Below are 461373 nucleotides of genomic sequence, written 5' to 3'. Positions count from 1 at the left end.
TGTATTGAAAAATAAGGTTACAGCCTGCCTGGCACAAGATGCCTGTGGAATTCCGTCACCATCCGGCTTTATCGAATTAAACAAGGACAAAACAAACTCCTGTTCTCCAAACTTGGGCTGTTGCTAAGCTATGAGTACTTTCTTTCTTAAATATAAAAAACCAATTATAATCACTACAGCTGTTATTGTATTGCAACTGATTTATGGCTTTGAGCCTAAATTTTGTATGATCAATATCATTTGGTTACTCGTTTAAAACTATGACAAAAAATATTCTAGTGCTCTGTACAGGAAATAGCTGCCGAAGCCAGATCGCCGAAGGTTATTTACGCCACTTCCTGGGCAACAAAGCCCACGTTTACAGCGCCGGTATTGAAACTCACGGTGTAAATCCAAGAGCCATTGCGACGATGAAAGAAGATGGAATCGATATTTCAGATCATACTTCAAATCATATTGATGAATACCAAAACATCCATTTTGATCTTATTCTGACGGTTTGTGATCATGCTCATGAAAAATGCCCTTTTCTTCCAAGCCAAGCTCAAAAATTTCATCAAAATTTTCCGGACCCAGCCAAGGCAACAGGAACCGAAGCAGAGATAAAGCAGGAATTCCGTACTGTGAGACAAATGATTAAAGCGTATTGCAACACGTTTGCAAAAACGATCAACACCTAGTTTAGATACAAATCTAAGTTTCAATGTGCTAAATAACCTTATCAACAAGCTGTTTCTTATCATAATTTTTAATACATTCATCGAAGTATAAAATGATGCGATCGACAGAATACCAATGGCCTTTTTTAAATTTGTTGGAAATGAAAAGAAGCTTCTGCCTCTTTGTAAATATACCTCATCATGAAATTACAACACCTTCAGATTCAAACCAACAATATTCAAGAAACAGCGGCATTCTATCAAAACGTACTTAACCTTCCAATTCTTGAAAAAGATTCCAGGTCAGTTACTATTCAGGCTGGTGAATCGGTTTTACAGTTTATCGAAAATCTTCAATTCAACTCTATCTATCATTTTGCTTTTAATATTCCTCAAAACAAGCTGCAAGAAGCCATTCAGTGGGTCACAAACAAAGTGGATTTAATTGTTATTGAAGATGCTACTGTTATCGCCAATTTTGAGAACTGGAATGCCAACGCTGTATACTTTTATGACAACAATGGTAATATACTGGAATTCATCGTTCGATATGACCTCAACAATGCTCAAAAGGAGCCTTTTAGCTCTCACTCTATACTCAACATCAGTGAAATTGGTATTGTCAATGAGAATCCTCTAGTTCTGGCTAACCAACTCATAACGCAACACAACTTAGAATTTTTCAGCAAAAATGACAATAGCGAGCTCTTCGCTGCCCTTGGAGATGATGAAGGTCTGCTCATTATGGTACGTCCGGGTCGAAACTGGTATCCTACTCAAATACCTTCTGAAAGCAATACAACCGAAGTGCGATTGGAGAATAAGGGAATTCAGATTGAATTGAAGTTTTCCTAAAGATTTGTCTGCTCCTCCTCCACTTTTTTTTATTTTTATACAAAACTCAAAATCTAAAAAATGCCATTTGTCCGAATCAGTTTACCTAAGAAGCTTTCCTTAGAAACCAAAAACAATATTTCAGAAGCGACTCATCAATCTTTAATAGCAGAATTTCATATTCCAAGTGCTGATTATTTTCATGTAATTGAAGAATTAGAACCACATCAGATAAAATATCCCGAAAGTTATCTTGGTATTTCACATTCTGAAGAAATTATATATGTTCAGATCACTGCAGGGCAAGGTCGAACAGTAGAACAAAAAAAGAAATTATACCACCAAATTGCAACAAGAATTGCCGCAACAACAGCGATTCTCATTAATAACGTGATTATTGTTTTATTAGAAAATAACGGTTTGGAAAACTGGTCCTTTGGTAATGGAGAAATTCAGGAGCCAACACATTTAAAAAAATAAAATTCTTTAATAGTCTTTATACCGCTCTGGCTATTCCATATGAGAATAAAGCATTAAAAACAAAACCGTTTCAGTTTAAACTCTGAAACGGTTTCTTTATCTTAAAATTTCATTTTCTGAATCCTTACAGCATTCAGTATGGCTAATAAGGCTACTCCGACATCCGCAAAAACAGCCTCCCACATGGTTGCCAGTCCGCCGGCACCCAAGATAAGTACAACAGCTTTTACAACGAAGGCCAGAGTAATATTTTGCCAGACGATTTTTTTGGTTTGTTTCCCAATGTTTATCGCCATCGGAATCTTACTTGGTTTATCGTCCTGAATGACCACATCGGCAGTTTCGATCGTGGCATCACTGCCAAGCCCTCCCATCGCAATTCCAACCGTGCTTAAAGCAATTACCGGAGCATCGTTTACACCATCCCCAACAAAAGCAACTGTTTCGTTTTTATCTTTAATTTCATTCAGTTTATTGACTTTATCTTCTGGTAATAAATCTCCAAAAGCGTTTGTAATGCCTAAAGTTCTGGCAACAAACTCCACCACATTGGTTTTATCACCGCTCAGCATGGTTACTTTAACTCCAAGCGCTTTCAATTTGGTTACTGACTCTTGTGCATCTGCTTTAATTTCATCGGCAATGGTTAAATAACCTGCAAACTTATTGTCGTAAGCGATGGCAATGGTCGTATAAACCACGGCATTGGGATCAACATTGTAAATGATCCCAAATTTATCCATCAGTTTAAAATTCCCTACATGCAGTTCTTTTCCGTTTATTTCCGCTTTTAATCCGTGTCCGGAAATCTCTTCGACGTTTTTCAGTGTTATCGAAGAATCAATTTGTCCTACATAATTGTGAATCGCAGTTGCAACGGGGTGTGTACTCTGACTTTCAAGTACATTGACCAATTTTAAAATTTCGTCTCTGTCAAAACCGTCCTGAATAATCACTTCCTGAACTTTAAAGACACCTTCGGTCATTGTACCTGTTTTGTCCATCACAACATTCTGAATGGTCGAGATACTGTCTAAGAAATTACTTCCTTTAAACAGGATACCGTTCTTGCTCGCTGCTCCGATTCCGCCAAAATAGCCTAGCGGAATACTGATCACCAAAGCACAAGGACACGAAATTACCAGAAAAACCAATGCTCTGTACAACCAGTCACTAAACACATAATCGGATACAAAAAGCATCGGCAACAAGCAAATGGCAATCGCCAGATAGACTACAATAGGCGTATAAATCTTAGCAAATTTTCGAATGAACAATTCTGCAGGAGCTTTTTTAGTAACGGCATTCTGAACCATTTCCAGAATCTTAGACAATTTACTGTCGTTGTAGGCTGCCGTTACTTTTACCAATGCAATGGTACTTCCGTTAATCATTCCGGCCAAAACAGCTTCTCCTTTTACTTTGGTGTCCGGTTTACTTTCTCCTGTAAGTGCTGCGGTATTAAAGGAAGCCGAATCGGAAAGTAATTCTCCGTCCAGTCCTAGTTTTTCCCCTGCTTTTAGCTGCACAATAGCTCCAATGGCAACATCAGCAGCTTTAACTTTAGTCGCAACATTATTTTCCAAAACACTTACCTCATCAGGACGCTGGTCCAACAAGCTTTTTATGTTTGATTTGGCACGACTGACTGCCAATCCCTGAAAGTTCTCTCCAATGGTATAAAACAACATCACAGCAACACCTTCCGGAAATTCTCCAATGGCAAATGCTCCGATGGTGGCGATACTCATCAGGAAAAACTCCGAAAACACATCGCCCTTTCTGATGCTTTCGTAAGCTTCCTTTAAAACAGGGAATCCCACCGGCAGATAAGCGATGACATACCAGGCGATTCTAACAGGCCCCGAAAACCAATTTTGTTCGAAATACTGATCGAATCCAATTCCAATCAGCAATAAAACAAAGGAAATAATGGCCGGTAAAAACATTCTAAACCATCCACTATCCGCACTATGACCGTGATCGTGCCCGTCATCGTCTGAATGTACGGGCTCGTCATGTGAGCAGCAGGAACCGGGTTGATTTATTTTATTCTTTTTAATCTTTTCTTCTTTATGTAGATGTTCCATGAGAAATTTAAAGTTTTAGGTTTCAAAGTTCCAAGTTTAAACTTTGTTTCAATAATGTTCTAAATTTACGGATTTTGTATTAATAGTTTTTAGGCAATAACAATTAATCTGGCAAAGGCAGTGCAAAGCAGGAAGCTATCCAAGAACTTACAGGTTCCCGACGAGATAGACTGCCATGCATTTCTACAAAAAGACCTTTGTCCCTTTGTGCCTCTGAACCTTTGCCCCGATCAAAATTTAATGATCATGTTCTCCCCCGCCTTTCATAGCCGAAAGCAAATAAAAAGCTCCTTTCGTTACGATTTTTGCATTTGGATCAACATTTTCTACAAATTTTATTTCTGTAAAGCCCAAATCTGTAGTGCCCGGAATAACTTCCACTGCTCTAAAATGAACTTCTTTCTCATGATTTCCTTTTTCCGGCGTTTTCTTCTCCTCATGTGCTTCTTCTTCCACATAAACAAAATACTTATCGGCATTTCGGACTACGGCATCTTTTGGTAACGCAGGAACGGTAGCATTTGTAATATTAATGTTAGCCGAAACGTACATCCCCGGAATCAGTCCTTTAGCGTCAGCAGATTCGATTTTAGCATGTACCGCAACGGTTTTACTTTCGTTTGAAAAAGACTTATTAATTCCGAAAATCTTCCCTTTAATGGATTTATTGGACTGATTGGTTAAAACAAAGTCAATAACCTGACCAATTGAAATTGACCCCAGATCTTTTTCATACACGTTCAAATCCAAATGCATCTGACTGTTATCAACCACTTCAAATAAAACAACTCCGGTTTGAGCATAAGCTCCTTTTGCAATACTTATCTTCCCTACATAACCGTTGATTGGCGCTACAACCGGGACTAACGAAGTGCTTCCTTTAGTACTGACATGCAACGCTTCCAATTTGTTCTTCGCAGCCTGTGCACGGGCTCTTTCTGCTGCCAATTTTGATTTTACTTCCTGAAATGTTTTCCTTGGATTTACATTTTCATCGCTCAGCGTTTTCTGACGGTTGTATTCCAATTGCAGGTATTCGATATTGGCTACAGCCGAATGATATTCTTCCTGCATTTCTATTACTTCCAGGTTTTGAATGGTCGCCAGTACTTTTCCTTTGTTAACGTACGTTCCTTCCAAAACAAAAATATCTTTGACTGTTCCTCCTATTAAAGTCGAGACTTCGGCTGAATTTTGTGGCGGAACGGTAGTGTAACCGTTGGCTTTAATAACCTTGTTAAGGTTTCTGTTTTCTACCAAACCAGTTTCAATCCCAACCGTTTTATATTGCGCTTCGTTTAAAGCAACTTCTGTTTGCGATTTTTCTTCCTCCGGAGCTTCTTCTGTTTTCTTTTGACCACAGGACGCTAAAACCATTATCGAAGCGGCCATTAATCCTAAATAAGCGAACTTTCTTTGCGATAAAACCTTTGTCCTTTTTACTGCTGTATTATTATTGATCTGTTTCATTTTAATTGTTTTTGATGGTTGGAAATTGCAATTCGATTGCACTTTGATTAAAGTTGTGCGTGGCCTCTGTATATTGTTTCTTAATATCAATTGCCTGATTTAAGAAACTGATGTACGACCAATAACTCAAATCGCCATTGGCATAACTTTTCTGGGCCGTACTAATAATCTGATCGGCATACTGCAATCCTTCTTTTTGAAAATAGTCCATTGCTTTTTGCTGCTTCTCGAAATTGTTTTGCAATTCCTGTTTTTGCAGATTCAGCGTCAGCTTATTTTTATCCAAAGCCAGTTGCGACTGCGAAATACTGATTGCCGAAGCCTTAGCTTTTGCTGTATTTACCCCTCCAAACAACGGAATCTGCAATCCCGCCGTAAAACCCTGAAACAAGGATTGCGTGTTGATCGTTTGTGCAAAATATCCTAATCCAACTTTTGGTGTTCGCATGGCTTTGTGTGTATTGGCTTCTTTTTGATACACCGAAATTTGCTGCTGATAAAAATCGGTTGTTAAAGTCTCTGCTTTCGAGGTTCCGTCTTCTTTCACAATTGCATATTGCAATGTAGTTTGATCGTCCGGAATGATACTCTCATCCGTTTGTACAAAAAACTGCAGCTGCTTTTGGTAAATCGCTAAATCAAATTCTATCTGTGCTTTTTGAGTTTCAATCTCTTTTACTTTTGCCTTTGCACTTATGACTTCAATATTTCCGCTTTCTCCGGTTTTAAAACGAAGCTCAGCATTCTTCAGGAATTTTGTGTAGATTTCATTCAGTTCCGAGTTTAGCTTTTGAATGGAAACGCCGTACAGGTATTGATAATAGGCAAGAGTAACGGCTTTTTCTACTTCATAAGTCGATAACGCTTTTCGTTTTTCTGCCAGTTTTGCTAATTCTTCCTGCAATTGTCGATTGGCTTTTGTGACATTCCCTAACGGAAAAAACTGTTGTACGGAAACATTATGGTCGTAATCGGCACTATTGAACTGCCCGCCCTGGTATTGCACCTGAAGCGGATCTGCCTGAAATGCCGTCTTTTTCAAAACGTTCTGTTTTTCAATTTCCTTATCGGCAATCTTCAAATCAATGTTGTTTGATTTTGCCAGTTCGATTGCTTTTTCGAGACTGATTTTTTGCTGTGCTGTTGTTAGTGTCGTTACAAACAAGAGTGCTAGTGCCAGCTTGTTTAACCGCAAAGCACGCAATGCATCTTTCGCAAGGTGCGCAAAGGAGCTTGTGTTTATATGCTTTAGTATGTTTTTCATTTTTATATTTTTTGTTTCTCGCAGATTTTGCTGCTTGAGCAGATTTTTACTTTTTATATGTAATCTGTTTAAACCTGCATGAAAAATTATTCTTTCCTCTCGTAAAATCAGCTATTCTTCGATTCTTGTTTTAATAAATTTGCAAAATCAGCTAAATCTGCAAGAGAAATCATTTTACACTAATCAGTAATTATCTAATTATCTTTTTTGTCGTTAAACTTCTTCTCTAACAACAAATACAGAATTGGCAAAACAATTAATGTCAGTAAAGTTGCTGAGACTAATCCCCCAATTACTACGGTTGCCAAAGGTTTTTGTACCTCTGCTCCTCCGCTTGTAGACAATGCCATTGGCAAGAATCCTAACGAAGCTACGGCAGCAGTCATTAAAACCGGACGCAATCTGGTTTTGGTCCCAATTAGAACTCGTTGCAGCGGATCAAAAACTCCCTCTTTTTTGAGCTGATTGAAATATGAAATCAATACAATTCCGTTTAAAACCGCAATTCCAAACAAAGCAATGAAACCAATACCTGCCGAAATACTAAACGGCATTCCGCGCATCCAGAGTGCAAAAACTCCCCCGATTGCTGACAATGGAATGGCTGTAAAAATCAATCCGGCCTGCTTGAAACTTTTAAAAGTAAAATACAGTAACACCAATATCAATCCTAAAGCGATTGGAAGCGCTACCGAAAGTCGTTTAGTAGCTTCTATTAAATTCTCAAACTGACCTCCGTAGGTTACATAATACCCTGCCGGAAGTTTGTAGTCCTTATCCAGTCTTTGCTGAATTTCTTCTACCACACTTTTGATATCACGGCCACGAACGTTTAGTCCAACCGTGATTCTGCGTTTTCCGTTTTCACGGATTACCTGTACCGGCCCTTGTTCGTACTCGACTGTAGCCACTTGCGAAAGCGGTACCTGCTGTCCGTTAGGCAATGGGATAAACAAATTACTCACATCTGTAATATCGGCACGATTGTTTTCATTCATTCGCACTACAACATCAAACCTTTTGCTTTCATCATAGATTTTTCCGGCACTTTCTCCCGCAAAAGACGAACGTATAATTTGATTGATATCTGAAATATTCAATCCGTATAAAGCGATTTTATTGTAGTCGTATTTCACCGTAATTTGCGGTAAACCGGTAACTTTATCGGCTTTTAAATCGCCTATCCCTTCAATACTTTTAATTTTCGAAATTAACTCTGTTGCTTTAGCGTCCAGAATCTCCAGATCGTCTCCAAAAATCTTAATGGCTATATCACTTCGGCTTCCTGTCATTAATTCGTTAAATCGCATCTGAATAGGCTGAGAGATCTCGATATTGGCTCCCGGAATGACTTCCATTTCTTTTTCATGGCATTAGCTAAATCTTCCCAGTTGTCATATTTGCCTTTCCATTCTTTTTTGTCTTTCAAAACAATGATCAAATCACCACTTTCGATAGGCATCGGATCGGTTGGAATTTCCCCGCTTCCAATTTTGGTTACGATGGTTTTAATCTCAGGAAATTTAGCTTTTAAGATCTGTTCGTATTTCGTAGTAGTTTCCACCATCTGGGTTAACGAACTTCCGGTCATGATAGTTGCATTTATAGCCAAATCACCTTCTTCGATGGTTGGTATAAACTCTCCTCCCATTGAATTGAAAACAACTAAACCAAGGGCAAATAAACCCAGCGATACACCTAAAACTACCTTTTTAAACTGTAGTGCTTTTTTCAAAAATGGTGTATAAACAGCTTCTAGCCACGCCATCATTCTGTCGCTGAAATTTTCTTTGTGTTCAGTACTTTTAGATAAGAACATCGCACTCATCATCGGTACGTAAGTCAAAGAAAGAATAAAGGCTCCTGCAACTGCAAAACCTACTGTCATCGCCATCGGCTTAAACATTTTACCTTCAGTTCCAACCAAAGCAAGAATTGGCAGATACACGATCAGGATAATGATTTCCCCAAAAGCAGCACTGTTTCTGATTTTCGAAGCCGAATTGTACACTTCGGCATCCATTTCATTTTGTGTTAACGCTTTCTTGCGTTTGAGCTGCTGCAAGTGGTGCATGGTGGCTTCCACAATAATTACAGCTCCGTCCACGATAATTCCAAAGTCGATTGCCCCAAGACTCATCAGATTTCCGCTTACGCCGAAAGCATTCATTAAAATAACGGCAAAAAGCATGGCCAGTGGAATAACCGAAGCTACAATTAAACCTGCACGAAGATTCCCCAGAAATAAGATTAGTACAAAAATAACGATCAAAGCTCCTTCTAATAAGTTCTTTGAAACGGTTCCAATAGCGCTGTCTACCAACTTTCCTCTGTCGATAAAAGCTTCAGCAACAACTCCTTCGGGCAGACTTTTATTGATCTGAATCATTCTTTCATGAATTCTATTGACTACGGCGCTGGAGTTTTCTCCTTTTAACATCAAAACCATTCCGGAAACAATTTCCCCTTTTCCATCTTTCGTTGAAGCTCCGTAACGCAAGGCAACACCTTCGCGAACTTCGGCTACATCACGAACCAAAACGGGCGAACCATTTCGGTTTTTCACTACTACATTTCCTAAGTCTTTGGTTCCTTTCGCCATACCAACACCACGAATGAAGTACGCAAACTGGTCTTTTTCGATATAGGCACCTCCTGTATTTTGATTGTTTTTTTCGAGTGCATCAAAAATCTCTGTGATGGTAACTCCCAAACTGTTCAGTGTATTTGGATTTACGGCAATTTCGTATTGCTTTAGTTTTCCACCCAGGTACTTACATCGGCTACGCCTTTGATACCCTGTAATTGCGGGATAATGATCCAGTCCTGAATGGTACGTAGTTTTATAGCATCGTATTTGTCTTCATAGCCTTTCTTGGCATAGACATCGTACTGATAGATTTCCCCTAAACCGGTACTGATTGGGGCCAATTCAGGGGAACCGGCATAAGCTGGGATATTCTCTTCTGCCTGTTTAAGACGTTGAAATATCTGTTCCCTGGCCCAATAAATGTTCACATCGTCCTCAAAAACGACCGTAACTACTGATAATCCGAAACGTGAAATACTGCGAAGCTCTATGATATCCGGAACTGTTTTTACGGCCTGCTCTAAAGGATAGGTAATTAATTGTTCGACTTCCTGACTGGCCAAAGTAGGTGCTGTGGTAATAATCTGCACCTGATTGTTGGTTACGTCAGGCAAAGCATCTAAGGGTAATTGTTTGATCGAATAGCTTCCCCAGGCTATTAATACAAGAGTTAATAATAGTATAACGAACTTATTCTTTATACTAAACTGTATGATTTTATCTAACATTTTAATAATATAATGATGTGAGAAATGAGGCAAAGTGTTGCCTATTTAAATACTGCGGAAGATCCGCAACGCTCTAACCCACATTCCGACTTATCGGGTGGGCATCATTATGCTATTTGTGGGGGCTGCCAGACACTTCCGTAGAAACTGGAAGCAAAAACAGAATTGTAGTTGGGTAATGGAATTGAGATGATGGAATGCGCAACAGGGAAATCAAAGCTTAAGAAAGTCTGATAACTTAAAACCTGCGCTCCACAACAATTGCACGCACAGAAAGGCGAGCATAAATCATTGTCTTTATCGTGTGTGTGATTGGCTTCAGAAGAAAACTGAGCTGTTTTGTGAGCAGCACTATTGATTTCCATATCTGCACAAGGCATATTGGAAAGCGCCATTAAATAAATCGATAATATGATTGTTATCCATTTCACGACACAAAAATAGTATTTATTTCAATTGAAAAACTGAATTATTGAATTTGATGTTTCTAAAAAAAGACAGACGAATCAAAAAATTAACAAAATCCCCTGTATATCAAAATTACTTTCTTAAAATAACAATCCCTCTGATTCAAAAATTTGGTCAACTTTAACAACAATTAACATTTCATTCTAAAATTTATTCCTTCGAACCAAAACACACTTTTCTACAATAAAGTAAAAGCCTCCCATTTCCTTACCAATACATCAGCTATGTGAAAGAAATGAATTTCACCTTTAGATTCTTTGCTTATACTAAAAAACGATGTTGTTAGGTGTTGAATATTATTTTTAAAAATCACAGAAATAAAACATAGATTACTATTATTAAATAAGTTATAATCATTAATCAAAACTTATACTTTATATTTAAAAACCACTATTGCAACTATTAAATAAAAAAACAATACTATTAAAGCAATAACCTTTCTCTCAAAGCTTCTACACTTAGCATTACTTAAAAAACTCATCAACAAGCAATTAAAACCACATTCAACGGAATTTATTTTGAAGCCATATTGTTCCCTTTGACAAAATTTAAAATTTAAAACCTCAAGCATTTTTTTTCCTCAAAAGAGTGTTTTTTCTCCGAAGAAATTAGAGTTAAAACTAAAATTCTTCCGGCTTTTTTGTTTCATTTCTAAATCGTTTTGATCAAAAAACAATCATAAAGTTGCAATTTAACAAAACAAACCTAAAACACTGGAAACAAAACAATTCAAAACAAAAACAAAACACAACAAGACAAACTGTCAGTATCAAAAAACAGCCCTTTTTATTCTCAATAACCTCATTTCTTTAACCCTATTTTATATCAAACAAATACCTCTTCTTTGAACATCAATATTCAGGTTAATTTATTCCATTCCACCCTAAAAATTAAAGCATAAATACCCCTTCAACTCATCACCCATTCTCTCCAAAAAACAACAAACCCCTTAAGAAATAAATTCCTTAAGGGGTTTGTTTTTCACATCAGGTTACACCGTTTCAATAAACTTTAGCATCTCAGCAACTTAGTACCTCAGAACCTTAAAAAAAACTATAAAGAAGCCATATCAATTACAAAACGATACTTAATATCTCCTTTTAACAGCCTTTCATAAGCATCATTTACTTCGTTTACGCCAATCAATTCAATATCGGCAGTAATGTTATGTTCAGCACAAAAATCAAGCATTTCCTGAGTTTCCTTGATCCCGCCAATAGCAGAACCCGCAAAACTTCTTCTTCCCAATAAAAGACTGAACGAAGTTACCGGAAGAGGTTCCATCGGAGCACCAACCAAAGTCAGCGTTCCATCCACTTTTAACAGATTTAAATAAGCATCAATATTGTGTTCTGCCGACACGCAGTCCAGAATAAAATTCAGGCTTTTAGTGTATTTCGCCATTTGCTCAGGATCTGTAGACAGTACCACCTCATCTGCCCCTAAACGTTTTGCATCTTCGGTTTTAGACAATGAAGTTGTAAAAACAACCACATGAGCCCCCATTGCTTTCGCTAATTTGATTCCCATATGCCCTAGACCGCCAATACCAACAATCCCCACTTTTTGCCCGGGACCTACATTCCAGTGTCTTAACGGTGAATAGGTTGTGATACCTGCACAAAGCAATGGCGCAACACCTGCAAGATCTAATTTATCAGAAATATGCAGCACATAATTCTCATCGACTACAATACTTTGTGAATATCCTCCAAACGTTTGACCGCCTAAATGCGTGTCCGGAGAATTAAAAGTTAAAGTACTTCCGGCATCACAAAATTGCTCTAAATCGCCTTTACAATGCTCACATTCCCTACAAGAATCAACCATACAGCCTACTCCGGCCAAATCGCCTACTTTGAAATTCTTTACGTGATCTCCCACTTTTGTTACCCTCCCCACAATCTCATGCCCCGGAACTATTGGATAAATCGTCCCGTGCCATTCGTTTCTGGCGGAATGCAAATCGGAATGACAAATTCCACAATATAAAATTTCTATTTCTACATCATGAGCCAATACCGCTCTTCGCTGAATGTCTAATGTCTGCAACGGTGCATCCGCAGCCTCTGTTCCAAAGGCTTTTATGTTTTTTACTTCCATGTTTTTATTGTTTTTTTAGTTTTATTTGTTTCGAGTTTCAAGTTTTATTTGTTTCAGGTTTCAGGTTTCAAGTTTCAGGTTTTACGTCGCACATTTTACGTTTCACATTATCAAAACACAAACCTCTCCACTTAGAATTATCTAATTAAACTTACTTCCCGTAACTGTAATATTCTTCATCGGTTACGCTATCGAACCAAATTCCGGTTCCTTTATCAATTTCTGTAATAATAGCGATGTGCGAAAACGAACTGAACGGGGTGGCTCCGTACCAGTGTTCTATTCCGGGCAGAATCGTAACTACTTCGTCTTTATGAAGCAGTCGGATGGCTTTTCCTTTTTCCTGAAAATAGCCAATCCCGTTCGTAGCAATAAACAATTGCAGTGTTGGATTAACATGCCAATTACATCTTGAACCAGGTTCAAAAGAAACTTCTTTTATAACCGTATTATCAGGATGAATAGCACTGGTTTGCTTTTTATACGAAACATCACCAGTCATATAGGTATTCGGGATTTTTCCCTCTTCAATAACAGAAGTGTAAGGTGTTGACATAAAATTGATTTTTTGAGATTGATTTCTTTTTTAAAATAACCCGACCATAAAAGCTGCTTTCAATTATCAGACAGCACAACACTTAGACTTCAAGTCATTTAAAGCTGTTGTATTGTTCATCGGTAACCGGCTCAAGCCAGTCTACAATGCCTTTTTCGGTACAAGTACTAATTGCAATATGAGTAAATTCACTGTCAGGAGAAGCTCCGTGCCAATGTTTTACTTCCGGCTGAATATTCACAACATCCCCTTCCTGAAGCAATTGAACAGACTTTCCTTCTTCCTGATAAAAGCCTTTTCCCTGAGTGACGATCAAAATTTGTCCACCAGGATGTGTATGCCAATTGTTGCGTGCTCCGGCTTCAAAAACAACATTACCCACTGCAGTATTTAAAACAGGATCATTGGGAACCAGCATTTTTACCCATGCTTTTCCTGTAAAATAATCTGAAGAAGCTAAGTCTCCTTTGGGAAAAATGGTTTTAGCAATTTGATTTTCTGTAGTACTCATAATGATTTGTTTTTACCATCAGTTCAAACTAAATCATAAAAGCGGGAATATGCTTTGTGAAGTCGTATTTAGCTTATCGAAAACTGACTACTGATTAATACTAATTATTTCAATGCAAATTTACACAGGTAAAGATGCAGCGAGATAACAATAATCAAACAAAAAATTAAGAATATGAAACAATTTACACTCTGAGTGATTTTGGAATTGTCCCTGTAATTCTTTTAAAGTAATTATTAAAATAGCTTGGATATTCAAATCCTAAAGAATAACCGATATCCGAAATACTCCAATCCGTATGCTGCAGCAAAGCTTTGGCTTCACCAACAATTCTTTCTGAAATATGCGCCGTTGTTGGTTTTCCGGTGACTTCTTTAACGGAACGATTTAAATGATTCACATGAACAGCAAGACTTTGAGCATAATCCTGCGGCGTTTTTAACGCTAATGGCTCATTTTTGGTTTCTATGGGAAACTGTCTTTCCAACAATTCCAAAAACAAAGAGGTAATTCGGGACGAGGCATTTCTGGGTTTAAAGAAATTCTCTGAAGGCTGCATTTTCATAGATTCGTGCAAAATCAAATTGATATAATTACGAATCAAGTCATCTTTAAAAACATAATCTGTTTCCTGCTCCTGTATCATTTTCTGAAATAAGGAATCGATAAACACCTTTTGATCAGCCGATAAAGAGAATATTGGTGTACCGCCAATTTTAAACAAAGGCGATTCATGAAGGCTTTCGGAACGATCTTTTACTTTTAGAAAGTCCTCCGTAAAAACACAGGCATAGCCTTCATACGAAGGTGAAATAATTTCCCAGGAATACGGAATATGCGGATTTCCGAAAAATAATATTGTTCCGTCCGTTTCGATCCCTCTGTCTGCATAATGAATAAAACTCTTACTGGTATTGATGCAAATTTTGTAAAAATCCCTACGGTTATACGTTGGAATCTTGCTCACATCACCGTTTACTTCATACACTTTAAAACCTTTCAGCTTCAAATCACTAATTCCAAGTTCTGAACCCTGTTCTTCTAATTGCTCTTTCATTTTGCAAAGTTATGAAAATCAAATAAAAGTTGATGGAGTTGTTTTTTTTTAGTTTGTTTCAGGTTTCAGGTTTCAAGTTTCAGGTTTCAGGTTTCAAGTTTCAGGTTTCAGGTTTCAAGTTTCAGGTTTCAAGTTTCAAGTTTCAGGTTTCAGGTTTCAAGTTTCAAGTTTCAAGTTTCAAGTTTTAAGTTTTACATTTCAGAGAGGAACTGTTCTAAGATACATCCCACAGTCTTTGTTTTTTTTTCAAAAAGCTTGTTATTTTATACCAATCGGTATATATTTGTGTTTTAAATTTTCAATTACTATGAGTAAAGCCGAAAAAACCAAGCAATTTATTATAGAGAAAACCGCCCCTATTTTCAATATGAAAGGGTACAGCGGAACTTCTATGAGTGATATCACTGAAGCGACAGGCCTTACAAAAGGAAGTATTTATGGCAACTTTGAAAACAAAGACGAAGTAGCCTTGGCAGCTTTTAAATTCAATGTAAAAAAACTTCAAGACGCTTTTACGCGAGAAATCGACAAACAAACTACGTTTAAAGACAAATTATTGGTTTATCCAAGGCTCTACTCTAATTATTACGAGCTAAGAATCACTCAGGGCGGATGTCCTATTATCAATACTGCCACCGAAGCAGACGATACTCATCCAGTACTCAGAAAAAAGGTCGAAAGCATCATTCTGGCCTGGAAAGAAAAACTGGTTTATTTTATTGAGCAAGGCATCGCTGCGGGAGAATTTAAAGGGGAATCCATAAATCCCGAGAAAACCGCTCTAACCATCATCGCTATTATCGAGGGTGCTGTCATGATTTCTAAAATAACGGGCGACCTGTCTAATTTATCCACTATTATGCTTTCACTGAAAAAGATAATTGATGACTTAGAGTAAAATCAACAAAACAACAGTCCTTTTTTTTAACCAAAAACATACCGATCGGTATAAAATATTTATCTATGACACCGTTAAACCGAAAACTACTTATTCTGACTGTCATATTAGCCGCCATTATGGAACTGATAGACATATCAATTGTAAATGTCGCACTTTCCCACATGAGCGGAAATCTGGGCGCTACGCTTGAAGATACCTCGTGGGTGATTACCGCTTATGCCATTGCCAATGTGATTATAATACCTATTACAAGCTTTCTAAGCGCCAATCTCGGGCGGCGCAATTATTATATTGGTTCTGTTGTTTTGTTTACGTTCTGCTCTTTTATGTGCGGGCATTCGTCTAACATTTGGATGCTCGTTTTTTTCAGGTTCTTTCAGGGAATTGGAGGCGGTGCCTTGTTATCCATCTCACAAGTTGTGGTTTTCGAACTTTTCCCAAAAGACAAACAATCTACAGCCGGAGCTATATTTGGAGCCGGAATCTTCATTGGCCCCACTATTGGCCCTACTCTGGGTGGTTATATTACCGAAAATTACGATTGGCCCTGGATATTCCTCATCAATGTTCCGATTGGAATTCTCGTCATGATTTCCTGTTACTTTCTACTGCAGGAACCTCTTGTAAAACCTGAAATCACTAAGGTCGACTGGACTGGTATAGCTTTGCTGGCCATAGGAGTTGGTACCTTGCAAACGGTTCTCGAAAGAGGCGAAGTCGAAGACTGGTTTGAAACCCGCTATATTATTGTGCTTACCTTTATTGCCGTGACAACTCTGCTCCTGTTTATCTATTGGGAACTTACGATCGAAAAGCCTGTAGTAAATCTTCGGGTACTTAAAAGTAAATCTTTAAGTATTGCTGCAGTCCTAACTTTTGTAACCGGATTTGGTATGTTTATTTCTATCTACATTAGCCCGGTTGTTGCACAGCGTTTATTAAGCTTTTCGCCTTATCAAACCGGATTGCTTTTGTTACCCGGGGCGCTGTTTGCATTACTGGCTTTAAAAATGTGCGGAACCTTACTGCAAAAAGGCGTTTCACCGGTACTTATTATCGCAGCCGGATTTCTTTTGTTTATTTATTTTAATTGGAGAATGTCTGGAATGACTTTAAACACCAGTGCTGCGGAAGTGGCAACTTCTTTGATTTTTCGTGCATTAGGAATGGCTCTGCTTACTGTTCCGCTTACCATGCTGGCCGTCTCCTCTTTAGAAGATAAGGATGTTGGTCAGGGCGCCGCTTTGAATAATATGATGCGGCAATTGGGCGGTTCTTTTGGCGTTTCGATTATCAATACTTATGTAGCTCATCGATTTGCAGCACACCGAAACGAACTAATTTCGACTGTTACCCCAGACAACACTATCGCAATGGACCGGATAAATGCCTACATCAGGTATTTTCAAAGCAAAGGTTTTGCTTATAACGAAGCTAAGTTTAAAGCACTCCGACTTATGGAAAATGTTGTTTTAAGACAATCTTCTTTATTAAGCTATAGAGATGCTTTTTTCCTTGTTGGATTGTTCTTTTTGGTAACCTTACCCTTGCTTTTGTTCGTAATGAATAAATCCAAAAAAAGAAAAACCGATCTTATGCTCTCCGATCACTAAGGAGCGCTTTCTTTCTGATAAACAAGCCTGTAAACTCTTTCTATAAAATTTAGAATCATTCTATTGCCTCTCTTTTAACAATTCACTTTGTTTTGGTGTAATTTTATATTGAAATTAACCTAAAAACAAAAAACAGCTATTAGTTATGAGTGTTATTAAAGATGAAAATAAACTTATTAGCACCATTAAACGAGTTGATCAGAAAATCGACAAGCTTAATGATCAAAAGATCATTGCCTTTTTTGAAGCCCTTGGATTAAATGAAAGAGCAGATGTTCCTAAAAATTATCTGGAATGGGAGACCATTCTTATCGTTGTGCCGGACCGACATATTTCTCATGAACTAAAGTATTACAAATATTCTATTGCAAGACTCGCTTTTGTTACCAATCCGAATGCAACTGAAATTCATGCTTTTGATTTTAATGAATGGAAAAAAGTCACTCAGAATAAAACACAATTTCAAATTAGAGAATTTCTAAAAAACAACTTTGGCGGTGTTCGAAATCATGCGGACAGATTGAATTAAGTTCATTTCAGTTTCAGGCCATCATCTAAATAATAAAACCTTTGTCAATTCTATGTTTTGACAAAGGTTTTGTTTTTTAAGGCTGTATCACCAATCTCTCTTAATTTCAAAAATCCTGAGGAACTTTTTCTCTAATTTCTTACGCCTTCTTTCTTCTTTCCATCTGGAATAGAAAATGGTAATAAGTAAAAACAAATTCACGATAGTAGAAGCTCTCCTGAGTCCTCTCGCAAATAGAACAAAAAACAGGTTGATTGCAATTATAACCACTACAGGTGAATATTTTACCCAGAACAATTGAATTTTACTATTGGGCTCAATCGTATAATTTACCTTAAGTCTGTTATCAACATTTTTGTAGCTTCCTTTTACAATAAAACAGGTGGGAGATGTTGCCGAATTTATGGTCAAACGAAAACTTTTATCATCAAAAAGACCGTAAAAAGGCTTTAATGCACCAAATCTCGGAAATATTCTCAAGTGGCTGAATTTAATTTTCAAAGAACCAATTTCAGTATTGTTTTTTAATCTTGCCCTAAATTCAGCTATACTTAATTTTGATTCCATTCCATCCGTTTTATATTCTTCTTACCTACATTCTTTCTCAAAACAATACTATTCTCAAAGTTTCTATTTTTACTGAGCCGTAAGTAAGCTTTTCAACATTTCATTCAATGCGTTTCCATGAATGTTTTTTGCCAGTATGATTCCATTTTTATCAATCAGAAAATTTAAAGGCACTGATTGAAGCATGTAATCGCCAATAACCGGAGAATTCCAGTATTTTAAATCACTTACCTGAGTCCATGGCAGTTTTTGTTTTGCAATGGCTCCGGTCCAAAGAGCTTTTTTCGTATCCATTGAAACACTGTAAATAGAAAACTTACCGGAATAAGTGTTGTACAGTTTTATCAATTCGGGCTGTTCTTTTATGCAGGGACCGCACCACGATGCCCAAAAGTCAACTAAAACAAGCTCTCCTCTTAAGGAAGAAAGCACAATATTATTCCCTTTGGTATCCGGTAAATCAATTTCGGGAGCAATGTCGCCAATGTCGGTTCCTACCACCTGTGCTTTCGAACTCGTGACGGCACAGCATAGGAAACCTAAAATAAGTAGTGTTTTTTTCATAATCTTCATGAATAAATTTGGGGTTATTTTCTTGACTGCTCTTTCAAAAAACTAGTAATCACAAGGTATTGTCCTTTACAAATTCTGTAATTCTATCGTCAGAAAAGCACTGTTTTCAAGTGGAAACAAATATAAATACTTCTCACGCAAATTGCATCCCTACTCTTAAAATTATACTAAATAACTTTCTTTAAATTGATATATCGGGAAAAGTCGATATATTTGCACTATGGAATCTATAGAAATCTTTAAAGCATTAGCCAACAAATCCAGATTACAAATGCTGGAATGGTTAAAAGAACCCGAAATCAACTTCCCGGATCAGCTCCAGCACTCGGGATTTGAACATGGGGTTTGTGTGGGTCAGATACAAGCCAAAGCGGGTCTTACCCAATCGACAGTCTCAGAATACCTGTCTATTTTACAACGCGCCGGATTTATCGAATCCAAACGTGTTGGACAATGGACTTATTATAAACGTAACGAAGGTGCCTTTGAAGCACTCAGTAAATTAATTCAATCTAATTTGTAAATTACTATGAGTACAAACAACCTGTTTTCGCCATTTAACTTAAAAACATTAAATCTTAAAAACCGAATCGTAATGGCGCCTATGACGCGCTCCTTTTCTCCAAACGGAGTTCCAACTGACGAAGTAGCTTCTTACTATCAAAAAAGAGCTGAAGGTGAAGTTGGTTTAATATTATCAGAAGGAACTGTTATTAACAGACCTTCGTCGTCAAACGATGCTAATGTTCCTCATTTTTATGGCGAAGAAGCCTTAAACGGATGGAAAAAAGTAATTGAAGAGGTTCATACCGCCGGAGGTCAAATGGGCCCACAAATCTGGCATATGGGAATTATGGACAATCATCATTCAGGATGGGTTCCACCTGTGCCTTTTGAAGGACCGTCGGGCTTAAACCGACCTGATTTTAGTAATGGAAACACCATGTCAGAGAAAGACGTTGAAAATACTATTATCGCTTTTGGAAAAGCAGCCGCCGATGCTAAAAGACTGGGATTTGATACGATCGAAATTCACGGTGCGCACGGTTATCTAATTGACCAGTTCTTTAGAGCCGAAACCAATTTGCGTACGGATATTTATGGTGGAAAAACATTACCGGAACGCAGCCGCTTTGCTATTGAAGTCGTAAAAGAAATCAGAAGACAAGTCGGTAACGATTTTGCTGTGATTATGAGATTTTCTCAGTTTAAACCTTCTGATTACAATTATAAACTGGCTAAAAACCCTCAGGAATTAGAAGCTTGGTTAAGTCCTATCGTTGATGCCGGAGTCGATATTTTACACTGTTCTCAGCGTCGTTTCTGGGAGCCTGAATTTGAAGAATCTGACCTGAATTTTGCAGGCTGGGCCAAAAAAGTTACAGGAGCACCAACTATCACGGTAGGTTCTGTTGGGCTTTCAAGCGATTTCTTTGGCGCTTTTGCAGGAGAAAGTTCTGAGCCAACTTCTTTAGAGGAACTAAACAGACGTTTCGACAGAGGCGATTTTGATTTAGTTGCCGTGGGAAGACCTCTTTTATCTGATCCTAACTGGGTGGCTAAAATCAAAGCAGGACATACGGATCAATTAAAAGGCTTTAGCAAAGAAGCATTAGGACAATTGGTTTTAGAGTAAACTTAGGCTCAAAGGCTCAGAGGTTCAAAGGGACAAAGGCAAAACTTTTATCGCTTTAAACCTAAATCAAAAAGGGATGAAAACTGTGCTGTTTTCATCCCTTTTTGATTTATTAGGAGTTTTAGAAAAAGGTTCAAAGAGAGAGAACCTCTGCCTCTTTGAACCTCCTCTTAAGAAACTTTTCTTTTTTGAAATTTATTCTGAAGCCAGTTACGAACAGGCTCATCATAAAACTTCAGGCACAGGTAAGCGATTACAATACTCGAAATTACAATACCGATTCCGATTCCGTAACCATCCTTTAACGGTACTTTGTTTTCGAATACCCACGCCATATAACAATAAATTAGCGGATAATGTATAATATAAATTGGGTATGAAATATCTCCCAAAGCCTTGCATATTTTTAGTGAAAGCGGATTTTTGATCTCTCCTCCCGCTCCAATAGCCACAATTAAAGGAAACAGCAGTATAATGGCGATGGATTCATACAAACCGTTTATCCACAGACTGTTTTCATCACCCAACCTCGGGATGCTGAAAATAACGATTATAAGAATGCTGCAAACCCAAAAAGCGCCTTTGATGTGAATGAGTTTTCCTAAACGGGAAAGTAAAACTCCGGCAAAGAATGGATACAATAAGCGGGTAAACCCAACATACAATTCCTGCATCGTTAGTGACCAACCACCAATAACATCTCCTTTTGGGCCAAAAACGGTATATTGAACAAGCATTCCCGCGAAAATCAATACCAGAAATCCTAAGACTTTATTTGAAAATTTACGAAAGAACAACGCATACAGAATATTGGCAATATACTCAAAGAAAAGCGACCATGCCGGTCCGTTAAGCGGAAACGTTTCGCCCCAGCCTCTAATTTCCATTGATGGCGGAAGCGGTATTAGTACAAAACCGGCCAGCATCACTAAAATTAGTTTCCAGATTGGCATAGTGGCAATTTGCGGAAAAGCAACATTCGAAGCCTGAAGATAATAAAGCGACGCTCCAATGACCATTCCCATAATAACCATGGGCTGTAAACGGATTAAACGTCGTTTGTAAAATTCCCATTGTGACATTTTCTCCCAACGATCGTCGTAGGCATACGCTACCACGAATCCTGATAAAAGAAAAAAGAAATCGACAGCCAGATAACCATGATTCATAAGCTGTTTAAATCGGCTTCCTTCATTAAAGGCTTCCAGAGCATGAAAGATAACGACTAAAATTGCGGCTACCCCACGTAAGCCGTCTAAAATTTCATAATGTTTTTTGGGTTTAATTTCCATTGAACTTGAATTCATAAAATAGTTTTTGGTTGTTAAAAGGTTAGATTAATTTTTTGGTGGAAGCTAAAATAGCGATATTTCCCTAACAGGCTGGCGGATTGAAGCTTGTAATCCTAAAGAAAGAATGGTTATTTGTTACAATAATTACAGTACATCCTAATAGGGTAAGAAAAATCCTTTCTTCATTCATTTCCTGCTGAAATTTGGAATTTGAATTCGCAGAAAATTGGCTTTTAGCGTTACTATTCCTGGTGTTTTTTAAGCCATTCGAGTCTGCGTTGATCCGGTAAATGTGTTACTTTAAAATTTTCGAATTTGGCTTCAAAGCCTTTTCCGTCCGGTGATGCAGCCATCAGGCCTACCATGACCGGTGTATTGTCCTGCAAAGGTGCATTTCGGGTCAAAATATAGTTTTTATCATCATACGAAAAGAAGACTTCAACGGCGTCCAGTCTTCTCACCACTTTTATCCATACAAAGGGTGGTGCTTTCTCTAAAGTAGTTACACTCCAGTCACTTTTATCGTGTGTGACAACGGTGCTTATATTAAATTTTCCATCCACAAATTCAACTCCGGTTTTAATGTAATTTTTCTCATCAATACGAAGCATAAGTCCCATTTGGTCAAAGCGGGCGATATAATTACCAGTTAACTTTACTTTGGCTTCAAACTCTCCGCCGTAAGTAGCATAATAAAACGGTGCGTCGTCTACAGTAAAGCCATAATGCGAAATGCGCCAATAATCACTATTCGCTGTCACATTCATGATCAAAGCATTGTTTTTAATTTCCCATTTTTCAGGTTCGTTAAACCATTGCATTTTGTTCAGACTTTGTGCCGAAAGACTTTGTGTTAAAAATAAGGTGATGACACCTAGTATGGCTTTTTTCATAGTAGTATTTTAAATAATAGACTTTTTATTTAACGTATTGGTATAATTCATTTTTAGCGCATAGTGGCATAGATTCTTTATCAAATATAAAAGCGTTTCACTTCCTTTAAATGCATGTAATTTTTCTATGTGAAAGAAATATATTCCTGTTTTTTTCTCTTCTTACAGTTAAAATCTATGTTTCTATGTGCTATTTTTTTGACAATTCCTCCCAAACAGAGTTCATAAAAGTAAAGCCACAAGTTTTTACACTTGCAGCTTTACAACCAACCAATTTTGGAAACATGAAATTATTGAAGTGAGAAACTCACTTTAGATTTTATAGCCGTAGAAGATGCTCCAATGATGGCTTCAAAAGCTCCCGGTTCAGCAACCCAGTCGTGTTTTTTATCATCAAAAAAGCTAAGTGCTGTTTTATCGATGGTAAAAGTCACTGTTTTTTCTTCTCCCGGCTGAAGCGAAACCTTCTCGAAGCCTTTTAATTCCTTAACCGGACGCGGTAATGAAGATTTCAAGTCACTGATATAAAGCTGAACTACTTCTGAACCTTCTCTTGTTCCGGTATTCTTTACTTTTACCGAAAAAGTGATCTGATCGCCCGCTCCCATTTGTTTTTTGTCGGCTGTTACTTTTCCATATTGAAAAGTCGTATAGCTCAAACCATGACCAAAAGAGAACAATGGCTTTGCTTTTTGCTTGTCGGCCCAACGGTAACCTACGAAAATACTTTCCTTGTATGTAACGTCATCTCCGCCCGGAAATTCACCTAATGCATGAGCTCCGTTATCTGATAATTTCACAGGAAAAGTAAACGACAGTTTCCCCGAAGGGTTCACATCTCCTACTAAAACAGCTGCTAAAGCATTTCCTGCTTCTGTGCCTAAAAACCAGCCTTGTACAATTCCCGGAACGTCTTTAACCCATGGCATTGCCACTGCATTTCCTGAAATATTCACAAAAACGATGTTTTTATTTACTTTCACCAATTCTGCTATCAACTGATCCTGACCATACGAAAGACCTAAATCCAGACGGTCAAAACCTTCAGCGTCTTGTTTATCACTTTTATTTGTACCTCCTATGAACAAAACAACATCTGCGGCTGCAGCTACTTTTACAGCCTCAGCAGTTAATTCGGCAGGAGAACGTTTGTCTTCCAGACTTACTTTGGCTACAACTCCGTTATAGTTACTTGTCGGATCTCCTACGTATCCGCGAGCGTAAGTAATTTCGGCCTGATTTCCGATTCTTTTCTTTAATCCTTCAAGTGGCGTAATTTCGTATCTGGCTTTCAATGAAGAACTTCCTCCTCCAACAGTCATCATTTTAATAGCATTTTCTCCAATCACCGCAATTTTCTTTGTTTTAGAAAGGTTAATTGGCAAAATGTTATTGTTGTTTTGAAGAAGCACAATTCCTTCCTCGGCGATTTTCAAACCTGCTTTGGCGTGTTCTTCTGTTCCAAAAGAACCGAAAGGTCTGTTTTTATTCATTGTCGTTAAGAATGACAGGCGTAAAATACGACGTACTTTCTCGTCCAGTTCTTTTGTTCCAACCTCACCTTTTGCAATCATAATAGAATATGGTTTAGCCAAAAAGTAATTGTCATAAGCATTACTGGTTCCCCATGAAAGTCCGTTTGTCCAGGAACCGAACTCCATATCCAATCCATTGTAAATGGCCTGTTTGGTGTCATGAACGCCTCCCCAGTCTGAAACTACAACTCCTTTAAAGCCCCATTCTCCGCGTAGAATATCATTCAGTAAAAACTCATTATGACAGCAGTGCTGCCCTTTGTATTTATTATATGCTCCCATAATTGCCCAGGCATCTCCTTCCTGAACGGCAGCTTTAAAAGCCGGTAAATAAATTTCATATAAAGCACGGTCATCAACGATTACATTAACTGTATTACGTCCTATTTCCTGATTGTTTAAAGCGAAATGTTTAACGCAGGCAGCTACTCCATTTGCCTGTACCCCTTTGATATAAGGAACCACCATTTTTGAAGTCAGGAAAGGATCTTCTCCCATGTATTCAAAATTACGACCGTTTAAAGGTGATCTGTAAATGTTAACTCCGGGTCCTAATAATACATTTTTATTACGGTAACGTGCTTCTTCGCCTATAGATTTACCATATAGAGAAGATAATTCTTTGTTCCAGGTAGCAGAAAGTGCGGTTAAAGCCGGAAAAGCAATACAGGAATCATTAGTCCATCCTGCCTGATCCCATTCGTCCCATAAAACTTCGGTACGAATTCCGTGTGGTCCGTCGGTCATCCAGTTTTCCGGAATACCCAAACGCGGTACCCCCGGTGAGCTGAATTTTGACTGCGCATGTATCATGGCAATTTTCTCGTCGGTTGTCATTCTTGCAAGGGCATCTTCTACGCGTTCATTAATCGATTTTTTATCGTCTAAATAAACCGGAATTTTATGCTGTGCACTCGCACCGACAGCACTCAACAGTAGTAAAACAACAATTGTTTTAACATTTTTAAACATAACTATTAATTTATTAAAGCATTTAATTTACAATGGGAAGAAAGTATAAGCAGTATCTCTTTTTAAGAATACTGTAAAGCTAAAACGTTATAGTTTGTTCTGGATTTCTAAATGAAAAAAAGTAGTGAATTAAAAATACAACTTAATGAAAAACAATCGTTTACAAAAAACAAAAAGCTGAAAAAAGTAGTGATTTTAGAATGATTTTCTAAAGTTTTACGGATATTAAGCCAATTTTTGTGACCATTTCTTCAAAATCATTTCGGGAAACTGCGGCTTTATTTCGTGCTCTGGTTCGGTAATTGTAAATGGTGCTCAAAGAGTAACGCAAAAACGCTGCTATTTTTACACTGTCTGTAATTCCTAAACGAATTAAAGCAAAGATTCTAAGTTCGGTATTCATCAGTTCTCCTTGTTTTAAAACGATTTGTTCTTCCGGAATTAAAAGCGCGTTGAAATCTTTTACGAAAGTGGGATATAAATTCAAAAAGATGATGTCAAAATTCTTGTACAATTCTTCCAGTTCGTTATCTACGAGAGTGGTTGATTTCAAAACTTTGTAGATTTCATCAAATTGTTTGGCGGTCGCTTTTTTATTTAAAGTGATACGGTAATTTTCTAATTTGTTGATATAGGCTGAACAAAGGCTGAAAAAATGTGCAATGTATTCTTCTTTAACATGGTTGGATTCCGATAATTGTGCATTTCTTTCCTGCAGCTGATTGTTGGTTTCTGTAATGTCTTTATTTAATTCGGCTAATTTTTGACTTGTATTGTACAGTTCTGTCCTGATTCGCGATACTTTTTTCATTTGTTTGTAAACATAAACCACCGCAACAACTAAAAATGCCGATAATAAACTGATACATAAAAGGTACAGTTGAAGTTCCGTTTTTCTCTTAGCTTCTTTCTCTAAATAAACGGTGTTGATGATCGAATATACCTCTGACATTAAAAGGGTACGAAACTGAACATTGCAATACAAGGCATCTTCAATAGCCGATTGGGTAAGTTTATAGGCCATATCAACATCATTGGCTTCATAAAAAAATAAAGCCAGTTCCTGAAGAGAAGCATTGTCCTTGTTTGCGGTTTTTAGATCGGCAGTGGCTGAAAGTGCATAGTACTTTTTTTGAAGTTCCAGCTGCTTTGTTTCTTTATAGATACTTGCCAAAAGATAGGTAATCATGGCATATTGCGGATGGTCGTCTTTCGCTTTTTTCAATAAATCCAACAGCTTTTTTTCAGCCGCAGCAAACTTTTTCTCCGACATCTCCTTCTCAATTCTGGTGATTCGATAGTTTAATGTAGAAGGATCTAAAACGGTGAGCAGCGAATCACGGTATTTGTTAATTTGCTCAATGTACTTTACATCGTCGCTATTGGCAGCATAATGTTCCAAAAACTCGCGATACGCACTATAATAGTTAGGTAGTAGTTTCTTAGGCAATTCCTTTTTAGGAATGCTTTTTAAAATAGCCTCAGATTCGCGATATTTTCCCGATGAAGAGTATAATGTTACCAATTGCAGATTGGCCAGGTTCAGTAAATCGGCATTTTGAAGTTCGCTGGCGATTTTCAGGTTTTTCCTGACATATAAAATAGCCGAATCAGAATTGAATTTCAGATATTGACTGTACAAACTTTGGTTGTAATCGTACTCCTGCTCTTTCGTTAAATCATCGGATTTGATTTTTTTGAAATTTAAAATACGTTCTTCTCTCAAACGAACATAATGCGCTTTGTTTTTTAAAGCTTCATTTAACTTATCGATAATACTATCTGTGCTGTCCGCTGAATAAACAGGACTTCCTAAAATGATGAAGAGAAGAAACAGCAGATAATTTTTCAAACCAATTGGAGCTATAATGAGACTTGCAAATATAAGAAAGTGCTACTAGAAAAAGGAATTATTTAGCAGATTGAAAATTGTGACTTTTGTAATGAATAAAAGCTCCCGAAAAAAAATAACCACACTGATTCTCTCTCGGATTTTTGTAAATTTGTTTATACTTCATTTTTTCTAATTTAAACATTATACCCATGCCACACTTTGTTATTGATTGCTCTGAAAATGTAATCCGTTTAAAATCTGCCGACGATATCATGCAGGAAATTTACCATACCGCTTTAGCCACTAATCTTTTCGTTCCAACTGATATTAAGGTTCGTATCCATCCTTTCAGCTATTATAATAATGGAAATTCTTCCGACGATTTTATTCACGTCTTTGCCTACATTTTAGAAGGCCGAAACACCGATCAAAAAGCAGGATTATCAAAAGCAATTGTCACAAAACTGAACGAGATACTTCCTGAAGTTCCTATTATTTCGATCAATATTATGGATTTTGAAAAAGCCAGTTACGTCAATAAAGCTATGGTTTAAAAATCACTTTTAGCCACATTGTGATATAATAAAAATAATGACAAAAATTCCTTGTTGTTTCAAAACAAAATATCAAACAACTAAAAACCAAATACTTAATACTAAAAAAAAGCTACAACTTTAAAAAAGTTAGCCACAAATTCACGAATTTCTTTAAACAATGTAGATTAGAAAAAATTCGTGAATTCGTGGCTATTTATTACATACTCTTTACTCTTTACTCTTTACTCTTTACTCTTTACTCTTTACTCTTTACTCTTTACTCTTTACTCTTTACTCTTTACTCTTTACTCTTTACTCTTTACTCTTTACTCTACTAAAACGCAATTGGTGCAGACAGACAGCTCTCCGGAATATCAAAAGCATTCACCAGGGCCACCGCATCCGGTCGGATATCCCAGCAAAGCTGATTGACTATTTTACGAATTGCCTTAGTTTTGACGGCTTCCATATAACCGTCTTCGAGATACCAGGCTTTATTTTTTTCTAATTGTGAAAGCGCATACAACTGATTGAGTTTCGTCAGAATTTCTTTTGTCTTACTATCTTCTACTGATTTTATCGCCAGTTGAAATTGCTCCAGCACCACTCTGTCCAGATAAGCCTGAGCCACGTCGATCATTTGGTGCTGCACAACATTAAAAGCGTCGTAAGGTTCTAAACCTCCATCAACCAATTTTTTGATGCGTCGTGCTGCCGAAGCTAAAATTGTTTTCTCTCTGTGAACAAATGCCTGTAAATGAAAATCCCCATCCAGCAAATGTTCGTCATCCGTTTTTCTAGTTGCGATTGGGTTTTTCTCGGTAAGTGCCGTTTTTGCATTTTCATACACATAATTGATAATCCCTAACGAGCCCATTTCTCCGAAAGATTTTCTGAATTCTGAGAGTCTGTTTTTAGCAACTAATTGCATCAAAACAGTATTGTCACCTTCAAAAGTGGTATAAATTTCGGTGTCATTTTTCAAAGCATCGATTCGGTTCTCTGATAAATATCCCTTTCCGCCACAGGCTTCACGGCATTCCTGCAGTATGTCTCTTGTACTCCAGGTCGAATAGGATTTCATTCCTGCAGCCAATGCTTCAATTTCCTGCATTTCATCTTCAGTTCTGTTTAAAAACCGATTAGTAAGGTACTGCAGCGCAAAATGCACAGCATATGTTTTTGCTAATGGCGGAATCAATCGACGCTGGTGCATTCTGTAGTTCAGAATCGGAACTTCTGATCCGCCTTCAGGTCCAAACTGTCGACGCTGATCGCTGTATCGAATAGCAATTGTCAGTCCGGATTTGGCTGCCGCCAACGCTGAACGGGGAATCCCAATGCGACCGCCTACCAAAGTCCCTAACATCGTAAAAAAACGTCTGTTGTCACTCGGAATCGGGCTTTCAAATTCCCCTTTGTCATTTACAGAAGCGAAACGATCCAGCATATTTTCTTTCGGAATCACTACCTGATCGAAACTAATGGTTCCGTTATCTACTCCATTCAAACCCATCTTATGTCCGCAATCTCCAATCGCAATTCCTTTTAGTACAGTTCCGTTAGCATCTCTTAATGGAACAACAAATGCATTTACGCCATAATCATGATCGTCAATGATTAATTTTGCAAAAACAGTCGCCATCTGACCGTGAACGGCCGCATTTCCAATATATTCTTTTTGAGCATTTTTATTTGGCGTATGAATGATAAAAGTCTGATCTGCATGATTATAAGTTGCTGTCGTTTCCAACCCTTTTACATTAGAACCATGATGTGTTTCGGTCATCGCAAAACACCCAGGGATTTTTAATGTTCCAATGTCTCTTAAATATTTGGCATAATGTTTTTCTGTTCCTAACGATTGAACACTCATGCCCCAAAGTCCGAACTGAACGCCAAATTTGATTACCAAACTCAGGTCATGATAACTCAAGGTTTCCATAATCGCAAAATAATCGGCTATGTTTTCTCCTCCTCCATATTGTTTTGGGTAGGCCATATTGCCTAGATTTTCTTCAGCGAGCAGCTTACACCAATTGTAAACCGTCTGACGATACACCTTAATATCTGTCGAAGTTTCGTACGCAAATTCAGGTTTTGAAATAATTGCTTTTACTCTATTGATTATCCCGGCTTCTTTACCATTTAAAAGAGCTGTAATTTTTTGAACATCAAACTCACTGTTCGTCTGAGAGTTTGCAGTAAAGGAACTCGCTTTTGTTTTAAAATTCTGAAGCGCTTCTTCCCCTAAGATTCCAAGATCATTTTCCAGTTGGATAAAATTTGATTTTAAGGTCGAAATGTCCAGATCCTTTTCTGAAAGTGCCACGGCAATATCAAAAATCGATCTGATATCTTCTTTATTTTCAATGCTTTTCTCTATATCCAATTTCCATTGTGCCAGTTCATTTCGTCCCGGCGGATTTGAAATATCAACTCTGGAAAGCAATTGTTGTTTTTCTTCAGACGAAAGCCAGCTAAGGTCATTGATAAATTTTTGAATGGTAACAAACTCTTTCTGAGTCAGTAAATCATCGGACCACACTAAATAAAACAACGGAATAAAGGCCTGGAGCTTGGTATTTTTCATAGGAATATTGGTTTTTAGGTGTCGAAACATCGATTTTTAGCGAATTATGCCGCTTAGATCTCTTTTATGTGTTTACACTTTATGTGATATAAAAAAGTAAAAATGAAAATACTCATTCCTGTTTACATACCTTGTTAAGATTGTGGTAATTTTAGCTTCGTTCCGAAAAATAACAATACAAAATACGAGAATTGTTTTCTTTGGAATTAGGCTTTTGCCCTTTCAGGGCGCAAACGATCATTCCTAATTATTTATAGTGCTTCACACTATGCTTCAGCTGAAGCTCTTTCAGAGCAACAGTTTCCTACTACTTTCTCCCTAAAGATTATTAAACTTTGAGTATAAGTGCCCTAAATGAATAAAAGAACTGAAGTTTTAATAACACAGGCATATTCCAACGCACTACAAACTGAATTAAGAAAAAATATAAGCGTCTAAAATAAACAGGTAAAAGGGCTGAAGGCCCAATAACAAAAGCATAGTACAACGCACTATGAGCTAAATCAAAGGAAAGCATTGCCCTGAAAGAGAAAAAGCAGACAAAGAAGCGTACACATTCTAAAAAAAAACAGGAATGAAAAATAGTCATTCCTGTTTACACATCCGATAAGATTCTGATACTTTAGATTTTAAACCAATAAAAAACATAAAGTATTTCAAATTACTTGAGAACCTTTGGATATTGCGTTATTTTTTGCCTAATGGCGAAAATATGATGTGAATTAAAAACCAATACGGCCAGAAAAACAATGCTATAAGCGACAATTTGTATGGATCCTATTGGCTCATGATACCAAAAGAGAGCCAATAGAAATGCAATCATTGGGTTGATATTTAAAAGCATACCGACTGTTGATGAGTTGATTCCGGAAAGTGCATATAAATTGAGAAACAAAGGGAATATCGTAAACAAAATCGCGATAGTTTCTATACAGAAATAAAATTTAAATTCTGTTGGAACGGGCCCGCTGTAAGCCGGGTAAAAGGGTAATAAAAATAAGGCTGCCAATGTAATATGAAAGGTGAGCACAATAAATTTATCGAATCCTTTGTTGATCCTTTGACTAACTAAATACGAAGCATAAGTAGAACCAATAACAATACTAAAAACCATATCCATAATATTGGCATAGGATAAAAGCAAACAACCGGAAACACTTAGCCCTACAGCCATCCATTGTGTTTTGCTTAATTTTTCGTTCAAAATAAAGTACGCCAGTAAGGTGGTCAAAATTGGACACACTAAATAGGCCAAAGAAGTTGCTTTTACACTAACATGATTCATTACATAAATAAAAGTAAACCAGTTGGCCATTAAAAAAACACTTCCTCCAATATTCAACAAAAGTGATCTGCGTCTTTCCAAAGCTGGTAATGCTTTAAAGGTAGCGATGGTTTCTTTGATTCTTTTTCTTTTAAAAGTAAAGGCAATCAATAACATGAGAATACTGCAGCTGAAAACACGATAGAATAAAATATCTAAAGAAGGATATTCGTGAATGGGCTTTAATGCCAGGCTAAAAAATCCCCAGATGACGAAACAGGTAATGGCCGCTATGTAATATTTTGTTGTTTTCACAAGTTATTCTTTTTAGGTTCGTTATTGAATAAAGCAAATTTCTAAAAAATAAAACAGCAATACAGATACAGTTTTTGTAAATTGCACCATAACAGTTTCTTTTTTATGAAAAATTCCAACTACTTGTATCTGCAATTTGCAGACCGAATTGAAAAGCAAATAAAATCGGGTGTTTTAAATGTGGGCGATAAGCTGCCCTCGATACGTGAAGTCTGTGCCGAAACGGGTTACAGCATGAGCACTGTAAGCAAAGCCTATTATGAAATTGAAAGCAGGTCGCTTATAGAATCCAGGCCTCAATCCGGTTATTATGTAACTAACATTTCGGCCAGAACCATTCCTGAGCCTTCGCCCAGCAGTCCTGTTTTAAAATGTGTGAACATTGACCGGGAAGATTTAATTGATCAGGTTTACAAAAACATGACTGATCCGAGTATTACGATGCTTTCTTTGGGCTTTCCCTCGAACGAATTGCTTCCTATTGCCAAATTAAATAAGGGAATGATTCAGGCCATGCGGCAGCTTCCTAATAGCGGTACAAGTTACGAACAGGTACAGGGTAATCTTAATCTAAGAAAAGAAATTGCAAGATGGTCCTTTACCTGGGGAGGTTCTTTAACAGAAAGAGACATTATCACCATGCCGGGCTGTACGAGTGCCATATCACATTGTTTGATGACACTAACCAAACCGGGAGATACTATTATTACCGAAAGTCCTGCTTATTTTGGCATCCTGCAGTTGGCCAAATCTCTGGGTTTGTATATCATGGAACTGCCTACCAATATGACTTCGGGAATAGAACTGGATGCCCTGAAAAAAGCACTTTCTACTAAAAAAGTAAAACTCTGTTTGCTGATGAGTAACTTCAGTAATCCTTCGGGAAGTATGATGCCAGTTGAACATAAAAAGGAAGTGGTGCGATTAATGGAATTTTACAACGTTCCATTAATTGAAGACGATATTCACGGTGATTTGTACTTTGGCTCGAGTCGTCCAACCAATTGTAAAACCTATGACGAAAGTGGCATTGTACTTTGCTGCAGTTCGGTTTCAAAAACTTTGGCACCGGGATATCGTGTGGGCTGGGTTTCTCCGGGGAAATTCAAAAAAGAGATTTTACGTAACAAAATCTATCATACTCTCTCCACTCCTACCATCACGCATCAGGTGGTTGGCGACTTTCTGAAAAATGGCCGCTATGAAAATCATCTTCGAAAAATACGACAGATATTGAATCACAACTGCACGAACTATATCAATACGGTCTTAGAGTCATTTCCGAAAGGAACCAAGGTAAGTCAGCCACAGGGAGGTTTTTTTCTTTGGATTGAACTTGATAAGAATATAGACACGGCTGCTTTTTATCAATTAGCAATGCAGCATAAAATTAGTTTTGCTCCAGGAAGAATTTTTACTTTTCAAAATCAGTTTTCAAATTGCATGCGATTGAGTTTTGGACTTCCGTGGACCAATGAATTAAGATCCTCTATTCAAACTCTGGGAAAATTGATTGATCAATAAAACCAAGTCGCAGTTTGCAGTCACATTTCACATCTCATATTTTACACCCATTTTTTTTCTCGCAGATCCCGCAGATTATGCAATTTTTTTTTCTTAAAAATACATAAAAAAAACTGGACAGCCGCATTAACAAAGCGCTGTCCAGTTAACAAATTGAGAAACCAAAATCAATTCACATAATTATAAAACAAAATAAGCGTTGTTTTCCGCTTTCTTTAAATCGGGTTGAAGATCGAATTCCTTGATGATGTCAAACTCGCTTTGATACTCGTTTAACATTTGCATTAAATTCTTTTCGATAGTATTCGAAATTGCGGTTACAGGTGTATCTGTAGGTCTGTTTTCGAATGGATCTTGTAAATGAATTGCCATTTTTTCAATTAAGAAGAACGTTCCACCGATAATTGTAATTAACGGAACAGCAAACCAGCTCAATAAACTGATAAGTCCAAAAGGCAATAACAAAATAAACAAACACAGCGTCATTCTGATGTACATGCTGTAAGTGGTTGGGAAAATGGTATTTTTAATACGCTCACATTTTCCCATTGCATCACATAATCTTGACAAAGTATTGTCTATTTCAACCTGCTGATAAGCATTTAATCGTTTGTCCTTTTTGGCAATCCTAAGATCTCTACCATGAAGCAATAATATCGCATTTGGAATATTCTGATGGTTTTTGACAAAATTCAGTTCCTCTTCACTGATCAAATCTTTGATTGGCTTTATCGCATCTTTATTACGCAACGCCTGTCCTAGGCTGTAACACCATGCTATTTGTCTTTTGGTGAAGTTCTCCTTGAATTCATTCGCTTCTACAGAAAACCCCGGATCTTTATAAAAAGTAAGCATTTGTCGTACCAAAGTTCTGGACTCATTTACAATTGATCCCCAAATAATGCGTGCTTCCCACCATCTGTCATAAGCCTGATTGGATTTAAAAGCCAGTAACAAGGATATAATTGTACCTACCATGGTAGGAATTGCGATTGGTATTTCGATCGCTACATTGATAAAATAATGATGAAAAATTTCAAATAAAATGGTGTAAGTCATTACAAGCGCCAATTCCACCTTAATTTTCCCGAGAACGTACCTCATTGGAATTCTTTTCTTTAATAACATATCTTTCCGTTTAAATTAAACTTCTATTTTTTTTTGAAGAAATTGGCTTTACACCAATTCTTCGTAGAGCGAAAGAACCGGAAGACCAGTTTTATCGTTTATACTCTCTTTTTTATTTTTCTTGAATTGTATTTTCTCTCCTTTGCGGGTTTCTACTAACAAATCGATATCGTATTTTGAAATCGCTTCTGATAAATAAGGAGCAAAATTTTCGTAGTTGTCTTCAAAACTGGAAGTCTGACTTACAATTTCAAATGAAAAATTGTTGTTCAAAAATTGCTGAACGTCTTTTACATGCATGTTGGCACGACCGTTTTCGATATAAAGTGCTTTATTGAAGTCTTCTTTATATTGCTCTGAACCTAAATGCAGAATTGGACACTTTTGGTTTCCGGCTAATTGCACCAGGTATTGGTGAATTCGTTTTGTTTCCTGCTTATACGAATTGGTAAGAACTACCAGTTTTATAGCAAAAACATCAATAATACGTTTAAAAATCGGAGAAGAAAGTCCGTATTGATTGTGTACTTTTATTTTACAATTGGGTGTGTGTTCAATAATGTATCGGCAGGTGTCCAGCACTTCTTCCTGACTTGCAGTAAGTCCGGTGCGCATTTCACGTAAAAAATTAGAGGATGAAAAAGCATCAGGAGTTTCTGATACCATCATAAGAATAATTTCGCAATCTGAATCTTTTGCCTGACCAACAGCTGATTTTACAGCACAAATTGTATCGTCTTTTAAAGTAGTAGGTATAAGGAAATTTTTCATAAGTATACTCTTTTAGTTTATACTTACAAAGTAACTCCCGCCAAATTAGAAGGGTCTTAATATGAAATTAGAATTTTCTAAGATTCAACATTAGAAGTCTTAATGTTGCTTTTCTTCGAACTTGTTTTATTGAAAACAATGGTTACAATGGTGCCTTTGTTTTGCTCTGACTGCACCTGAATCTCTCCGTCGTGCATGCGAATGATTTTGGAAGCCAATGGAAGTCCCAAACCGTATCCTATATATTTAGTTGCAATTTTACCTCTAAAGAAAGGTTCATACAAATGCGGAATATCTTCCGGTGGAATCCCGATCCCGATATCGTTGATCGCCACCTTTATCCAGTCCTGATTGGCAGAAAGGGTTACAAAAACCTCATTGTTGTCGGAATATTTTACGCCATTGGTAATAATATTATTGATAGCAAGCTCTAAAAGCGGTTTATTACACGGAATTAAAAGCAAATTGGAGTCTTTAGGTGCAAAGTTAAGCTTGATACTTACACGATTGTCCGGATAAATTTTATCTAAATCCGACTTTACATCCATTAATACTTCGTCGATTCTGGCAATATCCAACACCTGTTTTTTACCATCGTAACCTGTTTGTGTAAGCTTCAGCAAGCTCTCTGTCAAGTTTCCTAATCGGGAAGCCTGACTGTAAATATTTTCAAGGGACTGAATGTATTCCGGAACTTCTCTTTCTTTCAAAAGCATGATTTCAGACTCCGCTATAATTGTTGTGATTGGCGTTTTTAACTCGTGTGAAGCATTATTGATAAAATTGGCTTGTATTTCGAATGAGGTTTCCAAACGATCCAGCATATCGTTGAAGGTCTCCGTAAGATCTGAGATTTCATCTGAGTTTTTAACTTCCGGCAAGCGATTGTGAAGGTTGGAAGCACTAATTCTGTTTACTTCTTTGGTAATTCTTGCCACAGGATTAATGACTCTTTTGGCCAGGAAACGTCCTAAAAAGAAGGCCAGAAATATAAAACCTATACCTCCGAACAACATGATTTTTAAAATATAGATTGTGGTGGTCGGTCCTTTTCGGTCACGAGCTCCTACAATTACGATGTATTTTTGATTATTTTCTGTAAAAACCTGTCCTAAATAATATTTGTTTTCTACCTCAAAATAGTCTTTTCCTGTTTTTAAAATATTGGTATAAAACTCATTCGGTAAATTCAGTTTTGTATTGTAATCAAAACTATTGGCACTGTTTATCTTGAGAACAAACTCTTCTTCTTCGATAAGTTCTTCCAGTCCGTTTTTTTTAAGATTACTGTAGTATTTTATTTTTTCAGGATCGTTCTGAAAATGAATAGACGCGACAATTTTGGCTCTGTCTTCAAGCCTTTTTAAGAAATGGTAACGATTATTTTCTCTGAATAGAACAAAAACAACAATACATAGAAGTAATGTACTAAAAGATGACAAGGCTACATAAGTGTATGTTATTTTTTTTCTTATATCCATTTTATGGCTGTATCACATAACCCAGACCTTTCATGGTATGGATGAGTTTGGTTTCAAAAGGTTTATCGATTTTTTTTCTTAGATAAGTAATGTACACATCGACAACATTGGTATTCATATCAAAATTAATATCCCAGACGTTATCTAAAATCTGATCGCGGGAAACGATGCGACCGCTATTTTTAGCCAGATAGTACAACAGTTTAAACTCTTTTGCGGTCAGGATAATCGATTCGCCTTCTCTCTTTACTGTCTTAGCCCGACCGTTTATTTCTAAGTCGCCAATGGTTATGGTATCTACTTTTTCGGTATCCTGATGAGCTCTGCGATGCAGTGCATTGACTCTGGCGTCAAGTTCTCCAAACTTAAAAGGTTTTACCAGATAATCATCGGCTCCTGCATTAAGTCCGGTCACTATATTTTCTGACGTTCCAAGAGCGGTTAACAGTAACACCGGAACAAAATTCTTACTGGCGCGAAGTCTTCTGCAAATCTCAATTCCGTTAATATCAGGAAGCATTACATCTAAAACGACAACATCAAAATTATAATTGTGAATCATCTCCAGAGCAGTTCTGCCATCCAGAGCCACACTAACTTCATTATTGTTTTCGGCAAATCCTTTCCGCAAAATGGACAATAGATTTGGTTCGTCTTCGACTATAAGTAATTTCATCTTAGTTCAGGTATGAATAGCAAAAATAGGGATTGGCATTAAAAATATAAATCACACTCGTTATAAATTATGATTTAATTATGAACAATAGACCCGTTTTCATAAAAAAAGCCGACACTAAAAATAATGTCGGCTTTCTGTAAATAGAGAGAGTCTCTCCTATTTTGTAATGAATTTTGGGTTGATCAAATTATCCAATGAATAAATTTCGTCCCATTTTTCCTGAGTGATTAATTTTCTTTCGATCACGGCAATCTGATGTACACTTTTGTTTAATTTCAAAGCTTCACCTGCAATACTCGCACTTTCTTCATATCCTAAAATTGGATTTAGCTGAGTCACGATTCCAATACTATTCATGACCATATTGTAACAGTGATCTTCATTTGCAGTGATTCCAATGATACATTTATCAATTAAAGTCTGAATTGCATTTGAAAGATAATCCAATGAAGTAAACATAGCGAAAGCAATTACCGGCTCCATCACGTTCAATTGCAATTGTCCCGCTTCGGCTGCCATAGTTACAGTCAAATCCTGTCCGATTACATAGAAACAAGTCTGATTTACCACTTCCGGAATTACCGGGTTTACTTTCCCTGGCATGATAGAAGATCCCGGCTGACGTGCAGGCAGATTGATTTCGTTGAATCCTGTTCTTGGTCCTGAACTCAACAATCTTAAATCGTTACAGATTTTAGAAATTTTAACGGCAGTTCTTTTCAATGTTCCCATGATTTGAACATAAGCACCGGTATCTACCGTAGCTTCAATTAAATCAGGAGAAAGGGTTAACGGAATTCCAACTTCTTTTGCTAAGTAGTTTACACAAATTTCAGGGTATCCTTCTGGTGCGTTTACTCTTGTTCCGATAGCTGTTGCTCCCATATTGATCTCCAACACCAAACTCTGAGCGTCTCTTAATCTTCTAACATCTTCTCCAATAGTGGTAGCGTAAGAGTTAAACTCCTGTCCTAAAGTCATAGGAACAGCATCCTGCAATTGTGTTCTTCCCATTTTCAGAACACTTTTGAACTCTTCTCCTTTTGCAGCAAATGCTATTTCAAGGCCTTCTAAAGTTTTAATAAAACTTTCTATTTTCAGATAAAGTGCAATTCTAAAAGCTGACGGATAGGCGTCATTAGTAGACTGAGAACAGTTTACGTGGTTGTTTGGGTGTAAGAAGTTATAATCTCCTTTTTTATGTCCTAAATATTCTAAACCAATATTAGCGATTACTTCGTTAGCGTTCATGTTTACCGAAGTTCCGGCTCCACCCTGAATTAAATCGCTTACAAATTCCTGATCAAATTTACCGGCAATTACCTGATCACTTCCATAACAAATTGCTTCGGCTATTTTAGCGTCTAATGCGCCACAATCTTTGTTGGCCAAAGCTGCCGCTTTTTTTACATAACCTAATGCTTTGATGAATAAAGGTTCTTTTGAAATAGGAATTCCTGTGATATTAAAATTCTCTACTGCTCTGAAGGTTTGGATACCATAATATAGATGATTTGGAATGTCTAATTCCCCTAAAAAATCATGCTCTTTTCTTGTTGATCCCATATAATTTGAATTATTACGTTTTAACTTTAAAAAACAGTGTAAATCTACATCAAATTACCCTCATAGGAAAATATTTCAAATCAAATACTGCTAAGATTTTCTTAAATTTTACCTCTAAAATTAAGTACTTAACATTTTAAGGGTCAAAAAATATCAAATTCACAAAAAACACCTCCGAACAGAGCTCCTTAACTGCATCAGGCAAAAGGTCTTAACCTTCTTTTCTATTCCATCCGAAAGTCACCGCAGGAATCGAAAATTATCTTTATTTATCGTCTGCTAGTACTCGTATAATTAGTATCTTTTCGGTCTGAAAATTATCTTTAAAAATCACCTTGAAAAAAGAATCTCAATATTTCCTTGATAAAGAATACGATACCATTATTTATGGTAAAGAGGATGTCAATTTTAAAGATTTTGAGTGTTGTGTTTTTAACAATTGTAATTTTTCTGCCTGCACCTTTTTAGCCGTTACTTTTATCGATTGTGTTTTTAATGACTGTATTTTTAGTGAAGCAAAGATTAATTATGTTGCCTTTCGAACCGCCACTTTTAATCGCTGCGAAATTAAAGACGTTAATTTTGCCATGTGCGACAAGCTGATCTTTGAAATTCATTTTTACGATTGTATTTTAGATTTTTCGAAATTTTACACTTTGAAGATTAAGGGAACTACTTTTACGAATTGCAGTTTAATTGCTGTAGATTTTATGGCTACCGACCTCACCAGCGTCCTGTTTGAGAATTGCGATTTGTACCGCTCTGAATTTGACAAAGCCATCGCCAATAAAGCCGATTTTAAAACGAGTTACAATTACACCATTGATCCCTCAAAAACTAAACTCAAAAAAGCAGTTTTTGCTTTGAATGAAGTAAAAGGATTGTTATTCAAGCATGATGTGATTGTGGGTTAAAGTCATAAAAAAGCCAGTATAAAAACTGGCTCGTTATTTACTGTATTTCAACACATAGATCCATAGCTTTTTTAGCTGAAAATAGACGTTTCACTTTTAATAAAACACAGAACGCTATGAAAAAAGAATATCTTTCTCTAATACCCACTTTTCACAGTTTACATTTCACATAAAACATCTCACTTCCGAAAAGACATCTATAGTTTTATTCTAGAACTTCTTCTCCATTACATAATCTTCCATCAAGTAACCGTTTCCAATATCAAGATCGGATTCTCCAACAATTTCAAAACCTATCTTTTTATAAAAACCCAGAGCGGTATTAAATCGGTTCACATTTAGAGATAATGCCTGAGAATTGTGTACTGTCCCAAGCTTTTCAATTTCTTCAATCACTTTTTTACCAATTCCTTTGCCCTGAGTTTCCGGCAAAAGGTAAATTTTATGAATTTTGGTTACTGCTTTTTCTTTATAATTGTGTTCAATTCCGATAAACCCTATATTGGTCATATCATCCTCAATCATATAAAACAACTGCTCTTTTTTATCTAACTGATCGGCCAAAGCTTCTTCAGAGTAAAAAAGATCCAACATATAATCTAATTGTTCTTTGGTTAAGATTTCACCGTATGTAATCGGCCATGTTATATGTACTATTTTTTGAATTTGTTTAATATCGCTAACTGTAGCTTCTGAAATTGCAATCATATTCTATTTTAAAATGCTTTTATTACTTTGTAAAAACTTGATTTTCCTGTTCACTTACCCTAATAAAGGTAGTTCTTTTGGTAAGTTCCTTTAGACGTGAAGCCCCTACATAGGTACAAGTACTTCGCAAACCTCCCAATATATCTAATATTGTATTTATGACCTCACCTTTAAAAGGCACCTGCACTGTTTTACCTTCACTTGCCCGGTACTCAGCCACTCCTCCAACATGTTTCTCCATAGCTGTTTTAGAACTCATTCCGTAAAACTGCTTGAATTTCTGTCCTTTTTTTTCAATCACTTCGCCGCCACTTTCCGTATGTCCTGCCAACATTCCGCCTAACATTACAAAATCTGATCCTGCACCAAATGCTTTTGCCACATCTCCCGGTGTCTTACAGCCGCCATCACTAATAATATGTCCGCCCAAACCGTGAGCAGCGTCGGCACATTCAATAATAGCCGAAAGCTGCGGATATCCTACACCTGTTTTTACACGGGTAGTACAAACAGAACCGCCGCCAATTCCTACTTTTACTATATCAGCACCGGCTAACAGCAGTTCTTCGACCATTTCTCCCGTAACTACATTTCCGGCAATTATAACTTTGTCTGGATATTGTTTGCGGGTTTGTTTCAAAAACTGCACAAAATGTTCTGAGTAACCATTTGCAACATCGATACAAATAAATTTAAGTAATGGATTCTCTGTAATAATCCGGCTTATTTTTTCAAAATCATCTGTTCCTGTTCCCGTACTGATCGCAATATGATCATAAAAATCAGTTGTCTTATCTTTTAAAAATACCTTCCATTCTTGTGGAGAATAGTGTTTATGAATGGCTGTAAAGAGTTTTTCTTTCGCTAGAACTCTGGCCATTTCAAAAGTTCCTACCGTATCCATATTCGCCGCCATAATCGGAACTCCGGACCAGCAAGAAGTACTGTGCAAAAACTTAAAATCTTGTTTTAAAGAAACTTCAGATCTGCTTTTTAGCGTTGATCTCTTTGGACGAATCATTACATCTTTAAATCCCAGTTTCAAATCAGTTTCTATTCTCATAGGTTTCCGTTTTTGTGGCACTCAAATATAGTAAATTACAGATTGTGAATTATGAAATTTTAGATGTAAAATGTTAGATGTGAACTGTTAAATGTGAAATATTGGACGTGAACTGAATCCTAAATACTGTCCAACGAAAACTGTAAACTGTAAACTAAAATCGTTACCCGTGAATAGTTTCTCCTTTTCCGTAATTGGTAATAATTGATTCTTCGAAAGCCAGCCACTCTCTCCAACGTTTTTCTACGTCAATTCCAACGCCGTACTTTCGGGCATAGGTAATAAAAGTAGTATAATGTCCTGCTTCACTTTCCATTAACTCTCTGTAAAAAACAGCCAGTTCTTCGTCCTGAATATTTTCAGAAAGCACCTTGAAACGCTCACAGCTTCTGGCCTCGATCATCGCAGAAAAAAGCAATCTTTCTACCAGTCCGGAAACACGGCTTCCGTCTCCACTTTTCTTCATGTACTGATACAGTTCGTTTACGTAATCGTCTTTACGCTCACGTCCAAGCTTCAATCCTCTTTTAATGATAATATTATGAACCTGCTCAAAATGGTCGATTTCTTCTTTGGCTAAAGCCAATAAATCCTGCACTAAATCCTGATGCTCAGAATTGTTAGTGATAATTGTAATCGCATTTGTTGCTGCTTTCTGCTCGCACCACGCATGATCCGTCAGGATTTCTTCAATATTTTTCTCTACGATATTCACCCATCTTGGGTCTGTTGGCAGTTGTAATCTTAGTACGCCCATTTTTTTGTTTTATTTGTTTCAGGTTTCTTTTGTTTCAAGTTTCAAGTTCCTTTTGTTTCAAGTTTGAGGTTGCTTCCACAACTTACAAGGTTTAACGTTCTATATTTTCCGTGGTAAAAAACATGAAACATGAAACTTAATTACTCCCAGAACTAAAAAAAGTTTAAAGTTCTATACTTTCTACAGTACAAAACTTTAAACTTGAAACTTTTAAGCTTGAAACTTTATTAGTATACGAAAATTGGTCTTTCGCTCATCATTTCATTTACTTCATCTGCTACTTCTTCGATAACTGCTTCGTTTGTATGATCTGTAAGTACTTTGTCGATTAAAGTAACAATCTTTTCCATATCTTCTTCTACTAAACCACGAGTAGTGATTGCAGCTGTTCCAATACGGATTCCTGAAGTTACAAATGGTGATTTATCATCAAATGGAACCATATTTTTATTTACTGTAATTTCTGCTTTTACTAATGCATTTTCAGCTTCTTTTCCAGAAATACCTTTATTTCTTAAGTCGATCAGCATCATATGATTATCTGTTCCGCCAGAAATAATGTTGTATCCTCTTTTTACGAAAGCATCAGCCATAGCGTTTGCATTTTTCTGCAATTGCATAGCATAAGTAAAGAAATCATCTTTAAGTGCTTCACCAAAAGCTACTGCTTTAGCTGCGATAATATGCATTAAAGGTCCGCCTTGATTTCCAGGGAAAACAGCAAGATCTAATAAAGAAGACATCATTCTGATTTCTCCTTTTGGAGTTTTTAAACCTTGTGGGTTTTCGAAATCTTTCCCCATCAAAATCAAACCTCCACGTGGTCCGCGTAATGTTTTATGAGTAGTTGTAGAAACAATATGACAATGTGGAATCGGGTCATTCATCAATCCTTTAGCAATAAGACCTGCAGGATGAGAAATATCAGCAAACAAGATAGCTCCTACGCTGTCTGCAATTTGTCTGAAACGTGCAAAATCCATATCACGTGAATAAGCCGAAGCTCCTGCAATGATTAATTTTGGCTGTTCTTTAGTGGCAATTTCCTGAATTTTATCATAGTCTAAACGACCCGTTTCAGCATCTACACCATAAAAAACAGGACGATACAAACGACCTGAGAAGTTTACAGGAGAACCGTGTGTTAAGTGACCTCCGTGAGATAAGTCGAAACCTAAAATAGTATCTCCAGGATTTAAACATGCATGGTAAACTGATGTATTAGCCTGAGATCCAGAGTGTGGCTGAACGTTTGCATATTCAGCTCCAAATAATTCTTTGGCTCTGTCAATGGCAATTTGCTCAATTACGTCTACTACTTCGCATCCTCCGTAGTATCTTTTGCCAGGGTAACCCTCGGCATATTTGTTAGTTAAAACAGAACCAGCTGCTTTCATTACCTCATCACTTACAAAATTTTCTGAAGCGATAAGTTCTAATCCGTGAATTTGTCTGTCCTTTTCTTCTAGTATAAGGTCAAAAATTTGTTCGTCGCGTTGCATTTTTTCGTTTTTCGTTAATTTCCTGCAAAAATACAAAAAAACGTTTGTCAAACTGTTAGATTATGATATATTTGACATAGAATTTTTCAACAAATAATTAACATTCACATGCCAATAACCGCTAACGATACTAAGAGAAAATCATGGTTAGAAGTACCAGAAAATAGTGATTTCCCTATTCAAAATATTCCATTCGGTATCTTTCTTACCAAAGAAAATGTTGTTACTGTAGGAACAAGAATTGGCGATTACGCTATAGACTTAGGGGCTCTACAACAATTAAACTACTTTGCAGGAATAGATCTGACTGATGATATGTTCATGCAGGACACTCTTAATGATTTCATATCTTATGGAAAAATAACCTGGAGACTAGTCCGTAACCGAATCGCTGATATTTTCGACGAGACCAATCCACAATTAAGAGATTCAAAAAAAGACCGCGATATTGTTATTTTCAATATTGATGATGTCGAAATGCAATTACCGGTTTTAATTGGTGATTATACGGATTTCTATTCCAGTAAAGAACACGCAACGAACGTTGGAAAAATGTTCCGTGATCCTGAAAACGCTTTATTTCCTAACTGGTTGCACATACCAATAGGTTACCACGGAAGAAGTTCTACCATTGTTCCGTCAGGAATTCCGGTACACCGTCCAATGGGACAGACTTTACCTGCCGGTCATGATACTCCGGTATTTGGTGCTTCTCGTTTAGTAGACTTTGAATTAGAAACTGCTTTCATCACTACAGATGTAAATGTAATGGGTGAAAACATTTCAACTTATGAAGCAGAGGACTATATCTTCGGAATGGTTTTATTAAACGACTGGAGTGCCCGTGATATCCAAAGATGGGAATATGTACCACTTGGGCCATTTTTAGCTAAAAACTTTGCTTCTTCAATTTCTCCGTGGATTATTACAATGGATGCCTTGGAACCTTTTAGAACTAAAGGTCCTAAACAAGATCCTACCCCACTTCCGTATTTACAGACAAAAGGAAAGAAAGCGTATGATATTCATTTAGAAGTTTCCTTAAAGCCTGAAGATCAAGAAGAAACTCTACTTTCAAGATCTAACTTTAAATACATGTACTGGTCTATGGCACAGCAGTTAACACATCATACCTCTAACGGATGTCGTGTAAACTCCGGTGACATGATGGGTTCAGGAACTATTTCAGGACCAACTCCTGACAGCTTGGGTTCTATGCTGGAATTAACATGGGGAGGAAAAAACCCTATAACCTTAAACGGTGGTGGCGAGCGTAAGTTTATCGAAGATGGCGATACCGTAATCATCAGAGGTTACTGCGAAAGTAATGAAGTACGTATTGGTTTTGGAGAAGTTTCAAGCCAATTGTTACCTCCTTTTGTGAGACAATGAAGAGATCCTGCCATATCGGAAGATATATAAGCAAAAAACCTTGTTAGTCAGCTAACAAGGTTTTTTTTATTCTTTTTGCCACAGATTAAAGGATTAAAAACTGATTTTTATAATCTGCAAGAATCCTCTAATATGTGGCAAAAAAATTCGATACCCTTCGAAATCTAAAAATTAAGCCGGAATCTGTTGACTCAAACAGTGTAATGTTCCAAAGCCCCAGATAAAATCAATACAGCTGATACCGATTACTTCTCTGTCAGGAAAACATTCAGCAAGTATATTCAAAGCTACACGATCATTGCTGTCGTTAAAAGTAGGAACCAGAACACAATTATTTAAAATTAGGAAATTCGCATAGCTGGCCGGTAATCTTAACGTATCAAAATCAACACGTTTTGGCATTGGCAATGCTACGATAGTCGGTGATTTTCCGTCTTCCAATTTTGCATTTTGCAAACGTTTCAAATTGTCCTGCAATGGTTTATAATTAGAATCGTTTTTATCCGTTTCTACAATCGTTACAATGGTATCTTCGTTTACAAATCGGCATAAATCGTCGATATGTCCGTGTGTATCATCTCCTTCTATTCCGTCACCCAGCCATATTACATTGGTAACTCCTAAGTATTCCTTAAAAACAGCCTCATAATCTTCTTTGGTAAAACCTGCATTTCTAACCTGAATGGTCGGATGCATCAAACATTCTTCAGAAGTCAATAAGGTTCCTTTTCCGTTTACATCAATTGCACCGCCTTCTACAATTACAGGCTTCCCCTTATACATTACCTGTATAAGCGGAACATCAATAAAATCGGCTATTTTAGCAGGAACAAATTTATCCAGCTGGTAGTTTTTGTACTTCGCCCAACCGTTGAAATTAAAATTCAAAGCTTCTCTTTTTGAACCATTTTGTACAATAATTGGTCCCGAATCACGCATCCAGCTTCTATTGGTTTTGTGAACAATAAAGGAAACATTCGCCAGATTCACACGTCCCATTTCCAGCATTCCACTTACTTTTTCTTTTAGTTTTTCATCGGCTACAACCAAAAAAACAGTTTCAAAAGTGGCTACTTTTTTAATAAATTCTACAAAAGCCCATTGAACAGCTTCGTATTTTCCCGGCCAGTCGTTTCCATTATGCGGAAAGCACAATACAATTCCTTGTTGTTTCTCCCATTCCGCCGGAAATCTTCTATTATTTGTTGACATAAAATGATTCTAAATTTGAAAGTGCACAAAGATAATGAGATAATGTGATAATTAGATAATGTGATAATTAGATAATTGGACAATCAGATAATTGAACAATCTAACAATTTAATAATTAACAAATTAACCAATTATCTAATTGACAGATTAAATTAAAGATTAAATAATAAAGCCTTAATATAAGACCATAATCTGCTAATTACATTTGGCAAAACTAAAAAACACAAAAATGAAAAATGTAAGCCTTTCATTATTAGCTGCTTTATTTGTTATGGCAAGCTGTAATAATGATGAAACCTCAAAAAATCAGGAATCTGAAGTTGTGATTAACGAAAATCCGGGATCTTTCAAAGAAATCGGTTCTATTACCATTGGCGGAGAAGGAGCCGCTGAAATTTCAGCCTATGATGAAAAAACAAAAAGACTTTTTACAGTAAATAATAGTGGAACGAATCAAATTGATGTCATTGATATTTCCGATCCTACAAAACCCATTAAAATTGGTAAAATCGATCTAACTCCCTACGAAGGTGCTTCCAATAGTGTTGCGGTTTACGATGGAAAACTGGCTGTTGCTTTAGAATCAACCCTTAACAAACAAGGAAATGGAAAAGTGGTTATTTTTAATACCAGCGATTACAGCTTAATCAAACAAGTTACTGTTGGCGCATTACCGGATATGATTACGTTTTCACCGGATGGAAAATTCATCATGACAGCTAACGAAGGAGAACCTAACACCGATTATACGCAGGATCCAAACGGAAGCATTTCTATTATTGAAACAGCTACCTATGCTGTTACAACTTTAGATTTCAGTTCTTTTAGTGGTCAGGCCGAAGCTTTGAAAAAAGAAGGATTTAGAATTTCAAAATTTGCCAAGAGTTTTGCTCAGGACATAGAACCTGAATACATCACCATATCTGATGATTCTAAAACGGCCTGGGTTACTTTACAGGAAAACAATGGTGTTGCCAAAGTAGATTTAACGTCTAAAACCATCACAGCTCTTTATCCTCTGGGCTTTAAAAATTTCAATACCGCCGAAAATGCCATTGATGTAAGTGATAAAGACGATAAAATTGCTTTTAATCCCTGGAAAGTAAAAGGAATGTACATGCCGGATGCCATTAGTCATTTTTCAGCTAACAATACTCCTTATTTTGTTACAGCCAACGAAGGTGATGCCAGAGAATATGCTGCCTACGCAGATATTAAAAGAATGAAAGACATGAAGCTGGATGCCACTGCTTTTCCTGATGCTGCTGCCTTAAAACTGGAAACTAATTTAGGAAGACTAAACCTTATTGCCGATATGGGAGATGCTGACGGCGACGGTGATTTGGATGAGTTGGTCGCTTTTGGAGCCCGCTCCTTCTCTATCTGGAATGGGAATACCGGAAAAATCGTTTATGACAGTAAAAATGATGTTGACAAAAAAACGAATGAGCTCGGAACTTACGATGACAAACGCAGTGATGACAAAGGTTCTGAGCCGGAAGCAGTCGTTGCCGTTAAAATGGGAGCTCAGAATATTTTATTTGTAGGTTTAGAAAGATCTGATGCTTTTATGACTTATGATGTAACAAATCCTGCTTCACCACAATATTTACAAACCGTAAAAACCGGTGATGCTCCGGAAGGAATACTCTTCATTCCGGCTTCTAAAAGTCCAACCAAAAGAAGTTTGTTAGTCGTTAGCAGTGAAGGAGATGGAACTGTAAAAATATACCAGCCAGATTTAAAATAACCTTCACATTTACAATTTCAAAAAGGGGCTAAAAATTAAATTTAGCCCCTTTTTTTGACCAAATATTTTGATTTCATTAACATATTTGCATAATTAAAACCCAAAAGATGGGAATTATGTAAGACCAAATAGAACACTATCTAAATTTCGTACTCTAAATTTGTCCTGAGTTTAAAAGTTAAGGCTCAAAAATAATATTAAATAAAAATTTGGATATCATGAAAAAGAAATTAGCTTCAGTATCACTTTTACTACTATCAATCGCTGCCAGTGCACAAAACACGACAACGACATCGGCCCAGTCTTCAATTGACAAACCTGCTTACAATAAATGGTCTATAGAATTAAACGGAGGTTTAAACAAACCTATGAGAGCAATGACACCTGGCTATTCAACGGAATCACTTAGTGCATTTCATGCCGATTTAGGTGCAAGATATATGTTTAATCCTAAATTTGGTTTGAAACTGGATGTTGGATATGATCAATTTCAGGAACGTAAAGACACTCCGGAATTTGACAGCAAGTATTACAGAGCAAGTTTACAAGGAGTTGTTAACCTTGGAAGAGCTTTAAACTTTGAAACCTGGACAAATACTTTTGGTTTATTGGCACATGGAGGTTTTGGTGTTTCTCAATTAAGCAGCGATAAAGGTTTTGACGGTAAAGATTATATGGCTCACGGAATTATGGGATTAACCGGACAAGTGAGATTAAGCAACAGAGTTGCTTTAACCGGAGATCTTACCGGAATTGTTAACGGAAGACAAAACCACAACTTCGACGGAAAAGGAGTTCCTGCTACCGGTTCATTAGATGGTGTACTGTTAAATGCATCTGTTGGTTTGACGTTTTACTTAGGTAAAAACACAAAACATGCTGACTGGTATTCTGAAGACAATGAAAGACTGAATAAATTAGAAGACCGAGTGAATACAATTGAAACTAATCTTATTGATACCGATAAAGATGGTGTAGCTGATTTGTATGATTTAGAGCCAAATACAATTTCAGGAGTGGCTGTTAATACTAAAGGACAATCTATTGACACCAATCAAAATGGAGTTCCGGACGAATTAGAAAGCTATTTAGATAAAACTTATGCTAAAAAAGGAAGCGAAGCAGCTCCAACAAACAAAACGGTTGAAGAATTAATTAACGGAGGGTATGTAAATGTATACTTTGATTTCAATTCTTCTAAACCAACCAATACTTCTCTATCTGGTGTTGATTTCTTAGTGAAATATCTGAAAAACAATCCTGGTAAATCTGCTGATATCATTGGTTATGCTGACGAAATTGGAAACTCAAGCTACAATACTGAATTATCAAGAAAAAGAGCTGAAGCAGTTAAAAAGATTGCAACAAATGCAGGAATCGATGCTTCAAGGCTGAATGTAATTGCTAATGGTGAAGATACTTCTGTGAACAAAAATTCAAAAGAAGCGCGTCAAATCGTAAGAAGAGTTACTTTCCAGGTGAAGTAAACAATTCTAAGCTAGTATAAAAAGAGGCTGTTTAATTTTAAACAGCCTCTTTTGCATATAAATACTTAAGATTGGAATTAAAGTCCAAAAAGCGGTTTTAACATCTTACTTCAACGCGGATAAAACGGATTCGCTATCACGAAAACGCGGATAAAAACAGGTCTTAAAAATGGCAAACTCATTTTAAAGAGAAAAAAATCTGTGTCTATCCGTGTTTTTACGAAGTAAATCCGTTTTATCCGCGTCGAATTAAAGCTAAAATTTAAAACAATATTGTCTCTGCTAAAAAAAGAGGCTGTTTAAAATTAAACAGCCTCTACTTCTTTGCCTTTATATAAAGGTATTTTCACTTATTGATCAATTGCTCTTTTTGTAATATCGCCAAAAGCATCAATTCTTCTGTCTCTGAAAAATGGCCAGTTCTGACGTACATTTTCCTGTAGATCCAAATCAACTTCAGCAATTAGAATTTCTTCCTGATCATGAGAAGCCTGAGCTAAAATCTCCCCCTGAGGTCCCGCGATAAACGAAGCTCCCCAAAACTGAATTCCTTCTGTTCCTTCAATATATTTTTCTAATCCGATACGGTTTGCAGCGGCAACAAAAACACCATTCGCAACAGCATGACCTTTCATTACGTTCATCCATGCACCATATTGATTTACTCCATACTCTTCTTTTTCTTTTGGATGCCATCCAATTGCTGTTGGGTAAAATAAAACCTCAGCTCCTTTTAAAGCAGTAATACGTGCTGCTTCCGGATACCATTGATCCCAGCAAATAAGTGTTCCGATTTTTCCTTTTTTAGTCTCAATAGCCTGAAAACCTAAATCACCCGGTGTGAAATAGAATTTTTCATAGAAATGCGGATCGTCCGGAATATGCATTTTACGGTATAACCCTGCTTCTGTTCCATCTGTATCAATAATGTAGGCACTATTATGATAAATTCCTGCCATTCTTTTCTCAAAGAAAGGAACAATAATTACCACTCCTAATTCCTTTGCCAAGGCACTAAAAGCAATAAATGAAGTGCTGTAAAGCGGTTCGGCCAATGCAAAATTATCTACATCTTCGCTTTGGCAAAAATAATGACTGCTGTACAATTCTGGAAGCAAGATTACTTCAGCTCCCTTAGTAGCTGCGTCTCTTACCCAGCTGATACATTTTTTAAGATTATTCTCGGCAACATCATTCAGATTTAACTGAATAACGGCTATTTTATACTTTCTTTTCGGCATGACATAAAATTTAGAGTGCAAAAATAGTATTTTTTGAAAGAATGACAAAGAACACCTATCTTCCAGTTCTTATAAAAAAGAAAACCATCTTACAAATACCTCCTTCTATTAAAGAATCAAATATTTGCAAAATGGTTTCGTTACCTAAGATTTATCCGGTAAGAACTTAATTATTCAATAACCACTTTTGTCGTGATAAACTCGGTTTCTGATTTTTTGAATTTGATTTCAAATGTTCCTTTTGTTGCAGACTTAAATTTATAAACTGTCTTTTTAGGATCCGGTACCTGCATCGTACAAGGTCCGGTTGGATATTTAGCTTCCACTTGCAACCCTTTTACTCCTCCAATGGTCACTTCGCTAATTTTACTGAATTCTCCACAAGCGTTATCGACAATAAAAGTAACATCATAGCTTAGTTCTTCATTAACCTTCCCGGTTGCAGGACCTTTGACTTCGGTCACTAAAGCAGCTTTAGTAATTGATTCAGGAATGCTTGGTGCGTCATTATCGTTACTGCATGAAACTAATCCAATAGCTAAAAATAATACTACAAAAACTGATTTTAATTTAAACCTTTTCATATAAAATAATAATTAATTGTTAATTACTATGAAGATGCCGTTGGATGGCAATGGTTGCTTTTCAAATTTGTTAATTCTTTCTACAAAACCAATAAACCACTAAAAATCAAATCTTTATTTTACCAAAATACTTTAAAAAAAATCCCCGTTTCTTATGAAAAACCAAAATTTATCACCTAGCCCCGATAGAAACGGCATCCTTTTTCCTGCTTCTTTAGCAGGGAAAAGATAGAGTGAATAGCGGGACAACGGTTCTTTTAAAAATGAGTTACAGTGCTTCAAAAAAAAACACCAGCCTTTCGACTGGTGTTTGTTGTATTTATGTGTTTCTTTTAAGCAGCTTCTTTTTTACCGAATATCTTTTTAAACAGATTTATTACAGCCAATACTACAAAACCTAACACTAAACCTGTGACAAATTCTTTTATGATAGAAGGGACATTAATTTCTTCCATTAGATGATGTAAAAACGGAATATAGTGTACAAAGATTCCTCCTGCTACTAAAATCAAAGCTATTGTACCAATCACGGTTAAACTTTTAATGACCAAAGGCAATGCTTTTACTAGTATATTTCCGATAAATTTCGATATGCTTTTCTCTTTTTTACTGAATTTAATAAGCTTATACCCTGCTTCATCCATTCTGACAATAAGTGCCACGATACCATAAACACCAACAGTTGCAACTAAGGCAATTATTGACGTTACTATGATTTGCTGACTAAGGGGCTGACCCATTACGGTCCCTAAAGCAATAATTACGATTTCGACAGATAAGATAAAATCGGTTACGATCGCCGATTTTATTTTTCCTTTTTCAGCTTCTAAAATTTCTTCTTCTGTAAACGTTTCATCTGTGATTCCCTCAGATTCTTCATGTTTATGTGGAAATATAAATTCGTAGATTTTCTCTGCTCCTTCGTATGCCAAAAATAAACCTCCAAGTACCAGAATTATAATGATCGCTACCGGCAAAAAAGCACTTAACACAAAAGCAATCGGTAAAATAATCACTTTATTCAATAAGGAACCTTTAGTGATTGCCCATAATACCGGAAGCTCTCTCGAGGATGCAAACCCTGAAGCTTTCTCAGCATTTACGGCCAAATCATCACCCAAAATACCTGCTGTTTTTTTTGCTGCAACTTTACTCATTACTGCAACATCATCCATGATTGCTGCGATATCGTCTAATAGTACGAAAAAACCTGATGCCATTATACTTCTTTTGTTTTAGAAAAATCACTTAATTAACTGGTTTTAAATACACCAAATTAATACGTGATCCTGGTTGTTTATTGCTGCGAATCTAAGACTTTTTTGTTGATTTTTCTAGCCAAAAATTAACTACATTGTCCTAAAAGCACCCAAATAATAATAAACACGAAAATAGTTCCAAAACAGCCTCCACCTAATTTTTTCGCACCGTAACCCGCTATTAATCCTCTAAAAATATTGTTCATTGTATTTCGATTAAGATTATTCCTCTTTTGATTTGATTTTCAAACCACTACCGTAAAGTTCTATACTTTATTCGTAATTATTTTATACTACTTTAAGAAAAGATTACATTATTTATGAATCGGAATTCTTAAATAAAACAAAATGCCAGCCTTTCGGCTGGCATTTTTATAAATACTATGATTAAATAGTAAACTTAATCTGTTGTAACACTTGAACCTCTGCCAATTAAAGTAGCTTTATCTACAACACCTTGTCCCGTAGGAGGAGCCGATGGTTTTTGATTTTCTAATCTAACTCCCTTAAAAGAAGAGAGATTTAAAAACCTGCTTAAGATCAGATTAATCTGAGAACTTGGAAGTGCATTACTTGTAAAATCAAGAGTTGTATCCTTATCTGCGATTGTAGACAAAGAAGGCAATTCAATAGAAGTAAGAAGTATGTTATTGTGAAAATATAAGCCTTTACTTGTCGTTAATACAGGAAACGCAATAAACGTTAAAGATGGATTATTCAGAATACCAGTATCGTATCCCTGTATTATTTTCAATGCAGGAAATATAATCGATCCTAATTTATTGTTATTATCTACATCTAAATCATTGTAAACCTCCAGAAGATTGCTCAAATTTACATTAGTCAACTTTGAATTATTCTGAATCTTTAAGGTTACCAGTTTTTTCACGGCACTCAAATCTATACTTGTCAAATTTGTTGTGCTTGTAACATAAATATTCTCGGTATAAGGCCCGAACTCAGCATCTATTTGCGCCACAGCCTGCGCATCTGTAATATCGCCAGTAATTATTATACTTGGTTTTCCTTTGTTCTGACTGCTTCCTGCATATAAAGCATAAGGCACACTTAACAACTGGCTTGTGCCACTGATAGTATAGTTTGTTCCTCCTGTCGGATCGATTTCGGTCTTGATAAAGTGTGATCCGGAGCCCCAATTTATTCCTGAAAAAGTTCCTGTAGTTGGTGTTCCGCCTCCTATTTCTATAGTGGCTAATCCATTACTGTTTGTCGTTGTCGTTTGTGTTTCTACATAAGAAGCCGTACCGCTTGCTGAACCTGCCAGTATACTCGTTTTGATGCTCACTAATGTACCTGCAACCAATGTACCGTCAGTTTTACGAATGACTGATTGGTAGCTCATTTTTTGCGGAGCCTGCGCAAATAAAAAAGTAAAAGAGCTCAATAATAGTAATACAAGAGTAATTTTTTTCATATATTTTTTCTGTTGTTAGAGGATTTTCCTTATTATTTTTTTATCTTTTTACTGTCTTGCCATGCCATGCTATATGCTGACAAAAAAGGATTAATCCTAAATTTAATCGGTTGAAATACTATTATTTGTTTTTATAGTTGCTTTATCGATAATCCCTTGTCCGGTAGGTGGAGCTGGCGGGGTCTGACCTGACAAATCAATAAACTTTCCACTTGCAGGGGAAACATTTAGCAGTTTACTTAAAAGTGAATTGATGTGATAACTTGGAAGTGCATTTCTACTCACTTGAAAACTGTACTGAGTACTATAAAATGCAGAAAAAACCGGTAAATCAATATAAGAAAGAAACGGATTAGCACTGATGTAAATCGTTTTAGTTTTAGCCAATAAAGGAAAAGAAACAGATTGTAATGCCGAATTACCTGAAAAATAAATTTCAGAAGCGAGTACTGTTTTTAAAACAGGAAATGAAATGGAGGCCAATTTTGCATTGCCTTCTACATATAATACATTATAAACTTCCGCAAGGTTGCCCAAAGTTACATTAACTAAACTTGAGTTACTTTTTATACTTAACTCCACCAGCCTTTTTGCAGCACTTAAGTCTAAAGTTGTCAAATTTGTGGTATTCATAATATAAATATTTTCTGTCTCAGGTCCGAACTCAGCAGCCATTTGCGCTGCCGCTTGTGCATCTGTAATGTCACCAGCTATTATTACACTTGTCTTACCTTTGCTTTGACTGTTTCCAGCGTACAAGGCATATGGCACACTTAACAACTGACTTGTACCGCTAATGGTGTAATTACTACCTCCTGTTGGATCAATCTCGGTTTTGATAAAGTGTGATCCGGAGCCCCAGTTTATTCCTGAAAAAGTTCCTGTAGTTGGTGTTCCGCCTCCTATTTCTATAGTGGCTAATCCATTACTGTTTGTTGTGGTGGTTTGGGTTTCTACATAAGAAGCTGTACCAGTTGTTGAGCCAGCCAGAATACTTGTTTTAATACTCACTAAAGTACCGGCAACCAAAGTACCGTCGGTTTTACGAATAACCGATTGATAGCTCATTTTTTGCGGAGCCTGCGCAAATAAAAAGGTAAAAGAACTTAATAATAGTAATGCAAGAGTAATTTTTTTCATATCTTTTTCTGCTGTTAGAAAGTTATTTTTTTATGATTTTAAACGTTTTTATGGCTTTACCACTGTTACTTACTGTCAGAAAATAAATACCGCTATTTAGCCCTTGCATAGGTACACTGGTATCAGGGCTTGTTACTTCTACTTTTTTGGATACGATTTTTCCGTTAGTGTCAAATAATTGGCATGATAAATTATTCCATTCGTTTGTAGAAACAGTCAAACTAAGTACATCAACAGCAGGGTTAGGATAAGCAGTCATTGCAAGAGTAATACCTTTAAATTCATCATTTCCAAGGCTGATTATTTCATAAGCCTGTTGAACACCTTGCAAAACAAAGCCATTAGCTCCTCCAGGTAAACTTGTGTAGGCAATCTGTCCTACTGAGTAACTCGAGCTACCCCCATTCCCGGTAGCATTCCCACCTGAAACTACTACACTCTCTTGTGAATAGCCATTGGTAATAAATGAAAAAACCGTAATAAATAAAATTAAAAAAGTGCGTAGATTTTTTTCATATAATTGATTTACTGATTAGTTATTCAAATATAGAATAATTATTATACAGAATATTATTACCAAGAAAAGATTGTGTAAAAAAAACACCAGCATTTCTGCCGGTGTCTTTTTGAATATATTAAAGATGTACTACACCTCCTTTTTTCAATTATTCTTCCTTATGTGTTTGATTTCTGAAAACCAATTGCCCGTCAAAAGCGTCTAATAGGATGATGCTGTCTGTCGTAATCTTTCCTGCCAGAATTTCTTTTGACAGCTGGTTCAATACTTCTCTCTGAACTACTCGTTTTACAGGTCTCGCACCAAACTGAGGATCATAGCCTTTATCTGACAAATAAGCGATTGCCTCTGGTGTTGCGTCCATTGTAATACCTTGCAGAGCCAGCATTTTTGTAACACTCTTAAGCTGTAAACCTACAATTTTAGAAATATTATCTACAGTTAAAGGTGTAAACATCACAATCTCGTCGATACGGTTGATAAATTCAGGACGGACGGTTTGTTTCAGTAATCCTAAAACTTCAACCTTTGCAGATTCAGTAGCCGATTCAACACTTCCTTTTAAATTTTCAAACTTATCCTGTATGATCTGACTTCCCATGTTAGAAGTCATAATGATAATCGTGTTTTTAAAATCAGCCAGACGTCCTTTATTATCCGTCAAACGACCTTCGTCTAAAACCTGAAGCAGGATGTTAAACGTGTCCGGATGCGCTTTTTCAATCTCATCTAACAGAATAACAGAATATGGTTTTCTACGAACCGCTTCAGTCAGCTGGCCACCTTCATCATAACCCACATACCCTGGAGGCGCACCAACTAATCGGCTCACGCTATGACGTTCCTGATACTCACTCATATCGATACGGGTCATGGCATTTTCGTCATCAAAAAGATATTCTGCCAAAGCTTTAGCCAGCTCCGTTTTACCCACTCCCGTAGTTCCTAAAAACAAGAACGTTCCAACGGGTTTTTTCATATCCTGCAAACCGGCACGGCTTCTGCGTACAGCATCACTCACCGCTTCAATTGCCTCTTCCTGACCTACCACACGTTTGTGCAATTCGTCTTCCAAATGCAATAGTTTTTCTCTTTCGGTCTGAAGCATTTTCATCACCGGAATTCCGGTCCATTTTGCAACCACTTCAGCAATATCTTCACGGGTTACTTCTTCTTTAATCAAAGAGTTACCGGATTGAAACTCCAGCAATTGTTTTTGCAACACCTCCTGACGTTCCTGCGCTTCTTTTATCTTACCATAACGAATTTCGGCTACTTTTCCATAATCTCCATCACGTTCCGCACGTTCCGCTTCGTATTTAAACCCCTCTATTTCGAGTTTTACCGCCTGAATTCCGTCTACAATATCTTTTTCTGATTTCCATCTTGCATAGATCTCATTGCGTTCTTCTTTTAAGTTCGCAAGATCCATACCCAGGATTTTCAGTTTGCTTTCTTCTTTTTCGCGCTTAATGGCTTCAATTTCAATCTCCAGCTGCATGATTTTACGATCCAATACATCCAGCTCTTCCGGTTTTGAATTGATTTCCATGCGCAGTTTCGAAGCGGCTTCATCCATCAAATCGATAGCTTTGTCCGGTAAAAAACGATTAGTAATGTAGCGTTGTGACAATTCTACCGCAGCAATAATGGCCTCATCTTTAATCTGAACTTTATGGTGCGTTTCATACTTCTCTTTGATTCCACGTAAGATCGAAATCGCACTTTCTGTGTCCGGTTCATCGATTAAGATTTTTTGGAAACGACGTTCCAGGGCTTTATCTTTTTCAAAATACTTTTGATACTCATCCAAAGTTGTTGCTCCGATTGCTCTTAACTCACCACGAGCCAAAGCCGGTTTCAAAATATTAGCCGCATCCATCGCGCCTTCTCCTCCACCTGCCCCTACAAGCGTGTGAATTTCATCAATGAATAAAACAATATCTCCTTCAGCAGAAGTAACTTCTTTTACTACTGCTTTTAAACGTTCTTCAAATTCACCTTTGAACTTTGCACCGGCAATCAATGCTCCCATATCCAAGGAGAAAACGATTTTATCTTTTAAGTTTTCCGGCACGTCACCATCTACAATTCGGTGTGCCAGTCCCTCAGCGATAGCTGTTTTACCGACTCCCGGTTCTCCGATTAACATTGGGTTGTTTTTGGTTCTTCGTGTTAAAATCTGTAGTACGCGACGGATCTCTTCATCACGTCCGATTACAGGATCAAGTTTTCCGGTACGAGCCAGTTCGTTTAAATTTTTAGCGTATTTATTTAATGAATTATACGTTTCTTCAGCTGAAGCCGATGTTACTCGTTCTCCTTTTCGAAGTTCTTCAATGGCAGCTTTAAGTCCTTTACCAGTAACGCCCTGATCTTTTAAAATCTGTGAAACTTTGCTTTTAGAATCAAAAATAGCCAAAATTAAATGTTCGATAGAAACGTATTCATCGTTCATTTTTTGGGCAATAATTTCTGCTTCATTCAGTGCTTTGTTTGCGTCTCTGGAAAGTAATATATCTCCTCCCGAAACTTTTGGAAAGCTTGCAATAGTGCTGTCTAATATTTGTAAAAACAACGGTACGTTTACGTTTAGTTTTTTCAAAATAAACGGAGCAACATTTTCATCTACTTCAAAAATAGCTTTAAAAATGTGTTCATTTTCAATCTGTTGTTGTCCGTTGCGTTGCGCCAGTTGCTGTGACAGCTGTATGGCTTCCTGCGACTTTATTGTAAATTTATTTATATTCATATGTATACGATTTAGGATTGATTATTAGTGTATAGTTCGAGATCTTTAAAATTACAATTTATTGGATTAAATTTTTAACTTTAAATATTCTAACTTTGCTATCAGAACGTTCAAATTATATTCCATACTAAAAATACAGACAAAATGGCGTTTTTAATTGATTTTCAATCTATTTAAAATGTCAAAAAGTCACAAAACAAGTCAAATATGAGTTTTTTAAATTCAATCTTCGGGAATTCGGAGTCAGCAGATACCCCAAAAAGTAATGTAAATTGGACCCCATTAACCGATGTTGCCCAATTAATGGAAATCGAAGCGATATCTAACGAAAAACCGGTAGTCATTTTTAAACACAGTACAAGATGCAGTATTAGCCGTATGGCTTTGAAGCAATTCGAACGTGAATATGCTTTAGAAGATACTGTAGGCGCTTATTTTTTGGATTTAATAGCGTATCGTGATGTATCGAACGAAATTGCATCACGATTCAATGTTTACCATGAATCTCCACAATTAATCCTGATCAGAAACGGAAAGGCAGTTTATGATGTTTCTCACAGCGATATTGATGCAGAAGCATTGAAAAGTAAAATATAGAATTTTTCTTGTGAGATGTGAAATGTGAGATGTGAAACTATCCTAGTCACTTTTCACATCTCACATTTAACTTAAAAAGTTCCTTCTGAGCCTCCTCCGCTGAAACCGCCACCTCCAAAATCCATTGGAGAGTCTTCTGGCTTTGCTTCGGGTTTTACTCCAAATGCTGAAGCGACAATTAAGGTTTCCATATTTAAAAATGGATTTGACGAATTCAATCGATCCGGTTTAAATGTCAAGCCGCTTTCTTTGTCCTTTATCTTCTTTATTGAAAAATAAGCTATTGCAAACAAAACTATCCCGCCAAGTGTCAGCGCAATTTCTATTGGTAAAACCGAATGATAAAACCGAATCGTATAAATTGAAAAGCCTATCGCTAAAAAACTAATCCATAGCAAGATTCTATCCTTAGTTTTCAAAGCCTGGGCCAAATACACAAGAGGCACGATCAGGGTAAAAGCATGAAAGAAAAAAGCAAATGGTATGTCCTTCCCTTCAGCTATTGGATTATCCATAAGCGTCACCGAAAGTTCCCTAACCACTAAATAATTACAAGAAAGATAAAACAATATCAAACAAAAACTATTGGCAAACAGAAGCCCATTATAGTGATAGGTTTCGGTTAGTTTTTGAATATTTTTTTTAGTGAAAAAGTAAAATCCTGCCGAAAATAGTAGCGTCACAAAGGGTAAAATCATTTTTCCAATTTCTCCCAATTCTAATAGTCCAAAGAATAAAGTAGCAGCCGAAGCCATACAAAATACCAATAATGCCGGTAAATTCAAATACCTTCTATAGAGCAGAAACGATTTAAATGCCACAAAAACGGCAATTATTAGTTCGTATCCTTCGGTGGTGATTGCAATAGCAATTCCTAAGTTCAAAATTGATCCTAAAACAAAAGCATCGTCCAGACCATGTCGGTAATATTTCATATTAGCCAGAAGTTCTGCTCCTACAAAACCAACCAAAGCAAAAATATAACAGCAGATACTGAAAAAGAATTGCTCTCCGCTAAGTCCTAATAATGAAATGGCTCCGCAAATGGACAGATAAAAAAATGATCCCAGCAGAAAAAATCCCAGTCGAACCAGAATATTGTTTTGCATTCTAAAAGCAGTCAACTCACTTTTAATTCTATCTTTCTGATTTTTGTCTATAAAACCAGCTGAATACAAAGAAGCAGCTTCTTCTATTAAAATCAAATCATCTAATTCCTCTTTATCGTATGCTGTCATGCTGCCGTTTCTTTATTGAATTTCTTAATTAATTTAATGAATAGTATGATTGAGCCTATAAAATATAAAGGAAGGATTAAAATGAATAACTCCCAGATATCCGAAAAATTAATGCTCTCAAAAACTCTAAACACGAATATATTGAGACCTATATAAGCATAGATAATCATAAAGACATACAATGAAATAGCTTTAAGCCTGTAACTTACTTTATAAAAATAATAGGTTGACGCTGCCAAAACAATTGCAAAAAGCAGCCAAATACCATCCGTATAAGAATCAGTCAGGTTATGAATTAATGCAATACTGGCAATGTGCAAGGCAAAAGTGTGATAAATGATAGTAAAATGCGTTTTTAACTGAATTCTGGAGCTGTAAACCGTCCATAAAATAAGTAAAACAGCCAATAAAATTGCCGAATAACTTAAACTTGGATCCTGGTAGAAATTACTGTTATTCACCAAATCCTGTGGTGTAACAGAAAGTCCTACATAAGCTGCCAAACCGGTAATTGCGATTGTCAAAACACTTTTATTATCGAAATAATACGCACAAAAGAAACTTACCAGGGTTGGGATTAAAGTCGCCAGTCCGTAATGCGTTCCGAAGGTTTGGTACTGGAACTGTAAATACCCAATAAAAATACAAGTAAGTATAGTAGCCGCCAGGACCAAGTATTCTAAAACCGGGTGCTCAAAGGTGGTTTCTGTTTTTTGAAATCCTTTGGCATTTTTAAAACAGAAGTAAAAACAAACTCCAATAACAATCAACAACAGCGAAAGAATTGCAATGTGACCTATTGAATCAATATTTTTGTAAATCAAAATTCCGATTCCTGAAGTAAACAACAATACGGACAAATACAGGGCTAATTTAAGTTCTGCATTTAGTGAAAAAATATTCAATCCACGATAGGACGTAATTTCCTCATACTTATTTTCACTCAGTAATCCCCTTTCCCAAAGGCCTTTAGTGGCCTGATCATCAAACTTATTCATACTTTAATTTTCAAACTAAAAATCAAAAATAAACTTTTTTTACCAAGAACAATTATCTTAAGTAAAAAAAAACCTACTAAACTCAATCATTCAAACGCAAAACCCAAATACTTTTGAACGGCAATAAACAAAAAAACCGATTTGTATCTGATACGAATCGGTTTTTTTGATGGGTTTTGCTTTCTTTACAAAGCTGCTTTCATTTTATCTTTAATAGCATTCAGGCATAAATTATTGATACTGCCTTCATGGGTGTGTTTTGTTTCTTTAGGCGATTGGTACGTTCCGGCTTCCAATTGTTCCGCAACTTCTTTGTATGCATCTCTGAAAGGTATACCAGCCACTACCATTTCGTTTAAAGTATCTACTGTAAACAAATAATCGTATTTTTTATCTTTCAGTATGTTGTCTTTTACGGTAATATCTTTTACAGAAAAAATAGCAATATCCAGACAGGCTTTTAAGTTTTGAATCGCAGGAAACAAACCTTCTTTTAAAAGCTGAAAGTCTCTGTGATAACCACTCGGCAAATTATTGGTGATTAAAGTTATTTCGTAAGGAAGTGACTGAATCTTATTGCATTTTCCTCTGATCAATTCGAAAACATCCGGATTTTTCTTGTGAGGCATAATACTGGAACCTGTTGTAAGATGTGATGGCAAACTTATAAAATCAAAGTTCTGGCTCATATACAAACACACGTCCATGGCAAATTTTGACAAGGTTGCGGCGACACTGCTCATGGCAAAAGCTACCGTTTTCTCGGCTTTTCCGCGGCTCATTTGAGCTGCAACTGCATTAAACTTTAAGGTTTCAAATCCTAATTCCTGAGTGGTGAAGGTTCTGTTGATTGGGAACGAGCTTCCATACCCTGCGGCAGATCCCAGCGGATTCTGGTCGACTACTTTCGAGGCTGCATTTAACATGGTGATGTCATCAATTAAGCTTTCGGCATAGGCTGAAAACCACATTCCGAAAGACGATGGCATCGCGATCTGCAAATGTGTATATCCGGGTAACAAGACATTCTGATGTTTCTCTGCAGATTCCATCAACAAATCAAAAAGTGTTTTTACCTGCTCTTTTATTGCTTTTAACTCGTCTTTTAAATACAAATGAACGTCTACCAAAACCTGATCGTTACGGGAACGCGCTGTGTGGATTTTTTTTCCGGCGTCTCCCAGTTTTACGGTGAGTAAATACTCTATTTTGGAGTGTACGTCTTCAAAACTGTTTTCTATTTCGAAATTTCCAACGGCTACATCAGCAATAATCTCATTTAACGCGTCCACTAAAGAAGTGGTTTCTTCCTGGGTTAATAAACCAATTTGCCCGAGCATTTTGGCATGTGCAATGGACCCCAGTGCATCGTATTTTGCTAAAACTAAATCCAATTCACGATCGTTTCCTACGGTGAATTGTTCAATTTGCTTATCTGTTGGTATTCCTTTTTCCCAAAGTTTCATAACTTAGATTTTTAGACTTCTTAGATCGTTAGATTGTTAGACTTCTTTCTTTGTCTTTATTTTCTAATCACACCAATATGCCTGTTTATATTACAAACCCGACAGGTTTTTGAAACCTGTCGGGTTTAATTTCGTTTCAATTATAATTTAAAGAACCCGTTTAATATTTTGATATACAAATCGACTCCTTCTTCAATTTCATTTACAAAAATAAATTCATCTGCTGAATGTGAACGCAGGGTTTCACCAGGTCCTAATTTTAAAGACTGACAGCTTAAAACGGACTGATCTGAAAGTGTAGGCGAGCCATAAGTAGTTCTTCCCAGAGCGATTCCGGCTTGTACCAAACCATGTGCAATCGGAATTGATGAAGCATTCAGGTGCATTGATCTTGGCGTTACTTCGGCGTTTACATTGGCTTTTACTACTTCCAAAATTTCGGTATTCGAATAACAATCGGTCACACGAATATCCACCACTAAATCACATTCTGAAGGCACTACATTGTGCTGTTTTCCTGCACTGATTTGTGTTACGGTCATTTTTACAGGACCTAGAACCTCTGAAATTTTATCGAATTTATAATTTTTAAACCATTCCATTACAGGAATTGATTTATAAATAGCATTGTCGTCGTTTTGATGTGCGGCATGACTTGCGGTTCCTTTGACTTTTACGTCTAAAACTAACAATCCTTTTTCGGCAACCGCCAACTGCATTAAAGTAGGTTCGCCAACAATAGCACAATCTAATTCTGGCAAGTGCTTTAAAACGCTGTTTAAACCATTCTTTCCGCTGCTTTCTTCTTCGGCAGAAGCTACTATAACTATATTATGTGATAAGTTTTGGTTTTCGTAGAAGTGTACAAATGTTGCCAGCAACGAAACCAGACAACCTCCGGCATCATTACTTCCTAATCCAAATAGTTTCCCATCCTTTTCGATGGCTTTAAACGGATCGTTAGTATAAGCCTGATTAGGCTTTACGGTGTCGTGATGTGAGTTTAATAAAAGTGTCGGTTTATTTTCATCGAAATATTTGTTGAAAGCCCACACATTATTGTTTTCTCTTTGGAAAGGAATTTCGTTTTGATTGAACCAATTTTCGATTAAAAGGGTTGTTTGGTCTTCTTCACTTGAAAAGGAAGGGGTCTCGATAAGACTTTTTAATAAACTAATTGCTTCCTGGGTAAGCGTTTCTATGTTTTTCATTTTTATTAGGTACTGAGGCACTAAGATTCTAAGGTTCTAAGACTGCAAAAGTCTTAGTTTCTTGGGAACTTAGCAACTTTTTCTTTTATAACGTAATCGTTGTATGCGGAATCTCTGAATTTTGAAGCATTTTGTGGTGTCCAATTTTAATTTGCTGTACTCCTCTTGACAAACTATTGAAGCAATTATCTAATTTTGGAATCATTCCGGAATGGATTACTTTTTCTTCTTTAAGTTTGTTGTATAAGGCTTCGTTGATTTCGGTTATTACTGATGTATCGTCTTCTGAATCCTGCAAAACTCCCTGCTTTTCAAAACAATAAGTCAATGTAACCTCAAAAACTTCAGATAAAGCAATGGATAACTCACTTGCAATGGTATCGGCATTGGTGTTTAACAATTGTCCGTTTTTGTCGTGTGTGATGGCACAGAAAACAGGAATAATTCCGTTTTCTAATAACGTAGCCAATAACTTGGTGTTAACTTGTTTTACATCTCCCACGAAGCCATAATTGATTGTAGGGTGGTTTCGTTTTACTGACTGGATTAAATTTCCATCAGCTCCAGAGAATCCTATCGCATTGTTGTCTTTTGACTGTAATTGCGCTACAATATGTTTGTTGATTTGGCCTGCGTAAATCATGACCACAACCTCAAGCATTGCGGCATCTGTAATTCGACGTCCCTCAATCATTTGTGGTACCAATCCAATACTCTGAGCCATTTTTGTAGCCGATTTTCCTCCACCGTGAACTAAAACTTTATGTCCTTCAATCTTAGAAAAATCAGTTAAGAATTGCTCTAATTCTGTTGGATTATCGATGATGTTTCCACCTATTTTTATTATTGTAACTTTCATTTTTTTTAGGTTCAGAGGTTCATAGTCACAAAGGTTCAAAGGTTTCTTTTAAGGTTTTTTTTGACCTTTGTACCTCTGCAACTTTGTGCCTTTGTACCTCAAATTAAAGCTTCTTCAAAATCTTCTGTAAAACTAACTGTGCCGAATACGTTCTGTTATTCGCCTGTTGAATTACAATTGAATTCTTACCGTCGAGCACTTCATCGCTTACAATAACGTTACGACGAACCGGAAGACAATGCATGAATTTCCCATTGTTGGTTAAAGCCATTTTCTTGGCTGTAATGGTCCAGTTTGGGTCTGTATTGGTTACTTTTCCGTAATCGTTAAAATTGCTCCAGTTTTTTACGTACACAAAATCGGCATTTTCAAACGCTTTGTCCTGATCGTATTCTATTTTACAGTCTTTCGTGATTTCGGGACTAAGTTCGTAACCTTCGGGGTGTGTGATTACAAAATCCATATCTTTTTGCATTTGCATCATTTCTACGAATGAATTGGCAACGGCCTGTGGCAAAGCTTTCGGGTGAGGCGCCCAAGAAAGTACTACTTTTGGTTTATGCTTGGTTTTGTATTCTTCCATGGTAATAGCATCCGCTAAAGATTGCATCGGATGACGAACGGCACTTTCCATATTTACAATAGGTACGGTTGCGTGTTTCAAGAATCCTGAAATCACCGTTTCAGCATAATCTTTTTCTTTGTCTGCCAAACCTGCGAAAGCACGAATGGCAATAATATCGCAATATTGTGACACTACTTCTGCAGCTTCTTTAATGTGCTCTGACGCACCGGAATCCATAATAGCACCATCTTCGAATTCTAACGTCCAGCCTTCGTTGGTAAAATTCATTACCATAACATTCATTCCTAGGTTCATAGCCGCTTTCTGAGTACTCAGACGCGTTCTTAAACTTGGGTTAAAAAATAACATCCCTAAGGTTTTATTTTTTCCTAAACTTTGATTTTTAAGCGGGTTCTTTTTAATTTTTAACGCCCCTTTTACCCATTTTGATAATGAGTCGATATCTTGAATTGAAATGTAATTCATAATTTCTTGTTTAATCGGTTAATCGTTAATTTGTTTAATCGGTTCTCCAACTAAACAAGTTTAACTTATATGCTTTTTTTAAATCGCTTTATATTGTTCCTAACTTTAATCGATTAAACGATTAAACAAACAATTAAACTATTCTAAATGATTTTTGTAAATGGTATTTCTTCTTTTAGTAATCTAAAATTAAACGCGGATTCTACTGATTCGCTATCGCGAAGACGCGGATCTACGCAGATTTTTTTATATTCTTACTTTTCTTTCGTTCTCAAAGATTTTCCGTTTAAATTCTGGTTTTTTTCCAAAGTTTAAAAGTAAACCTACTTCACAATCTGTTCCTTTTAAATAGTTTAAAATCTGATTTTCAAATGCTTCCACAATACAATCTACTGCTTTTAATTCTAATATTATTAAATCTTCTACAATTAAGTCGGCATAATATTCGCCTACTTTAATTCCTTTATAATACACAATGATTTTCTTCTGCGCTTCAACTTTAAGCCCTTTATTCTTTAATTCCAAATACAGGGAATTTTGATAAACTCTTTCTAAAAACCCATATCCTAGCTCATTATACACTTCATAAAAGGTTTTAATAATGACATCAGTTAACTCTTGATGTAATAATTTCATTTTTTTTGAACGAAATATACTACATAATATTTAAATATTAAAAAATAATCCTTCTAAATCAGCGTTTTCGCGATAGCGAATCCGTGTCATCTGCGTTTTACTTACACAATCTTGGTAAAGGGAATCTCATCCTTTAAAGCCTTCAAAATAAAATTATCATCTAGTCCATTTACGATCCAGGTTTCAATATTGGCTGCTTTTGCAATTGCGGCTGCTTCTATCTTCGACTGCATCCCTCCTGTTCCATGTGATGATTTTGATTCTCCAATTTCTTTTTCTAATACTTTTAAATCCTTTACCAATTTGATCGTTTCTGGAATTTCATCGTGAATAGAATCTTTGGTATAAATTCCGTTTGTATTGGTGGCAATGATCAGAATATCAACATTTAAAAGAACGGCTGTCAGTGCTGCCAATTTATCGTTGTCTCCAAACCGAATCTCATCTGTGGCAACCGTATCATTTTCATTAATAATCGGAATGTAATTGTTCTCTACCAAAACGTTTATGGTATTGACAATATTGACTTTAGACTGCTCTTTCTCGAAATCAGAATAAGACAATAAACATTGTGATGTCAATAATCCCAAATCGCTGAAATTTTCATGGAAAATCCGCATCAAATGTGGCTGACCAATTGAAGCTAACGCTTGCTTCACAACAATTTCTTTTCCTTTACTTTCGAGCTTTACAAATTGCTTTGCAGCTGCGATTGCTCCGGAACTCACAATTACAAACTCGTACTCTTTGTTTAAAGCTGCAATCTGCATTCCGAGGTCTTCAATCTTTCCCCGTGAAATATGATTGGTTTCTTTGGTTAAAGTATTACTTCCAATTTTTAATAAAATCCGCTTTTTTGACATGCTGTATTTTTTTTACCGCAAAGGGCGCAAGGTTTTTTTATTCTGTTTGTGTTTACAAACGCTAAGTTCGCAAAGCTTTATCTTTAATAAAATCCAAATTCTAAAAATCAATAATTCATAGTTTAAAATCTAAGAGAGTCTAATTATCTAATTTGCCCTTCTCCGTACACATACCATTTATTGGTTACGAGATGCTGAAGTCCGATAGGGCCTCGCTGATGCAATTTATCGGTACTTATCGCTAATTCTCCTCCCAGACCAAACTGACCTCCATCTGTAAAACGTGTTGAAGCATTTTGATAAACGGCTGCAGTATCCACGGCATCCATAAATTCCTGTGCTGCCTTATTATCTCTTGTAATAATTACTGCCGAGTGTCCTCCACAATATTTATTTATTTTTTCTATTGCATTTTCTTCAGAATCGATGCTTCCGATTACTATTTTATAATCCAGGAATTCTTCGTACCAAATGTCTTCGTTTTGAAGTGTTGTTGTATCCTCAAAGCTTTTTAGAGATTCATCTACAATTACTTCTACTTTATACTGTTTTAATTCTTCAATTAAAATAGCTGTAAATCCTTCAAAATTGGGTAGCTTCGAATCTATTAAAACCTTATCAACTGCATTACACGCTGAGATTTTAGAAGTTTTGGCATTTATAATGATTTTTAAAGCCAAATCCGTATCTGCCTTTTCATGAACGTAAACAAAATTATTTCCTCGTCCGCTTACAATAACCGGGCAGCTGGCGTGTGCTTTTACAAACTCAATTAACTTTTCTCCTCCTCTGGGAACAATTAAATCTACTTTTTGAGTTGGTTTTTCTAAAAAAGCCTGAGTTTCTGTACGATTATAATTCAAATATTCTACCCAGTCCTTTGATACTCCGTTTTTTTCTAAAGCCTGATGCCATAGACTCACAATTTTCAAATTCGATTTTAAGGCTTCTTTTCCACCTTTCAATAAAATCTTATTTCCGGATTTAAAAGCTATTCCCCCAGCTTCAATTGTAACATCGGGGCGGGATTCGTAAATGATTAAGATCGTCCCGAAAGCGGCCGTTTTGTTAATCACTTTTATGCCATTATCATGAACAAAATGAAAACGCTCTACTCCAACCGGATCTTCTTGCGAAGCCAGTTGATTGAGTGATACAATCATTTCATCCACTTTTTTATCATCTACCTTTAAACGCTCTTCCATTGCTAAGTCTGAGCCGTCGTAATCAGCAAGATCTTCCTGATTGGTTAAGATAATCTGGTTCCGCTCCTGCTCGACCAGCTGCGCCATAGCATGCAAAACCAGATTACGTTTTTCAATTGATAATGGGGTCATTTTTTTGGTTTAATTGGTTAGCCGTTAATTCGTTTAATCGTTTAACCAATTAAACGAATCAACAGTATTATGTATATGGGTAACCTTTAATTTTTAAGTTCTTCCAGACTTTCTTTTAAAGCTGCAATGAAAGTATCAATATCTGATTTCTTTACTGTTAATGGAGGAAGAATTCTCAACAGATTTTTATTGTTGGCACTTCCGGTGAAAATATGTTTTTCGATGATTAGTTTTTTCCTTAAAGCTGCTACATCAAAATCAAACTCTACTCCAAGCATCAAACCTTTCCCTTTTACTTTTTTAATTCCTTCAATTTCTTTAATTTTTTCTAAAAAATAAGCCGAAACTTCGTTTACATTCTTCTGTAAATCCAATTTTTCAATTACATCCAGCACTGCAATTCCGGCAGCACATGATAAATGACTACCTCCAAAAGTAGTTCCCAACAATCCGAAACTTGCTTCAAATTTTGGAGAGATTAAAATAGCTCCAACCGGAAAACCATTCCCCATTCCTTTTGCAACCGAAATAATATCAGCGTTAATTCCGTGATGTTGGAAGGCAAAAAATTTCCCGCTTCTTCCATATCCTGACTGTACTTCGTCTAAAATCAAGACCACATCGTGCTTTTTACAGGCTTTTTCCAGAGCTTGAAAAAATTCAGTTGTTCCCTCGTCTAAACCTCCTACTCCTTGAATTCCTTCAATAATTACTGCTGTAACATCACCTTTTGCAAGTTCTGCTTCAACTAATTCGATTTGATTTAAGGGTAAAAAAGTAACTTCCTGCTGCGCATTTATTGGTGCTACAATTTTTTTATTATCGGTAACTGCAACTGCCGCAGAGGTTCTTCCGTGAAAAGAATTATCAAAAGCTATAACTCTTGATTTTCCGTTATGAAAAGAAGCTAATTTTAATGCATTTTCGTTGGCTTCAGCACCTGAACTGCATAAAAACAATTCATAATCTTCTAATCCTGATAACTTTCCTAATTTTTGAGCCAGTTCTAACTGTAATGGATTCTGAATTGCGTTAGAATAAAATCCTAAGTGATCTAATTGATCTTTTAATTTAGCTACATAATCCGGTTGTGTATGGCCAATCGAAATTACACCGTGTCCGCTGTATAAATCTAAGTATTCTACTCCTTTGTCATCTACAATTGTACAATCTATAGCTTTAACCGGAGTGATGTCGTATAATGGGTAAACGTTGAATAAGTTCATGTTTTTTTGTTTATTTTGTTTCAGGTTTCAGGTTTCAGGTTGCTCGCTAAACGTTAAACCTGGAACTTAAACCTGAACTTGATTTAAGTTTCAAATCTCAAGTTACGTATGGAACGTGAAACCTGAAACTTGAAATAAATTTTTACTAAAATCCGCTTGGTTTCAATTTTAAACCGGTGGTTTCTTCTAATCCGAACATTAAATTCATGTTTTGAATGGCTTGTCCCGAAGCACCTTTGGTTAAATTATCAATAATTGAGGTGATCAGAATCCGGTTTCCTTTTTTCATTAAACTAATGATACATTTGTTGGTTTGAACAACTTGTTTCATATTGATGTTTGTCGTTGTTATGGTAACAAAAGGCTCATTTTTATAGAATTCTTCGTATCTGGATACCGTCTGCTCCAGACTTTCATCGGAAATAGTATAAAGTGTGGCAAAAATTCCTCTTGGAAAATCTCCTCTATTTGGAATAAAAAGTAATTCACTTTCAAAATCATCTTGTAACTGAACCAAACTTTCTCCAATTTCTCCCAAATGCTGGTGTTCAAAAGCTTTGTAATGTGACATATTGTTGTTTCTCCAGCTAAAATGAGACGTTTCTGAAAGTCCCACTCCAGCTCCGGTACTTCCGGTTGTTGCATTAATATGTACATCATTAAGCAACAGGTCACTATTTGCCAAAGGCAGTAAAGCCAATTGGATCGCTGTAGCAAAACAACCAGGATTTGCAATATAATTTGCCTTTTTGATCGCTGATTTATTCAATTCCGGAAGACCATAAACAAAATCCTTTCCTTCAAAATGGGCATCTTTGTTCAATCTGAAATCATTTCCCAGATCGATGATTTTCGTGTGACTTGCAAACTGATTCTCTTTCAAAAACGAAATAGATTTCCCGTGACCAAGACATAGAAACACTACATTTACATTCGGATTAACCACATCTGTAAAGTTCATTTCGATATCTCCCATCAAATCCTGATGTGCCACAGAAAGCGGTTTTCCCGAATTGGTTGTACTGTAAACAAAATCGATGTTTACTTTGGGATGATTCATTAAGATTCTGATGAGCTCTCCGGCTGTATAGCCTGAGCCACCAATTATTCCGATATTAATCATGATCTAAATGGTTTACAGATGAAAATATGTTTTGAGCATTACCTAAAATCTTAATAAATCCTTTTGCATCGTCAGATGTCCACGCATTATTCATTTCTCCATACTGACCAAAACCTGTATTCATTAAATCATTTTTAGATTCAATTCCGTCAAGTGAAAAATGATAGGGTTTTAATGAAACTGTTACGGTTCCGTTCACTGTTTTTTGAGTATCCTGCAAGAAGGTTTCGATATTGCGCATTACCGGATCTAAAAACTGCCCTTCGTGAAATAACATTCCGTACCAGTTTCCTAATTGTTCTTTCCAGTATTGCTGCCATTTACCAAGTGTATGTTTCTCCAGTAAATGGTGAGCTTTGATGATAATTAACGGCGCGGCAGCTTCAAAACCAACTCTTCCTTTAATCCCGATAATGGTATCACCTACGTGAATATCTCTCCCGATAGCATAAGCATTTGCCAGCTTTTCAAGTTTGACAATATTTTTTTCAGGAACATCTTTTTTACCGTTTAAGGCTACTAATTCTCCCTGCTCAAAATGCAAAGTCACTTTTTCTTCTCCTTCTTTTTGCAATTGCGAAGGATAAGCTTCACTTGGCAGAGGCTCACTTGATGTTAAGGTTTCTTTACCTCCCACACTAGTTCCCCAAAGTCCTTTATTGATTGAATATTGTGCTTTCTCCCAAGAATAATGCACTCCATTTTTAGATAAATAATCTACTTCTTCTTGTCTTGAAAGTTTTAAATCTCTAATTGGAGTAATGATTTCAATTTCAGGAGCAATAGTCTGGAAAATCAAATCGAAACGGATTTGATCATTTCCTGCACCTGTACTTCCGTGTGCAATCGCACTTGCTCCAACTTTTTTAGCATATTTGATCGCTTCAATTGCCTGAAAAACACGTTCAGCGCTCACTGATAACGGATAGGTATTGTTTTTTAACACATTTCCGAAAATCAAATATTTTATAGCTTTGTCATAATATTTGTCTACAATTGTTAGGTTTGCGTGTTGTGCACTTCCTAACTCATACGCTCTCTTTTCGATAGCTGACAATTCTTCTTCATCAAATCCTCCTGTATCTACCAGAACCGTATGAACTTCGTATCCTTTTTCATTTTTTAAATATTTCAAACAATACGAGGTATCTAATCCTCCACTATAAGCTAATACAACTTTTTTCATTTTTTATAATTTAGGCCAATACTTTCGTATTTAGCAAGTTTGAGATTCTAATTTTTAGTTTAATTTTTAAGATAAGAACCCGAAAAACAATGTTTTATTCAGGAACAAAGCTTGTTTGATTTTTTTCAATCTGCTTAAAACGGCTACGTTAAATGGGTGTTTTGGCGGATCTTTTTGTTTGTCTTTCGGGTCATGCAACATCCCTGTACAAAGACACATTTTGTTTTCTTTGCTTTTTAAAATTTCGTAATTCGTGCAGGTTTTACAGCCAGCCCAAAAACTTGGATCGGTAGTCAGTTCAGAAAAAGGTACAGGTTTATATCCTAAGTCAGAATTTATTTTCATAACAGCCAAACCTGTTGTAATACCAAATATCTTGGCATCAGGATATCTTTCCAGAGAGTAATCGAAAACTTTTGACTTGATTTTTTTGGCTAAGCCTAAACTTCTGTAATCCGGATGCACAATTAGGCCGGAATGAGCAACAAACTTTCCGTGCTCCCAACTTTCGATGTAACAAAAACCTGCAAATTTTCCGTCTGCCAAAGCAATCATCGCATCACCATTTGACATTTTTTTCTGAATGTATTCAGGAGTTCTTTTAGCAATCCCGGTGCCTCTTAATAAGGCTGATGATTCTATTGTATCGCAAATTTCCTGTGCGAATTTGAAGTGTTCTTCCTGAGTAACAACAATAGAGATTTTCATTTCAATAGTTGAAGTTAGAGTTAAAAATTAAAACGTATTGTTTAGTTTGAAATCCTGAATTCAATCCAATAAAAATAAGCAAAATAGAAGTAACATTCTCAAAATCAAAAACTTGATTAAGAAAATTTAAAAAATAATATATACTTTTAGGATATGTTTGTCCAATGGACAAATGATGTGATTTCAAAATGAAAAATGAATATAAATAAATACGCGGCGAAAAACTCTGTGGATACTATAGAGATAGTGTCCGTACTTCGGGAGAAGTTACAGCTGAGTTTGTCCGTGACAAAGAAGTTATATGTAAACTTATTTTATTCATCGACTGCAAAAGTACACTATTTTTTTATTTACAAAACAAAAAAATAAAATTCTAACATTTTTTTTACAGAATGTTAATATTGGCCCATAAAAAACCCGATAGTTCAAAATAACTATCGGGTTCTTAAGTATTTACTTTTTTATCTTTTAATTTTTAGTAAACGGTATTGCATTACCATTGCTCAAAATAATCATATCAAAACCTGTTTTAGCCTCATTAAATTTGAACTTTAGTCCAGCTTCAGCTGATTGAAAGACATCTTTTTCATTTTCTACCGCCTTAACCGTAAACTTCGGATAATTTGTTATTAGAACATTCAATACATTATTCTTTTCTGTAAAATCAATTTTCAAAGGAGCTTTTGAAGTCGAATAGGTTCCTAAATAACCATCTAAAACTACATCTTTTTCTATTTTACCGTTACCGGCTGTCCAAACATTATTAGCTTGATTATTGTCTGGAAAAACATTATCCGGATCAAGCGTGATACTTTCTATTTCTTCAGTAGAATTGTGTTTAAACGTCCAAACATTGTTACGTTGCCATACTTCAACAGGCAATTTAACTCTTGTCACTTTCCCACTTTTTGTTTTCACATCTAAAATAACCGGCATAGGCATTTTATCGAAATTTTCAACTGTGATTGCAACTCCTTTTGCCGGATCATTTTTTATGTACTTAATTGAATTGATCCCCTGATTAAAGCGCCAATTGTTTACAAACCAGCTTCTCCAGAACCAGCTTAAATCTTCACCTGCAACATTTTCCATTGATCGGAAGAAATCATCCGGCTGAGGATGTTTATAAGCCCAACGCTCTATGTAAGTACGGAAAGCAAGATCAAAACGCTCTTTTCCTAAAATCTGCTCTCTTAAAATTACCAAACCAGAACTTGGCTTAAAATAACACAGCATCCCAATATTAGCCTCTTTCATATTATCAGGAGAACTCATTATCGTTTCCAGATCCGGTCTTGTGAATGGCTCTGCTAATTTGTGCAAATTCGATGGCGCTTCCTTATATTCACCTTTATTAAATTCCTCAGTGCTTAATGAATTAATAAAAGTATTAAATCCTTCATCCATCCAGGCGAATAATCTTTCGTTTGAACCTACAATCATAGGAAACCAAATATGCCCAAATTCATGATCGGTTACCCCCCATAAATCTTGTCCTTTTGACTCCCAGCTGCAAAAAACAATTCCCGGATATTCCATTCCACCTTCGTTTCCTGCAACGTTTGTGGCTACCGGATAAGGATATTCAAACCATTTTTTAGAATAGTGCTCAATCGATGCTTTTACATATTCAGTGGAACGTCCGTAAGCTTCATTTCCGCCACTTTCTACCGGATAAGCTGATAAAGCCAGTGCTTTTTTACCACTAGGCAGATTAATTTTGGCACCGTCTAAAACAAAAGCTGCCGAAGAAGCCCATGAAAAGTCACGAGCATTTTTTATTTGATAATGCCATGTTTTCTCTCCTGTTGTTTTTGAATTTGCCGTAGCAGCAACTTCTTCTGCAGAACGAATTGTTACGGTTTTATCGCTTTGACCTGCTTCTTTATAGCGTTTAAGCTGTTCTGCCGGTAATACTTCTGCGCCGTTTATCAATTCTCCTGATCCTACAACATAATGATTTGCAGGCACCGTTAACTTTACATCAAAATTTCCATATTCTAAATAAAACTCTGATGCACCCAAATAAGGCGCAGTATTCCATCCTTTTACGTCATCGTACACACACATACGGGGATACCATTGCGCAATCGTAAAAATTTTACCGTTTTTAGTTTCCAAAACTCCCGTTCTGTCTGATCCTTCAAAAGGTGCAACGAACGAAAACTCAATTTTAATTTTTACAGCTCCCCCTTTTGATGCTAATGTTTCCGGAAGAAATATCTGCATTCTGGTATCTGTAACTATATATTTTGCTTCAATTTCAGTCTTTTTCTTTCCACCTGAAATTACTTTAACCGATTTAATTTTGTTTCCTCCATCAAAAACCTGTCCCTGAGCACCATTACGGCTTCCTGAAAGTGGCACCACCGCGTTCCCTCTTGAATCATTTTTGAATAAATTCTGATCTAAATTCAACCATACAAATGACATTTTTTCCGGACTATTATTGGTATAGGTAATTTCATCTGTACCAGTAATTTCATTCGTAGTTCCGTTTAATTTTGCAGTAATCTGATAATCGGCTCTGTTTTGCCAATATTCAACTCCCGGCTGACCGTTTGCAGAGCGCGTTGGTGTTCCATTTTTGGTATAGAAATTTGGTCCAAACGCATCGTGGTAATCGTAATTGTTAACAGGATTTACTACTGTTGCAGGAGGTGTTTGCTGTGCCCAGACAGAAGAAACTCCAACAAACAAAGCCATGGTTAATAAGGCTTTTGAGGATTGTTTTTTCATAATTTTTAGCTGTTTATGTAGCAAATTAATGAAAAAAAAAGCTATTTACAGAGAAATTATAAAACGTAAATTCAATTTTAGCAAAATTTTATGCAAAAAATATTTTAAGCCATTTTCCTAAAAAAATAAAATTTATAAAATATATTTACATCAGTATATCAGTAATCTTTTTCAATTTCAAACACTTTGAACACAACTATCAACAATTCAGCGATAAGCGTCTCAATAAAACATTCCGGAGCAGAATTATTTTCATTAAAAGACAATCAAAATAAAGAATACATCTGGGAAGGCAATCCTGACTTTTGGGGCAAACATTCTCCGGTACTTTTTCCTATTGTAGGAACCCTTAAAAACAATACTTATACAATCGACGAAAAAGCATACCAGCTACCAAGACACGGTTTTGCACGTGATATGAACTTTGAATTGATCGAAAAGACTGAAAATACAGCAATCTTCTCTTTAAAATCAAATGCCGAAACATTAGAAAAATATCCTTTTGAATTTGAACTACAGCTTATTTACAGCGTTGAAAACACAACTTTGAATATTGAATATAAAGTAATCAACACAGGAAAAAGCAAAATGCCATTTTCGATCGGAGCTCACCCTGCGATAGCATTACCGGGAGATTTTAAAAATTATGCTTTCCAATTCGAAAAGCAAGAAGTTTTAAAATATTATCTCTTAGAGAATGATTTAATTTCTAATCAAACAGAAACCTTGAAAAATGAAAATGGATTAATTCCGTTTGACTATCAATTATTCGAAAACGATGCATTAATTTTTAAAACCCTGGAATCAAAATCGCTAACGCTTCTTCAAAACTCCAAGCCCTATGTCAAAGTTGATTTTGAAGATTTTCCAAGTTTAGGAATCTGGACAAAACCACAAGCTCCTTTTATTTGTATTGAACCCTGGCTTGGATACTCTGACACTGCTGAAAATTCGGGAAATTTATTCGAAAAAGAAGGAGTTTTAGTTCTCGAATCTAATCAAAACTTTAATTCAAAATTTAGTATCTCAATATTATAATCTACAAAAAAATGCTGGAATTTAATTTTACTCCCTTCCCTGTAATCGAAACAGAACGTTTGCTTTTACGAAGAATCACAAATGACGACGTTAATGAAGTTTTCGAATTGCGTTCAAATCCCGAAACGATGAAATTCATCCCTCGTCCCTTAGTTAAAGATTCTGAAGATGCCCTAGCACATATTAAGATGATTGAAGACAAAATTGTCGCAAATGAAGGAATCAATTGGGGAATTACGCTAAAAGACAACCCTAAATTATTAGGAATCATTGGCTATTACAGAATGCAGCCAGAGCATCATCGTGCTGAAATTGGATATATTTTACTACCGGAATTTCACGGAAAAGGAATCATCCCGGAATCAGTAAACGGATTGATCACTTATGGTTTTGAAGAATTAAAATTACATTCGATTGAAGCAGTAATTGACCCTGAAAATTATGCCTCTGAGAAAGTATTACAAAAGTGTGGCTTTATAAAAGAAGGACATTTTAAAGAATGTGAATTTTATGACGGCAAATTCATCGATAGCGTAATCTACTCATTATTAAGCAATAAAAAACAATAGCTTTTTTTGAAAAAAAATATTCCTGTTAAATTAATGGTTCTGGATAATAGTAACTATTGGTTTGCGTTATATTTGCAATCGAAATAAGAAAAAAGAACTTATTTCAACATCTCGAAAACCTATTTTATGAAAAAAATTTTTATTGCCCTTATTCTTTTCTTTTCGATTCAATCTCAAAGTCAAACTTTTATTAAGTTTAATGCTGCATCCGCTTTATTAGCAGTGCCAAATGTTGGAGTTGAAACCAGTATTGGAAAAAATTTAACTTTTAGTGTTGACGTAATGGCGTCATTTTGGGAATCTTTTGATGGAAAAAATCCAATGCAATTCTACACACTAACACCTGAACTCCGTTATCATTTTAAAGAAAACTATAATGGTTTCTATGTAGGGGGGCACGCTGGACCAGACGTCTACAAAATTCAAAAATGGAATTACTGGGACACTAATAAATATGAACATGGTTTTGGTTACCGCTTAGGAGTTACTGTTGGGTATAACATTAAACTAAGTGATAAATTTTTACTGGATATTTTTGCAGGAGGTGGCTGGCACCAAGGTTTTTACCACGGTTATTACAACGATGGAACTCCAGGAAGATATGAAAAAGCACCAAACTGGAATAAGAGCGGAGAATGGCTTCCATACCGTGGAGGTGTTATGATTTCTTATAAATTATAAACTACTTCGCCAATTTAGGCAGTGATTTTACATACAAATCTTCCACTTTTTTACGTGCCCAGTCGGTTTTTCTTAAAAAAGTCAAGCTTGATTTTACACTTGGATTTGAGATAAAGCACTTTATCGGAATTAATTCCGCCAGAGTATCAAAACCATAGTATTCTACTAATGCTTCTACAATTTTTTGAAGCGTTATACCGTGTAAAGGATCTTTCGATTGATTTTGCATTTTATACTTTTAAATAATCTTATTAAAAAGACCGTACTTTCAAAAAGCACGGTCTTTCTTTTTTTTTACAAAACTAGTAAATTAATTTACATCAATTTCCGTCGTTTGTTTAAAAAAGAAATTTAAACCCAAAAGAAAGCGGAGAAGTCAAATTTGGTCTGCTTCCTGCTAAAGCTGTATTGTAAAAAGGATCAACATTTGCCACATGTGCAAGTCCAAAATTGGTTACTGTAGTTTTCTCACCATTTTTCGGATCTAATGTCGTAGACGTAAAGTTTGCCAAATCGTATGAAAACTCAACTGAGAAATTTTTACTAATAAAATAATCAAACCCTCCCGAAACCGATAAGCCATATTGGCTAATCTTCAAATCACTTTCTTTCTCTTTTCCTGTGATAATAGGAGCTGCTACCTGTCCGAAGAAATATAACGAACCCGCTACATTCCAGTATTTTCTAGCCAACGGCTGAATAACAAGTAAATCTGTTTTTGCTACGGTTCCTGCTTTTGCATCAGCTTTTATGTTAATAATACCAAACCCTGCTCCTACTGCAACAGAAGGCGTTACAAATGTCCCCACAATTGGCAATACAGAAAGATTTGTATTTTTAACGTCGCCCGTTTTAGTTTGCTGATAACCAAATTGTGATGTTGCAAACCAGGTTCCTTTTAAACCCTGATTTGTTTCCTGAGCTTTTGCGGTCAAGCCAATAAATGCAATACTTACTAATGTTAAAATTTTTTTCATGTTTTAGTATGTTTAAAATTATTCAACAAACTTATACGTAAGCATTTTCTTTGGGTATGATCAAAATCATAGATTAAAAAAAAACTTTAATTCTTTCAGATTTTATTAAAGTTTTTCATTTTTGTTTTACATTTGTACACTATGTTAAAAACAGTCAATATACTTAATAAAAGAGCCCGTTTTGATTATGAAATAATCGACACTTACACAGCGGGAATTGTTTTGTCGGGAACCGAAATTAAATCCATACGTCTAGGTAAAGCTAATATTACTGAAAGCTTTTGTGAATTTAACAACATGGAACTCTTTGCCATTAATACCTATATCGAAGAGTATTCTTTTGGGAATCAATTCAATCATAAATCCAGAAGTGAAAGAAAATTACTTTTGAACAAAAAGGAGCTTAAAACGTTGCATAAAAATGTTCAGGCCAAAGGACTTACTATTGTCCCATTGAAATTATTTACCAACGAAAAAGGACTTGCCAAACTGCAAATAGGTCTCTGTAAAGGAAAGAAAAACTACGACAAACGCGAATCTCTGAAAGAACAGGATACCAAACGCGATTTAGACCGAATCAAAAAAGCATACAACTAAATAGAATATCTTTCCAAATCACTACTAAACAAGTGTTTATTACTATTTTATTGTTATTTTTACTATAAACAATTTAACCTTAAGAAAAGTAGTAAACTAATCTGGACAGGTACTACCAAATCAGAATATGTTACCGACCTTGGTCAAACCGTTGATGCAATTATGCAAGCATTGGTAAAAGAAATGAAAAAAAGACGGTTCAATTCCTTTTAAATAGTATTTTAAAAAGCAATATTTTGATATTGCTTTTTTTTTACTAAATTTATGACTAAATTTGTCAAGACAATTTAAATGAAGTAAAAATGAAATCGCTCCTTAAAAATGCAAGAGAACAAAAAGGTCTAAAAACCCGTGAAGTAGCACAACTGCTTGGCATCGATCAGGCTCTAATAAGCAAATTTGAAAGTGGTGCAAGGAAACCAACCAAAGATCAAATTGTTAAGCTATCTCAACTTCTAGAAATAGACTATGAGACTTTAATGATCGCATGGCTGAAAGAAAAAATTCTCTATGAAATTGGTGATGATGAATTTGCTTTAAAAGCGCTTGAAGTTGCAGAGAAAGAAATCAAATACAATAAAACAGTCTCTAAATTAAAATTATCAACCACTTTAGAAAAAATCCTTAGTGAAATAGATGTTTTAAAAGAAAAACTAGATACTTACAGACAGTTTGATAGTTATAAAATTAGTCAGGCACTTGAGCTCGAATATACTTTTGAAAGCAATCGAATTGAAGGAAATACCATGACGCTTCGTGAGACCGATATGGTCATCAACGAAGGCTTGACCATTTCAGGAAAAAGTATGAGAGAACATCTTGAAACCATTAATCATCAGGAAGCGATAGGTTTTATCAAAGATTTAATGCAAAAGAACAACAGCTTAAATGAACGCGATCTTTTATCTATCCACAATTTAATTTTAAGAGGTATAATTCCCGAAGATGCAGGCCGTTATCGAAAAGTACAGGTCATGATTCAGGGAAGCAGTCACATGCCTCCACAGCCTTTTTTAGTTGCAAAGGAAATGGAAGAATACTTTATTTGGTATGAAATCAACAAAAATAAACTACATCCAGTTATTCTTGCAGCTGAAATGCACGAAAGACTAGTTACAATTCACCCTTTTATTGATGGAAATGGCAGAACCTCCAGATTAGTCATGAATTTAATTTTAATGCAAAAAGGCTATCTGATCGCCAATATAAAAGGAGATTATGAAAACAGAATGCAATACTACCAATCTCTGGAAACCGCTCAAATAAAAAAAGACAAAGAAGATTTTTTATTCTTCATCGCCAAAATCGAAAAAGAAAGTCTGGAGCGTTATATTAGTATTATTGGCCAATAAAACAAAACCCACTATTGCTAGTGGGTTTTATTTTAATTTTTATCTTCTAATAAAGGAACGAATCTAAATTCTCCAAACTCATGTTTTTCAAATTGTGTTTCATTCTTTCGAATCAATAGGGTCATAATCTGAACATCTTCTCCTAACGGAATAACAAGTCTTCCTCCTATTTTAAGCTGCGCCATTAAAGGTTGCGGAATAAACGGAGCTCCGGCAGTAACAATAATACTATCAAAAGGCGCGTAACTTGGCAACCCTTTATAACCGTCTCCAAAAGACAAGTGTTTTGGACGAATGTTTAATTTTGGAAACAAATTAGAAGTTGTTCTAAACAACTCACTCTGTCTTTCCACACTGTACACTTTTGCTCCCAACATAAACAAAACCGCTGTTTGATACCCCGATCCTGTGCCAATTTCTAAAATCTTATGGTCTTTTTTAACCTCCAATAATTGCGATTGAAAAGCAACTGTATAAGGTTGCGAAATAGTTTGCCCTGCTCCTATAGGAAATGCCTTATCCTGATATGCATAATCTTCAAAACTTGAATTTAAAAAAAGGTGTCTCGGGATTTTTTTTATCGCATCTAAAACTGCTTTATCAGTAATTCCTTTTTGTTCTAAAGTGCTTACTAATTGATTGCGAAGTCCTTGATGTTTGGCAGTATCTTTCAAAATGGATTGGTTTTATTTTTGCAAAAATAGGAAAGTAAATCAATTTTAAATGCTTTCACGCAGAATGTTTTCAACTCAGAAACTTCTTTCAATTTAATGTAATCAGAACCATTTACCACTCAAATGCTTGTATTAACCGTTCGTCATTTTTTTAAAAATTTTCAGATGATGTGTTGCTACTTTTGAAACATCAATCAGGAAATAATAATTTAAAAACCAAAATTATGAACACATTAAATTTTAAAACTCCTACCGAAGCTCTAAAACCATTAGCTATTGGTTTTGCAATCGGACTTATTACCAATTTCATTAGTTTTTTAATTCACTTGTAAAAAATCAATCAATCAATCAATCAATCAATCAATCAATCAATCAATCAATCAATCAATCAATCAATCAATCAATCAATCAATCAATCAATCAATCAATCAATCAGTAAAATTAACCAATAAGTAAAACCAAAAATTATGGAAACCCAAAAAGAAGTAAACATTTACAAAATTATTAAATCATTTATCGTAGGATTTATAATCGGATTTGCGCTTTATAAATTTATCACTATAGTCGTACTGAATTAATCTAATCTTCAATCAAAAAATATCAATCATGAAAACCAATACACTTAAAAAGATCGCTTTTCTATCTCTAGGAGTTATTTCGACAGGAAATTTATTTGCACAAAACAAACCCGAAAAAGCACCCTCTGTCCCTGCTAAAGACACTTATTTTGGAATTACAGTGGAAGACAAATACAGAAACCTTGAGGATTTAAAAAATGAACAAACCTTAAGCTGGTTAAAGGCTCAGGCAGATTATACGAACAATATTTTAAACTCAATTCCGGGAAAACAAACTCTTATAGATGAGTTGACTTCTATAAATGACAGAGTTACCGAGGCGATCAGCGGAACGCAGATTATGGAAGATGGTACTTATTTTTATCAAAAAACAACTCCAAAAGATCAGGTTGCAAAACTGTATAAAAGAGCTGGTTTAAAGGGAAAAGAGACGTTAATCTTTGACCCACAAACGTTAAAAGGTGAAGCAAAAGACATCTTTACTATTAGTTCTTTCTCTCCCAATAAGAGCGGAAAACTAATTGCTGTAAATATTTCCAAAAATGGTGGTGAAATGAGCGAAATGTTTTTAATAAATACAGCCGACAATAAAATTTTGGCGGATAAAATCGACAAGTTAAGATTTGGAAATGCCAATTGGTTAGACGATGACAAATCATTTTTGTACTCACAATCACCAACCGCCGATATTCATGATGCAAAAGCACAATTGAATATCGTTACAAAACTGCACGTTATAGGAAATGACATTACAAAGGATAAAGTGATTTTTTCGAAGGCCATGTATCCTGAATTAAAAATTGCAGAGGAAGAAATCCCTATTATGGGTTATGACGTAGACAGTAAGATGATTTTTCTGATGCCTTATTCTGTAAATCCAAACATGAAAGTGTTTATTGCCAAAGGTTCAGAGTTGAAAAGTGCTAAAATTAGCTGGAAATTATTAACGGACAGAAAAGATGAAATTAAAAATTTTGCTTTCAGCGATAAAGACATTTATTTTTTCACAAGTTTAAATGCTCCAAAATTTAAAGTAACAAAAACCAGTATGGCTAATCCAAATTTAGCAACTGCAACACTGGTGATCCCTGAAGACAAAGAAGCCAATTTGAACCCTATTACGATTACCAAAGACGGGATTTTTTATACCAAAACAAAAAACGGAATCGAAAGTAAACTATTCTTCACTGATTTTGAAGGAAAAAAACACAGTGAAATCAAAACACCAAAAAAATCTGCTACTATTGTTTTAACTTCAAGAGGAAGTAAATTTTCAGACTTATGGGTTCGAACAACAGGCTGGACCACCAAAGGAGAGCGTTATAAATACGATGTAAAGAAAAATAATTTTATCAGAGAAGAACTCTCTACTATTACTGAATACCCGGAATTTGAAAATTTTGAAATTGAAGAATTAATGGTAAAATCGTATGATGGTGTCGAAGTTCCACTATCCCTTATTTATAAAAAAGGAATCAAAAAAGATGCAAACAATCCTGTTTTATTCTATGGTTATGGTGCCTACGGAATGTCTATGTCTCCTACTTTTAATCCTAGTCTGCTTTTATGGGTAGAAAGAGGCGGAATACTTGCTGTTGCTCACGTAAGAGGCGGTGGAGAATTAGGTGAAAAATGGCATTTAGAAGGTCAAAAAAGCACAAAACCAAATACATGGAAAGACGTAATTGCCTGTACCGAATACATGATTAAAGAAGGGTATACAAATCCGACAAAAACGGCAATCTACAGCAGAAGCGCCGGCGGAATTCTGGTAGGAAGAGCCATTACTGAAAGACCCGATTTATATGCTGTAGCCATTCCGGGAGTAGGAAGTATGAATACCGTTAGAGGCGAAAATGCACCAAACGGACCTGCAAATACACCTGAATTTGGAACTATGAAAATCGAAGATGAAGCCAAAGCTCTTATAGAAATGGACTCCTATTTACAACTAAAAGACGGTGTTAAATATCCTGCAACCCTAACAACAGCAGGATTCAATGACCCTAGAATAATTGTTTGGTCACCTGCTAAATTTGCTGCTCGATTGCTTGAGGTAAATGCGTCTAAAAAACCAACTTTATTAAAAGTCGATTATGAAGCAGGTCATTTTGGCGGAGCTTCAAAAGCAAAATCGTATGAAGAAGTTGCAGATGTTTTAAGCTTTGCGCTATGGCAAGTAGGACATCCTGATTTTCAACCAAAAAATTAATCATTTAAAATGTAACTTTGGCAATGTCAACATTGCCAAAGTTTTTAAAACTTAAAATTATGATCAAAATAATTATAGCTTTGACTATTGAAATAAGCCATTTGTTATTTAAAATTTTATCTTAATGAAATTAACCGCAAAAATTCTAATGACTATAGTTGTTGTAATCTGCCTGCTCCTTGTAGTCTCTTTTATCGCAGGAATGATTTATGGATACCATACACCGATGAAAGTAAAATAACTTATAAAAATGTTTCAAAAAAAGGATCACGTTTTCATTTTAGTTCAGATCATTATATGGACTATCTACTCAGGAATAATTTTTATTCCTCAAATTATCATTCCGGAATTAAACATATTGAAATACAAAAACTGGCAACTCCTTTTGGACTACTTTTTTAGTGTTTGCGTGCTTACTTTCCTTTCGATAGCTTTAAAATATTTTTATAACCGGTACATAAAACTGGACGATTTTAAACTTTGGGAAATTATTAAAATGCTTTTTTTAATTTTCTCAGCTGCTCTCTTTTTCTTTGGGATACTAACGGCATATAATTATCTAATGATCAATTATGTTTATGAAAACCCTGAAGTTTTTGATCATCCGTCTCAATCTGCCAAAAGACAGATTTTCTTTATTTTTGTGATGGGATTTCTTTTCTTTCTTTGGATAATTGTGTACACCATTTACAAAACAACCTCGCAAATCAAGAATAATAAAATGGATCGAATGGAAATTGAAAACACTTTAAAAGATTCTCAACTGAATGCTTTAAAAGGGCAAATCAATCCGCATTTTATGTTTAACAGCTTAAATAATATTCGCGGATTAATTCTGGAAAATCCTGAAAAATCGAGAGAAATGATCACTCGATTGTCCGAAATGCTTCGATATTCCCTCACCAAAAACGAGATTACAACAATTGCGCTGGAAGAAGAAATTGAAATGGTAGAAAACTTCATTGAAATTTCAAAAATTCAAATGGAAGATCGTTTGAACTTTACTTCTCAAATAGATCAGAATACTTTAAAACTACAAATCCCCCCAATGATCATTCAAATGCTGATCGAAAATGCGGTTAAACATGGAATTTCAAAATTAAAAGAAGGAGGCCAAATTTCATTAGAAACCAATATGGAAAACAACAATTTGACCATTGTAGTTTCGAATACAGGAGTACTTACCATTGAAAAAGATTCTACACAATTAGGAATCAAAAATATCGAGAAAAGATTGCATTTAATTTATGGCGAGAAAGCTCGTTTTAAATTGCAGGAAATAGAAAATAAAGTAATTGCAAAAATAACAATTCCAATACTTTAAGTATGAAAAAAATAAAAGCTGTTATTGTTGAAGATTCCCGTCTGGCCAGAAATGAGCTTAAAGAATTAATTAAAAATCATCCGGAAATTGAAATTATTGGAGAAGCAGAAAATGTAGATTCAGGCTTTAAATTAATACAGGAAACGCAGCCGGATTTACTTTTTTTAGACATCAATATGCCAGAAAAAGATGGTTTTGAACTGTTAGAAATGCTCGACAAAGTTCCCATTACTATTTTCACAACGGCTTTTGACGAGTACGCTATTAAATCTTTCGAATACAATGCTTTAGATTATTTACTAAAACCTATAAATCCGAAAAGATTTGCACATTCAATCGAAAAAGTAAGTCAAAACCTAGTTGAAAAAGAAGAAAAAAATAATAAGAAACTGACGCTAAACAATCAGATTTTTATTCGCGATGGCGAGAAATGCTGGCTTGTAAAAATTGCCGATATCTTTCTGTTTGAAGTGGATGGCAACTACACCCGAATCTTTTTTCAGGATGAGAAAGCGGTACTTAATAAATCATTAAACCATATTGAAGAGAAACTTCCTGATGATTATTTCTTCCGGGCCAATCGAAACCAAATTATCAATATAGAATATATACTCAAAATAGACCCTTGGTTTAGTGGTAATCTGCTCGTACAGCTTCCGAAAGAAGTAAAAGTAGAAATATCACGAAGACAAACCAATAACTTTAAAGAGAAGTTAAGTCTGTAAATACATTTAAAATTGTTCAAATAATTTCGACTTTGTCCTAACTAAACTTTTACTTTCAACAAATAAATTATATTTTTGTTTAAAATACATTCTCATGTTAAAAGTAGGAGTTTTAGGTGCAGGTCATCTTGGTAAAATACATTTACGCTTATTACAACAATCTGACCAATACGAATTAGTTGGATTTTACGACGAAAATCAGGAAAATGCCGAAAGAATCTCAAAAGAGTTTGGCTATAAAAACTTCAACACAATTGCAAAATTAATTCACGCTGTGGATGTTATCGACATTGTGACCCCAACTCTTTCACACTACAAATGTGCTAAGGTAGCCATCAAATCAGGAAAACATATCTTTATAGAAAAACCAATTGCCAATACTGTTGAAGAAGCCGAAGAAATCATTGCTTTGGCGGCAGAACACCATGTAAAAGGTCAGGTAGGTCACGTTGAACGTTTTAACCCTGCGTTCATTGCTACAAAAAACATGATCGAAAATCCAATGTTTATAGAAACGCACCGTCTCGCCGAGTTCAATCCTCGTGGTACAGACGTTCCTGTTGTTTTGGATTTAATGATTCATGATATTGATGCCATTTTGAGCGTTGTAAACTCAAAAGTAAAAAACATCAATGCAAGTGGTGTTTCTGTAATTAGCGAAACACCGGATATTGCCAATGCCAGAATCGAATTTGAGAATGGATGTGTGGCTAATCTAACCGCAAGCAGAATTTCGATGAAAAACATGCGTAAAACACGATTTTTTCAAAAGGATGCCTACATTTCTGTAGATTTTCTGGAGAAAAAATGTGAAGTGGTTCGAATGAAAGACGCTCCGGAAATTCCTGGTGATTTTGATATGATTTTACAAAATGCAGAAGGTGTAAAAAAGCAAATCTATTTTACAAATCCTGATGTAGAACAAAATAACGCAATTTTAGATGAGCTGGAATCATTTGCTAATGCTATAAAAACTGACACAACTCCGGTTGTGACTCTGGAACAGGCAACAGATGCATTACGAGTGGCTTATCAGATAATTGATTGTTTCGATAAATAATTTGGAAGTTTTAAAAAATAAATTAGCCACGAGTTCATAAATTAATTTGTGAACTCGTGGCTAAAATCATAAATATAATATCAAATTTAAATGAAAACTATAGCTGTAATTGGTGCAGGAACAATGGGTAACGGAATTGCTCATACATTTGCACAAAGTGGTTTTGTCGTAAAACTAATTGACGTTTCTGAAAAATCATTAGACAAAGGAATGGCAACTATTGCTGCCAATTTAGACCGAATGCTTTCTAAAGGAACCATCACTCAAGAAGAAGTTACCAAAACGATCACTAATATTATTACGTATACTGATATTAAAGACGGCGTTGTTGGTGTGGATTTAGTAGTTGAAGCTGCTACTGAAAATGTAGAGTTAAAACTTAATATTTTCAAACAATTAAACGAAGCTTGTTCTCATAACACCATTCTGGCAACGAATACTTCTTCGATATCTATTACTCAAATCGGAGCAGTTGTAGCACATCCTGAAAGAGTTATCGGAATGCACTTTATGAATCCGGTGCCGATTATGAAATTGGTCGAAATTATCCGCGGATACAACACCAGCGATGAAGTTACCAAAACCATCATGGACTTATCTGTAAAATTAGGTAAAGTTCCTGTTGAAGTAAACGATTACCCTGGTTTTGTGGCCAATCGAATTTTAATGCCAATGTTAAACGAAGCTATCGAAACCTTATACAACAAAGTTGCCGGAGTTTACGAAATTGACACGGTAATGAAATTAGGAATGGGACACCCAATGGGACCTCTTCAATTAGCTGATTTTATTGGCCTTGATGTTTGTCTTGCTATTTTAAATGTAATGTACGACGGTTTCAAAAATCCAAAATACGCCCCTTGCCCACTATTAGTGAATATGGTTAGAGCCGGAAAGTTAGGAGTAAAATCAGGTGAAGGTTTTTATGATTATAGCGAAAGTAAAAAAGCAGAGAAAATCTCCAAGCAATTTATCCTTTCCTAAAAAAGAAATACCATGTCGATAGCATCGAATTTAAATACAATCAAGGCAGGTTTACCTGAAAATGTAACTTTAGTTGCCGTTTCTAAAACAAAACCGGTTCCCGATTTAATGCAGGCATATGATGCCGGTCAGCGCATTTTTGGAGAAAATAAAATCCAGGAAATGACTGAAAAATGGGAACAAATGCCAAAAGACATTCAATGGCACATGATTGGTCATGTACAGTCGAATAAAGTCAAATTTATGGCTCCTTTTGTAAGTTTGATTCATGGTGTTGACAGCTTAAAACTGTTGCAGGAAATCAATAAACAAGCATTGAAAAACGATCGAATTATTGATTGCCTGCTTCAAATATATATTGCCGAAGAAGAATCTAAATTTGGGTTAGACGAAAACGAATTAAATGAATTACTATCTTCACCAGAATTCAAAGAACTGAAAAACATTCGTATCTTGGGATTAATGGGAATGGCAACTTTTACAGAAGATCAAAGCCAAATTAAAAAGGAATTTACACATTTAAAATCTATTTTTGATTCCATAAAAGAACTGAAAACTGAAAACTGCAACCTGACTACTGTCTCTATGGGAATGTCCGGAGATTATCAACTCGCAATTGAATGCGGCAGTACAATGGTCCGCATTGGAAGTAGTATTTTTGGAGGAAGATAAGTTCTCAATATCAATGACAGTTTCAAAAATCAATTCATATAAATGGAAAAAATATTCAATTTTGAGGATCGATTAGTTCGTTTTGCCGGAGAATGTATTTTCTTTACAAGACAATTAGAGAAGTTATTCGAAAATGAATATTACAAAAATCAATTGATTAGATCATCCGGAAGTGCTTCACTGAATTTTGGAGAAGCACAAGGTTCAATTACAGATAAAGATTTTATTTTTAAACTTTCTTTAGTTGTAAAAGAACTGAAGGAATCCAGAAATTCGCTAAAAATTTTAGATTATATAAAAGAAGGTGATAATAACAAAAGGGACAAACTTCTAATTGAAGTTGAACAACTTATCGCAATTTCATCAAAAATGATAATAAATAAAAGATAATTTTTCAATGACAATTACAATAGCAATTGCAAATTTCAATTTTTAATATTGATTTTTAGCATTGACATTGATTTTTGAAATTGATATTGACATTGAAAATGTACGCAATACTAGACATAGAAACCACTGGAGGCCAGTTTAATGAAGAAGGAATTACCGAAATAGCCATTTACAAATTTGATGGCCACGAGGTAATTGACCAGTTCATTAGCCTTGTCAATCCTGAAATTCCGATTCAGCCCTTCGTGGTGAAATTAACCGGAATCAATAATGCTATGTTGCGGTCTGCTCCTAAGTTTTTTGAAGTTGCTAAACGAATTATAGAAATCACTACAGATTGTATAATTGTAGCACACAACGCTTCTTTTGATTACCGAATTTTACGCACAGAATTCAGACGTTTGGGTTACAATTTTGAAGCCAGAACCCTTTGTACAGTCGAACTTGCCAAAAAATTAATTCCGGATCAGCCTTCCTATAGTTTAGGAAAACTGGTGCGAGCACTTGGAATTCCAATGGCAGACAGACATCGTGCCAGCGGAGATGCAATGGCAACAACCAAGCTGTTTAAAATGCTTCTGGAAAAAGACCTGGAAAAAACCATTGTAAAAGATTTCATCAAACTGGAAGTAGAAAAAGGAATTGCTCCAAAATTTCTGGATATTCTGGCACAAATGCCCGCAAAAACTGGTGTTTATTACATATATAATGAAGGTGGAACCCTAATCTACATTGGAAAAAGCCAAAACATCAAAAAAAGAGTCAATCAACATTTTACAGGAATTACCACCAAAAGCAAAAAAATTCAGGCAGAAGTTTTTACCATCACGTATGATGAAACGGGAAGCGAGTTAATTGCACTCCTAAAAGAAAGTGAAGAAATAAAAATAAATCGTCCAAAATATAATCGTTCACAACGAAAAACGATCTTTCAGTATGCTTTATATGCAGAAAAAGACACTAATGGTTATATCAATTTAAAGCTTGAAAAAGCAGACGGTCGTAAAAAAGAAATCACCTCATTTGGTACTTTGCAGGAAGGTAAAAATGCTCTGTTCAGATTTACGTCAAAATATCATTTATGCCAAAAGCTAACGGGACTTTATCAAACCAAAAAAGAGTGTTTTCAATATAAAATCAAAGAATGTGACGGTGCCTGTATTGAAGAAGTAACACCTGAAGTTTACAATGCTCGTGTACAACAATTTATCGCAGAAAACAGTTTCGAAAATAAAAGCATGATTTTGCTGGACAGAGGCCGAAATGTCAACGAAAGAAGCGCCATTTTAATTGAAAATGGCCTTTATAAAGGATATGCCTTTTACGATCTAAATTATCAAATTACAAACATCGAGATTCTAAAAAATATTTTAATTCCGATGCAGCATAATCGCGATGTGAAAAACATTATTCAGAGTTACCTCCGAAAGAGTAAATCAATAAAGGTTCTTCATTTTTAACACTGCAAAACTTTCCTTATCTTCGTGAGGATGAAAAAAATAAAATCAAAATACGAAATCTTCCGGGAAAAAGTCAAAATCATCCTCTACGGGACAGATACGTTTTTTGGAAAAATGTTTGATTTGGTTCTGCTTGGATTGATCTTACTAAGCGTTATTTTGATTATGATGGAAACCGTTCAGGGAATCAATCAAAAATACCATACTCAGCTTATTATCTGCGAATGGATTATCACCGTATTTTTCACCATTGAATATGTACTTCGAATAATTTCGATTCAAAAACCAATCCGATATGTTTTTAGTTTTTACGGAATTATTGATTTAATGGCAGTTCTGCCAATGTATTTATCAATATTTTTCCCCGGAGCAAGTGTCCTTTCCATAATAAGAGCCTTACGTTTCTTTAGATTGTTTAAAATCCTGCATATTCCGCAAATTTCACATCAGTCTATTCAACTTCGGGAAGCCATCGAAGCCAGTAAAGAGAAAATTCTTGTTTTTATTTACTTCGTATTGATCAGCACCATCATAATCGGTTCGATTATGTATCTGGTAGAAGGTAAAGAATCCGGCTTTACAAGTATTCCCATGAGTATTTATTGGACGATTGTTACTTTAACCACAGTAGGTTACGGCGATATTTCTCCACAGACTCCTCTCGGTCAGTTTATTGCTGCCTTTGTTATGATTTTAGGTTACGGAATTATAGCTGTTCCAACTGGAATTGTAACTGCTGAATTTGCAAAAAGCAGTCTAAAAAACAGTGTCGTAAGCAGCAAAAAAACATGCAAAAATTGCAATGCACAGGTACATTTTGATCATGCACAATATTGCTTTGAATGTGGAACGAAATTGCCGAACAATTAATTCAACGAAAATTCCTCCACCTCATTTTTATTAAAAGTTTAACCCTGCAAGTCTAAGGTTTTACCACCATTAAGACTAAAAAAATATGAAATATCTAATTACCATCGTCGGACCAACAGCAATAGGCAAAACAGCTTTAAGCATTGCTCTGGCACAACATTTTAATTGTGAGATAATCTCCTGCGACAGTCGCCAGTTTTTTAAAGAAATGACAATTGGTACCGCAGTTCCTACTCCCGAAGAATTACAATCAGCGACACATCATTTTATACAGAATAAATCTATTTTCGAAAATTATACTGTTGGTGACTACGAAAAAGAAGCGCTTTTAAAACTAGAGGAGTTATTCTCAATAAATGATTTCGCTATATTGATTGGCGGTTCAGGATTGTACGTTGATGCCATTTTAAAAGGATTCGATGAATTTCCGGAAATTGATCCTGAGATCCGTTCTGACATAAACGCAAACTACGAAAAACTAGGAATCAATTATCTGCAGGAGCAATTACAAAAACTGGATCCTGATTATTATCAAAAACTCACCGTAGAAAACCCGCAAACACTCCAGAATCCACAAAGAATGATGCGTTTTACAGAGGTCTGTATTGGAACACAAAAGCCTTACTCTTCTTTCTTAAATCAGAAGAAAAACAATCGAAACTTTATTCCGATTTTAATAGGTTTAGAAGCCGACAGAGCTGTAATTTACAACCGCATCAATCAGCGTGTAGATCTGATGATGAATGAAGGATTATTGGAAGAAGCCAAAGCTTTGCATCCCAACAAAACGTTAAATGCGCTTCAAACAGTCGGGTATCGCGAATTATTTAGTTATTTTGACGGAGAATTCCCGTTGCCATTTGCCATCGAAGAAATCAAGAAAAATACCAGACGTTTCTCAAAAAGACAACTTACCTGGTTCAAACGAAATGAAGCTACCAAATGGTTTGATTACGCGACAGACAGAAAAGAAATTATAGATTATATAGAGAATTCTTTCAAGTAAAAATCATTCTCTGTATTCTTTACTCTATTTTCTAAATCAATCTAAAATCAACAATCTAAAATCTAAAATTCAGCAATGCCAATATCTCCTAATTTTACTTCCATTCTAAGCAAAGACTGGGAAATCAATTTTACACAATGTACACCAAATGGTTTTCTAAAGTACACTGATTTATGCAACATTCTGCAATTGACAGCTGCTGCACATTCTGAAATTGGAGGCATCAGCTTTACGGATATGCAGGAATTTGATCAGGCCTGGGTCTTAAGCCGTATGCGTGTAGAAATTACTGCTTTACCAAAATGGCGAGATATTGTTACGGTAACCACATGGATCAACAGTTTAGAAAATTCTCGTTCCGTTCGTGCTTTAGAGATACACGCAAACGGAAAAAAAATAGTAGGATGTGAAACGTACTGGGCTGTTTTTAATACACAATTACGACGTCCGGAAGCTTTAGCTCTGCCTTACGAACATTTTGAATTGTATCCGGAGAAACGCGCTACTACAGAAGGTTTTTCAAAAATAAATATCACTCACGAAAAAGAAGCTATTTTTGAAAAAACAGTTTACCTCTCTGATCTGGATATTGTAAATCACGTCAATAATGTCAAGTATCTGGAATGGTGTCTCGATCACGTTGACCCGAAAAGAATCCTTAAACAGGAAGTAAAAAGTTTTGAAATGAACTTCATGAAAGAACTTTCCCTTCAGGATAATGTAATCATTCACGAGGGCGAAAACGACAATCAAACTATATCAACATTCAGCATTACCAAAGGGGAGAAAACATCTTTTGCTTTAAAATTACACTGGAAATAAAAGAAGATTAAAAAAGCGATTTTTTATTACTCAACCATTATCAGGTGTATTTAAAATTTGATTCCGTATCATGAAAATAAAAAACGATGCAGGGTTGCATCGTTTTTTATTCAATCAAGTTACTTTGATTTTTTCTTCTTCTTTAACAAATCCATCTTACCTTCAATTCTTTTCTCTACTTCCCTAATGTTGCATTCAAAAGCAAATTGCAACGTACATAGTTTGGCTTTTTTAATTTCTTTTAATGCTAATCCAAACTGTTGCTGCGCTTCATAAAGAATTGCTTTTTTGACAAAAATTTCAGATTTGTTTATTCCTTTTACTGTTAAAGCAAAATCAATTAATTTTTCTGCCTCTTCAAAATCTTCATTCAAAATTAAAGTTTGTACATAATGCGGATATATTTCAAGTGCATGAATATTTATTGCTAAAGCTTCCTGAAAATACCATTTGGCTTCTTCATAATTCCATAATTGTTCCGCCTGAATCCGTCCATACAAACAGAAAACCATCGTATTCTTAGCATCATATGAAAATGCATAATCTAAAGATTCAATCGTCTCTTCTAATGAATAAGGATAACTGTCCAGCGCCTGAAAGAGATATTTATCTATTGTTTTCATTTTACGTATCGATATTTATTGTTTTTTTGGTCACATATAATTCGCATATCATCGTTGTTTTTTGTGACCAACTTTTTAATTATGCTCATTTCGCAAATCTGTTTTTAACTTCTGACGCGTTCCTTTATAACTCTTCTCTGTTTTACTCTTTTTAAAATCAGTTCCGGTAAAAACTCTGATCGGATTCCCCCGCTGAATGTTCAGCTGATTTTCCCATTGTTTTCCAACATGGTTTTAAAGTTGCTGTAAAGTTTCGTCTTCCAGTTTTTTTAATAATCGTTCTGTTGCCAGTTTTTTATTCTGATGCTGTGAACGGCTGTCCATTGCAACAACAGCAATTCCGGTTGGAACGTGAGTTGCTCTGATTGCCGAACTCACCTTGTTTACATGCTGTCCGCCAGCCCCCGAACTTCGCATGGCCTGATACTGAATGTCACTTTCTAAAAATGATGCATTCTGTTGTGGTTCAATCTCAAAAATGCCAATAAACCAATTTTTACGTTTGTGCATTTTCCTAAACTGACTTTGTCCAATCCATTGAATAGTTCCAGTCCAGGAAGCTGCAAATTGAGTGGCTTTTTTACCTTTTACTGCAATTGTTGCCGTTTCAATTGTTCCATTCTCCTGGCCCACTTCTCGCTGAAGCAAAGTCGTTTCTAATTGCTCTTCCTGTGCTTCTTCCAAAACTTTTTTAAGTACCTGAGCCACTACCCAGGTACATTCTGCTGGTCCCCGACCCGCTGTTATCTGAATTATTTTTTCCATTTTTCTATTATCTTAAGAAGCTTTTCTCTGTTTTTAGCTTCCTTTATAAATTTTGGAAGTCTTGAAACCATTGTACTGTTACCGCTTCCATTATTATTTCTTTCTCTTAATTCCGCTTCAATGTATCTTCCTAAATAATCAATGTGCTGCTGGTTATAAGCCCAAAAAACAGCTGTTCCCACTTCTTTTTGAAACCAAAGCGGCAAATTGTAATAATGCTCTTTAACTAAGCCGTCATCCCTTTTTGAATTCTTCAAAACCTTTTCCACTTTTGGTTTCCATTCTTCCTGAAAATTACAATGCGGACATCTTGTTTTATATACTTTCGGTTTGTCTTTTAAGGGCTGTGATTTAAATTCATATCTCTCATAGCATTGATTACAATGTGCTTTGCCATAAGCAATGTATTGATAAACGGGGCTGTCAAGTTTCAGAAAGCAATCTTTACATTCAAAAACTTTAGTGCAACAATGCCCACACTCACATCCTTCTGAAAGTTTACTTTTTACCTTAGCTTTAGAATCACATTTCGGACACCTTACTAAAATCTCGTTTATAAAACTTTCTAAAAACTTATTCTCATCCTGAAATCTTTTCATAATCTTTGTTTTTTTATCGGTCCATTCTAACAATCTTTGGTGTGAAAGTTCCCAGAACTTCAACCAAATCACTTTGATTTGACATCACTTTAGTAATGTCCTTGTACGCCATAGGTGCTTCATCAATATTTCCTCCAATCAAGGTAACCTCATTCGCTTTTAATACCTTTTTAATTTCACTTTGCGTAAAAGTGCTTTTACACTTCGCTCTCGAAAATAAACGTCCGGCACCGTGAGACGCAGAGTTTAAACTCTCAGCATTACCTTTACCCTTCACAATGTAACCAGGGGCGGTCATCGATCCGGGAATAATTCCTAATTGCCCTTCTCCCGCGGGCGTTGCACCTTTTCTATGTACAATACACTCCTGACCGTTTACCATTTCTTTCCAGGCAAAATTGTGATGGTTTTCAATCGTGACCACTACCCTTTTTCCAATAGCTTTAGCAATTCGTCTGTGAATATCATCGTGACAAGCTTTTGCATATTCACCGGCTAAATTCATAGCAAGCCAATATTCCTGCCCGTCATGCGTATTCAAATCCAACCAGGCCAAATGCTGCACATTTTTTGGTAACGGACATTGTTTTGTCGCCAAATAGGTATAATGTTTAGCGATATTTGCTCCTAATCCTCGAGATCCACTATGCGATAAAACTGCGAAATACTCCCCTTTTTCAAGCTTCCACTCGTTTTCAGGATTTTCAATTTTAGCAATTCCGAATTCAACAAAATGATTTCCTCCACCTGAACTTCCCAACTGCTTATACGCCTTAGGTAAAAGATTTTTCAATAATGGAATATCCTGAAATTCACTTTTGTAAAAAACATCATGATCTACTCTTGAAGCATGAGTTTCATACATTCCAAATTTGGTATTGTCCTTCAAAATAGTTTCTAATTGATGTTCTTTACCTTTAAAATGAGAAGCTGGCAAGTCAAAAATCGAAAGACTCATTCGACATCCAATATCCACTCCAACTCCATAAGGAATTACCGCATTATCTGTTGCCAAAACTCCTCCAATGGGCAATCCATAGCCCGAATGCGCGTCCGGCATTAAAGCACCTGCAACCGAAATTGGCAATTTTAATGAATCATACAATTGATATTTCGCCTGTTCATCAATCTCATTTTCGCCAAAAATTTTGAAGGGAGCTCTTGTTGTTTTCAACTGATGCATTCTTACCTGCACCGGCTTTATTAAACCTTCAGCCACCTTGCCCCAAGTACCATTTCCTTCGTACTTTTCGGGATTCAGCAGAACATCTTTTGCTTCGGTTAGAATAGATTCTTTTTTCTCTCTTTTTCTATATCTGTTTATTTGCCCTAAGGCAATATTTATTGAATTGTTTTTTGGAAACCCCAATTTAATCAGGTCTTTTCCGGATAATTTATTTCCCATGATTTAGATCATTTCGTCTACATATTGCTGATACAATGCCTGTAGACTTTTATTTTTAATTGGACTTATCTCTTTTGGATTCTCTTTTTCGTAGTAACTCCATTTATGAGAAGTGCCATTTATTAATCTGTTTATTTTATATCTCAGATGATTGTTTACAATATAATTGTCTATAAACTGAATTTGACTTTCCAAATCAGAATCAACCATTTTGGCATGTGTTATCGTATAAGGACTAACACGCAGTACATATCGCCAGGGCTCATTGAATACATAGTGAATTTTGTATCGTTTACAATTGCTGCACCAGCGTTCTCTTTTATAAAAATGTACTTTTTCTTTTTCGGTTAATTCGAGTTTTGAACTTTTCCATTCCCATTCTGAAAATTCTTTTACAGTTTGGATATTTTCTACATACACATGCTTTCTTTTTCTCTTTTTCTTTCTTTTAAAAGATTTTTCAGGAGAAAACTGCCATGTATTTATTTTTTCCAATAATTCTGTGTAAAATGAAGCTTCACTTGATCTGGCGACATCATCTCTTAATTTAAAATTACGCTGCCATCCTTTCTGATAAGGAACTTCTAAAGCTACCAATGGTAAATTTCTACGCTTTTTCCAAAGGTCAACTTCAAGTTTTCTTAACTCAATTAATTGTTTTTCAAAATCTTCTTTAATTAATCGTCTTTTCTTTCTTTTACTTTTAAAACGAGCACATAAAGCATACTCGTCTACCGTATAATTTTCCATAAAAAAATTATAGTGCATTAAATTAACAGCCCAGTAGGCTTAGCATTTTATCCTTGAAGGATAAATAAAATCGATTTTTCGGGAAAATTTGAAGTGTCTAGAATAAAAAAAAGCCCGAAACTAAATGTCTTCGGGCTTTTATATATCTAAAAATATATTTCTAAGATTGAAATAAGCCACGAAGAAGCACTGCACCAAAATTGTTTGATGTGAAGCTCTGAGATGTAGATGTAAATACAAACATTTTTTCTTCGTTTTTAAAGGGTTATTAATTTTTTCGTCTGCAAATATTCAGAATACTTTTTCGATTTTCCAAATTTATTTTAAGAAAAATCAGTACAAAAAATTTATTCATATTATTCTTAAAGCCAAAAAAAAGACTACAGAACTCAAAATCAAAAAGATAGAAATCGTATTTTAAGAATATTTTTCTTGATATTTTTTTACTTAACCGCAAAGAATGCAAAGGAAAAAACGCGAAGTTCGCGAAGCTACAAAACTAAATCGTTGCGAACTTTGCGAAAATCGTTGCGTGCCTCGCGGTTAAAATTCTGCATAAAAAAAGTCCTGATTTCTCAGGACTCTAATATTTTTTTGTTTGGTTATGTTTTTTGTTATTCTGTAACTTTGCTTTTAACAACAAGTCTGAAACCTTCACCGTGAATGTTTAGAATTTCAACATCTTCGTCAGCTTTTAAGTATTTTCTAAGTTTAGCAATGTAAACGTCCATACTTCTGGATGTAAAATAGTTATCGTCTCTCCAGATTTTAGTTAAAGCTAATTCCCTTGGCATTAAATCATTTTCATGAAGAATCAACATTTTAAGCAATTCGTTCTCTTTTGGAGACAATTTAATTGGCTCTTCGTCCTGGAAAGTCAGGAATCTTAGTTTTGAATTTAAATGGAATTTACCAATATTGAATTCGAACTGTACATGCTCTGCTTTTGTATCAGCAGATTTTCTTTGAATAATTGCTTTTATTTTCATCAATAAAACCTCAGAATCAAAAGGCTTATTCAAATAATCATCAGCACCAGCTTTGTATCCTTTTAATACATCTTCTTTCATAGACTTAGCTGTTAAGAAGATAATTGGCACTTCGCTGTTCTTTTCTCTAATCTCCTTGGCTAAAGTATAACCATCTTTATAAGGCATCATCACATCAAGAATACATAAATCATATACATCTTTCTTGAATTTTTCGAAACCTTCCATACCGTTTTTAGCTAAAGTAACTTCAAAGTCATTTAACATTAGATAATCTTTAAGAACTGCCCCAAAATTAAGGTCATCTTCTACTAAAAGTATTCTTTTGTTATTATTTTCCATATTTTAATTTATTAATGGTATTTTTATTATAAAGGTGCTACCTTTTCCTTTCTCGCTTTCAACATATACTTGACCATTATGGTCCTCTACTATTCTTTTCACATAAGCCAGACCTAGCCCGTGTCCTTTTACATTATGTAAATCTCCTGTATGTTCTCTGTAAAATTTCTCAAAAACTCGTTTTTGAGCTACCTTACTCATACCAAGACCATTATCTTTTACTTTTATCAGAATCATGTCTTTGACATTTTCTGTAAAAATTTCTATTTCAGGCGTACCCGGAGAATATTTTATGGCATTCTCCAAAATATTAACCAACACATTTGTAAAATGCACTTCGTTGATCAGACAGGTTGTTCTCGCTGCATTAAAATGTTTGGCTACACTTCCTCCTCTGTCTTCTAAAATTAAATTTACATGTTCAATTGCATCATCAATGATATCATGAATAGCAGTTGGTTCTTTTGTAATATCCAGTTCTCTCTTTTCCAGTTTAGAAATACGAAGCACGTTTTCTACCTGAGCATGCATTCTTTTATTTTCATCCCGGATCATTTGAAGATAGCGATACACTTTTTCTTTATCTTCAATTATCTTAGGATTTTTAATAGCATCTAATGCCAGATTAATTGTCGCTATCGGCGTTTTAAACTCATGCGTCATGTTATTTATAAAATCGGTCTTGATTTCAGAAATATGTTTTTGACGTAACAATTGATTTAGTGCACTGGTATAAGCAACTATAATAATTAATGTAAAAATTATTGACAGTATGGTAATACTTAATAATTCTGACAATAAGAATTTCTTTTTATGCGGAAATGTAATAAACAATTCATATTTACTATTTCCTTCATTATCTGTATAAATTGGCACGTGGTAACTTGCGTCTTTATCGTAATGAAATCCATCCGATCTTACTTTCGTCGCAAGACCATTGTTGAGAACTCCGTATTCAAATTTGGTTTTTACACCATATTCTTCCAGTTCTTTCTTTAAGAGTTTTTGAAGTTTATCCTTTGTAATTCTACCTTCTATAGGCGTCAAAGAAGCAACGTCTTTGTACTGAATTTGCTGTTGAACTTTATTTAAAATATCAAGACTTCCAGATTTTTCGATTTTTAAATCAGGTATAATACTTTGTCCTAAAGCATTATTGTCAATATTATTGTTATTGTTGTATACTTCTGTAACTCTTTTTGAACTAAAGTTTTTAAATCTTTCGCTGCTAAATTTTTTATTAAAAATCGAGCCGCTAATATCATAATCTTCAGATGTAAGCGTATTAGAATAAACTATTGTTTTGTTTGTTTTTGCGTTTCTTTGAATGTAAAAAACCTGAAGTAAGTCTTCTTTTTTAGGTGTTTTACCGGTACTGTCTTTAATGCGGTTGTATTTATCGTAAAAACTGTATTCTTCCTGCTGCTCCAATTTATCAGCAACATTCCCAATTACCTGAGTAACATGATATTTAAACTGCTCATCGTTGTTTTTGAACGAAGAATTAAACCAGTATACCTGCACCAAAATTATCCCTATTAAGGACAAGCTCATCAATAAAACAAGTAATCTAAAAAATAATTTATTCATCGAAACAAAATTAATATTTTAACAATATACTAAATAATACATTAACCAAATATTAACATTTAAGACTGATTTTGTTTTATATTTAAAATTTTAAGAATTTTAACAACTTCTTCTCTAGCAATTTTAAGATTACTGTTATTAATAACAAAATTGCTTAAAGAAATTCGTTTTTCATCATCCCACTGCATTTTCATTCGACTTAAAACTTGCTCTCGTGTGGTTTTATCACGCTTAATAACTCTTTCAATTCTCATCTCTTCGGGAGCTGTAACGGTTACTATAACATCACAATCTTTATAACGGCCGCTTTCAAACAAAATTGCAGCTTCGTAAATTACATAGTGGTATTTTTTGTTTTTCAACAACCAAAGCTCGAAGTCTTCTTTAACAGCCGGATGTACGATAGCATTTAATGTTGCCAGTTTATCAGCGTCATTAAAAACAATCTCGGCTAATTTAGCTCTGTTTAAAACATCATTTTCAAAGAGCGAGTCTCCAAAAGCAAGTTTAATTTGTTTCACAATCTTTTCAGACTGCATTACTTTTTTGGCTTCATCATCGGCGATATATAAGGGTACTCCCATTTCTGCAAAGTAGTTTGCAATAGTGGTTTTTCCACTTCCTATTCCGCCTGTCAGGCCAATAATTTTAGCCATACCTATATTTTAAAAAACATATTTGGAAAAGCCTCCTGGGGTTTTTTCTTTAAAATAATAACTTTCAGGAACGATTTTAGAAATCCTGTCCCGTAACCATAAAATTGCTTCCATACTGCAATTACAGATAAATATCCAATTTTAATGCTTTTATTCTGAATAGTGGCTGTCAGAAAAATTACCACGAAATATACAAAATATAATTGTAATAGGATATCAATATTGAAAATTAATAGTAAAAAAGCTAATAATAATCCTACGATAAAAACGGTAGGAAAAAAGAATGTTAGTTTATTATGTTCCGGATACCAGCTGTTTAATATTGGTCTGGCGATTCCAAATTTATTCACCTGAATTGAAAACTTTTCCCAGTCAATTCTTCGCTTATGATATACATACGCTTCCGGGAACAATCTGGTTTCAAATCCCAGGTTCCATAAACGAATAGAAAGATCAGGATCTTCTCCCGGGTGAATGTTTCCAAACCCTTTTGAAGCAATAAAAGCTTTCTTTGAAATTCCCATGTTAAAACTTCTCGGCTGAAATTTATTGATTTTTTCAGAGCCTCCGCGAATTCCTCCTGTAGTCAAAAATGAAGTCATCGCAAAGTTAATGGCTTTCTGAATATCCGAAAAACTATCTAATGCCTTATCCGGCCCTCCAAAACAATCCACATAACCCTCATTAAGCGCTTTTCGAACCTCGGTCAGGTAGTTAGAAGGAATGATACAATCAGAATCAAAAATGATAAAATAATCCCCTCTGGCCTTCTGCATTCCAAAGTTTCTGGAATCTCCCGGCCCTGAATTTTCTTTAAAATAGTACGATATATTCAATTTCCCCTGATAGTTCATCACGACATCTTTACAAGGTATTGATGATCCGTCTTCGACAAGAACAATTTCAAAGGCTTCATTATAATCGGATTTAGACAAACTTTCTAAAAGTTCATCTACTTCATCCGGACGATTATACACGGGTATAATTAAAGAAAAAATCATAGCGATCACGCGGTATTAAAGTGGCAATATTTTAAATTTCAAAATTTTAACAAAGATATGTTATATTCATAAAAAAACCATTCGTCGCAACGAATGGTTTTCATATCTAGTAGTATTTTTTTCTTTTTTATTTGATACTTTCAATTTCTACAACTTCATTCGCTTCGGCAGCATAATCTACACCTGCAAATTCAAATCCAAACAGATTCAAGAAGTCATTTCTATATCCGGCTAAATCTCCAATTTCAGGTAATGTTTCGGTTGTAGCCTCTAACCAAAGTTTTGCCACTTTAGCCTGCACATCCTCACGCATTTCCCAATCGTCAATTCTGATTCTTCCTTTTTCATCTACAGGAACTTCTCCTCCATTGTACAATCTGTCCTGAAACAAACGTTGGATTTGCTCGATACAACCTTCGTGAATTCCCTCCTCTTTCATTGTTTTGTACAAAAGAGAAATATACAATGGAATAACCGGTATTGCAGAACTTGCCTGAGTTACCAAAGCTTTGTTTACAGAAACGTAAGCTTTTCCACCAAGAGATTTAAGATTATCTGTAATAGAGAATGCTGTAGCTTCTAAATCATCTTTTGCACGACCAATTGTACCTTTACGGTAAACTGCTTCTGTTAATGATGGTCCAATATAAGAATAAGCCACTGTTGTAGCGCCTTCAGCTAATAAATTCTCTGCTTTTAGGGCATCCATCCACATTGTCCAGTCCTCACCTCCCATTACAGCAACTGTATTGGCAATATCTTCTTCATTTGCCGGAGCAATAGAAACTTCTGAAACGTTTCCAGTATGAAAATCAACTGTTTTATTGGTAAAAGTTTGTCCGATTGGTTTTAAAACCGAACGGTGTAAAACTCCTGTAACCGGGTGCTGACGCACCGGAGAAGCTAAACTGTAGATTACCAAATCAACCTGACCTAAGTCAGCTTTGATTAAATCTAAAGTTTGTCTTTTTATTTCGTTTGAAAAAGCATCTCCGTTGATACTTTTTGCATATAAACCTGCTTTGTGAGCTTCTGTTTCAAATGCTGCAGAATTATACCATCCTGGTGAAGCTGTTTTTCCTTCAACCGGTGGTTTTTCAAAAAATACTCCAATTGTTGCAGCATCAGATCCAAAAGCACTTGTAATTCTTGAAGCCAATCCGAAACCTGTTGAAGCACCAATAACTAAGACTTTTTTTGCACCAGCAATTGGTCCTTTTGATTTGATATATTCTATTTGATTTTTAACATTTTGCTCGCTGCCTTTTGGGTGGGCTGTCAAGCAAATAAATCCTCTCATTCTAGGTTCTATAATCATATTTTTGTTTTTTTCGTATTTTAAACAATCTTTAAAAATATAAAAATTGTATTTTATTTACGTTTGTTTAATTCGCTTTTAAGATGACAAATATAAATTATTTCTTTAGTTCAACAAGGCCTTAGCATGATTTAAAGCCGAATCAGAGACAACTGCTCCGGATAACATTTGAGCAATTTCTATAACTCTTTCTTCCTGAGACAATAGCTTAAGTTCTGATTGTGTATCCTCATCAACCGTTGATTTAGAGACTTTAAAGTGCGAATCTCCTTTGGCTGCAATTTGAGGCAAATGGGTGATGGCAAAAATTTGCATTGTACCACTCATTTCTTTCATAATTTCTCCCATTCTAATGGCAATTTCTCCTGAAACCCCGGTATCAATCTCATCAAAGATTAAGGTTGGAAGTTTTGAATATTGCGCTAAAATCGCTTTGACTGCCAGCATAATACGTGACATTTCCCCTCCTGAAGCTACTTTTTTCAGCAAGCCGAAATCAGTTCCTTTATTTGCTGAGAATAAAAACTGCAACTCATCTTTTCCGTTTTGGAAATAGGTCTCAGAGGACAAAAGCTCCATATTGAAACGCACATTTGGCATTCCCAATGTCTCTAATATTGACACTAACTTTTGTGACAAAACCGGAATTGCATTGATTCTATTCTGATGAATAGCTTCCGCAAAAGCGTCTAATTCTGTAACTTTTTGCGCTATTGATTCTGACAAAGCAGTAATTTCTTCTCCAATATTATCCAATTCCACCAGGGAATTTTCTAATGTCGTTTGTATTCCGAGCAATTCATCAACAGACGTTACTTGATGCTTTTTTTGCAAATTATAAATTAGCTGTAATTTTTGACTCACCAATTCTAATTGTGCGGGATCATTTAAAAGTTTTTCAGAGGCGTTTTGCAATTCTTTTGAAACATCATCAAATTCAATGGCTAAACTGGTAATCCTTTCAAAAACATTTTGGTATTCCGGTGAAAAAAGCGCAATTTTCTGTAGTGCCGTTTTTATTTCATTCAGACTGTGGAAAACACCAAATTGCTCTTCATTGGCAATTGCTAATGATTTATCCATAGCTTCTTTAATAATTTCAACATTGTTCAGTTTTTCAAAATCAGCCTCCAATTCTTCCTGCTCTCCTGATTTTAATTTTGCAGTAACCAATTCATTTAACAAATAGGTATTGTATTCCTGCTCTTTTCCTGAATCACTTTGTTTTTTCAGCAAAGCATTTAGTTTGGACTTATCTGATTTATATCCTTTCAAAACATCCTGATACGATTGAATCACTTCTCCATTATTAGCAATAGCGTCAATAATTTTAAACTGAACTCCCTCGTCTGATAATTCCTGAGTCTGCTGTTGTGAATGAATATCAATCAAAAACAAGCTCAGATCCTGCAATTCCTGCAGATTTACCGGACTATCATTAATAAAAGCTCGCGATTTTCCTGAAGGCAAAATTTCTCTTCTAATAATAGTCTCGTCTTCATAATCGAGATCATTTGCTGTAAAAAACTCTTTCAGGTTGTATTTAGAAATTTCAAACTGTGCTTCGATAACACATTTTTCTTCTTTATTTTTTAGTGAAGTTAAATCGGCTCTTTTTCCTAAAACCAATCCTATCGCTCCTAATATAATAGATTTACCCGCACCTGTTTCACCAGTAATAATAGAAAAACCTTTTGAAAAATCTATAGTTAATTTTTCAATCAGTGCATAGTTTTTAATCGACAAGGACGTTATCATAGAAAATTTGGGAAATATAAAAATTAATAAAGAGAGTAATTAAAATGGCCTAAAATTTAATCTGCGACCATTTGGCGGTATTCAACGGAGATACTTTATTTAAGACATCGGTCAGATCTGTAATCGGAATACTTGGTCCTCCAGAAAATATGGAGACAATTTCGTCTGATTTAGCATCAAAAAACACTCTCGTTAAAAAGGCGTTGGGTTTTACCGAATTCAATTTTCCGATAAGTATCAAGGCTGATTTGATTTTTTCTTTTGAGGCTTTCAAATCCTGACTCATACCATCTAAGCCGTTATGGTACATGAACATGGTTTGACGTAAATCGCTGTACATTGGTGAAATCATATCGGTAATCAAATAATAACGGTTTTGAACTCCGTCTGACTGGCTCCAGCCTTTTGACCCTCCTTGTTGTGCTACACTTGCAATATTCTGAGCGGTTTCAAGATATTGACTTCCTGCTCCCATTTGAAAGCTATCTGCGTCCATCGCTAAAATTAAATAACTGTAAAAAGAAACCACAGATACTAGATTAGACTCAAACGTGGTCGGATTAAACAACAAAGGCTCGTATTCAATATATCTGAAGTTGAAATCTTTATCGTTGTAATTTAATATTGGTGAAGAATACGTAGAATTATAAATCAATCGTGAGGATTGCACCTGAATGGTACCCGAAAACTGATCAGAACTGTTTGACGACAGTGTAATATACATCGAGCAATTGATTCGCTCATTTTGTTTTAAGACTGTTCCCGTCCAATCTGTTTTATTTACAAACTCCGACAACGAAGTCTGAAGTGTTTTAAACACCTGCTGATTGGGATTGGGTAATCTTTCTGTATTAATAGTTACAGTGCAATTTAGCTGCTGTGCTTGTGTAAAGCCAAAGATTAAAAATGCTAAAAAAGTAACTAGTTTATTCATACGAAAGATATTATTTTGATTACAGCATATAACAGACTTACTATCCTTGTTATTGCTTTGTTTACTCTAAATCTTTATGATTTCTCAAAATGCAAAACCACTTTATTTAAAATATCAACAGCAACAGATTCTTTTGATTTTAATTCCATCGGTTCGATTTTAAAATCCTGATCAATAAAGGTTACTTTATTGGTTTCTTTTTTAAAACCGGCTCCTTCATCCTGTAAGGAATTTAGAACAATCAAATCTAAGTTTTTTTTCTGAATTTTCAGCTTCGCATTTTCAATTTCATTCTCGGTTTCCAATGCAAATCCAATTAAAAACTGATTTTTCTTTATCGCTCCTAATGAAGCCAGAATATCTTTTGTTTTTTCAAGTTCAATCGAAAATTCATCTGCCGCTTTCTTAATCTTTTGTAAAGCGACTACTTTTGGCCTGTAATCGGCTACTGCGGCTGCAGCGATTGCCACATCAACATCATTAAAATACTCATGACAGGCATCATACATGTCTTGCGCCGAAACTACATTGATCACTTCCACTAAACCATTTTTAGCTTTATAATGTGTTGGTCCTGCAACCAGAATCACCTGAGCACCTAAGTTTGCTGCTTCATTTGCCAGATCAAAACCCATTTTTCCCGAAGAATGATTTCCTATAAAACGCACAGGATCGATTGCTTCGTATGTTGGACCGGCAGTAATTAGTATTTTTTTTCCTTTTAAAGGCAGTTTACTTTCTAAATCGGCTTCCAGAAAGGTTATAATATTTTCGGGTTCAGCCATTCGTCCTTCTCCGGACAGACCACTGGCTAACTCACCGCTTTCAGCCGGAATCATAATGTTTCCAAAACTTTTTAAGGCCGTAAAACTAGATAAAACTGAAGGATGCTTGTACATATCCAAATCCATTGCCGGTGCAAAATAAACCGGGCATTTGGCTGATAAATAAGTAGCTACTAAAAGATTATCACTGTTCCCTGTTGTCATTTTAGACAAGGTATTGGATGTTGCAGGTGCAATCAGCATCAAATCGGCCCAAAGAGCCAAATCAACGTGATTGTTCCAGACAGCATCTTCATCATCCTGATTAAAGAAACTGGAATGTACCGGATTTTTTGATAGTGTAGATAAGGTAAGTGGAGTTACAAAATCCTTAGAAGCAGGTGTCATTATCACTTGGACATGTGCACCTGCTTTTATAAAGAGTCGTACTAATGAGGCTGTTTTATAGGCTGCAATTCCACCAGAAACCCCTAGTAAAATTTTCTTCCCGTTTAAAACTGACATTATACTATATTATTTATTTGAACCTCTGTGGTATGTTTTACCGTCTAACCACTCCTGAACTGCTAAAGCGTGAGGTTTTGGTAATTTTTCGTAAAATTTAGAAACTTCGATTTGTTCTTTATTTTCAAAAACTTCTTCAAGACTGTCATTATAAGTAGCAAACTCTTCCAATTTCTCTGTCAATTCTTTTTTAATTTCAGAGTTAATTTGATTTGCTCTTTTAGCCATAATGGTAATTGCTTCATACACATTTCCTGTTGGCTCTTCAATAACTGTTTTATTGTAAGTTATTGTATTTACAGGAGCATTCGTCTTTTTTAAATCCATGACTTTATTTTATTTAGTAAATTTTTGTAAATCTGTTTCCACTCTGGCATTCATTTCATCTGCCTCTTTTTTATACTTCGTAGCACCATTAAACTTAATCAAGTTTCCATAAGCCACTTTAGCCACATTTAAACGCTCTTCCATTTTTGAAGGAATACTGTTTATTGCTAATTTATATGCTGAATCGTATTTATAAAACAATGCATCTTCTTTTAACGGTGTTCCCGGAAAATCAGCAATAAAATTATCAAAAGCGATTAATGCTGATTTGTAATCAGAAATTGTATTGTATCCTTTCGCGTTTTCGTATGCTTTTTTCTCCAGTTTACCATTTAAAACTTTTACAGCTTCGTTTGCCTGAGCGATATACTCAGAATTTGGGTAACTTTCGATAAAAGTTTGTAATTTTTCTAAGGCTTTTACAGTGTCTGTCTGATCCAGACTATAAACAGGCGCTAATTTAGAATAGCTATACGCTCCCAAAAAAGCAGCTTCCTGAACTTTTTCACTTCTAGGGTAACCTGAAACGAAACTCTCAAACTGGTAACCCGCTAAGTAATATTGCTTTGTTTTGTAATACGATTGTGAGAACATGTAAAATAATTTCTCTGCCTGAGGTTTCCCTCTGTAAGAAGATGCCAATTGTTCAAAAAGACGTATGGCTTTTGAATATTTACCTGCATCATACATTTTCGTTGCAACTTCGAATTTTGCAGCAACATCATCGTTCTTTAATGCCTTTTGGTATTCGCTACAAGAACAAAAAAGGACAACAATAATTAACAGAGATACTATTTTTTTCATTTTCTTACTTTTATTATGATTTCTTAGACAATTGTGCCAAAGCAAAATCACACCGAAGTTTCGGTGGCAAATTTAGTTATTAATTTAGCTACTACAAAATATTTTTTGGTATATGATAGAATACCGACAATCTCATGCTTATTTTATGCTGTTTTTCACAAATTCATTCAATCTGCCTGCTAATGAATCATCAACAGCTACTAATGGCAAACGTACTGTATTCTCAGCAATACCAAGGGCTTGAAAAACTTGTTTGATTCCGGCAGGATTTCCCTGCTCAAAAATCATATCAATACAATCAGATAAAAGATACTGTGTTTTAAACGCTTCAGTTACCTTTTTATTGAGTCCTAAACGAATCATTTCTGTAAATTCTTTTGGAAAACCTTGTCCGATAACCGAAATTACCCCTGCTCCACCTGCCAAAACAATTGGTAAAGCAATCATATCATCTCCTGAAATAATCAAAAAACCTTCTGGTGCATTTTTAATCAACTGTAAAGCCTGAACCATATCTCCGGCAGCTTCTTTAATCGCTACCACATTACTAAAGTCATTCGCCAAACGAATTACTGTTGACGGCAACATGTTACTGGATGTTCTTCCCGGAACGTTATATAAAATCACAGGAATTGGAGAAGCTTCTGCAATAGCTTTAAAATGCTGATAGATCCCTTCCTGTGTTGGCTTGTTATAATAAGGAGAAACAGAGAGTATGGCTTCAAAAGCAGAAAAATCTCCTGTTTTTAATTCCTCTACAATTTGCATGGTATTATTTCCACCAACTCCAAGTACCAATGGCAGTCTTCCTTTATTAGTATCGATAACCGTTTTAATCACCAGTTCTTTTTCGGCTTGTGTCAGAGTAGCATTTTCTGCCGTTGTTCCCATAACTACAAGATACTCAACACCACCGTCTATCGAAAAATTAACGATGCGCTGTAAAGCTTCGATATCTACTGAAAAGTCTTTTTTAAATGGGGTTACAAGCGCAACACCAGTTCCTATTAATGATTGCATATTCTACTTTATAATTTTATTTTATACTCTTTAAATATCTAAACAATTCGTGCACGAAAAGTTTGTAATTCTTTATAGCAGTATCAATCATCCATCGATTTAATTTTTCATCTACTGATGCGAATCCTACTTTAAACTTCGCTTTTGACTTGGCAGTTATCAGCATCAAAATGGCCGTTTCAATATCATAATAACTAATCAAAAGATCAAATTCTGTTTTTATAAATTCATTTAAGAAACCTTCTGTAATTTCCCCCTTCCAATTGACGCTTTTTCGTCCAAAAGTTGGTCTTGAATACGTTTGTTTCTCGCTAAATTTACTTCTGTACACTGCAATTTTGATATTCTCAGGAGTAATTCCTTTCGAGATCAATTCCTTTATCAGGTCTTCTGAATGATCAAATCTACTTTCATCAATCAGTAAACCAATTGTTTGCACATTACTTGTAAATACTTCGTTTTTGACATTATTCAAGTTATTTTTTAATGATTTTTTTACAAAAAATTCCTTTATATAATTTAAAAACATAGTACTTTTACCAGATTACAAAATTAATTATTTAAGTCGCATTTAAGATGGTAAAACTAAAAAAGTATAACGGAGTTTTGAAACTTTTTGTTATATTCTTAACACTTTTTTTTATATTTTCCTGTAGCCAGAAAAATTATAATCTAACAAAAATTGAAGGAAAGCAACTTCCGATAACTGAAAAAGGAACTGAAACTCCTGCAATTGAGAACTTTATTAAACCTTATCGTGATCATATTAATAAGGATTTAGATAATATTCTAGCTTATTGCCCTGAAACTCTTGATAAAAGTACAGGGAAATGGCAAACCAGTATTGGTAACCTTATGGCTGACGTTTGTGTTAAAAGAGGAAACCTGGTTTTTGAGGCACGCGAAAAGAAAAGTATTGACTTGTGCTTACTAAATCATGGTGGTATCCGAGCTATATTGCCTAAAGGAAATGTAACTAACAGAACAGCATTTGAAATCATGCCTTTTGAAAACAGTATGGTGGTTATGGCTTTAAAAGGAGATCAGATTTTAGAAATGACTTCCTATATTATTAAGGCGCAAAAAGCACAGCCTTTATCGGGTATGACTTTTACTATTGCAAAAGACAAGACTGCAAAGAATATTATGATTCAGGGAAAGCCACTTGATCTTAATAAAATTTACTATGTAGCAACAAATGATTATTTGGCAAATGGCGGAGACAGTATGTCTTTTTTCGCAAAAAGTGTTCAAAAATATGATCTGAACTACAAACTGAGAGATGTATTAATTGACTACTTTAAAGAAGTTGATACGATTCCGGTAGCAAAAGACATTCGAATTACAGAAGAATAAAAATCCCATTTCGCAAAAACATACAAAATGAAAAGAAGAGAATTTATCGAAAAAACAGCTGCAAGTACTGCCTTATTAAGTTTAGGTTTGTCGTTGAGCAGTTTTGAAAATAACGATATCAAACACTTAACCATTCTACATACTAACGATGTTCACAGTCATATTGATCCATTTCCGGCTGATGATCCTCGTAATCCAAACAAAGGCGGTGTCTCACGCAGAGCTGCACTTATAGAAACGATTCGTAAAGAAAATCCAAATGTACTTTTATTGGATGCCGGCGATATTTTTCAGGGAACTCCTTATTTTAATTATTATGGAGGGGAATTGGAATTTAAACTGATGAGTATGATGAAGTACGACGCATCGACTATTGGAAACCACGATTTCGACAATGGTCTTGACGGATTACACGCACAAATGCCTCACGCTAGTTTTGATTTTATCTGCTCGAACTACGATTTTAAAAATACGGTGATGAACGGTCTTGTAAAACCGTATAAAATTTTCAATAAAAACGGAATTAAAGTAGGTGTCTTTGGTTTAGGAATCGAGCTTGCCGGCCTAGTTGACAAACAAATGTACAAAGAAACAGTCTACAACAATCCTGTAGAAATTGCGCAGGACATGACGCAATTGCTAAAGAAAGAAGAAAAATGCGATTTGGTTGTTTGTCTGTCACATCTTGGATACAAATACAAAGACGATGAATCTAAAATTTGTGATTTAAAACTGGCTGCACAAACTCAGGATATCGATTTGATTATTGGAGGCCACACACATACTTTCTTAGACAAACCAACTGTTGTAAAAAACAAAGCCAATCAGGATGTTTTGGTGAATCAGGTAGGCTGCTACGGAATCAATTTAGGAAGAATAGACTTTTACTTCGATAAGAACAAAGCTCACACTAACGAAGGGAAATCAATTATTGTTTAGCGTTTTTCTTTTTTTTGGTTTTCGTTTTTTCCAGGAAATACTCGACCATAAAAAAGTATGCTAAAATTTGAGTGACATCCCGGATCAATACCAGGACTACGGAATAGGAAAAGTATTCATTGAAAATATAGAATATATCTGAAAAGATATAGGAAATTGCCATTAATGACATGAGTAACGCTAAGTAGGTTCCTTTTGTAATATAACTAATGAAGGACAAACAACTTAACACACTTAAGACAATTCCGTAGATCATATAGATCAAACTAAATCGTTTCATATTATCAAATTGCATTCCTAGTGCTGATACTAAGAGATATACAATAAAAATAACTACTATAGAAACTGGAAGAAAATCTTTTTTTTCCAGTTTTATTTTTTCATGCCCTCCCAGATAAAGTCGGATAATTAAAAGGTAAACGACTAAAAAACACAAGACTCCCCCTAGTTCAGAACTTTCAATATCCATTAGATTAAACACCTGGCCAATAAAGCTGAATAAAAAGATAACCCCTTCGATTTTCCCAATATTGAATTCGGTGCTAATCAAAAAATAAATAAAAATCGAAGGAATTACAATGGCTTTGGCATAAGTCGCAAATAAAAACAGCTCGGTCCAATCAAAAATGGCCGTGCACAATAATGCTAAAAAAAATAAAATCAACGACGGTTTATTCGCTTTCATTTAGTTTGTTTATAAAATCTTCTTCAGACAGAATAGGGATATTTAATTTACTGGCTTTTTCTAATTTTGCCGGTCCCATATTATCTCCTGCGACAACAAAATCCGTTTTTGCCGAAATAGAGCTTCCTACCTTACCACCATTGTCTTCAATAGTTTTCTTCAATTCATCTCTGGAGAATTGAGTAAAAACTCCCGAAACCACAAATGTTTTTCCGATAAATTTTTCGGTAGCATTCGGGTTTATCTTCTCTACAATTTCAAACTGAATGCCGTAACTTTTGAGACGGTCTATAATTTCCTGATTCTCTTTATTCTCAAAAAACTCAATTACACTTTTGGCAATTCTTTCTCCAATTTCATCTACCAAAATCAAATCCATCAAGGTGGCCTGACGTAATGCATCAATATTTTTATAATGTTTCGCCAGTTTTTTGGCTACCGTTTCCCCTACAAAACGAATTCCTAAGGCAAAAAGAACGCTCTCAAATGGGATTTCTTTTGATTTCTCTACTCCTTTTACCAGATTCTCGGCAGATTTTTGTGCCATTCTCTCTAAAGGTAAAATATCTTCTACTTTTAATTCATACAAATCGGCATAATTGTGCACCAATCCATTGTTGAAAAGCAAAGCAACTGTTTCGCCACCAAGCCCTTCAATATCCATTGCTTTTCTTGAAATATAATGTTGAACCCTTCCAATAATCTGCGGTGGGCACCCATAAAAGTTAGGGCAATAATGATTGGCTTCTCCTTCATTTCGAATCAATTCGGTTTGACATTCCGGACAATGCGTGATGTATGCAGTAACTTCTGAATCTTCGGGGCGTTTGGACAGGTCGACGGCAATTATTTTTGGAATGATTTCTCCTCCTTTTTCTACAAAAACGGTGTCATTGATTCTGATATCCAATTTTTCAATCTGATCTGCATTGTGCAAAGAGGCTCTTTTTACAATGGTTCCGGCCAGTTGTACCGGTTCTAAATTGGCTACAGGAGTTATTGCTCCCGTACGGCCTACCTGATATGAAATAGACTGAAGTGTGGTCGAAACCTGTTCTGATTTGAATTTATAAGCTATGGCCCAACGTGGAGATTTTGCAGTGTATCCTAATTCTTCCTGATGCTGAATACTGTTTACTTTTACGACTACACCATCGGTTTCGTAAGGTAAATTATGACGGTGTACGTCCCAATAATCAATGAAGTCGAAAACTTCCTGCATATTTTGCACCAGTTTTGCTTCGTTAGGCACTTTGAATCCCCAATTTCTGGCTGATTCCAATCCTTCAAACTGGGAAGTAAACGGGAGATTGTTTCCTGTAACAAAATACAATAAACATTCTAACGGACGTTTGGCAACCTCAGCACTATCTTGTAATTTCAAACTTCCTGAAGCTGTATTTCTGGGATTTGAATACGGTGTTTCACCAATTTCAATTAGATCCTGATTCATTTTTTCGAAACCGGCAAAAGGCAGAATTATTTCTCCTCTAATATCAAATTTATCCGGATAGTTCCCTTTTAATTGTAAAGGAATCGATTTTATGGTTTTGATGTTGTTGGTTACCTCATCTCCCTGAAAACCGTCTCCTCGTGTTAAAGCCTGAACCAGTTTTCCGTTTTCATAAGTAATACTGATCGAAGCTCCGTCGTATTTTAATTCGCAGGTATATTGCAGATCAACATTTCCTAAAACTTTCTGAATTCTGGCTTCCCAATCCAGTAAATCTTCTTTAGAATAGGAATTATCCAAAGAGTACATTCTGTATTGGTGTGCAATTGTTTTAAAATTCTTGGTCACGGCACCTCCTACTCTTTGAGTTGGGGAATTTTCATCAAAAAACTCAGGATGTTTATTTTCTAAATCCTGAAGTTCCTTTAACTTAATATCAAAATCATAATCAGAAATTGTAGCGTTGTCTAACACGTAATAATTGTAATTGTGCTGATTAAGTTCGTTTCGTAAAGTCTGAATTGTTTCTTGAATACTCATAAGATTTTAAAATACCGGAGGTTTTGATTTTGAATAATTGAATACCAAAATTAGGATTATTTTTGTTCAAAAACAGTAAAATCCAAAAGTTTTATAAACTCAAAAATCAAGTTGCAAAAAGATGCAACTTGATTTTCTTCCTGCCCATTCTTCTTAAAAAAGAATTAATAAAAACCAACTTCCAAATGGTTTCTTCATTTTAAAATTCAAACTAACAATTCAATCATTAGTGTGAAAATGTAACTCTATTTTTGAATTATAATAAAGTCTGAGCGTCTGTTTAACAAATGTTCCGCCTCGGTACATTTTACACCATTTTTGCATTTATTGATCGGACGGCTTTCACCGTAACCAATAGCACTTTCGATTCTTGCAGTGTCAATACCTTGTGAAAGGATATAATCACGTGTTGATTTAGCTCTATTATCTGAAAGTTTCAGGTTATAAGCATCTTTACCTCTAGAATCGGTATGGGACTCAATTTTGATACGGATTTTAGGAAATTTTCGCATCACAAATACTACTTTATCCAGCTCAGTGGCTGCCAAAGGTGTAATATTGAATTTGTCGTAATCAAAATAGATCGGATTAACGTCAACTTTTTCGACTCCTTGTTTTTTCACTACCAGGTCATCATAATTACTAAGCTCAAAATCGACATCGGTAATTTCGGCTTCATTGATTTTGGTTGTGGCAACAGTTTTTTCATCGTCACTATAATTAAATTTTGACGCTACCAAACGAACTGCTTTGTTGCAAGGAACTGTTACCGCATATTTGCCGTCAAAATTGGTTTTAGTTTCTGCCAAAACTTCATTATACGGATCATAAGCTATTATAGTAACATCGGCTAAAAGTGCTTTTGATTTATGATCGATTGCTTTTCCTGAAATATTCTGATTGCAAACGGGTTGTCCTTTAGTAAAGGAATAAATATCATCATCGCCTTTTCCTCCTGCTCTGTTGGAAGATACATAGCCATAACTTCCGGTTTTATCAATCACAAAAGTAAAATCGTCTTTATTACTGTTTATTGGAGCTCCCAAATTTTTCGGTGCCGAAAAGCTTCCATCGGATAACATTTTACTTTCGTACACATCTAAATCTCCTAAGCCATAATGTCCGTCTGAAGAAAAATAAAGTATTCCGTTACGAAAGAATGGAAAAAGATCATTTCCTAATGTGTTAATTTTTGGCCCCAGATTTTGAGGCGAACTCATGGTTCCGTCGTTTGCGATTTTCACAACATACAAATCGGTTTCTCCATAGCCGCCAGGCATATCGGAAGCGAAGAAGAGCAATTTACCGTCGTCGCTTAAACTAGGATGCCCAACAGAATAATCATCACTATCAAAGAAAATCTTTTGCGGGTTTTCTACCTTTCCGTCTACCAAAGATCCTTTTAGAATTTGAAAGTTGTTAATTCTGTCCTGGTCGACTACTAATTTGTTTTTCTTGACAATATTAGACGTATAGTAAATTGTTTTTCCGCTGGCATCAAAAGAGGCGGTTGCTTCGTGATATTTAGTCATCACGTTAGGGATAAACAGTTTTTCATTAAATAAACCTCCATCAGCAGGATTTCGTTCGGCTACATACAAATTAAGAAAAGGCTGATTGTTCCAATTGTAAAGTTTATCGGCAAACTTCGTAGTATCTCTGGCCGATGAAAATACGATTCGGTCCTGAAAAAATGTAGCTCCAAAATCAGATTTACCGGTATTAATGTCTAAGTTTCTAATGTCGTACAAAGACTTTGTTTTGGCCAGACTGTCTAATTGTTTTTTCTGAGCAACATACCGATTGATCTCTTTCTGATCTCCTTTTTTATTGAGATACTCTTTGGTAATTTTATCGGCTTCATCATAATCCATAACAGATTTCAAACACTGAATATAGCGCAGGTAATAAATGTCGGTCAGATTATTCCCTTGTATCTGATAGAGTCTTTTATACCATCGAAGCGCATTTCTTCCGTCGGAAATAAAATAATAAGAATCTGCCGCATTCTTTATGGTTTGTGCTGTTGGATTCTCTATATTCTGCAAACACTCTTCATAAGCTTTAGAGGCATCGAGATAAGAGAAATTTCGAAACAATGCATCGGCTTTTTTTAAATTAGTCTTTTGAGCAAAACCAAAGGTAATGCTCAAGACTAAACTGAGGATATATAGTTTTTTCATAGGATTTATGTTTTAGAAGAATCGAGGTGATTTGATTTTACTTTGTTTTCTAGTAAACTGATAACGCAAGATGATCTCATGTGATCCATCATTGTATTTATTCAAATCACTAACGGTATAATCAAAAGCATACCCTGCATAAAAACTTCTGGATATCTGAAAACCTGCCAGAATACTTATCGAGTCGTCTGTTCGGTAAGATCCACCTATTACAAACTTTTCTGCTATCATAAAATTTGCCGAGATATCAGCAGTAAGTGGTGCTCCACTCACTGCTTTTACCAAAAATGCCGGCTTAAATTTTAAGTTTGGATTCAAATCAAAAACATAACCTCCCATCAGATAGTAATGCAATCGATCGTACGATATAGATTCCTGAATATCATCATAATAATCACTTTTAATAAAACTTGGAACTGAAAGACCAACGTACCATTTGTTAGTGTAATAGTACACCCCTGCTCCTACAGCCAGTTTCAATTGATTATTAATATTCTGATTCAGTAGTACATCATTATTGTTATAGAATCGTCCTTTTGACCAATCTACGTTTAACATTCGCATACCTGCTTTTAATCCAAACGCAAGTCTTTTTTCATATCCTAAAGGAATTGAATAAGCGAAGTTCCCGTCGATATACAACTCGTTTGACGGACCAATTTTGTCGTTAACAACACTTAATCCTAAACCAATCATCTCGTTTCGAAGAGGCGAATGAACAGAGAATGATTGTGTTTCGGGTGCTCCATCGATTCCAACCCATTGCGAACGATGTAAAAGTGTCGCCTCGATGGTTCCGGTAGATCCAGCATAAGCTGGATTCACCGACATCGTATTGTACATGTATTGCGTGTACTCCGGATCCTGTTGTGCACTGGCACAAAATGTGATAAAAGAACATATTAAAATAAAATACGTTTCTATTGATTTTATATATAGTTTCATAACGATACTTATTAAGTTTAATTAATTAGATGATTAATACGGCTGCTTATCTCATTATAGACAACCATCCTTTTTTAACCGTTCCGTCTCCTATTGCTATCACATAGAAATAAGTACCTGTTGGCAGCATATCTCCTCTGTTGATAACTCCGGATACATTAGCGGTTCCGTCCCAATCATTTTCATAATGTTGTTTACTATATACTAATGAACCGTATCTGTTATACACTTTCAACTCATTATTTGGATAAGTTTCGATACAATCAATTCTGAACAAATCATTTGCCCCGTCATTGTTTGGAGTAAATTCATTGTAAACGGTCAAACAAATTGGTTCAACAGAAACTGAAGCCGAGTTATTTGATGAATCCACATCTAACGGAGTGGAAGTCTCGACAGTTGCAACGCTTAAGTATTTACCACCCGGCAATACTTCTGCCACAATTGTAAGGACCACACTTTGTCCTGCATTCAACGTTGGAATCGTCCAAATTTGGGATAACAAACTGTATGTTCCTGCTGTTGCAGATGCGCTTATCAAATTATATCCGCTAGGTAATAAATCGCTTACTATTGTATTGATAAAATTACCCTGACCAATATTATTTACTGTTATGGTAAATGTTATCTGATCACCAAAATTAGGCTTAGGATTGCTAACTGTATTGGTTATTGTTAGATCAGAACAAGTTGCTACAATTACATTTAATGATTTTGTAGTTCTCTCGTTACAAGTATTAATATACTCAACCTCAACTTTACCCGGTCCGATATCTGACCAGGAAATGGTTACAGAACCATCGTTAAGTCCTCCGCCTGAAGTAATTGTTCCGTTAGAAACTGACCATACATAATTTGATTTTCCATTGGCAATCGAATAAGTAACTCCCTGGAATACACATGGCGTATCATCTGTTGTTGTAATAGGAACCAATGCATCATTGTTAAAGGTAACAATCACTGCTAATCTCGGAACTGCTCCACAGCCATTAGTAATGTTCCCTTGTGCCGCAGCATAATAAGTTGCCGCAACAAGAGGTGTATTCGCTGCCAAAGGAGTTCCTCCAGATGCAGTGGTATACCAAACAATGTTAGCCTCATTTACTACAATATCCTGAACTGTTGGCGCTGCTGATAAACAAAATACCTGTGTCGTTCTTGGAGTAGTAACACTAAGCGGTACGTTTACCGTTACTGCAACGGCCAATCTAATTGGATTTTCACAACCAGAACTGCTTGCGATTACTCCATAATAAGTACCAGTAGCTAAAGCTGTAGTTGCCGGAATAGCAGTTCCGCCTGTTGGAGTACTGTACCAGATTACACCGGATTCATTCACTTGAATGTTAGACACTTTTGGTGCATCTACCGAACAGAAGTTTTGAGTTGCTGCATTAGTTGTAGGCGTCGCCATTGGGGTTACAATGGTAATGACAACCTGCAAACGATTAGCACTTTTACATCCTGTTACCGGATCTGTAAGCTCTCCGTAATAGGTGCCGGAAGTTAAAGCGGTTGTCAATGGAATTGCTGTTCCGCCTGTTGCGCTACTAAACCATGCTACATTACTCTCGTTAACTTGAATATTTGCAAAAGTTGGAGCACTTGTAGAACAGAAATTCTGAGTCGCCGCAGTTGTAGTTGGATCTTTAGAAATTCCAACAGTTACAGTAACTTTCAGTCTCACGCTGCTTTCACAACCGGATACCGGATCTTTTATCGCTGCATAATAATCACCATTTACTAGTGGTGTAGTTCCCGCAATGACAGTTCCGCCAGTTGCAGTTGTATACCACACGATGTTGCTTCCGTTTACTTGAATGTTAGCAACTGTTGGATTATTTCCTGAGCAGAATACCTGAGTGGCAGCTGTTGTTGTCGGCGTACCCGGATCGATTACATTAACATTTACTGTTAATCTCACAGCACTTTCACATCCTGATACAGGATCTTTTATCACTGCATAATAAGTACCACTGGTTAAAGCTGTAGTGGAAGGAATCACTGTTCCTCCAGTTAGCGCAGTATACCAAACTATGTTTGCCTGATTGAATTGAACACTCGCAAACGTTGGTGCATTTACCGTACAGAAGGTTTGTGTTCCTGCTGTTACTAAAGTTGGTGTTCCCGGATTGGCAACATTGATCGTTACCGCTAATCTTACGGCACTTTCACAGTTTGTAACCGGGTCTTTAATTACGGCATAATAAGTACCGCTGGTTAAAGCTGTGGTCGCTGCAATCACCGTTCCTCCTGTTAGCGCAGTATACCAAACAATATTGGCTTGATTAAACTGAACACTTGCAAACGTTGGTGCATTTACCAAACAGAAATTTTGCGTTCCCGCTGTTACCAGAGTTGGTGTACCAGGATCAGTAACACTAATCGTTACGGCTAATCTTTCAGCACTTTCACATCCTGATACAGGATCTTTTATTACTGCATAATAAGTACCGCTAATTAAAGCTGTTGTAGAAGGAATCACTGCTCCTCCTGTTAGCGCAGTATACCAAACTATGTTTGCCTGATTAAATTGAACACTGGCAAACGTTGGAGCATTTACCAAACAGAAGTTTTGTACTCCCGCTGTAACCAATGTTGGTGTTCCAGGATCAGAAACATTAATGGTTACCGCTAATCTTACGGCGCTTTCACATCCTGATACAGGATCTTTTATCACTGCATAATAAGTACCACTGGTTAAAGCTGTAGTAGAAGGAATCACTGTTCCTCCTGTTAGCGCAGTATACCAAACTATGTTTACCTGATTAAACTGAACACTGGCAAAGGTTGGCGTATTTGCCAAACAGAAGTTTTGTGTTCCCGCTGTTACTAAAGTTGGTGTTCCCGGATTAGCAACATTGATCGTTACCGCTAATCTTATGGCACTTTCACAGTTTGTAACCGGGTCTTTAATTACTGCATAATAAGTACCGCTGGTTAAAGCTGTGGTCGGTGCAATCACCGTTCCTCCTGTTATTGCAGTATACCAAACAATATTGGCCTGATTAAACTGAACACTTGCAAACGTTGGTGCATTTGCCAAACAGAAGTTTTGCGTTCCCGCTGTTACCAGAGTTGGTGTACCAGGATCAGTAACATTGATTGTAATTGGTAATCTTTCGGTACTTTCACATCCTGATACCGGATCTATAACCGCAGCATAATAAATTCCCGTAGTTAAAGCTGTTGTAGAAGGAATCACTGTTCCTCCAGTCAACGCTGTGTACCAAACAATATTTGCTGCAACGGCAGGACTTACGTCGATTGTTGCAAAAGTTGGCGCATTTACCAAACAGAAATCCTGAGTAGTTTTGGTAATAATTGGTGCTTCAGGATCGGTTACAATAATGACAATCGCCAATCTCACATTACTCTCACAAAGAGTTACCGGATCTTTGATTGCAGCATAATATGTACCACTTGTCAATGCTGTAGTCGATGGAATTAAAATTCCTCCGGTTAAGGCAGTGTACCAAACTATATTGGCCGCAACAGCTGGACTTACATCAATCGATGCAAAAGTTGGTGCATTGAACAAACAGAAATTCTGAGTAGTTTTTGTAATCACAGGAGTTCCCGGATCGGTTACATTGATCGTAATCGCTAATCTGACAGCACTTTCACAAAGAGTTGTCGGATCTTTGATTGCAGCGTAATAAACTCCAGTGGTCAAAGCTGTTGTGGATGGAATTAAGACCCCTCCGGTCAATGTTGTGTACCAAACAATATTGGCGGCAACAGCAGGACTTACATCAATCGATGCAAAAGTTGGTGCATTCACCAAACAGAAATTCTGAGTAGTGTTAGTGATAACCGGTGTTCCAGGATCAGTAACACTAATCGTTACCGCTAATCTCACGGCACTTTCGCAATTTGTGATTGGATCTTTGATTACCGCATAATAAGTACCGCTGGTTAAGGCTGTAGTCGAAGGAATAACTGTTCCTCCGGTCAATGCTGTGTACCAAACGATATTGGCTTCATTAAATTGAACGCTTGCAAAAGTTGGAGCATTTACCAAACAGAAGTTTTGTGTTCCTGCTGTAACTAAAGTTGGTGTTCCGGGATCGGTAACACTGATCACTACAGCTAATCTAACTGCACTTTCACAATTTGTGATTGGATCTTTGATAACAGCATAATAGGTACCGCTAGTTAAAGCTGTAGTGGAAGGAATCACTGTTCCTCCAGTCAACGCTGTGTACCAAACGATATTGGCTTCATTAAACTGAACACTGGCAAAAGTCGGTGCATTGACCAAACAGAAGTTTTGTGTTCCCGCTGTAACTAAAGTTGGTGTTCCCGGATCAGTAACGCTGATTACTACAGCCAATCTTACTGCACTTTCACAGTTCGTGATTGGATCTTTGATTACAGCATAATAAGTACCACTGGTTAAAGCTGTAGTAGAAGGAATAACGGTTCCTCCAGTCAACGCCGTATACCAAACAATATTGGCCTGATTAAATTGAACGCTTGCAAAAGTTGGAGCATTTACCAAACAGAAGTTTTGTGTTCCTGCCGTAACTAAAGTCGGGGTACCCGGATCAGTTACGCTTATTGTAATTGCCAATCTCACATTACTCTCACAGTTCGTGATTGGATCTTTGATGGCAGCATAATAAACTCCGGTAGTTAAAGCTGTCGTGGATGGAATTAAAGTTCCTCCTGTCAAAGCCGTGTACCAAACAATATTGGCGGCAACAGCAGGACTTACATCAATCGATGCAAAAGTTGGCGCATTCACCAAACAGAAATTCTGTGTAGTTTCCGTAATAACAGGAGTACCAGGATCGGTTACGCTAATCGTTATCGCTAATCGAACAGCACTTTCACAAAGAGTTACAGGATCTTTAATTGCTGCATAATAAACTCCGGTAGTCAAAGCTGTAGTCGATGGAATTAAAGTTCCTCCGGTAAGCGCTGTGTACCAAACAATATTAGCAGCAACTGCCGGACTTACATTGATTGATGCAAAAGTTGGCGCATTGACCAAACAGAAATTCTGTGTAGTTTCTGTAATCACAGGAGTTCCCGGATCAGTCACACTAATCGTTACCGCTAATCTAACAGCACTCTCACAATTGGTTACCGGATCTTTGATTACCGCATAATAAGTACCGCTGGTTAAAGCTGTAGTCGAAGGAATCACTGTTCCTCCAGTCAACGCCGTATACCAAACAATATTGGCTTCATTAAACTGAACACTCGCAAAAGTTGGTGCATTTACCAAACAGAAGTTTTGTGTTCCTGCTGTAACTAAAGTTGGTGTTCCCGGATCGGTAACACTGATCACTACCGCTAATCTTACGGCACTCTCACAATTGGTTACAGGATCTTTGATTACGGCATAGTACGTACCACTGGTTAAAGCTGTTGTAGAAGGAATAACTGTTCCTCCAGTCAACGCTGTGTACCAAACGATATTGGCTTCATTAAACTGAACACTCGCAAAAGTCGGCGCATTTACCAAACAGAAGTTTTGTGTTCCTGCTGTAACTAAAGTTGGTGTTCCCGGATCGGTAACACTGATCACTACAGCTAATCTAACTGCACTTTCACAATTGGTTACAGGATCTTTGATTACGGCATAATAAGTACCACTAGTTAAAGCTGTAGTAGAAGGAATAACGGTTCCTCCGGTAAGCGCTGTGTACCAAACAATATTCGCTTCATTAAATTGAACGCTGGCAAAAGTTGGAGCATTTACCAAACAGAAGTTTTGCGTTCCGGCAGTAACTAAAGTTGGAGTACCAGGATCGGTTACACTGATCACTACAGCTAATCTAACTGCACTTTCACAATTGGTTACAGGATCTTTGATTACGGCATAATAGGTACCGCTGGTTAAAGCTGTAGTAGAAGGAATAACGGTTCCTCCAGTCAGCGCCGTATACCATACAATATTGGCTTCATTAAACTGAACACTTGCAAAAGTTGGTGCATTGACCAAACAGAAGTTTTGTGTTCCTGCTGTAACTAAAGTTGGCGTACCTGGATCGGTAACACTGATCACTACAGCTAATCTAACTGCACTTTCACAATTGGTTACCGGATCTTTGATTACGGCATAATAGGTACCGCTGGTTAAAGCTGTTGTAGAAGGAATCACTGTTCCTCCAGTCAACGCTGTGTACCAAACGATATTGGCTTCATTAAACTGAACACTCGCAAAAGTCGGTGCATTGACCAAACAGAAGTTTTGTGTTCCTGCTGTAACTAAAGTTGGCGTACCTGGATCGGTAACACTGATCACTACAGCTAATCTAACTGCACTTTCACAAAGAGTTGTTGGATCTTTAATTACTGCAAAATAAGTACCACTAGTTAAAGCTGTAGTAGAAGGAATAACGGTTCCTCCGGTAAGCGCTGTGTACCAAACAATATTCGCTTCATTAAATTGAACGCTGGCAAAAGTTGGAGCATTTACCAAACAGAAGTTTTGCGTTCCAGCAGTAACTAAAGTTGGAGTACCAGGATCGGTTACATTTATTGTAATTGCCAATCTCACATTACTTTCACAAAGAGTTGTTGGATCTTTGATGGCAGCATAATAAACCCCGGTAGTCAAAGCTGTAGTCGATGGAATTAAAGTTCCTCCTGTCAAAGCCGTGTACCAAACAATATTGGCGGCAACAGCAGGACTTACATCAATAGAAGCAAAAGTTGGAGCATTTACCAAACAGAAATCCTGTGTAGTTTTAGTGATTACTGGTGTTCCAGGATCGGTTACGTTGATGGTAATTGCTAATCTAACATTGCTTTCGCAAAGAGTTGTAGGATCTTTAATAGCAGCGTAATAAACTCCGGTAGTCAGAGCCGTTGTGGATGGAATTAAAACTCCTCCGGTAAGTGCTGTGTACCAAACAATATTGGCAGCAACAGCCGGACTTACATTGATTGATGCAAAAGTTGGTGCATTGACCAAACAGAAGTTCTGAGTAGTTTCTGTAATCACAGGTGTTCCCGGATCAGTTACGTTTATCGTAATTGCTAATCTTACATTACTTTCACAAAGAGTCGTAGGATCTTTGATCGCAGCATAATAAACTCCGGTAGTTAAAGCTGTAGTAGATGGAATTAAGGTTCCTCCAGTCAGCGCTGTATACCAAACAATATTGGCAGCAACAGCAGGACTTACATCGATCGATGCAAAAGTTGGCGCATTCACCAAACAGAAGTCCTGAGTAGTTTTAGTAATCACAGGTGTTCCCGGATCGTTTACGATTACGGTTACAACTGATCGAACTGAGCTTTCACAACCATTCACATCTCTAATCGCACCGTAATAGGTTCCGTTTGCCAAAGCAGTTGTCGGATTTAATGCGACTCCTCCTGTGGCTGCACTGTACCAAACCACATTAGTCTGATCGGCCTGAAGATTAGCAACTGTAGGATTGCTTATCAAACAGAAATTCTGATTATAAGTGGTAGATGTTGGTGTACCCGGATCATTAATAAGTACGGTCACCAATCTTAATTCTCCATTTTTATTCTGACAAGTAAAATCACTTGAAACTGCAACATAATAAATCATCGGGCTCATTGCCGGTGTTAAACCTGTAGCGGTTAAAACTCCGCTTCCACTAATTGCATAGGTTACTCCGCCAATTGTTCCGCTAAAAATAGGTTGCGTTTTGTTCGCATCTAAATACCAGGAGAAAACAGGATTTGTCAGAGTGCTTGACGGTGTTAGTACCGCAGGTGTATCATGACAAATAGAAGCATTGTTTATTGAAATATCGGATACCAGTGAGCTTGGCAAAATAGTAAAAGTCACTTGTTTTCTGTCTGCCGGAGCAGTTTCACAATACTCGTCAGAACTTACTCCAACATAATAGGTATAAGTCCCCGGAAGTAAACCGGTAACTATTAATTTAGAGGTTACCTGACCAGGAATTGGCTGACTTGTTGTACCATCAAAACTGTACCAGTGGTATACCGGATTGGTAAGTACTGGTGTAGCACTCAGAACAGCATCTAGTGTTACTGTACCGCTTTCCGAACAAATAATAGTTGCACTACCTCCATTTATAGTTACGTTGGTAATAGTTGCTGCAGGAACAGTTGCTCTTACAGTTACTGTAACTTCACCTCTTTCCAGAGCCGGACATCCGTAACGAATTGGCTGAATATAATATTTATACGTTCCGGCAGCTAATGTAGCAGGAAGTGTATAAGTCTGACCGCTGGCCAGCAGATTTCCTCCCGTAGGCGAATCGTACCAGGCATAATCAGCACAAGGCTTCGGAGGTACGACGAGCGTGAGGTTGGCTCCAGGACAGACCGTTATTTTATTATCAGGATCGGCCCCTATCACTTCTGTATTGGTTGTACGATCTACTGAATGAACTCTAAGCTGATCTAAAACAGTAGCAACACCTCCATAAGTTATCACTACTTTATCATAAGGCTGCGTTTGAGGTGCAACAATAGTCATAGCCATTGTATCTCCTGAAAGCAGTTTTAAAGTCAAAAGACTGCTTGTATTGGCAATTGGTCCGCCAACCGGAATGTTTCCGGAGTAAAGCTGGATGGTAAATCCGGTAAGTAAATTAAGATTTAAAACTGTTCCCGGTTTAGAAATTACAATTCTTAAACTGTCACCCACCATCGATGGCGTTCTAAAAGTTGCAGTCAACTCTGAAGCTGCCAATACTCCTACAGCGTTAAACATTGTTGCATAAGTTGCAATATCTTTATCGGCTATATTCCATGGATTTGAAACTCCAACCGTAGCGGTTAAAGCTCCTATTCCTAAATCTTTTACACCAGAGAAAACATCTTCGATATCGCCCTGACCACAAGTGATCTGAGCTACTTCTCTTTTGTAATAAGTATCATAAACATTGATATTTTGTGCTACACTTAAAACAGATCCCAGCTGCACACGGATACCGTCGTAATCCTGAAGTCCGGAAGCATTAGAAGGAACAAAAGTATATTCGAATGAATTTTGTCCCGGTAACAGGTTCAATAAAGATCCTGTAACTGATTGTAATGTTCCAATATCGATAGGGTTATTAGATCCGTCACGTTTAGTACCTACAACCGAGATACTTTGTGCTACAGCAAGCAAGCTGTTTTCTAAACCTAATTTTACCGTTACCGGTGTTCCTTTGGCAATTGTAGTTGGCCATTGCAAATTTTGCCAGGTCGTTCCAATACCCAAAAGCCCTAAACCGGTTGTAATAGTTGAATACGTACTTGGATCATTATCGGCAGCAAGAGGCCCGTTAGTTACCCCTCCGGTAATAATTGTTCCTGAAGACTGAGTATTGGCGTACACTCTTTCCTGTAAGGTATCACAAGCAGCAGGATCAATCACACTAATCGTGATAGTCTGGCTAACTGTACAGGTACCATTACTGGCTACTACGGTATAAGCAAAAACACCAACCGTATTAAGAACACCTGTATTATTTGAAGGCAACACATTACCTTGCTGATCGTACCAGGTTATAGTTCCGTTTGAAGTGGCTGTTAAAGCAACAGAAGAACCTTTAGTAACCGCTACTGAATTTGTTAGTACTGTTAAAGTTGGCAATGGATTAACCGTTACTGCTACAGGTAGCTTAACTGATGGGCAATTGCCCCCATTAAGCTGAGCCTGAATAAAGTAATTACCATTTGCAGTAATATTTGACGCGGCCTGATCTGTAATAGGATTATTTCCCGCATCAAAGAACGTATAAGTAGTATTTCCCGATGTATCAAAATTTGTAATCGCATCTTTCAGACTTACTTTAGCACAACCAGACAAAGTTGGTGTTACGGTTAAAGCAGTACCTGTTGGGAAGTTAACAACGACTTCCTTAAGAAATCCTGATGCATTCTCACAAATACCTCCATTTAGTACAGACACATAATAGGTATAAGGAGCATTTAACGCTGTAAGTCCGCTGATGGTAAGGGCGCCTGTTCCTAAATCTTTAGAATAAGTAACCCCGGCTATCGTTCCGGTTGCTTCCTGTGTTTTACTTGCATCTAAATAATACTTGAATGTTGCTCCTGCTAAAGGAGAAGAAGGAGTCAAAACAATCCCTCCTGCACAAGAAGCTGTTACGGGGCTTGTTATATTGATATCACTGGCTGTCGGCAGAGGTAAAACTGTTACAGTAACAGCCTGACGAACTGTATTAATACAAGTTCCGCCACGTGTAGCTTCTAAATAAAATGTAGTAGTAGCACTTAATGCAGCCGTTGGATTCACAGCTACAATGTTTCCTCCGGTTGGAGCATCGTACCACACAAATGTATCTCCACCTGCAGCACTTGCTGTAAGTGAAGCTGTTTGCCCGGCACAAATTGGTGTTGCGTTCCCTGTTATGACTGCATTGGCAAATCTATAAGAAGCTTCGTAAATCTCCAGACTTGATAAAACAGTAGCTAATCCATTTAATCGAACACGCACACTGGTAAAAGTACCCGCTGCAGCAAAACTTGCTTTGAAACGATTTCCGGATAAGATCTGAACATTCAGAAGATTATTGATGGTGCTAAAATCTCCGTTAGGTACCCCCGAGTTAAAACTTTGCAGGCTAACATTAGAAAGTGCGCTAATATCAAGAAGTCCAACAGGAATTCCTAATTCCACATCTATAATATCGCCTGTCTGCCCCGTTGTTGGAAAAGTTAAATCTTGCTGAATATGATCTGTTACTAAACCAATAGGTATTGAAAGAGTAGCTGCTGTAGCATTATTACCGTCTACAGAGTTTCCATCTGCACTGGAACTACAGGTTAAACAGTTTGTGGTTCCTCCTTTAGTGGTTATTTGTGAATTGGCTAATAAGCAATTATTCACTCCGCTAATTACAGTAACAACAATTGCGGTTCTTGTACTACTGGTACAATCTGACGTTAAATCTACTGCCTCAACGTAAAATGTTTTACTGGCTGTTAGTGCCGGGCTAGGTGTAAAACTGTCGACATTAGTAGCCAAAAAGGTCCCTCCCGTAGGTACATCATACCACGTATGTTTAATCCCCGGATTAGTTACAACCGCCAGTGTTACATCCTGACCGGACTGAATAATCACAGGTGAAGATACCGCAACCGGTGCTGAAGGTCGTGGATTAACATTGACTGTAACCGGTGTACGGGTTGCACTTATACAACTTGCGATTGAAGCTTCGACATAATAAGTAGTCGTAGCCGTCAGATTTGGGGTATTGTAAACAGTACCTGTAAATACTAAATTCCCACCGGAACTTGCATCATACCATTTGTAAACAGTCCCCGCAACCGGTGACTGAATGGTAATTGTTGTTGAAGTTCCGCTACATAAATTCAAAGGACTAGCTACAACCGTTCCCGGAGCTATCGGATTATTTACCGTAACAGTAACAGGATTTCTTTCACTATTCACACAGCCATCGCGAGTAACTTCTACATAATAAGTAGTATTTGCCGTTAAAGCCGGAGTAGTATAAGCCGCTGTACTGGCTAACAAAGTTCCTCCTGTTAGCGCGTCGTACCATTTAATAGTTTCGCCAGCAACAATATTTGCCGTTAAAGTAGTCGTTTGTCCTCCACAAATTGTGGTATTTCCTGTAAATGATGGCAGCTTATAGCGATGAGTAGCCTGATAAATTTTTAAAGTCGTTAAGGCAGATACCAGTCCGCCCAATCTAACTTCTACACGATCAAAATTAGCTCCCGCAGTAATAGTCGCTCTAAACTTATCCCCCGACAACAATTGCAAGGTAACCAGGGCGTTATTGATAAAAGTACGATCATTATTATAAGTAGCACCATTATAAGTAGCCAGACTCACAGCTCCTAACAAGCTCAGATCAGCAATTCCTCCCGGTAACTCCAAATCAACATCTATAAAATCACCTGTTTTTCCAGGATTATTAAATTGTAAGGTTTGCTGAATCCACCCATTGACTAAACCTACCGGCAGCGTTATAGAAGATGCAGTAGTGCTATTCCCGTCAACAGAATTGTTCTGGGCACTTGAAGAGCAAAGTAAGCAAAGACCGTTTTGAGTAGTTTGCTGACTGTTGGCTTCCAGGCATCCTCCCAAAGGATTCGCTAAAACCGTTACTGTAACAGGAGCTCTCGTAGCACTAACGCAGCCTCCTGCAATAGTACGGGACTCCACATAATATGTTTTGGTTGCCACTAATATTGGAGTGGTAAATGTATTTGAATCTCCTAATAATTTTGTTCCGCCAGTAGGCACATCATACCAATCCAGAGTCACCCCCGCTTCAGCTGTTGAAGCACTTAAAGTAGCATTCTGACCGGATAATATAGATACGCTTTGGGTTAAAATAGTAGCGACCCCGGGAACCGGAGTTGAAGTAACCGTAACCAGAGTTCGTGTTGGTGTCACACAGGAACCAATCGAAGCTTCCACATAAAAATTGGTGACACCCGTCGGAACGGTTGGTGTATAAGTACTGCCTGTACTCAATGCCACACCGCCTGTTGGTGCACTGTACCAGGAGTAAGTCGTTCCCAGTACCGGATTAATAACCGACAAGGTAGTTGCCTGTGTTGCTCCCGAAGAACAAATTGAAGTTCCAACCGTACTTATCGTTGGCAATACCGGGTCCAGAACATTAATAGTTACCGGAAATCTTTCGTCACTTTCGCAACCTGCACTTCTGGTTATACCTATATAATAAGTAGTACTTGTGGTTAGTGCCGGTGTTGTAAAAGTATTCACGCTTGAAAGAGCTGTGGTAGATGTTGGCGAACTGTACCAGGCCAATGTAGTACCAGCTGCAGGAGTTGCAGTAAGTGCAATAGACTGTCCTACACAGACAGATTGAGTTGCTCCTCCGGTAATGGTTGGTTTTGCAAACTCCAATCGCACATCGTATATACGTATATTAGTCAAGACACTAAGTAACCCGCCAATTTCTACCTTTACCTGATCGGAATCGGCCGTTAGGGTATACTTTATTGTACCTGTAGTTGCTCCGCTAATCGCGTTCACATTCAGCAACGGACTGTTTAAAGCCAATGCCGTACTGCTTGTACTATTGACTGAATTGCTTGGCTGAATTGTCGCATTAGACAATAATCCAACATCCAGCAAATCGGCATTTGATCCGTAAACAATTACAATCTGGTCACCGGCTTTCGCCATCTGACTAAATTTAACTGTTTCCTGCACGGAACAAAGTACACCCAGCGCATTGGTTAATGATGCATACGTACTTGTATTTGCATCATAAGCAAAGGTTGGGTTTAGTACTTCTGTAGTTCCCAAACATACTCCCGCTCTACTGTTCGTTTGAGAGATGGGTCTACAAAAAGTCTGGGCAAAATTTTCATTGCAAAAGAGCAGTAAAAAAATTAATCCCAATAATCTCCTCTTCATAAGAAGATCATAAAAAGTAAAATTTTTTTTCATAATTTGGAAGATTAGAAAATGGACAATAAAATACCTCTTGCGATAAGCACTTATGCTTAGGCAATTTCAAAAAACTCTAATAATCAACTTGTTGAAATAAAATTTAGATTCCCAGAATACTAAGAATGTAAACAACATTTCAGTAAAAAAAATCATGCTGTACACTCTAAACAGAAGTACATTAAAGAACCGCTCCTATTCTTTCGAATAAAAGACATACCAAAAAAAAGTGCGGAAATACCGACCGAAATCAGACTTCCAAAAAGGGTGATTTGTTATTAACCAATTTTCATGAAAGAAAATATACGTTTTGGAGAATTGGGAAATTCTACCTCCTATATAGTCTGATTCAATATTCATAAAAAGTTGATTACTCTTTTTATAAACTTTGTTTCTTTTAGAACAGAACTCTAAAAATTGAATCAATTCATTTTAAAAAACGCAGTGCGGATTTAAAAAATTTTTAAACACAACAATACGTTTCATCAACAAACCCCTTATTGGGATTTGAAAATAAAAAAATATTAAAACTGGAAAATTTATGAAACAAGTCTGAAGTGGAACAAAAATTAAATTTGATGATAAATTCATTTTTTTTCAAACTCTTACAAGATAAAGCTAAAATAATACGAAAACCTAATGCAAACTTGATAAAGAAAGTAGTGATCAATTCCATACGCAAACTAATTAAGTTATTATAAAAAACCTCAACTCTAGATAATCATACAAAAAACACTATTTGATGTATTACATAATAACTTAAATAGTTGTTTTTGGAAAAAGAACAAAAAAGTTTTGTTTAACTTTTTCTTATACTAAAATTAGAAAAAAGGAAAACACTAAACAAGTATAATTTTCCTGTTTTTTCAATTTACAGAAAAAACGAAAATAGAAAAAACAGGTAAATCATCGGAAAAACCTGCCCTAATAACGTCAAAATGAGATGAATTAAAAGAATGAAAATATTTTATCTTTTTTCAAAATCATCAAAAAAGAAAGTAAAAGACTACATTTTAAAAAGGTAATCGATTGAAATTGAACAAAAAAGACATAAAAACAGCAAGAATTTGATATTTACCACAATAAAACTCCATTCTTTAAATTATTCAGAAAAAATGCGTAGAAATACGGGTAAAAAAAACATTAAAACTTCAACAAAAGTTAAAAAATTAAAAATTAGCAAACATCTAAACGTTAAACACTTACTAATTTTTAATTTTAAAAAAAGCTATGATTCAATAATTGTGTTAATCTGTGTAAACAATTGACCGTCACTTAAAAATGCTCCTTGCTGAATTAATTCAAAAATAGAAGCGTTTCTTTCTTCCGTGAATACTTTTTTTCCAACCTTCATTTCTATGTTTTCGGTAAACATATTATCAGAAAGCCATTGCAATCCTTCTTTACTCAAAAAATCAGTTTCAGCAACCAATGATTTCAATACGATCGACTGAACATGAGTTTCAAAACACTGGAATAAGAAGATATGATTTTTAGAAAAGTGCTCCAAAAATTCTGCTCTCGACAAAACACCTTCCCAGATTAAATCTGAAAAAATATCCAGTTCCTGCTCCGCAACTTCCGGTTTATTTATTTTAAGAGCGTCCCACTCTGCTTTATCAATAGCCTGCGTTGCCAAAAAGCTTGCAAATTCTGCATGCAACTCATCAAATTGCTCTTTTGTTAATCTTGCGTATTTCATTTTTTTTCTTGTGTTAAACACTCTAAAAAGAGCTTGTGTAAAATTTCGGAACTTCTCTATTACTTATAAAAAAAGCCCCCGCAAATGCGAGGGCAAATTTATAACTTTTTTTGCTTTACTAAAAGATGTATCGTATACCAAATTGCGCCTGCCATCTGGACAATAAACTAGCGTCGTAATTAAACGTTTTGGTCTGCGTACCATTAAAAGTATACGTTGGTGTATTTCCGGCAACTGTAACCCCGATAGGCTGAACACTTGTAGGCACCTGAACAACTCCCCAATTTGAATTCAGTAAATTCCCGAAATTCAAAACATCGATGCTAAACTGAATGGTATTCTTTTTATCTGAAGTGGAAGAAATCTTAAAATTATAATCCTGCAGAATTTTCAAATCACATCTGCCTCTCCACGGAGATATTGCTCCATAACGCTCGGCATATTGTCCTCTCCTGTCCTTCATGTATTTATCCTGAGAAATAAACTGATCAAAAGCAGCACCTTCTCCTGGTGCGCTAAAATTCATCAAAGCTATTTCAGCCGTTGTAGGGATATAAATCAAGTCGTTAACACTAGAGCCGTCTCCGTTAATATCTCCGCCATAAGTGTAATTAAAACGCCCTCCTTGTGCATATTCGAGAACAGTCGACACTGTTGTCGCCCATTTATCTTTTCCATATTTCCATTTCTTGGAAGCTACTGCTATAAAACGATGATTGTCTCCATATTTAGAATTCGAAAGCACATCGTTATTTACATTTCCTAAAGCAGGATTAAAAGCAAAAGCATCTCCTGTAATTTCAGCCTCAATAGAGTTAACATCTTTAGATTTTAAATAATTATAAGCCACACTCGCATACAATCCGTTTTCAAAGTTTTTCTGCACTTTTAAAGTGGCATTAAACGCACTTCCCTTATTCGAGTTCGTCATTACATAAGCATTGTTTGCACCTTTATCCGCTGCAACATAAATAGGTCGGTTATCCACACCTGCTAATGTTCCGGTTGGAGATTTCAATCCCCAATTCTGAACATGTACTGCATTAATATCCTTATTATAAGACAAATCCGCTGTTACGATATAATTATTTTCAAATCGATGATCAAACCCTAAACTGGTTCTCCAGACTTGTGGCCATTTATAATCCGGATCCATAATCTGCAAAAAGCCATCATCAGCACCACTTACCTGATTTCCCAACCACACAAAAGGAATTCTTCCGGTAAAAATTCCGGATCCCCCGCGAAGCTGTGAAGTAGCGTTACCTTTAACATCCCAATTAAAACCTATTCTAGGCGACCATAAAATTCGGTCACTTGGCAAATTGGTCGAAATCAATTTAACCGCCTGTCCTGTCTGAGGGTCAAAATAATCGGTATCGTTATTTCTTTTGGCTCCGCCATTATTAGTATCTATGTATTTTTGAATCAGATCAGCAGTATTAAAATACAAAGGCTTATCAATTCTTAATCCCAAAGACAGTTTGAAATTATCATCGATACTGATATCATCCTGTGCATAAAATGCGAGCTGCCCCACATTCAATTCCGCGAGTTTCCATCCCCCATCAGTTCCTACTTTAAAATTATTTTTGGCAGCGAAAACATCCTGAGCGTATTTCAAATTCTGCGCAATAATACTTGTAGCAAAAGGCTTAGCCGCATCATTTAAAAAATCCTGTGTTGTGAAATACGGCGTAAAGAAGGTTCCGGCATATCCGTTTGGATTTCCAAAATTATCATATCCCGCCAGATTAAAAGAGTTTTCAAACTTAAACTTCTCAAAAGAAGCACCAAAAGTAAACGCATGTTTACCCACATTATAATTCAGATTATTAGTGATCTGAATGACTTTCTGATCTAAAGTATTATTGATAGAAAAAGGCTCATGCCCTGCAATAATATAATTAGAACCTGCTCCATCCTGAATATTAATCACAGGAGCCGGAACTGAAAATGGCACCCTGTAATCATTAAAATGCGAATAACCCGCCTGTAACTTATTAGAAACCGATTCACTAAATTTTGAATTTAACTCTACCAGAAAAGAACTCAGGTTATTATTAATCTGATATCCGGCATTTCTGAACTGCAAAATAGAAGCATTCGGCCCTCTAAAACCCAGTGCAGTAGGATGCGCCGGTTTGTCTTTTGAAGCGTCCAGAAAATTATAAATAACCGCCAGTTTATGATTGTCATTGATATTCCAGTCTATCTTAATAATTCCTTTATTCGAATTCGATTCATGCTTAAATCCCTGATAAGGTCCCGTCTCATAACCTAAATTAGCCAAGGCTTTTGAAACTGCAATTAAATCCGATTCTAAAACTCTCGATTCATTAATTCCGGTTACACCATCATTATTATTGGCTACAAAATTAGATCCTAAATCACTTCGTTTGTCAATTTCAAAATTTCCGAAGATGAACAATTTATCCTTTATAATAGGAGCCCCCAAACTAAAACCAGCCTGAGTTTGTTCTAAAGTAGGTACAAATATTTTTTCTCCTTTGATCTTATTTCCCGTCAAATCCTGATTTCTGTAAAAACCATAAGCCGTACCATGAAACTCATTGGTCCCCGATTTAGTTACCGCATTAACAGAAGCTCCTGTAAAACCCGACAAAGTAACATCATAAGGAGCCGTCGCTACCTGAATCTGCTCAATTGCATCAAGCGAAATAGGCTGTGATCCTGTCTGACCTCCAGGTGTTGCAGCATCTAGTCCAAACGGATTATTAAATACCGCACCATTTAAGGAGTAATTATTGTATTGATCGTTTCTTCCGCCAAAAGAACCTCCGCTAGCAGTGGGTTCCAAACGGGTAAAATCTTCCGCCGATCTTGAAATTGTAGGTAAAGCCGTTAACTCCCGTTTTCCAATCGTAGTTTCGGCACCCGTTTTGCCACTTTTAAAAACTTTATCCTTTGATACGATTTTCACTTCTTCGAGCGTCTGACTTTCATCTTCCAGAACCACATCAAGATTAAAAGGTTTTCCCAAATCGAGATTCACATCGGCATATTCATGATTTCGAAAACCTACAAAAGTCACCACAATTTTGTACGGGCCTCCAATTCTCATGTTCAAAATATTAAACCTACCGTCTTCATTAGACACAGCTGAATATTTACTTCCTGTGGGAGTATGGATTGCTAAGATAGTAGCGCCGGGCAAGAGTTCGTTGGCAGAGCTCTTGATAATCCCCTTAATACTCGACGTCGTGGTTTGCCCGATAGCAGTGGTTATGGCAAACACACCTAGTAATAATGCAAAGATTTTTTTCATTTTCCTGATTTTGAGTGAGTTGTTATTCTCAAAATTAGGTAAAAAAAAACCACTCAAAAGAGTGGTTTTTATATTTTATTAACAAGAAGTTAACAAAATGTTATTTTTCAGCGATAATCTCGTATGCTAATTCTACAATAACATCTCTGTGTAAACGGATGCTAGCTGTATATTTTCCAGTACGTTTTACGATACCACTAGTGATGAATTTTCTATCAATAGCGTTACCTGATTTCTCTAAAGCTTCAGCAATGTCGATGTTTGTGATAGAACCAAAAAGTTTCTCTCCACCAGCTTTTGCAGTAAGTTTAATTTCAAGAGCTTTTAAAGTTTCAGCTAATGCTTTAGCATCAGCAACCACTTTAGCTTCTTTATGTGCTCTTTGTTTTAGGTTTTCAGCTAAAACTTTTTTAGCAGAAGGAGTTGCTAAAGTAGCAAAACCTTGAGGAATTAAAAAGTTACGACCATAACCAGGTTTTACAGATACTACATCATCTTTAAATCCTAAGTTTTGTACGTCTTGTTTTAAAATAATTTCCATGTTGTTGTCCTTATTTTTAGAAGTTAGGTTCTGATTAAACAGAAACCAGCGACTAGATTTTTTTTATACTATTTTAATAAATCGGCCACGTATGGCATTAAAGCTAAGTGACGAGCTCTTTTTACAGCTACAGACACTTTTCTTTGGTATTTTAATGAAGTTCCTGTTAAACGACGAGGAAGAATTTTTCCTTGCTCATTAACGAATTTCAATAAGAAATCAGCATCTTTATAATCGATGTATTTGATTCCTGATTTTTTGAAACGACAGTACTTTTTAGTTTTGTTAGTTTCAATGTTTAAAGGCGTTAAATATCTGATATCTCCGTCTTTTTTTCCTTTTGCAGATTGCTCGATTGTAGACATAATAATTACGCTTTAGTAGATTTTAATTTAGCTCTTCTTCTTTCCGCCCATGAAATAGCATGTTTGTCTAAACTTACAGTTAAGAAACGCATAACTCTTTCGTCACGTCTGAATTCAGTTTCAAAAGCAATTAGAACTTCTCCAGCTACTTTGAATTCGAATAAGTGATAAAAACCACTTTTTTTGTTTTGGATTTCGTAAGCCATTTTTTTAAGACCCCAATCCTCTTTCGATACCATTTCAGCTCCTCTACTAGTAAGAAATTCTTCAAATTTCGTTACTGTTTCCTTCACCTGAACTTCAGATAAAACGGGATTTAAAATGAAAACAGTTTCATAATGATTCATAAACAATATATTTATTTGTTAAAATTGGGTGCAAAAGTAACCATAAAATTTAAATATACAACACTTTTTTACTTTTATTCGTTGTACAGCAAAAAATACATGCCAATTTTAGTTTTTTTCTTAAAAAAAGAATACATTTACTATTGCTATCCTGAATTTATTCTAAATTTTTATGTTATGAAGCTAAACTGTGTTGTTGTAGATGATAGTTCTATACAAAGAACTATTATTGCAAAATTAGTTAATAATCACCCAGGTTTGCATTTAATCGGGGATTTTTCAAATGCAATAGAGGCAAAAAGCTGTATCTCTCTAAATAATATTGACTTAATTTTTCTTGATATAGAAATGCCCGTTATTAATGGGTTTGATTTTCTTGACGGACTAAAATCTAAGCCACAAATTATATTTATCACTTCTAAAGCAGAATATGCTTTAAAAGCTTTCGATTATGACGCTACGGATTACCTTCAGAAACCTATTGCGGTAGATCGTTTTAATGCCTCTGTAAAAAGAGCCATTGATATGCATTTACTAAAAAAGGACATCAAAGAAGAAGAAGGCGAACATATATTTATCAAAAGTAATCTGAAAAAACTCAAAATATTCACTGCAAAAATCAAATGGATTGAAGCTTTTGGTGATTATGTAAGAGTGGTTACCGAAGACGACAGTAATCTGGTGCTTTCGACCATGAAATCTTTTGAAAATGATCTGTCAAAAGACAAATTCATTCGTGTGCACAAGTCCTATATCATTAACATTGATAAAGTAGAACGCTTTAACAGTAAATTTGCTGAGATTGGCATTACCAAAATTCCTCTTAGTCGAAACAAAAAAGAAGATCTGGTAAAAGCACTCTCCACTTCTTCTTAATTTAATAGAAGTCAACATTGGCAATAACTTTTATAGCTCTGTACTGAGCAACAGCCTCAAAACTATTCAGCATCTTCTGAATAGTTTTTTTCGTATTAACCAAATGCTGGTTCTGCGGAATCTTAATCAAAATCGTTCGGATATACTCATTTCTGATCCTACTGATCGCTGGTTCTTCCGGCCCCAGTACAGGCATATTCAAATTTTGACTCAAAACCTGATACAGCCACATCGAACCTTCCTTCAATTTATCGAAATCACGATGCTTTAAAGTCAGTTTTATAATTCTGAAATAAGGTGGGTATCTGTAAATCTGGCGATCATACAATTGCTCCTTATACATACCTATATAATTATGATTGGTTACCTGCTGAATTGTATTGTGATTCGGATTATAGGTTTGAATCACCACTTTCCCTTGTTTTTCAGATCTACCGGCTCTCCCCGCAACTTGTGTCATCATTTGATAACTGCGTTCAAAGGCCCTAAAATCGGGATGATGCAACATATTATCCGCATTCATAATTCCAACCAAACTTACGTTATCAAAATCCAATCCTTTCGCCAGCATTTGCGTACCGACCAAAATATCAATTTCACGATTTTTAAAAGAATCTATTATTTTTTCGAAACCAAATTTACCACGAGTCGTATCCTGATCCATTCGACCGGTTTTGGCTTTGGGAAAAAGTGTAATCAGCTCCTGTTCGATTTGTTCTGTACCGAATCCTTTAGTCGTCAAATCGATACTCGAACAGCTATGACAATGTGTTGGTTTTGCAATCGAATAACCACAATAGTGACAACGCAACTGATTTTTATGCTTATGAAAAGTCAGACTCACATCACACTGCTGGCAATGCGGCACATGACCACAGGTCATACATTCAATTATAGGTGAATACCCTCGTCGGTTCTGGAACAAAATAATTTGCTCTCCCAAAGACAAAGCCTCTCCTATTTCTTCTATTAAAAGATCACTAAAATGACCCGTCATTCTTTTCCTGAAATGCTTGTCTTTCAAATCCACTAAAAGAATTTCAGGCATTCGAACATTATTATAACGTTCCGTAAGCGATACCAAACCATACTTATCGGCCTGTGCATTAAAATAGGTTTCAATACTTGGTGTCGCCGACCCCAACAGTACTTTTGCTTTATGAAAATTAGCCAAAACAATTGCCGCATCTCTGGCATGATAACGTGGCGCAGGATCTGTTTGCTTAAAAGTCTGTTCGTGCTCTTCGTCTACAATCAATAAACCTAAATTGTCAAAAGGCAAAAACAAAGCCGACCTTGCTCCTATTACAATTTGCGCTTTCTCTGAATTTTCAAGAGTCTGCTTCCAAACCTCAACTCTTTCATTATTACTGTATTTCGAATGAAAAACAGCTACTTTACCCCCAAAATAAAGCCTTAATCTTGAAACTAATTGTGTCGTTAAAGCGATTTCGGGAAGCAAATAAAGAACCTGTCTTCCCGTTTCCAGATATTCTTCAATCAGTTTGATATAAATCTCTGTTTTACCACTTGAGGTAACTCCATGCAACAAACATACTTCTTTCTCTGAGAGACTCTCTTTAATAGCTGTAAAAGCCCTTGTCTGCGCTTCACTTAACAACAATTGATCGTCTGTTGTTCGCCCTGTAAACAAAACTCTGTCCTGCTGTAAAAGGTACTCTTCAAAAATCTCTTTATCAATCAAAGCTTTTACGGCAGCCGAAGTAGAATTTGAAACCTCAACCAACTTTTTTACAGTGATTGGTTTCTTTTCAGAGGCCATAATTTGAAAATACGCCAACACCAATTCCTTTTGCTTGTTGGCGTTTTTTAGAACTTCCAACAATTCTCCCAAACCATTATCGGATTCATATTTAGCATGCAGCTTCACATATCGAACCAATTTTGGTTTATATCCTTCTTTAATTTCTTCTTCCAAAACAATAATATTTCGGGCAATCATTTTTTGAAGAACAGGAAGAATATTTTTCTTATTCAGCATCGAAATAATTTCCTGAATTCTTAAAGAACTTTGCTGTTGTAGAGCTTCATAGACTAAATATTCATCATCAGAAAGTTCGTCCTGATTTACCTCCGCATCAGTTTTATACGAAACAACCGTTTCACTCTCTAACAACAGACCACTCGGAAAAGCACCTCGATAAACATCACCGATCGCACACATATAATAATTCGCCACCCAAAGCCAGTGCTTGATCTGAACTTCGGTTGCGATTGGTTTTTCATCTAATATCTGATGAATTTCTTTGGCTTCATACAAACCCGGTTCGTTTTGATGCAGCTCAATAACCAATGCCGTATAAATTTTATTTTTACCAAATGGCACCGCAACCCGCATTCCTTTTTTAATAAAATGGAATTCAGCCTCAGAAACACGATAGGTAAAAGTTTTAGCTAATGAAAGCGGTAAAACGACTTCAATAAAAAACATGTGGATATTTTATAGAAACTTTAAAACAAAACTAAACAGTGACAAAAAGAAAAATATTTAACTTCTTTCAAACCAATTTTCAATTTGAATTCCATCCAACATCTTAAAATCCTTAATATTATCAGTTACAAGTGTTAATTGATTTTCAATTGCTGTCACCCCAATTAAAAGATCAAATTCATCATTAATTGGTTTCCCAATTTTTCGGAGTCTGACTTTCTCCATAGCATATCTTTTAATAGAACCAAAAATTGGAATTATTGTTAATCCATTTAAAAAATTATCGACGGCTTTATTAGATTTCACTGGATCATCACTATTTTCTGCGCCAAAACGAAGTTCAGCAACTGTTATTTCAGAAATGTAACAATTTTCCAAACCTACTTTTTTTACCATTACATCAAGATTAAGCTTTCCTCTAAGAAAGAAAACACATGTACTTGTATCAAGTAAATATCTCATTAAAACTTAATTTCTTTATTTGTAAAGCTTCTATTAGATTTAATATCAGAAACAATTTCCTCAGCAGATTTTTCAGATTTAAATGCTCCAAAAGATTTATAAAAATTACTTTCTTTAGATTTAGCTCCTTTTATAGACTTCGTCAATCTCTCTATTAACTCTATTTTATTAGAAAAGCTCAATCCTTCAAATAAATTTGAGTAGGTCTCAAGTAAATTTTTATCCGTAACAGTCATCTTATTTCAAGTTTAATTATTTCATATAATAGACAAAGTTAAGCTTTTTACAACTACAACAATTTGCAATCTATTCTAAAAAAGTATTACTTACCAGAAGGCTTTGCCGCATTGTATTCCTTAACCAGTTTTAATGTATGCTTCAAAGAGGTCAAATCTTTCAAATCATCATGACCTGTAACAATGTATTTTGGGTTTTTAAACTTCGACTGTACTTTCAGAATAGATTTCTGCCATTCTTTAACATCTGCATCTCCAAGATAGCCCAAATCTTTTGCTTCGACACTTTTAACAAAACAACCTCCGTAAAGTACTTTTTGCTTATTGAACCAAACCACAATATTATCTGAAGCGTGTCCTTTTCCTGGGTAATACACTTCAAAAGTATATTTACCCACTGTAAACAAGGTGTCATCTGGAATAACAAACTCAGCTCTTGCTTCCTTATTTTTCTCCAGAATCTGATCTGTTGCTTTTATTGTATAAGTTTTAATTCCTTTTTTACGGTAGAAATCCAGACCACCTGCCCTGTCTTCGTGTGAGTGCGTGGCAAAGTGCATCACAACTTCTTTATGATGTCTTGCTTTAATACTGTCCAGCAAAGGCTGAAATTGTGTTTTATCCCAAGGAGCGTCAAACAGCACAACTCCTTTATCTGTAACCAAATACATGGCATTGGCTGAAATCAGCGTACCATTATAATCGTGAAACGTCTTATAAACATAAAAGTCACCCGTAAGATGACTTATTTGTAATGGCGAATTCTTAGATTGTGCAAAACTATGGGATAGCTGTATCAGAAATAAAGCTATCAATGCTAATTTTCGCATTTTATTATTTTTTATAAAATTAATTCTTCACTCTGCTCCAGTATTGTGTTCTTCCCATGATAGAAATACCAACATAACCACGAAGTTTTAGTTTATCTGCTGATTCTAATGCAATATAACATTTGTATTTTTTTCCGTTTGTTGGATCTAAAATGGTTCCTCCACTGTATTCAGAACCGTCTTTTTTAAGTCCATTGATGATAACCATACCCAAAATTGGTTTGTTTTTATCCGCTCCGTCACATTTAGTACATAAGTCTTTTTTGTGGTTTTCGCGAAGTATTTCTACAATTTTGCCATACACTTTACCGGATTTTTCATAAATCTCTACAATCGATTTAGCTTCACCGGTTTCATCATCAACTGTTTTCCATTTTCCAATTACACCCTGGCCCTGAATCGTGCCTAATGTTAGAAAAAAAACACCAATCGTTAACATCCAATTTTTCATCTTATTTATTTTTTTTTTGTTTTAATTTTCTGATAGTGGCATTCAGTTCAAATCCCAAAAGCAGAATCATACAGTTTATCCAAATATAAAACATTAGAATTAATAATGTACCTATCGAACCATAAAGTTCGTTATATTTTGAGAATTTTATAACCCAAATCCCAAAAAAGAATGAAGATATCACAATTAAAATAGTTGTAAAAACAGACCCAATACTTATAAAAGGCACTTTATTATATTGCCTCGTACCATAACGCAATAATAGTGAAGAGGTTATCAGAATCATTAAAACAACGAACAAATATCGCCCCAAAATAATCAACGGAATGCGATCGCTTAACACATCCTGAATAATTGTTTTTTGAATAAATACCTCAAAAACAACAATTGTCGCTACTGTTACAAACAATATAATAGTCATGATGAGTGAAATTGCCAGCGCCACCAAATACTGATTCAGAAAACCGCGCTTATCAAAGACATGTTTCGAGGATTCGAAACCGCTCAGAATACCGTTAATACCATTTGCCATTAAAAATATCGAAAGCAAAAATCCCGACGACAATAAACCGGAGTGACTGTTGTTTAAAATATCTCTTATAATCTTACTGATCGCCTCGTAAGTATTCGGAGGAACTCCCTGTTGTACAAACTGCAAAAAATCCTGCTGAAATCCTTCAATAGGAATAAAGGGAATTAAGTTTAAAATAAATAATGCAAAAGGAAATAAGGCCATAAAGAAGCTGAACGAAACAGCACTCGCATGATACGAAAATGCTCCTTCAATAATACCGATGGTATACATTTCAAGCAAATCGTATAACGAAAAACCTTCAAGCCAGGGCAATTTTATTCTCTTGAAAAAACGAACTACAGATCGTACCACGGGAACTTTCTCAATCCGTTCTTCTATCTCTTTTGACATCTTTAATTTTTAGATTGTTAGATATTTAGATTATTCGAATATAACATGTAAATTTTAGATCTTTACTAACTATGTTTTTCTTTAGTCTTTATTCATAGCTAATTCCCACATCTTACAACTCACATTTCATTTAAAAAGCCTTCAAACTTAAATCCATGTTATAAACAGAGTGCGTTAGTGCTCCTGATGAAATGTAATTGACACCACAGAGTCCGTATTCACGAATTGTTTTTTCATTAATATTACCCGAAGATTCCGTCTGGCATTTATTACCTATTAATTGCACTGCTGTTCTAGTATCTTCATAATTAAAATTATCGATTAGAATTCTGTGAACGCCTTCACTTAATAAAATTTCGCGAATCTCATCTAAATTTCTGGCCTCGACAATAATTTTCAAATCTAAATTATTCTCTTTTAAATACTCTTTGGTTTTCTTGATTGCAAGTGTAATTCCTCCTGCAAAATCAATATGATTGTCTTTCAGCATGACCATATCGTACAATGCAAAACGATGGTTTTCTCCTCCTCCAATTTTGACAGCCCATTTTTCGGCAACTCTGAAATTTGGAGTCGTTTTACGGGTATCTAAGATTTTAGCTCCGGTTCCGTCCAATAGCTGCACATAGTAATCTGTTTTGGTCGCAATGGCCGACATACGCTGCATACTGTTCAAAACCACTCTCTCTGCTTTTAAAATGGACTGAGAACTTCCTGAAACTTCAAAAACTACATCACCATATTCTACATGAGTTCCGTCTTCTATAAAAACTTTCATTTTTAATTTCGGATCTACGTATTCAAAAATCATTTTCGCCAATGCAACACCGGCAATAATTCCCTGATCTTTCACCAGTAATTTAGCCTGCCCGTGCGCCGTGTCCGGAATACAAGCCAGCGAGCTGTAATCTCCCGTGCCTACATCTTCCCGAATGGCATTGCTGATTAATAATTGTAATTCGCTTTGAAACTGTTCTTCGCTAATCATTTTCCTAAAATTTTTATATGATGCTAAAGTAGGACATATTTTGTGGATTTAAAAGCTTCGCTTTGATTTTAAAATTGAGAAATTAGCCGAAGATAGAGAAAAATAAAGATTAAACTCTTAACTAAACTTAATCTTTTACCAGCTTAAATAATTAACAAACATTAAATATCTTTGAGGTTCATTCAAACAAAATCATGGGATTAATTAAAGACATTTACTCCGTTTCTTTCTACGAACAATTTGGTCAGACTGTCGCGGAAGTACATCCGACATTTGACAAACAAAAATTTATTGCAGCCATTTATGAAGGCGATTTTAGCCAAAAAGAATGGAAAGACCGCATGAAACACACCACCGTTGTTTTACATCAGTTTATGCCTAAAAATTTCCCGGAAGCTACTTCTTTACTGGACAAAATAATTGAAAACTTAAAGAAAAACAGTTTTACCGATAGTAATCTGGCATTTATATTTTTTGCTGATTATATCGAAATGTACGGCCTGGATGATTTTAAAACTTCTGCGAAAGCCTTTGTTTCTATCACTCAATTTATAAGCTGCGAATTTGCTGTTCGTCCTTTCATTTTAAAATACAAAGAACAGATGATTGATGAAATGACCAAATGGTCTCTGCATGAAAATCATCATGTTCGCAGATTGGCCAGTGAAGGTAGCCGACCAAGATTACCCTGGGCAATGGCGATTCCGTACTTAAAAAAAGACCCTGACTCTATTCTGCCAATTTTAGAGAATTTAAAAAACGATCCTTCAGAATATGTGCGTCGAAGTGTCGCCAATAATCTAAACGATATTGTAAAAGACAATCCGCAAATCGTCTTGGAAATTGCCCGTAAATGGAAAGGCCACAGCAAAGAAACGGATGGAATCATCAAACATGGCTGTCGTACTTTATTAAAACAGGGACATCCAGAAATTCTGCATCATTATGGTCTGAACAATGCTAATATTGAACTTTCTTTTTTTGAAATCAAGACACCAATTGTAAAAATTGGAGATTATCTGCAGTTTCACTTTTATCTGAACAATAAAAATAATGAACCGAAAACGATTCGTTTAGAATATGCCGTTCATTATAAAAAAGCGAAAGGACATCTGGCAAAAAAAGTCTTTAAAATTAGTGAGAAGGTTTATCAGCCCAATGAAACCATTAAAGTAGAGCGAAATCAGTCATTTAAAATCATTACAACACGTGTTTTTCATACCGGAAAACATCAGTTGTCTATTATTATCAATGGAACAGAAAGCGAAACCCTCGATTTTGAATTGATTGAATAGTTAAAACACGAATTACACAAATTAACACAAATTGATTGAGTAATTTTTTAACACATAGAAACATAGTTTTTGATTGTACATATAAAGTCATTTCATTTTAAATAAGACTCATCGTTTTGTGAAAAAAAACTTGATTTTCTTGAACCTTCCTCCGCATTCAATTTAGGGTTCTATGTTTCTATGTGTTCAATCATTATACAAAATTAGTTCGTGAAAATTGGTGTAATTGGTGTTCTTTTTCAATTCAAATCAAATCTTTTTAATTCTATTCCTTACTTTTATAAAGAATACCAAAAACAAACTTTCTTAATCTAAATTAAGTTACAGATTGTGACTACAGCTGTAATTTTGCTTTCAACTAAAACAAAGAACATGTCAAATATCAGTTTAATCATCGAAGAACGCGCTGCCAATATTGGCAACTTTATGGTAGGTCGTCTATTGCCTTTCCGTGAAAAAAGAGCCGTTGGTCCGTTTGTATTTATCGACCATATGGGTCCGGCACATTTAAATCAGTATCAAAATATGGATGTTCCTCCGCATCCGCACATCGGACTTTCTACTTTGACTTTTTTATTTGAAGGCAGCATTATGCACCGCGACAGTCTGGGTACCGAACTGGAAATAAAACCAGGTGCCGTAAACTGGATGACAGCCGGAAAAGGGATCGTACATTCAGAGCGAACGCCTGAATATTTAAGACATTCTGACAAGATGCTTCACGGTCTTCAAATTTGGGTGGCATTACCTAAAGAACTGGAAGAAATGGATCCGAACTTTACACATGTGGAAGCCAGTGACATTCCGAGCTGGGAAGAAAATGGTGTTTCGTATAAATTAATCGCGGGAGAAGCATTTGGCAAAAAATCACCTGTTCCTGTATATAGTCCGCTTTATTTTATCGAAATCAAAAGCACCGAAGCCAGAAAAATCAACATTGGAAAAGATCTTTTTGGCGAAAGCGGTTTGTACATTCTCGAAGGAAGTATTAAAAGTGGAGAACATGTTTACGATCCGAAACAAATTCTGATTACCAACGACAGTACTTTATGCGAGTTCGAAATAGCCGAAAACACAACAGTTTATATTTTTGGAGGACAGCCCTTCCCGGAAGAACATTTTATCTTTTGGAATTTTGTTTCCTCTGATAAAAACCGAATAGAAAAAGCTAAAAAAGACTGGACAGAACAGACTTTTCCTAAGGTTCCGGGCGAAACTGAATTTGTTCCTTTACCTGATCCTAAAATGAGATAACTATGGATACACTATCAGCACAAATCGACACCCGTTTGTATCGCACGGAGATCACATCTGCCAGCGGAAATATTGTAATTGCCGACGAACCTCAAGAAATGGGAGGCAAAAACTTAGGATTTAGTCCGTCAGAATTGCTAGCCTCTTCTCTAGCCTCCTGTACTTTGATCACACTTCGCATGTATATCAATCGCAAACAATGGGAGGTTACCGAAATCAATATCAAAGTTGACTTTGAAAGAGATCTCGACCAAAAAATCTCCTTGTTTACAAGAAAAATAGAAATTATCGGCGAGGTCGACGACAAGCAAAGACAACGTCTTGAAACCATTGCCAACAGCTGTCCGATACATAAAACATTAACAAATTCAATCGAAATAAAAACCACACTAATATAACACATCATGGAAATTCAACAAATAAACGATACAAGAAGAGGCTATTTTGAAGCTGTAGAAGATGGAAAACAAGCCGGAAAAATGACTTATACCTGGGCTGGTGATTCAAAATTCATCATCGACCACACCGAAGTAAATGAGGAATTTAACGGAAGAGGTGTCGGTAAAAAACTGGTCATGGCCGCCGTAGAATACGCCCGAAAAAACGATTTAAAAATTATCCCGCTTTGTCCTTTTGCAAAAAGCGTTTTTGATAAGGTCGAGGAAATTCACGACGTACTTTTTTCTTAAAGGGGCTGAGAGGCTGAGGGACTGAGGTTCTAAGTTTTTTTTAACCGCAAGGCTCGCAAAGAATTACGCAAAGTTCGCAAAGTTTTTTTAGGTAAAACGTTGCGAACTTTGCGTTTATAGTAAGTTTAGCATATCACAAAACCTTATGCTTTTTGCGGTAAAAAAGACTACACAACGAAATCAATTTTTAAATCTCGGCAGAAACTCGTATATTTGCATGTAATTTAAACTTAGAGTATGACAAGGATAATTACACTTTTCTGTATTTTTATAGCACAGATCGGCTTTTCTCAAACGGCTGACAGTTATTTAGAAAAAATAAGAAACAACGAAGCGCTTTCCACAGCTTTCTTCCAACAAATGCCAAAAGGCGGCGATTTACATCATCATTTTTCCGGATCGATTTATGCAGAACCTCTTTTAGAAAGAGCTATTGCAGAAGATTTTTATTTGAATTTAGAAACGATGGAAGTTTCTAAAACAAAACCAGAAAAAGGAAACTGGCAAACCTTCTCTTCTCTAAAAAAGGATGGCAAACTAGATCATTACCAACAACAGGTTATGCAAACTTGGTCTGCAAAAGATTATAATGGTTCTGTACCTTCTGATGATTTGTTTTTTGATTCTTTTCAAAAATTCGAACCTACTATTAAAGGCCATTTTGCCGAAGGAATGCTGGAATTAAAAAAACGTGCTCTGGCTGAAAATGTAAGTTATATTGAAACTCAATTATCAACGATTCCGTGTGATATGAATGTTTCTGACCTTGCTGATTTCAATGCAAAACTTCGCCAGACCGCGACTCAAAAAGATGAAAAAGCAGCTCTAAAGCTTTTAGACGAATTGTACCAATCACTTCAAAAGAAAGAAGCCAAAAAATATGCTGCAGACTTCAATACAAATTTTATTGCCAAACTGCACAAGGATCTGAAAATTGACGACGAGCGTTTTACCATGCGTTATCAAAATTTTGTGCTTCGTTTTATGGATCCTGTAGATTTATTTAAAAACCTGACGATTGCCTTTATTTCTGCCAACGACAGTAAACTGGTTGCAGGTGTAAACATTGTTTCGCCAGAACATGGCGAAAACTCCATGAAAGATTATTGGTTGCACATGGTCATGTTTAAATACTGTAATTCTAAGTTTCCTGCTGTAAAATATACGCTTCATGCTGGCGAACTGACTTTAGGACTGGTTCAGCCGGAAGAATTAACCTGGCACATTAACGACGCTATTCACATCGCCGGAGCCAACAGAATTGGACATGGTGTTGATATTGCGTACGAAGCAAATTCATATGATTTATTGCGTCACATGGCTCAAAAAAATATTCCAATCGAGATTAACTTAACGAGCAACGAGTTCATTTTGAAAGTAAAGGAAAACAGACATCCGTTTACACTTTACAAAGAATTTAATGTGCCAATTGTAATTAGTACAGACGATGCCGGAATTTTGAGAACTAATATGACAGAGCAATATGTTTTACTAGCCAAAAGATACCCTGATGTTTCCTATGCAACGATAAAAAAATACGTATACAACAGTATTAACTACAGTTTTATTCAGGATGAAGCGGTTAAAAAACAATTGATTAAGGATCTGGACAACCGTTTTAAAACTTTCGAAGCGAAGTTCTCTAAAAACTAGTACAAAAAAATCTGCCGAATCAGCTTAATCTGCATGAGAAAATTTTACTCTTGCAGATTTAGCGGATCAAGCGGATAAAATCATAATAATGAATAGGATTCTGGAAGCTGCATATCTTTTTGTTAAACCGGAATTAGCCTCACAATTTGAAGCTGATTTTACGAAAGCAAGTCAATATATTTCCTCTATAAACGGATACTTAGGACATCGTTTAGAGAAATGCCTTGAAGTCGAAAACAAATATCTTTTATTGGTAGATTGGAATACTCTTGAAGATCATACAGTGGGTTTTAGAACCTCTGAGGCTTATCTGCAATGGAAAAAGATCTTACACCACTACTACGAACCTTTTCCGATTGTAGAACATTTTGAAACGGTTTTTGAAAACAAAAAATAAGCAATGAATATCAAACTTATCGCCATTGGCAAAACAGACAACAAATCGCTTCAAACTTTGATTGACGATTACATCAAACGTTTGTCGTTTTATATCAAATTTGATCTGGAAATTATTCCCGACATCAAAAATGTTAAGAATTTATCCGAAAGTCAGCAAAAAGAAAAGGAAGGTGAATTGATACTGTCGAAACTCTCATCAACGGATCAGCTGATTCTATTGGACGAAAACGGCAAAAACTTCTCCAGTGTTGGTTTTTCTGAAGAGTTACAAAAGAAAATGAATTCGGGAATCAAAACTCTGGTCTTCGTAATTGGTGGACCTTATGGATTTTCAGATATGGTATACAGTAAGGCACAAGGCAAAATCTCGCTTTCGCTAATGACGTTTTCCCACCAGATGGTACGTTTGTTTTTTATTGAACAATTGTATAGAGGATTTACTATTTTAAGGAACGAACCTTATCACCATCAATAATTATCAATTGTTAATTATCAATTGTTAATTGTTAATTGCTCTTCTTAGCTAATACAACTTATTGCTTATTGCTTACAGCCTAAAGCTAAAACACAAACTCTTCTTCCTGGTTTATAAAAACAAAAGGGATCTTTTTATCAGCTATGGTTTTTACCAATATTTTACACTGAATATACGTTCCAAAAGTCATGTTTTTATCGTACGAAAACTTAATCTCAGCCTTTGGATTTATGATTAAACTGTCTAAAAACTTTGGCAAATCATTTTTAGGGAAATCATATGTTTTTCTTCCGCTGTATTGTATCATTCCATTCTTTTTAAAATACAACTGGCTTCTGTTATTGGCGATCTCCATTTTATAATACACTTTCGTGAAAGGTATAAAAGCAAGATTCTTTCCGATCGAATCAGCGTAGGAATAATAATTTTCAGCATTTTCGTTTTTATGGGCACTGTCAGCTCGCTTTTTCTCTTGTAATTTCATTACTTCCGGAATGACCAATTTTAAAGGCAGACGCTTGTCAATATTAAAAATCCAATTGGTTGAAATAATGCTGCTTTTTCGGTTCACATCGGCTATGGTATCTTTTCCTTCGGTTTTAAAGAAGATATAAATCGGTGAAAGATCTTCCACATCTTTTACGATTGTAACGTTCGATTTTGGAAGTAAAACGTCCTCTTTTTTTCCACAAGAGAATAAAAGACAGATTATAAATAAAGAGAAGTATTTCATAATTTATTTTTTTAATATATAAAATTCACACAAAGTTGTCATTCCGAGGAATGACAAATCTTGTCGCTTAAATATTCAATTTGTTATACAAACTAACACATTCCACCGCTTCCTTCACATCGTGAACGCGTAGTATTTTAGCACCTTTTGTTAATGCAATAGTATTTAAAAACGTTGTTCCGTTTAAAGCTTCCTGTGGCGTTATATCAAGCGTTTTATAAATCATTGATTTTCTCGAAACACCAGCTAAAACAGGCAAGTCCAATAGATTAAAAAGCTCCATTTTTTGCATTACTTCATAATTCTGATCGGTCGTTTTAGCAAAACCGAAACCCGGATCTAAAATCAAATCATTGATTCCTAAAGCTCTTGCACGTTTCACTTTCTCAGAAAAATAAAACAACATCTCTTTTACAATATCATCGTATTGTGTGAGGCTCTGCATCGTTTGCGGATTGCCTCGCATGTGCATCATGATGTATGGCACATTGTATTTAGCAACCACCTCGAACATTTTATCGTCAAGTTCACCTGCCGCAATGTCGTTTATAATGGCTGCACCGCTTTCGATACTTGCTTTGGCAACTTCGGCTCTAAAAGTATCAATTGACAATAAAGCTTTTGGAAAATGTTTTAAAATCAACTCTATTACAGGAACAATTCGTTCAATTTCCTCTTGTTCTGATACAAATTCTGCACTCGGCTTACTGGAATAAGCGCCAATATCAATAAATGCAGCGCCTTCAGAAAGCATTTTGCCAACCTGATCAATTATTTCATCCTCATTTTTATATTTTCCGCCGTCAAAAAAAGAATTGGGTGTCACATTTAAAATCCCCATTACTTTAGGAATCGATAAATCTATAAGCTGGCCTTTGCAATTAATTGTCATGGTTTGTTTTGTTATTTTTGTTTCAGGTTTCACGTTTTCTTTGTTTCAAGTTTCAGGTTCCAAGTTCCGGAACTTACACAATCTGTATCAACTTGAAACCTGAAACTTTTTTAAACTCTTCCCAGATTTCAAGTTAAGAAACCTATACGATCTGCGTCAACCTGAAACTTGAAACCTGAAACTTTATATTTTATAGTTTCAAAATCGGGCATTAACACTTTGTTTAGAAAAAACTTGAAACAAAGAAAACCTGAAACTTGAAACTCTTTAATATTATCCCTATTTTTGAAGAAATTTTTAGCAAATATACAGCAATAAATGAAGAATACTTCCCTTGAATTTGATAATGTAATTACGGTTTGCCGTACTTTGTTTATTAATAAAATGAAAGATTACGGCAGTGCATGGCGTATATTAAGATTGCCATCCTTAACCGATCAGATTTTTATAAAAGCACAAAGAATCAGAAGTCTGCAGGAAAATGAAGTCCGTAAAATAGACGAAGATGAAAAAGGCGAATTCATTGGAATCATCAATTATTCGATCATGGCACTGATTCAGTTAGAACTTGGAGTTGTCGATCAGCCTGATTTAGATGTTGAAAAAGCAACTGAATTGTACGATGCTCAGGTAAAACGAACCAAAGACTTAATGGAAGCCAAAAATCATGATTATGGCGAAGCCTGGCGTGACATGCGTGTAAGTTCTCTGACGGATCTGATTCTGCAAAAAATACTTCGCGTAAAACAAATTGAAGACAATAAAGGAAAAACTATAGTATCTGAAGGCATCGATGCCAATTATCAGGATATGATTAATTATTCTGTTTTTGCTTTAATCCTAAACCCTATCACTAAATAAAATTTAATTTTAAAAATACCAAATCCCAAAATTTTATTGAAAAGTTGGAATTTGGAATTTTAGTTTTGGAATTTTAAAATCATTATTTTTATGAAAAACATCATTACCCAATTTTCCAGATTATTTGTCGGAGTACTTTTTATTATTTCCGGACTGATTAAACTAAACGATCCGGTTGGTTTCTCCTATAAATTAGCTGAGTATTTCAGTGAGCCGGTTTTTAACATGCCGTTTCTGGAGCCATTGGCTTTAGGATTAGCCATCTTTTTAGTAATTCTGGAAGTAGTTCTGGGTGTGATGTTATTGGTAGGATATAAATCAAAACTTACGATTTGGGCTTTGCTGCTGCTAATCGTTTTCTTCACTTTCCTTACCTTCTACTCTGCTTATTTTGATGTAGTTAAAGACTGTGGATGTTTCGGAGACGCACTTCACTTAACCCCTTGGCAATCTTTTACAAAAGATATTGTTCTACTTTTCTTTATTCTGATACTGTTCATCAATAAAAAACTGGTAAAACCTTTATTTTCAAAAGCAGTCACGAATATTGTTACTTTGATAAGTATCGTTTTATGTGTTATTATGGCTGTTTGGGTACTCAACCATAATCCGATCAAAGATTTCCGTCCGTATAAAGTAGGAAGTAATATCGAGAAGGGAATGGAAATTCCGGAAGGTGCACCAAAATCTGTGGTTGAAATGATTTTCATCTACAAAGTAAATGGTGTTGATAAAGAGTTTACAGAAAAAGACCTGATGAACATTCCGGAAGGTGCTACGTTTGTAGACCGTAAAGACAAAGTAATTACAGAAGGTTATGTACCGCCAATTCACGATTTTACGATGACTAAAGATGATTCTGATTACAAAGACGAATTATTGAAAGAGCCTAAATTATTGGTGTTTGTAACGTATGATTTAACATTGTCTAATCCTGAGGGAATGAAAAAATTAGAAATACTGAACAAAGAGGCGAAAACCAAAGGTTATAAAGTAATTGCAATGACCGCTTCAGGTCCTGATGAAATTACAAAAGCTAAAAAACAATACGGCTTAGATGTTGACTTCTATTTCTGTGATGCCACTACTCTAAAAACAATCGAAAGAGCTAATCCAAGTATTGTAGTACTGCAAAATGGAACTGTGGTTCAAAAAGTACATTACAACGACATCAGCGATTTAAAATTATAAAATAGCATTCAACCTGAAAGGTTACAAGATTTTAACAAAGTCCACAACGTTATAAAAACGTTGCGGACTTTATTTTTTTACTCCTCTTAGATATCTTCATTAAAACGATATCAGATTCCATTTTAATACGTTTTAAATACGTATTTCAAGAAACTCTTTTTTAAGTCAATCTGACGTTTTTTTCCCGCCAAAAACTTATCGTTCCCAAAAAAATATTTCTCTTTTTTGCTTTTTCGCAGATTTACTTTTAAAAATTCATTCCAATTTGAAGTTTATTCTCTCAACTATTACGATTTCACTCCTCTTTTTTTAACCGAAATTGGCTGATTTGTGATAAAATAAACGAGTCTTCAATTTTTGTTAATGTCCGATTGGCTTTCCATTTGTTTGTTTAACTTTGTTCAAAATCATTTACCACTATGAAACAAATAACGCTAATCTTTATTGCATTTATCACTTTTTCATGCTCACAAGCTCAGAAAACCAGTTTTTCGAAAGAAGCTTTGTCTGAAAAATTATTAGCAGCTGATGATAGTCAGGTTGCTTTCAAAAACATTTTAAAAAAATACAAAGGCAAAACTTTGTTAATCGAAGTTTGGGCTTCCTGGTGTGGCGACTGTGTAAAAGCAATGCCTCAGCTTAAAGAATTACAAGCAAATAACCCTACTGTTTCGTACTTATTCCTTTCTGCGGACAAAACTGCGGACAAATGGAAAGCCGGAATTGAAAAACACGAATTAAAAGGCGATCATTTCATGATGAACGACGGTATGAAAGGTGTTTTTGGAAAAGCAATTGACTTAGACTGGATTCCGAGATACATCATTATAGACAAAACCGGGAAAATTGTACTCTATCGTGCCATTGAAAAAGATTTTGACAAAATCAATGAAACCTTAAAAGGTTTAAAATAAAACCGCAATATGCATTGCAATTGCAATGATAAACGTGAATAAAATAAAAGCAAAAAATAAAAAACTACCACAATGAGAAAAAAGATTGTTGCAGGAAACTGGAAAATGCATAAAAACGCAGCACAAACTGAAGAATTATTAAACGAATTAATCGCTAAAATACCTGCACAAACTACTGCACAAGTAATTGTAGCACCAACTTTTATAAACTTGCAGGCAGCAGCTGCTAAATTAAAAAACACCACTATCGGTGTTGCAGCGCAAAACGTTCATCAGGCTGAAGGCGGTGCTTTTACAGGAGAAATTTCTGCTGACATGTTAACCAGTGTGGGTGTAAATACCGTAATTCTGGGTCACTCTGAGCGTAGAGCTATTTTTCACGAAACAGATGCCTTAATTGCAAATAAAGTAGACACCGCTCTAAAACATGACATGACTGTAATTTTCTGTTTTGGAGAGGAATTAAAAGACCGTCAGTCTGACAATCACTTTAATATTGTTGAAAACCAATTGCGTGACGGATTATTCCACATTGCAAAAGAATCATGGTCTAAGATTGTTTTGGCTTACGAGCCGGTTTGGGCAATCGGAACAGGAGAAACGGCTTCACCGGAACAAGCACAGGAAATGCACGAATTTATCAGAGAGGTTGTTCGTAAAGCATTTGGAGCTGCTATCGCTGATGAAGTTTCTATTCTTTACGGTGGTTCTGTTAAACCTGAAAATGCTAAAGAAATCTTCTCTAAACCAGACGTAGATGGTGGCTTAATTGGTGGTGCAGCTTTAAAAGCGGATGACTTTTTAGCAATTGTTACCGCTATCTAGATCTTTAGATTATTAGATCTTTAGATTATTAGATCTTTAGATTATTAGACATTTCAAATAATTAAATCATTGAGAATAATAGATTATTAGAGTCTTAGAAACTCAGTACCTCATAAAAAAAAGCGTTCGGTTTTACGAACGCTTTTTTTATGACCTGTCTGCTCCCTATTACTTAAGATACGATTCTAACAAAGGACAATTGTATTTTTGAAAAGCAGTCGTTTTTCTATAAACCGAATAGAAATTAATCAGCTCCTGCCCTGCTTTAAACGGGTTCTTTTCTTCTTCCTCCGCAGAAACAATATTGGCGTAGTGGTTGTAATAATTGCATTCAAAAATCATTAAACTTGCCAGAGCTTTTTCATTTGTATTTTTAGACATTTTCAAGGCTTTCTCATAGTACATTTTGGCCATGCTTAAATTATAGTAATTACCATTTTGGTATTTCTTTTCATTTTCTGAATTATCCCCATACACATAATCCACATACGATTCACCCGATGTCCAATCGTACGCAGTCATCATCCAGGAATTACCCAAATACGACACATTAAAATAAGCATGTGCCAGTTTCAGATTGCTTGTAGCTGTGTTTTGTTTTTTCAGCTGAATCAACTGCGCTATAAAATCGGCTTTATTGAAACGATAGTCGAACTTTCGCTCTGTATCTCTTTGCAGAATTTTGGGCGTAAACGGATTCTCGTTTAAAAAATCTTTATACGCATAATTTTTCTCCCAAAAATCCTTCGGCATACTGGCAAAAGTTTGGTAAGCCAGCTCCAAATTATTATTTCGGAATGCAATCGTTCCTTTCAGATCTTTATAATAATTGACATTTGGCGCTATTGTTCCTGAACAGATATACCTTTCAAAAGGCGTTTTGTCTTTTTTCTCCTGAAGTGCTATCAAACGATCTATATCTGCCTCGGTTGCATTATTTCGATCAAAATAACCGATATAACTGTAAAAATAAGTCGTATTGTAAGCGGAGTATTCTCCTTCATTTTTAATATCTGATTTCATCGCCAGTAAACCTGCTGTTACGCGATCGCCTTTTGCTGCAAAATCTTTGCCGGCGATGCGATACAAACTGTATAAATTCTTAAACAAACCTAAATCGGTCTCTACCAGATTTTCAACCGAATCAAAATATTTAAAAAGCTGATTTTGAACTTCGTTGTTTTTCAAATCATCCTGCTTTAAAGAAACCAATGCTAACTGAATATTCTTTTGCATTTGTATGGAAGAATTTGCTTTTTCTGAAATCATATCCGTATATTTCTTTCCCAGATCAATTTCGTCTCCTATAAAACAAAGCTGTGCAATCGCTGCTGTGATATAGTCCTTTTGCTCGCCCGAAGTCTGCTCTCTGATGGAAATCAAATAATATTCCAACTCCCTTAAATACAAAATATCTTTCCTGAAATTCTCCTCCTTTGCTTTCGCATAGTTTTCATACCAGACTGTACTGTCAAAAACAACCGAAGGCGTTCCGTCATTGGTGTATTGGGGTGTAAAAATCCAATCTTCAAGTTTGTTCACTTCCCTCCCGATCAAAAAACTCAAATACAAGCTATTCGGACTCCACTCATAAATTTCCTGAATGGTTTTCAGACCTGGTGCCGGATTGCGTAAGCCTTCAATGGCCAGAATCACACTGCGCTCTTCATCGTTTTGAGCCAATGCCAAAGTCTCTGCTGTTAATTTCCAGTTGTAATGCTGCAAAACTGCAAATGATTTCTCTTCACAGGAAACAAATACTTTACTCAGCAAATAATTCTGTAAAGCTAAATCCTCAACACATAAAGCTTTATAATACAAAGCCCAGGGGCCTAAGATCGTGTTTTTGTTTTCTGCAAAATAAGTATCGTACAAACGAATCACTTCATTCTTATCAGAGGCATAAAAACTGTACCTCAACAGTAAAAAAGCATAACGCTGTTTTAAAAAAGAATCTTTTGCCGTTCTGATTTTCTTTTCAAAATCGCTAACATCCGCTATTTTATGATCTTTACTGTCATAACCAATATTACCCCACGACTCCCATTTTATATCAGGATTACTGTTGTATTCTAGTTTTTTCGCAAACAAAATGTAATTGAGAAGCGCTTTGTTTTTTGAAAGTAATAAGGCTTCAATGAAAGTATTCTTATCAAAAACTTTTTTCAGCGATTTCGTTTCATAAGCGGTTTCGAATTTCTCAGCATCCGTTTCGTACAAAATAACGTGCACGTCTTTTGGATCGACCTGACTGCCCAGTTTTTTCTTCCACTCTGCACAATTCAATTCCTGATCTGCTCCCGAAACAGTATTGGTATAGTAGTAATTATCGGCGGAATAATAAAAAGGTGTCAGCTTAAAAAATCCTTCTCTTTGCGCTTTAAACAAAGCCAGTCTGCTGGTCTCAGGCGAAACACTCCATCCACAAGCCAAAGAGATTTGAACACTAAAAATAAAAAGTAAAGGGCTAAAAACGCGCATAATAACCGGATATATTTTGGGTTCCATAATCGTTGATGTATTTTTTATCGAAAGAGAAAAACGTCACTTTGGTCTGATTGTCAATTGGAATTTTACTTTTTACGATCGAAATCATTTTGTCAAGTTCGTCTTCAGAAATTTTCTCAATCCTGATTTCGTCCCCGTTTCTCAAATAAGTCTGTCCCACTAAAATATCGTCTTGTAATATATATTTAGCGTCTGATACTTTTTTTAATTTAACAGTGTCATTTTGAACCCTGTCATAATCGGATAAAATCCCCTTAAACTGATTGCCTCTGAAAACAACTGCCCAGCTGTACAATGGCAGAGCAATATCAAGCTTTAAGCCGTATTGGTTGTGTGTAATATATTGTGCCAATTCTTCGCTGGTTCCTATGGAATTTTTGGTAGTAAAATCTTCCGGTTTTCTCAAATTGTAACACATCAGCAAGCCTTTATCTACAGGTGGAATTCCTGCTTTTGAAGCATATTTGTACTGCCAGAGTCTTATGGTAGCCGAAACCGCAGTCGCAGGATAGCTCTTTTTGATTTGCTTTAACAAGTAAAAATAATTGTCTTTTGATTTTTCCGACCAGTCACAATCGATCAGGATTTCTTTAAAATCAACTTTCAATTTTGCCATTTCACTCGATTTTACCGAATCATAATTCAACTGTTTACGATTCTCCTGCTTGTAATAATCTTTTGGATACACAATCGAACTGGCTATTTTCTCGGCTTTTGAGTCATTCATTTTCAATCCTATCTGTTCAATACGTTTGGCAATTCTCACAGCCAAACTGTCCAGTTGCTTTTTTCCGGATTTCAAAACTACTTCATTGGTAATGAAAATACTGGGGGTAATTTCAGGATTGCTTTCATTTAATCTGATATCGTGAAGGGTTGCAACCGGCAAAGGTTCTTTAGCATACGGGTTCCAGTCTACATCAAAAAAACGAATGTACAAATGTTTTACCTTCAAGTCTTTTATCAACGAATCCTCTGTCTTTTCGAAATTCAAATCGGTTTTCCAATAACAAAACGATCGAACCACTTCATGTTCTTTCTCACAAGTTGCTCCGTTAAGTACCACAAAGAGCAAAATAAAAATGATATTCTTCATACTTTTAAAAATCCTTACAAATTCCAATCAAAATTAACATTAATTAAGGTAAGGATATTGATTATTTATGAACAACTTTTGCTTTGGATTCTTACCTTTGCAAAAATTTTTTTTATGTCGAATATATATTTAGGGTACCATTTTACAATTGAACCAAAAGAACCGGGTTCTGAAATTTTAATTGCTGAACTAGGCGAAAAAGCGTTTGAGACTTTTACAGAAACAGAGAACGGAATTTCGGCTTTTGTGAAAAAAGATTTATGGGACGAGAATATTCTGGACGACATTTATATTTTACAATCCGAAGAATTCAAAATCGAATATACCATTGAGGAAATCGATCAGGTCAACTGGAATGAGGAATGGGAAAAGAATTTTGAGGCTATTGATGTAGACGGAAAATGCCATGTTCGCGCTCCTTTTCATGAGAAAACAAACGCTGAATTTGATATTGTAATCGAACCAAAAATGAGTTTCGGAACAGGTCATCATGAAACTACACACATGATGATTCAGCATTTACTGGAAATCGATGTTCAAGGTTTAAAAACACTGGACATGGGTTGCGGAACAGCCATTTTAGCCATTTTAGCCGAAATGAAAGGTGCTCAGCCAATTGACGCTATTGACATTGACAACTGGTGCTACCTGAACTCAATTGAAAATGCCGAACGCAATAATTGTCAGCACATCTCCGTTTATGAAGGCGACGCAGCTTTACTAGCCGGAAAAAAATACGATTTAATCATTGCTAACATCAACCGAAATATCTTATTAAACGATATGCAAAGTTATGTTGATTGTTTAAATCCGAAAGGAATATTGCTTTTGAGCGGTTTTTATGAAGAAGACATTCCTTTTATCGATGCTTCCTGCACCGAAAAAGGTTTAACATATGTTAAAAAGTTTCAAAGAAATAACTGGGTTTCATTAAAATACGTAAATTAGATAGTTAATTATCTGTTTATTAAATAGTTCACAGATATCGATCTTTTAAATTCCGATACAATCTGTGCACGCTGTGACCAAAAAATTAGTAATTACAACAGTACAAAAACCTAAAAAAATGAGTACTAAAGAAAAAGTAAGAGAAAGAGTTCGCGAAAAGGAAGCCACAGGTTTCAATAACGAAATCATTGTTTACAACGACGATGTAAACACTTTTGACCACGTAATTGACACTTTGATGCGTGTTTGCAGTCATACGCCAGAGCAAGCAGAACAATGTTCCCTAATTGTACATTACAACGGAAAATGCACTGTAAAAACAGGGCCTATTGAAAAATTAAAACCGCAATGTACCCAACTTTTGGAAGCCGGATTAAGCGCTGAAATTGTTTAATTGCAAATAATTTAAAAACGATTCTATTTTATTCTATATTTGAATAAAATAGAATCGTTTTTTTATGGAAGAATACGGAAAGATATTGATTATTGCAACGCCGATTTTTTTAGTATTAATTATAATCGAAAAATTATACGGCATTTATAAAAAGAACGATACCGCTCCTTTAATAGACAGCGTATCGAGTATCAGCTCCGGAATTACCAATTCGGTCAAAGACGTTCTGGGATTGAGTCTGACCTTCATTTCATATGAATGGCTGGTTTCTAAAATTGCGCTTTATCATCTGGAAGCCAACGTACTTTCTTATTGTATTGCTTTTTTTGTCATTGATTTTTATGGTTATTGGAGCCATCGATGGGCGCATCAGATTAATCTTTTCTGGAACAAACATGCCATTCACCACAGCAGCGAAGAATTTAACCTTGCCTGCGCATTACGCCAGCCTATCGCAAGTCTGGTTAATTTGTTTACATTTTTATTAATTCCGGCCGCATTGTTAGGAGTTCCGGCTTCTGTAATAGCCATTACCCTGCCCCTCCATTTGTTTCTGCAGTTTTGGTACCATACGAAACACATCAAAAAAATGGGGTTTCTGGAATACATCCTGGTTACACCCTCGCATCATCGCGTACATCATGCTATAAACCCTGAATATTTAGATAAAAACCATTCTCAGATTTTTATTTTCTGGGACAAACTTTTTGGTACTTTTCAGGCCGAATTAGACGATGTTCCTCCTGTTTTTGGTATTACGAGACCGGCACAAACCTGGAATCCTATCCGAATTAATTTTCAGCATTTAACTTTACTGCTTAAAGACGCTTGGCGTGCCGAAAACTGGAAAGACAAACTCACAATCTGGTTTAAACCCACCGGCTGGAGACCTGAAAATTTTGAAGAAAAATATCCCGTAACCAAAATCGAAAATGTTTTTGCCTTCAATAAATATGGTACTCAAAATTCACAAAAGCTAATTTACTGGTCCGTAATTCAAATGTTAATCACGCTATTATTTGTGACGTATTTATTTGATAATGTTGCCAAAATCGGATTGCCCAATATCTTCCTCTACGGATTTTTTATTCTGATTACAATTTACAGTTACAGCGAATTGATGGACAAAAGTAAATATGCCATTTTTTGGGAAGGTTTACGCTTTAGTATTGCCATTGGCATCATCATGTACTATGGAGACTGGTTTGGCTTAAATCAAGTTATCCCCTTTAGTAATCCTGTTATTTTAACCTATTTGACCTTATCCTTTTTAATTACAATTTACTTTGTAAATATTGATTTTAAAAACTACCGAAACCAACCTGTTAATTCATAAACCGATTATGAGAAATCACTATTTTTTTAAATCCTTTATCGTTGTCAGTATTCTATATCTAATTATTTTGTTTTTAGAATACCAAAATCTGGACTTGTTTCTAAAACCTGTTTTGGTACCGTTATTAGGATTCGGAGTTTATTTTCACGGAAAGTTCCCTTCAAAAAACATCCTTTTGGGAGCATTATTGTTTTCCTGGCTGGGTGATGTAATTCTGCTTTTTGCTGATATTGGTGAGATCTATTTTATTTTAGGGCTTCTTTTTTTCCTAATTGCTCACCTCATGTATTGCGTCCTCTTCAACAAACAAACAAAAAGAAATACTACTATCAATAAAGTCCTTTTCGCAATTGGCAGCCTGCTTATCGCTTTTTATTTAGTTGGAATGGTTTTATTTTTGATGCCAAATCTGGGTGAATTAAAAATCCCTGTAATCATTTATGCAGCCGTAATTTCGACAATGTTGCTGTTTGCTTTTAATGGCAGTCTGACTTGGAAAAAAACAGGCAGTCTTTACGTTTTAGCAGGTGCAGTTTCATTTGTTACTTCTGATAGTATTTTGGCTTTCAATAAATTTCATGCTCCCATCGAAAAAAGTTCCTTTTTTATAATGCTTACCTACCTTGTGGCACAATATCTGATTGTAATTGGTATTTTAAAACTAAATACTAAAAAAGCAGATTAACCGCAGAATATAGTGATGCAGCAGATTTACAACCATTTTTCCCGTAAATCTTTAAATCCTTATCATCTGTAGTAAAAACACTTTACATTTGTAGGACCAACATTAATAAACCATGAAAAAAATAGCCCTTTTTATTGTTCTCATTATCAGCGTAACATCTTGTATAAGCACAAAATCGACTTTAAAAAATGTCGATGACAACGCTCCTGATCTTGTTTTAAAGAAAGACAATACATTTTCGATTACGCTTTTCAGCAACGATAAAAAATACGGTTACGACCCTGATTATCCTGTAAACCTGTTTTTTCAGAATACCCGAAATGAAGCTCTAAACGAAACTCGTTTTTTAAATGCTTTAGCAGGTCCAAATGGTGAAAAAATAACCTATACCCGCTTAGAAACCTGTTGTCCTTTCCCAACCAAAAGAAGCGACATGGGGGCAGGATTCCTAAATGTATATGAGCTTAAATGGGACGGGCAAAAGAAGCCGGTAAAACTCTATCTGAACGTTTATGAAAAAGGTATTTTAATGGTTCCAATGGGATTGCGTTTAAAGAGCAATTAAGGAATAAAATTACACTCAGAATTATAATATGTTAGAAAGCATACCTCTAATTTTACTTATTCTTCCATTACTATTTCAGATTATAGCCGGAAGAAAAGCGATTGGTGAAACTATATCTTTAAAATTCGGAACGGTTTGTATAATTAGTCTCATCGCGCAAATAATAGTACCTGTTATTTCCTTTTACATTGCCACGTATAATGCTAATAAATATATCGAGCAAAATCCAAATTCCCTTAGATGCGGAATGGAGTTTGTCGGGCTTTTTATGTTCACGCTTATTTTTACGTTTGTCCTGATAGTGGTTATAATCATTCAGTACTTCATGAAACGATCTTACGAAAAGTAATTTTTTCATGATACTACTAATTTTCAAGCAACATGATAAATGTCATTTATTATCTTTTTGTAACGCATTAATATTGCCCTTCATCTTAAACATTTAAAATTTTGAATGAAGTCTTGCAATAGTCTCGAGGGAATAATCCTGATTTCAACATAAATTACACAGCAGATAACCAGATTAGCTTCTTAAAAAAAACATAAATCTTCATCTGCTATTCATAAATCATAACTACCTTTGCACTGTCAAAAAAACATACTATGAACATACAACATATTCCACAAATTAAGCATACTGAAAGCGGCAACTTCTTTTTATTAGCAGGACCTTGCGCCATAGAAGGAGAAGAAATGGCTCTTAGAATTGCAGAAAAATTAGTTGGTATTACCGACAATCTTCAGATTCCTTTTGTATTTAAAGGATCTTTTAAAAAAGCCAACCGTTCAAGAATCGATAGTTTCTCAGGAATTGGTGACGAAAAAGCATTAAAAATATTACGAAAAGTTTCAGAGACTTTTAACGTTCCAACCGTAACCGATATTCATACCAATGAAGATGCTGCTATGGCCGCACAATACGTTGACGTTTTACAAATTCCAGCCTTCCTGGTTCGTCAAACTGACCTTGTTGTTGCTGCAGCAAACACAGGAAAGACGGTTAACTTGAAAAAAGGACAATTCATGAGTCCGGAAAGTATGAAACATGCTGTACAAAAAGTACTGGATTGTAACAACGAAAATGTTATGGTTACAGATCGCGGTACTATGTTTGGTTACCAGGATATGATTGTTGATTACAGAGGAATCCCTACTATGCAGCAATATGCTACTACAGTTCTGGATGTAACACACTCGTTACAACAGCCTAACCAGACTGCCGGTGTTACGGGAGGAAGACCGGACATGATCGAAACTGTTGCCAAAGCAGGTATTGCTGTTGGTGTTGACGGTATCTTTATCGAAACTCATTTCGATCCTGCTAATGCCAAAAGTGATGGTGCTAATATGCTTCATTTAGACTATTTCGAAGGTTTAATGACCAAATTAGTAGCGATCAGAAAAACGGTTAACTCATTTTAATTTCTTAATACCATTTCATTGAAAACAAATATTTTAGTTTTCTTTTTGTTGTGTTTTTCAGTAAGCACTTTTGCGCAGGAAGAAATCACAGTACAAAGATACACCGCCCACAACAAAGGAAAATTTTTCGTTTCCTGGGGAGGAAACAGAGAAAGTTACACTAAATCTGATGTGAATTTCAGAGGGAAAGACTACAACTTTACAGTTGATAATATGAAAGCGCATGATAAACCAAAAGGATGGCATATTGATTATGTAAATCCGGTTAACATGACGATTCCGCAAACCAACTTCAGAATGGGGTACTTCTTTAGCGATCATTACAGCGTTTCGGTTGGTTGGGATCATATGAAATATGTGATGACTCAGAATCAAACAGCTAATGTAAATGGTTACATCAATTTACCTGCTGATCAGGCCGGATCTATTTACAATGGCGTTTACAACAATAGACCTGTAGACATGTCTCAGGGCGGTGCTCAGGAAGGTGGTTTCGGAAAAGGTGAGATCCAGCAAAATGGTCCCGCTTTTTTAATGTACGAACATACAGATGGTTTGAACTATATTAATACTGAGGTTTCCAGACATGATGATATTTCTAAATTGTTTGGTATCACAAATACGGATAAGATTCAGATTAACCTAACTGAGGGTTTAGGTGCAGGACTTTTATATCCTAAAACCAATACAACTCTTTTAGGAAAAGAACGTCATGATGATTTTCATATTTCAGGTTATGGCCTTTCTGCAAAAGCGGGAATCAACCTTACTTTTTTCAAGTATTTTTACATACAGGGTGAGTTAAAAGGTGGTTACATCAACATGCAGGATATTAGAACTAGTCAAAGTAATGAAGATAGGGCTTCTCAAGACTTTTTCTTTTTTCAAAGAATTATTGCTGTAGGTGGAATCTTCAGAATCTAATATTTCTTAAAATTATACTTAAAAATAGTTATCATTTTGGTAACTATTTTTTTTTGACCTTTATTTGTCTCGCTAAATTGGTAGATGAGGGTTTAAGGTATTGGTTTCAGGTTTCAGGTTTCAGGTTTCAGGTTTCAGGTTTCAAGTTTTACAGATCTCATTTTACATTTTACATATCACATTTCACCTTTACAAAATGAAAAAATCAAAATATCTCTTTCCGGTTATTACCTTTTTACTCAGTTTTGGCTGTGCTTTGTTTGTTGCGCTGAAAGTTTTTCCTAACAATCCGTTTTCCCCTACCAAAACCAAAGAGGAAAACACTTTACAAACTAAAATTCAGGATGGGGATATTATTTTTCAAACCTCTCAATCTCCGCAATGTGAAGCCGTACGAATTGCCACAAACTCTAAATTTTCTCATTGTGGCATCATTTACGATATCAACGGAAAATGGTTTGTTTTTGAAGCAGTTCAGCCTGTAAAACTTACTCCTTTTAACGAATGGATTCAGCACGGAAAAGAGTCCAAATATCTTGTAAAACGATTAAAAAACTCGGATAAAGTTTTAACTCCTGTAGTACTGCAAAAAATGAAAGCGTACAGTCAGCAATTTGACGGAAAAGAATATGACGCGTATTTTGAATGGAGCGATACCAGAATTTATTGCTCTGAACTGATCTGGAAAATTTACAAAAATGCCGCAAACATCGAATTGTCCAAACTAAAACAGTTAAAGGATTTTAATTTAACCGATCAAAGGGTACAAAAAATAATCAAGGAAAGATACGGAAATAACATTCCGCTCGACGAAAAAGTGGTCGCTCCTGTTGATTTGGCTGATTCTGACCTCCTAAAAACGGTTATTGACACCTACTAAAAGCCCTTTTTTGTCAGTATCGACGAATAAAACAAAAAAACTTCGTTTCTAAAAACTTACATTTTTACCCCCATGACAACTCTTTAACGTATTAAAATGTTTTTAAACGAATATTCAACAAAATAGTTAAAATCAAAACATAAATCTAACATTTTAATACTATTTTAGCAGAGTAAATTTTAAGTTAGGTTTAAACTATGATCGATAGAGCACCTAAATATTCCCAAAATAATCTGCATTTTTTCCCGCAGTTTGAAGATTTTTTTGACTCTTCACCCGATTTATTGTGTATTGCCGGTTTTGACGGCTATTTTAAAAGAATAAACCCGGCTATGACTAAATTACTGGGCTATACTGAAGAAGAAATACTCTCAAGACCCATAAACGATTTTATTCTTGAAGCCGATAAACTGACGACTACAAATGCCCGCAAAGAACTTACTCAGGATATTGGTTTGTATAATTTTGAAAATCGATATGTGACTAAAAGCGGTACTATCGTTTGGCTTTTATGGAGTTCTTTTCCGGTTGCCAAAGACAGACTCGTTTATGCTGTTGCTAAAAACATCACTTTCAGAAAAGAGATGGAACAGGAAAGAAATCTTCATCTGGCAGAACTTACCAAACTCAATAAGGAACTCAGACAGCTTACTTATACTACGGCACACGATTTAAGATCTCCTGTAAACAACATACTGGCCGTTTTTGATCTCTTGGACAAATCTACTATTACAGATCCCGAAACGCTCGAATTAATCTCTATTATTGAAATTTCTACACAAAGTTTAAAGAAAACATTAATTGATCATGTGGCACTTCTGGATAAAAAAAATGAAGAAGACGATCAGTTGGAAGTCCTGCATTTTGAAGTTGTATTGAAAGAAGTTTTAGACTCTATTAATTCCTTAATCCACAATTCGAAAGCCAAAATTTCAATTGATTTTTCGGAGGCAGAAACAATTCTTTTCAACAAAACTTCTTTAAAGAGTATATTCCTGAATCTGATTACCAATTCGATTAAGTACTCAAAACCTGGTTTTTTACCATTTATCAGTTTTAATTCCTTTAATATTAACGGAACCACACAGTTGATTATTTCGGATAACGGAATTGGTTTTGATATGGAAAAAGTAAAAGACAAAATTTTTGGATTACATCAAACATTTAACTCAAACAAAGACAGTAACGGAATCGGACTCTATCTGGTTTATAATCATGTAACGAATCTTGGCGGTCATATTGACGTGGAAAGTACCCCCAACAAAGGGGCAAAATTTACGATCACGTTTAAAAGTTAATCACATAAACTTCTAAATAAAAAAATTCCAAATTCCAATAAGGTCAGCCTTATTGGAATTTGGAATTTGAATTTGATTTTTGCAATTTAGTTTGCAGCCGGAAGAACAATTCCACCCTGATCCATTAAATACATCAAAGTTGTCATGGTTGCAGCTCCAAGCTCTAATTCTCTTTTATTAATAGCATCAAACTTATCGTTTGCCGCGTGGTGGTAATCAAAATAACGTTGTGAATCCGGTTTTAAACCTGCTTTTACAATCGATTTAGAGGTTAAATGATTGATATCTGATCCTGCATGTCCAATAGTGAAACTATGCACCAAATAAGGCTCAAAAAGGTCTTTAAATCCAGCTATTTTCTTAAAATTAGCGTCATCTGCTTCAATTGAAAATCCTCTTGGAGAAAATCCTCCAGAATCGCTCTCTAACGCAAAAATATGATTCTCGTTCTTTTGTTTCGAAACTTCTTCATACTTAGCACCACCTTTTCCTCCATTCTCTTCATTCATAAACAGAACGACACGAATCGTATTTTTAGGCTTATAGTTTAAGTTTTTCAAAATTCGAACTACTTCCATACTTTGAACCACTCCTGCTCCATCGTCGTGTGAACCATCTGCTAAATCCCAGGAATCTAAATGTCCTCCGACAACCATAATGTTGCCAGGGTTTTCTGTTCCGGTCATTTCTCCAATCACATTATACGATAAAACATCCGGCAAGGTCTCACATGATTGTTTGAAATAAAATTTCAAAGACGGATTTACTTTCAAAGATTTACTTAACAATTCTGCTCCATTTGTACTGATTGCGGCAGTTGGAATGTATTGATCTTTTGGTAAGTCGCCATAACTTTGAGCTCCTGTATGCGGAAAATCGTCTAAACGCAAGTTCATCGAACGTACGATTGTTCCAACTGCACCTAATTTTGCCGCTTCTTTTGCACCGGCATACCTTTGATCTACACAGGCTCCGTAAGATTTAAAGGTTTCGATATTTTCCGGATCCATTGGTCTGTTATAGAACACAATTTTACCTTTTACTTTATCGCCTAATTCTGCCAGTTCTTTAATTCCCTTTACTTCGATTACTTCGGCTGTAAGTCCCGTTTTAGGAGTAGCAACTGATCCTCCCAAAGCACAAATTGGCACTACAGTTTTCGTTTTATTATCTAAAATATAAGCGGTTTCTTTTTCGCCGCGTACCCAATGCGGAACCATTACTTCCTGTAGATAAACTTTGTCTAGACCAAGGGTTTCCAATTGTCTTTTCGTGTATTGCACTGCTTTTTCGGCACTTGCAGAACCTGATAAACGGCTTCCGATGTCGTTAGACAAATATTCTAACCAGGTATAACATTTAGACTCGGTCAGGGCCTTTTTATAAAATAATTTAATGTTTTTCTCATCATTTGACTGCGCAAAAGATGTCAATCCGTTTAAAACTAATGCAGTTAACAGAATCGTTTTTTTCATAGGTTGTATAGCATTTTTTGGTTGTTAAACAAAGGAACAAAATTCTTTAGAACTGCCAGTATTTTTATGTAACGATTTCGAAAAAAAATAACACACAGAAACATAGACTTCCGATATAAAAAAAACTACAAAAGAAATAGGTGTATTTCAGTGAAGTGGAACGTCTTTTTTACAGATACGGAACCTATGTTACTCTATGTGTTAAGATAAATTACACTCAAGAGGTCAAAATGAGAATTATTTTACTTCTACTACTTCATTTTTTACACCAATTCCGTTTTCATTAAACGCTTCAATAGTAAAATAATAAGTGGTTCCTTTATCCAGGCCTCTAAAATCATACGAACTTTCGTCGTAAACCATAATGCTGTTATACAATTTGTCCGGTGCAATTCCGTAATAAATATTGTAACCGGTTGCCTTCTCTTGTTTTTTCCAGGAAATCATAGCGTTTCTTGCATCAACTGCATTTCTGTCTACTTTAAAATCAGGAACCGACTGTGGTTTTTCTGCCAATCCGTTTCCAAACACTCTGAAATCTGAAATTGCAAACAATCCGGAGGCATTATGAACGTTGACCATTTTAATGTAACGTGCTTTTATTGCTTTCGTCAGCTCGACATAATCATGCGGAACGTCTTTTGCATTTTTAGATTTATCGACTACCAATTTCCAGTTTACGGCGTCATCCGACATGAATATTTTGTACTGATAATAAATATCCATTGCCTTATTGAACTGTGTTGCTTTATGATCGGCATAGTTGATCTGCAAGGCATTGATCTGCATTTGTCTGCCTAAATCAAGCTGTAACCATTCACCCGGATCAGCTGTTTTTGCAGACCAATACGTTTGAATATTTTCGTCGGTTAAATTAACCGCCCCGTAACAAAACTTCTCGTATACTTTTTTACCTCCATTGTCCATTCTGTGGGTTTCCACTTCCATGCATTCTTCTGAAGAGGAAACAGAGACAGGCTTTTTATACGAAAGCAGCATCCAGCCGGAAGAAGCTCCTTTCTCCTGGTTGCGTTTTTTTGTGGGAAGAACAATTGGAAAATCCCCATAAGAAGTAATCGAATACATCACATCGTCTTTATCAAATCCGGCAGGAAACATATCAATACGACGTTCGAAACGGTCTTTGATGGAGATCTTACAGGTTCCGGTATTCCAGTAATTGCCATAATTGTCTGCAAAAGTGTTTCCATGTCCCGCTCCGATTACAAATCCTCCCGGTTTGTATGACATAGGATTGTGTTTTTGATAGGTGAAAGGTCCCAACGGACTGTTTCCAACATGGACACCATTGGCATACCCCTTAAATTCCGTAGCAGGAGCTCCATATTGCATGTAATATTTGCCATTGTGTTTGGTCATCCAGGCTCCTTCTATAAAATTCCCCCAGGGTGCGGGTTCCATATCATTATTGGGACCAAAACGTTCCCAGCCGTGATTAGCAGGATCTAAACCTACTACTTCTTTTATCTCCCCATAAGCACGCTGAATATCTTCTACTTCGGTGGCTTTGTATAATTTTTCATAAGCTGCCTGATTGCCTTTCGGAAGCCAGGTATTATAATCTACTTCTACGCCTACAAGAGGTAATTTACCGCTTGAACCATAGTACATGTATACCTTTTTATCATCGTCCTGAAAAATAGCAGGATCCCAGGTTGGCAGCATCGCTTTATCAACATGTCGCAGCCATTGTCCTGATTTTGGGTCGGCAGTTTTCCAGATTGGATGATCTCTTTTCCAGGTCGAACCCACATAAAATAAGGTATCATTGACTACCCAGGCTGCAGGTGCACATTGATCGTCGTCGGCTGGCTTGCGTTGAAAACTTCCGTATACAAATTTCCAGTCCGACATGTCTTTACTCCAGAAATATCCTGCCTGATTGGTCGCGAACAAATAGTATTCGCCTTTGAATGTAATAATTACCGGATCGGCACTGGAACGTCTGGATTCCGGAATACCATTGTGATTCTCAGTAGTATAATTGTACCCAATATTGATTGGATTACAGTAGGTCGTTGCTTTTTTATTGGGGTCAAACCATTCTGTTTTACCGGGAATTTTAGTGTTTTGTGCGAGTATTGTATTGCTTAAACTAACTAGTATCAGCATAACAACTACTACATATATTTTTTTCATAGGATGATTTTTATATAAAAGATTTTCTCCAAAAGAGAAAACACAGTTTCAATAGCTCTATTTTTTCTGTTTTATCCTTTGTTCTAACAACTCAGGTTCATTGGTAGTGATATAATTGAATTTATGATCAATTATCCAGTCCATATCGGCCGTTTCGTTTACTGTCCAGGCATTTAAAATAACTTTATATTCTTTGGCTTCTTTGATCCATTCCGGATGCTTCTTAAATACGGAATAATGATAATCAACGCCGTTGATATGATCTGCTTTAACTTCTTTCGGAGATTTGTTTCCTTCGAGGTACTGTAAACTTGCCCGGGAATCGACTTCTCTGATTTGTTTCAGCATTTCGTAATCAAAACTAATGTAGCAGGTATTTCTTTCTGCTTTAAGTTTATGGATGGTTTCAACAGCCATCAACGCCGTTTTTTTCCCTCTTTCTTTACTTATTTCCGAAGGTTTTATTTCGCAAACCAAAAGTGTGCGTTTATTATTTCGCTTACCTTCAGCAATATACTCGTACAAGGTTGGGAGCTTCTCTCCCTTTGAAAGTTTAAACTTTATAAGATCGGCATAATTGGTTTCCTCAATAAGCAATTTGTTGTAATGTGCATCATGATTGATGACAAGTGAATCGTCGGCTGTTCTCCATACGTCAAATTCTGAACCGGGAAGTTTTAAGTCGATGGCATGTCTTAGAGCGGCTATAGAATTTTCAGGAAGATTGTTTTTTTTCCATGCCCCGCGATGTGCCACAATTGCATTTTCTTTCACACAGCAGGACTGAAAAGCCATTGTTATTGTTAAAAGTAATGCTATCCGAAGTGCTTTAGTAGTATTCATTATTTTAAATTTATAAAGGTTTAAAAAAATGTCTTTTAAAAAAAAGCCCTTCGCTAACCAATTACGAAGGGCTAATTACTAATCAATAAACCAACTTAATTAGTTAATACAAAACTAACTTTCTTCTCGGCATTTGAATTTCCACCAACGAAAACATCAAACTGTCCAGGTTCTGCCACAAATTGTAAAGCAGAGTTATAAAATTTTAAATCTTCAACTGTGATCTCGAATGTCACGGTTTGTTTTTCTCCTTTTTTAAGAGTTATTTTTTGGAAATTTTTAAGTTCTCTTACAGGTCTTGTTACCGATCCTACTACATCTCTGATGTACAATTGAACCGTTTCTTTTCCATCATAATTTCCTGTATTAGCCACATCTACCGTTACTTTTAGCTTTTCGCCTGAGTTCATTTTATCAGATGAAATTTTCAGATTTGAATACTCAAAAGTGGTATAACTTAACCCGAAACCAAATGGAAACAATGGCTCGTTTCTTTCGTCAATATAGTTGGATCTGAACTTTTCGAACTTACCTTCTGTGTTAACCAAAGGTCTTCCTGTATTTTTGTGTGCATAGTAAATTGGCAACTGACCAACACTTCTTGGGAAGGTTGATGTTAGTTTTCCGGAAGGGTTTACATCTCCAAACAAAACGTCAGCAATAGCATAACCCGCTTCTGTACCTGCGAACCAAACATTTAAAATAGCCGGAACGGTTTCATTCTCTTCTTTAATTACTAACGGACGACCGTCAAACAATACTAAAACAACCGGTTTTCCTGTTTTTAGCAAGGCGTTTAATAAATCTTTTTGGGCTTGTGGAATTTCCAGATTGGTACGGCTGCTTGATTCACCGCTCATCTCTGCAGATTCTCCAAGTGCCGCAACAATTACGTCTGACTGATTGGCTACTTTTAATGCTTCTGCCAGTAATTCTTCTTTCGAACGTCCGTCACGGTGTAACGTTTTACCAAACATGGTTGCTTTCGTTTCAAACTCTTCATCGTAATCTAAGTTGCTTCCTTTTGCATATAAAACTTTTGTCGATGCTCCTGCTACTTCTTTGATTCCTGCTAAAAGTGAGATTGCATTTTCCATTCTTGTTGCTACACTCCAGGTTCCCGGCATGTTTTCTTTGGCATCTGCCAAGGGTCCGATTAAAGCAATTGTTCCTGATTTTTTAAGTGGCAACAATTGATTTTGGTTTTTTAACAACACCAATGATTGTGCAGCTGTCGAACGAGCTTCTTTTCTGCTGTTTGCAGTAAAAATTTCTGTTTTTGCTCTATTAGCATCACAATACTTATAAGGATCACTAAATAGACCTAAATCGTATTTTGCTTCCAGAATAAGTTTGACAGCATTGTCGATGGTCTCTATCGTTACTTTTTTCTCGTCTAACGATTTTTTCAAAGTTCCTAAGAAACCTTCACCCACCATGTCCATTTCAACACCTGCATTTAACGAAAGTGCCGAAACAGCTTGTAAATCTCCCATTCCGTGCTCGATCATTTCAGGAATCCCTGTAAAATCGGTAACCACAAAACCTTTAAAGCCCCATTGTTTTCTTAAAACATCTGTCATCAGCCATTTGTTTCCTGTTGCAGGAATTCCGTCAATCTCGTTGAAAGAAGCCATTACAGAACCTACACCTGCATCAACAGCAGCTTTGTATGGAGGAAAGTAATCGTTGAACATTCGAATATGACTCATATCAACCGTGTTGTAATCACGACCTGCCTCTGGTGCTCCGTATAAAGCAAAGTGTTTTACACAGGCCATAATTGAATTGTTTTTAGAAAGATCGTTTTGCTGGTAACCGTTTACCATTGCTTTTGCAATCTGACTTCCTAAATACGGATCTTCTCCTGAACCTTCAGAAACTCTTCCCCAACGCGGATCACGAGAAACATCAACCATTGGAGAGAATGTCCAGTTAATACCATCGGCACTTGCTTCCTGAGCTGCAATTCTAGCACTTCTTTCGATCAGATCCATGTCCCAGGTACAAGATAATCCTAACGGAATCGGGAAAGTAGTTTCGTAACCATGAATCACGTCCATTCCGAAAATCAATGGAATTTTCAGACGGCTTTTTTCCACCGCAATTCTTTGTACTTCTCTAATTTTTTGAACAGATTTAATATTGAACAAACCTCCAACTTTACCTTCAGCAATTTTTTTCGCCACATCAGAACTGTTTGCCTGTCCTGTAGTAATATCTCCGGAGGTTGGTAAATTAAGCTGCCCTAATTTTTCATCCAGTGTCATCTTTGACAATAACTCTGCTACAAACTCCGATTTTGGTTTTATTTTTACTGTATTCTTAGTGTTCTTTTTCTGAGCATATCCCAGAACAGCACATCCTAAAAACAGTAAGACTAATTTGTTCTTCATTCTACTATATTTATTTGTTTGTGTTCGTTTTTTATTGGTTTAAATGTCCAGCCATAAAATGCTGAACTGTCATAAGCTCCTGTTACTAGAATCCGTACTTTCCGGATTTAAAACCAAGCTTAACCAAACCTTGTTTTACTTCGGGAGCATTCATGAATAGTTTCCAAAGCAAACCGGTACGATAATTTTCAATCATTACTACTTCAGGTCCCTGGTCAATAGCCAGGTACCGTTTTGCAACCCAATTATTCTGTAGGCTAACCGCATCATAAAACCCTGCCTCTCCAAAAGTTTCCTTTTTATGATTTTCGTATAAATTTCTAATTACAGCGATTGATTCTTTTGGTGTATACACAATTGAACTAATGGCTGCTGTTGGAGAGATAACTCCTTTATCGTTGCTTGGCATGTGAGCATCGTACCCAATAGATCCGTCAGGATTTCTGGAATAAGACGCGGTTAAGCCCCAATAATCGGCTCCGTATCCTTTAAATTTCCCTGGATTTTCGATACAATACTGGTAATCAATTTTTACCTGATTGACATTCAGATCCCAATAGTTGGCATACTTATCTGTTAGCTGGTTCGGATCAAGTCCTACATACGAATAATGTGCCCAGAACAATGGTCCGCCAAATTCCTCGGCTCCATTGTGTTTTAAAATTAGAGGAATATTGTATTTTGTTTTAGAAGAAACTATTCCGCCGCTTCTCGCCCAGCCTTCATGATATGCTTTTGCATCGATCGCGTGTGTTGGTGAAGATGCTGCCATGACATAGGTAATCAAACATTCGTTGTAGCCTTCAAGAGCAAAATTCATTTGCCAGTTGTAAGTTGGTGACCAGTGCCAGTACAAAACATTTTTATTATTCGTGTACCATTGCCAGTCTACTCCTTTCCAAAGTGCATCGTATTTTTGAGCTACCGCTTTTTCTTTCTCTGAACCGTCTTTTAGATATTCGCGAACGGTAATCATTCCTGCAACCAAAAATGATGTTTCGACTAAATCTCCACCATTATCCTTGGTTCCAAAAGGTTTTACTTTTCCTGTATTTCCATCTATCCAGTGCGACCATGCTCCATGAAAACGATCCGCTTTGCCTAAAAAATCAGCAATTTTGTTCAGTCTCTCAACTCCTTTTTCTTTCGTTACATATCCTTGTGACATTCCGGAAACAATAGCCATCAATCCAAAACCTGAACCTCCTGTGGTTACAATATGCGCATCGTTTTCAGGATAAATTCTATCTGGATGGTAACGTTCTCTTGCTAATCCTGAATTTGGCTCAGCATAATCCCAAAAATATTTAAACGTCTCTTTTTGAACTACAGCTAAAAGTTCATCATCTGTTAATTTTACAGCAGACGATTCTTCTTTTTCTGTTTGTTTGCTTTCTTGTCCGTTACAGCTCAAAAAAGTAAAAGCTAATAGTAAAACTGAAATTTTAACCATTATATTTTTTTAATATCAGTGAATAAAAACCACTTCCTTCAAAAAGGAGAAGGAAGTGATTTTAAAAGTTTATTTAGTAACCTCCCGGATTTTGTTGCGAAAGTCCACCCGCTTCTCTTAAGAATGTAGTAGGAATTGGAAATAATTCATGTTTACCAACAACGAATGTTTTTCCGTCGGCAGCCATAGCAGCCTGTGCTTGTCCTGTTCTTACAAGATCAAACCATCTGTCATGTTCGAAAGCCATTTCTAATCTTCTTTCTTTCCAGATTGCTTTTCTAACATCTGTTTGAGAAGTAAAAGGAGTATCTCCTAAACCTGCTCTTTTACGAATCATATTCACTAAAGGAATTGCTGCTGATGTTTGTCCCAATTCATTCAAAGCTTCCGCTTTCATTAACAATACCTCAGCATATCTTAAATATCTAAGATTAGTATCTGTAAACTCCTGATTGTAGAAATCTGAAGAATACGCTTTGTAATTGTACATTGGATTTGCAACAGTAGCCGGTACCGGTCTTCCATCGTATAAAACGGAACCTCTGAAAATAATCGTTGCAGCTCTTCTTACGTCGCCTGCTTCATAAGCATTTGCTAACCCCTGAGTAGGTGTATTGAAGCCCCAACCCCATCCTCCTGCACCACGTGGTGCCTGAGAAACAGAGTAGTTTCCAATTCCAAAACCAGGGCTTGAAGTTGAACCAATTCCATTAATTTCAAAAATGGACTCAGGACCAAATTCTCCTGCTTTTTTATATTGAAGCGCATAATCAGCTACTAAAGAATATCCTGTTACTTTATCACAATTGTCGATTACTTTTTGCCAATTTTTTTGATATAAATTTACTTTTGCTAACAGAGCATAAGCAGAACCTTTAGAAACACGACTTTTGTCTTCTGCTGCATAAGCTGATTTCTCTGGTAAATTTGTAATGGCATCATTCAAATCTTTTTCGATAAATGCGTAAACTTCAGCAGGCGTTTTACGGGTTAATTGCATGATTCTATCCCCTTCTGAACCTGGAATTGGCAAATGATCAATAATTGGAACCCCACCGTAACCTTTTACTAAAGTGAAATACATAAAAGCTCTGAAAAATTTAGCTTCTCCCTCTAATCTTACTTTCAAAGCCGGTGTCACCTTATCCAATTTTGGAAAAATAGCCAAAGCCTGATTACATCTGTTAATTCCCGCATAATGAGCATCCCAGGTAGATTGAAATGAAGGAGTCGAAGCATTATAGGTTAAGGCATCAATAATGTCCTTATCTGCTCCGGTGTCTCCAGGATCAGAACCTTTATCAGCATCATCAGAAATGATACTCGTAACAGCATTCCATCCAAAAGAAGACATATCCCAGCCTAAAAACTGATTGTAAATTGCGGTTACAAAACCTGAAGCTCCTGCGTCGTTATTGACCAACTCTACATCTGCTGACGGAATTGATTCTGTAGGGCTTACATCTAAAAAATCATCTGCGCATCCTGTAAAAAGTAACCCGGACAACACAAACATTGATATATATATTCTTTTCATGATATTAAAATTTTAAATTAGCACCGATAACAAATGATCTCAATGACGGGTAAGCATCTAACTCAACACCCTGAGTACCTTCAACCAATTTACCATCACTAACGACGTCAGGAGAGAAACCTGAATACTTTTGAGTAATAAACGGATTAATTGCGTTTACATAAATTCTGCAATAGTTAAAGAACAGATCTTCTTTTAATGGCAATTTGTATCCTAAACTAATGTTGTTGATTCTGAAATAATCTGCTGATTCCAAAAAGAAAGTAGATGCATAAGGAATCTCATTAGAAGGCGCCGGATTTGAAGCAGTTGTGTTAGTTGGTGTCCAGAAATTGCGAGCCATAGAAGCTTCTATATTTTCACCACCAAAACGCTGTGCTTTTTTTCCATTGTATACTTTTGCTCCTCCTGTTCCGTAACCATCAACAGAAAAATCAAAGTTTTTATAATTTACTCCCAGAGTAATTCCATACGTTGAAGTTGGTAAAACTGTTCCAACATACTTTTTATCGGTTCTTTCGTTTAATGCTGACTGAACTACTTTATCACCCGCTGCTGTGTAGTATAACATTTTACCATTTGACGCATCAATACCAGCAAACTCATACATATAGAAACTTCCTAAAGGCTGTCCAACTGAAGTGTTATCCAATATTTTAGTATTTTGACCATTTCCTAAACCTCCACCAATAGTCGGAGCAATTTGAACGTTTTTCAGACTTGTAAGTTCATTTTTATTGTGAGAGTAATTACCCCCTACCCAATAACTTAAATTATCGCTTATTTTATCATCCCAACGCAAAGCAATTTCATACCCTTTGTTTGATACTTCTCCGATATGTGAATAGGTTGAAATATTGTATCCTGAAGTTGCATAAGGTTTAACATTTAAAATGGTATTGGTTGTTTTTTTGTCATACAAATCAAAAGATCCTTTTAATCTGTTAGCAAACAATTCAAAATCAAATCCTCCTGAAAGTTCTTCTACAATTTCCCATGATAAATTAGGATCGATCTGTGAATTGATCGTTATTCCTGAGCCGAGACCCGGCACATCAACTCCTGAAGTAAAAACCTGAGTATTTAACGGTATGTTCTGATTTCCTAATCTACCCCATGATCCTCTTAATTTTAATAAATTAAGTGTTTCAATATTGCTTAAAAAACTTTCTTTTGATACAATCCAACCTAAACCAACTGATGGAAATGTTCCCCAACGTTTGTCTTCAGCAAATTGAGAAGATCCGTCACGTCTTACAGTACCTGTCAGTAAATATCTGTCCATTAATTTGTACTGAAAACGAGCAAAATAAGAAGCTAATCTTCTCTGATTCAAAGCTTCATCTTTATAACCTGTTACTGAACTTGCAACATTAATATCTTTTAAAGACCAGTAGTTTGAATTTGGATTTACATTTTTTCTGTCAATCGTTAATTTTTCTCTGGTTCCTTGTACGTTGGCCTCTATACCGGCAGTAACTTCAACATCATGAATTTCTGCAAAAACTTTATTATAAGTCAGGTAATTAGATAAATTCCAGTTAAAATACTGATCTCTGCCTCTTGTCAAAGTATTTGTATTTAAACTTTTAGTATCGTAAGCAGATACTACACGAGTAGGATCTCCTGATAACCAAAGTCCTAAATTATCTACATAATTATATTGTTTGTAAGTAAAGAACTCCCCATTAAACTGAGAGGTAAATTTTAACGATTTGAAGATATCATAATCCAATTTCAAACCTCCTTGTAAAATAACAGTCTCTTGTCTCTCATTTGTAAAATCCAACTGAGCCACCGGATTCGCAACATTATTGAAAGAGGCTCCTGTTTCGGCAACTACTCCATTTGAAACAAATGGCACTCCATATTTTCCATTAGGATAACGTACAGGAACAAGAGGAGATTGTCTGTAAGCATTTGTAAAAGCGCTTAAAGGCATTGGAGTATTTTTTATCGTACTCACACTCATATTCTGAGTTACTCTAACTTTATCCGAAATTTTAAACTCATTATTATTTCGAATCGTAGTTCTACCATAATCAGATCGGTTCAGAATTCCTTTTTCTTCGTAATTTCCAACACTAAAAAAGTACTTTACATTATCTGAAGACCCTGAAATGGCAATATTGTTTTGCGTATAAGATCCTGTTCTTGTAATTTCGTCAAACCAATTGGTATTGTAAGGCTGATTGGCAGAAAATCTTCCTTGTGGAAAATCACCACTGTAAGCAATATTACTATAACGAACATATTCGTCGCTATTTGCCATTCTGACCTTTTTCAAAGGAGTTCTGATTCCGGCGAAGCTTTCTACATCTACCGTAAGTTTTCCTTTTCCGGATTTCGTGGTGATCATAATTACACCATTTGCACCCCTTGTACCATAAATAGCTAAGGAAGAAGCATCTTTTAAAATCTCATACGATGTAATATCATTTGCATTAATGTTATTGATATTCTCCGTTGGCATACCATCTACTACATACAAAGGATTTTTTCCTCCCAAAGCACTACCGGCCCCTCTAATAATTACAGAAGGTGTACTCCCCGGTGCATCTGAAGCAGATACCTGAACCCCTGCCGCCTTACCTTGTATGGCCTGAGAAGCATTTAGTACCTTCATTTTTGTAATCTCTTCAGATTTAATAGAGCTTATCGCTGAAGTATTATCAATTTTCTTTCTTGTTCCGTATCCAATTACAACCACATCTTTTAATACAGTATCACCTGATTCTTTTAAAGTAATAGTCATTGGTGCGGAAGTTGCTGCCACAGAAACAGGTTCAAAGCCCAACATCGAGATCTTTAGTATCTCCCCCACTTTGGCATTTATGGCAAAATTTCCGTCGAAATCAGCATCAGCAGAAACTCTTGAGTTTGAAGCAGCAATAATTGCTCCGGGAACTCCCATTCCATTACTGTCTACTACTTTTCCTTTAATTGCTTGTCCAGACATATAAGCCGGCAATAGCAAAAGCGCTAAAAAGCTAAAAATAAAATTTTTCATACAGTTCGTAATCGTTTAAGTTAGTAGAGCCAAATTAAACAATTACAACGTTGTAGTACATCAAATACCACTACTACACAGCTACATCATTATGTTAAAATAAGAATGTAAAAGTTTAAATTTCAGCATTTTAAATGTTAATTTTATTTTATTAACATAACGTTATGATGTAGTAATGATGTATTAGAATTATACAATAAAAGAAGTAGAAAAATATAAGATATTTAAAAAAATAATCTCAATCTTACAGACTTAATAAAAACTTTGAGAGGTTTTCATCCTGAGTAAGGCCTAATTTCTTTCTTAAACGATATCTGTGCAATTCTACGCCCCTAAAAGAGATGTTCATCATAGGTGCAATTTCCTTGGAAGAAAGATTCATTTTAAGGTAAACACACAGTTTTATATCCTTAGGAGTTAAGTTTGGAAACTTTTTAGAAAGGTTAATGATAAATTCATTGTGAATCTGATTCAGATTGGTTTCAAAAATCTCCCATTCGTGTTTGTTCACCTCATTGATTTTAATTGCTTTTTTGATTTCACTCTTCAGTTTATTGAAGTCTTTTTCAGAATTCAAAATGTTCTGAATGTTATCAATCATTTCACTTTGCTTGGCAATAGACAATGATTTTCCGGCAACTTCTGAGGATTTTGTTTGCAGTTCCAGTTCCAAAATGTGTTTTTCATACTCCTGAACATTCAATTCATTCTCTGCTTTTAATTCCATTTCCAGAATTTCACGCTGATGCTTTAACTCTTCGGCCTGCAATTTCAGTTTTTGCATATAACGTAACTTGTTCCATTTGTAATAGAAAAATAAAACTGCTGCCACTACAAGCAGATACAGTAAAATCATCCAGAATGAAAAATACCAAGGTTCTGCCACTTTAAAATCAAAATCTGCTACCTCCTCGTAACTCGCACCATCATGTTTGTAAACCACTATAGCATGTGAACCACTACTTAAATTATTCAATACAATAAGTCCATCTGAAATTGGCAGGAAATCGCCGTTTTTATTGATTTTATAAAACAAATTAGGCTTACTTGCCCCGTAAATTCCGGAAATTACATTTATTCTTATCTCAGTGTTGTATTTGATCTTATCCTCATTTGATATAAGATTTCCATCATTAAAAGCTTCTATCTTTACATGAGCATTTTGCTTGTTTTCATAAGTGAGCTGAAGTGATATAAAACCATCATCAAGATTGAGTAAATAGTGGTTCTGAGTTTTAAAAATCCTCAAATTATCATTGATCAGGGTACCTTTGTAATATTTCTCCTGAATGATATTCCAAATGAATTTATTGCCCTTTGCATATATATGGTACAATATTCCATTCTGAAGCACTACAAAATGATCTTCATCAATTGAAACGACATCACTTATATTCTTAAAATTAGAATTAAACAGCTCATTTTCTTCAAGACTGCCGCTAATCGAATTATAGGTATACCAAACATTATTGATTAGGAAAAGAATTTCATTTCTAAATTCAAAAATCTTTACACCAAAATCATTCTTAATTTTACTCTGCTGTGTTATATTTTCAACTTTTTTAGTCTTATAGTTATCATCGTACAATACACGATACAATCCGCGGTAATTATCTGCAGCCCAGATTTCATTTTTCTGATTCTGAGCAACATACTTGATAGGTTTTGAAAGATCATTAATAACTTTGTTCTCAGTAGGTACTGCAATATCATTATAAGCCACAACACCGCTGTAAGTCGATTGAAAATAAGTATTATTGATACTGCTTTTTGTCAAGTTCCATCCTCCGCTTCTGTTATTGATTTTAACCAATGAACCATTTTCGTAACAAAAAGTTCCATCATTATGACCTATAATATACTTGGTACCAATTTTACTAATATTCCAGGCCTGCCCCTGTGTATTGGGCAACATATTAAACTTACCGGAAACAAATTCGAAAACTCCGTGATTGGAAGCAATCAGATATCCCTTATCGATAGCTGCAACAGAATAAACAGAACCCAGAAGTCCTGAATTATCATAAAAGAAAGAAATCGGAGAGTTGATTTCGACATGCGTAATACCATTATCCAGACCAAGCCATAAATCGTTCTCTTTATCGAAACCGATGCTTAATACCGAATTATTCATCAAGACATTATTCCGGTTGATATTTTTATAGGTATCCGTTTGAAAGTCGTAGATAAAAACACCTCTGTTCCCGGTTCCTACTACCAGTTTATTTCCTTTAATAAATTTAGCAACATTAATCGTTGCCGATTTTAAAACTTCATTCAACGGATTATTCCAGGGTCTTAAACCTCCTTTTTCTACAATAAAAATTCCTTTCTTCTGTGTAAAAATAAACGTCTCGTTCTTGTACTTTTCAATAGCGTGAACTACGGTCTTTTTTAAAATATTCCAACCTTTCGGATTGGCTATTTTTGAACCGTCCATTCGGAAAAGGCCTTTTGCAACTGAAGCAACATAGACATCATTATCCACTACAAAGCAATAGGATATTAGAAAAGGGAATTTGATTTTCTTAATGTGTTTTCCATCATAAATAAAAACATCATTAAAAGACTGGAAATAAACAGAACCTTTAAACTTGAAAATTTTCCAAATCTCTTCATTGTCCTTTTCGTCAAACAAACGCAGTTTTTTAGTGATGGAAACGTAATGCATCTTTCCCTCTTTTCGGTACCAGTAACCAAACTCTTTATACGAGCCTGAATAGATCTTATCGCCTTCGATCATGATCGAACGGATGATCGTTTTATTAGGTAATGTATACTTTTCCCATATGACACCGTCATAACGCAATAAATAGTGATTATTGGCAAAATACATGGCATCGTCATTACCCTGAACCACATTCCAAATTTGATTGTCACCTTGGTAATCAGATTTATTATAATTTTCTACGAATGGAAGTAATTCTTGTGCCTGGATTTGAAAAGCAATGAAAAAGAAGAATATAAATTTAGGAAGTATCGATTTCAAAATATTCGGTTTTATCTTCAAAGATACTGACAAATATTGAATCTGATGGCATAAAAAAAGCTCCTCAACAGAGAAGCTTTCCTTATAATATAAAGTCTATCCTAGCTTTGAAGCAGCTGATAAACCTGATGAGCAATTTCGTATTCTTCATCTGTAGGGATCACCAAAATTTTTGCTTTTGAATTTGGTACATTAATCTCTCTGATTTCTTTAGAACGAATCTGATTCTTTTCATCGTCCAGTTCAATTCCAAAATAATCCATATCAGTACAAACCAGCTTGCGCATATAAGAAGAGTTCTCTCCAATTCCCGCAGTGAAAATAATTGCATCCAAACCGTTTAGAGCTGCCGCGTACGAACCAATCGTTTTTTGAATCCTGTAGGCATTCATTTGCAGCGCCAATATACAATCTTTATTTCCTTTTTCCGCTTCTGCTTCAATGTCGCGCAAATCGCTGTAGCCTGTAAGTCCAAGCATACCACTTTGTTTCAATAAAATTGAATTTACTTCATCAGCTGAATATCCAAGATTCTTAACCATATAAAAAATAACCGACTGATCAATATCTCCCGAACGAGTTCCCATGATAAGACCATTTGAAGGAGAAAATCCCATGGTATGATCGATACTTTTCCCGTCTTTAACAGCGGTCATACTACAACCATTTCCCAAATGAATGGTGATTATTTTAGAGTTCTTTTCTAAATAATCAATTGCTTTTGCAGAAACATATTTATGACTGGTTCCGTGAAAACCATAAACACGCACTTTATGCTCTGTTAAAAGATAATTTGGAATAGCAAACTTATAAGCTACTTCTGGCATCGTTTGATGGAATGCAGTATCAAAAACTGCAATTTGCTCTGCATCACTAAAGATTTCTTCTGCGACATTAATACCCTCCAAATTAGCAGGATTATGCAGTGGCGCCAGTTCAAAAAGTTCTTTGATTTTTAATTTTACCACTTCATCAATTTTCACTGTATCGCTAAAGGCACTTCCTCCGTGAACCACGCGATGACCCACCGCCGCAATCTCCGAGGTCGATTTAATCACTCCCTTTTCGGCATCTAAAAGCATATTGGCCACTTTTTGTAAACCAACTTTATGATTTGCAATCGGCAATGTTTCTTCGATGGTATTTGACGGGGTTTTGAAAATTACATTTGAAGTTTCCAATCCAATTCTGTCAATCATACCGGTACAAATTACCTCATTTGTAGGCATAACCATTAATTGATATTTGATTGAAGAACTTCCTGAGTTTATGATAAGTATTTTCATTTTTTTTTTAAGATTCTAAGAGACTGAGTCTCTAAGTTTTTTACTGTTTTTAGCTTTAATGTCACCCTGAGCGAAGTCCAAGGCCGGGCAAACAAAGAAGGCTTCGACTCCGCTCAGCCTGACTTACGTTTTTTAATTGATTAAAGTCCTTGCGCCTGAATAGCAGTGATTACTACGGTGTTAATGATATCATCTACGGTACAGCCACGGCTTAAATCGTTTACCGGTTTGTTTAACCCTTGTAACATTGGGCCGATAGCCAAAGCACCGGTTTCACGCTGAACTGCTTTATAGGTATTGTTTCCTGTATTTAAATCCGGAAAAATAAGCACACTCGCCTGCCCTGCTACTTCGGAGTCCGGCATTTTACTTTTTCCGACAGCACGATCTACGGCGGCATCGTATTGAATTGGTCCTTCAATTTTTAGATCAGGACGTTTTTGTTTTACGATTTCGGTTGCGGTTCTTACTTTATCTACTTCATCCCCTTTTCCGGAAGAACCGGAAGAATAAGAAAGCATCGCTATTTTAGGCTCAATTCCAAAAGCTGAGCTTGATTCTGCCGATGAAATGGCAATTTCTGCCAATTGTTCTGCTGTTGGGTTTGGATTAATGGCACAGTCTCCAAAAACAGAAACTCTGTCTTCTAAACACATAAAAAACACAGACGAAACTACTGATGAATTGGGCTTGGTTTTAATGAATTGTAAAGCGGGTAAAATAGTATGCTGCGTGGTATGAGCAGCACCTGAAACCATTCCGTCAGCATGTCCTTTATACACCATCATCGTTCCAAAATAAGAAACATCTTCCATTAAATCCCTTGCGGTAGTAATGCTGATATTCTTGGCTTTACGAAGTTCATAATAGGTGTTGGCATAATCTTCATAAAGCTCCGATTCAATAGGATTAATGATATTGATTTTAGAAAAATCCAATGTAATTCCAAGCTCATTGACCTTACCTTCAATTTGTTTTTTATCGCCAATGATCGTAATATCGACAACATCCATCGCTAACAATCTCGAAGCGGCGATGATAATTCTCTCGTCGTTTCCTTCCGGTAAAACAATATGTTTTCGGTGCTGTCTGGCTCTCTTCACCATGTTGTACTGAAACATTTTTGGTGTCATTCCTTCTGCTTCAAAAGTGATTAGCCTTTCAGACAAATCATCCATGGCAACATACTTTTCGAAAGTACTAATCGAGGTTTCTATTTTATGAGTATTATTGGCGTAGATTTCTGATCTGATAGATCCAATTTTGTTTGTAATACCATAAGTTCCGCCGTCAACTGCGATAATAGGTACGATGGATGAAAGACCTTCGATAAGTTTTAAAATACTTTCTTCAGGAACTATATTTCCGGTTAGAATAATTCCGGATATTGTTGGATAATTTGCCGATTCGTTGGCTTGTAAGGCTCCCAGGATAATATCCGAACGATCTCCGGGAGTAATCACTAGCGCATTATCATGCAAATGGACCAGATAATTGTGCAATTGCATTGCTCCAACACTAAAATGCCCGATTTCATTATTCAGATAAGCACCTCCAAACAGTACTTTGGCATCAAGCTGATTGACTATTTCCTGCATCGTTGGATTGTTCAAACTTGAAATCAGCGGAATGGTATTAATAAGCACATTCGCCGGCAAACTTTTCTGTAATCCTTGTGTCACCAATTCGATGTTTTCAGGCTGTACTTTATTGGCTATGACCGATAAAACCTCAACTTCTTTCACTTTAAAGGAATCATAAACCAAATACAGGCTGTCTACTAATTCTTCTAAAGTTTTGCCAACTCCTGATCCGATAATAATAGTAGGAATGCCAAGATTTTTAGCGATCAAAACATTCAAATCGAGTTCGATCGAGGTTCCTTCTCCGGTAAAGCTTGTTCCTTCTACCAGAACAAAGTCAAAACGTTCTTCAAGTTTCTTATATTTCTCGATAATCAAATCGAGAACCTCTCCTATTTTCCCTTTATTCTTTTTCTTGATTAGTTTGCTTTTGGTGATCGCAAAGGCATCTTCAAATTTAATATCCAAATTAAAATGTGACAGTACTGTTTCGATATGATTGTCTAACTCGCCATCTACAAAATCTTCCACGATAGGCCTGAAATAACCCACTTTAGCCGTTTTACCAATCAAAATACTCATCAAACCAAGTGTCACAATTGATTTTCCGCTGTTTTGATCACTCGTAGCTATATATATTGCTTTACTCATAATTTATGTATTAACTCAACAAATGTCGTATATAATCTATTTTTTAACGATAAATAAACGTTAAAACCAACGTCTTTTTTTGAAATAAATAATTAAGGCTATGACCAATAAAAACATGCTGGTCATCACAATGAAATAGCCGTTTCTCTCCTTTAATTCCGGCATATATTCAAAATTCATCCCGTATACCCCAACAATAAAGGTAAGCGGAATAAATATGGCTGAAATGATGGTCAGGGTTTTCATAATCTCATTCATTTTTCGGCTTTGTTCCGAAAAATAGAAATTGGAAGCACTTTCCAAAGAACTCATATCAGACTCAATCTGCTCCAGAAGTTCTAAACTTTTCTGATGCAGTCTAATGAAAAAATTAAATGTTTCTTTCTGAATAAGACCATTGTTTTCATCATCATCTTTAATGGTTTTCAGATAATAAAGTGAATCACGAAGCGGAGTGATAGAACGTTTTAAAAAATTAAAATTGTCGCGATGATTTTCAATTTTTTCCAGAATAACCGGATCTGCTCCTTTTTTGGTTAAATCTATAAGTTCTTCGATATTATCTTCTTCATCTTCAATCGTAATATAAAAGTTTTCCATTACGGCATCCAGCAACAAATAAAGCAGATAATCGACCTTTTTTGTTCTTACGATTCCGGCATGGGTTCGCAGGCGTTCACGTATGTGTGTAAAGAAATCACTTCTTTTTTCCTGAAAAGAAATCAGTATTCCGTCTTTTAAAATAAAACTGAGCTGCTCGACCTTAAGACCGTCTGAATACTCTGAAGGCAACAACGATTTTATATTGAAAAATAAAATATCCTTTTGTTCTTCCAACTTGGTTCTTTTGGTTGTATTTAAAATATCAGCCAGTAAGAAATCATCTACTTTAAAATGATCTCCGATTGTTTTAATAAGATCAATATCATTTAATCCGTGAATATTCAGCCAATTATTTTTAGTATAATCAAAACATGAATTTATGGCCAAAACCGTAAATTTCTCATATTCAACAATATCAGTATCATTATAAACAAAAAGCTGCATTTCTGTTTCATGACTTTTATGTGTGCCCGTGTACTCCAGACTTGTATGCTGCAACTTTCTGCCTTTCTTGTATTTTATCTTTCTCATTCAAAAATGATTTACAAAGTAATATTACAAAAAAGTTTCCGAATGGAAAATGACAATTGTCATTTTGCTAAGCTTACATCATTATAAATTGTACTATTTTTACTACTTTAAATAATTTAACCGGACAGGTTTCAAAAACCTGTCCGGCTTAGATAACGTAAACAATTGGCAAATAACACATAAACATGCAAATTACAGAACCTTTAGAATTTGGAAAATACTATCATATTTACAATAGAGGAATAAACAGCGAAAATATTTTTAAAGAAAGTAGAAATCATGTGCATTTTCTCAATTTGTACAATAAACATATTGAACCAATCGCAGAAACTTTTGCATGGTGCCTGCTTAAAAATCATTTTCATTTATTGGTTAGAATTAAAACATTTGAAGAAATCCTTCATACTCACGAAGATTACGAAATTAAAAGAATTATAGCCCCTCATCAATCCTTTGGAAACTTGTTTAATGCCTATACAAAAGCAATCAATAAAGGATATAATAGACATGGTGCGTTATTTGAACGAGCTTTTAAGCGAAAACTAATTGATAACGAAACTTACTTACAAACTGTTATAAAATACATCCATTACAACCCTGTAAATCATGGCTTCTGCCAACACCCGATTGAATACCCCTGGAGTTCCTATCAAACCTGTATCTCTGAAAAACCTACAAAACTAAAACGTGAAAAAGTAATTTCATTGTTTCAGGATATTGAAGGCTTAAAAAGTTCACATCAACAAAAAGAAAATTTTACTTCATTGGAAGATTTCCTTAATTCATAATGTAATACTATAAACAAACCGGACAGGTTTTAAAAACCTGTCCGGTTTAAATTAAAAATACAACACAATTAAACACTAACCATAAAAAAACCGAGTCATTTCTGGCTCGGTTTTTTTCAAAACAAAGTATTCTAATTATGGTTGTGTTATGACAGTATAAGACAAGTTTGTAAAAGTTCCGTTTTTTACTTCAAAAATTTCAGGAGTATTAACTTTAGTCTGCAGCGAACCTACTTTTTTAGACGTAAAGCTAAAAGTTCCGGATACCGTTTTATTAGCAGGATCCATCGAAGTTATGGTTAACTTTCCAGTCTGAACAAAATGTTCTGTAAAAGTACTTCCATCAATTAAATAAGTATTTATGAATAAAGCATTCATATTATCCTCATCTTCTGCATTTTCATCAAAGTTATAAGCTTTTATTGGCATAGCATCAGCAGTTGTCAGTTCGCTTACACAGGCTAGCGATAACATTTGGGCATTGTCCTGAATATTAATATCAAAACGTTGCTGTTTTTCGCTTTTTACTTTGATTAATGTTACACTGTTAATTTTGGTTGCATTCCATGCTGTACCATTTATGGTAGCTGAAGCAGAGTTACCATTATCCTTCTTATCATTTTCATCACTACTGCAAGCTGTTAACAAGACTGATAACGTCAATAATCCAATGCTTAAAATTTTCTTCATGTTGAGAGTTCGTTTAAATTATTTTTTTTTCAAAATAAAGGCTAAAAACCCTAATAAACTTACGTAAAACCACATTCGCAACAAATAATTCCGGCAAACTGGGCAGGTTTTAAAAACTTGTCCGGTTTAAATATTCAATACAAGAAATTCGAAACTTTATTTTCCTAATATAATCCACAAAACAAACCCGACAGGTTTTTGAAACCTGTCGGGTTTAAATAAAAAAACCGGATCATTTCTGACCCGGTTTTCATTATTGTTTAAAGAAGAATTATTTTACTTCTTCGAATTCAACGTCTTCAACGTTATCTCCTTGAGACTGCTCTTGTTGTGGAGCTGCTTGTTGTCCTTCACCACCTTGAGCGTACATTGCTTCTGTAGCTGTTTTCCAAGCTGCATTAACATTGTCTAATCCTTTTTGGATTGCATCAAGATCTTGAGATTGGTGCGCCATTCTCAATTCAGTTAAAGCATATTCGATAGCTGTTTTTTGATCGTCTGTCAATTTATCTCCTAACTCTTTCAATTGAGATTCAGTTTGGAAGATAGTACTGTCAGCTTCGTTCAATTTCTCAGCTCTTTCTTTTGCAATTTTGTCAGCATCAGCGTTAGCTTCAGCATCTTTTTTCATTTTTTCAATTTCTTCAGCTGTTAAACCAGAAGAAGCTTCGATACGGATATCGTGAGATTTTCCAGTTCCTTTATCAGTTGCAGAAACTTTGATGATACCATTAGCATCGATATCGAAAGTTACTTCGATTTGAGGAACTCCTCTTGGTGCTGGTGGAATACCATCTAAGTGGAAACGACCGATAGTTTTGTTATCAGCTGCCATAGCTCTTTCTCCTTGTAATACATGGATTTCAACAGATGGTTGAGAATCAGCAGCAGTAGAGAATACTTGAGATTTTTTAGTTGGAATAGTTGTGTTAGACTCGATTAATTTAGTCAATACACCACCCATAGTTTCGATACCTAAAGAAAGAGGAGTTACGTCAAGTAACAATACATCTTTTACATCTCCAGATAAAACTCCACCTTGAATAGCTGCTCCAATAGCAACAACCTCATCAGGGTTAACACCTTTAGAAGCTTTTTTACCGAAGAATTTCTCTACTTCGTCAGCAATTCTTGGCATACGAGTAGAACCTCCAACAAGGATTACTTCGTCGATATCAGATGTAGATAAACCTGCATCTTTTAATGCTTTAGCAACTGGCTCCATAGAACGTTTTACTAAAGTATCAGATAATTGCTCAAATTTAGCTCTTGATAATTTTTTCACTAAGTGTTTTGGTCCTGAAGCAGTAGCCGTTACGTATGGCAAGTTGATTTCAGTTTCAGCAGAAGATGATAATTCAATCTTAGCTTTCTCAGCAGCTTCTTTCAAACGTTGTAATGACATTGGGTCTAAACGTAAATCAATTCCTTCTTCAGATTTGAATTCGTCAGCTAACCAGTCAATAATAACCTGGTCAAAATCATCACCACCTAAGTGAGTATCACCATTTGTAGATAATACTTCAAATACACCGTCTCCTAATTCAAGAACAGAGATATCAAAAGTACCTCCACCTAAATCGTAAACAGCAATTTTTTGATCAGTTCCTTTTTTATCTAATCCGTAAGCAAGTGCAGCAGCAGTTGGCTCATTGATGATACGCATAACTTTAAGACCAGCGATTTCACCAGCTTCTTTAGTAGCTTGACGTTGTGCATCGTTAAAGTAAGCAGGAACAGTAATAACCGCTTCAGTTACAGTTTGACCTAAATAGTCTTCAGCAGTTTTTTTCATTTTTTGAAGTGTCATTGCAGACAACTCCTGAGCAGTGTATAAACGACCGTCAATATCCACACGTGGAGTATTGTTGTCACCTTTTACAACACTGTAAGGAACTCTTTTTGCCTCTTCTTGAGTTTCAGCAAAAGTGTGTCCCATAAAACGTTTAATAGAAGCAATCGTTTTTGTAGGATTCGTTACTGCTTGTCTTTTTGCAGGATCACCTACTTTAATTTCTCCACCTTCAACAAAAGCGATGATAGATGGTGTAGTTCTTTTTCCTTCTGCGTTAGGGATAACAACTGCTTCGTTACCTTCCATTACAGAAACACAAGAGTTCGTCGTACCTAAGTCAATTCCGATTATTTTACCCATTTTTTATATATTTAATTTTTGATATACATTTTATAACTCAGGTGGCATAAGTCAATCTTTGTGCCAATATAAAAAACCAAAGTAAATTGTCAGTTTTACTATTGGCACGACAATAATCATCTGACAACATGACATTTTTAACACCTGACATACGTGGCACAATAGTTTTTTGCATGTCATTATTAACGGAATTGATCATTCATTAAGTCATAAAACAACAGTATAAAAAGCCCCGTCAAGTCTATTATTTACTGCAAAACATGCTACATTTGAAAAATAATAGAGTCCCGTTTTAACCAAACAAAATTCAACTTTCTTTTTTTTATTGATTTTTAAGCTTTAAAGATAGCATCTTAAAAGAAGAAATTAATAATAAGCAACATTAACAAATTATAAAAAAACAAACTGATGATCGAAATTGATAAAATCGCATTAATAAAAGTCGAAAATGGTCAAATTCTAAGCACTAAATCAAGAGGAAAAAACAAATATTATATTCCGGGCGGAAAAAGAGAAGCTAACGAAACTGATGAACAAACTTTAATCAGGGAAATCCGGGAAGAACTAAGCGTTGAAATCCTACCGGAATCTATCGAATATGTTGGAACTTTCAAAGCGCAATCTGACGGACATGCAGATGGAATTACCGTAAAAATGACCTGCTACAAGGCAGATTACACCGGAACACCCAAGGAAAGCAATGAAATAGCCGAAATTAAATGGTTAAATTATAAAGATCTGGACATCATTTCAGAAGTTGATAAAATTATCTTCACACATCTGAAAGAAAACGGATGGATCAATTAAACAAAAATTAAAGATAGGCGAATAGAATTTTTTGTTTTGCAGTTTCAGAAAACCAAAACAGAACCGACAAAGCATCAAAAAAAGCACAAACAATTGACAAACTGAAACATAAATAATTAGCATTAATACTATTTCCATATTTAGTAAATTGCAGTACTAAAATTTCAGCACATCAATAACAATTGTAAAATATGGAAACTAAAAAAGCATATATCGCAGGAGGCTGCTTCTGGGGAATGGAAGAACTGTTCAGAACCCGTCCGGGAATTTTAAATACAGAAGTAGGTTATATTGGCGGACAAAACGAAAACCCAACTTACAGGAATCATCCCGGCCATGCTGAGGGAATAGAACTGACCTATAATCCTGAAGTTACAAACTTTAGAGAGATTCTGGACTATTTTTACCGCATTCACAATCCTACTACGATAGATCGTCAGGGCAATGATATGGGGTCCAGTTATCGTTCTGCCATTTTTTATCAAAACGAAGAGGAAAAGGCCATTGCCAAAGAGGTCATTAATCTTGTAGATACTTCAAAAAAATGGGGAGAAACCGTAGTCACTACTTTAGAGCCTTATAGTACTTTTTGGGCTGCCGAACCGGAGCATCAGGACTATCTGCAAAAACACCCAAATGGCTACACCTGTCACTTTGAAAGATTTGAAGAGAGTTTCTTACTCTAAGTACAAACCATCTTTTATCTCCAATAAAGAAGATCATAAAAATTTCAAAACTTTATTGGAGATAGTATTAGATCTAATAGACAGGAATTAATATGACAGTAATCAAATGAATACGATAGGTTTTGGAGGAGGCTGTCATTGGTGTACCGAAGCAGTTTTTGATTTTTTTGAAGGAGTAACCAATGTACGGCAGGGCTGGATAAAATCTGAAGCACCTGACGATACTTTTTCGGAAGCTGTTCTTGTTGATTTTGATTCCCGTATTATCCCGTTAGAAATTCTCATTGAGGCACATTTGATTACACATTCCAGCACTTCAAATCACAGTATGAGAGAAAAATACCGATCTGCTATTTACTTTTTCGACAGCAATGAAGCTATCCAAATTTCAGAAATACTCCAAAAACTAGATCATAAATTAGACCGAAAACACATTACCAGAATCTTACCTTTTACTGCCTTTAAAAGCAGCGAAGAACAATTTCTACACTATTACGAAACCCGAAAAGAAGCTCCGTTCTGCCAGACTACTATTATTCCAAAACTGAAAAAATTACAAGAGGAGTTTGAAAAACATAAAAAAAGCAGTTAAAAATAAAGTAAAATATTCTTCAGTTTTCCAAAAGAGATATAAATATTCGTAATTTCGGTTTTTCATTAAAATTACAATTACAAAATGGCTTCATTTATTAAAGAAATCTCTTTTCGCTGGTCAGATCTTGACCCAAACTTTCACGTTCGTCACAGTGCTTATTACGATTTTGGCGCACAGCATCGTATTGAAATCCTTGAAGAACTGGGTTTAACTTTAAGAGTAATGCAAACGCAGGGTTTTGGACCTGTTTTGTTTAGAGAAGAATGTATTTTCAGAAAAGAACTAAAACTTTCCGACAAAATATTTATTCATACCAAAACCTCAAAAATGAAAGCGGATGCTTCACGCTGGTCGATCATTCATGAATTTAGAAGAGAAGACGACACACTTTGTGCTGTTATTACAGTTGACGGGGCCTGGATGGATACTAAACTTCGTAAATTAGCTTCTCCAACACCGGAAATCGCTATCGAAGCATTAAGCATCTTCCCAAAAAGTGATGATTTTGTTGGACTTTAAAGTAAAATTCAATCTGATATAAATTACAAAAATCCAAAAAGCACATTCTAACAAAAGTCGTTTTTTGGATTTTTTTTTCAAACTTAAAACCTATGATCGATTACTTAAAAGACTTTAGAATAGGGATTTTCATTGCCATTATTGCCATTGTCACAATAATTCTTGGTGCGGTTACGGATAAGGTACTTCGTTATTTTTTGTATCGCAAACAGGCCAATAAAGAATATGATGCTACCGGCTTTAAGTTCCTGAAGCACCTGATCATTACTGTAATTTATATTTTAGGGTTTGCCTTTGCGTTAATTCAGATTCCCGAATTTAAAATAATAGGTCACTCCGTTCTGGCAGGAGCCGGAGTAATCTCAATTGTTGCCGGTCTGGCTTCGCAACAAGCCTTAAGCAATATTGTAAGCGGAATATTCCTTGTTGTTTTTAAACCTTTTCGCATCAACGATAAAATTACCATCAACAATTTTGTGGGTACTGTAGAAGATATCAATCTAAGACAAGTGGTTCTGAAAGATGCCGAAAACAACCGGATTATCATTCCAAATTCAGTAATCAGCGCCCAGATTATTGTCAACACCAACATGCATGATAGCAAATGTTGTAAAATCATCGAAATCGGCATTGGTTACCAGTCCGATATTGAAAAGGCCTTAGAAATCATGCAGGACGAAATTGCCAAACATCCGTTTTTTATCGATACCCGAACTGCCGAAAGCAAAAAACAAAACACACCTCTGGTTGTAGCCCGTGTAGTAGCACTGGCAGACTCAAGCGTAACCTTAAAAGCATGGGCATGGGCAAAAAACTCTACAGATGGTTTTATCCTCTATTGTGATTTGCTCCAAAGCATTAAAAAACGTTTTGATGAAAATAATATTGATATTCCTTATCCACAGCAAGTAATAACACTCAAAAAGTAGTTTCACTTTCCAGATTATTTCATGCTGCAATTCAGAACTTTTTTATTGAAACTTCAGCCCAAAATTAACTTTATCAAAAGTAGTACTACAGGAAACCGCAAAGCGTCCCACGTTAACCGTTCCGAAAATTCCCTCTTCTCCATGGCCGGAATAAAATCCTCCTGCCGAAAAACGAGTATTCTGATACTTCAGTGCAATGTCATTGACCCTGCTGTTTAATTGCCCGAAAACAATGAGATTGGGAATAATTTCATAACTCGCAAAGACTTTTGGAGCCAGTTTTTTATAATAGTCAAACCCTTCATCACTACCATTATGAATGCTGGAGGAATGCAGATTTGCCAGACTTCCTCCAATGAAAGTATTCTCAGCAAAATGCCAGGATACACTAAAACCTGTAAAGGTTCCGTCATATCCGCTTCGGGATTCTACATAACCGACAGAGATTGTTGCACGAAACTTATCACACATCTTACCAATATAACCAACGTAGGTTCGATCTAATTCAGATTTATTAATACCCGCCCCAAAAATAATATCATCCTCACACATGGTAAGCGCATACTGAAAATAAGCAGAATACTGATTTTTATTTCCCGCAACGACACTTCTCCCCTTGTCCAGATCAATATTTGGCGAAATCACAGTCGAATTTATCACAGCAAAATCAAATGTATTCATCTCCTGCGCAAATACGGGGCAAGAAATTAAAAACAAAAATAATATTCTTTTCATGATGTTTAATTTTGATACAAATAATTTTGAGCTAAATTACTTACAAAAAACAACACATTGAAAAAAAATCTTTAAAACGACAAAAATACTCGTTAAAATACCATATTCGGAAAATACACAAGAACTCTCCCTCTTGTTAATTTTATTATTTATTGCATTTTCAATTCCATTTTAAAATCATAAATTGTATTTTTGAATTAATAACCAAGCCCTTTTTAACTACATTTTTTATATGTTTCTGAAAAAGAAAACAGAGATTGCTTAATACACGTCTCAAGGAAACACCTAAAAAATTAATATAATTATTCTTTCTAATTCACATCATTTAAAATTAAGATATATGTTTACAATAGAGCAAATCAAAGAAGCACATGCCAAAGTACAAACCGGTGCTGACTTCCCTAATTATATTCAGGACTTAATCATTTTAGGCGTAAAAGGCTATGATACTTTCGTGCATGACGGACATGTGGAATACTACGGAGTAAACAATTATCATGTAACGGCTGACGAAAAATACGACGAAATAAAAGTAGAATCGGTTCCGAACAAAGAACGTTTTATCGAATTTTTAGTGATGCATCAGGATGGTCAGACCGATTACCTTACTTTTTGTCGTCACGCTGCGCAATGTGGAATAGCCAAATGGAGAGTCGATATTATAGAAATGACTTGTACTTATTTTGACACAGACGAAAATGAAATCCTAATCGAGAAAATTCCAGGTTAACCTTTTAACTCTAAAAATAAAACGATCCAAAGAATCCTATTTAATGAAAAATACAATCGCCGTAGTGGGTCTCACACTATTACTATTTGCCTGCAATTCAAAACAATCAGAAGATAAAATAAACACGTCCGGCATTACTAAAAAAGAAAGTACACATACAAAAACTTCAGAAAATAAGTCTGTTGGTTCTCCAAACTATGAGATCTCAACATACGACAATCCTGAATTTGCCTCAAATATCAAACTACATAAAGAGCAGTTAAAGCAGTTTTCAGAAAGAAAACTTTTTTCAGTTATTCATGATAAATGGATTCAAAAACTAAGCAAAGAGCAACAGTCCTTTTTTAGCGAAAATTTAAATTACGAATTACTTTCTATGGCCAAAGGAAATCTATTTCAGGATGACAGCAATGATTTTGTTTTTATAGTTTACGACAAAAAGAAGGTGAAAATTTCGATTTTACTCTACAATGGACAAACTTCTGAATATGCTGAATTATACAAAGACATAAAGGTTGAAAATGGCTTCGCTAACACCAATCCTGATGCTGGTTTTTTCAGAACACTTGACTATCAATTTGCAGATGAATTTTTATTTTACAATGAAGACGCTCTTAAAGAACATCCCGATAATTATTTAGAAACCTATGTTGCGGCTAAAATTACCGACCTGTCAAAAGACGAGGATTTCGCATTAGACCATGGATCCTTTGCAAAAAACGTTTCGAAAACCAATCTGTCAAATACCCTTTGTCTTGCTACAAGTTCTGTTTATAGTAATTGGGATTGCTTGCGATATGATAAAACAAACCATACTTTTTTAATTTTTTATACACAGGCCTTCGCAGACTAAATACCCCGATTTTGTATAAGAAATCAAAAAAATAAACTTTTTTAAGATGGCAACTAAACTTTCACCGATCCTAAGCCCTAAAGAATTAGTACAACGCTCTAATTCACCTGAAATTATTCTCATTGACGCCAGAGCCGGAGTAAACGCAGAAGAAAATTATCGCAGTGAACATCTTAAAGGAGCACGTTATATCGATTTGAACAAGGACCTGGCAACCGTAGCGACCGATCCTTCAAACGGCGGAAGACATCCCTTACCTTCCATAAAGAAATTTTCTGAGGTACTTTCTAAAGCAGGAATTTCACCTGAAAGTCATGTCGTAATTTATGATGATAAAAACGGATCAAACGCAGCAGCTCGCTTTTGGTGGATGCTTCGGGCGATAGGACATGAAAAAGTTCAGGTTTTAAATGGCGGTTTACAGGAAGCGGCAAAAGCAGGTTTTCCAGTAAATGCTGAAATCGAAACTTTTAAAACGACTGAAAGATATCCTATTTCAAAATGGACTTTAAAAACTGCTGACATTGAAGAAGTCGAAAAAGCCCGAAATAACAACGAAAACATTGTAATTGATGTAAGAGACAAAAATCGATTTGACGGTCTGACAGAGCCTCTGGATTTGATTGCAGGACATATTCCGGGTGCGATTAATGTTCCGTTTAGTGAAAATTTAGACGCAAACGGTTCTTTTCAATCTCCTCCATTTTTACAAGAGAAATATTCCCGAATTATTGGCGATAAAAAGCCGGAAAATATAATTGTACATTGTGGCTCAGGAGTTACTGCCTGTCATACTTTACTGGCTATGGATTATGCCGGAATACCCATCCCTAAACTATATGTAGGTTCCTGGAGCGAATGGTCGCGTAACAATCGTGAAATGGCTACTAAACCAATTGAATAATTACTTTAAGATACAGAAATGCAGCATTGGGACATACTTTTATCAAATCAGGTCAATAAAAAAGCTTTTATAGACACTTTACTTTTAGGGGAAGCCAAAGGAGAATTAGCCCTTTTTAACACTCAAAAAGGTATTTTGTTCTCAGACATCGCTATCGAGAAATTCATCGAAAAAGAATACCAATACGATACTGTTGAAGCAGCTCCTGAATCACACAGACAGCTAAGAACTTTTTCTTCGGGCGAACGTAAGAAAGAGTTTCTCAAATATTGCATCAATCAAAATCCTGATTTTATCATTTTTGATAATCCCTTTGATCATTTAGATCTGGCCTCACGTGCTGCTTTAGCAAAATCTCTGGAAAGATTAACCGATGACATTGCAATCATTCAATTGGTCAATCGCGTAGTAGATGTACTTGATTTCGTTCCGAATAAAGCATCGATTAAAGACAATTCCTTTGAACTGCATCCTATTTCAAAAAACGAAAAACATTTTAAAACTTTAAACACAGCAGCAATTCCCAAAGCGATTGAACCGCACTCTTTTCACGAAAGTGTTTTAATCAAAATGGATAAAGTCTCCGTAAGTTACGAGGAAAGAAAAATTGTCGATAACATCTCATGGACGATTAAACAAGGTGAATTCTGGCAACTGGTTGGTCCCAATGGTTCCGGAAAAAGCACCCTCTTGTCTCTAATCACGGGCGATAATCCAAAGGGATTCGGTCAGGATTTGTATTTATTTGGAAGAAAAAAAGGAAGCGGCGAAAGTGTTTGGGACATTAAAAAGCAAATTGGAATTTTCGCAACTTCTATGACTGACCTGTTTCAAAAGGGACACACTCTGGAAGAAATGATTCTTTCCGGTTTTTTCGATTCCATCGGATTGTATATTGAACCCACTACTTTACAAAAACAAACAGTAGCACAATGGCTCGAAGTAATTGAAATGAGCCACTTACGAAAAAAACGCTTCATTGACCTTTCTATAGGACAGCAAAGAGTAGCTTTAATTGTCAGAGCCGTTCTAAAACATCCTCCATTATTGATTCTCGATGAACCTGTCGAAGGTCTTGACGACGAAAATGTTGACTTGGTCATTCAATTGATCAACACCATCAAACAAGAAACAAATGTTAGCATACTGTACGTTTCACATCGTATAGAAAATGGCCTCGCTCCTACCTCAGTATTTGAACTTTTGCCAACTCCAACCGGATCTATCGGTAAAATCAAATACCATTCAGAGCTAAATTAAAAACAAAAATGAAAATTAAATATCTTTCTTTTCTAGCATCTACAATGCTACTGATTTCCTGTTCAGGTACTATTTCGACTGCGAAAAAAGAATATCAAATCACAAAAACTGCTGCGTTAAAATCCGATTGGAATTTTAATCCCAATGAGTGGAGACTCCAAAACGATACTTTAACCGGAAACGGAGGACCAATGCATTGGGGCGTGATCGAATCCAAAAAGAAACTTCCAAAAAACTACGAAATCGACTTTAAAGTAAACATCGTCAAAGAATCTTTGTTTGAAGTCATGCTTCATCTTGATCAGGAAAATTACATTCGGGCTTATCTGTACACAATTGATAAAAATATCATTATCGGAAGAGGTGTTTATCATAAAAACAATGATGAATATGGCAAACGTGGCGGTCCATCCCTATTTAAGAAACCAATACAATTGGAAAACAACAAATGGTATACGGTGAAAATCAGAGTTTCAAACAATCAGTTGTACTTTGCTGTCAACAATCAAACGTTCTTAGAGTGTTCCGTCGAAAAAAGCAATCTAAATCAGCAAGGCCAACTAGGTTTCATAACCAACGGACAAGCCCAAATAACCGATTTAACAATTAAAACAATTCCATAAAAAAAGCTCCATCAGGAGCTTTCTTTTTATAATAAATTATCTAATTTTCTAATTGACAAATTATCCAATTAATTTTCTTCATCATCTACATTGTGCGATTTCACATAATTACGCCATTTCTCGATACAATCCTGAAAATCCTGAGGCAGTTCCGTATCAAAACGCATCATCTCACCTGTATTTGGATGTACAAAACCAAGTGTTTTAGCATGCAGCGCCTGACGTGGTAATGCTTTAAAACAGTTTTCGATAAACTGTTTGTATTTGGTAAATGTAGTTCCCTTTAAAATCAAATGACCTCCGTAACGTTCATCATTAAACAACGGATGCCCGATATGCTTCATGTGAGCACGAATCTGGTGTGTTCTTCCGGTTTCCAGTTTACAGGAAATCAAAGTCACATAACCAAAACGTTCCAGTACTTTATAATGCGTAATGGCAGGCTTTCCTATTTCAGGATCTGCAAAAACAGCCATTTGCATGCGGTCTTTTAAATGTCTGGCAAGGTTTCCTTCTATCGTTCCGAATTCTTCCGCTACATTCCCCCAAACAAGAGCAATATACTCGCGTTCTGAGGTTTTGGCTTCAAATTGTTTGGCCAAATGTGTCATTGCTGCTTCGGTTTTTGCCACTACCAAAAGTCCGGACGTATCCTTATCAATTCGGTGTACCAAGCCCGGGCGTTCACTACTGTTCATTGGCAAATTATCAAAATGATGTGCCAGCGCATTCACTAGTGTTCCGGTATAATTCCCGTGCCCCGGATGCACCACCATTCCCGGCTCTTTGTTGATTAACAGCAAAGCATCGTCTTCATATACAATGTTCAATGGAATATCTTCCGGCAAAACATGGTTTTCAAAAGGAGGATGCGACAACATCACCTTCACCACATCAAACGGTTTTACTTTATAATTTGATTTAACCGGAATATCATTCACAAAAATGTTTCCTTCAGTAGCGGCGTTCTGAATTTTATTTCGTGTCGCATTCTGAATCAAATTCATTAAATATTTGTCAATACGCAAAAGCGCCTGACCTTTAGGGACTTCAAATCTGAAGTGTTCGAACAATTCGTCTTCCAGATCTAAATTTTCAGTATTATTGCTCATCATTAGTTTTTTCAGTAGTTGGTGCAGCTACACTGTCTACAGCCTGCCCTTCATCTTCATAAGTTGCTTTTCCGTCTCCTAAAACCAAGTCAATTTTAGAAGCTTTCAACACGCGATCTCCTACTTTTAAGTTTCTTCCTTTATAACGCATCTCCAAAACCATATCTTTTCCTAAGTTTGGAATATAAGTAATAGTTCCAGCTTCAAGCCCTAAAGCTTTTAGCGTTGGAACCGCCTCACGATAAGTTTTCTCAATTAAATCAGGTATTTTAACCGATGAGAATCCTGATGCATTAATTTTAATATATATTTTTCTTCCCACTTTTACTTTTGTTCCTGGCAGAGGATCCTGCTCAACAACACTGTATTTTGGGAATTCACTTCGATAATCAACGCTGTCCAAAAGTACATAATCCAAGTCCAGTTCATCCAGTTTTGACTCTACTTGCTCCTCAGTCAGTTTAGCTAAATTCGGAACAGTAACCTCATTACCATGATCAGTTGTAAAAGTCAACCAATGCATAAACAAATAGCCTAAAACGGCAATTATAGCAGCCGCACTTAATACTTGCACAAAAAATACCCGGCTCGTTAAATACTTACGTAAACTCATAAATTTATTTTTATTAGTCGCAAAGATAAAGCTATTTCGTTTCAAAAAAAATGATAATTTTGTTTTAGACAAGAAAGTCGTTTGATTGCTATCCTTATGGAAAATAAAGCGCTTTGCAATTTTAATTTTTAGAAGCTCTTTCCTGCTGTCCGCTGTATCTTTTGCGTCCGCTATCGCGTACACAAAAGGATGCCGCTCCCATCAGGGCTAGGGATTTAGGTTCTGCCACTGGTGTCAAACTAAGTAGAGTCGAAGTTCAACAAACGGGGCTTCGACTCCGCTCAGCCCGACAAACAAACGAACAAACAAACGAACAAACAAACAAACAAATAAAACAAACTGTCAGACTGAGCGAAGTCGAAGTTCAGCCCGACAAAAACAACGATTAAACAAATACACAAATAAACGGTTAAACACATAAACATCACAAAATGAAAAACATAGCCATTATCATGGGCGGGTATTCAAGCGAATATAAAATTTCGTTAATCAGCGGAAACGTGGTACATCAATATCTTGACAAAACAAAATACAACGGATTCCGCATCCATATTTTCAAAGAAAAATGGGTTTATGTAGACGAAAACAACGCCGAATTTACCATTGATAAAAACGATTTTTCAGTAACTGTAAACGATCAAAAAATTACTTTCGACTGTGTTTTCAATGCCATTCACGGAACTCCGGGCGAAGACGGTTTAATGCAGGCTTATTTTGAGCTATTAGGGATTCCACAATCTTCCTGCGACTACTATCAGGCAGCATTAACCTTCAATAAACGTGATTTATTATCGGTTTTAAAACCATACGGAATCAAAACGGCGATTTCGTATTACCTAAATAAAGGCGATGTAATCCATACTGCCGAAATCGTTAAAAAAGTAGGTTTACCATGTTTTGTTAAACCAAACAAAGCAGGTTCTAGCTTCGGAATCTCAAAAGTAAAAACAGAAGCCGAACTTCCAATTGCAATCGAAGTAGCATACAAAGAAGACAACGAAATCATTATCGAAAGTTTCCTTGACGGAACCGAAGTTTCAGTAGGAGTAATCAATTATCAGGGAGAAATTAAAGTTTTACCTATTACCGAAATTGTATCTGATAATGACTTCTTCGATTACGAAGCCAAATACGAAGGAAAATCACAGGAGATTACTCCTGCCCGAATTTCTGACGAATTAACTCAAAAAGTAAGCGAAACAGCAAAACGTGCTTACGAAGTCTTAAAAATGAAAGGTTTCTCCAGAAGCGAATTCATTATTGTTGACAACGAACCTTATATGCTCGAAATGAATACCATTCCGGGTTTAACCACCGAAAGTTTGATTCCACAGCAAGCCCACGCAGCAGGAATTTCACTGGAAGATTTATTTACCAATGCGATTGAGTTAGCTTTAAAATAGTCACAAAGAGGCAAAGTTCCAAAGGTACAAAGGTTTACTTGCTACTTCAATTAATGAAGTTTCTTTAATCAAAAGACAAAACCTCTGATCCTTTGAACCTTTGCACCTATGCCCCTCAAAAACAAAAAAAATGCGAAAAGCCCTATTCCCCGGATCATTTGACCCCATTACACTGGGACACGAAGACATCATCAAAAGAGGAATTCCTTTATTTGATGAAATCGTTATTGCCATTGGTGTCAACGCCGAAAAAAAATACATGTTTTCACTCGAAGAGAGAAAACGTTTTATAGAAGAAACTTTTAAAGATGAACCAAAAGTTTCAGTGATCACTTATGAAGGATTAACCATTGATCTGGCCAAAAAACTTAAAGCTAATTTCATCCTGAGAGGCTTACGCAATCCTGCCGATTTTGAATTCGAAAAAGCGATTGCACACACCAACAGGAAATTGTCTAAAATAGAAACCGTATTTCTACTAACAGCTGCAAGTACATCATTTATTAGTTCAAGCATTGTTCGTGATGTATTGCGTCATGGCGGAGAATATGAAATGCTGGTTCCGGATGCGGTTAGGGTGAAGAAATAAAACAACAATGTATTCAGTCTAAAACATTTCAAATGATCGGTGAAAATATTCGTGGAAACTCAAAAATATATGCGGTAACAAAAAGGTTATTAGAAAACCAGGGGGACAGACCAAATGCCAATATTTATATTTGTGAAGATGAAAAAAATGTCAAATACATTTTAAAACACTTTTACAGCAAAACACCCGTATCATTTATAGGATATAGCAAACACAACCATTATGGACGCAGAAGAGATGGAAGTCACAGAGTTTTTAATGAAATTCAGAAAAAAAACAGCCAATATCCATTTTTACTAAAACATATTGAGCGAATAAAACATAAAAATAAATGGCTAATAATTTTAGAATACATTGAAGGAAGTACTTTATCTGAATTTGTTAAAATAAATCATTCCAAAGATTTTAATAAAGTAAACAATGCCATTGAACAATTCGGTCTGGAACTAAAAAATTGGCATTCATCAGAATTTGCGCATGGTGATCCACACTTAGATAATGTAATGATATCTAATAAAAATGACGACAATTATATCATTAAATTAATCGATTATGGGCAGTTACATCATCCAGATTTTCACTACTGCAAAAAAGTAAACTGCTACAAAGACAAGAATAAAAGAATAAATGAAGATCTCAAAAACACAAACAATAAGTTAGGAAATGGTTTTTTAAAAGGATTGATAGATTTGGAAAACGCCCTTAATATTCCAAATCAATTATCATCGATTTTTAAAAAAGCATATTACTGACCTTTTCATTTGAATCAACTTTTATCGTACAAAACACAAACTTGTTACTTATCTTAATTATAAGTAATTTCGCCTTTTTAAAACAAACAATAAATAATGAGCATCGAAAGAGAATTAAACAAACGCAGCGGATCTAAATGCGAGCTTTGCGGAGCGGAGGAAAACCTAAAAGTATACCACGTACTGCCAACTCAAAAAGGCGGAATTGATGAAGCTATATTTGCCTGCAATACCTGTATAGACCAAATTGAAAATCCGGATAATGTTGATTTAAACCACTGGAGATGTCTTAATGACAGTATGTGGAATGAAAACGTTGCCGTACAGGTTGTAGCCTGGAGAATGTTAAGCCGTATGCGTGCTGCAGGTTGGCCACAGGAATTACTGGATATGATGTATTTAGACGAAGATACGCTGGCATGGGCCAGCGCCACTGGCGAAGGTGAAGACGACGAAAATAAAATCGTTCATCGTGACAGTAACGGTGTAATTTTAGAACACGGAGATTCGGTAGTTTTAATTAAAGATCTTAAGGTAAAGGGATCGAGCATGGTGGCCAAACAAGGAACTGCTGTACGTAACATCCGTTTAGACCATGAAAACGCCGAATACATAGAAGGAAAAGTTGACGGTCAGCAAATCGTGATTATTACCCAATACGTGAAGAAAATATAGTTTTTTTGAGGTTCTAAGCTGCTGAGTCGCTAAGGTACTAAGTTTTTTACTTTTACTCTCAAAGCCACAACTGAAACTTGAAACCTTAAACAAATATAATTTTAGGAACAGAGGTTCAGAGTTACAAAGGGACAAAGCTCTTTTGAGGTACTAAGGTTCTAAGATGCTGAGTTGCTAAGTTTTTTTAGCTTTTACTCTCAAAGCCATAACCTGAAACTTGAAACTTGAAACAAAAATAACCTGAAACCTGAAACAACAAAAAAGGCTATTCAAAATCTGAATAGCCTTTTTTTTAGTGATTTACAATTAAACCTATTTTTGGAATAATTTATTGATCTGATCCTTTACAAATGGCTCAGAAACACTGCTTGTTGCAGAAGCAGCCTCTTTTGAAGAAACCATGAACTGAACCGTAGCTTTTTCCGGAACAACACTTCCTGTGTAGTGCAACCAGATATAGTTATTCGGTAATTCTAATTTAATATCATACAAAGGGCTTGCCGTGAAACCATTCATGATAATGTTGTAAAGACTCGCGTAATCATTGTTAACATTCTTAAATGTAAATTTTCTTAGACTTGATGATTCATCATCGTTTTGTATACTGGTATAATACACCGTATACTCATCTCCAATTTTCTGAATGTAATTGTTATTTACTTTTCCTAATTTTTCAACCGGTACAGTTTCAATAACTTTAATTTGTGCAAAAGACACAACACTAAACAACAAAATAGCAATCGTAATAATTCTTTTCATAATTAATTTGGGGTTTATTATTTACGGGCACAAGAAACGCAGAAAATATGATAAATTAAAGCCTTCCTCCTTATTTTTTATTCCCCTGTAATCTCCCTTAACAAGACATCTTTAAAGAATAATAAAACCACAAATCAAACCACTGAAAAACAACTAATTAAAAACAAAAACACCTCAAAAAACAGGATTAAAAACATGTAAAACCCCTATTGATTTACGGTAATTTCAGACTCAAAACTTCATTTAAATTCTGAACTCTTACAAAGATTGCCATAAAAAACATCTGCCAAAAAAGATAGAGCCGGAAAGATTACCTCTCCTCCTCTTTCTTGACCACTTTGCGGGCAACTTCAATTTTGAATTTCTTGCCCTTCATTTTTTCGTCTTTAATATTTTTAAGCAGATCTTTTACCTTATTGTATTTAACAGCAGCAAACGATACAAAATCCTTTACTTCAATAAGACCTAAATCTCCTTTTTCAAGTTTCCCTTTTTGAGAGAAGAAACCAACAATATCTATTTTATTCAATTTGGTTTTCTTTCCGCCACTAATATAAATGGTTTGAAATTGAGGTGGTTTTGGCAAAACTGTAGTGCTGGCAACCTCTAAAACCTCCATTCCGTAATCAATATAATCCAGTTGTTTTTCACTTTCGTGAACAATAATATAGGCTGTTCCTGAAGCCTGCATACGTGCCGTACGACCATTTCGGTGCGTGAATTCATCTTCTTTTAAAGGTAAATGATAATGAATAACGTGTTTCATTTCCGGAATATCCAATCCACGTGCGGCCAAATCGGTAGTAATCAGATAACTCATACTTCCGTTTCTAAACTGAATCAGTGCACGCTCACGCTCCTCCTGATCCATTCCACCATGATAATACGTCGCATAAATCCCTTTTTCGTTTAAAGTATCACTAATGCGTTCTGCTGCATCACGATGATTACAGAAAATAATAGCGGACTGTGATTTCAATGAACAGATCAAATTGAACAAACTGTCCAGTTTATCCTTAGCAGGTGAAACCACCATTTTCATCGAAAGATTTGTCTTTTCTTCTTCTTCCGGAATAAAATCCAAAACAGTTGGATTGACTACTCTGGTATATCTTGGAATCTCAATATCTGAAGTCGCTGAAACCAAAACACGTTTGTTCAATTTCGTTAACTTTCCAATAATATATGACATTTGCTCATGAAAACCAAGCTGCAAAGACTTATCAAACTCGTCCAGAACCAAAGTTTGAATTTTATCGGTGCGGAAAGTATCCCGATCAATATGATCAGCAATTCTACCCGGAGTTCCAATCAAAACCGCCGGAGGATTGCTTAAATTTTTAATCTCAGTATCAATAGAGTGACCTCCGTAGCAAATATTTACTTTATAAGGAGTTCCCATTTTCTTCCAAACCTGCTCAATCTGCAAACCTAATTCACGGGAAGGCACTAAAATTAAACATTGAACCGAAAGAATTTCAGGCTGTAACAACTCTAAAATAGGCAGTAAAAAAGCTAGTGTTTTTCCTGATCCTGTTGGAGAAAGCAGTAAAACATTATTATCGTTCAAAATAGCATCCTGCGCTACCTCTTGCATTTCATTTAGACTCTCAATTCCTAAATTCGAAAGTATATTGTTGGAATGGTGTTTTTTATTCATTTTGCAAAAGTAGTCAAAATACTTTTTTGTTTCAGGTTTTGTTTGTTTCGGGTTTCAGATCTCAACTATTTGACAATTTAACCGCAAAGTACGCTAAGATTTTTTTAATTTAGAAAGCGTTGACAAGGGCAATGAACGCAAAGCTTTGCGTTCATTGCCCTTGTATAAAACCATGCTTTACAAAACTTAGCGTACTTTGCGGTTAAAAAAATCAATACATTACTGTTCTATTTCCTTTAAGATCAACTTAAAATCTTCAATTTCAGTTGCGGTTAATGGTTTTAGCGGGCTTCTTAAAAAACCGCCCTCTATTCCCTGAATTTCCAAACCTGCCTTGATTGCTCGTGGCAAACCTTTGTTAACGATAAACTTCAAAAGATTCAATTGTTTGTAAAATACTTTTTGCGCGGCCTCTAAATCATTGTTCTCAATCGCATGATACAAATCCAGATTCAATTTCGGAATTAAATTGGGCGCAGCCGTACACCAGCCAGTAGCTCCTGCAGAAAATGCAGCCAGTGCCAACGGATTTGAACCATTAAAAAAAGCAACATCATCGCCCAATTCTCGCTTTAAATAATGCATTCTCTGAACATCTCCGGTACTTTCTTTTATCATCGTGACATTAGCAATCTCAAGAAGTCTTTTTAATAAAGCCGGCGACATATCTACTCCCCCCGTTGCAGGATTATTGTAAGCCATTATCGGAATCGAAATTTGCTTCGCTACTGCATCAAAATGCTGAACAATTTCATCATCTGTAAGCTTCCAGTAACTCATCGGGATAATCATTACGGCAGCGGCACCTGCTTTTTCGGCAAATTTAGCATGATAAATGGTTTTCTCTGTCGTCAGGTTTGATACGCCAACCAAAACCGGAACTCTGCCACTAACCTGTTCGATTGTTGCCACAGTAATAGCTTCTTTTTCCTCATCTGACAAATAAGGCATAACTCCGGTACTTCCAAGCGGGGCGACAGCGTGACAACCGGAAACAATTAAACGTTCCAGTAATTTTTTATATAAAGCGATATCTACTTTTTCATTCTGATCAAATGGAGTAATCGGATAAGCAATAATGCCCTTGAATAGATTGTTTTTCATGTTTTTCAACTGTTTTAAATTAAAGATCCCTGCCTTCTTCTTCTCTTAATGCCACACCTAAATTCTGAAGCTGCGGTGCATTCTCGCAAGCAATATATTTCGCCGATGCTTCACTGCTTAAATTTTGATGCCTGTGCCAAGCCCAACTCGGAATGTAAACAGCATCGCCTGCTTTCCACTCTACTTTTATATCCTCAATCTCGGTATACCCATGCCCTTCAATTACATAAATAACGGTTTCATACGTATGACGATGTCTGTTTGTCAATTGATCCGGTAATAAACCGCCAATGGTCATACTCACGTTTTTACTTGGAAGATCTACAAAGAAAACCGGATGTTTTCGCTCGGTAGAAAATTGATTGTGAACTCCGGCTTGCTCTACATTTTTGTGAATTAATTTTTCAGGCATCACAAAAGTGGGTCTGGCAAAAGTTTCGTGAAAATCTTTTGAAGAAAATTGTTTTTTAGTTTCCATAACTTTAATAATTATTGTGTTTTGCATTATTGCTCCACAAAATTATCTTAACTTTGGACTACTCAACTGATACAGTTTTAACATAAACAAATAGTCCAGATGTTACGACCTTGGCAATTAGAAATTCAACTCAACGCAAATGATGCAAAAGCCATTTATCTGCAAATCGCTGATGCAATCATCGAAGCCATTCAAACCGGAATGCTCAACAGCGGTAATGCACTGCCCGGCAGCCGGCAGCTAGCAGGCTTGCTAAAAGTGAACCGAAATACTGTTATTGAAGCTTTAGACGTCTTAATTGCCGAAGGCTGGCTCATTACATTGGAAAGGAAAGGAACTTTCGTAGCCGATATTCTGCCATTGGCTTCCAAAAACATCGATCAAAAGCAAAAACCAAACTATACCGAGGAAGAAAAACAGCCTCTTATCGTTTTTGATGATGGAATCCCCGATAGTCGGATTGCACCAATGAACGAACTCGCCAGAGCTTACCGACAGATTTTTAACCGAAAATCGCGTTGGCAGATCATGGGATACAGTACCGAGTACGGAAATCTGGAATTTCGAAAAGCCATTGTGCAGATGCTTAATTTTAAAAGAGGAATGAATGTCACTCCGGATCAAATTTGCATCACACGTGGAAGTCAGATGGCAATGTACCTAACCTCCAACTGTTTATTATCAAAAGACGATTACGTAATGGTTGAAAACCCAGGGTATCAGGCCGCTTGGGAAACATTTCAAAGCAGTGGAGCTAAATTACTGCCAATAAATGTCGACAAAGACGGCTTGCTGATTGATGAGGTCGAAGCTTATCTGACAAAATTCAGCACCATAAAAGCCATATACGTAACACCGCATCATCAATTTCCAACTACGGTTACCCTGAGTCTCAAACGAAGATTAAAACTCATCGAATTGTCCAATCAATACGGCTTTACTATTATCGAAGACGATTACGATCATGAATTTCATTTCGGACAAAGACCTATTCTTCCTATTTCAAGTTACAGCAATGCCAAAAACACGGTTTACATTGGAACACTGAGCAAAATTGTTGCACCAGCCTTACGAATCGGATATCTGGTAAGTGATCATGAAACCATTTTAAAAGTAGGCAAACACCGAAAAATAATTGATGTACAAGGTGATAACATTATGGAAGAAGCCGTTTTACAGCTCATAAACGAAGGCGAGATTAAAAGGCACCTTAAACGAACAACCCTTATTTACAAAGCAAAACGCGACTATTTTGAAACGATTTGCAACAAATACCTCAAAGACAAAACCACTTTTACCAAACCCGAAGGAGGCCTGGCATTTTGGATAATTCCCAACTCGCCAGTTAATATTTCTGAAATTGCGGACAAACTGCTGTTAAAAGGCATCAAAATAATAACTCCTGAGAAATTCAGTTTTAACCAACCTGTGCAAGGATTTAGACTTGGTTATGCTTCCTTAACCGAAAAACAAATTGAAGACGGAATCGTTGAGCTTTCTAAGCTGTTGTGAGTTTTGTTTGTTTCAAGTTTCAAGTTTCAGGTAGAAATGCGATTAAACTTTGCGCAGACTTTACCGCAAAGATGCAAAGGTTTACGCAAAGTTCGCTAAGTCTGTTACAAAGCTTTGCGAACTTAGCGTTTTCATAAAACCCAGGATAGTAAAAAACTTAGCGTGCCTTGCGGTTAATCTTTTTACCCTCATTCAAAACCTGAAACCTGAAACAAAAAACCTATATTTGATTCTTGCTAACAAAACCAAAACCATGAAACTTTTTACATTTCTCTTTTCACTTTTCACCCTAACTCTTTTCGCTCAAAACAATAAAAAATACGAAACTTTCTTTGAAAAAGGAAATGGAAATCAGTCCGCTTCGTATGAAGAAACGATTCAGTATTATAAACTTTTAGCACGTGATTTTGCGACGATTCAAATTAAAGAAATGGGGCTAACCGATTCCGGTGAGCCATTACACATGATCACTTACAATCCTGAAAAAGAATTTGACTTCGATAAAATTCAAAAGAACAAAGCAGTGCTTTTCATCAATAATGGCATTCATGCCGGAGAACCTGACGGAATCGATGCCACCATGCAATTCTACAGAGATCTGGCAACAGGAAAGATAAAAGCCCCAAAAAATACCGTTTTGGTTACGATTCCGGTTTACAATATTGGCGGCGCTTTGAACCGAAATTCGACCACAAGAGCCAATCAGGATGGCCCTGAAATTTATGGTTTCAGAGGAAATGCCCGCAACTACGACCTCAATCGTGATTTAATGAAATCAGATACGCGAAACACCAAAAGCTTTGTAGAAATTTTTCAAAAAATAAATCCCGACGTTTTTATTGACAATCACGTGAGTAACGGTTCTGATTATCAATACAAATTAACCTATATCATGACACAGCACAACAAACTGGGAACCGTGTTGGGTGATTTTATGAATAGCGAAATGATGCCGGCTCTGGCCAAAGATCTACAACAAAAGAAAATTGAAACAACACCTTACGTAGATTCATTTAAAGATACTCCCGACAAAGGTTTTGGTCAGTTTGTAGATAGTCCACGATATACAACGGGCTATACTTCACTATTCAACACCATTGGTTTTGTGGTTGAAACGCACATGCTGAAAAAATATGCCGAACGCGTAAAAATGACTTACGAATACACCAAATCTACTTTAGACTACACCGACGCCAATTACCAAAAAATCAAGGAACTCCGAGTAAAAAACCTGCAACAATATCAAGCTAAGAAAAACTATACTCTAAAATGGGAGCTGGACAGTACAAAAGCCACCACCTTTTCGTTCTTGGGTTATGAAGCAGCTTACAAAAAAAGCGAGGCTACAACCGGAGATCGCTTGTACTACGATCGAAGCAAACCATATAAAAAAGAGGTTCCTTATATCAAAGAATTCAAATCAGTAAAAGAGGTTGTTATACCTTCTGCTTATATCATTCCGCGTGGTTACTGGAACATTATTGACCTTTTAAAGAACAATAATATTTCGTTTACCCAACTCAAAAACGACACCATCATTAATGTGGAAAGCTACAAAATTGCCGATTTTAAAACCGTTCCGTCTGCATACGAAGGGCACTATTTACACCGAAATACAACGGTAACTTCTAAAATTGTTAAAATGGCTTTCGCCAAAGGAGACTACATCATTCCAACCAATCAAAAAGGTGTAAAATATATCCTGGAAGCCTTTGAACCCGAAGGAGTTGATTCGTTTTTTAATTGGAATTTCTTTGATACTATTTTACAACAAAAAGAACACTATTCCAGTTATATTTTTGAAGATACCGCTGCTAAACTCCTAAAAGAAAACACAACTTTAAAAGCCGAACTGGAAAATAAAAAACAAACTGATCCGGAATTTGCTAAAAATCCGGAGGCACAGTTAGACTGGATTTATAAACATTCTGCCTATTATGAAAAGGCGCATTTGCAGTATCCTGTTTATCGAATACTGTGATATTTAACCGCAAAGAACCCTAAGTTTTTTCTATAAGTTGAGAAAACGTTAAGATCGCAAAGCTTTGAGTTCACGCTAACAAAAACATAAAATCAAAAGCACTAAAAAAGCCTAATAAACATACATTTATTAGGCTTTTTAAAATTATGGAAGGGTAAAACTTATTTATCCTTCAATATCTTTTCTAAAAACTCAACTTTGTCTTTTTCAGCCTGAAGCAAACGTTCGTAAAGTTTTTTTATATTCTTCATAAGCCTAAATCAACTTGTCTAATGGATTAAATCCAAAATCTAAATACCAGCGGCAAAAAAAGGAGATGCTCAAAATATTTATATTTCGCTCCGCTAGAGCTTTTGATACCTGGAAACTACATTAGCTAAAAACATTTTTCTCCTCTGGTGCAATTCCTCAAAAAAATGGGCTGAAAGCCCATAAAACAACAGCGCAGTGCAATGCACTGCAAATTAAATAAAAAGTAAATCCCGCCCTGAAAGGGCAAAAGCAAACAAACACAAAGTATATCCTTAGAGAGAATAACTCGCCTTATACGAAAACACTACACAAAACTTCGGAAATATTTTCTCGTTGAGACGAGACTTTCGCTACTGTAGAACTTAATACTGTTTACACTTCATTTATCCCCTTTTACACCACATTATTGCTAAGATTCTCCTAAAAAAAGAGGTTTTAAACATCGATGATTGGTCCTGATTAATCAAAAAACATTCAGATTATCAAACTGTTCATTTATATTTGTTAAAACTATAACCATACCATTAAACCAATTTAAACCAAAAACCATAATGAATACCTCTTTTTATCTCGAGGGCTTTCAAAAAGCCGCCGACCGTCTCGATCAAAAAACATTAGACGAAAAATCAATCGAAGTTGCAGTTGGTCTATACTTAGACTCCGTATTCCTAAAACTGTACAAAAGATCGTGGTCAACCAATCCGCAGGAAGCACTGACAGCCGAATCACGAATTTTCTTTTCAATTTGGGTCAATGACTCTGGTATCGAAAAACAAAAAATGATGTATAACATCCACGCTTTAAAGCTTAGAAAATTTAAAGTTTATACTATCGAGAGTCGAAAATTTGCCGAAGTCTTCAGAAAATCGTTTAAAAAGTACGAAGAAATCTGGCCAAATGTAACTACAAATCATGGCCCATTAACCCTAATGGAAGGCTGGGTAACATTAAATTCCGAGAACTTTCAGGAAGAGATTACAGAACTCACTCACAAATTCTTAAAAATTGAGTACCTAATCGACGACGCTTTCTATCAGTTTGAATAATCGATAATTATCAAAATTCTGCTCGTGAACGCATTTATTTCAAAGTTTAAAACCCTAAAAAAACGCTTCACGAGCAAAAATTCAAATTTCAACTTTTACTTTTGTAACAGCTAAACCTCTTACTGACTATTTTCGTCTTTAATACCTTTTAGTAAAGCATAAATTGCCATTGCATGTCCCTGCCCTAATTCAAAATCTGCTTTAAGCCAGTTTACAATATCTCCGGCTTTCACTTCAGGTTTGAGTTTTCCTTCGTGAGTAAATGCTTTTTGTTCTGCCAAAGCTCTAAATTCGGCCGGACCATTGCCCGTTTTTTCTTTGATTGTTTTTAAATACGCTTGAAATGACATAAAAGTTCGTTTAATTGATTCATCGACAAACGAAAATACAATTAAAATCAAAACATTACCAAGATTATTCTTAGCTTTTACTGTAAAAACAACTATAAGTAGCGAATAGAACTCTACTAGTGAAGTGGCTCGCATAATCCTACAGCATCTCAATAAGAGAACGTATAGGCGTGTAGTACCACCCTCCCCTCTTATCAGAAAGGTGGCACGCCTAATTAAAAGAGCTAAAAAATTATCAGGAAATGATGAGGTAGTATTTTTTTCCCTTACTCTACTTTAATTTCGCTTTCCTCTTCAAATAACAGCTTAATGTTTTCGTAAGAGTTTTTCAAAGCTTCTTTTATTTGTTCCGGATTTAACCAGGCCACTTTTTCGATACCTTCTTCAGCCTGACCATGAGGAATCCCTTCAAAGTCGGTATGCATTTCAAACCAATGCGTGATTTTGAGTTTGTATTTTCCGTTACGCTTAAAAACATGATACGTTTTTTGAAGTTTATTGGTAATACGAAGCTGGCTCACGCCTGTTTCTTCTTCCACCTCACGAATAGCCGTAGCCTCGATTTCTTCCCCCTTCTCGATTCCGCCCTTAGGCAAATCCCACTTTCCATTTCTGAAGATAAATAAAACCTCGCCTCTTTTATTGTACACAAAACCTCCCCCAGCTTTACTTACAGGAATTTTTGCCTTTAAGGTCTTCATAATCTCCTTTTCGTCAGGATGATACAAATAAGCTTTTTGAATTTTATTTTGAAAGATTTTCACTATAAGCTGCTCGATATCAATACTCTCTAACAAGAATAATTGAAAATTAGTCTCTCTCGAGATTTCATTTGTCAAAAAAAGTGGTTTGTCGTTCACAAAAACTTTATACATTTGTACTATGATTTTTAATAAAGATACTGCCGAAAAAACAGCCGAATTGCTTTTGCAAATAAATGCAATTAAATTGAATCCCGAAAATCCTTTTACATGGGCTTCAGGTTGGAAATCTCCTATTTATTGTGATAATAGGTTAATTCTTTCATTTCCAAGCATCCGAAACTACGTTCGTGATGAATTTGCGAAAAATATAGAAAAACAATTTGGAAAACCGGATGTCATTGCCGGAGTTGCTACCGGAGCAATTGGAGTTGGAATTCTTGTGGCCGAAAGCCTTGGATTACCTTTTGTATATGTGCGTCCTGAAGCTAAAAAACACGGAAGACAAAATCAGGTAGAAGGTTTTTTACAAAAAGGTCAAAATGTTGTTGTAGTAGAAGATTTAATCAGTACCGGTAACAGTAGTTTGATGGCTGTGGAAGCTTTACGCAACGAAGGAGCTAATATTAAAGGAATGGCCGCCATTTTTACCTATGGTTTTAATGTAGCTGAAGAAAACTTTAAAAATGCCAACATCGATTTGTATACTTTAAGCAATTACGAAAACTTACTGGATTTGGCGGTTCAAAAACAATACATCAGCGAAGAACAACAGTCTACCCTGCAAGAATGGAACGTGAGTCCATCGACTTGGGGACAGGAGGCGGAGTAACTGTAGATTGCAGATTTTAGATTGCAGATTTTTTAAAAAATTGCTTCGCTCTTTTTTGAAATTTGGAATTAAAAAATTGGAACTTATTAAAAAATCCAGCTTTGCGAACCTTGCGCGTGTAAACACAAAGAAAATCAAAATCCATAGCGCCCTTTGCGGTTAAATAAAAATAAAAACAAATTAATATATGAACTTAGAAAGTCCAAAAGTTACCGTTCAGAAATCAGCTCAGGATTTATTTGACTTATTGACTGACGTAAAGAATTTCGAAAAATTAATGCCGGATAATATTGCTAAATTTGAAGTAATTGGCGAAGACGCTTTTATTTTTGGATTGAAAGGCATGCCGGAAATAAAACTTAAAATGAAAGACAAAATCGCGCCAAGCAAAATTGTTCTAGGAGCTGCGAGCGATAAACTTCCATTTACCTTAACTTCAAATATTGACAGTGTTTCTGGTTCAGAAAGTGCCGTTCAATTGTTTTTTGAAGGCGAATTCAATGCTATGATGGCTATGATGATCAAAGGACCAATCAGCAAATTCATCGAAACTTTAGCAAACAATATGACTAAACTTTAATAATGATTAATTATTAATTGTGAATTATAAATGAAAGCCTGATTTAACGATCAGGCTTTTTTATTTTTTCTTTCCTAAAAAACCTCCAAACCTTTGCACCTTTGAACCTCTAAAAAAAAACTTAGAACCTTAGCAACTCAGAACCTCAGAACCTTCTAATAAAGCATCTGAATCTCCTTAATATCAAACTCTGAAACGGAATCGTCTTCCAACAGAATTTGAATCTTACCTACAGGTGATACTCCCTGAATGATTCCCATAAAGTTTTGATTCTCGAGGTTTTTAAATGGCATTGGAACACCTTTTCGGAACAATGAATTAAAATAAACAGACCATAAATGTTTAGAATTAACTTCCCATGCTCCTATCATCTCTTTCATTTTCCCGACAATCAAATAAGGTAAAAGTTCTTTCTCAAAACTACTGCCCGAAATCACTGCCAATGAAGAGGCATTTGGAAGTTCATCAAAATTAGTCTGATTGACATTTAACCCCAACCCAACAACTGACACAATCCTGCCATCACTTTTGAGGGTATTTTCAATAAGTATGCCACCAATTTTCTTATTGTATGACATAATGTCGTTTGGCCATTTTATACTTAAATCAGGAATATTTAGAGATTTTAGTACCTCAATTACACTTAAAGACACTATAACGCTAAGGTTAAAAACATGTTCATTATTAAAGACAAAATCTCTCACCAAAACACTCATAATTAAGTTTTTACCCACCTCAGATTGCCACTTAGCCCCCATCTGCCCCTTGCCTTTTGTCTGATTTTCAGCCGTTACTACAGTAAAATTTTCCAGTTCATCCTGACTTGACAATGATTTAAGGAAATCATTTGTAGAATCTATGGCATCGAGTTTGATTAGTTTCATTTAAGTAATTTAAATAACTTAATTTAATATTTTGTTAAGGTTCAAAAATAATCACAAAATTTGGTAACTTTACAAATTCATATAAAATAATTCATGGCGAAAAAGACTGTTAATAATGATGTTCTATTGGCGAACATAATCAAAGGGATTGAAGAAGTAAAAGGAAATGATATCGATATTCTTGACTTAAGAGAAATAGACACTGCAGTTTGTGACTATTTTGTCATTTGCAACGGAAGTTCAAATACCCAAGTTAATGCCATTGTAAATTCAATTCAAAAAACTGTATCAAAAGATTTAAAGGATAAACCCTGGCATGTAGAAGGAACCGATAATGCGGAATGGGTTCTTATGGACTATGTACACATTGTAGTGCATGTTTTCCAAAAACACATTCGAGAATATTACAACATCGAAAGCCTTTGGGGTGATGCCAAAATAACTACAATCGAAAACAAATACTAAAGAAAATTTCTTCTAATGGCTAAAGATAATAATCCAAATCCGAGTAAATTTAAAATAAGTCCCTGGTTAATATATACTGCAATACTTCTGGTTTTTTTATTTATAAGTTTTGCAACCGGTGGATCAAACTTAAGCGAACCTGCTCAATTAACTTCTTCTAAATTCAACACTTTATTAGAAAAAGGGCAAATTGAAAAAGTAATCGTTTATAACAAAGCTGAAGCTGAAGTATATTTAAACGCTGCGGCTCTTAAAGACGCGGCTAATAAAAAAGTAGCTAAAGATATTTTTGACAGACCTAATAAAGGCCCTCATTATACTTTAGAAATTGGTAACGATCAAATCTTCCAGACAAAGCTTGAAAAAGCAGTTGGCGAAGGTAAACTGAAAGATTTTAATTTCTTACAGAAAAACAACTGGAGCGACATTTTAATCAGTCTGCTACCAATCATTATTATTATTGGTGTGTGGATTTTCATTATGCGTAAAATGTCAGGCGGTGCCGGTGGCGGTGGCGGACAAATTTTCAACATTGGAAAATCGAAAGCTAAGTTGTTTGATGAGAAAACCGATATTAAAACTACATTCAAAGATGTAGCTGGTTTAGAAGGTGCAAAAGAAGAAATACAAGAAATTGTAGAATTCTTAAAAAACCCTGAAAAATACACTAATCTTGGAGGTAAAATTCCAAAAGGAGCCTTATTAGTAGGCCCTCCGGGAACAGGTAAAACATTATTGGCAAAAGCAGTTGCAGGTGAAGCTCAGGTTCCGTTCTTCTCTTTATCAGGATCTGATTTCGTTGAAATGTTCGTAGGTGTTGGTGCTTCACGTGTACGTGATTTATTCAAACAAGCCAAAGAAAAATCTCCTGCTATTATCTTTATCGACGAAATTGATGCTGTTGGTAGAGCAAGAGGAAAAAGCAATATTTCAGGCGGAAATGACGAAAGAGAAAACACATTGAACCAATTACTAACAGAAATGGACGGTTTTGGTACCAACTCTAACGTAATTGTTCTGGCTGCAACCAACAGAGCCGATGTACTTGACAAAGCTTTAATGCGTGCAGGACGTTTCGACAGACAAATCTTTGTTGACTTACCGGACATTCGTGAAAGAGCTGAAATTTTTGCAGTTCACTTAGCACCTATCAAAAAAGTAGAAGGTCTTGATCTTGATTTCCTAGCCAAACAAACTCCTGGTTTCTCTGGTGCCGATATTGCTAATGTTTGTAACGAAGCTGCCCTGATTGCTGCCCGTAACAACAAAACCGCTGTAGACAAACAAGATTTCCTTGATGCTGTAGACAGAATCATTGGCGGACTTGAAAAGAAAAACAAAATCATTACACCGGAAGAAAAAAGAGCTATTGCTATTCACGAAGCTGGTCACGCTACCGTAAGCTGGATGTTAGAGCATGCTGCACCACTAATCAAAGTAACGATTGTTCCTCGCGGACAAAGTTTAGGAGCAGCCTGGTACTTACCGGAAGAAAGACAAATCGTCAGAACCGATCAAATGTTAGACGAAATGTGTGCTACTATGGGTGGAAGAGCTGCTGAAAAAGTAACTTTTGACAGAATTTCGACCGGAGCATTAAGCGATTTAGAAAAAGTTACACGTCAGGCTCGTGCTATGGTAACGATCTATGGTTTGAATGATAAAATTGGAAATGTTACGTATTACGATTCAAGCGGTCAAAGCGAATACAATTTTTCAAAACCGTATTCTGACGAAACGGCAAAAATCATTGACAAAGAAATCTCAGAATTAATTGAAGGTCAGTACCAACGAGCCATTGAAATTCTTGAAGAAAATAAAGACAAGCTAAATCAACTAGCTGACATATTAATTGAAAAAGAAGTTATTTTTAAAGATGACTTAGAAGCTATCTTCGGAAAACGCACTTTTGATAAAAATTTAGAAGAAGTGGTTTCATAGATAATTCAGTAAATATGTAATATTTTTTAAAATCTTAATTCAAAACACCCTTTTGAATTAAGATTTTTTTATCTTTGAACGTTTTCAATTAACATGTAAAGTATTTCATATAAAATGAATTTTTTCAAAAAAATATTTGGTTCCAGCGAGCCAGCTTCTGATGAAGAACATGAAAGTGAATACGGGGCAAACCAAGCTCCTGACAGTCATTTATCTATCGATGAAAGATTCATTTTTAATTTCAAAAAAAATGGAGGCAAGTTCTTGTATTGCGAAAACAAACAGGAGGTTGCTGAACAATTTGAAAACATTTTAGAAGAAAACGACTGGTTCGAAAACGAAGTTTTGTGTTATGAACCTGCTCTTTTTAGTTTGCTTGAAGAAAATAAACTGCTTTATCTTTCGCCAAGGAATCCAAAATTTTTACTTGCCACTTGTGAGAATCTGATTGCTGACGAAGGTTCTATTTTATTCTCATCTAAACAAATCAGACAGGACAAACCAAACGAATTGCCTGCAAACATTGTTATTATTGCTACAACAAGTCAGATACTTTCCATCAAAAGCGATGGTCTAAGCGCGATCAAACGCAAGTACGAAAGAGACTACCCTACTAATATTACCACAATAAAATATTTCGAAAAAGCAAAAGAAGAAGATTTTACGCAATACGGAAGTGTTGCCAAAAACTTGTATTTATTGCTCTTAGAAGATCTTTAAGATGAACGAAACACTCAAGAGAACCATTTCTGGTGCTGTTTATATCGCTTTATTACTAACTTCTATTCTGTTTTCTACCGAAAGCTTTATTATTCTTTTTGGCATCTTTCTGATTATAGCCACTTATGAATTCTGTAATTTAGTTGGGATCAATAAAGTCTTTTCAATTTTATTTGTTTCCCTGTTTTATAGCGCAGTCGCTTTAATCAGTTTTTACAAAACTGAAACTGAAAACTATATTAGCAAAACATTTAAAGAGAATATTATAATTACTGTGGATACCGAAAAGCTTTTTTCGGCACTGCTTATCATTACCTTAATTGTATCCGTAAAATGTATTGTATTTTTATTTGATGACACACAAATCATCAGTAAAACATCCAAATACGTTTATTTACTTGGATATGTAACACTCCCTTTTCTTTTTATCACTAAAATTTCATTTGGTATCAAAGATTACAATCCAAAAATCATCATAGGATTATTCGTTTTAATCTGGACCAATGACACCTTTGCCTATTTAGTTGGAAAATCAATGGGAAAACATAAATTGTTTGAACGTATTTCACCTAAAAAAACAATTGAAGGTTTCCTTGGCGGAGTAGTTTTTGCTGCCTTTGCCGGATTTTTAATCTCAAAACTATACATACAGCCAAAAGCAGATTTCAGCACTAAATCCATTCTTATCTGGATGATTATTGCTTTAATCGTTAGTATCTTCGGAACTATTGGGGATTTAATTGAATCCAAATTCAAAAGAGTTGCCGGAGTAAAAGACAGCGGTTCCATTATGCCGGGTCACGGAGGCGTATTAGATCGACTAGATAGTGTTATATTTGTAGCACCAATTATATTTTTATTTTATCAAATTTTATATTATGTTTCATAAAGAAGGAGGCCCATCCATTTTGTTAGGTACTGTTTTCGCAGTAGCTGTACTTTTAATTGCTGAAAAATTCATTGATATCAATTGGCTAAGAATACTAGTTCAGCTAGCTGGTTTATTAGTATTAATTATCATTCTGCAATTTTTTAGAAATCCAAAAAGAATCGCAATCAGAAACAGCGATCACATTCTTGCTCCTGTAGACGGGAAAGTCGTGGTTATTGAAGAAGTTTATGAAGGAGAGTTTTTTAAAGACAAACGTCTTCAGGTATCTATTTTCATGTCACCAATTAATGTACACGTTACGCGTTACGCAATGGACGGTATTATCAAATTTAGCAAATACCACCCTGGAAAGTTTTTAGTTGCCTGGCATCCAAAAGCAAGCGAAGAAAACGAAAGAACAACGGTTGTAATCGAAAATGAAACTTTCGGACAGGTATTGTACAGACAAATTGCAGGAGCTTTGGCGCGTAGAATCGTAAATTACGCTAAAGAAGGAATGCAGGTTGTTCAGGGGACAGATGCCGGATTTATAAAATTTGGTTCAAGAGTAGATTTATTTTTACCTTTAGGTACTCCAATCAATGTAGTATTAAACCAAAAAGCAATTGGTGGAAAAACCATCATCGCTACAAAAGCTTAATGACTGAAAAAGATTTAGATACTCGTTTTTCAGAGGCCGTTGAGACCGCTTTAAAAATGACTCAGGCTACACTGCCGCAAGATGTGCAGTTAAGACTTTATGCCTATTACAAACAAGCAACTTTTGGAACAGCTGTGTACAATCAATCGGATAATTTTGATTTACGAAATGCTTTCAAAACAAATGCCTGGATGCAAATAAGTCATCTTACAGCTGAGGAGGCCAAAGAAAACTATATCGCAATCATTAATTCACTAACATCAAAATAACTAACATTATGAAGAAAAACATTACTCGTTTTAGCATTTTGACTTCATTCTTTCTATTATTTTCATGTAATGACAATAAGTTAACCGAAGTGGTAGAGGTTCCTTTGCCTACAAAAGAAGAAAAAATCACCATTGGATCTCCAAATGATGTAAAAGCAGATCCAGGTTCTTTCGAATTGACAAAACTGCCATTTTCTTATGATGCTTTGGCTCCTGCAATAAGAACTCTTACTCTGGAAACACATTATTCAAAACATTATTTAACTTATACCAACAATTTCAACAAAGAAATTGTAAATACGGAGTTTGAAAATCTGCCTATTGAAGATATTCTTAAAAAAATGGACCTTAGCAATGCCAAGCTTCGTCAAAATGCAGGTGGATACTACAATCATACACTTTATTTTAATATTCTAACGCCAAAAGAACAAACTCCAAAAGATACTTTAGCAGGTTCGATCAATAAAGAGTTTGGCTCTCTAAGCAATCTAACCAGCCAGTTCAAAGGTCAGGCAACCAAACAATTCGGATCCGGATGGGTTTGGCTGATTGTCGACAGAGCCGGAAAACTTCAAATAACAACTACTGACAATCAGGACAATCCTTTAATGAAAAACGCCCTGATTCCCGGAACTCCTATTTTAGGAATCGATCTTTGGGAACATGCTTATTATCTGGATTACCAAAACAGAAAAGGAAGTTATATTGATGCTTTTTATCAGCACATTAACTGGGAAAAAGTAAACGAAAATTACATCGAAGCTTTGAAAAAAGTCAAAAAAGTATAAATCATAAAAAAGCTGATACTACATTTTAAGTATCAGCTTTTTTTTATCTATTTGCTTTTACCCTTTCAGGGGAATAATCACTTTTAATTTTTCTCATAGTGCGTTGCACCATGCTGATGTTTTCAGGCTTTCAGCCTTTTTTAGAAGTTTCCGCACTACTTCAATTCATAAATAAATGACTCCGAAGGCATTATTCTCACCCTCACCAGTCCTTCACCATTATTTACTTTTAATTGCACTGTACTCTTCTCATACAATTCATCTTTAAGATGGTAAACTCCATCTCTTAAGTTCCATTTTGAAATAATATCCGAAGGAATCTTCAAATCAAACTCACTTGTTTTTTCGGAAGAAAAATTAGACACGATGATCAGTTTTTGATGCTCTGACCAACGTACATACGAATAAATTAAATCGTCGTAACCTCTATTATTTTGACGATTTACACTTTGAATTTCCTGGAAACTTCCCATTAAAGCAGGGCTTTTAAGGGAGAAATTTAGCAATTTCTTATAAAAATCACGCAGCTTCTTTTCTGAATCTGAAAGCTGCCCGCCATCAAACTTCCCTTCATTCATCCAACGTTGATGATTTGGCACTCCAATATAATCAAATATCGATGTTCTGGAACGCGTTCCAAAACCGGCATTCTCATTTGCTGCCTCACCTACTTCCTGTCCAAAGTAAACCATAGTTGGAGCCGTACTAATTGTCGCAGAAACCACCATTAACGGTTTTCCACGTTCGGGAGTTCCTGCAAATTCCGGGCTAGCTAATCGCTGCTCGTCATGATTGTCTAAAAAATGCAACATATTATGCTCAATATCTTCCATTCCTTTCTGAATATCCGACAATCCATCTGGCAGTGATTTTCCGCGAATAATATCTTTCAGCTTATCGTAAGTTTCTACTTTATCATAGAGATAGTCCATTTTTCCCAAACGAATATAATTACGATATTCCTTTGGATTGTAAACTTCTGCCAATAAAAAGGCATTTGGATTTTTCATCTTAATTACCGAATTCATATAACTCCAAAATTCGTAGGGTACCATCTCCGCCATATCATAACGAAAACCATCTACCCCTTTATCAATCCAATACAAAGCAATAGACCTGAACTTTTTCCAGGAATCCGGAACATCTTTGTCCTGCCAAAAAGCAAAATGTTCCTGATACGATTTTTGATCAAAACCCGCAGGAAGTTCCATAAAATCCTTTGAACCGTCAGGACGAATTCCATAATTTACTTTCACCGTTTCATACCAGTCGTTTTGGTCAGGCTTCGCTTTTCTGGAACCATTTCCGGTCCATTTTGCAGGACTTTCATTAAATACCCCGTCTACAAGTACATTTTTCTCTCCATTTAACGGAATATCTCCACTCGGTATTTCAAAATGATTGTTTGGGATATAGTAAAAATTATTATCTCGTTTATATTCCATATTCACATCATCATCGGCTCCAAAATCTCTTACTCCCGCCGGATTACTTTTACCTTCATATTTTCTTGCAATATGATTGGGTACAATATCAATAATCAGCTTTAGTCCGGCTTTGTGCGTACGTCCGATTAACGCTTCAAACTCCTCCAATCTGTTTGCCGGATTCACCGCTAAATCAGGATTTACATTGTAATAATCTTTTACAGCATACGGAGATCCTGCACGGCCTTTTACCACTTCCGGATCATCATCTGAAATTCCATACGCCTTATAATCCCCCACCAATGCATGATGCGGAACACCTGTATACCAAATATGGGTAACGCCTAAATCCTTAATTTCATGCAGCGCTTTATCTGTAAAATCATTAAATTTTCCAACACCATTTTCCCCGATCGTCCCCCACGGCTTATTAGTGGTGTTTTTATTTCCAAATAAACGCGTAAAAACCTGATAGACTACAATTTTAGTATCTTTAGAAGTTTCTTCTTTACTTGTATTCATTTTTAGATCTTTGGTTTTACATGCCGAAAACAGCAGAACCATAGCAAGTCCCGCAACAAAAAAATTCTTATTTATCATATTTACGTTATAATCAGATTGATCTCCAAATCGGAAATAATATTCCCGATTCTGAAAACCATTTCCTAAATTTAGACTAATTTTTAAATTCACGGAAACCTAAAAATCTTTTTTGTTTGGATAGAAGTACAAAATCATCAACTACAACGTAAGAGTACTCCGTTTTGTTGATAAATTAAACTCAAAACCAAATGAACATTTTTTTATCAAATTGATTTAGAATTTTTCATTAAAACCTATCCATCCATTAAAAAAATCCGTATTAATAAATTAATCTTAATATCCATAAAGGTTATAACCTTTTTCATAAATTTGACAAAAATTTAATCCATTGAAGAAATTACTATTTTTCATATCCTTTTGTTTGCTTTTTTTAAATGCACAAGATCTTTTTGCTCAAAAACCTAAAACAATAATTGTTGAAAATGCTGATTTTCAAGAAATCAACGAAAACGAAATCCCGGGTGCTTTACTGCTTACCGGAAATGTAAAAGTGAATCATGACGGGGTTGTACTGACCTGTAATAAAGCTTATTTCTTTCAAAAAGAAAATTACCTTAAAGCTTTTGGAAATGTGCAATTGGTACAAGGTGACACCTTATTTCTAAACAGCAAATATGCCGAATACAGTGGTAATGTAAAAAAAGCTTTTGCGACCGGTGACGCTGTCATGAGTTCGCCCGATGCCACTTTAAGTACGGATACGATAAACTTTGACCGAAATATTCAGCAGGTATTTTACAACACCAAAGGAACTATCATCAACAAAGACAATACATTGGTTAGTAAATCAGGAAGGTATTTTGTGACCGAGAAAAAGTTTCAGTTCCTGACTGCGGTTACGATTACCAATCCAAAATATGTGATCAAATCAAATCATTTAGATTACTACAGCAACTCAGGACACTCTTATTTACTTGGTCCTTCAACCATTACGAGTAAATCCAATTATATTTACACGGAAAGAGGTTTTTATGACACCAAAAAAAATCTTGCACATTTTTTACGGAAATCTTACATCAAATACGATGATCGTCTCATAGAAGGAGACAGTTTATACTACAATCGAAATATCGAATTTGCCTCTGCCACCCGAAATGTAAAAATCACGGACTCTATCAATCGCGGTATTGTAAAAGGCCATTATGCCGAGATTTACAAACTCAAAGATTCAATGTTTGTAACCAAAAGAGCCGTAGCCATTAATCTGGTTGAAAAAGATTCGGTTTATATTCACGGAAAAAAACTGATGGTTACCGGAAAAGAAGGTGAACGTATTTTAAGAGCTTACAACAATGTCCGTTTTTACAAAATAGACATGAGCGGGAAATGTGATTCTATTCATTCCAATTCCAAGACTGCTTTGACAAAACTAATTGGCAACCCGATTCTTTGGAACGGAGAAAGCCAAATCACAGGAGATGTCATGCATCTTATTGGTGATAAAAACACTAAAAAACTAGATTCCTTAAAAGTTCTCAACAACACCTTTATTGTCTCGCGGGATACCCTCGGAACCGGTTACAATCAGGTCAAGGGACTCAATTTGTTTGGAAAATTCAGGGAAGGAAAATTGCATGATGTCGACGTTATCAAAAACACCGAGGTAATCTATTACATGCGAAATGATGACAATGAGCTAATTGGAATCAATAAAAATGTAAGCAGTAAAATCAATCTGATTATTGAAAATAACGATATTGAAACCATCACCTTTTTTAACAAAGTCGACGGTGACGTATATCCCGAAGCCGATTTACCTGAAAATGCCCGTAAATTAAAAGGCTTGCGCTGGCGTGGCGACGAACGAATAAAGTCGAAAGACGATATTTTTACGGCTGAAGACAATGAAATGAACGATAAATTAATCCAGGAAGGAAAAGACGAGGAGGCTAAAGATAAAAACGTACCTCTAAAAGTAAGAAAAGAAACCCTGGATTACGGCAAAAAGAAACCCGCAGTAAAGACCACTACAAACGCTAAGAGTAAGACTAAAAAATAGTTTTCAGTCGCAGTTTTTTACCCAACTGTAAACTGCGACTAAACTCAGAACCTTAGAACCTTAGAACCTTAGCAACTTAGAACCTTAAAAAAAATGAATCCAGACTTTATAAAATACCAGGCACAAACTTCACCATACCCTTTAGGAATGGAAGTTTCTCATGCTATTGGCTCCTATATCTATGACACTAACGATAAAAAATATTTAGATTTTGTGGCGGGCGTTTCTGCTTGTACACTTGGGCATCAACATCCAAGAGTCAATCAGGCGATTAAAGATCAATTGGACAAGTATTCGCATGTAATGGTTTATGGCGAATACTCTCAAAGTCCGGCTGTGGAGTATTGTAAGCTCATGGCCTCACTCCTGCCTGAGTCACTAAGCAAAACTTACCTGGTAAACTCAGGAACAGAAGCGATTGAAGGAGCTCTGAAGTTAGCTAAACGAGCAACAGGACGTAGTCAGCTTATTTCGTGTCATAATGCCTATCACGGCAATACTATGGGATCTATGAGTGTTATGGGTTTTGAAGAGCGTAAACAAGCCTTCAGACCTCTTCTTCCCGATGTTGACTTCATTACCTTTAATAACGAGGAAGATTTAGAAAAAATAACCACCAGAACTGCGGCTATACTTTTAGAAACCATTCAGGGAGGTGCCGGATTTATTGAACCGCATGACAATTTTCTGCAAAAAGTCAGAAAACGCTGTGACGAAGTTGGCGCTATGATGATCGTTGACGAAATTCAACCTGGTTTTGGGAGAACGGGAAAACTATTTGGTTTTCAAACCTATGACGTTATTCCCGACATTGTAGTTATGGGAAAAGGTATGGGTGGCGGAATGCCGGTAGGTGCTTTTACAGCATCGGCAGAAAAAATGGATCTGTTGACCGAAAATCCTAAATTGGGGCATATCACTACTTTCGGAGGTCATCCTGTCATTGCGTCAGCATGTCTGGCTACTTTGCAGGAATTAACTGAAACAAATCTAATGGAAGAGACCTTAGAGAAAGAAAAACTCTTCCGATCGCTTTTGGTACATCCTTTGATAAAGGAAGTTAGAGGAAAAGGATTAATGCTTGCCGCCATGACCGAAACTGCCGAAATTACCAATCAGGTTATTTTGAACTGTCAGGACAAAGGGCTCATTTTATTCTGGTTGCTGTTTGAAGGATGCGCGATACGAATAACACCTCCTTTAACAATTTCTGAAGAGGAAATCAAAGAAGGCTGTGCCATAATCTTAAACGTTATGGATGAAATCCTGAAAAAGGAGCAAGAAGTTTAATTAAAACAAATCGGGATAGGAAATCCCTATCATCAGATAAAATAACAACTCCCTAATCTTCTCATAAATCAGAAGATTAGGACTAAAAACAGAATTGGGATTCTGTCCATATTGTTAATTAAATTGTTCAAAACAATTAATTTCCTTTCCGCACAGCAATAATATGGTTGCCTAAATTTATAACAGGCTAATTTCAAATAAAGACAGTATGCAATTAAGCAACGAAGAAGAAGATTATAACCTATCCCTATCCAAATTTGAGTCAATGTTGAAAACAAACAAAGTACTCTTTTTTGATTCTGAAGAATTCGAAGAAATTATTCTTCATTATTTAGACATAGGTAAGGCTAATTTAGCAAAGAAGGCCCTGAAACTTGCATTAGACCAACACCCAAAATCTACAGGCTTAAAATTAGTACAAGTAGAAATGTTGGTTTACGACGATAAACTGGAAATCGCCGAGAAACTCTTAAATGAGTTGTATGCAATCGAACCTAACAACGAGGAAATTTACATTCAGAAAGCGAATATCTGTTCTAAAAGAGATCAACACGAAAAAGCGGTAGAATTACTTAAAATTGCCCTGCAATTTACAGATGACTACGCAGACGTTTACAACTTGATTGGAATGGAATATCTTTTTATGGATAACCTCGAAATGGCAAAAGACAGTTTCATCAAATGTCTTGAAGAAGATTTAGAAGATCAGTCTGCTCTTTATAACGTAGTGTATTGTTTTGAATTTTTAGATCAAAATCAGGAAGCCATTGTTTATCTAAACGATTATATCAACAAAAATCCATACAGCGAAATTGCCTGGCATCAGCTTGGGCGTTTGCATTATGGGGTAAAAGAATACGAAAACGCGATTCGCGCTTTTGATTATGCCACACTTATCGACGATGAGTTCCTTGGTGCCTTTATGGAAAAAGCAAAAGCCTACGAGCGTTTAAAAAAATACCATGAAGCAATCGAAAGCTACAACCGCACGATTGAGTTAGACGATGCAACTTCCTATGCTTTACTGCGCATTGGAAAATGCTATGAAAAACTAGGGAATTTGGTAAAAGCCTTGCAATATTACAATCAGACCGTACATGAAGATCCGCTTTTAGACAAAGGATGGATTGCCATTACTGACTTTCATATGCGCCAGAAAAATTTTCAAAAAGCCCTGTTCTTTGTCAATAAAGCATTAGCAATCGACAATCAGAATCGTTTGTACTGGAAGCGTTACGCCACCATCAATAAACAAATGAACTTTTTTGAAGAGGCTGAATTTGGATACAGAAAAGCCGTAGAATTTGGAGATTATGCGCTGGATACCTGGTTATTCTGGGTTGACATTCTTCAGTTCTTAGGAGAATTTGACAGTGCGATTCAAACTTTATTACAGGCGACGGAATATTTTCCGGAAGAAAATGAAATCGAATACCGATTGGCCGGCTTGTATTTTATGACTCAGGACACCACTAAAGCTAAATTTCACTTAAGCAATGGTTTACGTTTAAACTTTGACAATTACATTCTAATCGAAGATTTATTCCCGGTAGTCTGGTCAAAGAAAACGGTTAAAAACTACATTGAAAAACACAGAAAACAATAATGATTGATACTTTAAGAAGACGTTTTGGCTTGTTGGGCCGTAATATTAGTTACTCTTTTTCAAAAGGATATTTTACAGAAAAATTCAGTGATGAAGTTTTCGCCGGCAACAGCTACGAAAATTTTGACATCTCTGAAATTAACTATTTCACTGAATTGGTGAAAAACAATCCCGATTTGAAAGGTTTAAATGTTACAATCCCGTACAAAGAACAAGTCATTCCATTCTTAGATAAACTTTCAAAAAAAGCAGCCTTAATAGGTGCCGTAAACACTATTAAATTTACCAAAAGCGGAAAATTAAAAGGATACAACACGGATTACTACGGCTTTAAAAAATCGTTAGAACCGCTGCTCGAACTTCATCATAAAAAAGCACTGATTCTGGGAACAGGAGGCGCTTCTAAGGGAGTTGCATTTGCTCTTGATGAATTAGGTATACTCTATACTTTTGTTTCAAGAGAAGCCAAAGATAACATCATCGATTACAACTTAATTAACGCTACTACTTTTGATAATTTTCAGATTATCATTAACTGTACACCTGTCGGAACAATACCTGACACTGACGCTTGTCCTGATATTCCATATGAGTTCTTTACAGACAAACATATTGCCTACGACCTAATTTACAATCCGGCAGAAACGGAATTTTTAAAGAGAGCGAAAGAAAAAGGTGCTGTAATAAAAAATGGTTACGACATGCTTATTTTTCAGGCTGAAAAGGCTTGGAAAATCTGGAATAAGTAAAAAAGACCACAACAGAACATTACTTTAAATATTTAACCCGACAAGTGTCAAAACCTGTCGGGTTAACTTTTTTTATACAATACCCACCCTATTTCTCCATTTCAAATCAAAATAAAACGAAGAAAGGTGCCTTCCGGTATCATTTTACTTTTAAATTTCTAAAAATTTCAGCAATTCATAATTTAAATAAACTTCAAGAAATCTCCAAAAAAGCCCTTATCATATCTTTAAATTAAAGCAATAATTAAGAATTTCACTGTAAAATAACGTATAAACAAACGATTTATTTTGTAGTTAGAAACACCTTTACTATCTTTCGCTCTCTTTAAAATAAAAACCTTATACATTAAAAATGTTAGAAGAAAAGAATGATAACCTGCAAGAAGCAGACGGAAAATTAGAAATCGACATTAACGATTCTACTGAGAATAATGCAATCGAAACAGCTGATACCGATGCAGTACCCGAAAATACAATTTCGAATGATGAGATTGAATCAGAAAGTACTGTTGAAGCTACCGAAGCCAATCATCAGACTGCATTAGATGCCATAACCAATTCGAATGCCGAAGAAAGTGAAGATGAGACGCTTAAAGAGCGTCATGAAATTCCTATGCAGGATTATGATACTTTTTCTTTGGATGCACTTGTTGACGAACTGAAAAAACTGATTAATACGGACAAAGTTATGTCTGTAAAAGATCATATCGAAGAAATCAAGAAGTCGTTTTTATTACAATACAATCACTTTATAGAAGAGAAAAAAGAAGAATTCAATGCTTCAAAACAAGATCCGAATGAAGAATTCGAATACCACTCTCCTTTAAAATCTAAATTCGACGAGTATTATAATGTTTTTAGAGAAAAAAGAAATGCTCATTTTAAACATTTACAAACTAATCTAAAATCAAATTTAGACAACAGACTTGCCATCGTTGAAGAGCTTAAAGAGCTTATCAATCCGCAGGAGAACATCAAGGATACACTTAAACATTTTAATGATTTAAGAGAAAGATGGAAAAATGCAGGTGCAATTCCGAAAGACAAATACAATCACGTTTGGAACAATTACCATTTTCATGTAGAGAATTTTTATGATTACCTCCATTTGGATCGCGAGGCGAGAGATTTGGATTTCAAACACAATCTGGAACAAAAACAAAAAATAGTTGCCCGTGTTGAAGAATTGGTTGACGAAACCGACATCAGCAAGGCATTCCGCGAATTACAAGATCTACACAGAATCTGGAAAGAAGATATCGGGCCGGTTTCTAAAGAACACCGTGATACGATCTGGAACAGATTTAGCGAACTGACTAAGAAAATTCACGACAAAAGAGAAGTTTTGTTTGAAAACCAAAGAGCAAACGAACAAAATAATCTTGAAATCAAAAAAGAAATCATTGCCAAAATTGAGATTTTAGGAACCGAGAAAGTAAACTCTCACTCACAATGGCTGGTACAGATTCAGAAAGTAGAAGCGCTAAGAAATGAGTTTTTTGCTGCCGGTAAAGTGCCTTCAGAAGTGAATGAAGAAACCTGGGCTGCGTTTAAAACTGCCGTTAGAAACTTTAATGCTTTTAAAAATTCATTTTACAAAGACATTAAAAAGGATCAAAACGACAATTTAAACAAAAAAATGGCTCTTGTAGCAAAAGCCAAAGAACTACAGGAAAGCACTGATTTTACCGCCACTACTCCAATCATGAAGCAAATTCAGGAAGAGTGGAAACAAATTGGTCACGTTCCTAAAAAATATTCTGATAAAATCTGGAAAGAATTTAAAGATGCCTGCAATCACTATTTTGATAAATTAAAAGAGCACAAATCAGAGGAAAACGTTGATGAAGTAGCTGCTTTCGATAATAAAAAAGCATATTTAGACATCTTGAGAGCTTACCAGCTAACCGGTGATCACAAAACCGATCTGGATGCCATTAAAGCACATATCGAAATCTGGAAAGGCTACGGAAAAGTACCTTTCGCAAGACGTCATATCGAAGGGAAATTCAATAAAATCTTAGATGCACTTTTCGAAAAACTAAGTCTGAGCAAAAAAGAAACCGAAATGATGCGTTTCTCGAACCGAATCGATTCTCTGTCTGACAGTAATGACACTCGTAAATTAGACAACGAAAAGATTTTCTTAATGCGTAAAATTGAAGAAGTTCAGAACGAAATTTTCCAATTGGAGAATAACATTCAGTTCTTTGCCAATACAAAAAATGCTAAAAAAGAGAACTCAATTGTTCTTGAGGTTCGCAAAAACATTGCAATCCACAAGGAAAGCTTAGAAGTTTGGAAAGAAAAACTAAAGCAATTACGTAACTTAAATCAAGAGTAGATTAATCACTCTAATAATAAGTTGAGAGAAATCAAAACCACTTTAACACAAAACTGTAGTGATTCATTTCATTGCAGTTTTTTTTTAACCGCAAAGGGCGCAAGGTTTTTTTATAAGCTGCGTCATATATCGCGCAAAGTTCGCAAAGCTTTGTGTAGATAAAGCTTTGCGAACTTTGCGTTTGTCAACACAATTTAAATTAAAAAACCTTGCGCCCTTTGCGGTTAAATTCATTCGGCTATAAAGCCTTAAACTTAACACTACAATTAAACTTCATAAAACAATTCTGTAAAATATTGATTATATTTGATAAACACATTATTTACTGACAATCAACAAAATACCAAATAAATTATTAATTCAAATCACAACACGATGAAATTTACAAGAAAAGCGCATGCCAACTGGAAAGGAACAGGCATGGAAGGAACAGGAACCATCAGCACTCAAAGTACCACATTAGACAATGCACAATTATCGTTTAAAACGAGATTTGCAGATGGCGTTGGAACAAATCCCGAAGAACTTATTGCTGCAGCTCATTCCGGCTGTTTTACGATGCAATTAAGCTTTTTACTAAACGAAGGTGGCTACACAGCCGATGATCTAACCACAGAAGCCACAGTAACCTTTGAAGACGGCTCTATCACCTTGATACATTTGGATCTAAAAGGAAAAGTACCATCCATTTCATCAGAGGAATTTGAAAAAACAGCAGCAAAAGCAAAAGAAATCTGCCCGATTTCTAAACTTTTAAATACTACTATAACATTGTCCGTTACACTAATCGCTTAAAAAAATCCCAAATTTCAAATTCCAATAATTCTAGATATCATTGGAATTTGGAATTTGTTTGTTTTTTTAGGTATTGAGCTTTTATATATCCCAATAAAAAAATTCCAAACTCCAATAAAAAATATTACTGGAATTTGGAATTTTAAATTATTGAGTATTAACTCTCGTTAATTACATTGTAGCTTTCAATGCTTTTGCTTCAGCAGTCATTTCTAAAGCTTTGTAAACCCCTAATAAAGTTTTAGAAACGTCTTCATTTTTAGGATCTAACTCATTTGCTTTTTTAAGGTAAGGAATAACTCCTCTGAAAACATTCTCTCTTTGTGCTTTCAATACATCGTAACGCTTCATATCTTTAGCAGTAGTTCCCAATTTATTCATTTCATCAATGATTGGTTTTTCAGCTTCTAATTTTAATGCTGCAAGGTTAAGATAAGCATTTGCATATTTTGGATTGATTTCGATTGCTTTTAAGTAATATTTCTCTGCATCAACAGTGTTTTTTGCATTAGCACTAATTACTCCTAAGTTGAAAACTAAATCAGCATTGTTTGGGTCTTTCTGCAAAGCCTCACCTACTAATTTTTTGTATGTTTCATAGTCTTTAGACTCAAGGTAAAGGTTCGCTTCTGTTAATATCAAAGAAGAATCTTCCGGATTTGCTTTTCTTGCATCTGCAATCGCTTTTTTAGCATCTTCACTACGTCCTTTTTGAACTAGAATTAAAGCTAAATTTTTGTAAACTTCACCTCTTTTAGAAGGGATAGCTTCTGTTTTAGGCTTTTCGTGAGTTCCTAATTTTACAGCTAAATCTCTATCTTTAGCATTGTTAAAACCATCTTCATTACCAGAAATTTTATTTACAGCTGTAAAACTTGTTCCTTTTCCTGAATAATTTAATTTTTTCAACTCTTCGTACATTGGTAAAGCAAGATCAAAATCCTGAGCATTTACTGCTGTAGAAGCTGCATAGTACAAATTAATTGTATCTTTTTTGTCTAACAAGTAAGCATCATACAATTTTTTTGCTCCATCAGCATGTTTGCTTGCCTGAGAATCAGCAATAGCTGCATTGATCAGCTTTCCTTTAATTTCAGTAATAGAAGCTGCCGCCTGAGTAGAGAATTTAACCTTTCCTGAAGTTTTTTCAGTATCAATTAATTTTTGATAAGTCTCAGCAGCCAAAGAAAGATTTTTTCCTTCTTCTACTTTTTTATTTGCTAAATCTAAATAAGCGTTACCTTTTACAAAATAGTATTGCGCTTGTTCAACATCTTTAGCATTTACAATCAAGTTTTCAGCATCTTTTAATATCGCAAGTGCTCCATGAGCATCTCCGCCTTTTAATGCTTTCTCAGCACTCTTTATCTGATCCTTTTGAGCAAAAGTAGCTACTGAAATCAATAATGCTGACGCAAGTATTACATATTTACTTTTCATAATATTCAATTTGTGTATTTAATTTTAAGTGGTTTATTTTCTATTATTCTTCAGATTCTTCGTCATCAGAATCGCCTTCGTCTTCAGATTCATCGTCTGCAACTTCATCCTCATCATCCTCATCTTCAACTACACCTTCGTCTTCAAGAACTTCTAAATCCGGTTTTACTCTTTCAATAGCCGATTCAATAACATTACCGTCTTCGTCTACAACAACTTCAGCAACATCATCTTTCATAACTTTTGTTACAGCAGCAATAGAATCTTTACCTTTTAAGTTAATCAATCGAACCCCTTGCGTTGCACGACCCATTACACGTAAATCTTCAATAGCCATTCTAATTGTTAATCCGGACTTATTGATAATCATTAAATCATCCGCATCCGTTACAGCATTAATAGAGATCAACTTACCAGTTTTATCGGTGATGTTAAGAGTTTTAACTCCTTTACCTCCACGATTTGTAATTCTGTACACATCTTCACCATCATCGTCTACTAATTTGGTACGTTTTCCGTATCCATTCTCCGTTACAACCAAGATTTGTGAATCGTTAACATTTTCTCTATCGATGGTTACCATACCAATTACTTCATCGGTATCGTCTTTTAAAGTAATTCCGCGAACTCCTGAAGCCGTTCTTCCCATCGGACGTGTTTTGGTTTCCTCAAAACGAACCAGTTTACCGGATTTAACTGCCAGGATAATTTGGCTGTCTCCGTTGGTTAATTTTGCTTCAAGTAACTCATCACCTTCTTTAATCGTAATGGCAGCAACACCATTTACCCTTGGTTTAGAGTATTTTTCTAAAGAAGTTTTCTTCACCTGACCTTGTTTAGTTACCATCACAAGATTATGGCTGTTAATATAATCTTTATCTTTTAGGTCTTGCGTACAAATGAAAGCTTTTACTTTATCATCGCTTTCAATGTTTACCAGGTTCTGAATTGCTCTACCTTTTGCCGTTTTACTTCCTTCCGGAATTTCGTAAACACGCATCCAGAAACATTTTCCTTTTTGCGTAAAGAACATCATATACTGGTGGTTAGTTGCCACGAACATGTGCTCAAGGAAATCCTGATCTCTTGTTCCAGCACTTTTTTGCCCAACTCCTCCTCTGTTCTGAGTTTTATATTCGGTAAGATTAGTACGTTTGATGTAACCGGCATGTGAAATTGTAATGACTACATTTTCATCGGCAATCAAATCTTCGATACTTACATCTCCTCCTGCATATTCTATTGTAGAACGACGATCGTCTCCGTATTTTTCACGGATTTCTTCAAGCTCTTCTTTGATTAAATTCGTTCTTAAATTTACATCGGCCAATAAGGCTTTCAAATGTTCGATTAACTTCATCAATTCCTCAAACTCAGCTCTTAACTTATCTTGTTCCAGACCTGTTAACTGACGCAAACGCATTTCTACAATGGCACGTGCCTGAATATCTGATAAATTGAATCTTTCGATTAATTTTTCACGGGCCTCTTCAGTATTTTTAGAACCTCTAATGATTGCAATTACTTCGTCAATATTATCTGAAGCAATAATTAATCCTTCTAAGATATGAGCTCTTTCTTCTGCTTTACGCAATTCAAACTGCGTTCTGCGAACTACTACATCATGACGGTGCTCAATAAAATAATGAATCATATCTTTTAGATTCAGCATCTGTGGGCGCCCTTTTACCAATGCAATATTATTTACACTGAAAGAAGATTGTAGTGATGTATACTTATATAAGGTATTTAATACTACGTTTGGTGTAGCATCACGTTTTAAGATATAAACGATACGCATACCATTTCTATCCGACTCGTCACGAATATTAGCAATACCTTCGATTTTTTTATCGTTAACCAAATCAGCTGTACGTTTGATCATTTCAGCTTTGTTTACCTGATATGGAATCTCGGTCACGATAATACATTCTCTTCCGTCTACTTCTTCAAAACCAACTTTAGCACGCATTACAATACGTCCTCTACCGGTTTTAAAAGCCTCACGAACTCCTTCATAACCATATATTACACCTCCGGTTGGAAAATCCGGAGCTTTAATATGCGTCATTAATTCGTCAACTTCAATATCATTATTATCAAGATACGCTAATGTACCATTGATTACTTCGGTTAAATTGTGCGGTGGCATATTGGTTGCCATACCTACTGCAATACCTGTAGCTCCGTTTACTAATAAAGTAGGAACTCTTGTTGGCATTACTTTAGGCTCATATAAAGTATCGTCAAAGTTCAATTGAAAGTCAACTGTTTCTTTTTCGATATCTGCCATAATATCTTCAGAGATTTTGCGCATTCTGGCCTCGGTATAACGCATTGCTGCCGGACTGTCACCATCAACAGAACCAAAGTTACCCTGACCATCCACTAATAAATATCGCATACTCCATTCCTGAGCCATACGTACCATCGCATCATATACAGAGGTATCTCCGTGCGGGTGATACTTACCCAGAACCTCTCCTACGATTCTTGCAGATTTTTTGTGGGCAGATCTTGATGTTACTCCTAAGTCATACATTCCGTAAAGAACTCTTCGATGCACTGGTTTCAAGCCATCTCTAACATCTGGAAGCGCTCTCGATACAATTACTGACATCGAATAATCGATGTAAGCTGATTTCATTTCATCTTCTATGTTAATAGGAATTAACTTTTCTCCTTCAGACATAAGTTGTTATATTAAATAATTATATTAGTTTCAAAGCGTGCCAAGATACGTTTTTTTGAAATTTTTTCAGCTATTTACCTACACTTATTTCAATGATTTATTAACAACTTTATTTTACGTTTTAGTTAATAAATTAAGCGTATTTTAACGCTTTTATTGTTATTTTTTTTGTCACTTAGCTGTCAGGAGATCCTGAAGGGTACGGTTTTTGTTTTTCAAACAGTAATTCACTAAATTTACAATACCAATTATATATTATGGATGATAATTTTTCACCAAGAGTAAAAGATGTTATTACCTACAGTAAAGAGGAAGCCTTACGTTTGGGCCACGACTTTATTGGTACTGAGCATCTAATGCTGGGCATTTTAAGAGATGGAAACGGAAAAGCTATTCATATACTTAATAACCTTGCAGTCGATTTAGATCATTTACGCAGGAAAGTAGAAATACTGAGTCCGGCCAATCAAAGCGTTGAAGTAAATGCCGAAAAGAAAAACCTTCATCTTACGCGTCAGGCGGAAAGAGCCCTGAAGACCACTTTTCTGGAAGCTAAAGTATTTCAAAGCTCATCAATTAGCACAGCGCACCTGCTTCTATGCATCTTACGAAACGAAAACGATCCAACAACCAAGCTATTGAATAAACTAAAAATAGATTATGACATAGCTAAAGAACAATATTTAAATATGACTCCAAACGAAGAAGAATTCTTAGAAAACTTGCCAAGAAACGAATCGTATAATGACGATTCAGGACAAGATGACAGTCTTAAAGAAAGTAGTTTTAACAATCCCGCCAATAAGTCAAACAAAAAATCCAAAACTCCGGTACTGGACAATTTTGGGAGAGATTTAACAGAAATGGCAGAGGAAGGAAAACTAGATCCGGTTGTAGGACGCGAGAAAGAAATTGAACGTGTTTCTCAAATTCTAAGCCGTAGAAAAAAGAACAACCCTCTTCTTATCGGAGAGCCTGGAGTTGGTAAATCTGCTATTGCAGAAGGTCTGGCGTTGCGTATTATCCAGAAAAAAGTTTCCCGTATTCTTTTTCACAAACGTGTCGTTACACTTGACCTTGCCAGCTTAGTGGCCGGAACAAAATACCGTGGTCAGTTTGAAGAAAGAATGAAAGCCGTTATGAACGAATTGGAGAAAAACGACGATATCATTCTTTTCATTGACGAAATTCACACTATCGTTGGTGCTGGTGGAGCAACAGGTTCACTTGATGCTTCGAACATGTTCAAACCTGCTTTAGCAAGAGGCGAAATCCAATGTATTGGAGCTACAACTCTTGACGAATACAGACAATACATTGAAAAAGATGGCGCCCTTGAAAGACGTTTTCAAAAAGTAATTGTAGAACCAACTTCTGTTGAGGAAACAATTGCAATCTTAAACAATGTAAAAGACAAATACGAAGATCACCACAATGTAACTTACACCCAAGAAGCTATTGAAGCCTGTGTTAAATTAACAAACAGATATATGTCTGAGCGTTTCTTACCAGACAAAGCTATTGATGCTCTTGACGAAGCAGGATCTCGCGTACATATTACCAACATTGATGTTCCGAAGCAAATCTTAGACTTGGAGCGTCAGCTGGAAGAAGTTCGCGAAATGAAAAACATGGTGGTTAAAAAACAGAAATACGAAGAAGCAGCCAAACTTCGCGACGATGAAAAACGCATCGAGAAAGACCTGGCTGTTGCTCAGGAACAATGGGAAGAAGACTCTAAAAACAACCGAATTGAAGTTACAGAAGATAACGTAGCCGATGTTGTTTCAATGATGACCGGAATTCCTGTTAACCGTATTGCACAGACAGAAAGCAATAAATTAGCCCAATTACCTGAATTGATTCAGAATAAAGTAATCGGACAAAACGAAGCCGTTTTAAAAATTGCTCGTTCTATTCAACGTAACAGAGCCGGACTTAAAGATCCGAACAAACCAATTGGTTCGTTTATCTTCTTAGGTCAGACTGGAGTTGGTAAAACACAATTGGCAAAAGTATTAGCAAAAGAATTATTTGATTCAGAAGATGCGTTAATCCGTATCGATATGAGTGAATACATGGAAAAATTTGCGATCTCCCGTTTAGTTGGAGCGCCTCCGGGATATGTAGGATACGAAGAAGGTGGTCAATTGACTGAAAAAGTTCGCAGAAAACCATACTGTGTAGTTCTTTTAGACGAAATCGAAAAAGCGCATCCGGATGTATTCAATATGATGCTTCAGGTTTTGGATGATGGATATTTGACGGATAGTTTAGGTCGTAAAATCGACTTTAAAAACACCATCATCATCATGACTTCTAACGTTGGAGCGCGTCAATTGAAAGATTTCGGTCAAGGTGTAGGATTCGGAACTGCCGCTAAAGTGGCTCAGGCCGATGAAAACTCAAAAAGCATTATCGAAAATGCATTGAAGAAAACTTTTGCACCTGAATTCTTAAACAGAATTGACGATGTAATTGTATTCAACGCTTTAGAAAAAGCCGACATTGATTTGATTATCGAAATTGAACTTAAAAAACTATACACTCGTATTGCAGAATTAGGATACACCTTAAGTCTTACAGATAAAGCAAAAGCCTTTATTGCAGAAAAAGGTTTCGACAGACAATTTGGCGCAAGACCTCTAAAAAGAGCGATTCAAAAATATGTTGAAGATGTATTAGCCGAGGAGATCATCACTTCAAAAATACATTCAGGTGATGAAATCTTAATGGACCTTAAAGATGATTCTCAGGAACTTTCTGTAGAAATCCATAAAGCCGAAGAGCCAACGAATCAATAGATTACTTTAAATTTATAACAAGAATAACATACCCGTTACGTTTTCATAACATAACGGGTATTTTTTTTAAATAATTTGCTACCTTTAATAAAAGCAAATAGCTATTTTTGGCCATTAAATTCTATAATAAAAAACAACGTATGCTTCAAAACAAAGTCATTTTAGGTAGCGAAGAATGGTGCTCATTTCCAGAACTAGGAATTCCGACAATCAAGGCTCGTGTGGATTCCGGTGCCAAAACTTCGGCAATGCACGCTATAAACATAGCTCCTTTTATAAAAAATGATGCCAATTGGGTAAAATTCGACATTAACCCAATTCAGAATAATATTAAAACCATCATTCACTGTGAAGCTCCGTTGGTTGACAAAAGAATTGTAAAAAGTTCAAGCGGATTTAGAGAACATCGTTATGTCATTCAGACGCATTTAAAAATTGGCGATATCAAATGGCCAATTGAAATGACACTGACTAACAGAGATTCTATGGGTTTCCGAATGCTTTTAGGCCGTGAAGCCATGAGCGGACGTGTACTGGTTGATCCCGAAGAAAAATATCTTTTAGGACAACCAAGCCCCGAAGCCTTAAAAGAACTTTATCAAAACTCTGAAAAAGCAAGCTCAGGGCTAAGAATCGGAGTTTTAGCCAGTAATCCTGAATTGTACAGCAATAAAAGAATCATGGAAGCCGGTGAAATGCGCGGACATGAAATGCATTTTTTGAACATCAAAGAATGTTATATGAAACTGGATGCCAAAACTCCGGAAATTCATTATCGCGGCGGAAAAATATTAAATCAGTTTGATGCCATTATTCCAAGAATCCGACCAAGCATTACTTTTTATGGCTGTGCCTTAACCCGTCAGTTTGAAGCATTGAAGGTTTTTGTTCTAAACTCGGCTACAGCTATTACCCAATCACGTGATAAGCTTTACTCTTTGCAGCTTCTTTTAAATAGTGGAATCGATATTCCAACGACTGGATTTGCTAATTCTCCGCTCGATACCGACAATTTAATCAAGATGGTTGGAGGTTCTCCTTTAATCGTAAAATTGCTGGAAGGAACTCAGGGAAAAGGTGTTGTTTTAGCCGAAACCAAAAAAGCTGCAGAAAGTGTTATCAATGCCTTTAAGAGCTTAAATGCCAATATACTTGTTCAAGAATTCATTAAAGAAGCAAACGGAAAAGACATTCGTTGTTTTGTTATCGACGGTAAGGTGGTAGCTGCCATTCAGCGTGAAGCAATGCCGGGTGAATTCAGAGCCAATATCCATTTAGGAGGAACCGCATCTGTCATAAAAGTAACTGCCGAAGAGAAAAAAATAGCCATAAAAGCCGCAAAAGCTATGGATTTAAAAGTAGCTGGTGTTGATATAATTCGTTCTTCTAAAGGACCATTATTACTTGAAGTAAACTCTTCTCCGGGACTTGAAGGAATTGAAGGCGCTACCAACAAAGATGTTGCAGGCGAAATGATTAAAGCCATCGAAAAGAACTTTAAATTATAATCGCTTCTTTTTCAATAAAAATATTCATTTAGACCTAATGTCTAAACATTAATTTAGCAACTTTGTTGAGGTTTTACTTTGACAAAGTTTTTTTTTAATCCAAAAATCCTAAAGAAAATGATACTATCCTCTTATTTAGATATTATTTTAAGAAGTCTATCCGTCTATTTTTTCATGACTATTGCTTTGAGAATTTTCGGCAAAAAAGAACTTTCTCAGTTAAACACTGCCGATATTATTCTGATTTTATTAATTAGTAACTCCGTTCAAAATGCAATGGTTGGTCCGGATACCAGTCTTTGGGGAGGTTTGGTTGCTGCATTGGCTTTGTTTATCATTAACTACATTATCAAAAAACTAACGCACAAATACAAGGGGCTAAGCAATTTACTACTGGACAAACCTGAAATCCTAATTCATAACGGTGAACTCGATTTTAAAACCTTAAGCAAACTAGACATTTCACACGAAGAATTAAAAGAAGCAGCACGTGAACATGGTCTCGAGCATTTAACAGATGTGAAACTTGCCATGCTGGAAATTGACGGCACGATAAGCATTATTTCAAAAGACAAACAGAATCTTAAACAAACACATTACAAGCGAAAACACAATAGAAAGAATTTGCAAAAATAACCCCAGCAATACCAACAACTGTCGCTGCTACGCTTTAGCTATGCGAAGGAAATCTGCTTTCTTTACACATTCATCTCTATTCGTAAAAAATTACACTTTTATACATTAAACTTTAGCACGCAGATTTGGCAGATTTTGCAGATTTCATTTAGTTATTGAGTCTATTCCTGAGCTATGCTAAGGAAATCTGTTTCCTATATAAATTCTTTTCCAAGCGCAAAACTATGTATCTATGTGCTAAACATTGACTCTGAGATTTTATAGATTTCTTTTATCACCGTCCTCACACTTCGCAATGTAACAATTCAGCATCAAAACAAACACAATCGCAAGTATTTAAAAACCAGAAGGTTATGTATTTGTGTCAAAAAACTTAACTACATACTTTGTTATACTATGTATTTTGTTATACATTAGCCACATGAACGAAACATTTGTAACAAACTGGAAGTCTCAGGTAAAGAAAGGTACTTTAACCTTTATAATCCTTAATGTGCTTAAAAATCACGAGTATTATGGTTATGAACTTATCGAACAAATAAGAAAACATACCGAAATAGAAATTGCAGAGGGAACGCTATACCCATTGATGAACCGATTAAAAACAGAAGAACTCGTAGATTCAAAATGGGTCGAACAGGAAACCGGAATTCCAAGGAAATACTATTCTTTAACCGAAGCCGGCATCGCCACTTTGAGCCAAATGAATATTTACTGGGAAAATCTCGAAAAATCAATTAAAAAAATCATTCAATGAGAATAGAAGATATCAAATTCGAACAAAAAGCTTCGCAACGCATTTACAACAATTACATGAAGCGCATCAAAAAAACAACCGCTTCATTACCCAAAATAGATCAGGACGACATTTATATGGAATTTAACAGCCATATTTTTGAAACCATTCAACACCGAAACGGTACAAACGAGCTGGATGCTCTTTTAGACAGCATCGAAAAATTAGGTTCACCTGAAGAGGTTTTAAAGCCTCTTATTGCCGATAAAAAACTGGAACAGGCTACTAAAACCTTCAACCCTGTTCATGTTTTCAAGGCTTTGGCGTTAAACATTACCAATGGTATTTCATACATCTTTTTCTCGATTTTATACCTCTTCTTGTTTGGTTTTGTATTCCTGATTTTTGCAAAAATCCTAAATCCTACTCAGGTAGGTCTTTATATGCAAAAAGAGTCCTTATCGGTTTTTGTACTTGGCATAATGAGTCCCGAAGACCAAATTAAAAACCAGGCTTATGAAGCTCTTGGTCACTGGTTTATTCCTTTTCTGTTATTATTAACTCTATTGTCTTATTTTATTATAACCCTATTATTAAAACTCAAAAATTCAATCAATCAAAAAACAACTTTATGAAAAAAATCATCAGCATCTGTTTCATCGCTCTTATCACAACGAGCGGTTTTTCCCAAACTTTCAATTCCAAAAGACTCGACAGTCTGTTTACTCTTTTAGAAAAGAACAACAAATACATGGGAAGCATTGCCATATCTGAGAACGGAAAAACAATCTACACTAAATCTATTGGTTTTGATGACATTGCCAGCGCAAAAAAATCAGGCATCCAGACCAAATACCGAATTGGCTCGATCTCTAAAACATTCACAGCATCCTTAATTCTTAAAGCGGTAGAAGAAAATAAAATCAATTTAAACCAAACAATTGACAAGTATTTCCCAACGGTAAAAAATGCAAAAACCATTACCATTAGCCATTTATTAAACCACAGGAGCGGTATACATGATTTCACTAACGATGACGATTACTTAAAATGGAACACTCAGTTTCAGTCCAGAGCCAAAATGATTGAACGCATTTCTGCCGGGACCATCGTTTTTGAACCTGATACAAAAGGCCAATACAGCAATTCCAACTACATACTATTGTCATACATATTGGAAGACATTTACAAGAAGTCTTATGGCGAAATTTTAAGTTTAAAGATCACAAAGCCCTTGCATCTAAAAAACACGTATTTGGGCGGTAAAATCAATCTGAACAACAACGAATGTAATTCTTATACCCTTGAAGGAAAATGGAACAAAGAAAATGAAACCGATGCCTCGATTCCGCTTGGAGCCGGAGCTGTGGTTTCTAATCCGACAGATTTGAACCTTTTCTTTGAAAGTCTTTTTGCCGGAAAAGTAGTTTCTATAGCGCATTTAAATCAAATGAAAACTATTAAAGACAAATTCGGAATGGGGCTTTTTGAGTTTCCGTATTACGACAGAAAAAGTTACGGACATACGGGAGGAATTGACGGTTTCAGATCTGTTGCAGGCTATTTCCCAAATGAAAAATTAGCTTTAGCTCTAACTTCCAATGGAATGAGCTACGACAACAACAATATCATGTTATGCGCACTAAATTCGTATTTCAACAGACCCTTTAAGATGCCTGTCTTTAGCAACATTGCTATCACTACCGCAACATTGGATTCTTACTCCGGAACCTATGGTAGTTTGCAGATTCCGTTAAAAATAAGCATTTCTAACAAAGACAATGCTTTAATCGCTCAGGCCACAGGCCAGCCTTCTTTTCCTTTAGAGGCTACAGCTGTAAATATCTTTAAATTTGATACTGCAGGAATCGTTCTTGAGTTTAATGCTGAGAAAAAAGAAATGACTCTAAAACAAGGCGGGAAAGATTATTTGTTTACAAAAGAATAACTCGTACTGAAATAAAAAGCTATTTTCTTTATTGAAACTAGCTTTTTTTATTTCCAAAATTGATACCATTCCTTGCCCTCGTTATCGGTTTCAAAATCTATAGTAACCGTTTTAATAGTTTTATTAGTCAAACCATAAGCTTTTAATCTATGATTGAGATTTGCCAAAATATAATCTTTTTCTTTTGGGAATTTTTCAGCAATCATTTTATAGTGTTTCAAAAGCCTTCTATCCTCTACTCCATCCAATGCCTGCAAAGTTGCATGAATAACCCGGTTTGAATTATCATGAAGCCCCTCTATAAAAACACTGATATATTTCTTTTTATCACTCATTTGCCCAAGTCCGTAATAAGCACTAACTCTTATTTCTTCACTCTTATTGGACGTAAACGGAATGATAATACCACCATAATCCAACTTAGTTTCTTTTAACAAATAAATACAAAATCTAAAGGTTTCATCATCTTCAATCGCATCAGCATTCGCTTTTATAACCTCTAACCAGTCTCTACTTTTGCCTTTCGCATACCAAAATACAAACTGAAACACAGTCAGCAAACTCTGTTTAGAAAAATCGACTAAATAAGGCTTTGACCTTTCATAATCAAACTTAGTAAGAATTTGAAGTATTGTTTTTTGAATTTCTCCTGAACTTATTTTATACTGTTCTTCTAAAACACTAAGAGTCTCAGCATCTAATGCCTCTTTTTTTAAGATTCCGTTGAGACATTCTTCCTTAGTTTCATCATCCTCTGCCGAAAAATACACTTCTAAAATGTAAGCTGACAATCCGCCTAATGTATATCGGAACAAATCTGGTTCCTTTGCCATTGTACTTTCGGGTATAATTCCATCAAGCCAACGTTCGTACCAATTTAAAAAATTAGATTCAAAAGTAAAAAAGGGTTTCTGCCTGTCGATATCAATATTAACCACCCGTCCTTTAAATTCCCCATTTAAAACAAGTCCGTAATAATAAGAACAACCCTGACTCGCAATTGGCAATATTCCGGCAAACATTTTACCGAGTTCCGCATCGAAATCTTCATGAGAAATATCGTCATTCTCGTCAATATTTTGCGTCAGTTCTGCCCAGAATTCATCACTCATTTTTGGATAAATTCTACAATTCTGCTTAAAACAATTTTCAGCGTTACTATAAATAAATTCCTCCAGATTTTTCCCAAAAGGAAATATTCCATAGGACGGTCCTGCAGCAGCATCCTGATCAGATTTTCCACCATTACCAATGTGAAGCAAAAAGGCTTTATAATCCTCCGGAAGCTCCAAATTATACTCGGTTTCAAAATGGATAATCTGATCGGCACTAACCGTTTTTCCAATCGCATATTTATGACTGTCTGCGCCAAAAACTTTTAAACTTTTGTCTGTATTTTTCGCCAGCAGCAACTTTCTTTTTATTCTTTCTATCTGATTCAATAGGTCTGTTTCCAATCTGTATTACTTTCTTTATTTTTCAAGTAAATATAAATACAATATAATTTCAAAACAACCCGTCATACCAAACAAAAAAGCCGATTTCAAATTGAAATCGGCTTTAAAATATTTTAAAAAAATGCGGTTTACACCTCACATTTTACAATAATCATTTTACTTAATAAACACGCTTAATACAAAGTAAACCAAACCAGCTAATATTGCTGAAATTGGAATGGTTAATATCCACGCCCAGATTAAACTAACGGTAACTCCCCAACGAACAGCAGAAACACGTTTTGTTAATCCAACTCCAATAATAGAACCCGTAATCGTGTGTGTTGTACTTACCGGAATTTTTAAGTGCTCTGTAAAATAAAGCGTTAAAGCTCCTGCAGTTTCAGCTGCAACTCCTTCAAATGAACTTACTTTTGTGATTTTGGAACCCATTGTTTTTACAATTTTCCATCCACCACTTAAAGTTCCCGCTGCAATTGCAGAATAACAAGCCAAAGGAATCCATCCCGGCATTACTCCTTTTACACCTAAATCATCGTTTGGTAAAACAACATCCAACCAGGAATCCATATGCACACCAGGATTAGTGTTGATATAAACCGCTACTGCAGCTGCAATAATACCCATTACTTTTTGAGAATCATTCCCTCCGTGACCTAAACTAAAAGCCGCAGAAGACAATAATTGCATTTTTTTCAAAGCAGCATCTGCCTGATGAAGATTCAAACTACTGAATATCAAACAAAACAAACTTACGGTTAAGATGATAAAAGCAACTAAAAACCATTTAATATTGTGCGGATCAAAAGCTACACTCCAAAAATGAGATTCAAAACGTGGTTTTCCATGCTCAACAATCTCTGAATAAGGAATCATTAAACTGCTCACCATCCAGATTGTCGCAATCATCAGTGCTACAGTAAATATTTTTGGTCCAATACTTTTACGCGAAGCATTCAACAACCAGATCGAAATCAAATAAGAAGCCAATGCTCCCAATAATGGCGCCAACACAATAAAAGCAATAATAATAAGTACTCCTGAAGGCATTGCTCCTTCTTTACCAGCCTTGTACCAGCTTACGATTTCGTACCAGTAATGCGTTGTTCCGTCTTCGCCCACATATCCTGAAAATCCATGTACAGCGATCGCATGAGCAATTGCTGCTCCGGCAAAACCACCAATCAGCGTATGAGAAGAACTTGAAGGAATTCCTAACCACCAAGTCAATAAATTCCAACAAATAGCTGCAATAACTCCTGCGAGGATTACAACAAGGTTAATTTCCATGGTGTGCGCTGTTTTAGCAACGGTATCAGCAACACCAAATCCAAAAACCCAATAGGCCAGAAAGTTAAAAAATGCTGCCCAAAGAACGGCCTGAAAAGGCGTCAGAACCTTGGTCGCAACAACAGTCGCTATAGCATTTGCCGCATCATGAAAACCGTTGATGTAATCAAAAATTAAAGCTAATACTATAATAATTATAAGTAGCGTCATAAATTATAACTTCAGAATGAAATAAATTGAATTAAGAATGTTTTACAGAAATAGATTCCAGTATGTTCGCAACACTCTTACATTTGTCTGTTGCTGATTCTAAAACAGATAACACTTCTTTATACTTTATAATGTTTTTTGCGTCTGTTTCGTTTTCAAAAATTTCAAAAACTGCTTTGTTATAAACGTTATCCGACTTGTTCTCCAGTTTATTAATTCTGGCACAAGCTTCTTTGATAATGTTCATGTTTTTTAAGTTACTTAACTCTTTTACAGCACTATCGATATTCTGACAAGCTTCAAGGTTAATTTCAGTCATTTTTCTGATTGACTTTGTAATCTTATCTACCTGATATAATTTCATTCTGCTTGCCGCACCATGAAGGTAATCGGCAACGTTATCAATTGAAGTAATCAATGTATGAATATCCTCTCTGTCAAATGGAGTAATAAAATTTCTACTCAATTCAAGATTGGTTTGACGTGTAATGTCTTCTCCTTTTTGCTCTAATTCATCTATTTTTTGAAAAAGAACTTCTCTTTCTTTCAACGGAAGGTTTACAGCTTCGTGTAAATTAGAAGCTAACTCAATTAAATTGCTTGAAGCCTCTTCAAAAAGTGGAAAGAATTTCTTGTCTTTCGGCACTAAAAATTGGAAAATACTGTTTATTGACATTTTTATATTTTTGATAGTGCAAAATTACTTCAATATTATTTTGCCATGTTAAGCCATTGTTAACAAATCGTTTTCAATTTGAAAACTGTCAAGGAATTCAACTGTTTTTTTAATATCATAATGCAGGATTCTGTCTTCTTTAACCAAAGGCACCACTTCTCTGTAACTGCTTAAGAATGTTTCAATAAAATCACTTGATTTTAAAGGTTCTCTGTAAGCAATCGCCTGTGAAGCGTTCATTAATTCGATGGCCAAAATACGCTCCAGGTTGTCCATAACACGCAATGCTTTTGTAGCTCCGTTTGCTCCCATACTCACGTGATCTTCCTGTCCGTTACTTGAAACAATACTATCTATACTCGAAGGTGTAGCCAATTGTTTGTTCTGACTTGCGATACTTGCCGCTGTATATTGCGGAATCATAAATCCTGAATTCAATCCCGGATTATCCACCAAGAATGCCGGAAGATTACGCAATCCTGAGATCAACTGATAGGTTCTTCTTTCAGAAATACTGCCCAATTCTGCCAAAGCAATTGCCATGAAATCCAAAGCCAAAGCTAAAGGCTGTCCATGGAAATTCCCTCCTGAGATAATCTGATCTGCTTCTATGAAGATATTAGGATTGTCGGTAACAGAGTTAATTTCGGTTTTGAATACTTTTCTAACGTAATCAATGGCATCTTTTGAAGCACCGTGAACCTGAGGCATGCAACGGAAAGAATACGGATCCTGTACGTGTTTTTTCTCCTGAGCAATAATCTCACTCCCGTCTAAAAATTCAGTAAGGCGCTGTGCCGTTACAATTTGTCCTTTGTGAGGACGTATAAAATGGATTAATTCGTTAAAAGGCTCAATTCTTCCATCAAAACCTTCTAATGAAATAGCTCCGATCAAATCTGCCAAATACGAATATTTATAAGCTTTTAATAAAATATGTGCTCCGTACGCACTCATGAACTGAGTTCCATTTAATAAAGCCAGACCTTCTTTAGACTGTAAAACAATTGGCTCCCACTTAAAGTGTTTTAAAACTTCGGCTGCAGCTGTTTTTTTACCTTCAAAAAGCACTTCTCCTTCTCCCAATAGAGGCAAAGATAAATGTGCCAAAGGTGCCAAATCTCCCGAAGCCCCTAAGGATCCCTGAGTATAGATTACCGGAAGAATATCATTATTGTAAAAATCTACTAAACGCTCTAAAGTTTGCAATTGAACTCCTGAATGTCCATAACTCAAAGATTGGATTTTAAGCAACAGCATCAATTTTACAATTTCAGCCGGAACCTCTTCTCCTGTTCCGCAAGCATGCGATTTTACAAGATTCTCCTGAAGCTGAGATAAATTTTCATTTGAAATTTTCACATTACAAAGCGAGCCAAAACCTGTGTTGATTCCGTAAATAGGTTCAGAATGTGAAGCCATTTTTTTATCGAGATAATCACGGCATTTCTGAACGTTTACTTTTGCTTCTTCTGATAATTCAAGCGTTTTCTGATTGACAATAATTTCCTGTAAAGCTTCTAAACTTAGGGTTTCTGTGCTGATATAATGGATTTCTTTCATGCTGTTTAAAATTTAAGACTTCAAAATTCAGCAAATCAATATTAAAAAGCAACATTTATTCCTAATAATTAAAAAATGATTCTCACGAATTCCCCGATTTTGCTCTTTTCACAATAGTAATCCGGCAAAACCAAGGGCCTCTTTTTATCATAAAAGAACTCTTCTATTTTTTAACAAGAAAACGACAAAAGCAATTAATTCCTACCGATTTTATAGACTAATGACGTTTTTAGATGTTTTTCAAGATTAAAAATCAGACTATTAAGCACATCTCTTTTAAAGATAAGTTCCAATAATTATATGAATCCATCAATTTAACACACACAATTCTGACAAAAAGCTCAATATTGATTTGCTGAATTTTGAATTTTTAAAATATTCATAAAAAGACCGGAAAGGTTTTTAACTTTTATAAAAAACTGTACTTTTGAAAAACCAAAATGAAAAGTAACAGCGTAAAATATCATTCTACACTAACAACTCAAACCAGAGTTGCAATCGCTGCTATTACAATTTCAACTACAACAATTACTACCCCTTAGGGGTATACATTTTACATATCACTCAGGTTACCTAGTACTTTTTTCTAAGAAGAAGAGAGTTATTGGATACATAAAAAACATTTACAAAGAAAAAAAATAGTCGCAGTTTTCAGTTTCAGTTCACAGTTGATAACCTTTGAACCTTTGTTACTAAAAATCTTTGCGCCTTATTAAAAAACATCAAAAATGAAAGTATTAAAATTTGGCGGAACTTCGGTTGCCAATGCACAAAATATAAAACTAGTTCTCGAAATAATCAATCAAAAATCAAAGCAGGACCAATTGGTTGTTGTAGTATCAGCTTTAAGCAAAGTTACTGATTTACTGCAATTGGCAGCAGCAAAAGCCGCCGCTAATGACGAAAGCTTCAGAGAAATTGTTGCTGAAATCGAGAAAAAACACCTTGACACTTTAAAAGAATTGATTCCGGTTAGCGAACAAAGCAGTTTGTTGAGCCATGTAAAAAGAATCATCAATCATTTAGAAACTTTGTTAGACGGCTGTTTCTTACTGGGCGAATTATCTCCCAGAACTGCCGATACTATTTTAAGTTTTGGAGAGCTGCTTTCGTCTTACATCATTGCTCAGGCGTATCAACAAATTGATAAAAATGCGGTTTACAAAGACAGTCGCGAACTGATTAAAACCAACAATAACTTTGGAAAAGCCGTTGTAAATTTCGAAGTTTCCAACCAATTGATAAGAACGTATTTTGCCGAAAATCAATCTAAAATTAATATTCTTCCGGGGTTTATTTCTCAGACTCTTGACGGAATTGCTACTACTTTAGGCCGTGGAGGTTCTGATTATACCGCTGCCATAGTTGCCGGAGCACTTGAAGCAGAACAACTAGAAATCTGGACTGACGTGAATGGAATGTTTACGGCCAATCCAAAAATTGTTAAACAGGCCCACCCTATTGCAACGATCTCTTATCAGGAAGCGATGGAGTTATCGCATTTTGGCGCCAAAGTGCTGTATCCACCAACAATTCAGCCCGTTTTAAGAAAAAACATTCCAATTTTAATCAAAAATACATTTGAGCCGGAAGCTGAAGGAACCTTAATTTCAGATCAGGTTTTGTCAAAAGATACGGTTGTAAAAGGAATCAGTCATATCGATAATATTTCACTGGTAACACTTGAAGGTCCCGGAATGATTGGAGTTTCAGGTTCGTCAAAACGTTTGTTTGAAGTACTGTCTCAGGAAAAAATCAACGTAATCTTTATTACTCAGGCTTCTTCTGAGCATTCAATCTGTATTGGAATTCTAAATTCGGATGCCGAAAATGCCGAGGCTGCCATCAACAGAGCTTTTGAAGTAGAGATTTCACAAAACAAAATCGATCCTTGTATCGTCGAAAAAGACCTGTGCATTATCGCTTTGGTGGGCGAAAACATGAAGAACCATCAGGGTTTAAGTGGTAGAATGTTTAGTACTTTAGGAAAAAACAATGTCAACATACGCGCCATTGCGCAAGGAGCTTCTGAACGTAATATTTCGACTGTAATCAACGAAAGAGACGTTAAGAAAGCATTGAATACTTTACACGAAAACTTCTTTGAGGAAAACACCAAACAGCTCAATTTGTTTGTGATGGGTGTTGGAAACGTGGGTGAAAAATTCATCGAGCAAATTCACAATCAAAGGAAGTTTCTAAAAGACAACCTGAAAATCAATGTTCGTGTGATCGCTTTATCCAATTCCCGAAAAATGCTTTTTGACGAGGACGGAATTTCGTTAAAAGACTGGCAATCGGCTTTAGATCAAGGTGAAAACGCCAATAAAGAAGCTTTCATCGCCCGTGCGAAGGAATTAAACTTGCGTAACAGCATCTTTGTTGATATCACTGCAAATGCAAGCGTGTCTGAAACCTACGAAAATTTCTTAAAACAAAGTATCGCGGTGGTGACCTGCAACAAAATTGCCTGTTCATCTGCCTATGACAATTATAAAAAATTAAAGAATTTATCCCGTCAGTACAACGCTCCGTTTTTATTTGAAACCAATGTTGGAGCGGGATTGCCAATTATTGATACCGTGAAAAACTTAATCGCTTCAGGTGATAAAGTACATAAAATTCAGGCGGTTTTATCCGGAAGTCTGAACTTCATTTTCAATAATTTCGATAAAGACAATTCTTTTCACGATGTGGTAAAAGAAGCCGGAGTACAAGGTTTTACAGAACCGGATCCGAAAATTGACTTAAGCGGAATCGACGTAGCCCGTAAAATACTGATCCTGATCCGCGAAAGCGGTTACGAAATGGATATTGACGCGATCGCCAACGAATCGTTCCTGCCAGCCGAATGTCTTGCCACAACCAACAACGAAGATTTCTTTGCTTCTTTAACGCAACATGCTCCTCATTTTTCAAAAATCTATGACGAAGCAGTAAACAAAGATTCCAGATTGAAATATGTAGCACAATTCGAAAACGGAAAAGCAAGCGTTGGTCTGCAATTCATCCCGAAAGAGCATCCTTTTTACAATCTGGAAGGAAAAGACAATATCGTATTGTTCTACACAGATCGTTACGTAGATCAACCTCTGTTGATCAAAGGCGCCGGAGCTGGAGCTGCTGTGACAGCATCAGGGATTTTTGCGGATGTAATTAGAATTGGAAACATTTAATGAGGTACAAAGGCTCAAAGGTGCAAAGGGACAAAGTTAAAAACCTTTGAGCCTATGAACCTTTGCCTCTCTGAACCTATAAAAAAGGCAAAACCTTTGTTCCTTTGAACCTTTGCCACTTTGAACCTATAACAAATGACACAAATTAAACTATTTTGCCCGGCCACAATCGCGAATCTTTCGTGTGGATTTGATGTACTAGGGCTTTGCTTAGACAATGCGGGCGACGAAATGATCGTTCGAAAAGTAGCTCAAAAAGGAGTCCGAATTACCAAAATTGAGGGGGCCGATTTGCCTTTAGAAACGGAGAAAAACGTTTCAGGTGTTGCGGCTTTGGCCATGTTAGAGACACTTGATGTAGATTGCGGCTTCGAAATCGAAATTTATAAACACATTAAAGCCGGAAGCGGAATTGGAAGCAGTGCTGCCAGTTCTGCCGGAGCGGTTTTTGGAATCAACGAATTGCTTGGGAGACCTTATTCCCGCAAGGATTTGGTGCAATTTGCCATGCAGGGTGAAAAACTGGCCAGCGGAAATGCGCATGCCGACAATGTCGCTCCTGCCCTTTTAGGCGGTTTTACGCTCGTAAGAAGTTATGCTCCCTTAGACATTATCCGAATTGACAGCCCCGAAGAACTGTTCGCTACGGTGGTACATCCGCAAATCGAATTGAAAACTTCGGATGCGCGCTCGGTACTAAAACAAAACGTTTCTCTTAAAAGTGCCATCATGCAATGGGGAAATGTGGGCGGATTAGTCGCCGGATTATACACCAAAGATTACGACTTAATCGGACGTTCACTTCACGACGAAATTGTGGAGCCTTTGCGAAGTGTTTTAATCCCGGGATTCGACCAAATCAAACAAACCGCTTACGAAAATGGCGCCTTAGGCTCTGGAATTTCAGGTTCCGGCCCTTCTATCTTCGCTCTAAGCCGTGGAGAAGAAACCGCAAACCAAATCGCCAAAGCCATGAGCGATGTTTACGAAAAAATGAATTTACCGTATGAAATTCACGTTTCAAAGATTAATCCCGATGGTGTCCGCGTCCTTTAGAACGGGACGCTTTAAGCAACAGGCTTTAGGCAATAAGCTTAAAACCATTGCGAAATTCTTTGCCCAGGCTTCGACTTCGCTCAGTCTGACAAAAAATGCGATTAAAAATATTTGAATAATTTAAAGGCTTTCAATTGCAAACAAGACAAAAAGCTTAAAGCTTATTGCCTAAAGCTTAAAGCAAAAAAGCCTAAAGCAATAAAAAAAAATGAAATACTACAGTTTAAACCATAACGCCCCAAAAGTTTCGTTTCAGGAAGCCGTAATACAAGGACTCGCGAGTGATAAAGGATTATATTTCCCTGAAAACATCACTCCTTTAGCCCCTTCTTTTTTTGATGAAATCGAAAATTTAAGCCACGAGCATATTGCTTTTGAAGCGATCAAACAATTCGTTGGCGATGAAATACCGACAGACAAATTAAAAGAAATCATTGCGGATACTTTGGTTTTTGATTTTCCGGTAGTGAAAGTCGAAGACGGAATCTACTCCTTAGAATTATTCCACGGCCCAACCATGGCGTTTAAAGACGTTGGAGCACGTTTTATGTCGCGTTGTCTAGGGTATTTTAACAGAGACAATAAAGACGCTAAAAACACTGTTCTTGTGGCTACTTCAGGTGATACCGGAGGTGCTGTTGCCAGTGGATTTCTTGGCGTTGACGGTGTCGATGTGGTGATTTTATATCCGTCAGGAAAGGTGAGCGACATACAGGAAAAACAATTAACGACTTTAGGACAAAATATTAAAGCACTAGAAGTTGATGGTGTTTTTGACGATTGTCAGGATATGGTCAAAAAAGCGTTTTTAGACGAAACTTTAACACACAAAAACCTGACATCAGCCAATTCGATTAATATTGCGCGCTGGCTGCCACAGATGTTTTATTTCTTCTTTGCTTATAAAGCGTTGAAAAGCCGAAACAAACCATTGGTTTTCTCTTGTCCAAGCGGAAACTTCGGGAATATCTGTGCCGGAATTATGGCAAAAAGATTAGGATTGCCTATTGAACATTTTGTAGCGTCTACAAACGTAAACGACACTGTACCAAGATTCTTAGAAAACGGTAAATACGACCCAAAACCTTCTAAAGCGACAATCTCCAACGCTATGGACGTTGGTAACCCAAGCAACTTTATTAGAATTCAGGAATTGTACAACAACGACTTAAAAGCATTCGAAAAAGACTTCTCTTCTTATAGTTATACCGATGAAGAAACGCTTGTTGCTCTAAAAAATATTTATAACACAAACAGTTACATCGCAGAACCGCATGGTGCTGTTGGTTATCTAGGTTTGAAGAAAGAATTGGAGAAACACCCTAACACCATTGGTATTTTCTTAGAAACGGCACATCCTATTAAATTCTTAGATGTAGTTGAACCTGCTTTAGGAATTACGCTTCCTATTCCGGCTCAAATTGAGAGTGTTATTAATGAGGAGAAAGTTAGTGTGAAAATTGGGAGTTATGAGGAGTTGAAGGTGTTCTTGGGGTAATCTATCTAAATTTTGATATACTAAACGGCTGAGATTTATTTCGGTCGTTTTTTTATTCAATTATCTTTTCTTAAATATTTTTTAGATTTCTTTTCTTCCAAAAACAATTTTCCTCAATCAAATCTAAAAATATAGTAAGAAAAAACTATATATTTGAAAAGCACGAAAACGAAACAAAACTTCGCTTATTTATCAGATTTTAGGTGTACGTGCGAAGATTTATTTAGCCTATAAATGAGTTGTGCGTAATTAATAACCAAAATAAGAGAACACAATAATTTAAAACAACAAATGATAAAAGGAAACTCAGAAGAAGAAGTTCGTATAGCTCTTCAAAAAAAAGCCTATGATATCTTGGAAAATTATGTCAATAATATGGGATATTCTAATGAAGAATTAGACATTTTATCTATAGAAGAACTTCAGACTAAATTGAAGGCTATCAATTCCATACTTAAAGACAAAAAAAAACTTGAAAATATTGGTAACGCTAGTTTTGAAAAAGGTAGAGACTTTGATTTCAACAATAAAAGCACTTCAGGAATAGTTGGATATACTTTTTATTCACATCGCAACCTTTTAGACAAAAAGAAATACATATTAGAACTTATAAAAATCAAATCCAGAAAAGAAAAAATTAATTCTCTAGAAGATTTGATTAATAATGTTTCTGACAAAGATTTGCGTAAAAAAATAGAAAATGAATTAAATGATTTTAGCAAGCAAACTTCTAAAATTGAAGAGCAAGAAAAGCTAGCTAATACTGAAGAAAGAGAATATGAAACTTCCAAAAAACAATTAGAAATATCCAAAACAAAACTAGACTTATTAGAAAAAAAATCTCAAATATGGCTAGCAATTTTGGCAAAAGAATCTATCGCATCAATAATTGGAGCTTTGCTATTAGTCATAATTTCTATATGTTTATTAGTCTCTATGTTTATTGGAATTGAACCTAGTAAAATTATTGAAAGTACATTTTTACTGATCTTAGGCTACTTTTTTGGGCACGCAGTCACAAAAAAATAACTATGCACAATAACCGTTTGGTGCGATTGGGGTTTAGGCTTAATTTAAAAATGACTTTGTACTTGGAAAATTGTGCATAATGGAAAAATCTCGCATCTTCAATCCCAAATCTCGTGTAGCGTCAGAACTTTAGTGGCAAGTTTTTCGCAAATAAAAACATAATCACTTGTAATCAAGACACTTATGAATAATACTTGGCATTTTTTAAGAGAATTTGAAAGTAAGGAGTTAGTAAAACAATACATTAAGAAAAAATACCAATATACTATTACTACTGAAAAAGCATTAGAAATTTCATCTGCATTTAAACAAGGACGAAGCTATTTTGAATCTTCATTAAATTCCGATATTTCTGTAAAACCCCTATTACAATACTATGGAGTTGTCGCTTTAAGCAGAGGATTAATACTAATTCTGAATAAAACTGCTCGTGAAAGCACTATCAAACCATCACACGGTTTAAAAATATGTAACTGGAGTACAATTGTAAAAACTAAAAAACTTGAAAATATAAAAGTAAAAACTTCTTCGGGGACTTTTCGAGAATTAATTGAAGCAACTAAAAACATATCATATTTTAGAGGAAAAAGTAATTATATTAATTGGCAATCAGAATTTGATATTGAAGAAAAAGATTTCGAACTTAGCCTTAAAGAATTATCATATTCTTTTCCAGATTTGAAAAAATCTATAGAATCTTGGCTTGGATTATCAATTCCATCAACAATGATAGAATCGTTATCCTGCGAAAATAATAAAGTTAAAATAGGCATTCGAGATATAACTTTTATTACAGAGATATTTCCTGATGACTTATACCCTAATTTGCGTGTAAAAGATGATGACTATCAAAAAATCGTTTCTTATGAAAGTAACAATTGGCCAAATATTTCTCAAAAATGGGAAAGTTCATTTAAAATTAATGGAGATCCATACCTTCAACCACCTTTTACAGGTAACATTTTTCTAAATGATATTGGAAAAATGTTTGCAACAACATTTATTTTTGGAACAATCTCAAGATATTATCCAACAACTTGGATGAATGTCACAAATGGTATTGAAAATGATAAAATTTTACCTTTTGCCATAAATTATATGGATTTTATACAAGAGAAATATCCGAATATTATCTTAGACTTTATTGATGCACCATATGACACCTAAAAATAAACCTGCTACTAACAGCCGTTACCAGTATTTGGGCATTTGACTGATTTTTAAAGATGGTTTTGTACTTGAAAAATTTATGCATAATGAAAAAAACTCTTCCCGCTAGCGCTAGTAATTCGACATAAAGAAAAAGAAATCTAAATAAGATCTCTTTAAAAAAATATTATTAAAAAAAATTATTTCTTATCAAGTAATTTCTCTAAATACTCAACCTTTTCTTTTTCAGCTTGCACCAAACGTTCGTAAAGTTCAACTACTTTATCTAGAGGATTAAAAGTACAATTGTAATTACCTGTAGTAGTCGAAAGCGTTCCATTATCTTGAATGGTATTCCCAATAATATTAAAAACCGCTTCTTCCGAAAAGTTTTTAATTGCTTCAACAGAAACTCCAAGAGCGTTTGCTATCTCAATTAATTTTTGTTCGTCTACAGTTTCGCTGTTTTCAATAGTAGAGATAGTCTGCTGGCTTGTACCTAAAGCCTGTGCCAGTGCTTCCTGTTTCATATCTTTAAGCTCTCTGATACGGCTTATATTTCTGCCGATATGTTTTGGTTTTATTGCTGTACTCATAATTCAAAGATATTTAAAATTCTTAAACGAAACTCAATTTCGGTAAAAAACAAAGCTATTTTTGTAAGATACTATTTTCATAATTTCTATATTAGCGAACTCTAGAGTAATTACCTATTATTAATCTTATCATAAAATGGCTATTTGGCAATACCTTCTGATCGTTGTACCTGAAAAATCTATTCGAAACGATTACCAATGCATTTTTAAAAATAATACGACACAATTTTTACCTGAAACAAAATCATTATGGAAAGATTTTAATTGTGATATCGTTTCTATTATCTCCGAAATGGATACTATCATAAAAAGAGCTGATTGGGGAGATGAAAATTATTTTTGCTGGAAAGGAGATACAAAAAATGAAGAAGACAATGACTGTAGTATTTTTTTAAGCAAAAATAAAACCCAAATTAAGGAATTTCGATTTCGCATTGATTTAAGAAAAGCTTCAAATATTACTAATACTCTTCAGCCAATTTTAAAACTTTGCGAAAACAACCAACTCGTTTTAATTGATTTAAAAGGAGAAATATTGAATCCCAAATTAGAAGAAATTTTCAAAAGTATGAAATCCTCCAATGCAACAAAATTTCTAAACGATCCAGAGAAGTTTTTAGAAGATTTAAGTCAAAACATTTAAGATGAAGAAAGAACATAAACTCATACTGAATTTAATAGAATCTTATTTAGAAAAAAATCCAAGTCAAAGATTTGGACAAGCACTTTTTAATCTTGGTATAAATGAATTTAAGGAAACTACTGATCCGAGAAATCCAAATTACAACATCAGAGATATTCATGGCGACGATGACTTAAAAATCATTGAAAGAGTTGAAAACCGCTTGGCTTATTTTGAATCACGAAAAAATAAAATATAGAAATCTGTTTCTTCGTCAGGCTAACGATCGCAACAATTTCGGCTAAAGCTATTTCTTGTTTTACTTTTATTCACTCCAGCTGAAGCTGGAGGCTATTCAAAAAAAAATCTAAAAAACAAACCTTAAAATAGGCCTATTCAATTGCCCTCAGCTTCAGCTGGGGGTTTTGTATTCAAATAGAAATTAGGCTTTAGCCAAATGACATTGAGCGGGAGGCCATTCCAAAAAATCACGGGCATCCCTACCCTATGTAGACCTCCCTAAAATTACTTCTCTTCTCTTAGAGATTAAAAATCCTCACTTATGATTATTTTTATATCTTTAAAAATTCTAAATACAGCCACCTGTTTAGAGCATTAATTTCTATTAACACCCTATTTTTATGAAAAAAACATTATTTGTATTCCTTTTAGCCGGATCCTTAATTTCATCTGCTCAGGAATCAAAACCTAAAGCAACTCCAGAAGCTCCAGCAAAAAAAGAAGAAAATTCTCCTTCTAATCTTACTTTTAATCCGGATGCTAGTGTTATCACCAATCACTCCGTTACCATAAAAGGACAAAAAGTTCCCTATAAAGCCACAACGGGTACGATGCCGGTTTGGGACGAAGACGGAAAAGCCATTGCGGGATTGTTCTACACCTATTATGAGCGTTCTGATGTAAAAGATCAGGCTTCACGTCCGTTAGTTATTTCTTTTAACGGTGGTCCGGGCTCTGCTTCGGTTTGGATGCAGATTGCTTACACAGGACCGAGTCTCTTAAACATTGATGATGAAGGATATCCTGTACAGCCTTACGGAATAAAAGAAAATCCGTATTCTATTCTGGATGTTGCCGATATCGTTTTTGTAAACCCTGTCAATACCGCTTATTCCAGACCTACAAGCAAAGACATTCCTACTACAAAATTCTTTGGCGTAAATGCCGATATTAAATACCTGGCCGATTGGATCAATGGTTTTGTAACCCGCACCAATCGTTGGGCTTCTCCTAAATACCTAATTGGTGAAAGTTATGGTACTACCCGTGTCTCGGGATTGGCACTTCAACTGCAAAACAGCCAATGGATGTATCTTAACGGAGTCATTTTGGTTTCTCCAACTGAATTAGGAATAACACGTGGTGTAGTTTCTGATGCTGCTCTTAAATTGCCTTATTTCGCAGCTACTGCCTGGTACCACAAAATGCTTCCGCCTGATCTGCAAAACAAAGATTTGACAGATATGTTGCCCGAAGTGGAAGATTTTACCGTAAACGAACTTCTTCCTGCCTTGACCAAAGGAGGCTCTTTGGATGAACAAAAAAGAAAAGAAATTGGTGCTAAAATAGCGCGCTATTCCGGTATTCCGGAGAAAGTGATCCAGCAAAACAATTTAGACCTTCCTTATGATTATTTTTGGAAAGAACTGTTAAGAGATAAGGGTTATACGGTAGGAAGACTTGATTCCAGATACAAAGGGATTGATCGCAAAGACTCAGGAGAAAGCCCAGATTTTAATGCCGAACTTACTTCCTGGCTGCATTCGTTTACGCCAGCCATCAATATGTATGTGCGCAACAATTTAAATTACAAAACAGACTTTAAATACAATATGTTTGGTTCTGTACATCCTTGGGACAGATCTAACGATAAAACAGGCGAAAACCTGAGACAAGCTATGGCTCAAAACCCCTATTTGCATGTCATGGTACAATCCGGATATTATGATGGTGCCTGTGATTACTTCAATTCCAAATACGATTTATGGCAAATGGATCCGAGTGGAAAACTAACGGATCGAATGTCATGGAAAGGTTACAGAAGCGGTCACATGATGTACCTGAGAAAAGCCGATCTGGAAGCTGCCAACGAAGACATCAGAACCTTCATAAAGCAATCCTTACCTAAAGCAGGACAACCTGCAAAATACTAAATTGAACCTCTTGGGTTTGATGAACAAAAATTGATTTAACACATAGAAATAAAAATTTCTCTCGCAGATTTAGCAGACTACTTAGATTATTTTATAATGGTCTTAGAAAACAGTTAAATCTGCGTGAAAAAATTACAACTACAATAATTCATGATTACAAAAGCTTCCTTACAGGACATTCCAGCGTTAACTGCTTTAATCAATTCGGCCTACAGAGGTGAAACCTCCAAAAAAGGCTGGACAACCGAAGCCAATTTATTGGAAGGAAAAAGAACTGACGAACAGGAAATGACCGAAATTTTTCTGGATCCTAAAAACACTATGCTAAAATACACCGAAAATGACCAAATTATTGGTTCAGTTTTATTGGTCGAAAAAGGACACCAATTGTATCTCGGAATGTTAACGGTTTCACCGGAATTACAAAACAGCGGTATCGGAAAAAAGATGTTGGCAGAAGCTGAAAATCATGCAAAAGCTTTGGGATTATCCAGTATTATTATGACGGTGATCTCCGTTCGGGAAGAACTTATTGCGTGGTACAAACGTCACGGCTACGTTGATACTGGCGAGAGAGAAGCTTTTCCGGTAAGTGAGATTCACGTTACTATTTCTGAAGAACCTCTGGAGTTTATTTACTTAGAGAAGGTTATTTAGTTTTAGTTCTTTGATGTTTCATGTTTCATGTTTCATGTTTTACCGCAAAGTTCGCTAAGAATTACGCAAAGGCTCGCAAAGGTTTCTTTTTAATCTCGCAAAGTCGCTAAGATGCAAAGTTTTAGTTTTTACTTTCTTTGATTTTGCGAAATTATTTTTTAAGATGATAAAAAACTTAGCAACTCAGCACCTTAGAGCCTTAGTACCTCAGAAAAAACCTTTGAACCTTTGTTACTTTGCCTCTCTGAACCTCCAATAATAAAAAAATGATCCTACACCTTTTACCCAAAGAAAATTGTAAACCCGCAGTTTGGAGCGGTGGATTGACGTATGAATATATGATCTATCCAAAAACAGCAAACTACGCCGATAGAGATTTCGCATTCAGAATAAGCAGTGCTACCATAGAGCAGGAACCATCGGTATTTACTCAATTTAAAGGTTATCACCGATATCTGGTTATGCTTGATAACGGCCTGAATATCGAGATAAACCAAGAGAAAAAGGTATATGGTCAATATGAAATCATGGAATTTAACTCCAATGATGCTGTAACTTCTTATACAAAAGGTATGGATTTTAACTGGATGGTTTCTGAAAAAATATCTCACCATCAACTGAAAATAACAGCTGCTAATCAAAATTGTAATGCTCAAATCGTACTTTTATTTTCTTTAGATACAACCGTTATTCAGATTAATGACAAGCCATACGATCTAAAACCTTATGATTTACTGGTCATTGAAAATCCGGAAAAGACAGATATAGCATTTCGATTTTCTAATAAATGCCTCTTTGGAGTATTGGATTTTTAATTCCGAAATGAATTTAACCGCAACGTTCGCAAAGTTTTACGCAAAGATTCGCAAAGCTTTCTTAACTGGTACAGTATATGCTCGCAAAGGCACAAAGACACAAAGTTTATACTTCTTTCTTCTTGCCTCTTTCTTCTATTTATCAAAGCATACTCCTAAAAAAACTCAGCCCCTTAGCCTCTTAGAACCTTAGCAGCTCCTCTTAATCTTTGACAAAAACTCGTGAGAAACTCCCAGATAAGAGGATAAATTCCGGTTATTGATTTTATTTGCTTTATGCGAATAGCGCTTTATAAACTCCAGATACCTTTGCTTAGAAGTTTTATTCAGAAGATCTATAAGTCTTTGCTGAATGGCAATATTAGCCCTTTCAACCATTAAAATATGAAATTGAATCAACTTGGGTACCTGCTCAAACAAAAGTGCTTTGTTTTTCTTACTGATCACCAGGATTTCACTTTCTTCTATTGCTTTGATATTATAAGTCGTAGGCTTTTGATGATAGAAGCTTTCAAGGTCACAAATCCATTCATTTTCGAAAGAAAAAAAAATGACACTTTCGGTTCCGTTATCATTTAAAATATAGGTTTTAAAAGTACCTTTCAAAATAAAGCCTTCATAAGAATTCTTTGAATCCTGAATCTGCAGAAATTCGTTTTTCTTAAGTTTAATAAACTTTACTTTTTCAACTACAAAATTCCATTCCTCATCTGTTAACGGAATCTTGCGCTCGATACTTAATCGTAGGTCTTTATACATATGGTATTTACTTTTTATTCTTACTCAGGGGCGTAAGCAGGTGAATGAATGAAAAATAATGCAATCGATTACACAAAAATATACTTTTTTGTAATGTAACAGCTACCGAAAACACATTTAACAGTAAATTATTTTCAAAACATTGAACTTGTTCAACTTTTTTCATCCTAATTATAAGCAGATTTGCACTATTAACTATTTAACCAAACTTAATTATTATGAAATTTAAATCAACAATCTCAGTGTTTCTATTGACATTGATTTTCGGTTTTGCAGCCTGTAATACCGAAGAAATTGCTGCACCGCAAAGTAGTGAAAATGCTACTATCGAGACCTCTACAACAACTTCCGGCAATTTGACGGCAAAAATTGGAAACTGTGCCCAGGTTCCGGGATGGGCTTCTCAAAATGGAGGGACAACTGGTGGAGGTTCCTCTCCGGAAGAAGTAGTTTCGAATTATACACAACTGAAATCGGCTATCGAAAACAGTGCTGTAAAAGTGATTAAAGTTACCGGTACCATTACGGTTACTACAAGATTATCACTTCAGGATCAAAGTGGCAAAACCATTTACGGTGCAAGCGGTGCCAAACTGGTTTCGACCAATCAAACGAAAGACGGTTCGGGTATCATCAACATTAAAAGATGCACGAATCTGATTATCAGAAATCTTATTTTTGAAGGCCCGGGTGCTTATGACACAGATGGCTGGGACAATGCAATTTTAGATGATTGTCAAAATGTATGGGTAGACCATTGTGAATTCAGAGATGGGGTTGACGGGAACTTCGACATCAAAAATAAATCAGATTTTGTTACGGTTTCGTATACAAAATTCGGTTATTTAAAAGCTCCTAAAGCCGGAGGCCCCGGAGGTTCTGACGATCACAGGTATTCTAATTTAATTGGTTCCAGTGATGGTGCAACTGCCGATCGTGGAAAATTACGAATCACTTTCGCTCGCTGCTGGTGGGCTCCGGGCTGCAAAGAAAGAATGCCTAGAGTGCGTTTTGGAAAAGTACATCTGGTAAACAACTTCTTTAACAGTACGGTAAGTAATAAATGTATTGCCGCAGGTTTTGAAGCAAGTCTAAATGTAGAAAGCAACGTTTTTGAAGGTGTAAAAACTCCTATCGATCTAATGAGCGGTTTTACTGCTGTTACAGCAACAGACAATGTTTTCACCAATACAACCGGAAATCAAGCCGGAAGTGGTACTGCTTTTACTCCACCCTATTCGATCGTAAAACTGAACAAAACTGCTGTTAAAGCTGATATCTCTGCCAATGCAGGAGCAACTTTAGGCGGCAATATCTGCGGATCGTTTTAATCAGTTACAAATAATAAATACAAGTTAGTTTTATTTTGGAACCATGGATTACAGTTTTGTAGTTCGTGGTTTTTTTGTTTCAAGTTTCTTTTGTTTCAGGTTATTTTGTTTCAGGTTATTTTGTTTCAGGTTATTTTGTTTCAGGTTATTTTGTTTCAGGTTTCAAGTTTCAAGTTTCAAGTTTCAGGTTTCAGGTTTCAAGTTTCAGGTTTGATGCAAAAACTGCAATGATTTTAATCTGTTTTAAATTTTATGAAATATAAAAGTTCGCAAAGCTTTACCTAAAAACTTTGCGAACATTGCGTAATTCTTTGTGTCCTTTGCGGTTAAAAAAAACTTTGCTACTTTGAACCTCCTCTAAAGCACCAATTCTTCAAATAATCTCTGAATCGTCTTTTCTAAGTCCTGACATAAGCCCGGATGAGGTCTTGACGTTTGTATTGCAGAACTTCTAATGGCTGTGAGCCATCTAAAACGTTCCGGAATCTCAAATTCAGCGATTGGTCCGCCGTCTTTGGCTCCATTAACAATTTTTTCTAATGACGTTAAATTACATTCTAACTGTTCGATGTCAAAATCGGCAGAAAGGGCTTGTATTCTATCTTTATTCAGATGAAAAAGAACTTTTATGAATTTCTTTTTTTTGCAAAACAAAATGATTCCGATATTCAGAAACTCTTCACGCTCTACTCTAGGCACCACGCGGATTACGGCATACTCATATAAGTGATTATCTTGCATTTTGCGCCTGGTTTACAAAGATTTCTGAATGATTTAATCGGGTCTGCAAAAACTGCAAATACACATTTCGCAAGGTTTCCGGTTCTTCGTCGGCATCTTCCCATTGCAGCCATTCCAGTGGAATTGTATTTACAATCTCTTCTAATATTTCGTGCGATAAAAGTGCTTTAAATTCAGCATCTACCTCCTTTAAAAGCGAAGCTTGCGGCAGTAAAACATGGTCTTTAATTAATGCAAACGGACTTTTAGCATGCTGTTCCCAATTGTTCCAGGAATGATGAAAATACAAGCATGCACCATGATCAATCAGCCATAGTTCTTTATGCCAAATTAACATATTTGTATTTTTGAAAGTACGGTCGACATTGGTAATATAAGCATCCAGCCAAACAATTTGCGAAGCCAGCTTAGCATCAACGGTGGTCACAACAGGATCGAATGTAATGGCTCCCGATAAAAAATGGAGTGCTAGATTTAATCCCTGACTTCCCTGCAGTAAATCCTGAATTTCTTCATCAGCTTCGGTTCTTCCAAACGCTTCGTCAAGATTGGCGAAAACTAATTCCGGAAGCTGCAATTTTAAGGCTTTTGCGATTTGTCCACCCACCAATTCGGCAATCAAAGCTTTTACACCGTGACCGGCTCCTCTAAATTTTAAGACGTATTTAAAATCGTCATCGGCTTCTGCCAAAGCAGGTAAAGAACCTCCCTCGCGCAATGGCGTTATATAACGCATGACGTTTACTGTTCTGAGATCGAAGTTGTTTTTCATGAATACAAACTTAGTAATTTAGATTTTTAGATTGTTGGATTTTTAGAATATTAGATTTGCTTGGACTGCTTAGACTTTTTTTACCGCAAAGTTCGCGAGGGTTTTGTCTTTAAGATTTTTATAAAGCGTAAAGGTTCGCAAGGCTTTGTGTAAAACTTTGCGAACTCTGCGGTTAAATTAAACCAAACTCAAAAAAGCTTTTCCCAAATACTTAATAATAGTAGAAGCTGTAAAAGATTCATAACCTGTTTTTGGCAACGCAATATCGGCTGTAAGTCCGTGGAGGAAAACGCCTAGTTTTGCTGCGTATTTAGGTTCGTAGCCCTGAGCCAGTAAGCCTATAATGATTCCTGTAAGGGTATCTCCGCTTCCGGCAGTGGCTAAAGCTGCATTACCGGTGGTGTTTTCGTAAATCTCAGTCTTAATGATGATGTAGGTTGGTGCGCCTTTCATGACAATGATTACTTTGTACTTTTCTGAAAAAGCAATCGTTTTTTGAAATTTTTCCGATTCTGAATTCCACTTACCTATTAAACGCTCAAGTTCTTTCGGATGTGGGGTCAGAATAGTATTTTCAGGAACTAATTCGAGCCAGGTTAAATTTTCTGCCAAAATATTCAGAGCATCAGCATCCAATACTAAAACAGATTTGTTCACTCTTAAAAACTCAAAAAGCGCTTTTTGAGTACCCAGCTCCACTCCTATTCCGGGTCCAATTCCGATGGCCTGTGGTACTAACGGAAGATGAATGCTGGTAAGGAAATTAGTGTTTTCATCAGTTATTACCATCACCTCGGGAATCGAGATTTGCAGAATTTGATAACCACATTTGGGCACAAAAACAGTTACTAGTCCGCAACCTGATTTTAAACAGGATTTTGAAGCTAAAACAGCCGCTCCTACTTTTCCGTAACTTCCGGCAATGATAACCGCATGCCCCTGAAGTCCCTTATGAGTTATCGGATTTACCGGTTTGAGAAATTTTAAAACCTCTTCTCTTGTAATTAGAAATGGATCTTTCATCAGACAGATTTAATTACTTAAAGTTACATAAAAAATAAAGATGTAGGCACTCCGTAAGATCCTAAAGTCAAATTCTGTTGTCGCTAGTATGTTTCTTTCATTCCTTAGAAAACCAAAACGCAAAAAACTATTGAAACTGCGGGATATTGCTTCGTATGCATAAATCGGGCAAGAATATTGCGAATTTTAATAATTTAGTATATAAATCTTCGATATTTTTTAAATAAATTTGCGACACAATTTTATAAAACAACACAATGAAAAATACTGCGCTTACGCACATACATGAGAGTTTGGGAGCGAAAATGCTACCTTTTGCCGGATACAATATGCCTATTACCTATGAGGGCGTAAATGCTGAACACGAAACAGTTCGTAACAGTGTGGGCGTTTTTGACGTTTCGCATATGGGAGAATTTTTGTTGACAGGTCCAAATGCTTTGGCTTTGATTCAAAAAGTAACTTCAAATGATGCTTCGACTTTAACGATCGGAAGAGCACAATATTCTTGTCTGCCAAACAACGAAGGTGGAATTGTAGATGATTTGATTGTATATAAAATGAAAGAAGAAGAATATTTACTGGTTGTAAATGCTTCAAATATCGAAAAAGACTGGAACTGGATTTCTTCACACAATGATTTGGGTGTTGAGATGAAAAACATTTCTGATGATTATTCTTTATTGGCCATTCAGGGACCAAAAGCGGTTGAAGCTATGCAGTCTTTATCTTCTATCGACTTAGGAGCTATTACCTATTATCATTTTGAAGTAGCTGATTTTGCAGGATTCAACGATGTAATTATTTCTGCGACTGGTTATACCGGTTCTGGCGGATTTGAAATTTACTGTAAAAATGCCGATGCTGAAGCTATCTGGAATAAAGTTTTCGAAGCGGGTGCTGCTTTCGGAATTAAACCTATCGGATTAGCCGCTCGTGATACTTTACGTCTTGAAATGGGATTCTGTTTGTACGGAAATGATATTAACGATACGACTTCACCTTTAGAGGCCGGATTAGGCTGGATTACTAAGTTTACTAAAGATTTTACCAATTCTGAAAATCTGAAAAAACAAAAAGAAGAAGGTGTTACCCGAAAACTAATTGCTTTCGAAATGCAGGAGCGTGCGGTACCAAGACATGACTACGAGATTGTAGATGCTTCAGGTGCTGTGATTGGTGTAGTTACGTCAGGAACTATGTCTCCTTCTATGAACAAAGGTATTGGATTAGGATATGTTACGGTAAATAATAGTGCCGTTGACAGCGATATATTTATCAGAATCAGAAAAAATGATGTAGCTGCTAAAGTGGTTAAATTACCTTTTTATAAAAAATAATATTTTATCCTAAATATTCTAAAAATGCATTGCTTAACAAGTGATGCATTTTTTTTATAGTTTTTTTTCTGCCACAAATTCACAAATGATTGTAAATAAAAAAGGCTGCCAAATTCGTGAATTCGTGGCGGAAACTTCGCAGAATAAAATTTATCTGAATGTAAGAATTTTTAGAAAAGTATATCCTTTTATGAAAAAATAAACGTAATTTTAGTCTGAACGAAGATTCCGATTTATGAAAAAAATAGCACTGGCGTTGATTCTAACCACAAATATTCTATTTAGTCAAAGTGGCGATTCCACTTGCGAAATAGTCAACAAAATAAATGCCGTTATTCAGGAAGATCACATCCGACCAAAACCCGTTGATGATAGCTTGTCGATTTTTGTTTTTGATAATCTGATCAACGAATTAGATCCTTCCCGAAATATTTTTTTTAAAACGGAGTATGATGAAATGGCAGAGAAATACCGCAAAAACCTGGACGATTTTATTCTTAGTAATGATTGCAGTTTTTTAGCTGATATTACTTCCAAATACAAAGAAAGTCTTTTGAGAACAAAAAAGGTTCTTGAAAAAATTCAAACCGCACCTATCGATTACAGCAAAACAGATACTATCCGGTTTTATAAAAAATCATTTCCTTTTTACCTTAAAAAAGAAAACCTTGAAAAAGTATGGCTAAAAAAAATTCGCTACCAGATCTTGGATGAGATAGCCGAACTAAGTGACAATTTAGATTCAATTAAAGTCAATTTTCAATCGATAGAGTCCAAATCAAAAAAACTAATTTTATCCAATGAAATATGCCGAATCAATACGCTTTTAGAGACAAATGTCAGACAGGAAGAAAAGTTCTACAACTTCTTTTGTACCTACTTTGATCCGCATTCTGCCTATTTTAGTGACGATTCTAAAACGAGCTTTGTGGCGTCACTCTCTAAAGAACATTTATCTTTAGGGATGACTGTCAATTTAAATGAAAAGAATGAAATCATTGTAGCCGAAGTTGATCCTAATGGTCCTGCTTATCAAACAGGTCAGATCAAAAAAGGCGATCAGATCATTTCAATATCCAACCAAAAAGAAACTTTGCAGGTTTCCTGTGCTTCGCTGGAATCCATCTCAACTTTGATTTTATCGGAATCTAACAAAAGCATCACCCTAACTTTAAAACGAAACTCGGGTAAAAGCTTTGACGTTTATATCGAAAAAAAGGTGATGAAAGACGAAGAGAATTCTGTTTTTAGCTTTATTGTAGGAAAGGAAAGTAAAATTGGGTACATCAAAATTCCAAGTTTCTACGCTGACTTAGAAGGCAATAGCCGAAAAGGCTGTGCTGATGATGTGGCTCGCGAAGTTATAAAACTGGAAAGAGACAATATAAAAGGACTCGTAATTGATTTGATTGACAATGGTGGCGGATCGATGGAAGAAGCAATAAAACTAGCCGGAATGTTTATTGACTATGGACCACTTTCTATAGTTGTAGATCGTAATCAGGGAAAATCGATTATCAATGATCCTTATAAAGGTTTGATTTATAAAGGTCCGATAGTTATTTTGGTCAATAGCAATACTGCCTCGGCAAGTGAATTCTTTTCCTCTATATTACAGGATTATAACCGTGCTTTATTATTAGGAAGTACTACGCTTGGGAAAGCGACCATGCAAACCATTCTTTCGCTTGACGAAACTAAAAACACTGATTTTTTAAAAATTACAATTAACAAATTTTACAGAGTTACAGGTAAAAGTCATCAATATATCGGAGTAAAACCGGATGTAATTCTTCCTGAATTCTATGAAAATGTTTATCAACGAGAAAGCAATTTTCCTACCGCCATTAAAAATGATAGTATCACACCGTCTTTAAAATTTAAGCCTTATGTAAAAAGAGCCCTAATCGACAAATTAGCTCAAAATAGTACAACAAGATTGGCAGACAATTACTTTTTCAATAACATAAAAGAGATCAATCAAAAAATTGATAAACTTATCAATACTCCAAAAGCCGAAATACCGATGACTATAGATGCTGTCTTCAAACAGAAAAAAGTAGTGAACTCACTTTGGACCGAAATCAATACTTTTAACGATGAAAACAACCCTCTGGATGTGTATAATTCGACAGTAAATCAGTTTCTGCTGGGTGTATACCCTAATGACAAAACGATCAACCAATACCAGATTGACAATCTAAAAACGAATCCCTATCTAAATGAAGCCGTAAATGTTATTAATGAGTTTAATGCATGGAAATAGTTCTAGGCTATAAACTGTAGGCATTGGACGTTAGACTTTCTACTTTACAAAAGGGAGTTCGGATAACCTTAAACCGTAAACTTTAAACTTTTTAACCTCTAAGTCCTAACTATCACTAAAAAAGAATTCAATTGATTTTGGAAAAATAAGGAATAACCGTATTTTTGCCACACAAAACTAAAAATTAGAAATGGGAAGAGCGTTCGAATTTAGAAAAGGAAGAAAAATGAAACGTTGGTCAGCAATGGCTAAAACATTTACCCGAATTGGTAAAGATATCGTTATGGCCGTTAAAGAAGGTGGTCCCAACCCGGAGGCCAATTCTAGATTAAGAGCTGTAATACAAAATGCAAAAGCCGCTAACATGCCTAAGGACAATGTCGAGCGTGCGATAAAAAATGCAAGTAATAAAGATACTGCCAACTATAAAGAAATTCTGTTTGAAGGATATGCTCCACACGGAATTGCTATTTTAATTGAAACAGCATCTGACAATAATAACAGAACGGTAGCGAACATCAGAAGCTATTTTAACAAATGTAACGGAACAATGGGAACACAGGGTTCTGTTGAGTTTATGTTTGATCATACTTGTAATTTCAGAATTACAAAAGGTGAAATTGATGCTGAAGAATTAGAGTTAGAACTAATTGATTTTGGTGCCGAGGAAGTTTTTGAAGACGAAGACGGAATTTTAATCTACGCCCCTTTTGGAAGCTTCGGAGCTTTACAAAAAGAACTGGAAAACAGAGGCTTGGAGATCTTATCTTCAGGATTTGAACGTATCCCTCAAATTACAAAAGAACTTACGGAAGCTCAAATCGCAGACGTTGAAAAACTAATCGAAAAAATCGAAGAAGATGACGACGTAATGAATGTTTATCACACAATGAAAGAAGAGTAAATACCTACATTTCAACACCATACATCAAACTCCGGATTTCTCCGGAGTTTTTTTTTGCCCTAATGTGGAAAGCCGTAAAGAATATTCTTAAAGATTGCTTATGTTTGGCAAAATTTTAACAAAACCAAACTTAACAAAATGACTATAAAGAAAATAAGCCTCTGTATTTTATGGCTTTCAACCTAAAACCTAATACTCCGAAAAGAAAGTATAGCACCAATAAACTTCTCCTTTCCTGTTAAAAACGATATCTGATTAAGGAATTAGAACTACTTCGGTTTGAATCCCTCATGAAATATATATTGCCTAATACCAACCAAACCTACTAAGACTTGAAAAAAACTACTCTTAAGTTATTTCCTTTTATTGCAAGTATTATTTTATTTTTAGTTAGCATAAACTGCTTTTCTAATACTTCTGATACCATTACCAATTCAAAGAAGGTTTTTATTTCTAAAAATCTTCCAAAAGACGAAATTGGGCTGTTAAACAATTCTCTTAGCTATTATCAGACTCCAAAAAGCGAATTCACAAATGACTTCTTAAAAAAGAACTTTCCGGTTTCACAAGAGACCAATAAAGATCGTGATTTGGCCATGTCTGTTTTTAAGGAAATTGCCAAAAACGATAACCTTACTGATTTATTAGAGCCGAAAAAATTATCTATGCTTCCTCTTGGTATAAAAAAGACCATTGGAGGTATACAATACATGCTTGGTATTAGTAGCGCCAAATTCACTCCTGAATATACGGAACTGACGGCTTTTGTAAAAATCGTGATCCCACAAAATGATTCACTTGGAAAACCAAAAGAATTGTTTTTTGGTGCTAACGGTATTAAGCTTTCTCATAAAGGCGGATTGGTTGGGGCAACGAATTTAGTTTTACTCGGAGATGTTCCCATTAATATAAATGGTCAAAATGCCTTACTTATTTTAAAAGGAGGTATGGAGATGTCTACAGGAGTTGTACAAAAAAAGACTTATGTAACAATTGACTGTAATGGTTTTAAGGAACTCGGAATTGCAGCGGATGTTGAATTTTCAAGAAACTTTCTCGAACCTGTCGACGATGATTACAAGCTTATCCCTGCTCCGAATCGTGTGCGAGGTTCATTTCAGACCATAGTATCCAATTGGAATGATATTCTGATTGAGATATCGCTACCCAAATTTCAGTTGACTTCTTATCAGGGCAAAGGCCCTGCTTTTGAGTTAAACAATGCTGTAATTGATTTAAGTGATATTAGAAACTCTGATAAAATCGAATGGCCGGATGCAGATTATGTAAAAGATTATCTGGTGCCTGGTAACGAAAATTTATGGAGAGGTTTTTATGTCAAATCCCTAAAAGTTGTATTACCGGAACAGTTCAATAAGAGAGACGAAAACAAGAGGGTTAAATTTGAAGCGGCCAATCTCTTAATCGACAGAATGGGGGTTTCCGGAAAATTTATAGGTGATAATGTTTTTAGCCTTAAAGAAGGAAGTGCTTCAGGATGGCAGTTTTCATTAGACCATATTGAGATGGAATTCAGGGCCAACTCATTAACAGCGGCCGCCTTCAATGGTGAAATTGTTTTACCGGTTTCTTCAGAAGAAAATACCCAATGTGATCCTAAATCGAGAGGAAGATTAGCTTACAATGCCATCATCAACCCTGTAGACAACGAATATATCCTTAAAGCTGATGTAACCAACAATATTTGCTTTCAGGCTTTTAAAGCGACGGCTTCTTTAGAAAAAAACTCTTATCTGGAACTAAAGGTAAAAGACGGGAAGTTTTTACCAAAAGCGGTTCTTTACGGAAGTTTAGCATTAAAAGGCAGCAATAAAAATACTACTGCGGCTGAACTTGCTAACTCACCCATTAAATCTTCTGAAACCACTAATGCTGATGGGGAGAAAAAGGAAGCTATTAATTTTAAAGGAATCATTTTCCAGAATTTAACCTTGCAGACTGTTGTGCCTTATCTAACGGCAGACTATTTTGGTTACAAACACATTCAGGAAAAAGATGCCGCAGTAAGTAATTTTCCTGTTACCATTAACGAAATTTCTCTCGTCGCTACAGATGTATCGGCAAGTCTGAAAGTTGATGTTGCCATTAACATCATGAAAAATCAGTTTAACGGCCAGACTAAATTTTATGTGATTGGGTCGTTCGACAGAGAAAAGGGAATTCAAAAATGGAAATACGAACGCATTAAGTTTGAGGAAATAAAAGTTGCCGCAGACTTAGGTGGTGTAAAATTTAAAGGAAGCATTGCCATAATGGATAATGATCCTGTTTATGGAAATGGTTTCAAAGGAAGTGTATCGGCCGATTTTACAGGAGGTATCAAAGTAGAAGCCAATGCTATTTTTGGATCTACTACTTTTAGATATTGGTACGTAGATGCCATGGTAGACAACTTAAATATTCCTGCCGGAGCCATTACTTTTAAAGGTTTTGGTGGTGGTGCTTATTATCAAATGAAAAAAGACGGCTTTAGTTCTTCTTTTGTAGCATCGAAATCAAATTATGTACCTGACGCAGATTCAGGATTAGGAGTTAAGGCAATGATTAAGTTTGCGGGTACTGCAACAGCAAATGCTTTTTGGGGAGGTGCTGGTTTCGAAATTGCTTTTAATAAACATGGCGGTCTTAATAGAATCAGTATTTATGGAGAAGGGCACATCATGCAGCCATTTGAAATTCCGGGGGCTGATGAACTAACAAAAGCCTTACAGACGGTTACCGAAAATGAATCGTTAATGGGTCAGATCGCAACTGAAGCACTAAAAACAAGCAATTTATCGGCCGCAGCAGAACAGCTTTATCCAAATGATGTAAAAAACAGTATGGGTATCAATGCCTATGCAGCGATCGAATACGATTTTAGAGCAAAAACATTACACGGTACCTTCGATTTATATATTGATACCCCGGGTGGTTTCATACAAGGCCGTGCTTCCGGTAACAGAGCGGGTTGGGCCGTTTTACACTTTGGACCGGACAAATGGTACATCCGTGCGGGTACTCCTACGGATCGCTTGGGTATAAAACTGGCTATTGGGTCTGTCGAAGTTGAAGCCGGTGGTTATTTTATGCTTGGGGATGATATTCCGGGCAGTCCTCCTCCACCCGATATTGTTGCAAAACTTTTAAGAGTTGATGTTGCTAAACTGAATTATATGCGTGACGAAAACAGCATTGCTTCAGGAAAAGGATTTGCCTTTGGTTCTGATTTTAGCATTAAAACCGGAAACTTGAGTTTCTTAATGTTCTACGCCAATTTCCAAGCTGGATTTGGATTTGATATTATGGTTAAAGATTATGGAGAAGCACAATGTAAGGGCTCAGGACAAATTGGTATAAACGGTTGGTACGCTAATGGTCAGTCGTATGCCTATATGCAAGGGGAACTTGGAATTAATATTAAACTGTTTTTTATACGAAAGAAAATATCCATTATAAAAGGTGGAGGTGCTGTTTTATTACAGGCCAAACTGCCAAATCCGGTATGGATTCGAGGCTATATGGCTGGTGAATTCAGCCTTCTTGGTGGCGCCGTAAGAGGTAGTTTCCGTTTCAAACTTGAATTTGGAGAACAGTGCGAATTCATATCCGCAAATCCGTTAGAAGGTTTAAAATCTATTGCCGATATCACTCCAGCTCAGGGAGCTAAAGATGTAGATGTCTTTACCGTACCTCAGGTTGGATTTAATATGCCTGTCGATAAAAACTTTAATATTGAAGGAGATGACGGGGTTAAAACCTATCGCCTCAAACTCGAAGAATATACCGTCAAGAAAGGCGGAGTCCCTGTGATTGGTAACTTAAGCTGGAACAAAACAAATGATTTAGTAAGTTTTAATTCATTTGAAATATTACCTGAAAAATCAGAATTAACCTTAACGGTAAAAGTAAGTTTTCAGGAATATGCAAATGGTGCATGGAAAACTATTATGGACCAGGGTCAGGTGGCAATGGAAACAGAAACCAGAACTTTCACGACTGGTGTGGCACCAAATAACATTCCGGTAAGCAATATTGCTTATAGCTACCCTGTTTTTGATCAAAAATATGTGTATCAAAACGAGAGTAAAGAAGCGTATGTTGTGCTAAAAATTGGACAGGCATATTTATTTGATCTGAAACCGGGACAATCACAAAAAGCAACCTATAAAACCGGAAGTAAAACGACAAATGGTACTATAGGTTACAAAGCTGATTCAAAAAAGGTAATCGTTAGTTTACCCGCTTTAGAAAACCTAAAACCATACAGTTTATCCTTAATGACACTGGAAACTACAAAAGACGCTAATGCCAACCTGAATGAAAGTTTTGACAAGCAGGATCTTGGTACCAATGCCAATGTAGAAGTTAAAAGTAATAAACTGGCAGAAACGCTAACGGGTGGTCAGGGTGTCGAATTGCTACAATACAATTTCAATACTAGTCAATACAATACTTTTCAGGAAAAAATGACTGCTAAGAAAGCACGTAAAACACACATTGAAATTATTGAAGCCGATATTCATGCATTGCATGCCGAAAACACCGCAACTGAAGCTTTTGATGAAATCGAAATCGCCGGAACACCTCAATCAATGAACGTTCCATTGGTAAGTGTTGAGGCCGTATTAGACGACAGCTATTTTAAGAATGATATATATCCATTGATTTATCAGGGATATCCTTTAGAAGCCGATTTAACTTTAAACAGAAATACGAGCCTTTTAGGAAATCCTCCGGTTAGAGGAGTGGAAATAATCACCTCTTACCTGTCAGATTTAATAAATAATCCAAAAAGTTCTTATTTAAGAGACAGGCTGCCATATCGCTACAACCAACCTTTCTACTATAAAGACGATTTTATCAAAATTCAGTATAAAGTAGTTAATAAGTATTTGAACAGTCAGAATAGGGCTATGATAGATAAATACAATTACATCATAACAGGAAGATTTCCAATGATAAAAGATGGCACTTACAATGTCAGATTAAATTATATCCTTCCTGGTGGACAAGCTGGTACCAGTTCAATTTTTACATTCAATAAAACAAATTAGCATGAAGCTTAAATTTTTAATTCTCCTTACTTTTATAATAACCGGTACTAACTATGCGCAAGAGAAAAATGGTACGGGAGAAGCGAATCCAAACGAAATAAAATCAGAAATACAAGTTATAGCCAGAGTGCAAAAAGACAGAATTTTGTTAAGATGGGCCGTCAGCAATGCGATGGCCTGGAAAAAACTAAATACTTATGGATATACTGTAGAACGTTATACCGTTACCCGTAACAATAAAACTTTGCCAACCCCTGAAAAAGTAGTTCTAATTAATGCTTTGAAACCGGAACCGCTGGAAACATGGGAAAAACTAATCGAAAAGAACGACAATGCTGCCATTGTAGCACAAGCCATTTATGGAGAAAATTTCTCGGTTACCGGTACAGATAAATTAGAAAATATCGTAAACCTGTCAGAAGAGAATGAGCAAAGATTTACGTTTGCTCTGCTAACCGCCGACAGGGATTACGAAATTGCGAAAAAAGCAGGTCTGGGAATTGAAGATAAAACGGTTAAACCTAACGAAAAATATGCCTACAGGATAATCTCAAACGTACCTGAAAAAGAGGCTACAATTTCTTATGGTGGAATTTTCGTTGGATTAGATGATTATCAACCTCTTCCAAAACCAATGGATTTTACGGCTCATTTTACAGACAGCAGCACCATGTTAAGCTGGAATTTTAAAATACTTTCGCATACCTATGCCAATTATTTTGTAGAACGTTCAACCGATAAAAAAACATTCGAAAGAATCACAGATAAACCTTATACTAGTTTAAATCAGGAAAACACCAGTAACAGTCAGATTTTCTATGTCGATTCTATTGCGAACAATAAACCGTACAGCTACAGAATTCAGGGAATTTCACCTTTTGGTGAATTAGGCCCCTATTCACAAGTTATAACAGGAAAAGGTACTGCAATCCTGAAATATGTTCCTCATCTTACTGTTAAAGAATTTAAAGATGAAAACACCGTTACGTTGACTTGGGAATTTCCAACAGAAGGTGATACTGAAATCACAGGATTTGAATTAAACCGATCTGATAAGGATGATGATGGCTATAAAACGGTAATAAAAAACATTCCTGCCAAGAGTCGTACGGTGACGTACAACAAACTCTTATCGACGAATTATTTTACGATTACGGCCCTTGGAAAACAAGGCAGCAACAGAACTTCATTTCCTATGCTTGTACAGCCGGTAGACTCAATACCCCCTTCTAAACCAATCGGTTTAAAAGGAGTTATAGACAGTTTAGGTGTGGTGAAATTAACATGGGATCCTAACAAAGAGAAAGATCTTCTTGGTTATCGTATTTACAGAGGAAATACCGCTGAAGAAGAACTTACACAGCTGACAGTAAGCCCTAGCGAACCCAACTCTTATCAGGACAAAGTGCTTGTTAAAAGTTTGAACAGTAAGGTTTATTACAAAGTTATTGCTGTAGATTATCATTACAATATGTCTGATTTCTCAGATGTTTTAATTATTAAAAAACCAGATGTAATCCCTCCCACCTCACCTGTTTTTACCAGCTTCAAAATCAAAGAAGGAGCTGTTTTTCTAGAATGGGTAAACAGCCAGAGTGAGGATGTGGCCGTACACCAGTTGTACCGAAAAGAAAATGATCAAAAAGACTGGACGCTGATTTTGGAGACCAAGAATAAGGAAGAAAAATTTCAGGACAAAACAGCTGTTGAAGGTAACACTTACCGTTATGCCATTTTTGCAAAAGACGAGAGTAATTTAGTTTCTAATCCTTCACCGGGATTAACTTTATTTGTTCCAAAGTATTCTGTAATGCCTGCTGTGAAAGGTTTTTTCGCTCAGCCTAATAAAACTTCCAATACTATTGATTTGTCCTGGGATTACGCGAACAATGAAGTTGATGGCTTCGAAATCTACAAAGCTTCAGATAAAGATCCGTTGCAACTGATTCAGATTGTTCCTGGAAAAACACGCTTTTTACCAGATCCTACTATTACCATTAATACGACATACCAATACGGTATCAGAGCAACATTTAAAGATGGAAGAACCTCTAAAATGGATTTTTTCACTGTAAAGTTCTAAGGAAATGAAACCATTTATGACATACAAAAGCATATCTCTAACCTTAAAAATAGCCTCTCTGTTTTTGACTGTTTTTGGTATGCAGTTACTCAACGGCCAGACAACATACAAATATAAAGTGAAGTGGGATTTAAGAAAATCACCAAGCACCAGCCGAAACGTTTACTTTTACTTAAACACTGGTGATACATATCCCTTCAACGGAACTTATGCCAATGCAAGTTCGACGGGCTCAAGCAGTTCATTTTCGTATGTTTTAAAAAATTCAGGTGCTAGTCCGATGGATGGTGTCGTAGTTTCCAATACCCCATTGCGTCTTAGTGGAGCAGTTGATAACGTATCTTCGGGATTCTTTCAGAAACATGCACCATTTATGACAGGTCCGTATTCCGGTTACTGGCAATCTAACTTTGCTTATAATTTTGATAACGTTACGGTTACACACAATACCCAGTTTGAATTCTTCTATCTGCAAACCCTTGTGGAAGCAAACAATTACAATGTTTCAAATTCAGAGCTGAAACAATGTGAAACTTTCAATTTTACGGTAGCTGTAGTTGGTGAAAGTGGCTTTATGACTTTTGCTGTTGAATATTATGATCCAAACACGGCAGGCTGGAAAGAGCTTCTTCCTTATGCCTCAAGATCGGCACAAAACATACCAATAACGTTTACATCCATCCCTAATCTGCAATTGAACCAAAATTTTCAATTGAGGGCACGATACACCAGAACCGGAAGTGGCGGAGCAAATGATTATTCTGATATTCTAACGTACAAATTTATTCCCTGCTCTCCTAAACTCAATGGTGCACCGGTAACCGCTCAGGTTAAATGTTTTGATGAACCCACCGGCAGTGTCACTTTAAATTTTTTGTCGGACATTCCAACGGGACAAAAATTACTTCTTACTTTATATCAAAACGGTGCCTATAGAAGTCACAAGTTTGCAAAAGATACAGATGTTAGGAACAGAGCTTATACTTGGGAAGGAATTGCTCCGGGTTCTTATACGATAAAGTACCAAACACAAAATGCTTCAGATCCTAATGCCACAATTGGATCAAGTCCGGTAGAGACTCCGGTTTTCAAAATAGAAAATGCAGTGGCCTTAACTTTTAAAGCAACCGCCATACAGCCTCAATGCAGTACGGATAAAGGTGGCATTGAAATTTCAGTAAGTGGCGGAACACCTCCGTACTATTATATTCTCGATAATGAGACCAAAAAAGAGCTGGTCAAAAATCCGGACATCATAGATATTACAACCGATGGTGATCATAAAGTGATTGTCCTGGACCGTTTTGACTGCATGGAAAAATAACTTTGATAAATACTATTCTATTCTAAACATTCAATAATGAATATTTTACACAAAACCACTTGCCTTCTGATTTTAGTCGCTTTTTTTGCGACTCAGCTCATTTATGGTCAAACGGGTAAAATATTAATTGAAACTCAGTTAACAAGATATGGTCCTGACCTGAAATCCAACACGTATAGTGTAAACATCACCACTAACGGATCTTCGGCTTTTGGTAAAGCCTATAACCTGAATAATAACGACGATGATGTTAAGGTTTACTATGATTTAGTACAGTATGATGAAACGAAATACCCTCTTAAAATTGTAATCAACGGTTCTTATGTTGTTAAACCAACCCAACTGGGAGGACCAGAATGCAATCAAAAAGATGAGGTGACTTTAGCTGCTCCAAAAAGTGTATCTATGGGAGCTTGTCACGGCCGAACCAACTTCCTGCTTTTAGATCTGCCGAAACCAAGTGGCTCAATTGGCAACTGTGGCAATTTTACTGTACAAAAACAGATTCAATTGTCAGGTGCCGGTTATTCATGGCAGTACAAGAAAAATACCGACACCCAATGGAAGTATTTTACCTATGGTACACAATATAACGAAAATGGGATAAACTTTAATTTCAATGATGTTCCTGATTTGAAAGATTATACAGGGAACCTGTTTGTTAAATTTGTTGTTGAATACGAAAATCTAAATACTTCTAAAATTGAAACCTATGAGTCGGATATTGCGATCTATCCGATCATACCCTGCTCTCCAAAATTAGACACTACGTCAGATCCTAATTTTACCACTTGCAGTTACAGCAATGGCGGCGTAACCTTTACTTTTAGCAGACCTCTGGAACCGGGTGAAAAATACCTTTTCAATCGCAATCCTGTAGGCAGTACATTTATTACTGATGCAACTTCAAATGATCCTGATGTTGAAAAAGTATCAGCACTTAGTTACAAGTGGAAAAATATACCCGCTGGTGTATATGAATTTAAGTATCAGACACAGTTTGGGAACAATACCCCGTCTACTTTGTCACCTGTATCGAAGTTCGAAATCAAACAAAGTACCCCCTTAACTTTTACAGCAACAGCAGTACAGCCAGTCTGTAGTGGTGGTACTAGTAGTAGTGATAAAGGTGGTATTAGCTTTTCAGTAAGTGGAGGAATGCCCCCTTACTTCTACATTCTCGATAATGAGCCCAAAAAAGAGCTTACTAAAAACCCTGACATCATCGATATTACAACGGATGGAGAACATAAAGTAATAGTGGTAGACAGCTTTAATTGTATTGAAAAATAACACTATGACGAAAAAACTACTTTTATTTACTTTTTTTCTAGGAAACCTGTTTGTTCATGGACAAACGGACTATGGAATTCTTGTAATTTCTACTTTATCACCTTCTCGTGGATGGGACGGCAGTCATGCCGGTAGCTTAAGCCTCACGTTGGGGAACAAATCGATATTTAAAAGTAGCAGTACCAGCGATGAAGTTGAAATTGAATATGATTTTTTCTATGTTACAGACAACCCTTCCAAAATAGATTACAGGAGTGCAACAGCAGGAAACAAAAATGATACCGATTGTCAGATTAAAGACTCTACTCCTTTTAATATTGCGACTTTTAGCAGAGATGCTTTTGGAGGTTGTATTGGCGATTTTGAAGTATTAAGTATGAACATACCAATTCCTGTTTATCCTGAAACCAATCAAAAATGTGTAGAAGATATTATTACCCTTAAAAATGGCTGGAATTGGCAGTATCAATTTGATGGTGCTGGTTGGGCACCATTTCCATCACAGTTTCAGGAAAAAGCGTCCATTTCATTCCAATTAAAAGATTTACCAAATTATAAAAGTACAGGCGATGTACGATTTAGAGCCGGATATCAACAACAATTTGCTAAAATCGTAACCTATAATATCATACCGTGTTCTCCAAGATTAGGCAATACGTCAGATCCGAACTATACCACTTGCAGTTACAGCAATGGCGGTGTAACCTTTACTTTTAGCAGACCTCTGGAACCGGGTGAAAAATACCTTTTCAATCGCAATCCTGTAGGTAGTACTTTTATTACTGATGCAACTTCAAATGATCCTGACGTAGAAAAAATTTCTGCACTTAGTTACAAGTGGAAAAATATACCCGTTGGTGTGTATGAATTTAAGTATCAGACACAGTTTGGAAGCAATACCCCGTCTACTTTGTCGCCAGTAACGAAGTTCGAAATCAAACAAAGTACCCCCTTAACTTTTACAGCAACAGCAGTACAGCCAGTCTGTAGTACCGACGAAAAAGGGATTCGTATAACAGCTTCCGGAGGATCAAACTCTTACTATTACCTTTTAGACGGTGAGCCATTATCGCAAAAACATGCTTTTACAAGTCCTCATACTATAAAAATAACAACAGACGGTGCTCATAAAGTGATCGTTGTAGACAGCTCTGATTGCATAGAACAATAACATTATGAAAAAAATAATATATCTTTTTTTATTAACTGTAATACTCTTATCTGGCAGTAAGACTTATTCGCAAAAACTGTACATCGTCCGTCATAGTATGGGAAGCTGTGTCAACGAATGCGCTGCATTACAGTCTTATTTCTTTATGTCCGGCAACACCTACATTGCACCAGTTGCAGAATTTGGAGATTATCATGTATTTAATGTCCCTCCAACCTATGTTGAACTAATTTCGATAGCCGATACCAGTTTTGGCTGTGCCTGGCGTGATCCTATGGCCTGTTATGAACAGAGTACAATTAACATGAATGATTGTTTTTGGGGAATAACCAATGCCGTTTTACCCGAACCAGACGTATATACCAACTTGTTTTGTGATAAAAAAACACTTACCGCGGTAAGCTGCCCGGGACCCTATCGTTTTTCATGGGAATACAGCACTAATGGTATAAATTTCACTCCTATGAACATTACTACCACACCCAATCAAAGCTTTGAATTTGTCAAAGCCAATTATCCCGCTTTAAACAATTATACGGGAACTATCATTTTCAGGGTTTTAATTGATTCTGACCCAAATGCTCCTGATGAAAATGTATATTCTAATGTGGCTACTTACAATATTATACCTTGTTCTCCTAAACTTTCTGCTACCTCCGACCCAAACTATACCACTTGCAGTTACAGCAATGGCAGCGTAACCTTTACTTTTAGCAGACCTCTGGAACCAGGCGAAAAATACCTTTTCAATCGCAATGCTGTAGGTAGTACTTTTATTACTGATGCAACTTCAAATGATCCTGATGTAGAAAAAGTGTCTGCACTTAGTTACAAATGGAAAAATATCCCTCCGGGACAGTACCAATTTAAATTTCAAACACAGTTTGGTAACGGTACGCCTTCTACTTTGTCAGCGGTAACAAATTTCGAAATCAGACAAAATACAGCCTTAACTTTTTGGGCAACGGCAATACAACCTGAATGCAGTAACAGCCTAGGCTTCATAGAAATACATGCGGCCGGTGGAACAAGTCCGTACTTCTACATTTTAGACGATCAGACCGAAGTTGTAAACGGCCAGACAGTACCTAAAAAAGTTGGATTTTCCGGTTATCACCAAATCCCGATTACAGCAGACGGCGGGCACAAAGTAGTCGTTGTTGATGCTTCTAATTGTATTGAAAACTAACTATAAAATACTATCTAAAATGAATAGAACATTACTCTATCTGATATTATTTATGGCATCAATGACCCTGCAAGCTCAAACCGAGTACGGACTACTTATCAATACCGATTTGGAGCCTAGAACTGAACGCGAGCAAACTCAGGGATCATATGATATCTTTTTTTTGGGCAATAGTTTAAATTTATTCCCTAATGGTACGTATCAACCAATATCGCAAACTGATTTTTTCTATGCAACACCTGATCCGGTAACGAAAAGAATAGATTTTAGTTGTTTTAGTATGCATCAGGACTGCTACATTGAAAAGAATACTTTCATTGAAACAAATGGACCTCAATATGTCACTTTTTTTTCTGGATGCTTTGCTTCCTCATCAATACTTTTATTACATCTGACAAATACAAGCTCTAAAACTAGCTATTGTGTTAACGAAACAATCAATTTTGAAAATGGTTTCAATTGGCAATATAGTTATGACGGTCAAAATTGGGCTAATTTCCCAGGTGACTTTCAATCCTATCCGTCTATTTCATTCAAAATATCAGAGCTTGAGAATTATAATGGAAAAACTACAATTCATTTTAGAACTGGTTATCAGACGCATTTTACCAATATAGTTACCTACGGTATTATCGGCTGTTCGCCTGAGTTGGCAGAAAAAAAACCAACTACAACTGCTGTCGAATGTGCTAATACAGCTACCGGAAGTGCTACTCTAAAGTTTGAATCACTGCTAAAAAAAGACGATCAGTTTCTATTTAATCTGTTCCGCGTCAATCCGGTGGCACCGGATACTGGTTTTATCAAAAGTATTAAAGCATCAGAAGAAGAAACTAAAAATAAAACCTATACCTGGAATGGAATAGCGGCGGGGACATACACCATAAAATACCAGGCACAAAGTACTGCCGATAATGGTCAACAAGTAGGATTAAGTGCTATCGTTACAGATCCTTTTACGATTGATGAAAAAGTTCCATTAACTTTTACGACTACGGCCGTACAGCCGGCTTGCAGCACAGATCTAAAAGGAATATTAATCACTGCCTCAGGGGGAACCCCTCCCTACTATTATCTTTTAGACGGAGAACCCTTGGCACAAAAACATCTTTTTACAAATCCACATACCATACCCATAACGGAAGATGGACCACATACCATTAAAATCGTTGACAAATTCGATTGCACAGAACAATAAATTCCCGAACAACCATATTATTATGAAAAAAATCTACTTATTACTACTGCTTCTTATGAGTTTCTTGGGGTATTCTCAAGCTCCGGACCCTCAACCGGCAGTTAACGGAGCCAGAACGATTACAATCACAACACCAAAAGCAATTACAGTTTCTGCTGGTACTTTGAGTTATACCAATACAACAGAAAATGGCAGAGCCAATGGTACGTTTTCTGTTATTTTTGAAGGAGGTACAGGCGACTACGTTTATTTCTTTTTCAAAGACGGGCAGCCTTATACTCCCGTTTCATGGACTTCACTGCCAGCCGGAAGCTACGTCATGTATGCAAAAGACAAAGACAGGGTTTGTAGAAGTGCTGATGTTTCTTTCGTAATTTACGAACCTGGAAAATTAGTCGTTAGTACGCCAAAACCAACTAATATATTGTGTCCGGGAGGAACAGGTAGCCTAACCGCATCAGCTGTTGGAGGTTATCCGTATAGTGCAACACCAATAGACAGAACATATAATTATACCTGGTACAGCTGTGATGCAGCCGGAAATAACTCCAGTAAAATTTCGGGACCAAGCATAACCCCTGGTATCACGGGACAAAATGCCGGTTATTATAAAGTTATTGTTACCGATAGTAAGAATAATCCAGCTTCGGGACCTGTAGTATTATTAGAGCCTAATCCTCAAATCGGATCCGCTGTGCTTTCTAAAAAAGACGTTAGCTGTTTTGATGGTAATGATGGGGAAATTAGGGTAAGTCTGAGCGGAGGAAGCGGTACACTTACCGTACTTTGGAATGACGGTGGTACAGGTGCAACCAGAACGGGCTTAAAAAAAGGAGATTACTCGTATACCGTAACAGATGTTAATAATTGTACTTTTTCCAACGGTGTAATAACCAAAATTACGCAGCCGCCAGCGGCATTAGCCATCACAAACATAACACAAACACAACCTACATCGACTGTTGCAACCGACGGTACCATTACCGTAACAGCAACGGGAGGAACTGCTCCCTATACTTACATATGGACTAAAAACGGTCAGCCTTTTAGTGCCAATACTAATGGCGCAGGGCTTACTACTGGCTTAGGAAACGGTATGTACAAGGTAACAGTAATAGATGCAAAAGGATGTAGCATCTCAAGCGAAATAATCGAATTAAAAGCACTGGCCGTAGTCTTGCAAGATCAGACCAATATTAAATGTAAAGGCCAGCCTACTGGTAGTATAACCGTAGTAGCAAGTGGCGGAACACTAAACACTAGTACCCCTAACTATAAATTTCAATGGTTGTTAAACGGAACTGAAATGCCCGGTAAAGAATCGGCAACTCTAAGCGGAATTCTTAAAGGAAATTATACCGTAAAAGTAACCGATGCTAATAATAGTATCTTCTCTATAGTTTATACCATCTCAGAACCTGCAGACGTCCTTAGTATAACAAACTCAATTGCGCAACGCCGCAATGTTTCCTGTAATGGTGGGAATGACGGAGCCATAGACATTACTGTTTCGGGGGGAACCGGAGCTTATAGTTATTTATGGAGTAACGGCAGTACAGCCTCAAGACTGAGCAATGTTCCTGTTGGTACCTACTGGGTGGCCGTTACCGATGAAAATGGCTGTCCTGCACGATTAGACAATATCCAAATTACCCAGCCTAATCCAATTGTTGTTCCAACACCAGCTATTAAAAATGTGGCCATTTTTAATCAAAATACTGGTTCAATACTATTCCCTGCTGATCCAGCAGGAGGTACTCTGGCTTTCCAATACAAATGGACCCGTGCCGGTGATCCGACTTTTCCGAGAACAACAAGAGATATAACAGCTCTGAAAGCGGGAACTTATCGTTTAGAAATTAGAGATGCTAATGCAAATGCTGCAGACAATGCGGGATGTATCGTTACAAAGGACTATACGGTAACCGAATCGGACTTATTGGAAGTTCAGATTAAAGAAACCCAATTTATTAAATGTAACGGAGATTCTAATGGAAAATTGGTCGCTCTTGCTAAAGGTGGAATTGCACCTTACAAATACGTATGGAAGAAAAATGGAATTGTACTTCCGTCTGAAACTACATCGGAAATCACAAATTGTGGTGTTGGTCAATACAGCGTTACCGTAACCGATTCGGCAAATCCTGAACCAGCGGGTCCTTTTGCAAAAGCAGAACAACTCAACTATAAACTCAACGAGCCAGATGAATTAATAGTAAAATTAACAAAGCAAACTGATGTTTTATGTTTTGGTGCCGCAACTGGTGCTATTGATATTACTATCACAGGAGGAACCGGTCCTTATACACAACAATGGACTAAAAACGGTGTGAATTACTCCACCGCAGATGATCTGTCAAATCTTACAATAGGAAGTTATACCGTTACCGTAAAAGATCAGGCCGATCATGGTTGTACTGCAACACTTAATGTGCCTGTAGTGATCACGCAGCCTGCTGCACCTTTAAAAATTGAAAGTGCAACCCTAGTTGACCTAACCGGTTTTGAAACCAAAAACGGTAGCATAGCGGTAACCGTGTCAGGTGGAAAACCTAACTATAGTTATGAGTGGACAAAAGATGCATCGCCAACCATAATTGGTTCAGCTTCTTCCATCGGAAATTTAGCTATTGGTACTTATCATTTGATCGTTAGAGATGCAAATGGCTGTAGTCTTCCACAGGTAGATTACAAAATTACACAGCCCGACAAATTTGAGATCATCAGTATCATACAGACTCCAAATACAAATGTTGCCTGTTATGGCGATGAGCCAGGTATATTTACGGCTGTCGTACGAGGCGGTGTGAAAGCCTATACTTTTGAATGGTTAAATACAACAACCGGAGTAAAACATAAACATACCGAAAGTACCAAAGACGATTTAACCAGTTCGGAAGCTATAGAATTAGGAGCCGGAGATTATGTTATTACCGTAAAAGATCAGCAAAACAACATTCTTTTTGGAACAAACACTTTCACCATTACACAACCGGATAAACTGGCCTTTACCTACACCAAAACGGAGGTATCCTGTCATAATGGAAATAATGGTACCGTGCAGTTAAACATCGTTGGAGGAACTAAGTTCGCCGACATTGCAAAACCGTACACTATCGTAGCAAGTGGTGGAACAGTTGATACTAAAACCGGACTTATTACGGGATTGTCTAACGGAAGCTACACCATATTTATAAGTGATGCTAACGGATGTCAGACACAAGTACAAACTGTTGGTATTACTGAACCAGCAAAATCTCTTTTCATCAGCAGCGAGACGGTTATACCAACAACAGGTTTTGGTTTGTCGACCGGTAAAATTGCAATTACCGTAGAGGGTGGAACTCCGGGATATACCTACCAATGGAAAAATAATTCGAACACGGTAGTAGGGACTAATAGTCCTGCCTTAAACAATGTTCCTGCAGGAGTTTATACCGTTTTGATAACCGACTCAAAACTATGTACGATCACCAACAGTTATACAATAGAACAACCAACAAAACCTGTATTGACCGAAACTCATTTACAGGCAAAATGTAACGGTTTAGTAGGCTCTTTAGAAGCTATTGCAACCGGAGGAGCAACTTTTACACAAAACCAAATTGATAGAATTTACACTTACAAACTAAGAAATAAAACAACCGGAACTGTTGTAACTATTGTTCAAAACACAGCCAGTTTTAAAAACATAGCAGACGGAGACTACGCACTTACCGCTACCGATGTGGGTAATGTAGACTCAAATACTATTGACGTAACGTTTAAACAGCCTACTGCCGTTACGGTAAACTTAACCTCAAAAACTCCCGTGAGTTGTTTTGCGGGACAAGACGGAGCAATTCAAATAGCTGTTACTGGAGGAACACCTTTCATTGTAAATGGTGCTCCAGTTTATAACTATCAATGGAAAAAGAGAAATACCGCCACCAATACTTACGAAAACTTTACACCAGTAGCCTTAAACGCCCTAACTGAAGGCGATTATGCAGTAGAAGTTCGTGACGCCAATTACAATTCAGCTGATGCAACCCATTGTATCGGAATTCTGGAGAACATCGTCATCACACAACCGGCAGATTTTGGATTTGACGTTGATAAAATTACCTATATCAACCCTACAGCCCAAAACGGAAATGACGGTGCACTGCATTTTGAAATTATAGGAGGAAAACCAAATTTTGAGTATAAACTCTACACTAAAGATGCGCAGGCTAACATAACAGTTCTAAAAACAATTTCAAATACAGCAGCCAAAATGGTCGACTTTACAGGTTTAGTTAAAGATCACTATTATGTATCCGTTCAGGATGCAACTGGCTGTACAAAATACGCTGATTTTGACTTTACCGATAATCCGTTAACCATAACAATCAGACAAACTCAGGACATGACCTGCTTTGAATCCAACAATGCGATTCTCGAAGCAACCGTAGCCGGAGGTTTTGGAACCAAAAAAATTAGTTGGTACAGAAACAATACCTTATTGCCAAATGAAAACAGCATCAAACTCATCAATGCCAAAATAGGTACTTACTACGCTGTTGTAAAAGATTCAAAAGCAATTGAAGTAACCACTACTCCAATAATCATAACTCAGCCGGATTATATAACCTTTACATCCGTTCCCGAACCTGTAAAATGTTTAGGAGATACAAACGGAAGTATTGCTATCACAGCAGCAGGAGGAAATGGAATATTCAGATCCCGTTATTTCCAAAATGGAATACTGGTTAAAGACTGGACCAATTTCGCGAACGGAGCAAAAACCACTATTACTGATTTAGCTGATGGGGAATACACCATTCAGGTACAAGACACACAGCAATGTACAAGCACAGAGGCGACTGTAAAAATTACGTCTCCAACTGCTTTAATAATTAGCAAAATTGTATCAACTCCTGCTACAGGAAAAGGACTAAGCAACGGATCTCTGAACATAACCGCACAGGGAGCCAATGGTGCCTACACCTATAACTGGTTCAAAAGCGATGGTACAGCATTGAATCAGACCACAGCCACAGCAATAAATCTGGCTGCCGGAAACTACTATGTTATCATTAAAGATGCTAAAAACTGTAGTTTAACTTCACAGCTATTACAAGTTACCGAACCGCCTCTACTAGAAACTAACGTAGAAGTACAAAATGTTGTTTTATGTAATGGAGATAAAAACGGAAGTTTGAAACCTATTACAATTGGTGGATTCCTAAAACCAGGTGAAAGCTATACTTATCAGTGGTTTGCAGAAAACAATGCCACCGTATTGGCCACAACGACTACTCTAACAGGTATCGGAAAAGGTTCGTACTATACAATCGCAACAGATTCAAATGGAAACAAAGCTACAAGTCCAATTTTCATCGTTACTGAACCTCAGGTTCTCAACAATACCCTCACCGCTGACTATACTCTTTGTGGAGACTTCAACGACTGGACTATTGATGCTAACCCATCAGGAGGAACACTACCGTATACCTACAGCTGGAATACGGGTGCTCAAACTGCTACCATAAAAAATGTACCACCAGGTTATTATTTTGTCAAAATCACAGACAAACACGGTTGTACCGTTACAAAAAATATTACCATTGTAGCGCCTGTTCATTTGGCAGCGGCCGAAACCATTAAAATACCAACCTGTTATGCCGGTTCTGATGCGACTATTACCTTGACCGCTTCAGGAGGAAAAGCGCCTTATACTTATTTATGGAATACCGGTGAAACCTCAAATGTGTTAAAGAATGCTTCGGCTGGAGAATATAAAGTTGCCGTTACAGACAGCAAAGGTTGTATTATCAATCATACCTACACCATTGTCAATCCACCGAAAGATGTTATTAATATCGGAGAAGATGTGACTTTATGTTTTGATCAGACCTTAACCATTAATGCCACAATTAATGACGATAAAGCCACCTATTCATGGACCTCTGATAAAGGTTTCAAGAGCAATAAAGCTATAGTTACCGTTTCTGAACCTGCAAATTATACCGTTGTTGTTACCAACAAATTGGGTTGTGAGGCTACAGATACCATCAAAATTTCAAGTCAGAATACCCCAATTAGTGCTGAATTTGCCATCTCGAGTCAGGTATTCAAAAACGAAAAATTCATAATCGTTGACATCAGTAATCCTGACGCCGATGAAATCGAATGGGTAATTCCTGCCAATGCAACCGTAATCTCGAAAAACAAAGATTTTGCCGAAATCAGTTTCAGTCAGGCCGGTGAATACGACATTACACTGAACACTAAAAAAGGAAACTGTACTGCTTTTCAAACCAAGTCAATCTTAGTAACTGAAGGAGAATATGAAGAAAACAACCCGGACGATCAGACTTTCAAGAAATTCGATCTGAAAATCTATCCAAATCCGTCAAAAGGAGCTTTTACTGTAGATGTACTGCTGGATAAAGTAATGCCGGCACATGTTAAGGTTTATAATTTGAACAACAACTTACTGATAGATTCAAAAACACAGGAAGGCAAAGACAATTACCTGTTCAACTTTAGTTTAACCGGGCTTCCGTCAGGAATATATTTCGTGTTATTCGAGTCACAGCAAGGAAGTAAATTGAGAAAAATCATTATTCAGTAAACTCTAATTTATCCAGCAAGCAAAAATTATAAATTTCAAATACTAATGGAAATCAAGAAAACAATCTTGATTTCCATGGCCCATAAAGAATGATTTTAAAAAGAATAATTTTAATTACACTACTGCTTTTCACCGGTACCTTTGCTTTTTCGCAAAACTTTAATGTACAGGAGTTAGGCAAAGCGAAACTTATAAATGTCAGTGGTGGTGCATCAGCCAATACCGTATTCTATTCCGGTAATGCCACACGAGAGCCCTTCAGTTATTTTTTGAACGGAAACATCAATTTCAATATTGCCAATCTGTACAACATTCCGCTTTCGTTTTCCTATACCAATCAAAAATTCGGGTACAACAAACCTGTTTTAATGAATCGTCTGAGCATACATCCTTCCTATAAATGGATTACTGCCCATATTGGAGATGTCAGCATGACCTTCTCCCCTTACACGCTGAGCGGTCATCAGTTTACCGGTTTTGGAGTGGATTTAACCCCACAGGGAAAATTTAAAATCAGTGCGATGTACGGACGATTATTAAAAAGTAACGAATTTGATTCAGCCTATCCGGATATTCTGTCTGCTTACAAAAGATTTGGATACGGATTTAAAACCGCTTATTCCCTAGAGAAAATAAACCTGGGACTTACCTTATTTAAGGCAAAAGATCAGATCAATTCTTTAAACAACCCCGTACCTTTTGAACTGGATGTCGCTCCAAAGGAAAATGCTGCCATCAGTTTTGAAACTAATTTTAAACTTTTTCAAAAACTACAAGTCTCTACCGAATATGCCAGCAGTAGTATTACTGAAGATTTAAGAGTTGTGGCAAGTGGAAAAGCAAAAGGAGTTTCCTCGTTTCTATTGGGTAGAAATAGCACTACCACAAGTTATAATGCCTTTAAAGGACAATTGGCTTACCCGGCCGGAAAAGGAACTTTAGGATTAGGTTACGAACGAATTGACCCTAACTACAGAACCTTTGGAGGATACTATTTTAATAACGATTTAGAAAACGTAACCGTTAATGCAACCCAAAGTTTGTATAAAGATAAAGTGTCGCTTGCTTTAAACTTAGGACTTCAGAAAGACAATTTAGAAAAGCAGAAAGAAAGCCAGATGAAACGTTTGGTAACCTCAGCTAATGTCGATTTGAGACCCAATCAAAAATTAAACCTGAACCTGAACTACTCTAACTTTCAATCGTTCACCAACAGCCGTAATCAATTTGACTACATCAATCAGGTTTCAAATTACGAGTATTTAGACACGTTGAACTTCAGACAAGTGAACCAAAATTTAGGTCTGACTGTAAATTATCTGTTAAGAAATGACAAACAACTAAAAAAGCAATTAGTGCCAATTTCTCTATGCAGGATGCCGTAAACCAACAACAAGGAAAGACAGTTGCAGGCGGAGCTTCTACCTATTACAACTCAGCCCTAACCTATTCTCTTGGTTATCCTCAAAAAGAGCTAAGTTTCAACGGTTCCATAAACAATACCTACGGACAAACGGATGGAGGAAAGAGTTTTATTATTGGACCAACAGTTGGCGCTTCCAAATTATTTTTTGATAAAAAACTGAATGCCAATGCCTCGACCAGTTACAACACCAGCTATAACAATGGTCGCAAGCAAAACGATATCTTCAATTTCAGATTGAACGGGTCTTACATTTATCTTGAAAAACACAATTTCAACATGAGTGTCATCACACTATTCAATAAAACAGCCACTGGTAAAAACAATGATATGACTGCTACACTGTCTTATTCGTATTCTTTTGACAAAATCAAAATGCGTCCCAAGAGAGAACCAAGAACAGAGGGAGACATGAACCTTACTTCTATTCTGAAAATAAATCTTAACGGAAAAGCTTTAGAAGGAACACGCGATCAGATTACCGCTCAGTTAAAAGAAATGCAATTGGCACTAAACCCATTACCGGAAAAAGAAAGTACAAATTTAGAGCATTTACTCACACTGGCTTCCCTTACACCGGATGACAAACAGTTCAAAGAAAAAGTACTAGATTACCTGGAAGCTTACAACATTGAAGCTGAAAACGTAAAAAAATACAAAGATTATGTGCTCGAAGCTGCCAAAAAATTAGAAACAGAGATGAAAGACAAAGATGCAAGTCTGGAAAATGCCTATGTTTCGGCTTTAGGAAGAGTAAACAGCCACAAATTACATGGTGTGAATGAAGAAAACATTACCGATAAAACAGCTTACAAGTCCTATCAGAAATTGGTGGAACGAAGTAACAAAAATCGCGATCAGCTTACACGCCACCGATGGATGCTCAAAGAAATTTCGGCATTAACCAAACTTCCCGCTGCCGAAATACAGCAAAATCCCGCTGCAGTAGTTTTTAGTGCAGAAGAAATGGAAGAAGCTTTTAAATCGATAAAAGAAAAAAAATCCGGTTCTGAAATAATAGCCGCTATCGAAGTCAAAATGATACCGTTTTATCATGATCTCGCTCTCAAAAATGCAAACATTGATGAAATCGATCTTAACCATATTCAAAAATAAAAGGAGTGAATACCTACCTGCTAACCTCACAAAAAATGGATAAAATTCAATTACCCAAAATGCTGAAAAACTTACACCTGTACCTGCTGCTGCTCTGCTCCCTAATAGGATTTGAAGGATTTGCTCAAACCTTCCCGATTTCGGTTACCACCCAAATTACGCAGCCATCACCTATTTACCTGAGCAAGTATGCCGATGCGACTACCATAAACAGTCCCATTAAAATTCAATTGCTACTCAACGATTTGAACATCTCCAATCGTCAGGTTCGATTAAAAATATACTTTCAGGGCAATGGAGTTTCGTTCAGCAACAACGATTTTGTTGTAGGAGCAAAACCACTGTATCTCGAAGGAGGATTTCCATTGCAATTAACCAATGTTGATCTGGCTCCCTATTTTCAGTTCCAAAACCTACTGGGATTAAATCCAAATCAATATGCTCAGCCTTTACCCGAAGGAATCAGTAACTTTTATGTAGAAGTATATGATTTTGCCACAGGAAAAAAACTGTCTCGAAAAACGGGTACAACTACCGTTATTTTTCAAAACGAACCTCCCTTCCTGAACCTGCCTTTAAACAATGCTTCGATCATGCAGCAGAACCTGCAGAACATTGTTTTTAACTGGACACCGCGAAGCATCAACGTTAGTAATGTAGAATATGAATTTTCATTAGTCGAGATTTGGGACAATTACACCCCGGTGCAAAATGCATTTGCTTACTCACCACCCCTGTACACCACCACAACCAAAATGACTACCCTGCAATATGGCATGAGTGAACCTCAACTGATTCCCGGCAAAAAATACGCCTGGCGCATCAAAGCAAAAGCCATTTTAGGAGCCGAAGAAATTGGGGTTTTTAAAAACAACGGTTATACCGAAATCTTTGCTTTTACTTACGAAGTATTCTGTACCTCTCCCCTTGCCATTAAAACCGAAAGCATCGGTCAGGATCAGGCCAAGATAAACTGGAGTGGTAACATCGATAACTTTGACTATCAGGTAAACTATCGCGAGAAAAATTCCGGTTCGGAATGGTACAAAGCCGTAACTCCAAGAGAAAATATTACGCTTAGCAACTTAAAGCCTAACACCACCTACGAATATACCGTAGGATCATCTTGTGATGTGGGCAAATATATTCACAGTTCAATATATGAATTCACCACCATTGCCAGAGACGAGATTGTATTTCAGGGCTGTGGAATCAAACCGGATCCAAAAGATCTGACCAACCAAACACCACTTCCGGAACTTTTCCCAAATGATGTAATTTCAGCGGGAGATTTCCCTATTGTAGTCTTGCACGCCACAGGAAGTAACGGTAACTTCTCAGGAGACGGCTATGTAACGCTGCCTTTCTTAGAAAAATTCAGAAAACTCATTGATGCCGCTGAAGCCCTAAGCCCAAAAGATGGTGAAGGCAACTCAAAATGGAACCTGAGCGAAAATACCAGAATCAAAATTACCTTTGATAATATTGGTCTTAATACTGATTTCAAATTAATTTCAGGTGAAATTGTGGCTGGTTATGATGCTAGTAACTGGGATAAATTCCTGGATGTTGATGATATTGCTGATAATTTTCCTGAATTAAACATTTTTGGCCCAAATGATAGTATTCCTGAAGATAATTCTCCTAAGGATAATACAACAATACCTCCAGTTACAGTGCCGCCTGTGAATAATCCAATTACAACTAATCCAGTTACAACTAATCCAGTTGCAACTAATCCGGTCACAACTAATCCAACAACAAATACACCAAGTCCTGGTCAAACGAATCCTGTCGCAACTAACCCAACAAATACAACTACACCAAGTCCTAGTCAAACCAATCCAACCACTGAACCACCGGCACCAGTTAAATCTAATTTTAAATCTATAGCGTTAACAGCTAGAGAAAATAAAACCAATAGAATTGCAAAAGAAGATGAAATATTGTATTATGTTAAAGAGCAATTTAACACTCCAAAAACAAGTTTAGCCCTTACTATTGATCCTGCTTTACCCAAAAGTAAAATAAAAGATAACGTTCATTGGTTTAGAGATGAAACCAAAATAGCTGATACTGAGGGTCTCCTTAAATTCACTGCAAAAGATCTTGACAAAAGCGCAACAATTATTTCGTTAGCAGGTTTTCCAAACGAAAAATCTAGAAAGGTTAATATTAAATTTGTTGATAAAAATGCTGTAGCATGGTCTTTTGTCCCTCCTGCGGTAAGTCAGGTTCTTACTAAGTCTTTTAATGAAATAGACGATAGACTTCAACTTTTAGATCGATATGTAAAAATTGGAAGATACATTAAAATGAAAGTTGATCCAATTAAAATAACGGGATCCAAGTATAATGAAAATGATAAAGAATCTCGACTTTATAAGAAAATGGAAGTTGGTTCAATTTCGGGTGGAATATCTGCGGAAACAAAAGAAGTACTCATTACTCACCCAGTTCTGGATAGACTTTCACGAGCTGGAATTGTTGATATAGGATTATTTTTTAAAGCCGCTTTCGCCGTTGAAGTAGAAGGAGGTGTGGAAAGATATATCCTTGTTGAACAAAAAAAATATCAAAAAAATAATCCATTTCTAAAAGTTGGTCCAAAAGGAAGTCTTACTTTTGGTGTTAAAGCTGAACTAAAAGTAGCAAGAGACCAAGTAAAATTTGAAGCTAAAGGAGCTGTTGAAGTTGCTATAAAAGGTGATGGAACTTATAATTTTTCTACTAATACATTAGTTGTTGAAGGTTATATACCTCCCGCAATTCTTTTTGCTAACGTTCAGATTGGAACTAAAGGTTTTATTGAATTTGAATTAGTAGATTTCCAAAAAAGCGTTGAATTAACAGATAAAATTCCTTTATATGAAATCTCCCACAAATTCTAATCCTACAATAATTGCTATAGTATTAATTTCAACATTATCAATTTCAACATTGATGATGTTCATGTTTGCATTTGAATTTTATAGTAATTATAACATTATAAAAAATCAAAATGAATTTACAAAAATTAAAGTAAAAATAGACTCTTCAGAAGTATCGTACAGTAGAAGCGGAAAAAGCTCATCGTCTTCATCTACGATCTATTACTACTTCAACAAAGGATGCTATATAAGTACCCAAGACACAAAAGGGATACTTTTTAAATACAAAGACTTAAGTTCAGACATCGAAGAATATATGGCTAATCATAGGGATACCATTAATATCTGGTATTTAAATAAAAAAACAGCAAAATATGCTTATGAAAATCAAAAAAAAGTTGACATATCCGAAGAAACGGAGAATAACAAAAGAGTCATTATATTTTCTTTAATTTACATAACCTATCTACTATTACTAATCAAATACAAATCTAAAATATCATGGTCAAACTAAAATTTTATCTATTAATTTTATTATCAAATATCATATATGGACAAAACAATAGTTCAAACATAATTGTTGGAAACGAAGAAGAAACTGAATTATCATTTCAAAAATATGACTCTTTAATTATTAAGAAAGATTTTAAAAAATTGGAAGATGTTAAAAATGATACTCCAGAAAATCTTATAAAATCAATACTTTCTGCGACAACTCAAGAATGGGTTGATTATAATACATTAGGAGGAAGTTTAAAATCAACCAAAAGAAATGCTGATTATTTTACAAAAATAGAACAAATGGATAGAGATAAAAATTATATCCAATTAGTTCATAAAGTCATTTTTCAAATCGGAGGAGTACCTACCGAAATTGTCAAATTTTATTTTAAACAAGAAAATTCAAAAATTACCTCAGGATGTTATGTTTTACAGAAAATTGATAATCGTTGGTACAAAGTTTCTAATTCTACCACAGCAAATCTTTCCATTTTGATTATGAGACTAAAAACAGATGTATTACTAGAATTGTTCTCAGGAAAAATCACCAATCCCAAGTTAAAAGAAGTGTACAACAAAATATATTCGGGTAAAGTATTAGATTTAAGAAAATTTGAAAATACATTTTTATCGTGGTACAGCCCAATTAAAAACAATGAAATCCTAAACTTAACTATAGATTCTAAAACTTGGTAAAATGAAAAATATACTCCTGTTAATTATACTATTATCTTCCATTAAAAGCAATAGTCAAAGTATAGTAACCACAAAAGCAAAGTTTACAAACATCTTTGAATTTTCAAATGTACACGATTATACACAACGAGAAAGAGATACCTTACTTTCAAGTAAAAATCTAGACAAATTACCTGAAAAAATAATTTTTAATTCATTAGGAAATGACACGTTAAGCTCTATAAAATTATTAACAAAATTTGCAATAATCAGCAACAACAAAACCCATAACTACATAAAATACAACATTATAAAACAAAATGAATCTCCAAAATTAGAAATAATGGATGTAACCTTTAATCAAAACAAATGGGAAAAAAACATACCGGAAGATCAAATTTATACATCAGTAAAAAAAATACTTCAGTTCACCAATGCAAATATTATATTTGAATTTTATAGCAAAGAAAATAATGATTCATACCCCGAAATTAATAAATTAAAGCAATCCATTAAAGATGAAAATAATGTTCTTGATTTATATAAACTAGCTGTTGTAACGGAGCAAAACAAAGCTTCGCTTTCCAAATACCTCGATCAATAACGGCTCAAAACACAAGCTAAACATTCAAAAACTAATTCATCTATAAACACCAAAAGCTCTGGAAATCCAGAGCTTTTTCTATTCAAAAAAACAACAAATCAATCAATTCTCTTTAATCACTTTTTTTTCTGAATAATTAATGCCTAATCCTCCAGCAATATAAACCTTAATCAACTCCTCTGTGTTGATCTTTATGTTTTGATGAAGAACATTACCTTTCACTTTTTTAAGGTCAAAAGGGATCGTTTTGGATAAATAATAATCCCCGCTCGAGATTGTAATCATAAGTGCTTCACCATTTTTAGAAACTAGGGACGTAATCGAAAAATCACCTGTTTTCGAATCTATTTTCATAGGAGGTTGTGAGTCATTAATACTAAGGGTTAGATTCGGATAGATCTTGCCGTTTAATGGCCTGTTTGTTTTTGCATCTAACAACTTCCCTTTTATTGTTATCGAAATTTCTTCCTGAACGGTTTGACTAATGGCTATTTTGCCCAGAATATTACTTTTAGGTACCGATTCATTTATTTCCGTTTTAACCGGAGTTTTTTCCTGTCCTGTAACATTTGAAGCCAGCAAAATAGAAGCTGCTACTGCCGCATACTTCAGATTATTCATTTTGGAAGTCTCCTGGTGTACAAACTCCTCCTCTAACTGTGTTGTTTTTAATCGCGCACAAATGTTCTGATCTTTATTCTCGGCGATGAACCTGGCAACTTCAGAGTTCGTTTTTCGGCTTAAATCAATTACATTCTTGGCACAGGAACTACAAAACGAGCCCTGTGAATTGGGAATCATATTATCAAAATTTTCAGAACAAGGGTTGGCTATTTCTAAAGTGAATTTCTTTTTCATACGATACTATTTTTAGTTTAAACCGTTCAAAGACGATTATACTTCTATAGAGTGCCTTTTAAATGAAAAGGTTGGGAAGAACTAAAAATATTCTTCTTTTTATCATAACTTACCCAAATTGCAAGTACACACATTAATTTTCATAGTTCTGTTTATTTCGCACAAATGATCAAAATTCTTTCAAAGAAGAAATAACAAAACTCATACAGTTTAATATATTTGCAGCTAAAAAAACAAATAATGAAAACATCAAAATATACCAAATTTGCAGTAATTCTTTTGGTTATTGTCTTTTTACTCCTTAGCATAATAAGCTGTAGTGTACATACACAAAGTACTCCTTCCGGTAAAATTCCACCAGGGCAGGCTAAAAAAATCTCCGGAAGTAAAAGTGCTAAAGCTTATGCACCGGGACAACAAAAAAAACAACACTAAAAAACAAAAAGCCTTCTTAAATATTTAAGAAGGCTTTTTATTACTCCAAACATGTTGTTTAAATACACAGATATCGTTATTTATTCCCTGTAGTTTAGAACATTTCACAAATAAAAAGCCTCACTCGCAAAACGAATGAGGCAATATATTAGAAAAGCAGTTTACCGTACTACTTTACAAATTCAATTTTTTGAACTTCTTCTTCATTGACACTGTCAAAGAAGCCTTGTTCGTTCATCCAGTCATCGCTGAATACTTTACTCATATAACGAGAACCGTGATCCGGAAAAATAGCGATAATATTACTGTCTTTAGTAAACTCTCCTTCTTCTGCGTATTGCTTAATAGCTTGCATTACAGCTCCTGAAGTATATCCTACAAATAACCCTTCTTTTCTGGTAATCTCCCTGGCAGAGTGAGCACTTTCTTCATCCGTCACTTTCATGAACTTATCGATGATATCAAAATCTGTAGCCGAAGGAATTAAATTTTTACCTAAACCTTCTATACGGTACGGATAAATCTCTTTGTTGTCGAACTCTTTTGTTTCGTGGTATTTTTTTAATACTGATCCAAAAGCATCAACACCTAAAATTCTAATATTTGGATTTTTCTCTTTTAAGAATTTTGCAGTTCCTGAGATCGTTCCTCCTGTTCCGCTGCAGGCAATAAGATGCGTAATTTTTCCTTTTGTCTGTTCCCAGATTTCTGGTCCGGTAGAGTTATAATGTGCATCAATATTCAACTGATTAAAATATTGATTAATGTACACAGAACCTTTTGTTTCTTCGTGTAAACGTTTCGCTACATTATAGTATGATCTTTCATCATCTGCTGAAACGTGAGCCGGGCATACATAAACTTTTGCACCTAAACTCCTCAACATGTCAATTTTATCTTTCGATGACTTTGAACTTACTGCCAAAATACAATTATAACCTTTTATAATGCTTACCATAGCCAAACTAAAACCTGTATTACCGGATGTCGTTTCGATTATGGTATCACCTGGCGACAGAATACCTTTTTTTTCGGCCTCTTCAAGAATGTATAACGCTATTCTATCTTTTGAGGAATGTCCTGGATTAAAAGCTTCTACCTTTGCGTAGAAATTGCCTTCTAACTCTTCGGTGATTTTATTTAGTTTAATAAGGGGGGTATTGCCTATTAATTCTAAAACATTATTATAAGCGTTTATTTCTTCTTTCATAAAAAAATAGTTAATCAAAGGCATTTTAAAATAACCTTGATAGGTTGCAAATTTAACAAAAAAAATCTAATTAGCTTTTAATTTTTTCTAAATCTAATAAAAAACTAAATTCCTTTGCTAAGTCTTTTAAAGCCTCAAAACGTCCTGAAGCCCCGCCATGTCCGGCATCCATATTGGTGTCTAAAAACAATAAATTGCTATTTGTTTTTAAGTTTCTCAATTTGGCTACCCATTTGGCAGGCTCCCAATATTGCACCTGCGAATCATGCAATCCGGTAGAAACATACATATTAGGATAATTTTGAGCTTTTACATTATCATACGGCGAGTACGACAACATATAATCGTAATATTTTTTATTGTTGGGATTTCCCCATTCATCATATTCTCCTGTGGTCAACGGAATACTGTCGTCCAGCATTGTGGTAATAACATCTACAAAAGGCACCTGAGCAATCACTCCATTGTACAGTTCCGGTGCTTCGTTTGAGATAACTCCCATTAAAAGTCCTCCGGCTGATCCTCCTTCTGCATACAAATGTTTAGAAGAAGTGAATTTTTCGTTAATTACAAATTTAGAGCAATCGATGAAATCTGTAAAGGTATTTTTCTTTTTTAACAGTTTTCCATCTTCATACCATTGTCTACCTAAATCTTCTCCCCCTCTGATATGGGCAATTGCGTAAACAAAACCACGATCCAGTAATGAAAGTCTTGTCGAAGAAAAATAAGTATCCATTGTGATTCCGTAAGAACCATAAGCATAAAGAAGTAACGGATTTTTACCGTTTCTTTCCAACCCTTTTCTGTAAATCATTGAAATAGGCACTTTAACACCATCTCTGGCTGTCGCCCAAACACGCTCTTCAATATAATTTTCTTTATCAAATTTCCCTCCTAAAACCTCTTGCTCTTTTAAAACTTCTTTGGTTTTAGTCTTCATATTGAAATCGATCACAGAAGATGGTGTTGCCAGCGATTGATAACTGTAACGCAAAATATCCGTATCAAAATCAACATTTGTTGTGGTATATGCGTTATACGTTTCGCTGCCAAAAGGCAAATAATAATCGGGCTCACCATTCCACGGCATAATGCGAATGTGATTCAAACCATTTGAGCGTTCTTCCACCACTAAATAGTTCTTAAAAATTTCAATATCTTCCAATAAAACATCTTCACGATGCGGAATAAGATCTACCCAATGCCTTTTTCCTGTTTTGTTTTCAGGAGTTTTCATCAGCTTGAAGTTAGTTGCCTTGTCTTTATTCGTTAAAATATAAAACGAATCTTCATAATGCGAAATACTGTACTCCAGCCCACGCACACGGGTCTGAAATACTTCAAACTCCCCGTCCGGGTTATCAGAATTCAAAATTCTGTATTCTGTAGTTAAGGTACTTCCGGAACCAATTACGATATATTTTCTTGATTTCTCTTTACTCACAGAAACATTAAAAGTGTCATCAGTTTCATTAAAAACCAAAACATCCTTTGCAGCATCTGTATGCAATTTGTGTCTGAAAATTTTATCCGCTCTTAAAGTTACCTGGTCTTGTTTGGTATAAAAAACAGTTTTATTATCATTGGCCCAAACCGATCCTCCAGTTGCATTTTCGATTTTATCTTGTAAAATTTCTCCCGTTTCTAAGTTTTTAAACTGAATTGTGTAAATTCTTCTTCCTACAAGATCAACTCCAAAACTTGCAAATTTATTATCAGGGCTTATACTTAAACCTCCTAATTTAAAATAAGCATGTCCTTTTGCCATTTCATTGCAATTGAATAAAATTTCTTCGGTTGCTGAAAGACTTCCTTTTTTTCTGGCAAAAATTGGATAATCCTGACCTGTCTCAAAACGAGTAATGTAAAAATATCCGTTGTAAAAATAAGGAACAGAGGAATCATCTTCTTTAATTCTTCCTTTCATTTCTTCATACAAATCTCTCTGAAGCCCTTTTATATGTGAAGTCATACTCTCGTAATAGGCATTTTCCTGATTCAGATAATCAATTACCTCAGGGTTTTCGCGATCATTTAACCAGAAATAATTATCGACTCTGGTTTCTTTATGTTTTTTTAGTGATTTTGGAACTTCTTTGGCTATTGGGGCCACTATATCGTTTTGCATTGATTGAGCATTAGTTTTTAAATACGAAGCAGCAAAAATACTATAAACGCAACAGAACCAAATTAATTTTTTCATAAAATATATGTTGCTTTCATACAGCAATATACTAATTTTGTACGGAATAATTTAAAAATCAACTAAAATGGATTTAATGGGAATGATGGGTAAACTTAAAGAAACCCAGCAAAAAATTGAAGATACAAAAAAACGTTTAGACACCGTTTTGATTGATGAACAAAGCGCTGACGGATTATTAAAAATAACATTAACAGCAAATAGAAAAGTAAAATCAATCAGTATTGATGATTCTTTATTAGAAGATAAAGAACAACTTGAAGACTACCTTATTGTAACTCTGAATAAAGCAATAGAAAAAGCAACAAGCGTAAACGAAAGAGAATTGGATGCCGTTGCCAAAATGGATATGCCAATGATTCCGGGAATGGATAATCTTTTTAAATAAGACTAAGCAACAAGTGGCAAAGGCTCAGAGTAGCAAAGGAACAAAGGTTTTGACTTTTTCAAACTTGAGTGCTATAAACAAAAAAAGATACTCAGATCTGTGTATCTTTTTTTTGTTTAAATCTTTGTCCCTTTGAGCCTTTGCAGCTCTGAACCTTTAACTAAAACTTCTGCAACGTTTCAATTACATAAGTATGCATTACTTCTTTGTAATCTAAATGTGTGACAATTCTGAGCTTATTATGTCCCATCGAGCTTATTAAGATATTTTTTTGTTTTAACTTTTCAATCAAAAGCTGATCACTATATCCTTCTGCCAAAGAAAAAATCAAAATATTCGTTTCTACAGGCTCTATTGCTGAAACCCAAGATTTTGTACTTAATACAGCCGCAATTTCTTTAGCTCTTCTGTGATCTTCTGCCAGTCTTTCAATATTATGTGCCAAAGCGAACAATCCCGCTGCGGCCAAATATCCTACCTGACGCATTCCTCCACCAAGTATTTTCCTGATTCTCAACGCTCTACGAATATCTTCTTTCGTTCCAAGCAGTACAGAACCTATTGGAGCGCCTAATCCTTTAGACAGACAAACCGATATTGTATCGAAAATTGCTCCAAATTCTTTTGGGTTTTGTCTTTTTGCCACCAATGCATTCCAAATTCTGGCTCCATCTAAATGGAATTTCAAATTATTAGCATCGCAAACTTTTTTTATCTCTCTTAAATCTTCTAATTCATAACAAGCCCCACCTCCTTTATTGGTGGTATTCTCTACACAAACCAAACTGGTTAACGGACTGTGATAAAACTCAGGATCATTAATTGCTGCCGCAACCTGACTGGCATTTATCATCCCTCTATGTCCGTCTAACAAACAACAGGATACACCGCTGTTGAACGAAACCCCTCCTCCTTCATAATGATAAACATGAGCATATTTATCTGCAATCAATTGTTCTCCGGGCTGTGTATGTAATTTAATTGCGGTTTGATTTGCCATAGTTCCAGACGGAAAAAAAAGCCCGGCTTCCATACCAAAAAACTCAGCAACTCTAGTCTCTAATTCGATAACTGTAGGATCTTGCCTGTATACGTCATCCCCAACATGAGCATTAAACATATACTGCAACATTTCATATGTTGGTTTAGTAATGGTATCGCTAATTAAATTTATTTCCATATTCTAAAAACTATATCTTATTTTTGTACAGCAAAATTACGTATTACTGTTAGTTAATTTTGGTAAGTTTCAGTAAATTTTAACTTCCCGATAACGATAGAACCAAATTAACGTAATATTTGTAAAAAACATATAAAACTACTATTAATTTATGACAACGACCGAACAAATAAAAGGTATTGTGGAGCGCCTTGGTGCGTTGAGGAGGTATCTTTGACGTTGATGCCAAACTAATCGAAATTGCGAACGAGGAAGAAAAAACTTTTGCACCTGATTTTTGGAACAATGCAAAAGAAGCTGAAGTTATTGTTAAAAACCTTCGAAACAAGAAAAAATGGATCGAAGATTACAACAAAGCAATCGAACTTACTGATGAATTGCAACTTGCGTATGATTTTTATAAAGAAGGCGAACTTTCTGCAGCAGAGTTAGACGAACATTACAACACTACTCAGGCTCATATTGAAAACATCGAATTTAAAAACATGCTTTCGGATGAAGGAGACAGTTTAAGTGCCGTAGTACAAATTACAGCCGGAGCCGGAGGAACAGAAAGCTGTGACTGGGCCGGAATGCTGATGCGTATGTACATGATGTGGGGAGAAAGTTACGGTTACAAAATCAAAGAACTCAACTTTCAGGAAGGTGATGTAGCCGGAATTAAAACCGTAACTTTAGAATTCGAAGGGGATTATTCTTTCGGTTATCTAAAAGGCGAAAACGGAGTGCATCGTTTAGTGCGAATCTCTCCTTTTGACAGTAATGCCAAGCGTCATACTTCGTTTGTATCTGTTTATGTCTATCCGCTTGTTGATGATAGTATCGAAATTGACATTAATCCTGCCGATATCGAAATTACAACTTCCCGTTCCAGTGGTGCCGGAGGGCAAAACGTAAATAAGGTCGAAACCAAAGTGCAATTAGTACACAAGCCAACCGGAATTCAGATTCAATGTTCTGAAACAAGATCTCAACAGGACAACAGACAACGTGCTATGCAAATGTTACGTTCTCAATTGTATGAAATTGAGTTAAAGAAACAACAAGCACAACGTGCCGATATCGAAGCCGGAAAAATGAAAATCGAATGGGGCTCACAAATACGTAACTACGTAATGCAGCCTTATAAACTAGTAAAAGATGTTCGTACAGGCTACGAAACCAGCGATGTTGATGGGGTTATGAATGGAAATATAGATCCGTTCCTAAAAGCCTACTTAATGATGATGGGACAGAAAGAGGAAGAATAAATTAGTAATCAGTTTTCAGTCGTAGTTTTCAGCTCACTGAGACTGACAACTGAGATCTAATACTGAAACTGAATACTGAAACTGAAAACTTAAAAGAAAAAGTTATGATAAAATGGGCAGATGTAATTCATTTTACAAATAAAGGAAATCCGATACCGGAAAAAAGAGTAGAAAAAACGGAGGAAGAATGGAAACAGCTTTTAACTCCTGAAGAATTTCAGGTAACCCGATTAAAAGGTACCGAAAGATCCTTCAGTTCTGAACTTTGCAGTTTGTTTGATCCCGGAATTTATGAATGTAAATGCTGCGGAACTTTATTATTTGATGCTTCTGAGAAGTTTGAGTCAGGAACGGGATGGCCCTCATTTACTCAGCCTTTAAAAGAAAATGCAATTGCATACCATGCCGACAAATCATACGGAATGATTAGAGTTGAAGTCGTTTGCAATACCTGTGATGCCCATTTAGGACATGTTTTTCCTGACGGTCCTGAACCTAGTGGTCTGCGATATTGTATTAATGCAGTTTCTCTTTCTAAAATTAAATAAATTAAAAATCGATTCCTTCTAACAAAGTGAATCGATTTTTTTTATTCCATGCTTTTTTTCAAATGATTTGTATTATATTTGTAAGCCACTACTTATCAATAAATTAATTATTGATTTTCCATTTCAATTCAAATCGAATCCCCTTCATTCGTATCAAGAAACCAGCGGTACTAACTTAAATACAAACTAAAAAACTATTAACAAATAAACCTTTAAAATGTTAATATTGTAATATTTAAGCTATTATTCTAAACATATTTCAACAAACCCATAAATAATATTAGGTAATTAAAATCTAATTGATTTTATTTGGGAAAAATTAACCCTATAATCTATTACATTCATTAAATGAAATCCTATTCAATTCAAGAAATTAACGAAGTAATCAATGGCGTAATTTACGGCACTACTTCACAAAGCATTACAGCCACAGAGCAACTAGAAAAAGCGACAACTTCAGAAATTTCATTTATAGGAAACAAAAAATATGAAAAATACTGGTCAACTTCAAATGCATCCATTGCAGTAGTTAACGAAGATATTTCAATAGAGCCAGGGGAAAATCGTGCCTTTATCAAAGTAAAAAATGCCGATCTGGCCATGTCTCAAATTCTGGCCCTTTTTGCCCCACCTGCCCCAATATTCCATACTAATATTCACAAAACTGCTACTGTAGACGAAACAGCTATTATTGGTGAGGGTGCCAAAATTGGTGCCGGCTGCTACATTGGACCAAAAGTAGAGATTGGCTCCAATACTACTATCTATCCAAACGTAACTATTCTTGACGAATCAACCGTTGGTAATAATACGGTTATCTGGTCCGGAACGGTTGTAAGGGAACGTTGTCATATTGGCAACGATTGTATCATTCATCCTAATGCAACAATTGGCGCTGATGGTTTTGGATTTCGTCCATGCAGCGAAAAAGGATTGGTGAAAATTCCACAAATTGGAAACGTAATTATAGGAAACGGAGTTGAGATTGGCGCGAATACTTGTGTAGACCGCGGAAAATTCAGCTCTACTATTCTTGGTGATGGCTGCAAAATTGACAATCTGGTACAAATAGGACACAACAGTAAACTAGGTAAGTTTTGCATCATGGCAGGAAACAGCGGTTTAGCCGGTTCTGTAACTTTAGGAAATGGTGTTATCATTGGTGGAAGCGCTTCCATTAAAGACCATACCACAATTGGTGATGGTGCTGTAGTTGGAGCAGGCTCAGGAGTTATTTGTGATGTTGCTGCCGGAAAAACCATGTTAGGTTATCCCGCCGTAGAAGCCCGAGATGCTTTAAAACAATGGGCCCTTCTAAAACGAATGGTTTGTGATATTAAAAAATAAAAAAATGATGATATAAAAAACCGGAAGTTCGCTTCCGGTTTTTTTTTTATCCTAAACAGGCGCTTTACTTCTTCCAAAAGATACTGAAAATTTAACTATCAGAACCTTAATTTAATTTCATAACAGCACAACATTTATTATGTGGGTTTCAATTGATTTTGTAAATTAGCCAACACTATTTTGTTAAAACATTAAAATATTATGGATTTAAACTTCAATAAAAACGAAGATCACAATAAATTACTACTTTCTGAACTAAAACAAAAATTTGCTAAAGTAAAATTAGGAGGAGGCGAAAAACGTATTGAAAAACTACATGCTGAAGGTAAAATGACCGCACGCGAACGTATTGATTACTTGTTAGACGAAAATTCTAAAAGTATTGAAATCGGAGCTTTTGTTGGCGAAGGAATGTATGCCGAACACGGCGGCTGTCCGTCTGGAGGCGTTGTCATTAAAATAGGATACATTAGAGGAAAACAATGCATAGTGGTAGCCAATGATGCTACCGTAAAAGCCGGTGCCTGGTTTCCAATTACCGGAAAGAAAAACCTGCGTGCACAGGAAATTGCCATGGAAAACCGATTGCCAATCATTTATCTGGTAGACAGTGCCGGTGTTTATCTGCCCTTACAAGATGAAATTTTCCCTGACAAAGAACACTTCGGAAGAATCTTTAGAAACAATGCACAAATGAGCAGTATGGGAATCACCCAAATTGCTGCTGTAATGGGCAGCTGTGTTGCTGGAGGTGCTTACTTGCCTATTATGAGCGACGAGGCCTTAATTGTAGACAAAACGGGAAGTATTTTCCTTGCTGGAAGCTATTTGGTTAAAGCAGCCATTGGAGAAACTATCGACAATGAAACTTTAGGTGGTGCCACAACGCACTGCGAAATCTCAGGTGTTACCGATTACAAAGCCAAAGATGATAAAGATGCCCTCGAAAAGATAAAAAACATCGTAGACAAAATCGGTGATTTTGATAAGGCTGGCTATAGCCGTATCAAAGCTGAAAAACCAGCTCTGGAGCCAAAAGATATTTACGGAATCCTGCCAAAAGCACGAAACGAACAATATGATATGATGGAAATCATCAATCGTCTGGTTGATAATTCCGAATTTGAAGCTTACAAAGAAGGCTACGGTCAATCCCTAATTACCGGATATGCCAGAATTGACGGCTGGGCTGTTGGAATTATAGCCAACCAGAGAAAAGTAGTGAAAACTAAAAAAGGAGAAATGCAATTTGGAGGCGTAATTTATTCCGATAGTGCTGATAAAGCCACTCGTTTTATTGCCAACTGCAATCAGAAGAAAATACCTTTAGTTTTTTTACAGGACGTTACCGGTTTTATGGTCGGATCAAAGTCAGAACATGGCGGAATTATAAAAGACGGTGCAAAAATGGTAAATGCGGTAAGCAATTCGGTTGTGCCAAAATTTACCGTTATCGTTGGAAACTCTTACGGTGCCGGAAACTACGCAATGTGCGGAAAAGCATATGATCCAAGATTAATTTTTGCCTGGCCAAGTGCCGAACTTGCGGTTATGGGTGGAACTCAGGCTGCGAAAGTACTAGCTCAAATCGAAGCTTCTTCACTAAAAGCAAAAGGAGAAATCGTAGACGAAGAAAAAGAAACAGAACTGTTCAACAAAATAAAAGCGCGTTATGATGCGCAAACTTCACCTTACTATGCCGCTTCAAGATTGTGGACAGATGCAATTATTGATCCGCTTGACACCCGTACCTGGATTTCTATGGGAATTGAAGCCGCCAACCACGCTCCTATTCAAAAACCCTTTAATTTGGGAGTGATTCAGGTTTAAGTTTTAAGACATTCCCATAAATGCGTTAAATAAAAAGTAAAAAACTTATTTTCAGTTACTTAAAAATAAATATATCATTAAAAATCAGTAACTTTAGTGAGTAATTTTTAATCACGTAATATCATGGAAAATGTAAAAAGCTTAAATAAATGGGCCAATTCGCACACTTATTTACCTGTAGATTTAGTACGTATTGTATTGGGTGTTTTTTTATTTATGAAAGGAGTTTCATTTGTAACGAATGTTCAGTATCTGCATGATTTAATTTCTCCTATTGATAAATTTGGCGGCGGAATGTTTCTGTTACATTACATCGCACCAGCCCACATGATTGGAGGTATCATGATCGTTTTCGGGCTGCTTACCCGTTGGGCAATAGCTGCTCAATTACCCATCCTTTTTGGGGCCGTTCTGATTAATTTTATGGGACACATGCATTCTGAAAGCTTGATTCTTGCAATTGTAGTTTTATTAGTTTGTGTGTTCTTTTTATTCTATGGAAGCGGAAAACACTCAGCTGACTATTATTTCAAAATGCAACAATAACTTTGTTTTATCCTCAACTGTACCAATTAAAAGTTGAGGATAAAATAATTAGCCCCTTTCCAAACGTTAATTAATCCTTTAAAATTTCTTTAATTGTCTTTTAAGAGTTAAATTCGCGACCATGAATTGGATTCGTAAGGCTGTTGCTTTTATATCACTTTTGATCATCACTTTTTTTGCCATTCAGGCAAACGAGTCTGTTGTTGACAAAAGTGAAAGTAAAAAAACAGACACTACTTTTTCTATCGACTATACCGACTCTTTGGCTTTTATTCAGCCACAAACAGGTTATCATCTGGTAGGGAATATCAAAACCAATCCTTCCGGTTTAATCAAATGGTTTGACTCTTTATTGGTTGCTGTTCCTCAGCATCAGGCCTTAAATACTGCCTCAAACTTTGCCAATCAATTTAGCACTCAGAGCAAAAAGGTTCTTTTAATGCTCTACCCCTTCCATTTTTTCTGGTAGATTACTTTATGAATTTTTAATCGAAAAGATCTTTCTTTTCCCCAATTATTAAGCCGTTTTCAATCTGAAAACTGTTTACTATTTCATATCAATTTATCAAATTTTAAAACAAATGGAAACAAGTGTAACCATAATTGGTATTGTGATCGCCATCATAGTAGCCATTCCTATTTATTTTTCAGCACGTTCAAACGCTGCCAACAAATCTAAAATCCTAAACATAAAAAAGAGATTCAATCCGACACATCCGGAAAACTTTGATCTGACTGAATCTCAAAGCAATAAAACACTAACAATTGATCAGAAGGATAAAAAATTCGTTCTGATGAATTTCAATCCCAATCAGGAAGAATCTACTTATGTTGATTTAAAAAATGTCTCTTCCTGCAAATTAGCACTAACGACCGACGGAAACTCGGATACTATACTAAAAATCGATTTTGAATTTCTGGACAAAGAAACTTCTAAAAAAAATACAATTGCTTTCTATGATTTCGACGATGACCGTATTAAACAAATAAGCGCTTATCAGGATCATATGTTTGCGAAAAAATGGCTTAAAATCATTCAGGATTCTATTTAAATGTTAGTTATTTAATTCACTAAAAGAGGCTCGTTTTGAGCCTCTTTTTTTTTACATGATATTTGTCATTTTATTTTCGGCAGCAGTGCTCTAATTTTGAGTATCCAAAATCCTCTTTTATGAAAATTTCATTAACGCAAAAATACAACGTTCCCGGTCCAAGATATACCAGTTATCCTACGGTTCCTTATTGGAATGAAACTAATTTTAATGAGCAAAAATGGATTACATCATTCCGGAGGGCTTTTGCAGAGAGCAATTCTCAAAACGGAATCAGTTTGTATATTCACCTGCCATTCTGTGAAAGTTTATGTACCTTTTGCGGTTGTAACAAACGAATTACTAAAAATCACAATGTTGAAGAAACTTATATAAAAGCTCTTTTAAAAGAATGGAGTTTATATTGTAATTTACTTCCGGAAAAGCCAATTATAAAAGAGATTCATTTAGGTGGCGGAACTCCAACTTTCTTCTCTGTAAACAATCTGGAACAGCTTATCAATGGTATTTTTAAAAATGCCCGAAAAGCCGAAAACCACGAATTTAGTTTTGAAGGCCATCCGAACAATACCACCTACGAACAGCTTAAAAAATTGTATGATTTAGGTTTTCGAAGGGTAAGTTTTGGTGTTCAGGATTATGCAGAAAAAGTTCAAAAAGCGATTCATAGAATTCAGCCTTTTCACAATGTGGCAAAAGTGACCTTTTGGGCCAAAGAAATAGGATATACTTCAATTGGTCATGATATTATATTTGGTCTGCCTTTTCAAACAGTAGAAAATGTTATTGATACCGTTGAAAAAACGAACTCCTTAAAACCGGATCGTCTGGCATTTTACAGTTATGCTCATGTGCCCTGGATCAAAGGCAATGGCCAACGTGGATTTAATGACGAAAACATTCCGAAAGATGCCGAGAAAAGAAAACTATATGAAGTCGGTAAACAATTGCTGGGACAAAATGGCTATCATGAAATTGGAATGGATCATTTTGCCTTCGCTTCTGACAGTTTATACAAGGCAACTCAAAATAAAGAACTACACCGAAACTTTATGGGCTATAGCGCCTCAAAAACACAGCTTATGATAGGCTTAGGGGTTTCCTCTATTAGCGACAGTTGGTATAGTTTTGCTCAAAATACCAAAACTCTCGAAGAATATTACCAGTTGTTGGAATCAGACAAACTACCAATCGTGAAAGGCCATATTCTCGATGATGAAGATCTGATCATCCGAAAACATATTTTAAACTTAACCTGTGAATTTGAAACTTCCTGGGGTAATGAATCTTTATATTTCAAAGAAATTCCAGCGGTTATATCCGATTTAAAAGAAATGGAAAACGATCATTTAATTGTAATTGAAGAAAATAAAATTAAGATTACCGAAGCAGGAAGACCTTTTGTACGTAACATTTGTATGGCCTTCGATCTACATTTAAAAAGAAAATCTCCGGAAACAAACCTGTTTTCTATGACGGTTTAAATTCCTCTGAAAGAGCGTTAACAATAGAAACATGCGGAGTACTGCGAAAGATCGGGATAATTGTTTGCGCCCTTAAAAAGGATAAAAGATAGATCTTAACAAAAAACATTTATCCCCCTTTTCTATGAAGCCCTCTAAGAAATTGTATGATTTTTATTCGAATCACCATGATCTCAGGAGGCTTTTGTCCTTTCAGGTGTAACCAATAATTGCCATCCTCATTCAAACGCTGCACACCATGCTATTACCAGAACTCTTTAAAAGCAAATCCAACTAGATTTCTTCTATTCAGATTATGCAATCTTTTTGCTTAATTCTTAACTTTTGCAACTGATCCCTGATTTCCTTCAATGCTACACAATTTTTCGCATGATCTCAATCTCCTTTTAATGACAATTAGGAGTCGACTGAACAAACAAACTCATATTGGATGGAGAAATGTAAGGAATTCCGAGACCTAGTCCTCTCAGGATAAATAATACTCCGATAATAACAGCAACATAGGGAATTGCTTTTTGAATTTTATTTCGAAATGGAAGTTTAATTAATGAATTTACATACACTACAACCGTCATTAGCGGTACCGTTCCTAAACCGAACAATAGCATATACAGCACTCCTAAACTAGCGCTTTGCATGGCTATAGCTCCAAATAAGGCTACATAAACCATTCCGCAAGGCAAAAAGCCATTCAACAGTCCGATGGTAAAGAGAGATTTGTAGCTCCTGTCTTTAAATTGATTCCCTAAGCTTGACTTTACCCGGGAGATAATTTTATAGACTGGTTTGGAAAAGTTGTATTTAGAAAAGGCCTTTTCTGGAATTAGAACAACGACTATCATCGCCAAACCAATAAAAATGGACATTTTTTGTTGAAGTCCGGCCAAAAAGAATCCTCTTCCTAATAAACCAAAAATAAGTCCAATAGTTGCGTACGCAGTCAATCGGCCTAAATGATAGGTAATAATCTGAGTTACCTTTTTAGCCTCATTTTGTCGGTCCACAGGCAACATCATAGCAATTGGACCGCACATTCCGATACAATGTAAACTGCTGATTAATCCAAATATAAAAGCGGAATACAACATCTTTTTAGTTTTTTTGATACAGCTTGCTTTACTATTGCTAAGTAAAAATGCTGTGCGAATAAAGACAAAATCAACTGAAAAGGAATCTTTTCAATTGATCGGTCTTAAAATATTAATTTACATAGATTACCTCTTTAGACAGGTATTTTTTTCCTCCATACTGCCATTCCATATTGACATCCCAACGTCCTTTCACGAGTTTGTTTTTCGGAATTAACAACGCTGAGTTTGTTAAAGCAATTTGGGTATTAAAATCAAATTTCTTATTTGACGGACGATACAACAGTATGTTACCTTTGACTTTATCGTTTTCAAAAACGGCAGGAAAAACAATTTCAACTCCATCTTTATGATAGGCAATTGAAGGTTTTTGCTGTAAATCCTGAGCGTTTTGAATACGTGCCATTTCTTCCTGAAAATGTGAATCATGCTTATAGTATTCTTCGACAACCAAATCATTGTCGTATTTACTATTCGATTGTACTTCAAAAACAAAATATAAAATAAAACTCATAAACAATGCAAATGCAATGACAATTCCGGTACCCCAATTTATTTTCATAATTGTATTTTTTAATTAAAACTTCGCGGACCTAAAAAGTTAGTCGTAGTGGTTTCCAGCAGCTCTTTGCCGTTATAAACCCCTATTTTAACTTTCGTTTTATCGCTCTCCAGAAGTACTTCATCAATTTCTATGAACAGTGTTCCTTGCGAAATACCTTCTTTAACTATTTTAAAATGCGTTTTTCCCACATTTTTAATTTCACCTTTTTGATCGATTAGCTCAAAATGAATATCATTATAATCTTTCATTGTCTTATTGACAATTTTGTAGGTATACACATTACTTATTTTATCTCCTTTGTGCTGAAAAAGCTGTCCTGGTAAACGCAGAACAATAGCCTGAACATCGGTTCTTAAAAACAACATTCCCACAAATACACTCAACAGAATAAACAAAACGGCTGTATATCCTTTCATTCTTGTGGTGAACTTAAAAGGAGCTTTTTTCTCGATCTCGTCTTCAGACGCGTAACGAATAAGTCCTTTAGGTAAACCAACATTTTCCATGATGGAGTCACATTCATCAATACAGGCTGTACAGTTTGTACATTCCAGCTGTGTTCCGTTTCTAATGTCGATACCCATCGGACAAACGTGTACGCATTGATGACAATCGATACAATCTCCTTTTCCGGTTAAGGCTCTGTCTTCTTTTTTACTGAATTTGGCTCGGCCTTCTTCCTTTTCTCCACGTACAAAATCATACGCCACATTGATTGACTTATTGTCCAGCAGTACTCCCTGCAAACGCCCGTAAGGACAAGCAATGATACATACCTGCTCACGGAACCAGACAAACACAAAATAGAAGACTCCCGTAAAAATAAGCAACGCGATAAAATTACTGGCTTGCTGAATTGGTCCTTGCTCTACCATCAGAAAAAGCTCGTCACTTCCTACCAAATAGGCTAAAAACACATTGGCAATTCCGAAAGAAATTAAGAAAAAGAGAGTCCATTTAATACCTCTTTTTCGGATTTTCTCCGCGTTCCATTCCTGTTTTGCGAGACGCATTTGTGCACCGCGGTCTCCATCGATCCAATATTCAATTCGCCTGAAGACCATCTCAAGAAAAATAGTCTGCGGACAAATCCATCCGCAAAAAATCCTTCCAAAAACGACTGTAAATAAGATGATAAATACAACACCAACCAACATTGAGATCACGAAGAGATAAAAATCCTGTGGCCAGAATGGAAACCCGAATATATTGAAACGTCGTTCCATAATGTTGAACATCATAAATTGGTTTCCATTTATTTTTATAAACGGATTCGCAATTAAAATCGCCAACAAAACATAGCTGACTATTTTCCGATATTCATAAAACTTACCAGACGGTTTTTTAGGAAAAATAAACTTTCTCTTACCGCCTTCATCAATGGTTCCAATGGTATCTCTAAAAGCTTCGTCTGGTAAATTTGACATGGTATTATTTTTTAACTTCTGTACTATCTTTTGTTTTATCTACTGTGTCGCCTTTTTTAGGAGCGCTCTTATCTACCCAAACTTCTCCTTCCGGTTCTTTTGGATCTTTTGGGTTACTGCCTTGTAAAGACAAAATGTAACTCGCTACTTTTTGAATTTCCTTTGGCTTCATCCCATTGGTTTTCCAGGAAACCATTCCTTTTCCGTCACGTCCTCCATTGGTAATCGTATGGAAAATTTCTTTAATCCCGCCTCCTAAAATCCAGTGATCATCCGTCAGGTTTGGTCCAATTTGACCACCACCGTCTGCTCTGTGACAGGCTGCACAATTGGTCATGAAGATCTCCTTACCGGCTGCTAAACTTGCGTCATCGGTTAATAAGACAACTGTTTTTTCATCCATCAAATCAGGAGCTGTTTTAAGATATTCCTCAACATCTATTTTGGCCTGAGCCATTTCTTTTCTCAACTCAGTTTCCTGATCGTCTCCTCCAAAAATATCGTAACGAGCTACATAGATCACACCAAATATGATACAGATGTAGAATAGATATACCCACCAAGGCGGTAAATTGTTATCTAACTCTTTGATACCATCATAATCATGATCCATCAACAAATCGCCTTCTCTTTCAATGGGTTCTGTTTGTGTTAGTTTATGCATCAACTCTTTGTACCAGGTACTTTCGGTCAGACTTAAACTCTTTTCATGATCAGCTTTTGCTTTTTCTTCCGGTGACATTAATTGGTACATTACCCTATTAACTGCACTCAACGTTATTTCGATTGCAATCAGAATAAACAGAAAAACAAAGAGAAAAATGGAAACCATTGGATACTTGATAAAAGCCGGCCTGTCACCGGAATCTATAAAATATTCCATGAGAGCAAAGACAATGAAAAAAATCAATGGCACTCTTACATATACTGGGAAAAATCTTTTCATTTTTATTTATCTTTTGAAATTATAATAAGCCCTTCATCCAAAGGTATCGCACTCATCTCCTCTATTTTTTCTTTCTTATAGGAGAACACCCAAAAACCCAGGCCTACAAAGAAGAAAAAGAATATCAGTAGGGAAAGTATCGGGTAAATCTCTATACCCGAAATGTTCTCCATATTGTGTTTTATTTGCTCAAACATAATGCTGTTATTTAGATGGTTGCTTTACTTTGATATCGGTTCCAAGTCTTTGTATGTAAGCAATTAAAGCTACAATTTCTCTCTCATTCATCGGAATGAATTTTTCACCTTTAGCAATTGCTTTTTTCTTACTGTCCTCATAACTTTTTACGTAGTCAGGATCGTTCTCCAGACTTTTTTCAATTGTCATTGCCTGCGCTCTTAATGTTTTAGTAGCATTTGCGATTTCTTCTTCGGTATAAGGGACACCCAGTGAAACCATTGCCTTCATTTTCTTCTGAGTCAGGGAAACATCCATCGCTTCGTTATCAAAAAGCCATTTGTAACCCGGCATAATTGAACCTGCTGAAGTACTTTGCGGATTCCACATATGGTTGAAATGCCAGTTGTCATTATATTTTCCACCTACTCTCAACAAATCGGGACCCGTACGTTTTGATCCCCATAAAAATGGATGATCGTATACAAACTCTCCTGCTTTTGATTGTGGTCCGTAACGCTCTACTTCACTTCTGAAAGGACGAACAGATTGAGAGTGACATCCCACACAACCTTCTCTGATATACAAATCACGTCCTTCAAGTTCTAAAGGTGTATATGGTTTCACACTTGAGATGGTCGGGATATTAGATTTGACCATAATAGTGGGTACAATCTGAATAACACCTCCGATTAAAATAGCGATTGTAGCCAAAATGGTTAACTGAATTGGTTTTCTCTCCAACCAGGTATGGAATTTCTCTCCATTAAGTCTTCCACTACTAATTCTTTGTAAAGCCGGAGCTTGTGCCAATTCGTCTTCGATAGTCTGACCCGCTTTTACGGTCATGATAATATTGTACACCAATGTCAGCATTCCAATTAAATACAAACTACCTCCAATGGCTCTCATCCAATACATTGGCATAATAGCAGTAACCGTTTCAAGGAAATTACCATAAACTAAAGTTCCATCCGGATTAAATTGTTTCCACATTGACGCTTGTTGAAAACCTGCTACATACAATGGAATTGTGTAAATAATGATACCTAAAGTTCCTATCCAAAAGTGAAAGTTGGCCAATTTTTTAGAAAACAAATCCGATTTGGTCATTCTCGGAATCAACCAATAAATAATACCAAATGACATGAAACCATTCCAGGCTAAAGCCCCTACGTGTACGTGTGCAACGATCCAGTCTGTATAGTGCGCGATAGCATTTACATTTTTTAAAGAAAGCATTGGTCCTTCAAATGTTGCCATTCCGTAACCGGTAATTGCTACTACAAAGAATTTTAAAACCGGTTCTTCACGAACTTTATCCCACGCTCCTCTTAATGTTAGAAGTCCGTTGATCATACCACCCCAAGACGGTGCAATAAGCATTACTGAAAATGCAACTCCTAAATTTTGTGCCCAGTTTGGCAAAGCCGAATACAATAAGTGGTGTGGACCTGCCCAGATATAAATAAAAATCAGCGACCAGAAATGGATAATTGATAATCTATAAGAATATACCGGACGATTCGCTACTTTTGGAACAAAGTAATACATCAGTCCTAAAAACGGCGTTGTAAGGAAAAATGCAACCGCATTGTGACCATACCACCACTGAACTAAAGCATCCTGAACCCCTGCGTAAACGGAGTAACTTTTGAAAGCCGAAACCGGAATCTCAATATTATTGAAAATGTGCAACACTGCTACTGTAACAAATGTGGCCAGATAAAACCAAATGGCTACATATAAATGGCGTTCTCTACGACGCAGCATGGTACCAATCATATTAATTCCCATTACTACCCAAATAAGTGCAATCGCAATATCTATTGGCCATTCTAATTCAGCATATTCTTTTGAAGAAGTATACCCTAAAGGCAAGGTGATTGCTGCGGCGACAATGATAAGCTGCCAGCCCCAAAAATGCAGATTACTTAAAAAGTCGCTGAACATTCTGGCTTTTAGCAAACGCTGTAGCGAATAATACATCCCTGCAAAAAAAGCATTTCCAACGAAGGCAAAAATCACCGCATTGGTGTGCAAAGGCCGTAGTCGACCATAACTAAGCCAGGAGATCCCATCGGTTATGTTGGGAAAAAGGTACATCACCGCAAGGGTAAGCCCGACTAACATCCCCACTACTCCAAATAAGATAGTAGCGTAAATGAACTTTTTAACAATTTTGTTGTCGTAATAAAACTGTTCCATTTCCATAATTATACTTGTTTTTCTTTTATTGATGAATTGTTCTTTTGGCTGGTAATTTTGGTCTCATCATCAAAAAGCATTCTGACTGAGGGTGTATAATCGTCATCGTATTGTCCTGATTTGACAGCTACGATAAAAGCAACAAAGAATCCAATTGCCACGAAAATACTTACTGAAATTAATAGATAAATAACACTCATACCTTACGTTTTATACTAACAAAATTACTTGGTTATTGACTGGTAAAATATGATAATTATCATAGGCGAAGTCCTATGTTAAAAATATAAAAAATAACTTCAGAATTATTTATAACGATTTTAAATTACTGTTACTGAAATAGTTAGACATAATCGTAACAAAACTCACAATCGTAATTGTGCTTAAAGGCATGATAATAGCCGCAACCAATGGCAACAGATTTCCTGTAATTGCGAAGGAAAGTCCGACAACATTATACAGCAGTGACAAGACAAAACTCATTTTAATAATTGCAATCGACTTGTGTGATAATTTTAAAAAATAATTTAGTCTCGAAAACTCACTTGCATCCAATATAGCATCGCAGGCAGGAGAGAAAACATTGACATTTTCAGAGATCGAAATTCCAACATTACTTTGCGCCAAAGCACCTGCATCGTTTAAACCGTCTCCAACCATCATCACATTACAACCTTCGTCTTGCAATTTTTTGATAAATTCTAACTTTTGCTCCGGCTTCTGATTAAAAATCAGTTCTGTGTTTTTAGGCAAAATGGCTTGCAAAGTAGCGCGTTCTCCATCATTATCTCCCGAAAGCACCTTTATTTGATACTCACGACTCAATGTTGAAAAAAGTGTTTCTAATCCATCCCTATATTTATTCTGGAATGTAAATTTTCCATAATAAGTACCATCGATTCTAATATGAAGACCCGTTTTTTCAATTTCAGACAGTTCCGTTACAGGACTATCAACAAAGGCTGCAGATCCAATTTTGATTGTAACATTCTCTGTAGAAGCCTGAATTCCTTTTCCGGTAATTTCCTGAAAATCATTAATTTTTATTCTATCTGAATCCGGCAGGAAATCATACAACATTCGGCTCAAAGGGTGATTAGAAGCACGAAGCACATTTTTAATAAGTATATAATTTTCTTCAGAGAGAGAATTTCCCTCATACACAATATTCGATTTCTTATTCGTGGTGATCGTTCCGGTTTTGTCAAAAACAATCGTATCCACTTTTGCCAGCTGCTCAATTACTAACGCATTTTTGAGATACATTTTTTGCTTGCCCATGATGCGCAGTATATTACCAAACGTAAAAGGTGCAGTAAGTGCCAATGCACATGGACAGGCGACAATCAAGACCGCAGTAAAGACATTAAAAGCGGTATTGGCATCAATAAAAATCCAATAACCAAAGCCTGCAAAAGCAATTAATAATAACAATGGTGTAAAATATCTACTAATTGCATCCGTTATTGTCTTATGCTTTTGAAACACTTTTTTCTGGAAAATTTCATTGCTCCATAATTGTGTCAGATAACTTTGTGACACCGAATGCAACACTTCCATTTCGATCACTTTACCAATATGTTTCCCTCCCGCAAAAACTTTATCTCCTGATTTCTTAGTGATCGGAACCGCTTCTCCCGTTACAAAACTATAATCGATCTCTGCCTTTTCACTAATCAGAATTCCATCAACAGGAATAAGCTCCTGATTTCGAATGAGCAATCTGTTTCCTTTTAAAACATCATAAACAGGAATACTTTCTTCTGAAGTATCTGAATTAATTCTGGTCACAGCAATTGGAAAATAGGATTTGAAGTCTCTTTCGAAACTTAAAAAGCTATAGGTTTTAATCTGAAACATCTTTCCTAACAACATGAAAAAAACCAGCCCTGTCAAGCTATCAAAGAAACCTGATCCGTAATTCATGACGATATCAAAAGTACTTCGAACAAACATTACAATAATTCCCAACGCAATTGGAATATCGATATTCAGCATTCCCGATTTGATACTTTTGTAAGCAGAAACATAATAACCACTTGCCGAATACAAAAAGCTGGGCAAAGCCAAAATAAAAATCAGGATTCTGAAAAAGGGTTTGTAATTGTCCAGCCAGAATTCTTTTATTTCAAAATATTCCGGAAACGACAATAACATAATGTTTCCGAAGCAAAAAAAGGCAACACCTAATTTATACGTTAAGCTTCTATCGACATTATTTTTACCCGTTTCATAATTTTCCAGACTGATATAAGGTTCATAGCCTATAGAACTAAGCATATAAACGATAGTTTTCAAAGAAACGGTATCTGAATTAAAAGTAATCCGAACCCTTTTCTCCGGAAAGTTCACCTGAGAGAGGCTTATCCCGGGCTGCATTTTGTTTAAATTCTCCAAAATCCAAATACAAGAACTGCAATGAATATAGGGAATATTTAAAGAAACAATAGCCGTATTTCCTTCCTGAAATTCTAATACTTTCGAAAGAATAGCCTCATTGTCTAAAAAGTCATATTTACCTGTGATATCCTGTGGAGTAGCGCCGGGTGCATTTTCAAAATCATAATAACCGGTTAAATCATGAAGACTAAAAATTTCGTAAACCGTTTTACATCCGGCACAGCAAAATTTCTTTTCATCAAAATTGATTACTTCATTTTTAGGAATCGTAAGTCCGCAATGAAAACAACTTTGTTCACTCATAATTTGTTTTTTTTTGATACCACAAATATTCAAAATAAGAGGCGACTTTAAATATGACATTTATCATACTACAACGAAATCCGTTTCTAATTTAATGAAATAAATCCTTCAAACAGTGATGTCAGATTTTTTTGTTTTTTTTCAGCCCAAACACTAGCTGCGAAAGCGAATATTGGTTAATTTTGTAATAAATATTTTTGCTATGAATAAATGTGACCAATGTATCGTAAGACAGCTTTCTTCTCTAAAAGCACTCAATAAAGACGAGGTTGTGAAACTGGCGAATAGCAAAACAACTTACACGATTAAAAAAGGGGATGCGCTTTTTGAAGAAGGTGAAGTTACGAATGGAGTTTATTGTGTAAAAGACGGTGTTGGAAAACTTTCTAAATTAAGTGCCAACGGAAAAGATCAAATTGTAAAACTGGTAAAATCAGGAGAACTTTTAGGTCAGCGTTCTATGATTAGCAATGAACCTGCTAACTTAACTGCCAAAGCCGTTGCTGATATGGAAGTATGTTTTATTCCGAAAGCCGAAATTCTTCACTTTTTCAATAACAACAATCAGTTCTCTATGAATTTGATGCAATCAGTTTGTGAGGATTTAAAAGAATCTGAAAACGATAAAATTGCATTGGTACAAAAAACGGTGAAACAGCGTTTAGCTGAAACTTTACTGCAGTTGCATGACGATTTTGGTGAGAATGCGGATAATACTCTGAAAGTTCAGCTTACAAGAGAAGAGCTGGCGGGTATCATAGGTACGGCCACAGAAAGCTGTATTCGATTGTTATCGGATTTTAACAAACTGAATTTAATTGAATTAGTCGGCAAAAAAATCAAACTTCAGGACATCAAAGCCTTAAAAAAGCTGGCAGAATAATTACTGCTTTTTAGCTTCGTTCCAAAAAACATCCATTTCGGCCAACGTCATATCCATCAAAGGTTTTCCCATCTCTGCTGCTTTGCTTTCCAGATACTGAAAACGCTTGATGAATTTTTTATTAGTACGTTCCAAAGCATCTTCGGGATTTACATTTAAAAAACGGGCGTAATTGATCATTGAGAATAAAACATCTCCAAATTCGGCCTCTATTTTGTCCTGATCCCCTGCTTTTACTTCCACTTGCAATTCTTCCAGTTCTTCCTGAACTTTGTCCCAAACCTGATGCGATTCTTCCCAATCAAAACCAACTCCTTTTACTTTGTCCTGAATTCGACTGGCTTTTACTAATGCCGGTAAACTTCTCGGAACTCCTTCTAAAACTGATTTTTTACCTTCTTTCAGCTTTAACTTTTCCCAGTTTTGTTTTACTTCTTCTTCGTCTTTGACTTTGGTATCACTGTAGATATGAGGATGACGGTGAATGAGTTTATCACAGATTTCGTTACACACATCTGCCATGTCAAAATCGTTGGTTTCAGAGCCTATTTTCGCATAAAAAACAATATGCAACAGCAAATCACCCAGTTCTTTTTTTACTTCGTTTAGATCATTGTCTAAAATAGCATCACCCAACTCATATGTTTCTTCGATGGTAAGATGCCTAAGTGTTTGCAAAGTTTGTTTTTTATCCCACGGGCATTGCTCACGAAGTTCATCCATAATAATTAATAATCTTTCGAAGGCCTTAAGTTGAAGTTCTTTGCTCATTTTTGAAGTTTTATCCGGATTGTAACGATTGGTGTAAAAGTAAAAAATCCTGTCAAGAAAACATCTCAACAGGATTAATATATTTTGAAGTATTTACGTTCTGAGGTTCTAAAATGCTGAGCCTAATCTATTTTTAACAATCTAAAAAAACTTAGTCACTTAGAAACTTAGTACCTTAAAAGAATGCTATGAACTACTATTCTTCTTTTTTCGCTTTTGCCTTTTTAGCAGCAGGAGCTTTTTTTGGTTTTTCTTCAGCAACCGGAGCTTCTTCAACAGCTTCAACAGCAGCAGGAGCTAAATCTGTTACCAAACCTTTCGCCTGAAGGGTATTGTACCAGTTTAATACTTTTTTAATATCTGAAGGATAAACTCTCTCTTCGTCGTATTCAGGTAAAATTTCTTTAAAATAAGCTGATAATGTAGCATTATCTTCTTTATGAGAAATGGCTTGACCTTTATTTTCTTTAGTAGCAATACGTTGCATTACTTCTGTTAATGGTTTTTCGCCTTCGTAAGTATAAATTGAAATCTCTGATAATAAACTTACATTACTTTTTAAGTTTACTGTGATTTTTTTTCCATCTGCTAATGATTCTGCCACAAAACCTGTACGAGTTTGCACTTTCAATACATATAAACCTGGTTTCCCAGAAATGGCTAAAATTTTCTCTAAATTCATGTTTATTAAAATTAGTATTAAGAATTTGATTTATTATATTTCTTTGATTCTAAATTCATACTTTAGAATACTATCTTCCTTTTTTTGCAGCAAAAAATTTCATTCTGTACTCTTGAAATGTCTTGCCTTCGGTAATGTTTTTTAGTTTTTTCTGGATCAGACGTTTCTTTAGAGAAGAGATTTTATCTGTAAACAAAACCCCTTCAATATGATCGTATTCGTGCTGAATTACTCTGGCTACCAACCCGTCAAAAACTTCGGTTTTCATTACGAAATCTTCTTCACAATATTCAATTGTAACGGTAGGTTTTCTGTAAACATCTTCGCGAACATCCGGAATACTCAAACAACCTTCATTAAAACTCCACTCCTCTCCTTCTTCTTTCAAAATCTTAGCATTGATAAAAGTTTTTTTGAAACCTTTTAAATCTTCCTGCTCACTTGAAGAAAGATCCTCATCATCACTAAAAGGAGTTGTATCAATAACAAACAAACGAATAGGAACACCTACCTGAGGTGCAGCAAGTCCAACCCCTAAAGCGTTGTACATGGTTTCATACATGTTTGCTATTGTTTCTTTTAGGTTTGGATAATCTGGCGTAATTGCCTCACCCACTTTTCTTAAAACAGGATCACCATATCCTACAATTGGTAAAATCATTTGTAATATTTTAATGCATTATCTACTGAAAAACACTGAATTTAATTCTCTTAATTCAGCTGGCAAAAATAGTAAAAAATAGTCAATGAATAATTCGAAAGGGCTATTATATGTCATTTTTTGCAATCTCGCCAAAAACTCATCCATAATTATGCCAAATTAATTCGTACAATTCTTACCTTTGTTTGTAAACCTCCATATATGTTTGATCGTATCTCGAAATTTACCAACAGTACTTCTTTTTTAAATGCCTCAAAAGTAACTATTGCTTCGGTTGTTCCTGTCTTAATTCTGAACTTTCTCGGACACTTCGAAATCGGTTTTACTATCGCTTTGGGGGCTTTTTATACGTATCCCAGTGATATTGCGAGTTCTTTAAGCCATAAAATAAAAGGACTTATAGTGGCTTCCTTTATCGTTTCGGGAGTAAACTTACTGGTAAATCTTGCTTATCCGTATCCCTTTTTGTTTTATCCTTTTTTAGGCTTTTTACTGTTTTTATGTTCAATGATTTCTGTATATGGTCAGCGTGCTACTCTGGTTTCGTTCTCTGCTTTGTTGTCAATTTCCTTATCGTTTGGTCATTTGCATGAAGGCTGGGAAGCTTTTGAATATTCGGGTTTTATTTTTATAGGCGGAATTCTATATCTGATTGTATCATTGGTCTTTCACTTTGTACAGCCGTACAAATATGTTGAACTTCAAATTGCCGAAGGCATAAAACTAACGGCCAAATATTTAAAACTCAGAGGGGATTTATGGAATCCCGAAGCCAACAGAAAAGCCATTATTGAGAAACAATTAAGCGTTCAGGTAGAACTCAACCTGATTCATGAGGATTTAAGAAAGATGCTTATTGGCAATCAAAATACCTCGGGAGCTACCAGTCAGAATCGAAAGATGCTACTTGTTTTTATCACTCTGGTTGAGATTCAGGAACTGGCCTTATACACTTCTTTTGACCATGATAAACTGCATGAAAAATTTGCCGCACATCCCGAAGTGCTTCGAACCTATCAGAATGTAGCTTATAAATTAGCCTCTACCTTAAAAAAACTGTCTAAAAATGTACACAACATCAGTGTATATGTTGACAAGAATGATTTAAAGAATGAGCTTGATGCATTGGAGTTTGCCATTTTTGACTATGAAAAAACTTTAGGGAAAGAAGAAGCTGCCGAAGGTGTACTCATGTTGACCAACATGCTGAAGTACGCTAAAAATCAGGTGGGAAAAATCAAAACCATCCAACGTGCTTTTTCACTTGCGATGCAGTCTTATAAATTAAAAGACAAGGATAAGGAACTGGAGAAATTCCTAACACCTCAATATTACCCATTGCGTACTTTGATTGAGAATTTATCTTACTCTTCTTCTATTTTCAGACATTCCATACGACTGACTACGACTATTTTAATTGGTTTTGTGATTGGAAAATTTCTTCCGTTTCAAAACGTGTATTGGATTTTACTTACTATTGTAGTAATCATGCGTCCGGGTTACGGCCTAACGAAAGAGCGCTCCTATAACCGAATTTTCGGTACTATTTTAGGAGGATTATTAGCATTCGGAATTGTTTCTTTGGTACAAAATCACGTTGTATTGAGTATCTTCTCTATTGTTTGTATGCTTCTTGGTATCTCGTTTACACAAATTAACTACAAAATAAGCGCAACATTTGTTACGATGTACGTGGTTTTTATTTATGGAATTTTAGCTCCAAATGTGGTTGAAGTGATTCAGTTTAGAATTCTCGATTCACTCGCGGGAGCCATTTTAGCTTTTTTAGCCAATCAGTTTCTATGGCCGGCCTGGGAATTTATCAATACTCCTATACATATTGAAAATTCGATTCGCGCTAATCGAAATTACCTAAAAGAGATTGCCGATTTCTACAATAAAAAAGGAGAAGTTCCTACTTCATACCGATTATCCAGAAAAAATGCTTTTGTTGAGGTTGGGAATCTAATGACTTCCTTTCAGCGCATGATGCAGGAGCCTAAATCGAAACAAAAAACACTTCCATTGGTTAATAAACTGGTGGTGCTTAACCATTCTATATTATCAGCGTTGGCTTCGCTATCAACTTATATCCAGTCACACCAGACTACTTCTGCTTCAGAATCTTTTAACTACATCATTAAAACGATTCTTTCCAATCTGGATCACGCAATTGCTCTTCTAAGAAATGAAAAGATCATAAATGACACTTATTTTGATAAGGAAGATGTGACTTTACAGTTTGAAGAACTCAAACGTGTTAACTTCAAACGTCTGGCCGCAGATGATGACTTAGACAAGGAAACACGACAAGCCAAGATGCAGGAAGCCCAAATGGTAATCGAGCAATTGATCTGGATGAGCAATCTGGCTGAGAAGATTTTAAAAATCACAAAGGAATTTAAAGCAACAAATCCAGATTAATTCATCTGGATTTGTTATTTATTCTAGGATCTGAGTTTAACTATTTTTTAGTTTTAAAACTTCAGAAGTATGTTTTCTAAGCTCGGCTAAAAGTTCCGGTTTATCATTTAAAGTCTGACCATAGGACGGAATCATCGTTTTCATTTTTGACTGCCATTCTGGTGTTTTCACCTGATTGGTAAAACATCTGCTGATCAAATCAACCATAATACCTACTGCAGTTGACGCTCCCGGAGAAGCTCCTAATAATACCGCCAGGCTTCCGTCATGTGTACTAATGACTTCGGTACCAAACTCTAAAACTCCGCCACCGTTTTCATCTTTTTTAATTACCTGAACACGTTGTCCGGCTCTTTCCAGTTTCCAGTCTTTAGAACGTGCTGTTGGCAAATACTCACGTAATGCTTTCATTCTGTCTTTAGGAGACTGACGTACCTGCTCAATCAAATATTTAGTCAAAGGAATATTATGATATCCTGCTGACAACATTGGAATTAAGTTGTTCGGTTTTATAGATAATGGTAAATCTAAGTAAGAACCATTTTTCAAAAAGCGTGTTGAAAACCCTGCAAACGGACCAAAAAGCAATGCTTTTTCGCCATCAATTACACGGGTATCAATATGTGGTACAGACATTGGAGGCGCTCCAACGCTTGCTTTTCCGTAAACTTTCGCCTGATGTTTTGCAATTACCTCCGGATTGGTACATTTTAACCATTGTCCGCTTACCGGAAAACCTCCGTAGCCATCTCCTTCCGGTACATTTGCTTTTTCTAATAAAGGCAATGAGCCTCCACCCGCTCCGATAAATACAAACTTAGTATAAGCTTTTCTTACATCGCCAGTAGCAAGATCGGTGATTTTGATACGCCATGATTTATCTTCACGTTGTTTTAGTTTTTTAACTTCATGATTAAAGTGCAAAGAAACACCATCAAGTGTCGCTAAATAATTGAACATGCTTCTGGTTAAAGCCCCAAAATTCACATCGGTACCTATTTCCATATGTGTAGCTGCCAGTTTCTCGTTAGCATCTCTGCCTTCCATAACAAGCGGCATCCATTTATTTAACTGCTCAAAATCGGAACTAAATTCCATTTGAGAAAAAATAGGATTGTTTTGTAATGCTTCAAATCTCTTTTTAAGATACGCTACATTTTTTTCTCCCCAAACAAAACTCATGTGAGGAACACTTTTAATAAAATTATCAGGAGATGGTACCTTTTTCTGTTCTACTAAATAGGACCAGAACTGGCGTGAAATCTCAAAAGATTCTGCAATACTTATCGCTTTTTTCGGATCAATACTTCCGTCAGCCTTTTCAGGAGTGTAATTTAATTCACAAAAGGCAGAGTGCCCTGTTCCTGCATTATTCCATGCATCTGAACTTTCTGCGGCAGCAACATCTAATCTTTCGTAAATTTCAATTTTTATATCAGGTTGTAATTCTTTCAAAATTACTCCAAGAGTGGCACTCATAATTCCCGCTCCAATAAGCACTACTTCACTATTAGAACGTATTGTTTTGTCAGACATAACAGTATTATTTTTAAAGTGCAAAGGTACTTTTTATAATTGCAAAAAAAAACTAAAATTGCATGATAAAAGTTATGTTTTTCTAAAAAATAAAAAGCTAAAAGATTGGGTGTTAAAAACGTTTTGACGAAAGATAGTCCTGAAGCATAATTGTAGCCGAAATTTCATCGATCAAACCTTTGTTCTGACGCTGTTTTTTACTGAGTCCGCTATCGATCATCGTTTGAAAAGCCATTTTAGACGTAAAACGTTCGTCGACACGAACTACTTTCATATCAGGAAAAATATTGGTAAAATGAGTTACAAATCCTTTAATAACTGAAGCACTCTCTGATGGCTGACCATTCATTTGTTTGGGCTCGCCGATTAAAACGGCTTCAACCTTTTCTTTTGTAAAATAATCTTTCAGAAAATCAATAAGGGTATTGGTTGGTATTGTTGTTAAACCTGAAGCAATAATCTGCATTTCATCCGTAACAGCAATTCCGGTACGTTTTTGTCCGTAGTCTATAGAAAGAATTCTTGGCATTTTATTTTATTTTTTTGCAAACTTAATTTAAAATAGTGCTCGATGCTTTAAAATACCAATAACATGAACAATTTCATTCTTAGAGTCAATTTTTACGATTGTAGTGTATCCTTTAAAAACATAATCTCTAAAATTTTCATCATCAAAATATATAGATTTTTTAAAATGAAAAGGATCCACCAAATCCTTCTTCAGCTTTTTTACTAATTCATTTTTAAAATTTCTTGCTGCAATTGGTTTATCTTTTGAAATAAAATGCACGATATCATTCAAATCATAATTAAACTCAATCGTTAAATTAATTTTCATATTTTTTAATAGTCTCTTCAAGTAAAACATCTAATTCTTCAAACGTGCTGTATTGTGCTGTTCCGTTTGCAATTTTTTCAGCTCTCTCTCTCAATTTCCTCTTATCCTCTTCAAATCCTGAATCTTCCGGAATTATTTTAAGTTCCTCTGAAGAAAACGAACTTAACAATTTTAATATTTTTTCTTTTATTTCCGGTTGAAACTCTAATCTAATTGCTTCCATAATACTTTCATTTACAATACAAAGATAAACTTTTTTTATTCTGATCATTTCCTATTTAACTTTCTGTAAAACCTAACAAACAAAACAACTAGTTTAAGATTCTTAAAACAATCAAGATACATTTTACCTCATAAAAAATCCGTTCTGAGCTTTTGTTCAAAACGGATTTTTTCCAAATATTCAAAATCTAAAAAAATAACTTCTATCTGTTAAACAGTCTTCTAAAAAAACCTCTTTCCTCCTCTTCATCATTTTCCTGCACTTCATACTGAGCAAACTTTGCCTGCGATTTCTCATGTTCATAAATTAACTCCTTAATATATTCAACATAAGTCCTCTTCTTTTCCTCCAGAAATCCAATAAGATATTTCTCGCTAAACTCCATGCCGCTCGCCGCCTCGATTTGCAACAGTTTTTTGTATAGCGGCTCAATATGCAAGGCAATTACCTCTTGTGGGACTGCTTGTCGTCTTCCAAAATAATTCACAATAACTCCATTCTCGTCTTTTGCAATCTCAAAATCGGTAATAACCCAATAGTAACGTCCTGACTTTGCTAAATTCTTAACAATAGCATGAAAGTTCTTTCCGTTTTTAAGATTTTCCCAAAGCACCTTAAAAATAACCTTTGGCATATCCGGATGACGTATAATATTGTGTGGCTGCCCCATTAACTCATAATCTTCATAACCGCATACATCCACAAATACTTCGTTGGCATACTCAATAATACCAAAAGCATTTGTTTTACTCATAATCACTTGCGTTTTATCCCACGTGACTTCTTTATCGATTACTGTAACAGGCGTTCGGAGTTGATTTTCTTGATTCATTTCTTACTGATTAAATATTTTTGTTTTGGAATGGTATTTTGCAATTCCTCTCTATATCTTTTGGGAATTATACCGCGAAATTAATGAGAAGTAAAAACGCAAAATCTGATTTTTATCATGTTTTACCATCAAAAAAAAACGTTTATAGATTAATCCCATTTTTGCATTTTCTACAAGCCTTGTTTTATTTATCAAAATACAAACAAAAAGTTACACTTGTAACATTTTACAATAGCTTTACTTTTCTGCTTTTCCGCAAATACCTTATCTTTGCCAAAAATTAAAACTTATGAATTCTTTACAGACTATAATAGAACAAGCTTGGGAAAACAGAGCTTTATTACAAGAAACCGCTACTACTGATGCTATCAGAGAGGTTATTGAATTGATTGATGCAGGAAAATTACGTTGCGCTGAACCTGTTGGTGACAAGTGGCAAGTAAACGAATGGGTTAAGAAAGCTGTTGTAATGTATTTCCCGATTCAAAAAATGGAAACATGGGAATCTGGTATTTTCGAATACCACGACAAAATGTTGCTGAAAAAAGGTTATGCTGAAAAAGGAATTCGTGTAGTACCTAATGCAGTAGCCCGTTACGGAGCTTATATTTCAAGCGGTGTAATTTTGATGCCAAGTTATGTAAACATTGGCGCTTATGTTGACGAAGGTACTATGGTTGATACCTGGGCAACTGTTGGAAGCTGTGCTCAAATTGGTAAAAATGTTCACTTAAGCGGTGGTGTTGGTATTGGTGGTGTTTTAGAGCCATTACAAGCTGCTCCGGTTATTATTGAAGATGGTGCTTTTATTGGTTCTCGTTGTATTGTAGTAGAAGGAGTTCACGTAGGAAAAGAAGCTGTTCTTGGTGCTAATGTTTGTTTGACTGCTTCCACAAAAATTATCGATGTAACTGGTGATGAACCTGTTGAAATGAAAGGTTTCGTTCCTGCTCGTTCTGTCGTGATTCCTGGAAGTTACACTAAAAAATTCGCTGCAGGTGAATTTCAAGTACCATGTGCATTAATCATTGGTACTCGTAAACCATCAACAGATTTAAAAACTTCATTAAACAATGCGCTTCGTGAGTACGATGTTGCTGTTTAACATATAATCTCTATAAATAATAAAGCGGAATGATTACTCATTCCGCTTTATTATTTAATATACTTTTTTTTACTTATTCTGTTTTTGAAGTTTCAAAAGCTTAGCATATTTCATATAAGAGAAGAAAGCCTGAGTCATTGAAAAGGTGAAACCGTCTAATCCATGTAAAAAGCCTTTTTTAAAAAAATAACATCTAACAAAAGAAACTGTCCCATTTAATATAGGTTTAAAACTGTTTACCCTTTTATTCTGATTGTAAAGCTGCTGGGCATGCCAGGTTGAATACAAATTTTTCTTACTGATAAATTGTCCAAAACAGTCCCAGGCATAATGGTGTATATGAACTTTTAAGTGGGTCTTATTAGTACCACAAACTTTTTGATGTACGCTATCTTTTGAAGGAGAAGCCGTTTGTTTGTTAAAAAATCGTGAAGTTTTATCAGGGTACCAACCTGCAAAATTAATGAGCTTACAGCCCATATAATTATACAGAGAAAAGGCATACACATCAAAATTCTGTTTTTCATATTGGCCTGATAATATAAATTTTTCGGCATCGTCGGCCAAGATCTCATCAGCATCTAAATTTAAAATCCAGTCATTTTTACAATAAGGAAGACCGTGAATTCTCTGAGGTCCGTCTCCTAAAAAGCTCTGCGAAACAACCTTAGCCCCTTTTTCTTCGGCAATTTTTACTGTATTATCTGTACTTAACGAATCAACAACAATTACTTCGTTACAAACTCTGAACAGCGCATCAATACATTTGCCAATGTTTTTTTCTTCATTATACGTTATTACTAATCCACTAATTTCCATAGCATTTTTTAAAATAATTTAAGCTTACCTATTTTCAATTTTAATTTAAATCTAAACAAACTATCTTCGCCTTTTATGTCTATTCTCTTTACCAAATAGTTATTTTTAAAGGGAAAATTATTTACTCTGTTGCCTATTCTCAAACCGTATTTTATACCGTTATCCCGCATCATATTTTCAAAAACAGCAAACTCAGAATGTTTCTTGGCATAATTCCCAAAAGGATATGCCAGAACAGGTTTTATATCTAATTGATTGTCCAAAATAAACGCATTAGATTTCGCAAAATCAGCTTCTAACTCTTCTTTAGACAACGAACTGTATCTTTTATGTTCAAAAGAGTGATACCCCAGCTCAATACAATCAGGATTCAACCCTTTTAGCTGTTCGACACTCATAATTTTTTCTTTTCCTTCGATCCAATAATCAAAATTACCAACGTAAGAAAATGGTATAAAAAAAGAAGCTTTTAAGTGGTATTTTTCAAGCAAAGGCACCGCATACAACAACTGGCACTCGGTAACATCATCAAAAGTGATTATAATGCTTTTTGAAGGAAGTTCTTTTAAATTTTCTAAATCTTTAAAATGAAATGTCGTGTAATTGTTATCGTGTAAAAATTTAAATTGTGATTCTAATTTTGCTACAGAAACACTTAAATCCACAGACTTTGCTTCGTCTTCTACAACATTATGATACATTAAAATTGGTAGCTTTGACATTCTCTATTTTTTTAGCAAATCTATCATTAATAGTATTATTTTTCACAAAAAAAAACACTTTTAAGCAAAAAAAAAGAAATGAAACAAAAAACCTTATTATTGTTAAATAAAACCTGATCTTACCTGCTTGTAAATATAAGAAAAAAACTACTTGTTGCAATTTTTAAAGCAAATTTACTCCTAGATATATTGCAAAAAATATATCTGACACATGCAACAATCGAAAAACCAAGCAACAACACAGCGTGAAGGACTGTGCTAGTATCTTAAAAAACGGTACTGTAATTGAAATTGTACCTCCGTTTTTATCAAATTTTATTTTAGCCTCTTTTGAAGTTTTAAAAGCTTAGCATATTTCATATAAGAAAAGAAACTCTGAATCATAGCTATCGACAAGCCGTCTATACCATTAAAAATACCCTTCTTAAAAAAGTAGCATCTGATAAACGCAACAGCCCCATTAATAACTGGCTTAATTGCGGTTATTCTTTTCCCTTGATCGAACAATTGTTGTGCATGCCAACCGGAATATTGATTTTTCTTTGCAATAATCTGATCTAAAGAGTCCCAGCCGTAGTGCAATATGTGTACAGCGACCTTTTTTTCCTTTTGGGTTATTATCTTCTGATGCACCTTAGAATCAGAAGGATGTGCTGTCTGTTTATTAAAAAAGCGAACTTTTTGATCCGGATACCAGCCTGAAAAATCGATAAGTTTATCGCCAAGAAAGTTTTTTACTCTAAAACTAAAAGCATCATAGTTTCCTTCAAGATATTTTTTATCTAATATAAATTTTTCAGCATCTTTATCCAGAAACTCATCGGCATCAAGATTTAAGATCCAGTCGTTTTTACAATAAGGCAATCCATGTGTACGTTGCGGGCCGTCGCCCAAAAAGGCCTGTTCAATAACTATCGCGCCTTTTTCTTTGGCAATTTCAACGGTACGATCTTTACTAAACGAATCTACTACAATTACTTCATCACACACTTTTAGTAAAGCATCTATACATTTACCAATATTTTTCTCTTCATTGAAAGTAATAACTAGACCACTAATCTGCATTTTCTTGGGGGGAATTTGTTTTTTGCAAAAATACGGCTTTTTATTCTAGTTACCTTATCTTAATCGTACGTTTGCACATTTTACAAAATTATTACTAATTTAGCCCACAAATTGAATTTTATATAAATGAGAATATTAGTCATTCAGCAAAAAAGAATTGGAGATGTATTAACGAGCACCATAATCTGTAATAATCTAAAAACCAAATACCCGGATTCGATTATCGATTATATGTGTTACCCAAATTCTGTCGATGTACTAAAAGAGAACAAGAATATTGATAACATTATTCCTTTATCCAACAAGGTTAGAAAATCAACCCCTTCTCTGTTTAAATTTATTTTTCAAATCCGACGCAATAAATACGATGCTGTTATTGACGTTTATTCTAAGTTGGAAACTAATTTAATTACGTTGTTTTCAGGTGCAAAATATAAGGTTTCATATCGTAAATGGTACACCAAAATATGCTATAATTACACTTATGAACGCTTAGATGCTGTAGAATCAGAACACGGATTGGCCATTGAAAATCGTTTGATGCTTCTAAAGCCGTTCATTTCTGAAAAGATTACAGATGTAAAACCAAAAATCTTTTTGAAAGAATCTGAAATTGATGATGCCAAAAGACTTCTGAAAAGCTACCAGGTCGATATGGAAAAGCCATTAATCATGTTTGGAATTTTGGGAAGCGAAGTTTACAAGACATATCCATTAGAAGGAATGGCTAAAATTATCGATTTTACAGTTGCCAAAACCAATGCGACTATCATTTTTAATTATATCCCGGACCAAAAAGAACAGGCTCTCGAAGTATACAACCATTGTAGTGCCGAAACTAAAAAACACATCGTTTTTGATTTGTACTGCACTGAACTAAGGCCTTTTCTGGCTTTACTTTCACAATGCGAAATGTTAATCGGAAATGAAGGAGGAGCCGTGAATATGGCCAAAGCACTTGAAATTCCAACCTTCTCCATATTTACACCATCTGTTAGAAAAGAGACCTGGCAAATATTTGAAAATGAAGCCAAAAACTTCTCTATTCACCTAAAAGATTTAAAACCGGAAATATACAAGCAACACACCGAACAATACATAAAAGATCATACTTTTGAGTACTACGATGAGTACCCTTTAACTTTAATGCTTGAAAAACTGGATACTTATTTTCAGGAGTATAAAAATTGAAAATGAGTGAAGAACTTATGAATACTGCTGACAGGGAAAAATTGTCTGTTTTGATTATTACGCTTAATGAAGAACAGCATATAAAATCATTACTGGGAGATATCGATTTTGCCGATGAAATAATCGTAGTAGATTCATACAGTACCGATCGGACGCTGAGCATAATTGAATCTTTTAAAAACGTAAAAGTAATCCAGAATCCGTTCGTTAATTACACTTCACAACGTAATTTTGCGATTGATCAGGCAAAAAACTCCTGGATCTTATTCATCGATGCCGATGAAAGATTAACTCCGGAACTAAAACTGGAAATCGCAGCCACCATCAATCAAAAAGATGCGGCAAGTGCCTATTTCATTTATCGAACTTTTATGTTCAAAAGCCGCAAGCTTCATTTTAGCGGCTGGCAAACGGATAAAATTTTCAGACTTTTTAATAAAACAAACTGTCGATACAATCAGGACAGAATGGTACATGAAAAACTGATCGTGAACGGACCGATTTCAACATTAAAAAACAAAATCATTCATTTCTCTTATACTTCTTATACTGACTACAAAGCAAAAATGTACAGTTACGGAGTTTTAAAGGCCAATGAAAAACAAAAAAAAGGACAGAATTCATCTCGTTTACTGATGATTTTCCATCCTGTTTATACTTTTCTGTATCAGTTTTTAATTCGTTTGGGCTTTTTAGACGGAGCCAAAGGAATCACGATATGTTATCTAAATGCTTACAGCGTTTTTATCCGTTATAAAGAACTAGCCCGAATTACTTCTTCCAGAATTTAAGTTTCTTTTTCAGGCGCTTTTTTCTGTAAAACTTCTCCTGAAAATCAGCAGTATATTTCCATAAAGTTTCAAATATTCTTTGTTCCGATTCTACTTTATAAAACTTTGCATACTCGTTACTCATAACCGCTACCATCTCTTTTAAAGGGGTTAGGCGACACAGATTCTTCATACGCATTTCAAAACTCATTGATTCATGAAATTCCATTCGGTTTAAATCGACCAAAAAGAATTCATAATTTCCGTCCTGTTTCTTCTTAATAAGCGTATTTCCCGGGGAGTGATCTAAAAATTCAATTCCTTTCTCATGAAGACCAAAACTAAACCTTGTAAATTGTCTTAAGATATTGTCATGATCCGGGTAATCCGGAATTTCTACAAGCTCTCTATAGGTTAAATCAGTTGTCAGATGCTCACTCGCATAATAACTGTCTCTCAGACCTAAAAAATTAAAGTTCTCTAAAAATGCTATGGGTTGTGGAGTTCCAATACCTCTTTCTAACAAAATTGTAGCATATTCGTAAGAACGTCTTGCCTTTGATTTTCTAAAATAGCGGTAAGCAACTTTGTTGATTAAATTCGGAATTTTAAAGGATTTAATGTTGATTTTTTTCTCCTCAAGATCAAACAACTTAATAACATTACGGTCTCCATTCCCAAACAACTCACCTGAAGTATTAAAATTTTTAATACAAGTCAGAATATCTCTGGAACTTTTTACTGCTGTTGAAAATCTAAATTTTGAGATCATTAACTATAACTTTGATATTAATTTATTACCCATTTCCAATGCTCAATCGTTTATTTTATTCAAACCAAAACATCAAAAAGCAGTTCAATAGTCTGCAATTCTAAGAGGTAAATGGAAGGAAGCAAAAATAACCTTAATAATTAAGAAAAATGGATTATGAGAGCAAAAACGAAATAAAAATTACCTTATGCCTTTTTTTTCTTCAGTGAATATTTCAGCCACTGTCCGAAATTTTTAAAATAGAGATTGAACTTAGGTACATTCAGTCTTTTTTCTTTCTCAATAATCTCTTTTATCTGAGGGATGCTTTTAGTCGAGAAGAATCCCAATTTCTTCCATCTTTTAGGCTGTAAATAATAAAAATCTTTGTACTCTTTATAATTGTTTTCATTTACAACAAGCCATTTATCCAAAAATCCCTTATCTACATCAACATTATGCCCCCAATTGTCCAGCTTAAAACGTAAATCGGCTTCAGTTCTTGACAAGGATTCATGCAAGACAATATTATTGGTATAAATTTGACGTTCTTTGATTCTGCGTCCGCTTTTATAATTAGGATAGTTTGTCGCAAAAATTGCTTTCAGCGGTTTATCTACATATAAAATACCCTGATCTGTATATTTATAAAGCATAACCCAGAAAGCACATATTTGAATAGGATGTTTTTCGGGATTGATAAGATAGGAATCGTATCGTCTTAAATCTGAAACGAACTTTTTAAAATCAACAAAATACTCGTCGCAATCTACCTGAACAATCCAGTTCCCAATTCCCATTTTTTCAGCGAGCATTTTTCGCTCTCTGATTTCACATTCCATTGTAGTTAAGGTTGGAACATAAAAATCATCTTCATAAATCACCACCTTCTTATCAACGTCAAAATTCTTAATCCACTCAAAAAAAGAATCATCGATCGTAAAGCTTCCGCCATTCCAGGTATTTCTATTTTTATCAATGGCGACAAAAACCGCATCTGCATCATTATACACTGTTGGAAGTGATGTTTTTAACAACTCATAATCATACGAAACCAGATACCCTACTTGTATTTTTCCTGCCATTTTTACTTTTGTAATTTGTTGCAATTTACTAATTAATCTCTACTTTTGCATCATGAAAAAGCAATATGACTATTTAATAATTGGATCAGGTCTCTATGGCAGCGTGTTCGCTCACGAAGCAAAAAAAGCAGGTAAAAAATGCCTGGTAATTGACAAAAGAGACCATATAGGAGGAAATGTATATTGCGAAAATATCGAAGGAATTAATGTTCATAAATATGGTGCACATATATTTCACACCAACGATAAAGCAATATGGGATTATGTGAATCAATTTGTTGAATTCAACAACTTTACCAATTCTCCAATGTCACTTTCTAAAGGTAAGATGTACAATTTACCTTTTAACATGAATACTTTCTACCAGCTTTGGGGAACTAAAACACCTCAGGAAGCCAAAGCAAAAATAGAGGAGCAAGTAGCCGCTTATGGAGTAAAAGACCCTAAAAATCTGGAAGAACAAGCCCTAAGCCTTGTTGGTAAAGACATCTACGATTATTTTATAAAAGAATATACTGAAAAACAGTGGGGAAGAAAAGCCACTGAATTACCCGCTTTTATCATAAAAAGACTTCCGGTTAGATTCACTTTTGACAATAACTATTTTAACGACACTTATCAGGGAATCCCTATTGGCGGTTACAATAAATTAATTGACAAATTATTAGACGGAATTGAAGTGGTAACCAATACCAATTACTTTTCAGACCGAACAAAATTTGACGAACTTGCTGATAAAATTGTGTATTCCGGAAAGATTGACGAGTATTTCGATTACAAATTAGGAGTTCTGGAATACAGATCTCTACAATTTGACAACGAAGTTCTTGATACTGATAATTTTCAAGGAAATGCTGTTGTTAATTACAACGACGCCAGCTATCCTTTTACCCGAATAATTGAGCACAAACATTTTGAATTTGGCAAACAAAGCAAAACGGTTATTACAAAAGAATATCCATGCGAATGGAACCCGTCTAACGAAGCGTTTTATCCTATAAACGATGCCAAAAATCAAGCCTTGTTTGAAGAGTACAAAAAACTGTCTTTAGAAGAAAAGAATGTAATATTTGGAGGAAGATTATCCGAATACAGATATTATGACATGCATCAGATAATTGCCATAGCTTTAAAAAGATCTAAAACAGAACTGAATAATGATTAAGATTTTTATCGTAACTCATAAAGAAAACCCTGTATTATCCAATGATATTCTGGTTCCGATTCAGGTGGGAACAAATCCATCAATCACTGACACTATCTTAAGAGACAATACTCAGGACAATATCGGAAACAAAAACAGCAACTATTGTGAATTGACAGCTGCTTACTGGATTTGGAAAAACGAAAAAAAGGCTGATTACGTGGGTATTTGCCATTACAGAAGATACCTTAACTTTTACAACGACTGGTACAACTTAAAACCTTCTGCACAGAAAAAAATCACAACTGAAAATTTCAAAAATACTAAGCTATTCAATACCTCTTCTAAAAAACTAGAGAAAAAAATAGCTTCAATTCTTTCGGAATATGATGTAATTCTATGCCGACCTTATAAGTTCAAAAAAGGATCTTTGACCGATAACTACTGTGAGGAACACCGAAAAGAGGATTGGGATTTAACCAAACAGATCATTTTGGAAAAATATCCGGAATATAAAGACAGTATTACCTCATTTCTGGACGAAGGAACCCTTTTTCACATGGGAAATATGATGGTTAGTTCAAAAGAGAAATTCGACAACTATTACGCCTGGCTTTTCTCGATTTTATTTGAACTTGAATCCAGAGTTACAATCCCGGAAGATGCTTATCAGGCCCGAATTTTTGGTTTTATTTCAGAAAGACTAATCAATCTTTATATGTATCACCATAAGTTTAAAATTAAAGGAATTCCATCATACAAAATAATTGACTTGTAATATGAACGAAGAAATAATCAAAGCGTACGAAGTCATAAAAGAAGGAGGAATCATTCTCTACCCTACTGATACCGTATGGGGAATTGGCTGTGACGCAACAAATCCTGAGGCTGTTGCCAAAATATACAAACTCAAACAACGCGCTGAAACACAAAGCATGATTGTATTGATGAATGGCGAAAAAATGATGTACAATGTGTTTAAAAACATCCCTGAAGTAGCCTGGCAAATTTTAGATTTATCTGAAAAACCAACCACTTTAATTCTGGATGAGCCCCGTAATGTTGCTCCAAATATCATAGCTGCCGACAATTCGCTTGCTGTTCGTCTGGTAAAGGAACCGTTCTGTTTTAAATTATTGGAACGAATGAAAAAACCACTGGTTTCAACTTCAGCTAATATTTCGGGACAACCTACTCCTATTGGTTTCAAAGACATCAATCCGGAAATTGTAAAAGGCGTTGATTATGTAGTAAATCTGTATCACGACAGAATTGCCGGAAAACCATCAACCATTATAAAACTCACCAATGATTCACAGGTAAAAGTGATTCGTAAATAATCTTTTTGTTTCAGGTTTCAGGTTTCAAGTTCTACACGAAACCTGAAACTTGAAACTTTAAACTTGAAACTTTAAACTTGAAACCTGAAACTTTAAACACCTTTTAAACTCTCAATCAACCAGTCAATATCTTCTTTGGTATTAAAATGACTAAATGAAATTCGGAGATTTGGTAATTTTAAATCAGTTTCTAAGAGCATTTCTTTCAAAACATGCGACGGTTTCACACTCCCCGACTGACAGGCACTGCCTCTGGAAACGGCAATTCCTTTCATATCTAAACTAAACAAAAGCATTGAAGTCTTATCTGCTGAGAAAGGCAGAATAACATTGATGATGTTGTAAAAATCATCCTTCTTTCCATTGATTCTGAAACCCGGAAAATGAGCTTCAAATTGCTCAATGAGATAGGTTTTCAAGCCTAAAATATAATTTCTTTCAACACCTAAATTCTCATAGGAAAGAGACAATGCTTTCGCCATTCCGGCAATCTGATGCACGGCTTCTGTACCGGCACGCAAGCCTTTTTCCTGCTCTCCTCCAAAAATCAAAGGCTGTAATCCTGAGTTTTTTCGAACAAATGCAAACCCAACTCCTTTTGGACCGTGAAATTTATGCGCACTTGCTACGATAAAATCAACAGGGATTTTTTGCAGATCGATCTCCGTTTTTCCAACAGACTGAACAGTATCCGAATGAAACAAAGCATGATACTGCTTACAAATTACACCAACTCTTTCCAGATCCAAAATAGCTCCGGTTTCGTTGTTTACATGCATCAAACTGACAATTGTCTTTTTGTCTTCTGCTAATAAATTGGACAAATGGGTTAAATCAATACTTCCATCGGGATTTACATTTACGTAATCCACCTGAACATTATATTCAGATTCTAAAACCAATGCCGTATGCAATACAGCATGATGCTCGATTCTGGTTGTAATAATGCGTTCTGCTTTAAGATCTTCTACCGCCGAACGAAGAATCCAATTATCAGCCTCAGTTCCTCCTGAGGTGAAAATAATCTCCTGTGCCGCACAATTTAAATATTTCGCAATACTTTTTCTGGAAAGCTCTAAAATGGTCTTTCCGTTCCTTCCGAAACTGTGTGTAGAAGAGGGATTTCCAAAATCTTCAGTCATTACTTTCAACATTTCCTGAATCACTTCAGGACGCATAGCGGTTGTAGAGGCGTTATCGAGGTATACTTTTTTCATCCCTGCAAAGTTAAGAAATATCAATTGTCAAATCTTGAATATCATTTGCCAAATTTTTCACTATTTTTGACCTCAAATAAAATTACGATGAAAAAATATGCAAGCCTTCTCTTCTTTGCGCTTTTATTAAACGGATGCGATGATGGAGATTTAGTGGTTGATACAATTGACTTTAGTGATCCTAGTATTACAGCAGCAACCTGCAATACTACAACCAACAGTCTTATATACAAACTTAAAAAACAGGAATCGCTGTTAATTCAATTACCGCCTAATACCCTTACGAACGACGCGACGGTACCTGGTAAACCATTGACTTACGACATTAACAACACTACAACACGTGTAGTATACAGAGCTTATAATGGCCAGGTAGCTATTGATAATATTTGTGGTGCAATACCGCCAACGACGCCTGCTGTAACAGAAGAATGGCAGGCTACTGCCGGAAAAATTGTCGATATCAGTACAGCAGCTATCACAGATAATCCTGATGGAAGTTCTACAATTACGGGGTATAATCACAATCTCGTTTTTCAGAACATTACTTTTTTAAAACCCGCAGGACCACAAGTAGAAGCAGAATACCCTTTTGGTACTTTCAAAACTACTTACAACTCTCCTAATGCTACTTTTCTGGGAGTTGTCAGACAATGTTCAACCTCAAAACAACTGTACAATTTTAGCGCCTCAACTGCCATCACAATTGACAGTATCGATCCTAAACTACTCGAAAACGTAGTTACCCCCTCCAACCAGCCTAAAACAGGTTTAATTGGCACTACATTAAACAAAGTTTTACTGCGTACTTATAACGACGGTTCCCTAACTCAAGACTATTTTTGTGCTTCTCCCTTACCTACTAAACCTACTGTAAACGAAATATGGATTGCAGACAATGGCGCACAAAATGTAAGTGGAATTATCGAAGTTACTACTTCACTTGTCGGAAGTACTTATTTCCATAAGATTGTTCTTAAAGGCGTAAGATTTACAAGAGCCAACAGTAGTTTTAAATTACCAACTATTTACAATTACGGAATTCTTGAGGTATCGACTACACCATAAAAGGTAATTTCAAAACAAGTTTACAGCTGTTTTATTTCCTACAAAAAACGTCCGTTTTTCTAAACCGGTTTCACTAGAAATCCAGAAAGAAAAACGGACGTTTTTTTATGCCCTAAATCCAATATTTTACGATCGAAATAAACTCTTATTTCTGATTTTGTCTAAAATAAACTTCAGTTGCTCCTAAGCCGTATTTTTGATAATTAGCATCCTGAAAATCTATTCCGTCGTAACGACCCAATAAAAAATCAAGTTCCGCTTTTAGAATTCCTTCACCAACACCATGAATAAAAACAATTTTAGGAATACGATTTCTGATCGCAAATTCAATATGTCTTTTTGCTGTTTCAGTCTGTAAAGTCAAAATATCGTAGTTAGACATTCCGCGTTTATTAGGAACCAGTTTTTCGATATGCAAATCAAATTCAGGAGCCGAAATTTCACGTTTATCTTTCTTTTCTTTCACAAAACTTCGCGGTTTTGGCTCTGTTTTTTCTTTTGAAATCTCATCTAAATCAATTCTTTTAATAGAATTCATTAAATTACTGGAATCCTGAATTTTAAGCAATTCGTTGACAAAAAATGTCATCATAAATCCATCCTCAGTTTCGATCAAAACCTCCTTGTTTTTCACTGAAACTACCGTTCCGTTTATGGCTTCATCTAAGACGGAAACCTTATCTCCTTTAGTCAACATCCTGCTCTTCTTTATCTTGGTTTTTACTCGGTGTTTTTGCACTCAACTGCATCATCCCATACATGAAAACCGCAATAGCAATTACCATAATATAGATGTTTTTTTCTGCTGAAACCTGCTCGTATAACGCAACCGAAATAGCAAGAATCATTATTAAAATTTTAAACGCTTTCATTTTTTATAAGTATTGAAAGTTCAAAAATAGGAAACTTTAAAATAGCAACACTACCCCTCACCAACTGTCCGTATTAATTCTTGTATGATTTTAGAAAAAAGAAATCTCCCAATTTAAAAAAACAGTATTCTTGTCGTGTATTAAATCTTGCTTCTTTTGTAATGAGATTCAAAAGATTTTCGCTCTATCCCATTCTTACTTTTTCAGCATTATATTTTCAGTAAATTCAAAATAGAATTGAATTCACAAGTCGCCCCTTTTTTCTAAAACTTTTTTCCTCTTTGCATCAAAAAATCAAAATTCAACTACTCTGAAAACCCTAAATTCTTTCCACCAGAAAACGCTCTTTTTAACCTTTCCGAATCTCTTCAATACATTGTTTTTGTAAGAATCATTTCTTAATCTTATCCAAAATATCGTTCATCATTTCGATTTGAACTTTTTGAATTTCGATCAACTCCTGTTGCTGATGCATGATCAAATGATCGATTTTATCATGAATCATTCTGATCTCTAATTCCGATTTAAGATTGATCATATAATCTTTCTTAGCACGATTTCGATCTTTTTCCTCCTGACGATTCTGACTCATCATGATTACCGGTGCCTGCAGTGCAGCTATACAGGACAGAATCAAATTGAGTAAAATAAACGGATAGGGATCAAAACCTTTGTTGACCAAAATAAAAACATTCGCTCCAATCCAAACTACAATAAAGATCAGGAAAGAAATGATAAATGTCCAGCTTCCGCCAAAATCTGCCACCTGATCTGCGACTTTCTGACCTAAATTTCTGGTTTCCGGCTCATCTTCAGCAATACTAACAATCGACTTATCTTCTTTTAACGAAGAAAGAACACTTTGTTCAAGATCCGAAAGCACTCCAATTTCAGTTGACAAATAGTTCGAAATATACCTCTGACGGTATTCATTTAATTCTTTCACGGCAATACAATCCTCATCGCTAAAAGAAGGATGATCTTTAATAATCAATCCTAAAATAGGGTCGTGTATCGATTTTCCATAAATTTTATCGCTTTCAGGAAAGGAAGTATCAGAAATAGCGCTTTTAAAAGTGGAGTTGTTTTTCATTTTTACAATTTTTAACTGCTAATTTACACATTTAACTGCTTAAGAATTACATAAAAAAACAGCGGTTTACATTTCTTTTATTTATCACAAATACCACTTTCAAAAGAAAATTTCTTTGTAGAATTCATGCCTTTATTTACAAAAAACGCCTTACTTTTAGCGTTTCTTAGTATTCATTCAATTTTACCATTTTGACAAAAGATTCTATCATACAAAACATAAAAGCTTTAAAAAGTCATTCAAGCATAAATTACGGCATCAAAACCAAAACAGAAGATTTTACCGAGAAGCTTTTTTACACTCTTTTTGATTCCAATGCAGCTTTAGACAAAAGCATCCAAGAACTGGAAATTCGTTTTAAAGAAATTGCTGTTCTGGCCTGTAAAAAATCTGAAAATTCGTGTGATGCAATGTGGGATCGTTTTTTGGAAAAATTACCCGGAGTTCTGGAAAAACTAAATCAGGATGCCGAATACATCCTTGAAAATGATCCGGCATCGAACAGTATTGATGAAGTTTATTTGGGATATCCCGGATTTTACGCGATCGCCATTTACCGACTAAGTCACGAATTGTATCGCCTGGATCTATTACTTTTCTCGAGATTGATGAGTGAGTATGCCCATCGAATTACAGGAACCGACATTCATGCTGGAGCTGAGATTGCTTCTCCCTTTTTTATCGATCATGCTACGGGAATTGTAATTGGAGAAACTACTGTAATTAAAAAACATGTAAAAATTTATCAGGGTGTTACTTTAGGAGCTCTGAGCGTTAGTAAAGAAATGAAAAACGCCAAAAGACACCCAACTGTAGAAGCAAACGTTTGCATTTATGCCAATGCTACTATTTTGGGAGGCGAAACCATTATTGGAAAAAACAGTATTGTAGGCGGAAATGCATGGATCACCAAATCTATCCCTGAAGATTCAATCGTTTTAAACACCACTACAACCGAAGTTAAAATAAAAGAAAAAAAATAAAATGGGTCCACAGAAATTGCTTAACCTAATTGGAAACACTCCGTTAATGGAAACCGTCAATTTGGTTAAAAATAAAAACGTAAAACTTTTACTGAAACTTGAAGGTAATAATCCCGGAGGAAGTGTAAAAGACAGAGCGGCATACAACATGATTGCTTCGGCTATTGAAAGAGGTGATATTAAAAAAGGCGACAAACTAATTGAAGCTACCAGCGGAAATACAGGAATTGCTTTGGCGATGATTGCACAATTGTTTCAAATTGAAATCGAATTGGTTTTACCTGAAGATTCTACAAAAGAACGAACTCAAACCATGCGTGCTTATGGCGCCACAGTTATTTTAACGCCCGCTAGTGAAGGAATTATTGGTTCGAGGGACTATGCCGACAAAAAGGTCGCTCAGGGCGGTTATTTGATGCTAAATCAGTTTGCAAATGATGACAACTGGAAAGCACATTACAAAACCACAGGTCCGGAAATCTGGAACGATACAGAAGGAACGGTAACCCATTTTGTTTCAGCAATGGGAACTACGGGAACTATTATTGGGACTTCGACCTATTTAAAAGAGAAAAACACCAACATTCAAATCATCGGGGCCCAACCTAGTGACGGATCTCAAATTCCGGGAATTAGAAAATGGCCGCAGGAATATTTACCGAAAATTTTTGATGCCTCGAAAGTAGATACTGTTATCGATGTAAGCGAAGAAGAAGCCAGAAAGATGACTAAAAGACTTGCTCTTGAAGAAGGTGTCTTTGCCGGAATGAGTAGCGGAGGATCTGTAGCTGTTGCTTTAAAAATTGCCGAGCAACTGGAATCGGGAGTTATTGTTGCCGTGATTTGTGATCGTGGTGATCGTTATTTGTCTTCTGATTTATTTGACTAAAAACAACTTTATGGTTCTGAATTGAAATACTTTTATTCGAAAATAGAATTCATTCAGAACCATAAATTATAAATTAGATATAAGAACGTCTCAAATTTTCACGCGGATAAAACGAATTCGCTAAAGTGAAAACGCAAATTGACACGGATTTATTTTTTATGAATTTTGTAAAGAAGTTTTTAAAATTGAGCTCAGAAGAAACGAAATAACTATAGACAACTTTCCCCTGTGACAAAACAGCTCCGGAGTAGCGTTACATTTGAGATAATATCAATCCGTATCATAGAATCTTAACAATAAACAACAAACCAAAAACTACAATTCAAACTCAATTCTAAATTCAGCACCTTTATTTCTGCCCTCACTGGTTGCGGTTAATTTGCCTTTATTCTTCTCAATTATTTTTTTACAGAGATACAGACCAATTCCGGTCGAAGATTCATTAGCGGTACCCAATCGGCTCATTTTTGTGAATTTTTTAAAGAGCTCATCAATCTGATTTTTATCAAAACCAATTCCATTATCCGTAACGGTTACAATGAATTTTGAATCTTCGGTGTAAATTCTCACTTTAACCTCACTGTCAAAATAAGAGAATTTAACCGCATTACTAATCAAATTCACTAAAACCTGAACCAATAAACCTTCGTCAATTCTCAGTTTTGCCTCCACAAGTTCTAAATTCAGACTTAATTTAATATTCTTATCAATCAGGCGTTGTTCAACCTGTTCATTGATAAAAGGCAAAATATTAGGAAAAGTTATCATTCTGATCTCTAAATTTCCTTTCACTACCCGATCTTGTTCTTGCAATAATTTAATGAAGTTTTCAATATATCGAAACTGTAGATTGGTAGATTCACAAATCAATTCTGCCAATTGTCGAACTGATTCTGATGGATTTTCACTTATAATCAATCGCGCCAGTCCCTGAGGATTTCCTGCAAAGTTTTTCAAATCATGTGAAAGCATATAAATCAAATCCTGTTTTTCATTGATAAAACTTTCTGATTCATAGATTGATTCCTGAATGTTGCACAAAAGCAAACCTGCTTCATCACTATATTCTGTAGGCAAAATAGACAATCTTCTATTGTGTCTGTAATCGTCTAAGGCTTTTGAGGCTATTGAAATGGGTTTTATTAAATGATTTAAAACCAAAAGCGTCACTAATGTCGCCAATAATGTCATAACCAAAGAAAAAATCAAAATTGAGGTAGCCGAAACACTGTGATTATTATAATACAGCACAAAAAATAAAATTCCTATCAGAGGGATATGTATACCTATAAAAGCAACAAACAAAAATTTGAAAGCATAGCTTTTCTTTAAAAAGCCAATTTGAGACAGATTATGATACAACTTCATAAAGGACAACAATACTAATAGGTTATAAAAAATGCAGTATTCGGGGCGATTGTTATAAACAAAGTTAACTTTTAAACTTGATTAAACCACTAAATTAGGCAATTTGATAAAATATTTTAAAAATTAAATTTATAAAAGTTTACAAACTCTTATTTTTGCGCTATGGGAAGAAAAAATACAGACAAAATTGTCTTTCATCAAATTCAGGTTCTTGATGCAGGAGCAAAAGGAGTATCAGTAGCAAAGGCTCCTGACGGAAAAGTAATCTTTATTCCGAATGTCGTTCCTGGCGATGTAGTAGACGTACAAACCTTTAAGAAAAGAAAAGCCTATTATGAAGGCAAAGCCGTAAAATTTCACGAATTATCAGAGCATCGTATTGAACCAATCTGCGATCATTTTGGTGTTTGTGGAGGATGCAAATGGCAAAATATGAAATACAGCCAACAGCTGTATTACAAACAAAATGAAGTAAAAAATCACTTACAACGTATCGGAAAAGTAGAACTTCCCGAATTTGAAACCATTTTGGGCTCTGAAAAACAATTTTTCTACAGAAACAAAATGGAATTTTCATTTTCTAACAGCCGTTGGTTAACCGAGAAAGAAATTGGGAGTACAGAGGATTTAGGAAACCGAAATGCTTTAGGATTTCATATCCCGAAAATGTGGGACAAAATTCTGGACATTCAAAAATGTCATTTACAGGAAGATCCTTCAAATGCTATCAGAAATGAGATCAGAGCTTTTGCCAACGAACACAACATGGCTTTCTTCAATCCAAGAGAGCATTCCGGTTTGTTGCGAACGGTAATGATTCGTACGGTATCTACTGGTGAAATTATGGTTTTGATCCAGTTTTTTGAAGATGATCAAAAAAACCGCGAACTGATTTTAGATCACCTTTACGAGAAGTTTCCGCAGATTACCTCGTTACAATACGTGGTAAATGCTAAGCAAAACGATACTATTTACGATCAGGATATCAAACTGTACAAAGGAAGAGACTATATACTGGAAGAAATGGAAGGTTTGAAATTTAGCATCAACGCTAAATCTTTCTACCAGACTAATTCAGATCAGGCCTACGAGTTGTATAAAATAACACGTGATTTCGCAGGGCTTACAGGAAACGAAACGGTTTATGACTTGTATACCGGAACGGGAACTATTGCACAGTTTGTCTCAAAAAAGGCGAAAAAAGTAATTGGTGTTGAAAGTGTTCCTGAAGCTATTTTAGACGCTAAAGCAAATGCCGAACGCAATAATATTACCAATTGTGAGTTTTTTGTTGGTGACATGAAAGTTGTTTTCAACGAAGCCTTTATCGCTCAGCACGGAAAACCGGACGTAATCATTACAGATCCGCCAAGAGACGGTATGCATGCTGCGGTTGTTGACCAAATTTTGAAGATCGCTCCTAAAAAAGTCGTTTATGTGAGCTGTAATTCAGCAACTCAGGCACGTGATTTGGCTTTAATGGACGAAAAATACAAAGTAACCCGTGTGAGACCGGTCGATATGTTTCCGCAAACGCACCATGTCGAAAATGTTGTACTTTTAGAACTTCGATAACAAAATATTTAAATGAAAAAAATAATCTCTCTTTTACTAATTTTCACCTTTGGCTTGTCCAGTTGTGAAAAAGATGACATTTGTGATGCCAGTACACCAACAACTCCGAGGCTGGTAATTACATTTTATAAAGATGCCGAACCTACCGTAAAAGAAAATGTAATAAATCTGAGAGTAATTGGAGAGAAGGAAGCTAAAGGAATTGTTTTCAACAAAACTATAACAGACGTGGATAATCCTTTACGATATGTAACCAATTCCAATACGATCTCGATACCCTTGAAAACAGACCAGAATACCACCACATATGATTTTATTTATAACTCTTTGAGTACCAATCCTGCTGCAATAAACACAGACAGAATAACTTTTAATTATACGCATCAGGATGTTTATGTATCAAGAGCTTGTGGTTTCAAAACCATTTTTACCCTTCCTGAAATAGGTCCTTTTGTACGCACTGATTCCGGAGGTGATGGATTATGGATAAAACAAATTTTTGTAAAAAAGTTTAATATCGAACTTGAAAATGAAACACACATTGAAATATATCTATAGTTTTTGTCTGCTGTTTTCAATATTTCTGGGTCAGGCTCAGGAAACATCGGATACAGCTGCACCCAAGGAGATCGTTAAAACAAAACCGAAAACCCAGACGACTAAACCTGCTGTTAAGGAAACTAAGCAGGATAGCATTAAAACGGATCGTTACGGGCTTCGTGTGGGGGTCGATTTGTACAAATTAACCCGTGGATTTTACGACAAGAATTATAAAGGTATTGAAGTTACAGGTGATTTTCGTCTGACCAAAAAATACTATCTGGCTGCCGAACTTGGTTTTGAAGACAAAACTACTGACGATGACCGATTAAACACTACCACTACCGGAACTTACATCAAAGGAGGTTTTGATTACAATTTGTATCAAAACTGGCTGGATATGGAAAATTTAATCACCATTGGACTTCGAGGCGGTTTCAGTACTTTTAGCCAGCAATTGAATACCTATAAAATTTACAACCCAAATCCGTACTGGGGCGAGCAGCCTGCAATTGTTTCGGGTCAGAAGTACAATGGTCTTACAGCCGGCTGGGTTGAAGTTGCACTGGGAATAAAAGCAAAAGTTTTCAATAATGTATTTGTTGGTTTTGGCGTTCAGCTGAAACTTTTAGCGGCCAACCAAAAACCTTCGGGATTTGATAATCTTTATATTCCGGGTTTCAACAGAACGTATGATGGCAGCTTTGGGATTGGTTTTAACTATACCGTTTCTTATTTCATTCCGCTTTACAAGAAAAAGACAATCATTCCTGAAACCATAAAAAAGGAAACTATTAGAAAATAATAAATTCCAAATTTTAAAAATTCCAAATTCCAAACCGTGCAATTATGTACTGTTTGGAATTTGTTTTTTATACCTAAAACCTGTCTTCGACTTCGCTCAGACAGACAGCTTCGACTCTGTTAAAACTGGTACCTTCAACTCTGCTCGGACCGACAACCTCGACTCTGCCAAGACTGGCGCCTTCAACTCTACTCAGGCAAACACCTTCGACTTCGGCCAAACTGGCACTACAGGATTAAAAGACAAAAAGTACTAAAAAAGAAAAACTCCAAATACTAATACTATTTGGAGTTTTTCTTTTTTAATAATTGGGATTTTTTCTAACTTTTTATGACAATTGAAACTGAACAGCTGCCATAGAATGAATTAAAGTGGTATCAAAAACCGGAACAGCAACATCTTCTGGTTTTATCACTAAAGGAATTTCGGTACAGCCTAGAATAATCCCCTCAGCGCCTTCTTGTATCAATTGATTGGCAATTTCTAAATATCGTTTTTTAGTTGCCTCCGTTACCAAACCTCTTCCTAATTCTTCAAAGATTGTGGTGTGCATAAAATCGCGGTCGACATCATTTTTAGGAATGATAGTCTCAATTCCTTTTTCGGCTAATTTATCTTTAAAAAAATCAAGTTCCATGGTAAATTTCGTTCCCATCAAACCTACTTTTTTTACTTCTTTCTTCTGAATCGCCAATGCAGTTTCAGTCGCAATGTGAATAATGGGCAAATCAATTGCCTTCTCAAGTCGGTCAGCAATCAAATGCATGGTATTCGCACACAAAACAATGGCTTCTGCCCCGCCCTGCTTAAGAAACTGACATCCTTTTAAAAGCAAATTAAAAGTCGCATCCCAATCATTGGCATCGTTATTCTTTTTAATGTCGGCATAATTGAAAGAATAAATCAGACACTCTGAGAAATTAAGCCCTCCCAGCTCCTTATTAATTCCCTCATTTATAAGTTTGTAATAATCTGCTGTAGAAACCCAGCTAATTCCGCCTATAAGTCCAATTATCCTCATATACTACCTATTAATTATCCAATTTCTCTAATTCCTTTTATAAAAATCCATTTCATAAAAAGCTTTTCTCCATCTTTAGTCTTTACGGACTGAAATTTAGGCGAAATCAATGTAGCAACAATAAAAGCGGTCATTGGAATCCAAAATCCCGTTAATCCGGTATAAGAAGCTACTAAAAATCTCCCTAAAATAAATAGAATCGCGAAACATCCTAATTGGTATAAAAAAGCTCTTACTTGTAGTTTTGTCATTTTTCTTTAAGTTGCTAAGGTTCTGAGGAACTAAGATTCTAAGCTTTTTATCTTATACACACCTTCGTTTAAAACCTTAAAATTATTGTTATTTTCTTTTTTGAGTTACTAAGATTCTTAGCATCTTAGGAACTTAGCCTCTAAGAACCTTAGACCTGAAATTTCGTTCTCTTACTTCCCTCGTACATCTCGTATTTTACCAGACGTGCTTCAAGACTTCCGTTGAAAAGTTTAATTTTTCGGGATGGTTTTAAACCTACAAATTTAAGAGCTTCAAGATTGGCCGTAATAAACCAGGCGTTTGTACCCGGGTAGCTTTTCTTTAGAGTATCTCCGATATTTTTGTAGAATTGTTCCATATGAATATCCAGACGCTCATCGTAAGGCGGATTGAAAACCATGTGTAACTTTCCTTCTACCGCTTTTTCGGTATCAAAAAAGTTATCCTCACTTACCGTAACATAATCTTCCAAATTGGCGTTTCGGATATTATCTTTGGCTTTATTTACAGCACTTGGCGCTTTATCAAACCCTTTTATCGTGTAATGAAATTCTTTTGTTTTTTTCATCAGGCTGTTTACAATCTGATCAAAAAGATCGTTATCCCAATCTTTCCATTTTTCGAATGCAAACTCTTTACGATTAATATTCGCCGGAATATTGCAGGCAATCATAGCAGCCTCCGCCAGAAAAGTTCCCGAACCACACATTGGATCTACAAAATGACTCTGTCCTTCCCATCCTGATAACAATAGCACTCCAGCAGCCAAAACTTCGTTGATTGGCGCAATATTAGTTGCGGTTCTGTAACCACGCTGATGCAGTGAATTCCCTGAAGTATCCAACGCAACTGAAACCTGATCTTTATCGATATGTACATTAATTCTTAAATCCGGAAAAGCTTTATCGATACTCGGACGCTGTCCTGTTCTTTCTCTAAACTGATCTACGATAGCATCTTTACATTTTTGAGAAACAAATTCAGAGTGGTTGAAATAAGTGGAGTGTACGGTGGCGTCAATCACAAAAGTCTGATTGGCATTTAATAACTTAGACCAGTTTACACCCGAAATTCCTTTGTACAGTGCCTGTTCATTATTTGCTCTGAACGAATAAATAGGTTTTAGAACTTTAAGTGCAGTACGAAGCGATAAATTAGCTTTGTACATAAAACCTTTATCTCCTTTAAAGCTTACCATTCGCACTCCTTTTTCGACATCCTGAGCACCAAGAGTACGCAATTCATTCTCTAATATTTCTTCAAAACCAAAAAAACATTTGGCTATCATTCTAAAATTTTCTTCCATCTTTATTTTTGAATTATTTCAAATGTACTGCTGTTGATCTCTGCATCTGCATATCCGTACACCTGCTGCATTTCCGCAAGGATTCATAGAGGTATCGTTGCGAAATAGTTATTTTTCGGCAAAAATACACTAAATTTGCCGGACTTTGAATTAATTGAAATAGAATAAATGTCTGAAGCAGCAAACTCATCCTCACCAAATCAGGAACGTAATACCGAAAATTGGTTTACTTCATGGTTTGACACTCCATATTATCATATTCTTTATAAAGACCGAAATTATCGCGAAGCTCAGATTTTCATGGACAATTTAACCCATTATCTGAATTTGCCTGAAAAAGCAAAAGTACTTGACCTGGCTTGCGGAAAAGGGCGCCACTCTATCTATTTAAACCAACTGGGATTTAATGTTTTAGGCGCCGATTTGTCTGAAAACAGTATTGCAGAAGCTACAAAAAACAGTAACGAAACGCTGCATTTTAAAGTGCACGATATGCGCGAACCTTTTGAAGAAAAGTTTGATGCGATCTTTAATCTGTTTACCAGTTTTGGGTATTTTGAAAGTGACGACGATAATTTAACTACTCTTAAAGCCATTAAAGAAAGTTTATCTGAATATGGTTTTGCGGTAATCGACTTTATGAACGTTACTCAGGTTATCGAAACTTTGGTACCTGAAGAAGTAAAAAGTGTGGACGGAATTGATTTCAAAATCAAAAGATATGTCGAGGACGGGCATATTTTTAAAGAAATAGATTTTGAGGATCAGGGACAAAATTACCATTTCACAGAAAAAGTAAAAGCCTTAACTTTAAAAGATTTTGAGGAACTAATGGCAGAAGCCGGAATTTTCCTTTTGGATATTTTTGGAGATTATAAACTCAAAAAATTCCACAAAACTGAAAGCGAACGATTAATCATGATTTTTAAATAAAGCTGGGCAATCGTTTAATTGTTTAACTGTTTAATCGCTAAACAAAAACAATTAAACAGTTAAACAAATCAACGGTTAAACCATAAAAAATGAATTATCTACTCCCCTTATTCTCTGTACTTTTAGGTTATATGGTGGCTTTGTTTTTAAAACCAAAGAGCAAAACCAATCTAAAGCTGCTGCTTGCGTTTAGCGGTTCATTTTTATTGTCTTTAACCGTAATGCACCTGTTACCGGAAGTTTATGAAACACATAAGCACAATATTGGTATCTTCATCATGCTTGGAATTTTATTCCAGATTATACTGGAGTTTTTCTCTAAGGGAGCCGAGCACGGGCACGTTCACGGACACGCTAAGATGTCACAGATTCCGTGGCTGCTCTTTACCAGCTTGTGTATTCATGCTTTTCTGGAAGGTTTTCCGGTAAGCCATCATCATGGTTTGGCTCTTGGAATTGCAATTCATCATTTGCCAATTGCCGTAATTCTGACCACCTTTTTTATCAATGCAGAGCTGAATAAAAAAGCCATTTTTGCTTTTATGCTTACATTCGCAGTTATGACCCCATTGGGTACCGTTGCCTCTGAATATTTACCGATTCTAAGCAAATATTACACTGAAATTACAGCCATCGTTATCGGAATTCTGTTTCACATTTCCTCAACCATTATTTTCGAAAGCAGCGAAGGACATAAATTCAATGTTGCCAAAGTCTCTATGATTGTTTTGGGGATTCTTTTAGCTTTTATATTGTAGTTTGGAAACCCGGGAAGCAGAAAACTTTCTTCTCTGCTTCTCACATCTCACTTTTTTACATTTCACATCTCACCTTATAAACCTAATTCCCCGTTCTGTTTTTCTCCTCCTGATTTCCAAAATCACGCTGTTTCACGTTTATTTTTTTGTTCCCAAAATTATAAATAACAGATAAACGTAAAAATCGGTTTGAAAAATTCTGGCTGTATACCTGCTTTACACCATTTACAACCGAAACTAAATCCTTTAAATAAGAGGTATTAAAAATATCATTGGCCAGAAAAGCAATCTGCAGGGATTTATTCAGCATATCCTGTTTAAAACCAATATCAAAACTCGACATATACCCCGTTTTGTACAAACCGCTTCGGGAAGGTGTATTGTAATTAAAATCAATTTGAAGTTTACTCGTTTTGCCCAATGAGAATGTATTATTGGTTGAAAAATTAACTTCTAAGCTATTGGATGGCGTGGCATTGATAGCTGTAATAAACTTCGTTTTTGATCCTAAGAAATATAACGTGTTTTCACTTTGCCACCACGAAGCTAAACTAGCCGAATAGCTTTCTCCAACCCCATACTTTAGATCTCTGAAATAATTCTCTCTGGTTACAATTTGCGTATTGGTTTCGGGAATTGAGGTAAAAATCACACCATAACCGTCATTGATCACATTAAAGAAAACGCTGGTTCGCAAAACTCCTTTATACGAATGACTAAACTCAAAATTATCACTAAACGAAGGTCTTAAAAACGGATTTCCTTCAGAATAACTGTTGCTGTTAATATAATTACGAAATGGATTCAGCAAATCAAACTGAGGTCGGCTGATTCTTTTTCCATAATTAAAACTGAAATTATTACTATCATTTTCTTTGTATGAAACATAAACCGTAGGAAATAATCTCAAATAATTATTTTTTGTTTCCTCGTTTAAGGTTTCTGAAAAACCACTCGTTTGCGTATTTTCAAGACGTAATCCCAATTGAAGATTCCATTTCTCACTGATTTTTTTATCTCCATTAACGTACACTGCCTGATTGTTCTCTGTATATCTGAATCGGTTGGACTGATTCGGATCCAATTCCGGTGTTCCTGTAATCGTATTATAGTAGAGTACATAACTCTTACTATTTGTAAAACTCATTTTTGTACCATATGACAGATTGAATGCCGTAAGCGGATGTTCCATATCTGCCTTAAAGCTCCAATTATCAATATCCTGATCGGAAATATTTCTTGCCGACTGATTGATCCCTGCAAATGAATTATCCGGTCTGTAATTGTAGGCGATTGCATTTCGGTCGAATTTTGAATTGTAATTAAAATAATCCACATCAAAAGACAATTTTCTGCCTAAGGAATCCAACTTTGCAATCAAATGCCCGTGATAAGTCTGGTTTCCGGACTGTTTATCCACAAAACTATTGTTCAGGATATAATTGTCCAGTTCATTTTTACTATTGTAATTATTAATTCTGATATCCGATTTAAAATCCGGATTACTTCTGTCTTTTAAAACCTGAAAACCTATGGTTATACGATCTGAAAAATCATAATCCAAAGCTAATTTCCCGGACAAACTCTCATCGGTAAATTTTGTATTGATAATCATCTCAGAAAGTCCGTCAGGAAAGTACATATCGAGAAACTCATCTGCATATTTATGTCCTTTCTTTCCATTAATACTGGCAGAAAACCTAAACTTATTTTTGTTGTAAAAGAAATTATCTCTTAAAGTCAAAGCCCCGTATTTATTCTGATCATAAGTTACTGTGGAAGTGTTCTTCCAGGAATTTCGGGTACCTTTTTTCAATACAATATTAATAAGCCCTCCCGTTCCTTCGGCTTCGTATTTTGCTGGAGGTGTACTGATAATCTCAATGTTTTTAATATCTGCCGCCGATATCGATTTTAAATAGTTGTTTAGTTCTTCTCCGGTTAACTCAACGATACGTCCGTCAATCATCACACGGGAAGTCCCTTTTCCTAATATACTGATCGTCTCTTTTTGAACCACAACGCCTGGTGCAGTATTGATGGCGCTTAAAGCATCACCACCAACATTTGTGACATTATTTTCGAGATTGTACACCAAACGATCTGTTTTTTGCTCGATGGTATTCTTTCTAGTTTTAATTACTACTTCTCCCAGTTGAGTAGTATTCTCTTTCAAAACAATGGTTTCTAAATCGGTATCTTTTTTAATGGTAATCTGCTTTTCATAGTCTACAAATCCCAGCAGACTTATTCCGATTTTATAAAAGCCCTCTTTTAAATTAAGTTCAAAAGAACCGTCCGGCTTACTGGTTGTTCCTTCAATAATTTTTCCTTCTGAATTGAATACGGAAACATCTGCCCATTCTAATACAGTTGTTTCACTGGCTATTTTCCCTTTTAATTTTGCAGTTGTTTGTGCTAAACCTAACACCGGTAATACTAAAATAATAAGGAGACAAACTTTTTTCATGATTTCTGGTTTTAACTTGTTCGATTAATTATGAAGCAAAGTTGTTGCAGAAATTTTCGGAATTCGACCGACAAAAAAAGTCGAACTCATTTTCTCAACAAAAATGAGTTCGACTTTTTTCGTCACGGAGTAGTACTTTATGCAAAGCCTTTATTATGAGGCGTTCCGAAAAGCTGTAGGCGTTAAATTTGTATATTTTTTAAAAGAGGTATTAAAAGAAGATTTTGAATTAAAACCTACTTCATACAAAATTTCCAAAACTGTGAGCTGACTTTTGGACTGATCTTTCAGTATATTCATTGCTTTTTGAATGCGATATTCATTCACAAAATCAAAGAAATGCTGATCGATATGATGATTGATTAAAACCGATAAATCCCGAACAGGAATATTAATCTGATTCGAAAGTTCCTGAATGGTTAATGACGGATCCAGAAAAGGTTCTTTTTCGGTCATATAAAGCTTCAATGTCGCAATTTGATCCGAAATCACTTCATTTTGATGCTCCTTTTCTCCGTCATTATTATTCTGTTTAGGAAGAATATCTTTGGCCAATTGCAGTTTAGAATCGATACCACGAAAAAGATCCGGATGATTCAGGGCTTTTAATACAAACCAGCAGGTTATTACCAAAACCATAAACTGTAATATTACATTAGACCAAATCCATAACGAATCGTAATTCACATATCTTAAAGCATTCTTAATGATACATAAATAATACAAAACAAAGAATATAGCCGCTATCTGAAGCAGCCATTTAAAAACAGAACTTCTGGGATTGGTATAATTTTCCTCATATATTGCTTTGTATTTTTTTAAGACCAAAGCTACTCCAATGCTGTAAAATACAATTTGCAAGGCCAAAGCGAGAAACAAAAAAAACATCTCCGGCGACTGATCACGCTGGTTGTAAAACACCATTTTTTCAGCGTTCGTTAAAAAATAAAGCCTGAACATATAAAACACATTCAGGAGTACAAATGGAATTGCGTGTAGTAAATGTTTCGATCTCAATCTAAAATCTGTGAAACAAACGGACAAAACGTACAGATAGAAAAAAGGCAAAACTAGAGAACAAGCCGTCCATCTGAAAAATTCTAAATTAAAATGGGCTTTTATAAACTCATCATCAATAAAAATACCGCTGTTATCAAGGGCAAAAAATATTAGATAGAAAGCAAACAGTCGGTTTGTCAATTTATTCTTTGTTTGCACTGTGAGTAAAAAGAAGGCCAGTAAAAAAGAAACAAAGACTGATATTTTTGCGATACTCGTTAAAAAGCTAATTATATCCATTCCAAATTTTTAATTATTTAACAAATATAATGTTTTAGTTGCTTTAATAAAGGTTCAACAGAGCAATCATTTCATCAGAAATTACAACAAAAAAATATTCTAAATCTTCACGACTTTACGTTCCAAATTTCGGGATTGCAAGAAAAAAGATTAATTTTGACCCAGTTCAATTAACACGAAAAAATGACCTTTACAAAAACTACAGAACAGTCCTCAAAATACGAACATTTAGAAAAAATGTCGGTTCATGAACTTCTGGTTAACATCAATCAGGAAGACAAAACTGTTCCTGATGCAGTCGAAAAAGCGATTCCCCAAATTGAAACTTTAGTAGCACAGGTAGTTTCTAAACTAAAATTAGGCGGTCGATTATTTTATATCGGTGCGGGAACATCCGGACGCTTAGGTGTTGTTGATGCTTCAGAATGTCCTCCTACTTTTGGTGTTCCTTTTGATTTAGTAAACGGAATTATTGCCGGTGGTGATACTGCCATTCGTCGTGCCGTAGAAAATGCCGAAGACAATGCAGCTCAAGCCTGGATTGATTTACAGGCGAATCATATTGATCAAAACGATGTAGTGATTGGTATCGCGGCCTCCGGAACTACGCCTTATGTGATTGGCGGTTTAGAAAGCTGTAATCAAAACAATATTCTTACGGGCTGTATCACTAACAATGCAGGAAGTCCTTTGGCGCTTACTGCTCAATTTCCGATTGAAGTGGTTGTAGGCCCGGAATTTATCACCGGAAGCTCCCGAATGAAAGCCGGAACAGCTCAAAAATTAGTGCTCAATATGATTTCGACTGCTGCAATGATTCAGCTTGGAAAAGTAAAAGGCAACAAAATGGTCGATATGCAATTGAGTAACATCAAATTGGTAGATCGAGGTGTAAAAATGATTATGGGAGAAATTCCTGTTTCCTACGAACAAGCCAGTGAATTATTAAAAAAATATGGCAGCGTACGAAATGCTGTGGACAATTATACTCTTTAAGGTGAAATGTTTTTGGTAAGATGTGAGATGTAAAATGTCAGATGTAAATGAGATTATACCAATCTAACCGTAAAGTTCTAAAACTTGAAACCTGAAACTTGAAACATTAAAACCTGAAACTCTCAAAACCTAAAACAAAAAAATGGCAACAAATAAAGAATTATTAGGAAAAGGAATTAAATATTTATCGGGTTCATTGCCTTTATTGTTTATTGGGCCGTCGCTAATTTATAACGCTTTTATGAATCAGCATACCAACTGGCATTATCTGGTTTTGGGAATTGGAATTGTGGCTTGTTTAAGCGCTATGTTTTTGATCTTTTACGGATTGAAAATCATTATGAAAGGTTTATTTAACGACTAATTTGTATCTTTACTCAAATTCTTTATTATGGATATTCAAGCAGAACTAAAGTGGATTCATCAGGAAATTGATAAAGTAAAAGACCCTTCGTTTGTTGAGAAGCTAAAACATCTTTTACAGTCTGTAAACAACAGTACAGTTGATTCAGACAAAGCCTATAATTTAGACATTGAAGACGCTCTGGAAAACATCAAAAAAGGCAACTTTTATACGGAAGACCAGGCTAAAGAGATTGCAAAAAAATGGGGAAGAAAATAATTTGGTCCAGCAGTGCTTTGAATCAATTAGAGGACATTCATTTTTACATTTTCTTTGAAAGCAAATCAATTACAATTGCTGATAAAGTTGTTAATACTATTTTTGACAGTACCGAAATTCTTAAAACTCAACCCGAAATTTATAAACACGACACTCAAAAAACCAATAATGATGGTAGTTTCAGAGTTTATTCGGTTTACAATTATTCGGTTTCCTATCAAATAACAGAGGAAATCATTTATATCCTTAGGGTGCGTCACAATGCACGAAAATCCAAAAAACACTCATGGAAAGTCTAATTCACATTCAAAAAACCTTCGAAAAAGTTACTTATATTGACAAAAAAATAAACAATCGGGAGTTTGAAGATTGTGTTTTTAAGAATTGTGATTTCTCGAATAGCAATTTTGCTTACAATAGCTTTTTAGACTGCGAGTTTATCGATTGCAATTTATCGATGACAAGTTTGTCCGGCACCAGTCTGAAAAATGCTACATTCAAAAATTGCAAACTTCTTGGAATTGCTTTTAACGAATGTGATGATTTTCTCTTCCAGGTTTATTTTGAAGAAAGCACGTTAGATTACGCTGTGTTTTCGAACAAAAAAATGCCTAAAACTAAATTTATCAACTGCTCTTTGCGCGAGGTTTCTTTTATAGGATGCAACCTAACCAGTTCTTTATTTGACAATTGCAATCTCGACGGAGCTATTTTTAACGATACACAACTGGCAGGCGTCGACTTTAGAACTGCCTACAATTATAAAATTGATCCTGAATTTAACCCTATGCGAAAAGCACAATTTTCAACTCAGGGTATTGTAGGACTATTAGACAAATACGATATTAAAATTGTATAGTTTTTTGCCACGAATCCGTGACAAAAAATAAAAACTTATTTCCGCTAAACCAAATGTATCACTATGAAAGCAACTGATTCCTATTTAGAAAGCGTTAAAAAACAGTTTTTGTACTATAAAATGCTGGGGGAAAAAGCCATTGCGCAATTAGAACCCGACCAGCTTTTTGTTACCCTTAATGAAGATACCAACAGCATTGCTACGATTGTAAAACACGTTTCAGGTAATATGCTCTCACGTTGGACCGATTTTTTAACGTCTGATGGCGAAAAAGAGTGGCGCAATCGCGATTCGGAATTTGAAAATGATCTGAAATCTAAAGAAGAAGTCCTGCTGATCTGGAACGAAGGCTGGGATTGTTTGCTGAATGCCTTAAACAGCTTAAACCCGGAACAACTTTCAGACATCATTTACATCCGAAACGAAGGTCATACCGTTATTGAGGCAATCAACAGACAGTTGGCGCATTATCCTTATCATATCGGACAGATCGTTTTTTATGCCAAACAATTAAAGAAGGGCGACTGGGACAGCTTATCGATTCCAAAAAACAAATCCGGAAATTACAACGCCGAAAAGTTTGCCAAAGAAAAAGAAATCAAGAACTTTACAGATGATGAATTGAAGCGATCTTAGAATTTTGATTTTTGATTAACGATCTCAGATTTACATTCCGAAATCTAAAATCCAAAACCCTAATATCAGACTCAGCGAAGTTATCAGAATTAGCAAAATCGTCAGGCTGAGCGAAGTCGACAGACTAAGCGAGGTTGTCAGGATGAGCGAAGTCGACAGAATGAGCAAAGTCGACAGGCATAGCAAGGTCGTCAGGCTGAGCGAAGTCGAAGCCCACCCCTCAATTATTACCCATAAAATAATTAAAACTTAAAATGAAAAAAAGTTTATTCCTTTTACCGTTACTCACATTATTCTCCTGTTACAACGCAGAACACAACTGCAAAGATTTTAAAAATGGAAAATTCAAATTTGAATTTGAAGTAAATGGTGTCAAAAAAACCACTGTTTTTGAACGTAAAGACAATATCGAAATCGAAACTTTTGAAGGTAAAACAGACACTTCAACCATCAGATGGGTAAGTGATTGTGAATACATTTTACAAAAAAAACATCCTAAAAATATGGCTGAAGAAAAAGCCATCAGCATGAAAATTCTAACCACTTCTAAAGATTCTTATACTTTTGAATTTGGAATGGTCGGTTCTGACCAAAAACAACGTGGCACAGTGGTAAGAGTTGAGTAAATAATCTATTTAAATGTTTTAAAAACACCTTTAGCATGGAAATTTTTCTAAACCCCGATGCTTGGATTGCCTTACTGACATTGACTTTTCTGGAAATTGTCCTGGGGATCGACAACATTATTTTTATATCTATCGTCACGGGGAAATTACCTGAAGAAGATCGAAAGAAAGCCACCCGAATTGGTCTGTTTTTAGCCATGTTTATGCGTATCGCCCTGTTGATGGGAATTTCGTATCTGATTGCCATGAAAGCAACTCTTTTCAGCATTCATTGGGGCTGGTTCGAAGGAGATTTTACCGGTCAGGCAGTCATCTTGTTTCTGGGCGGTTTGTTCCTGATCTATAAGAGTACTAAAGAAATCAGCGAAAAAGTGGACCATCATACTGAGGAGGAAAAAACACTTAAAACTGTTGCCAAAAAATCATTCTCGAATGTTATTATGCAAATCCTGCTGATCGATTTGATTTTTTCTGTAGACTCGATTTTAACGGCTGTCGGTATGACAAATGGTGTTCATGGTGCTTTAACAATCATGATTACGGCGGTAGTCATTTCGGTATTGGTTATGATGTTGTTTGCGGTACCTGTTGGAAATTTTGTCAACAAGAATCCGTCTATTCAAATATTGGGACTTTCATTTTTGATTCTGATCGGTTTTATGCTGATTACGGAAAGTATGCACTTATCGAATGCGGCACTTGCGGGTGAGCATATTGGAGCGGTACCGAAAGGTTATTTGTACTTCGCCATTTCGTTTTCGCTTGCTGTGGAATTTATCAATATGCGAATCCGAAAAAAACATTCGTCAAATTAAGTTATTTTGAAGCTCCCGTTTGGGAATCAGAAAAGAAAGAGGAAGTTCCAAAATTTTGAAACTTCCTCTTTTTTACTTTGTATTATTCGAGAACCAGACCTATCTGACCATCATCATCTAATTCTGTTTCAACGGCGTCATCATCGTCTGCGATTACCCTCTCCGGAACTTCTTCAACCGGTTCTTCATAAGGCAGCGGTTCTAAGAGGTTTACTTGTTTCAGCTTATCACTCGTCAGTTGATTTCCGAGTGCTTTAAAGCCTTTTACAGCAATAAAATCTTCAACATCAATATGTAAATCTTCTTTCTGAACTCCTTTTACTTTTGCAAAAACCAATTGGGCTAGCGGACGGTAATCTGTTGATACAATTTCTAATTGCGAGTTCGGGTGATCTGTAATAAAACTTTCTTCTTTACCCTCATTTTCCACAAGGAAACGTTTTAAGAAATAACGTTCTTTTTCTCCATCGTAATAGATTGCCGAAATTGGTTTTTTAGGTTTCCATTTTTCCAAAACAATCATATCTTCCTCAAAATGAGTCGACAATTCCGGAATAATCACTTTCAACTTACCGGCCTGACTTATGATCAGAATTTTATCGCTTGGTTTAAACTCTCCCAGCAATTCTCCTCTGGCATCAACATTTAAACGTTTAACGGTATCATCAAACCACACTTTTCTTGGCAGCAAAGTCGAAATTCCTTTTTCTTTTAATTCTATTTTCTTGATTGGATATTTGGTAACCAAATTTCCTTTTGATCCACGTCCTTTGATGGCCAGTTTAGCAAAATCAATATCAAATTTCAGTTTTTTAATGGTTCCTATTTGACGCAGTAAAATAGTAACAACCTCTGCCTCTCCATTCGGATTATGCGAAAAATAAACCACCTGTGAACCATTTGTTCCGTTAGTCAGATCATACGCTTTATCACGTGTAACTCCGGTAACATTAAAACGTTTAATATAGGAAGGTCCGGATTTACCATCACGATACATCATGTTGTAAATCGTGCGCTTATCGCTCTTATCAAAAACAGCGACGTGTATAATATCTTTTCCTATAAATGTTTTGGCATCTACTTTTGAAATCATCATTGTACCATCACGCAGGAACACAATTACATCATCGATATCCGAACAATCGGCTACATATTCGTCTTTCTTTAAACTGGTTCCTACGAAACCTTCTTCTCTGTTTACAAAAAGTTTTGTGTTACGCAAGACCACTTTTGTAGCTTCGACATTATCAAAAACACGAAGTTCAGTCTGACGCTCACGGCCTTTTCCGTATTTCTCTTTTAATTTAGTGAAGTAGGCAATAGCAAAATCCGTTAAATTCTCCAGATTATACTCTACCTCCTTCATTTCATCTTCTAACTTCGCGATAAAATCATCGGCTTTGTCAGAGTCAAAACGGGTAATACGAATCATCGGTATTTGAGTCAATCGCTGTAAATCTTCATCGTTGATTTCTCTGACGAATGATTTTTTGAACGGCTCAAAACGGTCGTATAAATATTTGTAAAGTGACTCTTTATCTGAATACAATTTGAAGTCAATGTACATTTCTTCTCGAATGAAGATTTTTTCTAAAGTCGAGAAGTGCCATTTATTTTTTAATTCCTCTAACTGAATTTCCAGCTCCTGACGAAGTAAATCAACGGTTCTGTGAGTCGATATTTTCAACATCTCAGAAACTCCGATAAACAACGGCTTATTGTCTTCAATCACACAGCCTAAAGGTGCCACAGAAGTTTCACAAGCTGTAAAAGCAAACAGCGCATCTATGGTTTTATCCGGAGAAACACCCGGGAAAAGATGAATTAAAATCTCAACATCAGCCGCGGTATTGTCTTCAATTTTCTTGATTTTGATTTTACCTTTTTCATTGGCTTTCAAAATACTGTCAATTAAACTCGAGGTATTGGTCGAAAACGGAATTTGTGTGATTACCAGTGTATTTTTATCCAACTGAGCAATTTTTGCACGTACACGCACACGTCCGCCACGAAGTCCGTCGTTATAATTAGACACGTCGGCAATACCCTGCGTCATAAAATCAGGATACAGCGTAAAAGCTCTTCCTTTTAAGATTTTAATCGAAGCATCAATTAATTCGTTGAAGTTGTGAGGTAAAACTTTTGTCGAAAGTCCTACTGCAATCCCTTCTGCTCCCTGTGCCAAAAGCAACGGGAATTTTACCGGAAGATTGTTCGGTTCTGCACGACGACCATCGTAGGAAACACCCCAATCGGTAATTTTTGGAGAATACAAAACCTCTAAAGCAAATTTAGACAAACGTGCCTCAATGTAACGCGAAGCTGCTGCCCCGTCACCTGTTAAAATATTACCCCAGTTACCCTGACAGTCTATCAATAAGTCTTTCTGTCCTATTTGTACCATAGCATCACCAATACTCGCATCTCCGTGTGGGTGATACTGCATGGTGTGACCAACAACATTGGCAACTTTGTTATAACGACCATCATCCAGCTCTTTCAAAGAGTGCATAATACGACGCTGAACGGGTTTAAATCCGTCCTCGATAGCAGGAACTGCACGTTCCAGAATTACGTACGAAGCATAGTCCAAAAACCAGTCTTTGTACATTCCGGTAACTTTCGTAATTACGTCTTCACCTTCCTGTTCCTGATTTTCGTAAAAATGCGCTCCTTCAAAATGTTTGGCATCTACATCGATAATTTCATCGTCATCTCCCTCCTGAATGTTATCCAGGTTTTCTTCTGAATTATTCTCGTCGTCGCCCGGAATGATGTTATCGTCTTCTTCGTCTTTCATTTTTATGCTGAATTTATTTCAGTATTTTTATATATAACTTTACTAGTTAACTATCTTTTTGGCTGTTTTTAAACTATCTAAAAACAATCTCTCTTTGTTTTCCATTTCTTCGGTATCAACAAAATATTTGATTCCTGCCTTTTTAAAAAAAACTTTTACATCATCTTTGCAATAATCCCAATTTTCTTGCAAATTAGCAGAACTATTTGAAGTTCCGCAAGTAAAACAAAGTTCTATATGAGCAATGATTTTATTTTTATCATTATAAAAAAGAATTAGATTTCTAGGCATGTAACATGCCGAAAAAGGAGCTACATCACCTTCATTCTTACAATGAATCTTTATTAAATAAAATAACTCTTTTATTTGCTGTTGCTTTAATAAAGTTACTTTTTCATTAATCATTGAAGTATCAAAATCAATTTTATTATTTCTAATAATTTCTTCTCTATGCCTAATGGTGTCCCATGATAATCGATCAGGATAGGAAAACACCTCAACTCTCTTGATTTTTTCTAACTTAAAATCAATACTATCAGAGTAATCAATCTCTTTTTCCTCTTCTATATTTTCACCTGACCCTTTGTTCGTATTACAGGAAATAAAAGCTAAAATAGTGATCAAAAATATAATTTTTCTCATTTATTAAAATCTATTTATTCTCCAAAAGCTCTTTTAAAACCTCTACACTTGGCAATACTGTTTTATACTTACTGGCAAAAATTTGTTCGTTATTTTCCGGTAAAGTATATTTTACTACAGCTTCGCTTTTATTCTGGCAAAGTACAATTCCAATAGTTTTGTTCTCGTCTTCCAAACGCATTTCTCTGTCATAGTAATTAACATACATTTGCATTTGCCCTAAATCCTGATGTTTAAGCTCTCCTATTTTTAAATCAATAAGGACAAAACATCTTAATATTCGATTATAAAAAACTAAATCAATTCTGAAATGTTTATCATCAAAAGTGATTCTGTTTTGTCTAGCAACAAAAGTAAAACCATGTCCCAATTCCAATAAAAAATGCTCTAATTTATTGATAATCTCTTCTTCCAGTTGCGATTCTGAATATTGATTAAGTTCAGGCAATCCCAAAAACTCCAATATATAAGGATCTTTAATAATATCTTTGGGCTTTTCAATAATCTGACCTTGTTCTGAAAGTTTTAAAATTCCTTCTTTATCACGGCTTAAAGCTAATCTCGTATAAAGTGCTGTATCATATTGCCGTTTTAATTCACGAACACTCCAATTGTATTTTTCAGATTCAATTTCATAAAAACGTCGTTCTTGTTCATCATCAATTCGCATTAAGAAAATATAATGAGTAAAAGTCAATTTAAAGAAGGAAGACAATGTTTGATAATTCACGTTATTGAATTCCGCAGTCAGTGACTGCGTTTTCTTAATTTCTAAAATCCTAATCAATGACTCAGACTTTGAGAACGTTATATAGAATTGTCTTATTTGTTCTAAATTCCGAATCGAGAATCCCTTACCAAATTCCTCTGTCAATTGCTGAGAAAGGCCTTTTAAAAGCTGTTTTCCGTACTCGGCTCTGTCTTTTCCATTCTGCTCTTCTTCAACAATGATTCTTCCTATTTCAAAATAGGTAATGGTCATGGTAGAATTTACGGTACGTAAAACCTGTTGTCGCGCATTTTGCAATAACTCGGCAACTTGCTGAAAAATGACTTTATTTTGAAGACCGTCTGACAATAGTATCTTTTATTTTAAATCTTAAACTTCTTCTTCAACTGCATCTAATTCCACTTTCAAATTCTTGATAATAAACTCTTGCCTGTCCGGGGTATTTTTACCCATGTAAAAAGATAATAATTGCTCGATTGAGGTATTTTTATCCATCATAATTGGGTCAAGGCGAATGGTGTCTCCGATGAAATTTTTAAACTCATCCGGAGAAATCTCTCCTAAACCTTTAAATCGGGTGATTTCCGGTTTTGGTTTTAGTTTTTCGATGGCGTCTTTTCGTTCTTCTTCAGAATAACAATAGATCGTTTCTTTTTTATTACGAACCCTGAAAAGCGGTGTCTGCAAAATATACAAGTGTCCTTCTTTGATTAACTCAGGGAAAAACTGAAGAAAAAATGTAATCAACAGCAAACGAATGTGCATACCGTCGACATCGGCATCGGTTGCGATTACGATATTGTTGTAACGCAATTTCTCCAGTCCGTCTTCAATATCAAGCGCTGCCTGCAATAAGTTAAATTCTTCATTTTCATAAACAATTTTCTTACTCATTCCATAGGAATTCAAAGGCTTACCACGTAAACTGAAAACCGCCTGTGTATTCACATCACGCGATTTGGTGATCGATCCGGAAGCCGAATCTCCCTCGGTAATAAAAAGGGTACTCTCCAGGTTTCTTGGATTCTTTGTATCCGGAAGATGCGCACGGCAATCTCTTAATTTCTTATTGTGAAGATTGGCCTTTTTAGCACGATCTGTAGCCAGCTTTCTAATTCCGGACAATTCTTTACGCTCGCGTTCGGCCTGCAAAATTTTTCGCAATAAGGCTTCTGCGGTCGTTGGATTTTTATGCAGGTAATTATCTAACTTGGTTTTGATAAAATCGTTCACAAAGGTACGAACCGAAACCGGAGGTGTCCCGTCATCAGAACCCATATCAGTAGAACCTAATTTGGTTTTAGTCTGAGACTCAAAAACCGGCTCCATAACCTTAATACTAATCGCACTCACAATCGATTTACGAACGTCAGATGCTTCAAAGTTTTTATTGTAAAACTCTCGAATGGTTTTTACAATTGCTTCTCTGTAAGCTGCTAAGTGCGTTCCTCCCTGTGTAGTATTTTGTCCGTTGACAAAAGAGTGATATTCTTCACTGTATTGCGTTTTACTGTGCGTTAACGCTACTTCAATATCATGCTCTTTTAAATGGATAATAGGGTATTCTAAATCTTCTTCGCTGATGGTTTCTTCTAATAAATCACGAAGTCCATTCTCTGAATAATATTTTTCTCCGTTGAAAATAATTGTCAAACCATTGTTCAGATAACAATAGTTCTTGACCATTTTGATTACATATTCTAAACGGAATTTATAATTTTTAAAAATCGATTCATCCGGCGTAAAAGTTACTTTTGTTCCTTTTCGCTTGGTAGTATCAATCACATCTTCTTCAAGAACCAGATTTCCTGCGGAAAACTCTGCTGCTTTTTGTTTATCATCACGAACTGATTCTACTCGAAAATAGTTCGACAATGCATTCACCGCTTTTGTTCCGACACCATTCAAACCAACCGATTTCTGGAAAGCTTTTGAATCGTACTTTCCTCCCGTATTCATTTTTGAAACGACATCTACTACTTTCCCTAACGGAATTCCACGTCCGTAATCACGAACTGAAACCGTTTTATCTTTGATAGCCACTTCAATAGTTTTTCCTGAGCCCATTACAAACTCATCAATACAGTTGTCCAGTACCTCTTTTAGAAGAATATAAATACCATCATCAGGCGAAGATCCGTCTCCCAATTTCCCGATATACATTCCGGGACGCATACGGATATGTTCTTTCCAATCGAGTGATCGAATGTTATCTTCGGTATATTGATTTTGCTCTAGCATAAAGTGAATTGGATTTTTGGCTAATGTACCATTTATAGTCAAAAAATGAAAGCGTATTTTTTTTTGTTACGAATAATAACAGCTTTAAACCCTATTTACATTGATTTTAAAATAATCCGCAAACCAAAAATATAAAAAATCCGCTTTTTGGTAAAAAATACTATTTGATTCCCAGCACTTCTTTTGCTAAAGCAATCATTTCAGGCGTTCCGGTATTTTTATTTTTTTCGTCAGAAAGTTTTACAACACCTTGCCACTGGTCATTATTCAATTTTACTTCTGTCAGTTTTATCACCATATTCATCGAAGGCAAACCGGCATCATTGGTAAAATTGGTTCCGACACCAAATGACATTTTGATTTTATCTTTACAAAAATCTGCTATTCTTTTCACCTTCTCGTAATTCAACGAGTCCGAAAAAACGATCACTTTCGATTTTGGATCAATTCCCATTTGGGTATAATGTGAAATTACTTTTTCTGCAAATTCAATAGGATCTCCACTATCGTGACGTACTCCGTCAAAAAGTTTCGAGTACTTTTTATCAAATTGTTCAAAAAACACCGCTGTAGTATAGGTATCTGTCAGTGCAATTCCGAGGTCGCCATCGTACACCTGCGTCCAATGTCCCAAGCCCATCATATTAGCCATTTTAAAACCGTATTGGGCAGCATGAAACATAAACCATTCGTGGGCATGAGTACCCAATGGCCGCATATTGTTAGTCATAGCAAAATGAACATTACTGGTTCCTATAAAACTATTCGAACCAAATTTTCGAAGTGTCTCATTCACCAGCGCATGTACATCGTACGAATGACGTCGTCGGGTTCCAAACTCTAAAATCGAAACTCCTATTTTATTATAATTGTCAATCTTGTCTTTGGTTACTCTTTTTAAAGCTTCATCGTCCAGTCGAATGGATTGACCAGTCTTATAAAACAGCTCAGAAATCAAGCCCATCAGGGGCACTTCCCATAAAATGGTACGATACCAATACCCCTCAACAGTTACTTTTAACTCTGAACCTGTCTGCGTAATCTGAACCTCGGACGGGTCAAAGTTGTAGCCTTGCAAAAAATCAAAATAAGTGGGATCCAGATAAGAACAATGCTGCCACAAATATTGTTTTTCTTCTTTTGTCAACCGCAGATCTGCCATTGCATCAACCGATTTTCGAAGTAACTCTCCAAATCCAGGTGGGAAAAAATGATTTCCTCTGTTGATAAAGCCGTAACGAACCTGAGCCTTTGGAAAAAGTTTGATCACAGCATGCTGCATAGTAAATTTATAGAAATCATTGTCTAAAATTGATTTCAAATAAGTTGTCTCCATAATCCGGCAGTTAAATTAATTTTATAACTGTAATGGCTAAGATACGCCAATTTAACCAAAGAAGGAAGCTCTTTAGGCAAAGATCCTGCTACGTTTTACTTGGAAAGTATCTTAAATGACATTATACCGTCACGATCAAGAAAAAAAGTAATATACGTGCCTATTTTTTTATCATAAATTATCTCAAATTCTAAAGCTCCATTTACTGCATTAGAGTCTTCAATTCTGACAGGTTTTCCATTTTTCAAATAATAAAACAGATCTGTCTTTGCAATATTCTTTATTTTAAAACGGATTTTGTCTCCTTCATTAGCCTTAATAATTCCCGAAGCCGGCGCCAAAATCTCATGATTGCCTTCAATTGCAGCATCAAAAAGCAAGGGTCCGTTCAGAAAATCCTCCTTGTTTAATTTTTTTCCAAGATAAGTTCCGGAATCCGGAAAATGCTTGGCAAAAAAGTACTTGGGATCAGTGTCAAAATAAACGGGTGAAAAATGATTCACAGCCACTTTTTTGCCACTGTCATAATATCCCTGTCCCCAGGTTACATCAATCAAAATCCATTTTCCATCTACCTGGACCATATTCCAGGAATGATTGGAAAACGAATTTTCACGTCCGATATCACTCAACGATCGTTTAGAATCTCCTCGGATCACCTCACATTTCAACCCCGTTAAAGAGGCCAATTCCTGATACAAAAGTGTAAAACCTTCACAAACCGCTTTTCGGGATTCGAAAGTGTTCTGCCATGTTTTTTCCTTTAAAACTGCAATTTTTGCTTGTTTGTCCGCTTCATTAATATAGGTAAATCTGAGCGGTTTTGGCGGATTCAGATAGGCTTTGTAATCGTATTTTATGTTTAAAGCAATCCAACTGTAAATAGCCCTCGCTTTATCATAATCTGAAGTAAAATCTTTTTGTATTCTTTCTGCCAGACTTTCTACTGAATTAAAATTAACGGGATACTTTAATACCGTATTATCAATCGTATTGTACTTTTGCGCGTTTACACGAAACAGAAAGATAAAACTCAGTAAGAAAACAGTAAGGACGATCTTTTTTGGAATCATAAATTAGAAACTAGACTTAATAATGTCTTTTAATTCTTTATTTAACTCTTCATTTGAAATTTTATTTTCCTCCAAATCAAAATTCGCGTTAAATGCAGGCAATGAAAAAGTAGCCTTAATCTGTGCTCCATATCTTGGCAAAGCGTTATTGGCGATTTCTAAAACCGAAGCTCCTCCTCTTGCTCCCGGCGAAGTAGCCATTAAAAGCATTGGTTTTTGCTGAAAAATTTCTTTCATGATCCTCGAACTCCAATCAAACAAATTCTTGAAAGCCGCAGAGTAATTTCCGTTGTTTTCTGCCAAAGAAATTACCAACAGATCTGCATTTTCAATCTTTTGCAAAAATGTTTTTGCCAGCTCATGCTGACCAATTTCTTTTTCTAAATCGACACTAAACAAAGGCATGGCAAAATCATTAAGATCTAAAACCTCAACCGTTCCATTGTCGAATAAACTTGCCGCATAAGTCGCCAGCTGTTTGTTTATCGAATGCTGACTGTTACTTCCTCCAAAGGCTACAATTTTCATATACTTTATTTTAAAATTTACTGTTTTTTGTTACTCGTTTCACCTGTTTTAAGTATTTCCATAAAACCATAAACTACATTTCTGAATCATCAAAACTTATGAAATTTCTATTTATTCTTTAACTTCAAATATCTCTTTTTTAATTTCGACCGAATAGCCATTCGGAGCAATCTTCCCTCCGTAGGTTTTAGCATATACTTTAGTAAACTCAGCTCCAAAATATAAAATAATTGCGGAATAATACACCCAAACCAAAATGATTATTACAGATCCTGCTGCACCATAAACACTTGCAATTGTTGAATTTCCTAAATAAAATCCAATCGCAAATTTACCAATCATAAAAAGGACTGCGGTACATCCGGCACCAATGAAAGCGTCTTTCCACTTTATAAGGCCATCTGGTAAAGTTCGGAATATAATTGCAAAAAGCAAGGTGATACTACCTAAAACAATGATCAAATTTATGACGTAAAATAAATACACTGTACTGTCGGCTAAATATAGTTTTAATCTCGCATTTAAGACATCTAAAACCGCATTTAACATTAAACTTACGAGCATTAGAAATCCGACAGAAACAATCATAGAGAAAGACATAATCCGATTCTGAATGAATTTTTTAAGTCCTTTGTTCGGTTTCGCGCGCAGCCCCCAGATAAAATTAATTGAACTTTGTATTTCGGCAAAAACTCCCGAAGCTCCTATTAAAAGCATCACAACTCCAAAAATTGTAACAAAAACATTACTATCAGACAATTGCACATTTTTGATTGCGTCCTGAATTTGAATTGCAGCATCGTTACCTACTAAGCGGTTGATTTGTCCGTACAACTCCCCGGTTACCGCCTCTTCCCCAAAAAAGAAACCACAGATGGTTATAATAATGATCAATAAAGGCGGTAACGCAAATATGGTATAATACGACAAAGCTGCACTTAGCTTAATGGCATTATCGTCGTTGAACTCTAAAAAAGTGGTTCGTAACAAATACCAAGTTTTCGACAGAATATTTTGATTTTCCACAGGGCTCGTTTTTTATCATTCTTTCAAATTTAAAGAATAATTAAAAGATTAAATTCCTGTATTACAGACAATTTTTACATTTTTACCATGCCTTATTTTTTTCCTATAAAATCTCATATGAAAACACCTATAATCTCTACGGGACATTTTTTCAATGGGGGCCTTATTCTTTCTACTACCGATATTTTACTCCTAGCGGAGTTTATTTTATTGCGCCTAAATGGTATTGCCACTTGTAATCAACCATAGTCATTGTCTCCTTAAACTACATAGCACTATCGTCTAACCTCAAAAATTATCTCGTAGAGGTAACATTCATAATCGCCCAAAGCTTTTGTCCTGTAGGGACTAAAAATCTTAAGTCCCCTTTTTTCTTTTTACTGGTAATGGTAAAAAATCCCTTTGTCATAAATCGTCCATAAACTCGCTTTTTGATTCGCTGCTTTTAACGCGCAGTTTGCCCAGGTGTTACACGTATAAAAAAGACTATAACTTCCTTTAGCCTCATAAAAAGCATCCTTTTTCCCGTAACTATGACCTTCAATCCATTCAGGATTCTCCGGATTATTAAAACTCTCTGAAATATAGTTTACTAATTTTTGATAGTTTTCTTTAGAAACCAGAATGCGTTTGCAATCTTCGCCTTCGCGTAATTGCTTAAAAAATGTGGTGTGCATGGCTGACGAACTCACTCCAAAAATCGCTTTTAAAGCCGTACTCGCTTTTAAATCTGACCATTCGGGCGTATCGAGATAAAAACCTTTATCACCCCAGCCAAAAGCTACAAATTTTGCCAGTGTATCATTGGATTCTGTCTGATCAAACTGAATTTCCTTTCTCCAATCTTTGACTTCACTAACGATCGGAACCACTATATCTGTGTGCACTCCGTTGGAAAGAATATAAATCGGAATCGCGTTTTGTTCGTCAATTTTGTCAATAGTGGAGTTAACTGTAATTCTGGAAATCAATAAGACAGCTGTCACATATAAAGCAAGGAAAGTAAAGATTCCGAAAAGTGTCCAGCCCAGAAATTTGAAAGATTTTTTTAGCATTTTGATTGGTTGTTTTTAGATTGATAATTGGTTGATTTTTTTGTAACCAATTTTTGAGCCATTTTTTTTGCTTCTTACAAATTACACACTGATTATACAGATTCGCGTATGCTAAAGCGCGGATTTAAACGGATTTTTAAGTTCATTGTTTTTATTTCGAGGAACGAGAAATTACACTAGAAACTCCATTCCAAATGGTATCAATCTTTGTCGATATACGGGTGTGATTTGCTTCGCCTGTTCGCTATCTCTCGAGTCTCGTTCCTCGAAATGACAAACTATGCGAAGCTTCGACTTCGCTCAGCCTGACAATGATAACTTTTGTGCATAAAAAAACTGCTGAATTGCTCCAGCAGTTTTTAGTCTATCTTCTTTGTTCTCTATTCTATTTTCTCTAAAAAAAGATTAAACGTTGAAACGGAAATGCATTACATCACCATCTTTTACAACATATTCTTTTCCTTCAACTTTGAACTTACCTGCTTCTTTTGCTTTTGCTTCAGAACCATACTGAACGTAATCTTCGTATGAAATTACCTCGGCACGAATGAACCCTTTTTCAAAATCAGTATGAATAACTCCTGCAGCTTGCGGTGCTGTAGCTCCAATATTAATAGTCCAGGCACGAACTTCTTTTACACCTGCCGTAAAATAAGTTTGTTGTTTTAATAATTTGTATGCTGCACGAATTAGTACGGAAGCTCCCGGCTCAGTCAATCCCATATCTTCAAGGAAAACCTGACGCTCTTCGTAGCTTTCTAATTCTGTAATATCCGCTTCTGCTCCTACTGAAAGAATGATAACTTCAGCCTCTTCGTCTTTTACCAATTCACGAACCTGATCTACATATTTATTTCCGTTTACAGCTGAACCTTCGTCAACATTACAAACGTACAATACCGGTTTAGCGGTAATCAATTGAAAACCTTCCATCAAAACTTCTTCGTCGTTGCTTTGAGGAATAATGGTTCTTGCTGATTTTGCCTGCAATAACGCTTCTCTGATACGGTTCAACAAAGCTTCTTCAGTCTGAGCTTCTTTGTTTCCGGTTTTAGCGGCACGTTTTACTTTCTCCAAACGTTTCTCGATTGTTTCCAAATCTTTCAACTGAAGTTCGATATCAATCGTTTCTTTATCACGAATTGGATTTACATTACCGTCAACGTGAACGATGTTATCGTTATCAAAACAACGTAAAACGTGAATAATAGCATTACACTCTCTAATGTTTCCTAAAAACTGGTTTCCAAGACCTTCTCCTTTACTAGCACCTTTTACCAAACCTGCGATATCAACGATATCCACAGTTGCCATTTGTACACGCTCTGGTTTAACTAGTTCTTCCAGTTTGTTAATTCTTGGATCCGGAACGTTTACAACTCCAATATTTGGTTCGATTGTACAAAACGGAAAGTTGGCACTCTGCGCTTTTGCATTAGACAAACAATTAAATAATGTTGATTTTCCAACATTTGGTAATCCTACAATTCCTGCTTTCATCTGTTGATTCTATTTGTTTTTTATGTAAACCTTTTTCTTTCGAGTCTTCTTTATACCGGTTTTTCAGTATATCAAAGTCGTTTTTAACAGGTTATAATTTTCGTATTCCTTTTGTATTATGTGCCAAAATATTATTTTTTGGCTTTAAAATTTTGCAAATATAAGATTTAATAGCTCGCAATTGAAGTAAAAATGACGATTAATGTTTTTTATGGATTGGACAATAAAAAAATTACACTTCTTATTAATTTTTTGTTAAAAATAATTACTTTTATAGAATACCAACTAAGAACAACCAAACCAAATTTAATCAACTATGAAAAAGATTGCATTATTACTAATACTGCTTAACACAGCATTTCTATTCGCCCAAAAAGAAATATCAGGAGTTGTAAGAGATAAATCAGGTAATCCGCTGCCTGGAGTTAATATCCTCGAAAAAGGAACTACAAACGGTGTATCTACCAATTTTGAAGGAGGTTACCTTATAAAAGTAAAAGAAGGTGCCATTTTAATTTTTAGCTATGTTGGCTATACAAATGTAGAGAAATCCTCTTCAAATAGTAAAACCGACGTTACTTTAGACGAAAACGGAGGTCAGGTCCTGAATGATGTGGTAATCGTAGGATCAAGAAACACCAAAAGAACCGTAGTCAATTCGGCCGTTCCGATTGATGTTATTAGTGTAAAAGATGTCACGACACAAAGCGGTAAAATAGAAATCAATCAATTGTTACAATATGTTGCTCCTTCATTTAATGCCAACAAACAATCCGGATCTGATGGTGCCGATCACGTTGACCCTGCTTCGCTGAGAGGTCTGGGACCGGATCAGACTTTGGTTTTGATTAACGGAAAAAGAAGACATCAGTCATCCTTAATCAATTTATTTGGTACCCGCGGACGTGGAAATACAGGAACAGATTTAAATGCCATACCTGCTACTGCTATCAAAAGAATTGAGATTCTGAGAGATGGCGCTGCTGCCCAATACGGTTCGGACGCTATTGCCGGCGTTATTAATATTGTACTAAATGACAATGTCGACGAATTAACAGGATCTGTAACCTACGGAGCGTTTAATACCAATGCAAAAGGTGATTTCCTGGATGGAACTCCAAATACCAAAAACTTCAGACTGGACCAAAACGGAAATGGAAATTCGTATGGCAAAAACCAATCTTTTGACGGTGGATCTGTAAAAGTAGCCGCTAACTATGGAGTTGCGATTGGTGACAAAGGAGGTTCAGCCAATTTTACAACAGAATACATCAACAAAAACAAAACCCTTAGACCTGCTTATGATTTTAGAAAAGGTTTTGGAGATGCTTCTATTCAGGGTTTTAACTTATTTGGAAACTTATCACTTCCGGTATCTGAGAAAACGCAGTTTTATGCTTTTGGAGGCCGAAATTACAGAGATACAGATGCCTATGCATTTACCCGAAATGGAGGAGAAAGAGTTGTGGAATCTGTTTATCCCGGTGGCTACACTCCCAGAATTACTTCTAATATAATAGACAATTCTCTTGCCGCAGGATTTAGAACTAAAACAGCCAGCGGATGGAACATCGATTTAAGCAATACTTATGGTAAAAACCTTTTTCATTACTACATCAAAGGAACTATAAATGCTTCTTTAGAAGGAAAATCCCCAACAGAATTTGATGCAGGAGGACACAGTCTGACTCAAAATACAACCAATTTTGATTTTTCTAAAAACTACGATTCGGTCTTAAGCGGTTTAAACCTTGCTTTTGGAGCGGAATACAGAACAGAAAAATTCACTATTTTCTCAGGAGAAGAAGGTTCTTATGCGACTTACGACACTAACGGAAGACCAATAACCGATCCTACAACCCAAAGTGCACCAACTATTCCAAATCCCGATTACGATCCTACAGATCCAACTTCGTCTCCAACAATTTCAAGACCTGGAGGTTCGCAAGGTTTTCCAGGATACAGCCCTTCAAATACGGTAGACAAAAGCCGTACGAATTTATCTTTATACACCGATGCTGAACTTGACATCACAGAGTCTTTTTTACTGAGCGGTGCGGTTCGTTTTGAAAATTATAGTGATTTTGGAAGTACTTTAAACGGAAAATTAGCTGCAAGAGTAAAAGCCGGACAACATATTAACTTCAGGGGATCTGTAAGTACAGGCTTCCGTGCTCCTTCACTGGCACAAATTTATTACAACCTGCGTTTTACAAATTTTAATGCAGGAGGAGCTACCGAAGTTCTACTTGCTCCAAACAACAGCCCGGTTACCAAGGCTTTTGGAATTCAGAAACTAAACGAAGAAAAAGCGGTAAATGCCTCTCTGGGATTCACGGCTACATTTGGAGATTTCACCGCAACAGTTGACGGTTACTACATCAAAGTAAAAGACCGTATCGTTCTTACCGGATATTTTGATGCTAAACCTTTAAACCTTGGTGTTGATAAAGCACAGTTTTTTGTGAATGGTGTAGACACCAGTACTCACGGTTTGGATATCGTTTTGGCCTGGAAGAAAAAATTCGGAGAATCATTGTTTAGTGCAACTTTGGTTGGAAACATCAACGACATGAAAATTGACAATGTAAAAAACGGAACTTTAGACGAGGGTACTTTCTTTGGGAAACGTGAAAAAGCATTCCTATTATCATCAGCTCCGGACAACAAATTTGGTTTAAACCTTAACTATGCTAAAAATAAATTTGATGTCGGTATCGCATTCACCAGATTCAGTAAAGTAGTTTTAGTAGATTACACTGATGAAAATGATGTATACAATCCAAGACTGATCACTGACTTAACTGTTGGATATCAATTGACTAAAAAACTGAAATTAAGCATTGGAAGCAACAACTTATTCAATGTTTACCCAACCAAACAAGACGAAACAGGAAATACTGAAGCAGGAGGTTACTGGGATGCTGTTCAAATGGGATTCAGCGGAGCATACTACTATGCAAGACTTGGATTTAATTTTTAAGCAATTAGAAACTTTATACAATTAAACAGGTCAAAAGAAGCTGTTATCTGACTGAACAAAAACAAAAAATCCTGAGCGTTAACTCAGGATTTTTGTTTATATCTAATACATCATTATTTCATTATTCACCATGTAAAAACGCTTGTCTGTTCAACAAGGTTTCTTCGTCTTCAACGTGGTTATCATCCGGCACACAACAATCAACCGGACATACAGCAGCACATTGAGGTTCATCATGAAAGCCTTTACACTCGGTACATTTTCCGGGAACGATATAATACACCTCATCAGAAATTGGTGTTTGTGCATCTTCTGCATCAACCTCAGTTCCATCAGGTAAAATTATCTTTCCGGAAAGACTGGTTCCGTCTTTGTATCTCCAATCATCAGCTCCTTCATAAATTGCTGTATTTGGGCATTCCGGTTCGCAAGCCCCACAGTTTATGCATTCGTCAGTAATAATTATTGCCATTGTTTTCTTAGTCTTAAAGTTAAAAGTCTCAAAGTTGCAAAGCCAAAAAAAAGACATCCTTCTCTTTTGACTTGATGACTTTTGACTTTCGACTTATTTATCCTTATTTTTGTGCAAAATTACAATCAAAACCTTTCATAAACAAATTACTTATGTTACAAAACGAAAAAAAACAGTCTTTTATAGCACTAGGTCGATTTTTAAGTCAGTTCTCTGAAGCAGAAAACACACGAAATGAATCGGTTTTAGGTAACGACCTGTTTTTTGATGATTTCATAAAACTGATTGCTCTTTCTCAATCACACAATGGATGGTACACTCCTGAACAGGTGCATTTTGCAATACATTCATGGGCAGAAGCATTGACGGAAGAAAACATTGAAAAATGGCTTTCGGCTTACCGCTCAGAATTCGAGAAAGCAGATAAGACTGAAAAAACAGTTGCCTTAATCCTTGCCGGAAATATTCCGTTAGTTGGATTTCATGACTTTTTATCGGTTTTAATCACTGGAAATAAGGCCTTAATAAAAACATCTTCAAATGATCAGCATTTATTGCCGTTTTTAGCCAAATACCTCATTTTTGTAGATGAAAATCTAAAAGATAAGATCACTTTCGTGGAAGGTAAACTCGAAAATTTTGATATCGTTATAGCGACCGGAAGCAATAATACGGCACGTTATTTTGAATATTACTTTAAAGATAAGCCGTCTATCATTCGTAAAAACAGAAATTCGGTTGCGATTTTAAACGGAAAAGAAACTCACGAAGAATTAGAAGCTTTGGGCGAGGATATCTTCAGATATTTTGGACTGGGATGCCGCAATGTGTCTAAACTTTTTGTTCCGAAAGGATATTCTTTTGATGCTTTTTTCCAGGCTATTTTCAAATATCAGGACGTTATTCATTACGAAAAATACGCTAACAATTACGACTACAACAAAGCGGTGTTTTTGATGAGTAATTTTAAACTGCTTGACAATGGCTTTTTAACTCTAAAAGAAGATCCAAGTTACGCCTCTCCTATTTCGAGTGTCTTTTACGAATCTTATGAAAATATCGAAGACTTACAGGCTCGTTTAGAAGCTGATGCTGAACAAATTCAGTGCATCGTTAGCAATGATTTAGCTCAAAACAGTATTTCTTTTGGGCAAACCCAAAAACCACGTTTGTGGGATTATGCAGATAATGTAGATACTATAACGTTTTTGTTAACAACAAAATAAAAATATGTTCAATTATTTCGAATTATTTATCGCTTTTTCAGCTCCTATTGCCGAAATTTGCGTTTTTAAATTTTTCGACTATTAACAAAAACCATGAAAAACACAACTACAGCGCAGGACCTAGTATTTTACCTCAGGAAGTTTTTGAGAAAGCATCAAAAGCCATTTTAGATTTTAATGATTCAGGACTATCTATTCTTGAAATTTCGCACCGAAGTAAAGATTTCGTTGCCGTTATGGAGGAAGCTCGATCCCTTGCTTTAGAATTATTGGGACTTCAGGGAAAAGGGTATCAGGCTCTATTTTTGCAAGGTGGTGCAAGCACAGCGTTCTTGATGGCCCCTTATAATTTAATGAAAGAAAACGGAAAAGCTGCTTATCTGGATTCCGGAACGTGGGCAACTGCCGCTATAAAAGAAGCAAAGTATTTTGGAGAAACTGTTATCGTAGGTTCCTCAAAAGAAGCTAATTACAATCATATTCCGAAAGGATACGAAATACCAACTGATGCTGATTACTTTCATTGTACCAGCAACAACACTATTTTTGGAACTCAAATGAAAGAATTCCCGGCAACTAATGTTCCTGTGGTTTGCGACATGAGTTCTGATATTTTTTCACGTGAATTGGATTTCTCTAAATTTGACATCATCTACGCCGGTGCTCAAAAAAATATGGGACCTGCCGGAACTACTTTAGTTGTGATTAAAGAAGAGATACTCGGGAAAAACGGAAGAACAATTCCAAGTATGTTAGATTACGCTAAACATATTAAAGCAGAAAGCATGTACAACACTCCTCCTGTTTTTGCTGTATATGTTTCGTTACTAACTTTACAATGGATTAAAGAAAAAGGAGGAATTGCTGCAGTTGAAAAACTAAACAATGCAAAAGCTGACTTACTTTATGCTGAAATTGACAGAAACCCATTGTTTAAAGGTACAGCAGCAGTTGAAGACCGTTCTAAAATGAACGTTACTTTCTTATTAAACAATGCTGATCATACAGCTACTTTTGACGCTTTATGGAAAGAAGCCGGAATTTCGGGATTACCGGGTCACCGCTCTGTTGGTGGTTACAGAGCTTCAATCTACAATGCAATGTCTATCGAAAGTGTTCAGGTTTTAGTAGATGTAATGAAAGCTTTGGAAACTAAAATTTAGTTTACAGTCGCAGTTTTTAGTTTGCAGTTTGCCAAAACAGGAATTGAACACAGAATTCCTAGCCCCGATAGAAGTGGAGATCCTTTTTTGTTTTTTCTTTAAAAACAAAAAAGATCACAACGGATAGCGGGATTAGCTCCTAAACAAAAAAGAAAAAAATTATAATATTATGTTTATCTTCTAATCTGTACGATTAAACAAATAAACAAATAAACACATAAACTAAGATGAAAGTATTAGCAAACGACGGAATTTCAAAAAGTGGAATTCTTGCTTTAGAAAAAGGTGGTTTTGAAGTTATTACAACAAAAGTAGCTCAGGAACAAGTAGCTAATTTTGTAAACGAAAACAATGTAGATGTCGTTTTAGTACGAAGCGCTACCAAAGTTCGTAAAGACATTATTGATGCCTGCCCGGGATTGAAAATTATTGGCCGTGGTGGCGTTGGTATGGACAACATCGATGTTGATTACGCAAAAAGCAAAGGAATTCATGTCATTAATACTCCGGCTTCTTCATCAGAATCTGTTGCCGAATTGGTATTTGGACACTTGTTTTCAGGTGTTCGTTTCTTACATGATTCAAACAGAAATATGCCTCTTGAAGGGGATTCAAACTTTGACGGTTTGAAAAAAGCATACGCTAATGGTACTGAACTACGAGGTAAAACTCTGGGTATTGTTGGTATTGGACGTATTGGTCAGGCTACTGCAAAAATGGCTCTAGGTTTAGGAATGAGAGTAATCGCTGCTGATAGCTTTATTCCTTCTGTTGACGTTAAAGTGGAGTTTTTTGACGGCCAGTCGATCACTACAACTATCGTTTCTCAATCTTTAGAATCATTGTTCAAAGAAGCTGATTTCATTACCTTACACGTTCCAGCTCAGGACGGTTACATCATTGGCGAAAAAGAACTGGCTATTATGAAAGATGGTGTTGGAATAGTAAACTGTGCTCGCGGTGGTGTTATCGACGAAGTAGCCTTATTAAAAGCTTTAGATTCAGGAAAAGTTGCATTTGCAGGATTGGACGTTTTTGAAAGTGAGCCAAAACCGGAAATGGCTATTTTAATGCATACTAAAATCTCATTGACTCCTCACATTGGGGCTGCCACAGGAGAAGCGCAAGACAGAATTGGTACAGAATTAGCTTCACAAATTATTTCTTTACTGAGCTAATAAACTAAAAATAAATTAATTAGAAGGGATTTATTAACATCGTTTAATAAATCCCTTTCTTTTTTTGATTAAATTTGAGTTTAAATTCTAACCTAAATTCTTTAAATCATGTTCGAACAATTAACACAATTAGTACAACAATACGGAGGCGATGCGGTTGTAAACAACACTGCTGTCCCAAATGAACACAATGAAGCGGTTATACAGGAAACTAGTTCTTCGATATTTTCAGGATTGCAAAAAATTGCTTCAGAAGGAGGAACAGAACAATTGGCCGGCTTATTTAACGGAACTTCTAAACTGGACAGTTCTAATCCCGTTGTACAGCAAATAACACAACAATTGAGCGGAAGTCTTGGTGAAAAATTCGGATTAAGCAGCACTGATTCTGCCGGTGTCGCTTCAAGTATGATTCCACAGGTTTTGAATTCTTTAGTCAACAAAGCTAAAGATCCCAACGACAGTAGTTTCAATATTTCAGATATTATAAGCTCCATTTCAGGAAATAGCGGACAAGCTTCCGGTATTATGGAAACTATTAATAAATACGGAATGCAATTCGGTCTGGACCAAAACAATGATGGAAAAGTAGATGTAGCCGATGCCGTGAGTCTTACTAAAAGTGGAGGATTAGGAGGGTTATTAGGAAAATTGTTCGGAAAATAGTTTCTTTTTGAGAGACAAAGACTCAAAGGTCCAAAGGTCTCAACTAAAACAATAAAAAAGTCTGTTTACAGTCATGCAAACAGACTTTTCTCTTTTATAGAACTAAGTTACAATAAAACTTTTAAACCTATGCACCTTTGTAACTTTGAACCTTTTAACCTTAGCATCTCAGAACCTTAGCACCTCAGAACCTTTCTATACAAACTGTTAAATACCTCAAACCTCTCCTCATTTATTCGTAAATTTAAGTCTGAAACAAAATTTATGAAAAAATCCCTCTTTATATTAGGTCTGCTGTTTACCATAATAGCCTGTTCAACAGCTTCAAAAAATACGGTTGCTGCCAATAACAGCAGTAAGTCTACTGCTGCAGTAAACGATACGGTACGAATTGCCAACGATTCTTTAGAGTACGAAGTGATCATTATCGATAACGGCTTTAGTACCTGGCTGGCTTCAAGAGCACTTCCTCGGAATTATTACTCTTTAAGTTATCTCGAAAATAAAAACAATTTGTATGTAACCGAATGGAACAATCGTGTTTTACAGCCACAGCGCTACAGTCCGAATTTATATGAAATGAGAATTGATTATCAACCAACGATTCATTACGGTTACGAAGTAAATTACCTTATTTATAACTATATGATTTATTTTCAAAATACTTACAAACAAAAGCTCGCAGGCTATGTTCCTATAAGATAATGTTCTTATATTTGTAATCGTTATAAATAAAGAATGAACAGACTAAAAAAACGTTGGGGCATCACCTCAAATGTACAAGCCATAATCATACTAATTGTTTTTGCCATCACAGGATCGGCATCTGCATGGCTGTCTAAACCTTTTTGTGTCTTGCTGGGCATTACCAAAGAGGATTTCGGAGGCTGGTTTACTCTAATACGACTGCTAATTATTTTCCCGATCTATCAGGTTTTACTGGTTGGTATTGGTACCATATTCGGACAATTCCGTTTCTTTTGGAATTTTGAAAAGAAAATGCTTAAAAATATGGGACTGGGATTTTTATTTAAAGATTCAAAACCTCAACCTTAACAAATCAATAAAAAACAACCGCAAAGTTCGCAAAGTCTTAATTATTAAACTTTGCGAACTTTGCGGTTAATCATTTATCAGAACTGCTCCTTACTCCCTTTTTGAAAAAAAGTAAGTATAAATCCAGGTTATGGTAAAAGATGGGATAATATCGGTTCCCGGAAGTATTTCTTCTATAAAAGTTAAAACACTCGCTACTTTCCCTACTCTTCCCTGATACATTTTGGTCATTATAAAAGCTGCTATTGGTGCCCAAATCAAATCGGCAGGCTCAGCAAAGCCCGGTATACTGTAAGTCAGCATTCCAATTGCATCCAATGCCAAACCCAAAAGGAGTTTCTTTGTTCTATCGTCGTTCATTACTTTGGCTTCCTGCATTTTCATTGTATTTAGATATTCGAATTTAAAAAGAATTCTTTAAAAAAAACTTATTTTCTAATGGCAATTTATTTCTTAATTCCCACCTGATCAACACTTTTCTTCACCCAAAAAAGTATCTGTGCTCTATCTCCTGTCAAAAACCAGACCGATTTATTCAACAGTCCGTTTTTTCACCCTCTCCCCTTTTCACCCTTCTAAAATCAAGACCTACATTTAAACTGCTATTGACATTGATATTGACATTGATATTGACACTGTCATTTCAAACTTGTTCTTAAAATTCTGTTAGATGGCATTTTGATATCGGAAGAATCTTTGTTTCTTTGTAGAAACAGTTTCAAAATGATCCACGCAAAAAATATACATAAGTTCTACGACAAATTAGAAGTTTTAAAAGGAGTCGATCTACACATTAAAAAAGGTGAAATTGTTTCGATTGTTGGTGCATCCGGTGCTGGAAAAACAACTCTATTGCAAATTCTGGGAACACTTGACAAGCCTTCAGGATTAGAAACCGAAACTTCCTTAACCATAAACGGTCAGAATATTTTAGAGTTGAGTGATAAAGCATTATCAAAATTCAGAAATCTGAATTTAGGTTTTATTTTTCAATTTCATCAGCTTTTACCGGAATTTACAGCATTAGAAAATGTATGTATTCCTGCTTTCATTGCCGGAAAAAAAAATACTGAAGTAGAAAGCGAGGCCAAAAAACTTTTAGATTACTTAGGGCTTTCCCATAGAATTCATCATAAACCCAATGAACTTTCAGGAGGAGAACAGCAAAGAGTTGCTGTAGCAAGGGCACTAATCAACAAACCCGACGTTATTTTTGCAGATGAACCTTCCGGAAATCTGGACACCCATTCTGCCGAAAATTTACATCAGTTGTTCTTTCAGCTTCGTGATGAATTTGGACAGACTTTTGTAATTGTAACCCACAACGAAGAATTAGCCAATATGGCGGATAGAAAGTTAGTAATGGTTGACGGATTAATCAGTAATTAAAAACGTTCAACAATTCGGTTACCTCTTTCCTTTACATTATGACACAAAAAGAACTCAAAGAATTTCTTGACGAAAAAGTCACCCAATACAACAATCTCGATTTTATCGAAAGTGATCCTGTGCAAATTCCACATTTGTTTTCTCAGAAAGAAGACATTGAGATTGCCGGTTTTTTGAGCGCTACAATTGCGTGGGGAAATCGCAAGATGATTATCAAAAATTCGCATCAAATGATGGAATTAATGGGCAATACTCCTTACGATTTTGTGATGTCACATACTGATGAAGATCTGGAGCGCCTTGAAAGCTTTGTACACCGTACTTTTAACGGAAAAGACTTTAGCGGTTTTATAAAAGGATTACAGCACATTTATAAAAATCACAAGGGTCTTGAAGCTGTTTTTGCCAAAAATCAAGAAGCTGACGGCTTACAGAAAAGTATTAGTGAGTTCAAAAAAATATTCTTTGAAATTGATCACTTGCCCCGAACCCAAAAGCACATTTCGGATCCGTTAAACAATTCGGCAGCAAAAAGAATCAACATGTACCTTCGCTGGATGGTACGCCAGGATACCAAAGGTGTCGATTTAGGTATTTGGAAATCCATTTCGCCTTCATTATTGTCCTGTCCGCTCGATGTACATTCCGGTAATGTAGCCCGAAAATTAGGGATACTAACCCGAAAACAAAATGATGGAAAGGCCTTAACAGAACTCGATCTTAAACTCAGAAAAATGGATCCTCACGATCCGGTAAAATATGACTTTGCCCTTTTCGGATTGGGCGTTTTTGAAGGATTTTAGCCTCCAAGAAGTAGCTTTTCGTTAGTTTTATTGCGTTTTTTTTCGTAATTTCACTCTATAAAGCAATATTTATGGAGCATTTTATAGGTTATATAAAACACTACGCCATCCCATTATTTGTATTTACAAGTTTAGCTTTAGCACTTGCATTAATACTCAAAAGAATTCATTATCAATACACTCTTCCTTACCGCCATCATATTGTTAGAAAATCTGAAATTTTCCTTACAGAGATTACACTCTCAAAACCGGAGGAAAGCATTCTGAAATACAAAATTGCCAAATTCAGATCTGAAATTCCCATCCATAAAACCTGGTGTAAAGAAATGCTTATCGACGATATGATTCGGATGAAAAGCAATTTAAAAGGTAAAACCGCCAAAAACATTCTTATCATCTACAAACAACTGGGTTTAAACCATTATTCAGCAAGTTTACTTCGGGATTTTAGAAAATATAAAAAATGTGATGGCATTTATCATTTTCAAGCCTTGGGATACAAACCGGGAATTGCTCTAATCAAAAAATATTTGTTCCATCCCAATAAAATTATCCGGTCAAACGCCAATATTGCTTACCTGATTTTAACCAAAGGAGACTGGCAGGCCGTTAATAAGATTCCGGTAAAAGTATCCATCAGTACTACTATAAAAATAATGGATGTGTTGCATTCGCAAAACATACCAATTCCACCCGATATCGACCTCTGGATAGAATCTGATAATCCTACTATTCTGAAATTAGCCGTAATGACTATGGTATTTTATAATTACAGGAACAGATCGCAGGACATTATCAAATTGCTCAAACACGAAAATAAAAATCTAAGAACCGATGTAATTATTGCCATTCGCGACTTGTACCTGTATGAAGCCGAAGAGGATTTATTACTGCAATTTAAGCAGGAGAGTATCGAACTTCAATTGGAAATTCTGGATGCCCTCGCCATTATAGGCTCAGAAAAAACGATTTCATTTTTAAACCATCAAATTCCGAACGAAGAAATCAAAGATCTTAAATTAAAAATGGTAGCCACTTTAAACGATCTCGATTCTGTACGTATAGATGTATTGGGAAGACAGGATTCCGATACCCAAAAAATGATTAATCACATTAGAGAATTACAACTATGACGACTGATTTTCTACATTATATTATTCACTGTTACAATGTCTTTGTGATCCATTTTTCAATCGGATATATTCTGTTCTACATCTTTCTGTCTGTCCTTTCGTATTGGGCGATCGTAAAACATTTAAAATATCAAAAATACCTGGAAGAAGAGGTTTTAATTCGTTCGAACCATATACTGGGCGTTTCCATTGTGGCTCCTGCTTTTAACGAGGGAGTAAATATCGTCTACAATGTTAAATCCCTGCTCTCTCTGACCTATCCGAAATACGAAATCATTATTGTCAATGACGGAAGTTCTGACGATACGCTGGAAAAACTAATTGCCGAATTTGATCTGGTTAAAATTGACTTTTATTATCAGGAGAAAATAGTCACACAGCCCGTTCGCGGACATTATAAATCAAAGAATCCCGTTTATTCTAAATTACTGATTGTCGACAAAATAAACGGAAAAAGTAAAGCTGATGCTGCAAATGCCGGGATAAACTCTTCGCAATACCCCTGTTTTTATGCACTGATGTAGATTGTATTTTAAAAAGAGATACTATTTTGAAACTGGCCAAACCGTTTATGGAAAATGAAACTCGTGTCATTGCCTGCGGAGCCGGAATCAGGATTTCAAACTCCTGCGATATCAAGGAAGGCTTTTTGTTTAAAGTTCATTATCCTAAAGAATGGTATCCGCGTTTTCAGGAATTAGAATACGTGCGCTCTTTTTTATTTGGAAGAATGGCGTGGAGTCAGCTAAACGGTCTGCTTTTGGTTTCCGGAGGTCTCGGTATGTTTGATAAAGACATTGTGATTAAAGCGGGTGGGTACTGGCATCAGTCCTTAGGCGAAGATATGGAACTGGTGACGCGCATGCGAAAATACATGCACGATACCAAAGAAAAATACTTAATCAAATACATTCCGGAATCACTCTGCTGGACAGAAGTTCCAAGTACGCGAAAAATATTCTTAAGACAGCGCATTCGCTGGGCAAGAGGATTAGTGCAAACTTTACAGCTGCATCGGAAAATGTTTTTAAATCCAAAATACGGACGAACAGCATTTCTGGTATTACCTTTCTTTTTCAGTTTTGAGTTTTTAGTTCCTATTATTGAATTTATTGGTATTCTGACTCTCATTTTCAGTTTTATATTTGGAATGATTGACTATCAATATTTACTGATTATAAGCTTATTAGTCTATCTATTCTATCTCTCCATAACCATAATATCCATATTGATAGATGAAATACTTTATAAAAGTTATGCCAATTATAAAGAATTAATGGTTCTCATCGGGATGGCCGCACTTGAGCCTTTTGTGTACCATCCGATAACGATTTATGCCTCACTGAAAGGCTACTGGCTCTTCTTTCGAAGAAAAGAACAAAACTGGGGCGTAATGGTCCGTAAAGGATACGAAAGCCCAACTAAAAAATAAGCTGATTATGAAACATAACAGAACTATAGCTCTAATAAGACTGCTTTTTTGTTTATTTCTATTGACCTGTCAAACCACAAAAGGTCAAAAAAAATAGACACTGACAGCCTTTTGACTGTTGTGCTCCACGACATGAAAAATGCCCGTCCGAACTACAAAGCAAATATCCAGAGAGCTCAGTTAGGAAAAAAACTGGCTCCGGATTACCTGGATTTCTATCTGGTATTGGGGCGAAATTATGACCTGATAAAAGTAAAAGACAGTGCCCGATTTTACTACAACTATGTAATTGATAAAAATCCAGCTTATGAGGATGCTTATCTCTATTTAATCAACATGGATTTAGAGGCAAAAAATTACGACGAAGCTCTGGTCTTAACCAATAAAGCAATTGAACAGTTTCCTGACAACAAAACTTTCAGACTGAAAACAATTGCGATTTATTCTCTGCAGAATGACACTAAAAATGAAGAAAAATACCTCCAATCGATAAGAGCAAAATATCCTAATGATGCCGACATCGAACAGCGTCTCTTTGCCTTGTACTCCAGAACTAATATGGATCGGGCGGGTGTTTATTACAACTTTACCACAATTGATCGCGACGGTGTTGGTCCGTGGCATCTGGCAAGTGCCGATTATACACATCAACGTACCTGGGGAAGTTTAATTGGAAGAGTCAGTTATGCCGAAAGAAGATCTTCCAGTCAGGTCATGGCCAGCGGACTTCAATTTGAAGTCGAATCTTATCTGTCGGGAAGGAAAAACAACTATTCCTACATTGATGCTGCCTACAGCAATGATATCGCTTTTCCTGAATGGAGATTAGGGTATTCCTATTTCTACAATTTCGCCAAAGGCTGGGAGGCAGATTTAGGCTTCCGCTACATCGAAATGCAGGACAACAGCAATTTAAAAACTTTAAATGTAGGATTAGGAAAATACTTCGGGGCATACTGGGTCAATTTAAGATCTTACATTCAAAAAGACGGACCGTCCTTTACCCTTACCTCCCGCTACTATTACGGCACTAAGTTTGATTATCTTACCCTAATTGCAGGTTATGGGACTTCGCCGGACGATCAGACGAGAGCAGCGGAATATGAAAACAGAGCTTCTTTAAGTTCGTACAGACTGAGTGCCGGCTTTTACAAGTTAATCAAAACCCATTATATTTTTGGAATATTAATCACCAACAACCAACAGGAATATACCCCTAAAAAGTTTCAAAACGAACTTGATTTCGCCTTTTTACTGCAATATAAATTTTAAATCGTATGAAAAAAAAGCGTCTTCATTATTTGCAAATACTTATTCTCACCCTGTTTAGTTTTAAGATGATGGCACAATCTGAAATTACAATAACCGATAAAACCAAAATTATTGCTACAGCCGAAAGTACTCAGGGTGCAGCAAGAATACTAAAATTATATCTGGAGAAATCCGTGTCGAAACCATTTGAAATTACTACAAAAAGTCAAAAAGAGGGTGATGCTTCCGAAATCCTACTGGAAATTTCCAATGATAAAAAACTCAAAGCAAATGAATTCAGTATCAAAAGCGATTCAAAATCAATTTATATTACGGCTCCAAATCAGAAATACCTGCGTTATGCCGTCTATACTTTACTCGAAATCTGGGAATTTAGAAAATTTACCGCAACAGAAACTTACATTCCAAAAGTAACTCAGTTTACTTTTGCCAAAAACACAAGTAAAATCTATCAGCCCTCTTTTGATTACAGAGCTTTGTTTTACCCTGATTGTTATGACGAAAATTTCAGAGACTGGCACAAACTCGATTGGCATATTGACGATTTTGGCCTTTGGGGACATTCTTTTAGCATGCTTGTTCCGCCAAAAGAATATTTTAAAAATAATCCCAAACTTTTTGCTTTGTACGAAGGGGAACGAAATACAGAATCTTTGTGTATGACCAATGACACCGTTGTGAGTCTGGTACAGGAAAAAATGACTGAAATTATCGCAAAAACACCCCATGCGCAATTCTATTCGGTAAGCCAGAATGATGACGTCGTGTATTGCGAATGTACACAATGCAAAGCCATGAACACTAAATATGGCGGTCCGCAAGGTTCGTTTTATTATTTTTTAAATAAAATTGCGGCTCGTTTTCCTGAAACAAAAATTACTACCCTTGCCTATCTTCACACCTTCAAACCGCCTGTAAATCTGAAAATAGCTCCAAACATTTGTACGATCTTATGCCCGATTGAACTGGATCGTGGTAAACCCCTTACCAATCAGAATAATCCGTCCTTTGTCAAAAACCTTGAAAACTGGAGCACGACTTCACCACAGCTCTTTTTATGGGATTACACCGTTCAATTTTCTAATTTCATGTCCCCTTTTCCTAATTTTGAATCTTTTCATAGCAACTATAAACTCTTTCAAAAAAACAAAGTAAAAGGACTATTTGTACAGGGATATGCTGATGTTCCGGGCGATCTTTCGGAATTACGACAATATCTGCTGGCAAAATTAATGTGGAATACTGATATTGACATTAAAGCTGTTACCGCTGATTTCCTCAGAGGTTTTTATGGAAAAGCAGCACCCTTTGTCGCAAAATATCTTGACCTTATAGAAGCCAATCAACACAAAAGTAAAACTTATTTAGATATTTATTCCGGTCCTGTTCAGGCACGAAATACGTTCCTGACCCCTGAAGCCATGGATCAGTACGATCATTTTCTGGAACAGGCCAATAATGCCGTCGAAAATGATTCCATTTTAAGCTCACGTGTTCATAAATTACGACTGGCTTTAGAATTTGTTTATTTTGAACAGGCCAAATTTTATGGAAAAAACCAACACGGTATGTTTGTCGTAAATAACAAAGGTGAAAAGGAAGTAAAAGCGGGTTTAACTGAAAGGGTTTTAAAATTCTCGCAATCCTGCAATCAATTTGGAATTTATGAATTGAGCGAAGACGGAATCTCTCCTGATAATTATTACAAAGAATGGTTTGAAATTTGCAAAAACACTACAACTCATTTAGGAGAGGATTTGAAAGTTACCTTCATAACACCTCCATCTGATGAATTTAAAGGCAAAGGAAGTTATGGTTTAGTGGACGGAAACAGGGGGTACAAAAACTTCAATATCAACTGGATCGGATGGTATGCAACGAATCCTGAAATTGAAATTGAAACTAAAAATCTTGATTTCAACATCTTAAAATTAAATTTCCTAAGCGATCAGAGACATTGGATTTTTACACCAAAAAGTATCAAAATCTACGGTTTTAAGAATCAGAAGTGGAAACTTATTAAGGAGCAAATTTGCAACATTTTAACAGAAGACTACGAAATTACAACACAATCATGGGAAATCGAAAATCAAATATTCAGTAGTTTTACCAAGATTAAAATCGTAATAGAAAACCAGAAGGAATTGCCCGTCTGGAGAAAGCGAAAAAACAAAAAAGCAATGATAATGCTGGACGAAATAGAATTGTTTAAAAAATAATAGTCAAAATGGATAGCAATGATAAAAAATCATGATCATCGACAATGATGATATGACTGTTGAAATTCTAAAATTCATTCTAAAAAAAGAAGGCTTCAAAGTTAGTATTGCCAAAGATGGTATCAATGCCATGGAGCGGCTTCCTATTATTATGCCTGATTTAGTAATTACCACGATTACCGTACCGCTTAAATCCGGTCTGGAAATTATCAATGAAATCAAGCAAAATTACAGCAACATCTTCGTCGTGGCACTTTCTTCGCTTGGAGAAGAAGAAAACACTGTGGAAGAAGCTTTTGAATTGGGTGTAGACGATTTTATTGCAAAACCATTTAACCCAAATGAACTTTTATTGCGAATAAAACGATTTTTATAGCATTTTAAACTTCATTTTTAAGAAATTCGAAGACTACAAACTGTCGTAATTTCTAAGAAATATCGATTTTCAGCTATTTATAGCTATATTTGCACAAAATTTAATGCAAATGAGCACTTTCGAAAAATTCAATCTCCCAAAATCAGTACAAAAAGCCATCGACGAACTAGGTTTTGTTACTCCTACTCCAATTCAGGAAAAATCTTTTTCAGTGATTATGTCTGGCCGTGACATGATGGGAATTGCACAAACCGGTACCGGTAAAACATTTGCTTACTTATTACCCCTTCTAAAATTATACAAATTCACCAATACCAATACGCCTAAAATTGTAATTCTGGTTCCAACCCGTGAATTAGTCGTTCAGGTAGTAGAAGAAGTAGAGAAATTAACCAAATACATGTCGGTTAAAACACTGGGGATTTTTGGTGGAGTAAACATCAATACACAGAAAAAAGCGGTGTATGAAGGTGTAGACATTTTAGTTGGAACACCAGGTAGAACAATGGATTTAGCGTTGGATGCTGTAGTACGTTTTGATGAAACTCAGAAATTAGTTATTGATGAGTTTGATGAAATGCTGAATTTAGGTTTCCGTACGCAATTGACTGCTCTTTTGGCGATGATGAAAACCAAACGTCAAAACATTCTGTTCTCAGCAACCATGACCGATGAAGTTGATGCTGTACTGAATGACTTTTTTGACTTTCCGGAAGAGGTAACACTTGCCGCTTCGGGAACACCTTTGGAAAAAATTACACAGATTACTTATAATGTTCCGAATTTCAATACCAAAGTAAATTTGCTGAAACATTTACTAGAAACCAATGAAAGCATGGAACGTGTTTTGGTTTTCGTGAACAATAAAAAGATTTCGGATATGCTTCATACCCGAATCGAAGAGGATTTTGAAGGTCAGTTTGGAGTAATTCACTCTAACAAATCTCAAAATTACCGTTTGAGTACTATGGCAGAATTTCAGGAAGGTAATCTTCGCGGATTAATCACCACCGATATCATGGCCAGAGGTTTAGACATTTCGAACATCTCCCACGTTATTAACTTTGAACTCCCTGAATTCCCTGAACTGTACATGCACAGAATTGGTCGTACAGGTCGTGCAGATGCTACCGGAACAGCTATTAGTTTTATCACACCACGTGAAGAAGAATTCAAAATTGAAGTTGAGGTATTAATGAATCAGGAACTGGAAATTGCCGATTTCCCTGAAGAAGTTGAAATTTCAACCAAACTAATCGAACCTGAAAAAGACAAGCAGCCTATTAAGTTCTTAATGAAAAAACCAAAACTTGAGGGTGACGGTGCGTTTCACGAAAAATCGAAAAAGAACAAAAAAGTCAATCTTGGTGGTCCGTCTAAAACCAAAAAGAAAACCCACGGATCTGTCAATCGAAACATGTTAAAAACGAGAGATAAGAAAAGGAAGGATAAGGATAAATAGATTTTTTAAAGATACAAAGGCTCAAAGTGGCAAAGGTTCAAAGTTTATTAACTTACCCTCTCTCACTTTGAGCCTTTTTCATATCTTTGATTCTATAAACCTTTGTACCTCTGCCACTTTGAACCTAAATCCTCGTAAAAACCAACCCAACCAGAGAGCACAACCCGATTCTCTTGCCTGTATCGGTTAATTTTCCGGTCGTTTTATCTCTTTTAATAATAATATCATTCGTATATATAAATAGTTTTTTTAAAGATACAAAGGCTCAAAGTGGTAAAGGTTCAAAGTTTATTAACTTACCTTCTCTCACTTTGAGCCTTTTTCATGTCTTTGATTCTATAAACCTTTGTACCTCTGTACCTTTGAACCTAAATCCTCGTAAAAACCAACCCAACCGGAGTGCACAACCCGATTCTCTTACCTGTATCGGTTAATTTTCCGGTCGTTTTATCTCTTTTAAAAATAATAATATCATTCGTATATATAAATAGATTTTTTAAAGATACAAAGGCTCAAAGTGGTAAAGGTTCAAAGTTTATTAACTTACCCTCTCTCACTTTGAGTCTTTTTCATGTCTTTGATTCTATAAACCTTTGTGCCTCTGTACCTTTGAACCTTTGAACCTAAATCCTCGTAAAAACCAACCCCACCGGAGAGCACAGTCCGATTCTCTTGCCTGTATCGGTTAATTTTCCGGTCGTTTTATCTCTTTTAAAAGTAATAATGTCATTCGTATATTGATGTCCTACTAAGAGAAAATTACCCGTAGGATCAATCGCAAAATCTCTTGGGCCTTTTCCCAGCGTACTCACCTGCTCCACCAATTCAATCCCACCATTTTTCTGAATCTTATAAACGGAAACAGAATTTGCGTCAACACGATCTGAAACATATAAAAATGCTCCGTCAGGTGAAATTTTGATGGCTGCTGCTCCGGTTCCTCCTTTAAATCCTTTTGGAAGGATACTGGTCTCTGCAATTACTTTCAGATTTCCGTTTGGGTCAAAACTAAAAGTCGTCAGAGTACCGTCTAATTCCTGAACCAAATACACAAATTTACCGTCTTTACTAAACGTCAAATGCCTTGGTCCGCTTCCCGGTTTTACATCTACAGACCCTTTCAGTGTTAAAACTTCATTTTTAGAATTCGGATTGTATTTATACACAAAAACTTTATCCAGACCTAAGTCATTAGACAAAACAAACTTTTTATCAGGGGAATAGGCTACCATATGTACGTGTGCTTTTTCCTGACGCGCCGCATTAATTCCTTTTCCTTCGTGTTGAACTAACTGCTGTGCTTCAGAAATACTTCCATCCGCATTCTTCTTAAAAACAGCAATATTTCCACCTGAATAATTCGCGACAAGCACATTTTTATCATCATTAATCAAATGACAAGGATCGGCGCCCATTGCATCATTTTTATTAAGAAAAGTTAATTTTCCAGATCCTGCGTCATAACCAAAAGCACTAACAGCACTGTGAGTCCCGTTTTCATTTACCGCATATACAAACTTATTGTCTGCTGAAACCGACAAATAACTCGGGCTTACTACATTTTCTGAGGAACTTTTCAATTTAAAATCACCGGAATCGGCATTAAAATCATAAACGTAAATTCCGTTACTCTGACAAGTATTCGTGTAAGTTCCTACCAGTAAATTAAATTTGTTCTGAGCCTGTAAACCTGCACAGGACAAAGCAGAAAAAAGCAGTATATATAATCTTTTCATAATTCTTATATTGTTTTAGATACGCTAAAATAGCGAATAATATCTTTTCCGAACCCATTTTTTTGTTACAAATGGGATTACAAAAGTTAGATTTTTCAGACGATACAAACCGCTTCTTCAACAAAAAGGGATCTAAATTCATTAAAAAGAATAGCCAACGGCGTTTGCTCATAATCTGCTCTATAACTAATAGGGTTTGAGTAAAAATTTGTATTTTTGACCAGTGTCTTCGCGAAAAATAAAACGTAGTGAAGTAAATCGAAGCCCGAATGCATTTTAAACATCCCGAAATTCTATACTTTCTGTTCTTGTTAATTGTTCCAATTTTGGTTCACTTATTTCAATTACGACGTTTTAAAACCTCTTTTTTTACTAATGTCCGCTTCCTGAAAGAGATCTCTGTTCAGACCCGAAAGAGCTCAAAAATCAAAAAGCGATTGTTATTAGCCACCCGCTTGCTACTATTAACTTGTATTATTCTGGCTTTTGCCCAGCCCTTTTTTGAGGCCAAAGACAGTAAAAATGCTGCCAATGAAATGTACATTGTTCTCGATAATTCGTTTAGCATGCAGGCGAAAGGAAAAAAAGGAGAACTGCTAAAACGTGCCGTGCAGGAACTTCTTGAAAACACGCCCGAAAACGCCTCTTTTTCACTGTTGACTAACACTGAAAACTATTGGAATACCGATATCAAATCATCAAAAAGTGCACTCCAAAACCTAAAATATAGCGCTACACCTTTTGAACTTCCGTCAATAATAGCAAAGATCAAAGCACACAAATCAGCTCATAAAAAAGATATTGTAATTATTACCGATGCGGTAGGTCTTACCGGAAAGGATATAAAAAACCTTGACACCGAAGAGAAACCTTATTTTATTATTCCGGAAGCGGAACAGAAAAACAATATTGCCATTGACAGTGTTTTTATCAATCAGACTCTGGAGAATTTTTATGAGATAAGCGTTAATCTCTCTGCTTACGGAGAAGATTTCAAACCCGTTTCGATGGCCTTGTACAATCAAAATAAACTGATTGCCAAAACCATTATCCATTTTGATGCAAAGAAAAAGAAAATAGACTTTACCATTCCGAAAGAAGCTTTTCATGGTTACGTTGTTATTGAAGACAATGGATTAGCGTACGACAACAAGCTTTATTTCAGCATCCTGAAAACAAAGAAAACAAACATCATCAGTATTGGTGAACCCGAAAAAAGTAATTTCTTATCCCGAATTTATACATCGGCAGAATTCAGCTACAACAACTATTCGATCAGCAATCTGGATTACAACAGTTTAGACAAACAAAATACCATTATTCTAAACGAACTGACAGAAGTTCCCCAGGCCTTACAAACTACCTTAAAAGCATTTGTCGCTAAAGGTGGTAATTTAGTAGTGATTCCATCCGAAAAAACAGCTATTTCTAATTTGAATTCTTTCTTGGGTAATTTTGGAAAAATTCAGTTTACCACTCTTGAAAACAAGGCGAAATTAATCACCAAAATCAATTTTGATCATCCATTATTCTCTGGTGTGTTTGAGAACAAAATCACAAACTTCCAATATCCAAAAACAAACAGTGCCTTTGGTATTTCAAGTCCGTACCCAGCCGTTTTATCCTACGAAGACCAAAGCGTATTTGTAACAGCCATTCAAAATCCGGTTTCGGGAATTACGGTCTTTACGGCACCAATTAATGCAACAAATTCAAACTTTCAGCAGTCTCCTTTGATTGTTCCATTATTTTATAAAATGGGGCAGAACAATCAAAAAACCGGGGTTAACGCTTTGATTATAGGCAATAATCAGCCTTATTTTGTCGATGTATTATTAACGAAAGACGCCATTTTGGAAGTAAAAGGAAATGATGATTCTTTTATTCCCATTCAGCAAATACTGAACAACAAAGTTAAACTCACCTTTAATGATTTCCCGGAAACAGCCGGAAACTATAGTGTTTTTGACCGAAAAGAATGGGTTGAAAATCTAAGTTTTAATTACAAAAGAAGCGAAAGTGACCTGAGTCAGGTAAATACCAATGTGGTTTCCGATTTTAAAACAGCGGATACGATTTCAACCATTTTTAACACCTTACAAACGGAGCGAACAGACAGCCAAATTTGGAAATGGTTTGTTATCTTTGCACTGTTATTTTTAGCATTAGAAATGGCAATAATAAAATTTGTAAAGTAGTTCTTTTAGCTTGTATGTCATTTCGACGTAAGGAGAAATCACACTTGCTGAGAACGCACTGCACAGAATATTGAAATGCGATTTCTCCTTACGTCGAAATGACAAACGAGAATCTGTAAAATAATAAATAAATTTCTCTACATATGAAAATAATCATCAGAAGCGCCAAAATAATCGATTCAGAGAGTCCGTTTCACAATCAGACCGTTGATCTTTTAATTGCAGATGGTTTAATTGAAAAAATAGGAACTTCACTTCCTGAAATTGATAATGCAAAAGAGGTAAAATTTGATCACTTACATCTTTCTCAAGGTTGGTTTGACAGCAGCGTTTCTTTTGGAGAGCCGGGTTACGAAGACAGAGAAACGATCACCAACGGCTTGAATGTTGCTGCAAAAAGCGGTTTTACAGCCGTTGCTCTTCAACCCAACTCCTTCCCTATTATTGACAATCAATCACAGGTAAATTTTGTTAAAAATAAGGCAAACGGTTTTGCTACTGAACTTTTGCCCATTGGAGCTTTAACTAAAGCCAGCGAAGGAAAAGATATGGCTGAGCTTTACGATATGAAAAATGCCGGAGCTGTTGCTTTTGGAGACTACAACAAAAGTATCGACAATGCCAATCTTCTAAAAATTGCTTTACAATATGTACAGGATTTTGATGGTTTAGTGATTACTTATGCACAAGACCCTAATTTAAAAGGAAATGGTGTTGCTAATGAAGGAATCGTTTCAACAAGATTAGGACTTAAAGGAATTCCTGCTCTGGCCGAAGAGCTTCAAGTTGCAAGAAACTTATTTCTACTAGAATATACCGGTGGAAAATTACACATCCCGACCGTCTCTACTGCAAAAACTGTCGCATTAATTCAAGAAGCAAAAGCAAAAGGCTTGCAAGTTACTTGCAGTGTTGCTGTACATCATTTGGTACTAACCGATGAAAAACTGGAAGAATTTGACACCCGTTTTAAAGTAACGCCACCACTACGAAGCGAAGCAGACAGAAAAGCTCTTTTAAACGCAGTTTTAGACGGGACTATTGATATGATTACTTCCGATCATAATCCAATTGATATTGAATTCAAAAAAATGGAATTCGACACCGCTAAAAATGGAACAATTGGTCTGGAAAGTGCTTTTGGTGCTTTATTAACGGTGCTGCCTTTAGAGACTGTAATTGAAAAATTAACGTTGGGTAAAACGGTTTTCGGAATTGAAAACAGTGTCATAGCAGAAGGTTCAAAAGCCAATTTCACTTTCTTTACTCCGGAAGGAAAATCAACTTTTACCAAAGAAAACATTCTATCCAAATCTAAAAACTCTGCTTTTTTAGGAGCAGAAATCAAAGGAGCTGTGTACGGAATATTCAATCAAAATCAACTTGTTACCTCTAAATAATTACAATGAACAATTCAATTGAAAAGGGAAAACCAATCGCTATCACCAGTTATATTTTGATTATTGGGGTACTAATCGCAATGTCGATGAACTCTGAAGACAAAAACAGCTTTGCTTCTTTTCACATTCGTCAGGCATTAGGATTGTCTTTAACCTTTATTTCGTTCGGAGCCATCATCAGCAATTTTGACAGCTTCTTTATTACTTTCCCCATGTGGATCTGTATTTCAATTTTATGGACTTATGGCATTTTTACCGCCATTCAGGGACAAACAAAACCAATTCCATTAGTGGGAGAGCTTTTCCAAAAATGGTTCCAAAAAATAGGGTAAATTTTAAATTACAATTAGAAAAAATCCAAATTTTAAATTCCAAATTCCAACAACAATGGTTTTAAGATTTTAATCGCTTCTTTTATCAAACTGTACAAGGATAAAGCTTGTCAGGCTGAGCGAAGTCGAAGCCCGACAAGTTTTATCTTAATACAACTTACATTTCACAACTCACATCTTACATCTAAAAATGAATCTATCTCTAGAATATAAAATACAAGAACCAAAAGTTATCTTAGATAAAAATCCTGTTTTAATTTTATTACACGGATACGGCAGCAACGAAGCCGATTTATTCTCGTTTGCAACCGAACTTCCTGATCACTATTACATTATTTCAGCCAGAGCCCCTTATGATTTACAATATGGCGCTTACGCTTGGTACGCCATTAACTTTGATGCCGATCAGAATAAATTTTCAGACAATGAACAGGCAAAAATTTCCCGTGATGTAATTGCCCGCTTTATTGATGAATTAACGACTAACTACCCTATTGATCCTAATAATGTAACTTTGGTTGGTTTCAGCCAGGGATCCATTTTGAGCTATTCCGTTGCACTTTCGTATCCTGAAAAAGTACAGCGTGTAGTAGCAATGAGTGGTTATTTTAATGAAGATATTATCAAAGACGGTTATGATAAAAATGACTTTAAAAACCTAAAATTCTTTGCCTCACACGGAACTGTCGATCAGGTAATCCCAATCGAATGGGCCAGAAAAACGCCTGCAATTTTAGAACATTTGAATATTCCAATCACCTACAAAGAATATCCGGTTGGACATGGTGTTGCTCCGCAAAATTTCTTTGATTTTAAGAACTGGCTGACGGAATAGTTTTCAGTAAAAAGTAAAATGTGTGATGTAAAAATGATTGTTTTATCATTTTTACATCACACATTTTACATCTAACATCAAAAGCTATAAAAGTCGAAACGTTATAATCTATTCGCCTGTATAGATAATTTTACCATTCTTTTTCAGCACATAACCTTTCCAGGCAATTAATTGATAATCATCCTTTACCCAAGGCTCTCCTTCTGATTTTCTTTCTAAAAGGATTACTTCATCTTGAGTGTCCAGAAAAAGTTCTGCTTTATTTCCATCAAAAATAACATAAGCTACAGTGGAATATGTTTTTCCATCTTCGGCATGAGCTAATTTTGTACCGACTTCAAAAAGACGAACACATTCTTTCTTAAGAGCCGACCAAGTGTAACCCGCAGAAGGTTTACATCCATGAGCATCCGAATCTCCTCCAACAACAGCTGGTTTAACTTCTTCTTTCTTTTCAGAATTTTTATTCTCTTCAGCGACTTTCTTTCCGCAAGAAAATGAAAGTCCCGCAATAATAGCAAGCAAAAACACCTTTTTCATAAGTCGAATATTTAGTTAAACTGGTCTGGAAGTAAGAAAAGAGCTTCTTACTTTTGATACAGCCAGGTTTGGTTTACCTCAAAAGTAATACTTTCGTCATCATTAACAAAGTACTTCAACAATACTTCTCCCCACATTTCACCATTGCTGTAATCAGCAATAATCCATCTGTGATTTAAAATTTTCACCTTATTGATGATAAATTTGTTCGGACCAATTTTGTCTTGTCCGGTATAAGGATTCCCGTTTGGATTTGCATTTAAATCCAATAGTTTCTCTGTTACCAGCGGAATTAGTTTTTCATATAAAATAACTTTTCCTCCGGTTGCACTATTGTCAAAATAATTCTGTGCATTTTCATTGTGCTCCAAAGAAAAATAATCTGCTTCCGCCAATTTTGTTGACACCAAATTAATACTGTCTCTCAGCTTTTTGGTCGTTTTTACATATCTGTCCTGCTCAAATTTTACTTCGCTGCTGTAAAACATATAGGTAAAAACATTCATTAATATCGCAAGGATAAAAAGGTAAAGCATTAAGGATTTTTTCATTTTTGTAATATAATTAAATTGTAATTTCTAAATTATCATAAGCCAGAAAAACATTTTCGGGCAATTGTTTTTGCACTTCTTCATGAAAGCCTAAAACGTGACTAATATGCGTTAAATAAGCAACTTCAGGTTTCACCAAGTCGATAAAATCCAATGCTTCCTGCAAGTTAAAGTGAGTTTCGTGCGGTTCTAAACGCAAAGCATTTACGACCAACACCTTTAAATTTTTAAGTTTTTCAACCTCTGCTGCATCGATCGTTTTTACATCCGTCAAGTAAGCGAAGTCATCGATGCGGTATCCAAAAACCTGCAAGTCACCGTGCATGACATTAATTGGAATTGCTGTTTTATCGCCAGCGGCAAAAGGCACGTCATTCACTACCTCAATCGTTTTAACGCTGGGTGCACCCGGGTACTTGTTTACAGTTTCAAAAACATAATCAAAACGACGTTTTAAATTGTCGATTACACGTTGATGCGCGTACACAGGAATCTCGCCCTGTCTGAAATTATAAGGGCGAATGTCATCTAAACCGGCCGTATGATCAGCATGTTCGTGTGTAAATAAAATAGCATCGAGCTTTCGGCAGCCACAGGAAAGCATCTGTTGTCTGAAATCAGGACCACAATCGATCACATACGAATGATCGTCCCATGTAATCCAAATAGAAACACGAAGTCTTTTATCCTTAGCATCAGTGCTTTTACAAACAGGATGATCCACTCCGATTATCGGAATGCCTTGAGAAGTACCAGTACCTAAAAAATATACCTTCAATTGAACTTAATTTTTTTACAAAAATAGGATTATTTCTCTTTCATTAGAAGGCTAATTTACTAACTTTGTAACAAATCTATTTAAAATAAAATGGGTACAGAAATAAAACTCAAAGGTGACAGGGTCATCGAACAGATTCCTTCTATAAAAGACAAAGCATTACGCATTAATTTAAACGAGAATATTTACGGAACATTTGCTGAAATAGGCGCCGGACAAGAAACAGTAAGGCATTTTTTCAGATCCGGAGGTTCATCGGGAACAATTGCAAAAGCAATGTCTGCCTATGACAAAGATTTTAGTGATGCCGTTTATGGAGCTGAAAACGATGGACGTTATGTAACTGAGGAACGGTTAAAAAAAATGCTTACCCATGAAGGGCAAATCATCGAAGAACGATTAAGCAGAGAAAAACATCCAACAAAGCTTTTCTTTAGTTATGCCAACACTGTTGCTACCATAGATTTCGCTAAACAATTTAAAGGTCATGGCTGGGTAGGAATCCGCTATCAAATTGAACCGGATGAAGCATACAACGAAATTATTCTACACATTCGTTTTAAAGAAACTGATGCCAGACTACAACAGGAAACACTTGGAATCTTAGGAGTTAACCTAATTTATGGTGCTTTTTACAAATACAACGATCCAAAACGATTACTTCGTTATTTATACGATCACTTAGACAAAGACCAACTCGAAATCGACACCATTAACTTCTCAGGGCCTCGTTTTGCTCATGTTGATAATCGTTTGATGAGTTTACAGTTGGTTAAAAACGGAATGACTGATGCCGTAATGTTCAATCCGGAAGGAAAAAACATATTACCAGCAGCTATTTTATACAAAAAAAATCTTCTTGCCTTAAGAGGAAGTTTCCGTCCGGTTACAAAAGTAAACATGGACATGTATGAGAAGTCACTTAAAATGTTTTTGGAAGAAAACAAAGTAGAAAAAGACAATACACTGGTTATTTTCGAAATTACTCTTTCTAACTTACGTTCTGATGGTGAAATTGACGAACGTGACTTTATGGACAGAGCCGAATTACTTTGCTCTCTGGGGCAGACTGTAATGATTTCAAATTTCCAGGAATATTATAAGGTAGTAGAATATTTTGCTAATTACACCAAAGCCCGTATGGGATTGGCAATGGGTGTAAACAATTTAGTCGATATTTTTGACGAGAAATACTACCGTCATTTAAGTGGTGGAATATTAGAAGCCTTTGGAAAACTATTCTACAGAGACATGAAAGTTTTCTTATATCCAATGTTGGATGAAAATGGAGTTTTAATGAATTCAAACAACTTAAAAGTACATCCAAGAATGAAAGAATTGTACAAATTCTTTAAATTCAATGGAAAAGTAATTGATATCGCAGATTATGATCCGCATAACTTAGAAGTTTTCTCTCGTGAGGTACTAAAAATGATCAATCAGGGAAAAACAGGATGGGAACACATGCTTCCAACCGGTATTGCCGAAATCATAAAAGAACATCATCTTTTCGGATACCATCCGCAGAAAGAACTGGAGCAAAATACATAATAAAAAAAGTCCCTTTATTGGGACTTTTTTTTGTTTCAAATTTTCTTTGTTTCAGGTTTTCTTTGTTTCAGGTTTTGGTCCGAACAAAATTTGACCGCAAAGCACGCTAAAAATAACATAAGTGTTGCGTATAAAAATAAAAAAAAGTTCGCAAAGTTTATTCAATATGAAGCTTTGCGAACTTTGCGTATAAAGACTTAGCGTGCTTTGCGGTAAACAATTCTAAACTAAGATTTCAAACTCAAACTTAAAACCTGAAACTTGAAACCTGAAACAAAAAAAACTTACTTCAAAATCTGTGCAGCGTGTTCTTTCGTTTTTACTTTTTCGATTACCTCGTCAATAATTCCGTTTTCATCTATAACAAAAGTCGTTCTGTGGATTCCGTCATACTCTTTTCCCATAAACTTCTTAGGTCCCCAAACCCCAAACGCATTAATTACAGATTTATCTTCGTCTGCCAATAATGGAAAAGGAAACTCGTACTTATCTTTAAATTTTAATTGTGCTTTCTGACTGTCAGCACTAACACCCAGAAGTTCGTAATTATTCGCTTTAAAACGCTCAAAATTGTCTCTTAAATCACAAGCCTCAGCTGTACATCCGGGAGTACTTGCCTTCGGATAAAAGAAAACAACCAACTTCTTTCCGGCATAATCTGCCAGTTTATGCGCCTTCCCATCCTGATCTACTCCTGAGAAATTTGGTACTTTATCGCCTTTTTGTAATGTTACCATTTATTTAGATTATTAGATTGTTAGACTTCTTAGATTATTCGATTGTTAGATTGCAATTTAAAAATAATTCATTCCCCATAATCAACCATTCACCTATCACATTTTACAATGTACATTTTACAATTCACAATTAAAATAATACTATTTTTACGGGATTAAATTTACGGAAATGAATAAAGAAGCTCGAGTAACATTTGTTATAAATACGTTAAAAGAACTCTACCCCACTATACCTGTACCATTAGACCATAAAGACCCCTACACGTTATTAATTGCCGTTTTGCTTTCGGCACAATGCACTGACGTTCGTGTAAACCAAATTACTCCTATACTTTTCGCAAAAGCAGATAATCCATATGACATGATTAAAATGTCGGTTGAGGAAATTAAAGAAATTATTCGTCCTTGCGGTTTATCCCCAATGAAATCTAAAGGAATTCATGGATTATCACATATTCTGATCGACAAACACAATGGTGAAGTCCCACAAGATTTTGAAGCTTTGGAAGCTTTGCCAGCAGTTGGACATAAAACAGCAAGTGTAGTAATGTCACAGGCTTTTGGTGTTCCTGCCTTTCCGGTTGACACTCACATTCACCGATTAATGTACCGATGGAATCTTTCGAACGGAAAAAATGTAGTACAAACGGAAAAAGATGCTAAAAGATTATTTCCTAAAGAATTATGGAATGACCTGCACCTACAGATTATCTGGTACGGACGTGAATATTCCCCGGCAAGAGGATGGGATTTAGAAAAAGATATTATTACCAGAACTGTTGGTAAAAAATCGATATTAGAAGAAGCTGCTAAAAAGAAAGTTTAGCAGCTTCTTTTATTTTTACATGCTTCCTTTAAGAGCATTGTATTCTTTTGTCATATTCAACGATCTGTAAATACCTAAGAGCGATTTTACAGCATTTTCATTTTTAGGCTCAATCACAAGTGCTTTTTTAAGATATGGAATGGCACTTTTTACCACCTCGTCCTTCTGAGCATCCAATTTATCAAATTGTTTCATTTCATTGGCACTGGTACCCAATGATGACATCTGATCCTGAATTTCTTTTCTAAACTGCACTTTAACATAAGCCAGATTTAAGCAACAGGTAAGGCAATCCTGATTCACTTTTAATCCATCTTCATAGTATTTCTCCGCATTGCGAAAATCATTTCTCTCCAGATAAGAAAAGCCTAAAGAAACCAGAATCTCTTCTTTCTTAGAAGGCGGATTAAAATTTCTTGGTTTTTCATATAAACCTTCATTAATACTAGATTCTCTTGCACTCATCGAAATAAATACTTCTTCTTGCTTTGTTTTTTTATTTGTAGCATAAAAAACCATCCCTTTTCCGGAATAGTTTATTTTTTTTAGCTCCTCAAAATACTTTATGGCAGCATTGTAATCCTTACCTGCTAAAGAAGAAGAGGCCGCATTGAACAAGTTTAGGGTGTCTTTTTTATCAAACAAATACACTTCGTAACTCTTATCGGCACTTTCTTTAAATTTTCCAATTTTATAATCATTGTACGCACCATCGACCAATTTTGACTTCATTTCTTTCAATGCCGAACTCGCTTTAAAAGCATACTTATAATTTCGGGATTCATTTTCATACAATAACACATCCTGATAAGCTGCTGATGCCAATGCAAAATTACTTGCAGCATCGACATTTTTAGTTGCAAGATCCTTATAAACATTACCTTTTGTAAAAAAATAATCCGTCTTTACCTCGTCCGGTGCATTTAATATCTGATATTCAATTTTTTTTAAAACGGCTAATGCTTCCTGGTTTTTCCCTTTAGCATAATAAGATTGTGCCACTTTTAATTCTTCTTTTTGAGCAAACGCTCCAATACTTATCATCAGGAATAATGATACTATTTTTAGGTTCTTTTTCATTTTCGGTTTGGTTTAGTTGTTTAAAAGATTTTAGGGTAATCCAAAATGAGGCACTATCAAGAACATCCAAACGAAAGCAGTAAAGATTATTACAACATCCGTTTAAATACCTGACAAGAACTCATCATTCTTGCTATTCTTTACAAAATACCAGGAGAAACAACAAACGAAACAAAGTGTGGGTAGTTTTTCTTCATCAATTTTTTGGTTTTTGGTTAGACTTATAAAAGAATCCTCTTAAATGAACTTTTCTATATATTGAAAGGTTTTTAATACACAAATCATCTATATAGAGCAAATTCATTGAATAAAAATCCGCTTTTTAACTATAATAAAGCTAAATATAAAATAAATAAATGAAAATCAAACAAAACATAGAAATTTAACAAATTACCCATCCAAAATCTGAAGACTTCTTTTTACATCAATCAGAAGACACTAGCCAAAATACAAAGCTTTCCAACCTGAATATCTGACTCTTAGCATAAGTTACGTTTTGTAAAAAATTACTGATTTTAAACGCAAAAGAATTCTTCCAATTCTTTGCCGCGGACCAACTGAAGCAAAAAAAACTCACTACCTGCCTTTACATGCAAATAGTGAGCTTTCAACCAGAACGACCATCTGGTTTTTCTTTCGAAACAAACATCCGACAAATGTAGTGGGCTGTTTAATTAGCTATAATTTCAAAACTCTTATCTTCAATTTTCACAACTTTCAAGGCTTGTGAATAACTAAGTAAAAAAGAAATAACTTCTTTTTTAGGTTTTAAATCTTTAGAAGCTAATGCTTTTTTAGAGTAAATTTTCGCCATACCATCAAAACGTTTTATACTAGTATAACGAAGCAATACCTGAATTAGTATTAGTTGGTTAAAATAATTTGATGTTTATCAATTATTTTTCTCAAATTCATCAAAGCATATCGCATTCTTCCCAATGCTGTATTGATACTCACATCTGTAAGCTCTGAAATTTCCTTAAAACTCATGTCCTGATACATACGCATCACCAATACCTCTTTCTGATCTTCAGGCAACTCTTCGATGATTCTTTTTAAATCAACCTCGACCTGATCAAAAATCATTTTATTCTCAATAGTCAAAGAATCATCAGACATGACAGAGAATATCGAAAACTCTTCTGTTTCTCTGTACATTGGCATCTTTTTGGTTTTACGAAAGTGATCCACAATCAGATTATGGGAAATACGCATCACCCAAGGCAAAAATTTACCTTCTTCATTATAGGAATTACTTTTTAAGGTTTTGATTACCTTAATGAAAGTGTCTTGAAAAATATCATTTGAAATATCTCTATCCGCAATCTTTGAATATATAAATCCATATATCTTAGACTCGTGCCTTTTAATTAATGTTGCAAGAGCATTTTCGTTGCCTTCAACATAATTTTTTACCAATAGAGCGTCAGGAATATGCACATCAGCCATAATACTACTTTTTTAGTTTCTATTTAAAATTTGGAGTAATTTTATAAAAAGTAGTTTTATTTTATAGGCGTGGCTTTTGAGTTATGGACTAGTGTTAATATTTTGATCAAATTTAACAAATTAATATTTTAAAAAGCAAACAAAAAGACGAATAATTAACAATAAATTGTTAATTATTGCAGGACACATTTCATTTTTGTCTCCTTTTAGATCAAGTCAAACCCAATTCGACACTATTTTAACATGAAAAAACACAATTAAAAAACAGAAAAGCGAGCATTTGTGCAACCTTAAAACGATTTGTCTATTTTTAATTTAGAATAAGAATTTGATCCGCTATTTTTCTCCAATTATATTCATTCTTTTTCTCACACTGATCTGATCGCATTTAACTCTTAATCTATCCAATCTCTTAATCACAATTCTGTTAGAATTTGGAACAATCTGATTAACAAAATTGAAATCAAAATTGATTACTTTTGTAGAAATTGACTTTTTTTATGCAAATTGATCTTTCGACACTCGACCCAAAACATAATATTATCATTAAAGGCGCACAGGTACATAATTTAAAAAATGTAGATGTGGCGATACCCCGAAATAAATTAGTTGTTATTACAGGCCTTTCAGGATCAGGTAAGTCGAGTCTTGCATTCGATACCTTATATGCCGAAGGACAGCGTCGTTATGTCGAAAGCTTATCTTCGTATGCGCGTCAGTTTTTGGGACGTCTGGACAAGCCAAAAGTAGAATACATTAAAGGTATTGCGCCTGCCATTGCTATTGAGCAAAAGGTAAACACTACCAATGCGCGTTCTACTGTGGGGACTTCAACGGAGATTTACGATTATATGAAATTGCTTTATGCCCGAATTGGTCGTACCTATTCTCCGATTTCAGGCCAGGAAGTCAAAAAAAATTCCGTTACCGATGTAATTACCGATGTAAAAACGTTAGAATTAGAAAGTAAATGGCTCCTCCTTGCCCCTATTCATCTTGAAGAAGGCAGACAGCTGGAAGACAAACTGAAAGTGTTGCTTCAACAAGGTTTTGCACGTATTTTGGTTCATAACGAAATGGTTCGTCTGGATGATTTTTCACCAACAGATCTTCATCAATTAGACAATAAAGACATTCTATTGATTATCGACCGAATTGTGGTTAAAGAAGAAGAAGAATTCTACAATCGTCTGGCCGATGCAGTACAGACCGCTTTTTTTGAAGGAAAAGGCATTTGTTATTTACAAGAACTGAACTCCGATAAAAAATTCTCTTACTCGAATAATTTTGAGCTTGACGGAATTACTTTTTTAGAGCCTAACGTACATTTGTTCAGTTTCAATAACCCCTACGGAGCCTGCCCGGTTTGTGAAGGCTACGGAAATATTATTGGTATCGATGCTGATTTAGTGATTCCAAATACTTCTCTGTCCGTTTTCGAAAGCGCCATTTACCCCTGGAGAGGCGAAAGCATGAGCTGGTACAAAGACGAACTGGTAAAACACGCTTATAAATTTGATTTTCCTATTCACAAACCTTTCTTCGAACTTTCAGAAGAACAGAAAGATTTAATCTGGAAAGGAAACCAGTATTTTCAAGGTCTAAATGATTTTTTTAAAGAACTTGAAGAGAAAAACTATAAAATCCAGAACCGTGTAATGTTATCCCGTTACCGTGGAAAAACAAAATGTCATGCCTGCCGTGGCAAACGCTTGCGCGAAGAAGCATCTTATGTAAAAATAAACGGCAAAACGGTCTCAGATTTAGTCGATTTGCCCATCAAACATTTAGTTACTTTTTTCAAAAACATCGATCTTAATGTTTACGAACAGCAAATTGCAAAACGATTAATGGTCGAAATCAACAATCGTTTGTCTTTTTTAACTGAAGTTGGTTTAGATTACCTGACTTTAAATCGAAATTCGGCAACACTTTCGGGTGGTGAATCACAACGTATCAATCTTGCTACTTCTTTGGGAAGCAGCTTAGTTGGATCTATGTACATTCTGGATGAACCCAGTATTGGTCTGCACCCAAAAGATTCTGAAAGATTAATTAAAGTTCTATTGTCACTTCGTGATCTGGGCAATACCGTAATTGTAGTTGAGCACGACGAAGATATTATGAAAGCCGCCGATATGATTATTGATATTGGTCCCGAAGCGGGTACATTTGGTGGAAAACTGGTCGCTCAGGGTACGTATAAAGAAATCCTGAAATCAGATTCACTAACCGCCCAATACCTGAACGGTGATTTAGAAATTTCTGTTCCGAAAAGAAGACGTAAATTCAAAAACCATATTGATATTGTAGGAGCAAGAGAGAACAATTTAAAAAATATCAATGTTACTTTTCCTTTAGACGTTTTAACCGTCATTACCGGAGTTTCCGGAAGTGGAAAAAGTACATTGATTAAAAAGATATTGTTCCCTGCCATGCAGAAAAAACTGGACAGTGCTGCTGAAAAAGCAGGTCAGTTTAGTGAACTAAAAGGTTCGTTTTCACAAATCAAACATATCGAATATGTCGATCAGAACCCAATTGGAAGAAGTTCAAGATCCAATCCAGTCACTTATATCAAAGCCTACGATGATATTCGGGACTTGTATGCTAAAGAAAAACTCTCTAAAGTAAGAGGATATCAGGCCAAACACTTCTCTTTTAACGTCGATGGCGGCCGTTGTGAAACGTGCAAAGGAGAAGGGGCTATAAACGTCGAGATGGTCTTTATGGCCGATGTTTCGCTACCGTGTGAAACCTGTGGAGGAAAACGTTTCAAAAAAGAGATTTTAGAAATTAATTTCGATGAAAAAAACATCAACGATATTCTGACCATGACTATCGATGATGCGATTGCCTTTTTCGACAAGAATAAACAATCCAAAATTACTCAAAAGCTACAGCCCTTGCAGGATGTAGGCTTAGGATATGTACAGTTAGGACAATCCTCTTCTACTCTTTCCGGTGGAGAAGCACAGCGTATTAAGCTTGCTTCCTTTTTAGTCAAAGGAGCTACGAAAGATAAAGCCTTATTTGTTTTTGATGAGCCAACAACCGGCTTGCATTTCCATGACATTAAAAAATTAATGACTTCCTTTGATGCCTTAATTGAAAAAGGTCATTCTATAATTGTCATCGAACATAATCTTGATCTTATAAAATGTGCTGACTGGATTATTGATCTGGGACCGGAAGGTGGTGAAAATGGCGGTCATCTACTAGCTGCAGGCACTCCAGAAGACATTGTAAAAGTAAAAGAGTCTGTTACTGGAGTCTACCTGAAAGACAAACTTTAACCTTAGCAAAAATTTCAATAAAAAATCCAAATCTCAATACTATAATTGAAATTTGGATTTTTTTTTCATTTTTAAGCTGCTATGCCACTAAACATTTTTCTTCAAAAGGAAAACCATCTTCATCAATGGCAACTAATATTTTCTTTTGCTTTGTGGCTTCTATTGTCAGATAAAGCCATGCAAACGACCACAATCCCAGGGTAAGGCAAAAAATCATGAAATTTAAACTGTGGTTTACTACTTTTCCTCCTTTACTCAAAACCGCGAAAAGCAATTCATCGTTCCTTTCCTCCAGTGTAAATCCATTTTGCACTTTATTTGATATCATATTACAAAATACTTGCAAGCTTTGTTCCTGACTGAGTTGGCCGTTCTTCATAATAATTCCTTAAAAATTAATCCAAATACTACTACAATTACTTCACAATTTTAAATTCTAAAAACATTCTAATTTAAATAAACACTATAACATGTACTTTTATTGTCTGCTTTTCATAAGATATTTTTACCCTAAAACAAAAAGTATTGCCATATTCTTAGCTAAAGTTAATTTTTATAAAATAAACCACAAAACAAAAGACTGTTAAAATTTTAAGATTACATACAGAACTTCAACACTTTACCCTTTATTCTTAACATTAAAAGGAGGTGCCTGATAGTCATTATTCAGATAATTCGCAGGAATTGTAGTGGCGTTACCATCACGAAGTGCTCCGTAATGTGGAGACATGATTTCTATTCCGGCAGCATTAAACGAATCCTGAATGTTTTGATGCAAAGACGAATAAATTCTGGGTTGTTTGGTTGGCTCTTTGGTGTAAACGTTGATCTGATAGGAAACATAAAAGTCATCCAAGCTCGTTTGCAGAACGAAAGGAGATGGTGTCTGCTCGACCATTTCCGTTTTTAGAGCAGCTTCAATCAATGCTTTATAAATATCTTTATAAGGAACATCATAGCCAATCGTAACGGTAGTATGAATCAATAAACCATTATTAGCATGTTTTGTATTCGCTGAATAATTGGTTGAAGTACTTGATAAAACAGTTGCATTAGGAATCGTGATATCCTCAAATTTAGGTGTTCTGACACGAGTAACTAAAGCCGTTTTTTCAATCACCTCTCCACTAACATCGCCAATTTTTATAAAATCACCAATCTTAAACGGACGCATATAGGTAATCACCAAACCCGCCACCATATTAGCAATCGCATTAGAAGAACCCAAAGAAAATAAAACCCCCACAAATACCGAAACACCTTTAAATATTGGGGAATCCGATCCTGGCAAATACGGAAATATAACCACCAGCATGAAAGCAAGCATCAGAAAACGAATGATATTGAAAGTGGGCATTGCCCAATCGCTATAAAAACCATCAATTTTAATATTCTCTTTTTTTATCTCATCAAAAAAGAATTTGATCACTCTTATGGAATATTTAAAAATAACAATGATAACCACTATAGTGACTAAACTTGGCAGAAACCCCACAAATCCCATTACCGCAAGTTTTGCAGGCGAAAGAATCCAACGCAGCAAAGTAGTCGTATACGCTTCGGTAGCAGGAAAAATACTGAATAATAGTGGTAATGAAAGATATACTATTAAAATAAGCGTAATTACTTTAATAGCACTATACAATCGCATGAGCAAAAATTGCTGCTTTTGAGGTGAGAGGATATTGATATTATTATACTTGAATCCTTTAAAGTGTCGGTCGCTATTTTTTAGAATGTACAACTTTACCCTGTTGAATAATTTACCAACAAAATACAAAACAAATCCAATAATTAAAACCAGTAATGCTGTATATCCTAATCTTTTTGGAAGCATGGAGTAATTGTCATTCTGATACACAATCGCTCTTTTAATCAGGTTTAAATTTCGCTTTGCGATGAAATCTGCGGTTTGATTCTCTGCTTTTGCATCTACATCTAAAACAGACATGATGACAAAATCATTCTTATAAACAATGTCCTGAGAAATATCTGAAGGTACAACCGAAACCGAATCAGCTATAAAGAATGAATCCTCGTATAATTTTCTAATCTTTTCTGTAATTGCATTTGCTCTGTTTTCGGGCGAAAAAGAACCTACTTTATTGTAGACATAAAAAAGTGTGTCTTTAAATGGTTTTACGGGATATCCTTTTAATTTTATTTCTTTAACAGTCGTTTTCGATGTTTGAGAACTGTCTTTCTGAGCAAAAGTCACAGAAGAAAACAAAGTAATAAAAAGCGCTAAAAAACAAACTATTTTATTTTTCATATACTGTCAGCAATAAGTTAGTTAACCTTTCTAACAAATATAAAGACAAAACAGCTTCAATTGTAAATTACTTTTGCTTCTCTACCGAAATTACATTAAATTTTAATTCCTATCCTTTTCAAAACAGTATCGATTACTTTATTGATATCAGGAGAAATCGCAAATTTATAATTTAAATAAACATATAAAATGGTTACTAAAATTGACTTTAAAGCAATACTAACCAATTGATAAAAAGGGAATTCCCAAAAGTAAAACAATAAAAATAATGCCAATGTAATTAACATCGAGTATATTGTCTGAATAGTAAAAGGATATAAATGAAGCCTTTTAACCACAAAAAGTAATTTTGCTAAACTATATAGGGTAATCGATAGTAAAGTAGCAAAAGCAGATCCGAAGATTCCAAAAATTGGAATAAAGATCATATTTAAAATTACGGTCAACGCAACCAGCATTAATCCCAAATACAACACCATGCGGTAATATTTAGTATTAAAAATGATCGCATTATTGTTTCCTAAAATTAAATCAAAATATTTAGACAAGCCAATCATAAATACGACTGCAATTCCACCACTGTATTCTTTTGGAACCAACTCGTACAACTGACCGATATTTACAAATATGCAAAGCATTACAAAACCACCCACAATCTGTAGGTTTATTGACGTTTTTTTGTAAAGCTGATTCAACTCATCATGTTTGTTATCGTGCATTAATTTTGCCGTAATTGGATATACGATCTGATGCATAGCGCGACTTGGAACCGAAATAACCAAGGCAATATAGGTAGCAACAGAATAAAAAGCAATATTTTCAATCTGCATATATTGATTTAATATCATTTTATCTCCATCCAAAAGCAAATTGGCAACACTTCCGGATAAAATAATATAAAAAGTATATACCAGTATATCTTTTGTATTTGTTGGTATTGTAAACTGAAAAGTTGGCTTCTGAATACTAAATGCATATAACATGGTTATCAGGAATGCTAAAAAATATAAAATTGCTGTTGCATATACAAAACCTTCAACGCTAAGCCAATTATAATAAACACCTATTAATAGAAATAATGAAAATAATCGTAAGCCCACTTCCTTTACAAAATTTCCAAAAACGGAATGCATATTTACCCTCAACCAGGCATAAAAAATCTCAAAATATGCCATACACAATCCAATAAAAGGTATTAACCATATATAGCTTCTAACAATCGCATTCTTTTTTGACAAAAAGAACAGAATCTCATCATAAAAAACAAGACCAATCAGTAAAAGCGGGATTATTAATAGCAAAGGAAACAAAACCGTAAAAGATAGAAAACGGGATTTCTCTTCTTCAGTTTGATATTGCGAATAAAATTTAACCAAGGTATTTTGCATACCAATCGCAAACAAAGGCATAATCACATTGGCGCAAGAAGTCACATAATTAGTTAAGCCATAAAAAGTTGCACCCAAAAAAACGGGATACAAATAAAGTGTATTAATGGCTCCAATACCGAAACCTATATAAGTGATAATTGTATTTTTGAAAGACTGATTTAAAACAATACCCATTTTTGGATTTCTGAATTTAGATTTTAGATTGCAGATTAGCTTAGTTAATCAACTGTGCTAATTGCTTGGTTAGATTCTTTCTGGAATATTGTTGTAAACCAACGCCATTGGCCTGTAGTTTCCCTTCTAAAAACTGATTATAAAAGTCCAAAATTACGCTTTTTAACTTCGCTTTTTCAGAATAATCAAAAAATACTCCTGTATTGGTTTCTTTTATAATATCGGCAAAATCAGAACCCTGAGGTCCTATGGCTATTATTGGGCGATTGGACACCATATATTCGAATAATTTACCCGGAATTATACTTTTGGTATCTTCAGAATTAATTTCGATTAAAAGCAAAACCTGTGATTTCTTTTGGTGCGCTATCGCTTCATGATGCGAAACGTATCCTAAAAGATTCAAATAATTTTTCAAATCAAATTCAGTGATAGCATCCAATACCTCCTGACTTACTGCTCCAATTAATTTGATTTCTAAATGTGACTTGAACTCAGGAACTTCCTGAAGCAGTTCTACCAGACATTCCCATAAAAATCGCGGATTTCGATCGGATAAAAAAGATCCGATATGTGCCAAAGTAAATTTTGCATCTAAGGTTTGTTTCTCTACATTTTCGATGTCATAACCATTGGTAATCACCGAAATTGGTTTGTTGGTAATGGCCTCAAACTCCACTTTCGTAGTTTTACTTGTGACAATAATGGTATCCGCACTATTGAGTACTTTATGTTCGAGGTTTTTATGCTTTTTGGCAGCATAACTCGACAAACGCAAAGCTTTGTGATATCCAATTGTAGTCCATGGATCACGGAAGTCGGCAAACCATTTTACATTTAGTTTTTCTTTTAATTCTAAACCAATCAAATGCAAACTGTGCGGTGGCCCCGAAGTGACAATGGTGTCAATATTATTTTCTTTGATATACTTTTCTAAATAAGCCACTGAAGGTTTTACCCAAAAAACACGGGCATCTGGAATAAATAAATTACCACGAACCCAAAGAAAAGTTTTATCTAAAAAGGTTTGTTTCTTCTTGTGCGGAAAAATTCCCGAACTAATTTTCTTTGTTTTATTCTTCGAAAAAACAGAAGCCAGCTGATACGGCTCCCAGATTTTATTTTTAAGCACAACTACTTTATCGGAAATCTCACTAACCAGACCTTCATCAACGATTGGATAGGTTGGGTTTTCAGGAACATAAACTATTGGCTGTATGCCAAATTCGGGTAAATATTTTACAAATTTTAACCAACGCTGCACACCTGGTCCTCCAGCCGGTGGAAAATAATAGGTAATGATTAAGAGTTTTTTTTGTTCCATCAGATTTCATTCATTTCACAGAGATTCACCAAGTTTTCACCAAGCCTCACAAAGATCTTTAAATTATTTTAGCTTAACTCCGTGATTTCTTTGTGAATCTTTGCGGAAGAACTTTTCGAAATAAACCCCTCCAATCAAAAGCAGTAACATTCCGATACAGCTTACCAATGTAATTACACTTCCCGTTTTAACGACCTCCGGTTCAAATTTAAATTCGATAGTATGTTCGCCACCCGGAATTTCCATAGCTCTTAAAACATAATCTACAGGGAAATGATCCGTAAGTTTACCATCAATATAGGCATTCCATCCATTCTTATAATAGATCTCAGAAAAAACAGCCAAAGCATCTTTTTCGTTGTTTGATTTGTATTTAATGTAGTTAGGCTTGTACTGTACTACCTGAATAGTTCCTGTAGTATCCCACTGTTTTTTCATACGGGCATTTCTAAATTTACCCTCATGCTCACGAACGTTGAACACCGCTACCGTTTTAGTATCAATATGATCTAATGCTTTCATTACATCATCTGGTTTATTTACCAATTTTACAGTACTTACAAACCATGCATTTCCATTAGCATTTGGATTTACTGTTGGAAATTCTTTTCCTTCTTTATCCGTTTGGATGATGTATTTTACATTCAACATGTCTAAGACTTCGACATTGTTTTTTGCAATCTGATAGTCAAAAAGCTGCTGTATTCTTCTTGGTTTTGCGGCATGGTATCCGCCTAAAGAATGGTGAAAATAAGAAGCACGTGCACTTGACATGTTTCCGCTTACTTCAAAAACTCTGTAATGTGTAGTATCTTTTAAAATCTGAGCATCAGAAGGTGTTTCCTGAAATGGCGCGGCAATTTGTACCGGGCTCACAAAATCTTTGGCTGATACATATTTTTTATCAACAAAAAATAAATCAAAAATCATTAAAAGACCAACGATAATCAAAGTAGTATTCTGAGCCAGTTTATTTTTGATGAACAACCAAAGGATTCCAAAAGTAATCACGATAAAAAAGCCTGATCGCAATAAATCAGCGGAATACAAACTCTTTCTGTCTTCTTTCAAGGCATCTACAAAAGCAGGTCCGTAACTTTCTAAGAAATAATTATCACTACTGCCTGTAAAATGAAACATGCTTTTAGCGAATACAAAAATCAAAATTACACCTAATCCAAAAACTCCTGTCTGTACCAGTGCTTTCTGCTGTAATTTAGGTTCTTCTTTAGCTCTAAAAAACGACTGTAATCCCATAACAGCCAGAACAGGAAAACACAATTCAAGAATAACCTGAATCGATGACACCGCTCTAAACTTGTCGTACATTGGAACGTAATCGATAAAGAAGTCTGTCAGTAACGCAAAGTTTTTCCCCCAGGAAAGTATTAGCGATACTAATGCTCCTGTAAAAAACACATATTTTATTTTTCGATCGTCAATAAATAAAGCTAAAACTGCTAAAAAGAAAACCACAACTCCAATATAAGCCGGAGCTGCTACTATAGGCTGATCTCCCCAATACGTTGGCATTCCCGACACAAAATCCTGTGCCTGCTCTGAGGGTACTCCCTGTTCAATCATGAAAGAATACATACGGCTGTCGGTCCCTACATTTTCATGATTTGAACCTCCAAAAAGTCTTGGAGCAATTAAGTTAAAACTTTCAGCAATTCCGTAACTGTATTCCGTAATATATTCACGGCTTAGTGCATTTTCATTGGTCTTTTTAGAACCATCAGGATTAAAAGTTAATTCACTGTTGCTACGGGTACTAAATTTAGCATATTCACTAGTTGCCAGCAGATTAGTGGCATTGGCTCCAATAGCAAAAATTCCGGCTACGGCCAAAACACCAATAGCCGTTAAAAGCGATTTATATTCTTTTTCTTTGATAAAATTAAAAGCAAAATAAGCTGAAAGTATCAATAAGAAAATCAATAAATAATACGTCATTTGAAAGTGGTTGGCATTAACTTCTAATGCAACCGCAAACATGGTGAGCAGACCCCCCCAAATATACTTTTTCTGAAAAACGAGTATGAATCCGGCGATAACAAGCGGCATATAGGCAATAGCATGCGCTTTTGCATTATGTCCAACACCTAGAATGATAATCAGGTAAGTAGAAAAACCAAAGCCAATTGCCCCTATAAATGCTTTTAAAGGATCAGTTTTTAAAACCAACAACAGTCCGTAAAAGCCTAAGAAATATAAAAATAAATAATCGGCAGGACGAGGAAGAAAACGCAAAGCATCGTCTAATTTACCCACAAAATCATTTGGATAATTAGCTCCCAGCTGATAAGTTGGCATCCCCCCAAACGCAGAATTTGTCCAATAAGGTTCAGAATGTTCTGTAGCTCTAAAATCGTTTTGCTCTTTAGCCATTCCGGTATATTGAGCAATATCCGACTGGAAAATTTGTTTTCCTTGTAAAACCGGGTAAAAATAAATTAAAGAAACGAGGATAAAGCCCAGGATAACAAGGGCATGCGGATAGAACTTATTTACTATTTTCAATTTAGGCTGGTTTGGGTTAAATGATGAATCCTATAAATTAGGTCACAAATTTAATCTATTTCTTCGTAATCAACATAATCGCCAACCTTTTTGGTTTCACGAGTTTTTTTTGCATTGGATGTATCGATAATAATTTCATCATTATTCGTACGTGTTTTTTGCCATGTATTACCCTGACTATATTGTTGTTGTCTTTGAAAATTCTCTCCAGCTTTTTCTACTGCTTTTTTTACCAATACCGGCAAAAAGATTCGTGCTAAAAATTTAAAAATATAATAAAACGCAACGATCCACATTATCGTTTTAATCAGATTTACAAAAGATGCTTCTTGCATGATCATATAATTTTTTTTCAAAATTAATAAATCCATCGTTTAAAATTAAAATATCAATCTTAAATAAATAATAAAATATAGTACATTTGAAATGCGTTATTACTTTTTAATCCAAAAACACGTTTATGTTAAAAAATAAAAACTTTTTTACTGCAGCTCTTTGTTTATTACCTCAATTATTTTTTGCACAGTACACCGATGTCATCAATTCAAACCGTCCCGGCGAAACGATGTCAGCCTATGCTGTTGGAAAATCAGTTATACAGGCAGAACTTGGTGTATATGGCATCAAAGAAAAACACAATCTGCTGGATTATGACGCCAATGGTTTTGGTACAGATCTAACTATTCGTTATGGTGCTTTTTTAGAAAAACTGGAACTTATTGCGGACATACAGTACCAAATGGAAAATTTTGACACGCCATACACGAGTTATAAAAAAAATAATTTCAGACAAACGGTTTTAGGAGCCAAATATCTGATTTATGACCCCTATAAAAACTATAAAAAAGAAGCCAATATTTACAGCTACAAAGCCAATCGCAGCTTTAACTGGCACGAGTTAATCCCTGCTGTTTCGTTATTTGCCGGTGCTAATTTTGTGGGTAAAGACAATCCTTATTCTTTCTCTCCACAATCGAGCATTTCTCCAAAAGTCATGTTAATCACTCAAAATCTATTTGGTGGCGGAAAATGGGTTTTCGTAACCAATATTATTGCCGATTACATTTCAACAGACTACCCGAGCTACGGCTATGTGCTTACTCTTACACGCGGATTTAACGATAAATGGTCCGGTTTTGTTGAAAATCAGGGCTATAAAAGTGACTTTTACAGCGATGCCATTGTTCGTGGTGGAGCAGCTTACCTTATTAATCCGAACCTTCAGGTTGATGCATCTATAAGTACAAACTTCAAAAACACGCCTTCTATATTGTACGGAGGAGTTGGGGTTTCCTGGCGCTATGACGGACGTTACAAAGAAAATCAACTGCAAACTAAACGTGAAGACAGAGCCAAAAAGAATAAAGATAACGAGCTGGAACAAAAAGAAATCGATTATCAGGCAAAAGAACGAAAACGTAAATCGAAATACGAATAATTTAAATAGTAAGAAAAAAATTACCTAAATATATTTAATAATGTAGGAAAATAATTATATTTGAAAAATTATACGCCAATTTTTCAAATATGAGACATTATCTGCCAATCAACCCAGATAGATCAAAGTTATTATCTATCGTGTTTTTATTACAAAACATTATTTTTTCCTTTTCATGTGAAAATGAAAAACATGACTCATTACACAAAACTCAACTAACAGAAAATGAAATCGAAATAAAAGATGGAAGGCTTTATTTTCAGTCTAAAGAATCTTTTAGTCAATACTATCATAAGTATGTTAGTTTACCTGAAGAGGAACTAAGTGACTTATTAACCCCTTTCTACAAAAAGGGGTTTCTCTCACTAAAACCAATCGTTACAGAAAAAAACGAGGAAATGCTATTTAACCTTTACAAGGAAAAATTAAATTTGCAAGTCCCCCGAGGTACAACATCAAAAAATACATTAGTTAATTCCTCTGTTGAATCCTCCGTAAATGCCGATCCTTTTGAATCAGTTGACGAATTGATTGGTGACGAAACTTTTGCTGCCTATTTAAATATTGATGGAGAAATACAAATAGGCGAATCAATATATAAATATACTGATGTAGGCTTATTTATTGCCGATAAAACAGTGTACACAACTCTCAAAAATTTTCTGATATCAAAAAATATTTCAGAAAATCCATTTAGTAAAACTGAACTTACAGTTAAAGAAAATTTGATTCCGTCACTACCAGAAGACTTTCCGACACCAATTGGAAATAATATTATCTATTACAGACCTTCTGATAGCCCACCGACAAATTCAAAATCAACATCTATCTCTTCCAAATCAGGAAAATTAACCTCAAGTGATCCTAATTACAACTCCTTCTTTAACTCCTTAAATAACTGCAATCCTAATAGCGGTCTATTTGGAAACTTATTTGGAGATAACGATGTATGTATTGATCAGTATGAAAGAAAACGACGTGTAAAAACTAAAGCTTTTAATTACGATTATTTACTTGTGTATCATCTAGGCGTTAAATGCGTTCATCAATTTAGAGGATGGACCGGTTTTTGGCGTGTGGAAGCAACTGACGAAATAAAACTTGTAGTCGAAGCCGTCCAATTTGAATACAATCGAAATAAGCTTTTGGGCAACAATGCCATAAACAACCAAACTAAGGAACGAGCTTATTTCATGAATGGCAAAAGAGCTTTTTTCACGGGGCCAAATAATATAAATATATATAATGAATGGGGACAACCTGTGATATCATACGTCAATCTAAATAGTCTTCCTCAAGTTTTTCAAGACGATCTAACTTTTGAATTCTTTGGAACGGGATCAAGTAGTATAGACAACCTCATTCAAAATGGAATTGATAGTAATTTAAAAGCAAGTAAACTTAATGAATGGTTTTACGACGGACTTTATTCTACGGCCAAATCACAGCTGCAAACAGCATTTGGCAGCTCAACTCTCCCACCAGAAAACAGAACATTTGCCGCAAAATTTCCGCAAAACGGAAACATCATTGTTCAAAAATCTATTTCATCACAAGGGTACGATATTGGAGTAAGAGAAAAAACATTTGACTATGGAGTCAAGCTCTGTGTTAGTAGTGGAGATAATTCCGGTTGGTCTGTACAAGCGAATTTAGGATGTGATATTCTGGTAAAACCATCTAATTTTAGAGTAAAAATAATAGGTGCCGCACGTAAAGGAAATGAATGGCATGGTAGCAAATTTGGAGTTGGAATCGACTAAATATGAAAAAAGAAATAATAATCATTGTAATCATTTTACTGAGCAATTTCATTTTCGGGCAAGAACAAAAGAAAAAATTGCAATACATCAACATGACGTCAGTCTCGCTGGCAAAAAACACCGAAAGCTATTTTAACAAATACAGTAAAAATGACTCTAGAGAAAGTAATGGTGGAAGTTTAGAGATAAATACAATCCAGGGTATAAAATTCTTCGAAATCATTTCTATTTCGGGTGGCATTAGCGTAGATTGGAACATTGATAAAACTTTCTTATCCACCCCGTTTATAGTAGATTTAAGAATTTTCTCCAGTAGAAATAACAAGCCCGGTTTTTTTGCTTATCTCCAAACGGGACAAAATATAAAATGGTCGGATTCCTTTGCAGGACATGGTGTAACCGCAAAATTAGGAGCTGGCTACATTTTCACCGAAAATAGTAAAACATCATTTTATATCGATCTCTTTAAAAAAACAAAACAAATTGAAACTTCTGAATTTCAAAACAATGGCTACTATAATCTCACTAGTTTTGGTATCTCGCTGGGAATAATATTTAAATAATCATGACGAAAATAAATTACACTTTACTCTTACTGTTTATTAGCTGTTTGTTTGTGGAGTCGCAAAATACCGGAGTAGAAAGAAACATTTACAACCTACAAACCGGCTTTTTGGGAATATGGATAAATAACGAGCATCGACTACTCAATCAAATAAGTTTACGAACTGAAATTGGTTTTGATGGTAGTTTTCGTGGATGTTCTGGCTGTACTGCTACATATGCAATAGTCCCCGTAATTAACCTGAAACCAAGGTGGTATTACAATATCAATAAACGGAATGCTAAAAATCAAAAAACAAACAATAGCGCCAATTTTATAACTTTACATATCAACTATTATCCTGACTGGTTTGTAATTTCAAATTCTGACAATGCCTACATCACTAATCAAATTGCGCTAATTCCTAAATGGGGAATAAGACGAAATATTGGAAATACCAATTTCAATTACGAAGCCGGTATTGGAATTGGACGCAGATTTTATCTGGATGAAAAATTTTCAGATACTACTGCAGACCTCCATCTTCGAATCGGCTACACTTTCAAATGACTCAGTAACCTTATTAATCAGGGCTTTTTTTACACAATTCTTTTTTGTTACTTCAAAGATAGCTATATTCGTTTCTTAAATCGTAGCACCTAATTTAAAGCAACATTCTTAACAAAGAAAATCTTAATGATTACAATTAAAGAAGCCATAACCAAAAAGGAATTAACTGACTATATCAAATTTCCGTTTTCAATCTACAAAGACAATGCCTACTGGGTTCCCCCTATTGTGGCAGATGAATTAGAGTCATTTGACAAAACTAAAAATCCTGCTTTTGACAATGCCGAAGCCTATTTTTATCTGGCTTACAGAAATAATGAAATAGTAGGACGAATTACGGCTATCATCAACTGGTCTGAGGTAAATGACCAACATAAAAGAAAAGTTCGATTTGGATGGTTTGATGCAATAGACGACATCGAAGTCACAAAGGCCTTGCTGGATAAAGTTTACGAATTGGGAAAAAAACACAATCTGGAGCACGTTGAAGGTCCGATGGGATTCTCGAATCTGGACAAAGTTGGCGTTCTTACAGATGGTTACGATCAATTGGGAACTATGATTACATGGTACAACCACCCCTATTATGTCACACATTTTGAGCAATTGGGTTTTCAGGTTGAAAAAGAGTACCTCGAAAGCATCTTCCCTTTTTCAAACGTCAAACCTGAATTTTTCCTTAAAGCACAAGAACTCATCAAAAAAAGGTATGGCTTACGCTCCTTGACTTTTACCAAAACAAAAGACATCATGCCTCACGTAGACAAAATGTTTGATTTGTTTAATGATTCATACGCTAAATTAGCTTCGTTTGTTGCCATTTCGGATGTTCAGAAAGAATACTTCAAAAAGAAATACATCAGCTTTATCAATCCGGAATACATCAAGTTTGTGGTGGACAAAGACGATAATCTGGTTGCCTTTAGCATTGTAATGCCAAGCTTTTCTGAAGCTTTACAGAAAGCAAAAGGAAAATTATTCCCGTTTGGATTTATTCATTTACTAAGAGCTCGTAAAAAGAGTAAAGATGTTGTTTTTTATCTGATTGGAGTGCACCCCGAGTATCAAAACAAAGGAGTTACCGCTATTATTTTTGATGAATATTATAAGACTTTTTCAGAAAAAGGAATTCAAAATTGTATCAGAACACCTGAATTAGCTGACAATACAGCCATTCATTTACTTTGGAAAAACTTTAACCCAAAAGTGCATTGCCAGAGAAAAACGTATTTAAAATACTTGTAAATAGTTTTCAGTATTAGTCGCAGTAAACAATTTTACCCTTAAAAAAAAAATCCATTCGTTACACGAATGGATTTTTTTACTTTTTAATACAATTAGAGCTTACTCTACTTTGCAATCTACTTTTGTCAGAACATTTTTCTGATCAAATTTCAACTGTTTTTTATCTTTAAAAGAGAACTTCCCGTTTGCTTCTATCACATCGCCATAGCCTTCAATAAAAGCTCCGTCCTTTTTCAAAAATGCAACTTCCCTCACAGATGTAACTCCTTCAGATATGAAAGTATAATCTGCAATTAATGTATCACCTTTCATATTTCCAATCAAAGCTCCCTCGTTTTTATCCTTCCCTGATATGTTATAACTTAGTTTCCCGTTTACTTCTTGATGAGAATTGACATTAAGACTCATCTCAGTCACGCTATTACGAGTTCTTGATGCATAACATTGATCTCCTGCCGGTTCAACGATCTCAGCTTCTTTTGGCGGACTTGGTACTATCTGCACCGGATCGGTATCAGTCGTTTTTTTACAGGAAATAAAAACAGTGAGCATTATCATGGATATTACTATTACTTTTTTCATAATTGATATTTTACTGATTTTGAATGATAAAAGTACCCCAAATAAAAAAAATCCACTCGTATAACGAATGGATTCTTTTATATAATTCCCATATCAGGAATATATTTCTTTAAAGTTTTACGAAACGTCAACAGTGGTACGTTCAGCGATTTCTTTATAAGTTCCGTTTACTAATTTTTCACGAATCGCTTCAAAAGCAGTTAACGTTTCATCAATATCAGCCAATGTATGAGAAGCTGTTGGAATCATTCTTAACAAAATAATCCCTTTTGGAATTACCGGATAAACAACAATAGAAAGGAAAATACCATAATTTTCTCTTAAATCGTTTACCATTACCATCGCTTCAGGAATACTTCCTTCCAAATAAACCGGAGTAATACAAGTATTCGTATCTCCAATGTTAAATCCTTTTTCTCTTAAACCGTTTTGTAATGCGTTTACATTCTCCCAAAGTTTATCTTTAATTTCAGACGAATTACGCAACAATTCCAAACGTTTCAACGAACCAATTGTTTGGATCATTGGCAATGCTTTAGCAAACATTTGCGAACGTAAGTTGTATTTTAAGTAATCAATTACAGTTTTATCAGCCGCTACGAAAGCTCCGATATTAGCCATAGATTTTGCAAAAGTCGAGAAGTAAACATCGATATCATCCTGAACCCCCTGCTCCTCACCTGCTCCGGCTCCTGTTTTACCAAGTGTACCAAAACCATGTGCATCATCCACTAACAAACGGAAATTGTATTTTTGTTTCATTGCAACAATTTCCTTCAATTTTCCTTGTTGCCCACGCATTCCAAAAACACCTTCGGTAATAAATAAAATACCTCCACCCGTTTCCTGAGCCATTTTTGTAGCACGTTGAAGATTTTTCTCCATACTTTCAAGATCATTGTGCTTGTAAGTAAAACGTTTCCCCATATGCAAACGTACACCATCGATAATACAAGCATGAGAGTCAACATCATAAACAATGATATCATTTTTAGTAACCAAAGCATCAATAATAGATACCATTCCCTGGTAACCAAAATTCAATAAATAAGCTGATTCTTTCATTACAAAAGCAGCCAATTCTTCTTCTAATTGTTCGTGGTATTTTGTATGTCCAGACATCATACGAGCTCCCATTGGGTAAGCAGCACCAAACTGAATCGCAGCATCTGTATCTGCTTGGCGAACTTCTGGATGATTAGCTAAACCTAAATAATCATTCAAGCTCCAGTTTAAAATATTTTTTCCGTGAAATGTCATTCTAGGACCCAACTCTCCTTCTAACTTTGGGAAAACATAGTAGCCTTCTGCCTGAGAAGCCCATTTTCCTAATGGTCCTTTATTGTCCTGAATTCTTTCGAATAAATCTTTTACCATAATATATTTGTGTAGTACTATTTTTATTTTATACAGGGTGCAAAATTAATGATTATTATTCTAAAATCAGGTTTGCCATTTATTTTTCTTAAAAAATAATCGGAATTCAATCTTTAGGAAAATTTCTCTTAAAAGCAATTGTAGCTTTAATAAAATTAAACTTATAAAAATCTAAAAATTCATTCAATTAATTCAAGCTCTAAAAAAAACAAAAATATGATTTTTATCATAATAAAAGACAAATTAGTCTTTTATTTTTGATTTAAATTTAAAACCAGAATAAAACCACGGACTTATGAAAAAAACAAATATCATTTCGATTAAAAGCGGCCTCTTTTTCTCTTTACTTATTACTGCTCTCTTTTTAGGAAGCTGTAAAAAAGAAGAAGCAACAAATTATGCTGCTATTGTAACTGAAGGAGAAATGGATGCAGAGCTTACATCTCCCCCTCATGTACCAAAACCAGTTGGAAACAGAACAGCAATGAGACTGAAGCTAAACATGGAAATTAAAGAGCAGGAAGGTACAATGACAGATGGTGTAAAATACACCTATTGGACCTTTGGCGGATCTGTACCGGGAAGCTTTATCAGGACTCGTGTTGGCGACGAAGTAGAATTTCACTTAAAAAACCATCCTGACAACAAACTACCACACAACATCGATTTACATGCCGTAACCGGACCCGGTGGAGGTGCAACCTCTTCTCTTGTAGCTCCAGGACATGAAAAAGTATTTAGCTTTAAGGTAATCAACCCCGGATTATATGTTTACCATTGTGCAACAGCGCCAGTAGGGATGCATATTGCAAACGGTATGTATGGCTTGATATTGGTTGAACCCGAAGGCGGACTTCCTCCGGTTGATAAAGAATACTATGTTATGCAGGGAGATTTTTATACGCAGGGCGAATACGGTGCCAAGGGTCTTCAGGCATTTGACATGAATAAAGCAGTAAAAGAAACTCCAGATTATGTTGTGTTTAACGGAAAAGTAGGAGCGCTCACTAACGGAAATGAATTGACTGCAAAAGTAGGCGAAACCGTTCGTTTGTATGTGGGAAATGGAGGTCCGAACTTAGTTTCTTCCTTTCACGTAATTGGCGAAATATTTGACAATGTACATGTCGAAGGCGGAAGTACTATTAATAAAAATGTACAGACTACTTTAATTCCGGCCGGTGGTGCTGCCATTGTCGATTTTAAAGTCGAAACTCCGGGAACTTTTATTTTGGTTGACCACTCTATTTTTAGAGCCTTTAACAAAGGTGCATTAGGAATGCTTAAAGTTGAAGGAAAGGAGAACAAAAGTATTTATTCAGGAACCATTCAGGAAGGTATATATTTACCTGAGGGAGGAACTATTCAAAAAATGCCCGGAAATTCAACTGCAAAAGTAGCTACACCAAAACGTACTATTGAAGAAAAAGTAAAAATTGGAAAAGAAATTTTTGGAACAACCTGTTTTGCCTGTCATCAATCTGAAGGACAAGGAATTCCAAGTACTTTCCCTCCTCTTGCCAAATCAGATTACTTAAATGCCGATTCGAAGCGTGCCATTAAAACAATATTACATGGTTTAACCGGAGAAGTAAGTGTAAACGGGAAAAAATACAACAACGTGATGCCTGCTCAAAACCTAACAGATGATGAAATAGCAAACGTTTTAACTTATATCTACCACAGCTGGGGCAACAATAAAACCGAGATTACTCCTGAAATGGTAAAAGCACTACGATAACAGCAATTACTCGATATGAAAAGATACTTTTTCATCCTTACTTTTTTCCTGATGTTACCCGGATTATCTAAAGCTCAGAAAAATGGGATGGTTCCGATAAAAGAGGGCTCATTTGTCCCTCTTTACGGAGCCACCTCCCAAAAACCTGTACTTGTAAAATCTTTTTATATAGATGTTTATCCCGTTACAAATACCGATTTTTTAAATTTTATCAAAAAAAATCCTCCGTATAGTAAATCGAAAATAAAAGGGATTTTTGCTGACAAAAGTTATTTATCCTATTGGGCTTCCGATTTAAACTTTGGAAATGCTAATCCAAAATCCCCTGTAACCAGTATCTCCTGGTTCGCAGCAAAAAAATACTGCGAATGCCAGGGAAAAAGATTACCGACAATGGATGAATGGGAATATGTGGCTATGGCTGATGAAAAAAAAGTCGACGCCAGAACCAAAAAAGAATTCAATAAATACATTTTATCCTGGTACGAAAAGTCCAAAACCTATAACAATGAAGTTGGAAAAACCTTTAAAAATTATTGGGGAGTCTATGACATGCATGGTTTAGTATGGGAATGGACCTCTGACTTTAACAGTATATTTTTATCCGGTGAATCCCGAAAAGACAAGATCAGCGATACCAATTTATTCTGTGGAAGTGCCTCCGTAAATGCGACTGATTTGATGGATTATGCTGCTTTTATGCGATATGCCTTCAGAGGAAGTCTTAAAGCGCAATATTCAACGCGAAATCTGGGGTTTAGATGTGCAAGTGATAAAAAAAACAAACAATAATTTAAATTATTTTCAAATGAAAAAAATAATACCAGTACTTTTTATCCTGTTATTTTCTTTGCAGGCTTGTAAAGAATCAGAGAAAAAACAAATTCCGGAAAGTGCAAACAAAGAAGTTAGTGATTTATCAATTTATAATTTACCCTCAAAATGGACTAATCAAAATGGAAAAGATATCGAATTGAAAAGCCTTAAAGGGAATGTGCTTGTTATGGTTATGATTTATACCAGTTGTAAAGCAGCCTGTCCAAGATTAGTGGCAGACATGAGAGATATTGAATCAAAACTAAATAAAAAAAACAAGCAACATGTGAAACTAATTTTAGTAAGCATTGATCCCAAAACAGATACTCCTCAAAAATTGAAAAGTTTTGCCATTGCTAACCAAATGAACCAGGATCCGTGGCTCTTTCTCCGATCTTCAGAAGAAAATACTCGCGAATTTGCAGCTGTTTTAGCGGTTAATTACAAACAAATATCTCCGATAGATTTTTCTCATTCAAACATTATCAGTGTATTTAATCCGGCCGGAGAATTAGTATTTCAACAAGAAGGTCTGGGGGTAAATAACGAAAAAACAATAACAACCATCAATCAGGAAGCAGAAAAATTATATTAGGTTACCCATTTTGATTCGTGAAAACAAGAGAAGATTTTTGGAATGGATCGTCTCTTGTTTTTTTTTATAACTAAGCCCAATTCAAAATACTACCCGAAAGACTTCTGCCTTTACTAAATAAGCATTCTACAAAACATCAAATCTCTATGAGGCCTAATTTATGAGTAATCTTTTATTTTTGAGGCCATAATTAAAATTAATCCCAAGACCAAAAGCAAGCTGAAAACAAAAATACTCTCGTAATATCCCGAAATCATTCCTCTTCCAAAATAAAGAAGCCCGCCCTGAAAGAAAAGCAGAATTTCTGTTGCCATATATCCCAAAATAAATATTTTTACTCCCACTTTTAAGATAGAAGAATTACCGGAAAGAATATTCTGCTGAAGTAAAATTCCAAATAAAAATCCGGTGATTATTCCTAACGTGGTTAAATGAATAAAGCCAATCACAAAATTTCTGATTTGATGCGAAACCTCAGTGATATCAGGAATGATCGTCAGCAATTGAATACCAACCTTCAATCCTAAAGAGAAAAGAGCCAAACCATAAACCATTTTTGTGGTTGCATCTAAACTTGCTTTAAAACTAGTTATTTGAGGTCGAAGCATTTTATAGAAACAAACAAAAGCAAACAGCTGCAGCACTACACCCAAAGCATTTATGTAGTTTAAAACATTATTTTCTATAAACCAGCGAACCGGAAAAAAAACAGTTAAAAGTGTTGAAATAATGAGAAGGGAATAAAATCTTTTGAATTGAATTTCATCTATTTTCTGTTGAAATTGTTTTAAAAACAATGCCAGAACAGCAAACAAAAACCAGCCATTAAACTGAAAATGTATAAAAAACTGTATGGCAATTTGATAAAAAGCACTTTGCTTGCCAAGTATACTCACAGCCGGACCTAAGCACCATACTCCAAAAGTAGACAAAACCATAAACAAAACAGCCGTTCTTAAAAATCTTAGCGCCGGCGTTTTTTCAGTCTCACCATCCTTCCACACCAATCGGCAAAAAACATAACTCAACAAAATATGCAGCGTCGAAAAGACAATCGAAAACAATGCATAACCCTGAATAGGAAAGGCAATCATCATTCCGATAATTGAAAATTCTGTCAGCCAAAATAAACGATTGTAAACCGGTTTACACCTTTTCTCCTTTGGAATAAAAAAATGAACAACCAAAACATAAATTATCAGATAGACCCAGCCCAGCATTGCAACATGAGAATGTGCATGAAGCAGGAAACCGTAGTTTATAAAATCTAAAGAAAAAAGATACATCAACCGCATTAACAATCCGAATAAACAGGCAATCAGAAAGTTAAAAAAACAGCAAATAATCCAGGTTTTTTGAGAATTCATATTGTGCTTTTTTTTTGAGCTAAACCCAATTCATTAAAAGTAACAAATAACAGGCGATTTATAAGCGTAAAAAACACCGATAACAATCTGTTTATTGACATTTATCGGTGTTCTTCTCCTTGTTTACATTTATTTCTATTCTACTTCAGCAAATTCTTTTTCTAAAAGCACCGCTTTTGGAAATAGTATATTATTTTCCAAATGAATGTGTTTGTGCAGGTCTTCTTCAAATTCCTTAAGCATCGCAAAAGTTACTTTATAAGTTGTACAGGCATCTGCCGGAGGGGTGTAGTTTGTTGTCAAAGAAGCAATTTCTCTAAAACGTTCTCCTTCATTATCGTGTTCGTGCATCATCATTGCAATTGGATTTGATACCGTTCCAAATGAAGGCTGATGCAGAATGCCGTCAGTTTCTTTCGTTTTTACCATTCTTTTTACAAATGGAAATAGAATCAATTCTTCTTTTTTCATATGCTGAGACAATTCGCCGACGCATCCTATAAACAATTCATTTATTCTGAACAATTCCGGATGACTGGCACCATGAACCTTGCATAATTTATCTAAAAAAGCCAGCAGAGTTTGTGATTTTTCTTCAACATATCTATGATGTGTTTTCTCAATATAATCTGCCAGTAAGTCTAAAGGCCATGAATTAAAGTCGATTACACCATTATTTTCTGATTCTAAAACCTCATAAACACTTTGTATTAAGGCATCAGAATTTATATTTTGTTTTTCGCAGACTTCCGTTACTGTTCTGTTTCCTTTACAACAAAAATCGATTTTATATTTTGAAAATACAGCAGCTGTTCTAAAATCTTCCGCCACAAATGATCCTATTGTTTTGTTTTTTAAATTTTCCATGATAATCAATTTTAAATTTTATTTATTTTATTTTATTTTTTAATGTGAGATCAAATACAAACCATGCCATAGTAATAAACCCTATTCCGAAAATAGAATCTCCAATAGCACGAAGCCATTTTAATGTAATCATAGCCGGTTGCTGCATCAATTCTGATGAGCGGGCGTACCACATTCCATGCTCGATACTTTCAATTGCCTGCCAAACTCCAATTGGAAGTAAACTCAATATGGCCATTAAAAACAGTCCTATATTTAGTGACCAGAAAGTAATTTTAAGCAGTTTGTTGTTCCAGTTTACGTTTCTGTATAAACTTCGCAACACAAACAATACAAGCCCAATTCCTAACATTCCATAAACCCCGAACAAAGCCGTATGCCCGTGAAGTGGAGTTGTATTTAAGCCTTGTACATAATAAAGTGCAATGGGCGGATTAATAATGAATCCGAAAATCCCGGCGCCTAGAAAATTCCAGAATGCCACTGAAATCATAAAATAAATAGGCCATTTGTAATCTGCAATCCACTGAGTCGATTTGGAAATTTTATAGTTTTGGTAGGCTTCAAATCCTATTAGGGTTAAAGGCACTACTTCAAGTGCACTGAAAGTAGCTCCCAAGGCCATAATTGCTGTTGGAGTACCTGAGAAATACAGGTGATGGAATGTTCCCAAAATTCCGCCAGACATGAAAATTATGGTGGCAAACAAAACATTTAATGTTGCCGTTTTTGTTTTTAACAATCCCAATCGAACAAATAAGAAAGCCATAACAACGGTTGCAAATACTTCGAAGAAACCTTCAACCCAAAGGTGCACTACCCACCATCTCCAATATTCTGCAATGGCAAGGTTAGTTTGTCGCCCCCACATTAATCCGGCACCATAAAACATGGCAATTGCCGCGCAAGAAATTAGAAACAAAATGATGAGATTTTTTTCCTGCGTTTTTTTCTTTAGAATTGGAATTAAAGGTCTGACCATTAATGTTAACCATAAAAACAATCCAACTAAAAGAAAAATCTGCCAGAAGCGGCCTAAATCAACATATTCATAGCCCTGATGTCCAAACCAGAAGTTTTGTACTAAATTTAATTTTTGCATCACACCAAACCATTGCCCGGCCATTGAACCTAAAACAATAATCAATAAGGCGACAAACAAAAAGTTGATTCCGAAGCACTGATATTTTGGATCTCTCCCTGAAACTGCCGGCGCGATATACAATCCTGTTGCCAGCCAGGCCGTTGCAATCCAAAAAATAGCCAATTGGGTATGCCAGGTACGTGTGACTGCATAAGGCAAAATCTGATCAATAGGAATTCCATACAAACCATTTCCTTCCACACCATAATGCGCTGTTATGATTCCGAATAGCATTTGCAGAATCATTAATAAGCTAACGATCCAAAAGTATTTTACAACCAGTCTCATCGAGGGTGTTTTTCCCTGTTTAATTAACGGATCTTCTTTTGGAAGCGGAAATTCTTCTTCCTCCCCAGATTTTGCATGATAAAAAACTAAGATTCCGATACTCAGAATCAATAAAATAATACTAACTCCTGACCAGGCTAAAAGTTCTTTAGTAGCTTTGTTTCCGACCAATTCATCTGAAGGCCAATTGTGCGTATACGAAATATCCGAATCAGGACGATTGGTAACCGTTGCCCAGGTGGCCCAAAAGAAGAATGCATTCATTTTTTGCATTCTTACTTCATCTTTAATCGAATTTTTCGGAATCGCATATTCTTCTCTTAATTTATCAAACTGAGGATCATTTGTAAACAGTCCTTTATAATATTCACTTAGATTTTTAATTGCTGCCACACGATTTTCAGATATGGTAAGAACACCCGAAGCTGCATTGTATCGATTGGTTCGTAAATCTTTTTGCAAACGAACTTTTAATGCTGCTTGTTTCTCAGCATCAAGCTCCACAAATTTTTTATTAAAATCTTCTTTCGCAAATTTATCCAATATAAAAAGCGCTTCCCGATGCAGCCAATCAGCAGTCCAGTCAGGGGCAACATAAGCTCCGTGTCCCCAGATAGATCCCACTTCCTGACCGCCTATACTTTGCCATACATTTTGCCCGTCTTTAATTTCCTGTTCAGAAAAAATAAGTTTTCCGCTTTCAGAAATCACTTTTTTAGGAAGTGGTGGTGCCTGTTGGTAAATTTCGTAACCATAATAACCCAGTACTGCAAATGATATACTCATTACCAATGCAAATACGATCCATAATTTTTTTTCTCTTTTCATTTCTTTTCGCTTCAATAAAAGATAATTTTATCCTTTATTAGTTTTTAAAAAAACTCCAATCACATTACCTATTGGAGTTCTTTACTATTTACTCAACAATTAATACACCTTTCATCATAGCCACGTGACCAGGGAAAGAGCAAATAAACTTGTAAGTTCCTTTTTTATCAATTGTAAATTCGATCGTATCTTCTTCACCACCTCCCAGTAATTTTGTATGGGCAATAATTGAAGCTTTTTCAGATACCGGAATATAATCAGTCGCTTTTGCCTCATTTGCTTTTAAAGCAAAAGCCGCTTCATCTGTTCCTTCCTGAAGGATAACCAAATTGTGCCCCATTGCTTCTTTTGGAATTTTCCCAACATGTTTTAAAGTGAGTTTAATTGGTTTTCCTGCCACAGCTTTCAATTCATTTTTATTGAACTGCATTTGGTCATTTCCTTCAATGACTAAAACATTTTCTACAGTTGCTTCAGGTTGTACACCTTCTGACTCTGTATTATTTACTTCTGTTGGCTGCTCCACTGGCGCCGTTTCTTTTTTTCCGCAGGAAGTTATCGTTAAAAGTCCCATTAAGGCAACTAGTGAAATTTTGGTTTTTGTATTCATTTTAAGGTATTTATTAAGTATTAATCATTTGCAATCAATGTTTTCAAAAAGAAATCACCCGATTTTACCCCTAAAGCAAGCTGTTCTAAAGTTGTTTTAGTAAGCATTTCCAGAAGAAGACCCCTTATTTTTTTAAATTCATGGTGAACGGGACAAGGATGCTGTTCTGAACATTCTTTAAGTCCAATACCGCAGCCTTTGTAAATTTTATCGCCATCTATCGCATCGACAATCTGAATTAATTTTATCGATTTCAGAGCTTCGCCCGAAACTTCAAAACCTCCTCCTACTCCTTTTGCCGAATGTATAATGCCGTTTTTTGTCAAAATCTGCATAATCTTAGCAGTAAATGGCTCTGGTGAATCTATCTCTTTGGCAACGTCTTTTATTCCAACTCTTATACCTTTAGAAGATTTGGTTGCTATAAAAATAGAAGCTCTAATTCCGTACTCACACGCTTTTGAAAACATATACTGATTGATTAATTCTTTACAAATGTATTTATTTTTATCATAAAAGACAAAATTATCTTTAATTAAAATTCAACAAAGAAATGCTTATTTATAACCAAAATAATTAAGACGCTCTAAAACACTTATTCAGCACCAAATTCCTAAAAAACAAATTTTAAGTTTAACTTTGAAAGTACTTAAAAAAAATTAATCTCTAAGACATGCCATTAAGCAACTCAAAAGATTTAAAATTAGCCGTTCTAATTGACGCTGACAATGTACCCTACAGCAATGTAAAAGGAATGATGGAAGAAATTGCGAAATTTGGGACACCAACCACAAAACGTATTTACGCTGACTGGACAAAACCAAATTCTAACGGCTGGAAAGGTGTTTTACTTGAACATGCTATCACTCCTATACAGCAATACAGCTATACTGTTGGAAAAAACTCCTCCGATTCTGCTCTTATAATCGATGCAATGGATTTACTTTACTCCGGAAAACTAGACGGTTTTTGCATTGTTTCCAGCGACAGCGATTTTACACGTCTTGCCATTCGATTACGAGAATCCGGTATGAAAGTAATTGGTATTGGAGAAAAGAAAACCCCAAATTCTTTTATTGTTGCCTGCGACAGATTCATATACATTGAAGTTCTGGACGGCGCTATTCAGAAGAAGAAACCCAAAGTTACAACTACAACCGACACTAAAAAACCGGCCGAAAAACCGGCTGAAAAAGCACTGCATAAGATTGACAAACAAACCATTGACCTTATCGAGGCTACCATTGAAGATATTGAAGACGATGATGGCTGGGCATTTTTAGGAGATGTTGGAAATCTTATTGTAAAGAAAAAACCAGAATTTGACCCTAGAAATTATGGCTTTTCAAAACTTACTCCCATGCTAAAATCACTGACCGATATTCTTGAAATCGACGAAAGAGAATCGGACAAAAAAGGAATTAAGCATGTTTATGTACGCCTGCGATTCAATTGATTATAAATTATTACTCTTTAAATACTTGCAAACATGAGAAAAAAATTCTTCATCTATGGATTCTTATTGTTTCTAATTGTTTTAGCCATTTATCTTTACACGAAACGAGGTTTTTTACTGGTGATTATTCTACCTATATTATTAGTGGTAGGTATTTACAACGCTACTCAAAAAAAACACGCAATTTTAAGAAACTTTCCGGTTTTGGGCTATTTCAGATATTTATTTGAAATGATTGCTCCCGAAATCCAACAGTATTTTATTGAACGATCAACTGACGGAAAACCATTCTCCAGAAACCAGCGCTCTATGGTTTATCAAAGGGCTAAAAACATCGATTCAAACACGCCTTTCGGAACGCAGCAAAATCTGAATCATGACAGTTACGAAGGAATAAAACACTCCATCTTTCCTGCAAAAGTTAACGAGGAATTACCTCGTGTACTGGTGGGCGGAAAAGACTGTAAACAACCTTATCTGGCCTCGTTATTTAATGTTTCGGCAATGAGTTTCGGTTCGCTAAGTGAAAATGCCGTTCGTGCCATAAATATTGGTGCTCAAAAAGGAAATTTCTATCAGAATACCGGAGAAGGCGGTTTAACCGAATTTCATCTTGCGGGTGGCGGCGATATCACCTGGCAAATTGGCACCGGATATTTTGGCTGCCGGGACGCTGAAGGCAACTTCAGTCCTGAAAAGTTCTCCGAAAAAGCCAATCTTCCTAATGTAAAAATGATCGAAATTAAGCTTTCACAAGGAGCAAAACCAGGTCATGGCGGTGTACTTCCAGCGAGAAAAAATACCGAACAAATTGCTAAAATCAGAGGAGTTGAACCTCACACCACCATTCTTTCTCCTCCGGGACATCATGCCTTTTCAGACACCAAAGGCCTTATCCGTTTTGTAGCACAATTACGTGAACTGTCCAACGGAAAACCTATTGGTTTTAAATTATGTATCGGAAATACTGCCGAATTTGAAGCCATTTGCCACGAAATGATTACCGAAAATATTTTCCCTGACTTTATTACTGTTGATGGTGCTGAGGGAGGTACCGGAGCTGCTCCATTAGAGTTTGCCGATGGCGTGGGAATGCCGTTTGAACCTGCACTAATATTTGTAAACAAAACATTAGTAGGCTTAAACATTCGCGATAAAATCCGCATTATTGGAAGCGGAAAAATCATTTCCGGCTATTCCATTCTCCATGCAATAGCTCTGGGTGCCGATATGTGCAATAGTGCGCGTGGTTTCATGTTTTCATTAGGCTGTATTCAAGCCTTGCGTTGTCACAATAACGAATGCCCGACCGGAGTAGCCACTCAAAACAAAATGCTCATGAAAGGCCTGGTGGTAACCGATAAATCCGATCGTGTGTATCACTTTCATAAAAACACCTTACATTCTGCCAACGAACTTCTAGCGGCAGCGGGTAAAAAAAGTTTTAGCGAAGTCGATATTAATATTTTCATGCGGGGTGATGAATTTGGCAATTTATCTGACAACTATTTCCCGGACAACTTAACAAATGTAACAAAACATTAAAAAAACACTTATAAAACAAAAACTAATACATAGCTTTTTTATTACATTTGTATAGATGTTAACTTATTTAACCACTAAGATAAATCGTTAATCTTTTAACCCACTAAACAAATTAATCAATGCTATTAACACCCAAAGGCTATCGCATAGAAATGCTTGATCACCATCAAAAAGAAAATCTGGCAAATGATTTTATTCACGGATTTAAAAATGTTTCAGAATACATCAATGGTGTTTGCTACGAAACCGTTGCCTATGTTCAATATTTACTACATCCCACAAAAATTTCACTCCGCGAAATGGAAACCATTACGGGTAAACACTGGGTGGAGAAATTCACTACACAGAGAGAGTGGACAGGCGAAACAATTCCTGCAGGAACTGCTATTGGATTTTATCGTATCAATTCAAGCGGTTTCTTTCATTTTGCATTAGGAGCCGGAGGAACTCAAATCCGTGCCGTTAACGGATTAACCCTTGGAGCAAGCTGGACATTTGAAGTCAATCTTCCCTCTGTTCTTGGACCAAGAAACGAAGATGGTACCTACAACTATGACAATAGCAAAATCAGAGTTTATCTAATGTATCTCTAAAAAACAAAAACTTAATAATTATAAAGAAATAAAAGCCCTATCCACTATTGTTCTTATTTTAACAAATTCGGAAGGGCTTCTTTATTTATAACCTCTTTTGCCAAAACCGTATTGTCATCAGCCAAAAAGTAAGTATCGAACCTCACTCCTTCTTCGATCAATTCCTGAGGAATTTTGTTCTCTTTTATCATCTTTCTCAACAAAATTGGAAATGACGAAACAGCTGCCGATTTATTCGATTCATTTTCTTTTAAATTGGTTTCAAACCTCAATTCAATTTTATCATCTTCAAGATAACCTCTTGCTGTAGTAAGCGTTATGTTTTCTTCATGAAAACTCTTGGCTGTACTCTTATTATAGGTAACTACATATTCCTGGAGTTTTTGCTTTGTATTTTTACAACTCACCAAAGACATTACTAAGGCCGCGGCGAATAAGGCTGGTATTATTTTCTTCATCCTATTTTTTTTATTTTTTTACAATTCATTAAGCTCTAAAAGCATCTCAAGATACTAATAATCTCTCTAATTTCTAAAACTGAAAAAAAACAGCCCTCTTTAAACTTTTCGATTGTATCAAACGCTTACTATTTTACCACCTTATTCCTATCTTTGTTTCACTTAAAATGCCATGTTAAAATTGAAAAAGCCAAGAATCTACTACCTATTTGCATTTCTTTGTGTGATTTGCTGTGGAATTCTCTCCAGAAAAATTGCAATCATTCCGCTCTATTTTGGAGATGCGCTGTATGCCGTCATGATCTATTTATTAGTCAGAATTTTATTTTTTAACCAAAAAACCTCCATTACTGCGATAATTTCATTGACCATTTGCTACGGAATAGAATTTCTTCAGCTTTATCAGGCAGATTCGATGATTACGCTTAGGAAAACTCTTTTTGGCAGATATGTTCTGGGACAAGGCTTTTTATGGAGCGACCTTCTTGCCTATACATTGGGAATTGTAACGGCTTTTATCATCGAAAAAATCATACTAAATTATACTACCTATGAAAATCGTATTCGCATCAAACAACAAAAATAAAATCCAGGAGATTCAAAGTATTCTTCCTGAAAGCATAAAAATAGTAAGTCTTGAAGAAATTGGCTGTTTTGAAGATATAGAAGAAACAGCAGACACCATTGAAGGAAATGCCATTTTGAAAGCCAATTATGTAACGGAAAAATACGGATACGATTGTTTTGCCGACGATTCAGGCTTAGAAGTGACTGCTTTAAATGGTGAACCAGGGGTATATTCAGCCCGATATGCAGGCAAGCAACGCAATGACGATGACAACATGAATAAACTGTTAGAAGCCTTAAAAGACCAACCAGACCGCAGCGCCCAGTTCAAGACCGTTATTACTTTAAACTTAAAAGGTGAACAGCATTTATTTACCGGAATTGTAAAAGGAAGTATCGCTTTGAAAAAAACAGGAGATCAGGGTTTTGGGTACGATCCGATTTTTCAGCCTGAAAACTATACTAAAACATTTGCTGAATTACCCCGAGAAGTAAAAAATACCATAGGCCATCGCGGAAAAGCAACTCAGCAACTAATTGATTTTCTGAATTCAACCAAATAATTGTTTAAAATACAACATTTTAGAGTACAAAATTGATATTTCGTGACGTTTTTTTTTAGAGAATTCTTCATTTTTCGATAAAAATGATTTCACACTAAACATAACTTTTTGATAATCAAATCATAACAAATGCATAATTCTTAAAAGAGCATTAGTTTATCTGAATAATTAACAGTAATTTTGCACCCTATTTTAAATACACATATGAATAAATTTGAACAATTAGGATTGAATGAATCGTTACTGAAGGCGATTTTAGATCTAGGATTTGAAAATCCGTCAGAGGTACAGGAAAAGGCGATTCCCCTATTATTGGAAAAAGACACAGATATGGTTGCGTTGGCTCAGACAGGGACAGGGAAAACGGCAGCTTTCGGTTTTCCGCTAATTCAAAAAATTGATGCTGACAACAGAAATACACAGGCATTAGTTTTATCGCCAACACGAGAACTTTGTTTACAGATTACCAACGAACTTAAAAACTACGCAAAATACGAGAAAGGTATTAATGTTGTAGCAGTTTACGGCGGGGCTAGTATTACAGAGCAAGCAAGAGAAATAAAAAGAGGAGCACAAATTATTGTGGCTACTCCGGGAAGAATGCAAGACATGATTAACAGAGGATTGGTTAACATTAAAAACATAGATTACTGTGTGCTTGATGAGGCTGACGAAATGTTAAACATGGGATTTTATGACGATATCTGCTCTATTTTATCAGATACTCCAGACGAAAAAAGTACATGGTTGTTCTCTGCAACAATGCCACAAGAGGTTGCCAGAATTGCAAAACAATTCATGAGCGAACCATTAGAAATCACAGTTGGAACTAAAAATTCAGGTTCTGCAACGGTTTCTCACGAATTTTACTTAGTAAATGCACGTGACCGTTACGAAGCCTTAAAACGTTTAGCCGATGCTAACCCGGACATTTTCTCTGTGGTTTTCTGTCGTACTAAAAGAGATACTCAGGCTGTAGCCGAAAAATTAATTGAAGATGGATATAGCGCTGCTGCGTTGCACGGAGATTTATCTCAGGCTCAACGTGACGGTGTAATGAAATCATTCCGTGGAAGACAAATTCAGATGCTTGTTGCTACTGACGTTGCTGCACGTGGAATTGATGTTGATAACGTAACACACGTAGTAAACTACCAATTACCTGATGAAATCGAAACGTACAACCACCGTTCAGGTCGTACCGGTAGAGCAGGGAAATTAGGAACTTCTATTGTAATTGTTACAAAAAGTGAGTTGCGTAAAATTTCTTCTATCGAAAGAATCATCAAACAAAAATTCGAAGAAAAATCAATTCCATCCGGAATCGAAATCTGCGAAATTCAATTGTTGCACTTAGCAAACAAAATTAAAGATACTGAAGTTGATCACGAAATTGACAACTACTTACCAGCAATCAACAATGTTCTTGAAGGTTTATCTAAAGAAGAATTGATTAAGAAAATGGTATCGGTAGAATTTAACCGTTTCATCGCTTATTACAAAAAGAACAGAGATATTTCAACTCAATCAGGTGAAAGACGCGAAAGAAACGATTCTGAACCAAGAGAATTCAACAACAACGGGGCAGTCCGTTATTTTGTAAACATCGGCTCAAGAGACAACTTCGACTGGATGTCACTTAAAGATTACCTGAAAGAAACATTAGACTTAGGTCGTGATGACGTATTCAAGGTAGATGTAAAAGAAGGCTTCTCTTTCTTCAACACAGATCCTGAGCATACTGAAAAAGTAATGGAAGTATTAAACAACGTACAATTAGAAGGCCGTCGTATTAATGTTGAAATTTCTAAAAATGACGGTGGCGGAAGACGTGACCATAACGGACGCAGTGGTGGTGGACGTAGTTCTGGCGGATCAAGAAGAGAAGGAAACTTTGCTCCAAGACGTGAAGGTTCAGGAGGCGGATTCAGAAGCGACAGAAACTCTGCTCCAAGAGAAGGTGGTTTCAGAAGTGAAAGAGGTTCTTCACCAAGAAGAGAAGGTGGTTTCAGAAGCTCAGCTCCAAGAAGCGAAGGAAGTTCAGACAGAGCTCCAAGACGTTCTGAAAGCTTTGGTGATTCTTCAAGACCAAGAAGACCAAGAAGAGATTAATACTTTAATATCTTAAAATACAAAATCCCATATTCCGAACATAATTGGAATTTGGGATTTTTTTATTAAAATCTCCCCCTCTACAAATGAGTTTTGTCATCCTTAACAATGTAATTTAAACTTCCTTCTCACTTTTTATTTAAATACTAAAAGCTACACTGTTGCCTTTGTTAATTTTCTTATAATTATATTCGAAGACTGCAAAATATTTAATCGTGATTTACTACTTTTAGAACTTTAAATCAGGATATGAAATATTTCGCAGTTTTCTTTTTTACACTATTATCAGCCGTCGGTTTCGCGCAAGACACTGAGTCTTCCGTTCCGCAAAGAGTTTCAGGCTACATTATCAACGACAATAGCAAACAACCTCTTTCTAATGTAAATATCATCAACACAAACAAAGTACGTGGTGCAAAATCTGATGCTAAAGGATATTTTGAAATTGATGTTCAGCTTAACGATACTATTCACTTCTCAATTTTAGGTTTTCAATCTTTAAGGGTCAGAGTAACTAATGACTGGATTAAAAATAAAGTAACCCGAATTCAGCTTACCGAAAAAGCAATTGCACTGGAAGAAGTAATTATTGCTCCTTTTAATTTAACCGGTTACCTTGAAGTCGATTCAAAATTAATTCCAACCAAAGAAAATTACCGTTATAGTATTTCCGGTCTTACACAAGGATATGAAGCTGGTGAATATTCACCAAATGCCTTCGGTAAAGTATTAGGTTCTATTTTCAACCCCGCCGATATGCTCTACAATTTCTTTGGTAAAAATGCAAAAGAACTCAAGAAGCTGAAGGAAATGCGAAAGGACGATACAGTTCGCAATCTGTTGGAATCAAAATTTGATCGCGAAACGGTCTCCGTACTTTTAGGGATCAGCAAAGACGAAATCCCTGATATACTGCAACGTTGTAACTATTCAGATTCCTTTATACAAACAGCAAATGATTTGCAGATTATGGATGCCATTAGCGGATGTTATGAACAATATAAAGTATTGAAAAGGAATTAGAAAATTACTCTTAGCTTAAAATATACCAAATCCCCAATTTTAAAAATTGAGGATTTTTTTTTTGTTCTGTAATCGAGTCAAATAACTTTACCAACCGTAGTTTCTTCAAATAATTAAAGGTTTTCATTGTTTTTTTGAGTAAATTAGACATTCTACTACTATTAGGAATCCAGTTTACATAAAATAATACCGTGAATACCATGACAGATATTACCCAGAAAATCTTAAATTTTATCGATCTTCAGAAAGGAGAAGAAAATAAAAAATCGGTAATAGAAAACATAACCGGTGCGGTTTCTTTTAGAGGATCAAACATCTGGATTCTTGCCTGTGCCATTATTATTGCCTCTGTAGGACTAAATGTTAACTCTACAGCGGTTATCATTGGCGCCATGCTAATTTCGCCTTTAATGGGGCCTATTGTTGGTGCCGGTTTTGGTTTAGGAATGTACGATTTTGAACTTCTGAAAAAGTCCATGAAAAACCTGCTGATCGCAACAGTTGTAAGTTTAAGCACTTCGGCTATTTATTTCTATATTAGTCCGTTTAAAGAAGCGCAATCCGAATTACTCGCTAGAACCTCTCCAAATATCTATGACATTCTTATTGCCTTTTTTGGCGGTTTAGTAGGCGTAATTGCTGTGACCAGAGTAGAAAAAGGAAATCCAATTCCGGGTGTAGCGATTGCAACTGCTCTTATGCCGCCACTTTGTACTGCAGGCTACGGACTGGCACTTGGAAATTATGCGTACTTTTTTGGTGCCCTTTACCTCTACACCATCAACTGCGTATTCATTTGCATTGCCACTTTTGTGATCGTAAAATTCTTAAATTACCCCGTTACAAAACAACTGGATCTACAACAGCAAAAGAGAGTGAAGTATGGAATTACACTGCTCATTTCACTATTAATTGTACCTAGTATCTATTTTGCCTATCAATTGTATATTCAAAAAAGCTACACTTCCAGAACCGAAATTTTTATACAAAAGGAATTCCTCGATAAAGACTATCCTATTATCTATAAAAAAATCAAATACAATACTACCCCCAGAAGAATTGAGTTGGCTTTTTTAGCCAAAAAATTCAACGATGACGAAATTATAGATTTAAACAAAAAACTAAGCAATTACGATCTTCCCAATACTAAATTGATTATCAGACAAGATACCGTTAATTTAAGAAAGGATATTATGAATCAGATCAACAACAATCAAACTGTAGTCGATCAAAAAGACATCCTGATCAATAGTCTTCGAAATCAATTAGAACAATATCAATTCAATACTGCTCAGATTAATAACGAAGCAAAAATACTTTTTCCTGCTGTTACGTCTTTAAAAATTGGTAATTACAATATTGAAGAAGAGCCCAATAAATCAAAAATAATCCCTGTAGTTCTTTTTCAAAGCAAGAAAAAAATTGATTCAGATACCAAACAAAAAATGAAACTATGGCTAAAAGAAAGACTTGCCAAAGATTCCGTTGAAGTATATCAGCAAAATTAGTTTTCAGTTTACAGTCGCAGTTTGCAGTTTTTTAAAACTGAATACTGCGACTGCGACTGCAAACTGAGACTGAATATTATTATTTAACAGGAATGTTCGAAAGGATTTCCAATACAAATTTCCAGTATTTCTGAGCTGATGAAATACTCGCTCTCTCATCAGGAGAATGCGCCCCGTGAATAGTCGGACCGAAAGAAATCATGTCCATATCCGGATAGTTTGTTCCTAAAATCCCACACTCCAGACCTGCATGACAAGCTACTACTTTTGGTTTCTCGTTATTTTGTTTCTCATAAATTCCAACCAAAGTATCTAAGATTTCAGAATTTACGTTTGGTGTCCAACCTGGGTAAGAACCCGAAAGCTCCACTTCACAACCTACTAATTCAAAAGCAGAACGCAAAGCATTAGCCAAGTCAAATTTCGAAGTCTCAACAGAAGAACGTGTTAAACATCCAATGGTTATTTCGCCATCTTTTACAATTACTCTCGCAATATTGTTTGATGTTTCTACTAAATCTTCCATATCAGCACTCATTCTGTATACTCCGTTATGAGCTGCATAAATAGAACGAATAATACCTTCCTGAACACCTAAATCCATTACTTTTTCCGGTAAGTCGCATTTTACGATTTCAATAGATAAGTTAGGTTCGGTCGTTTTGTACTCCGCCTTAATGTCATTGATGATTTCCTGCATATCAAAAATATACGCCTCATCAAACATTTCAGAAATAATTACTTTGGCGACACTTTCTCTCGGAATTGCATTTCTTAAACTTCCTCCATTAATCTCCGCTACCTGTAATCCGAAATTTTCAAAAGCATCAAACAGCAAACGGTTCATGATCTTATTTGCGTTCCCTAATCCTTTATTAATATCCATACCTGAGTGACCTCCATTAAGCCCTTTTACGGTAATAATATGTCCAACTGATCCTTCCGGAACTTCTTCTTCATTATAAGTTCTTGTAGCGGTTACATCAATTCCTCCGGCACAACCAATATCAATCTCATCATCTTCTTCCGTATCTAAATTCAAAAGAATCTGTCCTTGCAAAATACCTCCTTTAAGATTCAGGGCTCCGGTCATTCCGGTTTCCTCATCAATTGTAAACAAAGCTTCTATAGCCGGATGCGGAATATCTTTGCTTTCCAAAATTGCCATAATTGTCGCTACTCCCAATCCATTATCCGCACCAAGTGTTGTACCACGCGCACGAACCCAGTCACCATCAACATACATATCGATTCCTTGAGTATCAAAATCAAAAACAGTATCTGCATTTTTTTGGTGCACCATATCCAAATGTCCCTGCATTACAATTGCTTTGCGATTTTCCATTCCCGGAGTTGCCGGTTTTCTGATGATTACATTTCGGATTTCGTCTTCAAAAGTTTCTAAACCTAAGCTGTTTCCAAAGTCTTTCATAAATTCAATTACACGCTCTTCTTTTTTTGACGGACGTGGAACGGCATTTAAATCGGCAAACTTATTCCATAGTGCCTTTGGTTCCAGATTTCTAATTTCCTGACTCATTATATTTTTGTTTGTAGTTTAACAATTAAGTGCCCCAAAGTTACAAAGTTTAAATGCTATTTTCGTCACAAATTTCACGAATTAGCATTAATCTGATGGCTAAAAAACAAATTCCGCAAAACGCCTCTTTTTTAGTTCTAATATTGTATTTATATTTACGTAATTCAAAACTAAAATTGTGAAATCGAAATACATCTTACCCCTATTTCTTGTTGTTCAGATTATCCTCTTAAAAATCCTCCCCTTCTTTCCTGATTTTGTAGAAGGACTCTACAGCAACAACTTATACATTAGAATTTCACATTTTTCCAGAACACTTTTAGGTAAAGTTTCATTCTCTGTAGGCGATTGCATTTATGCTATTTTAATTTTATCAGCGATAAGCTGGTTTTGGAAGATTAGAAAAACATGGAAAACAAATTGGAAAGATCATGTTTTAACGATGCTGGGTAAAATTTCCATTTTTTACTTTTTCTTCCATCTCCTTTGGGCCTTCAATTATTATCGCGAACCTCTATTTGAAAAAATGCAAATCACAAAGGAATATAGTGATGCCGACTTATTAGTTTTTACAAAGAAATTAATCTTAAAAACGAACGAGATTCAACTTCTTATAACTAAAAACGACAGCGCTAAAATTGTCTTTCCATACACTCAAAATGAAGCTTTTAGAATGAACTTAAACGGATATGAAAATCTGGCAAAAGAATACCATTATTTCAGCTACGAGATTCCGAGCGTTAAAAAATCGCTCTTTAGTCTGCCATTAACTTATATGGGCTTTGGAGGTTATCTTAATCCGTTCACTAATGAAGCACAGGTCAATGATTTATTACCTATGTATAATTTTCCCGTAACGACCTGTCATGAAATGGCACATCAAATGGGGTTTGCCAGCGAAAGTGAGTGCAATTTTATTGGGGTTCTGGCTTCGGTTAAAAATGATAATTTGTATTATAAATATTCCGGTTACAGCTTTGCCCTACGCTATTGTTTAGGAATCTGGCAGGTTAAAAATGAAACTATTTTTAAACAATTAAAAAAACAAATCCATCCGGGAATTCTAAAAAACTATCAGGAAAGCCAGGATTTCTGGAAACAATATGATACTTTTATTGATAAAGGCTTTCATGTTTTCTATGATAATTTTTTAAAAATAAATCATCAGAAAGAAGGCTTGGAGAGTTACAGTAAATTTGTAGATTTAATGGTGAATTATTATAAAACCAGAGCGTTATAAAAGCTCTCTTCGAATCATACCGAAGTTTTAGCCATAGATTGCACGGATTAAAAAGATTTTTTTCAGATGCTTTTAGTTGAAATAAATAATTAGTAAACAACCCTGACCTCAGATTTAAGACAAAAATCGATTTAAATCTTTATAATCTGTGGCAAGCAAAAAAAAATAAACAGTACCTTGTAACAAAATAGATTTCAACACTACTAATAAATTTATGAGCGAAAATCTAGAACAGTCATTTGTTACGCAATTGCAGGAAAATCAGAATATAATCCACAAAATATGTAGATTATATACTGCCGGCGAAGATGCTCACAAAGATTTGTTTCAGGAAATCACCATACAGCTCTGGAAAGCGTATCCAAAATTTAGAGGCGACAGCAAATTTTCGACCTGGACGTATCGAGTTGCCTTAAACACCGCTATTACCTTATACCGAAAAACTAAACGAACCGTATCAACCGTAGAATATGAAAGTCATCAGCATTTTATAAAAGATGTTGATTACAATTATGAAGAAGAAGAACAGATTAAATTGATGTACAAAGCGGTTTATCAGCTTAATGACATCGAAAAAGCATTAGTTTTTATGTATTTAGAAGACAAAGATTATCAAGAAATAGCAGAAACCTTAGGAATCAGCGAAGTGAATGCTCGTGTGAAAATGAACAGAATTAAAGGGAAACTTAAAAAAATACTAAATCCTTAAAAATTATTATGAAAGAACTGGATTTATTAAAAAAAGACTGGAAAAAGAACTCGGATTCTTTTGAACAAATATCGGAAAAAGAAATCTACAAAATGATTCACAAAAAATCATCTTCCATCGTGAAGTGGATTTTAATTATCAGCATTTTGGAAGTACTGTTTTGGACCATCTCGAACTACTTTTCAAATGTAGATGCTGATCTAAAGAAAATGAATCATCCTGAGATCATTCTGGTAATGGATATTTTATTGTATTTTAATTATATCGTAATTTTTGTTTTTATCTACTTTTTCTATAAAAACTATAAAACGATCACGACCACTGTTTCTACCAAACTATTGATGAGCAGTATTCTAAAAACCCGAAAAACGGTTCAGTATTATGTTTGGTACAATTTAGGTATGCTTGTGGTTTCGTCTATACTCAGCTTTTTCATCGGATATGTTTACAATCCGGATATGGCAATTATTAGAGAAAAATTAGCCTTAAATGGAAAAGCAATGCTGTTCTCAATCGGCGCATTGGTATTGCTTGTGCTGGTTCTTTTCGGAATCTTTTGGGGTATTTACAGATTACTTTACGGAACGCTGTTACGCAGGTTATATGCAAATTATAAGGAGCTTAAGAAAATTGATTTCTGATAAGAGGTGCTAAGAAACTAAGGCACTAAGGCCCTAAGAAACCAAGTTACTAAGTTTATTTTGAAACTTGAAACTTTGAACCCTGAAACAAAAAAAGCAATCTAAAATCAGAAATCTAAAATAACTAGTAATCCCATCTTCTCATTTTATTAAGCTCTTCCTGTACTTTGATTTCTTCTGCCGGAATAACTTTTAAAAATGAAGGATGCTGTTCGATTGCATATTCTACTTTTTCAACAATTTCTTCGATGGTATCGTTTTCATAATCAATTTCAAGAGGTTCTTTGATAATGAAAGACTGTAAAATTCCTTTCTTTTTCATTCGTAGTCCTTTTTTATCAAAAGAACGACGGAAACCGTCAATAACAATTGGAATTACTACAGGTTTGTGCTGTTTGATGATATGTGCCGTTCCTTTACGAACAGGTTTAAATGACTTGGTTGTACCTTGCGGAAATGTAATTACCCAGCCATCTTCGAGTGCAATTCTGATATTTTCGGTATCGTTTGGGTTAACATCACGCTTTTCGGTAACATCAACACCTTTTGCACGCCAGGTTCTTTCTACTGTAATGGCTCCAACGTAAGCCAAAATTCTTGGCAATAATCCGGCCTGCATGGTTTCTTTGGCAGCAACATAATAAATATTCATTTTGGGCTGCCACAAATATCCGATATTCTTAATAGTATCCTGACGTCCGCTTAAACTTGCGTTAAACACATGAAACATCGCCACAACATCAGCAAAATAGGTTTGGTGATTCGATATAAACAAAACATTTGTATCCGGCAGCGTTTTAATAATTTCCGATCCTTCGATCTGCAATTCGTTAAAACCTCTATATCTTCGGTGAGTCATGGCTCCCAAAATACGGATCAACCATTTCTTGATGAATAATATATGTCCGAAAGGATTTCGTTTAAACAATCCCATAGCTGTCAATTGTATTATTTTATTAGGACGCAAACTTACAAAAATTATTCTTTTACCGATCCTTTAAAACAATTTCTAAAACAAACCGGTAGTACTATGAATATCAAATTGTTAATTTTTATACTTTATACTTTTTCGCCAAAAGTCGTTTTTAAAACATCTCTCAGTTCACTCAATATCATGGCAGTTGCTCCCCAAACAATATGATTTTGTATGTTAAATGCGGGAACTAAAGCATTATTTGCATAAGAAGTTGATAATGTGACTTCAATAACAATTTCGTCATTCAAAAAAACGGAGAGGGGTAATTCTATAATACTCGCTACTTCTCTGATATCCGGATAAAATAAAAGCTCTTCTTTGGAAATGCCTAAAAAAGGATGCACTAAGAAGTTGCTTGGCGGAATATACATAGGCGTAAAATGTTTGATTAGCTCTATTTTTTCAGGTGCAACGCCTATTTCTTCCTGTGTTTCACGCAAAGCAGTCTCTTCATAATTTGCATCAGTCGTTTCGTATTTTCCTCCGGGAAATGCAATTTGAGACGAATGAACTCCATTATACGCATTCCGGACAATCAATACGAGATGTGTTTTATTGTTTTTTGGATAAAACAACATCATGACCGCTGCGATACGCGGATTTTTATCTTTCAAATCAAGATTCTTCAAGGCTTCGAGGCGTTCTTTTGGTGCCATTTTAATATGAGCCAACTCCGCCGGTAATACTGCCGGAATTAAATTAGGAACATATTGCAAAAAGTCTTGAAAATCCATAAGCAAAGTTTATTTTTGTACTTTTAAATAAAATATAAATATAGTCCAGAAAACGCGGTTCTACAAGTTTTCTAAAATCAAGTCTTAAAAATGTACAGCAAAGAAGAATCACAAAAGATAAAAAGAGAATTCTGGGTGGCATTCGCCGAAAAATACCCTCGCAAATGGGTACTTTATGATACCAAAATTAAAGATTTCTCTTTTAAATTTTATGTCGATAATAAAAAAGCACAGGTTCTAATTGATATCGAACAAAGAAGTGATGAAAAACGAAATGCCTATTTTGAAAAAATTGAAGCATTAAAAAATATTCTGGAGGAAGAATTCATTAAAGATTTGGTTTTCGAAAAAAACTATACTCTTGAAAGCGGCAAAACGATTAGTCGTATTTGGGTTGAGAAACTAGGTGTTGGTTTTAGTAACCGCAATAACTGGGATGCTATCTTCGATTTCTTTAACGAAAAAATGCATGCTCTGGAAATGTTTTATCTGGAATATGATGAGTTTATTAAGGATATTGATTCTTAGAAAAGAGGAACTAAGGTTCTGAGAAAACCTATTAACTCTTGAGATATTTTATCTCGAGCATGATGAATTTATAAAGGATATAGATTCTTAATAAAAAACATTAAGATTCTGAGCTGCTAAGACTCTAAGAAAGATACTAACTTAGTAACTTAGAACCTTAGCAACTCAGAACCTCAAACTACACACTAACCATATTATACACAATAATATGATCGTCGTAGTTGATATAAAGCTGTTTGCGGAAATCTTGTTTTTTTCGCGTGATGATAGATAACTTACAGGCTTTGCCGTCATTGTCTTTACACATAAAAGAATAGACAATATCGGTATCGTTTTCTTCCCGCTCAATGTAATCCAAAATACTAAAAAGCTGTATTTCCTGCGAGTAAACCACAATTCTGTGTTTATTGGTATCCAGAATTACCGAAAGGTTAACCAAATCAAGATTGGACCATTCACCCCATTTCCCTTTTTCATTTTTTTCCAAAACACTAAAACCAGATGTTTTAAACTGGTAAGACTGACTAAAAGTTTGCTGTAAACCAAGTCCGAAAAAAAGTAAAAGTATAAAAGTGCGTGTAGGATTCATATTGTATTTCTTGGGGGTAATTTAGAACTCAAATTTAGCCTTTTCCTGGCAGGCAGCTTCAAAATCGGACATCATTTGTTGAACAATTTGCTCTACTGGCAAAATTTCATGAATTAATCCTGCAATTTGGCCTATTTCAAGTTCTCCCTCTTCAAGATCTCCTTCAAACATTCCTTTTTTAGCTCTGGCTCTTCCTAAAAGCTGCACCAAATCCTCTTTCGAAGGACATTTTTCATACAATTCCTGAACGTCCTGATAGAATTTATTCTTAACCAATCGAACAGGTGCCAGTTCTTTTAAAGTCAGTTGTGTATCTCCTTCTCTAACCTTAACAATTGTTTCTTTAAAATTATCATGTGCCGAAGATTCGATCGAAGCAGCAAAACGACTTCCCACCTGAACTCCATCGGCTCCTAAAACCATTGCAGCAAGCATTCCTCTGCCTGTTGCAATTCCCCCGGCAGCAATAAGTGGTATCTGAACTTTCTCTTTCACCATCGGGATTAAAGTTAAGGTTGTCGTTTCGTCGCGTCCATTGTGTCCCCCTGCTTCAAATCCTTCGGCCACGATAGCATCAACACCTGCCTCCTGCGCCTTCAAAGCAAAAACACTGCTGCTCACTACATGTACAACTGTAATTCCTTTTTCTTTTAAAAACGAAGTCCACGTTTTTGGATTTCCGGCAGAAGTAAAAACAATTTTCACTCCTTCTTCTACCACAATATTTATAATTTCTTCGATATTTGGATACAGCATCGGAATGTTAACTCCAAATGGCTTACTGGTCGCTTTTTGGCATTTCTGAATATGTTCCCGTAAAACTTCGGGATACATAGAACCTGCTCCAATTAAACCTAAACCTCCTGCATTACTTACTGCTGCTGCTAATTTATAACCGCTGTTCCAGATCATTCCTCCCTGAATAATTGGATATTTGATCTTAAAAAGTTGTGTAATTCTGTTCATTCAAAAATGTAGTTATTGTTTAATTATCTTTCCCGTTTTGTGAAGACCATCTGCATCAAAAGTATAAAAATATAATCCGCTTTTTAGTCCTTCAACAGAAAGAATAGGGTTTTGATTTGTAATTTGTTTTTCGATTAGTTTTTGCCCCAGAACAGAGTACACAGAAACAGAAGCGGTACTGTTCTCAAACAAAAAGGAAATCGCTGTTTTAGTTGGATTTGGAAAAACAGAAAAAACTTCTCCTAAAGACTTGAAGTCTTCCACTCCTAAAGCAGCTCCAAAATTAGGAATTCCGTAACCATAATTATTATTGGGTGTCGTATATCGATCTGAAGACTGCAGAATCATCTGCCTAATTTCTTTATTTGTTTTGGATGGAAAAGCCTGCCACAAACAAGCAATCATTCCCGCCATAATTGGACAAGAAAACGAAGTTCCGTTTATGGTTGTAATATTCCCCCCGGTATCAGATACAACAGCTGCCGTACCTTGTGCCATAACATCCGGTTTAATTCTTCCGTCAGAACTTGGTCCTATCGAGCTAAAACCTGATCTAACTTTCGAAGAAGTTACAGCACCTACTGTAATTACCGAAACAGCATCTGCAGGTCCTCCAATATGAGGTTCAGTTGTAGCTCCTTCATTTCCAGCCGAAGCAACCACGATTATTCCTTTATTAAAAGCCATTTCGGCACCACGGGAGATAAAATTAGTCGTCCCGTTCATATCGCTATACGTATGTGTGTAGTTTGGATTATCAAATTCAAAATACCCCAAAGAAGTTGTAATAATATCAGCTCCTACACGGTCTGCTTCTTCTGCTGCCTCTACCCAATACGATTCTTCTACCGGATTCTCGGTAGGGTCATATTCGGTGATGTATAAATAATACGAAGCATCAGGAGCAGTACCTACCAAAGCATTTTCTTTATAACCGCCCATTGTTGAAAGTACCATTGTTCCGTGGCTGTCTCCTGAATAAAAATTGGCATTTCTATTCACATAATCGTACCCTCCTAAAATCTGATTATTATCGATTAATTTCTTAAATGGTAAAGCGGTATTGACTCCCGGAAAACCTGCGTCTAAAACAGCAATTACTTTTCCCGAGCCGGTTTTATTCTGTTGGTGCAGCACTTTTCCATTCAGCATTTCTATCTGTCCTCCTGAAGTTCCGTAGGCATAATCCGCTTTTGATTTCAGTTTGTCTTTTACCTTACTTATCTTATTCTCGGCTACTTTTTTAGAAGTTACATTCAGATTTTTATTGGCGAAAAACACTTTATCGACAAATGACAGTGCCGTAAGTGCAGTAATATCGGTTTGAGTTCCTCTAATATGAAGTGCATTTAACCATTTGGATTTTGCCATAATAGTTATTCCCGAACTCGATCTAACCTGATTGATATAAGAGTCCTCTACAGGTGCATCGGTAAGATCTAACGCAATATTTTGATTGGCTCTTCGATCTAAGGCGCGCTGTGTCAAAATTGTAAGCGGAGCATTAAGAGATGCCTGTGCGTTGGGTTTGTTTTTAAAGTATACCCACGCGTCTTCCTGCGAAAACACCGCGGAAGAAAAAATCAACAACAAAAAGACAAAATAGTGCTTCATGATTACTTTTTTAAAGGTGAAACCTCCGTAAAAAAGTATAAAGCTAAGAAATTACTCCCGAACCAACTAATTCATTCTCTAAATACCAAGCCACAAACTGACCTTCGGTAATGGCGGACTGAGCTTCCTCAAAACGAACATACATTCCGTTTTCAAACTGATACAAGGTTGCTTTCTGTAATGGCTGACGGTAACGAATTCTTGCCATCACTTCCATTTGTTGTCCTTCCTTCAATTTCAAATCTTCGCGAACCCAGTGTACTTCAGAATTACCTACAAACAATGCTTTTTTGAATAAGCCCGGATGATTGCTTGTTAAACCAGTGTAAATAGTATTCGTATCAACATCGGTAGCAATTACAAATAACGGATCTGTAGTACCTCCAACATTTAAGCCTTTTCTTTGTCCGTTTGTAAAATAATGTGCTCCCTGATGTTTTCCCATCACTTTACCCATTGTTGGAAGATAATCCAGTTTTTGAGACTCTATTTTCAATTCGTCTTCCAGAGAAATTCCTGTCGGTTTTTCAATTGTATAGATTGGATCGTTTTTGTCAATTTGAACAATAAGACCTTCTTTTGGCTGTAGTTTTTGCTGTAAAAACTCGGGTAAACGCACTTTTCCGATAAAACAAAGTCCTTGCGAATCTTTCTTTTCGGCTGTAACCAATTCCATTTCAGCAGCGATTTCACGAACTTCAGGTTTGGTCAATGCTCCGATTGGGAATAAAGCTTTTGACAATTGTTCCTGAGACAACTGACATAAGAAATACGACTGATCTTTGTTAACATCATTTCCGGCAACCAATTGATAAACCGTTTTTCCGTCCACTTCAATTTCGCTTTTTTGGCAGTAATGCCCGGTCGCAACATAATCGGCTCCAAGACTTAGAGCGATTTTCATAAAAACATCAAACTTGATTTCGCGGTTACAAAGCACGTCAGGATTTGGAGTTCGTCCTTTTTCGTATTCGTTGAACATATAATCAACGATTTTTTCTTTGTATTCTTCGCTTAAATCAACCGTTTGAAACGGTATACCGAGTTTTTCAGCTACCAATAAAGCATCATTGCTATCTTCTAACCACGGACATTCATTAGAAATCGTAACCGAATCATCGTGCCAGTTCTTCATAAAAAGGCCAATAACTTCATATCCCTGTTGTTGCAATAAATAAGCAGCAACACTTGAATCTACTCCTCCGGAAAGTCCAACAACTACACGTTTCATTCTAAATTGTTTATGTTTTTACAAGGCTGCAAAGATAAGCCCTATTTTTGAAAATTGCAGTAGTTTTTGATTAGTTTATACAATGCCGTTGTAAATAAAACTTATTACTTTCTAATAAATTTATGCGTGATTAATTTGCCTTCATTCATTTCGCTAAGAAAATAAATACCACTGGATAAATTTTCAACATTTAGGATATCCTCTACATTAGCCTTTACTTTAAATGTTGTTATAGTTTTCCCTAATATCGTAATGAGGCTTAAAGTCGCATCGTGATCTGATTTAATTGTTATAATCTTATTACTTGGATTAGGGTATATCACAAAGTTTAAGTTTTTATCAAACGATAAGGTGTTCAGGTTAGTATTTGGAATAGTTCCGGAAATAGAATAACTTCCGATAGAACCATACGCCGAATACCCGCCATTAGTTTTATCTCCTGCCCCAACCCCACTAATGCTGATAAAATACTTACCCGCCAAAAGATTTGCAAACATAAACCCATCTAGATTGTACGGATCGGAGTCCCAATACTGCCCGATTTCGACACCTGCCGAATTGTACAACTGAATCAAAATATGAAGATTACCAGTTCCCCATCTGCTTACTGTATTTGCTTCGATACTCACATCTCCTCCGCTAGTAGTAAAACTAAAGAAATCTTTATCGCTTTCTTTTTCTATTACACCATCTCTTTTAATAATTTCTCCTTTACTGCTTAGCGTCAGATTAAATGCTGAAGCTGTATTATTTCCATAATCATCAGTTCTGTAACCTATTCCCCAGCTTTTATCAGAAATAATTGCAACATCATCTTCGGTATTATTAGCATTATTATATTCACCTTTACTCCAATGCGAAACGGGTCTGACAAAAGACGTTCCCATGATCGGCCCCCAGGAAGTTCCGTTTAACCCTGAAAAATACCCTTCGCTAGGAGAAGTACGTCCATCATGTTTTAATGAAAAGAGATGCCCAATCTCATGAGAAGCTGTTTCTCCTGCTGCTTTACCGGTATTGACATTAAAACACCAGGCCGGAACATCATTATCCCATGTAAAAGATCCTATAAAAGCTACACCTCCTTCTCCAGGACTTGCAGTATCTGTGGGAGTGATTACAACACGTTTTCTTTTTGTTTTTGGATAGGTATTAAAAACAGCCTCATTTGTTGTAATATTTAAATTAAAAGGCCTGAAATCTTCTGCAACAACCTCAAAAGCCTGAAGTATAAAAGCATCAGTCATTCCTGAAGGGAGAGCATAAATTGCTCCTCCATTATTCCAAAGGCTTCCCGCAGGCATCGTATGTCCATCAAAATCCAATAATATACATCCTATCCCACCAGGAAAACTTTCTAACTTTAACAGATCTGCATTAATTGTAGCGGAACTATTTTTTGCAGTTTTTGCTTCCTTTTGTGACAGAGTAGCATAATCTACACAAATCAAGGAATTAATATCTACTTTTGATACATAAGCATTTCCATGAGCATCTGATGAGTATTTGTATGCTTCATTTGTTTTCTTAAGAATAATATGTCCTTCAAGTGATTTTTCCATTACCTTAAGGTAAAAAGAAGATCCGGAAACATTTTTAATCTCTCCGATTAAATATTCACTCGAAATGCTTGACTCTTTGTAGTTTATTTTTCCGCTAAAACTTTTTGAATCCGCAATCTGAAGCAAAACATTATTGCTTTCCTTTCTTCCGGCAGAGACCGTAAGCTCCTTCTTCAAGTTGCTAATAAAACTGCTGCATGAGCCTAAGGAAGTCTGAGAGACGGCCACATTACTAAAAAAAACAGTCAACACTAAGAGTAATAAAAAAATGTAGTTTTTTTTCATATATTTTTTCTTTTTTGTGTGAAGAAGAAGCTTTACCAGATACTTCTATAATTAAAAGGTGAATTAGCGAAATCAAGATTCAGCATCGAATATAAATGTTTACTAACTAAAAAAACAGCAATAGGTATTGTTTTTTTTAAACAAGAACAAAAAAATCATCAGATTCGAACGATATATTTCCAATTCACTCAATATAAACACAATAAGTAAAAAACCACTCCTTAGAATTTGT

General features: G+C 35.7%; 399 protein-coding genes and 3 pseudogenes (1 of these 402 only partly in view). 200 read left to right on the top strand and 202 right to left on the bottom strand.

The features are described from left to right. From M4I44_RS14190 to M4I44_RS14175, 4 genes are all read left to right on the top strand, one after another. A protein-coding gene (locus M4I44_RS14190; protein ID WP_249965087.1) for a DUF6428 family protein crosses the window boundary here: on the top strand, window positions 1–127 show its end. Its footprint begins 338 nt before the window's first position; only the last 127 of its 465 coding nucleotides appear in the window; its start codon lies off the left edge, out of view; it ends in the stop codon at window positions 125–127. A gap of 133 nt (window positions 128–260) precedes the next feature. After that, entirely contained in the window at window positions 261–680 is a 420-nt protein-coding gene (locus M4I44_RS14185) for an arsenate reductase ArsC (RefSeq protein ID WP_249965086.1), read from the top strand. Between the two features lie 180 nt (window positions 681–860). Beyond that, complete coding sequence (locus M4I44_RS14180; protein ID WP_249965085.1) at window positions 861–1514, top strand: VOC family protein; 654 nt, start codon at window positions 861–863, stop codon at window positions 1512–1514. Window positions 1515–1574: 60 nt separating this feature from the next. After that, a complete protein-coding gene (locus M4I44_RS14175; RefSeq protein ID WP_249965084.1) occupies window positions 1575–1973 on the top strand; it encodes a tautomerase family protein in 399 nt (132 codons plus the stop codon). A gap of 101 nt (window positions 1974–2074) precedes the next feature. Here M4I44_RS14175 and M4I44_RS14170 read toward each other — a convergent pair whose 3' ends face one another. The 9 genes and pseudogenes from M4I44_RS14170 to M4I44_RS14130 all read right to left on the bottom strand — a co-directional run bounded on the left by M4I44_RS14170 (window position 2075) and on the right by M4I44_RS14130 (window position 14810). Further along, window positions 2075–4063: a heavy metal translocating P-type ATPase gene (locus M4I44_RS14170; RefSeq protein ID WP_249965083.1), complete on the bottom strand. Its 1989-nt coding sequence runs from the start codon at window positions 4061–4063 to the stop codon at window positions 2075–2077. 237 nt (window positions 4064–4300) lie between these two features. Continuing rightward, complete coding sequence (locus tag M4I44_RS14165) at window positions 4301–5533, bottom strand: efflux RND transporter periplasmic adaptor subunit (RefSeq protein ID WP_249965082.1); 1233 nt, start codon at window positions 5531–5533, stop codon at window positions 4301–4303. 1 nt (window position 5534) lies between these two features. After that, the gene (locus M4I44_RS14160; RefSeq protein ID WP_249965081.1) at window positions 5535–6797 is read right to left on the bottom strand and encodes a TolC family protein; all 1263 of its coding nucleotides are present in this window, start codon (window positions 6795–6797) and stop codon (window positions 5535–5537) included. Window positions 6798–6991: 194 nt separating this feature from the next. Continuing rightward, window positions 6992–10115: pseudogene (locus tag M4I44_RS14155) on the bottom strand (efflux RND transporter permease subunit). Window positions 10116–10222: 107 nt separating this feature from the next. Continuing rightward, a complete protein-coding gene (locus M4I44_RS14150; RefSeq protein ID WP_035746830.1) occupies window positions 10223–10546 on the bottom strand; it encodes a DUF6660 family protein in 324 nt (107 codons plus the stop codon). A gap of 1090 nt (window positions 10547–11636) precedes the next feature. Then, window positions 11637–12686: an NAD(P)-dependent alcohol dehydrogenase gene (locus tag M4I44_RS14145; RefSeq protein WP_249965080.1), complete on the bottom strand. Its 1050-nt coding sequence runs from the start codon at window positions 12684–12686 to the stop codon at window positions 11637–11639. 151 nt (window positions 12687–12837) lie between these two features. Continuing rightward, window positions 12838–13242, bottom strand: coding sequence for a cupin domain-containing protein (locus M4I44_RS14140; RefSeq protein WP_070908473.1), 405 nt, complete (start codon window positions 13240–13242; stop codon window positions 12838–12840). 94 nt (window positions 13243–13336) lie between these two features. After that, window positions 13337–13753 (bottom strand): cupin domain-containing protein, encoded by a 417-nt coding sequence (locus tag M4I44_RS14135; protein ID WP_070908474.1) that lies wholly within the window; start codon window positions 13751–13753, stop codon window positions 13337–13339. A gap of 184 nt (window positions 13754–13937) precedes the next feature. After that, on the bottom strand, window positions 13938–14810 hold the full coding sequence (locus M4I44_RS14130; protein ID WP_017497050.1) for an AraC family transcriptional regulator: 873 nt from the start codon (window positions 14808–14810) through the stop codon (window positions 13938–13940). 307 nt (window positions 14811–15117) lie between these two features. Here M4I44_RS14130 and M4I44_RS14125 point away from each other — a divergent pair, with 307 nt between their 5' ends. The 3 genes from M4I44_RS14125 (at window position 15118) to M4I44_RS14115 (ending at window position 17853) form a co-directional block, all read left to right on the top strand. After that, window positions 15118–15708, top strand: a complete 591-nt coding sequence (locus M4I44_RS14125; RefSeq protein ID WP_249965079.1) for a TetR/AcrR family transcriptional regulator — start codon at window positions 15118–15120, stop codon at window positions 15706–15708. A gap of 65 nt (window positions 15709–15773) precedes the next feature. Continuing rightward, window positions 15774–17324, top strand: a complete 1551-nt coding sequence (locus tag M4I44_RS14120; RefSeq protein ID WP_249965078.1) for a DHA2 family efflux MFS transporter permease subunit — start codon at window positions 15774–15776, stop codon at window positions 17322–17324. A 145-nt stretch (window positions 17325–17469) separates the two neighbouring features. Further along, window positions 17470–17853 (top strand): hypothetical protein, encoded by a 384-nt coding sequence (locus M4I44_RS14115; RefSeq protein WP_017497052.1) that lies wholly within the window; start codon window positions 17470–17472, stop codon window positions 17851–17853. 87 nt (window positions 17854–17940) lie between these two features. Here the strand turns inward: M4I44_RS14115 and M4I44_RS14110 are convergent, their stop codons facing one another. After that, window positions 17941–18420, bottom strand: a complete 480-nt coding sequence (locus M4I44_RS14110) for a hypothetical protein (RefSeq protein WP_249965077.1) — start codon at window positions 18418–18420, stop codon at window positions 17941–17943. Window positions 18421–18489: 69 nt separating this feature from the next. Next, the gene (locus M4I44_RS14105; protein WP_070908652.1) at window positions 18490–18984 is read right to left on the bottom strand and encodes a TlpA disulfide reductase family protein; all 495 of its coding nucleotides are present in this window, start codon (window positions 18982–18984) and stop codon (window positions 18490–18492) included. 229 nt (window positions 18985–19213) lie between these two features. Between M4I44_RS14105 and M4I44_RS14100 the strand changes: the two genes are divergently transcribed. Both M4I44_RS14100 and M4I44_RS14095 read left to right on the top strand, forming a co-directional pair. Next, complete coding sequence (locus M4I44_RS14100; RefSeq protein ID WP_017497055.1) at window positions 19214–19516, top strand: helix-turn-helix transcriptional regulator; 303 nt, start codon at window positions 19214–19216, stop codon at window positions 19514–19516. Window positions 19517–19522: 6 nt separating this feature from the next. Then, a complete protein-coding gene (locus tag M4I44_RS14095) occupies window positions 19523–20629 on the top strand; it encodes an NADH:flavin oxidoreductase (protein WP_249965076.1) in 1107 nt (368 codons plus the stop codon). A 170-nt stretch (window positions 20630–20799) separates the two neighbouring features. Here M4I44_RS14095 and M4I44_RS14090 read toward each other — a convergent pair whose 3' ends face one another. From M4I44_RS14090 to M4I44_RS14075, 4 genes are all read right to left on the bottom strand, one after another. Next, entirely contained in the window at window positions 20800–21936 is a 1137-nt protein-coding gene (locus tag M4I44_RS14090) for an acyltransferase (RefSeq protein WP_070908480.1), read from the bottom strand. 227 nt (window positions 21937–22163) lie between these two features. Continuing rightward, window positions 22164–22814, bottom strand: a complete 651-nt coding sequence (locus M4I44_RS14085) for a DUF1349 domain-containing protein (protein ID WP_249965075.1) — start codon at window positions 22812–22814, stop codon at window positions 22164–22166. Between the two features lie 290 nt (window positions 22815–23104). Next, on the bottom strand, window positions 23105–25321 hold the full coding sequence (locus M4I44_RS14080; protein WP_249965074.1) for a glycoside hydrolase family 3 C-terminal domain-containing protein: 2217 nt from the start codon (window positions 25319–25321) through the stop codon (window positions 23105–23107). 208 nt (window positions 25322–25529) lie between these two features. Then, entirely contained in the window at window positions 25530–27173 is a 1644-nt protein-coding gene (locus tag M4I44_RS14075; protein WP_249965073.1) for a DUF6377 domain-containing protein, read from the bottom strand. Between the two features lie 191 nt (window positions 27174–27364). On the opposite strand from M4I44_RS14075, the gene M4I44_RS14070 reads away from it, so the two are divergent. After that, window positions 27365–27709 (top strand): 5-carboxymethyl-2-hydroxymuconate Delta-isomerase, encoded by a 345-nt coding sequence (locus tag M4I44_RS14070; protein ID WP_249965072.1) that lies wholly within the window; start codon window positions 27365–27367, stop codon window positions 27707–27709. Window positions 27710–28025: 316 nt separating this feature from the next. Here M4I44_RS14070 and M4I44_RS14065 read toward each other — a convergent pair whose 3' ends face one another. Continuing rightward, window positions 28026–30284, bottom strand: coding sequence for an acyl-CoA dehydrogenase (locus M4I44_RS14065; protein ID WP_249965071.1), 2259 nt, complete (start codon window positions 30282–30284; stop codon window positions 28026–28028). 661 nt (window positions 30285–30945) lie between these two features. Further along, a complete protein-coding gene (locus tag M4I44_RS14060) occupies window positions 30946–31863 on the bottom strand; it encodes an EamA family transporter (RefSeq protein WP_249965070.1) in 918 nt (305 codons plus the stop codon). A gap of 105 nt (window positions 31864–31968) precedes the next feature. Between M4I44_RS14060 and M4I44_RS14055 the strand changes: the two genes are divergently transcribed. After that, window positions 31969–33387, top strand: a complete 1419-nt coding sequence (locus M4I44_RS14055) for a PLP-dependent aminotransferase family protein (RefSeq protein WP_249965069.1) — start codon at window positions 31969–31971, stop codon at window positions 33385–33387. Between the two features lie 180 nt (window positions 33388–33567). Here M4I44_RS14055 and M4I44_RS14050 read toward each other — a convergent pair whose 3' ends face one another. The 5 genes from M4I44_RS14050 to aspA form a co-directional block, all read right to left on the bottom strand. After that, window positions 33568–34515, bottom strand: coding sequence for a bestrophin family protein (locus M4I44_RS14050; protein ID WP_017497067.1), 948 nt, complete (start codon window positions 34513–34515; stop codon window positions 33568–33570). A gap of 48 nt (window positions 34516–34563) precedes the next feature. Further along, entirely contained in the window at window positions 34564–35286 is a 723-nt protein-coding gene (locus tag M4I44_RS14045) for a hypothetical protein (protein ID WP_017497068.1), read from the bottom strand. A gap of 77 nt (window positions 35287–35363) precedes the next feature. After that, a complete protein-coding gene (locus M4I44_RS14040) occupies window positions 35364–36767 on the bottom strand; it encodes a HAMP domain-containing sensor histidine kinase (protein WP_017497069.1) in 1404 nt (467 codons plus the stop codon). Between the two features lies 1 nt (window position 36768). Continuing rightward, complete coding sequence (locus tag M4I44_RS14035) at window positions 36769–37443, bottom strand: response regulator transcription factor (RefSeq protein ID WP_017497070.1); 675 nt, start codon at window positions 37441–37443, stop codon at window positions 36769–36771. A gap of 159 nt (window positions 37444–37602) precedes the next feature. Next, window positions 37603–39012, bottom strand: a complete 1410-nt coding sequence (aspA, locus tag M4I44_RS14030) for an aspartate ammonia-lyase (RefSeq protein WP_249965068.1) — start codon at window positions 39010–39012, stop codon at window positions 37603–37605. A 335-nt stretch (window positions 39013–39347) separates the two neighbouring features. On the opposite strand from aspA, the gene M4I44_RS14025 reads away from it, so the two are divergent. Next, window positions 39348–39926: a pentapeptide repeat-containing protein gene (locus tag M4I44_RS14025; RefSeq protein WP_249965067.1), complete on the top strand. Its 579-nt coding sequence runs from the start codon at window positions 39348–39350 to the stop codon at window positions 39924–39926. Window positions 39927–40136: 210 nt separating this feature from the next. Here M4I44_RS14025 and M4I44_RS14020 read toward each other — a convergent pair whose 3' ends face one another. From M4I44_RS14020 to glyA, 4 genes are all read right to left on the bottom strand, one after another. Next, window positions 40137–40634, bottom strand: coding sequence for a GNAT family N-acetyltransferase (locus M4I44_RS14020; protein ID WP_249965066.1), 498 nt, complete (start codon window positions 40632–40634; stop codon window positions 40137–40139). A gap of 22 nt (window positions 40635–40656) precedes the next feature. Further along, a complete protein-coding gene (locus tag M4I44_RS14015; protein WP_017497074.1) occupies window positions 40657–41697 on the bottom strand; it encodes a GMP reductase in 1041 nt (346 codons plus the stop codon). A gap of 163 nt (window positions 41698–41860) precedes the next feature. Then, window positions 41861–42454, bottom strand: coding sequence for a tRNA-(ms[2]io[6]A)-hydroxylase (locus tag M4I44_RS14010; RefSeq protein WP_017497075.1), 594 nt, complete (start codon window positions 42452–42454; stop codon window positions 41861–41863). A 227-nt stretch (window positions 42455–42681) separates the two neighbouring features. Beyond that, window positions 42682–43956 (bottom strand): serine hydroxymethyltransferase, encoded by a 1275-nt coding sequence (glyA, locus tag M4I44_RS14005; protein ID WP_249965065.1) that lies wholly within the window; start codon window positions 43954–43956, stop codon window positions 42682–42684. Window positions 43957–44064: 108 nt separating this feature from the next. Here glyA and fahA point away from each other — a divergent pair, with 108 nt between their 5' ends. Then, a complete protein-coding gene (fahA, locus tag M4I44_RS14000; protein ID WP_089077966.1) occupies window positions 44065–45348 on the top strand; it encodes a fumarylacetoacetase in 1284 nt (427 codons plus the stop codon). Window positions 45349–45519: 171 nt separating this feature from the next. On the opposite strand, the gene M4I44_RS13995 is transcribed toward fahA, so the two are convergent. Then, window positions 45520–46560: an agmatine/peptidylarginine deiminase gene (locus M4I44_RS13995; protein ID WP_249965064.1), complete on the bottom strand. Its 1041-nt coding sequence runs from the start codon at window positions 46558–46560 to the stop codon at window positions 45520–45522. Between the two features lie 229 nt (window positions 46561–46789). On the opposite strand from M4I44_RS13995, the gene M4I44_RS13990 reads away from it, so the two are divergent. After that, window positions 46790–48310 (top strand): choice-of-anchor I family protein, encoded by a 1521-nt coding sequence (locus tag M4I44_RS13990; RefSeq protein ID WP_249965063.1) that lies wholly within the window; start codon window positions 46790–46792, stop codon window positions 48308–48310. A 218-nt stretch (window positions 48311–48528) separates the two neighbouring features. After that, entirely contained in the window at window positions 48529–49797 is a 1269-nt protein-coding gene (locus tag M4I44_RS13985) for an OmpA family protein (protein WP_249965062.1), read from the top strand. A gap of 350 nt (window positions 49798–50147) precedes the next feature. On the opposite strand, the gene M4I44_RS13980 is transcribed toward M4I44_RS13985, so the two are convergent. From M4I44_RS13980 to clpB, 7 genes are all read right to left on the bottom strand, one after another. Further along, window positions 50148–51038 (bottom strand): carbon-nitrogen hydrolase, encoded by an 891-nt coding sequence (locus M4I44_RS13980; protein WP_249965061.1) that lies wholly within the window; start codon window positions 51036–51038, stop codon window positions 50148–50150. A 170-nt stretch (window positions 51039–51208) separates the two neighbouring features. Then, the gene (locus tag M4I44_RS13975) at window positions 51209–51622 is read right to left on the bottom strand and encodes a hypothetical protein (protein ID WP_017497082.1); all 414 of its coding nucleotides are present in this window, start codon (window positions 51620–51622) and stop codon (window positions 51209–51211) included. A gap of 332 nt (window positions 51623–51954) precedes the next feature. Continuing rightward, the gene (locus M4I44_RS13970; RefSeq protein ID WP_249965060.1) at window positions 51955–52842 is read right to left on the bottom strand and encodes a DUF808 domain-containing protein; all 888 of its coding nucleotides are present in this window, start codon (window positions 52840–52842) and stop codon (window positions 51955–51957) included. A gap of 439 nt (window positions 52843–53281) precedes the next feature. After that, window positions 53282–54316 (bottom strand): hypothetical protein, encoded by a 1035-nt coding sequence (locus tag M4I44_RS13965; RefSeq protein WP_249965059.1) that lies wholly within the window; start codon window positions 54314–54316, stop codon window positions 53282–53284. Window positions 54317–54418: 102 nt separating this feature from the next. Further along, entirely contained in the window at window positions 54419–55456 is a 1038-nt protein-coding gene (locus tag M4I44_RS13960; protein ID WP_249965058.1) for a hypothetical protein, read from the bottom strand. A gap of 22 nt (window positions 55457–55478) precedes the next feature. After that, on the bottom strand, window positions 55479–55787 hold the full coding sequence (locus M4I44_RS13955) for a T9SS type A sorting domain-containing protein (RefSeq protein ID WP_249965057.1): 309 nt from the start codon (window positions 55785–55787) through the stop codon (window positions 55479–55481). Between the two features lie 334 nt (window positions 55788–56121). Further along, window positions 56122–58725: an ATP-dependent chaperone ClpB gene (clpB, locus tag M4I44_RS13950; protein ID WP_070908504.1), complete on the bottom strand. Its 2604-nt coding sequence runs from the start codon at window positions 58723–58725 to the stop codon at window positions 56122–56124. A gap of 207 nt (window positions 58726–58932) precedes the next feature. Between clpB and ytxJ the strand changes: the two genes are divergently transcribed. Then, on the top strand, window positions 58933–59322 hold the full coding sequence (ytxJ, locus tag M4I44_RS13945; RefSeq protein ID WP_249965056.1) for a bacillithiol system redox-active protein YtxJ: 390 nt from the start codon (window positions 58933–58935) through the stop codon (window positions 59320–59322). Window positions 59323–59393: 71 nt separating this feature from the next. On the opposite strand, the gene M4I44_RS13940 is transcribed toward ytxJ, so the two are convergent. From M4I44_RS13940 to M4I44_RS13875, 14 genes are all read right to left on the bottom strand, one after another. Further along, a complete protein-coding gene (locus M4I44_RS13940; protein ID WP_249965055.1) occupies window positions 59394–60560 on the bottom strand; it encodes a hypothetical protein in 1167 nt (388 codons plus the stop codon). After that, entirely contained in the window at window positions 60557–61558 is a 1002-nt protein-coding gene (locus M4I44_RS13935) for a DUF2157 domain-containing protein (protein ID WP_249965054.1), read from the bottom strand. The genes M4I44_RS13940 and M4I44_RS13935 overlap by 4 nt, the downstream gene beginning before the upstream one ends. Before the next feature lie 185 nt (window positions 61559–61743). Beyond that, complete coding sequence (gene argH, locus M4I44_RS13930) at window positions 61744–63024, bottom strand: argininosuccinate lyase (protein WP_249965053.1); 1281 nt, start codon at window positions 63022–63024, stop codon at window positions 61744–61746. A 140-nt stretch (window positions 63025–63164) separates the two neighbouring features. Next, complete coding sequence (locus M4I44_RS13925) at window positions 63165–64235, bottom strand: M20 family metallo-hydrolase (RefSeq protein WP_249965052.1); 1071 nt, start codon at window positions 64233–64235, stop codon at window positions 63165–63167. Between the two features lie 85 nt (window positions 64236–64320). Continuing rightward, window positions 64321–65094, bottom strand: a complete 774-nt coding sequence (gene argB, locus M4I44_RS13920) for an acetylglutamate kinase (protein WP_249965051.1) — start codon at window positions 65092–65094, stop codon at window positions 64321–64323. A 103-nt stretch (window positions 65095–65197) separates the two neighbouring features. Continuing rightward, window positions 65198–66145 (bottom strand): N-acetylornithine carbamoyltransferase, encoded by a 948-nt coding sequence (locus M4I44_RS13915; RefSeq protein ID WP_249965050.1) that lies wholly within the window; start codon window positions 66143–66145, stop codon window positions 65198–65200. A 246-nt stretch (window positions 66146–66391) separates the two neighbouring features. Continuing rightward, entirely contained in the window at window positions 66392–66781 is a 390-nt protein-coding gene (locus M4I44_RS13910) for a GxxExxY protein (RefSeq protein WP_249965049.1), read from the bottom strand. A 101-nt stretch (window positions 66782–66882) separates the two neighbouring features. Beyond that, a complete protein-coding gene (gene proB / locus M4I44_RS13905) occupies window positions 66883–67644 on the bottom strand; it encodes a glutamate 5-kinase (protein WP_249965048.1) in 762 nt (253 codons plus the stop codon). Window positions 67645–67787: 143 nt separating this feature from the next. Continuing rightward, complete coding sequence (locus M4I44_RS13900) at window positions 67788–68981, bottom strand: glutamate-5-semialdehyde dehydrogenase (protein WP_249965047.1); 1194 nt, start codon at window positions 68979–68981, stop codon at window positions 67788–67790. An 86-nt stretch (window positions 68982–69067) separates the two neighbouring features. Further along, on the bottom strand, window positions 69068–70207 hold the full coding sequence (locus tag M4I44_RS13895; RefSeq protein WP_249965046.1) for an aspartate aminotransferase family protein: 1140 nt from the start codon (window positions 70205–70207) through the stop codon (window positions 69068–69070). A gap of 145 nt (window positions 70208–70352) precedes the next feature. After that, window positions 70353–71330, bottom strand: coding sequence for an N-acetyl-gamma-glutamyl-phosphate reductase (gene argC, locus M4I44_RS13890; protein WP_249965045.1), 978 nt, complete (start codon window positions 71328–71330; stop codon window positions 70353–70355). Beyond that, the gene (locus M4I44_RS13885; RefSeq protein ID WP_017497102.1) at window positions 71323–72516 is read right to left on the bottom strand and encodes an argininosuccinate synthase; all 1194 of its coding nucleotides are present in this window, start codon (window positions 72514–72516) and stop codon (window positions 71323–71325) included. The genes argC and M4I44_RS13885 overlap by 8 nt, the downstream gene beginning before the upstream one ends. A 66-nt stretch (window positions 72517–72582) precedes the next feature. Then, on the bottom strand, window positions 72583–73224 hold the full coding sequence (locus M4I44_RS13880) for a GNAT family N-acetyltransferase (protein WP_017497103.1): 642 nt from the start codon (window positions 73222–73224) through the stop codon (window positions 72583–72585). 468 nt (window positions 73225–73692) lie between these two features. Beyond that, window positions 73693–75963: a M1 family metallopeptidase gene (locus tag M4I44_RS13875; protein ID WP_249965044.1), complete on the bottom strand. Its 2271-nt coding sequence runs from the start codon at window positions 75961–75963 to the stop codon at window positions 73693–73695. Between the two features lie 186 nt (window positions 75964–76149). Here M4I44_RS13875 and M4I44_RS13870 point away from each other — a divergent pair, with 186 nt between their 5' ends. From M4I44_RS13870 to M4I44_RS13860, 3 genes are all read left to right on the top strand, one after another. Further along, window positions 76150–77001 carry an aldose 1-epimerase family protein gene (locus M4I44_RS13870; RefSeq protein WP_249965043.1) on the top strand — a complete coding sequence of 284 codons (852 nt, stop codon included), beginning with the start codon at window positions 76150–76152 and terminating at the stop codon, window positions 76999–77001. Between the two features lie 11 nt (window positions 77002–77012). Next, window positions 77013–77570, top strand: a complete 558-nt coding sequence (locus M4I44_RS13865; RefSeq protein WP_249965042.1) for a GNAT family N-acetyltransferase — start codon at window positions 77013–77015, stop codon at window positions 77568–77570. 126 nt (window positions 77571–77696) lie between these two features. Next, entirely contained in the window at window positions 77697–78251 is a 555-nt protein-coding gene (locus tag M4I44_RS13860) for a DUF3575 domain-containing protein (protein WP_249965041.1), read from the top strand. 1 nt (window position 78252) lies between these two features. On the opposite strand, the gene M4I44_RS13855 is transcribed toward M4I44_RS13860, so the two are convergent. Together M4I44_RS13855 and M4I44_RS13850 are read right to left on the bottom strand one after the other, a co-directional pair. After that, complete coding sequence (locus tag M4I44_RS13855) at window positions 78253–78480, bottom strand: VF530 family DNA-binding protein (RefSeq protein ID WP_070908521.1); 228 nt, start codon at window positions 78478–78480, stop codon at window positions 78253–78255. 109 nt (window positions 78481–78589) lie between these two features. Beyond that, window positions 78590–79228, bottom strand: coding sequence for a porin family protein (locus tag M4I44_RS13850; protein WP_249965040.1), 639 nt, complete (start codon window positions 79226–79228; stop codon window positions 78590–78592). Window positions 79229–79369: 141 nt separating this feature from the next. On the opposite strand from M4I44_RS13850, the gene smpB reads away from it, so the two are divergent. Together smpB and M4I44_RS13840 are read left to right on the top strand one after the other, a co-directional pair. Further along, window positions 79370–79825, top strand: a complete 456-nt coding sequence (gene smpB / locus M4I44_RS13845) for an SsrA-binding protein SmpB (RefSeq protein WP_017497111.1) — start codon at window positions 79370–79372, stop codon at window positions 79823–79825. Between the two features lie 302 nt (window positions 79826–80127). Next, window positions 80128–81177, top strand: a complete 1050-nt coding sequence (locus tag M4I44_RS13840; protein ID WP_017497112.1) for a Fic family protein — start codon at window positions 80128–80130, stop codon at window positions 81175–81177. 32 nt (window positions 81178–81209) lie between these two features. On the opposite strand, the gene M4I44_RS13835 is transcribed toward M4I44_RS13840, so the two are convergent. Continuing rightward, the gene (locus M4I44_RS13835; RefSeq protein ID WP_017497113.1) at window positions 81210–81851 is read right to left on the bottom strand and encodes a protein-L-isoaspartate(D-aspartate) O-methyltransferase; all 642 of its coding nucleotides are present in this window, start codon (window positions 81849–81851) and stop codon (window positions 81210–81212) included. Between the two features lie 606 nt (window positions 81852–82457). On the opposite strand from M4I44_RS13835, the gene M4I44_RS13830 reads away from it, so the two are divergent. The 11 genes from M4I44_RS13830 (at window position 82458) to M4I44_RS13780 (ending at window position 93954) form a co-directional block, all read left to right on the top strand. After that, on the top strand, window positions 82458–84641 hold the full coding sequence (locus M4I44_RS13830; RefSeq protein WP_249965039.1) for a prolyl oligopeptidase family serine peptidase: 2184 nt from the start codon (window positions 82458–82460) through the stop codon (window positions 84639–84641). Window positions 84642–84891: 250 nt separating this feature from the next. Then, a complete protein-coding gene (locus tag M4I44_RS13825; RefSeq protein ID WP_249965038.1) occupies window positions 84892–85965 on the top strand; it encodes a sensor histidine kinase in 1074 nt (357 codons plus the stop codon). A gap of 2 nt (window positions 85966–85967) precedes the next feature. Then, window positions 85968–86690 (top strand): LytTR family DNA-binding domain-containing protein, encoded by a 723-nt coding sequence (locus M4I44_RS13820; RefSeq protein WP_017497118.1) that lies wholly within the window; start codon window positions 85968–85970, stop codon window positions 86688–86690. Window positions 86691–86784: 94 nt separating this feature from the next. Next, window positions 86785–87750 (top strand): Gfo/Idh/MocA family protein, encoded by a 966-nt coding sequence (locus tag M4I44_RS13815; protein ID WP_089077992.1) that lies wholly within the window; start codon window positions 86785–86787, stop codon window positions 87748–87750. Between the two features lie 90 nt (window positions 87751–87840). Continuing rightward, on the top strand, window positions 87841–88734 hold the full coding sequence (locus M4I44_RS13810) for a 3-hydroxyacyl-CoA dehydrogenase family protein (protein WP_017497120.1): 894 nt from the start codon (window positions 87841–87843) through the stop codon (window positions 88732–88734). A 12-nt stretch (window positions 88735–88746) separates the two neighbouring features. Then, window positions 88747–89406 carry a YggS family pyridoxal phosphate-dependent enzyme gene (locus M4I44_RS13805; RefSeq protein ID WP_017497121.1) on the top strand — a complete coding sequence of 220 codons (660 nt, stop codon included), beginning with the start codon at window positions 88747–88749 and terminating at the stop codon, window positions 89404–89406. Window positions 89407–89448: 42 nt separating this feature from the next. After that, entirely contained in the window at window positions 89449–89796 is a 348-nt protein-coding gene (locus M4I44_RS13800) for a four helix bundle protein (protein ID WP_089077995.1), read from the top strand. 98 nt (window positions 89797–89894) lie between these two features. Further along, window positions 89895–91256, top strand: coding sequence for an exonuclease domain-containing protein (locus tag M4I44_RS13795; RefSeq protein ID WP_017497123.1), 1362 nt, complete (start codon window positions 89895–89897; stop codon window positions 91254–91256). Window positions 91257–91286: 30 nt separating this feature from the next. Continuing rightward, window positions 91287–92126: an ion transporter gene (locus M4I44_RS13790; RefSeq protein ID WP_017497124.1), complete on the top strand. Its 840-nt coding sequence runs from the start codon at window positions 91287–91289 to the stop codon at window positions 92124–92126. Window positions 92127–92211: 85 nt separating this feature from the next. Continuing rightward, window positions 92212–93132, top strand: a complete 921-nt coding sequence (gene miaA / locus M4I44_RS13785; RefSeq protein WP_249965037.1) for a tRNA (adenosine(37)-N6)-dimethylallyltransferase MiaA — start codon at window positions 92212–92214, stop codon at window positions 93130–93132. 75 nt (window positions 93133–93207) lie between these two features. After that, window positions 93208–93954, top strand: coding sequence for an acyl-[acyl-carrier-protein] thioesterase (locus M4I44_RS13780; RefSeq protein WP_017497126.1), 747 nt, complete (start codon window positions 93208–93210; stop codon window positions 93952–93954). A 119-nt stretch (window positions 93955–94073) separates the two neighbouring features. Here M4I44_RS13780 and M4I44_RS13775 read toward each other — a convergent pair whose 3' ends face one another. The 17 genes and pseudogenes from M4I44_RS13775 to M4I44_RS13695 all read right to left on the bottom strand — a co-directional run bounded on the left by M4I44_RS13775 (window position 94074) and on the right by M4I44_RS13695 (window position 110653). Continuing rightward, the gene (locus M4I44_RS13775; protein WP_017497127.1) at window positions 94074–94577 is read right to left on the bottom strand and encodes a M48 family metallopeptidase; all 504 of its coding nucleotides are present in this window, start codon (window positions 94575–94577) and stop codon (window positions 94074–94076) included. Window positions 94578–94652: 75 nt separating this feature from the next. Next, window positions 94653–95342, bottom strand: a pseudogene (gene prfH, locus M4I44_RS13770) (peptide chain release factor H). After that, entirely contained in the window at window positions 95330–95941 is a 612-nt protein-coding gene (locus M4I44_RS13765) for a hypothetical protein (protein ID WP_249965036.1), read from the bottom strand. Before M4I44_RS13765 ends, prfH begins: the two are co-directional and overlap by 13 nt. Before the next feature lie 13 nt (window positions 95942–95954). Further along, entirely contained in the window at window positions 95955–97346 is a 1392-nt protein-coding gene (locus tag M4I44_RS13760) for an RtcB family protein (protein ID WP_249965035.1), read from the bottom strand. 3 nt (window positions 97347–97349) lie between these two features. Beyond that, the gene (locus tag M4I44_RS13755; RefSeq protein WP_249965034.1) at window positions 97350–98096 is read right to left on the bottom strand and encodes a hypothetical protein; all 747 of its coding nucleotides are present in this window, start codon (window positions 98094–98096) and stop codon (window positions 97350–97352) included. A gap of 614 nt (window positions 98097–98710) precedes the next feature. Then, window positions 98711–99427, bottom strand: coding sequence for a response regulator transcription factor (locus M4I44_RS13750; protein WP_249965033.1), 717 nt, complete (start codon window positions 99425–99427; stop codon window positions 98711–98713). A 3-nt stretch (window positions 99428–99430) separates the two neighbouring features. Continuing rightward, window positions 99431–101017, bottom strand: a complete 1587-nt coding sequence (locus M4I44_RS13745; protein WP_017497134.1) for a sensor histidine kinase KdpD — start codon at window positions 101015–101017, stop codon at window positions 99431–99433. A 59-nt stretch (window positions 101018–101076) separates the two neighbouring features. Continuing rightward, a complete protein-coding gene (coaE, locus tag M4I44_RS13740) occupies window positions 101077–101673 on the bottom strand; it encodes a dephospho-CoA kinase (RefSeq protein ID WP_249965032.1) in 597 nt (198 codons plus the stop codon). 2 nt (window positions 101674–101675) lie between these two features. After that, window positions 101676–102674, bottom strand: coding sequence for a glycosyltransferase family 2 protein (locus M4I44_RS13735; protein ID WP_249965031.1), 999 nt, complete (start codon window positions 102672–102674; stop codon window positions 101676–101678). Between the two features lie 127 nt (window positions 102675–102801). Beyond that, a complete protein-coding gene (gene fabV / locus M4I44_RS13730) occupies window positions 102802–103992 on the bottom strand; it encodes an enoyl-ACP reductase FabV (protein WP_089078004.1) in 1191 nt (396 codons plus the stop codon). A 105-nt stretch (window positions 103993–104097) separates the two neighbouring features. After that, on the bottom strand, window positions 104098–105750 hold the full coding sequence (gene recN, locus M4I44_RS13725) for a DNA repair protein RecN (protein WP_249965030.1): 1653 nt from the start codon (window positions 105748–105750) through the stop codon (window positions 104098–104100). Window positions 105751–105799: 49 nt separating this feature from the next. Beyond that, window positions 105800–106684: a DUF4835 family protein gene (locus M4I44_RS13720; protein WP_017497139.1), complete on the bottom strand. Its 885-nt coding sequence runs from the start codon at window positions 106682–106684 to the stop codon at window positions 105800–105802. A 74-nt stretch (window positions 106685–106758) separates the two neighbouring features. Next, on the bottom strand, window positions 106759–107973 hold the full coding sequence (gene coaBC, locus M4I44_RS13715; RefSeq protein WP_249965029.1) for a bifunctional phosphopantothenoylcysteine decarboxylase/phosphopantothenate--cysteine ligase CoaBC: 1215 nt from the start codon (window positions 107971–107973) through the stop codon (window positions 106759–106761). Window positions 107974–107982: 9 nt separating this feature from the next. Next, window positions 107983–108300: a DNA-directed RNA polymerase subunit omega gene (locus tag M4I44_RS13710; protein ID WP_007807938.1), complete on the bottom strand. Its 318-nt coding sequence runs from the start codon at window positions 108298–108300 to the stop codon at window positions 107983–107985. A gap of 9 nt (window positions 108301–108309) precedes the next feature. Continuing rightward, window positions 108310–109104 carry an outer membrane protein assembly factor BamD gene (locus M4I44_RS13705; RefSeq protein WP_017497141.1) on the bottom strand — a complete coding sequence of 265 codons (795 nt, stop codon included), beginning with the start codon at window positions 109102–109104 and terminating at the stop codon, window positions 108310–108312. Between the two features lie 138 nt (window positions 109105–109242). Continuing rightward, the gene (dapA, locus tag M4I44_RS13700; protein WP_249965028.1) at window positions 109243–110124 is read right to left on the bottom strand and encodes a 4-hydroxy-tetrahydrodipicolinate synthase; all 882 of its coding nucleotides are present in this window, start codon (window positions 110122–110124) and stop codon (window positions 109243–109245) included. Between the two features lie 16 nt (window positions 110125–110140). Continuing rightward, window positions 110141–110653 carry a hypothetical protein gene (locus M4I44_RS13695; protein ID WP_070908545.1) on the bottom strand — a complete coding sequence of 171 codons (513 nt, stop codon included), beginning with the start codon at window positions 110651–110653 and terminating at the stop codon, window positions 110141–110143. A 47-nt stretch (window positions 110654–110700) separates the two neighbouring features. On the opposite strand from M4I44_RS13695, the gene M4I44_RS13690 reads away from it, so the two are divergent. Both M4I44_RS13690 and M4I44_RS13685 read left to right on the top strand, forming a co-directional pair. Beyond that, a complete protein-coding gene (locus M4I44_RS13690) occupies window positions 110701–111480 on the top strand; it encodes a 5'-nucleotidase C-terminal domain-containing protein (protein ID WP_249965027.1) in 780 nt (259 codons plus the stop codon). Window positions 111481–111507: 27 nt separating this feature from the next. Then, a complete protein-coding gene (locus tag M4I44_RS13685) occupies window positions 111508–112419 on the top strand; it encodes a bifunctional UDP-sugar hydrolase/5'-nucleotidase (protein ID WP_017497145.1) in 912 nt (303 codons plus the stop codon). Here M4I44_RS13685 and M4I44_RS13680 read toward each other — a convergent pair. The 10 genes from M4I44_RS13680 to rpsF all read right to left on the bottom strand — a co-directional run bounded on the left by M4I44_RS13680 (window position 112409) and on the right by rpsF (window position 137847). After that, window positions 112409–113104 (bottom strand): lysoplasmalogenase family protein, encoded by a 696-nt coding sequence (locus M4I44_RS13680; protein WP_017497146.1) that lies wholly within the window; start codon window positions 113102–113104, stop codon window positions 112409–112411. The genes M4I44_RS13685 and M4I44_RS13680 overlap by 11 nt on opposite strands. Next, window positions 113091–115097 (bottom strand): NAD-dependent DNA ligase LigA, encoded by a 2007-nt coding sequence (gene ligA, locus M4I44_RS13675; RefSeq protein WP_017497147.1) that lies wholly within the window; start codon window positions 115095–115097, stop codon window positions 113091–113093. Before ligA ends, M4I44_RS13680 begins: the two co-directional genes overlap by 14 nt. A 245-nt stretch (window positions 115098–115342) precedes the next feature. Then, entirely contained in the window at window positions 115343–117280 is a 1938-nt protein-coding gene (locus M4I44_RS13670; protein ID WP_249965026.1) for an OmpA family protein, read from the bottom strand. Between the two features lie 12 nt (window positions 117281–117292). After that, window positions 117293–118225 carry a type IX secretion system membrane protein PorP/SprF gene (locus tag M4I44_RS13665; protein WP_017497149.1) on the bottom strand — a complete coding sequence of 311 codons (933 nt, stop codon included), beginning with the start codon at window positions 118223–118225 and terminating at the stop codon, window positions 117293–117295. A gap of 46 nt (window positions 118226–118271) precedes the next feature. Next, window positions 118272–131603, bottom strand: a complete 13332-nt coding sequence (locus tag M4I44_RS13660) for a gliding motility-associated C-terminal domain-containing protein (RefSeq protein WP_249965025.1) — start codon at window positions 131601–131603, stop codon at window positions 118272–118274. Between the two features lie 1228 nt (window positions 131604–132831). Next, the gene (locus M4I44_RS13655) at window positions 132832–133305 is read right to left on the bottom strand and encodes a DUF6495 family protein (protein WP_017496609.1); all 474 of its coding nucleotides are present in this window, start codon (window positions 133303–133305) and stop codon (window positions 132832–132834) included. Between the two features lie 118 nt (window positions 133306–133423). Continuing rightward, the gene (locus M4I44_RS13650; RefSeq protein ID WP_249965024.1) at window positions 133424–136594 is read right to left on the bottom strand and encodes a TonB-dependent receptor; all 3171 of its coding nucleotides are present in this window, start codon (window positions 136592–136594) and stop codon (window positions 133424–133426) included. Window positions 136595–136694: 100 nt separating this feature from the next. Next, window positions 136695–137135: a 50S ribosomal protein L9 gene (gene rplI / locus M4I44_RS13645; RefSeq protein ID WP_070908551.1), complete on the bottom strand. Its 441-nt coding sequence runs from the start codon at window positions 137133–137135 to the stop codon at window positions 136695–136697. Between the two features lie 68 nt (window positions 137136–137203). Beyond that, complete coding sequence (gene rpsR / locus M4I44_RS13640) at window positions 137204–137500, bottom strand: 30S ribosomal protein S18 (RefSeq protein WP_002987043.1); 297 nt, start codon at window positions 137498–137500, stop codon at window positions 137204–137206. A gap of 5 nt (window positions 137501–137505) precedes the next feature. After that, entirely contained in the window at window positions 137506–137847 is a 342-nt protein-coding gene (gene rpsF / locus M4I44_RS13635; protein ID WP_007810575.1) for a 30S ribosomal protein S6, read from the bottom strand. Window positions 137848–138024: 177 nt separating this feature from the next. On the opposite strand from rpsF, the gene M4I44_RS13630 reads away from it, so the two are divergent. After that, on the top strand, window positions 138025–138723 hold the full coding sequence (locus M4I44_RS13630; protein ID WP_026110001.1) for a LytTR family DNA-binding domain-containing protein: 699 nt from the start codon (window positions 138025–138027) through the stop codon (window positions 138721–138723). A gap of 1 nt (window position 138724) precedes the next feature. On the opposite strand, the gene priA is transcribed toward M4I44_RS13630, so the two are convergent. From priA to nadC, 7 genes are all read right to left on the bottom strand, one after another. Then, complete coding sequence (priA, locus tag M4I44_RS13625; RefSeq protein WP_249965023.1) at window positions 138725–141175, bottom strand: primosomal protein N'; 2451 nt, start codon at window positions 141173–141175, stop codon at window positions 138725–138727. Window positions 141176–141232: 57 nt separating this feature from the next. Continuing rightward, complete coding sequence (locus M4I44_RS13620; protein ID WP_017496603.1) at window positions 141233–141637, bottom strand: type II toxin-antitoxin system VapC family toxin; 405 nt, start codon at window positions 141635–141637, stop codon at window positions 141233–141235. Continuing rightward, the gene (locus M4I44_RS13615; protein ID WP_249965022.1) at window positions 141637–141873 is read right to left on the bottom strand and encodes a hypothetical protein; all 237 of its coding nucleotides are present in this window, start codon (window positions 141871–141873) and stop codon (window positions 141637–141639) included. The genes M4I44_RS13620 and M4I44_RS13615 overlap by 1 nt, the downstream gene beginning before the upstream one ends. Window positions 141874–141959: 86 nt before the next feature. Continuing rightward, the gene (gene bla-B1-FLAV / locus M4I44_RS13610) at window positions 141960–142703 is read right to left on the bottom strand and encodes a subclass B1 metallo-beta-lactamase (RefSeq protein ID WP_249965021.1); all 744 of its coding nucleotides are present in this window, start codon (window positions 142701–142703) and stop codon (window positions 141960–141962) included. A 19-nt stretch (window positions 142704–142722) separates the two neighbouring features. Then, complete coding sequence (locus M4I44_RS13605; protein ID WP_070908556.1) at window positions 142723–143154, bottom strand: DUF2147 domain-containing protein; 432 nt, start codon at window positions 143152–143154, stop codon at window positions 142723–142725. A 1-nt stretch (window position 143155) separates the two neighbouring features. After that, entirely contained in the window at window positions 143156–144079 is a 924-nt protein-coding gene (locus M4I44_RS13600) for a YihY/virulence factor BrkB family protein (protein ID WP_249965020.1), read from the bottom strand. A 130-nt stretch (window positions 144080–144209) separates the two neighbouring features. Beyond that, the gene (nadC, locus tag M4I44_RS13595; protein ID WP_249965019.1) at window positions 144210–145067 is read right to left on the bottom strand and encodes a carboxylating nicotinate-nucleotide diphosphorylase; all 858 of its coding nucleotides are present in this window, start codon (window positions 145065–145067) and stop codon (window positions 144210–144212) included. Between the two features lie 194 nt (window positions 145068–145261). On the opposite strand from nadC, the gene M4I44_RS13590 reads away from it, so the two are divergent. From M4I44_RS13590 to rlmH, 7 genes are all read left to right on the top strand, one after another. Further along, window positions 145262–146362: a DNA alkylation repair protein gene (locus tag M4I44_RS13590; protein ID WP_249965018.1), complete on the top strand. Its 1101-nt coding sequence runs from the start codon at window positions 145262–145264 to the stop codon at window positions 146360–146362. Between the two features lie 372 nt (window positions 146363–146734). Further along, window positions 146735–147616, top strand: a complete 882-nt coding sequence (locus tag M4I44_RS13585; protein WP_249965017.1) for a pirin family protein — start codon at window positions 146735–146737, stop codon at window positions 147614–147616. 2 nt (window positions 147617–147618) lie between these two features. After that, a complete protein-coding gene (locus M4I44_RS13580) occupies window positions 147619–148014 on the top strand; it encodes an OsmC family protein (RefSeq protein ID WP_017496596.1) in 396 nt (131 codons plus the stop codon). Window positions 148015–148020: 6 nt separating this feature from the next. Further along, entirely contained in the window at window positions 148021–148305 is a 285-nt protein-coding gene (locus tag M4I44_RS13575) for a GNAT family N-acetyltransferase (RefSeq protein WP_017496595.1), read from the top strand. A gap of 237 nt (window positions 148306–148542) precedes the next feature. Beyond that, window positions 148543–149958 (top strand): adenosine deaminase, encoded by a 1416-nt coding sequence (locus tag M4I44_RS13570; RefSeq protein WP_017496594.1) that lies wholly within the window; start codon window positions 148543–148545, stop codon window positions 149956–149958. An 88-nt stretch (window positions 149959–150046) separates the two neighbouring features. After that, a complete protein-coding gene (locus tag M4I44_RS13565; protein ID WP_017496593.1) occupies window positions 150047–150355 on the top strand; it encodes an antibiotic biosynthesis monooxygenase in 309 nt (102 codons plus the stop codon). A 3-nt stretch (window positions 150356–150358) separates the two neighbouring features. Then, window positions 150359–150832 (top strand): 23S rRNA (pseudouridine(1915)-N(3))-methyltransferase RlmH, encoded by a 474-nt coding sequence (rlmH, locus tag M4I44_RS13560; RefSeq protein ID WP_249965016.1) that lies wholly within the window; start codon window positions 150359–150361, stop codon window positions 150830–150832. An 85-nt stretch (window positions 150833–150917) separates the two neighbouring features. Here rlmH and M4I44_RS13555 read toward each other — a convergent pair whose 3' ends face one another. Then, window positions 150918–151565, bottom strand: a complete 648-nt coding sequence (locus tag M4I44_RS13555) for a hypothetical protein (protein WP_249965015.1) — start codon at window positions 151563–151565, stop codon at window positions 150918–150920. A gap of 67 nt (window positions 151566–151632) precedes the next feature. Continuing rightward, the gene (folP, locus tag M4I44_RS13550) at window positions 151633–152457 is read right to left on the bottom strand and encodes a dihydropteroate synthase (protein WP_249965014.1); all 825 of its coding nucleotides are present in this window, start codon (window positions 152455–152457) and stop codon (window positions 151633–151635) included. 318 nt (window positions 152458–152775) lie between these two features. Here folP and M4I44_RS13545 point away from each other — a divergent pair, with 318 nt between their 5' ends. The 4 genes from M4I44_RS13545 (at window position 152776) to tpiA (ending at window position 156248) form a co-directional block, all read left to right on the top strand. Further along, entirely contained in the window at window positions 152776–153318 is a 543-nt protein-coding gene (locus tag M4I44_RS13545; RefSeq protein WP_017496588.1) for a DUF1599 domain-containing protein, read from the top strand. 90 nt (window positions 153319–153408) lie between these two features. Next, window positions 153409–154509 carry a BT_3928 family protein gene (locus tag M4I44_RS13540; protein ID WP_249965013.1) on the top strand — a complete coding sequence of 367 codons (1101 nt, stop codon included), beginning with the start codon at window positions 153409–153411 and terminating at the stop codon, window positions 154507–154509. Window positions 154510–154928: 419 nt separating this feature from the next. After that, window positions 154929–155423 (top strand): TlpA disulfide reductase family protein, encoded by a 495-nt coding sequence (locus M4I44_RS13535; RefSeq protein WP_017496585.1) that lies wholly within the window; start codon window positions 154929–154931, stop codon window positions 155421–155423. A gap of 72 nt (window positions 155424–155495) precedes the next feature. After that, window positions 155496–156248, top strand: coding sequence for a triose-phosphate isomerase (gene tpiA / locus M4I44_RS13530; protein ID WP_249965012.1), 753 nt, complete (start codon window positions 155496–155498; stop codon window positions 156246–156248). Window positions 156249–156416: 168 nt separating this feature from the next. Here the strand turns inward: tpiA and M4I44_RS13525 are convergent, their stop codons facing one another. Then, window positions 156417–158756, bottom strand: coding sequence for a hypothetical protein (locus M4I44_RS13525; RefSeq protein ID WP_249965011.1), 2340 nt, complete (start codon window positions 158754–158756; stop codon window positions 156417–156419). Beyond that, window positions 158716–159852 (bottom strand): hypothetical protein, encoded by a 1137-nt coding sequence (locus M4I44_RS13520; RefSeq protein ID WP_249965010.1) that lies wholly within the window; start codon window positions 159850–159852, stop codon window positions 158716–158718. The genes M4I44_RS13525 and M4I44_RS13520 overlap by 41 nt, the downstream gene beginning before the upstream one ends. A 114-nt stretch (window positions 159853–159966) precedes the next feature. Here M4I44_RS13520 and prmA point away from each other — a divergent pair, with 114 nt between their 5' ends. The 10 genes from prmA to M4I44_RS13470 all read left to right on the top strand — a co-directional run bounded on the left by prmA (window position 159967) and on the right by M4I44_RS13470 (window position 168304). Further along, window positions 159967–160800, top strand: coding sequence for a 50S ribosomal protein L11 methyltransferase (gene prmA / locus M4I44_RS13515; protein WP_017496581.1), 834 nt, complete (start codon window positions 159967–159969; stop codon window positions 160798–160800). A gap of 118 nt (window positions 160801–160918) precedes the next feature. Further along, entirely contained in the window at window positions 160919–161194 is a 276-nt protein-coding gene (locus M4I44_RS13510) for an ATP-dependent Clp protease adaptor ClpS (RefSeq protein WP_026109999.1), read from the top strand. Between the two features lie 64 nt (window positions 161195–161258). Next, the gene (locus tag M4I44_RS13505; protein ID WP_249965009.1) at window positions 161259–162530 is read left to right on the top strand and encodes a sterol desaturase family protein; all 1272 of its coding nucleotides are present in this window, start codon (window positions 161259–161261) and stop codon (window positions 162528–162530) included. 7 nt (window positions 162531–162537) lie between these two features. Continuing rightward, a complete protein-coding gene (locus M4I44_RS13500) occupies window positions 162538–163215 on the top strand; it encodes a lysoplasmalogenase (RefSeq protein ID WP_026109998.1) in 678 nt (225 codons plus the stop codon). A gap of 112 nt (window positions 163216–163327) precedes the next feature. Beyond that, a complete protein-coding gene (locus M4I44_RS13495; RefSeq protein ID WP_017496577.1) occupies window positions 163328–163780 on the top strand; it encodes a hypothetical protein in 453 nt (150 codons plus the stop codon). Window positions 163781–163808: 28 nt separating this feature from the next. Continuing rightward, complete coding sequence (locus tag M4I44_RS13490; protein WP_017496576.1) at window positions 163809–164129, top strand: hypothetical protein; 321 nt, start codon at window positions 163809–163811, stop codon at window positions 164127–164129. A 254-nt stretch (window positions 164130–164383) separates the two neighbouring features. Beyond that, window positions 164384–165202, top strand: a complete 819-nt coding sequence (gene kdsA, locus M4I44_RS13485; RefSeq protein WP_017496575.1) for a 3-deoxy-8-phosphooctulonate synthase — start codon at window positions 164384–164386, stop codon at window positions 165200–165202. An 18-nt stretch (window positions 165203–165220) separates the two neighbouring features. Beyond that, window positions 165221–166126, top strand: coding sequence for a hypothetical protein (locus tag M4I44_RS13480; RefSeq protein WP_249965008.1), 906 nt, complete (start codon window positions 165221–165223; stop codon window positions 166124–166126). A 196-nt stretch (window positions 166127–166322) separates the two neighbouring features. Beyond that, complete coding sequence (locus M4I44_RS13475; protein WP_249965007.1) at window positions 166323–167006, top strand: YiiX family permuted papain-like enzyme; 684 nt, start codon at window positions 166323–166325, stop codon at window positions 167004–167006. 197 nt (window positions 167007–167203) lie between these two features. Next, on the top strand, window positions 167204–168304 hold the full coding sequence (locus M4I44_RS13470) for a PAS domain-containing sensor histidine kinase (RefSeq protein ID WP_249965006.1): 1101 nt from the start codon (window positions 167204–167206) through the stop codon (window positions 168302–168304). Window positions 168305–168390: 86 nt separating this feature from the next. Here the strand turns inward: M4I44_RS13470 and M4I44_RS13465 are convergent, their stop codons facing one another. From M4I44_RS13465 to corA, 11 genes are all read right to left on the bottom strand, one after another. Beyond that, window positions 168391–169779: a M20/M25/M40 family metallo-hydrolase gene (locus M4I44_RS13465; RefSeq protein ID WP_249965005.1), complete on the bottom strand. Its 1389-nt coding sequence runs from the start codon at window positions 169777–169779 to the stop codon at window positions 168391–168393. Between the two features lie 237 nt (window positions 169780–170016). Continuing rightward, window positions 170017–171939, bottom strand: coding sequence for a discoidin domain-containing protein (locus M4I44_RS13460; protein ID WP_249965004.1), 1923 nt, complete (start codon window positions 171937–171939; stop codon window positions 170017–170019). 57 nt (window positions 171940–171996) lie between these two features. Further along, window positions 171997–172782 carry a glycerophosphodiester phosphodiesterase family protein gene (locus M4I44_RS13455; protein ID WP_249965003.1) on the bottom strand — a complete coding sequence of 262 codons (786 nt, stop codon included), beginning with the start codon at window positions 172780–172782 and terminating at the stop codon, window positions 171997–171999. A 95-nt stretch (window positions 172783–172877) separates the two neighbouring features. Continuing rightward, window positions 172878–175178, bottom strand: a complete 2301-nt coding sequence (gene bglX, locus M4I44_RS13450; protein WP_249965002.1) for a beta-glucosidase BglX — start codon at window positions 175176–175178, stop codon at window positions 172878–172880. Between the two features lie 85 nt (window positions 175179–175263). After that, entirely contained in the window at window positions 175264–176631 is a 1368-nt protein-coding gene (locus M4I44_RS13445) for a glucoamylase family protein (protein WP_249965001.1), read from the bottom strand. Window positions 176632–176704: 73 nt separating this feature from the next. After that, window positions 176705–178168 (bottom strand): RagB/SusD family nutrient uptake outer membrane protein, encoded by a 1464-nt coding sequence (locus M4I44_RS13440; RefSeq protein ID WP_249965000.1) that lies wholly within the window; start codon window positions 178166–178168, stop codon window positions 176705–176707. 4 nt (window positions 178169–178172) lie between these two features. Next, window positions 178173–181178 (bottom strand): SusC/RagA family TonB-linked outer membrane protein, encoded by a 3006-nt coding sequence (locus M4I44_RS13435; RefSeq protein WP_249964999.1) that lies wholly within the window; start codon window positions 181176–181178, stop codon window positions 178173–178175. Window positions 181179–181422: 244 nt separating this feature from the next. Continuing rightward, the gene (locus tag M4I44_RS13430) at window positions 181423–184167 is read right to left on the bottom strand and encodes a LuxR C-terminal-related transcriptional regulator (protein WP_026109995.1); all 2745 of its coding nucleotides are present in this window, start codon (window positions 184165–184167) and stop codon (window positions 181423–181425) included. A 101-nt stretch (window positions 184168–184268) separates the two neighbouring features. Continuing rightward, window positions 184269–185453: an acetate/propionate family kinase gene (locus tag M4I44_RS13425; RefSeq protein WP_249964998.1), complete on the bottom strand. Its 1185-nt coding sequence runs from the start codon at window positions 185451–185453 to the stop codon at window positions 184269–184271. A gap of 140 nt (window positions 185454–185593) precedes the next feature. Further along, window positions 185594–187687 (bottom strand): phosphate acetyltransferase, encoded by a 2094-nt coding sequence (pta, locus tag M4I44_RS13420; RefSeq protein WP_249964997.1) that lies wholly within the window; start codon window positions 187685–187687, stop codon window positions 185594–185596. A 60-nt stretch (window positions 187688–187747) separates the two neighbouring features. After that, on the bottom strand, window positions 187748–188821 hold the full coding sequence (corA, locus tag M4I44_RS13415) for a magnesium/cobalt transporter CorA (protein ID WP_249964996.1): 1074 nt from the start codon (window positions 188819–188821) through the stop codon (window positions 187748–187750). A gap of 185 nt (window positions 188822–189006) precedes the next feature. On the opposite strand from corA, the gene M4I44_RS13410 reads away from it, so the two are divergent. Further along, window positions 189007–189609: a hypothetical protein gene (locus M4I44_RS13410; protein ID WP_249964995.1), complete on the top strand. Its 603-nt coding sequence runs from the start codon at window positions 189007–189009 to the stop codon at window positions 189607–189609. Between the two features lie 135 nt (window positions 189610–189744). On the opposite strand, the gene M4I44_RS13405 is transcribed toward M4I44_RS13410, so the two are convergent. Both M4I44_RS13405 and dnaK read right to left on the bottom strand, forming a co-directional pair. After that, the gene (locus M4I44_RS13405) at window positions 189745–190299 is read right to left on the bottom strand and encodes a DUF6252 family protein (protein ID WP_249964994.1); all 555 of its coding nucleotides are present in this window, start codon (window positions 190297–190299) and stop codon (window positions 189745–189747) included. A gap of 271 nt (window positions 190300–190570) precedes the next feature. Then, window positions 190571–192454, bottom strand: a complete 1884-nt coding sequence (gene dnaK / locus M4I44_RS13400; protein ID WP_017496558.1) for a molecular chaperone DnaK — start codon at window positions 192452–192454, stop codon at window positions 190571–190573. 408 nt (window positions 192455–192862) lie between these two features. Here dnaK and M4I44_RS13395 point away from each other — a divergent pair, with 408 nt between their 5' ends. The 5 genes from M4I44_RS13395 to M4I44_RS13375 all read left to right on the top strand — a co-directional run bounded on the left by M4I44_RS13395 (window position 192863) and on the right by M4I44_RS13375 (window position 195990). Further along, window positions 192863–193261: an NUDIX domain-containing protein gene (locus tag M4I44_RS13395; protein ID WP_249964993.1), complete on the top strand. Its 399-nt coding sequence runs from the start codon at window positions 192863–192865 to the stop codon at window positions 193259–193261. 191 nt (window positions 193262–193452) lie between these two features. Continuing rightward, on the top strand, window positions 193453–193947 hold the full coding sequence (gene msrA / locus M4I44_RS13390) for a peptide-methionine (S)-S-oxide reductase MsrA (protein ID WP_249964992.1): 495 nt from the start codon (window positions 193453–193455) through the stop codon (window positions 193945–193947). 106 nt (window positions 193948–194053) lie between these two features. Beyond that, on the top strand, window positions 194054–194539 hold the full coding sequence (locus M4I44_RS13385; protein WP_249964991.1) for a peptide-methionine (S)-S-oxide reductase: 486 nt from the start codon (window positions 194054–194056) through the stop codon (window positions 194537–194539). 84 nt (window positions 194540–194623) lie between these two features. Beyond that, window positions 194624–195061, top strand: coding sequence for a thioesterase family protein (locus M4I44_RS13380; protein ID WP_017496553.1), 438 nt, complete (start codon window positions 194624–194626; stop codon window positions 195059–195061). Between the two features lie 92 nt (window positions 195062–195153). Continuing rightward, entirely contained in the window at window positions 195154–195990 is an 837-nt protein-coding gene (locus M4I44_RS13375; RefSeq protein ID WP_017496552.1) for a mechanosensitive ion channel family protein, read from the top strand. A gap of 42 nt (window positions 195991–196032) precedes the next feature. Here the strand turns inward: M4I44_RS13375 and M4I44_RS13370 are convergent, their stop codons facing one another. Further along, window positions 196033–196725, bottom strand: a complete 693-nt coding sequence (locus M4I44_RS13370; protein ID WP_249964990.1) for a hypothetical protein — start codon at window positions 196723–196725, stop codon at window positions 196033–196035. 340 nt (window positions 196726–197065) lie between these two features. Between M4I44_RS13370 and M4I44_RS13365 the strand changes: the two genes are divergently transcribed. Genes M4I44_RS13365 through M4I44_RS13345 form a run of 5 tightly spaced genes read left to right on the top strand, consistent with a single transcriptional unit; the run spans window position 197066 to window position 201095 of the window. Then, window positions 197066–197455 carry a DUF1398 domain-containing protein gene (locus tag M4I44_RS13365; RefSeq protein WP_249964989.1) on the top strand — a complete coding sequence of 130 codons (390 nt, stop codon included), beginning with the start codon at window positions 197066–197068 and terminating at the stop codon, window positions 197453–197455. Between the two features lie 43 nt (window positions 197456–197498). Then, window positions 197499–198308, top strand: coding sequence for a hypothetical protein (locus tag M4I44_RS13360; protein WP_249964988.1), 810 nt, complete (start codon window positions 197499–197501; stop codon window positions 198306–198308). Window positions 198309–198354: 46 nt separating this feature from the next. Further along, entirely contained in the window at window positions 198355–199212 is an 858-nt protein-coding gene (locus M4I44_RS13355) for a sulfurtransferase (protein ID WP_249964987.1), read from the top strand. A gap of 18 nt (window positions 199213–199230) precedes the next feature. Then, window positions 199231–200472: an ATP-binding cassette domain-containing protein gene (locus tag M4I44_RS13350; protein ID WP_249964986.1), complete on the top strand. Its 1242-nt coding sequence runs from the start codon at window positions 199231–199233 to the stop codon at window positions 200470–200472. Between the two features lie 8 nt (window positions 200473–200480). After that, the gene (locus M4I44_RS13345) at window positions 200481–201095 is read left to right on the top strand and encodes a hypothetical protein (protein ID WP_249964985.1); all 615 of its coding nucleotides are present in this window, start codon (window positions 200481–200483) and stop codon (window positions 201093–201095) included. Between the two features lie 68 nt (window positions 201096–201163). Here M4I44_RS13345 and M4I44_RS13340 read toward each other — a convergent pair whose 3' ends face one another. Then, window positions 201164–202207 carry an RluA family pseudouridine synthase gene (locus M4I44_RS13340; RefSeq protein WP_249964984.1) on the bottom strand — a complete coding sequence of 348 codons (1044 nt, stop codon included), beginning with the start codon at window positions 202205–202207 and terminating at the stop codon, window positions 201164–201166. Continuing rightward, window positions 202197–202820: a PASTA domain-containing protein gene (locus tag M4I44_RS13335; protein ID WP_017496544.1), complete on the bottom strand. Its 624-nt coding sequence runs from the start codon at window positions 202818–202820 to the stop codon at window positions 202197–202199. The genes M4I44_RS13340 and M4I44_RS13335 overlap by 11 nt, the downstream gene beginning before the upstream one ends. A 431-nt stretch (window positions 202821–203251) precedes the next feature. On the opposite strand from M4I44_RS13335, the gene M4I44_RS13330 reads away from it, so the two are divergent. The 4 genes from M4I44_RS13330 to M4I44_RS13315 all read left to right on the top strand — a co-directional run bounded on the left by M4I44_RS13330 (window position 203252) and on the right by M4I44_RS13315 (window position 206239). Further along, window positions 203252–204223, top strand: coding sequence for a D-alanine--D-alanine ligase (locus M4I44_RS13330; RefSeq protein WP_249964983.1), 972 nt, complete (start codon window positions 203252–203254; stop codon window positions 204221–204223). A 130-nt stretch (window positions 204224–204353) separates the two neighbouring features. Beyond that, window positions 204354–204812 (top strand): pantetheine-phosphate adenylyltransferase, encoded by a 459-nt coding sequence (gene coaD, locus M4I44_RS13325; RefSeq protein WP_017496542.1) that lies wholly within the window; start codon window positions 204354–204356, stop codon window positions 204810–204812. A gap of 32 nt (window positions 204813–204844) precedes the next feature. Beyond that, window positions 204845–205564 carry a lipopolysaccharide core heptose(II) kinase RfaY gene (locus tag M4I44_RS13320; RefSeq protein ID WP_249964982.1) on the top strand — a complete coding sequence of 240 codons (720 nt, stop codon included), beginning with the start codon at window positions 204845–204847 and terminating at the stop codon, window positions 205562–205564. 96 nt (window positions 205565–205660) lie between these two features. Then, window positions 205661–206239, top strand: coding sequence for an alkylphosphonate utilization protein (locus tag M4I44_RS13315; protein WP_249964981.1), 579 nt, complete (start codon window positions 205661–205663; stop codon window positions 206237–206239). 312 nt (window positions 206240–206551) lie between these two features. On the opposite strand, the gene M4I44_RS13310 is transcribed toward M4I44_RS13315, so the two are convergent. The 4 genes from M4I44_RS13310 to M4I44_RS13295 all read right to left on the bottom strand — a co-directional run bounded on the left by M4I44_RS13310 (window position 206552) and on the right by M4I44_RS13295 (window position 210240). Beyond that, on the bottom strand, window positions 206552–206998 hold the full coding sequence (locus tag M4I44_RS13310) for a hypothetical protein (RefSeq protein ID WP_070906656.1): 447 nt from the start codon (window positions 206996–206998) through the stop codon (window positions 206552–206554). A 310-nt stretch (window positions 206999–207308) separates the two neighbouring features. Beyond that, window positions 207309–208658 carry a DEAD/DEAH box helicase gene (locus M4I44_RS13305; protein WP_070906657.1) on the bottom strand — a complete coding sequence of 450 codons (1350 nt, stop codon included), beginning with the start codon at window positions 208656–208658 and terminating at the stop codon, window positions 207309–207311. A gap of 219 nt (window positions 208659–208877) precedes the next feature. Then, window positions 208878–209762: a dihydrodipicolinate synthase family protein gene (locus tag M4I44_RS13300; RefSeq protein WP_249964980.1), complete on the bottom strand. Its 885-nt coding sequence runs from the start codon at window positions 209760–209762 to the stop codon at window positions 208878–208880. A gap of 19 nt (window positions 209763–209781) precedes the next feature. Further along, entirely contained in the window at window positions 209782–210240 is a 459-nt protein-coding gene (locus M4I44_RS13295) for a cupin domain-containing protein (protein WP_230000545.1), read from the bottom strand. Window positions 210241–210339: 99 nt separating this feature from the next. Between M4I44_RS13295 and M4I44_RS13290 the strand changes: the two genes are divergently transcribed. Both M4I44_RS13290 and M4I44_RS13285 read left to right on the top strand, forming a co-directional pair. After that, window positions 210340–211752 carry a PLP-dependent aminotransferase family protein gene (locus tag M4I44_RS13290; RefSeq protein WP_249964979.1) on the top strand — a complete coding sequence of 471 codons (1413 nt, stop codon included), beginning with the start codon at window positions 210340–210342 and terminating at the stop codon, window positions 211750–211752. Between the two features lie 253 nt (window positions 211753–212005). After that, window positions 212006–213733 carry a M14 family metallopeptidase gene (locus tag M4I44_RS13285; protein WP_249964978.1) on the top strand — a complete coding sequence of 576 codons (1728 nt, stop codon included), beginning with the start codon at window positions 212006–212008 and terminating at the stop codon, window positions 213731–213733. A 161-nt stretch (window positions 213734–213894) separates the two neighbouring features. Here M4I44_RS13285 and M4I44_RS13280 read toward each other — a convergent pair. Then, window positions 213895–214015 (bottom strand): annotated as a pseudogene (locus M4I44_RS13280) (transcriptional regulator); the annotation flags it as partial. Between the two features lie 521 nt (window positions 214016–214536). Here M4I44_RS13280 and M4I44_RS13275 point away from each other — a divergent pair. Then, window positions 214537–215031 (top strand): hypothetical protein, encoded by a 495-nt coding sequence (locus M4I44_RS13275; RefSeq protein WP_249964977.1) that lies wholly within the window; start codon window positions 214537–214539, stop codon window positions 215029–215031. Window positions 215032–215150: 119 nt separating this feature from the next. Here the strand turns inward: M4I44_RS13275 and M4I44_RS13270 are convergent, their stop codons facing one another. Both M4I44_RS13270 and M4I44_RS13265 read right to left on the bottom strand, forming a co-directional pair. Then, window positions 215151–215381, bottom strand: coding sequence for a DUF4287 domain-containing protein (locus tag M4I44_RS13270; RefSeq protein WP_070907128.1), 231 nt, complete (start codon window positions 215379–215381; stop codon window positions 215151–215153). Window positions 215382–215647: 266 nt separating this feature from the next. Beyond that, window positions 215648–216256, bottom strand: coding sequence for an NUDIX hydrolase (locus M4I44_RS13265; RefSeq protein WP_017496531.1), 609 nt, complete (start codon window positions 216254–216256; stop codon window positions 215648–215650). Between the two features lie 7 nt (window positions 216257–216263). On the opposite strand from M4I44_RS13265, the gene pyrE reads away from it, so the two are divergent. Both pyrE and M4I44_RS13255 read left to right on the top strand, forming a co-directional pair. After that, a complete protein-coding gene (gene pyrE / locus M4I44_RS13260; protein ID WP_017496530.1) occupies window positions 216264–216914 on the top strand; it encodes an orotate phosphoribosyltransferase in 651 nt (216 codons plus the stop codon). A gap of 187 nt (window positions 216915–217101) precedes the next feature. Next, window positions 217102–217494, top strand: a complete 393-nt coding sequence (locus tag M4I44_RS13255) for an SRPBCC family protein (protein WP_249964976.1) — start codon at window positions 217102–217104, stop codon at window positions 217492–217494. Between the two features lie 155 nt (window positions 217495–217649). Here the strand turns inward: M4I44_RS13255 and M4I44_RS13250 are convergent, their stop codons facing one another. After that, the gene (locus M4I44_RS13250; protein ID WP_249964975.1) at window positions 217650–218378 is read right to left on the bottom strand and encodes a biotin--[acetyl-CoA-carboxylase] ligase; all 729 of its coding nucleotides are present in this window, start codon (window positions 218376–218378) and stop codon (window positions 217650–217652) included. A 93-nt stretch (window positions 218379–218471) separates the two neighbouring features. On the opposite strand from M4I44_RS13250, the gene rsfS reads away from it, so the two are divergent. The 7 genes from rsfS (at window position 218472) to M4I44_RS13215 (ending at window position 224093) form a co-directional block, all read left to right on the top strand. After that, entirely contained in the window at window positions 218472–218843 is a 372-nt protein-coding gene (rsfS, locus tag M4I44_RS13245) for a ribosome silencing factor (protein WP_017496527.1), read from the top strand. A 15-nt stretch (window positions 218844–218858) separates the two neighbouring features. Beyond that, window positions 218859–220784: an ATP-dependent zinc metalloprotease FtsH gene (ftsH, locus tag M4I44_RS13240; protein ID WP_249964974.1), complete on the top strand. Its 1926-nt coding sequence runs from the start codon at window positions 218859–218861 to the stop codon at window positions 220782–220784. 114 nt (window positions 220785–220898) lie between these two features. Then, complete coding sequence (locus M4I44_RS13235) at window positions 220899–221504, top strand: lactate utilization protein B/C (RefSeq protein WP_017496525.1); 606 nt, start codon at window positions 220899–220901, stop codon at window positions 221502–221504. A gap of 1 nt (window position 221505) precedes the next feature. Beyond that, window positions 221506–222393, top strand: coding sequence for a phosphatidate cytidylyltransferase (locus M4I44_RS13230; RefSeq protein ID WP_017496524.1), 888 nt, complete (start codon window positions 221506–221508; stop codon window positions 222391–222393). After that, entirely contained in the window at window positions 222383–223036 is a 654-nt protein-coding gene (locus M4I44_RS13225; RefSeq protein WP_089077391.1) for a phosphatidylserine decarboxylase family protein, read from the top strand. The genes M4I44_RS13230 and M4I44_RS13225 overlap by 11 nt, the downstream gene beginning before the upstream one ends. Next, a complete protein-coding gene (locus tag M4I44_RS13220; protein ID WP_070906669.1) occupies window positions 223036–223305 on the top strand; it encodes an acyl-CoA-binding protein in 270 nt (89 codons plus the stop codon). Before M4I44_RS13225 ends, M4I44_RS13220 begins: the two co-directional genes overlap by 1 nt. 8 nt (window positions 223306–223313) lie before the next feature. Further along, window positions 223314–224093 (top strand): superoxide dismutase, encoded by a 780-nt coding sequence (locus M4I44_RS13215; protein WP_070906670.1) that lies wholly within the window; start codon window positions 223314–223316, stop codon window positions 224091–224093. Window positions 224094–224248: 155 nt separating this feature from the next. On the opposite strand, the gene M4I44_RS13210 is transcribed toward M4I44_RS13215, so the two are convergent. Beyond that, window positions 224249–226120 (bottom strand): alpha-amylase family protein, encoded by a 1872-nt coding sequence (locus tag M4I44_RS13210; RefSeq protein WP_249964973.1) that lies wholly within the window; start codon window positions 226118–226120, stop codon window positions 224249–224251. 331 nt (window positions 226121–226451) lie between these two features. Here M4I44_RS13210 and M4I44_RS13205 point away from each other — a divergent pair, with 331 nt between their 5' ends. From M4I44_RS13205 to M4I44_RS13180, 6 genes are all read left to right on the top strand, one after another. Further along, on the top strand, window positions 226452–228122 hold the full coding sequence (locus M4I44_RS13205; RefSeq protein WP_371922978.1) for an OstA-like protein: 1671 nt from the start codon (window positions 226452–226454) through the stop codon (window positions 228120–228122). Window positions 228123–228215: 93 nt separating this feature from the next. Next, complete coding sequence (locus tag M4I44_RS13200; RefSeq protein WP_249964972.1) at window positions 228216–229412, top strand: aspartate aminotransferase family protein; 1197 nt, start codon at window positions 228216–228218, stop codon at window positions 229410–229412. 208 nt (window positions 229413–229620) lie between these two features. Next, window positions 229621–231018, top strand: coding sequence for a tetratricopeptide repeat protein (locus tag M4I44_RS13195; protein WP_017496517.1), 1398 nt, complete (start codon window positions 229621–229623; stop codon window positions 231016–231018). Then, window positions 231018–231767 (top strand): shikimate dehydrogenase, encoded by a 750-nt coding sequence (locus M4I44_RS13190; RefSeq protein WP_070906672.1) that lies wholly within the window; start codon window positions 231018–231020, stop codon window positions 231765–231767. Before M4I44_RS13195 ends, M4I44_RS13190 begins: the two co-directional genes overlap by 1 nt. A 352-nt stretch (window positions 231768–232119) precedes the next feature. After that, window positions 232120–234111: a DUF349 domain-containing protein gene (locus M4I44_RS13185; RefSeq protein WP_249964971.1), complete on the top strand. Its 1992-nt coding sequence runs from the start codon at window positions 232120–232122 to the stop codon at window positions 234109–234111. A gap of 375 nt (window positions 234112–234486) precedes the next feature. Then, entirely contained in the window at window positions 234487–234906 is a 420-nt protein-coding gene (locus tag M4I44_RS13180; RefSeq protein ID WP_017496514.1) for an OsmC family protein, read from the top strand. Between the two features lie 171 nt (window positions 234907–235077). On the opposite strand, the gene M4I44_RS13175 is transcribed toward M4I44_RS13180, so the two are convergent. Together M4I44_RS13175 and gyrA are read right to left on the bottom strand one after the other, a co-directional pair. After that, complete coding sequence (locus tag M4I44_RS13175) at window positions 235078–236346, bottom strand: lipopolysaccharide assembly protein LapB (RefSeq protein WP_017496513.1); 1269 nt, start codon at window positions 236344–236346, stop codon at window positions 235078–235080. Between the two features lie 43 nt (window positions 236347–236389). Beyond that, window positions 236390–239038, bottom strand: coding sequence for a DNA gyrase subunit A (gene gyrA, locus M4I44_RS13170; RefSeq protein ID WP_070906676.1), 2649 nt, complete (start codon window positions 239036–239038; stop codon window positions 236390–236392). A gap of 257 nt (window positions 239039–239295) precedes the next feature. Here gyrA and M4I44_RS13165 point away from each other — a divergent pair, with 257 nt between their 5' ends. The 6 genes from M4I44_RS13165 to M4I44_RS13140 all read left to right on the top strand — a co-directional run bounded on the left by M4I44_RS13165 (window position 239296) and on the right by M4I44_RS13140 (window position 246670). Next, window positions 239296–241842 (top strand): ATP-dependent Clp protease ATP-binding subunit, encoded by a 2547-nt coding sequence (locus M4I44_RS13165; protein ID WP_017496511.1) that lies wholly within the window; start codon window positions 239296–239298, stop codon window positions 241840–241842. A 140-nt stretch (window positions 241843–241982) separates the two neighbouring features. Continuing rightward, window positions 241983–243350 carry a 30S ribosomal protein S6--L-glutamate ligase gene (rimK, locus tag M4I44_RS13160; RefSeq protein WP_017496510.1) on the top strand — a complete coding sequence of 456 codons (1368 nt, stop codon included), beginning with the start codon at window positions 241983–241985 and terminating at the stop codon, window positions 243348–243350. Window positions 243351–243467: 117 nt separating this feature from the next. After that, complete coding sequence (locus tag M4I44_RS13155; RefSeq protein WP_249964970.1) at window positions 243468–243986, top strand: DUF421 domain-containing protein; 519 nt, start codon at window positions 243468–243470, stop codon at window positions 243984–243986. Between the two features lie 421 nt (window positions 243987–244407). Beyond that, on the top strand, window positions 244408–244743 hold the full coding sequence (locus M4I44_RS13150) for a PadR family transcriptional regulator (protein WP_017496508.1): 336 nt from the start codon (window positions 244408–244410) through the stop codon (window positions 244741–244743). Beyond that, a complete protein-coding gene (locus tag M4I44_RS13145; RefSeq protein ID WP_249964969.1) occupies window positions 244740–245357 on the top strand; it encodes an HAAS domain-containing protein in 618 nt (205 codons plus the stop codon). The genes M4I44_RS13150 and M4I44_RS13145 overlap by 4 nt, the downstream gene beginning before the upstream one ends. Then, window positions 245354–246670 carry a serine hydrolase gene (locus M4I44_RS13140; protein ID WP_249964968.1) on the top strand — a complete coding sequence of 439 codons (1317 nt, stop codon included), beginning with the start codon at window positions 245354–245356 and terminating at the stop codon, window positions 246668–246670. Before M4I44_RS13145 ends, M4I44_RS13140 begins: the two co-directional genes overlap by 4 nt. A 47-nt stretch (window positions 246671–246717) precedes the next feature. Here the strand turns inward: M4I44_RS13140 and M4I44_RS13135 are convergent, their stop codons facing one another. The 4 genes from M4I44_RS13135 to hutH form a co-directional block, all read right to left on the bottom strand. Next, window positions 246718–248127 carry an SMI1/KNR4 family protein gene (locus tag M4I44_RS13135; RefSeq protein WP_249964967.1) on the bottom strand — a complete coding sequence of 470 codons (1410 nt, stop codon included), beginning with the start codon at window positions 248125–248127 and terminating at the stop codon, window positions 246718–246720. Between the two features lie 156 nt (window positions 248128–248283). Further along, window positions 248284–249627, bottom strand: a complete 1344-nt coding sequence (locus M4I44_RS13130) for an inorganic phosphate transporter (RefSeq protein WP_070906679.1) — start codon at window positions 249625–249627, stop codon at window positions 248284–248286. A 31-nt stretch (window positions 249628–249658) separates the two neighbouring features. Next, window positions 249659–250303, bottom strand: a complete 645-nt coding sequence (locus tag M4I44_RS13125; protein ID WP_017496503.1) for a DUF47 domain-containing protein — start codon at window positions 250301–250303, stop codon at window positions 249659–249661. Between the two features lie 48 nt (window positions 250304–250351). After that, window positions 250352–251866 (bottom strand): histidine ammonia-lyase, encoded by a 1515-nt coding sequence (gene hutH, locus M4I44_RS13120; RefSeq protein ID WP_249964966.1) that lies wholly within the window; start codon window positions 251864–251866, stop codon window positions 250352–250354. A gap of 728 nt (window positions 251867–252594) precedes the next feature. On the opposite strand from hutH, the gene thrA reads away from it, so the two are divergent. The 5 genes from thrA to M4I44_RS13095 all read left to right on the top strand — a co-directional run bounded on the left by thrA (window position 252595) and on the right by M4I44_RS13095 (window position 259792). After that, entirely contained in the window at window positions 252595–255042 is a 2448-nt protein-coding gene (gene thrA / locus M4I44_RS13115) for a bifunctional aspartate kinase/homoserine dehydrogenase I (protein ID WP_249964965.1), read from the top strand. A gap of 135 nt (window positions 255043–255177) precedes the next feature. Continuing rightward, a complete protein-coding gene (locus tag M4I44_RS13110) occupies window positions 255178–256098 on the top strand; it encodes a homoserine kinase (RefSeq protein ID WP_249964964.1) in 921 nt (306 codons plus the stop codon). Window positions 256099–256306: 208 nt separating this feature from the next. After that, window positions 256307–257596, top strand: a complete 1290-nt coding sequence (gene thrC, locus M4I44_RS13105) for a threonine synthase (protein WP_249964963.1) — start codon at window positions 256307–256309, stop codon at window positions 257594–257596. Window positions 257597–257887: 291 nt separating this feature from the next. Continuing rightward, the gene (locus M4I44_RS13100) at window positions 257888–258625 is read left to right on the top strand and encodes a hypothetical protein (protein ID WP_249964962.1); all 738 of its coding nucleotides are present in this window, start codon (window positions 257888–257890) and stop codon (window positions 258623–258625) included. Window positions 258626–258808: 183 nt separating this feature from the next. Next, a complete protein-coding gene (locus tag M4I44_RS13095) occupies window positions 258809–259792 on the top strand; it encodes a YaaC family protein (RefSeq protein ID WP_249964961.1) in 984 nt (327 codons plus the stop codon). 182 nt (window positions 259793–259974) lie between these two features. Here the strand turns inward: M4I44_RS13095 and M4I44_RS13090 are convergent, their stop codons facing one another. Then, complete coding sequence (locus tag M4I44_RS13090) at window positions 259975–260370, bottom strand: helix-turn-helix domain-containing protein (RefSeq protein WP_249964960.1); 396 nt, start codon at window positions 260368–260370, stop codon at window positions 259975–259977. A gap of 136 nt (window positions 260371–260506) precedes the next feature. Between M4I44_RS13090 and M4I44_RS13085 the strand changes: the two genes are divergently transcribed. From M4I44_RS13085 to M4I44_RS13065, 5 genes are all read left to right on the top strand, one after another. Further along, window positions 260507–261013, top strand: a complete 507-nt coding sequence (locus tag M4I44_RS13085) for a hypothetical protein (RefSeq protein ID WP_249964959.1) — start codon at window positions 260507–260509, stop codon at window positions 261011–261013. Window position 261014: 1 nt separating this feature from the next. Next, on the top strand, window positions 261015–261251 hold the full coding sequence (locus M4I44_RS13080; protein ID WP_249964958.1) for a hypothetical protein: 237 nt from the start codon (window positions 261015–261017) through the stop codon (window positions 261249–261251). A 382-nt stretch (window positions 261252–261633) separates the two neighbouring features. Next, on the top strand, window positions 261634–263166 hold the full coding sequence (locus M4I44_RS13075; RefSeq protein ID WP_249964957.1) for a S10 family peptidase: 1533 nt from the start codon (window positions 261634–261636) through the stop codon (window positions 263164–263166). Window positions 263167–263316: 150 nt separating this feature from the next. Then, window positions 263317–263823, top strand: a complete 507-nt coding sequence (locus tag M4I44_RS13070; protein WP_249964956.1) for a GNAT family N-acetyltransferase — start codon at window positions 263317–263319, stop codon at window positions 263821–263823. A gap of 266 nt (window positions 263824–264089) precedes the next feature. Then, the gene (locus M4I44_RS13065) at window positions 264090–264638 is read left to right on the top strand and encodes a HutD family protein (RefSeq protein WP_249964955.1); all 549 of its coding nucleotides are present in this window, start codon (window positions 264090–264092) and stop codon (window positions 264636–264638) included. Between the two features lie 189 nt (window positions 264639–264827). Here the strand turns inward: M4I44_RS13065 and M4I44_RS13060 are convergent, their stop codons facing one another. Then, on the bottom strand, window positions 264828–265397 hold the full coding sequence (locus M4I44_RS13060) for a Crp/Fnr family transcriptional regulator (RefSeq protein ID WP_017498240.1): 570 nt from the start codon (window positions 265395–265397) through the stop codon (window positions 264828–264830). Window positions 265398–265615: 218 nt separating this feature from the next. Between M4I44_RS13060 and M4I44_RS13055 the strand changes: the two genes are divergently transcribed. Continuing rightward, on the top strand, window positions 265616–266728 hold the full coding sequence (locus tag M4I44_RS13055; RefSeq protein ID WP_249964954.1) for a polysaccharide lyase family 1 protein: 1113 nt from the start codon (window positions 265616–265618) through the stop codon (window positions 266726–266728). 357 nt (window positions 266729–267085) lie between these two features. On the opposite strand, the gene M4I44_RS13050 is transcribed toward M4I44_RS13055, so the two are convergent. The 3 genes from M4I44_RS13050 to M4I44_RS13040 all read right to left on the bottom strand — a co-directional run bounded on the left by M4I44_RS13050 (window position 267086) and on the right by M4I44_RS13040 (window position 269264). After that, a complete protein-coding gene (locus M4I44_RS13050) occupies window positions 267086–267469 on the bottom strand; it encodes a DUF3037 domain-containing protein (protein WP_249964953.1) in 384 nt (127 codons plus the stop codon). Beyond that, on the bottom strand, window positions 267459–268241 hold the full coding sequence (locus M4I44_RS13045) for a HipA family kinase (protein WP_249964952.1): 783 nt from the start codon (window positions 268239–268241) through the stop codon (window positions 267459–267461). The genes M4I44_RS13050 and M4I44_RS13045 overlap by 11 nt, the downstream gene beginning before the upstream one ends. Window positions 268242–268418: 177 nt before the next feature. Then, on the bottom strand, window positions 268419–269264 hold the full coding sequence (locus M4I44_RS13040) for an NAD(P)H-hydrate dehydratase (protein ID WP_249964951.1): 846 nt from the start codon (window positions 269262–269264) through the stop codon (window positions 268419–268421). A gap of 257 nt (window positions 269265–269521) precedes the next feature. On the opposite strand from M4I44_RS13040, the gene gcvT reads away from it, so the two are divergent. The 17 genes from gcvT (at window position 269522) to M4I44_RS12955 (ending at window position 300879) form a co-directional block, all read left to right on the top strand. Further along, complete coding sequence (gcvT, locus tag M4I44_RS13035) at window positions 269522–270604, top strand: glycine cleavage system aminomethyltransferase GcvT (RefSeq protein WP_249964950.1); 1083 nt, start codon at window positions 269522–269524, stop codon at window positions 270602–270604. Between the two features lie 235 nt (window positions 270605–270839). Then, window positions 270840–272870 (top strand): S41 family peptidase, encoded by a 2031-nt coding sequence (locus M4I44_RS13030; protein WP_249964949.1) that lies wholly within the window; start codon window positions 270840–270842, stop codon window positions 272868–272870. Window positions 272871–273060: 190 nt separating this feature from the next. Then, window positions 273061–273774, top strand: a complete 714-nt coding sequence (locus M4I44_RS13025; RefSeq protein WP_017498232.1) for a YebC/PmpR family DNA-binding transcriptional regulator — start codon at window positions 273061–273063, stop codon at window positions 273772–273774. A 332-nt stretch (window positions 273775–274106) separates the two neighbouring features. Further along, window positions 274107–278831: a hypothetical protein gene (locus M4I44_RS13020; protein ID WP_249964948.1), complete on the top strand. Its 4725-nt coding sequence runs from the start codon at window positions 274107–274109 to the stop codon at window positions 278829–278831. 1 nt (window position 278832) lies between these two features. Further along, window positions 278833–280914 carry a hypothetical protein gene (locus M4I44_RS13015; protein ID WP_249964947.1) on the top strand — a complete coding sequence of 694 codons (2082 nt, stop codon included), beginning with the start codon at window positions 278833–278835 and terminating at the stop codon, window positions 280912–280914. 4 nt (window positions 280915–280918) lie between these two features. After that, window positions 280919–282238, top strand: coding sequence for a hypothetical protein (locus tag M4I44_RS13010; protein WP_249964946.1), 1320 nt, complete (start codon window positions 280919–280921; stop codon window positions 282236–282238). A 36-nt stretch (window positions 282239–282274) separates the two neighbouring features. Beyond that, window positions 282275–283531, top strand: coding sequence for a hypothetical protein (locus tag M4I44_RS13005; protein ID WP_249964945.1), 1257 nt, complete (start codon window positions 282275–282277; stop codon window positions 283529–283531). 4 nt (window positions 283532–283535) lie between these two features. Beyond that, window positions 283536–284702: a hypothetical protein gene (locus M4I44_RS13000; protein WP_249964944.1), complete on the top strand. Its 1167-nt coding sequence runs from the start codon at window positions 283536–283538 to the stop codon at window positions 284700–284702. A 4-nt stretch (window positions 284703–284706) separates the two neighbouring features. Next, on the top strand, window positions 284707–285891 hold the full coding sequence (locus M4I44_RS12995) for a hypothetical protein (RefSeq protein WP_249964943.1): 1185 nt from the start codon (window positions 284707–284709) through the stop codon (window positions 285889–285891). Between the two features lie 19 nt (window positions 285892–285910). Beyond that, window positions 285911–287089, top strand: coding sequence for a hypothetical protein (locus M4I44_RS12990; RefSeq protein WP_157495916.1), 1179 nt, complete (start codon window positions 285911–285913; stop codon window positions 287087–287089). Between the two features lie 22 nt (window positions 287090–287111). After that, window positions 287112–293690 (top strand): T9SS type A sorting domain-containing protein, encoded by a 6579-nt coding sequence (locus M4I44_RS12985; RefSeq protein ID WP_249964942.1) that lies wholly within the window; start codon window positions 287112–287114, stop codon window positions 293688–293690. 89 nt (window positions 293691–293779) lie between these two features. Further along, complete coding sequence (locus tag M4I44_RS12980; protein WP_249964941.1) at window positions 293780–295075, top strand: hypothetical protein; 1296 nt, start codon at window positions 293780–293782, stop codon at window positions 295073–295075. Next, window positions 295060–296229: a hypothetical protein gene (locus tag M4I44_RS12975; protein WP_249964940.1), complete on the top strand. Its 1170-nt coding sequence runs from the start codon at window positions 295060–295062 to the stop codon at window positions 296227–296229. The genes M4I44_RS12980 and M4I44_RS12975 overlap by 16 nt, the downstream gene beginning before the upstream one ends. 35 nt (window positions 296230–296264) lie before the next feature. Beyond that, window positions 296265–299120, top strand: a complete 2856-nt coding sequence (locus tag M4I44_RS12970) for a fibronectin type III domain-containing protein (protein ID WP_249964939.1) — start codon at window positions 296265–296267, stop codon at window positions 299118–299120. Continuing rightward, the gene (locus M4I44_RS12965; protein WP_249964938.1) at window positions 299098–299613 is read left to right on the top strand and encodes a hypothetical protein; all 516 of its coding nucleotides are present in this window, start codon (window positions 299098–299100) and stop codon (window positions 299611–299613) included. The genes M4I44_RS12970 and M4I44_RS12965 overlap by 23 nt, the downstream gene beginning before the upstream one ends. Beyond that, entirely contained in the window at window positions 299601–300296 is a 696-nt protein-coding gene (locus M4I44_RS12960) for a hypothetical protein (protein ID WP_249964937.1), read from the top strand. The genes M4I44_RS12965 and M4I44_RS12960 overlap by 13 nt, the downstream gene beginning before the upstream one ends. A gap of 1 nt (window position 300297) precedes the next feature. Beyond that, on the top strand, window positions 300298–300879 hold the full coding sequence (locus tag M4I44_RS12955; protein WP_249964936.1) for a hypothetical protein: 582 nt from the start codon (window positions 300298–300300) through the stop codon (window positions 300877–300879). Window positions 300880–300981: 102 nt separating this feature from the next. On the opposite strand, the gene M4I44_RS12950 is transcribed toward M4I44_RS12955, so the two are convergent. Continuing rightward, complete coding sequence (locus M4I44_RS12950) at window positions 300982–301737, bottom strand: hypothetical protein (RefSeq protein WP_017498218.1); 756 nt, start codon at window positions 301735–301737, stop codon at window positions 300982–300984. A gap of 240 nt (window positions 301738–301977) precedes the next feature. Between M4I44_RS12950 and M4I44_RS12945 the strand changes: the two genes are divergently transcribed. Then, a complete protein-coding gene (locus tag M4I44_RS12945) occupies window positions 301978–302172 on the top strand; it encodes a hypothetical protein (RefSeq protein WP_017498217.1) in 195 nt (64 codons plus the stop codon). A 169-nt stretch (window positions 302173–302341) separates the two neighbouring features. On the opposite strand, the gene M4I44_RS12940 is transcribed toward M4I44_RS12945, so the two are convergent. Then, window positions 302342–303382, bottom strand: coding sequence for a PLP-dependent cysteine synthase family protein (locus tag M4I44_RS12940; protein WP_026110163.1), 1041 nt, complete (start codon window positions 303380–303382; stop codon window positions 302342–302344). Between the two features lie 70 nt (window positions 303383–303452). Continuing rightward, on the bottom strand, window positions 303453–305588 hold the full coding sequence (locus tag M4I44_RS12935) for a S9 family peptidase (RefSeq protein WP_371922977.1): 2136 nt from the start codon (window positions 305586–305588) through the stop codon (window positions 303453–303455). Between the two features lie 67 nt (window positions 305589–305655). Between M4I44_RS12935 and M4I44_RS12930 the strand changes: the two genes are divergently transcribed. Next, the gene (locus M4I44_RS12930; protein WP_017498214.1) at window positions 305656–305976 is read left to right on the top strand and encodes a YbaB/EbfC family nucleoid-associated protein; all 321 of its coding nucleotides are present in this window, start codon (window positions 305656–305658) and stop codon (window positions 305974–305976) included. Between the two features lie 160 nt (window positions 305977–306136). Here the strand turns inward: M4I44_RS12930 and M4I44_RS12925 are convergent, their stop codons facing one another. Next, entirely contained in the window at window positions 306137–307156 is a 1020-nt protein-coding gene (locus M4I44_RS12925) for a low specificity L-threonine aldolase (RefSeq protein ID WP_017498347.1), read from the bottom strand. A gap of 151 nt (window positions 307157–307307) precedes the next feature. On the opposite strand from M4I44_RS12925, the gene prfB reads away from it, so the two are divergent. The 8 genes from prfB (at window position 307308) to hemN (ending at window position 315213) form a co-directional block, all read left to right on the top strand. Next, window positions 307308–308406, top strand: a protein-coding gene (gene prfB, locus M4I44_RS12920; protein WP_249964934.1) for a peptide chain release factor 2 whose coding sequence is annotated in 2 segments (ribosomal slippage) — window positions 307308–307370 and window positions 307372–308406 — 1098 coding nt in all. Because the reading frame shifts where the segments join, the coding sequence is not laid out codon by codon here. Window positions 308407–308510: 104 nt separating this feature from the next. Continuing rightward, window positions 308511–308954 carry a peptide-methionine (R)-S-oxide reductase MsrB gene (msrB, locus tag M4I44_RS12915; protein ID WP_017498345.1) on the top strand — a complete coding sequence of 148 codons (444 nt, stop codon included), beginning with the start codon at window positions 308511–308513 and terminating at the stop codon, window positions 308952–308954. A 348-nt stretch (window positions 308955–309302) separates the two neighbouring features. Then, the gene (gene lpxD / locus M4I44_RS12910) at window positions 309303–310301 is read left to right on the top strand and encodes a UDP-3-O-(3-hydroxymyristoyl)glucosamine N-acyltransferase (RefSeq protein ID WP_017498344.1); all 999 of its coding nucleotides are present in this window, start codon (window positions 309303–309305) and stop codon (window positions 310299–310301) included. A 201-nt stretch (window positions 310302–310502) separates the two neighbouring features. Continuing rightward, a complete protein-coding gene (locus M4I44_RS12905; protein WP_017498343.1) occupies window positions 310503–312131 on the top strand; it encodes an acyl-CoA carboxylase subunit beta in 1629 nt (542 codons plus the stop codon). A 123-nt stretch (window positions 312132–312254) separates the two neighbouring features. Beyond that, window positions 312255–312677: a DoxX family protein gene (locus M4I44_RS12900; protein WP_017498342.1), complete on the top strand. Its 423-nt coding sequence runs from the start codon at window positions 312255–312257 to the stop codon at window positions 312675–312677. Between the two features lie 121 nt (window positions 312678–312798). Continuing rightward, the gene (locus tag M4I44_RS12895) at window positions 312799–313146 is read left to right on the top strand and encodes a hypothetical protein (RefSeq protein ID WP_249964933.1); all 348 of its coding nucleotides are present in this window, start codon (window positions 312799–312801) and stop codon (window positions 313144–313146) included. 112 nt (window positions 313147–313258) lie between these two features. Further along, entirely contained in the window at window positions 313259–313729 is a 471-nt protein-coding gene (locus M4I44_RS12890; RefSeq protein ID WP_249964932.1) for a hypothetical protein, read from the top strand. Between the two features lie 119 nt (window positions 313730–313848). Continuing rightward, window positions 313849–315213: an oxygen-independent coproporphyrinogen III oxidase gene (gene hemN, locus M4I44_RS12885; protein WP_249964931.1), complete on the top strand. Its 1365-nt coding sequence runs from the start codon at window positions 313849–313851 to the stop codon at window positions 315211–315213. A 386-nt stretch (window positions 315214–315599) separates the two neighbouring features. Here hemN and M4I44_RS12880 read toward each other — a convergent pair whose 3' ends face one another. From M4I44_RS12880 to M4I44_RS12845, 8 genes are all read right to left on the bottom strand, one after another. Next, window positions 315600–316301, bottom strand: a complete 702-nt coding sequence (locus M4I44_RS12880; protein ID WP_089078445.1) for a sulfite exporter TauE/SafE family protein — start codon at window positions 316299–316301, stop codon at window positions 315600–315602. Window positions 316302–316413: 112 nt separating this feature from the next. Continuing rightward, window positions 316414–316863 (bottom strand): FixH family protein, encoded by a 450-nt coding sequence (locus M4I44_RS12875; RefSeq protein ID WP_070906714.1) that lies wholly within the window; start codon window positions 316861–316863, stop codon window positions 316414–316416. A gap of 11 nt (window positions 316864–316874) precedes the next feature. Further along, window positions 316875–318293: a cytochrome c oxidase accessory protein CcoG gene (ccoG, locus tag M4I44_RS12870; RefSeq protein ID WP_249964930.1), complete on the bottom strand. Its 1419-nt coding sequence runs from the start codon at window positions 318291–318293 to the stop codon at window positions 316875–316877. Window positions 318294–318297: 4 nt separating this feature from the next. Then, complete coding sequence (locus M4I44_RS12865) at window positions 318298–319239, bottom strand: cbb3-type cytochrome c oxidase N-terminal domain-containing protein (protein ID WP_249964929.1); 942 nt, start codon at window positions 319237–319239, stop codon at window positions 318298–318300. 2 nt (window positions 319240–319241) lie between these two features. Continuing rightward, entirely contained in the window at window positions 319242–319436 is a 195-nt protein-coding gene (locus M4I44_RS12860; protein WP_026110175.1) for a CcoQ/FixQ family Cbb3-type cytochrome c oxidase assembly chaperone, read from the bottom strand. Between the two features lie 7 nt (window positions 319437–319443). Next, on the bottom strand, window positions 319444–321630 hold the full coding sequence (ccoN, locus tag M4I44_RS12855) for a cytochrome-c oxidase, cbb3-type subunit I (protein WP_017498332.1): 2187 nt from the start codon (window positions 321628–321630) through the stop codon (window positions 319444–319446). A 2-nt stretch (window positions 321631–321632) separates the two neighbouring features. Continuing rightward, window positions 321633–321824, bottom strand: a complete 192-nt coding sequence (gene ccoS / locus M4I44_RS12850; protein ID WP_017498331.1) for a cbb3-type cytochrome oxidase assembly protein CcoS — start codon at window positions 321822–321824, stop codon at window positions 321633–321635. A 109-nt stretch (window positions 321825–321933) separates the two neighbouring features. Next, window positions 321934–324327 carry a heavy metal translocating P-type ATPase metal-binding domain-containing protein gene (locus M4I44_RS12845; RefSeq protein ID WP_249964928.1) on the bottom strand — a complete coding sequence of 798 codons (2394 nt, stop codon included), beginning with the start codon at window positions 324325–324327 and terminating at the stop codon, window positions 321934–321936. Between the two features lie 202 nt (window positions 324328–324529). On the opposite strand from M4I44_RS12845, the gene M4I44_RS12840 reads away from it, so the two are divergent. Then, a complete protein-coding gene (locus M4I44_RS12840; protein WP_017498329.1) occupies window positions 324530–325210 on the top strand; it encodes a Crp/Fnr family transcriptional regulator in 681 nt (226 codons plus the stop codon). Here the strand turns inward: M4I44_RS12840 and mazG are convergent, their stop codons facing one another. The 3 genes from mazG to def form a co-directional block, all read right to left on the bottom strand. Further along, window positions 325211–325981: a nucleoside triphosphate pyrophosphohydrolase gene (gene mazG, locus M4I44_RS12835; RefSeq protein WP_017498328.1), complete on the bottom strand. Its 771-nt coding sequence runs from the start codon at window positions 325979–325981 to the stop codon at window positions 325211–325213. A 196-nt stretch (window positions 325982–326177) separates the two neighbouring features. Continuing rightward, complete coding sequence (locus M4I44_RS12830) at window positions 326178–326663, bottom strand: DUF5606 domain-containing protein (RefSeq protein ID WP_249964927.1); 486 nt, start codon at window positions 326661–326663, stop codon at window positions 326178–326180. A gap of 70 nt (window positions 326664–326733) precedes the next feature. Then, window positions 326734–327324: a peptide deformylase gene (def, locus tag M4I44_RS12825; RefSeq protein ID WP_017498326.1), complete on the bottom strand. Its 591-nt coding sequence runs from the start codon at window positions 327322–327324 to the stop codon at window positions 326734–326736. A gap of 201 nt (window positions 327325–327525) precedes the next feature. Between def and M4I44_RS12820 the strand changes: the two genes are divergently transcribed. Continuing rightward, complete coding sequence (locus M4I44_RS12820) at window positions 327526–329748, top strand: FUSC family membrane protein (protein ID WP_249964926.1); 2223 nt, start codon at window positions 327526–327528, stop codon at window positions 329746–329748. Window positions 329749–329784: 36 nt separating this feature from the next. Here M4I44_RS12820 and M4I44_RS12815 read toward each other — a convergent pair whose 3' ends face one another. The 5 genes from M4I44_RS12815 to M4I44_RS12795 form a co-directional block, all read right to left on the bottom strand. Beyond that, window positions 329785–331284 carry a malate:quinone oxidoreductase gene (locus tag M4I44_RS12815; RefSeq protein ID WP_017498324.1) on the bottom strand — a complete coding sequence of 500 codons (1500 nt, stop codon included), beginning with the start codon at window positions 331282–331284 and terminating at the stop codon, window positions 329785–329787. A gap of 112 nt (window positions 331285–331396) precedes the next feature. Beyond that, entirely contained in the window at window positions 331397–331813 is a 417-nt protein-coding gene (ruvX, locus tag M4I44_RS12810; RefSeq protein WP_017498323.1) for a Holliday junction resolvase RuvX, read from the bottom strand. A 27-nt stretch (window positions 331814–331840) separates the two neighbouring features. Further along, window positions 331841–332122, bottom strand: a complete 282-nt coding sequence (locus tag M4I44_RS12805; protein WP_017498322.1) for a type II toxin-antitoxin system RelE/ParE family toxin — start codon at window positions 332120–332122, stop codon at window positions 331841–331843. Then, complete coding sequence (locus M4I44_RS12800; protein ID WP_017498321.1) at window positions 332112–332393, bottom strand: hypothetical protein; 282 nt, start codon at window positions 332391–332393, stop codon at window positions 332112–332114. The genes M4I44_RS12805 and M4I44_RS12800 overlap by 11 nt, the downstream gene beginning before the upstream one ends. Window positions 332394–332547: 154 nt before the next feature. After that, the gene (locus tag M4I44_RS12795; protein ID WP_070906724.1) at window positions 332548–333177 is read right to left on the bottom strand and encodes a PAS domain-containing protein; all 630 of its coding nucleotides are present in this window, start codon (window positions 333175–333177) and stop codon (window positions 332548–332550) included. Between the two features lie 289 nt (window positions 333178–333466). On the opposite strand from M4I44_RS12795, the gene M4I44_RS12790 reads away from it, so the two are divergent. Then, the gene (locus M4I44_RS12790) at window positions 333467–334282 is read left to right on the top strand and encodes a 2,3,4,5-tetrahydropyridine-2,6-dicarboxylate N-succinyltransferase (protein WP_017498319.1); all 816 of its coding nucleotides are present in this window, start codon (window positions 333467–333469) and stop codon (window positions 334280–334282) included. 69 nt (window positions 334283–334351) lie between these two features. On the opposite strand, the gene M4I44_RS12785 is transcribed toward M4I44_RS12790, so the two are convergent. The 3 genes from M4I44_RS12785 to M4I44_RS12775 all read right to left on the bottom strand — a co-directional run bounded on the left by M4I44_RS12785 (window position 334352) and on the right by M4I44_RS12775 (window position 336888). After that, on the bottom strand, window positions 334352–335101 hold the full coding sequence (locus M4I44_RS12785) for a glycosyltransferase family 2 protein (protein ID WP_249964925.1): 750 nt from the start codon (window positions 335099–335101) through the stop codon (window positions 334352–334354). 8 nt (window positions 335102–335109) lie between these two features. After that, window positions 335110–335823 (bottom strand): polysaccharide deacetylase family protein, encoded by a 714-nt coding sequence (locus M4I44_RS12780; RefSeq protein ID WP_026110173.1) that lies wholly within the window; start codon window positions 335821–335823, stop codon window positions 335110–335112. A gap of 315 nt (window positions 335824–336138) precedes the next feature. Further along, window positions 336139–336888: a glycosyltransferase family 2 protein gene (locus M4I44_RS12775; protein WP_249964924.1), complete on the bottom strand. Its 750-nt coding sequence runs from the start codon at window positions 336886–336888 to the stop codon at window positions 336139–336141. A 126-nt stretch (window positions 336889–337014) separates the two neighbouring features. On the opposite strand from M4I44_RS12775, the gene M4I44_RS12770 reads away from it, so the two are divergent. Continuing rightward, window positions 337015–338079 (top strand): glycosyltransferase family 9 protein, encoded by a 1065-nt coding sequence (locus M4I44_RS12770; protein ID WP_249964923.1) that lies wholly within the window; start codon window positions 337015–337017, stop codon window positions 338077–338079. Window positions 338080–338081: 2 nt separating this feature from the next. Beyond that, window positions 338082–338870, top strand: coding sequence for a glycosyltransferase family 2 protein (locus M4I44_RS12765; RefSeq protein ID WP_249964922.1), 789 nt, complete (start codon window positions 338082–338084; stop codon window positions 338868–338870). Here the strand turns inward: M4I44_RS12765 and M4I44_RS12760 are convergent. Next, window positions 338851–339621 carry a Kdo domain containing protein gene (locus M4I44_RS12760; protein ID WP_249964921.1) on the bottom strand — a complete coding sequence of 257 codons (771 nt, stop codon included), beginning with the start codon at window positions 339619–339621 and terminating at the stop codon, window positions 338851–338853. The genes M4I44_RS12765 and M4I44_RS12760 overlap by 20 nt on opposite strands. A 185-nt stretch (window positions 339622–339806) precedes the next feature. After that, complete coding sequence (locus tag M4I44_RS12755) at window positions 339807–340685, bottom strand: hypothetical protein (protein WP_035746998.1); 879 nt, start codon at window positions 340683–340685, stop codon at window positions 339807–339809. Between the two features lie 52 nt (window positions 340686–340737). Here M4I44_RS12755 and glf point away from each other — a divergent pair, with 52 nt between their 5' ends. The 3 genes from glf to M4I44_RS12740 are packed head-to-tail and all read left to right on the top strand — an operon-like array spanning window position 340738 to window position 343169. Continuing rightward, the gene (glf, locus tag M4I44_RS12750; RefSeq protein ID WP_249964920.1) at window positions 340738–341850 is read left to right on the top strand and encodes a UDP-galactopyranose mutase; all 1113 of its coding nucleotides are present in this window, start codon (window positions 340738–340740) and stop codon (window positions 341848–341850) included. After that, a complete protein-coding gene (locus M4I44_RS12745; RefSeq protein WP_249964919.1) occupies window positions 341843–342607 on the top strand; it encodes a DUF4422 domain-containing protein in 765 nt (254 codons plus the stop codon). The genes glf and M4I44_RS12745 overlap by 8 nt, the downstream gene beginning before the upstream one ends. Before the next feature lies 1 nt (window position 342608). Then, the gene (locus tag M4I44_RS12740; RefSeq protein WP_017498309.1) at window positions 342609–343169 is read left to right on the top strand and encodes an L-threonylcarbamoyladenylate synthase; all 561 of its coding nucleotides are present in this window, start codon (window positions 342609–342611) and stop codon (window positions 343167–343169) included. Window positions 343170–343261: 92 nt separating this feature from the next. Here the strand turns inward: M4I44_RS12740 and M4I44_RS12735 are convergent, their stop codons facing one another. Continuing rightward, complete coding sequence (locus M4I44_RS12735) at window positions 343262–344386, bottom strand: cysteine desulfurase family protein (RefSeq protein ID WP_249964918.1); 1125 nt, start codon at window positions 344384–344386, stop codon at window positions 343262–343264. A gap of 87 nt (window positions 344387–344473) precedes the next feature. Between M4I44_RS12735 and M4I44_RS12730 the strand changes: the two genes are divergently transcribed. Then, the gene (locus M4I44_RS12730; protein WP_070906733.1) at window positions 344474–345454 is read left to right on the top strand and encodes a hypothetical protein; all 981 of its coding nucleotides are present in this window, start codon (window positions 344474–344476) and stop codon (window positions 345452–345454) included. 145 nt (window positions 345455–345599) lie between these two features. Here the strand turns inward: M4I44_RS12730 and M4I44_RS12725 are convergent, their stop codons facing one another. The 3 genes from M4I44_RS12725 to M4I44_RS12715 form a co-directional block, all read right to left on the bottom strand. Beyond that, a complete protein-coding gene (locus M4I44_RS12725) occupies window positions 345600–346151 on the bottom strand; it encodes a Smr/MutS family protein (protein ID WP_017498306.1) in 552 nt (183 codons plus the stop codon). Continuing rightward, window positions 346141–346326, bottom strand: a complete 186-nt coding sequence (locus M4I44_RS12720) for a hypothetical protein (RefSeq protein WP_017498305.1) — start codon at window positions 346324–346326, stop codon at window positions 346141–346143. Before M4I44_RS12720 ends, M4I44_RS12725 begins: the two co-directional genes overlap by 11 nt. A 391-nt stretch (window positions 346327–346717) precedes the next feature. After that, window positions 346718–347419, bottom strand: coding sequence for a DUF1003 domain-containing protein (locus M4I44_RS12715; protein WP_249964917.1), 702 nt, complete (start codon window positions 347417–347419; stop codon window positions 346718–346720). A 191-nt stretch (window positions 347420–347610) separates the two neighbouring features. Here M4I44_RS12715 and M4I44_RS12710 point away from each other — a divergent pair, with 191 nt between their 5' ends. Beyond that, the gene (locus M4I44_RS12710; protein WP_017498303.1) at window positions 347611–348402 is read left to right on the top strand and encodes a serine O-acetyltransferase; all 792 of its coding nucleotides are present in this window, start codon (window positions 347611–347613) and stop codon (window positions 348400–348402) included. 1 nt (window position 348403) lies between these two features. Continuing rightward, on the top strand, window positions 348404–349291 hold the full coding sequence (gene cysM, locus M4I44_RS12705; protein ID WP_017498302.1) for a cysteine synthase CysM: 888 nt from the start codon (window positions 348404–348406) through the stop codon (window positions 349289–349291). A gap of 315 nt (window positions 349292–349606) precedes the next feature. On the opposite strand, the gene M4I44_RS12700 is transcribed toward cysM, so the two are convergent. After that, window positions 349607–350482 (bottom strand): sensor histidine kinase KdpD, encoded by an 876-nt coding sequence (locus tag M4I44_RS12700; protein ID WP_232424389.1) that lies wholly within the window; start codon window positions 350480–350482, stop codon window positions 349607–349609. Window positions 350483–350821: 339 nt separating this feature from the next. Here M4I44_RS12700 and rlmD point away from each other — a divergent pair, with 339 nt between their 5' ends. From rlmD to M4I44_RS12685, 3 genes are read left to right on the top strand one after another with little or no spacing between them, the layout of a single operon-like run. After that, window positions 350822–352234, top strand: a complete 1413-nt coding sequence (rlmD, locus tag M4I44_RS12695) for a 23S rRNA (uracil(1939)-C(5))-methyltransferase RlmD (RefSeq protein WP_249964916.1) — start codon at window positions 350822–350824, stop codon at window positions 352232–352234. A 12-nt stretch (window positions 352235–352246) separates the two neighbouring features. Beyond that, window positions 352247–352792 carry a DUF6452 family protein gene (locus tag M4I44_RS12690; RefSeq protein ID WP_017498299.1) on the top strand — a complete coding sequence of 182 codons (546 nt, stop codon included), beginning with the start codon at window positions 352247–352249 and terminating at the stop codon, window positions 352790–352792. Continuing rightward, window positions 352764–353579, top strand: coding sequence for a DUF6048 family protein (locus tag M4I44_RS12685; RefSeq protein WP_249964915.1), 816 nt, complete (start codon window positions 352764–352766; stop codon window positions 353577–353579). The genes M4I44_RS12690 and M4I44_RS12685 overlap by 29 nt, the downstream gene beginning before the upstream one ends. Before the next feature lie 328 nt (window positions 353580–353907). Here M4I44_RS12685 and M4I44_RS12680 read toward each other — a convergent pair whose 3' ends face one another. The 3 genes from M4I44_RS12680 to M4I44_RS12670 all read right to left on the bottom strand — a co-directional run bounded on the left by M4I44_RS12680 (window position 353908) and on the right by M4I44_RS12670 (window position 356158). Then, window positions 353908–354600 (bottom strand): aspartate/glutamate racemase family protein, encoded by a 693-nt coding sequence (locus M4I44_RS12680; protein ID WP_249964914.1) that lies wholly within the window; start codon window positions 354598–354600, stop codon window positions 353908–353910. Between the two features lie 14 nt (window positions 354601–354614). Continuing rightward, window positions 354615–354851, bottom strand: a complete 237-nt coding sequence (locus M4I44_RS12675; RefSeq protein WP_017498385.1) for a hypothetical protein — start codon at window positions 354849–354851, stop codon at window positions 354615–354617. A 149-nt stretch (window positions 354852–355000) separates the two neighbouring features. Continuing rightward, a complete protein-coding gene (locus tag M4I44_RS12670) occupies window positions 355001–356158 on the bottom strand; it encodes a class I SAM-dependent RNA methyltransferase (RefSeq protein ID WP_249964913.1) in 1158 nt (385 codons plus the stop codon). A 168-nt stretch (window positions 356159–356326) separates the two neighbouring features. Between M4I44_RS12670 and M4I44_RS12665 the strand changes: the two genes are divergently transcribed. Then, window positions 356327–357091: a bifunctional 2-polyprenyl-6-hydroxyphenol methylase/3-demethylubiquinol 3-O-methyltransferase UbiG gene (locus tag M4I44_RS12665; protein ID WP_017498387.1), complete on the top strand. Its 765-nt coding sequence runs from the start codon at window positions 356327–356329 to the stop codon at window positions 357089–357091. A gap of 89 nt (window positions 357092–357180) precedes the next feature. Then, entirely contained in the window at window positions 357181–357849 is a 669-nt protein-coding gene (locus M4I44_RS12660) for a ZIP family metal transporter (protein WP_089078464.1), read from the top strand. Window positions 357850–357931: 82 nt separating this feature from the next. Here the strand turns inward: M4I44_RS12660 and M4I44_RS12655 are convergent, their stop codons facing one another. After that, window positions 357932–360319, bottom strand: coding sequence for a TonB-dependent receptor domain-containing protein (locus M4I44_RS12655; protein WP_249964912.1), 2388 nt, complete (start codon window positions 360317–360319; stop codon window positions 357932–357934). 153 nt (window positions 360320–360472) lie between these two features. Next, on the bottom strand, window positions 360473–361243 hold the full coding sequence (locus tag M4I44_RS12650) for an AraC family transcriptional regulator (protein ID WP_249964911.1): 771 nt from the start codon (window positions 361241–361243) through the stop codon (window positions 360473–360475). A 558-nt stretch (window positions 361244–361801) separates the two neighbouring features. Here M4I44_RS12650 and murQ point away from each other — a divergent pair. The 8 genes from murQ to M4I44_RS12610 all read left to right on the top strand — a co-directional run bounded on the left by murQ (window position 361802) and on the right by M4I44_RS12610 (window position 366172). Continuing rightward, entirely contained in the window at window positions 361802–362614 is an 813-nt protein-coding gene (gene murQ, locus M4I44_RS12645; protein WP_249964910.1) for an N-acetylmuramic acid 6-phosphate etherase, read from the top strand. A 142-nt stretch (window positions 362615–362756) separates the two neighbouring features. Then, complete coding sequence (locus M4I44_RS12640; protein ID WP_017498392.1) at window positions 362757–362978, top strand: DUF6095 family protein; 222 nt, start codon at window positions 362757–362759, stop codon at window positions 362976–362978. A 27-nt stretch (window positions 362979–363005) separates the two neighbouring features. Then, entirely contained in the window at window positions 363006–363236 is a 231-nt protein-coding gene (locus M4I44_RS12635) for a hypothetical protein (RefSeq protein ID WP_249964909.1), read from the top strand. Beyond that, window positions 363221–363535, top strand: a complete 315-nt coding sequence (locus M4I44_RS12630; RefSeq protein ID WP_249964908.1) for a type II toxin-antitoxin system RelE/ParE family toxin — start codon at window positions 363221–363223, stop codon at window positions 363533–363535. Before M4I44_RS12635 ends, M4I44_RS12630 begins: the two co-directional genes overlap by 16 nt. Further along, entirely contained in the window at window positions 363523–364095 is a 573-nt protein-coding gene (locus M4I44_RS12625) for a pentapeptide repeat-containing protein (RefSeq protein WP_089078461.1), read from the top strand. Before M4I44_RS12630 ends, M4I44_RS12625 begins: the two co-directional genes overlap by 13 nt. Window positions 364096–364158: 63 nt before the next feature. Beyond that, a complete protein-coding gene (locus M4I44_RS12620; RefSeq protein ID WP_249964907.1) occupies window positions 364159–364731 on the top strand; it encodes a DUF1572 domain-containing protein in 573 nt (190 codons plus the stop codon). Window positions 364732–364985: 254 nt separating this feature from the next. After that, on the top strand, window positions 364986–365357 hold the full coding sequence (locus M4I44_RS12615) for a DNA topoisomerase IV (protein WP_249964906.1): 372 nt from the start codon (window positions 364986–364988) through the stop codon (window positions 365355–365357). A gap of 35 nt (window positions 365358–365392) precedes the next feature. Then, complete coding sequence (locus M4I44_RS12610) at window positions 365393–366172, top strand: TerC family protein (RefSeq protein ID WP_249964905.1); 780 nt, start codon at window positions 365393–365395, stop codon at window positions 366170–366172. An 82-nt stretch (window positions 366173–366254) separates the two neighbouring features. Here the strand turns inward: M4I44_RS12610 and M4I44_RS12605 are convergent, their stop codons facing one another. The 10 genes from M4I44_RS12605 to ychF all read right to left on the bottom strand — a co-directional run bounded on the left by M4I44_RS12605 (window position 366255) and on the right by ychF (window position 379103). Next, the gene (locus M4I44_RS12605; protein WP_249964904.1) at window positions 366255–368972 is read right to left on the bottom strand and encodes a DNA gyrase/topoisomerase IV subunit A; all 2718 of its coding nucleotides are present in this window, start codon (window positions 368970–368972) and stop codon (window positions 366255–366257) included. 42 nt (window positions 368973–369014) lie between these two features. Beyond that, a complete protein-coding gene (locus M4I44_RS12600; protein ID WP_249964903.1) occupies window positions 369015–369614 on the bottom strand; it encodes a hypothetical protein in 600 nt (199 codons plus the stop codon). Between the two features lie 10 nt (window positions 369615–369624). Beyond that, complete coding sequence (locus M4I44_RS12595) at window positions 369625–370692, bottom strand: YhcG family protein (protein WP_249964902.1); 1068 nt, start codon at window positions 370690–370692, stop codon at window positions 369625–369627. A gap of 21 nt (window positions 370693–370713) precedes the next feature. Continuing rightward, entirely contained in the window at window positions 370714–372585 is a 1872-nt protein-coding gene (locus tag M4I44_RS12590; RefSeq protein WP_026110184.1) for a DNA topoisomerase IV subunit B, read from the bottom strand. Between the two features lie 160 nt (window positions 372586–372745). Beyond that, window positions 372746–373921: a nicotinate phosphoribosyltransferase gene (gene pncB / locus M4I44_RS12585; protein WP_249964901.1), complete on the bottom strand. Its 1176-nt coding sequence runs from the start codon at window positions 373919–373921 to the stop codon at window positions 372746–372748. Between the two features lie 95 nt (window positions 373922–374016). Continuing rightward, window positions 374017–374994 carry a transglutaminase domain-containing protein gene (locus tag M4I44_RS12580; protein WP_249964900.1) on the bottom strand — a complete coding sequence of 326 codons (978 nt, stop codon included), beginning with the start codon at window positions 374992–374994 and terminating at the stop codon, window positions 374017–374019. Window positions 374995–374997: 3 nt separating this feature from the next. After that, entirely contained in the window at window positions 374998–375522 is a 525-nt protein-coding gene (locus tag M4I44_RS12575; protein WP_017498405.1) for an NADPH-dependent FMN reductase, read from the bottom strand. Between the two features lie 111 nt (window positions 375523–375633). After that, window positions 375634–376548, bottom strand: coding sequence for a YihY/virulence factor BrkB family protein (locus M4I44_RS12570; protein WP_249964899.1), 915 nt, complete (start codon window positions 376546–376548; stop codon window positions 375634–375636). A gap of 377 nt (window positions 376549–376925) precedes the next feature. After that, window positions 376926–377603 carry a TIGR02117 family protein gene (locus M4I44_RS12565; protein ID WP_017498407.1) on the bottom strand — a complete coding sequence of 226 codons (678 nt, stop codon included), beginning with the start codon at window positions 377601–377603 and terminating at the stop codon, window positions 376926–376928. A 405-nt stretch (window positions 377604–378008) separates the two neighbouring features. Beyond that, the gene (gene ychF, locus M4I44_RS12560; RefSeq protein ID WP_017498408.1) at window positions 378009–379103 is read right to left on the bottom strand and encodes a redox-regulated ATPase YchF; all 1095 of its coding nucleotides are present in this window, start codon (window positions 379101–379103) and stop codon (window positions 378009–378011) included. A 316-nt stretch (window positions 379104–379419) separates the two neighbouring features. Between ychF and M4I44_RS12555 the strand changes: the two genes are divergently transcribed. After that, the gene (locus tag M4I44_RS12555; protein WP_249964898.1) at window positions 379420–382086 is read left to right on the top strand and encodes a TonB-dependent receptor; all 2667 of its coding nucleotides are present in this window, start codon (window positions 379420–379422) and stop codon (window positions 382084–382086) included. A 121-nt stretch (window positions 382087–382207) separates the two neighbouring features. On the opposite strand, the gene M4I44_RS12550 is transcribed toward M4I44_RS12555, so the two are convergent. Continuing rightward, on the bottom strand, window positions 382208–382558 hold the full coding sequence (locus M4I44_RS12550; protein WP_017498411.1) for a 4Fe-4S dicluster domain-containing protein: 351 nt from the start codon (window positions 382556–382558) through the stop codon (window positions 382208–382210). 152 nt (window positions 382559–382710) lie between these two features. Here M4I44_RS12550 and M4I44_RS12545 point away from each other — a divergent pair, with 152 nt between their 5' ends. From M4I44_RS12545 to M4I44_RS12520, 6 genes are all read left to right on the top strand, one after another. Beyond that, window positions 382711–383784 carry an acyl-CoA reductase gene (locus M4I44_RS12545; RefSeq protein ID WP_249964897.1) on the top strand — a complete coding sequence of 358 codons (1074 nt, stop codon included), beginning with the start codon at window positions 382711–382713 and terminating at the stop codon, window positions 383782–383784. A gap of 80 nt (window positions 383785–383864) precedes the next feature. Further along, window positions 383865–384947, top strand: coding sequence for a 3-phosphoserine/phosphohydroxythreonine transaminase (gene serC, locus M4I44_RS12540; RefSeq protein ID WP_249967419.1), 1083 nt, complete (start codon window positions 383865–383867; stop codon window positions 384945–384947). Between the two features lie 227 nt (window positions 384948–385174). Continuing rightward, complete coding sequence (locus M4I44_RS12535) at window positions 385175–386125, top strand: D-2-hydroxyacid dehydrogenase (protein ID WP_017498414.1); 951 nt, start codon at window positions 385175–385177, stop codon at window positions 386123–386125. Window positions 386126–386233: 108 nt separating this feature from the next. Beyond that, window positions 386234–386791 (top strand): hypothetical protein, encoded by a 558-nt coding sequence (locus tag M4I44_RS12530; RefSeq protein WP_017498415.1) that lies wholly within the window; start codon window positions 386234–386236, stop codon window positions 386789–386791. 264 nt (window positions 386792–387055) lie between these two features. After that, window positions 387056–387496 carry a DUF6146 family protein gene (locus tag M4I44_RS12525; RefSeq protein WP_249964896.1) on the top strand — a complete coding sequence of 147 codons (441 nt, stop codon included), beginning with the start codon at window positions 387056–387058 and terminating at the stop codon, window positions 387494–387496. 33 nt (window positions 387497–387529) lie between these two features. Continuing rightward, entirely contained in the window at window positions 387530–387847 is a 318-nt protein-coding gene (locus tag M4I44_RS12520; protein ID WP_017498417.1) for a DUF6787 family protein, read from the top strand. A gap of 90 nt (window positions 387848–387937) precedes the next feature. Here the strand turns inward: M4I44_RS12520 and M4I44_RS12515 are convergent, their stop codons facing one another. Next, complete coding sequence (locus M4I44_RS12515; RefSeq protein ID WP_017498418.1) at window positions 387938–388231, bottom strand: hypothetical protein; 294 nt, start codon at window positions 388229–388231, stop codon at window positions 387938–387940. Window positions 388232–388570: 339 nt separating this feature from the next. Between M4I44_RS12515 and M4I44_RS12510 the strand changes: the two genes are divergently transcribed. The 9 genes from M4I44_RS12510 (at window position 388571) to M4I44_RS12470 (ending at window position 397933) form a co-directional block, all read left to right on the top strand. Further along, window positions 388571–389236 carry an ABC transporter ATP-binding protein gene (locus M4I44_RS12510; RefSeq protein WP_070906761.1) on the top strand — a complete coding sequence of 222 codons (666 nt, stop codon included), beginning with the start codon at window positions 388571–388573 and terminating at the stop codon, window positions 389234–389236. 38 nt (window positions 389237–389274) lie between these two features. After that, window positions 389275–390039, top strand: a complete 765-nt coding sequence (locus M4I44_RS12505; protein ID WP_249964895.1) for a TIGR02757 family protein — start codon at window positions 389275–389277, stop codon at window positions 390037–390039. A 71-nt stretch (window positions 390040–390110) separates the two neighbouring features. Further along, on the top strand, window positions 390111–391172 hold the full coding sequence (locus tag M4I44_RS12500) for a HEAT repeat domain-containing protein (RefSeq protein WP_249964894.1): 1062 nt from the start codon (window positions 390111–390113) through the stop codon (window positions 391170–391172). Between the two features lie 44 nt (window positions 391173–391216). Then, on the top strand, window positions 391217–391696 hold the full coding sequence (locus M4I44_RS12495) for a glycosyltransferase (RefSeq protein ID WP_249964893.1): 480 nt from the start codon (window positions 391217–391219) through the stop codon (window positions 391694–391696). 26 nt (window positions 391697–391722) lie between these two features. Beyond that, window positions 391723–392604 (top strand): glycosyltransferase, encoded by an 882-nt coding sequence (locus M4I44_RS12490; RefSeq protein WP_249964892.1) that lies wholly within the window; start codon window positions 391723–391725, stop codon window positions 392602–392604. A gap of 132 nt (window positions 392605–392736) precedes the next feature. Then, the gene (locus tag M4I44_RS12485) at window positions 392737–393876 is read left to right on the top strand and encodes a YaiO family outer membrane beta-barrel protein (protein ID WP_249964891.1); all 1140 of its coding nucleotides are present in this window, start codon (window positions 392737–392739) and stop codon (window positions 393874–393876) included. Between the two features lie 5 nt (window positions 393877–393881). Further along, window positions 393882–396095 carry a DUF4838 domain-containing protein gene (locus M4I44_RS12480; RefSeq protein ID WP_249964890.1) on the top strand — a complete coding sequence of 738 codons (2214 nt, stop codon included), beginning with the start codon at window positions 393882–393884 and terminating at the stop codon, window positions 396093–396095. Between the two features lie 31 nt (window positions 396096–396126). Beyond that, window positions 396127–396471, top strand: coding sequence for a response regulator transcription factor (locus M4I44_RS12475; RefSeq protein ID WP_249964889.1), 345 nt, complete (start codon window positions 396127–396129; stop codon window positions 396469–396471). Between the two features lie 109 nt (window positions 396472–396580). After that, a complete protein-coding gene (locus tag M4I44_RS12470) occupies window positions 396581–397933 on the top strand; it encodes a DEAD/DEAH box helicase (protein WP_017498426.1) in 1353 nt (450 codons plus the stop codon). A 623-nt stretch (window positions 397934–398556) separates the two neighbouring features. Here the strand turns inward: M4I44_RS12470 and M4I44_RS12465 are convergent. Next, the gene (locus M4I44_RS12465) at window positions 398557–399669 is read right to left on the bottom strand and encodes a lactonase family protein (RefSeq protein ID WP_249964888.1); all 1113 of its coding nucleotides are present in this window, start codon (window positions 399667–399669) and stop codon (window positions 398557–398559) included. Between the two features lie 269 nt (window positions 399670–399938). Between M4I44_RS12465 and M4I44_RS12460 the strand changes: the two genes are divergently transcribed. The 4 genes from M4I44_RS12460 (at window position 399939) to M4I44_RS12445 (ending at window position 404434) form a co-directional block, all read left to right on the top strand. Next, window positions 399939–401867, top strand: a complete 1929-nt coding sequence (locus M4I44_RS12460) for a BatA domain-containing protein (protein ID WP_249964887.1) — start codon at window positions 399939–399941, stop codon at window positions 401865–401867. Between the two features lie 143 nt (window positions 401868–402010). Further along, window positions 402011–403267: a dihydroorotase family protein gene (locus tag M4I44_RS12455; RefSeq protein ID WP_249964886.1), complete on the top strand. Its 1257-nt coding sequence runs from the start codon at window positions 402011–402013 to the stop codon at window positions 403265–403267. Window positions 403268–403272: 5 nt separating this feature from the next. Beyond that, complete coding sequence (locus M4I44_RS12450) at window positions 403273–403599, top strand: membrane protein (RefSeq protein WP_017498824.1); 327 nt, start codon at window positions 403273–403275, stop codon at window positions 403597–403599. Window positions 403600–403789: 190 nt separating this feature from the next. Next, window positions 403790–404434 carry an alpha/beta hydrolase gene (locus tag M4I44_RS12445; RefSeq protein WP_249964885.1) on the top strand — a complete coding sequence of 215 codons (645 nt, stop codon included), beginning with the start codon at window positions 403790–403792 and terminating at the stop codon, window positions 404432–404434. 108 nt (window positions 404435–404542) lie between these two features. On the opposite strand, the gene M4I44_RS12440 is transcribed toward M4I44_RS12445, so the two are convergent. From M4I44_RS12440 to M4I44_RS12430, 3 genes are read right to left on the bottom strand one after another with little or no spacing between them, the layout of a single operon-like run. Next, window positions 404543–404974 (bottom strand): hypothetical protein, encoded by a 432-nt coding sequence (locus M4I44_RS12440; RefSeq protein WP_089078119.1) that lies wholly within the window; start codon window positions 404972–404974, stop codon window positions 404543–404545. Window positions 404975–405021: 47 nt separating this feature from the next. Next, window positions 405022–405525: a hypothetical protein gene (locus tag M4I44_RS12435; protein WP_035747178.1), complete on the bottom strand. Its 504-nt coding sequence runs from the start codon at window positions 405523–405525 to the stop codon at window positions 405022–405024. Window positions 405526–405538: 13 nt separating this feature from the next. Beyond that, complete coding sequence (locus tag M4I44_RS12430; protein ID WP_249964884.1) at window positions 405539–406303, bottom strand: MBL fold metallo-hydrolase; 765 nt, start codon at window positions 406301–406303, stop codon at window positions 405539–405541. Between the two features lie 90 nt (window positions 406304–406393). Between M4I44_RS12430 and M4I44_RS12425 the strand changes: the two genes are divergently transcribed. After that, window positions 406394–407854 carry a TonB-dependent receptor gene (locus M4I44_RS12425; RefSeq protein WP_017498819.1) on the top strand — a complete coding sequence of 487 codons (1461 nt, stop codon included), beginning with the start codon at window positions 406394–406396 and terminating at the stop codon, window positions 407852–407854. Window positions 407855–408138: 284 nt separating this feature from the next. On the opposite strand, the gene bcp is transcribed toward M4I44_RS12425, so the two are convergent. Next, on the bottom strand, window positions 408139–408591 hold the full coding sequence (gene bcp / locus M4I44_RS12420) for a thioredoxin-dependent thiol peroxidase (protein WP_249964883.1): 453 nt from the start codon (window positions 408589–408591) through the stop codon (window positions 408139–408141). A gap of 169 nt (window positions 408592–408760) precedes the next feature. Between bcp and nth the strand changes: the two genes are divergently transcribed. Continuing rightward, window positions 408761–409417 carry an endonuclease III gene (gene nth, locus M4I44_RS12415; protein ID WP_017498748.1) on the top strand — a complete coding sequence of 219 codons (657 nt, stop codon included), beginning with the start codon at window positions 408761–408763 and terminating at the stop codon, window positions 409415–409417. 15 nt (window positions 409418–409432) lie between these two features. Here nth and M4I44_RS12410 read toward each other — a convergent pair whose 3' ends face one another. The 3 genes from M4I44_RS12410 to M4I44_RS12400 all read right to left on the bottom strand — a co-directional run bounded on the left by M4I44_RS12410 (window position 409433) and on the right by M4I44_RS12400 (window position 411946). Next, entirely contained in the window at window positions 409433–410497 is a 1065-nt protein-coding gene (locus M4I44_RS12410) for a tetratricopeptide repeat protein (RefSeq protein ID WP_017498747.1), read from the bottom strand. Between the two features lie 670 nt (window positions 410498–411167). Next, window positions 411168–411311, bottom strand: coding sequence for a hypothetical protein (locus M4I44_RS12405; RefSeq protein ID WP_017498746.1), 144 nt, complete (start codon window positions 411309–411311; stop codon window positions 411168–411170). A 50-nt stretch (window positions 411312–411361) separates the two neighbouring features. After that, window positions 411362–411946 carry an RNA polymerase sigma factor gene (locus tag M4I44_RS12400; protein WP_017498745.1) on the bottom strand — a complete coding sequence of 195 codons (585 nt, stop codon included), beginning with the start codon at window positions 411944–411946 and terminating at the stop codon, window positions 411362–411364. A 500-nt stretch (window positions 411947–412446) separates the two neighbouring features. On the opposite strand from M4I44_RS12400, the gene uvrA reads away from it, so the two are divergent. Further along, window positions 412447–415242: an excinuclease ABC subunit UvrA gene (gene uvrA / locus M4I44_RS12395; protein ID WP_017498744.1), complete on the top strand. Its 2796-nt coding sequence runs from the start codon at window positions 412447–412449 to the stop codon at window positions 415240–415242. A gap of 79 nt (window positions 415243–415321) precedes the next feature. Here the strand turns inward: uvrA and M4I44_RS12390 are convergent, their stop codons facing one another. The 6 genes from M4I44_RS12390 to M4I44_RS12365 all read right to left on the bottom strand — a co-directional run bounded on the left by M4I44_RS12390 (window position 415322) and on the right by M4I44_RS12365 (window position 423297). Further along, on the bottom strand, window positions 415322–415570 hold the full coding sequence (locus tag M4I44_RS12390; protein ID WP_123923492.1) for a hypothetical protein: 249 nt from the start codon (window positions 415568–415570) through the stop codon (window positions 415322–415324). Between the two features lie 291 nt (window positions 415571–415861). Further along, window positions 415862–417514 (bottom strand): mechanosensitive ion channel family protein, encoded by a 1653-nt coding sequence (locus M4I44_RS12385; RefSeq protein WP_249964882.1) that lies wholly within the window; start codon window positions 417512–417514, stop codon window positions 415862–415864. 95 nt (window positions 417515–417609) lie between these two features. Then, window positions 417610–419079, bottom strand: a complete 1470-nt coding sequence (locus M4I44_RS12380) for a lipopolysaccharide biosynthesis protein (RefSeq protein ID WP_249964881.1) — start codon at window positions 419077–419079, stop codon at window positions 417610–417612. A gap of 40 nt (window positions 419080–419119) precedes the next feature. Continuing rightward, window positions 419120–420403, bottom strand: a complete 1284-nt coding sequence (locus M4I44_RS12375) for a glycosyltransferase family 4 protein (RefSeq protein ID WP_249964880.1) — start codon at window positions 420401–420403, stop codon at window positions 419120–419122. A gap of 63 nt (window positions 420404–420466) precedes the next feature. After that, window positions 420467–422926, bottom strand: coding sequence for a YfhO family protein (locus tag M4I44_RS12370; protein ID WP_249964879.1), 2460 nt, complete (start codon window positions 422924–422926; stop codon window positions 420467–420469). A 50-nt stretch (window positions 422927–422976) separates the two neighbouring features. After that, complete coding sequence (locus tag M4I44_RS12365; RefSeq protein WP_017498738.1) at window positions 422977–423297, bottom strand: DUF4834 family protein; 321 nt, start codon at window positions 423295–423297, stop codon at window positions 422977–422979. 89 nt (window positions 423298–423386) lie between these two features. Here M4I44_RS12365 and M4I44_RS12360 point away from each other — a divergent pair, with 89 nt between their 5' ends. The 5 genes from M4I44_RS12360 (at window position 423387) to M4I44_RS12340 (ending at window position 428486) form a co-directional block, all read left to right on the top strand. Beyond that, window positions 423387–424364, top strand: coding sequence for a transporter (locus tag M4I44_RS12360; RefSeq protein WP_070906800.1), 978 nt, complete (start codon window positions 423387–423389; stop codon window positions 424362–424364). An 89-nt stretch (window positions 424365–424453) separates the two neighbouring features. Next, window positions 424454–426127: a hypothetical protein gene (locus M4I44_RS12355; protein ID WP_249964878.1), complete on the top strand. Its 1674-nt coding sequence runs from the start codon at window positions 424454–424456 to the stop codon at window positions 426125–426127. Window positions 426128–426129: 2 nt separating this feature from the next. Further along, on the top strand, window positions 426130–426690 hold the full coding sequence (locus M4I44_RS12350; RefSeq protein ID WP_249964877.1) for a hypothetical protein: 561 nt from the start codon (window positions 426130–426132) through the stop codon (window positions 426688–426690). 2 nt (window positions 426691–426692) lie between these two features. Beyond that, window positions 426693–427241, top strand: coding sequence for a hypothetical protein (locus tag M4I44_RS12345; protein WP_249964876.1), 549 nt, complete (start codon window positions 426693–426695; stop codon window positions 427239–427241). A 126-nt stretch (window positions 427242–427367) separates the two neighbouring features. Next, window positions 427368–428486 carry a GTP cyclohydrolase gene (locus M4I44_RS12340; RefSeq protein WP_249964875.1) on the top strand — a complete coding sequence of 373 codons (1119 nt, stop codon included), beginning with the start codon at window positions 427368–427370 and terminating at the stop codon, window positions 428484–428486. A gap of 99 nt (window positions 428487–428585) precedes the next feature. On the opposite strand, the gene M4I44_RS12335 is transcribed toward M4I44_RS12340, so the two are convergent. Then, window positions 428586–429068: a hypothetical protein gene (locus tag M4I44_RS12335; protein WP_249964874.1), complete on the bottom strand. Its 483-nt coding sequence runs from the start codon at window positions 429066–429068 to the stop codon at window positions 428586–428588. 117 nt (window positions 429069–429185) lie between these two features. Next, window positions 429186–430445, bottom strand: coding sequence for an aminotransferase class I/II-fold pyridoxal phosphate-dependent enzyme (locus M4I44_RS12330; RefSeq protein WP_017497377.1), 1260 nt, complete (start codon window positions 430443–430445; stop codon window positions 429186–429188). A gap of 295 nt (window positions 430446–430740) precedes the next feature. On the opposite strand from M4I44_RS12330, the gene nirK reads away from it, so the two are divergent. Genes nirK through M4I44_RS12315 form a run of 3 tightly spaced genes read left to right on the top strand, consistent with a single transcriptional unit; the run spans window position 430741 to window position 433597 of the window. Next, complete coding sequence (gene nirK / locus M4I44_RS12325) at window positions 430741–432186, top strand: copper-containing nitrite reductase (RefSeq protein ID WP_249964873.1); 1446 nt, start codon at window positions 430741–430743, stop codon at window positions 432184–432186. Between the two features lie 51 nt (window positions 432187–432237). Beyond that, a complete protein-coding gene (locus tag M4I44_RS12320; protein ID WP_249967418.1) occupies window positions 432238–432978 on the top strand; it encodes a formylglycine-generating enzyme family protein in 741 nt (246 codons plus the stop codon). Window positions 432979–432994: 16 nt separating this feature from the next. Further along, window positions 432995–433597: an SCO family protein gene (locus M4I44_RS12315; protein WP_249964872.1), complete on the top strand. Its 603-nt coding sequence runs from the start codon at window positions 432995–432997 to the stop codon at window positions 433595–433597. Window positions 433598–433755: 158 nt separating this feature from the next. On the opposite strand, the gene M4I44_RS12310 is transcribed toward M4I44_RS12315, so the two are convergent. The 5 genes from M4I44_RS12310 to M4I44_RS12290 all read right to left on the bottom strand — a co-directional run bounded on the left by M4I44_RS12310 (window position 433756) and on the right by M4I44_RS12290 (window position 439171). After that, complete coding sequence (locus tag M4I44_RS12310; protein ID WP_249964871.1) at window positions 433756–434964, bottom strand: cbb3-type cytochrome c oxidase subunit I; 1209 nt, start codon at window positions 434962–434964, stop codon at window positions 433756–433758. 135 nt (window positions 434965–435099) lie between these two features. After that, window positions 435100–435831 carry an iron-sulfur cluster repair di-iron protein gene (gene ric / locus M4I44_RS12305; protein ID WP_017497371.1) on the bottom strand — a complete coding sequence of 244 codons (732 nt, stop codon included), beginning with the start codon at window positions 435829–435831 and terminating at the stop codon, window positions 435100–435102. A 22-nt stretch (window positions 435832–435853) separates the two neighbouring features. Further along, window positions 435854–438091 (bottom strand): nitric-oxide reductase large subunit, encoded by a 2238-nt coding sequence (locus M4I44_RS12300; RefSeq protein ID WP_249964870.1) that lies wholly within the window; start codon window positions 438089–438091, stop codon window positions 435854–435856. A gap of 88 nt (window positions 438092–438179) precedes the next feature. Next, on the bottom strand, window positions 438180–438701 hold the full coding sequence (azu, locus tag M4I44_RS12295; RefSeq protein ID WP_017497369.1) for an azurin: 522 nt from the start codon (window positions 438699–438701) through the stop codon (window positions 438180–438182). Window positions 438702–438721: 20 nt separating this feature from the next. Further along, window positions 438722–439171 (bottom strand): Rrf2 family transcriptional regulator, encoded by a 450-nt coding sequence (locus M4I44_RS12290; protein WP_249964869.1) that lies wholly within the window; start codon window positions 439169–439171, stop codon window positions 438722–438724. A 203-nt stretch (window positions 439172–439374) separates the two neighbouring features. Here M4I44_RS12290 and M4I44_RS12285 point away from each other — a divergent pair, with 203 nt between their 5' ends. The 3 genes from M4I44_RS12285 (at window position 439375) to M4I44_RS12275 (ending at window position 442295) form a co-directional block, all read left to right on the top strand. Next, complete coding sequence (locus M4I44_RS12285) at window positions 439375–440157, top strand: NYN domain-containing protein (protein ID WP_017497367.1); 783 nt, start codon at window positions 439375–439377, stop codon at window positions 440155–440157. A gap of 33 nt (window positions 440158–440190) precedes the next feature. Further along, entirely contained in the window at window positions 440191–441702 is a 1512-nt protein-coding gene (locus M4I44_RS12280; RefSeq protein ID WP_017497366.1) for an FMN-binding glutamate synthase family protein, read from the top strand. A 119-nt stretch (window positions 441703–441821) separates the two neighbouring features. Next, entirely contained in the window at window positions 441822–442295 is a 474-nt protein-coding gene (locus M4I44_RS12275; RefSeq protein ID WP_083342498.1) for a hypothetical protein, read from the top strand. Between the two features lie 53 nt (window positions 442296–442348). On the opposite strand, the gene M4I44_RS12270 is transcribed toward M4I44_RS12275, so the two are convergent. Continuing rightward, a complete protein-coding gene (locus M4I44_RS12270; RefSeq protein WP_249964868.1) occupies window positions 442349–442753 on the bottom strand; it encodes a hypothetical protein in 405 nt (134 codons plus the stop codon). 172 nt (window positions 442754–442925) lie between these two features. On the opposite strand from M4I44_RS12270, the gene M4I44_RS12265 reads away from it, so the two are divergent. From M4I44_RS12265 to M4I44_RS12245, 5 genes are all read left to right on the top strand, one after another. Continuing rightward, window positions 442926–443339, top strand: coding sequence for a DUF2809 domain-containing protein (locus M4I44_RS12265; protein WP_249964867.1), 414 nt, complete (start codon window positions 442926–442928; stop codon window positions 443337–443339). Further along, window positions 443305–443883, top strand: a complete 579-nt coding sequence (locus M4I44_RS12260) for a non-canonical purine NTP diphosphatase (RefSeq protein ID WP_249964866.1) — start codon at window positions 443305–443307, stop codon at window positions 443881–443883. The genes M4I44_RS12265 and M4I44_RS12260 overlap by 35 nt, the downstream gene beginning before the upstream one ends. Before the next feature lie 204 nt (window positions 443884–444087). Continuing rightward, on the top strand, window positions 444088–445995 hold the full coding sequence (locus tag M4I44_RS12255) for a DEAD/DEAH box helicase (RefSeq protein ID WP_017497360.1): 1908 nt from the start codon (window positions 444088–444090) through the stop codon (window positions 445993–445995). Window positions 445996–446244: 249 nt separating this feature from the next. Continuing rightward, window positions 446245–447018 (top strand): carboxypeptidase-like regulatory domain-containing protein, encoded by a 774-nt coding sequence (locus M4I44_RS12250; protein WP_249964865.1) that lies wholly within the window; start codon window positions 446245–446247, stop codon window positions 447016–447018. A 200-nt stretch (window positions 447019–447218) separates the two neighbouring features. Further along, window positions 447219–448526: a DUF389 domain-containing protein gene (locus M4I44_RS12245; RefSeq protein ID WP_249964864.1), complete on the top strand. Its 1308-nt coding sequence runs from the start codon at window positions 447219–447221 to the stop codon at window positions 448524–448526. A 79-nt stretch (window positions 448527–448605) separates the two neighbouring features. Here the strand turns inward: M4I44_RS12245 and M4I44_RS12240 are convergent, their stop codons facing one another. Continuing rightward, complete coding sequence (locus M4I44_RS12240; RefSeq protein ID WP_070906821.1) at window positions 448606–450066, bottom strand: aminoacyl-histidine dipeptidase; 1461 nt, start codon at window positions 450064–450066, stop codon at window positions 448606–448608. 178 nt (window positions 450067–450244) lie between these two features. Between M4I44_RS12240 and M4I44_RS12235 the strand changes: the two genes are divergently transcribed. The 3 genes from M4I44_RS12235 to M4I44_RS12225 all read left to right on the top strand — a co-directional run bounded on the left by M4I44_RS12235 (window position 450245) and on the right by M4I44_RS12225 (window position 452656). Beyond that, complete coding sequence (locus M4I44_RS12235) at window positions 450245–451306, top strand: DUF3810 domain-containing protein (RefSeq protein WP_249964863.1); 1062 nt, start codon at window positions 450245–450247, stop codon at window positions 451304–451306. A gap of 214 nt (window positions 451307–451520) precedes the next feature. Continuing rightward, entirely contained in the window at window positions 451521–452015 is a 495-nt protein-coding gene (locus tag M4I44_RS12230) for an RNA polymerase sigma factor (RefSeq protein WP_249964862.1), read from the top strand. An 8-nt stretch (window positions 452016–452023) separates the two neighbouring features. Further along, entirely contained in the window at window positions 452024–452656 is a 633-nt protein-coding gene (locus M4I44_RS12225; protein WP_017497353.1) for a hypothetical protein, read from the top strand. Between the two features lie 124 nt (window positions 452657–452780). On the opposite strand, the gene M4I44_RS12220 is transcribed toward M4I44_RS12225, so the two are convergent. Next, window positions 452781–453590 (bottom strand): 1-acyl-sn-glycerol-3-phosphate acyltransferase, encoded by an 810-nt coding sequence (locus M4I44_RS12220; protein ID WP_017497352.1) that lies wholly within the window; start codon window positions 453588–453590, stop codon window positions 452781–452783. A gap of 125 nt (window positions 453591–453715) precedes the next feature. Beyond that, entirely contained in the window at window positions 453716–454366 is a 651-nt protein-coding gene (locus M4I44_RS12215; protein ID WP_070906825.1) for a CoA pyrophosphatase, read from the bottom strand. 90 nt (window positions 454367–454456) lie between these two features. Here M4I44_RS12215 and M4I44_RS12210 point away from each other — a divergent pair, with 90 nt between their 5' ends. Further along, window positions 454457–454894 (top strand): DUF4268 domain-containing protein, encoded by a 438-nt coding sequence (locus M4I44_RS12210; RefSeq protein ID WP_017497350.1) that lies wholly within the window; start codon window positions 454457–454459, stop codon window positions 454892–454894. A gap of 178 nt (window positions 454895–455072) precedes the next feature. Here M4I44_RS12210 and M4I44_RS12205 read toward each other — a convergent pair whose 3' ends face one another. The 5 genes from M4I44_RS12205 to M4I44_RS12185 all read right to left on the bottom strand — a co-directional run bounded on the left by M4I44_RS12205 (window position 455073) and on the right by M4I44_RS12185 (window position 461141). Beyond that, the gene (locus tag M4I44_RS12205; protein ID WP_017497349.1) at window positions 455073–455483 is read right to left on the bottom strand and encodes a hypothetical protein; all 411 of its coding nucleotides are present in this window, start codon (window positions 455481–455483) and stop codon (window positions 455073–455075) included. Window positions 455484–455504: 21 nt separating this feature from the next. After that, window positions 455505–456449, bottom strand: coding sequence for a nitronate monooxygenase family protein (locus M4I44_RS12200; protein WP_089078136.1), 945 nt, complete (start codon window positions 456447–456449; stop codon window positions 455505–455507). A gap of 12 nt (window positions 456450–456461) precedes the next feature. Beyond that, window positions 456462–458063: a S8 family serine peptidase gene (locus M4I44_RS12195; RefSeq protein ID WP_249964861.1), complete on the bottom strand. Its 1602-nt coding sequence runs from the start codon at window positions 458061–458063 to the stop codon at window positions 456462–456464. A 43-nt stretch (window positions 458064–458106) separates the two neighbouring features. Next, entirely contained in the window at window positions 458107–459294 is a 1188-nt protein-coding gene (gene mnmA / locus M4I44_RS12190) for a tRNA 2-thiouridine(34) synthase MnmA (RefSeq protein ID WP_070906834.1), read from the bottom strand. A 104-nt stretch (window positions 459295–459398) separates the two neighbouring features. Continuing rightward, the gene (locus M4I44_RS12185; RefSeq protein ID WP_249964860.1) at window positions 459399–461141 is read right to left on the bottom strand and encodes a zinc-dependent metalloprotease; all 1743 of its coding nucleotides are present in this window, start codon (window positions 461139–461141) and stop codon (window positions 459399–459401) included. Window positions 461142–461373: the final 232 nt, after the last annotated feature.

This window comes from Flavobacterium sp. B183 (assembly GCF_023539155.1).
In the GTDB taxonomy this organism is placed as follows: Bacteria; Bacteroidota; Bacteroidia; order Flavobacteriales; family Flavobacteriaceae; genus Flavobacterium; species Flavobacterium tructae.
The sequence above is the reverse complement of the archived record's forward strand: the minus strand, read 5'-3'. Positions and strand labels throughout refer to the sequence as shown.

Bases quoted from the DNA above. Each gene is read 5' to 3' on its own strand.
- M4I44_RS12200 (WP_089078136.1), bottom strand. From the start codon at position 456,449: ATGAACAGAATTACACAACTTTTTAAGATCAAATATCCAATTATTCAG.
- M4I44_RS12350 (WP_249964877.1), top strand. From the start codon at position 426,130: ATGAAAAAAGAAATAATAATCATTGTAATCATTTTACTGAGCAATTTC.
- M4I44_RS13690 (WP_249965027.1), top strand. From the start codon at position 110,701: ATGGTAAAACTAAAAAAGTATAACGGAGTTTTGAAACTTTTTGTTATA.
- pncB (WP_249964901.1), bottom strand. From the start codon at position 373,921: ATGGAGACAACTTATTTGAAATCAATTTTAGACAATGATTTCTATAAA.
- M4I44_RS13100 (WP_249964962.1), top strand. From the start codon at position 257,888: ATGATAAAAGGAAACTCAGAAGAAGAAGTTCGTATAGCTCTTCAAAAA.
- M4I44_RS12725 (WP_017498306.1), bottom strand. From the start codon at position 346,151: ATGTTGACTAAAGGAGATAAGGTTTCCGTCTTAGATGAAGCCATAAAC.
- M4I44_RS13405 (WP_249964994.1), bottom strand. From the start codon at position 190,299: ATGAAGAAAATTTTAAGCATTGGATTATTGACGTTATCAGTCTTGTTA.
- M4I44_RS12455 (WP_249964886.1), top strand. From the start codon at position 402,011: ATGAAAATAATCATCAGAAGCGCCAAAATAATCGATTCAGAGAGTCCG.
- M4I44_RS13445 (WP_249965001.1), bottom strand. From the start codon at position 176,631: ATGGTTAAAATTTCAGTTTTACTATTAGCTTTTACTTTTTTGAGCTGT.
- M4I44_RS13760 (WP_249965035.1), bottom strand. From the start codon at position 97,346: ATGGGAAATAAATTATCCGGAAAAGACCTGATTAAATTGGGGTTTCCA.
- M4I44_RS13145 (WP_249964969.1), top strand. From the start codon at position 244,740: ATGAGAATAGAAGATATCAAATTCGAACAAAAAGCTTCGCAACGCATT.
- M4I44_RS12285 (WP_017497367.1), top strand. From the start codon at position 439,375: ATGCCATTAAGCAACTCAAAAGATTTAAAATTAGCCGTTCTAATTGAC.
- M4I44_RS13355 (WP_249964987.1), top strand. From the start codon at position 198,355: ATGGCAACTAAACTTTCACCGATCCTAAGCCCTAAAGAATTAGTACAA.
- M4I44_RS12890 (WP_249964932.1), top strand. From the start codon at position 313,259: ATGGAAACAAGTGTAACCATAATTGGTATTGTGATCGCCATCATAGTA.
- M4I44_RS13885 (WP_017497102.1), bottom strand. From the start codon at position 72,516: ATGAAAAAAGTTGTATTAGCTTATAGTGGAGGATTAGATACCTCGTAT.
- M4I44_RS13590 (WP_249965018.1), top strand. From the start codon at position 145,262: ATGGGATTAATTAAAGACATTTACTCCGTTTCTTTCTACGAACAATTT.
- M4I44_RS12345 (WP_249964876.1), top strand. From the start codon at position 426,693: ATGACGAAAATAAATTACACTTTACTCTTACTGTTTATTAGCTGTTTG.
- M4I44_RS13895 (WP_249965046.1), bottom strand. From the start codon at position 70,207: ATGAACTTATTCAACGTTTACCCATTATACGACATCACTCCGGTTAAA.
- M4I44_RS13340 (WP_249964984.1), bottom strand. From the start codon at position 202,207: ATGAGCAATAATACTGAAAATTTAGATCTGGAAGACGAATTGTTCGAA.
- M4I44_RS13900 (WP_249965047.1), bottom strand. From the start codon at position 68,981: ATGACCCCATTATCAATTGAAAAACGTAATCTGGTTTTGCATGCTATG.
- M4I44_RS13270 (WP_070907128.1), bottom strand. From the start codon at position 215,381: ATGTCATTTCAAGCGTATTTAAAAACAATCAAAGAAAAAACGGGCAAT.
- M4I44_RS12630 (WP_249964908.1), top strand. From the start codon at position 363,221: ATGGGGAAGAAAATAATTTGGTCCAGCAGTGCTTTGAATCAATTAGAG.
- rsfS (WP_017496527.1), top strand. From the start codon at position 218,472: ATGGCGAAAAAGACTGTTAATAATGATGTTCTATTGGCGAACATAATC.
- M4I44_RS12360 (WP_070906800.1), top strand. From the start codon at position 423,387: ATGTTAAAAAATAAAAACTTTTTTACTGCAGCTCTTTGTTTATTACCT.
- ccoN (WP_017498332.1), bottom strand. From the start codon at position 321,630: ATGGAAATGGAACAGTTTTATTACGACAACAAAATTGTTAAAAAGTTC.
- M4I44_RS12580 (WP_249964900.1), bottom strand. From the start codon at position 374,994: ATGATTCCAAAAAAGATCGTCCTTACTGTTTTCTTACTGAGTTTTATC.
- M4I44_RS12230 (WP_249964862.1), top strand. From the start codon at position 451,521: ATGAGCGAAAATCTAGAACAGTCATTTGTTACGCAATTGCAGGAAAAT.
- M4I44_RS13070 (WP_249964956.1), top strand. From the start codon at position 263,317: ATGATTACAAAAGCTTCCTTACAGGACATTCCAGCGTTAACTGCTTTA.
- M4I44_RS12730 (WP_070906733.1), top strand. From the start codon at position 344,474: ATGAAAAAATATGCAAGCCTTCTCTTCTTTGCGCTTTTATTAAACGGA.
- M4I44_RS12185 (WP_249964860.1), bottom strand. From the start codon at position 461,141: ATGAAAAAAAACTACATTTTTTTATTACTCTTAGTGTTGACTGTTTTT.
- M4I44_RS13050 (WP_249964953.1), bottom strand. From the start codon at position 267,469: ATGCAAGATAATCACTTATATGAGTATGCCGTAATCCGCGTGGTGCCT.
- uvrA (WP_017498744.1), top strand. From the start codon at position 412,447: ATGCAAATTGATCTTTCGACACTCGACCCAAAACATAATATTATCATT.
- M4I44_RS13055 (WP_249964954.1), top strand. From the start codon at position 265,616: ATGAAATTTAAATCAACAATCTCAGTGTTTCTATTGACATTGATTTTC.
- M4I44_RS12260 (WP_249964866.1), top strand. From the start codon at position 443,305: ATGAAAATCGTATTCGCATCAAACAACAAAAATAAAATCCAGGAGATT.
- M4I44_RS13875 (WP_249965044.1), bottom strand. From the start codon at position 75,963: ATGAAAAAACAATCCTCAAAAGCCTTATTAACCATGGCTTTGTTTGTT.
- M4I44_RS13780 (WP_017497126.1), top strand. From the start codon at position 93,208: ATGCCAATATCTCCTAATTTTACTTCCATTCTAAGCAAAGACTGGGAA.
- M4I44_RS13090 (WP_249964960.1), bottom strand. From the start codon at position 260,370: ATGAGTACAGCAATAAAACCAAAACATATCGGCAGAAATATAAGCCGT.
- M4I44_RS13510 (WP_026109999.1), top strand. From the start codon at position 160,919: ATGAGTACTAAAGAAAAAGTAAGAGAAAGAGTTCGCGAAAAGGAAGCC.
- M4I44_RS12975 (WP_249964940.1), top strand. From the start codon at position 295,060: ATGCAGGATGCCGTAAACCAACAACAAGGAAAGACAGTTGCAGGCGGA.
- M4I44_RS12995 (WP_249964943.1), top strand. From the start codon at position 284,707: ATGAAAAAAATAATATATCTTTTTTTATTAACTGTAATACTCTTATCT.
- M4I44_RS14120 (WP_249965078.1), top strand. From the start codon at position 15,774: ATGACACCGTTAAACCGAAAACTACTTATTCTGACTGTCATATTAGCC.
- M4I44_RS12900 (WP_017498342.1), top strand. From the start codon at position 312,255: ATGGAAAATGTAAAAAGCTTAAATAAATGGGCCAATTCGCACACTTAT.
- M4I44_RS13215 (WP_070906670.1), top strand. From the start codon at position 223,314: ATGAAGAAAAACATTACTCGTTTTAGCATTTTGACTTCATTCTTTCTA.
- glf (WP_249964920.1), top strand. From the start codon at position 340,738: ATGAAAAAGCAATATGACTATTTAATAATTGGATCAGGTCTCTATGGC.
- M4I44_RS14095 (WP_249965076.1), top strand. From the start codon at position 19,523: ATGAGTACAAACAACCTGTTTTCGCCATTTAACTTAAAAACATTAAAT.
- M4I44_RS12765 (WP_249964922.1), top strand. From the start codon at position 338,082: ATGAGTGAAGAACTTATGAATACTGCTGACAGGGAAAAATTGTCTGTT.
- argC (WP_249965045.1), bottom strand. From the start codon at position 71,330: ATGATTAATATCGGAATAATTGGTGGCTCAGGCTATACAGCCGGAGAG.
- M4I44_RS13650 (WP_249965024.1), bottom strand. From the start codon at position 136,594: ATGAAAAAAATCTTTGCATTATTACTAGGTGTGTTTGCCATAACCACT.
- M4I44_RS13655 (WP_017496609.1), bottom strand. From the start codon at position 133,305: ATGAAATACGCAAGATTAACAAAAGAGCAATTTGATGAGTTGCATGCA.
- M4I44_RS13970 (WP_249965060.1), bottom strand. From the start codon at position 52,842: ATGGCATCAGGTTTTTTCGTACTATTAGACGATATCGCAGCAATCATG.
- M4I44_RS13850 (WP_249965040.1), bottom strand. From the start codon at position 79,228: ATGAAAAAAATTTTAACATTAGTAAGTATTGCATTTATTGGCTTGACC.
- M4I44_RS13295 (WP_230000545.1), bottom strand. From the start codon at position 210,240: ATGGAAACTAAAAAACAATTTTCTTCAAAAGATTTTCACGAAACTTTT.
- M4I44_RS13830 (WP_249965039.1), top strand. From the start codon at position 82,458: ATGAAAACCAATACACTTAAAAAGATCGCTTTTCTATCTCTAGGAGTT.
- M4I44_RS13555 (WP_249965015.1), bottom strand. From the start codon at position 151,565: ATGAAATACTTCTCTTTATTTATAATCTGTCTTTTATTCTCTTGTGGA.
- M4I44_RS14110 (WP_249965077.1), bottom strand. From the start codon at position 18,420: ATGGAATCAAAATTAAGTATAGCTGAATTTAGGGCAAGATTAAAAAAC.
- M4I44_RS12735 (WP_249964918.1), bottom strand. From the start codon at position 344,386: ATGAAAAAAGTATACCTCGATAACGCCTCTACAACCGCTATGCGTCCT.
- M4I44_RS13360 (WP_249964988.1), top strand. From the start codon at position 197,499: ATGAAAAATACAATCGCCGTAGTGGGTCTCACACTATTACTATTTGCC.
- M4I44_RS12225 (WP_017497353.1), top strand. From the start codon at position 452,024: ATGAAAGAACTGGATTTATTAAAAAAAGACTGGAAAAAGAACTCGGAT.
- M4I44_RS13520 (WP_249965010.1), bottom strand. From the start codon at position 159,852: ATGAAGAATATCATTTTTATTTTGCTCTTTGTGGTACTTAACGGAGCA.
- M4I44_RS13425 (WP_249964998.1), bottom strand. From the start codon at position 185,453: ATGAAAATACTTATCATAAACTCAGGAAGTTCTTCAATCAAATATCAA.
- M4I44_RS13305 (WP_070906657.1), bottom strand. From the start codon at position 208,658: ATGAATAAAAAACACCATTCCAACAATATACTTTCGAATTTAGGAATT.
- M4I44_RS13925 (WP_249965052.1), bottom strand. From the start codon at position 64,235: ATGAAAAACATAGAAACGCTTACCCAGGAAGCAATTAGTTTATTAAAA.
- def (WP_017498326.1), bottom strand. From the start codon at position 327,324: ATGATTTTACCAATTGTAGGATATGGTGATCCTGTTTTAAGAAAAGTG.
- M4I44_RS12410 (WP_017498747.1), bottom strand. From the start codon at position 410,497: ATGAAAAAGAACCTAAAAATAGTATCATTATTCCTGATGATAAGTATT.
- M4I44_RS13750 (WP_249965033.1), bottom strand. From the start codon at position 99,427: ATGGAAAATAATAACAAAAGAATACTTTTAGTAGAAGATGACCTTAAT.
- M4I44_RS13085 (WP_249964959.1), top strand. From the start codon at position 260,507: ATGGCTATTTGGCAATACCTTCTGATCGTTGTACCTGAAAAATCTATT.
- gcvT (WP_249964950.1), top strand. From the start codon at position 269,522: ATGAAAAATACTGCGCTTACGCACATACATGAGAGTTTGGGAGCGAAA.
- M4I44_RS12480 (WP_249964890.1), top strand. From the start codon at position 393,882: ATGAAAAAAAAGCGTCTTCATTATTTGCAAATACTTATTCTCACCCTG.
- M4I44_RS13265 (WP_017496531.1), bottom strand. From the start codon at position 216,256: ATGTATAAAGTTTTTGTGAACGACAAACCACTTTTTTTGACAAATGAA.
- M4I44_RS12780 (WP_026110173.1), bottom strand. From the start codon at position 335,823: ATGTCAAAGCTACCAATTTTAATGTATCATAATGTTGTAGAAGACGAA.
- M4I44_RS12550 (WP_017498411.1), bottom strand. From the start codon at position 382,558: ATGGCAATAATTATTACTGACGAATGCATAAACTGTGGGGCTTGCGAA.
- M4I44_RS14125 (WP_249965079.1), top strand. From the start codon at position 15,118: ATGAGTAAAGCCGAAAAAACCAAGCAATTTATTATAGAGAAAACCGCC.
- cysM (WP_017498302.1), top strand. From the start codon at position 348,404: ATGGGTCCACAGAAATTGCTTAACCTAATTGGAAACACTCCGTTAATG.
- proB (WP_249965048.1), bottom strand. From the start codon at position 67,644: ATGTCAAAAAAGCGGATTTTATTAAAAATTGGAAGTAATACTTTAACC.
- M4I44_RS12205 (WP_017497349.1), bottom strand. From the start codon at position 455,483: ATGAATCCTACACGCACTTTTATACTTTTACTTTTTTTCGGACTTGGT.
- folP (WP_249965014.1), bottom strand. From the start codon at position 152,457: ATGACAATTAATTGCAAAGGCCAGCTTATAGATTTATCGATTCCTAAA.
- M4I44_RS13315 (WP_249964981.1), top strand. From the start codon at position 205,661: ATGAGCATCGAAAGAGAATTAAACAAACGCAGCGGATCTAAATGCGAG.
- thrC (WP_249964963.1), top strand. From the start codon at position 256,307: ATGAAATACTACAGTTTAAACCATAACGCCCCAAAAGTTTCGTTTCAG.
- M4I44_RS12215 (WP_070906825.1), bottom strand. From the start codon at position 454,366: ATGGATTTTCAAGACTTTTTGCAATATGTTCCTAATTTAATTCCGGCA.
- hutH (WP_249964966.1), bottom strand. From the start codon at position 251,866: ATGAAAGAAATCCATTATATCAGCACAGAAACCCTAAGTTTAGAAGCT.
- M4I44_RS13910 (WP_249965049.1), bottom strand. From the start codon at position 66,781: ATGAAATTATTACATCAAGAGTTAACTGATGTCATTATTAAAACCTTT.
- priA (WP_249965023.1), bottom strand. From the start codon at position 141,175: ATGTTTTTTATTGAAGTCGTTTTACCGCTTTCATTAGCTAAAACTTTT.
- M4I44_RS13235 (WP_017496525.1), top strand. From the start codon at position 220,899: ATGAATTTTTTCAAAAAAATATTTGGTTCCAGCGAGCCAGCTTCTGAT.
- M4I44_RS14085 (WP_249965075.1), bottom strand. From the start codon at position 22,814: ATGAAAAAAGCCATACTAGGTGTCATCACCTTATTTTTAACACAAAGT.
- M4I44_RS13705 (WP_017497141.1), bottom strand. From the start codon at position 109,104: ATGAAAAAAATAGTATCTCTGTTAATTATTGTTGTCCTTTTTTGTTCT.
- ric (WP_017497371.1), bottom strand. From the start codon at position 435,831: ATGGAAAATTTAAAAAACAAAACAATAGGATCATTTGTGGCGGAAGAT.
- M4I44_RS12775 (WP_249964924.1), bottom strand. From the start codon at position 336,888: ATGCAGATTAGTGGTCTAGTTATTACTTTCAATGAAGAGAAAAATATT.
- M4I44_RS12270 (WP_249964868.1), bottom strand. From the start codon at position 442,753: ATGAAGAAAATAATACCAGCCTTATTCGCCGCGGCCTTAGTAATGTCT.
- M4I44_RS13710 (WP_007807938.1), bottom strand. From the start codon at position 108,300: ATGGATTTAAAAAAGACGAATGCTCCTGTAAATACAATAACTTACAAT.
- M4I44_RS13795 (WP_017497123.1), top strand. From the start codon at position 89,895: ATGTACGCAATACTAGACATAGAAACCACTGGAGGCCAGTTTAATGAA.
- M4I44_RS13080 (WP_249964958.1), top strand. From the start codon at position 261,015: ATGAAGAAAGAACATAAACTCATACTGAATTTAATAGAATCTTATTTA.
- M4I44_RS13185 (WP_249964971.1), top strand. From the start codon at position 232,120: ATGTTAGAAGAAAAGAATGATAACCTGCAAGAAGCAGACGGAAAATTA.
- M4I44_RS14115 (WP_017497052.1), top strand. From the start codon at position 17,470: ATGAGTGTTATTAAAGATGAAAATAAACTTATTAGCACCATTAAACGA.
- M4I44_RS13800 (WP_089077995.1), top strand. From the start codon at position 89,449: ATGGAAAAAATATTCAATTTTGAGGATCGATTAGTTCGTTTTGCCGGA.
- M4I44_RS13660 (WP_249965025.1), bottom strand. From the start codon at position 131,603: ATGAAAAAAAATTTTACTTTTTATGATCTTCTTATGAAGAGGAGATTA.
- M4I44_RS12670 (WP_249964913.1), bottom strand. From the start codon at position 356,158: ATGGAAGAAAATTTTAGAATGATAGCCAAATGTTTTTTTGGTTTTGAA.
- M4I44_RS13140 (WP_249964968.1), top strand. From the start codon at position 245,354: ATGAAAAAAATCATCAGCATCTGTTTCATCGCTCTTATCACAACGAGC.
- ligA (WP_017497147.1), bottom strand. From the start codon at position 115,097: ATGAGTATTCAAGAAACAATTCAGACTTTACGAAACGAACTTAATCAG.
- M4I44_RS13535 (WP_017496585.1), top strand. From the start codon at position 154,929: ATGAAACAAATAACGCTAATCTTTATTGCATTTATCACTTTTTCATGC.
- M4I44_RS13300 (WP_249964980.1), bottom strand. From the start codon at position 209,762: ATGAAAAACAATCTATTCAAGGGCATTATTGCTTATCCGATTACTCCA.
- M4I44_RS14175 (WP_249965084.1), top strand. From the start codon at position 1,575: ATGCCATTTGTCCGAATCAGTTTACCTAAGAAGCTTTCCTTAGAAACC.
- M4I44_RS12380 (WP_249964881.1), bottom strand. From the start codon at position 419,079: ATGGGTATTGTTTTAAATCAGTCTTTCAAAAATACAATTATCACTTAT.
- ccoG (WP_249964930.1), bottom strand. From the start codon at position 318,293: ATGTCAAATTTACCAGACGAAGCTTTTAGAGATACCATTGGAACCATT.
- M4I44_RS14020 (WP_249965066.1), bottom strand. From the start codon at position 40,634: ATGATTGCAATTTCAGAAGCTACAGTTAGCGATATTAAACAAATTCAA.
- M4I44_RS13605 (WP_070908556.1), bottom strand. From the start codon at position 143,154: ATGAAAAATTGGATGTTAACGATTGGTGTTTTTTTTCTAACATTAGGC.
- M4I44_RS12980 (WP_249964941.1), top strand. From the start codon at position 293,780: ATGATTTTAAAAAGAATAATTTTAATTACACTACTGCTTTTCACCGGT.
- M4I44_RS13330 (WP_249964983.1), top strand. From the start codon at position 203,252: ATGAAAAACATAGCCATTATCATGGGCGGGTATTCAAGCGAATATAAA.
- M4I44_RS13015 (WP_249964947.1), top strand. From the start codon at position 278,833: ATGAAGCTTAAATTTTTAATTCTCCTTACTTTTATAATAACCGGTACT.
- M4I44_RS12970 (WP_249964939.1), top strand. From the start codon at position 296,265: ATGGATAAAATTCAATTACCCAAAATGCTGAAAAACTTACACCTGTAC.
- M4I44_RS13475 (WP_249965007.1), top strand. From the start codon at position 166,323: ATGAAAAAATCAAAATATCTCTTTCCGGTTATTACCTTTTTACTCAGT.
- miaA (WP_249965037.1), top strand. From the start codon at position 92,212: ATGAAATATCTAATTACCATCGTCGGACCAACAGCAATAGGCAAAACA.
- tpiA (WP_249965012.1), top strand. From the start codon at position 155,496: ATGAGAAAAAAGATTGTTGCAGGAAACTGGAAAATGCATAAAAACGCA.
- M4I44_RS13045 (WP_249964952.1), bottom strand. From the start codon at position 268,241: ATGAAAAACAACTTCGATCTCAGAACAGTAAACGTCATGCGTTATATA.
- M4I44_RS12770 (WP_249964923.1), top strand. From the start codon at position 337,015: ATGAGAATATTAGTCATTCAGCAAAAAAGAATTGGAGATGTATTAACG.
- M4I44_RS13190 (WP_070906672.1), top strand. From the start codon at position 231,018: ATGATTGATACTTTAAGAAGACGTTTTGGCTTGTTGGGCCGTAATATT.
- M4I44_RS13820 (WP_017497118.1), top strand. From the start codon at position 85,968: ATGAAAAAAATAAAAGCTGTTATTGTTGAAGATTCCCGTCTGGCCAGA.
- M4I44_RS13385 (WP_249964991.1), top strand. From the start codon at position 194,054: ATGAATACGATAGGTTTTGGAGGAGGCTGTCATTGGTGTACCGAAGCA.
- M4I44_RS12840 (WP_017498329.1), top strand. From the start codon at position 324,530: ATGAATAAATGTGACCAATGTATCGTAAGACAGCTTTCTTCTCTAAAA.
- M4I44_RS13250 (WP_249964975.1), bottom strand. From the start codon at position 218,378: ATGAAACTAATCAAACTCGATGCCATAGATTCTACAAATGATTTCCTT.
- M4I44_RS12510 (WP_070906761.1), top strand. From the start codon at position 388,571: ATGATCCACGCAAAAAATATACATAAGTTCTACGACAAATTAGAAGTT.
- M4I44_RS12610 (WP_249964905.1), top strand. From the start codon at position 365,393: ATGGAAATTTTTCTAAACCCCGATGCTTGGATTGCCTTACTGACATTG.
- coaBC (WP_249965029.1), bottom strand. From the start codon at position 107,973: ATGTCAGTTTTAAACGGGAAGAAAATTTTACTAGGGGTTTCTGGTGGA.
- M4I44_RS14040 (WP_017497069.1), bottom strand. From the start codon at position 36,767: ATGGATATAAGAAAAAAAATAACATACACTTATGTAGCCTTGTCATCT.
- M4I44_RS13545 (WP_017496588.1), top strand. From the start codon at position 152,776: ATGAAGAATACTTCCCTTGAATTTGATAATGTAATTACGGTTTGCCGT.
- M4I44_RS13230 (WP_017496524.1), top strand. From the start codon at position 221,506: ATGAACGAAACACTCAAGAGAACCATTTCTGGTGCTGTTTATATCGCT.
- M4I44_RS13335 (WP_017496544.1), bottom strand. From the start codon at position 202,820: ATGAGTTTACGTAAGTATTTAACGAGCCGGGTATTTTTTGTGCAAGTA.
- M4I44_RS12330 (WP_017497377.1), bottom strand. From the start codon at position 430,445: ATGGTAAAAGATTTATTCGAAAGAATTCAGGACAATAAAGGACCATTA.
- M4I44_RS13435 (WP_249964999.1), bottom strand. From the start codon at position 181,178: ATGAAAAATTTTATTTTTAGCTTTTTAGCGCTTTTGCTATTGCCGGCT.
- M4I44_RS12310 (WP_249964871.1), bottom strand. From the start codon at position 434,964: ATGAATTCTCAAAAAACCTGGATTATTTGCTGTTTTTTTAACTTTCTG.
- M4I44_RS12290 (WP_249964869.1), bottom strand. From the start codon at position 439,171: ATGTTTTCAAAAGCGTGTGAGTACGGAATTAGAGCTTCTATTTTTATA.
- M4I44_RS12500 (WP_249964894.1), top strand. From the start codon at position 390,111: ATGGAGCATTTTATAGGTTATATAAAACACTACGCCATCCCATTATTT.
- M4I44_RS12745 (WP_249964919.1), top strand. From the start codon at position 341,843: ATGATTAAGATTTTTATCGTAACTCATAAAGAAAACCCTGTATTATCC.
- M4I44_RS13345 (WP_249964985.1), top strand. From the start codon at position 200,481: ATGAAAATTAAATATCTTTCTTTTCTAGCATCTACAATGCTACTGATT.
- M4I44_RS13960 (WP_249965058.1), bottom strand. From the start codon at position 55,456: ATGAAAAAAATTACTCTTGCATTACTATTATTAAGTTCTTTTACCTTT.
- M4I44_RS14165 (WP_249965082.1), bottom strand. From the start codon at position 5,533: ATGAAACAGATCAATAATAATACAGCAGTAAAAAGGACAAAGGTTTTA.
- M4I44_RS13615 (WP_249965022.1), bottom strand. From the start codon at position 141,873: ATGACTGTTACGGATAAAAATTTACTTGAGACCTACTCAAATTTATTT.
- M4I44_RS12220 (WP_017497352.1), bottom strand. From the start codon at position 453,590: ATGGGATTGTTTAAACGAAATCCTTTCGGACATATATTATTCATCAAG.
- M4I44_RS13125 (WP_017496503.1), bottom strand. From the start codon at position 250,303: ATGTCAATAAACAGTATTTTCCAATTTTTAGTGCCGAAAGACAAGAAA.
- M4I44_RS13980 (WP_249965061.1), bottom strand. From the start codon at position 51,038: ATGCCGAAAAGAAAGTATAAAATAGCCGTTATTCAGTTAAATCTGAAT.
- fahA (WP_089077966.1), top strand. From the start codon at position 44,065: ATGCCAATAACCGCTAACGATACTAAGAGAAAATCATGGTTAGAAGTA.
- murQ (WP_249964910.1), top strand. From the start codon at position 361,802: ATGACCTTTACAAAAACTACAGAACAGTCCTCAAAATACGAACATTTA.
- M4I44_RS12355 (WP_249964878.1), top strand. From the start codon at position 424,454: ATGAGACATTATCTGCCAATCAACCCAGATAGATCAAAGTTATTATCT.
- M4I44_RS13810 (WP_017497120.1), top strand. From the start codon at position 87,841: ATGAAAACTATAGCTGTAATTGGTGCAGGAACAATGGGTAACGGAATT.
- M4I44_RS14140 (WP_070908473.1), bottom strand. From the start codon at position 13,242: ATGTCAACACCTTACACTTCTGTTATTGAAGAGGGAAAAATCCCGAAT.
- M4I44_RS14145 (WP_249965080.1), bottom strand. From the start codon at position 12,686: ATGGAAGTAAAAAACATAAAAGCCTTTGGAACAGAGGCTGCGGATGCA.
- M4I44_RS12755 (WP_035746998.1), bottom strand. From the start codon at position 340,685: ATGGCAGGAAAAATACAAGTAGGGTATCTGGTTTCGTATGATTATGAG.
- M4I44_RS12660 (WP_089078464.1), top strand. From the start codon at position 357,181: ATGAATTATCTACTCCCCTTATTCTCTGTACTTTTAGGTTATATGGTG.
- M4I44_RS13865 (WP_249965042.1), top strand. From the start codon at position 77,013: ATGCTGGAATTTAATTTTACTCCCTTCCCTGTAATCGAAACAGAACGT.
- mazG (WP_017498328.1), bottom strand. From the start codon at position 325,981: ATGAGCAAAGAACTTCAACTTAAGGCCTTCGAAAGATTATTAATTATT.
- M4I44_RS14160 (WP_249965081.1), bottom strand. From the start codon at position 6,797: ATGAAAAACATACTAAAGCATATAAACACAAGCTCCTTTGCGCACCTT.
- M4I44_RS12445 (WP_249964885.1), top strand. From the start codon at position 403,790: ATGAATCTATCTCTAGAATATAAAATACAAGAACCAAAAGTTATCTTA.
- M4I44_RS13815 (WP_089077992.1), top strand. From the start codon at position 86,785: ATGTTAAAAGTAGGAGTTTTAGGTGCAGGTCATCTTGGTAAAATACAT.
- M4I44_RS12575 (WP_017498405.1), bottom strand. From the start codon at position 375,522: ATGAAAATTGTAGCCTTTGGAGGAAGTAACAGTCAGCATTCGATAAAC.
- M4I44_RS14055 (WP_249965069.1), top strand. From the start codon at position 31,969: ATGAAAAATTCCAACTACTTGTATCTGCAATTTGCAGACCGAATTGAA.
- M4I44_RS13040 (WP_249964951.1), bottom strand. From the start codon at position 269,264: ATGAAAGATCCATTTCTAATTACAAGAGAAGAGGTTTTAAAATTTCTC.
- M4I44_RS12805 (WP_017498322.1), bottom strand. From the start codon at position 332,122: ATGAAAATTAATTTAACGATTGAGTTTAATTATGATTTGAATGATATC.
- M4I44_RS13505 (WP_249965009.1), top strand. From the start codon at position 161,259: ATGGAAGAATACGGAAAGATATTGATTATTGCAACGCCGATTTTTTTA.
- M4I44_RS12375 (WP_249964880.1), bottom strand. From the start codon at position 420,403: ATGGAACAAAAAAAACTCTTAATCATTACCTATTATTTTCCACCGGCT.
- M4I44_RS12315 (WP_249964872.1), top strand. From the start codon at position 432,995: ATGAAAAAAATAATACCAGTACTTTTTATCCTGTTATTTTCTTTGCAG.
- kdsA (WP_017496575.1), top strand. From the start codon at position 164,384: ATGAACATACAACATATTCCACAAATTAAGCATACTGAAAGCGGCAAC.
- M4I44_RS14170 (WP_249965083.1), bottom strand. From the start codon at position 4,063: ATGGAACATCTACATAAAGAAGAAAAGATTAAAAAGAATAAAATAAAT.
- M4I44_RS14065 (WP_249965071.1), bottom strand. From the start codon at position 30,284: ATGAAAAATACCAAGCTCCAGGCCTTTATTCCGTTGTTTTATTTAGTG.
- M4I44_RS13460 (WP_249965004.1), bottom strand. From the start codon at position 171,939: ATGAAAAAAATATATGTAGTAGTTGTTATGCTGATACTAGTTAGTTTA.
- M4I44_RS13575 (WP_017496595.1), top strand. From the start codon at position 148,021: ATGGAAATTCAACAAATAAACGATACAAGAAGAGGCTATTTTGAAGCT.
- M4I44_RS12860 (WP_026110175.1), bottom strand. From the start codon at position 319,436: ATGTTTGAGCAAATAAAACACAATATGGAGAACATTTCGGGTATAGAG.
- M4I44_RS13975 (WP_017497082.1), bottom strand. From the start codon at position 51,622: ATGAAAAGGTTTAAATTAAAATCAGTTTTTGTAGTATTATTTTTAGCT.
- fabV (WP_089078004.1), bottom strand. From the start codon at position 103,992: ATGATTATAGAACCTAGAATGAGAGGATTTATTTGCTTGACAGCCCAC.
- M4I44_RS14135 (WP_070908474.1), bottom strand. From the start codon at position 13,753: ATGAGTACTACAGAAAATCAAATTGCTAAAACCATTTTTCCCAAAGGA.
- M4I44_RS13765 (WP_249965036.1), bottom strand. From the start codon at position 95,941: ATGAAAAGATTTCAGGATGAGAATAAGTTTTTAGAAAGTTTTATAAAC.
- M4I44_RS13755 (WP_249965034.1), bottom strand. From the start codon at position 98,096: ATGGAAAATTATACGGTAGACGAGTATGCTTTATGTGCTCGTTTTAAA.
- M4I44_RS13225 (WP_089077391.1), top strand. From the start codon at position 222,383: ATGTTTCATAAAGAAGGAGGCCCATCCATTTTGTTAGGTACTGTTTTC.
- M4I44_RS12625 (WP_089078461.1), top strand. From the start codon at position 363,523: ATGGAAAGTCTAATTCACATTCAAAAAACCTTCGAAAAAGTTACTTAT.
- M4I44_RS13350 (WP_249964986.1), top strand. From the start codon at position 199,231: ATGCAGCATTGGGACATACTTTTATCAAATCAGGTCAATAAAAAAGCT.
- M4I44_RS13180 (WP_017496514.1), top strand. From the start codon at position 234,487: ATGAAATTTACAAGAAAAGCGCATGCCAACTGGAAAGGAACAGGCATG.
- M4I44_RS12935 (WP_371922977.1), bottom strand. From the start codon at position 305,588: ATGAAAAAATTAATTTGGTTCTGTTGCGTTTATAGTATTTTTGCTGCT.
- argB (WP_249965051.1), bottom strand. From the start codon at position 65,094: ATGAAAGTTACAATAATAAAAATAGGTGGAAACATCATCGATAATCCA.
- M4I44_RS12785 (WP_249964925.1), bottom strand. From the start codon at position 335,101: ATGGAAATTAGTGGATTAGTAATAACGTATAATGAAGAAAAAAACATT.
- M4I44_RS12280 (WP_017497366.1), top strand. From the start codon at position 440,191: ATGAGAAAAAAATTCTTCATCTATGGATTCTTATTGTTTCTAATTGTT.
- M4I44_RS14130 (WP_017497050.1), bottom strand. From the start codon at position 14,810: ATGAAAGAGCAATTAGAAGAACAGGGTTCAGAACTTGGAATTAGTGAT.
- M4I44_RS13735 (WP_249965031.1), bottom strand. From the start codon at position 102,674: ATGATTTTTTCTTTAATTATACCCGTGTATAATCGTCCGGATGAAGTA.
- M4I44_RS13990 (WP_249965063.1), top strand. From the start codon at position 46,790: ATGAAAAATGTAAGCCTTTCATTATTAGCTGCTTTATTTGTTATGGCA.
- M4I44_RS13110 (WP_249964964.1), top strand. From the start codon at position 255,178: ATGACACAAATTAAACTATTTTGCCCGGCCACAATCGCGAATCTTTCG.
- ftsH (WP_249964974.1), top strand. From the start codon at position 218,859: ATGGCTAAAGATAATAATCCAAATCCGAGTAAATTTAAAATAAGTCCC.
- M4I44_RS12830 (WP_249964927.1), bottom strand. From the start codon at position 326,663: ATGAATTTAGAGAAAATTTTAGCCATTTCTGGGAAACCAGGTTTATAT.
- M4I44_RS12485 (WP_249964891.1), top strand. From the start codon at position 392,737: ATGAAAAATGCCCGTCCGAACTACAAAGCAAATATCCAGAGAGCTCAG.
- M4I44_RS13175 (WP_017496513.1), bottom strand. From the start codon at position 236,346: ATGAAAAGTAAATATGTAATACTTGCGTCAGCATTATTGATTTCAGTA.
- M4I44_RS13455 (WP_249965003.1), bottom strand. From the start codon at position 172,782: ATGAATACTACTAAAGCACTTCGGATAGCATTACTTTTAACAATAACA.
- bglX (WP_249965002.1), bottom strand. From the start codon at position 175,178: ATGAAGAACAAATTAGTCTTACTGTTTTTAGGATGTGCTGTTCTGGGA.
- rimK (WP_017496510.1), top strand. From the start codon at position 241,983: ATGCTTCAAAACAAAGTCATTTTAGGTAGCGAAGAATGGTGCTCATTT.
- M4I44_RS12475 (WP_249964889.1), top strand. From the start codon at position 396,127: ATGATCATCGACAATGATGATATGACTGTTGAAATTCTAAAATTCATT.
- M4I44_RS12250 (WP_249964865.1), top strand. From the start codon at position 446,245: ATGAAATATTTCGCAGTTTTCTTTTTTACACTATTATCAGCCGTCGGT.
- rplI (WP_070908551.1), bottom strand. From the start codon at position 137,135: ATGGAAATTATTTTAAAACAAGACGTACAAAACTTAGGATTTAAAGAT.
- hemN (WP_249964931.1), top strand. From the start codon at position 313,849: ATGAAAATTTCATTAACGCAAAAATACAACGTTCCCGGTCCAAGATAT.
- prmA (WP_017496581.1), top strand. From the start codon at position 159,967: ATGTCGAATATATATTTAGGGTACCATTTTACAATTGAACCAAAAGAA.
- M4I44_RS12320 (WP_249967418.1), top strand. From the start codon at position 432,238: ATGTTACCCGGATTATCTAAAGCTCAGAAAAATGGGATGGTTCCGATA.
- M4I44_RS13285 (WP_249964978.1), top strand. From the start codon at position 212,006: ATGAAACTTTTTACATTTCTCTTTTCACTTTTCACCCTAACTCTTTTC.
- M4I44_RS12685 (WP_249964915.1), top strand. From the start codon at position 352,764: ATGAAACACACATTGAAATATATCTATAGTTTTTGTCTGCTGTTTTCA.
- M4I44_RS12940 (WP_026110163.1), bottom strand. From the start codon at position 303,382: ATGAAAGAAGAAATAAACGCTTATAATAATGTTTTAGAATTAATAGGC.
- M4I44_RS12720 (WP_017498305.1), bottom strand. From the start codon at position 346,326: ATGAAAGCGTTTAAAATTTTAATAATGATTCTTGCTATTTCGGTTGCG.
- bla-B1-FLAV (WP_249965021.1), bottom strand. From the start codon at position 142,703: ATGCGAAAATTAGCATTGATAGCTTTATTTCTGATACAGCTATCCCAT.
- M4I44_RS12715 (WP_249964917.1), bottom strand. From the start codon at position 347,419: ATGAAAAACAACTCCACTTTTAAAAGCGCTATTTCTGATACTTCCTTT.
- M4I44_RS13220 (WP_070906669.1), top strand. From the start codon at position 223,036: ATGACTGAAAAAGATTTAGATACTCGTTTTTCAGAGGCCGTTGAGACC.
- M4I44_RS13155 (WP_249964970.1), top strand. From the start codon at position 243,468: ATGATACTATCCTCTTATTTAGATATTATTTTAAGAAGTCTATCCGTC.
- M4I44_RS12640 (WP_017498392.1), top strand. From the start codon at position 362,757: ATGGCAACAAATAAAGAATTATTAGGAAAAGGAATTAAATATTTATCG.
- M4I44_RS13670 (WP_249965026.1), bottom strand. From the start codon at position 117,280: ATGAAAAAACTATATATCCTCAGTTTAGTCTTGAGCATTACCTTTGGT.
- M4I44_RS12530 (WP_017498415.1), top strand. From the start codon at position 386,234: ATGTTCGAACAATTAACACAATTAGTACAACAATACGGAGGCGATGCG.
- ychF (WP_017498408.1), bottom strand. From the start codon at position 379,103: ATGAAAGCAGGAATTGTAGGATTACCAAATGTTGGAAAATCAACATTA.
- rpsR (WP_002987043.1), bottom strand. From the start codon at position 137,500: ATGTCTACAATCGAGCAATCTGCAAAAGGAAAAAAAGACGGAGATATC.
- M4I44_RS13065 (WP_249964955.1), top strand. From the start codon at position 264,090: ATGATCCTACACCTTTTACCCAAAGAAAATTGTAAACCCGCAGTTTGG.
- M4I44_RS13290 (WP_249964979.1), top strand. From the start codon at position 210,340: ATGTTACGACCTTGGCAATTAGAAATTCAACTCAACGCAAATGATGCA.
- M4I44_RS12615 (WP_249964906.1), top strand. From the start codon at position 364,986: ATGAAAAAAAGTTTATTCCTTTTACCGTTACTCACATTATTCTCCTGT.
- M4I44_RS12365 (WP_017498738.1), bottom strand. From the start codon at position 423,297: ATGGATTTATTAATTTTGAAAAAAAATTATATGATCATGCAAGAAGCA.
- corA (WP_249964996.1), bottom strand. From the start codon at position 188,821: ATGAGAAAGATAAAATACAAGAAAGGCAGAAAGTTGCAGCATACAAGT.
- M4I44_RS13310 (WP_070906656.1), bottom strand. From the start codon at position 206,998: ATGAAAAGAATTATTACGATTGCTATTTTGTTGTTTAGTGTTGTGTCT.
- pta (WP_249964997.1), bottom strand. From the start codon at position 187,687: ATGAGTAAAGCAATATATATAGCTACGAGTGATCAAAACAGCGGAAAA.
- M4I44_RS12405 (WP_017498746.1), bottom strand. From the start codon at position 411,311: ATGGCGAAAATTTACTCTAAAAAAGCATTAGCTTCTAAAGATTTAAAA.
- M4I44_RS13365 (WP_249964989.1), top strand. From the start codon at position 197,066: ATGTTTACAATAGAGCAAATCAAAGAAGCACATGCCAAAGTACAAACC.
- glyA (WP_249965065.1), bottom strand. From the start codon at position 43,956: ATGCAACGCGACGAACAAATTTTTGACCTTATACTAGAAGAAAAGGAC.
- M4I44_RS13600 (WP_249965020.1), bottom strand. From the start codon at position 144,079: ATGTCAAAAGAGATAGAAGAACGGATTGAGAAAGTTCCCGTGGTACGA.
- M4I44_RS13470 (WP_249965006.1), top strand. From the start codon at position 167,204: ATGATCGATAGAGCACCTAAATATTCCCAAAATAATCTGCATTTTTTC.
- M4I44_RS14185 (WP_249965086.1), top strand. From the start codon at position 261: ATGACAAAAAATATTCTAGTGCTCTGTACAGGAAATAGCTGCCGAAGC.
- M4I44_RS12985 (WP_249964942.1), top strand. From the start codon at position 287,112: ATGAAAAAAATCTACTTATTACTACTGCTTCTTATGAGTTTCTTGGGG.
- smpB (WP_017497111.1), top strand. From the start codon at position 79,370: ATGTTAAAAACAGTCAATATACTTAATAAAAGAGCCCGTTTTGATTAT.
- M4I44_RS12435 (WP_035747178.1), bottom strand. From the start codon at position 405,525: ATGAAAAAATCCTTAATGCTTTACCTTTTTATCCTTGCGATATTAATG.
- M4I44_RS14070 (WP_249965072.1), top strand. From the start codon at position 27,365: ATGCCACACTTTGTTATTGATTGCTCTGAAAATGTAATCCGTTTAAAA.
- M4I44_RS13375 (WP_017496552.1), top strand. From the start codon at position 195,154: ATGATCGATTACTTAAAAGACTTTAGAATAGGGATTTTCATTGCCATT.
- M4I44_RS12895 (WP_249964933.1), top strand. From the start codon at position 312,799: ATGAATTGGATTCGTAAGGCTGTTGCTTTTATATCACTTTTGATCATC.
- M4I44_RS13790 (WP_017497124.1), top strand. From the start codon at position 91,287: ATGAAAAAAATAAAATCAAAATACGAAATCTTCCGGGAAAAAGTCAAA.
- M4I44_RS13195 (WP_017496517.1), top strand. From the start codon at position 229,621: ATGCAATTAAGCAACGAAGAAGAAGATTATAACCTATCCCTATCCAAA.
- M4I44_RS12600 (WP_249964903.1), bottom strand. From the start codon at position 369,614: ATGAGAAAAATTATATTTTTGATCACTATTTTAGCTTTTATTTCCTGT.
- M4I44_RS14100 (WP_017497055.1), top strand. From the start codon at position 19,214: ATGGAATCTATAGAAATCTTTAAAGCATTAGCCAACAAATCCAGATTA.
- M4I44_RS12590 (WP_026110184.1), bottom strand. From the start codon at position 372,585: ATGCTAGAGCAAAATCAATATACCGAAGATAACATTCGATCACTCGAT.
- lpxD (WP_017498344.1), top strand. From the start codon at position 309,303: ATGAAATCCTATTCAATTCAAGAAATTAACGAAGTAATCAATGGCGTA.
- M4I44_RS13165 (WP_017496511.1), top strand. From the start codon at position 239,296: ATGGATGATAATTTTTCACCAAGAGTAAAAGATGTTATTACCTACAGT.
- M4I44_RS12300 (WP_249964870.1), bottom strand. From the start codon at position 438,091: ATGAAAAGAGAAAAAAAATTATGGATCGTATTTGCATTGGTAATGAGT.
- M4I44_RS12800 (WP_017498321.1), bottom strand. From the start codon at position 332,393: ATGATCAGAATAAAAAAAGTTTATCTTTGTATTGTAAATGAAAGTATT.
- M4I44_RS12925 (WP_017498347.1), bottom strand. From the start codon at position 307,156: ATGGAAATAAATTTAATTAGCGATACCATTACTAAACCAACATATGAA.
- M4I44_RS13665 (WP_017497149.1), bottom strand. From the start codon at position 118,225: ATGAAACTATATATAAAATCAATAGAAACGTATTTTATTTTAATATGT.
- M4I44_RS13915 (WP_249965050.1), bottom strand. From the start codon at position 66,145: ATGAATTACATTTCAATTCAAGATATCGACTCATTATCAAAATGGGTA.
- M4I44_RS12955 (WP_249964936.1), top strand. From the start codon at position 300,298: ATGAAAAATATACTCCTGTTAATTATACTATTATCTTCCATTAAAAGC.
- M4I44_RS13860 (WP_249965041.1), top strand. From the start codon at position 77,697: ATGAAAAAAATTTTTATTGCCCTTATTCTTTTCTTTTCGATTCAATCT.
- ruvX (WP_017498323.1), bottom strand. From the start codon at position 331,813: ATGCCAAGAATTCTTTCTATAGACTACGGACAAAAACGTACCGGAATT.
- M4I44_RS12335 (WP_249964874.1), bottom strand. From the start codon at position 429,068: ATGAAAAAAGTAATAGTAATATCCATGATAATGCTCACTGTTTTTATT.
- nth (WP_017498748.1), top strand. From the start codon at position 408,761: ATGAATAAAGAAGCTCGAGTAACATTTGTTATAAATACGTTAAAAGAA.
- M4I44_RS12565 (WP_017498407.1), bottom strand. From the start codon at position 377,603: ATGCTAAAAAAATCTTTCAAATTTCTGGGCTGGACACTTTTCGGAATC.
- M4I44_RS13060 (WP_017498240.1), bottom strand. From the start codon at position 265,397: ATGTATAAAGACCTACGATTAAGTATCGAGCGCAAGATTCCGTTAACA.
- M4I44_RS13370 (WP_249964990.1), bottom strand. From the start codon at position 196,725: ATGAAAAGAATATTATTTTTGTTTTTAATTTCTTGCCCCGTATTTGCG.
- M4I44_RS13150 (WP_017496508.1), top strand. From the start codon at position 244,408: ATGAACGAAACATTTGTAACAAACTGGAAGTCTCAGGTAAAGAAAGGT.
- M4I44_RS13320 (WP_249964982.1), top strand. From the start codon at position 204,845: ATGATCGGTGAAAATATTCGTGGAAACTCAAAAATATATGCGGTAACA.
- M4I44_RS13500 (WP_026109998.1), top strand. From the start codon at position 162,538: ATGAGAAATCACTATTTTTTTAAATCCTTTATCGTTGTCAGTATTCTA.
- M4I44_RS12240 (WP_070906821.1), bottom strand. From the start codon at position 450,066: ATGAGTCAGGAAATTAGAAATCTGGAACCAAAGGCACTATGGAATAAG.
- aspA (WP_249965068.1), bottom strand. From the start codon at position 39,012: ATGGGATCAACAAGAAAAGAGCATGATTTTTTAGGGGAATTAGACATT.
- M4I44_RS13005 (WP_249964945.1), top strand. From the start codon at position 282,275: ATGAATATTTTACACAAAACCACTTGCCTTCTGATTTTAGTCGCTTTT.
- clpB (WP_070908504.1), bottom strand. From the start codon at position 58,725: ATGAATATAAATAAATTTACAATAAAGTCGCAGGAAGCCATACAGCTG.
- M4I44_RS12635 (WP_249964909.1), top strand. From the start codon at position 363,006: ATGGATATTCAAGCAGAACTAAAGTGGATTCATCAGGAAATTGATAAA.
- M4I44_RS13840 (WP_017497112.1), top strand. From the start codon at position 80,128: ATGAAATCGCTCCTTAAAAATGCAAGAGAACAAAAAGGTCTAAAAACC.
- M4I44_RS12950 (WP_017498218.1), bottom strand. From the start codon at position 301,737: ATGAAAAAGAAATTCACTTTAGAAATAGCCAACCCTTGTTCTGAAAAT.
- rlmD (WP_249964916.1), top strand. From the start codon at position 350,822: ATGGGAAGAAAAAATACAGACAAAATTGTCTTTCATCAAATTCAGGTT.
- M4I44_RS14090 (WP_070908480.1), bottom strand. From the start codon at position 21,936: ATGAATTCAAGTTCAATGGAAATTAAACCCAAAAAACATTATGAAATT.
- recN (WP_249965030.1), bottom strand. From the start codon at position 105,750: ATGATAACGTCCTTGTCGATTAAAAACTATGCACTGATTGAAAAATTA.
- ccoS (WP_017498331.1), bottom strand. From the start codon at position 321,824: ATGAGTGTTATTTATCTATTAATTTCAGTAAGTATTTTCGTGGCAATT.
- M4I44_RS12450 (WP_017498824.1), top strand. From the start codon at position 403,273: ATGAACAATTCAATTGAAAAGGGAAAACCAATCGCTATCACCAGTTAT.
- M4I44_RS13010 (WP_249964946.1), top strand. From the start codon at position 280,919: ATGAAACCATTTATGACATACAAAAGCATATCTCTAACCTTAAAAATA.
- M4I44_RS12965 (WP_249964938.1), top strand. From the start codon at position 299,098: ATGAAATCTCCCACAAATTCTAATCCTACAATAATTGCTATAGTATTA.
- coaE (WP_249965032.1), bottom strand. From the start codon at position 101,673: ATGGCTAAAATTATTGGCCTGACAGGCGGAATAGGAAGTGGAAAAACC.
- M4I44_RS13200 (WP_249964972.1), top strand. From the start codon at position 228,216: ATGAATCCAGACTTTATAAAATACCAGGCACAAACTTCACCATACCCT.
- azu (WP_017497369.1), bottom strand. From the start codon at position 438,701: ATGAATACAAAAACCAAAATTTCACTAGTTGCCTTAATGGGACTTTTA.
- thrA (WP_249964965.1), top strand. From the start codon at position 252,595: ATGAAAGTATTAAAATTTGGCGGAACTTCGGTTGCCAATGCACAAAAT.
- M4I44_RS12470 (WP_017498426.1), top strand. From the start codon at position 396,581: ATGAGCACTTTCGAAAAATTCAATCTCCCAAAATCAGTACAAAAAGCC.
- M4I44_RS13565 (WP_017496593.1), top strand. From the start codon at position 150,047: ATGAATAGGATTCTGGAAGCTGCATATCTTTTTGTTAAACCGGAATTA.
- M4I44_RS12385 (WP_249964882.1), bottom strand. From the start codon at position 417,514: ATGAAAAATAAAATAGTTTGTTTTTTAGCGCTTTTTATTACTTTGTTT.
- M4I44_RS12760 (WP_249964921.1), bottom strand. From the start codon at position 339,621: ATGATCTCAAAATTTAGATTTTCAACAGCAGTAAAAAGTTCCAGAGAT.
- M4I44_RS12210 (WP_017497350.1), top strand. From the start codon at position 454,457: ATGTACAGCAAAGAAGAATCACAAAAGATAAAAAGAGAATTCTGGGTG.
- rpsF (WP_007810575.1), bottom strand. From the start codon at position 137,847: ATGAATCATTATGAAACTGTTTTCATTTTAAATCCCGTTTTATCTGAA.
- M4I44_RS13855 (WP_070908521.1), bottom strand. From the start codon at position 78,480: ATGCAAAATCAATCGAAAGATCCTTTACACGGTATAACGCTTCAAAAA.
- M4I44_RS12440 (WP_089078119.1), bottom strand. From the start codon at position 404,974: ATGAAAAAGGTGTTTTTGCTTGCTATTATTGCGGGACTTTCATTTTCT.
- M4I44_RS12650 (WP_249964911.1), bottom strand. From the start codon at position 361,243: ATGGTGTTTTACAACCAGCGTGATCAGTCGCCGGAGATGTTTTTTTTG.
- M4I44_RS13580 (WP_017496596.1), top strand. From the start codon at position 147,619: ATGGATACACTATCAGCACAAATCGACACCCGTTTGTATCGCACGGAG.
- M4I44_RS13685 (WP_017497145.1), top strand. From the start codon at position 111,508: ATGAAAAGAAGAGAATTTATCGAAAAAACAGCTGCAAGTACTGCCTTA.
- M4I44_RS13130 (WP_070906679.1), bottom strand. From the start codon at position 249,627: ATGACGCTACTTATAATTATTATAGTATTAGCTTTAATTTTTGATTAC.
- M4I44_RS13380 (WP_017496553.1), top strand. From the start codon at position 194,624: ATGGCTTCATTTATTAAAGAAATCTCTTTTCGCTGGTCAGATCTTGAC.
- M4I44_RS12555 (WP_249964898.1), top strand. From the start codon at position 379,420: ATGAAAAAGATTGCATTATTACTAATACTGCTTAACACAGCATTTCTA.
- M4I44_RS14010 (WP_017497075.1), bottom strand. From the start codon at position 42,454: ATGGGCGTACTAAGATTACAACTGCCAACAGACCCAAGATGGGTGAAT.
- M4I44_RS12515 (WP_017498418.1), bottom strand. From the start codon at position 388,231: ATGAAAATGCAGGAAGCCAAAGTAATGAACGACGATAGAACAAAGAAA.
- M4I44_RS12945 (WP_017498217.1), top strand. From the start codon at position 301,978: ATGAAAACATCAAAATATACCAAATTTGCAGTAATTCTTTTGGTTATT.
- M4I44_RS13880 (WP_017497103.1), bottom strand. From the start codon at position 73,224: ATGAAAATCTCTATTGTTGTTACTCAGGAAGAACACTTCAAATTCGCA.
- M4I44_RS13075 (WP_249964957.1), top strand. From the start codon at position 261,634: ATGAAAAAAACATTATTTGTATTCCTTTTAGCCGGATCCTTAATTTCA.
- dnaK (WP_017496558.1), bottom strand. From the start codon at position 192,454: ATGGGTAAAATAATCGGAATTGACTTAGGTACGACGAACTCTTGTGTT.
- M4I44_RS12265 (WP_249964867.1), top strand. From the start codon at position 442,926: ATGTTAAAATTGAAAAAGCCAAGAATCTACTACCTATTTGCATTTCTT.
- M4I44_RS12535 (WP_017498414.1), top strand. From the start codon at position 385,175: ATGAAAGTATTAGCAAACGACGGAATTTCAAAAAGTGGAATTCTTGCT.
- pyrE (WP_017496530.1), top strand. From the start codon at position 216,264: ATGATTTTTAATAAAGATACTGCCGAAAAAACAGCCGAATTGCTTTTG.
- M4I44_RS12425 (WP_017498819.1), top strand. From the start codon at position 406,394: ATGGGTACAGAAATAAAACTCAAAGGTGACAGGGTCATCGAACAGATT.
- M4I44_RS12505 (WP_249964895.1), top strand. From the start codon at position 389,275: ATGACACAAAAAGAACTCAAAGAATTTCTTGACGAAAAAGTCACCCAA.
- M4I44_RS12195 (WP_249964861.1), bottom strand. From the start codon at position 458,063: ATGAAGCACTATTTTGTCTTTTTGTTGTTGATTTTTTCTTCCGCGGTG.
- M4I44_RS12675 (WP_017498385.1), bottom strand. From the start codon at position 354,851: ATGACAAAACTACAAGTAAGAGCTTTTTTATACCAATTAGGATGTTTC.
- M4I44_RS13495 (WP_017496577.1), top strand. From the start codon at position 163,328: ATGAAAAAAATAGCCCTTTTTATTGTTCTCATTATCAGCGTAACATCT.
- M4I44_RS13395 (WP_249964993.1), top strand. From the start codon at position 192,863: ATGATCGAAATTGATAAAATCGCATTAATAAAAGTCGAAAATGGTCAA.
- M4I44_RS13255 (WP_249964976.1), top strand. From the start codon at position 217,102: ATGAACTTAGAAAGTCCAAAAGTTACCGTTCAGAAATCAGCTCAGGAT.
- M4I44_RS13410 (WP_249964995.1), top strand. From the start codon at position 189,007: ATGCAAATTACAGAACCTTTAGAATTTGGAAAATACTATCATATTTAC.
- M4I44_RS13965 (WP_249965059.1), bottom strand. From the start codon at position 54,316: ATGAAAAAAATTACTCTTGTATTACTATTATTGAGCTCTTTTACTTTT.
- M4I44_RS13525 (WP_249965011.1), bottom strand. From the start codon at position 158,756: ATGGAACCCAAAATATATCCGGTTATTATGCGCGTTTTTAGCCCTTTA.
- M4I44_RS12545 (WP_249964897.1), top strand. From the start codon at position 382,711: ATGTTACAAAACGAAAAAAAACAGTCTTTTATAGCACTAGGTCGATTT.
- M4I44_RS13775 (WP_017497127.1), bottom strand. From the start codon at position 94,577: ATGAAAACAATAGATAAATATCTCTTTCAGGCGCTGGACAGTTATCCT.
- msrA (WP_249964992.1), top strand. From the start codon at position 193,453: ATGGAAACTAAAAAAGCATATATCGCAGGAGGCTGCTTCTGGGGAATG.
- M4I44_RS14035 (WP_017497070.1), bottom strand. From the start codon at position 37,443: ATGAAATTACTTATAGTCGAAGACGAACCAAATCTATTGTCCATTTTG.
- M4I44_RS12520 (WP_017498417.1), top strand. From the start codon at position 387,530: ATGAACAGACTAAAAAAACGTTGGGGCATCACCTCAAATGTACAAGCC.
- M4I44_RS12605 (WP_249964904.1), bottom strand. From the start codon at position 368,972: ATGAAAGACGAAGAAGACGATAACATCATTCCGGGCGACGACGAGAAT.
- M4I44_RS13940 (WP_249965055.1), bottom strand. From the start codon at position 60,560: ATGACAGCATACGATAAAGAGGAATTAGATGATTTGATTTTAATAGAA.
- M4I44_RS12875 (WP_070906714.1), bottom strand. From the start codon at position 316,863: ATGAAAATAAATTGGGGTACCGGAATTGTCATTGCATTTGCATTGTTT.
- bcp (WP_249964883.1), bottom strand. From the start codon at position 408,591: ATGGTAACATTACAAAAAGGCGATAAAGTACCAAATTTCTCAGGAGTA.
- M4I44_RS12960 (WP_249964937.1), top strand. From the start codon at position 299,601: ATGGTCAAACTAAAATTTTATCTATTAATTTTATTATCAAATATCATA.
- M4I44_RS13030 (WP_249964949.1), top strand. From the start codon at position 270,840: ATGAAAAAAATAGCACTGGCGTTGATTCTAACCACAAATATTCTATTT.
- M4I44_RS12460 (WP_249964887.1), top strand. From the start codon at position 399,939: ATGCATTTTAAACATCCCGAAATTCTATACTTTCTGTTCTTGTTAATT.
- mnmA (WP_070906834.1), bottom strand. From the start codon at position 459,294: ATGAAACGTGTAGTTGTTGGACTTTCCGGAGGAGTAGATTCAAGTGTT.
- M4I44_RS12930 (WP_017498214.1), top strand. From the start codon at position 305,656: ATGGATTTAATGGGAATGATGGGTAAACTTAAAGAAACCCAGCAAAAA.
- M4I44_RS14080 (WP_249965074.1), bottom strand. From the start codon at position 25,321: ATGTTTAAAAATGTTAAAACAATTGTTGTTTTACTACTGTTGAGTGCT.
- msrB (WP_017498345.1), top strand. From the start codon at position 308,511: ATGATAAAATGGGCAGATGTAATTCATTTTACAAATAAAGGAAATCCG.
- M4I44_RS12905 (WP_017498343.1), top strand. From the start codon at position 310,503: ATGGATTTAAACTTCAATAAAAACGAAGATCACAATAAATTACTACTT.
- M4I44_RS13490 (WP_017496576.1), top strand. From the start codon at position 163,809: ATGTTAGAAAGCATACCTCTAATTTTACTTATTCTTCCATTACTATTT.
- M4I44_RS13680 (WP_017497146.1), bottom strand. From the start codon at position 113,104: ATGAAAGCGAATAAACCGTCGTTGATTTTATTTTTTTTAGCATTATTG.
- coaD (WP_017496542.1), top strand. From the start codon at position 204,354: ATGCGAAAAGCCCTATTCCCCGGATCATTTGACCCCATTACACTGGGA.
- M4I44_RS13720 (WP_017497139.1), bottom strand. From the start codon at position 106,684: ATGAATAAACTAGTTACTTTTTTAGCATTTTTAATCTTTGGCTTTACA.
- M4I44_RS13000 (WP_249964944.1), top strand. From the start codon at position 283,536: ATGACGAAAAAACTACTTTTATTTACTTTTTTTCTAGGAAACCTGTTT.
- M4I44_RS12740 (WP_017498309.1), top strand. From the start codon at position 342,609: ATGAACGAAGAAATAATCAAAGCGTACGAAGTCATAAAAGAAGGAGGA.
- M4I44_RS12655 (WP_249964912.1), bottom strand. From the start codon at position 360,319: ATGAAAAAAGTTTGTCTCCTTATTATTTTAGTATTACCGGTGTTAGGT.
- M4I44_RS13985 (WP_249965062.1), top strand. From the start codon at position 48,529: ATGAAAAAGAAATTAGCTTCAGTATCACTTTTACTACTATCAATCGCT.
- M4I44_RS12620 (WP_249964907.1), top strand. From the start codon at position 364,159: ATGAAAGCAACTGATTCCTATTTAGAAAGCGTTAAAAAACAGTTTTTG.
- M4I44_RS12680 (WP_249964914.1), bottom strand. From the start codon at position 354,600: ATGAGGATAATTGGACTTATAGGCGGAATTAGCTGGGTTTCTACAGCA.
- M4I44_RS14015 (WP_017497074.1), bottom strand. From the start codon at position 41,697: ATGAGAATAGAAACTGATTTGAAACTGGGATTTAAAGATGTAATGATT.
- M4I44_RS14105 (WP_070908652.1), bottom strand. From the start codon at position 18,984: ATGAAAAAAACACTACTTATTTTAGGTTTCCTATGCTGTGCCGTCACG.
- argH (WP_249965053.1), bottom strand. From the start codon at position 63,024: ATGAAACTTTGGGAAAAAGGAATACCAACAGATAAGCAAATTGAACAA.
- M4I44_RS12795 (WP_070906724.1), bottom strand. From the start codon at position 333,177: ATGAATCAAGAAAATCAACTCCGAACGCCTGTTACAGTAATCGATAAA.
- dapA (WP_249965028.1), bottom strand. From the start codon at position 110,124: ATGCAATCATTAATAGGAACTGGTGTTGCGCTTGTAACCCCATTTAAA.
- M4I44_RS12255 (WP_017497360.1), top strand. From the start codon at position 444,088: ATGAATAAATTTGAACAATTAGGATTGAATGAATCGTTACTGAAGGCG.
- M4I44_RS12665 (WP_017498387.1), top strand. From the start codon at position 356,327: ATGTCTGAAGCAGCAAACTCATCCTCACCAAATCAGGAACGTAATACC.
- M4I44_RS12880 (WP_089078445.1), bottom strand. From the start codon at position 316,301: ATGTTGTATTCCGCTTTTATATTTGGATTAATCAGCAGTTTACATTGT.
- M4I44_RS13585 (WP_249965017.1), top strand. From the start codon at position 146,735: ATGTCAAATATCAGTTTAATCATCGAAGAACGCGCTGCCAATATTGGC.
- nirK (WP_249964873.1), top strand. From the start codon at position 430,741: ATGAAAAAAACAAATATCATTTCGATTAAAAGCGGCCTCTTTTTCTCT.
- M4I44_RS13630 (WP_026110001.1), top strand. From the start codon at position 138,025: ATGAAGCTAAACTGTGTTGTTGTAGATGATAGTTCTATACAAAGAACT.
- M4I44_RS12340 (WP_249964875.1), top strand. From the start codon at position 427,368: ATGATTACAATTAAAGAAGCCATAACCAAAAAGGAATTAACTGACTAT.
- M4I44_RS12400 (WP_017498745.1), bottom strand. From the start codon at position 411,946: ATGGCTGATGTGCATATTCCTGACGCTCTATTGGTAAAAAATTATGTT.
- M4I44_RS13095 (WP_249964961.1), top strand. From the start codon at position 258,809: ATGAATAATACTTGGCATTTTTTAAGAGAATTTGAAAGTAAGGAGTTA.
- M4I44_RS12465 (WP_249964888.1), bottom strand. From the start codon at position 399,669: ATGAAAAGATTATATATACTGCTTTTTTCTGCTTTGTCCTGTGCAGGT.
- M4I44_RS12990 (WP_157495916.1), top strand. From the start codon at position 285,911: ATGAATAGAACATTACTCTATCTGATATTATTTATGGCATCAATGACC.
- M4I44_RS12390 (WP_123923492.1), bottom strand. From the start codon at position 415,570: ATGATATCAAATAAAGTGCAAAATGGATTTACACTGGAGGAAAGGAAC.
- M4I44_RS12525 (WP_249964896.1), top strand. From the start codon at position 387,056: ATGAAAAAATCCCTCTTTATATTAGGTCTGCTGTTTACCATAATAGCC.
- M4I44_RS12245 (WP_249964864.1), top strand. From the start codon at position 447,219: ATGACAGATATTACCCAGAAAATCTTAAATTTTATCGATCTTCAGAAA.
- M4I44_RS13995 (WP_249965064.1), bottom strand. From the start codon at position 46,560: ATGTCAACAAATAATAGAAGATTTCCGGCGGAATGGGAGAAACAACAA.
- M4I44_RS12865 (WP_249964929.1), bottom strand. From the start codon at position 319,239: ATGAAAAGATTTTTCCCAGTATATGTAAGAGTGCCATTGATTTTTTTC.
- M4I44_RS13210 (WP_249964973.1), bottom strand. From the start codon at position 226,120: ATGATAAATAAGAATTTTTTTGTTGCGGGACTTGCTATGGTTCTGCTG.
- nadC (WP_249965019.1), bottom strand. From the start codon at position 145,067: ATGATTAGCGAAGAACAGTTTCAAAGCGAATTACAATTATTAATCAGC.
- M4I44_RS13465 (WP_249965005.1), bottom strand. From the start codon at position 169,779: ATGAAAAAAACGATTCTGTTAACTGCATTAGTTTTAAACGGATTGACA.
- M4I44_RS12790 (WP_017498319.1), top strand. From the start codon at position 333,467: ATGAATTCTTTACAGACTATAATAGAACAAGCTTGGGAAAACAGAGCT.
- rlmH (WP_249965016.1), top strand. From the start codon at position 150,359: ATGAATATCAAACTTATCGCCATTGGCAAAACAGACAACAAATCGCTT.
- M4I44_RS14050 (WP_017497067.1), bottom strand. From the start codon at position 34,515: ATGTTATTAAAGAAAAGAATTCCAATGAGGTACGTTCTCGGGAAAATT.
- M4I44_RS14045 (WP_017497068.1), bottom strand. From the start codon at position 35,286: ATGAAAAATTTCCTTATACCTACTACTTTAAAAGACGATACAATTTGT.
- M4I44_RS13570 (WP_017496594.1), top strand. From the start codon at position 148,543: ATGACAAGGATAATTACACTTTTCTGTATTTTTATAGCACAGATCGGC.
- M4I44_RS13275 (WP_249964977.1), top strand. From the start codon at position 214,537: ATGAATACCTCTTTTTATCTCGAGGGCTTTCAAAAAGCCGCCGACCGT.
- M4I44_RS13440 (WP_249965000.1), bottom strand. From the start codon at position 178,168: ATGAAAAGAATATATATATCAATGTTTGTGTTGTCCGGGTTACTTTTT.
- M4I44_RS12275 (WP_083342498.1), top strand. From the start codon at position 441,822: ATGCTATTAACACCCAAAGGCTATCGCATAGAAATGCTTGATCACCAT.
- M4I44_RS12690 (WP_017498299.1), top strand. From the start codon at position 352,247: ATGAAAAAAATAATCTCTCTTTTACTAATTTTCACCTTTGGCTTGTCC.
- ytxJ (WP_249965056.1), top strand. From the start codon at position 58,933: ATGAGTTTTTTAAATTCAATCTTCGGGAATTCGGAGTCAGCAGATACC.
- M4I44_RS12815 (WP_017498324.1), bottom strand. From the start codon at position 331,284: ATGTCTGACAAAACAATACGTTCTAATAGTGAAGTAGTGCTTATTGGA.
- M4I44_RS12820 (WP_249964926.1), top strand. From the start codon at position 327,526: ATGTTTGATCGTATCTCGAAATTTACCAACAGTACTTCTTTTTTAAAT.
- M4I44_RS13825 (WP_249965038.1), top strand. From the start codon at position 84,892: ATGTTTCAAAAAAAGGATCACGTTTTCATTTTAGTTCAGATCATTATA.
- M4I44_RS13805 (WP_017497121.1), top strand. From the start codon at position 88,747: ATGTCGATAGCATCGAATTTAAATACAATCAAGGCAGGTTTACCTGAA.
- M4I44_RS13540 (WP_249965013.1), top strand. From the start codon at position 153,409: ATGAAAAACATCATTACCCAATTTTCCAGATTATTTGTCGGAGTACTT.
- M4I44_RS13695 (WP_070908545.1), bottom strand. From the start codon at position 110,653: ATGTTTTTAAATTATATAAAGGAATTTTTTGTAAAAAAATCATTAAAA.
- M4I44_RS13935 (WP_249965054.1), bottom strand. From the start codon at position 61,558: ATGAATAAGTTTGATGATCAGGCCACTAAAGGCCTTTGGGAAAGGGGA.
- M4I44_RS13025 (WP_017498232.1), top strand. From the start codon at position 273,061: ATGGGAAGAGCGTTCGAATTTAGAAAAGGAAGAAAAATGAAACGTTGG.
- gyrA (WP_070906676.1), bottom strand. From the start codon at position 239,038: ATGTCTGAAGGAGAAAAGTTAATTCCTATTAACATAGAAGATGAAATG.
- M4I44_RS12845 (WP_249964928.1), bottom strand. From the start codon at position 324,327: ATGAGTGAACAAAGTTGTTTTCATTGCGGACTTACGATTCCTAAAAAT.
- M4I44_RS13745 (WP_017497134.1), bottom strand. From the start codon at position 101,017: ATGAATAAATTATTTTTTAGATTACTTGTTTTATTGATGAGCTTGTCC.
- M4I44_RS14180 (WP_249965085.1), top strand. From the start codon at position 861: ATGAAATTACAACACCTTCAGATTCAAACCAACAATATTCAAGAAACA.
- M4I44_RS13620 (WP_017496603.1), bottom strand. From the start codon at position 141,637: ATGAGATATTTACTTGATACAAGTACATGTGTTTTCTTTCTTAGAGGA.
- M4I44_RS12700 (WP_232424389.1), bottom strand. From the start codon at position 350,482: ATGACATTATTGGCGACATTAGTGACGCTTTTGGTTTTAAATCATTTA.